The organism is Pseudomonas sp. 22072, assembly GCF_052046095.1.
GTDB lineage: Bacteria > Pseudomonadota > Gammaproteobacteria > Pseudomonadales > Pseudomonadaceae > Aquipseudomonas > Aquipseudomonas paracarnis.
Window position 1 is genome coordinate 56,497 of record NZ_JBQEQE010000001.1, and the last position, 390,519, is coordinate 447,015.

A 390,519-nucleotide genomic window follows, 5' to 3' on the forward strand; every position below is an offset into this window, starting at 1 on the left:
CATGTCGATGGCGTTGGTGGACAGAAACTGCACCCGCACTTGGCGCGAGGGGTCAACCATTTGCTCACCCTCGTACTGCCCGGCGGTCTTGCCGTTGATGCCGAACGCCTTGCACATCACGTCGTAGATCGGCACGAGGGCGAAGCCGAAGGCGAACATTGCCAGCACCAGGATCAGCAGGCGGGTGACCAGGCGCTTGAGCGGTACGGACTCAGCCATGGCGCCCACCTGGCTTTGGACTTTCTGTGGGAGCTGGCTTGCCTGCGATGAGGGCCTGAGGGCTGGTAGATTCAGTGCCTGACCTACCGCCATCGCGGGCAAGCCCGCTCCCACAGGGGGAGTATAGGGAGGGCTTCATTTGACCTCCGGCGGCGTGGTGAAGGTGTGATACGGCGCCGGCGAGGGCACGCTCCACTCCAGGCCTTCGGCGCCATCCCACGGTTTGGCCGGCGCAGGCGGGCCGCCACGGATGCACTTGATGACAATGAACAGGAAGAAGATCTGCGTGGCGCCGAACATGAAGGCACCAATGGACGAGACCATATTGAAGTCAGCGAACTGCAGGTTGTAGTCCGGCACTCGGCGCGGCATACCGGCCAGCCCCACAAAGTGCATGGGGAAGAACGCCATGTTCATGCCCACGAAAGACAACCAGAAGTGCAGCTTGCCCAAGGTTTCGTCGTACATGTGGCCGGTCCATTTAGGCAGCCAGTAGTAGGCCGAAGCGAAGATCCCGAAGATCGCGCCGGGCACCAGTACGTAATGGAAATGCGCCACCACAAAGTAGGTGTCGTGGTACTGGAAGTCCGCCGGGGCAATCGCCAGCATCAGCCCGGAGAAGCCGCCGATGGTGAACAGGATCACAAAGGCCACCGCAAACAACATCGGCGTCTCGAACGTCAGTGAGCCTTGCCACATGGTGCTGACCCAGTTGAACACCTTCACGCCCGTAGGCACGGCGATCAGCAAGGTGGCGTACATGAAGAACAGCTCACCCACCAGCGGAATGCCCACCACAAACATGTGGTGCGCCCACACGATGAACGACAGGAACGCGATGCTCGCGGTGGCGTAGACCATCGAGGTGTAGCCGAACAGCGGCTTGCGCGAGAAGGTGGGGATGATCGAGCTGACCGCGCCAAAGGCCGGCAGGATCATGATGTACACCTCGGGATGCCCGAAGAACCAGAACACATGCTGGAACAGCACGGGATCGCCACCACCGGCCGCGCTGAAGAAGCTGGTGCCGAAGTGGATATCCATCAGCATCATGGTCACGCAGCCCGCCAGTACCGGCATCACCGCGATCAGCAGGAACGCGGTGATCAGCCAGGTCCACACGAACAGCGGCATTTTCATCAGGGTCATGCCCGGCGCACGCAGGTTAAGGATGGTGGCGACCACGTTGATCGCGCCCATGATCGAACTGATGCCCATCAGGTGGATGGCAAAGATAAAGAACGTCACGCTTTCCGGGGCATAGGTGGTCGAGAGCGGGGCGTAGAAGGTCCAACCGAAATTCGGCCCGCCGCCGGGCGTGAACAAGGTGGACACCAGCAGCAGGAACGCCGCCGGCAGCAGCCAGAAGCTGAAATTGTTCATGCGCGGCAGGGCCATGTCCGGCGCGCCGATCATCAACGGGATCATCCAATTGGCCAGGCCGACAAACGCCGGCATCACCGCGCCGAATACCATGATCAGGCCGTGCATGGTGGTCATCTGGTTGAAGAACGCCGGCTGCACGATCTGCAGGCCCGGCTGGAACAACTCGGCGCGGATCACCATGGCGAACGAGCCGCCGAGCAGGAACATGGTGAAGGCGAACCACAGGTACATGGTGCCGATGTCTTTGTGGTTGGTGGTCAGCACCCAGCGCATCAGGCCCTTGGCGGGGCCGTGTGCGTGGTCGGCATGACCATGGTCGATCACGGTGCTCATGGCCGTTCTCCTGCAAGCGAGTGAGCGGGACGATTCAGGGCATTGGCAATGAAAGTCGTCATTTGCTTTCCGCCTGTTTCAGAGCCAGCACGTCTTTGGGCGTGACCATGTCGCCTTTGTTATTGCCCCAGGCGTTACGCTCATAGGTCACCACAGCGGCGATATCCACTTCCGAGAGCTGCTTGCCGAAAGCTGCCATCGCGGTGCCGGGCTTGCCGTGATACACGATGCTCAGATGGTCTTTGGCCGGCCCGGTGGCGATTTTCGAACCCTTGAGCGCCGGGAACATCGGTGGCAAGCCTTGGCCCTCAGCCTGGTGACAGGCCACGCAAGTGGTGTGATAGACCTTGTCGCCACGCGCCACCAGTTCGTCCAGCGTCCACTCCTTGGAGGTCAACTCCTTGAGCTTGGCGGCCTCCTCCTTGCGCTCGCCCAGCCAGGTGTCGTAGTCGGCCTTGGACTTGACCTCCACCACGATGGGCATGAAGCCATGGTCCTTGCCACACAGTTCGGCGCACTGACCACGGTAGATGCCGGGCTTCTCGACGCGGGTCCAGGCTTCGTTGACGAAGCCAGGGATAGCATCGCGCTTGACCGCAAAGGCCGGCACCCACCAGGAGTGGATCACATCGGCGGCGGTCACCAGAAAGCGCACCTTGGCGCCCACCGGCAATACCAGCGGCTGGTCGACTTCCAACAGGTAGTGCTCGCCCTTGGTGGCCTGGTTATGGATCTGCTCGGCGGGTGTGGCCAGGTTGCTGAAGAACTCCACATCCTGGCCCAGGTATTTGTAGTGCCACTTCCACTGATAGCCGGTGACCTGGATATCGATATCCGACTCACTGCTGTCGTAGATGTTGATCAGGGTCTTGGTGGCCGGAATGGCCATGGCCACCAGGATCAGCAAGGGCACCACGGTCCAGAGGATTTCCACGGTGGTACTTTCGTGGAACTTCGCCGCTACCTGGCCCGTAGACCGGCGGTGCAGGATCATCGACCAGAACATCGCGCCAAACACGACGATGCCGATCACCACACAGATCCAGAAAATGGTCATGTGCAGGTCAAACACAGCGTGGCTGACTTCAGTAGCCCCTGGCGCCATATTCGTAGTCCAGGCGGCGTGCGCCTGGCCGAATACCGACCACAACAGGAGGCCCATCCAAACGTGTGGATGTCGCGTCATTGCGGGTTCCCCTTTATGTTTCTTGTTATCCCGCCGGTTTGCACCTGCGGCGAAGGGAGCGGCTTCCATACTGCTTACAACCGCCAAGCCTTGCCTGCGTCATGCAGTTGGGCGTCATCAGCTAATTGCGTACAAAACCGAGTATAGACAGCCGTAGCAACCCCGCAATGTGTGGGGGCAAATCAATAGAAACAGACAGACGGAGCCCGTAAAATGGGCAGCGGAATCGTTTATCCGACGAACGATGGCATTTCGATATAACCCCTGCCTATAACCATGAAATAATTATGACAAATGCGTCTTAGGCGCTCGTATAAACGAACTACCTTATCTTCTCCCTTTTCCTACGCCTGCTTCACTGGAGCCCTCATGAACACCGCCGCATTGCGCGAGCAGATTTCCCGTGCCCATCAACACGAAGCCAGCACCGGCCAGCTCGTCAGCCAGCTGAAAAAACAAGTGCCGCACCTGCATTCGTCCATCGCCCTGGCTGACGGTGATCGCAACATGGTCATGACCCGTTTTGTGACCGCTTACATCGATCTGGTTCCTGATTTGCTCGACGCCGCCAATGACGTGGCCCGTGAGGCCGGGATTGAAAGCCAGATCAAACCGGTACTGAAAATCGCTGAACATTTTTTCCTGCAGCCACCAGCGATTCTGGCCGGACACGACGGCCTTGATGGCCTGCTGGATGAGGCCTACCTGGCGCATCGCCTGGTCGAAGAAGTGAACGATCTGTATATCAAGCATTTTGGCCAGCCGCTGATTCCAGCGGATACCACCGTGGCCAACGTGATCGCCCATCAACTGATCGGTGAAGACTTCGCCAACCAATTGGATGAAGCCGTGCACCTGGCGGTGGATGAGATGCTTAACGAGGAAAGCTTTGCGCTGGAATCGGTCGAGGCCTATCGCGAACAGCTCAAGAGCCCGCAGACCGAAGCGTCCTGGAAGCGCTGGCCATGCCTGTCGCGCCAGCTTGGGGTTGAGCTGTCGCTGGATCAACCTGCGTAAATCGTCCGGCTTACAAAGATCAACTGTGGGAGCCGGGCTTGCCCGCGATTGGCGGAGTATCAGCCAACAGATTAGTTGACTGAACCAGCGCCATCGCGGGCAAGCCCGGCTCCCACAGTTTTTTGAGAGGTCAGGCAGGCGCTGAGCCGATCCCCACTGTCGTTCTCACCCGACCTTCCAGCCGACGCTTCAAACCGCGAGCCTCGATCACCAACGTCGAGCCCTTGGCCGCATTGGCCCGGCCCCATTCTTCCAGCAACTCCAGGCAAGAGTGGTCGATGTAACTCAAGTTGCTCAACGGCACATTCAGGGTGGTCCCCGCAGGTACCGCCGACAACACCTGAGTCAACGCCGGCACCTTCAGAAAGGTTGCCGCCCCCGTCAAACGCAGCTCCATCTCACCTTCCTGGGGCAGGTCGATCAGGCTGACTTTCAGGCGCGACGCCTTGAACGCCAGCTTCACCAATGTAAGCCCAAACCCCACCAGCACACCGGTCAGCAAATCGGTGAAGATGATTGCCAGTGCCGTGGCCGCATAGGTGAACATCGGCATCCGCCCATAGCGGCCTAGCGCCTTGAACGCCTTGATGTCTACCAACTTGATGCCGGTGTACACCAGCACACCCGCCAGGCTCGCGACCGGAATGCTCTGCAGCACGCTCGACAGCAAGAGCACGAAACCCAGCAGCCATAGGCCATGGAACATCGCCGACAGACGCGTGGTTGCCCCGGCCTGGACGTTAGCCGAGCTGCGCACGATCACGCCGGTCATGGGCAAAGCGCCAACCAGACCGCAGAGCATGTTGCCCACCCCTTGGGCCGACAATTCCTTATCGAAATCCGAACGTTGACCACTGTGCATGCGGTCCACCGCTGCGGCAGACAGCAGGGTTTCGGCACTGGCAATAAACGCCACGGCGAATGCCGCGATCAGCAACTGTGGATCCGCCAGGTTCAGCAAGTCGCTGGGGCGCAGCCAGTCGATAGCGTCCGCCAGGTTTTCCGGGACTTCCACGCGCTTGACCTGCAACGCCAGCACCAGGCTGGCAACAGTCGCCAGGCCCACGCCAAGCAACGCGCCAGGTACAAACCGCAGTTGTTGCGGGCGGAATTTGTCCCACAGGTACATCACCAACATCGTCGACAAACCAAGTACGCCAGCCTGCCAGCCGAGCCCGCCGCCGAAGGTAGGAATTGCTGCAGCCAGCGCTGCCGGGAAGCCGGCCAGGTTATCCAGCCCTGAAGGCTTGGGCGCGCCGTCGAGCATCACATGAACCTGCGACAGCACGATCAACACGCCAATCCCGGCCAACATGCCGTAGACCACCGCCGGCGCGGTGACGCGAAACCAGCAGCCCAGGCGCAAACGCCCGGCAACCAATTGCAGGAAGCCGGCCAGCAACAGGATCGGCCCCAGCATCAGCATGCCGTGCTGGCGCACCAACTCGAACACCAGCACCGCCAGACCCGCCGCCGGGCCGCTGACCTGCAGCGGCGAGCCGGCCAACCAGCCCACCACCAGGCCGCCGATGATGCCAGTGATCAGGCCCTTGGCCGGCGGCATGCCGGACGCAATCGCGATGCCCATGCACAGTGGCAAGGCGACCAGAAAAACAACCACCGAGGCGAGCAGCTCCCGTGGCAATACAGCTTTCAATTGAGCAGCACGCATGATGACTCTCCCGAGGCATTCGCCGGGCGCGGTAAAGCCTGGCTGCATCCATGGCAGCCACCGCATTACCCGGCAGGGAAGTGTTTTAGAAGCGCGCTTTAGGCGTCGCTGAAGGGATCGGCTCGGTGCCGTTCAGCGGTCGGAACGCCGCTTTGTCCGCATCGTAGGCCCGAATTTCGCTGGTCTCGATGTTGTAGATCCAACCATGGATAAACAAATGACCATTGGCCATGCGCGAAGCCACGGAAGGGTGGGTACGCAAATGTTGCAGTTGGGCGATGACGTTTTCTTCGGTCAGCACCGCCATGCTCTCACCTTCGTTGGCGCAGTCGCAGTTGTCATGGACCATGGTCTTGGCGACCTCGGCGTGACGCAACCAGGCCTTGACCGTCGGCATCTTTTCCAGACTGTCGGGGTTGAGCACGGCACGCATGGCGCCGCAGTCCGAATGCCCGCACACGATGATGTGCTGTACGCCAAGGGCGAGCACAGCGTATTCGATAGCCGTGGAAACACCGCCGTTCATCTGGCCGTAGGGCGGCACCACGTTACCGACGTTACGGGTCACGAACAGGTCGCCTGGGGAGCTCTGGGTGATCAGCTCGGGCACGATGCGCGAGTCGGCGCAGGTGATGAACATCGCCCGTGGGCTCTGGGCGGTGGCGAGTTTCTTGAAGAGTTCTTCCTGCTGGGGGAAGACGTCGTGATGGAAATGCAAAAAGCCGTCAACGATATGCTGCAGCGCTGCATCGGCGGATTCCGCCACCTGAGGGGCTGAAGCCGACGCAGCCAACGGCTGTTTATCCTTGTCACTCATGATTCATCCTCTTGATCAATGCAGGGGAGGGTTCAGGTCAGTTCGACGCCATGGCGGTGAAATAGTTGTAAAACAAGCACCGGCCAGGCCGCCGACTCATCAGTCACTCGCTGAACAAGGTAACCGTCGAAACTTAACTCAAACTGAATGAACCGCTCTAGAACGCGGGTTTCAGTGATATCAAAACGCGACTATTCCTACAGCAAAGGTGCACGTCTCTCCCTCAGTCTACAACAAAGCCATCTGCCTGCCCGGTGGGCAAAACGCCGTGCAATCAAGGTTGAACCCTTCCCGCCGATTCAGCCCCAGACGCTTGATCGCCTTGCTGAAACGCTGCGCCAGCAAATCGGCAAACGGCCCTTCACCGCGCATACGCACGCCAAACCGGCTGTCATACACCTCACCCCCGCGTACTTGACGCACCAGGCTCATCACATGGGTTGCTCGCTGGGGGTAATGGGCCGCCAGCCACTCCTCGAACAACGGCGCCACCTCCAACGGCAGGCGCAGCATCATATACGCCGCGCTTTGTGCGCCGGCCGCGTGAGCTTCGGTAAGCAGGCTCTCCAGCTCGCTGTCGTTGATCATCGGGATCATTGGCGAACAAAGCACGCCCACCGGGATGCCTGCGTCGCGCATTACCCGAATCGCCCGCAGCCGTGCCTTGGGGGCCGCCGTGCGCGGTTCCAGGATGCGCTTGAGCTCGTCGTCCAGGCTGGTGAGGCTGATCATCACCCCCACCAGGCGCTGGCGGGCCAACTCGGTCAGCAGGTCGAGGTCGCGCAGGATCAGCGAGCCCTTGGTGATGATCGTCACTGGGTGGCGGTAGCGCAGCAGTACTTCAAGGGTTTGCCGGGTGATCCGGTATTCGCGCTCGATTGGCTGGTACGGATCGGTATTGGAACCCAGGTTGATCGGCGCACACACGTAGCCCGGCTTGGACAGCTGCTGTTCCAGCACATCGGCCGCGTTGCTCTTGGCAATCAATCTGGTTTCAAAGTCCAGCCCGGGCGACATGTCCCAATAGGCATGGCTGGGCCGCGCATAGCAGTAGATGCAACCATGTTCACAACCACGATACGGGTTGATCGACCGATCAAACGGCAAGTCCGGCGAGTTGTTGCGGGTGATGATGGTCTTGGCCGTTTCGATACGCACTTCGGTGCCTTGGGTCGGCGGCACTTCCTGATACCAACCGTCGTCCTCGGCCACGCTGACGGTGGGTGCAAAGCGATTATGCAGATTGGTGGCCGTACCCCGGCCACGGGGCGGCAGCGCAGTAGACATGAAAACGCCTCGATACTGTTTTTATATACAGTATCGAGGCGCGAGGTTTCTGACCAGTGCCGTTGGGCGGCCAGCGAACTTATCAGTGCTTTTGCGTCACCTGCCCCAGGTCATCGCCCGAGGTGGTGTGCAGATCGTTTTTGCGCAGGTCCGCCACATCGCTCGCCTTGACCGGCGCGCCCTGGTTGCCCCAGCTGCCACGGATAAAACTGACCACATCCGCCACTTCCTGGTCCGACAGACGCCAGGCGAACGCTGGCATAGTGAAGGTTGATGGCGCCGCATGGGTGGCCGGCAAGGTGCCGCCGTTCAACACAATGTTGATCAACGACGTGGCATCTGCCGTCTGCAACACCGGGTTGCCCGCCAGCGCCGGGAATACCCGCGTATAGCCATGGCCGTCGGTACGGTGGCAGGCCGCGCAGTTGTCGATATACACCGAGGCGCCCGGCTTGCTGTCATCACCTTTCCAGAGCGCTTGCGCTACCTGCTTGTCGTACTGGTGCGGCTGGTCCTTCGGATCGACTGCCGGCAGGCTCTTGAGGTATCGCGCGATAGCGGTCAGGTCATCTTCCGACATGTACTGCATGCTATGGACGACAACATCGCTCATACCGCCGAACACCGCACTGCGGTCACTGCGGCCGGTCTTGAGAAACTGCACCAGTTGCTCTTCGCTCCAGCTGCCGAGGCCGTCCTTGTGGTCGCCGCGCAGGCTTTTGGCAATCCAGCCTTCCAACGGCGCACTGCCAGAAAGGAAGGCGCTGCCGTCCGTGGCACTCAGGGCTTTTTCCTGCATGGTCAGGGCACGCGGCGTATGGCAGGCGCCGCAATGTCCGAGACCTTCCACCAGGTAGGCACCGCGATCGATCACCGGGTCGGCAGCGGCTTGCGGCTGATGCGCCTCGACTGCCGGGGCAAACATCCAGCGCCAGGCCGCCAACGGCCAACGCATGCTCAAGGGCCAGGGAATATCGCTGTCCTTGTTTTCCTGGGCAACCGGTTCGACCCCCTTCATGAAGTACGCATACAGCGCTTGCATATCGCTGTCGCTGACACGTGCATAAGACGGGTAAGGCATCGCCGGGTAAAGCGTACTACCGTTCTTGGCGACACCATGGCGCACGGCCTTGTCGAAATCCTCGAAGCTGTAGTCGCCCAGGCCGGTCTTGTCCGGGGTGATGTTGGTGGAGTAGATCACGCCAATAGGCGTTTCCATCGGCAGGCCGCCAGCGAAGGGCTTGCCACCCTTGGCGGTATGGCAGGCAACACAGTCGCCGGCGCGCGCCAGGTATTCACCCTGCTTGATCAGATCGGTTTCGGCGGCGCTGATCGAGCAGCTGCTGAACAGCGCCAGGGAGGCGATAACGAGTGCTTTCATGGTCATCGCTCCTTATGCCTGAACCAGCGGGCCGGGGTTTTTGAGGTACTGCTCGCGAATCGCGCGAGCCGACCAGTAGGTCAACGCTGCCACCAGGCCGGTAGGGTTGTAGCCCAAGCCTTGTGGGAAAGCGGAAGCACCAGGGACAAAGACGTTGTGCACATCCCAGCTCTGCAAGTAGCGGTTCAACGCACTGGTTTTCGGGTCGGTGCCCATGATCGCGCCGCCGTTGAGGTGGGTGGTCTGGTAGGAGGCGGTATTGAAATGCTCACCAACCTTTTTACCCAGCACGGCGATGGCCTTGGGGTTCATGGCCTGGGCCACTTTGCCCATTTTTTCCATCATGAAGCGGTTCATCTTGATATCGTTTTCTTGCCAGTCGAAGGTCATGCGCAGCAGCGGCAGGCCGTAGGCATCGCGATAAACCGGGTCCAGATCCAGGTAGTTGCTCCGGTAGGATTGATGGGCACCGTGAGAATCCATTGAGACCTGATGGGTGTAGTAATCGGCGGTGGCGCGCTTCCAGGCACTGCCCCAGGCCGGCGTACCCGGCGGGTTGGACGTACCGGCAATCGGCCGGCTGCCCGCCTGGTTGACCCACATCGGCGAACCACCCACGAAGCCGTGGGGGCCATGGTCAAAGTTGTCGGCGTTGAAGTCGTCGATGGCCACGCCATTGCCGCCCGCGCCGATAAAGTTGTTGGTGTGGGTGTCCTTGTCGAAGAACGCCTTGATGGTGCCCATGTTCTGGTAGGCGAAGTTGCGGCCTACCACACCCTCGTTGGTAATCGGGTCGTAGGGTTTGCCGATGCCGGACAGCAGCATCAGGCGCACGTTATGGAACTGGAAGGCGCCAAGAATCACCAGGTCAGCCGGTTGTTCACACTCGCGGCCCTGGGCGTCGATGTAGGTCACGCCGGTGGCTTTCTTCTTGGTGCTGTCGAGGTTGACCTTGAGCACGTGGGAATTGGGCCGCAGCTCGAAGTTGGGCACCTGGCGCAAGGCCGGCAGGATGTTCACGTTCGGCGAAGCCTTGGAGTACATGTAGCACACGTAGCCACTGCAAAACCCGCAGAAGTTGCACGGGCCCATCTGCGCACCGTAGGGGTTGGTGTACGGCCCCGACGTATTGGCCGAAGGCAGGTTGTAAGGTTTGTAACCTACGTCGGTCGCCGCTTTCTGAAACAGCTGGGCGGAGACAGTATTTTTCTGCGCCTCCAGCGGGAACGGGTTGGAGCGATCCGGCGCGTAGGGGTTGCCGCCACGGCCTTCACCGACCAGTTGGCCCTTGACCGTCCAGGCTTGGCCGGAGGTGCCAAAGACTTTTTCCGCATAGTCGAAAAACGGCTCCAGCTCTTCGTAGCTGACGCCGAAGTCCTGGATGGTCATGTCCTTGGGAATGAAGTTCTTCCCGTAGCGCTCTTCGTAATGGCTGCGCATGCGCAGCTCAATCGGGTCGACGCGAAAATGCACGCCCGACCAGTGCAACCCCGCACCACCAACGCCATTGCCCGGCAAGAACGCGCCCAACTGACGATTGGGCAGGGCGACGTCATTCACGCTGTGGCGAATGGTCACCGTTTCTTTGGAGATGTCCTGGAACAGCTTCTTACGCACGCTGTAGGTCAATTCGTCGATGACCTGGGGATAGTTGCCGTCTGGATAAGTGTCCTGCATCGGGCCGCGCTCCAGCGCTACCACGTTGAGGCCCGCTTCTGTCAGCTCTTTGGCCATGATCGCGCCCGTCCAGCCGAAGCCCACAATCACTGCATCCACTTTCTTCATGATGGTCGCCACGTTTACGCCCTCTCGCCGCGAATGGAAACAGCCGGGAAGGGGTATTGCTCGTTGCGTTCCACCCAATCCATGAAATCGGCGCGGGCGCCGGGGAAGCCGATCATGGTCCAGCCGACCATGCCTTTATTACCGCCGTGGATAGGGTCGCAGAAAAAGCCTTCCTTGGTGTTTTGCAGCAAAAGGTTGAAGAACATCTTGGGCGGCACCGCGTCGAAGTGCGCCGCCACTTCGCTGCCGCCAGCCTCCAGACGCCTAAGCATATCGTCTCGGGTAGCGCTGTCTTGCGCAGCAAAAGCCTTACCGTTGAACGCTTTCGACCACGCATCCGTACAAGCAATGCCGAGGCGATAGATCTCCTTGGGTACCAATTTGCTTTGCCAGCCCATCTCCGGCGCCGCATCAGCGTTGAACGGGCCTTGCATGAACCACAGGGCGCCACTGGCGTAAGGGGTGTTCATCTGGCGGTCGATGTATTCCGGCGCGCCAGCTTCCAAGGCACCTGGGCCTTGGGCGTCAGCGGGAATCAAGCGCTCGACGGCGGCGTTGATAAACGCCCATTCCTCGGCCGTGAAATAACTTGGCTCGTAGGCTTTGTCGCTGACCGCGGGTTTGGCCGGCTCGGCCTGGGCCGGTTCCGGAGTGGCCATCAACATCGAACCGCCAAGGCCGGTGCTGGCAACCGTGACCACCGGGATCAAGGTCAAGGATTTGCGTAAAAAGTCACGCCGGGGGTTGTCTTGATCTTGATCAGACATAGGTACACCTCATCATGTGGTCACGGGTTTATCCGCCGCTTCTGGGAGCAGCGTGAAGGCTTTGCCGCTAATTGGATCCAAGCAGACACAGCACAATGGCAAACATTAGTTACAAATGATAGCAGGCTAAGAATTCAGAGGCGTCGATTCGGTGACAAAAACACCGGATCAGATCGCAAGCATCACGATTCTTTGACACGGACCTCACGCCGTATTGACCCGCTTTAAGTGAATCTGCGGCCCATCAGCCACTTCCTAGCTCGGTCACGACGTTCATGTTCAACACACGCTTACTCCTCGTTCTCGGCCTGGCGCTCATGAGCCTGTTCAGCACCGTACAAGCCGATGAGGCTGCGTCGATCCGCTCGCCGGAGTGGGCCCAGCCGGTGGGTAACCAATACAACCTGCACCAGATGACACCCACGCTCTATCGCAGCGCATTGCCGGATGGACGTGCGCTGCCGTTATTGCAAAAACTCAAGATCGTTACGGTCATCAACTTCCTGCCAGAATCTGATACGCAGTGGCTCCAATCCTCTGATATCAAACAGGTGCAGTTGAGCTATCGAACCAACCACGTCGACGATGCCGACGTGCTGGCGGCAATCAGAGCGATTCAGGCAGCAGAGGCCGATGGCCCGGTGTTGATGCATTGCAAGCACGGCGCCGACCGCACCGGCCTGATGGCAGCGATGTATCGGGTGGTGGTTCAAGGGTGGAGCAAGGAGGACGCGCTGAACGAAATGACCTTGGGCGGCTTTGGCAGCAGCAATGGTTTCAAGGATGGCGTTCGCTACATGATGAAAGCCGATGTCGACAAGTTGCGCACAGCTTTGGCGAATGGGGATTGCAGCACCAGCGCCTTTGCGTTGTGCTCAATGAAAGGCTGGATCACCACAACGGGTAAGGAAGAAAAAAAATTATAGGAGCGAGCTTGCTCGCGAAGAACGTTAACGATAACGCGCGTTTTCCTGGATAAACGCCGCGCTGTTGAGTTCTTCGCGAGCAAGCTCGCTCCTACAGTGAGTGCCGGCTTAGTCTTTTTTCAGCTTCGGGTTCGGGAAGAACTGCACTGCCTGCACCTTAGGATCGGCCGGCGCTTTCAACGCGGTGGTATTGACCCTAGTGCCCAATTCCTTGGGCACCGACAGGCCTTGATCATTCAGCGTATCGGTATACCCGCAGGCCACGCATTCGCGGTGCGGCACGCTGTCTTCGGTCCACATCTTCAACTTGTCCGGCTCGCTGCACGCCGGGCAGACCGCCCCGGCGATAAATTGCTTTTTGGTAATCACAGGCCCTTCACTCATGCTGCCGCGTCCTCACTCAAGCCGCTGTGGCGCAAGAGTGCGTCAATCGACGGCGCGCGTCCGCGGAAATCGACGAACAGCACCATCGGCGCCTGGGAGCCGCCACGGGCCAGGATGGCTTCACGGAAGGCACGCCCGGTCTGGGCGTTGAGCACGCCGTCTTCCTCAAACTTGGAGAACGCGTCCGCCGACAGCACTTCCGCCCATTTGTAGCTGTAGTAACCCGCCGCATAACCGCCGGCGAAGATGTGAGCGAAGCTGTTGGGGAAGCGGTTGTAGGCCGGTGGGCGCATGACTGAGACTTCATCGCGCACGCCTTCAAGTACCTGGGCCACGCTGCGACCATCGCCATGGGTGGCGTGCAGTTCAAAGTCGAACAGCGAGAACTCCAGCTGACGCACCATCATCAGGCCGGACTGGAAGTTTTTCGCCGCGAGCATTTTTTCCAGCAGGTCCTGGGGCAGGGGCTCGCCGGTTTCGTAGTGGCCGGAGATCAGCGCCAGGCCTTCAGGCTCCCAGCACCAGTTCTCCATGAATTGGCTCGGCAGTTCCACCGCGTCCCACGCCACACCGTTGATACCGGATACGCCGGCGTGCTCCACGCGGGTGAGCAGGTGATGCAGGCCGTGGCCGAATTCGTGGAACAGGGTGGTGACTTCATCGTGGGTCAGCAGTGCAGGCTTGCCACTGTCGGCCGGGGTGAAGTTGCACACCAGGTTGGCCACGGGGCTTTGCAGCACGCCATCAAGGGTACGGCGGCGGTCACGGGCACCATCCATCCAGGCACCGCCACGCTTGTTGGCGCGGGCATACAGGTCGAAGAAGAAGCGTCCGACGTGCTCGCCGTTCTCCTTGATCTCGAACAAGCGCACATCCGGGTGCCAGGTGTCGAAGCCTTTAAGCTCAGCGATCTCGATGCCGTACAGGCGCTGCACAATGGCAAACAGGCCGCCCAGCACTTTGTCGATGGGGAAGTAGGCGCGCAGCGCTTCCTGGGACACGCTGTAGCGCTGCTCACGCAGTTTTTCGCCGTAGAAACCGCTGTCCCAGCTCTGCAGATCAGCGCAGCCTTGCTCGGCGGCGTAGGCCTTGAGTTGCTGCAGGTCCTGGGCGGCGAACGGCTTGCTGCGCTTGGCCAGGTCGCGCAGGAAGCTCAGCACTTGGTCGCTGGATTCGGCCATCTTGGTGGCCAGGCTCAGCTCGGAGAACGACGCATAACCCAACAATTGGGCCAGTTCCTGACGCAGGTCGAGGATCTGCTCCATCACCGGGCCGTTATCGTTCTGACCGGCATTCGGGCCCTGGTCCGACGCACGGGTGCAGTAGGCGGCGTACACCTCTTCACGCAGGGCGCGGTCCTGGGCGTAGGTCATGACGGCGTAGTAGCTGGGGAATTCCAACGTGATCAGCCAGCCGTCGAGGCCCTTGGCCTGGGCGGCGGCAGCCATTTGCGCCTTGGCCGAATCGGTCAGGCCGGTAAGTATCGCCTCATCAGTGACGTGCTTGGTCCAGGCCTGGGTGGCGTCCAGCAACTGGTTGGAGAATTTGCTGCCCAACTCGGACAGCTTGCTCTGCACCTCGGCGTAGCGTTTTTGCTGCTCCGGCGGCAAATCAATACCAGACAGGCGGAAGTCACGCAGGGAGTGTTCCAGAATGGTTTTTTGCGCCACATCGAAACCGGCAGCTTCCGGGCTGTTGGCCAGGGCTTCGAAGGCCTGGAACAGCTCACGGTTCTGGCCCATTTCGGTGGAGTAGGCGCTCAATGCCGGCAGACACGCCTCGTAGGCTTCGCGCAGTTCGGCGCTGTTGCACACGGCATTGAGGTGGCTGACCGGGCTCCAGGCCGCGCCAAGGCGATCATTGAGTTCATCCATGGCCAGGACCAGGCCTGCCCACGTCGGATTTTTACCCTGGCTTTGCAGGATCTCTGCGATTGCCACGCGGTTGTCGGCGAGGATCTGTTCGATGGCCGGCTGCACGTGCTCGGCACGGATCGCCGAGAACGGCGGCAGGTCGTAGGACTGCAAAAGAGGGTTGTTCGCGCTCACGGTGGGCACCTTGGCTGAAGAAACATGTAGAACAAAGATGGGGCCATCTTAATTACAATCAACACCCACCGCAGCTATCAGCAGAAGAGAGAGAGGCTATCGTGACCCTTCGCACCTATCAGAACCACACGCCAACCCTCGGCGCCGGGGCGTTTGTCGATATTTCGGCGGTGGTGATCGGCGATGTCGAAATCGGCACTGACAGCTCGGTTTGGCCGCTGACGGTGATTCGCGGCGATATGCACCGCATCCGCATCGGTGCGCGCACCAGCGTGCAAGACGGCTGCGTGCTGCACATTACCCATGCCGGGCCGTTCAATCCGCAGGGTTACCCGTTGCTGATCGGCGACGATGTGACCATCGCCCACAAAGTCATGCTGCATGGCTGCACCGTGGGTAACCGCGTCCTGATCGGCATGGGCAGTATCGTGATGGATGGCGCCGTGGTCGAAGACGACGTGATCATCGGCGCCGGCAGCCTGGTGCCGCCAGGCAAGAAACTCGACAGTGGTTTTTTGTATGTGGGCAGCCCGGTCAAACAGGTTCGCGCATTGACTGACAAAGAACGCGCCTTTTTCACCTACAGCGCTGCGAACTACGTGAAGCTCAAAGACCTGCACCTGGCTGAAGGATTCGATCAATGACCCTGCATCACCCCACCGTCCTGTTCGACCTGGACGGCACCCTCACCGACCCACGCGAGGGCATTACCCGTTCGATCCAGTACGCCCTGGCCAAACTGGGCATTGATGAGCCCGACCTGACCAAACTCGAACACTTCATCGGCCCGCCCTTGCTGCAGGCGTTCATGCAGTTTTACGCCTTCGACGAGGCCAAGGCATGGGAGGCGGTGAATTTCTACCGTGAGCGCTTCAAGGTCACCGGCCTGTACGAAAACCGCGTGTTCGACGGCGTCATGCCGTTATTGGAAGAGCTGAACAGCCAAGGGCGTCAGCTTTACGTAGCCACCTCCAAACCGTGGGAATTTGCCCGCGAGATTGCGCGGCATTTCGACTTTGCCAAGTACTTCAAGGTGATCTACGGCAGCGAACTGGACGGCACGCGTACCAACAAGGTCGAGTTGATCGCGCATTTGATGCGTGAGGAACGGCTGGACCCGGCCACCACCTTGATGATCGGTGATCGCAAGCATGACCTGATCGGCGCACGCAGTAATGGGCTGGATTCGGCCGCCGTGGGGTATGGGTTTGGTAGTTTTGAAGAGCTGAGTGCCGAGGCACCGACCTGGCATTTCGAGACGTTGGACCAGATGCATCAGGCGTTTTTGCAGCGTCCTTGAGACCGCTTTCGCAGGCAAGCCAGCTCCCACAGTTGACCGATTTTCAACATGAGGATGCGGNGTGGGAGCTGGCTTGCCTGCGATAAGGCCCTAACGGCCAACCCTCTCCAACTGCCTCAACGCCGCTTTACGCTGCTCCACCGGCAGCCCACCCAACTTCTCCACCGCCGCATAAAACCTCACCCAATCCCCGCCTTCCCGCGCAAACAACGCCGCAAACGCCGGCACCCATTGGTCATACAACCCAAACGGCAAAAGCCGCGCGTTATTCATCGGCTGGTTAATCCAGGCGTCATAACGCTTGTCACCACCCCATTGGCTATCACGCAGGTGCCGGTATTCACTACGCAACTGCTCGAATTGCGCCGCTTTGGCACGGCGCATCGCGTCCGCTGCCAACGGCTGCGCGTACAACGCCTCCAGGCGTCTACGGGTATCGAGAATCAGCCGGATAAATTGATCGCGTTGCTTCAACGCCGCATCGCCGACAGGCGCCAGGCCCCGCGCCGCACGCCATTGGCGCGTGCCCTCCTGCTCGACAAAACTGGCATAGGACTCGTTGAACTCGGTGTCGTCCTTCACGTAGAAGCGCTGGTGGGCCAGCTCATGGAAGATCAGCGTGGCAAGGCGCTCATCGCCCCAGCTCATCATCGAGCTCATGATCGGGTCGTTGAACCAGCCCAGGGTGGAGTAGGCCTCCACGCCGCCGATCGACACATCCATGCCCTGTTGCCGCAACAGCGCCGCCTCGCCCCGGGCCGCACCTTGGTTGTAGTAGCCGCGATAGGCGACGCAACCGGCGATGGGAAAGCAATGGTTCTGGGGTGACAGAGAAAATTCCTGCGTGGCGAAGACATTCCAGACCACATAGGGTCGGCCGATATCGGCATAGAGTCGGTAACTTTGATTGTCCGGCAGGTGCAGATGTTCACTGGCAAAGGTTCGAGCTTTCTGCGATTGAGCCAGATGCTCGCGCAGCAGTGGCGGGCGAGCAGGGTCGGCGATGACCTCGGCAACCGGCTCCCGGGCCCGCAACAGGTGCCACTGGCCACTCGCCAACTGGCTGTAATAACTGACACTGGAGCAGCCGCTGAGCAGCAAAACCATCAGTCCTGGAAGAAAACGCCTGATCATGCACTGACTGCTCCTGGGTGATGGGTTCGCCAGACTATCGCGCTTGCAGGGGATTTTTCCACGGCGTGGCGTGTTTATACTCAAGCCTCTTCTCGTGTTGAGTACTTGCCATGCGCCCGCTCTTGCTTCCCGTCGCCGCTGTATTCCTCAGCGCTTGCGCCTCGACCCCCATCCCCCCCGTGGACCCGCAGCAGGCCTGGGTCGATTTCACCACGCCCACCCCGGGTTCCAAGTTGGTAATGGCTCAGCGCCTGGACGGGAAAAACCTCGACGACGGGCGCTTTTTTCAAATGCCTCCCGGCCCTCACGAGCTGATGGTGCGCTTTGACTTTGAAGTGCCCGCTGGCGGCGGCCTGGGTGGCCTCAGCCAGATGATGTATCGCACCTGCTTCATGACGCTGCAGTACGACCACTTTCAGGCCGGCCAGCGCTATGTGCTGGAAGGGCGCTCACTGGCGTTCACGCCCAACATCCGGCTGTACGACTCAACCCGCCAGCTATTGGCCGAAGAGCGCAGCGTGAACTGCATCTGAGTCAGTCGTTGTTCTTTTGATAGATGATGCGCTTGGTGCCGTTTTCGCATGAGCCGACAATCATGGCTTCGTCATGGTTCTTGGCTTCTTCGGCGGTGATGATTTCCAGGGTGTAGGACGGAATCGCCTTGGCCTGGATCTTCACTTCGATTTCTTTCCTGAGCTCTTCACAATCTTTTGGCGCGGCCACGGCCGAAGTGGCCAATACACCGCAGATGATTGCCAAGGCAAAACGTTTCATGTGTGGAGCTCCCTGAATGCGCTGCGCACGAGTGTGCGCCTAGGCTGCATGGGCTATTCGACCACATTTTACAAACACGAGTTCTGATTTTACGCAGGACTAAAAATGTGGGAGCGGGCTCGCTCGCGAATACGGAGTATCAGTCACCGAAGATATCGGCTGATCCACCGCATTCGCGAGCAAGCCCGCTCCCACATAAGATGCCTGCTGTGTCAGTTGACCAGCGTGGCATCCAAGGTGATGGTTGCATTCAGTACCTTGGAGACCGGGCACCCTTCCTTGGCTTTTTTGCTCAGTTCATCGAACTGTGCCTGGCTCGCGCCTGGGATTTTGGCTTTCAGGATCAGATGCACTGCTGTAATCGCAAAGCCGCCCTCGACCTGGTCCAGAGTCACTTCGGCCTGGGTGTCGATGCTTTCAGCCTTGAGCCCGGCGTCGCCGAGAATCATGGAAAACGCCATGGAGAAACAGCCGGCGTGAGCCGCGCCGATCAATTCTTCAGGGTTGGTACCCTTGCCGCCCTCGAAGCGGGCCTTGAAGCCGTAGGGCGCTTCGCGCAGCACGCCGGTTTCCGTGGAAATGGAGCCCAGGCCAGTCTTCAGGTCGCCTTCCCAATGCGCGGATGCCTTTTTAACGATACTCATAGCTTTCTCCTCGAACGGTGGTTTTGCGTCGGTAAGGGTTCTGAGGATAGACGTCAAAACAAAGTTCATTCGTAAGAGAAACCTAGCAATCTAGTAGGAAATTTCAGAGCTACCTATTGAATCTCGGGTATATGCCCTCATTGCATAGAGCATGCACATGAAGCGGCAGGTTTTGGTTCGTCTAGAAAGCCTGCGCCCCCATTGGAGAAGCAGGCTTATGAAATCGCTGTCCGACGTAAAGTTCTCGACCCTCGACCTGGTGCCCGTACGCGCCAACGGCAGCCCGGCGCAGTCGCTGCGCAATTCCCTGGACCTGGCCCAGCATGTGGAGAAGTTCGGCTACCACCGTTTCTGGGTAGCTGAGCACCACAATATGGACGGCATCGCCAGTTCGGCCACCTCGGTACTGCTCGGTTACCTGGCAGGCGGCACCTCGACCATTCGCGTGGGGTCTGGCGGGGTGATGTTGCCAAACCACGCGCCACTGGTGATCGCCGAGCAGTTCGGTACGCTGGAAAGCCTCTACCCCGGTCGTATTGACCTGGGCCTGGGGCGCGCGCCCGGTTCCGACCAGATGACCGCCCGCGCCCTGCGCCGTGAACGCTCCGGCAGTGCCGATGACTTCCCCGAAGATGTGGCCGAGCTGATGGCCTACCTCGGCCCGCGTACGCCCGACCAACGGGTTATCGCGGTACCGGGCACCGGCACCAATGTGCCGGTGTGGCTGCTGGGTTCAAGCCTGTTCAGCGCACAATTGGCCGGTGAGCGTGGCTTGCCTTACGCCTTCGCCTCCCATTTCGCACCGCGCTTGATGCATGAGGCAATTCGCGTGTATCGCAATCACTTCAAGCCTTCAGCCGTACTGGACAAGCCCTACGTGATGCTCGGCATTCCGCTGGTGGCGGCCGACACCGATGAGCAGGCCGATTACCTGGCCACCTCGGTGTACCAGCGCATCCTCGCTTTGATGCGCGGCCAGAGCCTGGTGCAGCGCCCTCCAGTAAAAACCATGGACGGCCTGTGGTTGCCCCATGAAAAAGATGCGGTCGGTAGCTTCCTCGGCTTGGCCATGGTGGGCAGCCCGGCGAAGATTCGCGGCAAGTTGGAGGTGTTGATCGAGCAGACCGGTGCTGATGAGCTGATTTTTACCAGTGACCTGTATGAGCACGCCGACCGGATTCATTCCTACGAGCTGCTTGCACAAGTAATGAAGGGCTGAATGGTCAAACGATATACCTGTGGCGAGGGAGCTTGCTCCCGCTGGAGTGCNGGAGCAAGCTCCCTCGCCACAGGTGCGTCGCTTATACAGCACGAGGTTAGCCGCGCTTGTAGGCAATTTCCTTGGTGCCACCTTCGCAGGTGCCAACTACTTTCTGGTCACTTGGCGTAGCACCTTTGTCCACCACTTCCAGCGAATACCCCGAAGCGCCGTTGGCGTCGATTTTCGCTGCGATTTCGCTTTTCAGCTCTTCACAAGGCTTGCCCGCCGCCATAGCGGTACCCGCAATGCTCAACAACCCTACCGCTAACAGAAACTTCTTCATCCGTTACTTTCCTTGCGCTGATCAAAAAGAGCGTGCCGACGCTCATCGCGTCGGCACCCGTTGTTTGTAGCGCAGGTTATGGCAATCGGCCAGCGGGCAAAGTTCAACTCTGCCGATCAACTACTGGCAATGCGGAATCCCACTTTGAGCGTGACCTGGAAGTGCGCAGCCTTGCCATCTTTGATGTGACCACGGGTTTCGGTCACCTCAAACCACTCCAGATGCTTGATGCTTTTGTTGGCTTCAGCCAGGGCATTGTTGATCGCGTCTTCGATGCTGGTGGTGGAAGAGCCTACCAGTTCGACTTTCTTGTACGTGTGATGATCACTCATGGCGTTTCTCCTTTAGGTCGTCAATCAAGACTAGCAGCGAATGTGCGTACTGCTTCAGGCGACCGTTGGGAGGCGAAAGTTCAGAATTACTGCACTTTCTGAAACCGGCGCAGTCGGTATCTACACACGCCACTCAATCACTTCAGGAGATGTCCACATGGCCAACACTTCTTTACGCAAAGCGTCGCTGGAAAGCATGGAAGCCGAGATTTCGAGCCTGCTCAAATCGCTGGAGAGCCTCAAGGACGACGCGTCCGATGAGTCGCGCAAAACGCTGAAGGCCTTGAAAAGCAATGCCGAGAACGCCCTCAAGCACTCTCGCCACCTGATCAGCGACGCCTACGAAGAAAGCAAAGTCAAAATCCGCGAAACCAGCGCTGCCACCCGTGACTACGCACAAGAGCACCCCTGGACGACCGCCGGTGTCGCCGTTGGCGCGCTGGGCCTGCTGGCGGCTTATCTGCTGTGCAAACGCGGTGACTGATTGACCGGTTACATCGGTTGACGCAACAGCTCAGCCTTGAGCCATTGCGCCAACTGCCGGGCGCGCCCGTCTGCGGCGCGCTTGGGTAGCCACAACGCCAGGTGCGCCGGGGTTTCACTGAACCCCCAAGGCGCCACCAGGCGACCCGCTCGCAGGTCCTCTGCCACCAGCGGTTCTGGCGCAATTGCCACGCCCAACCCGGCAACCGCCGCTTCCAGCAGATAATACAAATGCTCAAACCCCTGGCCGAGTTTCAGCGCGCCGGGCTCTAGGCCGTGTTGCCGTGCCCAACTGGGCCAGGCTTGCGGACGTGAGGTGGTGTGAAGCAAGGGTTGCTCCAGCAGATCCGACGCTGGGGCCTGACGCAGTTGTTCAAAACCGGCGAAGCGGGGGCTCAAGACCGGGCCGATGCGCTCGCTGGCCAGCTCATACACCTGCATATCCGCCGGCCACGGCGGCTCAGCGAATACCAGCAAGGCATCCAGCCCCGGGCGGCGCGGGTCCAGATCGCCTTCGCCTGCCGACAGGTGCAAGCGTAAATCCGGCAAGTCAGCATTCAACCGCCCCAGCCGAGGGATAAACCAACGCGCCAGCAAGCTGCCTGAACAACCAAGAACGAAGGGCGCGTCAGCGCCGCGTTGGGTGAGCTCGGCGCACACGTCGCGCAACCGCTCGAAAGCCTCGCTGCTGGCATCTCGTAGCCTGACGCCGGCATCTGTGAGTTTAAGGCCGCGCCCATCCTTGATGAATAGGCTCACGCCCAAGTGCTCCTCCAGCACTTTCAACTGGCGGCTGACCGCACCATGGGTCACGTGCAATAGCTCCGCAGCCTGGCTGACGCTGTTAAGGCGAGCGGTGGCTTCAAAAGCGCGCAGGGCGTTGAGGGGAGGAAGGTCGCGGCTCATCTGTGAGTTTTCCTGACAGGTTGCGGCGATCTTATCGGTTTTCAGGCCAGAGCGTCACGAGTAGAGTGACCGTCATTGCCTTTAAACACATTTTTCCTGGAGCGTCCCATGACTCAGTCCCAGACCGATCTACGCAACGGCCCTGACGCCAACGGCCTGTTTGGTGCGTTCGGCGGCCGCTACGTCGCTGAAACCCTGATGCCGTTGATTCTCGACCTGGCCCGTGAATACGAAGCGGCGAAGGTAGATCCGGCGTTTAACGAAGAATTGGCCTACTTTCAGCGCGATTATGTCGGGCGCCCAAGCCCGCTGTATTTTGCCGAACGCCTGACCGAGTTCTGCGGCGGCGCCAAGATCTACCTCAAGCGCGAAGAGCTCAACCACACCGGCGCGCACAAGATCAACAACTGCATCGGCCAGATCCTGCTGGCCCGGCGCATGGGCAAGAAACGCATCATCGCCGAGACCGGCGCCGGCATGCACGGCGTGGCCACCGCAACCGTGGCGGCGCGCTTTGGCCTGCAATGCGTGATCTACATGGGCACCACCGACATCGAGCGCCAGCAGGCCAACGTGTTCCGCATGAAGCTGCTGGGCGCCGAGGTCATCCCCGTGGTCGCCGGCACCGGCACCCTCAAAGACGCCATGAACGAAGCCCTGCGCGACTGGGTAACCAATGTCGACAGCACCTTCTACCTGATCGGTACCGTGGCCGGGCCACACCCATACCCGGCGATGGTGCGCGACTTCCAGGCCGTGATCGGCAAGGAAACCCGCAGCCAGCTGCAAGCCCAGGAAGGCCGCCTGCCGGACAGCCTGGTGGCGTGCATCGGCGGCGGTTCCAACGCCATGGGCCTGTTCCACCCATTCCTGGATGACACCAGCGTCGAGATCATCGGTGTTGAAGCCGCAGGCCATGGCATCGAAACCGGCAAGCACGCTGCCAGCCTCAACGGCGGCGTACCGGGCGTGCTGCACGGCAACCGCACCTTCCTGCTGCAGGACGACGACGGTCAGATCATCGACGCCCACTCGATTTCCGCAGGCCTGGACTACCCCGGCATCGGCCCGGAACACGCGTGGTTGCATGACATCGGCCGCGTCCAGTACACCTCGGTGACTGACGATGAAGCCCTGCAAGCTTTCCACAAATGCTGCCGCCTGGAAGGGATCATTCCGGCACTGGAAAGCGCCCACGCCCTGGCTGAAGTATTCAAGCGCGCGCCAAACTTGCCCAAAGATCACCTGATGGTGGTCAACCTCTCGGGCCGTGGCGACAAAGACATGCAGACCGTGATGCACCATATGGAACAGTCCAAGCAGGAGAAACACTGATGAGCCGCCTGCAAACCCGCTTTGCGCAACTTAAAGAACAAAATCGCGCCGCCCTGGTGACCTTCGTCACCGCTGGCGACCCCGGCTATGACACCTCGCTGGCGATCCTCAAGGGCTTGCCGGCCGCCGGCGCCGATGTGATCGAGCTGGGCATGCCCTTCACCGACCCGATGGCCGATGGCCCGGCCATCCAGCTGGCCAATATCCGCGCACTGGCCGCCAAGCAGAACCTGTTGAAAACCCTGCAGATGGTTCGCGAGTTCCGCCAGGACAACGACGACACGCCGCTGGTGTTGATGGGCTATTTCAACCCGATCCACAAATACGGCGTGTCGCAGTTCATTGCCGATGCCAAGGCAGCTGGCGTCGACGGCCTGATCGTGGTGGACATGCCCCCCGAGCATAACGGCGAGCTGTGCGACCCGGCCCAGGCCGCAGGTATCGACTTTATCCGCCTGACCACGCCGACTACCGATGACGTGCGCCTGCCTACTGTGCTCAATGGCAGCTCCGGGTTTGTGTATTACGTGTCGGTCGCCGGTGTCACCGGGGCTGGTGCCGCCACCCTGGAACACGTCGAAGAAGCCGTGGCCCGCCTGCGCCGCCATACCGACCTGCCGATCAGCATCGGCTTTGGTATCCGCACACCCGACCAGGCAGCGGCCATCGCACGCTTGGCGGACGGGGTGGTAGTGGGTTCGGCGCTGATCGATCACATCGCCACGGCCAAGAACGACCAGCAAGCCATTGATGGCGTGCTGACCCTGTGCGCAGCGCTGTCGGAAGGTGTGCGCAACGCACGCAAGTAAGTTGCACGGCGCAACGACCGCAGCTTATACGCTAGGCTTCAAAGGAGGTGGGCATGTCGCCCACCTCCTTTTTTAATGCACTTCGTGCCCTTTGCCGTCTAACCACCTTCGCAAGCCCCGCAGTCCTTGCCCCTCGGTCGTTAAGTTAGCCGCATCAGAAGTCATTCTTGGCTCTCAGGAGTACATCATGGCATTTGATCTCGTCACCGTTTCAGACCGTCGTCACTCAACCCTGCAAAAGGGTTTCAATCTGCGCTGGCCCTTGGGCAATGTGCAGGGCCAGTCTTCACCCAATGGCGCCAACCTGATTTACCTTTGCCGCAGCCCGCAAGACATCATGGACGCCGCCGCCCAGGCATTGGCCCTGCCCAATGGACGCATCACCGTACGCAGCGGCGGTCATTGCTACGAAGGGTTTGTCGCCAACAAGATGCCCGACAGCCCGAATGAGGTGCTGTCGATCCTGGATATCAGCGCGCTGAACCGAGTGATCTACGATGCCAACGGCCAGATCGGTTCCGAGCTGAACCCCACGCAGCCCTTTCGCTACCGCTTTCGCCTGGAGGCCGGCGGCCAGAACTGGGACGCCTATGGCGCTTTGTACAAGCTGGCCAACAAAACCTTGCCCGGCGGCTCATGCTATAGCGTGGGCCTGGGCGGACACATTTGCGGTGGCGGCTATGGGCTGCTGTCTCGCAAGTATGGACTGGTGTGTGACTGGCTCAGCGGGGTCGATATCCTGGTGCCTGACAGCCAAGGCAAAGGGCTAGAACCGCGCCATGTCAGCAGGGACAGCACCCAAGAGGACGAATTGGACCTGTTCGCCGCGTGCTGCGGTGCGGGGGGTGGTCAATTCGGCATTATCACCAGCTATTACTTCAAGGACCTGCCACCGGCCCCCAAAGAAGTACTGTGGCTGGTGTTGGAATGGGATTGGTCAGTACTGACCCAGGATGCACTTAACAACCTGCTGGTGGCTTACCAGCGATGGTTCGCCAGTCATCAGAGCAACCCGGACACCTGGGGCCTGGCGACCAAACTGGAAATGCGCCACGAGCACACAGGCAATATCACCTTGGGTATCCATTATGTGGACAAGGAGGGGGAGCTGAACGACCGTGCGCCCTTCGATGATTTTGTCGACAAGATGCTCACGGCCGTCGGCTTACCTGCCACCGAGTCGCTGGTGCCGTTTCATGTGGTCCATTTGCCGCCCGGCACAGCCGGCGGGCGCCCCATCGACTCAGTCTCATCCGCCCAGGCTGCGGCGCGGCGCCTGGACTGGCTGGTGTGCCAGCAAACATTGAATGGTTCGGGAGACAATCAGCGTGGGCGCTATAAATCGGCCTATCAGAAAGGTGAGTTCAGCCCCCAAGTGCTACAGGCCATCTGGACTACCCTGACCTGGCCGGACCCTGACAACCACCTGACACAAAGCCTGATCCAGATTCAGTCCTTCGGCGGCCAGATCAACGCCGCCAGCGCGCCCGTACGCAAGGAGTCGTCGGCCGCCCAGCGTTCGTCCCTCCTCAAGTGGCAACCCCAGTGTTACTGGCACGGCGACAGCGCGGCCGCGGATCAAGCCCATGCCGACTGGATCCGAGGGCTGTACGTCAATGCGTTTGCCGATGCGCAAGGCGTACCGCTCAACAATGCGTTCGAAGGCTGCTACATCAATTACCCCGACCTCGACATGACCTACACAGGCGGTAATCCGGCCAACGGCAAAAACCCCCAGTGGTACAAAATCTTCTTTCCCGATCTGATGATCGAAAGCCGCTTGCGCCGTACCAAGCAGCGCTGGGACCCGCACAATATATTTCGCAACGAGATGTCGGTGCCGTAGAACGAAAAAAGGGCGACCCGAAGGTCGCCCTTTTTACAGCTCGATCCGCTCGACTTTGCCGACCAGCAATATGTAGGAAAGCGCGCCGAGCAGCGCCAGGACCGCAATGTAGGTAATGGCCGGCGCAAATGACGAGCCACTGGCCAGAAAGCCAATCACGATAGGCGTGGCAATTGCCGCCAGGTTGCCGATGAAGTTGAACACCCCGCCGGTCAGCCCCAACAGACGGGCAGGCGCCAAGGTCGACACCAGCGACCAGGTGATCGACGCCAGGCCATTGCCGAAAAACGCCACCGCCAGAAACGCGATGACCCACCCCGTCGAGTCCACATAGTTGGCCCCGATGATCGCCGTGGAAATCAGCAGCCCACTGATGATCGGCAACTTGCGCGCAAAGCCCACCGATGCCCCACGGCGAATCAGCCAATCGGAAAACACCCCAGAACACAGCACGCCCACAAACGCGGCCAGGAACGGCAAGGAGGCCAGCAAGCCAGACTGGATAAAGTCCATGCCGCGATATTTCACCAGGTACGTCGGGAACCAGGTCAGGAAGAACCACAGCGTGGAGTTCAGGCAAAACTGGCCAAGGTAGATGCCCCACAGCTTGCGTTTGCTCAGCACGATGCCGAGGTCGGTCCAGCTGAAGGGTGCCTTGACGGTTTTAGCCTGCATGTCCACCAGCCCGCCACCGTCGCGGATCAGTTGGATTTCGGCTTCGTTGGCGCCTTTGAAATCTTTGGGCTCGCGGTACACCGCGTACCAGATCGCGGCCCACAGGATGCCGACGCCACCGGTCACCACAAACACCATGTGCCAACCGTACTGGTGCTGCAGCCACGCCAGTACCGGAGTGAGGAACGCCAGGCCGACGAATTGCCCGGAGGTATAGACGCCGATAGCCGTGGCGCGCTCGCGCTCGGGAAACCAGGTGGTGACCACACGGCTGTTGATGGGATAGGCCGGCGCCTCCAACGCGCCCACGGCCATGCGCAGCACGAACAGCGCGATAAAGCTGGCGGCGAAACCGAGCATCACGGTGGCAATCGACCACAGCAGCAGGGCGGCCGTGTAGAGAATGCGCGGCGGCACCCGGTCTACCAGCCAGCCACCCGGGATTTGCATGGCGGCGTAGGTCCAGCCGAAGGCAGAAAAAATCAGCCCGACTTGCACCGGATCGATCCCCAGCTCGCTGGTCAGCGCGGGCGCGGCAATCGATAGGTTGCTACGGTCGAGGTAGTTGATGACCACGGTGATGAACAGCAGCACCATGATGAAAAAGCGCTTTCTGCTAGGCGTGACTAAAGAAGCCTGCCCGGTGAGGGATTCAGGGTGCATGGGGGTGCCTCTTTTTATATTTATTGAGGAAGGAACGCGCTCAATGTGGGAACTGGCTTGCCTGCTCCCACATTTTTTTGCGCGTTTCAATCAGGTGGAAATCACCACTCGGCAAAACTGCCATCGGCATGGCGCCAGATCGGATTGCGCCAGCGATGGCCGATGGCCGCGCGCTCAACCACATACTCCTCGTTGATCTCAATGCCCAGACCTGGGCCGTTGGGGATCTTCACAAAGCCCTGGTCATAGTCGAATACGCCTGGATCACGCACATAGTCGAGCAGATCGTTGCTTTCGTTGTAGTGAATACCCAGGCTCTGCTCCTGGATAAACGCGTTGTAGCAAACCGCATCCAGCTGCAGGCATGCCGCCAAGGCAATCGGGCCCAGCGGACAGTGCAGGGCCAGGGCCACGTCGTAGGCTTCGGCCATGTTGGCGATCTTGCGGGTTTCGGTGATACCACCTGCGTGGGAGGCGTCCGGCTGGATGATGTCGACGTAGCCTTCGCTGAGCACCCGCTTGAAATCCCAGCGCGAGAACAGGCGCTCACCCAAGGCGATCGGCGTACTGGTCAGCGGGGCCAGTTCTTTCAGCGCTTCGTAGTTTTCGCTGAGCACCGGCTCTTCAATGAACATCAGTTTGTACGGGTCGAGCTCTTTCATCAGCACCTTGGCCATCGGCTTGTGCACGCGGCCATGGAAGTCGACGCCAATACCCACGTTAGGGCCGACCGCATCGCGCACAGCAGCGACGTTGGCCAGGGCCAGGTCGACTTTTTCGAAGCTGTCGACAAACTGCAATTCTTCGGTGCCATTCATTTTCACGGCTGTGAAGCCACGGGCCACCGCCTCTTTGGCGGCACGGGCAGTATCGGCGGGGCGGTCACCGCCGATCCATGAGTACACACGGATCTTGTCACGCACCTGGCCGCCCAGCAGATCGCTGACCGATACACCGAGGGCCTTGCCCTTGATGTCCCACAACGCCTGGTCGATGCCGGCGAGGGCGCTCATATGCACCGCGCCGCCTCGGTAGAAGCCGCCGCGATAGAGCACGGTCCAGATATCTTCGATATTGCGAGGGTCTTTGCCGATCAGGTAGTCGGACAGTTCTTCGACGGCGGCGGCCACCGTGTGAGCGCGGCCCTCGACCACAGGCTCACCCCAGCCGGTCACACCCTGGTCGGTTTCGACCTTGAGGAAGCACCAGCGCGGCGGAACGATAAAGGTCGTCAGTTTGGTGATTTTCATCTCTTGTCTCTCTTATAGATGCAGCGCCTGTGGGCGCGGAATATGCTCTCAGCTCAGGGCTTTCCAGGCGGCGACATAAGCCTGGGCACGGCTCGCAATCTGATCCACTGTCATGCCCGGCTTGAACAGCCCGGAACCCAATCCGAAGCCCTTGGCGCCGGCGTCGGTAAACACCTGCATGTTGTCCGGGGTAATGCCGCCCACCGGCAGCAGCAACGTGCCCGCCGGCAATACCGCCAGCCATGCCTTGATCACTGAAGGGCCCATCTGCTCGGCCGGGAACAGCTTCAACACATCGGCGCCTTCGGCCAGTGCGGCAAAGGCTTCGGTAGGCGTGGCTACCCCAGGCGACAAGTACAGGCCCGCCGCTTTGGCGGCACGCAGCACCTTGGCATCGCTGTGGGGCATGACGATCACCTGGCCTCCGGCCGCCTTGACCTGTTCGACCTGCTCAGGCGTCAACACCGTGCCGGCACCGATCAGGCAATCGGCGGGCAAGCTGTCGCACAGGGTGCGAATGCTGGCGTAAGGGTCTGGCGAGTTGAGCGGCACTTCGATCACGCGAAAACCCGCGTCGTACAGCACCTGGCCGACCGCCTGGGCTTCGTCGGGGCGTAGGCCGCGCAGGATGGCGATCAAACCGTTTTGTGCGAGTGCTTGCTTGAGCATGTCAGGCCTCCAGTACAGGTCGAATGAGCCCGGCGGCTTGCGCCAGTTGCCACAGGCCACGCTCGGTGGCTTCTTGCGCCAGACTGACGTGGGCAAATCCGCAAAGGGCGAGGGCGCGTTGATAGCGGGCGCAAAGTGCAGCAGCGCCGACCAGGATGATCGGCTGATGTTTGGCCGAATCTGGCAAGCTGGCGAGCTCATGTCCGATGAGCAGGCCAGACAGGTAATCGGGTTGCTGGTCGGGCGCCAGCTGCGCGGTGAGCCCAAGGGTACGGGCACTGAACAGGGTCGAAAGCACGCCACGCTGGCCATCGTTGGACAGCGCTACGCGCACGCCTTGATCAAACGCCTCGGCCTGGAACTGCTCGCTCGCTTGTTGGGTACGCCCCAGGATGCTGTGCTTGCTCAACACCGCAAACACTTCGCCAGTCATGAAGGTATCGAAATGGGTAATGCGGCCTTCCACCACCTCGACCCACTTGGAATGGCTGCCGGGCAGGCCGATCAACACCTGGGGCCCAAGGCCTTGCAGTACGCCGAGCACTTGGGTTTCTTCGCCACGCATGACATTAGGCAGACCCACTTGCTCGATCACCCCCGGCACGATATGCACCTGCACCCCACGCAGGCTGCGTATGCCATGCAACGCCTGGCCGAGACTGGCGACATCCACCGGCGTGCTGCGATAGGCCGCCTCGCTCCAACCCTGTGCGCTGCCGACCATGCCGCAAGCGATTACCGGCAGCCCGGGCTGGGCATCAAGCCAATCGCCGCAGGCGCTATCGAACGCCAGTTCAAAGCCGTCAGTGCATAGCACACCGGCTATTTCCCGGGGCTCTGTGGGCAAATGCATGATGCCCCAGGCTTGCGAGCGCTGTTCCAGCACAACGCCCGCGGGGCCGAGTTTGTAAGCACGAAGGGAGCTGGTCCCCCAATCGAGCGCGATCAATTGCGCCTGCATCGCTTCACCTGAAATGAGTGGGTGCTGAAAAAAGCAGATGGGCGAATATAAACCTAGGGAGCGGAATATCTCAATATATAAATATCAATCCCATATAATGAGACAAGACAAGATAAATCCTACAACCATTCTTGTTTTTACTTAGGGAAGGCCGCGGATTTATCGGGTAAGGAAGGTTAAAAAATCGACAAGTCCAGCTCGCGCATCGCGCCCATCCAGATGGCGTAATCGGTGTGGTCCTTGAGGTCGTCACCGGTTTCAGGGTGCAGGAACACCACCAGACCATTGCGATGCAGCGCCAGCCACGGCAACACCACACCGATATATTCCGGCTCGAACGCCAGCTGGCAACTCCAATCCGGGTGCGGGCCCACGGGCCGCTCGTGCACACGGCCCATGCGCAGCGGGAACAACTTGGCGGCGTCCTCACAGAGCGTGCGCGCCTGCTCAATCGTGCTGGCGTCGAAGTAGATATGGGCGTGGTAGCCCTTGATACGTTGCATGACTGACTCCGGTTCCACTGTGGGCCGATCCTAGACCGCAATCGACGGCAGGGCCAGCCCGGTCAACGAGTGCGCACTGTTGGCCTGTTCCGCCACAAGCCACTCGACAAAGCGGTCCACCAACTGTCCGCGGCGTTTGCGCTGGGGTTGCACCACGTAATAGCCCAAGCGCGAGATCACCGTGGAGCTGATCGGCCGGCACAGCCAATTCTGCTCCAGCAGGTTATCCACCAGGTGGCGCCAGCCGATGGCGACGCCCTGGCCGGCAATCGCGGCCTGGATCAGCAAGGTGTAGTTGTCGAAGCGCAATTGCCCCGGGGTCGGCGCAGCCGTGATACCCAGTTCGCGGAACACGCCGTTCCAGTCAAACCATTGGCTGTTGTTTTCCTGGCGCAGGTGCAGCAACGGGCAGTCTTGCAAGGTCTGCACCGTCAGGGGCGCGACCTGCTCCTTGAGCCACTGTGGGCTGCACACCGGGAACACTTCCTCATTGAACAACCACAGGCTCTCGCCCTGCTTGAAACGGCCATCGCCGAACAGCACCGCCACATCAATATCGCTGCGCAGGGTGGCCGGGTTGCGCTCACTGGTGACCAGGCTGACATCCACCTGCGGGTTGGCCTGGTGAAAACGATGCAGGCGTGGCATCAGCCAATAGGCGGCGAAGGCAAAGTCGGTGGCGACTTGCAGCACTTCATGCTGGCTTTGTTGAGTGATGGCGCCGAGCCCCTGGTTGATGTTCTGCAGGCCGCCTTGCACATGCTCGAACAGCAGGGCACCGGCGTCAGTCAGTTCGATGCCGCGGTAAATGCGATCAAACAGGCGGATCGCCAGTTGCTCTTCAAGGCGTTTGATTTGCTGGCTGACCGCCGGTTGGGTGGTGCCCAGCTCCATCGCGGCCGCGGTGAAACTGCGATGACGCGCCGCTGCCTCAAAGGCGCGCAGCAAATCGAGAGAGAGGTCACCCAGCGCTTCATACATAAGCTCAACTTATCCTAGTCATTGCTGCTCATGGGCTTTACCCCATAATTCATGGGCCGCATGCTCATTGGCATAAACACTGCCTATGGAATGCCGAGAAACCATGAAGCGCAAGAACATTCTTTTCATCATGGCCGATCAGATGGCCGCGCCGATGCTGCCGTTCTACGGGCCTTCCCCGATCAAGCTGCCCAACCTCAGCCGCCTGGCGGCACAAGGCGTGGTGTTCGACGCCGCCTATTGCAACAGCCCGCTGTGCGCACCGTCGCGCTTCACCTTGGTCAGCGGCCAGTTGCCGAGCAAGATCGGCGCCTACGACAACGCCGCCGATTTCCCCGCCGATGTGCCGACCTATGCCCACTACTTGCGCCGCCAGGGCTACCGCACCGCACTGTCGGGCAAGATGCACTTCTGCGGCCCCGACCAGTTACACGGCTATGAGGAGCGCCTGACCAGCGACATCTATCCCGCCGACTACGGCTGGGCAGTGAACTGGGATGAGCCAGACGTACGACCTACCTGGTATCACAACATGTCCTCGGTGCTGCAAGCCGGACCGTGCGTGCGCACCAACCAGCTGGATTTCGACGAAGAGGTGGTGTTCAAGGCCCAGCAATATCTGTTCGACCATATCCGTGAGGAAGGTGACCAGCCATTTTGCCTGACGGTGTCGATGACCCATCCCCACGACCCTTACACCATTCCCAAGCCGTTCTGGGACTTGTACGCAGACACCGACATCCCAATGCCCGCGACGCCGCCCCAGGCCGACCTCGACCCGCATTCCCAGCGGCTGCTCAAGGTTTATGACTTGTGGGACAAACCGCTGCCTGTGGATAAGATCCGCGACGCGCGCCGCGCCTACTTCGGTGCCTGCAGCTACATCGACAGCAACGTCGGCAAGCTGCTGCAGACCCTGGAAGACACCGGCCTGGCCGACGACACCCTGATCATTTTCTCTGGCGACCACGGCGACATGCTTGGCGAGCGCGGCCTCTGGTACAAAATGCACTGGTTTGAAATGGCCGCCCGCGTGCCGCTGCTGATCAGTGCGCCGGGGCAGTTCGCCGCTGGCCGCGTCACCCAGGCCGTGTCGACCGCCGACTTGTTGCCGACCCTGGTGGAATTGGCCGGCGGGGAACTGGACCCGCACTTGCCGCTGGACGGCCGCTCACTGGTCCCGCACTTGCAGGGGCAGGGCGGGCATGACGAAGTGTTTGGCGAATACATGGCCGAAGGCACCGTCAGCCCATTGATGATGATTCGCCGGGGCGCCTACAAATTCATCTACAGCGAGGACGATCCTTGCCTATTGTTCGATGTGCACAACGACCCGAGCGAGCAGGAAAACCTCAGCCAGTCAGCTGAACATCGGCCATTGTTCGAGGCGTTCTTGCGTGAAGCGCGGGCTAAATGGGACATCCCGGCGATCCATCAACAGGTGCTCGCCAGCCAACGCCGTCGCCGACTGGTGTTTGAAGCGCTAACCCATGGCAAGCTCAAGAGCTGGGATCACCAGCCACTGGTAGACGCCAGTCAGCAGTACATGCGCAACCATATCGACCTTGATGACCTGGAGCGCAAAGCACGTTTTCCACAACCCTGCCAAAACCAATAAGTAGACAGAGGGAAGGCCATGCAAAAGTTGAACGTGGTACTGAGTTTGGTGATGCTCAGCAGCGCCCAGGTGTACGCAGACACTCGCTGCGAAACGGTAAAGATGGCCGACCCAGGCTGGAGCGATATTGCCGCCACCAACGCTATCACCAGTTTCTTGCTGACGGGCATGGGCTATCAACCCAAGGTCGACACCCTGGCGGTGCCGATTACCTTCGGCGGGCTCAAGGACGGCCAGGTGGATGTCTTCCTCGGCAACTGGATGCCGGCGCAGCAAGGCTTCTACGACAAGTTCGTGGCCAACGGCGATGTGGTGCAACTGGCGAAGAACCTGGAGGGCACCGAGTTCACCCTCGCCGTGCCGGACTATGTGTGGTACGCCGGGGTGCATGACTTTGCCGACCTGAATAAATTTGCCGACAAGTTCGACAAGAAGATCTACGGCATTGGCTCCGGCGCGCCAGCCAATATCTCGCTGCAGGAGATCATCAAGAAGAATGATTTCGACCTTGGGCAGTGGAAGCTGATCGAGTCCAGCGAACAGGCGATGCTCGCAGAGGTCTCGCGAGCGGTGAAAAAACAGCGTTTTATCACCTTTCTCGGCTGGACCCCGCACCCGATGAACGTGCAACTGAAAATGCGCTACCTCAAGGGCGGCGAGCAGTACTTTGGTGCCACCGGCAGCGTCTATACCTTGACTCGCAAGGGTTACGCACAAGCGTGCCCCAATGTCGGCAAACTGCTGACCAACCTGAGTTTTACCCAGGCCATGGAGAACAGCATCATGGCTGACGTGGCCAACAACAAGGTCAGCAATGCGCAGGCGGCGAAGGCGTGGATCAAGGCCAACCCGGCAGTGTTGGACCAATGGTTGGAGGGCGTGAAAACCCTGGATGGCCAGGAGGCGTTGCCAGCGGTAAAAGCCAAGCTCTGACGTTAAAATCGGACTCAGAGCGTCCCGAGCAGCATTCCCACGCAGAGCGTGGGAACGATCACTCTGACGCTTGCCGCTGACCCTGTGGGAGCTGGCTTGCCTGCGATAGCATCACCCCGGTATGCCTGTCACACCGAGGCGCCAGCATCGCAGGCAAGCCAGCTCCCACAAGTACCCATGCATTGATACTCTTGCCAAAACCCTTTACCCGAGCCTGCGATGCCCCGGCCCAACCGCCATACACTTTTGCCCTTCCTGCGCTGGCTGCCGCGCCAAACCCGCGCCAGCGTCGGCCGGGATGCCATCGTCGGCCTCAGCGGCGCGGTGCTTGCGCTGCCGCAGTCGATTGCCTACGCACTGATCGCCGGTCTCCCACCCGAATACGGGCTCTACGCCGCCATCATCCCGGTATTGATCGCTTGCCTGTGGGGCTCATCCTGGCACCTGATCTGCGGGCCAACGGCCGCCATCTCCATTGTGCTTTACGCCAGCATCAGCCCATTGGCCGTGCCAGGCTCCCAGGACTACATCACCCTCATCCTGTTGCTGACCTTCCTTGCCGGTGTATTCCAGTGGTTGCTCGGCCTGCTGCGCTTCGGCGCGTTGGTGAACTTTGTCTCCCATTCGGTGGTGCTGGGATTCACCCTGGGCGCCGCCGTAGTGATCGCCTTGGGGCAACTGCCCAACCTGCTCGGCTTGGATTTACCGAGCCAGGCCACGGCTATCAATGGCCTGCTGGCGCTGATCGACCATCGTGGCGAGTGGGACCACGCGTCCCTGGCCCTGGGGCTGGGGACGTTGCTGACAGGTATGCTGCTCAAGTACCTGATGCCACGCTGGCCGACACTGTTGATCGCCTTGGTGTCGGGCAGCGTGGCGGCATGGCTGTGGCCGGCGATGTTCGGGCATGTGGCACGGGTCAGTTCGTTTATTGGCAAACTGCCGCCGTTCAGCCCGTTGCCGATGGATCTGGATCTGGTGCTGCGCCTGCTGCCCAGTGCCGTGGCGGTGGGGATGTTGGGGTTGGTGACCAGCCTGTCGATTGCCCGTTCGCTGTCCGCCCGCTCGCAACAACTGCTCGACGCCAACCAGGAAGTACGCGCCCAGGGTTTATCCAACATCGTGGGCGGATTTTTTTCCGGCTACCTGTCAGCCGGATCGTTCACCCGCTCGGGCCTCAGTTATGAGGCGGGTGCCTGTTCGCCATTGGCGGGGGTGTTTTCGGCCCTGTGGGTGGCGTTATTCGCGTTATTTGGCGCAGCGTTGATTGCGCATATTCCGATCCCGAGCATGGCGGCGAGTATCCTGCTGATCTGCTGGGGCCTGGTGGACCACCGCGGCATTCGTGCGCTGTTCCGGGTCAGCCGCGCCGAATTTGTGGTGATGAGCCTGACCTGTGTCGCCACCTTGTTGTTGGAGCTGCAAACGGCGATCTATGCCGGGGTACTGGCGTCGCTGTTTTTCTACCTCAAGCGCACCTCGCAGCCACGGGTGCAACACTGGCGCGACGGTGAAGCGGATGTGTTGCGGGTGGGCGGCTCGATCTTTTTTGGCGCCAGCCATTACCTGCAAGTGCGCCTGCAACGTCTGCAGGGTGAGCGGGTGGTGATCGAGGCGCAGCAGATAAACTTTATCGACTATTCCGGGGTGGAGATGCTGCACCAGGAGGCGCGGCGGTTGGCGGGGTTGGGCCGTAGCTTGACGTTGCGTGGAGCCAGGCCGCAGGTGGTCGAGGAATTGATGAAGCTGGAGGGGCCGGATAACTGCCCCCTCCATTTCGAAGATTAAACCCGATCAACTGTGGGAGCTGGCTTGCCTGCGATAGCGGTGGATCAGCCAGCACATGGGTAACTGACCTATTGCTATCGCAGGCAAGCCAGCTCACACATTAAGTGTGCCCACATCAGCGTGTGGGATCAGGCCAATTGCCGGCGCAGTTCGGCCAGTACGGGCGCCGAATCCGGACGCACACCGCGCCACAGCAAGAAGGCTTCCGCCGCTTGTTCCACCAGCATGCCCAGGCCATCCATCGCCACCGCCGCGCCTTGCTCGCTCGCCCAGCGGCAGAATGCGGTGGGTTCCTTGGCGTACATCATGTCGTAGCAGAAGGTCTTGCCCGGCTCGATCAGGCTGCCGGCAATCGGCGGTACATCGCCTGACAGGCTGGCCGACGTGGCATTGATGATCACATCCACCGGCTCACGCAACCAGTCGAAACCACTGGCAGACACCGGGCCCAGGTCATCGAACAGCTCAGCCAGTCGCTCGGCCTTTTCCACGGTGCGGTTGGCGATGATCAACGACGAGGGTTGCTGCGCCAGCAACGGCTCCAGCGCACCGCGTACCGCGCCACCGGCGCCCAACAACAGGATGCGTTTGCCTTGCAGGCTCAGCCCGGCATTGACCGTCAAGTCGCGCACCAGTCCCGCGCCGTCGGTGTTGTCGCCCAACAACGTGCCGTCAGCCAATTTGCTCAAAGTGTTTACGGCGCCGGCGCGCTGGGCACGTTCGGTCAGGGTATTGGCGAGGCGATAGGCCTCTTCCTTGAACGGCACGGTCACGTTGGCGCCACGGCCGTGTTGGAAGAACTCACGGGCACAGGCGGTGAAGTCCTCCAACGGCGCGAGCATCGTGCTGTAGTCCAGTTGTTCGCCGGTCTGGGCAGCGAACAGACGATGAATCAGCGGCGATTTGCTATGGCCGATGGGGTTACCGAACACGACATAACGGTCCATCACACCGCCGCCTTGGGCGCGGCAACGCCGAGCCAGTCACGGTCTTGCAGGAAGTAGTCGGTGAGGCGCGCCTCCTCGCTGCCGGCTTCGGCCTTCCAGTCGTAGCTCCAGCGTACCTGAGGTGGCAGCGACATCAGGATCGACTCCGTACGCCCGCCCGATTGCAGGCCGAACAGGGTGCCACGGTCATAGACCAGGTTGAACTCAACGTAGCGGCCCCGGCGGAACTCCTGGAACTGGCGTTGTTGCTCGGTGTACGCCATGGCCTTGCGACGCTGCACAATCGGCAGGTAGGCATCGATGTAGGCATCGCCGATGGCGCGGATGAAGGCGAAGCAGGTGTCAAAGCCCCACTCGTTCAAGTCATCGAAGAACAGGCCACCGATGCCACGGGGCTCGTTGCGGTGCTTGATGTGGAAGTAGGTGTCACACCAGGCCTTGTAGCGTGAGTACACGTCCGGGCCAAACGGTGCACAGGCCTTCTCGGCCACGCGGTGCCAATGAATGCAGTCTTCTTCATTGCCGTAATACGGGGTGAGATCGAAGCCACCACCGAACCACCACACCGGTTCTTCGCCTTCTTTTTCAGCGATGAAAAACCGCACATTGGCGTGGGAAGTCGGTACATGCGGGTTATGCGGATGGATCACCAGCGACACACCCAGGGCCTCAAAGCCACGGCCCGCCAGTTCAGGGCGATGGGCACTGGCAGACGGTGGCAGACCGCTGCCAAACACGTGGGAAAAGTTGACACCGCCTTTTTCGATCACCGAACCGTTTTCCATCACACGGGTACGACCGCCACCGCCGGCTGGCCGGGTCCAGGCGTCTTCGATAAAGCGAGTGTCCGTCTCGAAGGTTTCCAGGGCGCTGCAAATGCGGTCTTGCAGGTCAAGCAGGTAGGCTTTAACGGCCTCGGTGCGGGTAGTCATGGCATCACCTTGAATCGGGCAAAGCTACGCGAGGCCCATGGGGCGTCGGCGGCAAATGGGCGCACAGGATACCACTGCGCCTACATGCCACTGCACTTAGGTGCGCAGCAGTTGACGAGGATCAAGCTTAGGAGTCCGATAGGGGGCTACGCAGATTCGAACCCAAGGAGAAGTGCAGATGGCCAAACGTATCCAGTTCAGCGCCCATGGCGGCCCCGAAGTACTTGAATATGTGGACTACACGCCAGCGGAGCCTGGCCCACAGCAGGTTCGGGTGCGCAACGAGGCCATCGGCCTGAACTTCATCGACACCTACTTCCGCAGTGGCCTCTACGCGCCGCCCGCGCTGCCATCGGGCCTTGGTGCGGAAGGCGCTGGCGTGGTGGACGCGGTGGGCAGTGAAGTCAGCCAATTCAAAGTTGGCGACCGCGTGGCCTACGGCAGCGGCCCGCTGGGTGCCTACAGCGAGCTGCATGTGTTGCCTGCGGCCAACCTGGTGCACCTGCCGGATGAGATCAGCTTCGAACAGGCCGCCGGCGCCATGCTCAAAGGCCTGACCGTGCAATACCTGTTGCGCCAGACCTATGAGCTCAAAGGCGGTGAAACCATTTTGTTCCACGCCGCTGCGGGTGGCGTGGGTTCCCTGGCCTGCCAATGGGCCAAGGCCCTGGGGGTGAAGTTGATCGGCACGGTCAGCTCCCCGGAAAAAGCCGCCCTGGCCAAATCGCTCGGCGCCTGGGAAACCATCGACTACAGCAAGGAAGATGTCGCACAACGCGTACTGGAATTGACTGACGGCAAGAAGTGCCCGGTGGTGTACGACGGCGTCGGTAAGGACACCTGGCTGACCTCACTGGACAGCGTGGCGCCGCGGGGTTTGGTGGTGAGCTTCGGCAACGCGTCGGGTGCGGTGGATGGGGTGAACCTGGGGAATCTGTCGGCGAAGGGCTCGCTGTACGTAACCCGGCCAACGTTGGCGACCTACGCCAACAGTGCGGCAAACTTGCAGGCGATGGCGGACGATCTGTTTTCGATGATCAAGAGCGGCAAGGTGCGCATTGATATCAACCAGCGCTACCCGCTGGCGGAGGCGGCCAAAGCGCAGACGGAGTTGTCGGCGCGGCGCACGACTGGCTCAACCATTCTGCTGCCTTAAGATCGTTCCCACGCTCTGCGTAAGAATGCATACCGTGACGCTCTGCGTCACAAGCGGACGCAGAGCGTCCAATGCGGCGTTCCCACGCAGAGCGTGGGAACGAGCTGCACCTTACGAGGGGCGCACCACATCACCCGTCACCAGGTCCCGAATCAGACTCGGGTTCTTGCGCCCCCCCAGGGCGCCGCCCAACACCAAGTCCACTTGCCCGCGAAAATACTGCTCTACGCGAAGCCGCGTGCGGGCCGCCGGGCGGCCCTGAGGGTTGGCCGAGGTGGAAATCAACGGGCCGACCTGGGCGCACAAATCTCTCACCAACGGATGATCACTGACCCGCAGCGCTACGGTGTCATGCACACCCGTGACCCATTCAGGCAGCAAGTCTTGATGGGGCACCAGCCAGGTATTCGGCCCTGGCCAAGTGCTGGCCATGCGTTCGATCCACGTTTGCGGGAAATCTTCAAACAGAAAGTCGAACTGACGAATATTATCCGCCACCAGGATCAGGCCTTTGTCGACCGAGCGGTTCTTGATCGCCAACAGTCGATCCACTGCTTCTTCGTTCCACGGGTCGCAGCCCAGGCCCCAAACCGCTTCGGTCGGATAGGCGATCACTGCGCCTGCGCGAATTTCCCGTGCGGCTTCCAGCACACGCCACCTGTTGACCATTGTTTACTCTCCGGACTAAAGCTCTGGGCAGTTTACCGATCTTCGTTACAAAACCTAGCGCCAAAAACGGGCCACTACAAAAGCGGGCACCGCGCCAGCCAGCGCCCGCTTTCGCAAATCACCTGGCCCTCCAACTCCAGCTCTGTCAGGGTGGCCAGTACTTGGGACAACGGCCGACCGCTGGCAATCGCCAAGGCTTCGCTGCTATGCGGTGCCGCGTGCAGCAGCGCCACCAACGGATGGATCACGGGCACCGGCGCAGCATGGGACAACCGCTGCCAACCGCGCAGGCTTTCAAGAATGTGCTCGATGGTTTCCACAAGCACCGCGCCATCACGAATCAGTTGATGACAGCCCTTGGCGGCGGGGTGGTGGATGGAACCCGGAATCGCGTACACCTCGCGCCCTTGCTCCGCCGCCAGGCGTGCGGTGATCAGCGAGCCGCTGGCCATACTGGCCTCCACCACCAGCACGCCTAACGACAGCCCGCTGATAATCCGGTTGCGCCTTGGGAAATTACCGGCCTGGGGCGCTGCATCCAGCGGAAACTCGGAAACCACGGCGCTGCCTTGGGCAATCATCGCCGCGGCGAGCCTGCGATGGCGCTGTGGATAAAAATTTTCCAGGCCAGTGCCGAGCACGCCTATGGTATGGCCGCCTACGTCCAATGCCGCCTGGTGCGCCGCGCCGTCAATGCCCACCGCCAGCCCACTGGTGATGACAAAACCGGCGCTCGCCAGGCTACGGGAAAAGGCCGCTGCCGTGTCCATGCCCGGGCGAGAGGCACGCCGACTTCCCACCATGGCCAACTGTGGTTTTTCCAGAATACCGGGGTCGCCCGCCACGAATAACAACGGCGGCGCATCGTCGATCTGCGCGAGCAACGCCGGGTAATCAGGTTGGTCCCACATCAGCAAATGCTGGGCCGGGCGCCCCAGCCAGGCCAACGCTTCACTGGCACCGTCACGGACTTTGGGGCTACGTCGGGCCTCGGCACTGACGGCGGGCAAACCGAGGGAATGCCAGGCGCTGGCGGGAGCACTCAGGGCCTTGGAAGCGCAACCAAAGGCTTCGATCAATACGTGAAAACGCTTGGGCCCCAGTTCTGGCAGCCTGTGCAAGCGTAGCCGGGCTTCCAGCTCTGCCGGGGAAATATCGCTACTGTTTATCGGATTCATATGATCATCCTTGACCGGAACAAGCTGTGGATAACTCTGTTGGTAACTTATTTAGCAGGCTATTTATTGCGCTTGATCAGCCGTCTCGAAACGGTCTTGCACGGCTAGCGACCGTGAAGCACTGAGCACCAGGGCATAGCTGAGCTTTTCATAGGTACGAAACACCAGAAGGGTGCCGGCTCGCTCATCCGGGAGTGGCGTGGGCGTGCCGGTGAGGGCGTCTCGCACGGTGGCGCCAGCCTTGATCACCGTCAGCAGTTGGCCCTCCACCAGGCCATCGCGGCGGCCCTTGTTCAGGGTAACAGCGTCGAGCACGCCAATCTGCGTGACGCCCTTGGGGATGTCGATGATATGCCCTGTAATCAAGGGTGCAGGTTTGCACGGCTCCAGGTTCGCCAAAGCAACGGGAGGCTCGGCGCGCAACAAGCGGTCGCCTGGGCGGATTTCCTGGGTCACCCGTTGCACTGCGAGGGTGGTGAGGCTGTCGGCAAGCACAAAGCGCGCAGTGCCGATGTCGTCGGCATTGATGCCGAGTAACTCCTGGGTAACGGGGTCGGTGTAGGCCTTGCCTCGCCGAAAGATCCCGTAGCTCGGCTGGGCCGGGTCCAGACGCCCGCGCGCATGCACACGCTCGTCGTTGGCACCCAGCACGCGCCCGCCTTGCGCCGCAATAATATAAGGCGCGTTATCCAGGTCCTCGGGCGAGTCAAAAATACGGTTGTGCAGTAAAAAATGCTGGATGGCCTGTTGCGCTGCCTGATCCAGGCGCTCAGTGGGTTGCGCAATCAACGCCGTGGCGAACGGGGCCCACAGCAGCAAGACGAGTAGCGATTTCCTCATGGGGTGAATCTCCTTTATTATGTGCGTTCGCGTGAAATGCCATGGCCTTCGCGGCTTCCGAGCGTTTCACACCGGCCGTATGGGTCCATCCCACCGCCGATTTGTCTCTTCCTCACATGTGCAGCAATTACGCTTATGGCTATTTTGAACATCCTCGAATTTCCCGACTCGCGCCTGCGCACGATCGCCAAGCCGGTGGCCGTAGTGGACGACAAGGTTCGTCAGTTGGTCGATGACATGTTTGAAACAATGTATGAAGCCCCGGGCATCGGCCTCGCCGCTACCCAGGTCAACGTGCATCTGCGTGTCGTGGTCATGGACCTGTCGGAAGATCGCAGCGAACCTCGGGTGTACATCAACCCTGAGTTCGAACCGCTGACCGAAGAGATGGGCGAATACCAGGAAGGCTGCCTGTCGGTGCCGGAGTTCTACGAGAATGTGGAACGCCCGCTGCGCGTGAAGATCAAGGCGCTGGACCGTGACGGCAAGCCTTTCGAACTGGTTGCCGAAGGCCTGCTGGCGGTGTGTATCCAGCATGAATGCGACCACCTCAACGGCAAGCTGTTTGTCGATTACCTGTCCACGCTCAAGCGTGACCGCATCAAGAAGAAGCTGGAAAAAAAGCATCGCCAGCAAGCCTGATGCCCTTCTTCCAAAGGCTTGCTGCGGCAAGCCTTTTTCTTTTGTGACTGTTTTTAACCGAGAACTCCCATGACCGAGCCATTGCGCATTGTTTTTGCCGGCACTCCTGAATTTGCCGCCGAACACCTCAAGGCGCTGCTTGCCAGCCCTTATGACATCGTCGCGGTGTACACCCAGCCGGATCGCCCGGCCGGTCGCGGGCAAAAACTGATGCCGAGTCCGGTCAAGCAGTTGGCGCTGGAGCACAACATTCCTGTGCTGCAGCCGCCGACCCTGCGTAACGCCGACGCCCAGGCCGAACTGGCCGCGCTGAAGCCCGACCTGCTGGTGGTGGTGGCTTACGGTTTGATCCTGCCTCAGGCTGTGCTGGATATACCGCGCCTGGGTTGCATCAACAGTCATGCTTCACTGCTGCCACGCTGGCGTGGTGCGGCGCCGATTCAGCGCGCCGTTGAAGCGGGCGATCAGGAGAGCGGCGTGACCGTGATGCGCATGGAAGCCGGCCTGGATACCGGGCCGATGCTGCTCAAAGTCACCACCCCGATCTCCGCCCAAGACACCGGCGGCAGTCTGCACGACCGCCTGGCTGAGCTGGGGCCGCCCGCCGTGATCCAGGCCATCGCTGGCCTGGCTGCCGGCACCCTGCAAGGTGAAATCCAAGACGACAGCCTGGCCACCTACGCCCACAAGCTGAACAAGGACGAAGCGCGCATTGACTGGAGCCGCCCAGCCGTGGAGCTGGAGCGCCTGGTACGTGCCTTCAACCCATGGCCGATCTGCCACAGCACCCTGAACGGCGAAGCCTTGAAAGTGTTGGCCGCGACCCTGGCCGATGGCGTAGGCGCTCCCGGTGAGATCATCGGCGCTAGCAAAGACGGCCTGTTGGTGGCTTGCGGTGAACAGGCGCTGTGCCTGACGCGTCTGCAATTGCCCGGCGGCAAGGCGCTGAACTTCAGCGATTTGTTCAACAGTCGTCGTGAGAAATTCGCCCTGGGCACCACGCTTGGAGTGGTCACTCAATGAACCCACGTCTGGCCGCCGCCAAGGCTCTCGCCGCTGTGCTCAATGGCAAGGCTTCGCTGAACAGTTCTCTGCCGACGCAGTTGGATAAGGTTGAAGACCGCGACCGCGGGTTTACCCAGGACCTGGCCTTTGGCACCGCCCGTTGGCAGCCACGGTTGTCTGCGTTGGCCGCCAAGCTGCTGCAAAAACCGTTCAAAGCGGCGGACGCGGATGTCGAGGCGCTGTTGCTGGTGGGCCTCTACCAGTTGCTCTACACCCGCGTGCCGGCCCACGCCGCTATCGGTGAAACCGTCGGTTGCGCCGACAAGCTGAAAAAGCCCTGGGCCAAGGCCCTGCTCAATGCCGTGCTGCGCCGCGCCCAGCGTGAAAGCGAAACGCTGTTGGCCGAGCTGGAACATGATCCGGTGGTGCGCACCGCCCACCCGCGCTGGCTGCAAAAATCCCTGAAGGCCTTTTGGCCCGAGCAATGGGAGGCTATCTGCGCGGCCAACAACGCGCACCCGCCGATGATCCTGCGGGTCAACCGTCGCCACCACAGCCGGGATGCATACCTGCAATTACTAGCCGACGCGGCCATCAACGCCACCCCGTGCGTGTACAGCACGGACGGTATCGTGCTGGAAGTCGCCGCCGATGTACGCAGCCTGCCGGGCTTTGCCGAAGGCTGGATCAGCGTGCAGGACGAGGCCGCGCAATTGGCTGCCGATCTGCTCGATTTGGCCCCAGGCCAGCGCGTACTCGACGCCTGCTGCGCGCCAGGCGGTAAGACGTGTCACATCCTTGAGGTTGAAAAAGACCTGGCCGGTGTGGTGGCTGTGGACCTTGAGGCCAAGCGCCTGGTGCGCGTGCGGGAAAACCTTGCACGCCTGGGCCTCAACGCCGACCTGATCGCCGCCGACGGCCGCGACACCGCCACCTGGTGGGACGGCAAGCCATTCCAGCGCATCCTGCTGGACGCTCCTTGCTCCGCCACCGGCGTGATCCGACGTCATCCGGACATCAAGCTGACCCGCCAGCCCGACGACATCGCCGCCCTGGCGGTGTTGCAAGGCGAACTGCTCGACGCGCTGTGGCCAACCCTGGAAGTCGGCGGCATCCTGCTTTACGCCACCTGCTCCACGCTGCCCACCGAAAATACCGAGGTCATCCAAGCTTTCCTCGCCCGCACCAGCGGCGCGCGCGAACTGGACCTCGCCACTAGCGCCGGTATCAAGCAGCCCCACGGTCGCCAACTGCTCGCGCAGGAAGGCGGGCACGATGGCTTCTACTACGCCAAACTGATCAAGATCGCTGCCGCGCGCGGCTGAATGGTTTTAAGGGAGTGACCGGATGAAAATCATCATCCTTGGAGCAGGGCAGGTGGGTGGCACGCTGGCCGAACATTTGGCCGGTGAAGCCAACGACATCACCGTGGTCGACACCGATGCCGAGCGCCTGCGCAACCTGGGCGACCGCCTGGACATTCGTACGGTGCAAGGTCGCGCGTCGTTTCCGACGGTGCTGCGTCAGGCCGGTGCCGACGATGCCGACATGCTGGTGGCTGTGACCAACAGCGACGAGACCAACATGGTCGCCTGCCAGGTCGCCCACACCCTGTTCCATACCCCGACCAAGATCGCTCGGGTGCGGGAAGCGGCTTACCTGACCCGCGCCGGGTTGTTCGACAACGACGCCATTCCGGTGGACGTACTGATCAGCCCGGAACAGGTGGTGACCCACTACATCAAGCGCCTGATCGAAATTCCTGGCGCTTTGCAGGTGATCGATTTCGCCGAGGGCAAGGCGCAACTGGTGGCGGTAAAGGCGTACTACGGCGGGCCGTTGGTGGGCCAGCAACTGCGCCAGCTGCGTGAGCACATGCCAAACGTGGAAACCCGCGTCGCCGCGATTTTCCGCCGTGACCGGCCGATCCTGCCCCAGGGCGACACGGTGATCGAGGCTGACGACGAAGTGTTTTTCATCGCCGCCAAGGCGAACATTCGTGCGGTCATGAGCGAAATGCGCAGGCTCGACGAGAGCTACAAACGCATCGTCATCGCCGGCGGTGGGCAGATTGGCGAGCGTTTGGCCGAAGCCATCGAAAGCCGCTATCAGGTGAAGATTATCGAGATGAGCCCGACGCGGTGTCGGCATTTGTCCGACACCCTCGACAGCACTGTCGTACTGCAAGGCAGCGCCTCGGACCGTGATCTCCTGATGGAAGAGAACATCGCCGACGCGGATATCTTCCTGGCCCTGACCAACGATGACGAAGCCAATATCATGTCGTCCTTGCTGGCCAAGCGGCTGGGGGCGAAGAAGGTGATGACCATCATCAACAACCCGGCCTATGTGGACCTGATCCAGGGCGGCGATATCGACATTGCCATCAGCCCGCAGTTGGCGACCATCGGTACCTTGCTCGCCCACGTGCGCCGTGGCGACATTGTCAGCGTGCACTCGTTGCGCCGTGGCGCAGCGGAAGCCATCGAGGCGATTGCCCACGGTGACTCGAAGTCCAGCAAAGTGATTGGCAAGGCGATCCGCGATATCGGCCTGCCGCCCGGTACCACCATTGGCGCGATCATTCGCGATGAAGAAGTGATCATTGCCCATGACGATACGGTGATCGCCACCGGAGACCACGTGATTTTGTTCCTTGTGGATAAAAAACATATTCGCGATGTTGAGAAGCTGTTCCACGTGGGGCTGAGCTTTTTCTGATTAGAAAATTGCGTGAGCCTGCCGCCGCCATCGCGGGCAAGCCCGCTCCNGGGAGCGGGCTTGCCCGCGATGACGATATCGAAACCGCTATGTAGCTAAAGGATGCACAGCCATGCTCGAATCCCTGGAAAAAATGCTCGCCAAGGGTGTGGATAATTCATTGCTGCGCTTTGGCCTGGGCAAGGGTTATCTGGACCTGAAGGACAACGCAAAGGCGGCCGAGCATTTGCAGCGATGCGTCGAGTTCGATCCGAAGTATTCGGCGGCGTGGAAGTTGTTGGGCAAGGCGCGGCTGGGATTGGAAGATCGCGCGGCAGCACACCTGGCATGGGAGAAGGGCATCGAAGCCGCCCAGGCCCATGGCGACAAACAGGCCGAAAAAGAAATGACGGTGTTCCTGAAGAAACTTGATCGCCAAACCTGAGGTGATCACCTGTGGGAGCTGGCTTGCCTGCGATGCAGACACCTCGGTATATCAGNGCAGGCAAGCCAGCTCCCACATTTGATCTCCATTGGGCTGGAGGTCAGCGGTGAGTCAGTACCACCGCGCCTCACCCGGCGGGCGTTTCTTGAAGCGCTTCATGCTCCACATGTACTGGCTTGGGTAAGCACCTACATAGCGCTCAACTACCTTGCTCATCGCCGCACAGGACGTCGCGGTATCGGTGCTGTACATGTCCTCCGGCGCCGCTTCCAGGATCACCTTGTAGCCCGAGCCGTCCGGCAGGCGCAGGGCGTGCAGGAATACGCCAACGGCCTTGTGGCCCGCGAGCATGTTCGGCACGAATTTACTGGTGAGCGCCTGGGTGGCAAAAAACGGTACGAAGATCCCGGCGGACTCAGCCGGCTCCGGGTCGGCAGGAATACCCACCTGGCCGCCTTTGCGCACTTCCTTGATCACACTGAGAATGCCTTCCTTGGTGGAAGCCGCCACGCGGTTGCCCAACTGCACGCGCTGCTTGCGCAGCAACTCGTCCACGGCCTTGAGCTTGGGCGGGCGATAGAAAATGATCGGTTTGCACTGGCTGCAGTAGAAGTGGTTCAACACTTCCCAGTTGCCCAGGTGGCTGGTGATGCCCACCACGCCTTTGCCAGAAGCCAGGGCCTCGTGCAGCACTTCCAGGCCCTCGACTTCGCGGACCAGGTCGATGGAGCGCTGCGCCGGCCAGATCCACGCGCAGGCGCTTTCGGTGAGGGACTTGCCGATGTCCATCAGGCTGCGGCCCACCAGGCGCTCGCGCTCTGCCGGGTCCATGTCCGGGAAGCATTTGGAGAGGTTGATCCGCACCGTATCGCGGGAACGGTTGGGGGTTTTCCACATGATCCAGCCGATCCCTGTGCCGACGGCTTGTACAGCGCGCCAGGGCAGCAGGGCAAACAACCGAAGAGCGCCTACCAGCAAGGCGCCTTTAAACTTTTCCACAGGTCACTCCTGATCGTGTGTGGTGCGCAAAGCCGGCATTCTAACCGGCGTTGACCAAGTCCGCGTAACGGTCGCAGTCCTGGGTGTGGTCCATGACCATGCCCGAGGCCTGCATGAAGGCGTAGCAGATGGTCGGCCCGACGAAAGTGAAGCCGGCCTTTTTCAAGGCTTTGCTCATGGCTTCGGCTTCGGGCGTGATCGCCGGGACGTCGCTGCGATCCTTGAAGTGATTGACCTTGGGTTTGCCGCCGACAAACGACCACAGCAACCCCACCGGGTCTTCCAGCGCCAGCCAGGCCGCGGCGTTGCGCCGGGTAGCGTTGAGCTTCAAGCGATTGCGCACGATGCCCGGGTCCTGCATCAGCACCTCGATTTCTTCATCGCTCAATTGCGCCAGACGCTGCGCGTCAAAGCCGAACAACACCTTTCGATAATGCTCGCGTTTGCGTAAAACGGTGATCCAGGACAGGCCTGCCTGGAACCCTTCGAGCAAAAGCAACTCGAACAAACCCTGCGCATCGCGCAGCGGCGTTCCCCACTCTTGATCGTGATAAGCCATGTACAGCGGATCTTCAGAACACCAAAAGCAGCGTGGCATAAGGCTCCAGGGAGTGGTGGCGGGGCCGAATCGGGTATACTCCCGCTCTTTAAATCGCAGCCCAAGTAACAGGTGAATTTCGTGAGCCAGCCTACGCCAGCCGTGCGTACCTTCCAAGACTTGATCCTCGCCCTCCAGCAATACTGGGCCGAGCAAGGTTGTGTGGTACTTCAGCCCTACGATATGGAAGTAGGCGCCGGCACTTTCCACACCGCTACATTCCTGCGGGCCATCGGCCCGGAAACCTGGAACGCCGCTTATGTGCAGCCCAGTCGCCGCCCGACTGACGGCCGCTACGGCGAAAACCCGAACCGTCTGCAGCACTACTACCAGTTCCAGGTGGTATTGAAGCCCAACCCGGACAACTTCCAGGAGCTGTACCTGGGCTCGCTCAAGCATGTGGGCCTGGACCCACTGGTGCACGACATTCGTTTCGTCGAAGACAACTGGGAATCGCCAACCCTGGGCGCCTGGGGCCTGGGCTGGGAAGTCTGGCTCAATGGCATGGAAGTGACGCAGTTCACCTATTTCCAGCAAGCCGGCGGCATCGAGTGCTACCCGGTCACTGGCGAGATCACCTATGGCCTTGAGCGCCTGGCCATGTACCTGCAAGGCGTGGACTCGGTCTACGACCTGGTATGGGCTGACGGCCCGTTCGGCAAGGTGACCTACGGCGATGTGTTCCATCAGAACGAGGTGGAGCAGTCCACCTACAACTTCGAACACGCCAACGTCGACAAGCTGTTCGAACTGTTCGACTTCTATGAAAGCGAAGCCAAGCGGCTGATCGAACTCGACCAGCCGCTGCCGTTGCCAAGCTATGAAATGGTGTTGAAGGCGTCCCATACCTTCAACCTGCTGGACGCGCGCCGTGCCATCTCGGTAACCGCACGCCAGCAATACATCCTGCGTGTACGCACTCTGGCGCGTTCCGTCGCTCAAGCCTACCTGCTGGCTCGCGCCAAGCTGGGCTTCCCGATGGCCACCCCGGACCTGCGTGATGAAGTGTTGGCTAAGCTGGAGGCTGCACAATGAGTGCTCAAGATTTCCTGGTTGAACTGGGCACCGAAGAGCTGCCACCCAAGGCACTCAATACCCTGGCCGATGCGTTCCTGGCCGGTATCGAAAAAGGCCTGCAGACTGCCGGCCTGAAGTTTGAAGCCAAAAAAGTCTACGCCGCGCCGCGCCGTCTGGCTGTGCTGCTGACCGCGCTGGAAACCCAGCAGCCGGACCGCAACATCAACCTGGACGGCCCACCGCGTCAGGCAGCTTTCGATGCCGACGGCAACCCGACCCAGGCCGCCCTTGGCTTTGCCAAGAAGTGTGGCGTAGAGCTGAGCGAGATCGACCAAAGTGGCCCGAAACTGCGTTTCAGCCAGGTCATCACCGGCAAGCCGACCGCCAGCCTGTTGCCGACCATCGTTGAAGACTCCCTGAACGACCTGCCTATCCCCAAGCGCATGCGCTGGGGTGCGCGCAAGGAAGAGTTCGTGCGTCCGACCCAATGGCTGGTGATGCTGCTCGGTGACCAGGTCATCGATTGCACCATCCTCGCCCAGAAGGCCGGTCGTGAGTCCCGTGGTCACCGCTTCCATCATCCAGAAAGCGTGCGTATCACTTCGCCGGCCAACTACCTCAACGACCTGCGCGCTGCTTATGTGCTGGCCGACGCCAATGAGCGTCGCGAGCTGATCAGCAAGCGCACCGAAGAATTGGCCCGCCTGCAGGAAGGCACCGCCATCGTGCCGCCAAGCCTGCTGGACGAAGTGACCGCCCTGGTGGAATGGCCGGTGCCGCTGGTGTGCTCGTTCGAAGAGCGTTTCCTCGATGTGCCGCAAGAAGCCTTGATCACCACCATGCAGGACAACCAGAAATACTTCTGCCTGCTGGATGTGGACGGTAAGTTGTTGCCGCGTTTTATCACCGTCGCCAACATCGAAAGCAAAGACCCGCAGCAGATCATCGCCGGTAACGAAAAAGTCGTGCGCCCGCGCCTGACCGACGCCGAGTTCTTCTTCAAGCAAGACAAGAAGCAGAAGCTGGAAGACTTCAACCTGCGCCTGCAAAACGTGGTGTTCCAGGAAAAACTCGGCAGCGTCTACGACAAGGCCGTGCGTGTGTCCAAGCTGGCGGCCTACATTGCCCCACGTATTGGCGGTGATGCCGCATGGGCTGCGCGTGCCGGCTTGCTGTCCAAGTGCGATCTGGCCACCGAAATGGTCGGCGAGTTCCCTGAGATGCAAGGTGTTGCCGGTTACTACTACGCCCTCAACGACGGCGAGCCGGACGATGTCGCCCTGGCCCTGAACGAGCAGTACATGCCACGCGGTGCCGGTGCAGAACTGCCGACCACCCTGACGGGTGCGGCTGTGGCGATTGCCGACAAGCTCGATACGCTGGTGGGTATCTTCGGTATCGGCATGCTGCCCACCGGCAGCAAAGACCCGTATGCCCTGCGCCGTGCGGCATTGGGCGTGCTGCGTATCCTGATCGACAAGAAGCTGGACCTCGACCTGACCCAGGCCGTGGTATTCGCCGTCGGCCAGTTCGGCACCAAGGTCAAGCAAGCCGGCCTGGCCGAGCAAGTGCTGGAGTTCGTGTTCGACCGCCTGCGTGCGCGTTACGAAGACGAAGGCGTGGACGTTTCCGTCTACCTGTCGGTACGTGCCCTGCAACCGGGTTCGGCACTGGACTTCGACCAGCGTGTACAAGCCGTGCAAGCGTTCCGCAAGCTGCCGGAAGCCGATGCCCTGGCCGCCGTGAACAAGCGCGTGTCGAACCTGCTGAGCAAGGCCGATAACCTCGGCAGTGCCGAAGTCGACCCTGGCCTGTTTGCCGACGCCAAGGAGTTCTCGCTGAACTCGGCCATCGCCAAGGCAGAGAACGCCGTGAAGCCGCTGATCGCCGAGCGTGACTACGCGCAAGCGTTGGCGCGCCTGGCGTCTCTGCGTGAACCGGTAGACGCGTTCTTCGAAGCGGTGATGATCAATGCCGACGATGCCGGCGTACGGAAAAACCGCTACGCGATGCTCGCGCGCCTGCGTGGTTTGTTCATCAATATCGCCGACATCTCCGTACTGGGCTGACCATGTTGAAACTGCTGATTCTCGATCGGGACGGGGTGATCAACTACGACTCCGACGCTTACATCAAGTCGGTGGAGGAGTGGATCCCGCTGCCCGGTTCGATCGAGGCCATCGCGCAGTTGAGCAAAGCCGGCTGGACAGTGGCCATCGCCACCAACCAGTCCGGCATCGCCCGCGGTTACTACGACATCGCCACCCTGGACGCCATGCACGCGCGGTTGCGCACGTTAGTGGCCGAACAGGGCGGTGAGGTGGGGCTGGTGGTCTACTGCCCCCACGGGCCGGACGAGGGCTGCGATTGCCGCAAGCCCAAGCCTGGCATGTTGAAAATTATTGCAGAACATTACAAGGTGCCCTTGGCTGGGATATGGTTCGTCGGGGACAGCCTCGGTGACCTGGAGGCGGCCAAAGCCGTCGACTCTCAGCCAGTTTTGGTTAAAACCGGAAAAGGCGAAAAGACCCAGGCTAAAAACCTGCCGGTAGGCACCTTGATTTTTGACGATCTGGCGGCCGTTGCCGCAGAACTTATCAACAACTAGCCGCCCTCGACTTCCTGACCAAGGACTGTTCGGGAGTGCGCTTTTAACAGGCGGGCCGTGTCCCGCAACGGTAAATGCCGCCATGTCGATCTTGCAGGCCATCAGAACCTTTTTCTTTTACCTGCTGCTGGGCACCAGTTCGTTTCTCTGGTGCACCCTGAGCTTTTTTATTGCACCCTTCCTGCCCTTCAAGGCGCGCTATCGCTTTATCAACGTCTACTGGTGCCGCTGCGCGTTGTGGCTGAGCAAGGTGTTCCTGAATATTCGTTTCGAGGTCAAGGGCGCTGAAAACGTTCCTGATCAGCCGTGCGTGATTCTCTCGAACCACCAGAGCACTTGGGAGACGTTCTTCCTCTCTGCGTATTTCTCGCCGTTGAGCCAGGTGCTCAAGCGCGAGTTGCTGTATGTGCCATTCTTCGGCTGGGCCATGGCCATGTTGCGTCCGATCGCCATCGACCGGGACAACCCCAAGGCAGCGCTCAAGCATGTCGCCAAGAAGGGCGATGAGTTGCTCAAGGACGGCGTCTGGGTGCTGATCTTCCCAGAGGGCACGCGGGTCCCCTACGGCACAGTGGGCAAGTTCTCACGCGGTGGTACCGCCCTGGCGGTCAACGCCAACCTGCCTGTGCTGCCGATTGCGCATAACGCTGGCAAGTTCTGGCCCAAGACTGGCTGGGCTAAACGCCCAGGCACTATCACTGTAGTGATCGGCGAACCGATGTATGCAGAAGGCGAAGGACCACGTGCCATCGCCGCCCTGAACGACCGCGCTGCGGCGTGGAATGAGGCGCAGCAACGGGCCATGGGCTCCCTGCCTCCGGAACCGGTGGTGGTGGAGACGCCGGCCGTTTGAGCATCTGTGGATAACCTGTGTACGCTTTGTTGGCGAATTGGCTTTTTTGCTTCATAACAAGCTGATTTACTTACATATTTCTGTAGCTCATAAAATTCAGAAAAACGTGCATAAGTTTTTTCTTCATAAAAAAACCGGTCCTTGTGACCGGTTTTTTATGCACAGCAAAAAAGCCGCTTTTTCAGTCCTCCAATAGCGGCAGCAGCAGGATAAACGTCGAGCCCCTGCCTAGCTCACTTTCGCACACGATCCGCCCTCCATGCCGTTCTACTACCGCCTTGACCATGGTCAGGCCCAACCCAAGACCTTCACTGCCCTGGGCCGAATCGAAACGTCGGTATTGGTTGAACAACTCCGGTAGATCCTTCGGCGCAATCCCCGGCCCCTGATCACTTATCCCGCATTCCAACCAGCCTTGCGCACTGCCATGCCTTAACCTGACGGTGGTGCCAGATGGGGAGTATTTGATCGCATTCTCCAGCACATTGAACAATGCCCGGGTGAGCAGCGATTGGTCGGCATAGACCATGGCTTCATCCGCCTCATCCAGGTCATGGAGCAAATGGATGCCCTTCAACTGAGCAATCACCGCCACTTGATCAAAGGCGTCCATCACCAGCATGGCAAACAGGGTGGGCTGGAACTGGTAACCGTCCGCTTCAGCCTTGGCCAATTGCACAAAGGATTCGGTCAGACTCAAGGCTCGCCGTACCTGCTGTTCGATCTGAGTAAACACCGGGGACTCCCCGTTGTGCACGTCCAGCAGGGCGAGGATCGCTGAATGCGGCGCACGCAGGTCGTGGGAAAGGAAACGCAGCATGGTCTCGCGATGCTGCTGGGCTTCACGCTCCTTGCTCAGGTCCGTCAGGCTCAACAACCAGCCGAGGGCGAAATCCCCTTCGGCAGGCAGCAAAGGGGCCAGTTCCATGCGCAAACTGCGTTGGTGGATATCGCGAAACTCGACCAGCTCCAGCGCCGAGAGGGCAGGGCGTACACCATTATGCAGCGGGGGATAACCCAGATCGGCGAGCTGTTCGACGAGGTTTTCGCCGACCAGGTCATTGCCGAATACTTCACGGGCCACGCGGTTGGCCAACAGGATACTGCCCTGGGGATCGGTAATCAGGGTCGCTACCGGCAGGCACTCCAAGCCATCAGCCATAAAGCGCCGCGTATCGCGGGTACGGCTGACGGCTTGTTCAAGGGCAAAGATCCGCCCTTGCAGCACATCGCCCTTACTGGCGGGCGCGCGACGACGTTCCGGAAGCACCTTGGGCTCGTTATCCAGGCGTGCCAGTTCCCAGCCAAAGTAGGCGAGGATCACGCTCAGACGTCGCCAATTCCAGATCAGGTAACTCAGCAACAAACCGATCAGGCACGCTGCGGGGCTCCACCAGTGGCCCAGGCGCAATAAGGCCCATGAGCCCAGCAAAGCCACGGCCATGCCTGCCAAGGTCATCCACAGGGCGTAGCGTGGGCGCACAAGCAGAAGGCCCAACAGCAGGGCCACCAGGGACGTTGCCAGCAACGCCGCCAGCCAGCCGGGCAAATCGACGATGCTGCGGCCCTGCAATAAACCATTCAGTACGTCCGCCTGGATCTCAACGCCCGCTGTAGTACCTACGGTGGAAGAGAGCGGCGTCACGAAACGATCGGCCATGCCATAGGCTGAGGCGCCGATCAGAACCAGGCGACCACGCAGCGACTCGGGAGGTACCTCGCCGCGCAATACGCTGACGTAGGACACACTGGGAAAATGGTCTGGTTCCGAAGTGAGCGGCACACGGATTTCATGTTCCTGGTGCCAGTGACCTCCAGTAGGCTCTTGCGGCAGGCCCGGCATCGTCTCGGCGTGCTCGCTCATGGCGAATGCCAGCCACGCCAACTGAGGAAGTGTGCTTCCCGGAGGGCCTTCACGTAGATACACGCTGCGCACCACTCCGTCGTTATCCGCTTCGACGTTGATGTGCCCGACGCCCTTGGCGCACTTGAGGAGTGGCGACAACGGCGTTATCTGGGCCCTGGGGCTGACGCTGCTGTCCCCGGCGATGGGCAGCAATACATTGCCGGCTTTGCAGACGGCATCGGCCAGTTGTTGGTCGTCATTATTGTCGCCGGGCTCACTGAAGATCACGTCAAACAAAATGCCCGCTGGCTGTGCGGCGTTCAGGCGTTCAATCAGCTCGGCATGCACGCTGCGCGGCCAGGGCCACGGGCCTAGTGCTTCCAGGCTGGGCGTATCAATGGTCACAAGAACGATCCGTGGATCTGCCGGTAACGGCGTCAGGCGGCGCAGGCTGTCATAGAGCGGATTGTTGAGTGCAAGCCCCGCGCTCAAGGATAAGTACGCGGTGAAGGGCAGGAGCACCAAACCGATCAACAGCCATTCACGAACCAGCCCATGAAACAAAAGCTGCGCCTGGGTAGGTTGGCGTTTCTCGGCTTTGCGCCATAGGTTCACAGGGCTACCGCCAAAAGGGTGCCAAGGAGTCGATGGTCATTGAGTAAAGATTTCATAAGCCCAGGATCCCTCTCCATGGGGTTGCGATGAAGTGCATACGGTGTTCTGAAACCAGTGAAGCTTATTTGGGTCTCATTGGAGGAGTTCCCGCGGCCGCGCAATGAACGATACCGCACATTCAAGCAGGCATTACGCACCAGCGAGGCGATCGGCACCGACCCTTTTCCTGACCGACTGGAGCCGGTATCTTTCTTTGAGGACGTAGTGGGTGGCGTTTACGGCGCTTTCAGCGTATCGAGAGATACGAGCACCGTAAAATCCGCCCATAATTATTCAGATTCAGAGGCCGGCATTTGTACAGCATGTGCCCCTATCCAAATCCAAGCTCTCGTTTTTTGTAGGAAGGACCCCACCCATGCGTGTCGCAATACTGGATGACGAACCCGCGGAGTTGCGACGGGTGGAACAGACACTGCGACAGATTCCCGGCCCGGCTGAACAGCCTTGGTCGCTGCATTTTTTCGAACGTGGTGAAGACCTGCTGCGCCAGCTACGCCGGGAAACCTTTGACCTGCTGATTCTTGACTGGCAACTGCCGGACATCTCCGGGATCGCGTTATTGCGCTGGACTCGCGAGCACATGGAATCGCCCCCTGCCGTGATCATGCTCACCAGTCGCGATGCCGAGAGTGACATCGTCACGGCGTTGAATAGCGGGGCGGATGATTATGTCAGCAAGCCGTTTCGGCCCAACGAACTCAAAGCCCGAGTCAGCGCCGTCCTGCGGCGCCACGGTTTGCAAAAGTCGGCTACCCAAGAAGTGCAGAGCTTTAACGATCTGACGTTCGACGATGCCGAACTGACCGTCACCCGAGCGGGCAAACCCATCAACCTGACAGAACGAGAATACCGTTTGGCAAGTTGTCTATTTGCCAACCTGGCCCGACCGTTGTCTCGCGAGTACCTGTATGAGCGATTCTGGAGCCACGAAGAAATGGTGTCGTCGCGGCCGTTGGACACGCATATCTACCGCCTGCGTAACAAGCTAGGGCTGACAGCTGATCGCGGTTGGCAGCTGTTGACGATCTATGGGTACGGGTATCGGTTGGAGAGTGTGACACCCGCCGCGCAAAATTGAGTACGCCGATGTTCCACGTGGAGCATTTAAGAATTCGAGTCTGCAGACCAATAAAAAAGGCCAACGCTAAGCGTTGGCCTTTTGTTTTTAGCTGATGTGCCTGATCAGAAGTCCAGGTTAGACACCGCCAAAGCATTGCTCTCAATGAAGTCACGACGAGGCTCGACCGCATCACCCATCAGGGTGTTGAAGATCTGGTCTGCGCCAATGGCGTCTTCGATGGTCACACGCAGCATGCGACGCTGAGCAGGGTCCATGGTGGTTTCCCACAGCTGATCAGGGTTCATCTCGCCCAGACCTTTATAGCGCTGGATGGTATGACGCTTGGTGCTTTCCGCCATCAACCAGTCCAAGGCTTCCTTGAACTCCTTGACCTGCTTCTTGCGTTCGCCACGCTGAATGTAAGCACCGTCGTCCAGCAGGGTGCTCAGTTGAGCGCCGAGGGTGACTACGGTCTTGTAGTCGTTGCTGCCGAAGAAGTCGCGGTTGAAGGTGACGTAGTTGGACAGGCCGTGGGAGATCAGTTCGACCTCTGGCAGCCATACGTTACGTTCACGGTCTTCACGCAGGCTGGCTTTGTATACCAGGCCGGACTTCTCCACCGTACGCAGGCGCACTTCGTACTGGGCCAGCCAATCTTGCATGGCGGCGTGATCGCCCAACTGCTCCAGGCTCACGGCTGGCAGGTAGATGAAGTGCTCGGTCAGCTCCTGAGGGTACAGGCGCGACAAACGCTTGAGCGTCTTCATGACCATACGGAAGTCGTTGACCAGGCGCTCCAGCGACTCACCCGAGATGCCCGGCGCTTCGTCATTCAGGTGCAGGCTCGCATCTTCAAGGGCCGATTGCGTCATGTACTCTTCCATGGCGTCGTCGTCTTTGATGTATTGCTCTTGCTTGCCCTTTTTCACTTTGTACAACGGCGGCTGGGCGATGTAGATATAGCCACGCTCGATCAGCTCCGGCAACTGACGGAAGAAGAAGGTCAGCAGCAGGGTACGGATGTGCGAACCGTCGACGTCAGCATCGGTCATGATGATGATGTTGTGGTAACGCAGCTTGTCGATGTTGTACTCATCGCGGCCAATACCGCAGCCCAATGCCGTGATCAAGGTGCCGACTTCCTGGGAAGAAATCATCTTGTCAAAGCGGGCCTTCTCAACGTTGAGGATCTTGCCCTTCAACGGCAGGATGGCCTGGGTGCGACGGTTACGACCCTGCTTGGCGGAACCGCCTGCAGAGTCACCTTCCACCAGATACAGTTCGGAGAGGGCAGGGTCTTTCTCTTGGCAGTCAGCCAGTTTGCCTGGCAGGCCGGCGATATCCAGCGCACCTTTACGGCGGGTCATCTCACGGGCCTTACGCGCGGCTTCACGAGCGCGGGCAGCATCGATCATCTTGCCGACGACCAGCTTGGCTTCGTTCGGGTTTTCCAACAGGAAGTCGGAGAAGTATTTACCCATTTCCTGTTCAACCGCGGTCTTCACTTCGGAAGACACCAGCTTGTCTTTGGTCTGGGAGCTGAACTTCGGATCCGGTACCTTGACCGAGATAATCGCCGTCAGGCCTTCACGGGCATCGTCACCGGTGGTGGCGACTTTATGTTTCTTCGCCAAGCCTTCCGCTTCGATGTAGGTGTTCAGGTTACGCGTCAGCGCGGAACGGAAACCCACCAAGTGAGTACCGCCATCGCGTTGTGGAATGTTGTTGGTGAAGCACAACAGGTTCTCGTTGAAGCTGTCGTTCCACTGCAGGGCGATTTCCACGCCGATGCCGTCTTCGCGCTGAATGTTGAAGTGGAACACCTGGTTGACCGCGGTCTTGTTGGTGTTCAGGTATTCAACGAACGCACGCAGGCCGCCCTCGTACTTGAACAGCTCTTCCTTGCCGCTGCGCTCATCCTTGAGGACGATGCCGACACCGGAGTTAAGGAAAGACAGTTCACGAATCCGCTTGGCCAGGATGTCCCAGCTAAAGTGGATGTTCTTGAAGGTTTCTTCCGATGGCTTGAAGTGGATCTGGGTACCGGTGGTTTCACTGTCGCCGACAATTTTCATCGGTTCCTGTGGTACGCCGTGGACGTAGGTCTGCTCCCAAATCTTGCCGCTACGGCGGACAGTGAGGATCAGTTCTTCGGACAGGGCGTTCACTACCGACACACCTACACCGTGCAAACCACCGGATACTTTATAGGAGTTGTCGTCGAACTTACCGCCAGCGTGGAGCACGGTCATGATGACCTCTGCCGCCGAAACGCCTTCTTCTTTGTGCACGTCTACCGGGATGCCACGACCGTTGTCACGCACGGTGATGGATTCATCCGGGTGGATGATAATGCTGATGTCGTCGCAGTGACCGGCCAGAGCTTCGTCGATGGAGTTATCGACCACCTCGAACACCATGTGGTGCAGACCGCTACCATCATCGGTGTCGCCAATGTACATACCGGGACGTTTGCGTACGGCATCCAAACCTTTCAGCACTTTAATGCTGGTCGAGTCGTACGTGTTTTCTTCGCTCATGCCTTCACTCCCGATGGTCGTGGGTCTGGGTGATACGGCCTTGTTCCACGTGGAACAAAGCGACTGGCGTTTCCGTCTGCCAGCCTTCCCTCAATAATTCGTGGTCTACACAGGTGATAAACACCTGGCAGCGTAAGTCTTCCAACAAGCGGCATAGCGAGCGGCGGTGCTGCTCGTCGAGCTCAGACGGCAAGTCATCCACCAAATAAATACACTGACCGCGTCGAGCTTGGCTAACCAAATGGCCTTGCGCGATACGCAACGCACAGACCACCAACTTCTGCTGGCCGCGGGACAATATATCCGCAGCATTGTGTGCACCTAATCTAAGGCGCAAATCAGCGCGCTGGGGGCCGGCCTGGGTGTGTCCGATTTGCTGATCCCGTTGCAAGGACGTTGCGAGCACTGCATTCAGCTCACGCTCTTTGTCCCAACCCCGGTAATAACTCAGCGTCAGCCCCTCGAGATCCAATAACTCGCTCAAGGTCTGCTCAAAGACTGGTTTCAAGGCTTTGATATAGGCGCGGCGGTATTCATCTATTTCGTCGCTGGCCAGGCACAGTTCACGGTCCCAGGCTGCTTGCGAAGCGGCGTCAAGTGTACCATGCCGCAGCCATGAGTTCCGCTGCCGCAGGGCCTTCTGCAGGCGCTGCCAAGTGGCCATGAAGCGTGGTTCCACGTGGAACACGCCCCAGTCGAGAAACTGCCGACGGATTTTCGGGGCCCCCTCCAACAATCGAAAGCTGTCGGGGTTGATCAGTTGCAACGGCAGGATCTCGGCCAGTTGCGCTGCGCTGCGCGCATTTTGCCCGTCGATTCGGATCTGAAATTCGCCACCGCGATCACGCGATATCCCCAGGCTGCTATGTCCGCCCTCAGCCAGTTCCACTTGGCCAAATACGGTACAGGCCAATTGTTCGTACTGAATCACGGGCAACAAACGGGCACTGCGGAAGGAACGCGCAAGCCCCAGCAGGTGGATGGCTTCCAGCACGCTGGTTTTACCACTGCCGTTGGCGCCATGGAGGATGTTGATGCGGGGGGAAGGGGAGAAGGTCACCGGGTGCAGATTGCGCACCGCGGTGACCGAGACGCGACTAAGGGACATCTAGCTTCTGCTGAGCATGATTACAGGCGCATCGGCATGACAACGTAAGCCGAGTCGTCGTTGTCAGATTCTTGCACCAGGGCGCTGCTGTTGGAGTCCGACAGGATCAGACGAACCTGTTCGGTGGTCATGACACCCAGCACGTCCAACAGGTAGCTCACGTTAAAGCCGATTTCCAGCGATGCGCCGTTGTAGTCGACACCCACTTCTTCTTCCGCCTCTTCCTGTTCCGGGTTGTTGGCCTGGATTTTCAGTTGGCCGTTGGCCAGTTGCAGGCGAATACCACGGTACTTTTCGTTGGAAAGAATCGCAGTACGGCTGAAGGCTTCACGCAGGGCCTGACGATCACCGACCACCAGCTTGTCGCCACCTTTAGGCAACACACGCTCGTAGTCCGGGAACTTGCCGTCGACCAGCTTGGAGGTGAAGGTGAACTCGCCGGTGGTGGCACGAATGTGGTGCTGGCCCAACACGATGCTGACGTTGCCGTCCGGCTCGGTGAGCAAACGCGCCAGTTCAAGGATACCTTTGCGTGGAACAATCACCTGGTGACGATCCGGCTGACCGATATCGGCACGCATCGAGCACATTGCCAGACGGTGGCCGTCGGTGGCCACGGCGCGGATGATGCCTTCCGATACTTCCAGCAGCATACCGTTGAGGTAGTAACGCACGTCCTGCTGAGCCATAGCGAAGCTGGTGCGCTCGATCAAACGACGCAGCTTGCTTTGCTCCAGGCTGCACGTCAGCGAGCCCGGGCCTTCTTCTACGGTTGGAAAGTCATTGGCCGGCAAGGTCGACAGGGTGAAACGGCTACGGCCTGCCTTGACCACCAACTTCTGCTCATCCACCTTGATGTCGATCAGCGCATCGTTGGGCAGGCTTTTGCAGATATCCATCAGCTTGCGCGCCGGCACGGTGATCTCGCCCGGTTCGGCGGGCTCTTCGAGCTGGACGCGACCCACCAGTTCGACTTCCAGGTCGGTACCGGTCAAGGACAACTGCTGCCCCTCGACCACCAGTAATACGTTGGAAAGCACCGGCAAGGTCTGTCGGCGCTCGACGACGCCTGCGACCAGTTGCAGGGGTTTCAACAGGGCTTCGCGTTGAATGGTGAAATGCATGGTCTAGTCCCTTGCCTTAATAAGCTGCGCTGGTGTCATCACGTAGTCAGTGTACGCAGCAGGTTCTTGTAGTCCTCGCGAATATCCGCGTCGGATTCCTTAAGTTCATTGATCTTGCGGCATGCGTGCAAGACCGTGGTGTGGTCGCGTCCGCCGAACACATCACCGATTTCCGGCAGGCTGTGGTTGGTCAACTCCTTGGAGAGGGCCATGGCAACCTGGCGTGGACGTGCGACCGAGCGCGAACGGCGCTTGGACAGCAGGTCGGAAATCTTGATCTTGTAGTACTCGGCCACGGTGCGCTGGATGTTATCCACACTCACCAGCTTGTCCTGCAAGGCCAACAAGTCTTTCAAGGACTCGCGAATCAGCTCGATGGTGATATCGCGGCCCATGAAGTGCGAGTGAGCGATGACCCGCTTGAGCGCGCCTTCCAGCTCACGCACGTTGGAACGGATGCGTTGGGCGATGAAGAACGCAGCATCGTGCGGCAGATCGACTTTAGCCTGGTCGGCCTTCTTCATCAGGATGGCAACACGGGTTTCCAGCTCCGGTGGCTCGACTGCAACCGTCAGGCCCCAGCCGAAACGCGACTTCAGACGTTCTTCCAGGCCTTCGATTTCCTTCGGATAACGGTCACTGGTCAAGATGACCTGCTGGCCACCTTCGAGCAGGGCGTTGAAGGTGTGGAAGAACTCCTCTTGGGAACGTTCCTTGCGGGCGAAGAACTGAATGTCATCGATCAACAGGGCATCAACGGAGCGGTAGAAACGTTTGAACTCGTTGATTGCGTTGAGCTGCAAGGCCTTGACCATGTCGGCCACGAAGCGCTCCGAATGCAGGTAAACCACCTTGGCATTCGGGTTCTTCTTTAATAGGTGGTTACCGACGGCGTGCATCAAGTGCGTCTTACCCAAGCCCACGCCGCCATAAAGGAAGAGCGGGTTGTAACCATGCTTGGGATTATCGGCGACCTGCCAGGCGGCCGCTCGGGCCAGTTGGTTGGACTTGCCTTCGACAAAGTTCTCGAAGGTAAAGGTGCGGTTCAGGTAACTGGTGTGCTTGAGCGCGCCTTCTACCTGCACAGTACGTTGCTCGGAGCGCACAGGCGCCTGTTGGGAGCTGGCACCAGCCATCGGGTCGAAGCTGTCGCGGGACGGCTCCTCATTCTCTGGCGCATTTTTGCGCGAAGACGGCTTGGACGGCGCAGATGTCGGTGCAGGTGCTGCGGCGACAGGCGCCACTGCGGCCTGGGCTTGCGACGCAGCGGCGGCCAATGGCGCATTCGGCGCGGCGCGGGGAGCCGAGCTGCGCTTGCTGCCTATTAATAAGGAGAGAGCAGGCGCCAGACCGTTGCCATGTTCATCGAGCAATTCGAGAACGCGGCCCAGGTACTTCTCGTTGACCCAGTCGAGGACAAAACGATTGGGCGCATAGACACGCAACTCGTCGCCTTCGGCTTCGACCTGTAGCGGACGGATCCAGGTGTTGAATTGCTGGGCAGGCAGCTCATCGCGCAAAAGCTCCACGCACTGCTGCCAAAGTTCCACTGACACGGATATCCCCTAAGTTGAAAGCCGGTGAGGCAAAAACAGCCGCCATTGTAGCGACCAGCCGTCCACTTATCCACATGTAGGTTGCTCACAGGCCACCCAAAATCAATGCTTTAACCGCTAAAAAGGCGACCAGTGGTCTGTGCATAAGCTCTGTGGATAAACCCACCTGAGCTCGTTGCACAAGCGGGGTCAAAAGTCTGTGGGTAACTGGCCTGTGGATAACTGCCCGTTCCACACACAGCTTATCCGATAGCGCAGCACAGGCAGAGCACTGCTTCTCCCCCGTGTTGTCATTCTCTGTACACCACGCGGAACAAGGTCTAAAGGCAGTTATCCACAGATGATCGCGCTCCTAGCTTTTATAAGCTTTACAGAAAAGCTTTAAATAACTTCCTTCTTTATTTTTATATCTATCGCATGCCGGATGGAAGCCAAGCGGGGAGAAGGGCGTCAGGACCCCGTCGACATCTAATTAAAGGAAAAGCTGGTTGGAAATTGACCTAGAGGCTTGCTTTCTCTAGAATCGCCGGTCTCTTAAAACGGGGGCCATTCCGGCCCGTTGTGGACGAACCAGGTAACAACGCCATGAAACGTACTTTCCAACCAAGCACCATCAAACGCGCCCGTACTCACGGCTTCCGTGCTCGCATGGCTACCAAGAACGGCCGTGCTGTCCTGTCGCGTCGCCGCGCCAAAGGTCGTGCGCGTCTGGCAGTTTGATAATCCGGTACTGGTGGTGAGTCAGGACTTCAGTCGGGAAAAGCGTCTGCTAACCCCCCGGCATTTCAAGGCAGTCTTTGACTCCCCCACCGGCAAGGTTCCGGGGAAAAATCTCCTGCTCCTTGCGCGTAACAACGATCTTGATCACCCCCGTCTCGGGTTGGTGATCGGCAAGAAGAGCGTAAAGCTCTCCGTTGAGCGCAATCGCCTCAAGCGTCTGATGCGCGAATCGTTTCGCCTCCACCAGGACACTCTGGTTGGTTGGGATATTGTTATCGTCGCGCGCAAAGGCTTGGGTGATGTAGAAAACCCCGAATTGATTCAGCATTTCGGCAAGCTCTGGAAACGTTTGGCGCGTACCCACAAGCCAGCACCAGCAGTCAGCACCGAAACTGTAGGGGTAGACAGCCTTGATGCGTAAACTGGCAATCGTTCCGATCCAGTTTTATCGCTATGCCATTAGTCCTCTGATGGCCAGTCACTGTCGTTTCTACCCCAGTTGTTCCTGCTACGCGTTAGAGGCCATAGAAAATCATGGTCTTCTGCGCGGTGGCTGGCTGACCTTTCGTCGTTTAGGTCGCTGTCATCCGTGGAATCCCGGTGGTTATGACCCGGTTCCACCTATCCCTACCTCCCGTTCTTCTTCGATGGCCGAGTAATCATGGATATTAAACGCACAATCCTGATCGTCGCCCTGGCAATCGTGTCCTATGTCATGGTCCTTAAATGGAACCAGGACTACGGTCAGGCTGCCCTGCCGACTCAGAATGTTGCTACCAATCAGGCTGCGCCGGCTATTCCGGACACCCCGCTGGGTAACAATGCGTCCGCGAGTGCCGATGTACCCAGCGCGAATGGCGAGACAAGTGCCCCGTTAGAAACGCCAGTGGTCACCAACAAAGACCTCATCCACGTGAAAACGGATGTGCTCGAGTTGGCTATCGACCCACAGGGTGGTGATATCGCACAGCTGAAGCTGCCGCTGTATCCACGTCGCCAAGACCATCCGGATGTGCCGTTCCAACTGTTCGATAACGGCGGTGAACGTACTTATCTGGCACAAAGCGGCCTGACTGGTACCAATGGTCCGGATGCACGTGCTACCGGTCGTCCGGTTTATTCGACCGAACAAAAGACTTATCAACTGGCAGACGGCCAGAACCAGTTGAACGTCGACCTGAAATTCAGCCTCGACGGTGTCAACTACATCAAGCGTTTCAGCTTTACCCGCGGTTTGTACGATTTGAAGGTCACTTACCTGATCGACAACACCAGCGACAAAGCCTGGAGTGGCAACCTGTTTGCCCAGCTCAAGCGTGACGCCAGCTCCGATCCGTCTTCCAGCACCGCCACCGGCACCGCCACTTACCTGGGCGCCGCCCTGTGGACAAGTAACGAGCCGTACAAAAAAGTGTCGATGAAAGATATCGACAAGGGCACGCTGAAAGAAACCGTCCAAGGTGGCTGGGTAGCGTGGCTGCAGCACTATTTCGTGACCGCCTGGATTCCGAACAAGGGTGACGCGAACCTGGTTCAAACCCGCAAGGACAGCCAGGGCAATTACATCATTGGCTTCACTGGCCCGGCGTTGACCGTTGCTCCAGGTGCCAAGGCTGAAACCAGCGCTACCCTGTACGCCGGTCCTAAAAGCCAGGCGGTACTGAAAGAGTTGTCCCCAGGCCTGGAATTGACTGTGGACTACGGCTTCCTGTGGTTCATTGCCCAGCCGATCTTCTGGCTGTTGCAACATATCCACAGCATCGTGGGTAACTGGGGCTGGTCGATCATCTTCCTGACCATGCTGATCAAAGGGCTTTTCTTCCCTCTGTCGGCAGCCAGCTACAAGTCGATGGCGCGTATGCGTGCCGTGGCCCCGAAACTGGCCGCGCTGAAAGAACAACATGGTGATGACCGGCAGAAAATGTCGCAGGCTATGATGGAGTTGTACAAGAAAGAGAAGATCAACCCGCTGGGTGGATGCTTGCCGATTCTGGTACAGATGCCGGTGTTCCTGTCGCTTTACTGGGTATTGCTGGAAAGCGTTGAAATGCGCCAGGCGCCGTTCATGCTGTGGATAACTGACCTGTCGATCAAAGACCCGTTCTTTATCCTGCCGATCATCATGGGCGCGACCATGTTTATCCAGCAGCGTCTGAACCCAACCCCGCCGGATCCGATGCAGGCCAAGGTAATGAAAATGATGCCAATCATCTTCACCTTCTTCTTCCTGTGGTTCCCTGCTGGCTTGGTACTGTACTGGGTGGTCAACAACGTGTTGTCGATCTCTCAACAGTGGTACATCACACGTAAAATCGAAGCGGCTACCAAAAAAGCCGAGGCGTAATTTACTCTGTGGATAACCACTCAAGACGCCCCCTAGTGGGGCGTTTTGCTTTCCGTCACTTTTGTTCTGGAACCCGCTGATGAGCGCTCCTCGTGAAACCATTGCTGCTGTCGCTACCGCTCAAGGTCGGGGCGGTGTCGGCATCGTTCGAATTTCCGGGCCATTGGCGGGCGTGGCAGCCAAGGCTATCAGCGGCCGGGAGCTGAAACCCCGTTATGCCCATTACGGTCAGTTCCTGGATGCCGACCACAGCGTATTGGACGAGGGGCTGGCCATCTATTTTCCAGGGCCAAACTCGTTCACTGGTGAAGATGTCCTCGAACTACAAGGGCACGGTGGTCCTGTGGTGTTGGACATGCTGCTGCAGCGCTGCTTGCAATTGGGTTGCCGCCTGGCCAGACCAGGGGAATTCAGCGAACGCGCATTCTTGAACGATAAGCTCGACCTGGCCCAGGCCGAAGCCATCGCCGATTTGATCGAAGCCAGTTCTGCACAGGCTGCACGTAACGCATTGCGTTCATTGCAGGGGGCTTTTTCCCTGCGTGTGCATAACTTGACCGAGCAACTGATCAGCCTGCGCATCTACGTCGAAGCCGCGATTGATTTTCCGGAAGAAGAAATAGACTTCCTGGCGGATGGCCATGTATTGGCGATGCTGGATAAAGTCCGCGATGAGTTATCCACAGTGCTGCGCGAAGCCGGGCAGGGCGCCTTGCTGCGCGATGGTATGACGGTGGTGATTGCCGGCCGGCCCAATGCCGGCAAATCCAGCCTACTCAATGCTCTGGCAGGGCGCGAGGCGGCCATCGTCACCGAGATCGCCGGCACTACCCGGGATATCTTGCGTGAACATATCCACATCGACGGTATGCCGCTGCACGTGGTCGACACCGCAGGTCTGCGCGATACCGACGACCAGGTGGAAAAGATCGGCGTGGAACGTGCGCTCAAGGCGATCAGCGAAGCCGATCGTGTGTTGCTGGTGGTGGATGCCACTGCACCTGAAGCTGTGGATCCTTTTGCCTTGTGGCCGGAATTTCTTGAACAACGGCCAGACCCGGCCAAAGTCACCTTGATTCGTAACAAGGCCGACCTTACGGGTGAAGCCATCGCCCTGGAAACCAGTGAAGATGGCCACGTCACTATCAGCTTGAGCGCGAAATCGGCCGGCGAGGGTCTGGAATTGCTGCGCGAGCACCTTAAAGCATGCATGGGCTACGAACAGACCTCGGAAAGCAGCTTCAGTGCGCGGCGCAGGCACCTGGAAGCGCTGCGTCATGCCAGCGCGGCCCTGGAGCACGGGCGGGCCCAGCTGACCTTGGCGGGGGCTGGGGAGCTGCTGGCTGAAGATTTGCGTCAGGCGCAGCAGCTGCTGGGTGAAATCACCGGCGCTTTCAGCTCGGATGATTTGCTGGGGCGGATTTTCTCCAGCTTTTGCATTGGCAAATAGCCGAGTTATCCACCTCGTCTACCAGTTGTAAGACACCGTACCGAGCAAGGTACGGCTGTCACCCCAATAGCAACGCCCCGCATCGTTGCAACCGGATACATATTCCTTGTCGAACAGGTTCTTGGCGTTCAGGTCCACCGACCAGTGTGGGTTGATCTGATAACCCAGTGCCGCATCCACCAAGGTGACGCTTCCTGCGTCCAGCTTCCCGTAGAGCGTAGGCGGGGTGTAGGAAAAGGTACTGTCGAAATAGCGCACCCCGCCGCCCAGGGAGAAACCCTTGAGTTGGCCGTCGAGAAAGCGATATTTGCCCCACACCGAAGCCTGGTTACGCGGCACGCCTGTCATCTGACGGCCTTCTACCAGCGAAGTGGCCGAATCCTTGGTTATCCGGGCGTCAGTGTAGGTATAGGCCGCCGTCACGTTGAAGTTGGAGCTGATGTTGCTGTTGACCTCGACTTCCACGCCCTTGGCGCGACTTTCACCGACTTGGCGATAGCTGTTGGTGGTGGCATCGAGGTAGGTATCGTCCTGCTTGCGCAGGTCATACACCGACACGGTCATCGCCGTATCCCAGCCGATCGGTTCGTACTTAACGCCCACTTCATATTGGCTGCTGGTGATCGGTTTCAACGGCGAGCCGGCGTTGGAGATCTGCTGCACGGGGACAAACGCGGTGGAATAGCTGACATACGGCGTAAGGCCGTTGTCGAACTGGTACATCACCCCGCCCTGGTAAGTGAATTTACGATCCTGTGAGTTGATATTGCTCGATGGCTTGACCTTGTCTCGGTAATTGCTGTCGACCCAATCCTGGCGGCCTCCGAGCAGAAAGAGCCAATGGTCGTATTTGCTTTGGATCTGTGCATAAACCCCTTTCATCTGCTGTTCAAGCAAAGTGTTTTGCACTGCCAGGGGAGTGAGCGGGTCGCGCAGGTACACCGGGTTATACACATCGATGGTGCCGGCGAAACCCGCATCCCAGTCTTGATTGAACGAGGTTCGGTCATAGCTGGCGCCCAATAGCACTGTGTTTTCCACACTGCCCAACTGGAACTTGCCTTCGAGCTGGTTATCCAGGGAATAGACCATCGATTTGTTGTAGCGGTCATAGGCGTTCATGTTCAGCCGGGTGCCGAAGCCACCGTTATTCAATGAGCCAGGCCAGGTTTCGTGCCGGTTGATGCGTGACTGCATATAGCGCGAGTTCTGACGGAACTGCCAGTCATCATTGAAGCTGTGGCTGAACTCATAGCTGGTGCTCCACGCTTCGCGTTCAAATGTGTTCCAGTCCGGATTGCCCAGTAGGGTGTGTTTGGACAGCTTCCCGTTGGGATTTGTAAGCAGCGTACCGGCGGCGGGTAGGCCAAGTTCCAGGTTGGTATGGTCTTTCTGGTAGTTGGCCAGCAGCGTCAGGGTGTTGTAGTCGTCGAAGTTCAGGGTCAGGGATGGCGCGATATATAGACGATCGTCCGGGACGTGATCGGTCTGTGTGTCGGATTTACGCCCCAGCATCACCACCCGGCCCAGAATATTGTCACTGTCGTTGAGCGGGCCCGAGATATCCACACCCAACTGGCGTCGATTATTCGAACCATAATTCACCTGCACCTCGCCTTGCGGGGTTGCAGTCGGGTGTTTACTCACCAGATTAACCAAACCACCGGGTGCGTTTTCACCGTAGAGCAGGGAAGACGGGCCGCGGAAAATCTCGACCCGTTCCAGGCCGTAGGGTTCGCTGGTGGTGTCGTATCGATTGCCTTGAACTCGCAGGCCATCTCGCAGCAGGCCGTAGCCGTAATCCGTGGCATTGAAACCGCGAATGAAAAACAGATCGCCTGCCAAGCCGTCGCCCGCAGCGAACGGTGGGGCGAAGATTCCCGGTACGTAGCCCAACACGTCTGTCAGGGTTTGAGATTTCTGGTCCTTGATACGCTGGCCAGTGACAACGGACACCGAACGCGGAGTCTCGGACAGCGGTGTGCTGGTCTTCGTGCCGATCCGGCTGTTCTGCGCCTTGTAGCCTACATCCCCGGCGATCTCTTGATTGAAGCCGCCCTGTTGATAAGTGCTCACAGTGGTGGGTGCCAACGTGAGTCGGCCAGCAGGGGCCGCCTGTAATACATAGCTGCCGGGAGCTTGTGCGACCGCCTGCAGGTCCGAGTTCTGCAGCAGCAGCGCAAAGCCCTGGTCCACCGAATAGTCACCTTGCAGCCCCGGCGTATTCAAACGCGCGGTTTGCTGGGGGGAGAAGGACAGAATCACATTGGCCCTGGCAGCAAACTGGCTCAACGCATTGTCCAGCGGGCCAGCGGCAATTGCATAGTATTGCGTTGCGCTGGCGGCCGTGACGGCGGTGGCTAACAACACACCGGTGGTAGCGGTGATGAACTGCAGACCGTAGGTCATGCTGTGGCAGGAAAGTCGTTTGCGGAGCGGGGTGGGAAGGCGCATAGGTGAGTAAGCCCTGAAGGTAGCGTCGTGATTACCTGTAGGGCCGCACCAGGTCAAAAAAAGATAACCCTCTGTGGATTATTTTTTCGATCAGCCGATTCGGGTGACCGACACCCAATAGCGCGTAAAGTATTTCACTTGAATCGGCAGGCTCGCTTGCAGGTTAGTGAGGACGGCATCGGTTGAGTCCAGACGGAAGGTCCCGGAAACGCGTAGGCCTGCAGAGGCTGGGTCGCAGTGCAATACGCCCGGCCGATAGCGCGCCAACTCATCGATAACTTCTTCCAGCCGAGCATCGAGCACGATCAGTTGGCCATCGACCCAGGCGGCCTGTACTCCGCCATATCGCTGGGCAGCGCGCACATTGCGCCGATCAAACTCTGCGCTCTCACCCGCGCCAATAGTGCGGCGAAGTTCGGGTTGGTCGCCGGGGGATATCTCAACCCGTTCTTCCAAGACACCAACCCGCGTGGCGTCCGGCAGTTGGCGCACAGTAAACCGAGTGCCCAGCGCCTGGACCCGGCCTTGGCGAGTTTCGACATAAAACGGTAAGTGCCCACCCCGTGTGCCGGTGTGGATAAGCACTTCACCCTCGCGCAGACGGATCAAACGTTGTCGCCCATCAAATGCCACATCGATAGCGGTATGAGTATTGAGATTGATCTGCGTGCCATCCGCCAGCTCGATGCGTCGCCTCTGGCCCACCGACGTGCGGTAATCAGCCCATATGTTGCCCAGCGACGTATGTTGCTGGACGTTCCACCCCAGATAGCCACTGCCGCCGAGCACCAGCATCCACTTGAGGACCTGGCGCCGCTGTTGCGTGGTGGACAACGCGCGGCGTGTGAGGTCAGGGGACAGGGCTCCAAGGCTGCGCTGCAACTGCTCCATCTGGTTCCAAGCCGCCTGGTGGGATGGGTCACGATTAAGCCACTGCTGCCAGGCTTGATGTTGTGCGGGCGTCGGTGGTTGCGACTGAAATTGCACGTACCAACTGGCAGCGGCCTCGAACGTCTTGCGGTCGGGGCTGACCATTACCGGCTGGCCATGATCAGGGAGCATTCGGTGAGGGCGCGGATCATGTGTTTCTTCACCGTGGTCAGCGATACCTGCAGTTGATCGGCGATCTTTTGATAAGTCAGCCCTTCAATCTGTGCGAGCACGAAAATTCGCCGTGCCCGCTCACCCAGGCCAGACAGCGCTTTATCCACAGCCACTAGGGTTTCGATGATGATTGCCTTGTCTTCTTCACTGATAGCTGTGGTTTCGGGACGCTCTGCCAGGGTTTGCCTGTAGGCCTGCTCGATGGCGTGCCGCCGATAGCGGTCAATCACCAGACCCCTGGCGATGGTCGTCAGATAGTCCCGTGGTTCACGGATCTGCGCTGCGTGACATCCACCGAGCATGCGCACGAACGTATCGTGGGCCACATCGGCTGCATCGCTGGCGTTATGCAATTTTCCCTTGAGCCATCCGCGCAACCACGAATGGTGCTGTTCATAGATGTGCTGGACCGCTGCGGTATGTGAGGAGGAAGGCATAGGCGCGACAAGGTAGGTTAATGATAATCGCTATTATTAACTGGCCCAGTGTTTTCCCACAATAGATCTGTTTTTGTCCCACCCGGGATTAATTCCCAGCTTTGCCATGGACGAAATCGGCCGTTTCTGTGGATTAAGCCCTGTGAATAACCGCGGTTGTGCCCAGTTGATAACAGGGCCTGAAACCTGAGTAAAAACCCACCTGTGGATAACCAGTCGTTTAATCCACAGGCTTAAAGCACTTATCCAAGGGCCTCATCGGCAGATGACCACAACGTTTTGAATCGCTGTACACATTGAAAATAAAGGCCTGCAGAGATCTATCCACAGAAATGTTGCTCAGTATAAATAAACATAAAAACAAAGATTTAATAAATTTCTCTCTTTTAATTTCTATTGTCTGTGATTCATCCACAGCTGGTTAAATTTTGTGCAAAGGGTTCTTTAGGAAGGGCGAAGTCCCTATACTTGCCGCCAAAGCTGTAGAACCCTTTCAACAAACAATTCCTGATTACCTACATAAGCAGGCACGAGGTGCGTGGTGGATTTCCCTTCCCGTTTTGAAGTGATCGTCATCGGCGGCGGTCATGCCGGTACCGAGGCAGCACTGGCGTCAGCACGCATGGGCGTAAAAACCCTGTTGCTGACGCATAACGTGGAAACCCTCGGTGCCATGAGTTGCAACCCCGCAATTGGCGGGATTGGCAAAAGCCATCTGGTCAAGGAAATCGATGCCCTTGGCGGGGTAATGGCGATGGCCACCGACAAGGGTGGTATTCAATTTCGCGTGCTCAACAGCCGCAAAGGCCCGGCCGTACGTGCTACCCGGGCTCAGGCCGACCGCATCCTGTACAAGGCAGCGGTACGCGAAACCCTGGAAAACCAGCCGAACCTGTGGATATTTCAGCAGGCCGCCGATGACTTGATCGTCGAGCAGGACCAGGTACGCGGTGTCGTTACGCAAATGGGTCTGCGTTTTCATGCAGATTCGGTCGTACTGACCACGGGCACGTTCCTCGGCGGACTTATCCACATCGGTATGCAAAATTATTCCGGTGGTCGTGCCGGTGACCCGCCGTCGATTGCCTTGGCAAAACGTCTGCGTGAACTACCGCTGCGCGTCGGCCGTTTGAAAACCGGAACCCCGCCACGCATTGATGGGCGTTCTGTGGATTTCTCGATGATGACCGAGCAAGCCGGCGACACGCCGATCCCGGTCATGTCGTTCATGGGTTCCAAAGAACAGCACCCGAAACAGGTCAGCTGCTGGATTACCCACACCAACGCCCGAACCCACGAAATCATTGCCGCGAACCTTGATCGTTCGCCGATGTATTCCGGGGTGATCGAAGGCATTGGCCCGCGTTATTGCCCGTCGATCGAAGACAAGATCCACCGCTTTGCCGACAAGGAAAGCCACCAGGTCTTTATCGAACCCGAAGGCTTGACCACCCACGAGCTGTACCCCAACGGAATTTCCACTTCGCTGCCGTTCGATGTGCAAATCCAGATCGTGCAGTCGATTCGCGGTATGGAAAACGCGCACATCGTGCGTCCGGGCTACGCCATCGAGTACGACTACTTCGACCCGCGCGACCTGAAATACAGCCTGGAAACCAAAGTGATCGGCGGCCTGTTCTTCGCCGGCCAAATCAACGGCACTACCGGTTATGAAGAAGCCGGGGCCCAAGGTTTGCTGGCCGGGACCAACGCAGCATTGCGTGCACAAGGCAAAGACAGCTGGTGCCCGCGTCGCGATGAAGCCTACATCGGCGTATTGGTCGACGACCTGATTACCCTGGGTACCCAGGAACCGTACCGGATGTTCACATCTCGGGCGGAATACCGTCTGATCCTGCGCGAAGACAACGCCGACCTGCGCTTGACCGAAAAAGGTCGCGAGCTGGGCCTGGTCGATGACGCCCGCTGGGCGGCCTTCTGCAAAAAACGCGAAAGCATTGCGCTCGAAGAACAGCGTCTGAAAAGTACCTGGGTTCGCCCGGGCACGGAGCAAGGCGACGCCATTGCAGAAAAATTCGGCACGCCGTTGACCCATGAGTACAACTTGCTCAACCTGCTTTCCCGCCCGGAAATCGACTACGCTGGTCTGGTCGAAGTGACTGGCCAGGGCGCAGAAGACCCACAGGTTGCTGAACAGGTTGAAATCAAGACCAAATACGCAGGCTACATTGATCGCCAGCAGGACGAGATCGCCCGGCTGCGAGCCAGTGAAGACACCAAACTGCCTGTGGATATCGACTACAGCGGGATTTCCGGGTTGTCGAAGGAAATTCAAAGCAAGTTGGGGATAACTCGGCCGGAAACCCTCGGGCAGGCTTCACGTATCCCTGGCGTCACTCCGGCAGCCATCTCGCTGTTGATGATTCATTTGAAAAAACGCGGCGCGGGCCGTCAGTTGGAGCAAAGCGCTTGAGTTCGTTGGTCACCTCGCAACACGCCGAAGAGTTATCCACAGGAGCGCGTCAGTTGGGCGTAGCCCTGACCGAAGCCCAGCATGAGCTACTGCTGGGCTACCTGGCCCTGTTGATCAAATGGAACAAGGCTTACAACCTGACAGCAGTGCGTGACCCAGACGAGATGGTGTCGCGGCATTTGCTCGACAGCCTCAGCGTGATGCCGTTTATCGAAAATGGCCGTTGGCTCGATGTGGGCAGCGGCGGCGGCATGCCTGGCATCCCGTTGGCGATCCTGTTTCCCGAGTCCCACGTGACCTGCCTGGACAGCAACGGCAAGAAAACCCGCTTCCTGACCCAGGTCAAACTCGAACTCAAGCTGGATAACCTGCAAGTTATCCACAGTCGTGTCGAAGCATTCACGCCTGAACTGCCTTTCAACGGGATCGTGTCTCGGGCGTTCAGCAGCATGGAGAACTTCAGCAACTGGACACGCCACCTGGGCGACCGTGATACCCGCTGGTTGGCAATGAAGGGCGTTCATCCAAGCGACGAGCTGTTAGCATTGCCGGCAGACTTCCACCTCGATAGCGAACACGCCTTGGCCGTACCTGGTTGCCAAGGCCAACGCCATCTGCTGATACTGCGCCGCACGGCATGATTGGGAACACAAGCAAGAATGGCTAAGGTATTCGCGATAGCGAACCAGAAAGGTGGCGTGGGTAAAACCACCACCTGTATCAACCTCGCAGCATCCCTGGTCGCGACCAAGCGTCGGGTGCTGTTGATCGATCTCGATCCACAGGGCAACGCCACCATGGGTAGCGGTGTGGATAAACACGGCCTGGAAAACTCGGTCTACGATTTGCTGATTGGCGAATGCGACCTGGCCCAGGCCATGCACTATTCCGAGCACGGCGGTTACCAACTGCTGCCGGCCAACCGCGATCTGACCGCGGCGGAAGTGGTGCTGCTGGAAATGCAGATGAAAGAAAGCCGTCTGCGCAGCGCCCTGGCGCCCATTCGCGAAAACTACGATTACATTTTGATCGACTGCCCACCGTCGCTGTCGATGCTCACGCTTAACGCGCTGGTTGCCGCCGATGGGGTAATTATCCCCATGCAGTGCGAGTACTTCGCTCTCGAAGGCTTGAGCGACCTTGTGGATAACATCAAGCGAATTGCCGAGTTGCTCAACCCGAACCTGAAAGTCGAAGGCCTGCTGCGTACGATGTATGACCCGCGCCTGAGCCTGATGAACGATGTATCGGCGCAGCTCAAGGAGCACTTTGGCGATCAGTTGTACGACACCGTGATTCCACGCAACATCCGCCTGGCCGAAGCGCCAAGCTATGGCATGCCCGCGCTGGCGTACGACAAATCCTCGCGTGGTGCCATTGCCTACCTGGCATTGGCTGGCGAGATGGTTCGTCGCCAACGCCGTAATTCACGCACCGCTGCAGCCCAGCCAACTTAAGGAATCCCCATGGCCGTCAAGAAACGAGGTCTCGGACGTGGACTGGATGCACTGTTGAGTGGTCCGACCGTCACATCGCTTGAAGAACAAGCGGTGCAGGCCGACGAGCGCGAGTTGCAGCACTTGCCGCTGGACCTGATCCAGCGGGGCAAATACCAGCCACGTCGGGACATGGACCCCCAGGCCCTGGAAGAACTGTCCAACTCGATCAAGGCCCAGGGCGTGATGCAGCCCATCGTAGTGCGCCCCATTGGCGGTGGCCGCTTTGAGATCATCGCCGGGGAGCGCCGCTGGCGTGCCAGCCAGCAGGCCGGCAAGGAAACCATCCCGGCGATGGTGCGCGATGTACCGGATGAAACCGCGATCGCCATGGCGTTGATCGAGAATATCCAGCGTGAAGACCTCAACCCGATCGAAGAAGCGATTGCGTTGCAGCGTTTGCAGCAGGAATTCCAGCTCACCCAGCAACAAGTGGCCGAGGCAGTGGGCAAGTCCCGCGTCACCGTGTCCAACTTGTTGCGTTTGATCGCGCTGCCGGAAGTGATCAAGACCATGTTGTCCCACGGCGACCTGGAAATGGGCCATGCCCGTGCATTGCTCGGTTTGCCGGAAAATCAACAGATTGAAGGGGCGCGACACGTTGTCGCACGAGGCCTGACCGTGCGTCAGACTGAAGCGCTGGTGCGCCAGTGGCTCAGCGGCAAACCTGCACCGGTCGAAACCGCCAAACCTGATCCCGATATCGCACGACTCGAGCAGCGCCTGGCCGAGCGCCTGGGCTCTGCGGTGCAAATTCGTCACGGCAAGAAGGGCAAAGGGCAATTGGTCATCGGATATAACTCCCTTGACGAGCTTCAAGGCGTCCTTGCCCACATCCGCTGAAACATTTGCTTATGTAGCGCGTGATCGGAAATCACTACCCGACAGTTGAATAGGGGCTGAACCGCCCCTATACTCTGCGCGCATTTTGTCGGCACAAATTATGCCAAGTTATTGATTTCCGGCAGCCGACCATTGAGGAGCAAGAGTGATGGAAACCCGCACGCCAAACACGTTGCCGTTCCATCGCTTGGCTGTTTTTCCGGTTCTAATGGCTCAATTTGTCATTTTGCTGATCGCCGCATTGGCGCTTTGGTATTGGCATGGAGTCGTAGCCGGGTATTCAGGACTCTGCGGAGGCCTGATAGCCTTGCTGCCCAATATGTATTTTGCTCACAGGGCCTTTCGGTTTTCCGGCGCCCGAGCAGCCCAGGCTATCGTCCGGTCTTTTTATGCCGGCGAGGCGGGGAAACTGATTTTGACGGCAGTGCTGTTTGCACTGACCTTTGCAGGTGTGAAGCCATTGGCGCCGCTGGCTGTATTCGGCGTCTTCGTGTTGACCCAACTGGTCAGCTGGTTCGCTCCCCTGCTAATGAAAACAAGACTTTCGAAACCTTAGGGCGTTTGAGGCAACCATGGCAGAAACAACCGCTTCGGGCTATATCCAGCACCACTTGCAGAACCTGACCTTCGGTCAGCTTCCTAATGGCGGCTGGGGCTTTGCCCACACCGCAGCAGAAGCCAAAGAAATGGGTTTCTGGGCTTTCCACCTGGATACTCTGGGTTGGTCGGTCGCATTGGGCCTGATCTTCGTTCTGATTTTCCGCATGGCGGCAAAGAAGGCGACTTCCGGTCAGCCAGGTGCTTTGCAGAACTTCGTTGAAGTATTGGTCGAATTCGTCGATGGCAGCGTGAAAGACAGCTTCCATGGCCGTAGCCCGGTGATTGCACCGCTGGCACTGACCATCTTCGTCTGGGTGTTCCTGATGAACGCCGTCGACCTGATTCCGGTGGACTGGATTCCTCAGTTGGCCATGGCGATCTCCGGCGACCCGCACATTCCATTCCGCGCCGTATCCACCACTGACCCGAACGCCACACTGGGCATGGCTCTGTCGGTATTCGCGCTGATCATTTTCTACAGCATCAAGGTCAAGGGCATCGGCGGCTTCATCGGCGAACTGACCCTGCACCCGTTCGGCAGCAAGAACATCTTCGTTCAAGCCCTGCTGATCCCGGTGAACTTCCTGCTGGAATTCGTCACCCTGATCGCCAAGCCGATTTCCCTGGCTCTGCGACTGTTCGGCAACATGTATGCCGGCGAGCTGGTGTTCATTCTGATCGCTGTGATGTTCGGCAGCGGTCTGCTCTGGCTTAGCGGCCTGGGCGTAGTTCTGCAGTGGGCGTGGGCTGTGTTCCACATCCTGATCATTACCCTGCAGGCCTTCATCTTCATGATGCTGACCATCGTCTACCTGTCGATGGCGCACGAAGAGAACCATTAAGACCAGTCTCGACTAGTCTGATGTCCTTCCCGGTCAAACGGGAAGGTGGCCCAACAGGGCTATGAAACGATTTGTTTTACCGCTTTAAAATCTAAAAAACCTAAACCATACGACGTAAAAGTCGGGAGGAAAGATGGAAACTGTAGTTGGTCTAACCGCTATCGCTGTTGCACTGTTGATCGGCCTGGGCGCCCTGGGTACTGCCATTGGTTTCGGCCTGCTGGGCGGCAAATTCCTGGAAGGCGCAGCGCGTCAGCCAGAAATGGTCCCAATGCTGCAAGTTAAAATGTTCATCGTCGCCGGCCTGCTCGACGCCGTGACCATGATCGGCGTTGGTATCGCACTGTTCTTCACCTTCGCGAACCCCTTCGTTGGTCAACTCGCTGGCTAATCACTCGACTTTTCGAGTGATTGGGGTGATGGACAACGAATGAGCGAGGTGTTGGCGTGAACATTAATGCAACCCTGATTGGCCAATCCGTTGCGTTCTTCATTTTTGTAGTGTTTTGCATGAAGTTCGTGTGGCCTCCGGTCATCGCGGCTTTGCACGAACGTCAGAAGAAGATCGCGGATGGTTTGGACGCTGCCAGCCGTGCAGCTCGCGACCTGGAGTTGGCCCACGAGAAAGTGGGTCAGCAACTGCGCGAAGCTAAAGCACAGGCAGCCGAGATCATTGAGCAAGCCAAGAAACGCGGTAACCAGATCGTCGAAGAGGCTGTTGAAAAAGCCCGCGTCGAAGCTGACCGTGTGAAGGCTTCGGCTCATGCCGAGATCGAACAGGAACTGAACGGTGTCAAAGACGCGCTGCGTGCCCAACTGGGTGCTCTGGCCGTTGGCGGTGCTGAGAAGATCCTCGGTGCCACAATCGATCAAAACGCGCACGCGGAGCTGGTTAACAAACTGGCTGCTGAAATTTAAGCGAGGGCGATCATGGCAGAACTGACCACGTTGGCCCGACCTTACGCTAAGGCAGCCTTCGAGCACGCCCAGGCCCACCAGCAGCTGGCCTCTTGGTCAGCCATGCTCGGCCTGGCTGCAGCAGTGTCGCAAGACGACACAATGCAGCGCGTGCTCAAGGCCCCGCGCCTGACGAGCGCAGACAAGGCCGCCACTTTTATTGAAGTGTGCGGCGACAAGTTTGATGTGAAGGTGCAGAACTTCATCCACGTCATTGCCGAAAACGACCGTCTCCCGCTATTGCCGGAGATCGCCGCTCTGTTCGACCTGTACAAGGCCGAAGCAGAGAAATCGGTAGACGTTGAAGTGACCAGTGCTTTCGCATTGAACCAAGAACAGCAAGACAAACTCGCCAAGGTTCTCAGTGCACGACTCAATCGGGAAGTGCGCCTGCAAGCTTCGGAGGACGCATCGCTTATTGGTGGTGTTGTTATCCGTGCCGGCGACCTGGTTATCGATGGCTCGATTCGCGGCAAAATCGCGAAACTTGCCGAAGCATTGAAATCTTGAGTTTGAAGGGGCAGCAGAGCAATGCAGCAACTCAATCCTTCCGAAATAAGTGAAATTATCAAGGGCCGCATCGACAAGCTCGATGTGACCTCCCAAGCCCGTAACGAAGGCACTGTCGTCAGCGTATCTGACGGCATCGTGCGGATTCACGGTCTGGCCGACGTAATGTACGGCGAGATGATCGAGTTTCCGGGCGGCGTCTACGGTATGGCCCTCAACCTGGAGCAAGACTCCGTAGGTGCCGTTGTATTGGGCGCGTACACCAGTCTGGCTGAAGGCATGAGCGCCAAGTGCACAGGCCGCATCCTGGAAGTTCCGGTTGGTAAGGAACTGCTGGGTCGCGTAGTCGACGCACTGGGTAACCCTGTTGACGGTAAAGGTCCACTGGGCAACACCGAGACCGACGCGGTCGAGAAAGTTGCTCCAGGCGTGATCTGGCGTAAGTCGGTAGACCAGCCTGTACAGACTGGCTACAAGGCTGTCGATGCCATGATCCCAGTCGGCCGTGGCCAGCGTGAGCTGATCATCGGTGACCGTCAGATCGGTAAAACCGCTCTGGCGATCGACGCGATCATCAACCAGAAAGACAGCGGCATTTTCTGCGTCTACGTAGCCATCGGTCAGAAGCAATCGACCATCGCCAACGTAGTTCGCAAGCTGGAAGAAAACGGCGCCCTGGCCAACACGATCATCGTGGCTGCCAGTGCTTCGGAATCTCCTGCGCTGCAATTCCTGGCACCGTACTCCGGCTGCACCATGGGTGAATTCTTCCGCGACCGCGGTGAAGACGCGCTGATCGTTTATGACGATCTGTCCAAGCAAGCAGTGGCTTATCGCCAGATTTCCCTGCTGCTGCGCCGTCCACCAGGCCGTGAAGCTTACCCAGGCGACGTGTTCTATCTCCACTCCCGTCTGCTGGAGCGCGCATCCCGCGTTTCCGAAGAGTACGTAGAGAAGTTCACCAACGGCGCAGTGACCGGCAAAACCGGTTCCCTGACCGCACTGCCGATCATCGAAACCCAGGCTGGCGACGTTTCCGCGTTCGTTCCGACCAACGTGATTTCCATCACCGACGGTCAGATCTTCCTGGAATCGGCCATGTTCAACTCGGGCATCCGCCCTGCAGTGAACGCCGGTGTTTCGGTATCCCGTGTGGGTGGTGCCGCTCAGACCAAGATCATCAAGAAGCTCTCCGGTGGTATCCGTACCGCTCTGGCTCAGTATCGTGAACTGGCGGCATTCGCCCAGTTCGCTTCTGACCTGGACGAAGCGACCCGTAAGCAACTTGAGCATGGTCAGCGCGTTACCGAGCTGATGAAGCAGAAGCAATACGCCCCAATGTCGATCGCTGACATGGCGTTGTCGCTGTATGCCGCTGAGCGTGGGTTCCTGACCGACGTTGAAATCGCCAAGGTCGGCAGCTTTGAACAAGCGCTGATTGCTTACTTCAACCGCGATCACGCCGAATTGATGGCGAAGATCAACGTGAAGGGTGACTTCAATGACGATATCGACGCTGGCATGAAAGCCGGTATCGAGAAGTTCAAGGCCACCCAAACCTGGTAAGCCGCAGCGGGAGCCGCAAGGCTCCCGCTTGCTAACCTGATAGGTGTTACATGGCAGGCGCAAAAGAGATTCGCAGTAAGATTGCGAGCATCAAAAGCACGCAAAAAATTACCAGCGCCATGGAAAAAGTGGCGGTCAGCAAAATGCGCAAGGCACAAATGCGCATGGCTGCTAGCCGTCCTTATGCGGAGCGTATCCGCCAGGTAATTGGGCATCTGGCCAACGCCAACCCGGAATACCGCCACCCGTTCATGATCGACCGCGCCGTCAAGCGTGTGGGTTATGTGGTAGTGAGCAGTGACCGTGGTTTGTGCGGTGGTCTGAATACCAACCTGTTCAAGGCCCTGGTCAAGGACATGGCGGTAAACCGCGAAAACGGCGTCGAGATTGATCTGTGTGTTGTTGGTAGCAAGGGTGCGGCCTTTTTCCGCAACTTCGGCGGTAACGTCGTTGCAGCTATCAGCCACCTGGGTGAAGAGCCGTCGATCAATGATTTGATCGGCAGTGTGAAGGTGATGCTGGATGCGTACCTGGAAGGCCGTATTGACCGCCTCTCCGTGGTATCCAACAAGTTCATCAACACCATGACCCAGCAGCCAACCGTGGAGCAATTGATTCCACTGGTGGCGACTCCGGATCAGGAACTCAAGCACCACTGGGACTACCTCTACGAACCAGACGCCAAAGAGCTGCTTGACGGCTTGATGGTGCGCTACGTGGAGTCGCAGGTGTACCAGGCGGTGGTCGAGAACAACGCAGCTGAACAAGCGGCGCGGATGATCGCGATGAAAAACGCTACCGATAACGCCGGTGATCTGATCAGCGATTTGCAGCTGATCTACAACAAGGCGCGTCAGGCTGCGATCACCCAAGAGATCTCGGAAATCGTCGGCGGCGCTGCCGCGGTTTAACGGTTCAAATATTCAGAGGATCCAGCTATGAGTAGCGGACGTATCGTTCAAATCATCGGCGCCGTTATCGACGTGGAATTTCCACGCGACAGCGTACCGAGCATCTACAACGCGCTGAAAGTACAAGGCGCGGAAACTACCCTGGAAGTTCAGCAGCAGCTGGGCGACGGCGTAGTTCGTACCATTGCGATGGGTTCCACCGAAGGCTTGAAGCGCGGTCTGGACGTTGTCGACACTGGCGCTGCCATCTCCGTACCGGTCGGTAAAGCGACTCTGGGCCGGATCATGGACGTACTGGGCAACCCTATCGACGAAGCTGGCCCGATTGCCACCGAAGAGCGCTGGGGCATTCACCGCGCAGCACCTTCGTTCGCAGAACAAGCGGGCGGCAACGACCTGCTGGAAACCGGCATCAAGGTCATCGACTTGGTTTGCCCGTTCGCCAAAGGCGGTAAAGTCGGTCTGTTCGGTGGTGCCGGTGTTGGCAAGACCGTAAACATGATGGAACTGATCCGTAACATCGCCATCGAGCACAGCGGTTATTCCGTGTTCGCAGGTGTTGGTGAGCGTACTCGTGAGGGTAACGACTTCTACCACGAGATGAAGGACTCCAACGTTCTGGACAAAGTGGCACTGGTTTACGGTCAGATGAACGAGCCGCCGGGAAACCGTCTGCGCGTAGCCCTGACTGGCCTGACCATGGCCGAGAAGTTCCGTGACGAAGGTAACGACGTTCTGCTGTTCGTCGACAACATCTACCGTTACACCCTGGCCGGTACTGAAGTATCCGCACTGCTGGGCCGTATGCCTTCGGCAGTAGGTTACCAGCCGACCCTGGCTGAAGAGATGGGCGTTCTGCAAGAGCGTATCACTTCGACCAAGGAAGGTTCGATCACCTCGATCCAAGCGGTATACGTACCTGCGGATGACTTGACCGACCCGTCGCCAGCCACCACCTTCGCCCACTTGGACGCCACCGTCGTTCTGTCCCGTGACATCGCTTCCCTGGGTATCTACCCAGCGGTCGATCCACTCGACTCGACTTCGCGCCAGCTGGACCCGAACGTGATCGGCCAGGAGCACTACGACACCGCTCGCGGTGTTCAGTACGTGCTGCAGCGTTACAAAGAACTGAAGGACATCATTGCGATCCTGGGTATGGACGAGCTGTCGGAAGCCGACAAGCAGTTGGTAAACCGTGCTCGTAAGATCCAGCGTTTCTTGTCGCAGCCGTTCTTCGTGGCTGAAGTCTTCACCGGTGCCTCGGGTAAATACGTTTCCCTGAAAGACACCATTGCTGGCTTCAAAGGCATCCTCAACGGTGACTACGACCACCTGCCAGAACAAGCGTTCTACATGGTCGGCGGCATCGAAGAAGCGATCGAGAAAGCCAAGAAACTGTAATCCTGGCGCCCGGAAACGGGCGCTCATCAGGTTGAGGCAATCAGATGGCTATGACAGTCCATTGCGATATCGTCAGCGCGGAAGGAGAAATTTTCTCCGGTCTGGTCGAGTTTGTAACAGCGCACGGTGACCTGGGTGATCTTGGTATCGCCATGGGTCACGCCCCGCTGATCACAAGCTTGAAGCCAGGTCCGATCACTCTGACCAAGCAAGGCGGGGAACGTGAGGTGTTTTACATCTCCGGTGGTTTCCTCGAGGTTCAGCCGAACATGGTCAAGGTACTTGCCGACACCGTGCAACGTGCTGGCGACCTGGATGAAGCCTCCGCTCAGGAAGCCGTCAAGGCTGCCGAGAAGGCGCTGAACGAAAAAGGCGCAGACTTCGACTACAGCGCTGCTGCAGTCCGTCTGGCCGAGGCCGCAGCCCAGCTGCGTACTCTCCAGCAGATCCGCAAGAAGTAAGCGGCGTCGCCGTTTTGTTTCATGCGTGATTGATTAAAAAGGGTAGCCTCGGCTACCCTTTTTCTTTTTTTGCAAAACACTTCTTTGGTCTGAACCCGGACCGCCCAGGATTGGTAGCCATTCATGTCTCTTGAAATCGTCATTCTCGCCGCAGGCCAGGGCACCCGCATGCGTTCAGCCCTGCCCAAGGTACTGCATCCGGTAGCCGGCAACTCCATGCTGGGCCATGTTATCCACAGTGCCCGCCAGTTGGACCCACAACGTATTCATGTGGTGATTGGCCACGGTGCCGACGTGGTCCGTGAGCGTCTGGCTGCGGACGATCTGAATTTCGTATTGCAAGACAAGCAACTGGGCACCGGCCACGCGACCGCGCAGGCTGTGCCTTTCATCACTGCGGACACGGTATTGATCCTCTACGGCGATGTCCCGCTGATTGAAGTGGAAACCTTGCAACGCCTGCTCAAGCACGTGGTGCCTGGCCAGATGGGCCTGCTGACCGTTGAGCTGGATGACCCTACGGGCTACGGCCGCATTGTGCGCAACGCCGACGGCAAGGTGGCTGCCATCGTTGAACACAAAGATGCCAGCGAAGCCCAGCGCGCGATTACTGAAGGCAATACCGGCATTCTCGCCGTGCCTGCCAACAAGCTCGCCGACTGGATGAGCCGCCTGTCCAACAACAACGCTCAGGGCGAGTACTACCTCACCGACGTCATCGAGATGGCCGTCAGCGATGGCCTGCTGGTCGCCACCGAGCAGCCCCACCATCCGATGGAAGTGCAGGGCGCCAACGACCGCAAACAACTGGCAGAGCTGGAACGTCACTATCAACTGCGCGAAGGCCTGCGCCTGATGGCCCAGGGCGTGACCCTGCGAGACCCGGCGCGTTTCGATGTACGTGGCGAAGTCACGGTGGGCCGCGACGTCCTGATCGATATCAATGTGATCCTCGAAGGCCGCGTGATCATTGAAGACGGTGTGGTCATCGGTCCGAACTGCGTGATCAAGGACAGCACCTTGCGCAAAGGCGTGGTGGTCAAGGCCAACAGCCATATCGACGGTGCCGTGATGGGTGAGGGCAGCGATGCCGGGCCGTTTGCGCGCTTGCGTCCGGGTAGTGAGCTGGGGGCCCAGGCCCATGTGGGTAACTTTGTCGAACTGAAAAACGCTCACCTCGGCGAAGGCGCCAAAGTCGGCCACCTGACTTATCTGGGGGATGCCGTCATCGGCGCACGCACCAACATCGGCGCTGGCACCATCACCTGCAACTATGACGGTGCCAACAAGTACCAGACCACCATTGGTGAAGACGTGTTCATCGGGTCCAATAACTCGCTGGTTGCTCCCGTGACCATCGGTGATGGTTCCAACACCGCAGCGGGCTCGACCATCAACCAGGATGTGGATAAGTCCCAACTGGCCGTTGCCCGCGCCCGCCAACGCAACATCGACGGCTGGAAACGCCCGGTCAAGATCAAAAAGAGCTGAGTTATCCACAACTCGATAGGTTGAGACTCACTCCTGTGGAAGCTGGCTTGCCTGCGATAGCGGTCTGACATTCATCATGATGTCGCCTGACACGCAGCTATCGCAGGCAAGCCAGCTCCCACAGTTGTTTAGTGGCATGCCCGAAAGCTCTACAAAAATGCCTTCCGCCTCTTGACGATCTTTCCCCAATAGGTTTTGATTGCCTTCGTTATCTTTCGAAACGAAACTTATCACTACCATGTCGAAACGAAACACCCCCCAGCGACGCCACAATATCCTCACCTTGCTCAACGAGCAGGGCGAAGTCAGCGTGGACGAGTTGGCCAAACATTTCGAAACTTCGGAAGTGACCATCCGCAAGGACCTTGCTGCCCTCGAAAGTAACGGCTTGCTCCTGCGTCGCTACGGCGGTGCAATCACTATGCCCCAAGAGCTGGTGGGCGACGCTGCCCAGCCCATCTCGGCCTACAAGCGCGCCATCGCCCGTGCGGCCGTGAAGCGTTTGCGTGAACATGCGCGCATCATCATCGACAGCGGCAGCACTACCGCCGCGATGATCCCCGAACTGGGCCATCAGCCGGGCCTGGTGGTGATGACCAACTCCCTGAACGTGGCCCGCGCCTTGAGCGAATTGGAACACGAGCCGGTGCTGTTGATGACCGGGGGTACCTGGGACCCACATTCGGATTCGTTCCAGGGCCAGGTCGCTGAGCAGGTGCTGCGTTCCTATGACTTTGACCAGCTGTTCATCGGTGCCGATGGCATCGACCTGCAGCGCGGTACCACTACCTTCAACGAACTGCTGGGCTTGAGCCGTGTGATGGCCGAGGTCGCCCGTGAAGTGGTGGTGATGGTCGAATCCGACAAGATCGGCCGCAAGATTCCCAACCTGGAACTGCCCTGGAGCAGCGTCCATACCCTTATTACCGATGATCGCCTGCCGCTCGAGGCCCGCGACCAGATCCAAGCCCGCGGCATTACGCTGATATGCGCGGCAATCATCTAGGAGAAACACCATGTGTGGAATTGTTGGCGCAGTCGCCGAACGTAACGTTACTGCCATCCTGATCGAAGGCCTCAAGCGCCTCGAATACCGCGGCTACGATAGCGCCGGTGTGGCCGTCTTCACCAACGCCGGCAAGCTGGAGCGCATGCGCCGCCCGGGCAAGGTCAGCGAACTGGACCAAGCCCTGGCCGGTGAGCCGCTGGCAGGCCGCCTGGGCATTGCCCACACCCGTTGGGCCACCCACGGTGCACCGTGCGAGCGTAACGCTCACCCGCACTTCTCCGGCGACCTGGCCGTGGTGCACAACGGCATCATCGAAAACCACGAAGTGCTGCGTGAACAGCTCAAGGGCCTAGGCTATGTGTTCACCTCGGACACTGACACCGAAGTGATCGCCCACCTGCTCAACCACAAGCTCAAGGATCAAAGCGACCTGACCACCGCCCTCAAGGCCACGGTCAAGGAACTGCATGGCGCCTACGGCCTGGCCGTGATCAGCGCCAGCCAGCCTGACCGCCTGGTTGCCGCACGCAGTGGCAGCCCATTGGTGATCGGCCTGGGCCTGGGCGAGAACTTCCTTGCCTCCGACCAACTGGCCCTGCGCCAAGTGACCGACCGCTTCATGTATCTGGAAGAAGGCGACATTGCCGACATCCGCCGTGAAAGCGTGCAGATCTGGGATGTGAATGGTCAGTCCGTCGAGCGCGAAGCCGTGCAATACCGCGACGGTGCCGAAGCCGCCGACAAAGGCGAGTTCCGCCACTTCATGCTCAAGGAAATCCACGAGCAACCATCCGTGGTACAGCGCACCCTGGAAGGTCGCCTGAGCCAGAACCAAGTATTGGTGAACGCTTTCGGCCCGCAAGCCGCCGAACTGTTCGCCAAAGTGCGCAACGTGCAGATCGTCGCCTGTGGCACCAGCTACCACGCCGGTATGGTGGCGCGTTACTGGTTGGAAGAACTGGCCGGCATCCCGTGCCAGGTCGAAGTCGCCAGCGAGTTCCGCTACCGCAAGGTCGTGGTGCAGCCCGACACCCTGTTCGTGACCATTTCCCAGTCTGGTGAAACCGCCGATACCCTGGCTGCCTTGCGCAACGCCAAGGAGCTGGGCTTCCTCGGCAGTCTGGCGATTTGCAACGTCAGCATCAGCTCCCTGGTGCGTGAATCCGACCTGACCCTGCTGACCCAGGCCGGTCGCGAAATCGGCGTGGCCTCCACCAAAGCCTTCACCACCCAACTGGTGGGCCTGTTGCTGCTGACCCTGTCCTTGGGCCAGGTGCGCGGCACCCTCGCCGAAGGTGTTGAAGCCACCCTGGTAGAAGAGCTGCGCCGCCTGCCAACTCGCTTGGGCGAAGCCCTGGCCATGGACAGCACTGTGGAAAAAGTCGCCGAGCTGTTTGCCGACAAGAACCACACCCTGTTCCTCGGCCGTGGCGCGCAGTACCCGGTGGCGATGGAAGGCTCGCTGAAACTCAAGGAGATCTCGTACATCCACGCCGAAGCCTACCCGGCCGGCGAGCTGAAGCACGGCCCATTGGCCCTGGTGGACGACGACATGCCAGTGGTTACCGTGGCGCCGAACAACGAACTGCTGGAGAAGCTCAAATCCAACCTGCAGGAAGTACGCGCCCGTGGCGGCCAACTGATCGTTTTCGCAGATGAAAAAGCCGGCATGACCAACGGTGAAGGCACCCACGTCATCAACATGCCGCATATCCACGACACGCTGTCGCCGATCCTCTACACCATCCCGCTGCAGTTGCTGTCGTACTACGTCGCCGTGCTCAAAGGCACCGACGTTGACCAGCCGCGTAATCTGGCGAAGTCGGTGACGGTGGAATAAGCCTTACTGACGTACCCAATAGGGGCTGTTTTAAACAGCCCCTTTTTTTCGTTCTGGATTCGCTCAATTCAAGGATGCGTATTGATGCAAAGCCCTTCTGCTACCGTCCACGCACGTCTGCACAATCGTCGGTTTGTGGTCGCGAATAACGCGCAAGGCCTGTCCGGTACCGGCACCGTGTTTCATTACAAAGTCGAAGACGGGGTGATTTCGAGCATTTATCAGGGGGGCCGAATTCGCCTGGGAACGCAGGTCGGGCGGGTGACCGGCCCAGATATTATCGAGCTGCTTTATCAGTGCGTCACCCTGGACGGGGAGCTGCTCGCAGGGTGGTCACGAGGCACGTTAGGTGTTGATCACGCAGGGCGCACTACCCTGAGTTTCGTTTGGGGCTGGCTATCGGGTGCGACCGGAGGCGGAGAGTCTAGCTATATCGAGATCACTGGCTAGAGGCATTGAAAGCACCATAAAACCTACAGGTAGGCGCATATCCCCTGTCGGAGCGGGCCTGCCCGCGAAGGCGGCGTGTCAGTCGCTGCATCTGTTACTGCACTACCGCTTTCGCAGGCAAGCCAGCTGCCACATTTTGATCTCCATCGGGTTTGAGAAAGGGGTGGGTCAGGTCCACCAGTAGCGCACGAGATGAAAGAAGATCGGCGCCGCAAAGCACACCGAATCCAGCCGATCCAACATCCCGCCGTGTCCTTCGATCATGTGCCCCCAGTCCTTCACACCGCGGTCACGCTTGATCGCCGACATCACAATCCCTCCCGCAAACCCCAGCAAGTTGATCAGCAGCGCGATCAGAAACGACTGCCAGGGATTGAACGGTGTGGTCCACCACAGCGCCGCGCCGATCAAGGAGGACAGCAGAATTCCGCCCACAAACCCTTCCACGGTTTTCGAAGGCGACAGGTTGGGCGCGATCTTGCGTTTGCCGAACAGCTTGCCGCACACGTACTGCAATACGTCCGACAGTTGCACCACGATCACCAGATAGGCGATCAGCAGCAGGTTGCGGCCTTCGTAGCCCGGTATGTCCAAGGTCAGTAGTGCCGGGACGAAAGACACGCAGAACACGGCGATCATCAGCCCCCATTGCACCTTCGATGCCCGTTCCAGAAAGTGCGTACTGTCGCCGCCCAGGGAGGCGAGGATCGGCAGCAGCAGGAACACGTACACCGGGATGAAGATCGAGAACAGCCCGTACCAGTCGGCGTAGATCAGCAGGTATTGCAGCGGCAGGGCCAGGTAGAACGCGGCCACCAGGGCCGGGTAGTCGCTGCGTCGGGTGGGCGTGAGGGTGAGGAACTCGCGCAGGGCGTAGAACGACACCGCGTAGAACAGCAGGATCACCGCGCCGGTGCCGAGCCAGAACGCGATGCCGATCACCACCACCATCACCCACCAGGCGTTGATGCGGGCGTTGAGGTTGTCGATCACGGCATTCGGGCTGCCACGGGTGCGCAGCTTGAGGATCAGGCCGATCAGCGAGGCGATGACCAGGATCGCGCCGATGCCGCCAAATAACATCAGGGTTTGGCTATCCATCTCAGGAATGCTCCGGGGCAAGGGCGAGCAGGGCGTCGCGGCTGCGGGCAAGGAAGTCGGCTTTGTCTTCGCCTTCTTCCAGTTGCAGGGGGGCACCGAAGCTGGTGGTGCATAACAAGGGCAGTGGCAATACGCGGCCCTTGGGCATAACCCGGTTCAGGTTGGCTATCCACACCGGGACCAGCTCGGCCTGTGGGTAACTCTTTGCCAGGTGGTACAAACCGCTTTTGAACGGCAGCAAGCCATCCTCCAGATTGCGCGTGCCTTCGGGAAAAATGATCAGCGAATCGCCGCCCTCCAACGCCGCAAGCATGGGCTGCAATGGGTTGTCCACAGGGTCCTTGCGCTCACGGTCGATCAGCACGCCATTGAACACTCGATTGATGATGTAGCGGCGCAGCGCACTCTTGTTCCAGTAATCACTGCCAGCCACCGGGCGTGTGAATTTGCGCAGGTTCTGCGGCAGTGATGCCCACACCAGGACGAAGTCGCCGTGGCTGCTGTGGTTGGCGAAGTAGATCCGCTGCACCGGGACCGGCGCGCACCCCAGCCACAGGCTGCGGGCGCCAGTGACGGTGCGGGCCATGGAAGTAATCAGCGTGGCGACCACGGGTTCGAACATGGGAATTCCTTATCCGGCGAAAGGTAGCCAAGGGCTGGCGAGAATGACGCCCAGGGTCAACAGCGCTTGCGCGCCCAGCAGCCAGGCTTGTTTACGCAGCAGTTTGAGGGCGCCGCGACGGCGTTCAGTCCATGGCCGACCGGCTCGCTTGGGCGATTGCAGGCCAAGGGTTTGCAGGGCCTGGTCCAGGTCTGGCGTGCGGGTGGTGTCGCGAGCGAGCAGGGCGAACAGGTCGGCGTCAAAGGCCACCCGCAGCGCCCAATACTTTTGCAGCAGGCCCAGCACGATCATCCACAGGGCCAACAGCAGACAAATGGTGGAAATGCTGGCCAACAGCAGCTGGGCGAGGCCAAACAGCACGCCTAGCAGCGTCAGGCCTGTGGATAACTGATCCAGGGAGCGGCCGCGGCGCAACAGGCTGGCGACGACCTGGAGTTCCATATCAGCAGGCATTTGGCAAACCCTCCAATGCTTGACGGTGTTCGGGGTGCAGGACCACATCGGCCCGCGCTGTACGAATAATAGCCAGCGCTTGCTCAACCGTGGTGGCTCGCCCCGTGTTCAACAGCCAGGCGGCGACGGCGGTGGCGCTGCGTGAGTAACCGAGGGCACAGCACACCAACAGGGGGCCGCTCGCTTGCAGGCGTTCAATGGTGTGGGCCGCTTTCAAGCATGCGTCGGGGGTTGGGGCGATCAGGTCCAGCACGGGCACGCAGGCGTAAGCACGGCCCTGTGGATTAATCGGCAGTTCGGCGCATAAGTCGACAATGGCCTTGAATGAACCCAGCTCGCGGGTGGCAGGAATACGCCCGAGCCAGACGTTATCCACAATCGGATCGGCCTGAGGATGTTTGCGCGTCCACAGCCGCGAATTGATCCAGGCGCCCGCCAGATAAGGTGCATATAACCAGCGTGCCGCAGGCGTAAGGTGGCCATCCTCACGTTTTTGAAAGCCCGACGCGCCGAGTACGAGGTAGTTGGCCGTGATCAACCCCAGAGAAACCGCAGGCCATAGCAGCCACAGGCAAGCGCCACCGCATAAGCAGGCCAGCACTGTCAGTATCACTGCGCCCAGCCCATAGCGTATCCCTAGCCGCCATCGTTGGTTATCCCGCGTCAGCCGTGCATTCAGTAAGGGGCTCGGGTGCTCCATCGGCCATAACCACACGCACAACCACCCCGCGAGGGCGCCTGTGGGTAAGTCGATAAAGTGATGTTGATAAGTGGTCAGCACCGAAACCCCGATTAGCGCGAACCAGCCGTGCACCACCCAACGCCAGAATCCTTGAGTATGCCGTTGGTACATCACCCACAGGATCACCAGCAGCGCGATATGCAGCGAAGGCGCCTGGTTGAAGGGCTTGTCAAAACCGGCCAGCACCGCAAACAACCAACCGAACACACCGTCCAGTTCCGGCCGCTCAAACGTGAAGCGCAGTGGCCAGATCAGGAAGCAACTCACGGCTATCACCTGCGCACTCAGCAGGCGCAGCGCATGCTGTTTGAGCTCATGACGCGTGTTGGGTAGCAGCAACGAGAAGCCGTAAAGCAGGTCGATGGACCAGTAGGGCACGATGGTCCATGCCCAGAACGGCATGTGTGTTTCCCAGCCGAACACCAGGGTGCCGACGTCGCTGCGCTGGCTGGTGACCCAGGTGGCGAAGCCGTAGGTGCTGAAAAACAGCGGTGCCAACAGCAGCAGCCAAAGCATCGCAGGTTTCAATAAACCGGTTTCGCGCATGTTCAGATCTTCTGTGCCAGGGACACGGTGAAAATGCCCCACTCATCCACGCGCTGGGTGATCTTGCGAAAGCCCGCTGCTTCGACGAGTTGGTCCATTTCCGCCTGGCTGCGCCGGCGCATCACCCAAGCCTGACCCTGACGGTGGCTGGTAAGCGCACGGGCAATCAGCTCCAACTGCGGGTGCCACGGTTGGCCGGTGTAGACCAGGTAACCACCTGGCTCCACGGCTTCGGCCAGGCCCGCCAGTGAACCGCCGACCATGGCGTTATCGGCGAACAATTCGTACAGGCCAGACACCACGGCCAGGGACGGCTTGGGGTCGAGGGCGGCCAGGTCGGCGCGGTCGAACGCGTCGCCTTTGACGAACTGGGCGATGTCCCCCAAACCCTTTTCGCGAATCAGCGCGCCACCGTCGCGCACATTGATATCGCTGTAGTCGCGCAGCAGGATCGACTCCGGCAACGGCGAGACGCCCTGCAAGGCTTCAAGAATGTAACGGCCGTGGCCGGCGGCGATATCGACGATACGGACTTCGCGGTGATCATCACGCAGCTTGGCCATGGCCAGGCGCAGCAGCTCTTCGACGTTCAGCTTGCGCTGGCGAATACCACGCCAGCCGATGGAATTGAGGTAGTTGGTATCGATCATCCGCCCCAGCCCGCCCTTGCCGGTAGGCTTATTGCGATACACGTAGTCCAGGGTGCTGCCGGAATCGAAGCCGGTGTCGAAGCCCAGCTTCACCCCATCCGACAGGTTCTTGCCCAAGCCCATGCTGGCGCGGGTCATGCGCCAGTACAGGTCGCGCAGTGAATTGCGTGGCAACGGCGCGGCGAGGGATTCGGATTCGGCGCACGTGGCGCCAAGTTTGTCTGCATCCAGTAAAGAAGCGCGGTCCAGCGGGTGGGCGAAGTTCTGCAAGATAAAGCGCTTGGCGCTGCTCACAGCCACGGCGCGATCACGTTCGCCGAGGGTGTCGTGAAAAAAGCCGGGGAGGATATGCAGCTCTTTTTTAAGGCTGCCGAGGCGGTCGAAGAACTGCTGCTGGGGTTTACGGTGCACCACAAAGTCGGAGCCCGAAATAAGCAGTTGGGTCGGCACCTGGATCGCCTGGGCGTCGGCGACAACCCGGGCGGCCGCTTCGTAAAGGCCCAGCAGCACATTCACCGAAATGGCCTTGGTGATCAGTGGATCGCTGTCGTAGGACGCCACGCGTTCGGGGTCATGGCTGAGGAACTTGGCCTTGACGTAGCTGTTGACGAAAAAGTTGCCACGAAACTTGCGCATCAGTGCCAGGCCGGGGCGGGCGAAGGGCACGTACAGCTTGACCTTGAAGGCTGGCGAGGCGAGCACCAGGGCGCGGATTTTTGGCGCGTAATCATGAACCCAGGTGGCCGCGATCACCGCGCCGACGCTTTGGGCGATGACGGCGATGCCTTCCTCCTCGATGCCGTAGGTGGCATTGATGTGGTCACAGAAAGTCTGCACATCGCGGGCGCTGGTGGCAAAGCTGGGGCTGTCGCCGCGCTCGCCTGGGGATTGGCCGTGGCCACGGGCGTCCCAGGCGAAGAAGTCGAATTCAGGCAGGCCCAGTTCATCCACCAGGTGGGCAATACGCCCCGAGTGCTCATGGCCGCGATGGAACAACAGGATCGCCTTGCGCGGCCCGACACCTGCCGTGGCCGGCCAGTGCCGATAGAAAAGCTCGACGCCATCATGGGTACTGAAGGTGTGCTGTTGCTGTTCGCGCATCGCAAAATCCTTATGCAGAAGGGAGAGATTGTTGTTCTTTGAGGCCCTGACGCACCCGGTTGACCAAGGTATAGGCGAGCAGGGCGGCGACCAGCCACATCACCGCCTCCACCCAACCGGCGCCGAGCCAGCCCAGCGCCACGCCCGTGGCCAGCACCCCGAGCACGAACGCCCGATCACTCTTGCCCATGGGCCCGTCATAACGGCGCGACGCGCCCACCATCGGCCCCAGCACTCCGGCGTATTCGCTGAATACCGCAAGCAGCGTCACCAGCAGCACCGGCGCCAGGCTCATATCGGGGATCAATGCAAAGGGCAGGATCAGCGCACTGTCGGCGATCACATCGCACAATTCATTGAGGTAAGCACCGAGGCGCGACTGTTGGCCGAATTCCCGGGCCAGCATGCCATCGATGGCATTGAGCGCCATGCGCACAATCATCCACAGCGGGATCAGTGCAAACAGCCAGAGGTGTTGGGCAAAGCCCGCGATCAACAGCCCCACCAGCAGGGAAACAACCCCGGCCAGCACGGTGATCTGGTTGGCGGTGGTGCCGTTGTCATAAAGGCGCTGCACGAGAGGCCGCAGCAGGTTTTGAAAACGCGGTTTGAGTTGGTAGATGGAAATCATGGGGGGTGGCGCTTCCTTGTCCGTGAACCCGCGAAAAACTGTCTGAAGTGTGCCGACTAATCGCAGCCGACACCAGTGATGGCTCGTGTTTATAGGGGATTAGTCACGCTCTTGAGCATAATCAATCACCGCTTGTGGGAGCGTCCTATGGGGCCTCAACAGCAGGTGATCGAGTTCGTGTCTATAGTTACATCTCTACACACGCAGAGGGTCGCAAATGTCTTCGACTTTGCACCGACAGACACCGACTCTGAGGGTGACAGACGCACGTAGGTTGCAAGTAGCGGTCGTTGCGTATCACCGACAGACATTAGACGAGGCACTGCAGGCACGTACCGAAAGGTATTCGCGCGATGTCCTTGGTCGAGTGCATGCACAATGGGACACGCGATTGTGGGCAACGGGTGGTGAAACAGGGGAGCCCAACCAAGTTATGACCCATAGTCTGTCGGGCCAGCTGTTGCGTGTTGAAAGCGTAGATGCGGGCTGGCGTGTCAACCTTGTGGGCGACGCAGCTCAAACGCTGCATAGTTGGGATGGGCGGGGTACTGTCCGGCGGGTGTGCTATGACTCCCAAATACGTCAGGTTAGTGTGAGCGAAGAGTCAGCGACCACTCTCCAGACCTTCGTCGAGCGGCTGACGTACGGATCATCGACTGAAATGGGCAATCGTTGCGGTCGGCTGGTTCGGCATGACGATGGGGTCGGCAGCCAGGTTTTTGTCGATTACGGTTTGCTGGGGCACGTTGCAGGCCAGACTCAACAGTTTCTCAAGGCATTGGTACCCGCGGATTGGCCTGAGTCTTTGGATGAGCGCGACGCGTTATTGGAGACAGATCACCAAGGCGCGGCAATGCGGTATCTCACGCAATGGCATCACGATGCGTTGAATCAGTTGCTCCGCCAAACCGATGCGTTGGCGAATGTGCAGAGCCATTGCTACAACGTGGCGGGTGAACTGGTTCAATCCAGTCTGACTGAGGATGGAAAACCGGAGCAATTGCTGCTCAGCGCGGTCCGCTATAACGCTTGTGGTCAAGTCGAATCCCAGCTGGCGGGTAATGGTGTCATTTCCCGGCCCGGCTACGACGCCCGCAGTGGGCGACTATTAAGACTGAACACAATCCGGCAGGATAAAGTACTCCAGGACCTACATTATCAGTGGGACCCCGTGGGTAACCTGCAATGCTTGGAGGACCGGGCACAACCAACCCAATGGTTTGATTCTCAACGAATTGTCCCCGTTAGCACTTATCGCTACGACACGCTTTACCATTTGATTGAGGCCACCGGACGGGAAAGCGTCCTGGCCGGCATTCAGCCTGGCCTGCCCGGTGTTGTACTACCAGGAGGAGGTGACGCGAGTCGGTTGCGTAACTACACGCAGGTTTACACCTATGACCTCGGCGGAAATCTAATTACGCTCAAGCATGGCAGCGAACCCTTGCGCATGATGAAGACAGCCGAGCGTAGTAATCGAAGCATGTACATGGCCGATGAGATGAATCCACCGGATTTAGCCAATGGGTTTGATGCAAACGGCAACCTGTTGATGTTGGACGGCGCGCAGAGGATGACATGGGACGCCCGTAATCAATTGCACCAAGTCACCCAGGTGCTGCGCAAGGCGGGGCCTGCGGATAACGAACGGTATTTCTACCATGGCACTGGGCAGCGTGGACGCAAGGTACGAGTGTGGCAGGCAAAGTCTGTTGAGCATGTGGCCCAGGTCATGTATCTGCCGGGTTTGGAGATACACAGCGATACGGCGACGGGAGAAGTCCTGCATGTCATCAGCGTGGCGGTAGGGCGCAGTCAAGTTCGACGGTTAAACTGGCGAGCGAACGGTCGCAAGAGACCACCTGTCCCACAGTGGCGCTACAACGTTGATGACCATCTGGGCAGCGTTGCGTTGGAACTCGATGAATATGGCGACGTGATCAGTCATGAGGGGTATTACCCCTTCGGTGGTACGGCGTGGTGGGCGGTCAGAAGTCAGACTCATGTTAATGGCAAGACCATCCGTTATTCAGGCCAAGAGCGGGATGCGACCGGATTGTACTATTACGGTTCGCGTTACTATGCGCCATGGCTGATGCGCTGGATCAACCCGGATCCCTCGGGCGAAATCGATGGGCTGAATCTGTATCGAATGGTCCGAAATAATCCGCTCCGGTATCGAGACCACGATGGCAGGGCTCCGGAAGTCGCCGACGACTATTCGGATAATTCCCCCAGTGCCCATGTTCCGGCTTATCGACAGAATCCAGAGACATTCCGGCGTCGTGACGTGGATGCTCACGTCGCCGCCGAGCGCCGGGACGCCGTGGAGAGGAGCATGACTCACCGTATGTATGGCGAGCACCGCGTTGAGTCTACTTACACGTCTGCTTCAATCCCAGGCAGGTATCGGTTCAGAAACGAATTCTTGCCCGGCCGCTGGCGCTTGATGGAAAACTACCGTGCGCCAGTAGAGGGGCCCAATGCTACCGACGTTACCTGGCATCAGTATGAAATGATTTCAAGGCATAACAATTTTTACGGTGTTTTACCGCAAGCCATTGTGCGCTGGAACGTTCAAAACAATGAGGCTCTGCTTGCTACGCAGCAGCAGGAAGGCATGCTGGAGCGGTTTTTGGCCAGTGAGGGCAATGGCCGTTCAACTCAGAGAATCATGACTGCTTTCGGCCTGCGTGCTACGGGTATCACGCGACAGGAAGTTTACGATTATCAACTGGGGGCGGACGTTGACATCATAGAGGTTCATGTCGAGCCTCAGCCTGTTCTCGAACCCGCTCCGATGGTTAGGAGCCCGTCCCTGGAGGCTTTGACTCGAGCAGTAGAGCGAGACTTGCGCCGTGCGGCGCGCAACCCTGTCTCACGGGTTGCCCATCGTGTTTGGCGAAACATGCGTAGAGTCATTCAAGGTAGCAGTGCCCGACGTGCCCTGAGGTAACCCTGTGAAGGCCGGACAGCCGACGGATATTTTGCGAGTGCTCCTCGATCTAAATGTGCGAACGGGGTTGAGAACAAAAATTTCACGCTTCGTGTTATATCGTAACGAATTGTGTGCAAGTGGGCGTTGAGCAGATGCAAGTGGATCTAGAGGCTGACGGGGCTTCGGTTGAAGGCCTCGCGCGTTTTCAGCAGGGGCTGTTCCACGCCCGTCGATTGCGCCAGGCCGGTATCGGCCTGACAACCCTGGCCCTCAGTGGTTGGATATTGGCGCTGTTCGTAGCGTTGTTTGCACCCGTGTCGATCTGGCCGGTGGTATTGATCAACTGCGCGTCGGCCTTGCTGCTGCTGGTGGCCGGCTTGCAGTCGGCCTGGTGGGTGGCCGATTGGCGTGCCCAGGCGCTGGAAGTGCCGCGCGGCGAAGCGGTCGAACAATCCATCGAGCCCACACCCTGGCATAAGGGCCTGATCAACCGGTTCGGCAACGGCCTGTTGGCGCAGATTGGCGCACCGGTGCTGTGGTTGGGCGGCTGGTCGTTGCTGGCACTGGTCAGCATCCTGCAGTTCTGGAACCTGGGCTTGCCCGCTGCTGCCATCGGGCAATCGGCAAGTATTGGCGCAGCGCTCGCATTGGCCCTGGCGTTTGGCCTGCTGGTATTCGAACGCCGCCTGGCCCAGGAAACTGCCGCCCAATGGCCGGAAGCCTCGCAACTGGCGCAGTTGAGCCGGATGGCAATTATCTGCCTGGTGCTCAGCGCGATCTGCCTGCTGTTTGCCAATGCGGAGTCGGTGTGGCCGCTGCGCCTGGCGACACTCGTCGGCCTGTTGCCGGCGCTGGTGGCGCTGGAGTTCCTGCTCAGGGGCGTGCTGTCGCTGTTCAGCCCGCGCCAGCCGCGTCTCGAACCGCGCCTGATGGCGCAGAGTTTTATCGCCGGCCTGCTGCGTTGGCCGCCGCAACCCTTGCTGGCGTTGCAGCATGAACTGCACAACCGTTTTGGCATCGACCTGCGCCAGATCTGGGCCTTCACTTACATGCGCCGAGCGTTTTTCCCGGTGTTGCTGGTGGTGCTGGCGGTAGGTTGGGCGCTGACCGGTGTGCATGAAGTGCCCCTGCAAGGCCGTGGGATTTATGAGCGTTTTGGTAAACCGGTCGAGGTGTTCGGCCCCGGGCTGCATGCGGGTTTGCCGTGGCCGTTGGGCCGCGTACTGAATGTTGAAAACGGCGTGGTGCATGAGCTGGCGACCAGCGTCAGTGACGCCGCCACACCGCAGTTGGCCGCAGCCGAAGGCCCGGCGCCGTTGATCGCCAACCGCCTGTGGGACGCCAGCCATGTGAATGACAAATCCCAGGTTATTGCCAGCAGCAGCGGCGACAAGCAGGGCTTCCAGATAGTCAATATGGACGTGCGCTTTGTCTACCGCATCGGCCTCACCGATCAGGCCGCGCTTGCCGCCACCTACCACAGCGCGGATATCCCGACCCTGATCCGCAGCACCGCCAGCCGCATCCTGGTGCACGATTTTGCCTCGCGCACCCTGGATGAATTGCTCGGGGAGGAGCGCACCAGCCTCGCCGACGAGATTGGTCGCAGCGTGCAAGCCGACCTGCAAACCCTCGACAGCGGCGTGGAAATTCTTGCCACGGTGGTCGAGGCGATCCACCCGCCGGCCGGTGCCGCCAACGCTTACCACGGTGTGCAAGCCGCGCAGATCGGCGCCCAGGCTTTGATCGCCCGTGAACGCGGTGCCGCCAGCGAACAGACCAACCAGGCGCTGCTTCAAGCCAGTACCGCCCGCGATCAGGCCCAGGCCAGTGCCCGCGAAGTGAATGCCGGCGCCCAAGCAGCGAACCTGCGCTTTGCCGCCGAACAAAAAGCCTACGCCGCTGCGGGCCAAGCCTTCGTGCTGGAACAGTACCTGGGCCAACTGAGCCAGGGCCTGGCCCAGGCCAAGCTGCTTATTCTGGATCATCGTTTGGGTGCCGACAGTGCGCCGACGATCGATCTACGTTCTTTTACCTTGCCCGCCGACCCGTCGGCGCCGCGCAAAGCCGTTCAATAAGGAGTTCGTCTGTTGAGCGCTCATTCCCACGATCATGATCACGGTCATCACCACCATCACGGCCACCACCATCACCATCACGGCGATGAGCAGGCGACCGGGCCTTTTCCCTGGCGGCGCATGGCGTGGGCGGTGTTGCTGGTGCTGTTTGCCGTGGCAGCGGCGAGCCTGGTGCAAGTGCGTTCCGGCGAGGCCACGGTGATTACCCGCTTCGGCAACCCTGCGCGCGTGCTGCTGGAGCCGGGCCTGGGCTGGCGCTGGCCGGCACCGTTCGAAGCAGCGATCCCGGTGGACCTGCGCCTGCGCACTACGTCCAGCGGCTTGCAGGATGTGGGCACCCGCGATGGCTTGCGGATTATTGTGCAGGCCTATGTGGCGTGGCAGGTGCAGGGCGATGCCGACAACGTGCAGCGTTTTATGCGTGCGGTGCAGAACCAGCCGGATGAGGCGGCGCGGCAGATTCGTACCTTCGTCGGCTCGGCGTTGGAAACCACGGCGGCCAGTTTTGACCTCTCCAGCTTGATCAATACCGACGCCAGCCAAGTGCGCATTGCCGATTTTGAAGCGCAGTTGCGCCAGCAGATTGATCAACAATTGCTCACCACCTATGGTGTGCGCGTGGCGCAGGTCGGTATCGAGCGCTTGACGTTGCCGTCGGTGACCCTCACCGCCACGGTTGACCGCATGCGCGCCGAGCGTGAAACCATCGCCACCGAACGCACCGCCGTGGGCAAGCGCGAAGCGGCGCAGATCCGCTCCGCTGCCGAGCGTGATGCGCGCATCATGCAGGCCGATGCCACTGTGAAAGCCGCCGACATCGAAGCGCAGTCGCGGGTTGAAGCCGCGCAGATTTATGGCCGCGCCTACGCTGGCAATCCGCAGCTGTACAACCTGCTGCGTTCGCTGGATACCTTGGGCACGGTGGTCACGCCGGGGACCAAGATCATCCTGCGCACCGACGCCGCGCCGTTTCGCGCCCTGGTGGATGGGCCGAAGGACCTGCAGCCATGAGCGAGCCTGAAAGCCCGGACAGCCCGTGGATCCAGGCCGGGCGCCTGACGTTCCTGGCACTGTACGCGGTCACTGTATTGGCGGCGTTGGCCTGGGCCTTTTCCAATGTGCGCCAGATCGACCCGCAGAATCGCGCCGTGGTCCTGCATTTTGGCGCCCTCGATCGCATTCAGAACGCCGGATTGTTGCTGGCTTGGCCGCAGCCTTTCGAACAAGTCGTCCTGCTGCCAGCGGCCGACCGGGTGATCGAACGGCGGGTGGAAAACCTGCTGCGTTCCGATGCGGCGCTGCAGGCCGATCGCGTGGCCAGTTTCGCCACCCCCTTGAGCGATGCCCTGGCCGGCTCCGGCTACCTGCTGACCGGCGATGCCGGGGTGGTGCAGTTGGACGTGCGGGTGTTCTACAAGGTGACCGAACCCTACGCCTTTGTGTTGCAGGGCGACCACGTGCTGCCGGCCCTGGATCGGCTGGTGACACGCAGCGCCGTGGCCCTCACCGCTGCGCGGGATCTGGACACCATCCTGGTAGCCCGCCCGGAACTGATCGGCAGCGACAATGGCGCCGCCGAACGGCGTGAGCGGCTGCGCGGCGACCTGGTGCAAGGCATCAACAAACGCCTGGCGGAGTTGGCGGCCAGCGGCTTGGGGCTGGGTATCGAAGCCACCCGCGTCGATGTGCAATCGAGCCTGCCTGGGCCTGCGGTGAATGCGTTCAACGCGGTACTGACCGCCAGCCAGCAAGCCGATAAAGCCGTGGCCAACGCCCGCACTGAAGCGGAAAAACTCACCCAGACCGCCAACCAGGAAGCTGATCGCCAGGTGCAAGTCGCCCATGCCCAGGCCAGCGAGCGCTTGGCCAATGCCCAGGCGCAGACCGCTACCGTTGCCAGCCTGGCCCAGGTCAAAGATCCCGGTTTGCTGTTGCGTCTGTACCGTGAGCGCTTGCCGAAGATTCTCGGCCAGGCCGGTTCAGTGACCACCGTCGACCCCAAAGACGACTCCCGCTTGATCATCCAGGGAGCCGAACAATGAGCGCACCCATGCTGACCTCTGCCGAACAGCGCAGCGCTGCCCGGCAATTGACCTTGGCGATGCTCGCCCTGGGCTTGCTCGTGCTGGGCCTGGTGTGGCGCTGGCTCGCGCCCGACCAGAGCGGCGTCAGCCAGTTGCTGCTGGGCGTGGCATCCCTGCTGGTGGCGGTGCCGGTGATGCGTTCAGCCTGGTACAGCCTGCGCTTTCCAAGCCTGCACGGCATCACCGACCAATTGATCGCCCTGGCCATGCTCGGCGCCTGGGCCACCGGTGATCTGCTCACCGCCGCGTTGCTGCCGATCATCATGATCTTTGGCCATGTGCTGGAAGAGCGCAGCGTGATTGGCTCCCAGGAAGCGATCCATGCCCTGGGCAAACTCACCCGCAGCCACGCCCGCCTGGTGCAGGCGGACGGCAGCATCACCGAAGTGGATAACGGCACCTTGAACACCGGCGATATCGTCGAAGTGCGTGCCGGTGACCGCGTGCCGGCCGATGGCGTGGTGTTGTCCGGCCAGGCGAGCCTGGACACGGCGCCGATCACCGGCGAGTCGGTGCCGTTGGAAGCCAGCGTGGGCGTGCAGGTGTTTGGTGGGGCGATCAACCTCGATGGCCTGCTGCGCCTTGAGGTCACGCGTACCGGCAACGAATCGACGTTGGGCAAAGTCATTGCGCTGATGCAGAACGCCGAGCGTTCCAAGCCGCCGATCACCCGGCTGCTGGAGCGTTACGCCGGCAGCTACATGGTGCTGGTGTTGCTGCTGGCAGCCGTCACCTGGTTTGTCACCAATGACGCCCAGGCGATGCTCGCGGTGCTCGTGGCAGCGTGTCCCTGTGCTTTGGTGTTGTCGGCACCGGCCACGGCGATTGCCGGGATTGCCGTGGCGGCGCGCCATGGCATCCTGATTCGCAGCTCGGCGTTTCTGGAAGAACTCGCCGACCTGACATCGCTGGTGGTCGACAAGACCGGAACCCTGACCTTTGGCACCCTGCGCTTGCAGTCCATCGAGACAAGCGCGCCGGATCGCCAAAAGCTGCTGAACCTGGCGGCCAGCCTCGGTTCGGCAAGCAGTCATCCGGTCAGCCGAGCGTTGGCGGGGTTGGCGACCCAGGAGCAGATGCGGGTGCTTAGCGACATTCGCGAGCGTCAGGGCCTGGGCGTGGTCGCCCAGACCGAGCAGGGCGAAGCGGCGCTGGGACGGCCGGAGTTGTTTGAACAGTTGGGCATCGTCACCACCGCCGTGCCCACCCATGATGGCCCGATTGCCGGGCTGGCGTTGAACGGCGAGTTCCTCGCCTGGCTGCTGTTGGCCGACAGCGTCAAACCCGAAGCGCGCCAGGCCCTGCAAGAGCTGCGTGACTTGGGCCTGGGCCGCCAACTGCTGCTGACCGGTGACCGCCAAAGTGTGGCCGATAGCCTGGCGCTGGACGTGGGCATCAGTGATGTCGAAGCCCAAGCGCTGCCGGAAGACAAGCTCAACCGCGTGTTGGGCGAAATCAGCAGTGGTTTCAGGCCAATGGTGGTGGGCGACGGCATCAACGACTCCCTGGCGCTCAAGGCCGGCGTGGTCGGCGTGGCCATGGGCGCGGGCGGTGCGGACATCGCCCTGGCCTCGGCGGACGTGGTGTTGATCGGCAGCGACTTGCGCCGCCTGGGCACCTGTGTGCGCTTGAGTCGCCAGTGTCGGCAGACGTTGCAGGTCAATGTGATCATTGGCTTGGGCTGGACACTGGCCATTGTGGTGTTCGCCGCATTTGGCTGGCTGGGGGCGGCGGGCGCGATGATCGCGGCGGTGCTGCATAACCTCAGCACCTTGCTGGTATTGGGGAACGCCGGGCGTTTACTGCGCTTCCAGGAGCCGCTGTTGAAACTCGACGAATAATTTCAGAAATATTTGCTCACGGCTGTAACGCCGACAGGAGGCCTCACTCTAGTGCTGTGTCGAGACTGAACAATCCGTTCGGACCGGCTCCACTACTGATCATGAGGAATACAACAATGAGCATTAAATCCGCTGCTGCTGGTGCCGCCCTCGCAATGGCCGCTGCTTCTCTGTTCGCGGGTGTGGCCACCCAGGTACAAGCGGCAGACGCCACCGTTCACTGCTACGGCGTGACCTCCTGCAAAGGTATGAACGACTGCAAAACCAAGGACCACGCGTGCAAGGGCCAGGGCGAGTGTAAAGGGATGGGCTTCAAGGCCATGACCAAATCGGCCTGCGACGCCGCTGGCGGTAAAGTCGGCGAGTAACCGGCAAACAAGTGCAACCGCGGCGGCTGCCTGCTACCGCTGCGGACACTTTGCCCTGGAGTGAGTCATGTCCGCGTCCCTTCCAAGTCTGGGTTACGGCCTGGGTTTACGCAGTGAGTACTACCACCAGATTCTAGAACAGTCGCCGGCCGTGGATTGGTTCGAAGTGATCTCCGAGAATTACTTGGTGCAGGGCGGCAAGGCCTTGTACTACCTGGATGCGATAGCCGAACGTTACCCCTTGGTGATGCACGGTGTGTCGTTGTCCATCGGCGGGCCACATGCCCTCGATACGGATTACCTGAACCACATCAAACAGCTCGCAGAGCGCATTCAGCCGGCGTGGATTTCCGATCACCTGTGCTGGAGCCGTGGCAGCGCGCACCAGTTACATGACTTGCTGCCCCTGCCTTACACCGAAGAAAGCCTCTACCACGTGGCCGGCCGCGTGCGTCAGGTGCAGGACGTCTTGCAACGGCCGCTGGTGCTGGAAAATGTCTCAAGCTACGTGCGTTCCAAGGCGGATGAATTCACCGAGTGGGAGTTCCTCAACGCCTTGGCCCACCTGAGCGGCTGCCAATTGCTGCTGGACGTCAACAACGTCTACGTCAGCGCACGCAACCATGGCTTTGATGCCTGGACGTTCATTCGCAACCTGCCACCCGAAAGCATTCGCCAACTGCATTTGGCGGGGCATATGGACTATGGCGACTATGTGGTCGATACCCATGACCATCCAGTGTGCGACCCGGTGTGGGCGCTGTATCAGCAAACTTTGGAGCATTTGGGCCCGGTGTCGACCTTGCTGGAACGCGATGACCATTTTCCGCCCTTCGAAGAGTTGCTCACCGAGTTGAACAAAGCCCGTGAGTTGGGTGCCAGCGCCTTGGCCCGGAGAGCGTTATGCGCCTGATCGACTGGCAGTTGGCGTTTGAACAGCATCTATTATCCGAAGCGCCCGCGGCCAGCAGTGGCTTTGCCGCCACCTTGCTGGGAGGGCCGACGTTGGATGTGGACACCGGCCTGGCGATTTACCACAACGCCTATCTGTCGCGACTGCAAGAGGTGCTGCGCCATGACTTCGGTGCCATCTGGTATTGGCTGGGAGATGAGCAGTTTTGCTCACTGACCGAGGCCTACATCCGCCGTTATCCGTCGGCCCATTACAGCGTGCGCTGGTTGGGCGAGCGCTTTGCGATGTTTATCGTTGAGCATTTGATGGCTGCGCAAAGTGCGCCTTTGGCTGAGTTGGCACGCCTGGAGTGGGCGTTCACCTTGGCGTTTGACGCCGCCGAAGGGGAGCCGCTGACCTTGAATGACATGGCGCATTTGGCGCCTGAAGACTGGCCCACCTTGCAGGTTGCGCTGGCGCCTTCGGTGCAGCAGCTGCTTTGCCGTTTCAACACGGTGGCGATCTGGCGAGCCAGCAAGGATGAGTCGGATTTCCCCGGCAGCCAGGCGCTGGAACCGGCGCAAATCTGCCTGGTGTGGCGCAACCAGAACCGCTGCCACTACCGCAGCCTGGAAGCCGCTGAAGCCTGTGCGCTGTCGGGCATGGTGACCATGGGCTGGAATTTTTCAGAACTGTGTATTGAGCTGGCGGTCACTTATTCAGAGGGGGCGTCGCTGCAAGCGGCCACTTGGCTGAAACAGTGGGTCCAGGAAGGTTTGCTCGAGCGCCGAGCGCCATAGCAGGGGAGCTATTCATTCGATAGCTTCCTACTTTGTTTGGCATGGTCTACCCTCACAGCAGACGTCTGAAACAAGGGGGGACTACTCATGCTCGCGCAACTTCCACCGGCCTTACAGAATCTTCAGCTACCGCTGCGTCTTCGACTCTGGGACGGCCATGAATTCAACTTGGGCCCTGAGCCCAGCGTCACCATCGTGGTCAAGGATCCCACGGTTGTATCCAGGCTGACCCATCCAACGCTCGACTCACTGGGCGAAGCCTTTGTCGAGGGCAAGCTGGAGCTGGAAGGCTCCATCACCGAAGTGATCAGGGTATGTGACGAGTTGAGTCACGCCTTGGTCGATGACGACGAGGAGAGTCGTCCGGTGCGCTCGATTCACGACAAGGCCACCGACGCGGCGGCCATTTCCTACCATTACGACCTGTCCAACGAGTTCTACCAGCTATGGCTGGACCAGGACATGGCCTACTCCTGCGGTTATTTCGAAACCGGCAGCGAGTCGATCGACCAGGCCCAACAAGACAAATTTCGCCACCTGTGCCGCAAGTTGCGGCTGCAGCCGGGTGAATATCTTTTGGATGTGGGCTGCGGCTGGGGCGGGTTGGCGCGCTATGCCGCACGTGAGTTCGGGGTCAAGGTGTTCGGCATCACCTTGAGCAAGGAACAACTGGCGCTGGCCAAGGAGCGGGTGAAAGCCGAAGGCCTGGAAGACCAGGTCGACCTGCAATTACTCGACTACCGCGACCTGCCCCAGGACGGCCGTTTCGACAAAGTGGTAAGCGTGGGCATGTTCGAACACGTCGGCCACGCCAACCTGGCGCAGTACTGCCGGACCCTGTTCGGCGCGGTGCGTGAAGGTGGTCTGGTGATGAACCATGGCATTACCGCCAAGCACACCGATGGCCGCCCCGTAGGCCGTGGCGCCGGCGAGTTTATCGAGCGCTACGTGTTCCCTAACGGCGAACTGCCGCACCTGGCCATGATGACCGCCGAGATCAGTGAAGCAGGGCTGGAAGTGGTCGATGTCGAAAGCCTGCGTATGCATTACGCCCGCACATTGGACCATTGGAGCGAACGTCTGGAAGACAACCTGGAAGCAGCGGCGAAGATGGTACCGGAACAGGCGCTACGCATCTGGCGGCTGTACCTGGCTGGCTGCGCTTATGCGTTTGCCCGAGGCTGGATCAATCTGCACCAGATACTGGCAGTGAAACCCCATGCCGATGGCGGGCATGAACTGCCGTGGACGCGGGAAGACCTCTACCGCTGATCACGCTCAAAACCGTAGGAGCGAGCTTGCTCGCGAAAAACGTCAACGATAACGCGTACTAGCTGAATGAACGCGGCGCCTGTGAGTTTTTCGCGAGCAAGCTCGCTCCTACATTATTGGTTGTGTGTTGGCGGTTAGAGGATGGGTGAGATCAAGCGCGCAATGCGCATCCCCAGTTGTTGCAGGCGACGGGTCTCGCGGCTTTCTTCCTGACTGACTTCATGGGCCAGGGCAAAGTCGTCCAGCAGCATCTGCTCAACCTGGCTGGCGAAGGCTTCATCCACCGTCAGCAGCATCACTTCAAAATTCAGCCGGAACGAACGGTTGTCCATGTTGGCACTGCCAATTGCGCTGATTTCGCTGTCCACCAACACCACCTTTTGATGCAAAAAGCCCGGCGTGTAGCGAAACACCCGCACGCCCGCTCGCACCGCTTCGTTGGCATACAGGCTGGACGCGGCATATACGATGCGGTGGTCGGGCCGTGACGGCAGCAGCAGGCGCACATCGACTCCGCGCAATACCGCCAGGCGCAGGGCGGCAAATACCGCCTCGTCGGGGATGAAGTAGGGGCTGGTGATCCACACGCGCTCGGTCGCCGCATGGATGGCCTCGACGAAAAACAGCGAGCAGGTTTCATAAGGGTCCGCTGGCCCACTGGCGAGCAACTGGCAGAGCACGCCGTCTTCCGGGTAGGCATCCGGCAGGATCAGCGGCGGCAGTTCCCGTGCGGCCCAGAACCAGTCCTCGGCAAACGACTCCTGCAGGCAAGCCACCACCGGGCCTGTGACCTGCACATGGGTATCGCGCCATGGCGCCAGGGGCGGTTTTTTACCCAGGTATTCATCGCCTACGTTATGCCCGCCGACAAAACCGGTGATGCCGTCCACCACGACGATCTTGCGATGGTTACGGAAGTTGACCTGGAAGCGATTGAGCCAGCCACTGCGGGTGGCGAATGCCTTGACCTGCACGCCTGCCTCACGCAGCGCTTGCACATAACGATGGGGCAGGGCGTGGCTGCCGATGCGGTCGTACAGGACGTAAATGGCCACGCCCTGAGCGGCTTTTTCCTTCAACAGGGCCTGCAATTGGCGGCCCAGTTCATCATCGTGAATGATGAAAAACTGGAACAGCACGGCGGTCTTTGCGTTACGAATAGCCTCGAAGATCGCGCCGAAGGTGGCATCGCCATTGATCAACAGGCGCACTTCGTTGTTGGCCAGGCAGGGCATGCGGCCCAGCTTGGGCATGGCGCGCAAGGAGGCGTAGGCGCTGGAGTTGCGCGCCGCAAGCGCTTCCTCAACCCACGGGCGCCAGTTCAGTTCGGTGATGGCCGTGTGCATTTCCTGGTTGGCCTGGCGACGGGCCTGGATGTACGCGTCGAAGGTGCTGCGGCCAAAAATCAGGTAGGGGATCAGCGTCAGGTAGGGCATGAACATCAGTGACAACGCCCAGGCAATCGAGCCTTGTGCGGTGCGCACGGTCAGTACTGCGTGGATCGCGGCGAGCGTTCCGAGAAAGTGCAGCGTGGCAATGACGTAGGCGAGCAGGTGCGGGCCAAAGAAATCCATGAACGACGTAACTCCAGGCAGTCCAGTGCGTAACAGACCATGAACGGCTGTGAATGTCGCTATTTTATTTGCCATGCAACACTGGCTGCTTTGCGACGTCTAACGCCCACAATTACCCAGGAGTTACCCGATGAATGCTCGTCTGCTTGGTTTGGCCATGGTTGTTGGTTTGTCGCTGCCTGTGGCGGCGCAGGCGCAGATGCTGGCGCCGGGCTTGTGGGAATTGACCACCAGCAATATGAAAGTCGATAACCAGGACCTGCCGGACTTGTCGCTGATCCTCGGTCAACTCAAGCAACAGATGACCCCTGAACAGCGCGCCATGCTCGAAAAGCAAGGCATCAACATGGCCGGTAAAGGCGTACAGGTGTGCCTGACCCCGGCTCAGGTGGCCTCCGATTCGATCCCCCTGACCGACCCTCAATCGGGCTGCAAACAGGAAGTCACCGACAAGAGCGGCAACCAGTGGAAATTCCGTTTCAGTTGCCCGAAAGCCCAGGGCACTGGCGTGGCAACGTTCCAGAGCCAGAAAGAATTCACCACCAGCGTCAACGGTACCTTCAATGCCACCGGGATCCAGCAGAAGGGTAGCCTGGACAGCCACGCCCAGTGGCTGGGCAACGATTGCGGTTCGGTCAAACCCCGCGCTTAACGCCCAAACTGCAGGGGCAAGCCCTGGCAACTGTTGACCACTTGGCCGTTGTGCCAGGCCAGGTGGCCGCTGACCAGTGTGGTACTCACGCTGTGGCGAAAGCTGCGTTCTGCAAAGGGTGTCCAGCCGCAGCGGGCGAGGATAGGCTGGCTGTTGACCGGCTTGCCAGCAGGCTCCGGTTTGATCAGTACCAGGTCGGCCCAGTAGCCCTCGCGCACGTAGCCGCGATCAGCAATGGCAAACAGGTCGGCCACGCGGTGGCTGGTCTTGGCTACCAGAGTGGTCAGGGGCAAATGCCCGTCGGCCACCAACTCCAGTAACGCCGGCAGGGCATGCTGCACCAGAGGCAAGCCCGAGGGCGCTTGCCGATAACCCAACAGTTTTTGCGCCCAGGTATGCGGCGCATGGTCGGTGCCAATCACATCCAGACGATCACTCAATAACGCCAGGCGCAGCGCGTCGCGGTCGGCGCGGGTCTTGATCGCCGGGTTGCATTTGATCTGGTGGCCGAGGCGGTGGTAATCGCGGTCATCGAACAGCAGGTGGTGCAGGCAGACCTCGGCGGTGATGTGCTTGTCGGCCAGGGGCTTGTCTGCGAACAGCGCCAGTTCGCGAGCGGTGGTCAGATGCAACACATGCAGACGCGTGCCATGGCGTTTGGCCAATTCAACGGCAAACGATGACGAGCGATAACAGGCCTCGGCATCGCGGATCAGCGGGTGGGCGACGGCGGGAATATGCTCGCCGAAGCGTTCGCGCAGGCGCTGCTCGTTGGCCAGGATGCTGGGCGTGTGCTCGCAATGAGCGAGCAGAATGGTTGGCACCTCGGCAAACAGGCGCTCCAGAATGCGTGGGTTGTCCACCAGCATATTGCCGGTGGAGGCGCCCATGAACACCTTGACCCCCGCCACTTGACGGGGGTCTAGGGTGGCGACGATGTCGAGGTTGTCGTTGCTCACGCCGAAATGAAAGCCGTAGTTGGCCACTGAATGCAGTGCGGCACGACGCTTTTTATCGGCAAGGGCTTCCAGGTTCAGGGTGGCCGGTTGGGTGTTGGGCATGTCCATGAAGCTGGTGATACCACCGGCCACCGCCGCGCGGGATTCGCTGTAGAAACTGCCTTTTTCCGGTGCGCCGGGTTCGCGAAAGTGCACCTGATCGTCGATCATCCCTGGCAGTAGCCACTGGCCGTTGGCATCGATTTCCACCGGTTCGTTATCGCCTTGAATGCTGGCGGCAATTTTCTCGATACGACCATTGGCGATCAGTACGTCGGCGTCGAATACCTGGCCCTCGTTGACCAGTCGGGCGTTGCGGATCAGCAGGCGGCTCATGGTTCAGAACTCGTTTTGCAGGGCTTTGTAGCCGCGCACCAGGTCGACGTTGGTGCGTGCCACATCCTCGGAAAACTCCGAGGCGCTGACACTCACCGGCGGGAATTGCGACAAGTCGGTGTTGGGGCCGATACGCGTGGTAGAGGGCACGTAGAAAGCGGTGGGCAGGTCACGGCCGTCGACCACCGAGTTGTGGCGCACCACGCACCCATCGCCCACGGCGCAATTGAACAGCACGCTGTTGAAGCCAATAAACACGCGGTTGCCCACTGTACAGGGGCCGTGGACGATGGAGCGGTGAGCGATGGAGGTGAATTCGCCGATGGTCACCGCTGCGCCGGACTTGGAGTGGATGACCACGCCGTCCTGGATGTTGGAGTTGGCGCCGATGGTGATCGGGTCCATGGCGCCGCTGGCATCCACTTCGTCGGCGCGGATCACGGCGTAAGGGCCGACGAACACGTTCTCACCGATGATAACTTTGCCGCAGATGATCGCGGTCTTGTCGACGTAGGCCGATTCGGCAATCACCGGCAGGTCGCCGGAAGGATTTTTGCGGATCATGGCTGGCTCAGTGCGGCGCACAGGGTGTTGAGGTTGTATTCGAACAGCCCGATAAAGGTGCTGGCCGGGCCTTCTGCAGCGAGAGCGTCGGAGTACAGCGTGCCGCCGATCTGTGCGCCGCTTTCGTCAGCAATCTGCTTGAGCAGGCGTGAGTCCTTGATGTTTTCCATGAACACGGCTTTGACCTTGTCCTTGCGAATCTGAGTGATCAGCGCGGCAACTTCAGCGGCCGAAGGGTCACGTTCGGTGGACAAGCCCTGGGGTGCGAGGAACTGGATGCCATAGGCTTGGCCCAGGTAACCGAAAGCGTCGTGGGAAGTGACGATGCGGCGGTTACCCGGTGGCAGGGCGCCGAACTTGGCCTTGGCCTCGTCCAGCAGGCTATGGATTTGCTTGAGGTAGGCCTGGCTGTTGCTCAGGTAGGCGGTCTCGTTGGCAGGGTCGGCGGCTACCAGCGCTTTGGTGATATTGCTCACATAAATTTCGGCGTTGGCCAGGTTGTGCCAGGCGTGCGGGTCGGGAATGGTTTCGCCATCCTCGTCCATGGTGTGGGAAATCACGCCTTTGCTGGCGGTGACCACCGTTGCTTTGGTTTCGGTGCTGGTAACCAGGCGGTCCAGCCACGGCTCGAAACCCAGGCCGTTCTTGATGATGACCTTGGCCTTGAGCAATGCCTTGGCGTCATCCGGCGTGGGTTCATAGGTATGGGCGTCGGCGTCCGGGCCGACCATGTTGCTGATCTGGATATGCTCGCCACCGATCTGGTGGGTGATGTCATTGAGAATACTGAAGCTGGTGACTACTTGGAGTTTGTCGGCGGCGTGGGCCATCGAAAGCGGCAGCAGCAGACTGAACAGCACGAGTAGAGCGCGCATCGGAACACCTCATTGGGATGTGAGCAAAGGCGGGCGGCGCAACAAACCGTGCACCGGACCGAACACCACGGACAACAAATACCCAGCGCCCGCCACCAGCACGATCGCCGGGCCGCTGGGCAGTGAGTAGTAGAACGACAGCAGCAGACCCAACCACACCGACAGGCAGCCCAGCAGCGCCGATACCGCAATCAGCACCGGCAGGCGTCGGCTCCAGAAGCGTGAGGCGATGGCCGGCAACATCATCAAGCCAACCACCATCAACGCGCCGATGGCCTGGAAACCGATCACCAGGTTCAGCACCACCAGGGTCAGGAACACGCCATGGGCGAGGGGCCCGAGGCGGCTGACGGTTTGCAGGAACAGCGGGTCGAGGGTGTCCAGCAGCAGCGGTTTGTAGATCAGCGCCATAGCGATCAGGCTAAAACCCGAGACCCAGAGCATGCCGGTCAGTGTGGTTTGATCCACGGCCAGGGCGGAGCCGAACAGCAGGTGCAGCAGGTCCAGACGCTTGCCGGCAAGGCCCAGGATCAGCACGCCGGCGGCCAAAGAGATGGGGTAGATGGCGGCGAGGCTGGCGTCTTCGCGCAGGCCGGTGCGGCGAGTGATCCACGCGGCCAGGCCGGCCATGCTCAGGCCCGCACCCAGGCCGCCGAGGGTCAGCGCGGGCAGGCTCAGCCCGGCGAACCAGAAACCCAGGGCTGCGCCGGGCAGGATGCCGTGGGCCACCGCATCACCGATCAGGCTCATGCGCCGCAGGATCAGAAACACTCCTAGCGGCGCGGTGCTGCAAGCCAGTACCAAACCGCCGATGAGTGCGCGGCGCATAAAGACGAACTCATGAAACGGCATCCATAAGTGGGCAGTGAAGTGCATTCAGGCCACCTGCATCTGCGGTTGCGGGCGGATCAGCTCTTTGCTGGAGCCGAATACGCAGCCGGTGTTTTTGATCTGCAGTACGTGCTGGGTGTGGTGACGCACGGAGGCCAGGTCATGGCAGACGATCACCAAGGTGCGGCCTTCGTTGTGCCAAGCGTGGATGTGTTTCCAGCACAGCGCCTGACCGTCCTCATCGAGGGCTGCGTGAGGTTCGTCGAGCAGCAGGACGGATGCGTCGGCCAGGCTCATGCGTGCCAGCAGGGCGCGCTGCAATTCGCCTCCGGACAATGCCATCAACGGTCGGTGTTCCAAGCCAGTCAGGCACCAGTCTTCGAGTACCGCGTGCAGGCGTTGGCTGCGTTGTTGCGCGGTGTGTTGGGTGCCCCAGAAACCGGCAGCGACCAGCTCTTGCAGGCTGATGGGGAACTGGCGGTCCAAGTGTTGCTGCTGGGGCAGGAATGCCAGGCCGCCACGGCGTGGAACATCCACAATGACCTTTCCCGCCAGCGGCTTTTGCAGGCCGGCGATGACTTTGAGCAGGCTGCTCTTGCCTGTGCCATTGGCGCCGATGATGCCGGTGAGGCTGCCTTTTTCCAGGGTCAAATCCAGTGCCGGGGTGAGCGGTTGCCCAGGGGCACCCCAGCGCAAAGAGTTACAGGTGATCATGCAAAGTCTCTCGTCCAGCGGCTTTCAGCCACGGCATCGTGCGCGTGCAGGCTTTCGGCGTGGATCACTTTGAGGTGGAAGGCTTTGATGGCATCCGAGCGTTTCAAGGCGAGGTTCAGGCGGCGAGCGGCGTCTTCGCAGAACATCAGGTTCTGCCCGTTGGCCAGGGCGAAGGCTTGTTCGTCTGCGCGTTTCACCGCGGTTTGTACGGCGGTACCGAGCGCGGCTTCGGCAGCGTTGATCAAGTCGATTATCGGCAGGTCAGTACCTTGCAACTGAACGTGCAACTGCGCGCTGCTGCGTTGGCTATGGGGTGTGGCGACGATGCCGTTGGCACTGCCGAGCCAGGTCAGCAGCGCTTCGTGCTGCAACGGCGTGTTGGCGAAATCATCCACAAATTGCTGCTGAATCAACTGCCTGGCGAGGGCGGCGGAGCAAGGGCAGGTTGAGGAATAAGTAACGTCAATTTTTAGTTCCACGTGGAACATCTGGTTTTCCAGACGCGCTTCGATGCTCACCGGGTAGCTCTTCCAGCCGGCTAGCGGACTGACCAGGGCGGGTCGTTTAAGCAGCAACTGGGTGTTGATGCGCAAGTAAGCGTTCTTAGATAAACCTTCATGTGTGTCGAGAAAACGCTGCAGTACATTACGCAGCAGTGCAGGTGTCAGCGGGTGTTGATCGAGCATTTCCAGAGCCAGGTACAGGCGTGACATATGAATGCCACGGGCCGTGCCGTCGTCCAGGCTTACGCCCGCGTCAGCGGTGGCGGCCAGGTGTTGACCGTCAATCAGGATCGGCAAGGCGATGCCGCACATACCCACCCAGTCGAGTGGCAAGGCTTGGCGTGAAGCCTGCGCGGCAATGTCCGGCAGAGTCAGCGCATTCATAAGCAGGTCCATCGTTGGAAGTAATTCGACATGTTATAGTATAACAATACGAGCTACGATGAATTTTCTGCTCCAGCCTTTGTTCAGTCATATCGAGTAGGGACACTCCTTTATCTGCGGTATATGCCATGCACCGACGTCAGCTCCTCAACCTGCTGCTGGTCAGCCCCTTGTTTGCCTTGCCTTTGGGGGCTTACGCCACGCAGATTCGCAATGCACGCCTGTGGCGCTCAAACGACAAGCTGCGCCTGGTGTTCGACCTCAGCGGCCCGGTGCAATACAAGACCTTTTCCCTGGCCTCACCGGACCGCTTGATCATCGACTTGAGTGGCGCCGGTCTCAGCGGCGACTTTTCCCAATTGGCGTTGAAGAACAGTGGGATTATCTCGATCCGTTCCGGGCATTTCGGCAAGAGCGATACGCGCATCGTGCTGGACCTGGTCGAGCCCATGCAGCTCAACAGCTTCGTGCTGCCGCCCCAGGATGGCCAAGGCCATCGCCTGGTGTTGGATTTGACCAACGCGACCCGTGCGCCCCGTCAAATCGCCGCAGAGCCGGCACCCTTGGTGACGCCGGTAGACAAGGCGCATCCCAAGCGCGACATCATCGTGGTGGTCGACCCCGGCCATGGCGGCAAAGACCCAGGTGCCATTGGCTCCAAGGGCCAGCGCGAAAAAGATGTGGTGCTGTCGATTGCCCAGTTGTTGGCTAAACGCTTGAAGCGCGAAAAGGGTTTTGACGTAAAACTGGTGCGCAACGACGACTTCTTCGTGCCGCTGCGCAAGCGCGTGGACATCGCCCGTCAGCACAAGGCCGATATGTTTATCTCAGTGCATGCCGACGCCGCGCCACGGCTGACCGCGTCGGGCGCCTCGGTGTATGCGTTGTCGGAAGGGGGCGCCACTTCGGCTACGGCACGTTTCATGGCCCAGCGCGAAAATGGCGCCGACTTGCTGGGCGCCACCACCTTGCTCAATCTGAAGGACAAGGACCCGATGCTGGCCGGGGTCATTCTCGACATGTCGATGAATGCGACCATCGCCTCCAGCCTGCAACTGGGTGGCTCGGTATTGGGCAGCCTGCAAAACATCACCAGCCTGCATCAGAAACGTGTGGAGCAGGCGGGGTTCGCCGTGCTCAAGTCACCGGACGTGCCTTCGATCCTGGTGGAGACGGGTTTCATTTCCAACCCTCGGGATGCCCAGCGGCTGGTGACGGCGCGCCATCAACAGGCGGTGGCGGATGGCCTTTTCGAAGGACTCAAGCGTTACTTCCAGAAGAACCCACCCATGAACAGCTACATGGCCTGGGTGCAGGCGCAGAAAAACAGCCAGGTCTAACAGCCGGTCATTCGGCTGCAAGTGAACTTGGCGCTGGCGCCCCCTGAGCTGGAAAACCGGTTGATGGTGGTCCAGCCCACGCGCCGCGTGTAGCCAACCCACGCCTCGCCATCCGATGCCAACCCGGTAAAAAACGTCAGTTGCCCATAACGGCTGTTGGTCTGCGCCCAATAGCGTTTGCCGATCACTTCGAAACCGCGCAGATACGTAGTGCTGCCGACGGTCGCCACGCTATAGGCATTGCCCAACGGGTCCACACACGCCAGCAGGTTGGCGCTGCGTGTGCAGTTGGCCAACAGGCTGGGTGCCTGGGCGCAGGCAGGCCCGGCGACTGCCAATAGCAGCGCGCACAGCAGGTATTTCATCGAGGTTCTCAACATAGGCAGGTGACCCAGCATTGCGCCCTTCGTCGCGGCGAGCAAGAGGGATTGGCTTATTTGTATTGTTATACTATAACATAAATGCACAGCCCGACCCGCGAACCGCTTCCATGACCGAACACGATCTTTTGGCCCAACCAGCGGCCGACTACATGAATGAGGCCCAGCAGCGCTTCTTCCGCGAACTGCTGCTGGCTCAGCGCGATGACATGCAAGCCCGTATCGACGCAGAGTTCCAGGCGCTGCGCGAGCAGGAAACCAACAGCGATCTGGCGGATATCGGCAGTGCCGAAGAGCAACGCCAATGGCAACTGCGCCTGCTGGAGCGTGAAAAGAAGCTATTGGACAAGATCGACGACGCCTTGGAGCTGCTGGCTCGTGGCGAATACGGCTGGTGCCGTGAAACCGGCGAACCCATCGGCCTGCAACGCCTGCTGCTGCGTCCCACCGCCACCTTATGTATCGAAGCCAAAGAACGTGAAGAGCTGCGCGAACGCCATAGACGGGCAGTTTGACCGGCCAACCTTGATGAGGAATACCTGATGCCCAATCGTCTCCCTGTGACCGTGTTGTCCGGCTTTCTCGGTGCCGGTAAAAGCACGCTGCTCAACTATGTCCTGCGCAACCGCGACAACCTGCGAGTGGCGGTGATCGTCAACGACATGAGCGAAATCAACATCGACGGCAGCGAGGTGCAGCGTGATGTCACGCTCAATCGTTCGGAAGAAAAGCTGGTGGAGATGAGCAATGGCTGCATCTGCTGCACCTTGCGTGAAGACTTGCTTGAGGAGGTGGGAAAACTCGCCAAAGAAGGTCGTTTCGATTACCTGCTGATCGAATCCACCGGTATTTCCGAACCTTTGCCCGTGGCCGAAACCTTCACTTTTCGCGATGAAAACGAGCAAAGCCTGGCCGACATTGCACGCTTGGACACGATGGTCACTGTGGTCGACGGTATGAATTTCCTGCTCGACTACCAGGCCGCCGAAAGCCTGGCTTCACGGGGCGAAACCCTCGGTGAGGAGGATGAACGTTCCATCACCGACCTGTTGATCGAACAGATCGAATTCGCCGACGTCATCCTGATCAGCAAGATCGACCTGATCAGCAGGAGTGAGCGCGAAGAACTGATGGCCATCCTCGAGCGCCTCAACGCCCAGGCGGAAATCATCCCGATGGTTATGGGCGAAGTGCCGCTGAACAAAATCCTCAACACTGGCCGTTTCGACTTCGAACGCGCCGCCCAGGCCCCGGGCTGGTTGCAGGAATTGCGCGGTGAGCATGTGCCGGAAACCGAAGAATACGGCATAGCGTCCACTGCTTACCGTGCGCGCCGGCCATTCCATCCACAGCGGTTTTTCGACTTTATCGACCGCCCCTGGGTCAACGGCAAGCTGTTGCGCTCCAAGGGTTTCTTCTGGTTGGCCAGCAAACATCAGGATGCGGGCAGTTGGTCCCAGGCGGGCGGGTTGATGCGCCATGGGTTTGCCGGGCGTTGGTGGCGCTTTGTGCCGAAAAGCCAGTGGCCTCAGGACGAAGAAAGCGTGGCGGCGATCATGGCTAACTGGCAGTTGAGCACGGGTGACTGCCGTCAGGAACTGGTGTTTATCGGGCAAAACATCGACTTTGCCCAGATGCGTACCGAGTTGGACGCCTGCTTGCTCACCGATGAAGAAATGGCCCTGGGTGTCGAAGGTTGGCGCCAGCTACCCGACCCGTTTGGCCCTTGGTACGAGCAGGTCGCCTGATGCTGGCCCCGGTCATTCCCCTGCGCCCTGTCATCCGCCAAAGCTGTGGAGAAACGCCGCTGGCGCTGTCCGACATCCTCAATGATGGCGTCAACCTGGCGATCTGGCAGCGCCAATTGCCCCTGCATATCGCCGAGTTTGGCGCTTTGCTGGTGGCGCTCAATGAATCGTTGGCCGAGTCCTTGGTGGTCGAGTTGACTAGCGAAGACTCCGTGCCGAACTTGCAAGGTTTGGCGTCCAGCTGTCGCGATCTTGAAGGCTACGATGGGTTTATCGCCGATGTGACGTGGCTGGTCAGTGCATTCGCCTGCCTGCTGGGCGCCAAGCGCATCGGCGTACGCTTACGGCTGTTGGACAAGGCCATGTGCCCGCGTTTTCACGTCGATCACGTGCCGGTTCGGCTGATCACCACCTACGCCGGTATCGGTAGCCAATGGTTGCGCGAAGGCGTTATGGACCGGCGCACATTGAGCCAGGCGGATGCCGAGCCCACTGAGCGCATCGAGCAGATCCATTGCGGTGAAGTGGCGCTGCTTAAAGGCACCAAATGGCACGGCAATGAAGGACATGGGCTGATCCACCGCTCGCCAGTGCTCAAGGCCGATGAGCGACGGTTGATTCTGACGCTGGATTGGCTGGCATAACCGCGTAGGATCAAACGCTCTACACGGCCTGAACGATGCCTCTCATGTTGCAGAACATTCCTACCCATGTGATTGCTGGGCCACTGGGCGCCGGCAAGACCAGCCTGATCAAGCACCTGCTTGCCCAGCGCCCGGCCAACGAGCGCTGGGCGGTGCTAATCAACGAGTTCGGCCAGATCGGCCTGGACGCAGCCTTACTCACACAAGACGATGACGGTATCGCCCTGGGCGAGGTGGCAGGCGGCTGTTTGTGTTGTGTGAACGGTGCACCGTTCCAGGTAGGGCTGGGCCGCTTGTTGCGTAAGGCTAAGCCGGACCGCTTGTTTATCGAGCCCTCAGGCTTGGGCCATCCGGCGCAATTGCTCAAGCAACTGCGGCACGCACCATGGCAAGACGTGCTGGCCGTGCAGCCTTGCGTGCTGGTACTCGATGCCCAGGCGTTGGCGGCGGGCAGGCCGTTGCCGCAAGCACAACAGGAAGCGTTAGCCAGTGCCGGTCTGCTGGTGTTGAACAAGGACGAGACGCTGACTGCGGTGCAACGTCAGGCGATTGAAGCGCAATTACCCGATTGCCCGCTCCATTGGACACGCCAGGCGCAACTGCCACTCGACCGGTTGCCCGGTTTGAAAGCGCAGGCCCAAGTAGCGGTGGATAATCTCGGCGTGCCTGAAGCGGTGGGGCAAATGCCGGCGATCTGGAGCGACCCGGGGCTGCCGATCTGTCTGAGTCAGAGCCAGGAGGGCGGCTGGAGCATCGGCTGGCGCTGGCACCCAAGCCAGCGATTCGATGTCAGCCGTCTGCATCAGTGGCTATCGAGTTTGGGCTGGCGCCGTGCCAAATTGGTTATCCACAGCGTTGAGGGTTGGGTGTCTGCCAACGCTGTAGATAACAGCCCACTGCACTGGCAACCCAGCGCTTGGCGGCGCGATTCACGTGTTGAGTTGATCTTCAGCGCACCACAGAACGTGGCCGCATTGCAAAGCGCCCTGGCAGCCTGCCGTTACTGATGTTTCTTGCTGGCGTGGTCCTGGCGCCACTGGCTCAATTCGATGATCTCGGCGCTGGGCAGCGGCTCCTTGGTTTCGAACGGGTAGGGCGCCAGTTCGATCTGCGCGCTGTGGGCGCCGAATTGGGTGATGACCCCAGCATGCCGGGTTTCGCCGGTCACCGTGAACTCGAAATTATAGATGCGCGCCAGGCGTCGGCGGCCATTGGCATCCTTGACGAAACCGATGCGTTTGAGCGCCACGGCACCGTCAAGCAGCTCGATATCGAGCTTGGCGCAATGCTGCTTGACCCGCGCCAGCGCCCGTTCACGCAGGCCGTGGTTGTGCCAAACCCAGGCGGCGCCGGTGGCCAGCAGCATCAAGACGAAGATGTTTCCCAGGGTCAGCATTCCATGAACTCCAACAAAGTGAGCGCAGCTTAACTGTGTCGCCGGTCTGTCGTACAGGCTGCGTTTAGTCGCATACTGCTCGGCCAGAAATTCAACGGTTTTACGGAAATCTCCCGCATGAAACGTACACCTCACCTGCTTGCGATCCAGTCTCATGTGGTCTTCGGCCACGCCGGAAACAGCGCCGCCGTGTTCCCCATGCAGCGGGTCGGGGTGAACGTCTGGCCGCTCAACACGGTGCAGTTCTCCAACCACACACAGTATGGACAGTGGGCGGGCGAAGTGCTGGCGCCGCAGCAAATTCCTGCGCTGGTGGAGGGTATTGCCGCGATTGGCGAGCTGGGCAACTGTGATGCGGTGCTGTCCGGTTACCTGGGCAGTGCCGACCAGGGCCGCGCCATCCTCAGCGGTGTGGCGCGCATCAAGGCGATCAACCCCAAGGCGCTGTACCTGTGCGACCCGGTGATGGGCCACCCGGAAAAGGGTTGCATCGTGCCGCAGGAGGTCAGCGATTTCCTTTTGGATGAAGCCGCCGCCATGGCGGACTTCCTGTGCCCCAACCAACTGGAGCTGGACAGTTTTGCCGGGCGCAAGCCGCAATCGCTGTTCGATTGCCTGGCGATGGCCAAGGCCTTGCTGGCGCGCGGGCCCAAGGCGGTGTTGGTCAAGCACCTGGATTACCCAGGCAAACTGCCAGAAGGTTTTGAAATGCTGCTGGTGACAGCTGAGGGCAGTTGGCACTTGCGCCGGCCCCTGCTGGCGTTTCCGCGCCAGCCAGTGGGCGTGGGCGACCTGACGTCGGGCCTGTTTCTGGCGCGGGTGCTGTTGGGTGATAGCCTGGTGGCTGCCTTTGAATTCACCGCCGCGGCCGTGCATGAAGTGCTGCTGGAAACCCAGGCCTGCGCCAGTTATGAACTGGAACTGGTGCGGGCGCAGGACCGTATTGCCCACCCTCGTGTGCGCTTCGAAGCCATACCGATCAGCCTGTAATGACACAGAATCCAATGTGGGAGCGGGCTTGCCCGCGATGGCGGAGTCTCGGTCAAAGCGATGTCGACTGAACCACTGCTATCGCGGGCAAGCCCGCTCCCACACGTTTTTGAGTTGAGTCGCCGCTTGGAGTTTACGGCGCGTCGGCTTTGATCTCCCGGTAGCGCTTTTCCAGTTCCTGACGAATCTGCCGACGCTGCTGAGCCTGCACAAAGCGGCGCTTGTCTTCGCTGTTCTGCGGCTGCAACGGCGGTACGGCGGCAGGTTTGCGCTGGTCGTCCACGGCCACCATGGTGAAGAAGCAGCTGTTGGTATGGCGCACCGAGCGTTCACGGATATTCTCGGTCACCACCTTGATGCCCACTTCCATCGACGTATTGCCGGTGTAGTTGACTGACGCCAGGAAGGTCACCAGCTCACCGACATGAATCGGCTCGCGAAAGATCACCTGATCTACTGACAGCGTGACCACATAACGACCGGCATAACGGCTGGCGCAGGCATAGGCCACTTCGTCGAGGTACTTGAGCAGCGTGCCGCCGTGCACATTGCCAGAGAAGTTGGCCATGTCAGGGGTCATCAGTACCGTCATCGACAGCTGGGCGTTTCCGGGTTCCATAGCACACTCACGGGTTGTAGGCATTGGTTGGGGGGAGGCACCTCTGCGGGTACTCAAAGTCTTTGCAGCGCCATCCCTAACGGGACGCCGTCAGGCGGCTCGCCGTCACGCGCGCAGCGATCTGTTTCCATATATTGCACCGGCTTTCCAGCAGAAGTCGCGGTGTTACCCTTCAAAAGCCCTTCTCAGGGCTTTTCTTACGATCAAGGCAGACTTTTCCGACCCTTCAAAGGCGAGGCCGGAAGTGGGAAAAGCGCCGGCACCCTCAAGGAGCCCCTCGCCATGCACGCCATCAGCTTTATCCAGGACTTGGCCGTGATCATGCTGGTGGCAGGGGTGGTCACCATCCTGTTTCACCGCTTCAAGCAGCCGGTGGTGTTGGGCTACATCGTCGCCGGCTTCATTATCGGCCCCCACACTCCGCCGTTTGGCCTGATCCACGATGAAGACACGATCAAGACCCTGGCGGAGCTGGGGGTCATCTTCCTGATGTTCTGCCTGGGCCTGGAATTCAGCCTGCGCAAGCTATTCAAAGTCGGGGCCACGGCGTTTATCGCGGCGTTCCTGGAAATCGTACTGATGATCTGGATCGGCTACGAGATCGGCCGCTGGTTCGACTGGAGCACCATGGACTCGCTGTTCCTCGGCGCGATCCTGGCAATCTCCTCGACCACCATTATCGTCAAGGCTCTCAACGACCTGAAGATGAAAGACCAGCGGTTCGCCCAGCTGATTTTCGGTGTGCTGATTGTGGAGGACATCCTGGGTATCGGCATCATTGCCTTGCTGTCGAGCATCGCCGTGAGTGGCACGGTCAGCTCCGGCGAGGTGTTCTCCACTGTCGGCAAGCTCTCGCTGTTCATGATCGTTGCGCTGGTGATTGGTATTTTGCTGGTGCCGCGCCTGCTGGCTTATGTGGCCAAGTTTGAAAGCAACGAGATGCTGCTGATCACGGTATTGGGGCTGTGCTTTGGTTTCTGCCTGCTGGTGGTGAAGTTGGAATACAGCATGGTGCTCGGGGCCTTTTTGATCGGCGCGATCATGGCTGAATCCCGGCAGTTGATTAAGATCGAACGCCTGATCGAACCCGTTCGCGACATGTTCAGCGCGATTTTCTTCGTGGCGATTGGCTTGATGATCGACCCGCAGATCCTGCTGCAATACGCCTGGCCCATTGCGGTGATCACCGTGGCCGTGGTGTTGGGCAAGATGCTGTCTTGCGGGCTGGGCGCGTTTATCGCCGGCAACGATGGTCGCACCTCGCTGCGGGTGGGTATGGGGCTGTCACAAATTGGCGAGTTTTCTTTCATCATCGCAGCGCTGGGGATGACCCTGCAGGTCACCAGCGACTTTCTGTACCCAGTGGCGGTGGCCGTTTCGGCGATCACCACGCTGCTCACGCCCTACCTGATTCGTGGCGCGGACCCGCTGTCATTGAAGATCGCGGCGGTAATGCCCAAGCGTATGAGCCGAGTGTTCGGCATGTATGGCGAATGGTTGCGCAGCATTCAGCCTCAGGGCGAGGGGGCGATGTTGGCCGCGATGATCCGCAAGATCATCCTGCAGGTCGGGGTAAACCTGGCGTTGGTGATCGCGATCTTCTTTGCCGGCAGCTTTTTCGCGGAGCGCATCGGTGGGTATCTCGAGGGCTGGGTCAGCGATCAGAGTTGGCAGAAGGCGTTGATCTGGGGCGGGGCGCTGCTGGTGTCGTTGCCGTTTCTGATTGCGGCGTATCGCAAGCTCAAGGCGCTGTCGATGCTGCTGGCGGAGATGAGCGTGAAACCAGAAATGGCCGGGAGGCATACCCAACGTGTGCGAAGGGTGATTGCGGAGCTGATCCCCCTCTTGTCGCTGCTGGTGATCTTCCTGCTATTGGCAGCCTTGTCGGCCAGTATTCTGCCGACCAACAAGTTGCTGGTGTTGATTGCCGTGGTCACGGCGGCGGTGGCTGCAGTGCTCTGGCGCTGGTTTATCCGTGTGCATACGCGGATGCAGGTTGCGTTGCTGGAGACGCTGGATAACCACAAGGATACGGAACACTGACTGGCGTTGGCGGGGGCTGCTTTGCCGCCCAGCGGGAGCAAGCTCCCTCGCCACAAAAGCCGGTTGCCAGAGGTCAGGGGACTCAGCTTTCCAGCCAGACGTCCCGTGCCCAGTGCCACACCGATTCCCAGGTTTCTTCAGTAACCAGTTCTTCCTCACCGGACCACAGCACGACGGTGCCGTCTTCTTCGACGCAATAGTAGTCGTCGCCGTCCTGGCAGATAGGGATCAGGCTGCGGTCAACACCGGCATCCCAGGCGTTGGCCGCAACGTCTGGCAGGTAAGTGTGGGACTGTGGGTCGGTGACGGTCACCGGCTCCAGGCTGCCGTAGACCACGTCACTGACGGTCAGCAGGAATTCACGGAAGACAAAGGGGATGTCGATGAACAGTTGTTCCTCGATTTCCACCAGCAGGTCTTCGTCAGGCAGCTCCAAAGGAACCGGGACCGGTTCGTTGGCTTCACGCAGTTGTTCGATGATTTCTTCCACGGCCGGGATCCTCTTGCTAGATGGCGCGGTTTATAGGGGCGTTTTATACAGTAGCTCGCTATAAGTGCAACCGTGAAATAGAAAACCCCGGACATGTCCGGGGTTTTTGTTACCGCTTGCTCAAACGCGCAGGTATTAGCCGTTCTGGCGGATACCGGCGACCAGCCATGGCTGGTCGTCGCCCTGGGCGCGTTCCATATTCCAGCTTTCGCTGAACACTTCGCCCTGGTCGAAGCGCGAGGACTTCGACACGCCGCTGAAGGTCAGGGTGGCGATAGTCTTGTCGGCACGATCATCCACGCCATCGAGCTGTACGCGCAGGTCGTCGATGTAGGTCGACTGGAAGGCGTCACCGATCTCGGCACGTTCGCGCTTGAGGAACTCCAGCAACTGCGGGGTCACGAACTCGGAGATCTTGTCCATTTCGTTGGCGTCCCAGTGCTGTTGCAGGGACTGGAAGTGGCTGCGGGCCGCTTCGACGAAACGCTCTTCGTTGAACCAAGCCGGTGCGTTGATCACCGGACGGGCGGCAGGGGCTGCCGAACCACCGAAGATCGAACCCATGGCAGGCTTCTGTTCGAACGCTTCACGCTGCATCGGCGCGCCGGCTGGAGCCAGGTGCTCCTGCTGCTTGCGGCGACGGGCGGCGATAAAGCGGAAGACCAAAAAGGCGATGACGCCCATGATCAGGATGTCGAAGATCTGCATGCCCTGGAAGCCGTCGCCCATGAACATGGACGCAAGCAGGCCACCGGCGGCGATGCCGGCCAGTGGGCCCAGCCAACGCGAAGCACCGCCGGCCTTGGCAGCAGCGCCAGCGGCACCGGCTGCGCCTGCAGTAGCCGCAGCACCGCCGGCACCGGCGGATGGAGCCATTTGGCTGGTCTGGTGAGTCGGTGCCGCGCCCGAGCTTTTGCCGCCACCGAAGCGTTTGGCGTTGGCGTCGAGGCTCATCGTCAGGCCGATGCACAACGCCATGGCGATGCTAAGAAAACGTTTCATATAGGGAATTCCCATTTGTGGATTGCACGCGCGCCATGTTGCACAGGTGTCGTGGCAGTGGCTAGCGGCATAATGTTTCGGGCTTTTGCGTAAGACCAAATCCGAAGGGTCTGTAGGACCAATTACAGATATTGGCCCGCACGCCTCTAAAACAAGGCTGGGCCAATAATCTTCATGTTACGCAGTGTTTCATGATGGTGGGCTTATTGTGGCCAGAGATTGCTCCCGCTGGGCTGCGCAGCAGCCCCAAAAAACGGGCGCGCTGCGCACGCCAGCGGAAGCAATCTATGGCCACAGGTGATCAGCTCAGACCGCTTCGAGCTTGGCGTAACCCATCATCAGCCACTTGCTGCCCTCGGCGAAGTTCACCTGCACCCGCGCCTGGGCGCCTGCGCCTTCGAAGTTGAGGATCACGCCTTCGCCGAAGATCGCATGCTTGACCTGCTGGCCCAGGCTGAACGGGGTTTCCGGTATTTCGGAACCGGCAAACATGCTGCTGGAGTTCTGTTGCTGGCCACCGCCGAACGGGCGGCTGACGCTGTTGGACAAGCGTACTTCCTGGATCAGCCCCTTCGGCACCTCACGTACGAAGCGCGACACCTTGTTGTAGGTTTCGCTGCCATACAGGCGTCGGGTCTCGGCGTAGGTCATCACCAGGTTCTGCATCGCCCGGGTAATGCCCACGTAGGCCAGGCGGCGTTCTTCTTCAAGGCGGCCGGGTTCTTCCAGGCTCATCTTGTGAGGGAACAGGCCTTCTTCCATGCCCACCAGGAACACATAAGGGAATTCCAGGCCTTTGGCGCTGTGCAAGGTCATCAGTTGGATACTGTCTTCATGCTCGTCGGCCTGGGTATCGCCGGCTTCCAGCGAGGCGTGGCCCAGGAAGGCGGCGAGCGGCGTCAGCTCTTCGTCGTCCTCGGTGTTTTCGAACGCGCGGGCGGCGCTGACCAGTTCCTCAAGGTTTTCTACCCGGGCCTGGCCTTTCTCGCCTTTTTCCGCTTCGTGATAGGCGATCAGCCCGGACTGCTCGATCACGGTCTGAGTCATCAGGTGCAGGGGCATCTCTGCGCACTTGGCGGCCAGGTTCTCGATCAGCTCGACAAACACCCCCAACGCCCCCGCAGCACGGCCAGTCAGGCCTTTGTTGGCGATCAGCAAGCGCATGGCTTCCCACATCGACACATCGGCATGGCGCGCATGGTCGCGGATCGCTTCGACGGTTTTCTCGCCAATGCCACGCGCCGGGATGTTGATCACCCGCTCCAGCGCTGCATCGTTACCCCGGCCTTCCAGCAAGCGCAGGTAGGCCATGGCGTTCTTGATTTCTGCACGTTCGAAGAAGCGCTGGCCGCCGTAGATGCGGTACGGGATGCGCTCGCGCAGCAAGGCCTCTTCCAGCACCCGCGATTGGGCGTTGGAACGGTACAGAATCGCGATATCGCTGCGGGCCAGGCCGGTTTTCAGTGCGCTTTCAATGGTTTCGACCACGTAGCGCGCTTCATCGTGCTCATTGAACGCCGCGTACAGGTTGATCGCTTCGCCTTCGCCGCCGTCGGTCCACAGCTCTTTGCCCAGGCGCCCGGTGTTGTTGGCGATCAAGGCGTTGGCCGCCTTGAGGATCCCGGCGGTGGAGCGGTAATTCTGCTCCAGGCGGATGGTCACCGCGTCCGGGAAGTCTTCGGAATACTGGTAGATGTTCTCGATTTTCGCGCCACGCCAGCCGTAGATCGACTGGTCGTCATCGCCCACCACCATCAGGCTGTCACCGCCCTTGGCCAGTAGACGCAACCAGGCGTACTGCACGGCGTTGGTGTCCTGAAACTCGTCCACCAGGATATGGCGGAAGCGTTTCTGGTAATGGGCCAGCAAACCGGGGTTGTCGCGCCACAGGTCGAGGGCACGCAGCAGCAGTTCGGAGAAGTCGATGACGCCAGCGCGCACGCAGGCCGCTTCATAGGCCTCATAAATGCTGCGCATGGTGGCCAGGAACAGGTCGCCGCTGGCTTGGATATGTTGCGGGCGCAGGCCCTCGTCTTTCTGGCCGTTGATAAACCACTGTGCCTGGCGCGCCGGCCAGCGTTGTTCGTCCAGGCCCAGTTCGCGGATCACGCGCTTGACCAGGCGTTGCTGGTCGTCGCTGTCGAGAATCTGGAAGGTCTGGCTCAGGCCGGCTTCCTGCCAATGCGCCCGCAACAGGCGGTGCGCCAGGCCGTGGAAGGTGCCCACCCACATGCCCGCCGGGCTGATGCCCATCAACTGCTCGATGCGATGACGCATCTCGGCAGCGGCCTTGTTGGTGAAGGTCACCGACAGGATGGAATGCGGGGACGCGTTTTCGACCTGGATCAACCAGGCGATACGGTGCACCAGCACTCGGGTTTTACCGGAGCCAGCACCGGCCAGGACCAACTGACGGCCAACGGGGGCCGCTACGGCCTGGCGTTGGGCATCGTTGAGGGAGTTCAGCAAAAGAGAGAGATCATCGCGCATCGACGCATTCTATGGGCCTTGGGGGGCCTGGGCAAATCCCAATGCCGGATGGTCGATGCAAAACGCCTGCAAGCTATCGACGGGCGAACATTCTGACGGGGGTGATGACCGGTTGGTCATCGCCCGCAGCCCATGCCGTGTCTTGCTCAAGCGGTCTGGGCCAAAGGTTTGCGGCCAATCGCAGGAGGTTTTTTATGACTTGTAGCAGTTTGGCCCAGGCGCTTGCTTGTGTATGCTCCGTCGACGTTTCGGGCTCACCATTATAAGAACACCGCCTATGACCCTTAGCACCGACCTGTTTGGCCCCTCGCCGGCCCCGGCACAGGTCATCCGTAAACACTATGCAACCGAAATCGCGGTTGAGCGCACGCGCCTGCTGTATCAAGGTTCGTTGCTGCCGACGCTGCTGATGCTGGTCAACGGCCTGGTCTGCGCCTGGTTGCTGTGGAACCCCAATCAGTACCTGCTGGACAGCGTCTGGCTGCTCTGGCTGCTTGCCCTGGTGGCGATGCGCGTGATTCAAGTGGCAGCCTTTGATTCGGCCATGCCCAGCCGGCAGGCCCAGCCCGTGTGGCGCCGTATGTTCATGCTCGGCTCGGCGGTCAGTGGCCTGACCCTCTCCGTTGCGGCCATTGCCCTGGTGCCCACGGACAGCTTCATGCATCAGGCCTGGGTGTTTGGCCTGATCGGCGCCGCCACCTTGTCGGCCAGCGTGGCCTATGCCGTGAGCTTTTGGGCCTACCTGTCGTTTGCCTTGCCGTGCCTGGTGCCGGCCATCGTCTACCTGTTCTGGAATGGCACACCGCAGCAAAAAGGCTGGGGCGTGCTCGGGCTGATCCTGCTGGCGTCCCTGAGCCTGGTCGCGTGGCAGGTCAACCGCCTGATCCAGCGCGGGTTGTTGCGCCGTTTCCAGAACCAGGCCCTGATCGAGCATTTACAGCAGGCGCAGCAACGCAGTGAGCAGTTGAATCAGGACCTGGTGCGCGAAGTCGAGCAGCGCCGCGAGGTGGAGCAGAACTTGCGTGAAGCCCAGGTCGGTCTGCAAGATCGTGTGGCGCAACGCAGCCAGCAATTGGATGCTGCCAGCCTCGCCTTGAGTAAAAGCGAAGCGCGCCTGGCCATGGCCCTGCAAGCCAGTGAACTGGGCCTGTGGGACTGGAACCTGCAAACCGACGAGGTCCACCACACGCAACTCAAGGAGTTGTTTGGCCTGGAGCCCGAATACGTCACGGCGATGCTCAGCCACCTCAAACCGCGCCTGCACCCCGACGATCTGCCACTGCTCAAGCACGCGCTGGTAGAGCATCTCAAAGGCCGCAGCGAGGACTATCAGGTGGAGTACCGGATACGTCATGGCGATGGGCATTGGGTGTGGATCGAAGACCGCGGGCGCGCCGTGGAGCGCGCGCCCAGTGGCCGCGTCATCCGTATGCTGGGCACGCGCCGCGACATCAGCGCCGGCAAGGCGGTGGAGGAGCAGCAACGCCTGGCTTCGACGGTGTTCGAGGCGGCCAGCGAAGGCATTGTGATCCTCGACCCGAACTACGCGCTGATCGCCGTGAACCAGGCGTTCAGCCGCGTCACCGGTTTCGACATCGACGACATGCTTGGCCGCAACGTCGTGGAACTGCCCAGCAGTCGCGATGCGCGGCGCCACTTCCCGCTGATCCGCCAGGCATTGCTCAGCCACGGCACCTGGCAGGGCGAATTGGTGGAGACGCGCAAGAACGGCGAACTGTACCCGCAATGGCTACAGCTAAATGTGGTGCGTGATGTACGGGGGAACGTCAGTCATATCGTAGGATTCTTCGCCGATCTGTCCGCCCGGCGCGAGTCGGAAGAGCGCATGCGCTACCTCACCCACTACGACGAGTTGACCGGCCTGGCCAACCGCTCGCTGTTTCGCGAACGGCTGCGCGAAGCTCACCAGCGGGTGCGCCAAGGCGGTCGCAGCCTCGCGCTGCTGCATATCAACCTCGACCGCTTCAAATTGCTCAATGACAGCCTGGGCCATGAAGTGGCCGACCAACTGCTGCAGAAAATGGCGCGGCGCTTGATCAACGCGCTGCCGGAGGCCGACACCATTGCGCGCCTGTCCGGTGATGAGTTCGCCGTACTGTTTGACGCCTATGGCAACTTATCCAGCCTGGCGCGGGTGGCGACCCGGTTGCTGGCGAAGCTGCGCGTGCCGGTGAACGTGGAGGGCCATGAGCTGGTGGTAAGCGCCTCTATGGGCGTCAGCCTGCTGCCTGATAACGCACGGGAGATTTCTGCACTGGTCAGCCAGGCGAATATGGCGATGCAGCACGCCAAGCATTTGGGCGGGAATAATTTCCAGTTCTTCACCGACAGCCTGCAAGCCAGCACCCTGGAGCGTTTGCAGCTGGAAAACCACCTGCGCAAAGCCATCGACGAGCGTCAGCTCACGGTGTTTTACCAACCCAAGCTGTGCCTGGTCACTGGCAAGCTGAAGGCTGCCGAGGCGTTGGTCCGCTGGGAGCATCCGCAATGGGGCATGGTGCCGCCGAGTGACTTTATCGGTTTGGCGGAAGAAACCGGCTTGATCGTGCCGTTGGGCGAATTTGTGCTGCGCCAGGCCTGCTGGCAGGCCTGCGAATGGCAGCGTCAGGGGCTGGCGCCGATTCGCGTGTCGGTCAACCTGTCGGTGCATCAGCTGCGCCAGGGCAAGCTGGTCAGCCTGGTGCGCCAAGTGCTGGAGGAAACCGCACTGGACCCGCAGTACCTGGAGCTGGAACTGACCGAAAGCCAGTTGCTCGACAGCGTTGAACACATCATCGCCACCTTCCAGCAATTGCGCGACCTGGGGGTGAAGCTGGCCATCGACGACTTTGGCACCGGTTATTCGTCCCTCAGCTACCTCAAGCGTATCCCGGTGGACTACGTAAAAATCGACCAAGCCTTTATCCGGGGGCTTGGCCAGGGGCGCGAGGATGCGGCCATCACCCGTGCGATCATCGCCATGGCCCACGGGTTGGCGCTCAAGGTAGTGGCCGAAGGAGTGGAGGATCAGCAGCAGCTGGATTTCCTGCGCGGTGAGCAGTGTGACGAGGTACAGGGTTACCTGATCAGCCCGCCCATGAGGGCCGAAGGGCTGGCGGATTTGTTACGCAAAAACGCAGATTTTTCTTAACGCAGCGTAGGCCGCCTTTATGGCTACATAGCGGCTGCCCGCTGAATCAGAGGGGAGCAGGGCGATTTAGTGATGCATCTAACGGGCAAAACGACAATTCTTGTAGTATAACTACAAGCTTGCTACATCCCTGGCGCCTGCCAATAACAAGAGTCCTGCCCTTTGAACCTGTTGCAACATATCGCCCAGTCGCGCCACCTGTTACGCAAATCGGAACTCAAGGTTGCCGATCATGTGCTGCTTGACCCTGCGGCTGTGATGCACAGTTCCATGGCCGACCTGGCCCACAGCGTGGGCATCAGCGAGCCGACCATCGTGCGCTTCTGCCGCGCCATTGGTTGCTCCGGCTTTCAGGACCTCAAGCTCAAGCTGGCGCAAAGCCTGGCTGCCGGGGCGAGCTTCGGCCAGTTTGCAATCCATGAAGACGACTCCGTCGCCGACTACAGCCTGAAAATCTTCGACACCACCTTGCACACCTTGATGGAAGTGCGTGAGAAGCTCGACCCGGTGGAGCTGCAAAAGGCCGTGACCGCAATGTCCCAGGCCCAGCGCGTCGAGTTCTACGGCTTCGGTGCGTCCGGCGCGGTGGCGGCCGATGCCCAGCACAAGTTCTTCCGCCTGCTGCTGACCGCCGCGGCCTACAGCGACCCGCACATGCAGGCGATGTCGGCGGTGACCTTGAAGCCCACTGACGTGGCCATCTGCATTTCCCAATCAGGTCGTTCCAAAGACCTGCTGATCACCGCCAACCTGGTGCGTGAGAGCGGCGCGTCGTTGATTACCCTGTGCCCGAGCCAGACGCCATTGGCGGAGTTGTCCACGGTGAACCTGGCGATCGACGTGCATGAAGACACCGAAATCTATACGCCGCTGACCTCGCGCATTGCCCACCTGGTGGTCATCGACGTGTTGGCGATGGGCGTGGCCATGGCCCGTGGCCCGAGCCTGGTCAACCACCTCAAGAGCGTGAAGCGCAGTTTGCGCAGCCTTCGCCTCTCGCCAAAATCCGTCAAAGCCCTCGACGACTAAGCCCAGGCCATACTCGGTCAAAGTGTGGGGGCTGGCTTGCTGTGGCGAGGGAGCTTGCTCCCGCTGACTGCGCAGCAGTCTCCGGCTTTTTGGGGGCGCTTCGCACCCCAGGGCAAGCAAGCTTGCTCGCCACAGCAAACCAGCTCCCACAGGGAGTTTGCGTCAATTTCGCAAGATTCATCATCCTGTAATCCCCGCGCCGCCAAACCGTCATCCCCCGCGCCCATCCTGTACTCCCCGTACTCGCATTGGGAGACTCCAAATGACCCGGCCCTACGAAGACAGCAACAGCACCGTCAAGACCCGTCGTCAGCAGGAAGACCAGCGCCGCATGGCGTTCCGTCGCGCCATCGAAGACCGTTGCGAGGAGCGCCAGTTGCTCCAGAGCATCAGTGACTACCCGGAACTGCATTGGCAGGCACCCGTGGCTGCCCAGCGAAACGCTCAGCCAGCGCGCTGATCTGCACCCGTTCGCTGCGAATAAAGCCCAGGAACGCATGGGCCACCGGTGACAGGCGTTTAGCCTTGGCCTGTACCAGGCACCAACTGCGGTACAGCGGCAGTTCTTCCACCGGCAGCTCCTTGAGCCCGCCGGTGGCCAGCTCCAGGTTCAAGGCGTGGCGCGTCAGCAATGCCACGCCCAACCCTGCACTCACACATTCACGCTGCGCCTCGGCCGAGGCCACTTCCACCGTCTGGGTGAAGTGCACGCGTTTTTCCTTGAAGTATTCCTCGCAGGCCAGTCGCGTGCCAGAGCCCGGCTCGCGGATGAGCAGGGTATAAGGCTCCAGGTCCTGCAAGCGCAGTGGCCCTTGCAGGCTCAACGGATGATCTGGCAGCGCCACGGCGACAATCGGATTGTTGAGAAACGGCAGGAATTCCAGGCCCATGTCCTGGGGCACCATGGACATGATCACCAGGTCGTCGCGGTTGTCCGAGAGTCGGCGGATCACCTGGGCACGGTTGACCACCGTGAGCTGCAATTGCACTTCCGGATGCTGGCGCTTGAAGGCGGCGAACAGGTGCGGCACGAAATACTTGGCGCTGGACTCCACCGCCAGTTTCAGTTGGCCTTGCAGTGAACCCTGCATGTCCGACAGCTGCATATCGAGGTTTTCCAGGCGCCCAAAGATGTCGCGGCTGGCCCGTTGCAAAGCTTCGGCGGCCTCGGTCATGTAGAGTTTTTTGCCGACATAGTCGAACAGCGGTTGGCCGATCAGTTCTTCCAGCTGGCGAATTTGCAGGCTGACCGCCGGTTGGGTGAGGGACATTTCCTCGGCGGCACGGCTGTAGGAACGCAAATCACACACTTCATTGAAGATCTGCAATTGACGCAATGTCATACGCATCAATGACTTACGCATTTTATAAAGCCTCGGCCCCTTGGTGTTCCGGCCAACTATAAGTCTTTACTTATACACAACCCAATAATTATTGATTTTTGTTAATTCTCCTGTGCGCATAGTGTGTGTCTCGCGACTGTCATGAAACATTTGGTCACGCGCCGGCCCGGCTGCAACGGGTCGAAGCACGCAAATCGGCTCAAGGGAATTTCCAAGTGATAAAAAAGATCCTGATCGCCAACCGTGGTGAAATTGCCGTACGAATTGTGCGTGCCTGCGCCGAGATGGGCATTCGCTCGGTCGCGGTTTATTCGGACGCCGACCGCCATGCGTTGCACGTCAAGCGTGCCGACGAAGCCCACAGCATCGGTGCCGAGCCACTGGCCGGTTACTTGAACCCGCGCAAGCTGGTGAACCTGGCGGTGGAAACCGGCTGCGATGCGCTGCACCCCGGCTACGGCTTCCTGTCGGAAAACGCCGAATTGGCAGATATCTGTGCCGAGCGCGGCATCAAGTTCATCGGCCCCTCGGCAGAAGTGATTCGCCGCATGGGCGACAAGACCGAAGCGCGCCGCAGCATGATCAAGGCCGGTGTGCCGGTCACGCCGGGCACCGAAGGCAACGTTGCCGACATCCACGAAGCCCTCACTGAAGGCGACCGTATCGGTTACCCGGTGATGCTCAAGGCCACCTCCGGTGGTGGCGGCCGTGGCATTCGTCGTTGCAACAGTCGCGAAGAACTTGAACAAGCCTTTCCCCGCGTGATTTCCGAAGCCACCAAGGCCTTCGGTTCGGCGGAAGTGTTCTTGGAAAAATGCATCGTCAATCCCAAGCACATCGAGGCGCAGATCCTCGGCGACAGCTTTGGCAACGTGGTGCACCTGTTCGAGCGTGACTGCTCGATCCAGCGTCGCAACCAGAAGCTGATCGAAATCGCCCCCAGCCCGCAACTGACCCCGGAACAGCGCGCCTACATCGGCGATCTGTCGGTGCGCGCCGCCAAGGCCGTGGGCTACGAGAACGCCGGCACCGTGGAGTTCCTGCTCGCCGAGGGCGAGGTGTACTTCATGGAGATGAACACGCGGGTGCAGGTGGAACACACCATCACCGAAGAAATCACCGGCATCGATATCGTTCGCGAGCAAATCCGCATCGCCTCCGGCCTGCCGTTGTCGGTCAAGCAGGAAGATATCCAGCACCGTGGTTTCGCGTTGCAGTTTCGTATCAACGCTGAAGACCCGAAGAACAACTTCCTCCCAAGCTTCGGCAAGATCACCCGTTACTACGCCCCTGGCGGCCCCGGCGTGCGTACCGACACGGCGATCTACACCGGCTACACCATCCCGCCGTTCTATGACTCCATGTGCCTGAAACTGGTGGTGTGGGCGTTGACCTGGGAAGAAGCCATGGACCGCGGCCTGCGTGCCCTGGACGACATGCGCCTGCAAGGCGTGAAGACCACTGCCGCCTATTATCAGGAAATCCTGCGCAACCCGGAATTCCGTAGCGGCCAGTTCAATACAAGCTTTGTGGAAAGCCACCCTGAGCTGACCAACTACTCGATCAAGCGCAAACCCGAAGAGCTGGCCCTGGCCATCGCCGCCGCCATCGCCGCCCACGCAGGCCTGTGAGGAATATAACAATGAGCAAGAAGATCTTCGTAACCGACACCATCCTGCGCGACGCCCACCAATCGTTGCTGGCCACCCGCATGCGCACCGACGACATGCTGCCGATCTGCGACAAGCTCGACAAAGTTGGCTACTGGTCTCTGGAAGTCTGGGGCGGCGCGACCTTCGACGCCTGTGTGCGCTTCCTCAAGGAGGACCCGTGGGAGCGCCTGCGCCAACTGCGTGCCGCACTGCCCAATACGCGCCTGCAAATGCTGCTGCGCGGCCAGAACCTGCTGGGCTACCGCCATTACAGCGACGACGTGGTCAAAGCCTTCGTGGCCAAGGCGGCGGTCAACGGTATCGACGTGTTCCGCATTTTCGATGCAATGAACGACGTGCGTAACCTGCGCGTGGCCATTGAAGCGGTGAAAGCCGCTGGCAAACATGCACAAGGCACTATCGCCTACACCACCAGCCCAGTGCATACCGTGGAAGCGTTCGTGGCCCAGGCCAAGCAATTGGAAGCCATGGGCTGCGACTCCATCGCGATCAAGGACATGGCCGGCCTGCTCACGCCCTACGCCACTGGCGAACTGGTCAAGGCACTCAAAGCCGAGCAGAACCTGCCGATCTTTATCCATTCACACGACACCGCCGGCCTGGCCGCGATGTGCCAACTCAAGGCCATCGAAAACGGTGCCGACCACATCGATACGGCCATCTCCAGCTTTGCCTGGGGCACCAGCCATCCGGGCACCGAGTCGATGGTCGCAGCCCTTAAAGGCAGCGAGTTCGACACCGGCCTCGATCTGGAACTGCTGCAAGAGATCGGCCTGTACTTCTACGCCGTGCGCAAGAAGTACCACCAGTTCGAGAGCGAATTCACCGCCGTCGACACCCGTGTGCAAGTCAACCAGGTGCCGGGCGGGATGATCTCCAACCTGGCCAACCAGCTCAAAGAGCAGGGCGCTCTGAACCGCATGAGCGAAGTGCTGGCCGAGATTCCACGAGTGCGTGAAGACCTCGGCTTCCCGCCACTGGTAACGCCGACCTCGCAGATCGTTGGCACCCAGGCGTTCTTCAACGTATTGGCCGGCGAGCGCTACAAAACCATCACCAACGAAGTGAAGCTCTACCTGCAAGGCGGTTACGGCAAGGCGCCGGGCACGGTGAACGAAAAACTGCGCCGCCAGGCCATCGGCAGCGAAGACGTGATCGACGTGCGCCCGGCGGACTTGCTCAAGCCGGAGATGACCAAGCTGCGTGGCGAAATCGGCGCATTGGCCAAGTCCGAAGAAGACGTGCTGACCTACGCCATGTTCCCGGATATCGGGCGCAAGTTCCTCGAAGAACGCGATGCCGGCACCCTGGCCCCTGAAGTGTTGTTGCCGATCCCGGAAGCGGGCGGCGTGGCCCGTGCTGGCGGTGAAGGTGTACCGACCGAATTCGTTATCGACGTGCACGGCGAAAGCTACCGTGTGGATATCACCGGTGTCGGTGTAAAGGCCGAAGGCAAGCGTCACTTCTACCTGTCCATCGACGGCATGCCGGAAGAAGTGGTGTTCGAGCCGCTAAACGAATTTGTCAGCAGCGGCGGCAGCAAGCGCAAGCACGCGACCGAACCGGGCCATGTCAGCACGGCGATGCCGGGCAATATCGTCGATGTGCTGGTCAAGGTCGGCGACGTGGTCAAGGCCGGCCAGGCCGTGTTGATTACCGAAGCCATGAAGATGGAGACCGAAGTGCAGGCAGCGATTGCCGGCAAGGTCGCCGCTGTTCATGTGGCCAAGGGCGACCGGGTGAACCCTGGGGAAATCCTGATCGAGATCGAAGGCTGATTACTCAGCCTTCCAACTACCGCTTAAACCTCGGGGGGGCATGTGCCCCCTTTTTTTTGCTGATTTTTTGACCATCAGGCGGTGATTGCCGGGCTCTCCTTGCGTTTGAATTCGACAAAAATGCCCTTCGGGGTGTAGATCAATTCAGGTTCCAGGGTGGTCAGGTTACTGCTGATGGCGCCGAACCTCCCATCAATGGTGGTTGCTTTGGCGATGGGTAGCTGGCGCTTGAGCAACTCGTCGCTCTCTGGCTGTACGTCAAGGTGCAGGGTGGGGTTCCCCAACGTTAATGTGTTGCCGACGTTCAGCACGGAGTGCTGTTGATCCACGCCGATTTTGAAATTCACGCTCGATCCTGGTTTCAGATTCAGATCATTGGTGATCCTTGTCCGCGCCGTAATCGCGGGGTCGAGCAGCAGGGTGCCGGCTACGTTAAGATTGTCGACGTTACCGCCGGAGTAGCTCGCGCCCGGCTCGATATCCATTGTGCCCTTGATCCCACTACGGTTGATCAACGTCGCGTCGCTGAACACCTTGCCTTGTCGGTTGGCGTGCAGTGCACCGGTCAGCTCCCAGGAGCCTTTGCCGACCCACAGATGCTGCATTCTTGTCGCCCCTTCAAAAGTCCCTCCTTCAGCATCGTCGAGAATCACCTGATTGGTGCCACTGCCCCCATCCACTTCGCCGTTGAAACGGCTGCCTTTCTTGATAATCAACAGATCGTCACCGCCTCCCATGTCGAGGGCTACGCCGTTGCCGCCGGTGATAACGCCCTGATTGGTCACTTCATCGGCTTTATTTCCGTCCAGCTTCACACCCGTGCCTGTTGCACCGGTGATGCCCCCTCGGTTATCCAGCCAGACGGAGGTGAGCCCGGAGCTGACCAAGCCATGAACAGGCGCCTTGATCTGTACATCCGGGCTGTTGACGATTTCAACGGCTGTCATGAGGTGGGGGTTAGCCAGGTTGGCGTCGCTTTGGGTCAGTTTGGCCAAGTGGTCGATATTCATACCGTGACTGCTCGCTGAGCCTGGGGTAGTCATGAGTTTGATGGTATGGGTATTGAGCAAGCCATTGGACGGTTGGCTATGGGCAGTCTTGAGCTCGCCAGACAACGCTGGCGGGTGTGCAGGTGGCTCTGCTGGTGTGGCCGGGGTGACGGCAGCGGCGAGGGACTGGGTGCCATGGGCAAACAGCATGCCCATGGAAGGGATATACGAGAATGGCGAGATCATGGTTTCCGGCCTCTTCGGTGTAGGAGGCCGGAGTGTAGCGAGCACAATCACCGGCTTAATGTCAGGCGTTGTAACCGGCTTGAGCGTGAAGTTTCCTCAGTTGCTGTCTTAAAACCCCATCTTCCATTCGCCTACCAGCCCATGGTTACGGCTGTTACTGCCGACCTCAGCGGTGTACGCGACGCTCAGTGCCTGATGAGCAGAAAGGCCTATGTCCAACCCCGTGCGCAGGGCCAGGCTGTCGCGGTTCAGCGAGACGCCATCGACGGTGAAATCACTCTTTTCTCCGGTCAGGTCAATCAGTCGGGAAGATTGCTTCACGCTGCTTTGCACGTCGCCGTAGAGGTGCTTCCAGTGGGTGCTCAAATGCGGGGACAGGCTCATGTTGTTATCAAAACGATAAAGGCTGCCCAAGCGAAGCCCCAGGGTGCTGCTGAGGTTTTGCTGGGTTTGCGCACCGACATTCAACGCCGCAAAGCCGCCTTTTTCCTTGAAACCTTCACGATGGTAGCGCTGGTACCCCAAGCCTGCGAACGGCTCGACGCTTAACGTATCCTTGCCCAGCTGGTAGCCCATTTCGCCAAACACGGTTTGGCTTTGGGCCGTGTATTTGCCTTTGAGTTGCTCGCGATAACCCAAGAAGTCGATATCGACACCGCGTTTGTTTTGCCCGTCATGGTTGCTGTAGATGGCACCCAGGCGCAGAGCCAGCGGGCCGTCCTGGCGTACGGCGTATGCGCCCAGATGCCAGCTGTCGAGCGCTGCTTTGAAACGCTTGTGCTCAAACTCGCTTTCGGATTTGCCTCCCACCACACCGGCACGCCAAGCGTGATCGACTGCCCAGTCGGCGCCCAGAACAACGCCCTTGGTGCTTTGCTGCAACCCGACGCTGCCATATTGGCCGTCAAGTTTGCCGTTGTGGCTGAGGCCTTTTACCCAGATGCGGCCATCGGCATCGTCTGCGACGTTTGCTGGCAGGTCGCGCAGGACCGAGAGCAGCGTGTCGCTGACCTGTTGCGTGCTCATTTGGGTGGCTGCGGCAAGGTTGGCGTTCTGGCTGCCCGCGAGTTGTTCGAGGGCCTGAGCGACCTTCCCCGGTGCGAGGTTATTGAGGTATTCGCCGATATTGCCCAGTTCGTACCTGTCCCAGGGGGTGAGTTTGTCTGATTCAAGTAGCGATTTGACCGCCGCGTCAACGGCCAGGGCCAGGCGCTGGCCGTTGCGAGTGTTTGTGTGTTCGGCCAGGTAAAAATCGACGGGGGCGTCTGTCGAAAGGCGATGCAAGACGCCGTCACGATTGATTGACCCGGTCAGTTCTGTGATCCCGGACCGATCGAACACGTGTTCCACGCTTCCCTGCGCTTGGGCAAATTGAATGCTGCTGGCGGCCAGCCCGAAGGACATGACGAGCACGAGTCGCTGTAAGGTGAATGGCATGCAGTCCCAACCTCTTGATTAATGAGGCCGGGAATTTAGGCGAGGTGAGGGGGGGATAACTGTCAGGCCATCGACCCCTGATTTGCGGGAGTTGTCTCTAGTACGGTGCGATTAAAAACTCATCTGCCATTGGCCGGTCAGTGCATGGTTGCGGCTGTTGCCGCCCACTTCGCCTGTATAGCCCAGGCCCAGGCGATGGCGGGCGGATAAACCCAAGTCCAGGCCCGCTTCCAGCAACAGGCTGTCCCGATCCAGGGCGCTGCCTTGCACATTGAACGCCGTGCCCCCGGCCAGGAAAGCCTGGCCGGTGGTGCTGTCGACATCGCCATAGGTGTGCTTCCAGCCAACGCTGGCGCGGGGTGTGAGGCTGACGCCGTTGTCCAGCTGGCTCAGGTGCACCAGGCGCAGGCCGAAGGTGCTGCTGAAGTTGTCCTGGGTCTGGCCCTTGACGTGTAACGCAGCGGCGCCGCCTTTTTCGTTATAGCCGTCGCGCTGGTAGCGCTGGTAGCCGAGGTTGGCGAACGGCTCTGCGCTCAAGCGACCTGCGCCAAGGGCGTATCCCAGTTCAGCAAAAGCCTGCTGGCTGTTGGCGTCATAGTCGCCTTTGGGGCGGTCGTTAAAACCGTTGAAGGCCACCGTGCGTTTACTGTCGCCTTGGTGCCCGCTGTAGGCAGCACCCAGGCGCAAGGCCAGTGGGCCACTCTGGCGCAGGGCATAGACGCCGGCGTGCCAGCTGTCGACGCTGCCGTCCACACCGGCGGTGTCCAGGTCGGTCTTGGAATAACCCCCCAGCACACCCAGGCGCCAGTCGCCGTCCAGCGCCCAATCGGCACCGAGCACTGTGCCCTTGGTGCGTTGGGTCAAACCGTTACTGCCGTGCTCGCCGTCGAGCTTGCCGTAGCTGCCGATACCTTGCAGCCACAGGCGGCCGCGGGCGTTCGGGTCATTGAGGTTGCGCACCTCGGCGGGTACGCCGGTGGCCGCCAGTGCGGGTGTGTCTTTGCCGTCCAGTCCCACCAGCAGTCCCGCATCGCCGCCCACCTGGTGCATGGCGGCGAGCATGCTGTTGCCCACTTGAGCACTGGCATTGAGGGTGGCGCTGGTGAGGCTGGCAGTGCTGCTGCCCGCCAGTTGCTCGATGGCTGCACCGGCTGTGGCGGTGGTGGTATTGAGCAGGGCGTTGTACAGCGGATTGTTCGTGCCCAGGCCCGCCAGGCTGCTGGCGGCGCTGGCACCGTTGGCGGTGCTGGCGAACTGGTTGAAGGCGATGTCGTTACGTGTGTACGTGAGGCCGACCTGAGTGGCGCTGTAATCCAGGGTTGGGGTCAGGAAGGCGTAGTCGCTGGTGACCTTGCCAAACGTGCCGTTGATGCTGCCGGCTTGCAGCACGCTGTAATGGCTTTGCCACGGGTAGGTGCCTTCGCCGGGGTTGACCGCCAGGGTCGCGCCATTAAGGTAAGCGGTGCCGCCGACCTTGATCGGTGCGCTACTGCCGTCGGCGTTGACGCCATAGGCGAGGGTCGAGCCGCTGCCCATGCGCAAGTCACGGCTGATGCTGGCGGTACCCAATGCGGTGTTGGTCTGCAGGGTGCCGTTCATCAGCAGGCTGCCCACCGAGCCGCCGCCGGCATACACACCGCCAGCATCGACCGTCACATTACCGGCAATGCCGCCTTGGTTGACCAGCTTGGCACCGCTGGAAATCTCGCCGCCGTCGCTGAAATCACCCTGGCCGGTCAACGTCCAGATGCCTTGCTTGACCTCCAGCCATTCAAGGTTGCGGCTGTCGCCAAAACTGCCCCCTGCGACGTCGTCCAGGGTCAGTCGGTCGTAACCGCTGCCGCCGTCCACTGTGCCGATAAAGCGGCTGCCATTGCGCAAGATCACGTGGTCGTCACCGCCGCCCAAGTCCAGGGCCAGGCCATTGCTGGCACTGATCGTGCCGCTATTGATGACTGTGTCGGCGTAGTTGCCGACGAACTTCACACCAAAGCCATCCAGGCCCTGAATCGTGCCGTGGTTCTCCAGGGTGGTAGTCGCAAGCCCCGGCCCGTCGCTGCCGTCGTCCACCAGGATGGCATTGTTGGCTCCACTGATCAGCGCGCCCTTGGCGTTGTAGATAGCGCCGCCGCCCAGGGCGATCCCTTCGCTGCCGTTGGCAAAGCCGTTCTTGTCGGCACCCCCGGCGCCGACACCCTGGATGACGCCGTAGTTTTCGATATGGGCGATCTTGTCGATGTCCACGCCGTCACCGTCGCCATCCGGTTGCAGCCCGGAGAACGCGCCGGTGATGGTGCCGTGGTTGATCACAGTGCCGTCGCCATCGGAACCAAAGCCCGAGCCGTTGCGGCCGAGCACCGTGCCGTAGTTGGTCAGCGTGGCGCCCTCGTCCGTGGTGATGCCATGGCGGCCACCGGAAATCATGCCGTAATTGGTGACCGTTACGCCGCTGGCGGAGTCGACGTCCACGCCATCGAACTTGTCATCGCGGGAGAAGGTGTTGCCGGTGGAAATCTCGCCGTAGTTAGTGATAGTGGCGTTGGCGCCGGTCTTCATGCCGTCGCTGGCCACCCCGCGAATCAAGCCACCGGCACGGTTGATGATGGTGGTGGTGACGTTGCTGCTGCGCAGCGCATCCAGGTCCAGCCCTTGGCCGGTGGCCGAGCGAAGGGTGCCGCTGTTGTCGATCAGCACGCTACCGCTGGCAAAGTTATTGTTGATGCGCAACGCATCATTGGCGCCTTGGATCACCCCGCCGGCAAGGTTGTAAATGCTGTACCTGCGCTCCCCGCTGACACTTCCTGAACTGTCGATACCCCGACCGCCACTGGAGACCAGCTTGCCCGCGTTAGTCACCACCACCCCCGCACCGCGGGTGCCGTCCTTGAGCGTCACCGCCACCACAGAGGTTGTAATGCTGCCAGGCGCCGACGTGGTCAACGTATCACTGCCCCCCAAGGTTTGCCCCTGGGGGGTAGGCGTGTCGATCTGCAGGGTTTTGGCTGCGGCTGCTTCGATGAAACCACCGCTGGCCAACAGGGTGATGGCGAGCGCGAGGCGTTGAGGAGACGGGGGCATGCTGGGCGACCTTGTTATGGCAAGCGAGTCGACCTGTATAGCGGAGGGGAGTTGCAGGAATGTGTCGAAAAGATGACGACAATGAATATGCAATCTATTGCAGATCCTTGAGCCTATTCAGCCTGAGCGCTGCAATATATTGCACATTCTGCACGTCAACCGCGCCGCACGTAGCCCTTGCCGAAATGCCGCTCCATCCGCGCCTGGATCAATTCGAGCCCCAGGGACATCACCCAATAAATGATCGCCGCCGTCGTGAGCATCTCGATATAGCGGTAGCTTGAGCGGCCATAGGACTGCGCCAGAAACATCACTTCCCACACGCCCATCACGGAGATCAGCGACGAATCCTTGAGCATCGAGATGAACTGGTTAGTGGCCGGCGGGATGATGGTGCGCATGGCCTGGGGCAGGGTCACGTGCCAGAAGATCGCCCTGTCGCGCATGCCCAGGGCCAGCGCAGCCTCGCGTTGACCATGGGGCACGCCGAGGATGCCAGCGCGGAAAATCTCGCTCAGGTAGGCGCCGTAATTCAGTGACAACGCGATGATCCCGGCGACGATGGCGCCTGGCACCAGCCCCAATTGCGGCAGGCCCAGGTAGATCAACAGGATCTGGATCAGTAGCGGCGTGCCGCGAAAGAACGAGGCGTAGAAACTGGCAATGCCGAACGCCACGGCACTTTTGGACAGGCGCCCCAACGCGGTGATAAAGCCCAGCACCGACGACGCGACAATGGCGCACAGGCACAAGAACAGCGTCAGCGCCGCGCCTTGCAGGAAGCCGTTGGGCGCAAGGTGCAGGCCGACCAGGTTGGGCAGCTTGTCGAGGATGATCGAGAACTTCAGGTCAAAGCTAAGGAAGAAACTCGCAAACAGCGCGAACAGCGCCGCCCAGGTCAGGTAAAGCCGTAGGCGAAAACTCATCGGCTTATATCGGCGCCGATCCATTTTTGCGACAGCGCGCTCAAGGTGCCGTCCTGCTTGAGCTGGGCGAAGACCTCACGCACTTTGCTGTCCCACTGCGGGTCGCCTTTCTCGATGGCCACCGAGTTGGGCTCCGAGTACAGCGGCGCACCGGCGAGCTTGAAACGCTTGTCCTGGGTCAGGCGCGGCTGCGCGGTGACCAGGTTGGTGAGGATCGCATCCAGGCGCACGCCAGCGCCCAGGCCCAGATCCTGGAACGCCACGTTGTCGGTGTCGTACGGGGCGATCTGCACCTCCTCGAACGGGTACTGCAACTGCGTGTCTTCGGCGCCTTCGATCACCAGGTTCTTGTTCAGGTAGCTTTCGTAGCTAGAGGCGCTGGTGAGGCCGACTTTCTTGCCGCTCAGGTCCTTGGCTTCGTGGATGCGGTCGTCCTTGGCATTGACCACAATCACGGCGGGCGAGGCGTAGTACTCCACCGGGAAGTCGAACACCTCGGCGCGTGCCTTGCTTGGGGTCATGGAACAGATGCAGATGTCGTAGCGCCCGCTCCAGCGGCCGGCGGCGATCACGTCCCAGGACGGGGTTTCCAGGCGCAACTTCACGCCCAGTTTTTGCGCCACGGCCTTGGCCACGTCCACGTCGAAACCGTCGAGCTGATTCTGGTCATTGAGAAATGAAAACGGTGGATAGCTTTCCATCAGCACGCCGACCAGCTCTTTCTTCTGCTCGACACGATCCAGCGTGGCACCGCCAAAGGCTTGGGTTGAAGCAGCCAACATCGTCAGGCCCAGGGCCAACAGCGGTCTGAATTTCAAAATCGAACACCTGAATAAAAAAGAGGTTGTTATTAACCGAACGGTACGCATTAAATAGTTATAAGAACGACTCTCATAGTGAGTTATTTTCATAAGCATATGAGTAAAAAGCATATGGGCGCAGTAAGCACAGTAATTCTCGATGGTGGCATGGGCCGTGAACTGCAACGCCGTGGCGCGCCGTTCCGTCAGCCGGAATGGTCGGCACTGGCCTTGAGCGAAGCGCCGCAAGCGGTGGAGGCGGTGCACGCGGCCTACATCGACAGTGGTGCCAATGTGATCACCAGCAACAGTTACGCGGTGGTGCCGTTCCACATTGGCGAAGCGCGGTTTGCTCAAGAAGGGCAGGCGCTCGCCGCCCTGGCCGGTGAGTTGGCGCGACGGGCGGTGCAGGCCTCCGGTAAAGCCGTGCAGGTAGCCGGCTCACTGCCGCCGCTGTTTGGCTCTTATCGCCCAGATCTGTTCCAGGCCGAGCGCGTCAGTGAGTTGCTCACCCCTTTGGTGAACGGCCTCGCCCCGCATGTCGATCTGTGGCTGGCGGAAACCCAGAGCTCGATCGCTGAAGCACGGGCAATCCATGCCGGGCTGCCTAAAGATGGCAAGCCATTCTGGCTGTCGTTTACCTTGAAAGACGAAGACACCGACGAGGTGCCGCGCCTGCGCTCCGGCGAACCGGTGGCGGACGCAGCCGAGGCGGCGGCGCAACTGGGCGTGCAGGTATTGCTGTTTAACTGCAGCCAGCCGGAAGTGATCGGCGCGGCCATTGATGCGGCGCGGGCAACTTTCGAACGATTAGGTGCAGCGATTCAGATCGGCGCCTACGCCAACGCTTTCCCACCGCAACCCAAGGAAGCCACGGCCAACGATGGCCTGGACCCGTTGCGCGACGACCTCGACCCACCCGGCTACTTGCAATGGGCGGCCGATTGGCAAGCGCGCGGCGCCAGCCATCTGGGTGGATGCTGCGGCATCGGACCCGAGCATATTGCGGTGCTGGCCCAGAAGTTGGCTGGCTGAGCCTAAGTTCCGAGAGTCGCCACCCTCCAATGTGGGAGCTGGCTTGCCTGCGATGGCATCAACTGGTTTGCCTGATACACCGAGGTGTCTGTATCGCAGGCAAGCCAGCTCCCACACATGTGAGCATTAATCCCGACACTCTGTGAGTGTCTTCAACTGGCCCGAACCACTCTGGTTCGCCTGCGACAACCACGCCTCAAACCCGGCACCGACCTTCGGCCATTCCGAATCCAGGATCGAATACCACGCCGTATCGCGGTTCTGCCCCTTGACCACCATGTGCTGGCGGAACACCCCTTCAAAACTGAACCCCAAGCGCTCGGCTGCGTACTTGGACCGCGCGTTGCCGTTGTTGCACTTCCACTCCAGCCGACGGTAGCCCTGCTCGAACGCATATTTGGCCAGCAGGTACACCGCTTCGGTGCTTTTTGGCGAGCGCTGCATGGGTGCGCCGAAGGTGACGTGACCGATTTCGATACGGCCTTGCGCCGGGACGATGGACATCAGGCTGAGGATGCCCTGAACCTGGCCCGTCGCACGGTCGATCACGCTGAAAAAGTACGGGTCGCTGTGGGCGGCGTGATTGTTCAACCAGGCGTCGAAGGCACTGCGCTCGGTGAACGGGCCGTAGGGCAAGTAATCCCACAGCTTCGGATCGGCCCCTGGGCCGTCAAGGGCTTGCCACAGTTGATCGGCATGGCGCGCCGGGTCGAGCTTTTCCAGGTGGATAAAACGCCCTTCAAGCAGTTGCGCAGTCGGCGCCGGGACGCCTTTCCAATCAGCGAGGGAATTGATCATGCAGTGCTCCTTAAAGACCTTTGCGAAATTGGATGAAGCCTGGGCGTTCGGCGATGCGCTCATAGAGCTGGATCGCCGTGGCGTTGGTCTCATGGGTCAACCAGTGCACCTTGCAGCAGCCATCGGCCTTGGCGGTGGCGTAGACGAATTCGATCAGCTTGCGACCGACCCCCGTGCCACGTTGGGCTGGGTCAACCAGCAAGTCCTGCAGGTAGCAGGAGTTCTCGATGCTCCAGTTGGAGCGATGGTAGATGAAGTTGACCATGCCCACCGCCTTGCCGTCCTGCCAGGCCAGTGCCGAATGCGTCGGCTCGCTGGGGTCGATCAGGCGTTGCCAGGTGCTTTGGCTGACGGCGTCCGGCAATTCGGTGTTGTAGAACGCCAAGTAGGCCTGCCATAGCGGCAGCCAGGCGGCTTGGTCGGCGGCTGTGACCTGGCGAATGTCGATCAAGCTCATTCTGAAACTCCTTGGGGAATAAAGCGGGCGAGGGTCTGGTCACGTACATCGGCACTGGCGGCCAGGCCGTCACGTACACCGGCCATGTCGGCGGCGCTGCGGTTCTGGCTGAGTTTGCGTTTGCCCACCAAGCGTTCGATCGGCAGGGCAAAGCCGACAATGGCCTTGAGCATGCCGTCGATGTAGTCCGCCGGTGCGTCGCTTACACGCCAGGGTTGGGCGCGGGCGCTTTCATGGCGGTCGGTGAGGGCGGTGACCACCTTGAGCAAGCGCTCGGCGTCGCTGAATACCGCAGGCGTGCCATAGGCGTGCACGGCGATGTAGTTCCAGGTCGGGACCACTTTGCCGTGCTCGGCCTTGGCGGGGTAAAACGCCGGGCTGATATAAGCGTCGGCACCGGCGAAGATCACCAGCGCTTCACCGCCATTTTGCAGCTCACGCCATTGCGGGTTGGCCTTGGCCAGGTGACCGTACAGCGTGCCGTTGGGCCCTTCATCGGGGTTGAGCAGCAAGGGCAAGTGGCTGGCTTGCAGGCCGTTTTCACCCACGGTTACCAACTGCGCCAGACGGGTGTGCTGGATCAGTTGCTGGATTTCGGGCAAGTCATCGAGAGCAAAGGCGCGGGGTGTGTACATGGAGATATTCCTTGGCGAATGCCTGCATCCTAGGCAGGCTATTGGTTCGTTGTAAGAGCCATCTCGCGCTATTTTCATAGGTCCAATATGCCGCCTGTTTCGCCACCGCTGTCCTTCAACCCCGCCGGTATCGAGCTGGACCGCCGCCAGGGCCTCACGCGCCAGCTTTATGAGGCCCTGCGCCAGCGGGTATTGGATGGGCGATTGGTCAGCGGCACGCGGTTGCCCGCAACCCGCGATTTGGCGACAGCCTTGTCGATTTCCCGCAACAGCGTGGTGCGCGCCTACGACCAGTTGTATGCCGAAGGGTTTATCGAGAGCCGGGTGGGTGATGGCACCTATGTTGCCCAATTGCCGATGCCCCAAAAACTATCCACAAAAGTATCCACAGGGTTGTCAACAGGATTATCCCCAGGGTTATCCACAAAATGCGCAAATTTACCTGAGGATTTGGATGACGAAGTTATCCACAGTGCCGGGTTGGCGCGGGTAAAAGACCACCACCTGCCTCAGCCGCCTTCGGGGCCGCCTCGGGCATTTCGCGTGGGCGTACCCGCCTTCGATCTGTTCCCGTTTGAGGTATGGGCCAAGCTGAATGGGGCGTTCTGGCGCAAACCCGACCTGGAACAGCTGTGCTATGGCGACCCGGCAGGTGATGGCCGCCTGCGCGGTTTGATCGCCGCGTACCTGCGCAGCTCGCGTGGCATGCAATGCACGGCTGAACAAATTGTGATCACCAGCGGCGCACAGCAAGCCATCAGCCTTTGTGCACAGTTGCTGGTGGAGCCTGGGGATGGCGTGGCGGTGGAAAACCCTGGCTATCGCGCGGCCGGCCATGCATTCGCTTTGGCCGGGGGGCGACTGCACGGCGTGCCGGTGGACGGTGAGGGCATGGATTGCCAGGTGCTCAGTGCCCTCAATGATTGCCGCGTGGCGTATGTCACGCCTTCCCATCAGTATCCGCTGGGCGTGGTGATGAGCCTGGCACGCCGCCTGGAATTGCTGGCCTGGGCCGAGCGTTCAGGCGGCTGGATCGTGGAGGACGATTACGACGGCGAGTACCGCTACAGCGGCGCGCCGCTGTCACCATTGGCCGCGCTGGATCGCAATGGCCGCGTGCTGTACGTGGGCACCTTCGGCAAGGTGGCGTTCCCGGCGTTGCGCCTGGGTTACCTGGTGTTGCCACCGGGCCTGGTGCAAGCCTTCACCCGGCGCCGCGCGGTGGACGTGCGTCACTCCGAAGTCAGCACCCAGGCGGTGATGGCCGAGTTCATGGCGGCGGGGCATTTCCAGCGCCACATTCGCCGGATGCGCCGTGCTGCGTTGAGCCGACGCAATGCCTTGTTGGCTGAATGGCCAGAGGCATTACCCGGTGTTGGCCCATTGCCCAACGTTGCAGCGGGACTGCACTTGACGGTGCGTGTCGACAGCGTGTCCCGCGAGCAACAATTGCTAAAGCAAGCTCATGCAGTCGGTGTAGAGATCAACGGCTTGAGCACCTATTGGCTGCCAGACTCCAGCACACCGCCGGATCAACGCGCCGGCCTGGTGCTGGGGTTTGCTGCCGTGCCTGAGTCGGGCATTGCGCAGGCGCTGGAGCGTTTGCGTCTGGCTTGGCTGCCATAAGCCGATCAGGTGTTGAAGAACAGCGACTGGGCCAGTTGGGCGCCGATGCTGCTGCGATGGATTTCAATCATGTCCCAGTCACTGGGGCCGGTGCGCTGATAGGCACCGCCTAGACGTTGTTGCTCGCGGGTCTTGAGGTGATCCTTGGTGAAGTTTTCCAGCGCGGCATCTTTTGTTTCATAGTGAAAGTGCGCGTACCACAGCACAGTGCCGTTTTCTTTGTCGCGAATCTCGTACTCGTCCAGATAGTCCTTTTTGGGCCCCTTGAGGGGGCGGCGGCTGATGACCTTGACGATGCGGATCAACCCTTGGCTGTTGAGCCAGTCAACCCGTTCGGCGGTTGGCGCTTGATGCTTGATCATGTCGATGTAGTGTTTTTTACCAAGTCGATAGAGGCGTTGCGCCGCGTCGTTGAGCTGGCGCTTGGTTGAGGCGGCAGAAGCGTGATCGCTTTCAGTAAGATTGCGCTGGGTCAGGGCTTCTTCGATATCGTTTGAGGCTTTTTCCAGCGCCTTTGCATGATCATCGAACATGTCTTGAATATCCTGCGGCGCATGCCAGGGTTTCCTGGAGAAACCCTGGTATTTACGGGTTTCAGCTTGTTCGCCATCCAATAGCGCTTGCCCCGTGTTGATGCTGGTGTCCAGATCCACAGCTACCGGTGCGCTTGGCTGCGATGGGGCTTTCTGCCGTTTAACCCAGACTCCCGGTGCCTTCTCATGAAACGTGGCGAGCACCTTGCCGGTCATGTGTGCCTTGACGTCGACCAACGAACTGTCTGCTTCGCGGGGCTCACCCATCACCAAGCCGTGATGACGTGTCTTGATCACTTTACGCCTTGGGGCGGGCTCGGCCCTGGAGCTGCCGGGCTTGGGCTGCTGGGCTTTTTTCTCTCGCAGCAGGTAGGCCAGGTCGTGGATGGCCCGTTGGCTGAACTCGCTTATTTGCAGGCGAAAACGTTCGAGGCGGGGTTTGAGCAAGTGCTGCGGGTAATCGGCATGCAGATCCAGCAGGCGTTGGTCGGCGCTGGAAAATTGCTCAACGAGGCTGTTGAGCACCTCGATACGATTATCCAGCGAGGCGCCATTACCGCGTTCAATAATCTCACTGAAACTTTCAACGTTGATTTCGGCTGAATCGACGATCTGGCCCATTCGCTCACGCACGGTGGCTGGAACCTGGCTTTGCGTCTCATCGATACACAAGTAACGGCCCAAGCCAATCTCAAGAGATTTGAGTTCAATGAGCGTGAGCTGCGGCAACTCTCGTATGGTTTTACGAATGATCGCCGCGCCTTCATCTCCCAGGGTTTTAAGTTCGTTGAAGCGGTCGTTGATGAATTCCAGCCGCCTGATGATGCCAAGGTTCTGAGTGGACAGGGTTTTTGCGATTTTTGCCTGGTTTTTATAGTCAATGTCTACCTCCGCATCAAGAACCGGCAACGACGCCGTCAAGGCTTTCTTGTAGCTCTTCACCTGTTGCTCCATGGCTATCTGTGTCAGTTGCACCTGTTGTTTCAGGTAACCGCTCATGTTGCTCTGGTAGGTGGGTACGGTGTCGATGATGCTCAAGGACTTCAGCTGGCTGATCGCTTCGTCGTACGCCGCCAGCCGCCTGTCGACCTTGTCGATGAACGCTGTACGCTGCAGGTCCGTGGACGGCCCCGGGGTAGCGTCCAGCGCGGGCTTTGATTCAAGCACGTCCAGTTGTTGACTGGCGGCGACGGCGTCAAAGGCGTTGAGCTGCCTCTTGAGTGCTGCAATGCGCGCAGGCTGATCGACCTTGACCGCCCGCCGGCGGTTTCTAAGACCGCCGCCGCGCAGTCGCAGGCGGATGTCGACAAACCACTGGCCCGCCAGGTTGCCGATCAGCGGCGGGCCTGTACGCAAGGGAGATTTGGAGTCGATGATAATGACACTGTCGTTGTCATCCACGATGACTTCGAACCAGCGCTCACCAACGGGTGCAAACCACCGATCCGCGAGTGGATAGAGATTGAGGTGGCGGCCGGGGGTTTTATTTTGCTCGCCAAGCTTATCGGGTTTGGCAACATTAAAACTGTCGAGTGTTCTGGCCAGTCCCAGGCGACTATGGCTCAGGGCGCCGCGCGTGTGTACGGCACCTTCATGCTTGGCAGGTAGTTGATTGTCGGGAATATCCGGTTGCTGCACGCAGGTATATTTTTTCTCGGCAACCGGCGGTTTGCTCACCGTTTCGATTGTCGTTTGTTCGGATTCAGGCTCAATCCTGGCCGCATCGAACTGCTTTCGAGGTCGCGGATGGCGCAGGGCTATATGCAGAGTCAGCGCCATTCCCAGGTTGAGGAATACATCCACCAACGCAGTCCAGGCCGTTGAGTGGTCATCCTTGTTCACGGCCTCCTCGGCAGCTTGCAGGTCGTCCATGATTTGCCAGATCCAGGCGGCGACTCCCAGGGTGCGGCCCATGAACGGCAGCGCGGCACTGAATATTTGCCAACCTGCATGTCGAAAGGTCGCCCACCGTTTCTGTACGTTGGATACCGACTGGCGTGTTGCCAATTCGACCATGGCATTGGCATTGGCCTTGAACAGCGTCGCTAACGCGTCATTGCCTATTTCTTCGTTGGTCAGCGTCACGGGGCCGCTCATGTACAGCACGGTAAGCGGCTCAACCAGTGCGCGCACCACGGTCCAGGGCGAGGGAAGGGTGTCGGGGAACACATATTGTGCATAGTTGAAGCGTTGCGCGTCGGGCAGCCAGGCCAGCACTGACTCGCGCAAGGTACGGTCATGTTTGATGGCGTACAGCAGGTTTTGCCGCGATGCAAATTGCATCAGCGTCGGTTCGAGCAGGGGCCGATAAAGCACGCAGGGGCCGGCGTCGGAATGCCTCGGGCCGATCACGAACATATTGGCGACCACGTCTTGCTCATGGCCGGGGCGCAAGGTGGGCACAAAGGCCAGGCAGCGAATGACAATGGGCTGCCCATCTACTTTGCGCTCCTGTTCTTCGTTGTGCATCACCGCGGCGATGTAGCGGTAACCGCGTTCATCGACGCCGCCCTGGCCGCGGATTTTCATCTGCAAGGCCAGCAGTGGCAGTTGCACCTGAAGGTGGCGGGTGTAGATCTGCTGTCGATGGCGCGATTGCAGCGGATCATCGAGCAGTTTTTGTTTGACCAGGGCTGGGTAGTTCTGGCCTATATCAATGTCTTCTATGACGTCTTTCAGAAAGCGGTAAGTCAGCCAGGTGGGTACACCGTTGTCCTTGCCGTTGTAGTGCACGGTCGCGTTGCCGGTAGGCAAGCCGGTAAGGTTTTCCAGGGCCAGGTCGATCAGGTCACGACGAGTGATGTCGACGGCACCCGGAATGACAAATGTGCCCCACAGAACCGGGCTTTCAATCACAACCTCGACCTTATCCAGATTCAGACTCACGCCCTTTTCCGGGACGCGGATATGGCTGTGCAACTGAGTCCGGGCATAGTCACGAATAGACGGAATGCCGTCCTGGAATGTTTCGCCGTGGTAATGGGTGTGCAGTTGGGCCAGGTCGATCATATAGCGGCTGTAGGCGGCGGTATCGGAGTCCGTCGCCGAGGTCAGCCAGTCCGGGAGTTGTTGGTGAATCTGGCGAATATTCGACAACTGGTGATCGCTCATCTCTTCGATGCTCGGCACGATCCGGGCGACAGTTGGGGCGGGCGGCTGATCCTGCAGGCCGGCCCCGCCGAGGCTGCCAATGACCTGGATTTGCAGCGAGATCAGCGTGCAGGCCAGCGCATCGAAGAAGTTGCCATCAGGCTCGTACAAGCGCCATTGCAAGGTAGCGTCCTGCTCTGGTGCATTCAGCCTTGCCGGCAGCGAAGCACCGAACTGGGCCAATGACTCGAACGTCTCATACCCGCTCACAAGCGAGTGCGTCAGCACCATCGGGCGGTTCTCGTGTTCGCCCACCAATACGGTAAGGTCCAGGAAGTAGAGGTGGGTAGACTGGCCATCTTCAAGAATATCCACGTCAACCAGGTAGGCATGGGTTTTATAGGGGTCTTTCAGCGAGCGCCTGGCTCGGTCGGGCTCATGAAAAACCGTGCGGGCCATGGCGCATTCGTGCTCATCCAGACCTTGCTCTTCGGTGATGTTCCACACGTTTCTCAACGCGCTGGAGAAGGCCTGCCAGCGTGGGCCGGCTGCGCCATTGGACGCGTTCCAGAAGTCCAGCTGCTGCTCTTGGAACGCGGCGAACAGCAGGTCTGATAACTCGTTGATCAGACGTGCAATGGCATCGATTTTCACCGCGAGGTGTACGGGAGCCGTAGCGTTGGGTTGTAGCGTGAGGAAGTGTTGACCGTCGAGGTAGGTCACCCTGTCGCTGGACAGTGCCTGATGAGCAAGCACCGAGGTGAGTGATTCCACAGTAGCGGGCGCGCGCTCGACGGCGTTACCGACCACCTCCCATTGAGGGCTGACTACCACGGCCAGATCGGGGTCGATATTCAGGTTGGGATACAGCTCTTTGAGTGCAGAGCGCAGTGTGGCGGCGGCAACTTCCCGGGCGGTGGGGCCGGTGGTTAACTGGGTAAGCAGTTCATAGGTACTGGGCGGGCGGTGATTATTAGCGGTGTCATTGGGCATGTGCAGCTCCTCTGCATTCGATGGCCCGGACGGGCTTCGCAAATGAGCAAAGTAGCGAGCTGCGTTGCGTCGAGGGCGGTAGATACGTCGAGGCGCATCTACGCCCGCCAGTGTTTCACGTGCCGGATTTGATCTTGGTCCAGGCTCTGGTCCTGGCGCGCTCCGCATCACGCCCCAGAGGCTTTAACGTATACAACGTCGCCATCGCCGCTTCGGTCGGGTAGAGGTTGGGGTTGTTGCGAATGGTCGGATCGACTCGTTCGGTCGCGTCCTTGTTAGGGTTGGGATAACCGACAAAATCGCTGATGGGCGCAATAACCTCGGGCTGTAGCAAGTAGTTGATAAAGGTATAGGCGTCCTGTGGGTTTTGCGCGCCCTTGGGGATGGCGAGCATGTCGAACCAGATCGGCGCGCCCTCTTTGGGCAGGCGCATGTCCACGGAGACGCCGTTTTTTGCCTCTTTGGCACGGTTGGCGGCCTGGGAGAAACTGCCGGAATAACCCACCGCGACACAGATGTCGCCATTGGCGATGTCGGCCATGTACTTGGACGAGTGAAAGTAAGTGATGTACGGGCGGATCTTCATCAACAGTGCTTCGGCCTTGTCGTAGTCCTTGGGGTTGCTGCTGTTGGGGTCCAGGCCCAAGTGCTGCAACGCCAGGGGCAGGATCTCCGAGGGCGAGTCCAGCAGTGCGACGCCGCATTGCTTGAGCTTGCTGATGTTCTCTTCCTTGAAGATCAGGTCCCAGCTGTCCACGGGGGCGTTGTCGCCCAGGGCCGCCTTGACCTTGGCTGGGTTGAAGCCGATCAGGATGGTGCCGTACATGTAGGGCACGGCGTATTGATTGCCGGGGTCGTTGGCTTCGATCAGCTTCATCAGTTTGGGGTCAAGATGGTTCCAGTTCGGCAACTGGCTGCGGTCCAAGGGCTGGAACACGCCGGCTTCGATCTGTTTGGCCAGGAAAACGTTGGACGGCACCACCACGTCATAGCCGGAGTTGCCGGTGAGCAGTTTGGCTTCCAGGGCTTCGTTGGTGTCGAAGATGTCGTACACCAGCTTGATCGACGGGTGCTGGGCCTTGAAGTCTTCCAGCGCCTTGGGCGTGATGTAGTCGAACCAGTTGTAGACCTTCAGGGTTTTTTCTTCGGCCTGGGCTGCGCCGCTGACAACCACGGCGCACAGGGCGAGCGACTTGAGTATGTTCATTGGGCTGCTTCCTCGAAACCTTCCAGCACGTTGACGGCGTTGATGCCGATTTCTTCCACCGCGTAGCCGCCCTCCATCACGAACAGCGTGGGTTTGCCCAGGCGGGCAATGCGTGCGCCCATGGTCAGGTAGTCCGGGCTGTCGAGCTTGAACTGCGAGATAGGGTCGTCCTTGAACGTGTCCACACCCAGGGACACCACGATGATGTCGGCGGCGTAGCACTCGATTTCGGCGCAGGCCTGTTCCAGCGCGGCGCTCCAGGCCTGCCAGCCGGACCCGGCCGGCAACGGATAGTTGAAATTGAAACCCGCGCCTTCGCCTTCGCCATGCTCATCGGCATAACCGAGGAAGAACGGAAACTCTGCCTCCGGATGGCCGTGAATCGAGGTGAACAGCACGTCGCTGCGCGCGTAAAAAATGGACTGCGTGCCGTTACCGTGGTGGTAGTCCACATCGAGGATCGCGATCTTTTTGCAGCCCTGATCAAGGAATGCCTGGGCTGCGATGGCCGCGTTGTTGAGGTAGCAATAACCGCCCATCAAATCGCTGGCGGCGTGATGCCCCGGCGGGCGGCACAGCGCGAAGGCACTGTGGGCGCCTTGGGCGATAGCGGCCTGGGCGGTGAGGGCAACTTGTGCTGCGCTGTAGGCCGCTTGCCAGGTGCCGGCTGTAATCGGCGCACCACCGTCGAAGCTGTAATAGCCCAACTGGCCGTGCAGGCTGGTGGGCATCACGCGGCGCAACGTGCGCGCAGGCCAGGTGTAGGGCAACAGATCGCCGTCCTGGTCGTATTCGGTCCAGCGCTGCCAGGCGCCTTTGAAGAAGTCGAGGTAGTCGCGGCTGTGGATACGTTGCAGCGGTGCCAGGCCGAAGTCCAGCGGTGCTTGCACGGGCCCCAGCTCCCGCGCCTTGACCCGTTGCAGCACATGGTCGGCGCGCGAGGGCATTTCGAAGCAGGGCATCAGTTGCCCGTCCATCAGTTCACAGCGGCCATGGTGCAAATGATGATCGTCCGAGTAGATCGTCAGCATGTTGTTGTTCTCCGAAGGCTCTGGGGTATGCCTTGCAGTGTTGCCAGACGCCGGGTTTTGGAGAACGGCAGGAGCGGCCAAAAGGGGATCGATATGGCCAATGTGTCTGTCCGCTATTCGCCCCTTGCTAAGGCCTGAACTGACTCGGTGCCACACCGCTCCAGCGCACGAACGCATGCCTGAAGCTCGCGGTCTCGCTGAAGCCCAGTTGCTCGGCGATCCGGTAGATCGGCAGTTCATCCTCCCCCAGCAACTGTTTGGCGCGTTCGAAGCGTAGTTCGTCGAGCAACTCCTGATAGCTGCAGCCCAAATCATGCAAATGCCGGCGCAGGGTACGTGCTGAACAGTTCATCTGCCCTGCCAGTCCCTCCAGGCCCGGAGCGGCATTCAGTTGCGCGGCCAGTAACAGGCGCACACGCCCCAGCCAGGCCTGGCGACCGGTGAACTCGGCATTCTGCCGCCGGCAGCGTTCCACCATGGCGCAGTGGGTGACGGCGTCGGCCAGCGGCAGGGGTTGATCGAGCCAGTCACGGTCGAACGCAAAGGCATTGCTGGCGGCGCCAAATTGCAGCGGGCAGTCGAAGCGTTCGGCGTAGCGTGCTCGATAGTCGGGCGCTGGGTATTCAAAGCGCGCGCCGAGTAATGGCAGTGGTTGGCCGAGCAGATCGTCGCCGATGACTTTCAGCGAGAGCAGGCAGAACTCGACATTGAAGGCGTGCAGGGCTGGGTCTTCGCGATAGTCACTGGCGCTGAACCAGACACGCTGGCCGTCCTCCTCCAGGCTCAGTTCAAAAAGTGTTCCCAACAGCGCCGGGTAGCGCAGGGCCAGGCGCAAAGCGTCACCGAAGGTGGCACTGGTGAGCAGTGCATAACCGAGCATGCCGTAGGATGACACATGCATGCGCCGGCCCAGTTCCAAGCCGATACCCCGGCGCAACGCCACGGCGTTGGCGCATACGCGCATTTCCTGATGAGTGGTAATACGCGTATCGGCGCGGCCCAGGTCGGCGCTGCTGATGCCACTGCCGGCCAGCAGGGTTTGGCTGGGTATGCCGTCAGGCTTGAACGTCTCCAGTATCAGCGAGATCGCATTGAGGGTGGTCAGGTGTGAATGCAGCATGATCGATTCCAGCCTGGGTTTGCCAGGCTGGAGCAAGTTATGTGCCGTTGCGCGAGGGGGAGGTCAATAGACCTCTGGCGGGAAAAACAAGCGCTGGGCTTGCGTCAGGTTGATGGAGCTGCGGTAGTAGTTGAGTTGTTCCTCTGCGTTTAAGTCGGTGATCGTGTCAGCCACCTCTTTGAGCTGTTGTTCTGCTGGTGTTTTCAACCGTGCATGGAGAAATCTGTTAAGTGAAGCGTGGGCGCTCGAGTATTGGAAATGTGCATACCAGAGGGGTTTGCTGGTAGACAGATCAATGACGGCATACTCATCTTGATAGCTCCAAGTGGCGCCCTTGAGAGGCTGCCGGGTCGTGACCTTTTTGATCGCAATTTCGCGGTGGTTAATGAGCCAGTCGACATGGGCAATGGTGGGTGGCTGTTGCTTGATCAGCTTTGCCACGGTTTCAGTGGCTCGTGCGTAAAGTGCTTTTGTGGCAGCCTTGAGTCGTTTGCGCAGGTCTGCGCTGGATTGCTTGGTTTGTGCCGTGACTTTGGCTTTGATCAATGCCTCGTCAATATCTTGCTCGCTGCGCTCGAGCAACCAGGCGTGCTGGTGAAACATGTACTCGATGCCGATGGCCGTGCGCGAGGTATCGTTGGCTTGTTGGCTGGCGCGTTCTTGAAACTTCGGCAATTGGGCAAGTAGTTTCTCGCCCGCGGTGGTGGCGTCGTGGAGCGTGAGCGTTGCGGATGTGGCCTGTGCCGGGGGCGTTTCGATGTGTTCGACCCACATACCCGGAGTCTTCTCATGAAAGGTGGCCAGGACCTGGCCGGTTATCGGGGTCTTGATATCAACGAACCTTGATACGGTCCCTATGGGGTCCAAGCGGGGTTCGCCAATCAACACGCCGTTGTAGCGTGTCTGGATAAATTTTTTCAGCGGCCTGGGTAGCGCAGGGGGAGGGGTGGGCCTGATTCGCGTCAGTTTCTGTTCTTCGTGCAGAGGGACAAGTGCCGCCTTGGCGCGGTTGGCGAACCCTTGCAGCGATCGACTCAGGCGTTCCAGGGGTTGGGCCTGGATCTGTTCGGAGAACTCTTGAGAAAAGTCCTTCAAGCGCTCATCGATGAACTTGAACTGCTCCACTAGATTGCTCAAGGCATCGATACGCTCGTCCAGGCGATATTCGCTTCGCTCATCCAGGGTGTCACGCAGGGTCTGTACCGCGACGTCGGCACTGTCGAGCGTGTTGTTGAGCATCTCCCAGGCATGGGGTTCGGTTGCGAGGGATTCAGGGGTCAGGCACAAGTGACGCGCCAACGTCACCTGCAGGGCCCTGAGATCGTCGCTCATATAGCGGGGCAGTTTGCGCTTGCTCTCCCTGATCACGTCGAATCCGGCCGGGCCGAATTTGCGTAGTTCGGTGAAGCGTGACTGAGCGTAATCCAGGCGTTTGATCATGCTGTCGCTCATCTCGACGATCTGTTGGTAGTCCGCGATATCGCTGGTATGAGGTGGCGGTGCATGGATTGGGAGCTGTTCCAGAACGGGCGAAAGTTTTGAAGTAAAGGGGACAAGTACTTCGTTTACCCCTGCTTCATTGAGCGCCAGTTGGGCCTGTAGATAGCCAATGGCTTTTACTTGGAATTCAGGCTCCGAGGTGAAGACGGCGATGGTCATCAGGTGTTGCCGTGCTTGTTCGTAGTCTTCCGATTGGCCATCGAGCGTGTCCAGGTAGGCCTGGCGTTTGGCTTGGGCACTGGTACTGGGGGCCTCGTCCATTGCTTTGCGGGTTTCTTGCAGTAGGCGCTGCTGGGTTTTCTTCGCGCTTTCAAACGCTTTCAATTTACTGCGCGATGCGTCGGCTTCGGTGATCGCAAGGTCCTTGGCGGTATTTTTCAACCGATCGGTACTGGGTTTGCGCAGGCGCACCCGGTGGTCGACGGACCATTCGCCCTGAGCGTTGTGAATCAGTATGGGGCCGATGCGGTTGGCCTGGTTGGGGTCAATGACAACAATGTTTTTATCGTCGTCCACTTTCACCATGAACCAGTTTTCGCCGACGGGAGCGTAGTGCTGCTCTCCTGACTGATACAGGTAGCGGTCAGCAGCCGGTTGGTCTATGACGGCGCCGAGGTCAGCGGGCTTTTCTGTTTTAAAGCTTTCAAGCATCGAGGTTTCCAGCGCTGGCGTGCGGTTGATTGCGCCGCTCGTGTTCAGTGCGATCTCGTGATCGGGAGGCGGGGCCAGCGAGGTTCGCTCAGGCAGTTGCTCGACGGTGAAGCTTATCGTGCTGGAGGGGCCCGGCGTTTCAGGCGCAAGCTCGGTCGTCTTGACTTTGGTGGGCTCGATCCTGGCCGGCTCGAACTTAGGTCTGCTGCGCTGTGCGCTGTGTAAGGTGATCGCCATACCCAGGTTAAGCAGCACATCGGTCAGCGCAGACCATTGTGCAGGCTTGTCGCCCTCCTCATGGGCCTGGGCAAAAGTTTCCAGCTGTTCGACGATTTGCCAGATCCACGCGCTAGTGCTTGCGACGCGCCCCATAAAGGGCAGTGCGGCATTGAAGAGCACCCAACCGGCCTGCTTTAGCGTGTCCCAGCGGCTTTCGGCATTCGATACCGATTGGCGGTCCGCCAGTTCAATCAGCGCTTTGGCGTTGCTCTCGAACAGCGTCTTGAACATATCCCCGTTGAGGCTCTCCTCACCAAGACTCACGGGACCGCTATAGGTCCATAGCTCGATGGGGTTTACCAGAAAGTCGGCGATGACCCACGGCGACGGCCAATGACTGGTAAAGACATAATTGGCGTAGTGGTTACGCACCGCGTCCGGTAGCCAGCTAATCACCGAATCGCGCAACGTGCGCGACTGGCTGATGGCATACAGCAAGTTTGCCGGTGATGGGTATTGCAGCAACGCGGGTTCAAACAACGGGCGGTATAGCAGGCAAGGGCCGTCTTGAGCATTTTCTGGGCCGATGATGTACATATTGGTGACGTCATCGTTGCCGTTGATGAGCCGGCGCTTGGGGTTGAAGCTCAGGCGTCGCACCATGATGGCTTTGCCGTCGACGTAATGGTCGCCGCTTTCAGGCTGCATCACAGCCACAACGTAGCGGTAGCCGCGCTCGTCAATCCCGCCCATGCGGCGAATCTTGTGCTGTAAGGCCAGCATCGGCAATTGGACTCGCAGGTGATCGCGGTACAGTTTTTTGCGACGTGACGCCTCGGCCGGGTCATCCAGCAGTTTGCTGCGGATCAATGCAGGGTACGTGACACCGATATTACAGCGGCTGATCAGTGTTTCGAGGTAAGCCACGGTTATCCGATCCGGTATGGATTGGCGGATGTCGCTCAGCAACGTTTTATTACCGGTGGGCAGTGCAATCAGGTTTTGCAGGGCCAGTTCGGCAAGGCTGAACGTGGTGGTTTCGAACTGCCCGGGCACGGTGAAAAGGCCCCATACCACCAGGCTCTTGACCTGGATTTTCAGCTTGTCGAGCTTCAGGTAATGCAGCGTCGGGTGGTCCTTGAGCAGCTCGATTTTCAACTGGTCCAAGGCGAACTGATGAATGCTGGGAATACCGTCATCGTAGGTCTTGCCGGCATTCAGGCTATTGAGCGAGGCCAAGTCCTTGAGGTGGCGTGAATAAAGCGACTGATCGCTGGCAGAGGCATCGGTCAGCCAGTCCGGCAGTTGGGTTTGATACCAGCCTGGGCCCGGCCCTTTGGCGATGGCTTTTTCGGCAGGCATCGGGAGTGTTTGCAGGGGCGGGTGTTTCGCGCTGGGCTGTTTGTAATCCCCGGTTTTGAGGTTTTCCACAGTCTCAAGTTGCAGGGCGATCAGCTTGCAGGCAGCGTGCTCGAAAAAATCGCCGTCAGGTTCATAAAGGCGCCACTCCAGGCGATCAAAAGCCTCCGGTTGCTCCAGGTGATCCTTCAACGAATCGCCTAGCTGTTGGTAGGTGTCGTATTTCTCGTATCCCTTGAAGGGTGAGTAACAGAGGATCAGGGTTTTGTCTTCGAGTTTGCCCTCGAGCACGGTCATGAATACTTGGTCGGTGTGCTGCGTCTTGGAACCTTTTACCAGGTCGGCATCAATCAGATAAGCGCGGCTGCCATAAGGGTTATTGCCTTGGCGAGCGGAGCGGGTGGGTGCATGAAACAGCGTTCGGGCCATCGTGCAGTCTTCGTCGGTCCAGGCATCGACGTGTTGCACATTCCAGGCCCCGCGCAGGCTCTGGGTGAGTGTTTGCCAGCGAGGACCGTTGCCGTTGCTCTGGTTCCAGAACGTTACCAACTGTTCCTGAAAGGCCCGGTAGACCACCGGCGCCAGGGTATTGATAAGATTGGCGATTTCGACAATACGCACGGGTAAATGAAGCGGGGGGGTGGTCAACGGCTTCAGGGTCAGGAAGTGATTGCCCTCGACGCACAGCGTCGGCACCTTGAGGATGGCCTGCCGGGCCAGGATGCTGCTCAAGGTTTCATAGCGTGTTGGCCCTGGCACGATCTGGTCATCGATGAGCTCCCAGGTGGGAGTGCCCATCAGTGTCATGGCCGGGTCGATGTCCAGGTCTGGGTATTTCTCCAGTAAAGACTGGCGCAGCAGTTCGCGAGCTGCTTCACGAAACGAAGGTCCGACGGACAGTTGAGTGGCCAGTTTGTGTGTTTCAGTGTCTGGAGGCGTTTGCTGCGAGGGTGTGGAGTTGGAGGTTGTCATGCGGGCATCCCTGTCTTGCCGATCAATGGAAAAAGCCGAGAGCAGGCTCGGGTTTTCCATGTTAGGTATCAGCAAGCAGGGAATAGCAGTGCTTATGTAGGGCTGTCTTGGGCGTTCAAGCTGGGTTGGTATGCAGGTCCAACTCTACCAGGCGCCGCACTTCCTCGACGGCAAGGCCGGCACCGAGCAGGGCGTGCAACTTGCCGAACGCGGCTTCGCGGGTCATGCCTGCGCCGGACAACACGCCGGCGCCCCGCAAGCGGCTGCCGGCCTCGTAGACATCCAGCTCTACACCGCCTTCATGGCACTGAGTGATGGCGACCACCACCACACCTTGATCTTGCGCACGCTGCAAGCTGGCGAGGAACTGCGGATTATCGCTCGGCCCGGTGCCGCTGCCGAAGCACTCCAGCACCAAGCCCTGAATGCCGCTGCTGATGATTGCGTCTAGCTGTGCAGCGTCGAAACCGGGTATCAGCGGCAGTACGCCGACGTTCGCCAAGGCTTTGGGCTGACGGTAATCCAGCGCTGCCGGCAGGGTTTCGGCACGGGCGAAGTCATCCTTGCGTTGCAAGGCCGCAAACGGATTGCGCCCAAAACTGCGAATCTTCGCGCAGCGGGTCGGTGCCATCAGCGCGCCGTGGAAGTACAGGTGCACACCCGGCTCCAACCCTTCGGCCAAGGCTGTCAACGCACCGCTGACGTTTTCCCAGGCATCGCTGTCGGGCACACCGGCGGGCAGCATCGAACCGGTGAACACCACCGGTGCCGGCAGGCCCAGCAGTTGGAAGCTCATGGCCGCCGCGCTGTAGGCCAGGGTGTCGGTGCCGTGCAGGATCAGCACGGCATCGCAGCCGGCGTCTACCGCCTCGACCACGGCGCTGCGCAGGCGCTGCCAGTAAGCGGGGTTCATGTTGGCGCTGTCGATCAGTGGTGACATTTCCCGGAAGCGCCACGCGGGCAGGTCGGCGTCGGCGAACTGTTCACGCATGCGTACTTCAAAACCAGACGCGGGTGCCAGGCCATTGGCGCTGGCCTGCATGCCAATGGTGCCGCCGGTATAGAGCACCATCACGTTATTAGCTGATTGCATCGAAAATCTCCTGAACGAAAAACGCCGCCGGGCCCAGAGCATGCCCAAGGCCGGGCGGCGTGTCATCTAGCCGTGATTAACGTTGCGCTTGAGCGCTCAGTTCAACTGCCGGGGCCGCTTCGGTTTTCACCGGGTTGGCCGGCCAGGCCTTGCGGTCCAGGTCCAGGTCGGGGAACTGGCTGGAATCGAACACCGGGGTCTTGATACCCGCCGCGCGCTGGTTGTCGTAGTCGTTGAGGATGCGCATGGCAATCTTGAACAGGAACGCCAGGGCGAACAGGTTGACGAACGCGAGCATGGTCATGGTGATGTCGGCGAAGGCAAACACCGTGCTCAAGTTCTCGATGGAGCCCCAGAAAATCAGCACCAGCACCAAAGCGCGATAACCCATCAGCACCTTGCGGTTGTTGCCGACCAGGAAGCGCAGGTTGCTCTCGCCCAAGTAGTAGTTGTACATGATCGACGTGAACACGAACAACGCCAGGGCCACCGAGATGAACATGCGGCCCCAGTCACCCACTACTGCCGCCAGGGAGTTCTGGGTCAGGGCAATGCCGTCGCCTTCAAAGCCTGGGGTGTAGAAACCCGACAGCAGGATCAGCAACGCAGTACAGGTGCAGATCACGAAGGTGTCGAGGAACACGCTGAACGCTTGCACCACGCCTTGGGCGATAGGGTGTTCTACCGACGCCACTGCCGCCACGTTAGGCGCACTGCCCAAGCCTGCTTCGTTGGCGAACACGCCGCGCTTTACACCCATGATGATCGCGCTGCCCACCAGGCCACCGAAGGCTTGGTCGAGGCCGAACGCGCTCTTGACGATGGTCGCGAGCATGGCCGGTACGTGGTCGAATTGCAGCACGATCACGTACAGGGTCACGGCGATGTAGACCAGGGTCTTGACCGGCACCAGCAGGTCGGCGATCGAGGCGATACGCTTGATCCCGCCGATGAACACCAGGCCCAGCAACACCGCCAGCGCGAGGCCGGTGTAGGTGGTGTCGAGGCCGAAGGCGTTGTTCAGCGAGTGGGTGACAGCGTGTGCTTGCAGGCCGTTGAAGGCAAAGCCGAAGGTCACCAGCAGCAGGAACGCCATGACCATCCCCAGCCAGCGCTTGTGCAGGCCGTGCTGGATGTAATACGCCGGGCCGCCACGGTAGGTGCCTTCAGCGTCGGTGCGCTTGTACAACTGGCCGAGGGAGCACTCGATAAAGCTCGAAGACATGCCCACCAGCGCGGTGACCCACATCCAGAACACGGCACCCGGGCCACCCAACGTCACGGCAATGCCGACACCGGCGATGTTACCGGCACCCACGCGGCCGGCCAGGCTGAGCATCAGCGCCTGGAACGAGCTGAGTTGGCCGGCGCTGCTCTTGAGGCTGTCTTTAAACACCGAGAACATGTGGAAAAAGTGACGCAACTGCACGAAACGCGAGCGGATCGTGAAATAACCGCCGAGCCCGACTATGAGCACGATCAGTACTTTCCCTGAGAGGAAGTCGTTGATGACTTCGAGCATGGAGTGTTCCTCGCTGATTTTTCTAATGGCAAACGCAGGACGGTCCGACGCATCGCTCGGCACCAGGCAGTGCACGACGCTCGATCCCCATCCTTTTGCGGGTGTTGTTATTCATGCGCTTTCGCGTGGTTCCCGGGCCTCGTTACCGACAGCCGCAGACGCGAAGAGGGGCGGCACTATACCTAGGCGAGCGTGATCCGTCTGCACGGGGCGATTAAAGGTTTCAGCGCGGTCGCGGAAGGGGAGGAAGGTTTGCGGTGCGATATTAGATTTTTTATGGGCGTCATGGAGCAACCTCAAGGCAAAAAAAAGGGCCTGAAGAACGAGCCTTCAGGCCCTCAAAAGGTGAGAGGTGTCTAGTCCCTCAACCTGGTGAGCGGTGCAACAAACGCTTAGGCCTTCAGCGGGACCAAGCGTGGAGCGATCATGTTTTCCGGGCGCAGGATGTCGTCGAGCATGGCGTCGTCGAGCAAGCCTTCTTCACGCACCAGTTCCAGCACGCCGCGCCCGCTTTCAAGAGCGATACGCGCAATGCGGGTGGCGTTTTCATAGCCGATATACGGGTTCAGCGCGGTGACCAGGCCGATGGAATGCTCCACCAGTTCGCGGCAGCGTGCTTCGTTGGCGGTGATGCCGACGATGCAGTGCTCGCGCAGCATGTCCATGGCGCGTTGCAGCAGGCGGATCGAGTCGAAGATCTTGAAGGCGATCAGCGGCTCCATCACGTTCAACTGCAATTGTCCGCCTTCGGCTGCCATGGTCAGGGCCAGGTCGTTACCGATCACCTGGAATGCCACCTGGTTAACCGCTTCCGGAATCACCGGGTTGACCTTGCCGGGCATGATCGAGCTGCCTGGCTGGCGTGCCGGCAGGTTGATCTCGTTGATGCCGGTGCGTGGGCCGCTGGACAGCAGGCGCAAGTCGTTGCAGATCTTGGACAGCTTCACGGCGGTACGCTTGAGCATGCCGGAGAACAGTACAAAGGCGCCCATGTCGGAGGTGGCTTCGATCAAGTCGGCCGCCGGTACCAGCGGCTGGCCGCTGATGGTGGCCAGGCGTTGTACGGCCAGGGCCTGGTAACGTGGGTCGGCGTTGATGCCGGTGCCGATGGCGGTGCCGCCCAGGTTCACTTCGGTGAGCAGCTCCGGTGCCAGGGTCTTCAGGCGCGCCAGGTCTTCGCCCAGGGTAGTGGCGAAAGCGCGGAATTCCTGGCCGAGGGTCATCGGCACGGCGTCTTGTAACTGGGTGCGGCCCATTTTCAGCACATGGCTGAACTCGGCGCCTTTGGCGGCGAACGCCTGGATCAGGCTGTCGAGGCTGGCCAGCAGCGCGTCATGGCCCAACAGCAGACCCAGGCGGATCGCGGTCGGGTAGGCGTCGTTGGTCGACTGCGCCATGTTCACGTCGTTGTTGGGGTGCAGGTACTGGTATTCGCCCTTCTGGTGACCCATGGCCTCCAGCGCGATGTTGGCGATGACTTCGTTGGCATTCATGTTGGTTGAAGTGCCGGCGCCGCCTTGAATCATGTCCACCACGAACTCTTCGTGGAAATCGCCGCGGATCAGACGAGCACAGGCTTCGCTGATGGCAGCGTGCTTGGCTTCGCTGAGCTGGCCCAACTCGCGGTTGGCGTCAGCGGCCGCTTGCTTGACCATTGCCAGACCGACCACCAATTTCGGGTAATGCGAAATCGGAACGCCCGAGAGGCGGAAGTTATTCACCGCTCGCAGGGTCTGGATGCCGTAATACGCTTGAGCCGGTACTTCGAGTACGCCAAGCAGGTCTTTTTCGGTACGGAATGATGCAGCAGAGGACATGACGGAAATCATCTCAATATGGACCCGGAACTGGCCGGAACGCTGCGAATGCTAGGCTTGTAGAACTTTTTGGGCCAATGCTGTTAAACACTGGCCTATGCACAAACGGCATAATGTGGATGTGACCCGGTTATCTTGGCGGGCGTGTGTGCCAAAATGGTGCATTCCGTGGGAGGCAGTGATGAACCTTGAGAGCAAGTGGTTGGAAGACTTCAGCGCCCTGGCGGCGACGCGTAGTTTTTCCCAGGCGGCTGAGCGGCGCTTTGTCACCCAGCCGGCGTTCAGTCGGCGTATCCGCAGCCTGGAAGCCGCGTTGGGCCTGACGCTGGTCAACCGTTCGCGTACACCGGTGGAGTTGACGGCGGCGGGGCAGTTGTTCCTGGTTACGGCGCGCACAGTGGTCGAACAGCTCGGTGAAGTCCTGCGCCATTTGCATCACCTGGAAGGCGGGCAGGGCGAAGTCATGCAAGTGGCGGCCGCCCACTCCCTGGCCTTGGGGTTCTTCCCGCGCTGGATCGCGCAGTTGCGCAACGAGGGCTTGAATATCGCCACGCGGCTGGTGGCCACCAACGTCGGCGACGCCGTGCACGCCCTGCGCGAAGGCGGTTGCGACCTGATGCTGGCGTTCTACGACCCGGACGCGGCGATGCAAATGGACGCCGAGATTTTCCCGTCGCTGCATCTGGGCAACACCGAAATGCTCCCGGTGTGCGCCGCCGATGCCGAGGGCAAGCCGCTGTTCGACCTGGAGGGCGAGGGCAGCGTGCCGCTGCTGGCCTACAGCGCCGGCGCGTTCCTTGGCCGCTCGGTGAATTTGCTGCTGCGCCAGAGGGCTCTGCGCTTTACTACCATCTATGAAACCGCCATGGCCGACAGCCTCAAGAGCATGGCGCTCGAAGGCTTGGGGATCGCCTGGGTACCGCAGTTGAGCGTACGTGCAGAGTTGGCGCGCGGCGAACTGGTGGTGTGCGGCGGGCCGCAATGGCATGTGCCGCTGGAGATTCGCTTGTATCGCTGCGCGTTGGTGCGCAAGGCGAATGTGCGGTTGTTGTGGAGGAAGCTGGAAGGTGGGGCAGCGCAAAGCGCTTGAGCCCAGCGCAGAACACATGTGGGAGCTGGCTTGCCTGCGATAGCGGTGTGTCAGNCAGGCAAGCCAGCTCCCACAGGATTTCGTGGTGTATTCGCTGACTCTTAAGTCAATAAAACCGCCACTTTGCGCCGCTAGACAGATGGTCATCCCAGGGGCTGTTTATCTGGATTATTACGGTATACTGCGCGGCCTTCGGCCGGTCCAAACCGGCCTTAATTCGTACACCAAGCCACGCTGGATTTCCCGCGTGGCTTGTTGTTTTTTGACGCGCCTGCGGGCGCCCAGAGAGAAGAGGCACGACGATGAGTGCATTGGTTGGCGTGATCATGGGCTCCAAGTCCGATTGGTCCACCCTTAGCCACACCGCCGATATGCTGGAAAAACTCGGCATTCCGTACGAAGTGAAGGTGGTCTCCGCCCACCGCACCCCGGATTTGCTGTTCCAGTATGCCGATGAAGCAGAATCCCGTGGCATCGAGGTGATCATCGCCGGTGCCGGCGGCGCGGCGCACTTGCCTGGCATGTGTGCGGCCAAGACTCACCTGCCCGTGCTTGGCGTGCCGGTGCAGTCGTCGATGCTCTCGGGCGTGGATTCGCTGTTGTCCATTGTGCAGATGCCGGCTGGCATTCCGGTGGCAACCCTGGCGATCGGCAAGGCCGGTGCGATCAACGCAGCCTTGCTGTCCGCCAGCATCCTGGGCGCCAAGCACCCGCAGTTTCATGCGGTGCTGAAAAAATTCCGTGCTGAGCAGACAGACAGCGTGCTGGACAATCCAGACCCACGCATCGCCTGAGGTTGTTGACGATGAAAATCGGTGTAATCGGTGGCGGCCAACTGGGCCGCATGCTGGCTTTGGCGGGTACGCCGCTGGGGATGAACTTCGCTTTCCTGGACCCGGCGCCGGACGCCTGCGCTGCGGCCCTGGGTGAACACCTGCGCGCTGACTACAGCGACCCGGACCACCTGCGCCAACTGGCCGATGAAGTCGACCTGGTGACCTTCGAATTCGAAAGCGTCCCGGCCGAAACCGTGGCCTTCCTGTCGCAGTTCGTGCCGGTGTACCCGAGCGCCGAAGCCTTGCGCATCGCTCGCGATCGCTGGTTCGAAAAGAGCATGTTCAAGGACCTGGGCATTCCGACGCCGGCCTTCGCCGACATCCAGTCCCAGGCCGACCTGGACGCGGCGGTCGCCAGCATCGGCCTGCCGGCGGTGTTGAAAACCCGCACCCTGGGCTACGACGGCAAGGGCCAGAAAGTCCTGCGCACCGCGGCCGATGTGGTCGGCACTTTTGCCGAGCTGGGCAGCGTTGCCTGCCTGCTGGAAGGCTTCGTGCCGTTCACTGGCGAAGTCTCGCTGATTGCCGTACGCGCCCGTGATGGCGAAACCCGCTTTTACCCGTTGGTGCACAACACCCACGACAGCGGCATTCTCAAGCTCTCCGTGGCCAGCACCGACCACCCGTTGCAGGCCCTGGCCGAAGATTATTCCAGCCGCGTCCTCAAGCAACTGGATTATGTCGGCGTGATGGCGTTCGAGTTCTTTGAAGTCGACGGTGGCCTCAAGGCCAATGAAATTGCCCCGCGCGTGCACAACTCCGGGCACTGGACCACCGAAGGCGCCGAGTGCAGCCAGTTCGAAAACCACCTGCGGGCGGTGGCGGGCTTGCCGTTGGGCTCCACGGCCAAGGTCGGCGAGAGCGCCATGCTCAACTTCATCGGCTCTGTACCGCCGGTGGAGCGTGTGATGGCGATCGACGATTGTCACGTGCATCACTACGGCAAGGCCTTCAAGGCCGGGCGCAAGGTCGGCCACGCCAACCTGCGTTGCAAGGACCGTGCGACGCTGCAGGCGCAGATCCTCAAGGTTGAAGCACTGATCGCCGAACAATAAGCCTGGCCACGGCGGGAACCATTGGGGTTCTGCGTCTCTCTGATTGCAGGATGCCAAAGCCTGACTAGGCTTTGGCATGACTCATACCAATCAGAGGGAAATGCCATGGGTATCATCGGAACCATCTTTATCGGCTTGATCGTCGGCCTGCTGGCGCGCTTCCTCAAGCCTGGCGACGACAGCATGGGCTGGATCATGACCATCCTGCTGGGTATCGCCGGTTCCCTGGCCGCGACCTACGGCGGTCAGGCCCTGGGGATCTACCAGGCAGGCCAGGGCGCAGGTTTCATCGGCGCGCTGGTGGGTGCCATCGTGTTGCTGGTGATCTACGGCCTGATCAAAAAGAAGTAATCAGCCGACAAAGTCCTCTGCGCTGCGCAGGCGCAGAGGGCTAGAATGCTCGGCACTTGTATTTGCCGAGCCTCTCCATGCGCCGTCTTCTGTTAACGCTTCTTCTGCTGGGCTCTGGCCTGGCGCACGCTGGCGAACTGCCGGAAACCGACTGGCTCGACCTGATGCCGCTGTCGGATCAGAAAGCTCTCGAAGCCATGCCCGAGATCGACCACAACTCCCCCGAAGCTCAAGGCACGTTCACCGAAAAGGGTGGCTTGAAGCAGAGCAAGGGCCTGCCTGCGGTGATGTATTCCACCAAGACCGTAGCGGCCATGAACGGCAAGAATATCCGCATTGGCGGCTATCCGGTGCCGCTTGAAACGGACGCCAAGGGCCGCAGCACATTGTTCTTCCTCGTGCCTTACCCGGGCGCCTGCATACACGTGCCGCCACCGCCGCCTAATCAACTGGTGCTGGTGCGCTATCCCAAGGGGTTGAAGCTGGATGATATCTACACGCCGCTGTGGGTCACGGGCACGCTGAAGGTGGAGAAGGTCAATAACGACTTGGCAGATGCCGCGTATGCGCTGGAGGCGGGGAAGGTGCGGGTGGTGAAGGAGTCTGATCTCTAAAGCTCAGAGCATAACCCTGTGGGAGCTGGCTTGCCTGCGATAGCAACGCCTCGGTGTTCCTGATACACCCAGTTGCCTGCATCGCAGGCAAGCCAGCTCCCACATTTGATTGGGTTTACAAGGCCAGTGCCGTGATGCTCACGCCTAGAGTGTGGCTTTCGCCGGGCGCCAGGTTCACAACATCGTCCAGCACGTTGGCCGTCTCGATGCACAACATACCCTGCCAGCCGTCATCGGCCATATCGTCGAAAGCCTTGGCGCGTTCGGTCCAGGGGTTCCAGACCACGGTGGATTTCGAGCCTTCGCTGGTGAGCTGGATACGGCGCTGCCAATCGCTATCGACGATGTTCAACTGGGCCGGCGTATTCAGGTAAATGCGGTCTGTTTCGGCGCTGAAGTGCAGCAGCCCGGCTTGCTGTTTCTCGGTCCACCCGTCGGCGGTATCGATGTAGGCCACGCCATCCAGCCCCTTGACCTGCACTTTGCGCACATCGCTCACGGCGAAGTAGGTGTGCAATGCCTGGCTGAGGGTCACGGCGTCGGCGCCGCGGTTGTGGCTGGTCAGGCGGATGTGCAGTTGGTCATCCAACAGCAGGCTCAGCGTCAGGTCTACCTGATGGGGCCAGCCTGGAAAGCCGCCAGCCGGCACCGGCAATACCAGGTCCACTCGCAGCGTCTGGCCGTCGAGTTCGGTGGTGGCCAGTTCCCAGCGGGCGGTGCGCACAAAACCGTGGGCGCCGGCAGGCTGATCACTCTGGCGCATGGCTTTGACGCTTTGCGGGTTGCGGTCGAACACCCCGAACCACGGCCAGCACACCGGTACGCCAGTACGAATGCCTTTGCCCTGCTTGAACACTGCCTCAGGGTTCGGCCAGATCAGCGGCTGTTCGCCCTCGCGCTGGTAACTGAAGATATGCGCACCCTGTTGGGCCACCATGAGCTCGGCGCCGTTGTGGCGGATGCGCCAGCAGTCCAGCTCGTCGATTTTTACCGTCTCAACGTGGGGCGTAGGCATGACAAAGCTCTCTTAGTGGCAGGCAATGGGGCAATTGACCGTTAAAACCCGGCGAGGTTTAACGCGCCCGTGACGGTACCGAGCGCGTGCGGCCGCTGCCATCGATGGCGACGAACACGAATACGGCTTCGGTCACCTTGCGCCATTCGCTGGACAACGGATCGTCGCTCCACACTTCGACCATCATCTGGATCGAACTGCGGCCGATTTCCAGGGCCTGGGTATAGAAGGAAAGCTGCGCACCCACGGCCACCGGCACCAGAAACGCCATGCGATCAATGGCCACGGTGGCCACGCGCCCACCGGCGACCTTGCTGGCCATTGCCGTGCCGGCGAGGTCCATCTGCGCGACCAGCCAGCCGCCGAAGATATCGCCAAAACCGTTGGTTTCACGCGGAAGCGCGGTGATTTGCAGGGCGAGATCGCCTTGCGGGATAGGATCTTCTTGTTCGAGTTCGATCATGCCGAGGGTGCCTCTGACCCGTGACGCTTCATGGGTATTTCAAGTGGATAGCCGTCTTCTCAGAAAAACGTTTCAGCACCAACATACACCGCTCGATGCGTTTCTCGTAAGGCGAACTAAAGGGAAACTCTGCCAAATCGGCTGGATGGCACCCAACAACGTTTTGGCACAGCAGCCCCTCAAGACAGCGGGTCTGGCGCTTGCACCGGCGAGTATATCGAGACCCTGGCGCCACGACGACCTCCCGACGCTCATTTGGTCGGTAAATAGACGCTGTATCGGGGCTTTTGCGCGCAACTGTGCTCCTGGCGCTGTGCTTTTTCGGGCGATTTGCTATCTTGCCAAACCCGCCGCAAGTCACGGGCGTGCAGTCCTTTACGATGATTACTATAAGAGAAGCCTTGCCATGTCCTCCGTGCCCGCAAGCAGTGCGCAACCCTCGCGCCCGCTGACCCGCAACGACTACAAAACCCTGTCGCTGTCTGCCCTGGGTGGAGCGCTGGAGTTCTACGACTTCATCATCTTTGTGTTTTTCGCCACCGTGGTCGGGAAACTGTTCTTCCCTGTCGACATGCCCGAATGGCTGCGCATGATGCAGACCTTCGGCATCTTCGCCGCCGGCTACCTGGCGCGCCCCTTGGGCGGCATCATCATGGCGCACTTTGGTGACCTGCTGGGGCGCAAGAAGATGTTCACCCTGAGCATCTTCATGATGGCCGTACCCACCCTGATCATGGGTCTGCTGCCCACCTACGCGCAGATCGGCCTGTGGGCGCCGGTCCTGTTGCTGCTGATGCGCATCATCCAGGGCGCGGCGATCGGCGGCGAAGTACCGGGCGCCTGGGTGTTCGTCTCCGAACACGTCCCGCCGCGCCACATCGGCTACGCCTGCGGCACCCTGACCAGCGGCCTCACCGCCGGTATTCTGCTGGGCTCGTTGGTGGCTACCGCCATCAATAGCGCCTATACACCGGAACAGGTCTCTGATTACGCCTGGCGGATTCCTTTCCTGCTCGGCGGCGTATTCGGCCTGCTGTCGGTGTATCTGCGTCGTTGGCTGCATGAAACCCCGATCTTCGCCGAGATGCAGCAACGCAAGAGCCTGGCCGCTGAACTGCCGTTGCGCGCCGTGTTGCGCGATCACCGTGGCGCCATTGTGCTGTCGATGCTGCTGACCTGGCTATTGTCGGCCGGCGTGGTGGTAGTCATCCTGATGACCCCGACCGTGCTGCAAACCATCTACCACTTCAGCCCTACGGTTGCGCTGCAAGCCAATAGTCTGGCCATCGTGACCCTGAGCCTGGGTTGCATCGCCTCGGGTGCGCTGGCCGACCGTTTTGGCGCCGGTCGCGTGCTGGTCACAGGTTGCGCACTGCTGCTGGCGACTTCCTGGACGCTGTATCACAGCCTGATGGCACACCCCGACTGGCTGTTCCCGTTGTATGCCTTGACGGGTCTGTTTGTCGGCACCATCGGCGTGGTGCCCTACGTGATGGTCAAAGCCTTCCCGCCGGTGGTGCGCTTCAGCGGTCTGTCGTTCTCCTACAACGTTGCTTATGCCGTGTTCGGCGGGTTGACGCCATTGGCGGTGTCGCTGCTGATGAAGGAGAGCCCGATGGGCCCGGCTTACTATGTGGCCGTCCTGTGTGTGATGGGGATGCTGGTGGGCGGGTATCTGTGGAAACGCGGCCGCTGAAGCCTGCACATTCAGATAGTGGCCTTTCATCTAATTGTCATATTTCAGACATAGAGTGTTCACACGGCCTGCCGATACTTGGCCCCGATCCAATTATCCCTATCTGCTAGGAGCAAGGCATGAAACTGAAACGTTTGATGGCGGCAATGACTTTTGTCGCTGCTGGCGTTGCGACCGCCAACGCGGTGGCCGCTGGTGTTGATCCGGCAATCCCGGCTTACGTCAAGACCACTGGTGTGTCGGGCAACCTGTCCAGCGTCGGCTCCGATACCCTGGCTAACCTGATGACCCTGTGGGCCGAGGGTTACAAAAAGGAATACCCGAACGTCAACATCCAGATTCAAGCTGCCGGCTCTGCCACTGCGCCACCTGCGCTGACTGAAGGCACCTCCAACCTGGGCCCGATGAGCCGCAAGATGAAGGACACCGAACTGGCGGCCTTCGAGCAGAAGTACGGCTACAAGCCAACGGCAATCCCGGTTGCCGTGGATGCCCTGGCGGTATTTGTGCACAAGGACAACCCGATCCAGCACCTGACCATGGAACAGGTCGATGCGATCTTCTCCTCGACGCGTCTGTGCGGCGCCAAAGCCGATGTGAAAACCTGGGGTGACCTGGGCGTGACCGGCGACCTGGCCAACAAGCCAGTGCAACTGTTCGGGCGTAACTCGGTATCCGGCACCTACGGCTACTTCAAGGAAGAAGCCCTGTGCAAAGGCGACTACAAGCCAAACGTGAACGAACAACCGGGCTCGGCTTCGGTCGTGCAGTCGATCAGCTCCTCGCTGAACGGCATCGGTTACTCGGGCATCGGCTACAAGACCGCCAGCGTGAAGACCGTGCCATTGGCCAAGAAAGGCAGCACTGACTACATCGAAGACTCCGAAGAAAACGCCCTGAACGGCAAGTATCCGCTGTCGCGTTTCCTCTACGTGTATGTCAACAAAGCCCCGAACAAGCCACTGGCGCCGCTGGAAGCTGAGTTCGTGAAACTGGTGCTGTCCAAGCAGGGCCAGGAAGTAGTGGTCAAAGACGGCTACATCCCACTGCCAGCCAAAGTCGCCGCCAAGGCCCTGGCTGACCTGGGTCTGAAAGAAGGCAACTAAGCCTGCGATACCTGATGTAGACGCATGATTTTCTGTGGGAGCGGGCTTGCCCGCGATGCTGGCGACGCGGTTTAGCGTTGAAATCNCAAGCCCGCTCCCACATAAGCAGTCTGCATCCCTAATTTTTATCCGCTGCCAGCCCTGCTTCGCGGCGGATTTGTTGCGTCACTGCACTGTCATCTTTCTGTCATACAGGATCGCTAGGGTGTGCGCATGAATGATCTGGCCAATTCCACCATGACGACGACTTCCCCTCCCAAGCGCATTGATTTCAATACGCCTGAGCTGCAACGCAAGCGCCGCATCCGCGCGCTCAAGGATCGCTTCACCCGTTGGTATGTGCTGGTCGGCGGCCTCGCCGTGCTGGCCGCCATTACCCTGATCTTCTTCTTCCTCGCCTATGTGGTTGCGCCATTGTTCCAGGGCGCCTCGTTGACCAAGGAAGACGCGTTGACGCCCGCTTGGATGCAGGACGCCGGCAAGCCGTTGATGATCTCCCTCGAAGAACAGAACCAGGTCGCCATGCGGGTTTCCGACAAGGGCCAGGCGCTGTTCTTTGCCGTGGACACCGGTGCCGAGCTCAAGCGTGTCGACCTGCCGATTCCGGCCGGTACCAGCGTTGCTTCCATTGGTGAAGATCAGCCGGGCAGCCCGCTGGTGATTCTCGGCTTGTCCAATGGCCAGTCTTTGGTGTTTCGCCACACCTATAAGGTGTCGTACCCGGACGGCAAGAAAACCATCACCCCAGCGATCGAGTACCCCTACGGCGAAACGCCGATCGTGCTGGATGACGCCGGTCGCCCGCTGGAACACGTTGCGCTCAACGCCACCGATACCTCCCTGGTGGTGGCAGGTTCCGCCGGTTCGCACTTGAACGTGCTGACCCTGAGCCGTGAAGAAAACATGATGACCGGTGAGGTCACCAGCGAGCAGAAGCGCGTCGAGCTGCCGCAGATGACCGAGCCGGTGAAGGCGATCTTCATCGACCCACGCCAGCAGTGGTTGTATGTGATCAACGGTCGTGCCCTGGCCGACGTGTTCAGCCTGCGCGACAAGAGCCTCAACGGTCGCTACAAACTGCTGGAAGACGCCGACACGGAAATCACCGCCAGCACCCAGTTGGTCGGCGGTATCTCGCTGATCCTGGGTAACTCCAAAGGCGGCCTGGCCCAGTGGTTCATGGCCCGCGACCCCGATGGCGAACAGCGCCTGAAGCAGATCCGCACCTTCCAGATGGGCACCGCGCCCATCGTCGAAATCAGCGCTGAAGAGCGCCGCAAAGGCTTCACCGCCCTGGATGCTGCTGGCCAGTTCGGCGTGTTCCACAGCACTGCCCACCGCACCTTGCTGGTGGACCCGGTGGTCGACGGCCAGGGTCTGTTCGGCATGTCGCCACGGGCCAACCGTGTGATTGTCGAGGCGGGTGGCAAGCTGCAACCGTTGTTGCTCGACAACCCGCACCCGGAAGTGTCGTGGAGCGCGTTGTGGAGCAAGGTCTGGTACGAGAACTACGACGAGCCTAAATACGTCTGGCAATCCACGGCCGCCAACACTGACTTCGAACCCAAGATGAGCCTGGCCCCGCTGACCTTCGGTACCTTGAAGGCCGCGTTCTACGCCATGTTGCTGGCGGCGCCACTGGCGGTTGCTGCAGCGATCTACACCGCTTACTTCATGGCGCCGAGCCTGCGCCGCAAGGTCAAGCCGGTGATCGAGCTGATGGAAGCCATGCCGACGGTGATCCTCGGATTCTTCGCCGGCCTGTTCCTGGCGCCGTATGTGGAAGGGCACCTGCCGGGCATTTTCAGCCTGTTGATGCTGTTGCCGATTGGCATCCTGGTCGCCGGCTTTGTCTTCAGCCGCTTGCCTGAGTCGATCCGCCTGCGCGTTCCCGATGGTTGGGAAAGCGCGATCCTGATTCCGGTGATCCTGTTGGTGGGCTGGCTCTCGCTGTACATGAGCCCGTACCTGGAAACCTGGTTCTTCGGCGGTGACATGCGCATGTGGATCTCCCACGATCTGGGCATTACCTACGACCAGCGCAACGCGCTGGTGGTCGGCCTGGCCATGGGTTTTGCGGTGATCCCGAACATCTACTCCATCGCCGAAGACGCCGTGTTCAGCGTGCCACGCGGCCTGACTCTGGGCTCCCTGGCCCTGGGCGCCACGCCGTGGCAGACCATGACCCGCGTGGTCATCCTCACCGCCAGCCCAGGCATCTTCTCGGCGCTGATGATCGGCATGGGTCGCGCCGTGGGCGAGACCATGATCGTACTGATGGCTACCGGTAACACCCCGGTGATGGAGATGAACCTGTTCGAGGGCCTGCGCACCCTGGCGGCCAACGTTGCGGTGGAGATGCCCGAGTCGGAAGTGGGCGGCAGTCATTACCGCGTGCTGTTCCTCTCGGCGCTGGTGCTGCTGTTGTTCACCTTCATCATGAACACCCTCGCCGAGCTGATTCGTCAGCGTCTGCGCAAGAAATACTCGTCGCTTTAAGAAAGGTAGAAGTCTGTGAAACAGAACTCCCTGAATGGATGGTTCAAGAGCGGCGCCCCTGGCGTCTGGATCAGCGGTGGCGCGGTGTCCATCGCGGTCATCATGACCATTGGTTTGCTGGCTGTGATTGCGGTGCGGGGCCTGGGCCATTTCTGGCCGGCCGACCTGATCCAGGCCAACTACAACGTGCCAGGCCAGGCCAACCACATCGTGATCGGCGAAGTGGTGCAGAAAGAAGAAGTGCCGCGTGAGCGCCTGAAAAGCGCGGGCCTGCCGGTGCCGGACCAAGGCCCGGAATTCATGACCCGTGAGCTGATCAAGGTCGGCAACCGCGACCTGAACGGTAACGACTTCACCTGGATTGTCGGTGAGTGGCTGAAGGACCAGACCAAGCCTGCGAACCTGATGGCCATCGAGCGTCGTGAGTGGGGCAACTTCTACGGCACCCTGGTCAACGTCAAGCAGGACGGCAAGGTGATTGCCGAAGGCGAGGCCGCGTGGCCTGAGCTGCAAGCCCGCGTGGACCGCGTGAACAAGCTGGCCGCTCAGCTCAAGAGCCTGGAAAAAACCGATATTGGCGCGATCAACGCAGGGCTGGAGCGCATCCGCCTGCACGGTCGCAAACTGGAACTGGAAGGCAAGCTCGACGCTGCCGCCCAGGCCGACATGGACGCCGACCGCGCCGAGCTGAACGCCCGCTACCAGGACATCGAAGCGCGCCTGGCCGACCTGCATGCCCAGTTCAACCGCGACGCCCTGACGGCGCGTGACGGCAACGGCAAGGAAGTGGAAATCGGCATCGGCAAAGTGGTGCACGCCTATCAGCCGAACGCCATGGGCACGATGACCAAGATCGGCTTCTACTTCAGCAAGGTCTGGGAATTCCTCAGCGATGACCCACGGGAAGCCAACACCGAAGGCGGGATCTTCCCGGCCATCTTCGGCACCGTGATGATGACCCTGATCATGGCAATGATCGTGACCCCGTTTGGCGTACTGGCTGCGGTGTACCTGCGTGAGTACGCCAAGCAGAACACGTTGACGCGCATCATCCGCATCGCCGTGAACAACCTGGCCGGCGTACCGGCTATCGTCTACGGCGTGTTCGGCCTGGGCTTCTTCGTGTATGTATTGGGGGGCTCGGTCGACCGTCTGTTCTTCGCTGAAGCGCTGCCTGCGCCGACCTTCGGTACGCCGGGGTTGCTCTGGGCTTCGCTGACCCTGGCGCTGCTGGCGGTGCCCGTGGTGATCGTGGCCACCGAAGAAGGCTTGGCGCGGATTCCTCGCACCGTGCGTGAAGGCTCCCTGGCGCTCGGCGCGACCAAGGCGGAAACGTTGTGGAAGATCGTGCTGCCAATGGCCAGCCCGGCGATGATGACCGGCATGATCCTCGCCGTGGCCCGTGCCGCGGGTGAGGTGGCACCGCTGATGCTGGTGGGTGTAGTGAAGCTGGCGCCGTCGCTGCCGCTGGATGGCAACTACCCGTACTTGCACCTGGACCAGAAGATCATGCACCTGGGCTTCCATATTTATGACGTCGGCTTCCAGAGCCCCAACGTCGAAGCCGCACGGCCGTTGGTGTACGCCACCGCCTTGCTGCTGGTACTGGTGATCGCCACGCTCAACCTGTCGGCAGTGTGGATTCGTAACCACCTGCGCGAAAAATACAAAGCGCTGGACAGCTAATGCGATCCAATGTGGGAGCTGGCTTGCCTGCGATAGCATCACCGCGGTTTTACTGCAATACCGCGCCGCCCGTATCGCAGGCAAGCCAGCTCCCACAGGGCTCGGTGTCAGGCACAGAATTTGAGTAAGCCGCCCCGGCGGTTCAACGAAATGAATTGGTAGCACAGGGAGCATCCCATGCAACACGAAACCCAATCCCACGGCATCAACATGTCTGCCCTGGGTCGCGACAAGCAGAGCCTGAGCCTGGCCCAGGAAACCGTGGCCATCGAAGTCCCCGGCCTGAGCCTGTACTACGGCGACAAGCAGGCGCTGTTCGATGTCAGCATGAACATCCCCAAGCAACGCGTGACCGCCTTCATCGGCCCGTCGGGCTGCGGCAAGTCCACGTTGTTGCGTACCTTCAACCGCATGAATGACCTGGTGGACGGTTGCCGTGTAGAAGGTGCAATCAACCTCTACGGCACCAATATCTACCGCAAGGGCGAAGACGTGGCCGAACTGCGTCGCCGCGTGGGCATGGTGTTCCAGAAGCCTAACCCGTTCCCCAAGACCATCTACGAAAACGTGGTCTACGGCCTGCGTATCCAGGGCATCAACAAGAAACGCATCCTCGACGAAGCGGTTGAGTGGGCGCTCAAGGGCGCGGCATTGTGGGACGAGGTCAAGGACCGCCTGCACGAATCGGCACTCGGCTTGTCCGGCGGCCAGCAGCAGCGCCTGGTGATCGCCCGTACCATCGCCGTAGAGCCGGAAGTGTTGCTGCTCGACGAACCGTGCTCGGCGCTCGACCCGATCTCCACCTTGAAAGTCGAAGAGCTGATCTACGAGCTCAAGTCCAAGTTCACCATCGTCATCGTGACCCACAACATGCAACAGGCGGCGCGGGTTTCCGACTACACCGCGTTCATGTACATGGGCAAGCTGGTGGAGTTCGGCGATACCGACACCCTGTTCACCAATCCGGCGAAGAAGCAGACCGAAGACTACATCACCGGTCGCTACGGCTAGTTGGAGCAGCTGCAAGCCGCAAGTTTCAAGCGGCAAGTAAGAGCAGTTCAACGGAACGACACACATCAGCTTGCAGCTTGTAGCTTGCGGCTTACAGCTTTTGCGGAGCAACCCCATGATTAGCAAAGAAGGCCTTACCCACCACATCTCCGCGCAGTTCAATGCCGAGCTTGAGGAAGTGCGCAGCCACCTCCTGGCGATGGGCGGGCTGGTGGAGAAGCAAGTCAATGATGCGGTCACCGCGCTGATCGAGGCCGACTCGGGCCTGGCTCAGCAGGTGCGTGAGATTGACGAGCAGATCAACCAGATGGAACGCAATATCGACGAAGAGTGCCTGCGCATTCTTGCCCGCCGCCAGCCAGCGGCCTCGGACCTGCGTTTGATCATCAGCATTTCCAAGTCGGTGATCGACCTGGAGCGCATTGGCGATGAAGCCACCAAGATTGCCCGCCGCGCCATCCAGCTGTGCGAAGAGGGTGAGGCGCCCCGTGGCTACGTGGAAGTGCGCCATATCGGCGATCAGGTGCGCAACATGGTGCGCGATGCCCTCGACGCTTTCGCCCGCTTTGACGCCGAACTGGCGTTGTCGGTGGCTCAGTACGACAAGATCATCGACCGCGAATACAAGACCGCGCTGCGCGAGTTGGCCACCTACATGATGGAAGACCCGCGTTCGATCTCGCGGGTCTTGAACATTATCTGGGTGCTGCGCTCCCTGGAGCGTATCGGCGACCACGCGCGCAATATCTCGGAATTGGTGATTTATCTGGTGCGCGGCACCGACGTCCGGCACATGGGCCTCAAGCGCATGAAGGCCGAAGTTGAAGGCACTGCTGATCTAATCCCTAATGTTCCGGGCGAATCTGACGATAAGTAAGGTTGCCCGAGAAATTAACGCCCGGCCTCTGGCCGGGCGTTTTTGTTTGCGGCATCTGAATTTTTTGCACAGCAGGCGCCATAAAGTCCTTCTGTGACCCGCGAGTTTTGGCAAAATGCCATCAGTCAGGCGTTTTGCAGACGTTTTTATAGGATGAAGGGTCGATGAGTAAAGTCAGTGTGTTGGTGGTGGATGACGCCTCGTTTATTCGCGACCTGGTGAAGAAGTGCCTGCGTAATTACTTCCCCGGGATCAAGATCGAAGATGCGGTGAACGGCAAAAAGGCGCAATCCATCCTCATGCGCGAAACCTTCGACCTGGTGCTGTGTGACTGGGAAATGCCGGAAATGTCTGGCATTGAGTTGTTGACCTGGTGCCGCGAGCAAGCGCACCTGAAGGCCATGCCGTTCGTGATGGTGACCAGCCGTGGCGACAAGGAAAACGTGGTGCAGGCGATTCAGGCGGGGGTTTCCGGCTACGTCAGCAAGCCGTTCACCAACGAGCAGTTGCTGAACAAGGTCAAGCAGGCCCTGCACAAGATCGGTCGCCTCGATGCGCTGATTGCCAGCGCGCCGACCAAGATGAACTCAGCCTTTGGCAACGACTCCCTGAGCGCCCTGACCGGCGGCAAACCCGAAGCGGTCAAGCCGGCCCCGGTGGCGGCGCCCAGCAAAGGTCTGCTCAATACACCGCCAGCCAAGGCCCCCGCAGCAGCGGCGCCGACGGGCAGTCGCGGTCAGGGCCAGTTGCGCCTCGCAAGCGGCACCCAGCAATGCGTGATCAAGGCCCTGAGCATCAAGGAAGCGTTGCTGGTGGTAAAGCGTGGCGAGGTCCTGCCACAAGTACTGGAAAGCGCCGTGCTCGACCTTGAACAGGGCGACAACGCCGAAGTCGCACGGCTCAACGGCTACCTGCACGCGATCGTCGCCTACGAGCCCAAGCCCGACAGCGACTGGTTGCAACTGACTTTCCGCTTTATCGACCAGGATGCGCAGAAGCTGGACTACATATCCCGCCTGATCGCCCGTGGCACGGCGCAGAAGCATTTCGTGCCGGGTGCGTGAAGCACCGCGACGCCTATCCCCTGTAGGAGCGAGCTTGCTCGCGAAAAACGCCAACGATAACGCGTGCTTCCTGAATAAACGCGGCGCCTGTGAGTTTTTCGCGAGCAAGCTCGCTCCTACAGAGGGCGTCTACAGTCAGTCCAGCAACAACACCTTGGCCAACACGATCTTCGGCCCTTTCATCTTCTTGATGATGATCCGCAAGCCTTCAACTTCCAGCACTTCTTCTTCTTCCGGCACGCGCTTGAGCGTGTCGTAGATCAGGCCGGCCAGGGTTTCGGCTTCGATGTGGTCCAGGTCGACGCCCAACAGGCGCTCCACCTTGAACAACGGCGTGTCGCCACGCACCAGCAGTTTGCCGGGCTGGTAGGCGAGGATGCCGCGCTCGGCCTTGCGGTGTTCGTCCTGGATATCGCCCACTAGCACTTCCAGCACGTCTTCCATGGTCAAGTAGCCGATGATCTTGCCGTCAGCTTCCTCTACCAGGGCGAAGTGCGCGCCGCCTTTGCGGAACTGCTCCAGCAGTTGCGACAACGGCATATGCCGCGATACGCGTTCCAGCGGGCGGGTCAATTCGGCCAGGTTGAACGATTCGGGGATATGGTCCAGGGCAGCCAGTTCCAGGAGCAAATCCTTGATGTGCAGCAAGCCGACAAACTCGTTGCGCACCGCGTCATACACCGGGTAACGGCTGAATTTATGGCGACGGAACAGCGCGAGGATTTCCTTGAGCGGGGCGTTGAAGTCCAGGGTCACCAGGTCTTCCCGGGAGTTGGCCCAGTCCACTACTTCCAGCTCGCCCATTTCCACGGCGGAGGCGAGGACGCGCATGCCTTGGTCGCTGGGGTCCTGGCCACGGCTGGAGTGCAGGATCAGCTTGAGTTCTTCGCGGCTGTAATGGTGCTCATGGTGCGGGCCAGGCTCGCCTTGGCCCGCGATACGGAGGATGGCGTTGGCACTGGCGTTGAGCAGGTAAATGGCCGGGTACATCGCCCAGTAAAACAGGTACAGCGGCACGGCCGTCCACAGCGACAGCAGCTCGGGTTTGCGAATCGCCCAGGATTTGGGAGCCAGTTCGCCGACCACGATGTGCAGGTAGGAAATCACGAAGAAGGCGGCAAAGAACGACACGCCCTTGATCACTTCCGGCGACTGCACGCCGACCGCGCCCAGCATCGGCTCGAGGATGTGCGCAAAGGCCGGCTCACCGACCCAGCCCAGGCCCAGGGACGCCAGGGTGATACCCAGCTGGCAAGCCGACAGGTAGGCGTCGAGCTGGCTGTGCACGGTACGCAGGATCTGCCCGCGCCAGCCGTTCTTATGGGCGATGGCCTCGACGCGGGTGGCGCGCAGTTTGACCATGGCAAATTCCGCCGCAACGAAGAAACCGTTGAGCAGTACCAGGATCAGTGCAAAAAGAATCATGCCGAAATCGGCGAAGAGTGTAGCGAGGGTAATGCCAGGGGAAGGGTCCATGATGGGGTTTTGCAGGTTCCGTGTGTTCAATAGGGGTGACAGGGTGGGCCTGAAAGGCAGGCGCAAGTCGGCCAATGTAGCGGCTGACGGGGCGCTTGCCTAGTGCCCGCTGCCGGGCGGGGCTGCAAAGTCGTGTCGCAGAACCCGTGTGGGAGCTGGNGTCATCGCAGGCAAGCCAGCTCCCACAGTGGGCCGTGCTCACTTCCGCTTAATCATCGGCCTCGACCGCTCGCGAACGGTTTACCTGCGCCGGCGGAAAATGACAGGTAAAGGTACTGCCATGCCCCAGCACGCTGCTGATTTCCAGGCGGGCCCGATGGCGCAGCAGCACATGCTTGACGATGGCCAGGCCCAGCCCGGTGCCGCCGGTGTTGGAGTTGCGGCTGGAGTCGACACGGTAGAAGCGCTCGGTCAGGCGCGGCAGGTGCTTGGCGTCGATACCGATACCCGAGTCCTGCACACTCAGGTGCGCGCCGTGCTCGTCGGCCCACCAGCGAATGCGGATATTGCCCTTGTCCTGGGTGTACTTCACCGCGTTGAACACCAGGTTGGAGAATGCACTGCGCAATTCGCCTTCACTGCCCTTGAGCAATACGGTTGGGTCGGCCTCCAGCGTGATCTGCTGCCCGCGTTCGCCCGAGAGGGCCTGGGCATCGTTCTTGATCGTCTGCAACAGGCTCTGCACCGCCACGGGGTGGTTGTCCGAGGGGTAGTCCGTGGCTTCAAGCTTGGCCAGCAACAGCAGGTCGTTAAGCAGGGTTTGCATGCGCGAGCCTTGCACTTGCATCTGCTGCAGGGCGCGGCTCCAGCGCGGGTTGATCTCATCGACATTGTCCAGCAACGTCTCCAGGTAGCCGCAAATCACCGTCAAGGGCGTACGCAGCTCATGGGAAACGTTGGCGACGAAGTCTTTGCGCATCTGTTCCAGCTGGTGAATACGGGTCACATCACGTACCAGCATCAAGTGCTCGTTGTTGCCGTAGCGAGTCAGGTACAGCTGGATGCGCACGCGGTCGTTGGTGGGCGAGGGGATTTCCAGGGCTTCTTCGTAGTTGTCCTGCTCGAAGTATTCCTTGAAGCGCGGGTGACGCACCAGGTTGGTCACCGGCTGGCCGCTGTCCTGGGGCGTCTTGAGGCCCAGCAGAGTCTCGGCGGCACGGTTCCACCATTCCAGGTTGCCGTCGCTGTCGAGCATGATCACCGCGTCCTTGAGCGCGGCGGTGGACTCCTGCACCCGGTCGATCACCGCTTGCAGGCGCCCGCGTACCCGTTGGTCGCGGCGCTGCAGGTGGTAGATGCTGTCGAACACCTCGCCCCACAGGCCATAGCCATCGGGGGGGGCCTCATCGGGTTTGTGCTGGCGCAGCCATTCATGCAGGCGCAGCAATTGTTTGAGGGTCCAGCCCAGGTACAACGCGATGCCGGCGGCCAGGCTCCAGCCGTAATAGCCACTGATCAGCCCGACCAGCAGGCAGGCAGTGATCAACAGAAGCATGTGGCGGATCAGGGTGCCATGCCAGTTCTGGTTCAAGGTGCGTCCTTCGGAGCAGTTTCAAGTTTCAAGCTGCAAGCTCCAAGCTTAAGCAGTCCCGCTTTTAACTTGCGGCTTGTGGCTGATTGCTCAACCTTTGGTAGAAAACCGATAGCCGGTACCGCGCACGGTTTGTACCAGATTCTCGTACGCGTCGCCCAAGGCTTTGCGCAGGCGGCGGATATGCACGTCCACAGTGCGCTCTTCCACATAGACGTTGCCCCCCCATACCTGGTCGAGCAGTTGGCCGCGGGTGTAGGCGCGCTCCTGGTGAGTCATGAAGAATTGCAGCAAGCGGTATTCGGTCGGCCCCATCTCCGCAGGCTTGCCGTCGATGGTCACTCGGTGGCTGATCGGGTCCAGGATCAAGCCGTCGACTTCGATAGGCGCTTCGCCATCGGTCGGGCCGGCGCGGCGCAGCACGGCTTTGAGGCGCGCCACCAGTTCCCGTGGGGAAAACGGCTTGGTGATGTAGTCATCGGCGCCCACTTCCAGGCCCTGGATCTTGTTGTCCTCTTCGCCCTTGGCGGTGAGCATGATGATCGGGATATCCCCGGTCAGCTCGTCACGCTTGAGACGGCGGGCCAATTCGATGCCCGAGGTGCCGGGCAGCATCCAGTCGAGCAGGATCAGGTCCGGCTTGCGGTCGACGATAATGGCGTGGGCCTGCTGGGAGTTCTCCGCCTCCAGGCAGTCATAGCCGGCCATTTCCAACGCGACGGCGATCATTTCGCGAATGGGCGCTTCGTCGTCAACGATCAGAATGCTCCTGCCAACCATGCTCAATCCTCTTGTCATTTAACTGTCTTGCGCCGCATTAGATAACGGAATTATTGCAGTCGTGTGACAGTAATTTAGTCGCTTGGGCAATTAACGGCACTCTGAACTACCCTTTGGGTCCGAATCCTGACAACCACAAAAGGAAGGTTCCGATGACTTACAGCACTGTTTCCTGGAAAACCCTGCTGGTATCTGCGGTGTTGACGCTGCCAGGGTTGGCGTTTGCGGCAGAGCCGGCGATGACTAAAGATGGGATGTTGGTGGACCACAAGGGCATGACGCTCTACACCTTCGACAAGGACGCTGATGGCAAATCAGTGTGCAAGGACCAGTGCGCGACCAACTGGCCACCGCTGAAGGCAGAGTCCACCGACACCAAGACCGGCGATTGGACGGTGATCACCCGCGACGACCAGACCAGCCAGTGGGCCTACAAAGGCAAGCCTGTCTACACCTACAAGGACGACAAGAAAGCCGGTGACAAGACCGGTGATGGCAAAGGTAGCGTCTGGCACATCATCAAGCCCTGACTAAGCGGCGGCTTGGAGGCGTTCGCGAGCAAGCCCGCTCCCACTTTTGATTGCGAATACAGTCAAATGTGTGCGGGCTTGCCCGCGATGGCGTCCCAACAGTCACCACAGAATCCTCAGCGAACCGCGTAATCCACCACGATCCCGACAAAAATCGCCAACCCCGCCCAGTGATTATGCAAGAACGCCTTGAAGCACTTCATGCGGTCCCTGTCCCGTGTGTACCAGAACTCCCAGACAAAACAGCCCGCTGCCGCCAGCAACCCGAGGTGGAACCACCCGCCCAGCTCGAACCGTGCGCCGGCCAGCAACAGGCACGCCAGCGCCAGGCCTTGCAGGGTGAGGATGATCACGCGGTCAGCGTCACCGAACAGAATGGCGGTGGATTTCACCCCGATCTTCAAATCGTCATCGCGGTCGGTCATGGCGTAATAGGTGTCGTAGCCCACCGTCCACAACAGGTTGGCGATGTACAGCAGCCACGCGGTGGCAGGCAAATGGCCGGTCTCGGCGGTAAACGCCATCGGCATGCCCCAGGAAAACGCTGCGCCCAGCACCACTTGGGGGTAATAGGTGTAGCGCTTCATGAACGGGTAGCTTGCCGCCAGTGCGAGGCCGCCCAGGGACAGCAGGATGGTGCTGGCATTGGTCAGCAGTACCAGCAGGAAACTGATGCCCATCAGCACGGCAAAAAACACCAGCGCTTCTTTCGAACTGATCTTGCCGCTCACCAGCGGGCGTTGCTCGGTGCGTTTCACATGGCCATCGACCTTGCGGTCGGCCCAGTCATTGATCACGCAGCCGCCGGCCCGGGTGAGTACCACGCCCAGCACGAAAATCACGATATTGATCAGCGACGGCGAACCCTTGCCGGCGATCCACAGGGCCCACAGTGTCGGCCACAGCAGCAGGTAGATGCCGATGGGCTTGTCCATGCGCGTCAACTGAATGAAATCCCAGGCCCTGGGGTTCAGGCGGTTCAAGGACTTGAGCAGACGTTGGTACATCAGCAGTTCTCCGGATGATCATGCAGCGCGTGCCAGAAACTGGGCAGGAAGACTTCCGCCACCAGCACGCTCAGCGCCCCGCGGTCGAAGCGCGAGCGGCGCGCCCACAGATTATCGGCCTGGTCCGCTGTCGGCAGCCAGGCACGAGGGTAGTGACACACTTCGATGGCCTGGCGGGTAAAGGCGCGGTCGCAGAACAGCAACTCGCCCAGCGAGCGGCTGCCCAGCTCGTCCATGTGCAGCCCATCGCCCTGCAAGGCACTGCGGGCCGCCACGCTGCGGGCGAATACCCAAGGCTGGCCGTGCCCGCGCAAATACACCTCGCGTACCCAACCGATACTGGCCGGCGGCAGGTCCAGGGCGGCGCATTCGTCGTCGCGCAACGGTTGCCAGCCTTCGAACAGCGGCGTCACGCTGAAACCCTCGTTGGACAGCCACGTCAGCCGTCGCGTCAGCGAGCCTTCGTCAAACAGCCAGTTGAGGGTCAAGGGCGTGGGCAAGGGGCTCAGAAGGCTCTGGGTCAGCCATTGGCAAGCATCGGGAAGGGCGATTGAGTGCGGCACGGTGAGTCAGTATTGGCAGCAAAAGAGGCGGCGAGCTTACCATGGCACCCTGGGCTTTTGCCGTGCCAAACCCGTCGTTTGCGTCGAACGTGCTTGCATCTGCCGGCCCCGATCAGTACAAAACGCCCTGAGCCGCGCGGCAACGCTGGATCCATCGACCGCCGGCCAACACGCCTGAACCTGAGGAAGCATGTAATGAAGAAGTGGCAATGTATCGTCTGTGGCCTTATCTATAACGAAGCGGACGGCTGGCCGGATGACGGTATTGCACCAGGCACTCTGTGGCAGGACGTCCCGGAAGACTGGCTGTGCCCGGACTGCGGCGTGGGTAAGTCGGACTTCGAAATGATCGAAATCGCGTAATCCCGAATTTAAGAAACGTACTACAAGGAGAAAGGAATGAACGCACCTGTCGTGATCATCGGCACAGGATTGGCCGGTTACAACGTCGCCCGGGAGTTTCGCAAGCTCGACAGCGAGACCCCGTTGCTGCTGATCACTGCCGATGACGGACGCTCCTACTCCAAGCCCATGCTCTCCACCGGCTTTGGCAAGAACAAGGAAGCCGATGGCCTGAGCATGGCCGAACCTGGCGCCATGGCCGAGCAACTCAAGGCCCAGGTGCGCACCCATACGCGCATCAGCGGCATCGACCCAGGCCACAAGCGCCTGTGGATCGGCGAGGAAGCGGTGAGCTACCGCGACCTGGTCCTGGCCTGGGGCGCAGAAACCGTGCGCGTACCGGTCGAAGGCGATGCGGCTGAGCTGATTTTCCCGATCAACGACCTGGAAGACTACGCGCGCTTTCGTGCCGCTGCTGCCGGCAAACGGCGCGTGCTGCTGCTTGGCGCTGGCCTGATCGGCTGTGAGTTTGCCAATGATCTGATCCTGGGCGGCTATGAAATCGACCTGGTCGCGCCGTGTGAGCAAGTCATGCCGACCCTGCTGCACCCGGCGGCAGCCGCAGCGGTGCAAGCCGGGCTGGAAGGCATCGGCGCGCGTTTCCACCTGGGCCCGGTGCTCAATCGCCTGCAACGCACGGCTGATGGCCTTGAAGCGCACCTGTCGGACGGTGAAGTGATCCACTGTGACCTGGTGGTGTCTGCCATTGGCCTGCGCCCGCGTGTAGACCTGGCCGCAGCGGCCGGCCTGCAAATCAACCGCGGGATCATGGTGGACCGCCACCTCAAGACCTCCCACGCCAATATCTATGCCCTGGGCGACTGCGCCGAGGTGGATGGCCTGAACCTGTTGTACGTGATGCCGCTGATGAGCTGCGCCCGTGCCCTGGCGCAAACCCTGGCCGGCAATGCCACGGCGGTGCGCTATGGACCGATGCCCATCACCGTGAAAACCCCGGTGTGCCCGCTGGTGGTATCACCTGCGCCACGAGGCACTGAAGGCGTCTGGAGTGTCGAAGGGCAGGGTGCCGACATCAAGGCCCTGTGCCGCGATGCCAGCGGCCGCCTGCTGGGTTACGCACTGACTGGCAGCGCTGTCATGGAAAAACTGGCGCTGAACAAAGAACTTCCGCCGTTACTGGCGTAAATACCACCCGTTCTGTCGCAAACATCACGTTCATACCCCGAGAAAGGCCGCCGCGAGACTGGCGCGGCGCCCGAGGGCATGCCATCCTCACTCCCGTCTGCCGCAGAGTAGAGCCTGCGGCGCCTTGGCGCTGCTCCACCAGAGAGCAGCACGGACATAACAACAAAAAACCGTCAAAGAGGCTTCACATATGCGTAAACCAGATCTCGCAGCCGCTATCGCTGAAAAAGCCGATCTCACCAAAGAACAGGCCAACCGCGTCCTCAACGCCGTCCTCGAAGAAATCACCGGCGCCCTGCACCGCAAGGACAGCGTCACCCTGGTCGGCTTCGGCACTTTCCTGCAACGCCACCGCGGCGCCCGCACCGGCAAAAACCCGCAAACCGGTGAGCCAGTGAAAATCAAGGCGAGCAACACCGTAGCGTTCAAGCCGGGCAAGTCGCTCAAAGACAGCGTCAACCCGTAAGTTAAGCGGTACCGTCTCGAAGGGAGGCGGGGCGGTAAAGAAGATGGGCACGCCGACTGGGTCGGGTGCCCATTTTTTGTTGGGTGCTGATGCGTATGCCAGATTAAGCCAGCTCGCCTAATCGCATTTTCAGAGCGTCGATTTGTTCCTCCACTGCGTTGATAACATCGGCACTGTCGCCCCACATATCAAGAAACCCCCATTCGTCATTGGGCGGATCAATCAGTTGGGTCAGTATTGAAATAGCCTGCTCGATCAGGGGTTTGAGTTGTGCCAGATATTCAGCTGGCCATATATAGGGGTTGCCTAGGGTTTGTAATAGATAACAGGCAGCCCTAAAGGCGTCATAACGTTCTTCAGCGGGATCAAACTGGCTGATTTCGTTGATCAAGACCGCAAAATTTTGTTGCTTCCAGAACTCCTGAAACCAGTCCGCGGCTTCATCGTTTTCCCAAGGGTTGTAATTCCAGGCGCCCATTTTTGACTCCTTAGCCACATTTTCCGAAACGTGATGGTTTAGATTTTTCTGTTGCGACCCAGTTGGGGTTTTTGAATAGCTCACGTGTACCGGCAGGCGCTCGAAGGTTGGAGGTTTTTCCGCCGTCTACGCTCCTGCCGCCATTTCGCACAATTTCACTGGCTTCGACCTTGTAGATTTCCTGGGCGGTGGCCCCGTTCATACTGTGTAACTGTACCGAGCTGATTTTGTCAGCCGGCAGTTTTCCAGAAGCGACATGCTGACTCAGTCTTGAGCCGAAGGTTTGATCAGTAGTGGAACCTACGTAGAGTTTGCCATTTTTGTCAGTAAATCGATAAACACCGACTGATTTTGCATCCGAGCCAAGCGCCTCCAGGAGCGCTGGGTTCAGTCCAAGAGGATCGATCCAAGTCAGTGGGTTCGAGGCATAAGCGTAAAGATTCAAACCACCTGCCAGACCTATAGGGTCAGGTGTCGTAAAACGGCCAACGTCGGGGTCGTAATACCGCAAGGTATTGAAATGCAACCCGGTTTCTCGATCAAGATACTGACCCTGGAATCGCAGGTTTTGCTCCTCGATGAAGTACGCTTCTCGCACTTCTTCAAGGGGCGCGCCCCATGCTTCGTAGCGCGCTTGCCAAACTATGAGCCCATCAGTCTCAGTGAGGTACTCTGGCAGTCCGTTCAGGTCATTGTGGTAATACCGTACGCACTGGTGTTTCCCCGTACCGTCCACTCGAGCTAGCGGGTCATAGCTGTAATTGTCATATAGATAGAGGCTGGTCTGGCTATGCCGATGTTCCTGTAAAAGACGCAAGCCATCCCAGTCGAAGCGTGTTTCTCCCAGGCAGAGCCCATTGGCATCGTGTTCCGTTTTGCCAACACGCCGCCCCAGAGGGTCGTACACCATCCTCACAATCGTGTTCAGCGCGCCTTTCTGGCTATGCACTTTGATCAGGCGATGCTCGGCATTGTAAGTAAACCGTTGCAACCCGCGCGACGTGCTGCTTTTCTCGATCATCCGTCCAAGGGTGTCGTACTTGTAACGTTTGTCTTGATAGGTGAGCAGGCGGTTATGCCTTACCAGGCCGCCTTGGGCCGGGCCGTCGAGCAAATTGGCGGCAGCATCATAGGCGTAGGTTTCGCTGCGTCCTGCTTGGTGGTTGACGAGGATACGTCCCGTACTGTCGTAGCCCAGAAGCTCTTGACGGTCAGTACGACGACGCCCGATCAGGTTATCGCTTGGGTCGTAGCAGTATTCAGTCTCAACCAACGGTGGCAATTGCCACGGTTGGTCAATAATACGACGCTGTCGCGAGCGAACCCGTCCACTTCGATCATAGGCGGTACTCGTTTTGAGTTGGCCCTGAGTGCGTTGCACTTCGCGGTGCAAACGATCCCGCTCGAAGTCGCTAATGACCTTACCATCGAGATTCAACTGATGCAGGTGGCCACTGCCGTAGTACAAGCGATTGAGCCACCGACCATCGGGCAAGCCGGTTTGAATCAGGTTTCCCAGTTCGTCGTAACGATGCTGCACAGAACCGGCCGAGCTTTGTTCCTCTAGGAGCTGCCCCATGGCGTCATAGCTGAAACCGAGTGATTGCTCACTCCCATCAGGCGCTGTGAAAGTGACACCGATCAGTTGGTCGCTCAGGTCGTGGACGTAGCTGGTAGTACCGTCCGCAGTTATTTTGCTGACCAGGCGTCCAACCGGATCTCGCTGAAACTGGTGCGACAATGGGGCTACGGGTTCGCCTTCCGTCCCCGGCAGGTAATCCACGGCGACGACATCAGCCAGCGGATCATAGGTGTAGCGGCGCCGGCTCTGGTCAAGATCCTGCTGCTGTACCATGCGGTCCGCTGCGTCCCATTCAAAGTGATAGCTCTCTCCGTTCTCATTGGTCAGTTTGCGCAGTCGCCCATAGTCGTCATGGTCGAACATCACGCTGCGGTTATGCGCATCCCACCGTTGGTTGACCAAGCCGCGACTATTATAGGCATAGCGTGTGACGGCGCCGCCGGGATCGATGTGAGCAAGCAGATAACCAGTGGCGCTGCGCTGGAACTGTTCCACGCGACCATCCGGAAGCTGGCATTCCAGCAATAGCCCTCGAGGTCCGTACCGGTAGCGCACCGACTCGCCTTCCGCATTGGTCTGCACCACCAGATTGCCGAACGCATCGTATTGATAACGGGTGGGGTAACCCGAGCAATCTACCGCCTCGACCAACTGGTTCCATTCGTCCCAATGCAGTGTCTTGGTTTTTTCAGTGGCGTCGATGATTTGCACCGGCTGCCCGAACCCGTCATACACATAGCGCGTACGGTTTCCCAGTGGGTCGATTTCCTCGACGCAATTGCCACGCTGGTCGTACCGATAATGCCAACTGTTGCCTGCCGGATCGGTTTCCACTTGGGGCAATGCCCAGTGCGCCAGCCATTGCGTGCTACTGGTTCTGGACAGCGGATCGATGACGGCGCTCAGGTTGCCGGACGCGTCATAGTTGAAACGCCACTGGCCTTTTTGCGGATCAATCGCACCGAGCAACTGGCGATCATCGTTCCACTCAAACTGCCACGCATGACCCAGGTTATCGACGTAGCGAGTGATCTGGAACTGCGGGTTCCAATGCCGGGTGCTGACCCGCATCAGGCCGTCGGTCACGCGGGTAATGCCGGCGTCCAGGTCGTAATGGAAGCTGTATTCATCACGCGCATCTGTCCAGTGGCGGCTGACGCGCCATTCCGGGCCGCCTGGCCCAGGTACTTCAGCCCACTGGTAGAAGCAGCGCAGGCCACTCGGCAATTGGTGTTCGACCATTCGCCGGTCATTGTCGTAGGCAAAGCGTCGAAGGGTTGTACCTTGCTCGTCCAGCACTTCAGCCAGATCGCCCACGCTGTCGTAGCGATAACTGACGAGTACATCGCTGCGCGCATCGAAATGGTCCTGGCGCAGGTAGCGCCGCTCGATGTAGCTCACACGCCTAGGGTGTTCAGCCGAGTAGTTCAGTTCTACATGCATCAAGTCGTGGGTGTCGCGCAGGCGATACAGTCGGCCCTGACTGTCGTAGTCGAGGAAAATCCGCCCCTCATTGCGATCACCCAGCAGATGCAAGCGCATCCGCGAGTTATTCAGCGGGTCGGGCTCGAACAGGCGATACAGGCCGTCGATGCTCTCGATCAATACCGCGCCGTCGCCACTGCGCCTGACTGCAAGGCCTTGGCCCGGATCGAACGCTCCGCCGGACAACGGGATGTAACCGATCTCCAGGCGGCGTCCTTGCTCGTCGATGTAGATTAGGTTTTCGTCCGCTTCTATCTCGATCGACACCTCATACGCGACGCTCCAGCCAGCGCCAAATAGGCCGTCCCGGCGTGTGTCGAGGCTGCTGTAAAAGCGCTGCCAATCTATCGGGAGCAATCCCTGCAATGTGAAGTCCAGTTCCTCATCCCCGCCCAGGATCTTGGCGCCCGTCGCGCTGTGCACTGGATTGGGCGAGCCATTCATGGCGCTCTTGAGCGCGGAGGTGACCTTGCTGGTTGCGTAAGAGACGGCGCCCCCCACCAGCAAACCACCGACCAGACACGGCAGCTTGGTCCAGAAACACTTCACATTGCCCCGTAACGCCATCACCACGGCAATGGCAAGCCCCACCCCCGGCGTTTTCCCGCTACGAATCTCCTGTACCACAATGGTCTCGCCACCAATGCGCACGTCCGGCGAAATCAAGCCCTTGGCCGTGCCAATCTTGGCGTCACAGGTACTGCGATCCCCGCTGCGTGCCGCAGGCTGCCCATTGATGAACACTGAGCTGGAACCCTCGGCAATGAATTGCAGGGGCATGGGCGGGTGCTTGTTGCACGCCACGGTATCCAGCGGGCAAGGCTCGGTGCCGGGGGTAGGCGAGGCGACGGTCGGGCGCCACATCTGCGAGAAAAACTCCCCGGCCATATCCAGGAAGCTTGGTGCCGGCGGCTCGCTGGGCGCGACCGGTACAGCGGTCATCTTACCGGCTGCGCGGGCGGCCTTTTTGCCATTGATAAACACATTGTGCGAGCCGCTGGTGATGAACGCATCGATTACTGGCGGGAACACCCAGTTGGCGGCGGACTCGCACCAACTGGATATTTTCAAGTCAGCCCCCGTGAGCCCAGCGGTGATGCCGACGACCGCGCCCACCACCAACACCAGGGCCACACCGCCGGTGGCGATGGTCGCACCGGTCGCGAGGAACACTGCCCCGGCAACGGCCAGGCAGCCCACGGTAGTGATCGCCGCATAGGCGGCCACTTCCAGCACACCGCCGAGAATGTCGGCCATCACCGAGGTGTGCAGCAGTGCGTCGCCTTCGCGGGCGGCCCAAAGGTCCTCACTCATTGCTCAGGCTCGACTCAAGGCGTGGCAAGGAAGTTGAGTGTGCTTTTCAGCGTTGCCCAGTGCGCCGCCTCGGCCGGGCCCAGGGGCTGGGCCTTTACGTAACTGAGGGCGATCAAGCGACGTGTGCCCGGTATCTGCATGGCCAGCTGATATTGGTAAATTTTGTCGCTGCCTTTGCTGAAGTGGTTCTGCACTTCAAACGCGTCGATGTCCTGCGCTGGACCGACCTTGACCGCTTGCGCCGGGGAATAGCGAAGGTCCTGGACCTGCTGTTCGAGTTTTTTCAACTGGCCTTCGAAATTGCTTTGCAGGCTCTCGCCATCGGCCAAGGGGCTGCGGCTCACCACCAGGGTAGTGCTCAGCTTGGCGAACTTGAGGATATTGATCGAGGTGTCCTGTACCTCGGCATCGGGCAGGGTGAATTGGGCTTCGTTGATCAGGTAGTTCATGGTGGCGAAATCTCGTTATTGACCAGCACCGGGCTTACCGGGGAATTTTGACTCGACGGCGGACTTGATCGTGCTTTGCACGCCTTGGGCACCGGGCGATGTGCCCTTGTCACTGCCCAGGTTGATGTCCAATTTGCCCTTTGTCTGGATCTTGCTGCTGCCGCTGGAAAACAGGTTGAACGAGCCGCAGGTCAGGTTGATGTCCCCGCCTGCCTTGAGCTCGATCACGCTGTCGCCGCACACCAGGCGAAGACTCTCGCCGGCCTCGATGGTGTAGTGCGTGGCGGCGCTGTCGGACTTGGCACCGCCCACGATCACCGTGTCGTTGTTGCGCACAACCCGCAGGCGATTGCTGCCGATGGTCACCGTCTCGTTATGCCCAATGCTCTTATTCCGGTCATGCCCCACCGAGTGGCTTTCATCCACCTCCACCACGATGTCCTGGTTACGCTCGGCATGGATATACAACTGCTCCAACCCCTTCTTGTCCTCCATGCGGATTTCATTGAAGTTGGCCGGCGTGCCGCCTTTGCTGGAGCGGCTTTTCATGCCGCTCTGGGTGGCGTTTTCCGGCAAGTCGTAGGGCACCGTCTGCTCAGCGTTGTAAACCCGCCCGGTGATGATCGGTCGGTCGGGGTCGCCTTCGAGGAAGCTGACGATCACCTCTTGGCCGATGCGTGGAATCTGCATCGAGCCCCAGTTCTTGCCGGCCCAGGATTGCGACACACGAATCCAGCACGAGCTGTTCTCGTTGGATTGGTCGTGGCGGTCCCAGTAGAAATGCACCTTCACGCGGCCGTACTGGTCGGTCCAGATTTCCTCGCCCTTGGGGCCTACCACCAGCGCGGTCTGCGGGCCTTTGACGATAGGACGGTGGGTGTTGGCCAGCGGGCGGAAACTCTGTTGGGCGTCGATGCAGGTCAGGCTGCTTTCGAACTGCGCGGAGCCTGAACCGCCACCGCTTTCCAGGCTTTCTTGCACGACGAAGTAACGGCAACCGACGATCAGGTACTCGCGGTTCTGGTCCTGGCGGCTGAAGCCGGTGAGGCTGAACAGATGGCCCGAGCCCAGGCCGCGCGCATTGCCGCTGAACTCGATCTGTTCATGCAGGGTTTGCAGGGCCTCAATGCGGGTGCGCGCATAGTGTTCGCCGTCGGCGCTTTGCACGTAGGTGCCGGGGTAGTCGTACAGTGGGTAGTCGCCGGCGGTGTGCGGGCGCGGCATGGCCGAGCGCACGTCGATGCTCGCGCTGGGGCGCTGGAAGTCGTAGTCGTTGAGCTCCAGCGAGCCCGGCTGCACCTCCTGCGCCAAGTGCCAATTGTGCATATGGTCGCGTTCGCGCTGCTGCTCGTCCTTGGGGTAGTAGGGGATCGACGCGTAGCCGGGCACGCTGGTGTGGGCGCCATAGGCGTCGGCCAGCACCAGCACATGGCGGTCCTGTTCATGGCGGAAGAAGTAGTAGATGCCTTCCTGTTCCATCAGCCGGCTGACGAAATCGAAGCTGGTCTCGCGGTACTGCACGCAGTACTCCCACTCGCGATACGGCCGGCTGAGCGCGTCTTCGAAGTCGGAAAAACCCAGGTCACGGAACACCTGCTTGATGATCTGCGGGATGCTCAGGTTCTGGAAGATACGGCAGTCGGAGGTCCGGCTGAGCAACCACAGCCAAGGGCGCAGGGTGACTTGGTAACTGGCGAACTGGCCTTTGTCGATGTTCTGGCTGCACCGCGCAACGATCCCGTGGAAATGCCGCTCGCCGCCGTCCGCCAGTTGCAGGCCGACGCTCATCGGTTTACCCAGCAATTGGTTGAGGTCGATGTTGGCGTCCAGGGACGTCAGTTGCAGCTCATAGTTGAACAGCCGGCCCAGCTCTTCACCGCCGCCCATTTCGTTGAGCAGCAGCACATCCGGCCCGAGGGGGCTGTTGATCTTGGCCAGGCGTGAGGCTTGGTTGAATAGCATCGGTAGTCCCGTAAATACCGTCATCACTGACGGAACCGGATCAACTGTGGGAGCTGGCTTGCCTGCGATAGCGGTGGATCAGTCAACATCAATGCTGNAATGTCAGACCGCTATCGCAGGCAAGCCAGCTCCCACACTGACCGTATTCCAACAATAGTTATTCGGTGTCGCTGAAGTCGTAGTGCAATTCATTATCCCGACTGCTGATCCGCACCCCCGCCAGTGCCTTGCCTTCCAACATGCGCGTGAGGAATTCGCGGCTCATGTCCGGCAGCAGGCTGTTGGTGAGGATGGTATCGATCATGCGCCCGCCACTTTCGGTTTCGGTGCAGCGCGAGACGATCAGGTCGACCACTGCGTCGTCATACTCGAACGCGACTTTATGGGTGTTCTCCACACGCTTCTTGATGCGGTTCAGTTGCAGGCGTGTGATCGCCTTGAGCATCTCGTCGCTCAGCGGGTAGTACGGGATGGTCACCAGGCGACCGAGCAAGGCCGGTGGGAAAATCTCCAGCAACGGCTGGCGCAGGGCCTTGGCGATTTCCTCGGGCTCGGGGGTGTTCGCCGGGTCCTTGCAGACGTGGGAAATCAGTTCGGTACCGGCATTGGTGGTCAGCAGGATCAGGGTGTTCTTGAAGTCGATCACCCGGCCTTCGCCGTCTTCCATCACGCCCTTGTCGAACACCTGGAAGAAAATCTCGTGCACGTCCGGGTGAGCTTTCTCCACCTCATCGAGCAGCACCACGCTGTAGGGTTTGCGCCGTACCGCTTCGGTCAGCACACCGCCTTCGCCGTAGCCGATATAGCCCGGTGGCGCGCCCTTGAGTGTGGACACGGTGTGGGCTTCCTGGAACTCGCTCATGTTGATGGTGATGACGTTCTGCTCGCCGCCGTACATGGCTTCGGCCAGGGCCAGGGCAGTTTCGGTCTTGCCCACACCCGAGGTACCGGCCAGCATGAACACGCCAATCGGCTTGCTCGGGTTGTCGAGACCGGCGCGGGAGGTCTGGATGCGCTTGGCGATCATTTGCAGGGCATGGTCCTGGCCGATGATGCGTTTCTTCAGGTGCTGGTCGAGGTTGAGCACGGTTTCCAGTTCGTTGCGGGCCATGCGGCCCACCGGGATGCCGGTCCAGTCGGCGACCACCGAGGCCACGGCCTGGTAATCCACGGTCGGCAGGATCAACGGGGTCTCGCCTTGCAGGGCGGTGAGGCGCTGTTGCAGATCGACCAGTTTTGCACGCAGTTCATCGTTGCCGCTGTCCACAACCCCGGCCTTCTCGCGCAGGGTTGCGCGGGTGGCGAGCAGCTCATCCACCAGGGTTTTCTCTTCGGCCCAACGGCTTTCCAGCGTGGTCAGACGCTCACGTTCGGCGGTCAGCAGCGCTTCGCTATGGGTTTGACGCGCTCCAATGGCAATGCCGATCGCATGCTCACGGGCGATGATTTGCAGCTCGGTTTCCAGGGCTTCGATACGGCGACGGCTGTCGTCCACTTCCGCGGGGACCGCGTGCAGGCTGATGGCGACGCGGGCGCAGGCGGTGTCCAGCAGGCTCACGGACTTGTCCGGCAACTGGCGCGCCGGAATGTAGCGGTGGGAGAGCTTCACCGAGGCTTCCAGAGCTTCGTCGAGGATCTGCACCTGGTGGTGTTTTTCCATTGTGGAAGCCACGCCGCGCATCATCAGCAGGGCCTTGTCTTCCGACGGCTCGGCAACCTGTACCACCTGGAAACGGCGGGTCAGGGCCGGGTCTTTCTCTATGTGCTTTTTGTACTCGGCCCACGTGGTGGCAGCCACGGTACGCAAGGTGCCACGGGCCAGGGCAGGCTTGAGCAGGTTGGCCGCGTCACCGGTGCCGGCGGCGCCACCGGCACCTACCAGGGTATGGGCTTCGTCGATAAACAGGATGATCGGCTTGGGTGAAGCCTGCACGTCTTCGATGACCTGGCGCAGGCGCTGTTCGAACTCGCCTTTCATGCTGGCGCCGGCTTGCAACAGGCCCACGTCGAGGCTGCGCAGTTCCACGTCCTTGAGCGCAGGCGGTACGTCACCGGCGACGATACGCAGGGCGAAACCTTCGACCACGGCGGTCTTGCCCACCCCGGCCTCACCAGTGAGGATCGGGTTGTTCTGGCGCCGACGCATGAGGATATCCACCAGTTGGCGAATCTCCTCGTCACGGCCCACGATTGGGTCGAGCTTGCCGCTGCGGGCCTGTTCGGTCAGGTCCACAGTGAAGCGCTTGAGCGCTTCCTGCTTGCCCATCGCGCTGGGCGCCATGGCACCGCTGGCCTCGCCAGGGACGCCGGCATTGAAGCCATCGCTGGCGCTCAAGGCATTTTCTGGCGAGTCACCGACGTATTCATCAAAGCGCTCGCTCAGGGCCTCGGCCTTGATCTTGTCGAACTCGCCGGACAAACCCAGCAGCGCATGGCGCAGGCTCGGTGTCTTCAAGATGCCCAGCACCAGATAACCGGTGCGAACCTGGCTTTCACCGAACATCAGGCTGCCATACACCCAGCCGCGTTCCACGGCTTCTTCCACATGGGACGACAGGTCGGTGATCGACGTCGAGCCACGCGGCAGGCGATCCAGGGCTTCGGTGAGGTCACGGGCCAGGCGCGCCGGCTCCACGTTGAACTGGCGGATGATGCGGTGCAGGTCCGAGTCCTGCAGTTGCAGCAACTGGTGAAACCAGTGGGCCAGTTCCACATACGGATTGCCCCGCAACTTGCAGAACACGGTGGCGGCTTCGATGGCTTTGTAGGCCACGCTGTTGAGTTTGCCGAACAGTGCGGCGCGACTGATTTCACCCATGCTCTGGATTCCTTGAGGTGGTGGCGTGGTCGGCGTAATGCCGGGCCAGGATTAGGTCGTTGGCGTCATGCGCAGGTTGGCCGAGCCAGGTGTTGAAGCCCAGGCGGAACTGGCCGTTGAGTTGCAGCGCCGGAACTTCGGGTTGTTGCAAAACCAGGTTCAAGTCCCAGTCCATTTCATGGCCCAGGTACTCGGCCACCCACGCCACCAGCTCGTTGAACGGCTGTTGGCCGGGCAGCATGCCCATGTAGTCATCCAGCGTGAGCGGGCCCAGGCGGATGCGGAATTTGTGCTGGCGGTCCCACACGTGGCTACCCAGGCAGAAGTCCACGCCCAACTGGTTGGCGCTGACCCCCACGCGGCTGCGTTCGGGCAGTTCCAGCCATTGGCCGACGTATTCCTCGATCTCTACCGGCAGGCCGAAGTACTCGCTGAGGATCGCTTTCAAGCCATCCGGGTAACGGGTTTGCGCCGACAGATGGCCGCTGTAATGCAGCTTCGCGGTATCGGGGATCAGCCCTTGATTGAGCAGGCTCGGCATCCCGCGGCCACTCAGGGCGGCGAGGCGGGCGGACCAGTAGTCATCGTCCGGGCGGTCATGGCTGACCGTTGGCCGCGCCTCGGCCCAGGCCCGATAGAACAGGGTCAGCAAGCGATGGTGGAACACATCCAGGAACTGCTTGCTGGTGCTGTCGGCGTTGTTGCGTTGGCGCTCGCGCACGTACTCGGTGATGTGCAGCGGCAGCGGCCCGTTGGGGCCGCCGAGGCCGAAAAAGAACTGCTCCAACCGCGCCGGCTTGCCGTCGCCACCGGGGTCGACCGAGGCGAGGGTGGCGGGTGCGAAGGTGCAATCGGCCTGCTGCCCCAGGCGCAGCGGGTCATCGGCCAGGCGTAGGGAATGGCCCAGGCGTGGCAGCTCGGGCGTTTCGCACTCGATGCGCCGCAATGCCTGGAAGAAGTCATATTCCCAGGGCTCCTGGTGCATCGCGTCCAGGGTTCTCACAGGGTCGGACGCCGTCCGGGCTTGGCTTTCCATCGCATGATCTCGCCGCGTTCGGTGGTACGGATTACCGTCTCGGTAAAGCTGTTGATCGACACGTAGCGTGCCAGGAAGCGCTCCAGCACTGCACCGAGCAGGAACACGCCGGTGCCGCGAAACGCGTTTTCATCGAACTCCAAGGTGATTTCCAGGCCGCGGCCAAACACAATCGGGCCAGGCATCGGCAGGCGTCGAGTCACCGCCTTGCTGCTGACTTCGCGCAGGCCTTCGATCTGCAATTGCAGGGCGGCGTCATTGCTGTCGCCGTACAGGCGCAGCAGTTCGCGCAAGGCGCCGGCGCCCTGGCCCTCTTCGCTCAAGGAGAGGTAGTTGAGCGACAACTGGCTGATCAGGCGCCAGGCCTTGGCGTCATGTGCGTGGCTGGCACGCGGGCGGCTTGGCCCGGCGACGCACCGCACGGCCAGTACCGGCGCACTGTCGGCCAGGGTGAAGTCGGTCTTGCCGTTGCCCACGCTCATGAACAGCGGCAGGTCCCGGTTGGTGCACAGTGCCGTCACGCCCAACTGGCGCAGGTCATGGCGATACGGCGCCTGGCGGCTGTCCACCAGGCTGACGAAGGTTTCACTGCCCACATAAGTGGAGCGCGGGCCATTACGGCGCTGATCGCTGGACAGCACCCGCGGCTCGCGGCGCACGCTGTAATACGCCTGGTCGCGGCCATAGCGCGACGGATCGCGCACCGCATAGAACGGCAAGAACGGCTGTTCCGGTCCGGTGCCATGGCCGGTAATGCCGCTCAAGGAGTGAATCTCGAAGTCCATCGGCCGCGTACGGTCGGCGATCACATGGTGTTCATTGACCCGGTCGGACAAGTGGATGCGGTCCACGCGCTTGGGGAACAGGTTGATGGCGGGCGTGCAGAACGGCAAGAACTGCGCCGCACCGACACTGCCTTCCAGGCTCGGTTCGTGGCGGTCGAACAGCACGATCAGTTCCAGCTCCTGGCCGTCACACCGTTTGACCGCACGGCTCAACTCGGCGAACTCAACGAACAGGAAGCGATGGGGCAGGGCAAAGTATTCCTGCAACAGGCGATAGCCCTGGAACGCCCGCGCCACCACCGGCATGGCCGCATCGGCATCATCGAACCCCCGCGAGCGCAACGCGCCCTGGGGCAGGCGCTCGACCCAATCGCCACCGGGCTGGCGTGCAAACACCGCGCAGGCATTGCCCAGCAGTTGTTCGTAGAGGCGAAACGGTTGTTCATCAGCGCCGCTCAGGTACAGCGGCAAGGTATCCAGGTCGAGGCTGTTGAACGGCAGCTCGGCACCGGTGCGCAGGGTCAGGCGCAGGCCGGCCTTGGCTTTCGGTTCGCTGGCGGCCAGGCGCCCGAGCACGGCGGCGGGATTGCCGAAATATTCGGCGTTGCTGACCTGCAACGGCCACAGCGTCACCGGGTGCGCGGTGCGGTACTCGCAGCAGGTCTGGGTTTCACGACCCAGGGCGGCACGCAGCACCGTGTCACGGGGTAACGGGAAACCGCCGGCCAGGGAGCCTTCATCGGGGTCGGTCTGCAATTGCACTACGGTCATCGACGGCGTCGGTGCCAGGTAGTGCGGGTAGGCGATTTCCAGCAAGTTGTGGGTGAAGGTCGGGTACTCGGCGTCGAGCTTGAGCTGCACGCGGGCCGTGAGATAGGCGAAGCCTTCAAGCAAACGTTCGACGTACGGGTCGGCGCAGTCCATACCGGACAGGGTCAGCCGACTGGCGATCTTCGGGTATTCCTTGGCGAACTCGGCGGCGCTTTCGCGCACGTGGTGCAGTTCCTGGTTGTACAGCTCCAGCAGGCGCGGGTTCATGGGCGTCTCCGCTGGTCGGCATTCAGCACGCGCACATGGCCGGACTCCAGGTCCACGTCGGTCTGCAACAGCAAACGCAACGGCACCGGCTGTGCCCACAGGTCCCCTTCAATCTCGAAACTCAGGGCGTTGTGATTCATCTCGCCATGGCCCATGCGCGCCTTGACTCGCAATGTGTGGCGCAAAATACGCGGCTCGAAAGTGGCGATGGCCTGGTAAATCAAGGCTTCCAGGGCTTTGATATCGACGCTCGAAGCGCTGTTGCCAGCCAGTGCCGGCAGGCCGTAATTGACCACCGAAGTGCCGGCCGGGGTGTGCAGCGTGGCATCGGTATCGAGTAACGAGGTGGTGTTAAGCAACCACGCCAGGTCACGCAGCACCGAGGCCTTCAATTGGGTCAGGGACAGCACGCGTTTGTCGGCGCTTTCCTTGGGGTTGGTCGGGTCTTCGTCGGTCAACCGGTCCAGCAGGGACGGTTGCAGACGGTCGCGGGAAGCGATTTCAGTTACCACCAAAGCAGCTCCACGGACGGGTTGCGAGAGGGACACAATGGCCGTGGCACCGGGCCACGGCCACAAGGGCTATCAGCGTTTGGTGTTGGAACGGATGTTCCAGCCAAACTTGATGGCGCCGCCGTCTTTGGTGCCGTCGGCTTTCTGCGGCTGGTAGTCGACCATCACTTGGGCAAAGTTCAGGGTGACGTTTTCGGTCAGGCGATCATCGCTGCCCGAACCGCCGGTGCTCAAGGAGGTGACCAGCACTTCTTCCAGGTTGATCACCATGTACTCGACCTGGCTCTCGCCACCGGCCTTGCGCACGGTCAGCTTGACCTTGTCGATGTGCTTGCCGCTGGCGCAGTGCATCATCAGGTTGGGCGAAGCCTTGTCGACGTACTTGGTCAACGACAGGTCCTGGATATTCACCTTGCCCGCGCCGCCGCCGCCGCCGACGTGCATGTTGCCGGACTGGGACATGCCCCAGCTCCAGTTCAACACATCGATTTCGTCCTTGTGGGCCTTGTCCATGGACTCGCCCTTGATGTCGCCGATCTTGATGAAAATATCAACAGCCATGTTTTCTCCCTGTGTGGCCCATGCCACTTGATTGGGTGATCGTTCCCACGCTCTGCGTGGTAACGCATCCTGTGACGCTACGCGTCACCGGGACGCAGAGCGTCCCGGGCGGCATTCCCACGCGGAGCGTGGGAACGAGCTAGCTCAATCGTTACTTATGCGCTTTTTGCCGAAGGCAGTTTCGATACCAGGCGCAACGACACCGTCAGCCCTTCAAGCTGATAGTGCGGGCGCAGGTAGAACTTGGAGTTGTAATACCCCGGGTTGCCTTCGACTTCTTCCACGATCACTTCGGCCGCCGCCAACGGGTGCTGGGCCTTGGTGGTTTCGGTGGAGTGCGCCGGGTCGCCGTCGACGTAGTTGAGGATCCAGTCCTGCAACCAGCGCTGCATTTCGTCCTTCTCTTTGAAGGAGCCGACCTTGTCGCGCACGATGCACTTCAAGTAGTGGGCGAAACGGCAGGTGGCGAACAGGTACGGCAGGCGTGCGGCCAGGTTGGCGTTGGCGGTGGCGTCCGGGTCGTCGTATTCGGCAGGTTTCTGCAGCGACTGGGCGCCAATGAACGCGGCGAAGTCGGTGTTTTTCTTGTGCAGCAGCGGCATGAAACCGTTCTTCGCCAGTTCCGCTTCACGGCGGTCACTGATGGCGATTTCGGTCGGGCACTTCATGTCCACGCCACCGTCATCGGTAGGGAACGTGTGGGCCGGCAGGTTTTCCACTTCACCACCAGACTCGATGCCGCGGATGCGCGAGCACCAGCCGTAGTGCTTGAACGAACGGTTGATGTTCACTGCCATGGCGTAGGCGGCGTTGGCCCAGGTGTACTTGGAGCTGTCGGCGCCGTCGGTGTTTTCTTCGAAAGCGAAGGCTTCCACCGGGTCGGTCTTGGCGCCGTACGGCAGGCGTGCCAGGAAGCGCGGCATGGTCAGGCCGATGTAACGCGAGTCTTCCGATTCACGCAGCGAGCGCCAGCCGGCGTATTCCGGGGTGGTGAAGATCTTGGTCAGGTCGCGTGGGTTCGACAGTTCCTGCCACGAGCCCATGCCCATCACGGTCGGCGAGGCCGCAGCGATGAAAGGCGAGTGCATGGCGGCGCAGACTTTCGACAGCTCGCCCAGCAGTTCCACGTCGGGCGGCGACTGGTCGAAGTAGTAGTCACCCACCAGGCAGCCGTAAGGTTCGCCACCGAACTGGCCGTATTCTTCTTCGTACATCTTCTTGAAGATCGGGCTCTGGTCCCACGCGGTGCCCTTGAATTTCTTCAGTGTCTTGTGCAGGTCTGGCTTGGAGATGTTGAGCACGCGAATCTTCAGTTGCTCATCGCTCTCGGTGTTATTGACCAGATAATGCAGGCCACGCCAGGCGCTTTCCAGTTGTTGGAAATCCTGGTGGTGGATGATCTGGTTGACCTGGGCGGTGAGCTTGGCGTCGATGGCGGCGATGATCGATTCGATCGACTTGATCGCGTCGTTGGACACCAGGTCGGTTTGCGCCAGGGCCTGTTCAGCCAGGGTGCGCACCGCGGTTTCAACGGCTTCGCGGGCACGCTCGGTCTTGGGCTTGAATTCTTGCAGCAGCAGGTTCGCGAACTCGCTGGCTTCTTCGGTGGTACCCAGGATCTGGCTGCCTTCGCGGGCGGTATTGTCCGTCATGATTACTGCTCCCCTGCAGGCTTGGGCGCGCTGGCAAGTGCCTGAAGCAATGCCGGGTCCTTGATCGCCTTCATGATGATTTCTTCAGCGCCAGTCTTGCCGTCCATGTAGGTCAGCAGGTTGGCCAATTGGGTGCGGGCTTCGAGCAGTTGGTTCAGCGAGTCGACCTTGCGGGCCACGGCGGCCGGGCTGAAGTCGTCCATGCTTTCGAAGGTGATGTCCAGGCTCAGGTTGCCTTCGCCTGTCAGCTCATTGGGTACGTGGAACGCGACGCGTGGCTGCATGGCCTTGAGGCGTGAGTCGAAGTTGTCGACGTCCACCTCAAGGAACTTGCGGTCGGCCACGGGTGCCAGCGGCTCGGCAGGCTTGCCGGCGAGGTCGGCCATCACGCCCATCACGAAGGGCAGCTGGACCTTTTTCTCGGCGCCGTAAAGCTCGACGTCGTACTCGATCTGCACTCGAGGCGCACGGTTGCGCGCGATGAATTTCTGAGAACTTTGCTTCGCCACGTTGCTGCTCCTGGTCGCTTGAGCGACGGTGTTGTTACTGCACGGTCCGGCGGCTTACTCGCTGTCGGGGCCGCGCAGGTTTTCAAATTGGGACATGCCATCGGGAATCAGATTGCGAACGATGGCCGCAAAGTCGGCATGTACCAGATTCTTGGCTCGGTTCAACAGCACCGGCAGCGGGCTCGAAGGCTCGTGGCGGGTGTAGTACGCAAGGATTTTGTCGAGGCTGCGCAGCACATCGTCGCGGGTGGCGATGTCGCCCGTCGGGCGAGGGGCTGCGGGCGCGGCGGCGTCGACCGAGGGGGCATTGTCTTCACTGACGGCCTCGGGATCGCTGCTGCTGTCGGTGCCTGGCACCGCTTGATTGAGAAGTTGCAGGGCCTGTTTGAGCGGCTGCTTCAAGGCGCTGAGGTCCACGCCCTGGGCGGAACCGACTTGGTCATTGACCTGTTGCTCAATGGCCTCGCACGCCGTGCGCGCCGCGCTCAAGGCGTCGCGGGTGGCTTGCAGTTGTTCGGGGTCGCTGTCCAGGAACGCGGCGTTGAGTTGCTGGTTGCCCAACTGCTCATCGGCAAAACTCTGCAGGCCGCTGGCGTTGAGCGCGGCGCGCAGGCTCACGGGCCCGAAGGTGCGCGAGCGTGTCAGGATGCTTTCGCGCAGCAGCCGAATATTGGTTTCGCAGGTCAGGCCGGTAAGGGCGTTGATGCGCACGGTGGGGTCGTTGTCATCGTCGGCATCCAGGCGCGGGTGCAGATCGGCCCAGTATTGGCGCAGCAAGGCGTTGATCAGCGTGAGGACTTCGGCCAGCCCGGCCACACCCTGGAGGGCGAGGGTGCTTTGCAGCAGAAAGTGGGTGATGCGCAGGTCTTTGCTGCGCTGCAACAGGTCGAGGCTTTGCTGCTGGATGCTGCGCCACTCGGGCGGCTCAGCGGGCAGGATCGAGTCGCCCATGCTGCGTTCGGGTTGGCCCTTGGCATCACGTTCCAATTGCAGAAATTGCGCGTCATATTCCATGTCCTCGCCACAAGGCGACGTCGCGGAAACGGCGGTGAGCAGCAACGGCACATCCACTGAATTCGATCTCCTTATCGGCCCGCTGGATGGCGGGCAATTCATGCATTAGTTGCGTAATGAACTTTGCATGTTTTCTTGGTCATATACTCAGCGTGCCACTACTGCGCCATCACTGATGTTCAAGAAGTTGTGCATTTTTGGTGTAGTACTTATGGCTTGTCAAGGTAAGCTATTCGCCCTCTGTGACAGATGTGCGGTGTTTAACAACCTGCGCGACTGGCGAGTCGAAAGGCGCGCCCAGAGCGGATTTTTGTCATGGAAGCCAGTTAAGATCAGCGATCATGCTGGTAAAAGCAGATTTTGGCGGTCGTTTGTACGACAGGACGGGACTCTCCAGGGCGGTGCTGCCTCCTGGGTAGACTGCGCGCGATGTATCAGCAAGGAGGCAAGATGTCGCTGTGTTTGACTATCACTAGTTATCACAAGATCACCCCTGGGCAATGCCCCGAAAAGTCCATGGATCAGGGCGTGATGGCTATTGGCCGCAGTTCTGACAATGACTGGGTATTGCCCGACCCTGAGCGTCTCGTCTCTTCGCAACATTGCGTTATTCAATACAAAGATGGCCGTTATTACTTGACCGATAACAGCACCAATGGTGTGGAGTTGGTCAAGGCGGGTATTCGTATGCGTCGGGGTAACAGCGAGCCGTTGCAAGATGGTGAGTTGATCCGCATCGGCGATTACGAAATCCAGGCGCGTATCGACTTCAACGTGCAGGCCATCGACAGCCAGCCATTTGCCGGTGACTCACCCAACAGCTTTGAAGCGCTGATGGGCGCCGTGGCGAGCCAACCTGCGCCCACACCGATGATCGCGCCGCAGTTCCAGGGCGCCTCGGCTATGGAAACCTTGCCAGACCTGTTCGACTTCCTCAGCCCCACCGCCGTGCCGCCGCCCACCGTGGCGGACCATGTGCCGTCCGAGCAACACGATTTTCGCCCCCCGGCTCCAGTGGCCGTACCGGCGCCCGAAAAGCCATTGGTGCAAGGCTCGGTGATTCCCGAAGACTGGGACCTGTTCAGCGACGCGCCCGCACCCGTCGTCAATGCTGCGCCCGCCCCAGCACCGATCCTCCCGCCGCCGCCCGTGGTCGAGCCTGTTGCGCTCCCCGTGGCCAATGCCGAGCCACCACCGGACCTCCTGCAAGCCTTCCTGCGCGGTGCGGGCCTGGACCAGTTGCGCCTGGACAAAGCCGACGCCTGCGCGCAGATGGAAAGCATCGGCCGCAGCTACCGGCTGATGGTCGAGGGCCTGATCGACGTATTGCGCGCCCGTGCCAGCCTCAAGGGCGAGTTCCGCATGCAGCAGACAATGATCCGCCCCGCCGAAAACAACCCATTGAAATTCGCCCCGAATGCCGATGAAGCGTTACTGCTGTTGCTGCGTCATGGCAACCAGGCGTTCATGGCGCCGGACCTTGCCGTACGTGACAGTTTCGACGACCTGCGCGCCCACCAGTTGGCCGTGATGGCTGGCGTGGAAGCGGCGATCAAGCACTTGCTCACGCGCTTTGAACCGGCGCAGCTGGAGGAGCGCATGGGCAAGCCTGGCGGCCTCTCCAGTCTCTTCAATGGTTCGCGCCAGGCCCAGTACTGGCAGCAGTTCACCGAGCTCTACAGCAACATTTCCCGCGAGGCCCAGGACGATTTCCAGGACTTGTTCGGTCGTGAATTCAGCCGGGCCTACGAAGAACACAGTGCACGACAGCGACGCTGAAAACGCCTCGCACCAATGGATAAAACGGATAGCTAAATACGTCATTGAGGACGCAGGATGATTCCCAGGTTTTTACTCGCAGCCGCCACCGCGCTGCTGCTGACGGCGTGTGCCAACGACACTGCCAAACCCCAGGCGGCTGCCGAGGCCGAAGCTGACACGGCCGCCGTTGAGCTGCATTTTCACGCGATTGCCGGGCTTAACCCCGGTGCCAACGGCCAGGCCGCGCCGGTGCGGGTGCGCATTTTCGAATTGAAAAACGCCGCGACCTTTTCACGCTCCGATTACTTCGCCCTGGCTGACCGTGCGCAATCCACCCTCGGCCTCGACCTGCTGGACCAGGACGAAGTGATGGTGCAGCCCGGCCAACAACTGAGCCTGCAGCGCGATCTCGACCCGTCCACGCGCCAGATCGGCTTGCTGGTGGGCTACCGCGAGTTGGACCGTGCGCAATGGCGCACGGTCATCAACGTGCCGCCGCGCCAATACAGCGAATACCAGATCAGCCTCGACGTGCATGCCGTGCGCGCCGACGTCGTGGCTTCCCCATCCAGCCCAGCCCAATAACAAGCAATCGGAGCCCCCATGTCCTGGAACAATCGCGTGGTCTGGTCGGAAGGCATGTTCATCGGAACGCAGCACTTCCAGCAGCATGACCGTTACCTGGAAAACCTGATCGACGCCCGCAGCCGCCCGTTGTCGGCGGGTGCCTGGGGATTCTCCGAGCTGCTGATCGACCAGGGCCTGCTGGCCCAGGGCAAGCTGGCGATCGTGTCGGCCTGCGGCCTGTTGCCCGATGGCACGCCGTTCAATATTCCCCAGGACGACCTGGCGCCGAGCCCGTTGAATATCGACGACAACCTGCGCGACGGCCTGGTTTACCTGGCCCTGCCGCTCAAGCGTGCCGGCGCCCGTGACACGGTGGACGAGGGCGAGGCCCTGGAAGCCGCGCGCTACGTGAGCCAGGTGCGTGAAGTGCGCGACGACAACGCCCCGTTCGAAAACCGTGCACCGGTGGCCGTGGGGTCGCGGGCGTTGCGCCTGCTGACGGCGCAGGACGGCATCAGCGACTACGCGGCCATCGGCCTGGTACGCATCAAGGAAAAGCGTGCCGACCGTGCGTTGGTGCTCGATGACACTTACATCCCGCCCGTGCTGGACGTGGCCGCGAGCAAACCGCTGACGGCCTTTCGCAGTGAACTGCTGGGCCTGTTGCACCAGCGTGGCGAAGCCCTGGCCGGCCGCGTGGTGGCCTCGGGCGCCGGTGGTGCCTCGGAGATCGCCGACTTCATGCTGCTGCAACTGGTCAACCGCGCCCAGCCGCTGATCCAGCACTTCAGCCAGTTGAGCCCGTTGCACCCGGAGCGCTTCTTCAGCGAACTGGTCAGCCTGGCCGGTGAGTTTTCCACCTTCTCAACCTCCAGCCGTCGCCCCCAGGAATACCCGCAGTACCAGCACGATGACTTGGCCCTGAGCTTCATGCCGGTGATGGCGGCCTTGCGTGAGGCGCTGTCGATGCTCATCGACAGCAAGGCCACGCCGATCCCGATTGTGGAGAAAGCCTACGGCATCCATGTGGCGATGCTGGCCGACAAGACCCTGCTCGACAACGCCAGTTTCATCCTTGTTGTACGCGCCGATGTGCCCGGCGAAACCCTGCGTGCGCGTTTCGGCCAGCAGAGCAAGGTCGGCTCGGTGGAGCACATTCGCGACATGGTCAACCTGCAACTGCCGGGCATCGGCCTGCTGCCGTTGCCGGTGGCGCCGCGCCAATTGCCTTACCACGCCGGCAGCACCTACTACGAGCTGGACCGTGGCAGCGAGCACTGGCAGCAGCTGAATAATTCCGGCGGTTTCGCCTTCCATATCGCCGGGCAGTTCCCGGGCTTGAACCTGGCCTTCTGGGCGATCCGAGGATAATTGGCGATGCATCCCAATGATGATGACCGCACCCAGTTCATGCCGCGCCCGGGTGGCCGAGAACCTGCCCCCGCGCGTGCCGAACCTGCGCCGCTGTCGATGCCGGCTGCGCCGATCCTCACCGGCAAGAGCCAGGGCCTCAACCCGCTGGAAAGTGCCGCCGGCCCGTTGCTGGCGTTGTTGACGCGGTTGCGCAACACCATCGCCCATCCCGCGCCGGCCAGCCTGCGTGCGCAGTTGCTGGCGTACCTGCGCCAGTTCGAAGAACGCGCCGAAGCCGCCGGTGTGGCACGCAATGAAGTGCTGTTGGCCCGTTACGCGCTGTGCACTGCCTTGGATGAAGCGGTGCTGAGCACGCCGTGGGGCAGCACCAGTGACTGGGGTAAGCAGAGCCTGCTGATCACCGTGCACAACGAAGCCTGGGGTGGCGAAAAGGTTTTCCAGTTGCTTGACCACTGTCTGCAAAGCCCACGGGAACGCCTGTACCTGCTGGAGCTGTTGTACCTGTGCATGTGCCTGGGTTTTGAAGGGCGTTACCGGGTGATGACCGACGGGCGCAGCCAGCTGGAAGCCTTGCGCGAACGCACCGCCGCAGCGATACGCAGCGCCCGTGGCGAGCACGAGCGTGAGCTGTCGCCGCACTGGCGCGGTGTGACCGTGGCCCGTGATCGCCTGGCGCAATTCATGCCGCCATGGATTGCCGTGGCGATTGGCTTGGCGCTGCTGTTGGCGTTGCTGTTCGGCCTGCGCCTGAAGCTGGCCTCGGACGCCGAGCCGGTGTTCAAGAATATTCATGCCCTGGGCGAGATCCCGGTGCAGGCCATCGACCGTCCGGTGGCGCAGCCCAAAGTGATTGAGCGCCCACGCCTGGCCGGGTTCCTGGCCGATGACATCAAGGCCGGCCGCGTGGCGGTGGAAGACAAGGTTGACCGCTCTGTGGTGACCATTCGTGGCGATGAGCTGTTCGCCTCGGCCAGCTCCAGCATCGTCGATGACTACCAGCCGCTGATGCTGCGCATCGCTGACGCCATTCGCAAGGTCAAGGGCCAGGTGCGTGTCACCGGGCACAGCGACAACCGCCCGATTGCCACGTTGCGCTTCCCGTCCAACTGGGCGTTGTCCGAAGCCCGGGCCAAGTCGGTGCTGGAGATTCTCGCGGCCAAGACCGGCCAGGCCGAACGCTTCAGCGCCGAAGGCCGCAGCGACACCGAGCCGTTGGCCACCAACAGTACTGCCGAAGGCCGTGCCCGCAATCGTCGGGTTGAAATCACCGTATTGGCGGAGGGCGTCGAGTGAAGGCGTTTTTCAGTTTCATGATTCGCTGGGTGATCCCCGTGCTGGGCCTGATTGCCCTGAGCCTGATCATCTGGTTTGTTGGCCCGCTGCTGGACGTGCTGGTGCCCGAAGGGCGCCGTTGGGCGCTGATCGTGCTGGTGTTTGCGCTTTGGGTGGCCTACCGCGTGTTCCGCATTATCCAGGCCCGTCGCCAAGCCGCCGAAGTGATGCGCAGCCTGGCCGCAGAAACCCCGGTCGACCCCAACAGCGTTGCGACCGCCGAAGAGCTGTCCACGCTGCGCCAGCGCATGGACGAAGCCCTGGCACTGCTGAAAAAGGCCAAGCTGGGCGGCGATGAGCGCCGCAACCTCTACGAGTTGCCGTGGTACGTGATCATCGGCCCGCCGGGCTCGGGCAAGACTACCGCGCTGGTCAATTCCGGGCTGCATTTCCCGCTGGCGGCGCAATTGGGTGCCGGTGCGGTGCGGGGCGTGGGTGGTACGCGCAACTGCGACTGGTGGTTTACCGACCAGGCCGTATTGCTCGACACCGCTGGCCGCTATACCACCCAGGACAGCAACTCCACGGTGGACAAAGCCGCCTGGCTGGGCTTTCTCGACTTGCTGAAAAAGCAGCGTTCGCGCCGGCCGATCGACGGGGCGTTTATCGCCATCAGCCTCTCGGATCTGCTGCTGGGCACCGACGCCGAGCGCGCAGCCCATGCCGCCGCGATTCGCCTGCGCATCCAGGAGCTGTATACGCAGCTGGGCGTGCGTTTCCCCATCTACCTGATGCTCACCAAGCTCGACCTGGTGCCGGGCTTCATGGAGTTCTTCGACAACCTGAGCAAGGAAGAGCGCGCCCAGGTGTGGGGCATGACCTTTGCCCTGGACGACGGCAAAAACAGCGACAGCCCGCTGGCGCACCTGCAAAGCGAATTAGCGGGCCTGGAGCAGCGTCTCAACGAACGCCTGGTCGAGCGCTTGCAGCAGGAACGCGACCCGGCACGACGCGACCTGATCTACGGCTTCCCGCAGCAGTTCGGCGCGCTGAAAGATTGCCTGCAAAGCTTCCTCGAAGGCGTGTTCAAACCCAACGCCTTTGAAGAGCGCGTGTTGCTGCGTGGCGTGTACTTCACCAGCGGCACCCAGGAAGGCAGCCCGATTGACCGCCTGATCGGTGCCATGGCCCAGAGTATGAACCTGGACCGCCAGCACCTGGCGCGCCAGAGCGGCACCGGGCGCAGTTACTTCATCGAAAAACTCTTCACCGCCGTGGCCTTTGCCGAGCGCGGCCTGGTGGGGGTGAACCCGAAAGTCGAGCGGCGCCGCAAGTGGATCGCCCGTGGCGTACTGGCGGCCACCGTCGCGCTGGTGGTGGTGGTCAGCAGCCTGTGGTGGGTGAGCTATCGCGCCAACCAGGCGTATATCGCCCAGGTCGATCAGAAGGTCGCGCCACTGGGCCAGACCGTACAGAACCTGAGCCCGGCACAACGGGAAGTGCTCGCCGTGCTGCCGTTGCTCAACGCGGTGAAGAACCTGGCGGGGGACTCACCGAGCTGGTCCGAAGGGCTGGGGCTGTACCAGGGCGATATGCTCGAAGCCGAGTCCGCCAGCGTGTACCGCAAACTGTTGATCGCCGTGTTCGCGCCACGCCTGGTGACGCGTATCGAAGAGCAACTGCACGGCGGCGGTAACTCGGACTTTCTCTACGAGGGCCTCAAGGCTTACCTGATGCTCGCCGACACCGAGCATTACGACCCGGACTTCATCAAGGCCTGGATCGCCTTGGACTGGGACCGCAACCTGCCCCGCGACCTGCCGGCCGACCAGCGTCAGGCCCTGGCCGGGCACTTGCAAGCGCTGTTCGAACGCCATCCGCCGAGCGCGCGCCTGGACCCACGGCTGATCGACGACCTGCGTCGCCAATTGCAGCAATTGCCGGTAGCCCAGCGCGTGTACGACCGCGTCAAGCGCCAGAAACTGCCCGAAGGTATCCCGGACTTTCGTCTCAATGAGGCCGCCGGTCGCGATGCCGCACTGGTGTTCAGCCGCAAGAGCGGCAAGCCGTTGGGCGAGCCGTTGAGTGGTTTCTTTACTGCCAAGGGCTATCGCCAGGCGTTTTTGCTCAGCAGTCTGAACCAGACCGGCACCCTGGCCGAAGAGCAATGGGTGCTGGGCCATGAACAGGCCGACCAGCAGAACGTGGTGAGCCTGGCCGCCGACGTGCGCCGTTTGTACTTCCAGGATTACCAGCGCCAGTGGGACGCGTTGCTCGCTGACATCGACTTTGTGCCGATCACCAGCGTGGCACAGGCCGCCGATGTGCTGCGGGTGATTTCCGGGCCCACCTCGCCGCTGAAAAAACTGTTGGTGGCGGTCGCCAGGGAAACCGACTTGCAAGCCGAAGACCGCCAACTGGCCGCCAAAGGCGTACCGGTGGAAGGCGGCGTGGACAAGCTCAAGGAGCGCCTCGGCAGTTTGCTGGGCGAGGCACAACCGACGGCGAATGCCCCGGCACCGGCGGATGATCCGGTGACCGCACACTTTGCCGAACTCAACAGCATCGTCAGCAAAAACGAAGGTGAACCGGCGGCCATCGACGGCCTGCTGTCGGACATGAATGCACTGTATGTGCAGGTCAGTGCCATGGTCGGTGCCAGCGGCGATGCCTTGCTCGGTGAGGCCAAGAACCAGGCGGCGGCTGCGGCCACGCGGGTCAGCCTGAACGCCGAGCGTCAGCCGCCGCTGGTGCAGGGCATGGTCAAGTCGGTGGTCAATTCCACCACCAACAGCATGATGGGCGGGGTGCGTAACCAACTGAACGCGGCCTGGGTCAGTGAAGTGGTCAACGTGTATCGCCAGTCGTTGGCCGGGCGTTACCCGATGTCGCCGGGCAGTGCGCGGGACGCCACCCTGGATGACTTCGGCCAGTTTTTCGGTGTGGGCGGGGTGATGGACAACTACTTCCGCAAATACCTGCAGCCCTATGTGGACACGTCGGCACAGACCTGGCGCTGGCAACCGGGGGCGGCGCAGAAGCTGGGGATTGCTCCTGGCGTTCTGCAAACCTTCCAGCGTGCGGCGACGATTCGGGACGCGTTCTTCCGCTCCGGTGGCACCCAACCCATCGTGCGTTTCGAACTCAAGCCGGTGTCGATGGACCCTACCATCACCCAGTTCCTGCTTGACCTGGACGGCCAGCAGTTGAGCTACGACCACGGCCCGAGCCGCCCGGTAGCGATGCAATGGCCGAACCCCGGCAGCATTGGCGTGGTGCGTATTTCTATCATGCCGCCGTCGGCCAGTGGTCGCTCCGGTATCACCCTGGACGGCCCGTGGGCCTGGTTCCGTCTGCTGGAGCAATCAGACCTCACCGCAGGCAACTCGCCGGATCGTTTCAACCTGCGCCTGCGAGTCGATGGCGCGAGCATCGCCTACGAGTTGCGCGCCAACAGTGCGTTCAACCCGTTCAAGAGCCGCGTGCTCAGCGGCTTCAGCCTGCCGGAGCGGCTATGACGGCCCTGGGTTTCTACGGCAAGTTGGCCAGCCGCGGGGACTTCGTCAGCCGCGCCTTGCCCCAGAGCTTTATCGGCCCGTGGGACAGCTGGCTGGCAGCGGGTTTGCTCGCCAGCCAGAACAGCCTCGGCGCTGACTGGCTGAATGCGTACTTGGTCAGCCCGTTGTGGCGCTTTGTGCTGGCGCCGGGCGTGTGCGGGCCGGATGCGGCGGCGGGCGTGGTGATGCCAAGCATTGACCGGGTCGGGCGGTATTTTCCGCTGGCGGTGGTGACCTTGCTGGATCACGACACCAACCCGGCGTCGCTGGTGGGCGGTTCGGACGCCTGGTTCGAGCAGGCTGAAACCTTGTTGCTCAGCACCCTCGACAGCGGCGCGACCTTCGAAAGCTTCAACGCCGGGCTCGACGAGTTGGGCTTGCCGGCCAGCGAGCCGCGGGCGGTGGACAGCCGTTTCGCCGGCCTGCAAAGGGTGGCAGCCACCGTGCCGCACCAGCGTATGACCGCACTGGCCGAACAGGCGTGCGAGGGCGCAAGCCTGTGGTGGGGGCGAGGTTCGCAGCGTATCTCCCCCGGTTTATTACGGTGCCAGGGCCTGCCTGCCGCCAGCGATTTTGCGCAGTTTTTGCTCGGACAAGAAGGTGTGGTGTAGATGGGCGTGACGTACGAATCCGCGAGCAAAAGCCATGTGGGCATGGTTCGCCAAGTCAACGAAGATGCCTTTCTGGACCTGCCGAAAAACCGCTTGTGGGTGGTGGCCGATGGTATGGGCGGGCACGCGGCGGGGGACTATGTCAGCAGCTTGATCGTCGACAGCCTGCGCCATGTGCCGCTGGGCCGCTCCCTGGACGAATACTCAGCGGCGCTGCGCAATGACCTGCTGCGCATCAACGCGGCCGTGCGCGAAGAAACCGCCAACCGTGGCGTGACCATGATGGGCAGCACCGTGGTGGTGTTCGCCGCGCGCGGCTTGCGCGGGGTGTGCCTGTGGGCCGGCGACAGTCGCCTGTACCGCTTGCGCGACGGCGTGCTGGAAAGCATTTCCCGCGACCACAGCTACGTGCAAGACCTGCAAGACAGCGGCCTGCTCAGCGAAGCCGACGCCCGCACCCACCCGCGCTCCAATATCGTCACCCGCGCCATTGGCGTTGAGGCCCAGTTGAACGTCGCCTCGGTGGACCTGTTGATCGCTCCCGGCGACAGCTATTTGCTGTGCAGTGATGGCCTCAACAAGACCGTCGAAGACCATGAAATCCGCGACGTGCTCAGCCATGACGCGCCGGATGAAATCGTGCGCAGCCTGGTGCACCTGGGCCTCAACCGAGGCGCACCGGACAACATCACCACCCTCGTCGTGAAGGTCTCGTCATGAACATCGTCATTCCGGGTTATGACATCGAGGGCGAGATTGGCGAAGGCGCCATGGCCAGCGTGTACCTGGCGACCCAGCGCTCGCTGGAGCGCAAGGTGGCGTTGAAGGTGATGGCGGCAGCGCTGGCGGCCGACCCGAGTTTCTGCGAACGCTTCCTGCGCGAGGGCAAGACGCTGGCGCGTTTGTCACACCCGCACACGGTGACCATCCATGACATCGGCAACGTCGGTGAGCTGTATTACATGGCCATGGAATACCTGCCCAATGGCACGCTCAAGGAGCGCATTGCTGCTGGGCTGACCCCGGAGCAGGGCGTGACGCTCATCCGCCAGATTGCCTCGGCCCTGGGCTATGCCCATGCCCAAGGGCTGGTGCACCGCGACGTCAAGCCGGCGAACATTCTGTTCCGGGCCGATGGCACGGCGGTGTTGTCGGACTTCGGGATTGCCAAGTCGCTGGACGATCGCACCCAATTCACCCAGGCCGGGTTTGCCGTGGGCACGCCGAGCTACATGAGCCCCGAGCAGGCGCGGGGTCAGGAGATCGATGGCCGCGCCGACCTCTACGCGCTGGGCGTGGTGCTGTATGAAATCCTCGTCGGCAAGCTGCCTTACAACGGCACCGATGCGCTTTCCACCGCTCTGGCGCATTTGACTGAACCCTTGCCGGAATTGCCGGTGCATCACGGGCGCTACCAGGGTGTGCTGCGCAAGTTGTTGGCCAAGGACCCGGCGGAGCGTTATCCGGATGCGGCAGCGTTGTTGTTGGCGCTGGATCAACTGCCTGCTGATGAATCGGATGCCACGCTGGTACGGCCGCTGCCGATTCCATTGAGCGTTGATCTGGCGGGCATCACGCCTGTCACCATCGACATTCCGACGGATAAACCGCAACCGCAGCCAATAGTGCGTCAACCGGTGGTCACGCCGACGCAGCACAATGCTCCGTCCGAGCAGCGCCGTGGGCCGGTATTGGCCTTGGCCGCTGTGGCGGTCGCCGTCGCGTTGGCCATTGGCGGCGCCAGCTACTGGTGGTTGAACGGCGGCGATGAACCGGCCAAGCCGCCAGCCGCCGTGGCGCCCAAGGTGACGCCGCCCGTGGCTGTCGCTGAAGTGGATGGCGGTCAGCGCCCGTTGCTGATGGCAGGCAAGAAAACCTTGTTCCAGCGTGTACTCAGCAAACCCGGCGCCCTGCTTTCAGTGGACGCTGGGAGCCCGCCGGGTAGAGCGCTGCCGGCGTTTTCCGTGCTCTACGTGTATCAGCGCAAAGAAGTCGATGGCAGCCCGTGGGTGCGCGTCGGCGCCGCTACCGATGGTCGCAGCGACGGTTGGCTGCCGGCCTCCCAGGTCAGCGACTGGAAACAAAGCCTGGTGCTCAAGTTCACCGAGCGCTCAGGCCGGGCGCCCGTGATGTTCCTGCGCCAGCCCGGTGAGGTGGAAAAACTACTGGCTGACCCTGCTGCAGCGAAAAGCGCCTTGGCCAAGGCGCAGAACAACCGAGAAGACAACCAGCAAGTCCTGGCCCTGGAACCCACCGCCAGCGCGGTGCCGCAGAACCAGTTCTACCTGTTGCCGATCTTCGATTCCAAAGAGAGCTTCGACGACAACGGCCAGCCGGTGCAGTTGCTCAACGTGGCCTCCATCGACCCAGGCAGCCGCGCCGCTGCCAGACCGGCCAGCCCGACGCTCAGCGCGAATGCCGACGCATTCCGCACGGCGGTGGTGCTGGTGGTGGACACCACCGTGTCGATGCAGCCCTACATCGACCAGATTCGCGACGTGGTGCATGAGCTACAAACCCGCATTGCCGAGCGCGGCGAGTTGGACAGCGTCAGCTTCGGCATGGTCGGCTTTCGCAGCAGCATCCAGAAAACCCCGGGCCTTGAGTATGTCGCCAAGACCCTGATCAGCCTCGACCAAGGTCGCGACCCGCAGCGCTTTCTGGATATGGCGCGCCAGGTCAAAGCGTCGACGGTGTCCAGCCACTCGTTCAACGAAGATGCGTTTGCCGGGGTGATGCAGGCAGTGGACGGCATGGATTGGTCCGGCTACGGCGGGCGCATCATCCTGCTGGTTTCCGATGCCGGCGCGCTGCGCAAGAACGACCCGTTCGCCGCCACCCAGATGAACGAAGCCGAAGTGCGCCAGGCGGCCCTGGGTAAGCAGATCAAGATCTATGCGCTGCACCTGCGCACTGATGCCGGCAAGAAAACCCATGCCGGCGCCGAGAGCCAGTATCGCGTTCTCACCGCCGACGCCAACCCGCAGATCGGCGACCTGTATACGCCAGTGCCAGGGGGCGATGTGCGCAAGCTGGGTGAGCGCGTCGATGAGATCGGCACGGTATTCGCCAACCTGGTGCATCAGGTGCGCAGCAATACGCCGCAGCCAGTGCCGTTGCTCAGTGCCGCGCCGAGTCTGGCGGACAAGTCCGCCGCCGTCGGCTATGCCATGCACATGGACTTTCTCGGGCGCAAGACCGCGAGCCAGGCACCGCAATTGGTCAGCGCCTGGACCGCTGATCGTGACCTGACCAACCCGGCGCTGCCAGCGTTCCAGGTGTGCGTGATGTTGACCAAGCTGCAACTCAACGACCTGCAACAATCGTTGAAGTTGATCGTGGATGCAGCGCGCAAAACACAAAGCTCGCCCAAGGATTTCTTCCAGGAAATCGCCAGCGCCTCGGCCTATATGAGCCGCGACCCGCAGGCCCTGCGCAAGGGCGGCAACCTGGCTGACGGCGGCCTGCTCGGTGAATACCTGGAGGGCCTGCCGTACCGCAGCAAGTCGCTGAACATGACCCAGGACCTGTGGTTGTCATTGAGCGTGGCCGAGCAAGAAGACTTTATCGACGAGCTGGATTCGAAAATCCGCCTGTATGAAACCTTCCATAACGACGTGGCCAACTGGGTCCGTTTCGGCGATGCCGAACCGGGCGATGCGTTGTACCGCGTGCCACTGTCGACGCTGCCGTAATGCTGAACCTGAGTGCGGTGCACAAGAGCCGGGGCGTCGGTAGCCAGCGCTACAGCCTGGTGATCCCTGCGTTGCAGCTGGGCGCGGGTGAGCAACTGGCAATTGTCGGCCCCAGCGGTTGCGGCAAGAGCACCTTGCTCGACGTGCTGGCGCTAGTGTTGGCGCCGGATCAGGTGGGGCAGTTTGCATTCAACCAACACGACATCGGCGCGCTGTGGCGTGCTGATCGGCAATCGGCGCTGGCCGCGTTGCGCAGCCAGCATCTGGGCTATGTGCCGCAGACCGGGGGGTTACTGGGGTTTCTGGATGTGCGCGGCAATATCGCGCTGTCGCGCCAACTGCTGGGCTTGCAGGACGACGGCCGCGTGGCGCGCCTGGCTGAGCAGTTGCAGATCAGCGATCAGCTGGCCAAGCGCCCGGCGGCGTTGTCGGTGGGCCAACGCCAGCGGGTCAGCTGTGCGCGGGCTCTGGCCCATGGGCCGCAACTGGTGCTGGCTGATGAGCCGACGGCGTCCCTGGACCCGCTCAACGCCGAGCGCGTGATGCAGGCGCTGCTGGCCCAGGCCCGCGAACACCGTACGGCCTGTGTGATCGCCACCCATGACGAACCGCTGGCCCGCGCCAGTGGCTTGCAGGTGCGGCGTATCAGTTGCCAGCGCGACCCAGACGGCGGCGTCACCGCAACCCTCGGGGAGGCGTGCTGATGCGCATCGGCCTGGTTGCTTCGCTTGCGTGGCAGGACTACCGCAACGATGGGTGGCTGTCGGCCTGTTCGGTGTTGGCATTGGTGGCGGTTATCGCGCCATTGCTGGTGTTATTCGGGCTGAAATTTGGACTGGTTAGCAGTTTGACCGAACGCTTGGAGACCGACCCCGCCAGCCGTGAAATCATCCCGTTGGGCGGTGGTCGATTCAGCGCGGCGTTTATCGCGCAGCTGGGTGAGCGCAGCGATGTCGCGTTTGCTGTGCCGCGCACACGGCAGATTGCGGCCACGGCGCAGGTGGGCACCTTGACCCTGGAAATGCTGCCGACTGCCGCAGGCGACCCGTTGTTGGCAGGCTTGCCGATGCCCCACGGCCTGGACCAGATCGTGCTCAGCCATACCGCCGCCGAAAAGCTCGCGGCAAGGCCCGGTGATTGGCTGGAAACCAGCTTTGCGCGGCAAGTGGCGGGGCGCGTCGAGGCCCAGCGCACGCGGTTGCAGGTGCTGGCGGTGTTGCCGCTGGAGGCCTTCGCTCGCGAGGGCCTGTTTGCCGATCTGGCGTTGCTGGAGGCAGCGGAAGATTACCGCGATGGCCGTGCGGTGCCGGCGTTGGGTTGGGCCGGTGAAGCGGCGAGCGTGAGTGAACAGCGCATCTACCCGGCGTTTCGCCTGTATGCGCGCAGCCTCAGTGATGTGGAACCGTTGCGGGTGTATTTCGCCGAGCAGAACCTGTTGGTTTCAACCCAGGCGCACACCATCGCTCAAGTGCAATCGTTGAGCCGCAACCTGTCGATTGTGTTCTGGATCATCGCCGGGTTGGCGTTGGCCGGGGCGTTTGCGGCGATTTTCGCGGGGACCCTGGCGGCGGTGGCGCGTAAGCACCGTGAACTCTCGGTGTTGCGCCTGCTGGGGTTTTCCACCGCCGCGTTGTTGCTGTTTGTGCTGCTGCAAGCGCTATACAGCGCGGGTTTTGCCGCTGTGCTCAGCGTTGGGCTGTATGGCCTGGCTGAGGCGGCGTTGAACAAGCTTTTTGTGCAGGTGCCAGGCGAGTACGCCAGCCATCTGTTGGCGCGCCATTACGGCCTGGCCCTAGTGGCGGTGCTCGGCGTCAGTGCCGTGGCGGCCGCCTGTGGTGGTTGGCGGGTGGTCCGTATCCAGGCTTCTGAAGGAATCAGAGATGTATAAATTACTGGGCGCCTGCGTGGCGCTGAGCCTGGCCTCGCTGGCCTGGGCTGATGAAGCAAGTGACAAGCTCGACAACCCCAAGCCGTTGCCGGACGACGTGAGCCTGCCGCTGCCCTGCGAAGGTAACATGGTATTCCGCTACGCCTACATTCTGGCCCAGGGCACCCTGGATGACCGTGAAATCAGCCTGGGCTACCCCTTTGCCGAAGGCGAGGCGGGTTATCAGCAGTCGTTTATTTCCGGTTACCGCCGCGACTTCATCAACGGCCAGTTCACCCTCAAGGACTTGCCCAAGGACTGGAGCAAGGTCATCGCGCCGCAGATGCCGAAGACCGACGCCAAGACCCCGCTCAAGCCCATGCTGTACTTCATTGGCAAATACGAAGTGACTGCTCGCCAATACGCCCAGGTGATGGCCCAGGCGCAGTCCCTGGCCAGCGGCGAACCGGCGCCGGCGTGTGATGCGCCCACGGGCATGGCCGGGCGTTTGCCCAAGGTGAAACTGTCGCGCTTTGAAGCCGAGCGTTTCTCGGCGGTGTACAGCGCCTGGCTGATGAAATACCACCGCGAACTGCTGCCGGTAAGCGGGCGCGGTGCGTCGACCGAAGACGGTGGCCTGGGTTTTGTGCGCCTGCCCACCGAAGTGGAATGGGAGTACGCCGCGCGCGGCGGCCAGGCGGTGAGCCGCCAGGACCTGGAAGGCCGGCTGTATCCACGGCGCGTCGAGGGCAGTGAAAGCGATGGCCCGCTGGCCGATTACGCGGTGTTCAACCAAGTGGCCGGCGGCACCGGCCAGGCAGCGCGGTTGATGCCCATCGGCACCAAATTACCTAACCCCATCGGCATGTTCGACGTGATCGGCAACGCCGCGGAAATGGTCCAGGAATCCTTCCAACTGGTACACGCTGGCCGCCGCCAGGGCACCTACGGCGGCTTTGTGGTGAAGGGCGGCAACTACCTGGAAGGCGAGGGCACGTTGTTCACCGGTATGCGCCGCGAATACCCGCTGTTTGCCGCTGATGGCACCGAGCAAAGCAACGAGACCACCGGTTTTCGCGTGGCGATTGGCGCGTTGTCGGCGCCGCGCTCGCGCTACAAGGAGCTGTTCGCCCAGTGGCAGAAGGAAGGCCGCCTGGCCGCGCTGACCGATGCCATCGACGACGCCCAGGACCCGACCAAACGCCTGGACAGCATCATCGCCGCCAGTGTCGATCCCAAGCTGCAAGCCGAACTGGGCCTGGTCAACGAAGAGCTCAAGCGCAACGTGTCGCTGATCGCCCAGCAACGCGAAGAAGCGGCGGGCAATTTGATCCAGTCGGCGGCGTTGGTGGCCGAGACCATCAGCAACTACAACATCCGCCTGGCCAACCTGCAGAAGAGTCGCCAGCAGGCGGTGGACAGCAAGGACGAGGCCAGCACGCAGCTGTTCGACATGGCCATCACCAATGGACGCAGCGCGTTGGACGGCGCGGTGGCGATTTACATCGACAACCTGGCCACCGGCACGCGCTACACCGATGCGGTGATCCAGGCGCAGTTTCAACGGATCAAGGAAGAGTTGGATCGCAAGCCAGTGCTCGGCAAGAGCCTGGTGACGCGCGCGACACTGTTCGTTCGCCATGTTGGCAACTACCGCAAGCAACAGCGGGCCGACCCGGCAACGATCTTGAAGGAATTGCTCGCAGCGAGCGGTCAGCGGTCTTGATCGTTGGCTGTCTAGCGAGCTTGGAAGGGACTCAGGCGGCGGTGGGCCGTGCTGGGCAAGTCAAACTTAACAGAGATCACATCTATGCTTTTTTCCCGTAAGGCGGTTTCCAAGCGTCACCTGCTGCTGATCGCAGCTGGTTTCAGCACCGTGTTGACTGGTTGCGCTACGTCGCCTGCGTCCAAGGTGGCGTCGAGCACCAAGGTCGAGTACTACCCCAACTGCTATGAGCCGGTGCAGCACCTGCGCGCCACCGATTCGGACATGACCAAGTCGGTCGTCACCGGTGCCGCGATCGGCGCGGCCGGCGGTGCCCTGCTGGGCGCGCTGACCGGCGACAAGGACAGCCGTGGCCGCAATGCCGCGATCGGTGCCGCAGGCGGCGCCCTGGCTGGCGGTGCGGCGGGTTACTACACCGAGCGCCAGAAACAGATCACCGATGACAACCAGCGCATCGCGTCCTACTCCACCGACTTCAACAAAAGCGCCTCGGACATCGACCGCAGCACCGCCTATGCCAAGGCGTCGCAGCAGTGCTACCAGAGCGCATTCACCAAGCTGGTGGCTGATCGCAAGGCCAAGACCGTCAACGACACCGAAGGCCGCAAGCGCCTGGCGGAAATCGTCGCGGGCCTGAAGGAGTCCAATGACCTGATCGTGACGGTCAACGGCAAAGCCAGCGAAGACCTGAACAACTACACCCAGGCCTACGAGAAAGACCTGCAACAGGTCGGCGTACAGCGCAGCGATGTGGTGACCGTGGCCACCGCCGATACCACGCCAGTGGTCGCTCCGGCCAAGGGCAAGAAAGCCGTCAAGCCAGCCAAGAAGCCGGTTCTGCCGACAGTGCCGAAAGAAGCGGTCACCACCGAACGTAGCATCCAGACCGTGCAGGCCAAGCAAGCTGAAAGCAAGCAGGTCGCCAGTGCGGGCAAGACCCAGATCGAAGCAACCTGCCGCAATCCAAACCTGGCCGACTGGGCGCCAGTGCCTTGCCCTAACGTTTAAGTACTTGTTGCTATAAGCGTTAAACGCCAACCGATCTGCGCCTAAAGCGCGAGATCGGTGGCGTTCCTTTTGCAAATCGTTACACTGCTGCGGCCACTCCAATAAATACACCGAGGCCGTGTGCATGAAATTTCGTCTTCTCCTGTGGGTGCTGGGCCTGATGATGGGCAAAGCCAGCCGCACCAACCCCGCCTTCCAGCAGCAACTGGGTGACAAAGACCTGGCCTTCCAGCTGCAGACCCTCGACGGCAAGGTTGCCCGTCACTTCATCGTCAAAGACCAGCGCATCACCAGCCGCTCAGGTGTCCACCCGGCGCCGGCCTTCGCGATTGCCTTCAAGGATGCCGCCTACGGCTTCGCCACGATGCAGGCGAAGAACAAGCAACTGGCGTTCATGACGGGGATTCAGGACAAGTCGATCCAGATCAAGGGCAACCCGGCACTGGTGATCTGGTTCCAGGGTCTGACCAAGTATTTGAAGCCGAAGAAAAAGAAGTAGGTGGTCAGGTAGACCGAGTTGGATTCATCGCAGGCAAGCCAGCTCCCACAGTGACCGCGTTCCAACTTGGAAATACGGTCAACTGTGGGAGCTGGCTTGCCTGCGATAGCGGTTTAACAGGCGGTGGGCTTACCCCTGGCTGAACTGCGAAGCCAATTCGCGCAACAGCACTTCGGCATCCAGCACTTTACCCACCACGTCCTCGGCCTTCTCGCGGCTCAGGCCCAGGCGCTCAAGCAACGCGTCGGGAATGGATTCATCCGGCCCGGAGCCAATCCCCCGGCTGCGCAACAGGCGCACCGCCAGGCACACCAGGTTCGGATACTCGGCGTATTGCCCGTCATACGTGGGATCGTGCTGGAAGCGCAGGGCGGTGCACAGTTCGTCCGGCATGTCCCAGTAGCGCATCAGCCAGGCGCCGATCTGTTCGCGGCTGATGCCCAGCAAATGTTGCTCGACGTAGCTGTGGCACAGGTGCGGGTTGACCTCCAGGTGGCGGCAGATCAGCGAGAAGTGCGGCGGAAACACGTGGGCCAGCAGCAGGTAGCCGAAGTTGTGCAGCAAACCTGCCAGGTAGGTCAGGCCGGCTTCCGGGCGTTGGGCGCGGGGCATGGCGCGGGTCAGGCCCTCGATCACGGCGGCGGTGTAGATCGACTGGTGCCAGTACGGCGTGGACAGGTGCGGGCGGTCCTTGGGCAGGCTCAGGGTTTTGCCCAGGGCCAGGCCCAGCGCCAGGTTGATCACAAGATCAAAGCCCAGCACGCGCACGATGGCGTCTTCGACTGAGCGGATCTTGCCCGGCGAGGCGTAGTAGGGCGACGCGGCCCAGCTTACGACCTGGGCGGCAAGGGCCGGGTCGGTTTCCACCACGCCAGTAATGTCGTCGATGGTGGCGTTGGGATCCACGCGCAGCTTGATGATCTTCTGCGCCGTGTCGGCCAGCGGCGGAATTTCGATGGTCGCTTCCAGGCGTTGCTGGATACGGCGAGCGGTGAAGGCTTGCATCGCCTGGGTGATTTCCTCGCGGTCATCATTGGGGCGGTCGAGGTTCGGACGGATGTTGCTCAAGGGCTCACCGAACTGCGCGGCGCTGGCCTTGGTGAGCAGGCTCTTGAAGGCGTCGGTGGGGATTTCCAGCAACAGCCCGGCTTCGCCCGAATGCACCAGCAGGCTCGGCTCATTGAGCAAGCGGCCTTCGTACAGGCACGGCGAACTGGTCAGGGGCGGCAAGCCCGGCAGCAGGCTCAGGTCATGCTTGCCCAGCATGCGCTCGACCCGCTCGGGGGCGACGGCCGTGAGGCGGCGACCGGTGAGTTCGGCGAGGCGGTTGAGGTCCAGCAATTGGCTTTGGGGAAACAGCACCATGAGCGCGCCAACCGCATCTTCAAGCAACACCGCCTGGACCTTTCGGGCAGGGTTCAGGCCAGGCTGTTCGATGACTTCCGTGTAGGGGATGGCGAGCTTTGCGAGCAGCGCCCGAATGACCGGCGGGGCGGTCAGTGGGGCTGTGGCGAGGGCAACTTCTGACATGGCCTGATCCAATTTCTTACATTCATTGGAGTATAACCAGCTTGATACGGGTGTTGGTCGGATAAGTGGCGTTTGTGATGAGGTTGGCGGTGTGCTGATTACCCTGTAGGAGCGAGCTTGCTCGCGAAGACCTTCCTGGCGGCGCCATCATCCAGAGCGTCCGCGTCATCGTTGGCGTTTTTCGCGAGCAAGCTCGCTCCTACAGGGAAGAGGTCAAACCTGGCCGTATTGCTGGCCGTGGCGCAGCCAGCGGTTGAGCAAGGGGCTGACGTGATCGGGCCAACGCTCGAGCAATGCTTGCGCAGCATCGCGCACGGCGGGCAGCAGGTCGGCATCGCGCATCAGGTCGGCGACCTTGAATTGCAGCAGGCCGGTCTGGCGCGTGCCGAGCATTTCACCGGGGCCGCGCAGTTCGAGGTCTTTTTCGGCAATGACAAAACCGTCGTTGGTTTCGCGCATGATGCCCAAGCGCTGGCGACCGATCTGCGACAGTGGCGGATGATAGAGCAGCACGCAGTGGCTGGCGGCACTGCCCCGGCCAACCCGCCCGCGCAATTGGTGCAGTTGCGCCAGGCCCAGGCGTTCGGGGTTTTCGATGATCATCAGACTGGCGTTGGGGACGTCCACGCCCACTTCAATCACGGTGGTAGCCACCAGTAATTGCAGGTTGCCGGCCTTGAACTCGGCCATTACCGCGGCTTTTTCCGCCGGTTTCATACGGCCATGGATCAACCCCACCTTGAGCTCACCCAAGGCACTGGTGAGGTCTTCATAAGTGGTTTCGGCGGCCTGGCAGGTCAGTTCTTCGGACTCTTCGATCAGGGTGCACACCCAGTACGCCTGGCGGCCTTCGGCGCAGGCACCGCGCACGCGCTCGATCACTTCGACGCGCCGGGTGTCGGTGACCAGCACGGTGTTGACCGGCGTACGCCCCGGCGGCAGCTCGTCGAGGATCGAGGTGTCGAGGTCGGCGTAGGCGCTCATGGCCAGGGTGCGTGGGATCGGCGTGGCGGTCATGATCAACTGGTGCGGGTTCATGCGCCCGCCCACGCCTTTCTGGCGCAGGGCCAGGCGCTGTTGCACGCCAAATCGGTGCTGTTCGTCGATGATCACTAGCGCAAGGTTCTTGAACTGCACTTCGTCCTGGAACAGCGCATGGGTGCCCACCACCATCGGTGCGCCGGCGGCGATCTGCTCCAGGGCGGCCACGCGGTTCTTGCCTTTGAGCTTGCCAGCCAGCCACGCCACCTCCAGGCCCAGCGGTTCGAGCCAGCGCTTGAAGGTGATGAAGTGTTGTTCGGCGAGAATTTCCGTCGGTGCCATCAGCGCCACTTGATAGCCAGCTTCCAGGGCTTGCAGGGCGGCCAGGGCAGCGACCACGGTTTTGCCTGCCCCTACGTCACCCTGGATCAACCGCAGCATCGGTTCTTGCTGGCTGAGGTCGTAGGCGATTTCATTGCCCACGCGCTGTTGCGCGCCGGTGGGCGCAAAGCCGAGGTTGGCCAGGTATTGCGCAGGCAGCCGCGTGGCTCTGGGCATCGCCGGGGCGCGCAGGGAACGCATGCTTTCGCGCAGGCGTTGCTGGGACAGCTGGTGCGTGAGCAGTTCTTCAAAGGCCAGGCGATGTTGGGCCCAATGATGACCGAGGGCGAGTTCGTCCACATCGGCATCGGCGGGCGGGTGATGCAAATACCGAATCGCATCGGCCAGGGGCGCCAACTGATAATCGCGGGCCAGCTCCAGGGGCAGCCAATCGGGCAGACTTTGCGGGCCAAGCATCGTCAGGGTTTGCATGCACAACTGGCGCAGGCGTTGCTGGGTCAGGCCCTCGGTCAGCGGGTAGATCGGCGTGAGCGTGGTGTCCACCGGTGGCGGCTCGTCGCCGGTAATGGCGCGGTATTCCGGGTGGTAGATTTCCAGGCCCGATGCGCCAGGGCGTGCCTCGCCGTAGCAGCGCACGCGGGTGCCACGCTTGAGGCCTTCCTTCTGCGCGTTGCTGAAGTGGTAGAAGCGCAGGCTCAAGCCGCCGGTACCGTCCTGCAGGCGCACCACCAGGCTGCGGCGCTTGCCCATCACCACGTCGGCGCCACTGACGGTGCCTTCGATCACCGCGTCTTGCCCAGGGCGCAAATGGCCGATGGGCACCACGCGGGTGCGGTCCTGGTAGCGCAGGGGCAGGTGGAACAGCACGTCCTGAAGGTTCTCCAGGCCGACCTTGGCCAGCTTCTCGGCCATGGCCTCACCGACACCCTTGAGTGCCGTCACCGACACCTGCGACAGCTCAGTCATACCGTGGCTTAGCTCGCAACGGGCGGCTTGGCCACCGAACACAGACGGATCGAGTCCGCGAGAATCTCAATCGCTTTGGGGCGCGGGAAGCTGGCGCGCCAGGCAATCGCTACGGTACGGAACGGCACCGGCGGCGTGAGTGGGCGCACTTCGATCACGCCCTGGGCGTAGTGATGGCTGTCTACCGCAGACAGCGGCAGGATCGAGATACCCAGGCCGGAAGCGACCATATGGCGAATGGTTTCCAGGGAGCTGGATTCCACCGTGGTGTGCTTGGCGCCGTCGTTGCCCTTGGTCAGGGTCGGGCAGGCTTCCAGCACCTGATCGCGGAAGCAGTGGCCTTCACCGAGCAGCAGCAGGCTCTTGTCGTTGAGCAGGCCGGCGTCGATGGTGTCCTTCTTGGTCCACGGGTGGGAGGCCGGCATCAGCACGTAGAACGGCTCGTCGTAGAGCGGCAGGGTCAGCACGTCCGCTTCGTTGAAGGGCAGGGCGATGATGATCGCGTCCAGCTCGCCGTTGCGCAGTTTGTCGCGCAGCACGTGGGTGAAGTTTTCTTCGATATACAGCGGCATCTGCGGTGCGACGCGATGCAGTTGCGGGATCAGGTGCGGGAACAGGTAGGGGCCGACCGTGTAGATCGCGCCGACCTTGAGCGGCGCGGTCAGCTGGTTCTTGCCGGCCTGGGCCAGTTCGCGAATGCTTTGCGCCTGCTCCAGGACCTTCTGCGCCTGGGCAACGATGCCTTCGCCCACCGGGGTGAGGCGCACGGCGCTCTTGCTGCGCTCGAAAATCAGCACACCGAGTTCGTCTTCAAGCTTTTTCACACCCACCGACAGCGTCGGCTGGCTGACGTGGCAACGCTCGGCGGCATGGCCGAAGTGCTGTTCTTGGGCGAGGGTCACGATGTAGCGTAATTCTGTGAGAGTCATAGCGGGCGTCCATGAGGTTGCGGGCCAAGCATACCGGCTGCAATCGATAGACGCACGTTATCAGAACTTTGCTGGGGATTGAGTGGGGAATATCGGAATTTTACTGAGGTATTAAAGCGAATGTGGGAGGGAGCAAGCCCCTCCCACAGTGCTCTCTCAGCGGCGACGCTTGTCGATGTTGTAGACGAACGGCGCGACCAGTTCGACGCTGCCGTTTTTCAACAGGTCTGCCGGTGGCTTGGGTAGCGGCTGAGCCTTGCGGATCATCTCAAGGGTTGCACGGTCCAGGTCGGCGTTGCCGGAGCGGCCTTCCAGTTCGTAGGACAGCACATTGCCTTCGCCATCGACCACGAAGCGCAAGCGGTTCATACCTTCCTTGCCACTGCGTTGGGCGCCGGGCGGGTACTTCTTGTACTTCTGCAGATGCGCCAGCAACGTGCTTTGCCAGGATGCCTGGGCGGCCAGCTGCTGTGCCGACGGGCCCGGTGTAGGCTGGGCGGACTTCTGCGCAGGTGCGTTGCTCGGCGGCGTTTCGCTCGGTGGCTCCTCGGAGGTTTTCTCCTTGGGCGGCTCGGGCTTCTTCTCCACCGGTTTTGGCGGTTGTGGCTTGGGCTTGGGCTTGACCGGCTTGGGCACCTGGATCGTTGGCTTGGGCGCCTCGGCCAGCTTCGGCAGGGGCAGCTCTTCGACCGGTGGTGGCGGCGGCGCAACGACCTTGGGCGGCGCTGGAGGCGGCGGCGGTGCTGGCAGCGGCGCCAGGTCGATGACCATGGCGGCGGGTGGCAGCTGAATCGCCTGCGGCGCGGACCATTGGAGCGCGATGATGATCGCGACGGCATGCACGCCCAGCACGACGGCGAGGCTGGTGCCATAACGCGTCAGTTTGTGGCGCGTCGTGATCATTTCTTGGCTGCCGTCTCAAGTCCGACCAGGCCTACCTTGAGGTAGCCGGCTGCCCGCAGGGCATCCATCACGCTCATCAGGTCGCCGTAGTCCACGCCTTTGTCGGCCTGGAAGAAGATGGTCGTGTCTTTCTTGCCTTCGGTCTTGGCATCCAGCACCGGCCCCAGGGTTTCAGCCTTGACCTCTTCTTCGCCCAGGAACAGGCGTTGGTCCGCCTTGACGCTGAGGAAGATCGGTTTTTCCGGCCGCGGCGCCGGCTTGGCGCTCGAGGCAGGCAGGTCCACCTTGATGTCCACGGTTGCCAGCGGTGCCGCCACCATGAAGATGATCAGCAGCACCAGCATCACGTCGATAAACGGCGTGACGTTGATTTCGTGGTTCTCGACGAGTTCGTCGTCGCCTTGATTCAAATGCAGGCCCATGGCCGATTACCCCACTTTCACCATGTGCGGTTGCGAGCTGCGCTCGGTAGGCAGGTGATCGAGGTCACGGCTGACGAGCAACAGGACTTCTGCCGACGCATCCGATACCTGAGCCTTGTAGCCGGCGATCGAACGGGCGAAGACGTTGTAGATGACCACCGCAGGAATTGCGGCAACCAGGCCCAGGGCGGTAGCCAGCAGGGCTTCGGCGATGCCGGGGGCAACGACGGCGAGGTTGGTGGTCTGGGTTTTGGCGATACCGATGAAGCTGTTCATGATGCCCCACACGGTACCGAACAGGCCGACGAAGGGTGCGGTGGAACCGATGGTAGCGAGTACGCCGGTGCCGCTGCTCATATTACGGCCGCAGGCGGCCACCAGGCGCTCAAGGCGGAAGCTGACGCGCTCCTTGATGCCTTCTTTTTCACGGGTGTTGGCCGACAGGCGCATTTCTTCCAGTGCGTCGTGCACCAGCAGGTTGGCCAGGGTGCCCTTCTTGGTCGCGGTTTCGCTCGCTTCCTTGAGGGTGGTGGCTTTTTTCAGGTGGACGATTTCAGCGCGCAGACGACGCTTGGCGCCCAACAGCTCGAAGCCTTTGGCAATCCAGATGGTCCAGGTGATGATCGAGGCAATGGCCAGGCCGATCATTACGGCTTTCACCACCACGTCAGCATTCTGGTACATGCCCCATGGGGACAAGTCGTGGGCCATCCCCAGGGTGTTGTCTTCTTCCAGCACCACGCCGGTTTCGTCGGCAGGTGCGGCGGCGCCGGCGGCCTGGGCCGGGTCGGTGGCCACTGGCGCGACGGCAGGCGTTGCCGCAGTAGCGGCATTTTGCTCGGCAGCTGCCGGAGCGGCTGGGGCAGTGGCGTCAGCGAATGCGGCGGTCGGTGCCAGCAATACGCTGAACAGCATCGCAGCAATCGCACGCCAGGCGCGGGAGGGGCTGTGAAGCTTGGTTGGCGAAGCGGGGGTTGTATGACGTGTCATGCTGGCCGGACCTGAGAGAAAAAATGGGTGATCGTCCTTCCAGACCATTTAGGGTCGAGGACAAATGGGCGGTTATTATTGCAAGTAATTCTTGTTAACTAAAGTGGCACTGTTACTTTATTTCGCTTTTTACTGGCCGTTGATCCACTCGCGCGGCTAATCTGCGCCTTTGAGAATGGAGTTTTGTGATGTCTGTGCCTTCTGTTGTGATTGCCGGTTGCGGTGATGTGGGTAGTCGGCTGGCTAGCCAATTGCTGGCCTCGGAATGGGAGGTTCACGGCCTGCGCCGCGATATTTCGCGCCTGCCCGACGGGGTGATCGGCATCGCCGGCGACCTGTTCAAAAAGGACTGCCCGGACACCTGGCCGATCGGCGGGGTGGATTATCTGGTGTACTGCGCCGCTGCCACCGACCACGACGAGGCCGGCTATCGCGCCGCCTACGTGCAAGGGTTGCAGCATGTGTTGGAGTGGTTGGAAGACTACGGCCAGACGCCCAAGCATTTGCTGTTTGTCTCCAGCAGCAGTGTGTATGGGCAGCAAAACGGCGAGTGGGTCGACGAAACGTCCGAGACGCAAGCGAAGGGCTATTCCGGGCAGGTGATGCTGGAAGCTGAACAGGTGGCGCTCAACAGCGGTATTCCAGCGACCATCGTGCGACTGACCGGGATTTACGGCCCGGGTCGGGAATGGCTGCTCACTCAGGTTCGCCAAGGCTATCGCGTAGCGGTTGACCCGCCGTTGTATGGCAACCGTATCCACGCCGATGACGCCGCGGGCCTGCTCGCCTTTTTGCTGCGGCATGTGGAGAAGGGCGGTTCGCTGGACAAGGTCTATATCGGCGTTGACGATGCGCCGGCACCACTGGCCGAGGTGGTGGCGTGGTTGCGCGAGTACCTGGGTGTGACCGAATGGGCCGAGGACGCCAGTGTGCGGCGTGCGGGGAGCAAGCAGTGCAGTAATGCACGTATGAAGGCGCTTGGCTGGACGCCGACATACCCGACTTACCGGGAAGGCTATGCGGCGATTCTGAAAGGCTGAAGCGCGGCAAAAAATGTGGGAGCTGGCTTGCCTGCGATAGCGGTATATCAANTGTAATACCGTCATCGCAGGCAAGCCAGCTCCCACATTTGGATTTGGGCGAGGCTTTTATTACTTCTCAAGCAACCATTGGCGAGGGCCTGGCGTAAACGAAGGCACTTCATCGGCCTGCGCGGTATTGATCGCCTGGAAGATCTCCAGTTGCTTACCCTTGCGCGTGAAGATCCATGGGTTGCCCTGGCCGTCCAGTTGCAGCCAGATGCTGTCGTAGCCGCCGCTCATGGAGGCGCAATCGCCTGCCAGGCAGAGTGAATAGCGATCAACCCCCGGCAGGCCGGCGACCTTGCCGTCTGCCTGGAACTGCACCGTGGCACCGCTGCCGGTGCCGTCGCTGATCTTCCAGTCGCCGCCCATATAGGCCGCATACAGCGCGCGCTCGAAGGTGGCGCCCAGTGGCGCGCCTTCCGGTGCGGGTTCTTTGGCGCGGGCAAACAGCTGTTCGGGCTCATTGTCGTTGGCCACTTGCAGCAGTTGCTTGCCTTTGCGCTTGAGTTCGGTGGCTGAGCTGCCATAGAAGTCCACGCTCCACGCGCCGGGCTTTTCACCCGACAACTTGCCTTCCGCCACTTCAAAACCGTTGTAGTAGCGCGCCTGCAAAGCCTTGGTGTTGACCTCCCACTCGAGGTTGGGGCCATAGGACTGCAGGGCTTCACGCAAAGGGCCGCCCTTGGCTGCCGCGTCGATGGCGGCCTGGTTGATCCAGGTACCGCTTACATCCAGGTCGGCGGGGTTGCTGGCACAGCCGCCGAGCAACAGGGCGAGCAACGAGGAGGCTACAAGCGCTTTGCGCATTACGAAATCCTTCTGAAACGAAGTCGGCGCAGCCTGTTTGGGCTGCGCCGGGTGTTTTACTCGATGACCAGAATGGCGTCCATCTCAACCTGTGCGCCCTTTGGCAGGGCGGCGACGCCGATGGCGGCGCGGGCTGGGTAAGGTTGTTCGAAGTACTTGCCCATGATCTCGTTGACCTTGGCGAAGTGGCTGAGGTCGGTGAGGAAGATGTTCAGCTTGACGATGTCCTTGAACGAACCACCGGCAGCTTCAGCCACGGACTTGAGGTTTTCAAAGACCTGTACGGTCTGGGCTTCGAAGCCTTCAACCAGTTCCATGGTCTTTGGGTCCAGCGGGATCTGGCCGGACATGTAGACGGTGTTGCCCGCCTTGATCGCCTGGGAATAAGTGCCGATGGCGGCTGGAGCTTTATCGCTGGTGATAACTGTCTTGGTCATGAATGACTCCTTGTAATGGATCGGTTATGCACGCATGCGGGTGATGCGGATCACACCGGTCAAGGCGCGCAACTTTTTGATCACGCGGGCCAGGTGCACGCGGTCGTGCACGCTGACCACCAGTTGGACCACGCTGATGCGACCATCGCGTTCGTCCATGCTGATTTTCTCGATATTGCCGTCGGCGGCGTTGACGCTGCTGGCCAGCAGGGCGATGAGGCCGCGCTGGTGTTCCAGCTCCACTCGCAGTTCGACGTTGAATTCGCCGGTGACATCCTTGGCCCACGAGAGCTGGATGCATTTTTCCGGGTTGTGGCGGATTTCGGTGATGTTGCGGCAGTTGTCTAGGTGCACCACCATGCCTTTGCCGGCGGACAAGTGGCCGACAATCGGGTCACCCGGGATCGGCGTGCAACATTTGGCGTAGCTGAGCACCAGGCCCTCGGTGCCGCGAATCGCCAGTGGGCCTTCGGGGCTCGGCAACTGTTCGCCTTCGCCCAGCAGGCGGCGCGCAACCACGTAGGCCATGCGGTTGCCCAGGCCGATGTCTTCCAGCAGGTCTTCGATGGTTTCCTGGCGGTACTCGTGGAGCATCGCTTTCACGCGCTCTTGCGGAATCTTGTCCAGGGCGCTGTCGAAGCCGTTGAGCACCTTGTTCAGCAGGCGTTCGCCCAGGCTGATGGATTCGGAGCGGCGCTGCAATTTCAGCGCGTGGCGAATATGCGTACGTGCCTTGCCGGTGACCACAAAGTTGAGCCAGGCCGGGTTCGGGCGAGCGCCCGGTGCGCTGACGATCTCCACCGTGGAACCGCTTTGCAGCGGTTCGGACAATGGGGCAAGGCGCCGGTTGATGCGACAGGCGATGCAGCTGTTGCCGACATCGGTGTGCACCGCGTAGGCAAAGTCGACCGCCGTGGAGCCTTTGGGCAGCTCCATGATCCGGCCTTTGGGCGTGAACACGTAGACCTCGTCCGGGAACAGGTCGATCTTCACGCTTTCGATAAATTCCAGGGAGTTGCCGGCACGTTGCTGCATTTCCAGCACGCCCTTGACCCATTGGCGCGCACGGGCATGGGTGCCTTTGGGCTGCTCGTCGCCGCTGGACTTGTACAGCCAGTGGGCGGCAATGCCGTTGTTGGCCATTTCTTCCATTTCGCGGGTGCGGATCTGGATCTCGATCGGCACGCCGTGCATGCCAAACAGGGTGGTATGCAGCGACTGGTAGCCGTTGGCCTTGGGAATTGCGATGTAGTCCTTGAAGCGGCCCGGCAGGGGCTTGTACAAATTATGTACAGCTCCCAGTACGCGGTAGCAGGTATCGACCTTGTCGACGATGATCCGGAACGCATAGACGTCCATGATCTCGTTGAAGGCCCGACGCTTGCCGCGCATCTTTTTGTAGATGCCGTAGATGTGCTTCTGCCGGCCGCTGACCTCGCCCTCGATTTCGTCAATCGCCAGGCAATGGCTCAGGGACTCTTCGATCTTGTTGACGATTTCCTTGCGGTTGCCCCGTGCGCGCTTGACCGCCTGGTAGATGCGCGCCGAACGCATGGGGTGCATGGCTTTAAAGCCCAGGTCTTCGAATTCGATACGAATGGCGTGCATGCCCAGCCGGTTGGCGATGGGCGCATAGATTTCCAGGGTTTCCTTGGCGATGCGCCGGCGCTTTTCGCCAGACAGCACTTCCAGCGTGCGCATGTTGTGCAGCCGGTCGGCCAGCTTGACCAGGATCACCCGAATGTCTCGGGCCATGGCCATGGCCATCTTCTGGAAGTTTTCCGCCTGGGCTTCGGCCTTGGTCTCGAAGTTCATCTGGGTCAGCTTGCTGACCCCGTCGACCAGTTCGGCCACGGTTTCGCCAAATTGCGCACTGAGCGCTTCCTTGGCAATGCCGGTGTCTTCGATCACGTCATGCAGCATCGCGGCCATCAGGCTCTGATGGTCCATGTGCATGTCGGCAAGAATATTGGCCACCGCAAGAGGATGGGTGACATACGCCTCGCCGCTACGTCGGCGTTGGCCGTCGTGGGCTTGTTCGGCGTAGAAATACGCTCGGCGAACCAGGTTGACCTGGTCTGCGCCGAGGTAGGCCGATAAGCGATCGGCGAGGGCGTCTATGCTCGGCAAAGTGTGAACTCCTGCCGATGGCTGTGACCCCGCGCCGTGCTACGTCGACCAGGCATAGGCTTAGACGTCCTCGTTGGACTCGCCTTCGAACGCTGCAAACAGCGGTTCGTCTTCAACGATTTCGGCGTTGGCGATGAACTCGTAGCTCATCAGGCCTTCAGCGATTTCACGCAGGGCTACAACGGTAGGCTTGTCGTTTTCCCACTGGACCAGAGGCTCTTTGCCGCCAGTGGCCAGTTGACGGGCACGCTTGGTAGAGAGCATGACCAGCTCAAAGCGGTTATCCACGTGTTCTAGGCAGTCTTCAACGGTTACGCGGGCCATGGTATTCCTCGGAGCGAATGCAAGATGCGCGCTGCCCGGTTGGGCGAGCGGACTGAGCAGTTTAAAAAATCACCAGCGTTTAGGGAAGCGCTGATTTTTCGCAGGCCTTCGCAAAACCGCTACAAGTGCCAATGTAAGGCCCTTGCAGCTGTTTTGGGAAGCGCCAATCAACCGAGCAATTCGGCGAGTAATTTGCCGAAACGCTGCTGTTGGCGCTTTTGCTGCAGTTGGTTGGCGCGGAAAATCGCCTTCAAATCATCCAATGCGTGGGTAAAGTCGTCATTGATGATCAGGTAGTCGTAGTCGACGTAGTGGCTCATTTCGCTGACGGCCTCACGCATGCGACCTTCGATAATTTCATCGCTGTCCTGGCCGCGGTTAGTCAGGCGTTGGTGCAGGGCTTGGAGCGAGGGCGGCAGGATGAAGATGGAGCGCGCCTTGGGCATCAGTTGGCGCACTTGTTCGGCGCCCTGCCAGTCGATCTCCAGAATCAGGTCGTGGCCTTCGTCCAGGGTCTGTTGCAGGTGGCTCTGCGAGGTGCCGTAGAGGTTGCCGAACACTTCGGCGCGCTCCAGGAAGTCACCGTGTTCGATCATCTTGACGAACTCGGTACGCTCGACGAAGTGATAGTGCACGCCGTCCACTTCGCCCGGGCGCATGGCGCGGGTGGTGTGCGAGACCGAAATGCGGATCTGCTCGTCAGCGTCGGTCAAGGCCTTGACCAGGCTGCTCTTGCCCGCGCCCGAAGGGGCGGAAATGATGTAAAGGGTGCCGGTGCTGTGGGTCATGGAGGGTGCCTTACTCAATATTCTGTACTTGTTCGCGCATTTGCTCGATCAACACTTTGAGGTTGACCGCCGCCGTGGTGCTGCGCGGGTCGAACGCTTTGGAGCCCAGTGTATTGGCTTCGCGGTTGAGTTCCTGCATCAGGAAGTCCAGGCGCCGACCGGCGGCACCGCCGGACTTGAGTACGCGGCGCACTTCAAGGATATGGGTGCTCAGGCGGTCAAGTTCTTCGGCCACGTCGCTCTTCTGCGCGAGCAGGACCATTTCCTGTTCCAGGCGCGTCGGATCGAGGTCGGCCTTCATGTCGGTGAAGCGGTCGAGGACCTTCTGGCGCTGGGTGGCGAGCATCTGCGGTACCAATTCGCGCAGGGTCACTACGTCGGCTTCGATCGAGGTCAGCCGCTCGTTGATCAGGCGCGCCAGTTCGGCGCCTTCGCGTTCACGGCCGGCCTTGAGCTCCTTCAGGCCCTGGTTGAACAGGGCGAGGGCTTCGGCATTCAAGGCCTGTGGGTCTGCCGCGTCGGCCACCAGCACGCCGGGCCAGGCCAATACTTCCAGAGGGTTCAATGCGGCCGGCTGTTTGATCAGGCCGGCGATGGTTTCGGCCGCGGCCACCAGTTGGGCGGCGCGGTCTCGGTCGACCTGCAGCGGCTTGCCGGTGGTTTCTTCGGTAAAGCGCAGAGTGCATTCCAGCTTGCCGCGGGAGATGCCCTGGCGCAGCGCTTCACGCACGGCACCTTCAAGGTCGCGGAATGACTCTGGCAGGCGCAGGTGCGGCTCCAGGTAACGGCTGTTGACCGAGCGCAGTTCCCAGCTGAGGGTGCCTTGGGCCCCGGCTTTTTCGACACGGGCGAAGGCGGTCATGCTGTGGACCATGGAGGTACCTCGCGTTGGATAAATAGAAATTGGCCAGGCCGACCTGTAGGAGCGAGTTTGCTCGCGAAGAACGCAAGGGCGCCGCGCTGAATCAGGAAGCCCCCGTAATTGTTGGCGTTTTTCGCGAGCAGGCTCGCTCCTACAGTCTGGAGGCGCAGGATTGTAGCGCAGTGGGAGGTAGGCGCCCAAACCCGGGCATTGGTAACCGGATTTTTTAGAAGTGCCCCGAACCGGCTTGCGGCTCTATAATGGTCGGCAGTTTTTCGTCCTCAGTACAGGTATCCCCTATGAAACGTCCAAGTGGTCGCGCTGCCGATCAGCTCCGCTCGATCCGCATCACCCGCAACTACACCAAACACGCCGAGGGATCCGTACTGGTCGAGTTTGGCGATACCAAGGTCATCTGCACTGTCAGCGTCGAAAACGGCGTGCCGCGCTTCCTCAAGGGCCAGGGCCAGGGTTGGTTGACCGCTGAATACGGCATGCTGCCGCGCGCCACTGGCGAGCGTAACCAGCGTGAAGCCAGCCGTGGCAAGCAAGGCGGGCGTACCCTGGAAATCCAGCGCCTGATCGGCCGCTCCCTGCGTGCCGCCCTGGATATGTCCAAGCTGGGTGACGTCACCCTCTACGTCGACTGCGACGTGATCCAGGCTGACGGCGGTACCCGCACGGCGTCCATCACCGGCGCCATGGTGGCCCTGGTCGACGCTTTGAAAGTCATCAAGAAGCGTGGCGGCCTGAAAGCGGGTGACCCGCTCAAGCAGATGATCGCCGCTGTGTCTGTTGGCATGTACCAGGGCGAGCCTGTGCTGGACCTCGACTACCTAGAAGACTCGGCCGCCGAGACCGACCTCAACGTGGTCATGACCAGCACCGGTGGTTTCATCGAAGTGCAGGGCACTGCCGAAGGCGCGCCATTCCAGCCGGCTGAGCTGAACGCCATGCTGGCCTTGGCCCAGAAAGGCATGACCGAAATCTTTGAATTGCAGAACGCCGCGCTGGCTGACTGAGCCGGCCCAAGGAGAAACGCCATGAATGACAGCCAGTTGCCGGTTCCGGCACCGTCCAAGGAAGTACGCCAGTGGGCAATGTTGTGTCATTTTGCGGCATTCCTGGGGTTGGTATTCCCCTTCGGCAGCTTGCTGGGGCCGTTGATCCTGTGGCAGTTCAAGAAGGACATGGACCCGCTCATCGATGACCAGGGCAAGGAGGCGCTGAATTTCCAGATCACCGTGGCGATCGCCTGGCTGGTGTGCCTGTTGCTGGGCTTCGTGGTCGTTGGCTTCTTGCTGATGACCGTGCTGGTGATTGGTGCGTTGATACTGACGATCATCGCCGGTATCAAGGCCAACAAAGGCATTGCCTATCGCTATCCGTGGACCTGGCGCCTGGTCAAGTAACCGGGCGGCCACAAAAAAACCGACATCACTGTCGGTTTTTTTGTACCTGGAAAAAGACCTCAGATGGTCAATGTCCAGTCGTAGTCCACGATCAGCGGCGCGTGCTGCGAGAAGCGCGGCTGGCGCGGCAGGCGTGCACTGCGTACGAACCGGCGCAGACCTGGGGTCAGCAGCTGGTAGTCGAAACGCCAGCCCAGGTTGAGCATCTCAGCCTGTTCGTTATCTGGCCACCAGCTGTACTGGTCGCCTTCGCGGCTGACTTCACGCAGGGCATCGACATAGCCCATGTTGCCGACAATCTCGTCCATCCAGGCGCGTTCTGGCGCCAGGAAACCCGGGGATTGCTGGCTGTCGCGCCAGTTCTTGATATCCAGTTTCTGTTGCGCCACGTACAGCGAGCCACAATAAATGTACTCGCGACGTTTGCGTCGCTGCTTATCCAGGTAACGGGCGAAATCGTCCATTAGCTTGAATTTCTGGTTCAAGTCTTCATCGCCGTTCTGCCCGGAAGGAAGCAGCAAGGTCGCGATGCTGACCTTGTCGAAATCGGCTTGCAGGTAACGCCCGTAGCGGTCGGCTGTCTCGAAGCCGAGGCCGCTGATGACCGCCTTGGGTTGCAACCGCGAGTACAAAGCCACGCCACCTTGGGTGGGCACTTCGGCATCGCAGGCATAAAGGAAGTAGCCATCCAGTTGGAAGGCTGGGTCGTCCAGTTCAAAGGCGGAGGCACGGGTGTCCTGCAGGCAGATGACGTCGGCATTCTGTGCTTGCAGCCAACTGAGCAAACCACGCTCGACTGCAGCCTGAATACCATTAACGTTCACACTGATGATCCGCATAAATGGCCCCAAAAATCGCGTGCGTGTATGATACACGCCGTCCACCCAATTAGCTAAATCCGTGGTATCTGAGGCTTTTTTCATGCAGGCGTATCAGCGCGATTTCATTCGTTTTGCCATCGATCGCGGCGTTTTACGCTTCGGTGAGTTCACCCTCAAGTCCGGGCGCACCAGCCCGTACTTCTTCAATGCGGGCCTGTTCAACTCAGGTTCGGCCCTGGCTCAGCTGGGCCGTTTCTATGCGGCAGCCATCGTTGAGAGCGGTATTTCCTTCGACGTACTCTTTGGCCCGGCCTACAAGGGTATTCCCCTGGCAGCGGCGACGGCGATAGCCCTGGCGGAGCATCACGGGCAGGACTTGCCGTGGTGTTTCAACCGTAAGGAAGCCAAGGCCCATGGTGAAGGTGGCAGCCTGGTAGGCGCGCCATTGACCGGCGATGTGCTGATCATCGATGACGTGATCACCGCGGGTACTGCTATCCGTGAAGTGATGCAGATCATCGCTTCCCAGGACGGCGCCAAGGCTGCCGGTGTGCTGATCGCCTTGAACCGCCAGGAGCGTGGCAACGGTGAATTGTCGGCGATCCAGGAAGTGGAGCGTGACTTCGGCATTCCGGTGGTGAGCATCGTGTCGTTGAACCAGGTATTGCAGTTCCTGGAAGACGACCCGCAGCTCAAGCAACATTTGCCGGCTGTGCGTGCATACCGCGAGCAGTTCGGCGTCTGACACTGAATCCTGTGGGAGCGGGCTTGCCCGCGATAGCGGTGTGTCAGGCGGTGCATTTTTGCATGTACTGTCGTCATCGCAGGCAAGCCAGCTCCCACATTTGAACTGTGTACAAACAAAGGCCCCGCTCAATTCAATTGAGCGGGGCCTTTTGCTTTGCAGCGATCAAGGGCGCTTGCGGTTACTGATCAACGTACCGACACCGGTATCGGTGAAGATTTCCAACAGTATTGCATTTGGCACGCGGCCATCCAGGATCAGCGAGCTGCCGACGCCGCCCTGCACGGCTTCCAGTGCGCAACGGATCTTCGGCAACATGCCGCCGTAGATGGTGCCGTCGGCGATCAGGTCGTCTACCTGCTGGGTAGTCAAGCCGGTCAGTACCTTGCCTTCCTTGTCCATCAAGCCGGCGATGTTGGTCAGCAGCATCAGTTTTTCAGCCTTCAGTGCTTCCGCCACCTTACCGGCTACCAGATCGGCGTTGATGTTATAGGACTCGCCATTAGCACCCACGCCGATCGGCGCAATTACCGGGATGAAGTCGCCCTTGACCAGCAGGTTGAGCAAATCGGTATTGATGCCGATGACTTCGCCCACCTGGCCGATGTCGATGATTTCCGGCTGGGTCATCTCCGGCGTCTTGCGGGTCACGGTCAGTTTCTTGGCGCGGATCAGTTCCGCATCCTTGCCGGTCAGGCCGATGGCGCTGCCGCCGTGGCGGTTGATCAGGTTGACGATGTCTTTGTTGACCTGGCCACCGAGGACCATTTCCACCACGTCCATGGTTTGCGCGTCAGTGACACGCATGCCATCGATGAAGTGACTCTCGATCGACAAACGCTTGAGCAGGTCGCCAATTTGCGGGCCGCCGCCGTGGACGACCACGGGGTTGATCCCCACAGCCTTCATCAGCACGATGTCGCGGGCAAAGCCGGTTTTCAGCTCATCGCTTTCCATGGCATTGCCGCCGTACTTGATCACCAGCGTCTTGCCGACGTAGCGTCGAATGTAAGGCAACGCTTCGGACAGGACCTTGGCGGTGTTGGCAGCGGCTTCGCGTTCGAGGGTCATTCAGGGCTCCGGGCAAAAATCAGAACGGTAATTGGAGATCAGGGGCAACACGTTTCAACTGGGCGTGGAACACGTCCTTGATGCGCTGCAACTCAGCCTCGGTATCCGCCTCGAAACGCAGGACCAGCACCGGTGTGGTGTTGGACGCGCGAACCAGGCCCCAGCCTTTGGCGTAATCGACTCGCACACCATCAATGGTGGTCAGGTTGGCGCCTTCACCCCATTGCGCATCGTGCAATGCGTCAATGATGCTGAATTTGCTCTCCTCGGTCACATGGATATTGATCTCTGGCGTAGAAATATCATTCGGGAAGGTCTGAAACAGCTCTTCGGCCGTGGATTTCTCCTTGCTGAGGATCTCCAGCAGGCGAGCGGCACTGTAGATACCATCGTCAAACCCGAACCAACGTTCTTTGAAGAACACGTGACCGCTCATTTCACCGGCCAACAGCGCGCCGGTTTCCTTCATTTTCTTTTTGATCAACGAGTGACCGGTCTTCCACATTAGCGGGCGACCACCGTATTCCTTGATCAATGGCGTCAGGCGACGAGTGCATTTCACATCGAAGATGATCTCGGCGTTGGCATTGCGCGCAACCACGTCTCTAGCAAACAGCATCAACAGGCGGTCCGGGAACACGATCTCGCCGGTTTCGGTCACCACGCCCACACGGTCGCCGTCGCCATCGAAGGCCAAGCCGACGTCGGCGCCCACTTCCTTGACCTTGGCAATCAGGTCTACCAGGTTTTCCGGCTTGCCTGGGTCCGGGTGATGGTTGGGGAAGTTGCCGTCTACTTCGCAGAACAGTGGGATCACTTCGCAGTTCAGGGCTTCGAGCAATTGCGGGGCAATCACACCCGCTGCGCCGTTGCCGCAGTCCACCACGACTTTCAAGCGGCGGGCGAGCTTGACGTCGCGAGTGATTTCATCGGAGTAGCGCTGGAGGATATCGACCTTGGTGATGCTGCCGGTGCCGCTGGTCAAGTCGTTGGTCTTCAGGCGGGTGTGCAGAGCCTGGATCTGTTCATTGGCGAGGGTGTCGCCAGCGATGACGATCTTGAAGCCGTTGTAATCCGACGGATTGTGGCTGCCGGTGAGCATGACCCCGGATTTGCCCGCCAGTACGTTGGCGGCGTAGTACAGCGCGGGGGTTGGCACCAGGCCGACGTCGCTGACATGGCAGCCGCTGTCAGCCAGGCCCTGGATGAGTTGCTCGACCAACTCCGGGCCGGACAAGCGGCCGTCACGGCCTACCGAGACGTTGGGTTCGCCTTGGGCCAGGCTCTGGGAGCCGATGGCGCGGCCGATCCAGTAGGCGGTTTCGGCGGTCAGGGTCTTGGGGACCACACCACGGATGTCATAGGCGCGAAAAATGCTGTCGGGAAAGGTCGGGGCTACGCGGGCTGCGGTACTCATCGCGGGGGAAACTCCATCTGAAAGGGGGCAAGGCGGGCCTGATGTGGCTGGCCGGCAGGCTCAAACTGAAGGGTATGACGGCGTTTTCGGCAGAGAGTTCGTGGTGTAAAAATGCCATCGGCGCTTCGGCCTCGGCATTATTTTTACCTAATCCTTTGATTTCATTATAGAAATCTCGATGATCATTTCCGCGCATTCTTTATCCTGAAAGGCCGGGCGGCGGTGTGTGGCCGGTCGATTGCGCCCGGCCACGTTCAGCTTAGTCAGTGACTGCCGGAATGCCCAAAACCGCCTGCACCACGTTGGGTTTCGTCGAATTCCTGCACCAATTCGAAATGCGCCTGCACCACCGGCACCAGTACCAGTTGGGCGATGCGCTCGCCGACGGCGATGTTGAAAGCAGTCTGGCCACGGTTCCAGCACGACACCATCAACTCGCCCTGGTAGTCGGAATCGATCAGGCCGACCAGGTTGCCTAGCACGATGCCATGTTTATGGCCCAAGCCGGAGCGCGGCAGGATCAGCGCCGCCAGGCCAGGATCGCCGACATAGATCGACAAGCCCGTGGGAATCAGGATGGTCTGGCCCGGCTCAAGGACGGTGTCTTGCTTGAGCATGGCGCGCAGGTCCAGGCCGGCGGAGCCCGGTGTGGCGTAGGCCGGCAGGGGAAAGTCGTTGCCGAGGCGTGGGTCGAGGATCTTGGCTTGTAAAGCATGCATGGACATTAAACCTGGTTCAGCCGTTGGGCGATAAAAGAGATCAGTTGGCGGGCAATCTTGCCCTTGCTGGTCTGGGCGAAAAGGGTGGCGTGCAATTCACGGTCGATCACGCTGCACGCATTTTCCTCGCTGTTGAAGCCGATGCTCGGGTTGGCGACATCATTGGCAACGATCAGGTCGAGGTTTTTGTCTTTCAGTTTGCGTGCGGCGTAGTCCAGCAGGTGCTCGGTCTCGGCTGCGAAGCCGACGCTGAACGGACGGTCCGGACGGGTAGCGATGGTGGCCAGGATGTCCGGGTTACGCACCATTTGCAGGAGCAGGCCGTCGCCGCTCGTAGGGTCTTTCTTGAGCTTCTGCGGGGCCACGACCTCGGGTCGGTAATCCGCAACCGCTGCCGAGGCGATAAACAGGTCGCAGGGAATGGCGGCTTCGCAGGCCGCCAACATGTCCCGGGCGCTGACTACGTCGATACGCGTAACGCGATCAGGGGTCGGCAAATGTACCGGGCCGGTTATCAGTGTGACCCGTGCGCCTGCCTCGACCGCAGCTTCTGCCAACGCGAAGCCCATTTTTCCTGAGCTATGGTTGGTGATGTAGCGCACCGGGTCGATGTTTTCCTGGGTCGGGCCGGCGGTGATCAGCACGTGCTTGCCGGTCAGGGCCAGATGCTGGAAGCACTCGGCTGCGCACTGCGCCAGGTCGGTGGCTTCGAGCATGCGGCCCAGGCCGACGTCGCCGCAGGCCTGGCTGCCGGAAGCCGGGCCGAACACCTTGAGGCCGCGGGTTTGCAGGAGTTGGGTATTGGCCTGGGTGGCCGGATCGCGCCACATGGCCTGGTTCATGGCCGGTGCGATAGCGACGGTGGCGTCGGTGGCCAATACCAGAGTGGTGAGCAGGTCATCGGCAATGCCCTGGGCCAGGCGGGCGATCAGGTCGGCAGTGGCCGGGGCTATCAGCACCAGGTCGGCCCATTTGGCCAGTTCGATATGGCCCATGGCGGCTTCTGCGGCCGGGTCCAGCAGGTCGAGGTGAACCGGGTGGCCGGACAACGCTTGCATGGTCAGCGGGGTGATGAACTCACTGCCACCACGGGTCATGACCACGCGCACTTCGGCGCCCTGGTCCAGGAGCCTGCGAACCAACTCTGCGCTCTTGTAGGCGGCAATGCCGCCGCCGACGCCGAGAACGATGCGTTTCCGATACAGACGCTGCATTGGTTTGCCTTTCCAGTTCAGTGATGCCAGTTCAATGACACCTGCGATGACCCCTCCCCAGGTGAAATCGCAGGCAAAAAAGAGGGCCCTACGATAACACAGCGCCCGCCGGGCAACAGCGGAGCAGATACAGGGAGGTGGGATGAGTATTCGTGATTGGCCCGTGGCAGAGCGTCCACGGGAGAAGTTATTGGAAGGCGGCGCGGCGAGCCTGTCTGATGCCGAGCTGTTGGCGATCTTCCTGCGTACGGGGGTGGCCGGCCGAAGTGCGGTGGATCTGGCGCGCCATCTGTTGGCCCAATTCGGTGGCCTGCGCCCGTTACTGGAGGCCAGCCAGACGTTGTTCAGCCAGCATCTGGGGCTGGGGCCGGCGAAGTTTGCCCAGTTGCAGGCGGTGCTTGAGATGTCCCGGCGCCACCTGGCCGAGCGCTTGCGGGCTGACTCTGTGCTGGAAAACCCGCTGGCCGTGCGCGAGTACCTCAAGGCACTGCTGCGCCATGAGCCCCATGAGATCTTCGGCTGCCTGTTCCTGGACTCCAAGCATCGGGTGCTAGGGTTCGAGGTCATGTCCCAAGGCACGATCGACGCTGCGATTGTCTACCCGCGACAGGTGGTCAAGCGCGCCTTGGCGTACAACTCGGCGGCATTGATCCTGTGTCATAACCATCCGTCGGGAAGCACGGAGCCCAGCGCGGCTGATCGAAAATTGACCAAGCTGCTGCAAAAGGCGCTGGACGTGGTGGATGTGCGGGTGCTGGACCACATCATCGTGGGCGATGGTGACCCGCTGTCGATGGCTGAATACGGTTGGCTGTAACGGCCCTGCCTCTGTAGGAGCGAGCTTGCTCGCGAAAAACCAGAGGGCCCGGTGGGGTGTCAGGTTTTTCTGCGTCATCGTTGACGATTTTCGCGAGCAAGCTCGCTCCTACAGGTTGGGGGTTGTGCCTTAGGGCTTGAGGCTGACTTTCGAATAGTCCTGGCGCCCGAACGGGCTTACCTGGTACCCCTGGATGTTCTTGCGGGTCAAGGCAAACGCCGTCGGATGCGCCAGTGGCAGCCACAGCGCCTGTTGCTGGATCTGCGCCTGGGCCTGCTGATACAGCTTGCTGCGCACACCTTGCTCACTGGTGGTTTTGCCCGCACTGATCAACTTATCCAGGGTAGGGTCGCAATAGCGGGCAAAGTTGGTGCCGGACTTCACCGCGGCGCAGGAGAACTGCGGCGTCAGGAAGTTATCCGGGTCGCCGTTGTCCCCAGCCCAGCCCATGAACAGCAAGTCGTGCTCGCCGGCCTTGGCGCGGCGGATCAACTCGCCCCATTCGATCACGCGAATCTCGGCCTGGATGCCAACCTTGGCCAGGTCGGCCTGCAACAGTTGGGCGCCGAGGTTCGGGTTGGGGTTCAGCAGGCTGCCGGTAGGGCGGGTCCATATCGTGGTTTTGAAACCGTCCTTGAGCCCGGCGCGGCCCAGCAAGGCCTTGGCTTTGGCGAGGTCCTGCGGGTAGCCTGGCAACTCTTTGGCATAGCTCCAGGTGTTCGGCGGGTAGACACCGTTGGCCGCTTCGGCGGTGCCTTCGAACACGGCCTTGAGGTAGCTGCCCTTATCAAAGGCCAGGTTGATCGCCTGGCGCACTTCGGGCTTGTCCAGCGGTGGGTGCTGGCTGTTGATGGCGACGAACGCGGTCATGAAGGCGGCGGTTTTTTCCACCTTCATGACCGCGTCTTTTTCGGCCTCGCCCACATCCAGGGGCTTGGGTGACAGGGCGATCTGGCATTCATCGCGGTGCAGTTTCTGCAGGCGTACGTTGGCGTCCGGGGTGATGGCGAAAATCAGGTTGTCCACCGCCGGTTTGCCGGCGAAGTAGTCCGGGTTGGCCTTGTAACGCACCACGGCATCTTTCTGGAAACGCACGAACACAAACGGGCCGGTGCCGATTGGCTGGCTGTTGAGCTTCTCGGGTGTGCCGGCCTTGAGCAATTTATCGGCATATTCAGCCGGATAGATCGACGCAAAGCCCATGCTCAGTGCTGGGAGGAAGGTGGAATCGGCATGGTCGAGGGTGAAGCGTACGGTCAGTGGGTCAAGGGCGTCGATTTTCTTGACCAGTGCCGGCAATTGCAGGGACTGGGCGTGAGGAAAGCCGCTCTGGGCGATCTTGTGCCACGGGTTGGCCGGGTCGAGCATGCGCTCGAAGCTGAAGCGTACATCTTCGGCCGTCAGGGTGCGGCTTGGGCTGAAATAGCTGGTGCGATGGAATTTCACATCGGGGTGCAGTTTGAAGGTGTACGTCAGCCCATCGGGCGACACTTCCCAGCTATCTGCAAGGCTCGGTACCAACTTGCCACTGGCCGCGTCGAATTCCACCAAACGGTTCATCAGCACGTCGGCCGAGGCGTTGGTGGTGGTCAGTGAGTTGTACTGCACCACATCGAACCCTTCGGGGCTGGCCTCGGTGCATACGCTCAAGTTGGTGGCCGCAACGGCCATCGGCGCAATAAAGAGAGGGGCAAGCAATAGCGGTAGGGCAGCGAGGCGCATATTCGGTTTCCTGTGCAGATCGAAGGCCCATCTGCGAGTGCAGTCTGGAAAAAGCCTACCGTAGAGGTCTGATTGATAAATGACTAGCCCATTTTTGCCTGTGCTTTTGGCCAAAATGCTGTTTTGATGGCGCCTCAGCGTGTTTCGCCGTGCACTTCCCTGTGACCGCAGACGTTGTAAATCATTCTGTGCGACGAGCGGTCGGCTGTTACAGCGGCCCCTCCTGGCAGCGGTTCAGGCACTTGTGGCCAAGATTTACGCTGCTAAAAGTACACAGGTTGTTGTTGCACTGGGGTCTTTCTGGTATAAAGCAGCGCTCTTTTCTAGGGGCCCGGTTCCTTCACTGTAGGTGTAGCCGGTAAGACCCTAAAGAAACGCGGCGCCTGGCGCCAAATGACTGAGAGATTAAGCGGCCAACCCATGCCGGGTTGGGCATGTGGTTTTAGAGGGCTGAGGCATGTCGAGAGTCTGTCAAGTTACCGGTAAGGGTCCGGTGACTGGGAATAACATTTCCCACGCAAATAACAAAACCCGTCGTCGTTTCCTGCCGAACCTGCAGCATCACCGCTTCTGGGTTGAAGAAGAGAAACGTTTTGTTCGCCTGCGTGTATCTGCTAAAGGCATGCGTATTATCGACAAGCGTGGCATCACTGTCGTGCTGGCCGAAATCCGCGCCGCTGGCAAGATCTAAGGAGCTCTATCATGCGTGAATTGATTCGAATGATCTCTAGCGCCGGTACTGGTCACTTCTACACTACCGACAAGAACAAGCGTACTACCCCGGACAAGCTCGAAAAGAAAATGTTCGACCCGCGCGTTCGCAAGCACGTGATCTACAAAGAAGGCAAAATCAAGTAATTGATTTTCTTCCTTGTGAAAAAAAGCCCGTATCTCACGATGCGGGCTTTTTTTTGCCTGATCGTTCCCACGCTCTGCTGATCGTTCCCACGCTCTGCGTGGGAATGCCGTCTCGGACGCTCAGCGTCCCGTTGTCGATCAACCAATGATCAGGCTTTCTCTTCAAACACCACGTAGATCTTGCGGCACGCTTCCAGCACTTCCCAGGTACCACTGAAACCGGCAGGGATCACAAAGCGGTCGCCGGCCCGCAGTGTCTTGGCATTCCCCTCGGCATCGCGCAACACCGACACGCCTTGCACGATCTCGCAGTACTCATGCTCGGTGTAATTGACCTTCCACTGGCCCACTTCACCTTCCCAGACGCCCGCGTTCATCTGGCCGCATGGGCTGTTGTAGTGGTTGTAGAGTGTCTGTTCGGGGTCGCCCTTGAGGATTTTCTCGGCGGCAGGGCGGTAGCGTTCGGGGGCGGTGTTGGCTTGGCTGAAATCGACGATGTCCTGGATGCTCATGTGCATTTCCCGTCTGGCCTGCGGTTGGAGAGCCCAAAGTCTATGTTTATTAAAATGAACATCGCAAGGGCGTTTGCCGCCGTTCTGTCAAATATATTGAAACATCCCCAGCCGCTGGTTTAGGGTGGCAGCTGCCTTGAGCCGAACAGCAGGCTGGCCGGGCAAGCATTCGTGATGGCGCCGGGATAAACCTCCCAGGCCCTTGTATTCAATAAGAGGAGGACACTCGCATGACCACCCTGACCCGTGCCGACTGGGAACAACGCGCCAAGGCTCTGAAAATCGAAGGCCGCGCCTATATCAATGGCGAATACACCGCCGCCGTTTCCGGTGATACCTTCGAATGCATCAGCCCGGTGGATGGGCGCTTGCTGGCCACTGTCGCCAGCTGTGATGCCAGCGACGCCCAGCGCGCCGTGGAAAATGCGCGTGCCACCTTCAATTCCGGTGTGTGGTCGCGCCTGGCGCCGGCCAAGCGCAAGTCAGTCATGATCCGTTTCGCCGCGCTGCTCAAGGCTAACGCCGAAGAGCTGGCGCTGCTCGAAACCCTGGACATGGGCAAACCCATCAGCGATTCCCTGAACATCGACGTCCCCGGCGCGGCGCAAGCCCTGAGCTGGAGCGGCGAGGCGATCGACAAGATCTACGATGAAGTCGCCGCCACGCCCCACGATCAACTGGGCCTGGTGACCCGCGAGCCCGTCGGCGTCGTTGGCGCCATCGTGCCGTGGAACTTCCCGTTGATGATGGCCTGCTGGAAACTCGGCCCGGCGCTGTCTACCGGCAACTCTGTCATCCTGAAGCCGTCCGAAAAATCCCCGCTCACCGCCATCCGCATCGCCGCGTTGGCCGTTGAGGCTGGTATTCCAAAAGGCGTGTTCAACGTGCTGCCTGGCTATGGCCACACGGTAGGTAATGCGCTGGCGGTGCATATGGACGTCGATACCCTGGTGTTCACGGGCTCGACCAAGATCGCCAAGCAACTGTTGATCCGCTCTGGCGAATCGAACATGAAGCGTGTATGGCTGGAGGCTGGCGGCAAGAGCCCGAACATCGTGTTTGCCGACGCGCCGAACCTGCAAGCGGCGGCCGAATCCGCCGCCAGCGCCATTGCCTTCAACCAGGGCGAAGTCTGCACCGCCGGCTCGCGGCTGCTGGTCGAGCGTTCGATCAAGGACACCTTCCTGCCGCTGGTGATCGAGGCCCTCAAGGGCTGGAAACCCGGCAACCCACTGGACCCAGCCACCACTGTGGGTGCATTGGTGGATACGCAGCAGATGAACACCGTGCTTTCGTACATTGAAGCTGGCCACGCCGATGGCGCCAAGCTGGTCGCGGGTGGCAAGCGCACCCTGGAAGAGTCCGGCGGCACCTACGTCGAGCCGACGATTTTCGACGGCGTGACCAATGCCATGAAAATCGCCCAGGAAGAGATCTTTGGCCCGGTCCTGTCGGTGATCACTTTCGACAGCGCCGAAGAAGCCATTGCGATCGCCAACGACACCCAATACGGTCTGGCTGCGGCGGTGTGGACGGCGAACATCTCCAAGGCACACCTGACGGCCAAGGCGCTGCGCGCCGGCAGCGTGTGGGTTAACCAGTACGACGGCGGCGATATGACTGCACCGTTCGGTGGTTTCAAGCAGTCGGGTAATGGCCGCGACAAGTCGCTGCATGCATTCGACAAGTACACCGAGCTGAAGGCGACCTGGATCAAGCTCTAAGCAACACTGCTGATCCCCCTGTAGGAGCGAGCTTGCTCGCGAAGAACCTGAAGGCGCCGCGTTTATCCAGCATGAACGCGTCATCGTTAACGTTTTTCGCGAGCAAGCTCGCTCCTACAGTCGTTTTGCGAAGCAGAATTATTCACAGGAGCGTGGCAATGCGTTGGGCGACATATTTCGCCGTGCTGGCGTCGGTACTCAGCGTTGGCCTGGCTCTGGGTGTCAGCATGCCGTTGGTATCCCTGCGTCTTGAAGGCTGGGGTTATGGCAGTTTCGCTATTGGCGTGATGGCGGCGATGCCGGCATTCGGCGTACTGCTAGGTGCCAAGGTCTCCAGCCGCATGGCGTCCTGGCTCGGCACTGCCAACCTGATGCGCCTGTGCCTGTGGGCCGGTGCGGTGTCCATCGGCTTGCTGGCGATCCTGCCCAGCTACCCGGTGTGGCTGGTGCTCAGGCTGATGATCGGGGTGATCCTGACCATCGTATTTATCCTGGGTGAAAGCTGGATCAACCAATTGGTGGTCGAGCAGTGGCGTGGCCGCCTGGTGGCGCTGTATGGCTGCAGCTATGCCTTGAGCCAGCTGTCGGGGCCGTTGCTGTTGGGCCTGATTGGCACCGACCATGACTACGGCTTCTGGGTCGGCGCGGGCCTTTTGGTGCTGGCGCCGCTGCTGTTGCTGGGACGTACCGGCGCGCCGACGGCGGATTCGTTCAGCGTGACCTTTGGCGACCTGTGGCGCTTTTGCCTAGGCCTGCCGGCGATTGCCTGGGCCGTGGCGTTGTTTGCTGCGTTTGAAGCGATGATCCTGACGCTGTTGCCGGTGTACTGCCTGCAACAGGGTTTTACTGCCGAGATCGCCTTGGCGATGGTCAGCACGGTGGTGGTGGGCGATGCGTTGCTGCAATTGCCCATTGGCGCGCTGGCCGACTATCTGCCGCGACGCACTCTGTTTCTGGCCTGTGCACTGCTGTTGCTGGCGTCGAGCCTGGCGGTGCCGTTATTGATGCACACCTTGCTGATCTGGCCGGTGTGGGTGCTGTTCGGCGCCAGTGCCGGCGGGTTGTTCACCTTGTCGCTGATTTTGATTGGCGAGCGCTACCGCGACGATGCGTTGGTGCGTGCCAACGCTCACGTGGCGCAGCTGTGGGGTATTGGCTGTCTGATCGGGCCGCTGGTGGCGGGGGCGGGCAGCCAGTGGATCAGTGGGCATGCGCTGCCGCTGTTGATGGCGGCCGGGGCGCTGGGGTTGGTGGTGCTGTTGCTGCGTCAGGGGGCTTTCGGCGCTACGCAGCCGGCCTGACCTCGAAATGCAATCAATTGTGGGAGCCGGGCTTGCCTGCGATAACGGTTTGCCAGTCGNCTATCGCGGGCAAGCCCGGCTCCCACAGGTGATGTGCAGTGTTTTTTAGAGCATGCGTTCCAGGCCAACACTGGTGGCGAACCAGGCATTGAACCGTCGCCACCAACTGCCCGGTTCGCGGGTCAGGGTGTGCATCTGGCCGTTGTCTTCTGTCACCCACACCACCTGGCTGTCCTGCAGTTTGGCCTCATAGCTCAACGCCGGCGCCATACCTTCCAGCGCCAGGTTGCGCACGTGTTCGGCCAGCTCTGGGCTGTCCACCAGTACGCCGACTTCGGTATTCCACAACACTGAGCGCGGGTCGAAATTGAACGAGCCGATAAACGACTTTTCTCGGTCGAAGATCATCGCCTTGCTGTGCAGGCTGGAGTCCGAGCCGCGCCAGCTGCCATGCCGAAACAGGTGCGGGCCGCTGCTTGCGCTGGGGTCGCCCGGTTGCCGGCGCAGCTCATAGAGCTTTACCCCGTGCTCCAGCAGCGCCTTGCGATACGGCGCATAACCGCCGTGCACGGCCGGTACGTCGGTGGCTTCGAGGGCGTTGGTCAGCAGGCGCACCGAAACACCCGCATCGGCACGCCCTGTGAGGTAGACCAGCCCAGGTTGGCCCGGTACGAAGTAAGCCGAAATCATGATCAGCTCATGGCTGACACCCGCCAGCTCTGGCGCCAGCTGAGTGGTCAGCAGCAGTCGAGGGTCGGGGTCGGCCTTGGCCAGTACCTTGCTCGGCGCGTCCCACAGCGCCTGGTTCCAGGCCCAGATCAACTCGCGGCGCCAGATGTCCATGCGGGGCTGGGTCTGGTACGTGCGCAGGCGGTTATACAGCGCGTGGTTCTGCTGACGGGACTGAGCCAGGGAGGCTTCAAGGCGCCCGCGGGCGACGGCGAGGTCGACCTTGGAGGGTTTGTTCGAGACGAAGTCATCGATAGGCTTGCTCAAGGCGCTGTTCCAGTACTGGTCGAAGCTGTGACCCAATTGCTCGGCCACCGGCCCGACGCTGAGCATGTCGATGTCGGTAAAATTCAGGTTCGGTTCGGCGTCGAAATACTCGTCGCCCAGGTTGCGCCCGCCAACGATGGCCACGCTGTTATCGGCCAGCCACAGCTTGTTATGCATGCGCCGGTGTTGCAGTGACAGGTTGAATACACGGCCCATGGCGCGCGTGACGCCGGTGCTACGGCCCAGATGCAGCGGGTTGAACAGGCGTATCTGCACCTTGGGATGGGCGGCGAGGGTGGCGATGATCTGGTCGAGGCCATCGCTGGTGGTGTCGTCCAGCAGAATCCGTACGCGCACCCCGCGGTCGGCGGCCTTGAGCAGTTCGTCCACAAGCATGCGTGTGCTGATGCCGTCGTGCACGATGTAGTACTGCAAGTCGAGGCTGGTCTGGGCGTTGCGGATCAACTCGGCACGTGCCATGAAGGCTTCACTGCTGTTGGGCAGCAAGCGGAAGCCCGAGCGTCCTTGGTAGGGGGCGGCCTGGGCCTGGATCGAGCGACCGAACGAGGAGTCCTTCGCCGGCAGGGCATCGCTGGGGATGCGCGGGGTGTCGACCGTGGCACAGCCGCCCAGGGCCAGGGCGCCCAGCAGGCAAAACGGTAAAAGCCGTCGAATCATCAAGGAAACTGCTTCCAGGTCAGGGCGGTTGTGGCATATGACGGCATTTGCTCGGGAAAGGTCAGTCCGCCGTCTCTTGCAGCATCTTGCGTGCAGCGGCACCTACCTTGCGCACGGCCTCTTCAATCTGCGTCGTTGGCTTGGCAGCGTAGTTCATGCGCAAGCAGTTACGGTACTTGCCGGAGGCGGAGAAGATACTGCCTACAGCCACCTGTACACCTTGTTCCACCAGCACGCGGTTGAGCTTCAAGGTGTCGAAGCCCTCCGGCAGCTCAATCCATAGCATGAAGCTGCCTTGGGGCCGGCTGGCGCGCGTGCCAGCGGGGAAATAACGGCTGACCCAATCGAGCATCAAGTCGCGATTACGCTGGTATTGGGTACGCATCCTACGTAAATGAGGCTCGAAATGACCGCCTTTGAGGAATTCGGCAATGGCAATCTGCGGCTGCGTGGCCGTAGAGCCGGTGCTGATGTATTTCATGTGCAGCACCCGCTCCAGATAGCGTCCCGGTGCGACCCAACCAATGCGCAGGCCGGGCGCCAGAGTTTTGGAGAACGAGCTGCACAGCAGCACACGGCCGTCTTCGTCGAAGGATTTGATGGTGCGCGGGCGTGGGTAGCTGTAGGCCAGCTCGCCATACACATCGTCTTCGATAATCGCCACGTCAAAGCGCTGGGCCAAGGTCAGCAAGGCGCGTTTGCGCGCTTCCGGCATGATGTAGCCCAAGGGGTTGTTGCAGTTTGGGGTGAGCTGGATGACTTTGATCGGCCACTGTTCCAGCGCCAGCTCCAGGGCCTCCAGGCTGATGCCGGTGAGCGGGTCGGTGGGGATTTCCAGGGCTTTCATGCCCAGGCCCTTGAGGGTCTGCATGGCACCGTGGAAGCTGGGCGAATCCACCGCGACGATATCGCCGGGCTCACAAATGGCGTGAATGCTGGCGGAGAGGGCTTCGTGGCAGCCAGTGGTGATCACGATGTCTTCGGCGCTCAGTTGGCAGCCGGAGTCCAATGACAGCCGGGCGATTTGCTCACGCAGTTCCATACAGCCGAGGATATTGTCGTAATACAGCCCCGGCAGGTCTTGGCGCCGGCTGACACGGGCGAGGCTACGCAGCAACGGCTTCAAGGTAGGCGACAATACATCCGGCATGCCTCGGCCCATCTGTATGACGTCTTTGCGCGGCACCGCACGAATCAGTTCCAGCACCAGGTCCCATTGGGAGATTTCCACTGGTCGTTGGGCCGGGCGGCCTATCTCGGGCAGTGCCGGCAGTTCACGGCCCACCGGAACAAAATAGCCCGACTTGGGCTTGGGCATCGCCAGGCCGTTGTCTTCGAGCAACCGATACGCCTGCTGCACGGTGCTCAGGCTTACCCCATGTTCCACACTCAAGGCCCGCACCGAGGGCAGTCGATCGCCCGGACGATAGAAGCCCTGTTCAATACGGGTGCCGAGCAATTCGGCGAGGTTGACGTAAAGGGTCATGGGTGGTCGCTCCCGAGGGACCAGTACAGATAGGGGAAAAATACAGGATTCAACCACTCAAAGGCAGCATCTGTATGTATTTAATAAAAGTTGGCTGAATCTGTAATGGTTCTGGCCGCCCACGCATGCTGATCACTCAAGGCAACAGGCCAATGAGGGGCAGTCAAATGAGCGGCATGAGCGATGTACGGCTGGCGTTACGCAGTCAGGAACTGGAAGCAGCGCAGGAACAGGTGATCACTGCCTCGGCTTCTGGCCGCTGGAATCTGTTCTGGCGCCGTCGCCATACGCGCAAGGCCCTGCTGGATCTGAGCCGCGAGCAGTTACGCGACATCGGGCTGACCGCCGATCAGGCGCGCCGTGAGGGTTTGAAACCCTTCTGGCGCGATTGATCAGAGCAGTTCTTTGAGGCGGTGCCAGAGCATCCCCAGTGCCAGCAGCGGCGAACGCAGGTGTTTACCGCCGGGGAAGGTGATGTGTGGCACTTGGGCGAACAGATCGAAACGCCCCTGTTGCTGGCCGCTGATGGCCTCGGCCAGCAGCTTGCCCGCCAGGTGCGTGGCGTTGAGGCCATGGCCGGCATAGGCCTGGGCGTAATACACGTTGGGTTGATCGGCCAGGCGGCCAATCTGCGGCAGGCGGTTGGCGCCGATGCCGATCATGCCGCCCCATTGGTAGTCGATTTTCACATCTGCCAATTGGGGGAATACCTGCAGCATCTTCGGTCGCATGTAGGCGCCGATGTCCTTGGGGTCTCGACCGGAGTAGTGGCAGGCGCCGCCGAACAACAGGCGACGGTCGGCGGACAGGCGGAAGTAATCCACCGTCACGCGCTGGTCACACACGGCCATGTTCTGCGGTAACAGGCGGGTGGCTTGCGCCTCGCTCAAGGGCTCGGTGGCAATGATGTAGCTGCCGGCAGGCAACACCTTGCCGCTCAGTTGCGGGTTGAGCCCGTTCAGGTAGGCGTTGCAGGCCAGTACCAGGGTCTTGGCGCGCACAGTGCCTTGGGCGGTATGCACCTTGACCTCAGGGCCATAGTCGATACGGGTCACTTGGGATTGCTCGTACAGCGCCACGCCCAACTGCTGGGCAACGGCAGCCTCACCCAGTGCCAGATTCAGCGGGTGCAGATGGCCGGAACCCATGTCGATCATGCCGCCTACATAGCGATCAGAGCCGATTACGGTGCCCATCTCGCTGGCTTGCAACAGGCGCACTTCGTGGCGGTAGCCCAGGCTGCGCAGCTCTTCGGCATCCTCGGCCAGGCCCTGCAGGTCGCGGGGTTTGTTGGCCAGGTCGCAGTAGCCCCAGGTCAGGTCACAGGGGATCTGGAAGCGCTCCACACGCTCGCGCACGATCTCCACGGCTTCCAGGCCCATCAGCTTCATCTGGCGCACGCCGTCGCTGCCGATCACCTGGGTGAACTGATCCAGCCCGTGGCCGACACCGCGAATCAACTGGCCGCCATTGCGCCCGCTGGCGCCCCAACCGATTTTGCGCGCCTCCAGCAACACCACGCGAAAGCCGCGCTCGGCCAACTCCAGGGCGGTGTTGAGCCCGGAGAACCCCCCGCCGATCACACAGACATCGGCGTTCACCTCACCCGTCAGCGTCGGGTAATCCGGTTGCGGGACGCTGCTGGCGGCGTAGTAGGAAGCGGTGTGCCGGGCGCTGGCGGTCATGGGGAACCTCCCTGTCTGGAAAATTTGACGCAGGATACAGGGGTCGCACGACGCTGTCTGCGCGGGGCTTTTTGCGTCAGAATCCACGTCTATTCGCCGTTCGGTATGGGTTTCGATGAGTTGCAACAGTCAGAAAATCAGCGCGCTGCGTCGCCAGATTCCTTCGTTCGAGTGCGTCCCCGGTTGCCACGACTGCTGTGGGCCGGTGACCACCTCGCCCGAGGAAATGTCGCGTCTGCCGCGCAAGACCGCTGCCGAGCAAGAGGCGGCGATGGACGCGCTGAACTGCGTACACCTGGGGCCCAAGGGTTGCACGGTGTATGACGAGCGGCCGCTGATCTGTCGCCTGTTCGGCACCACCAAGACCTTGCCGTGCCCCAATGGCAGGCGGCCAGTGGAGCTGATTCATCCGCGGGTGGAGAAGCAGATTCATGAGTACATGGCGAGTACCCGGCAGGTGTTGGTCTAGCGGATGTACTCGGTTAAAACTGTGGGAGCTGGCTTGCCAGCTCCCACATTTGACCGTGTTGTGTCACTGGGTCAGTCAGGGATCGGCAGGTTCAGGCTCTCTTTCACCTCTTCCATCACGATATAGCTCTTGGATTCCCGCACATGGGGGAGTTTGAGCAGGATATCGCCCAGCAATTTGCGGTACGACGCCATCTCCGAGATTCGCGCTTTCACCAGGTAGTCGAAATCACCCGACACGAGATGGCATTCCAGCACGTGAGGCAGTTTCAGCACGGCTCGGCGAAATTCTTCAAAGGTGTCACCCGACTTGTAATCCAGGCTGATCTCGACAAATACCAGCAAACTTCCCTTCAAATGCTGGGGATTGAGCCGTGCGTTGTAGCCCATGATGATCCCTTCGCGCTCCAGGCGCCGCACGCGCTCGGTGCAGGGCGTGGTGGACAGCCCGACCTTTTCCCCCAGCTCCGTGAACGAGATGCGCCCGTCGGTTTGCAGGATGCGCAGGATATTGCGGTCGATCTTGTCCAGCTCCCGCTTGGTCTGGGTGTTGGTACGCATAGGGGATACGCCTCTGTCAAAAGGGTTTTTGCCAAGAATTGTCGCCAAATATAGGCATTTATATAGTGAAATGCACTGCCGATTGTTTTTTACACTGCGCCCATCATTGCTCGAATAACACACGTCAGCGGCTGAGCCCGCGATGAGGATATAAAAATGCGCGTTCTGGTCTTGGGTAGCGGCGTCATTGGGGTGACCAGTGCCTACTATTTGGCGCGGGCCGGCTTCGACGTTGTGGTGGTTGATCGTCAGCCTGCCGCTGCCATGGAAACCAGTTTCGCTAATGCCGGTCAGGTGTCCCCTGGCTACGCCTCGCCATGGGCCGCGCCGGGTGTGCCGCTCAAGGCCATCAAATGGCTGCTTCAGCGCCACGCGCCGCTGGCGATCAAGGCCACCGCCGATATCGACCAATACCTGTGGATGGCGCAGATGCTGCGCAACTGCACGGCTAGCCGCTACGCGGTGAACAAGGAACGCATGGTGCGCCTGTCCGAGTACAGCCGCGACTGCCTTGACGAATTGCGCGCCGAGACCGGCATTGCCTACGAAGGGCGCAGCCTCGGGACTACCCAACTGTTCCGCACCCAGGCCCAGCTCGATGGCGCCGCCAAGGACATCGCCGTGCTGAAAGAGTCCGGCGTGCCATTCGAATTGCTCGACCGAGCCGGCATTGCCCGGGTTGAACCGGCCCTGGCCAGCGTCACCGATATCCTCGCGGGTGCCTTGCGCCTGCCCAACGACCAGACGGGCGATTGCCAGATGTTCACCACGCGCCTGGTCGAAATGTGCAAACAATTGGGCGTGGAATTCCGCTTCGAACAAGACATCCAGCGCCTGGACTACGCAGGCGACCGCATCAACGGTGTGCTGATCGACGGCAAGCTGGAAACTGCCGACCGCTATGTACTGGCTCTCGGCAGTTACTCGCCCAAGTTGCTCAAGCCATTGGGGATCAAGGCGCCGGTGTACCCGCTCAAGGGTTATTCGCTGACTGTGCCGATCACTAACCCGGCAATGGCGCCGACCTCGACCATTCTCGATGAAACCTACAAAGTCGCGATCACCCGTTTCGACAACCGTATTCGCGTCGGTGGCATGGCTGAAATAGCCGGTTTTGACCTGTCGCTGAACCCGCGGCGACGTGAAACCCTGGAGATGATCGTCAACGACCTTTATCCTCAGGGCGGCGATCTGGCCCAGGCCAGTTTCTGGACCGGCCTGCGCCCGACCACCCCGGACGGTACACCGATTGTGGGTGCCACGCCGTTCAAGAACCTGTTCCTGAATACAGGCCACGGTACCCTCGGTTGGACCATGGCCTGTGGTTCAGGTCGCTTGCTGGCCGACCTGATGGCGAAGAAAACGCCGCAGATCAGCGCCGCAGGCCTCGATATTTCCCGTTATGGCAACCACCAGGAGTCCGCACAACATGTCAATCCAGCGCCAGCTCACCAATGAGCGCATGAGCCAGATCGTTGTCCACAGCGGTACCGTGTACCTGGCAGGGCAAGTTGGCGACGACATGAGCGCCGGGATTGAGCAGCAGACCCGTGAAACCCTGATCAATATCGAGCGCTTGCTGGACCTTGCGGGTACCGACAAGTCCAGGTTGCTGTCGGTAACGATCTACCTGAAGGACATCGACGCCGACTTCGCTTTGATGAACGCGGTATGGGACAAATGGCTGCCCAAAGGCGTCGCCCCGGCCCGAGCCACGGTCCAAGCCAAGCTGTGCGAACCCGAGATTCTGGTAGAGCTGTCTGTCGTGGCTGCGCTGCCTTAACAACGATCCCTCTCCCGGTGCCGGCGTTGTTGGTCGGCACCGGTTTTTTATTGACTTTGCTGCCTAGAAGCCTGCCGCCATGCGTCCAGCCCGTGCCCTGATTGATCTCCAAGCCCTGCGCCATAACTACCAATTGGCCCGAGAAGTCACCGGGGCCAAGGCCCTCGCCGTGATCAAGGCCGATGCCTACGGCCATGGCGCGGTGCCCGTGGCCCAGGCACTGGAGGCGCAAGCCGACGGGTTCGCGGTGGCGTGCATCGAGGAAGCGCTGGAACTGCGCGCCGCCGGCATTCGTGCGCCGGTGTTGCTGCTGGAAGGTTTTTTCGAAGCCGACGAGTTGCCGCTGATCATCGAGCAGGATTTGTGGTGCGTGGTGCATTCGCTTTGGCAGTTGGACGCCATCGAGCAAGCTCGTTTGAGCAAGCCGCTGACAGTGTGGCTGAAGCTGGACTCGGGCATGCACCGTGTGGGCCTGCACCCCAAGGATTACCAGGAGGCGTATCAGCGCCTGCTGGCGAGTGGCAAAGTGGCGAAAATCGTGCTGATGAGCCATTTTGCCCGCGCCGATGAGCTCGATTGCGTCAGCAGCAACGAACAAGTAACGGTGTTTGAGGCGGCGCGCCAGGGGCTGGCGGCTGAGGTCAGCCTGCGCAACTCACCGTCTGTATTGGGCTGGCCAAGCGTGTCCAGCGACTGGGTGCGCCCCGGTATCATGCTTTATGGCGCAACGCCCTTTGGCGAAGACCAGGCCCTCGCCGCGCGCTTGCAGCCTGTGATGACCCTGGAGTCCAAAGTCATCTGCGTGCGCGAGTTGCCGGCCGGTGAGCCGGTGGGCTACGGCGCCAGGTTCGTCACGCCCAAGCCGATGCGCATCGGCGTGGTTGCCATGGGTTATGCCGACGGTTACCCACGTCATGCGCCGACCGGTACCCCGGTGCTGGTCGCTGGCCAGCGCAGCCGGCTGCTGGGGCGCGTGTCCATGGACATGCTGTGTGTCGACCTCACCGACTTGCCCCAGGCGGGCCTTGGTTCCAACGTAGAGTTGTGGGGCAAGCACATCCTCGCCAGTGATGTTGCCGTGGCCGCCGAGACCATCCCCTATCAGATTTTCTGCAATCTGCGCCGAGTGCCAAGGCTCTATAGCGGCGCTTAGCCGCCGGCAACGAACCGAGCACACCGGGATTTAGGCCCAAGTGTTGTAAATACTGAACGCTGTCGCCATGATAACGCTCAATTACAACAAAGCCTGAATCCTAGGAGGCTCCTGCATTGGACGTCGGCGAACGACTGCAATCCATCCGTAAACTCAAAGGTCTTTCCCAGCGTGAGCTCGCCAAGCGTGCGGGCGTCACCAACAGCACCATTTCGATGATCGAGAAAAACAGCGTCAGCCCCTCGATCAGCTCCCTGCGCAAGGTGTTGGGCGGTATCCCCATGTCCATGGTCGAGTTCTTCTCCGAAGAAGTGCTCCAGGAAATACCGACGCAGATCGTCTATAAAGCCAATGAGCTGATCGACATCTCTGACGGTGCCGTCACCATGAAACTGGTGGGCCGGGCGCGCCCAAGCCGGGCTATCGCATTTCTCAATGAAATCTACCCTCCGGGTGCCGACACGGGCGAAGAAATGCTCACCCATGAAGGCGAAGAAACCGGAATTCTGGTGGAAGGGCGCCTGGAATTGGTGGTCGGTCTTGAAACTTTTGTGCTCGAAGCGGGCGATAGCTACTACTTTGAAAGCACCAGGCCTCATCGTTTTCGCAATCCGTTCGACGTGCCGGCGCGACTAATCAGCGCAGCCACACCCGCGAACTTTTAAGAATAGAGGCGCCCTGCCAGCGTTGCAGAGGTTCCCGCAGCTGTACACCGTGAGGCCGAATCTCCCTTTATTTAATAGGGTTGTTTCGGCCAGGCGGGCTAACCGTTATACTTTCGCCGCCTGCGAAACCGTGGCCGCAGGCGTGAATAGCCACCATTGAGGGTGAACGCGTGAACCTAATTATGAAAATGCTGGCTGCACCAGCAACCGTACTGGCCCTATGGGCTGTCAGCGCTCAAGCTGCGACCAATGATGACATTGCCAAGCGCCTGGAGCCTGTGGGCCAGGTTTGCGTCCAGGGCCAGGAATGCAAGGGCATGGAAGTTGCCGTGGCAGCCGGCGGCGGCGGCGCGAAAACCCCCGATGAGATCATCGCCAAGCACTGTAATGCGTGCCACGGCAGCGGCCTTTTGGGTGCGCCAAAAATTGGCGACACCGCCGCATGGAAAGAACGCGCCGACCATCAAGGTGGCCTCGATGGCATCCTGGCCAAGGCCATCACCGGTATCAACGCCATGCCGCCCAAAGGCACCTGCGCTGATTGTTCGGATGACGACCTCAAGGGTGCGATCAAGAAGATGTCCGGGCTGTAATCGGCCGATCTTCGTCAAAAATGCCGCTTACCAGCGGCTTTTTTGTGCCCGCGATTTGGTATTCAGGCTGTTCATTGCAGCAAAGACCCGGCAAGCTCGGTCCAACCCCTAATTCATGGAATGTTCGGGAGCAGTCGGATGGTGCAGTTGTGTTCAATCGAGCAAGCAGTTGACGACGTACTGGAGCGCCTGCCGGCGCATATCCACATGGGCATGCCGCTGGGGCTGGGCAAGCCCAACCTGTTCGTCAACGCGCTGTACCGGCGCATCGCAAAATTGCCCGAACGGGCGCTGACGCTCTATACGGCCTTGAGCCTGGGCCGTCCTACGCAGGGTGACGGTCTTCAAAAGCGCTTTATCGAACCTTTCATCGAACGAGTGTTTGGCGACTACCCCGAGTTGGATTTCCTCGCGGACCTGCACAAGGGCAGCCTGCCGAGGAATATCCGTGTGCAGCAATTCTTCATGCAGCCCGGCAGCTTGCTCCACAGCGCCGCGGCGCAGCAGGATTACGTCAGCAGCAACTACAGCCATGCGGCCCGCGACATCAATGCCGCCGGCCTGAACCTGGTGGCGCAATTGGTTGCCAGTAGCAGCGAGCATCCCGACCGCCTGAGCCTGAGCTGCAACCCGGATATCACCCTCGACCTGATGCCCATGATCGCCAAGCGCCGCGCGGCTGGGGAGACCATCCTGGTCGTCGGCCAGGTCCATAGCGATTTGCCCTACATGCCTGGCGATGCCGAGTTGGGCATGGATGAGTTCGACTACCTGCTGGATGAAAAAGACAGCACCACGCTGTTCTCCACTCCGAACATGCCGGTGGGCTTTCAGGATCATTTTATCGGCCTGCATGCCAGCACCCTGGTGCGTGATGGCGGTACGTTGCAGATTGGCATCGGCTCCATGGGCGATGCACTGACGGCTGCCTTGCTGGCGCGCCAGGCCGACAACGAAGCCTATCGCCTGTTGCTCACCGACTTGGATGTGTACCAGTGGGCGCCGTTGATCAGCCGCGAAGGCGGCGTCGAGCCGTTTGCCCGTGGCCTTTACGGTTGCAGCGAGATGTTCGTCAACGGCCTGCTGGTATTGGCCGATGCCGGGATCGTGCGGCGCAAGGTCTACCCGGATGTGGCGACCCAGATGCAGGCCAACGCGGGCACCCTGGACGACGCGGCGCAACCCGATGGCGTGTCGATCCATGGCGGTTTCTTCCTGGGGCCTCGCAGTTTTTACCAGCGCTTGCAGGAAATGACCCACACCAAGCGCCAGGCGTTCAACATGACCCGCATCAGCTACATCAACGAGCTGTACGGCCAGGAAGAACTCAAGCGCCTGCAGCGCCTGGATGCTCGGTTTATCAACAGCGCCATCATGGTCACCTTGCTCGGTGCTGGCGTGGCTGATCAGTTGGAAGACGGTCGCGTGCTCAGTGGCGTGGGTGGGCAATACAATTTCGTGGCCCAGGGGCATGCGCTGGAAGGTGCACGCTCAATCCTGATTTTGCGCAGCTGGCGCGAGTCGGCGGGTGAGGTCAGTTCCAATATCGTCTGGGAGTACGGCCACTGCACCATTCCCCGGCACCTGCGGGATATCGTCATTACCGAATACGGTATTGCCGACTTGCGCGGTCAGACGGATGCCAAGGTGATCGAAGCGTTGCTGAACATCACTGACTCAAGGTTCCAGCACGACTTGATTGAGCAGGCGCAAAAGGCCGGCAAACTGCCCAAGGATTTCCAGTTGGATCCGCGTTTTGCCGACAACACGCCGCAGCGGCTCCAGGCGATTCAGGCCAGGCACCGTCGCTTGTTTCCCGAATACCCCCTGGGCAGTGACTTCACGGATGAGGAGCGGGACTTGTTGCGGGCGCTGAACTGGCTCAAGAGCAAATTCAAGCTCACGGAAATTCTGGAGTTGGGCAAGGCGGCACTCGACGCGCCGGAGCCGGAGGCGTTTCCCGAGCATTTGCAGCGGATGCGCTTGGATAAGCCGGAGGGCATCAAGGAAGACCTGTATCAACGCTTGCTGCTGGCCGGACTGCAGGCCACCGCCCACTGACAGCGCAACGCAAAACCTAATGTGGGAGCTGGCTTGCCTGCGATGAGGGCCTGTCAGTCGNCCAGCTCCCACACAGTGATTACTCGATAAAGGTCACGACACCACCGGCCAGCGACTTCACCCGCGCCAGCGACTCAACCCGATAACCCTGTGCATCCAGTTCTGCACGCCCACCCTGGAACGACTTCTCGATCACAATGCCCAAGCCGGCTACGGTCGCGCCGGCCTGCTTGATGATCGAGATCAGCGCCTGGGACGCCTTGCCGTTGGCCAAAAAGTCATCGATCACCAGCACGCGGTCGCTGCTGGTCAGGTGGCGCGGGGAGATCGCCACGGTGCTTTCGGTTTTCTTGGTGAAGGAATACACCGTGGCCGACAGCAGGTTTTCCGTGAGCGTCAAGGATTGCTGCTTGCGGGCGAAGATCACCGGCACACCCAGGTTCAGCCCGGTCATGATCGCCGGGGCAATGCCCGACGCTTCGATGGTGACGATCTTGGTGATGCCCGAATCCTTGAACAGTGCGGCGAACTCGTCGCCGATCAGTTTCATCAGTGCCGGGTCGATCTGGTGGTTCAGAAAGGCGTCAACCTTGAGGACCTGATCGGAAAGCACGATGCCTTCTTCGCGAATTTTCTTGTGCAGTGCTTCCACGGAAAGCTTCCTCTAATGGCGCGTTGTGCGCCGAAAGTAGATTAAAAAGTAGTCGATTCTAGCGCTTTAACATCGCGCGTATATCCGCCAAGGCGGTGTTGCCGCGAACGGCCTTCACCTCGGTGGGAGTGTCGTCATTGCCTTCCCAGGCCAGGTCGTCCGGCGGCAGTTCATCCAGGAACCGGCTGGGGGCACAATCGATGATTTCACCGTATTGCTTGCGCTTGGCTGCAAAGGTGAAGGCCAGGGTCTGACGTGCGCGGGTAATGCCCACGTAGGCCAGGCGGCGTTCTTCCTCGATGGTGTCGGCTTCGATGCTGGAGCGGTGCGGGAGGATTTCCTCTTCCATGCCCATGATGAACACGTAGGGAAACTCCAGGCCCTTGGACGCATGCAAGGTCATCATCTGCACGCCTTCGGCACCGTCTTCCTCTTCTTGCTGGCGCTCGAGCATGTCGCGCAACACCAGCTTGCCGATGGCGTCCTCGACGGTCATCTCGCCGTCTTCGTCTTTTTCCAGGGTGTTCTTCAGCGCTTCAATCAGGAACCAGACGTTGCCCATGCGGTAATCGGCGGCCTTGTCGCTGGAGCTGTTGGTGCGCAGCCAGTTTTCATAGTCGATGTCCATGACCATGCTGCGCAGGGCGCTGATCGGGTCTTCGCCGGCGCAGTGCTCGCGGACCTTGTCCATGAAGCGCTTGAAGCGTGACAGGCGATCAGTGAAGCGCGTGTCCAGGTGTTCGCCCAGGCCGATTTCGTCGGTGGCGGCGTACATCGAGATCTTGCGTTCGGTGGCGTAGTTGCCGAGCTTTTCCAGGGTCGTCGAGCCGATTTCCCGGCGTGGCACGTTGATCACGCGCAGGAAGGCGTTGTCGTCGTCCGGGTTCACGATCAGCCGGAAGTAGGCCATCAGGTCTTTGACTTCCTGGCGTCCGAAAAAGCTGTTGCCGCCCGACAGGCGATACGGCACCTGGTGATGCTGCAGCTTCAGCTCGATCAGTTTGGCCTGGTAGTTGCCGCGATACAGGATCGCAAAGTCGCTGTAGGGCCGGTCGGTGCGCAAGTGCAGGCTGAGGATTTCCACGGCGACGCGCTCGGCTTCGGCGTCTTCGTTGCGGCAGCGGATCACACGGATCTCGTCGCCATGGCCCATCTCGCTCCACAGTTGTTTTTCAAACTCGTGGGGGTTGTTGGAGATCAGCACGTTGGCGCAACGCAGGATGCGGCTGGTGGAGCGGTAGTTCTGCTCCAGCATCACCACTTTCAAGGAGGGGTAGTCTTCCTTGAGCAGCATCAGGTTTTCCGGGCGGGCGCCGCGCCAGGCGTAGATCGACTGGTCGTCGTCGCCCACCACGGTGAACTGGTTGCGCGTGCCGATCAGTAATTTCACCAGCAGGTATTGGCTGGCGTTGGTGTCCTGATATTCGTCCACCAGCAGGTAGCGCACCTTGTTTTGCCACTTCTCAAGGATGTCCTTGTGCTCCTGGAACAGCTTGACCGGCAGCAGGATCAGGTCGTCGAAGTCCACCGCGTTGAACGCCTTGAGCGTGCGCTGGTAGTGGGTGTAGACGATGGCAGCGGTCTGCTCCTTGGGGTTGCGTGCAGCTTCCAGGGCTTCGGCGGGCAGGATCAGGTCGTTTTTCCACGAGCCGATCATGTTCTTGATTTCGTCGACGCCGTCGTCGCCCGCGTATTCCTTCTGCATGATGTCGGTCATCAGGGCCTTGACGTCGGTCTCGTCGAAGATCGAGAAGCCGGGCTTGTAGCCCAGTCGCACATGCTCCTTGCGGATGATGTTCAGGCCCAGGTTGTGGAAGGTGCACACGGTGAGGCCGCGGCCTTCGCCGCCTTTGAGCAGGGTGCCGACCCGCTCTTTCATTTCCCGTGCCGCCTTGTTGGTGAAGGTCATGGCGACGATGTACTGGGCGCGGATGCCGCAGTTCTGGATCAAGTGCGCGATCTTGCGCGTGATCACGCTGGTCTTGCCGGAGCCTGCACCGGCGAGCACCAATAGAGGGCCGCCGACGTAGTTCACGGCTTCTTGCTGCCGGGGATTGAGTCGGGACATACGGAATTTCAGGGGTCGTTGTTCAAAAGGGCGGGCATTTTAACAGGCTGGAAAGATTCTGCTGCCATAGAACGACGGTGTGACGTACCACTCGATCTAAATTTGCCGGTTTTGCTACTTTGCCGCAGGATGTTAAGGATTATTCGAGACTAATATTTACAGTCTACGTTTTTGATAACACCTATCATTTGTCATCCTTTGTCATTGTCAGGCCGCACGTCATAATGGCACCGCTAATGAAATTTTGCAGAGTCTAGGGAGTTAGCGTGTCTACGCCTGTCGAACCCTTGCGTTTGCTGCTGCTGGCCGATGAGCCCGAGTGGGCAGCGTTGTTGCGCGAGTGCCTGGCGCCGATGGGCGAAGGGGCTGTGCTGATCAGTGCGCCCAACTGGGACTCGGTAAGCCGCCTGTTCGATGACGACCAGGGTGCTGTGTTATTGACCACGCCCAGCCTGCAGCCCGGCCCCGGCCGGTGCAGCCTGCCGTGTGTATTGCTGCTGGAGCAGGAGCCACTGGTGTCGCCGCTGGGTGTCAGCGATTGGTTGGTGTTGGATGCATTGGACGCCGACACATTGCGCCGCTGCCTGCGCCATGTGCGCGAGCGCGGCGTGCTGGAAAACACCTTGCAGCGCCTGGCCGAGCAAGACCCGCTCACCGGTATTGCCAACCGTCAGGGCTTCCAGACCTTGCTGGCCGCCCGGCTGGCAGAAAACGAAGGCCGTGGCCTGGCCCTCGGCCATCTGGACCTGGACAATTTTCGTCATGCCAACGATGCCCTCGGCCATCAGGCGGGCGACCGTTTGATCCTGCAAGTGGTGTCGCGGCTCAAGAGCCAGCTCGAAGCCGGGGACCAACTGGCGCGCCTGGGCAGCGATGAGTTTGCCTTGTTGATCGATACCCGCCGGGCGCCCCAGCGCGCCGAATGGATGGCCGAGCGCATCACCGAAGTGATGGCCGAACCCTATTGGGTGGATGGCGAAAGCCTGTTGATCGGTTGCAGCCTGGGTATGGCCCATGCTCGAGCCCGCGCTGGCGCCGACCCGTTGATGTGGCACGCCCATATCGCCATGCAGCAGGCCAAAAGCACCCAGGGCTGTACCTTTCATATCTTCAATGAACGCATCAACCGCAACGCGCGCAGCCTGGCCGACCTGGAAAGTGAACTGCGCCGGGCTTTGCGTCGCGATGAGTTGGAGCTGCATTACCAGCCGCGCCTGGACCTGGACGACGGTCATATCGTTGGCCTCGAAGCCCTGGTGCGCTGGCGTCACGGCGAGCGCGGCTTGTTGCCGCCCAGCGAGTTCGTGCCGCTGGCCGAACAGAGTGGCTTGATCGTGCCATTGGGCTACTGGGTGATCTCCCGAGCCCTGCGCGACATGCAAGACCTGCGTGAACGCGGCCTGCCGCCGCTGCACATGGCGGTCAACCTGTCGTTTCGCCAGTTCCAGGACAGTCAGTTGCTGTCTACCCTCAGCCGCCTGATTGCCGAGCGCGGCGTGGAAGCGCAATGGCTGGAGTTCGAATTGACCGAAACCGCCGTGATGCGCCGCAGCGACCTGGTCAAGCAGACCATGGACGCCCTTGGCCGGCTGGGTGTGCGGTTTTCCCTGGATGACTTCGGCACCGGTTTTTCGTCGTTTGTGCACCTCAACAGCCTGCCGATTGCCTTGTTGAAGATCGACAAGAGCTTTGTCGGCGGCATGGAAGAGCGCGAAGAAAACCGCAAGCTGGTGCACGCCATGATCAACCTGGCCCACAACCTCAACCTGGAAGTGGTCGCCGAAGGCGTGGAAACCCCTGAGCAACTTGAACTTTTGCGCTTGTTTGGGTGCGACCAGGTCCAGGGTTACCTGATCAGCAAGCCGTTGCCGCTGCCCGAGCTGGTGGAATACCTGATGTTCGGGCAAAGCCAGCAGGCGCTGTTGGGTTAAGCCTTCAAAGTGGTTCAAATGTGGGAGCTGGCTTGCCNCTGACACACCGCTATCGCAGGCAAGCCAGCTCCCACATGTGCCGCGTGCACTCGCTAGTCAGGCAGTGCCGCTTGGAAACCAACAGGAGCATCTGGCTCCTGCCGAATCATCCGCTTCATCTTCGCCTCAAATGCCCAGGTCAGGCTCACCGCCGCACACGCCAGGCCCAGTGCCAGGCCCCACCAGACGCCTGTTGGCCCCCAGCCCAGGGTGAACGCCATCAACCAGGCTGACGGTGCGCCAATCAGCCAATAGCAACCCAGGCCCACCAGGAAGGTGGTCTTGGCGTCCTTCAGGCCACGGATACAACCCATGGCGATGGTCTGCACGCCATCGAACAATTCAAACCAGGCGGCGACGGCCAGCAGGCTCACCGCCAGGACGATGACGTCATGGAACGCCGGGTCGTCATGGTCGAGGAACAGTCCGATCAGCGGGTCGGAAAACAGCCACAGTACCGCCGCAAACCCCAACATCACCATGGCGCCGAATCCTATGCCCACTCGTCCGGCCAGGCGTGCCTGCAGCAACTGCCCGGCGCCGTAATGCTGGCCGATGCGCATGGTCACCGCGTAGGACATCCCCGCCGGCACCATGAAGGCCACCGAGACAATCTGCAGGGCGATCTGGTGTGCCGCCAACTGCGTGCTGCCCATGGTGCCCATGCACAACGCCGCAAAGGCAAACAACCCGACCTCTACCGCATAGGTGCCGCCAATCGGCAGGCCCAGGCGCCACAGCTCGCGCAGGTAGTGGGTATTCAGGCGCAGCAGGCCTGTGCCCAGCGGGTAGGCGGCGTAGGTGCGGTTGCTGCGGATGTACCACATCAGTGCCAGCGCCATGCCATTGGCGACGATGGCGGTCACCAGGCCGATGCCCATCAGGCCCAGTTTCGGCAGGCCGAACATGCCTTCGATCAGCGCATGGTTGAGCAGATAGTTGACCACGGTGCCGCACAGGCTGATCACCATCACCGGGGTGGCCTTGCCGATGGCGCTGGTAAAGCCGCGCAGGGCCATGAAGCTCAGGTAGCCGGGCAGGGCAAAGGGCAGGATCGTCAGGAATTGCCCGGCCGCATGCACGTTGGTTTCGGTCTGGCCGAACATCAGCAGCACCGGCTTCAAGTTCCATAACAGCAACGCCGCCGCCAGGGCCATCAGCCACGCCAGCCACAGCCCGGCCTGGGTCAGGCGAGTGGCGCCGTCGATATCGCCCGCGCCATGGCGAATGGCGACCAGGGTGCCCACGGCTGCGATCACGCCGATGCAGAAGATCGCCACGAACGAATAGCTCGCCGCGCCCAGGCCTCCGCCGGCCAGTGCCTCGGGGCTCAAGCGCGCCATCATCAAGGTGTCGGTCAGCACCATCAGCATGTGCGCCAACTGTGAGGCAATCAACGGCCCCGATAGCCGCAGAATGGCCCAGAGTTCGGTACGTGCCGGATGTTGCATGATCATCACACTCGAATGGTCAGGAAGGTGGGGAAGGGTTGATTCTCGGCGCATTCAGCGCATTGCACAAAAGGATAAAAGCGATCATTAGCATGATTAAAACTCATGCATGAGCGATTCTGGTAGGGTTTCCAGATTGCGCAGTCGGAGCTTTCAGCATGTCTCGTCGTCTTCCTCCTCTTTATGCCTTGCGGGCATTTGAAGCCGCCTCCCGTCACCACTCGTTTACCCGTGCGGCTGAGGAATTGTCGATTACCCAGAGTGCGATCAGCCGGCATATCCGTACGCTCGAAGATTATTTCGCCTGCCGATTGTTCCAGCGCAGCGGGCGCACGTTGCAGCTCACGGAAGCGGCGCGTTTGTTGCTGCCAGGCGTACGGGAAGGCTTCGCTGCCCTGGAGCGTGCTTGCCATACCTTGAATGCCGAAGATGACATCCTGCGTATGAAGGCGCCGTCCACCTTGACCATGCGCTGGCTGCTGGCGCGGTTGAGTCGCTTCCGCGCGTTGCAGCCAGGCAATGAGGTGCAACTCACCAGTGCGTGGATGAGCATTGATGAAGTGGACTTCAACCAAGAGCCATTCGACTGCGCGGTGTTGCTCAGCAACGGGCACTTTCCGGCGGACTGGGAGGCCAGTTATCTGTTTGCGGAAATGCTTATCCCGGTGGGAGCGCCGAATCTGTTGGACGACGGTCCCTGGGACGTGACGCGGCTGGCAACCGCCGAACTGCTGCACCCGACGCCTGACCGCCGCGACTGGCGTTACTGGCTGCAGCGCATGGGGTTGTCATCTCACGTTTCACTCAAGGGTGGGCAGGTGTTCGACACGCTTGAACTGGGCATGATAGCCGCCGCCCGAGGCTATGGCGTCTCCATGGGGGATTTGCTGATGGTGGCCGAAGACGTGGCGCAGGGACGCTTGAGCCTGCCGTGGCCTACGGCCGTGGCCAGTGGGGAAAGCTACTACCTCGTGTGGCCGAAAACCCGTCCGGGTGGCGAACGTTTGCGACGGCTGGCGGAATTTCTTCAGGGTGAAGTCAAGGCGATGGAATTGCCTCCGGTTGAACGCCTCGATTGAGTAGGGCCGGACCGTTTGTGCAATCGTTTGCGGGATACCCCTGTGATTCGCTCAAGTATTGCCAAATGCCGCCGAAGAAAGGTGTTGGAACCCTCGTGCACTACCGTTTCCCACTAGATAATTTGCCGAGCAGCGCTATGAGATCAGGATGATCCTGGCCTCGGCCAGGAGCTGTCATGTCTCAACCTCGTGCCCGGATTGCCTCCCAGTTAGGCCTTGCACTCGCCGTGATTCTGGCTGTCGTGATCAGCGGCAGTACGGTCTTTGCCCTGCGTACCCTCGACTCCGCCAACCTCGCCACCCGCGAGGAACACTTGGCCAGCGAGGCGCGTTTGCTCGCCGACCAACTCAACACCTTCCACAGCACCTTGCGTGAAAGCACCCAGCGTTTGAGCGGGCTGTTTGAAAAGCGCTTCGGCGCCGGCTTGAGTGTGCGTGCGGACCAGCCCGTGGCCGTGGCCGGCGTACAGACGCCGAGCCTCTACTTGGGCAATGAGGTGCTGAACAATAACTTCGAAGAGGTGGATGAGTTCAAGCAGATGTCCGGTGGCGTGGCCACGGTGTTCGTGCGCAGCGGCGACGACTTTATCCGCGTCAGCACCTCCCTGACCAAGCAGGACGGCAATCGCGCCATTGGCACCGTGCTCGACCGTCAGGGCGCGGCCTACCAGCGCGTTGTGAGCGGCCAGACCTACATCGGCCGTGCCGTGTTGTTCGACCGCTCCTACATGACCCAATACAGCCCCGTACGTGACAGCAGTGGGCAGGTCATCGCCGTGCTGTTCATCGGTTTCGATTACACCGATGCGCAGAACGCCCAGTTTGAAAACCTCAAGCGCTTCCGCATCGGCCAGACCGGCTCCCTCGCGCTGCTGGATGAGCAAAAGCACTGGCTGGTGCCGCCGGCTGGCGTGCAAGCGCCGGATCAGGCGATTGCCGTGATGCTCGACCTGGCGAAAAAGCCGGGTGCTGGCCGTTTCTGGAGCGACAAAAACGAAGATTTCTATAGTGTCTCGGTGCCGTTTGAAGGCGGCCCTTGGGCGGTGGTAGCGAGCATGCCCAAGGCTGAGATTCGCGCAGTGACCTGGGAAGTCGGCATCCGCCTGGTGATCGGCAGTGTGCTGGCGATGTTGCTGGCAGTGGGCGCCACGGTGTGGCTGTTGCGCAGCAAGCTGGCGCCATTGAGCGAGCTGGTGCGCCAGGCCCAGGCCCTGGGTGCGGGCGATTTGAGTGCGCGGCTCAATGTGTCCAGCCATGACGAAATCGGCCAGCTGGCGCGTAGTTTCAACCAGATGGGTGAGGCGCTGTCGACCATGGTGTCGCATATCCGTACCGCCGCCGAACAGGTCAACAGCCGCGCCCAGGCGCTGTCGGGCTTGTCTGGCGGTGCCTATGAAGGCATGGAGCAGCAGTCCGGCGAGATCACCAGCATGGCCGGTGCGGTGGAAGAGTTCAGTGCTACCTCGCTGAACATTGCCGACAACATGGGCAACACCGAGCGCCTGGCTCAAGAGAATGCCCAGCAAACCCGTATCGGCCGCAGTTCGATGCAAGAGGCGTCATCGTCCCTGGAACATATCGCCACTGCGCTGAACAGCACCGCTGCCGTGATCAACACCCTGGGCCAGCGTTCCCAGGAAATCGGCGGGATCGTCGGCGTGATTACCGCCATCGCAGAACAGACCAACCTGCTGGCGCTCAACGCCGCCATCGAGGCTGCGCGCGCCGGCGAGCAAGGTCGTGGCTTCGCCGTGGTCGCCGACGAAGTGCGCAACCTGGCTTCGCGCACCCGCCAGGCCACCGATGAAATCTCCGGCATGATCCAGAGCATCCAGCAGGAAACCGGTAACGCCATCAGCACCATGGAGCACGGCAATGCGCTGATGCAGGAAGGCCTGTCGCGCAACGCCGATGTGGCCTCGGCCCTGGCGCGTATTGACGAGCAAAGCCGCTCGGCCGGCCAGCAATTTGCTGCGATCACCACCGCCACCCAGGAACAGAGCAGCACCGCGACCTTGCTCAGCAGCAACCTGCAGAGCATTGCGCTGGCCAACAGCGAGCAGCGTGAAGTGGTGTCCAACCTGGCGGTTACCGCCAAGGAACTGGAGACCTTGGCGGCAGGCTTGCGTCATGAGGTGGATCGGTTTCGTTGAGGCTCAGGCCTCCCCAAGCCCTGGGTCTACGCGCTTGCCAATGTCCTTGAGCCGCGCCAGTTGGTCGACCATGCCTGGCGCTTCGTCCAGGCTGGTGACGAAGGTCCACAGATAGGTCATGACGGCGTAGATGTGGCCGGCCTTCACCGCTGGGGACATGGCCAATTGGCTGATCGCAACCACGAACAGTAAGGCCGCGGTCATGCCGATAAACAGGAACGCCGCAGCCTCGCGGTCTGACAGCCAGATGCGCAGGCGTGACAGCACCTGGTAGTGGCGTCGCAGGGTCGGCGCGCCGACCTTTTCGACCAGGCCGATTTCTTTTTCCAGGCGGTTGTTCAGACGTTCGTGCAGCGCCTGATTGCGCTGGGCAAAACGCGGCAACAAGGTGATGCACAGCAGCAGGGCCGCCAGGCACGCCATGCCTACCCATGGCTCAATCACGATCAGCATCACTGCCGCGCCCACAATCGACACCAACGCCGTGGCGATGATAGGCACGTGCTTTTCAAAGAAGTCGACAAACTCCCGAGCAAGTACTACCCGTGCCGCCGATTTCGAGGTGCTGTGGTTCTGTTGGCGCTGGTTGAGAATGACCGGCACCGCAAGGTCCGCGTAGATGCGCGTGAACGTACGGGTGTCCAGCGCCCGTCTCGCCGCCCCAACGGCCCAGAACGCCATGACCACGGCGGCATACAGCAACGCACTGGTGGTATCGCCACGGATAATCGAATCCACCGCGAACCCGGCAAACAGTGGGTAAGCCAACAACAGCGCGTTCTCCAGCGCCACCAGCGACAAGGTGCAAGACAGCTTGCCGGGATAGGCTCTGGCAATAGCCTTGAGGGTCTGGCTGGCAGACTGCTGGCCGACTTTCTTGCTTTCTTCGATCAGAATTTGTGGGGTGACGGATGTCATGGGTGCACCAGAGGAGTAATAGACGCTATTATTGAGCGACTGCTCAAGTATCCTTGAGCGATCGCTCAAAAAGCAAGCGCCGCTTATCTGCTCGTGCTCGAAGGAATTGCCCATGTCGCGTACCGACCGTAAAGACCAGATCATCGCCGCCGCCCTGGAGCTGTTTCGCAGCAAGGGTTTCGCCGATGTATCCACCCGTGACCTCGCCGAACATGCCGGCTTGTCGCGCAGTCATGTCTATCACTACTTCAGCGACTGGAATGAACTGCGCCGCGAAGCCTTCGTACGCTTTGCCAATGAGCAACTGGATGAAGTGCGCGAGCCGTTGGCCGATGCGCCACCCCTGGAGGCGCTCGTGGGTTTTTTGCGCGACTGCCTGCCCAGCACCGCTGACGCCGGCTGGGCGCTGTGGCTCGACGCCTGGGACGAGGCCATGCATGACGCGCAAATGACCCAGGCTTATCTGGTAATCAACGCCCAATGGCAAAGCATGCTTGCCGAGGTGATCGAGCGGGGCGTTGCCGATAGCGTCTTTCGCTGCGAGTCGGCTCAACGCGCTGCACGGCAGATCTTCGCCCTGGCGATGGGCTATGCCGATGACCTGATGCTCAAGCCTTCCGCAGAGTCCGCAGAAGCGGCGCTGCAAGAAGTGCTGGAAGTGGCGAGGCTGCTGCTGGATTTTGCCTGACAAGTGCTAGCCATTTGCGGCTGGTCGGTACTGCAACGCCTCCGCCAAATGATGGCGGGCGATGCCTTCCACTTGCTCAAGGTCCGCCAGGGTGCGAGCCACCTTGAGCAATCGATGGGCTGCGCGCAGTGATAATGTCAGCCGCTCACACGCGCTTTCCAGCCAGCTTTCATCGGCTTTGGCCAACTGGCAGTGTTCGCGCAGCCGGGGCAGATCGAGGAATGCATTGGCGCAACCCTGGCGCTGGTGCTGGCGTTCCCGGGCTTGCGCCACCTGAGCGGACGCTTGCGCGGTGGTATCACCGGCTTGTTGGGCGGGGTTCAGCGCAGTGACCTCCCGCGCGACGGTCAGGTGCAAATCAATCCGGTCCAGCAACGGCCCGGAGAGCTTGTTGCGATAGCGCTGGATCTGCTCCGGTGTACACCGACAACGCCCGCTGGGCTCGCCCATGTAGCCGCAGGGGCAGGGATTCATCGCCGCGACCAGTTGAAAGCGCGCCGGGAAGCTCACACGGTCTCGGGCTCGGGAGATCACGATGTGCCCCGACTCCAATGGCTCGCGCAGCACCTCCAGTACCTTGCGATCGAACTCTGGCAGTTCATCCAGGAACAACACCCCGTGATGAGCCAGGGTGATTTCCCCCGGTTGTGGCTTCGAGCCGCCACCCACCAGCGCCGGCCCGGATGCCGAGTGGTGCGGCTGGCGAAACGGGCGGTTTGGCCAATGGCTCAGCGGTGCCAGGCTGACCACGGATTGGATCGCTGCCACTTCCAGCGCTTCCTGCTCGCTCAACGGCGGCAGCAAGCCCGGTAGCCGGCTGGCCAATAAAGTCTTGCCGGTGCCTGGTGGCCCGGTGAACAACAGGTTATGCGCGCCCGCCGCCGCGATCAGCAATGCTCGCTTGGCCGCGAGTTGGCCCTGCACTTCACTCAGGTCTGGGTAAGGCTTGTTCAAGTACAGCAAACCGTCGGACCTGTAGGGCTCAATCGGCACCTGTCCATTCAGGTGCGCCACCACTTGCAGCAGGTGATCCACCGCAATCACCTTCAACCCTGACGCCAGGCACGCCTCCTCGGCATTGGCGCGCGGCACTATCACGGTGCGCCCGGCCTTGCGCGCCGCCAGCGCGGCCGGCAACACCCCCTTCACCGCGCGCACCTCGCCGGACAGCGCCAATTCCCCAAGGCATTCCACGTCATCGAGCATCAGCGCCGGCACTTGCACACTGGCTGCCAGGATGCCCAGGGCAATCGCCAGATCAAAACGCCCGCCGTCCTTGGGCAGGTCGGCGGGCGCGAGATTGAGTGTAATGCGGCGGGCCGGATATTGCAGCGCCGAGTTGAGGATGGCGCTGCGCACGCGATCCTTGCTTTCCTTCACTGCAGTTTCGGGCAAACCCACGAGAGTGAGAGACGGCAGACCATTGGCCATGTGCACCTCGACGGTGACGGCGGGGGCTTCTACACCGACCTGGGCGCGGCTGTGGACGATGGCGAGGGACATGCTCGTTCCTTGAATGGGAGGGCCGCTTCCTGCGGTTTTTTCAAGGGTAGACGAGGTGGGATGGAGCGGGGCGGGGGAGGTTTTACAGAACGTATCCGGACGGCAACGCAAAACAGAATGTGGGAGCTGGCTTGCCTGCGATGGCGGTGTGTCAGCAAAGAATCATCCGCTGANCTGATGCACCGCCATCGCAGGCAAGCCAGCTCCCACACTCACCGTGTTTATTCAGCAGAGGGTGGCGTCAACCGTGCTTCAAGTTCAGCCACCTTCGCCTCCAGGCTCTCCAGCCGCGCACGTGTGCGGGCCAGCACCACCATCTGGCTGTCAAACTCTTCCCGGCTGACCAGGTCGAGCTTGCTGAAACCGCTCTGTAGCAAAGCCTTGAACTGGCTTTCGATTTCATTGCGGGGCAGCGGAGTGTCGCCGCTGAACAGGCGAGAGGCGTGGCCGCTCAGGGCGTCGAGGAAGTCTTTGGGCGCGAGCATTGGACATATTCCGGAAAACAGTTGGCCGGCAGTGTACCACGCAGCGTCTATAGTCATTTTCACGCCCCGCTGCGCACGGTTTTCGCGCATGGGGGCGGGCGGCTGCGCACTGTTTTGATGCGCATTGCGGCCGCGCAGGCGCCCCGTAGGTGGGCATAAGCGGGCAAAGGATTGATTTCGGTGGTTTTTACGGAGCTGGCAAGGTTTCTGCTTAGACGATCATGACCCATGCACTGATGCAGTCGCTGTGACGAATGCAGTGCGCCGACGGATCCGGGGTACAGGGCTCGTCACCAGTGGTTCGCTGGCGTCGCGACGGCAAATGCCGAGGCGACGATGCGTTACAAAGCCAGGCACTGCGCTTAGACTTGAGACGGGTTTGTTTTCCTGGGGCAAGTCCACCAAATTCGGGAGAGAGTTTTCATGAAGCTAGTCACTGCCATCATCAAGCCGTTCAAGTTGGACGATGTACGCGAGTCACTGTCCGAGATCGGCGTGCAGGGCATTACCGTTACTGAGGTCAAGGGCTTCGGTCGGCAGAAGGGTCATACCGAGCTGTATCGCGGCGCGGAATACGTGGTCGATTTCCTGCCGAAGGTGAAGATCGATGTCGCCATTGACGACAAGGATCTTGATCGGGTTATCGAGGCGATAACCAAGGCGGCCAACACCGGCAAGATCGGTGACGGCAAGATCTTCGTGGTCAATCTGGAACAGGCTATTCGCATCCGTACCGGCGAAACCGATACCGACGCAATCTAAGCCGCCAAACCCCAACGCCCCAGGAGAAAACAATATGACTCTGCGTAAATTCGCAGGGCTCGGAGCCCTGCTGTCCATCGTAATGCCAAGCCTGGCCATGGCGGCAGATGAAGTGGCTGCTCCAGTCCTCAATTCCGGCGACACCGCCTGGATGCTTACCGCCACCGCGCTGGTGCTGTTCATGACCATCCCTGGCCTGGCGCTGTTCTACGGCGGCATGGTCCGCTCCAAGAATATTCTGTCGGTGATGATGCAGTGCTTCGCCATCACTGGCCTGATCAGCATCCTGTGGGTTGTCTACGGCTACAGCATCGCGTTCGATACCACCGGTATGGAACAAGGTGTGGTCAACTTCAATTCCTTCTTCGGCGGCATGGGCAAGGCGTTCCTGGCGGGTGTCACCCCAGCCAGCATCACCGGGCCGGCGGCGCTGTTTCCGGAAGCCGTGTTCATCACCTTCCAGATGACCTTTGCCATCATTACTCCGGCGCTGATCGTCGGTGCTTTCGCTGAGCGTATGAAGTTCTCCGCGATGCTGATCTTCATGGCTATCTGGTTCACCCTGGTCTATGCGCCGATTGCGCACATGGTCTGGAGCGGCAATGGCGGCCTGATGTGGGACTGGGGCGTGCTGGACTTCGCCGGCGGCACCGTTGTGCACATCAACGCGGGTGTGGCTGGCCTGGTGGCGTGCATCGTGCTCGGCAAGCGCAAAGGCTTCCCCACCACCCCGATGGCCCCGCATAACCTGGGCTATACCCTGGTGGGCGCGGCCATGCTGTGGATCGGCTGGTTTGGCTTCAACGCCGGTTCCGCTGCGGCGGCCAACGGCACCGCGGGCATGGCGATGCTGGTAACTCAAATCGCTACCGCAGCTGCGGCCCTGGGCTGGATGTTTGCCGAGTGGATCACCCACGGCAAGCCAAGCGCACTGGGTATCGCCTCGGGCGTGGTCGCCGGCCTCGTCGCCGTGACGCCAGCGGCTGGCACCGTGGGCCCGATGGGCGCCCTGGTGATTGGTCTGGTCGCCGGTGTGGTGTGCTTCTTCTGCGCGACCAGCCTCAAGCGCAAGCTGGGTTATGACGACTCCCTGGACGCCTTCGGCGTGCACGGTATCGGCGGTATCGTCGGTGCGATCCTCACCGGTGTGTTCGCAGCTCCTGCTCTGGGCGGCTTCGGCACCGTGACCGACATCGCGGCCCAGGTCTGGATCCAGTGCAAAGGCGTGGGCTTCACCGTGATCTACACGGCGATCGTGACCTACGTCATCCTCAAGGTGCTCGACATGGTCATGGGCCTGCGTGTCACCGAAGAAGAAGAGGCGGTCGGCCTCGATCTGGCACAACACAACGAGCGCGGCTACAACTTGTAATTACCCGAAAAAAACATGCCCGGCTTGCCGGGCATTTTTTTGCCCGGCGTTTGTCTGTGGCTAAAGGTGCATGGGTTTTTTATCGACTTTGTGATGGGATCCACACTCCACTTTTAAGGGTGCAAATGTCTTACAGGCATGAAGGCGTATTAGGCACTTTGTTTTTTCCCAGAGCGCGCTAGAATGCGCGCCGATGGGCGGAGAACTGTATGTGGCAACAGACCCTGATTACCCTGCGGGCCAAGCCCCGGGGCTTTCACTTGGTAACGGACGAGTTGCTTGCCGGCTTGCCTGAATTGAGGGCGTGCCGTGTGGGCCTGTTGCATCTGTGGCTGCAGCACACCTCGGCCTCGTTGACCGTCAACGAGAATGCCGACCCGGCGGTTCGCCGTGACTTCGAGCGTTTTTTCAACCTGCTGGTGCCACAAGGTCGCGCAGGGTTTGAACATAACGACGAAGGTCCGGATGATCTGCCGGCGCACTTCAAGGCCAGTCTGCTGGGCTGCCAGCTGAGTTTGCCGGTCAAGGCCGGCCGCTTGGCGATAGGGACCTGGCAAGGTGTTTATCTGGGCGAGCACCGTGATCATGGCGGTGCTCGTAAAGTCCTCGCCACCTTGCATGGTGAAGGGGCATAAGCCACTGGTGATCCAGTGGATGTTGATTTTTTTCCGGCAACCTCGACAGAGGGTGAAGCTGGGCTATAACTAATCTGCTTTTCGCAAGTCATGAGGTAGAACATGAGCGACGATGATCTGGAACAAGACGACCTCGAAGTAGGTGATGAAGACGACACCGAAGACGGTCTTGAAGTTGCGGCCGAAGACGTTGCTGAGGACGTCGATGACAGTGTTGGCGATGACGCGGCTCCCAAAGCCAAAGGCAAAGCCAAGGCGGCTGTGTCGGTAGACGAGTTGCCGAGCGTTGAAGCCAAGAACAAAGAGCGCGATGCCCTGGCGCGTGCGATGGAAGAGTTCCTCGCTAAAGGCGGCAAAGTGCAGGAAGTCGAGGCCAACGTGGTGGCTGATCCACCGAAGAAGCCGGATAACAAGTACGGCAGCCGACCTATCTGAGGTCTGCCTCCTGCTTGTAAGAAAAAGCCCGCCGTCGCTGCGGGCTTTTTCATGCCTGGAGCAATTTACCGGTTTGCTGCAATACCCTGTGGGAGCTGGCTTGCCTGCGATAGCGGTCTATCTGCGAGCCCTGTGTTGACTGATCCACCGCTATCGCAGGCAAGCCAGCTCCCACATTGGGGTCAGTGTTAGCTCCAGCGACTCAGCAGTGGCGGTAACTCCGTCAGGCTGCGAATCTGCGCATCCGGGTGCTTGTCACCCTCCCAGGCCTTGCCCGTGGGGTTGAACCACACCGCCCGCAGTCCCGCCTGCTGCGCGCCGGCGATGTCATCCCCAGGATGATCGCCCACATGCACTGCCGCGCTGGCGTCCACACCGCCACGTTGCAGTGCTTCATGAAACAGCCGTGCATCCGGCTTGGCGATGCCGATATCTTCAGCGCGCAGGGCAAAGTGAAAGTAGTCCGCCAGGCCCACACGCTGCACATCGGCATTGCCATTGGTGATCACGCCGAGCAGGAAGTGCTGGCGCAGCGCCTTGAGCATCGGCTCGGCTTCCGGAAACACGCTGAGTTGGTGGCGTGCATGGATGAACGCTTCGAAGCAGACATCCGCCATCTCTGTGGCCTCAGGCTGGGGGTAACCGGCCTCCTCGAACGCATGCATCAACACGCGATGACGCAGCAGGCTGATACGGTGTTTGAGTTCGGGATGACGCTGCAGCACCTGCTGGCGCAGGCTGGCAAAATGCTCAAGGGGCAGGTCGCCGACCTTGGACGCGTGGGTCGCCAGCCATTCGCGCATCGACGCTTCGGCGCTGATGATGACGGGTACGTTGTCCCAGAGGGTGTCGTCCAGGTCGAAGGTAATCAGCTTGATACTCATGAGTCGCCGCCCTTGATGCGTTTGGCCCGTGGATGGGCGCTGTCGTACACCGTTGCCAGGTGCTGGAAGTCGAGGTGGGTGTAGATTTGCGTGGTCTTGATATCCGAGTGCCCGAGCAGCTCCTGCACGGCGCGCAGGTCCTGGGAGGATTCGAGCAGGTGGCTGGCAAAGGAATGACGCAACATGTGCGGGTGCAGATTCTGCCCCAGCTCGCGCTCGCCGGCAGCCTTGACCCGCAGTTGAATCGCGCGCGGCCCCAGGCGCCGGCCTTGCTGGCTGACAAACACGGCATCGTCTGCAGGGTTGGTCAGAAGGCGTAGCGGCAGCCATAGCTGCAAGGCTTCGCGGGCTTTCCTGCCCACGGGCAGTACGCGCGTCTTGCTGCCTTTGCCGAGCACTTGCACCAGGCCATCGGCGAGGTCTAACTGATCGAGGTTCAGGCCCGTCAGCTCCGACAGGCGCAGGCCCGAGGAGTAGAACAGCTCCAGGATTGCCTGGTCGCGATGGGCCAGGAAGTCATCCTCGACGGCACCGTCGAGCAATTGCAGGGCGCGGTCTGTGTCCAGGGTCTTGGGCAGGCGCCGTTCGCCTTTGGGCGGTGACAGGCCATTGGCCGGGTCGTGGTCGCACAGGCCTTCGCGATTGAGGTAGTGATAGAGGCCGCGCACCGCCGATAGCAGGCGAGACAGGCTGCGGGAGGATTGGCCCTGTTGGTGCAACCGGGCGACCAGGCTGCGCAGGGCCTGGATATCCAGGGCCTTCCAACTGCTGACGTGCTGTTTTTCGCAATAGGCCAGGACCTTGTTCAAGTCCCGCCGATAAGCTTCCAGCGTGTGGGACGACACCTGGCGCTCATTGCGCAGGTGAGCGCAGTAAGCGTCCAGTTGCCGCTCCATGATCAGCGCACCGCGCGCAGGGTGGTGGTGTGGCGTGGCAGGACGCGGCCCAGCACTTCGGCGATATAGGTCAGGAACAACGTGCCCACCGAGCTTTTGTAGTGCGCCGGGTCGCGGCTGGCGATGGCCAGTACCCCGTGCAAGCCTTGATGGCTGAGGGCGATAACGGCCGTAGAGCCGATCTGCTTGCGCTGTTCGGCGCCAAACAGGAAGTCCAGCTCATGCTCGCGCAAGGTGCCGCTGACGGTCTTGCCTTCGGACAGCAGGCCACCGATGGCCGTCTGCGCTTCGCCACCTGTGACCCAGCGCCCCACCGGCATCGGGTTGTCGCTGAACAGGATCAGGCTGACGAAGGGCACCTGGAAATCCTCGCGCAGGCTGTCTTCCACGGCGATCACCGTTTCTTCCAGGCTGGCGGCATCCATCAGGGCCAGAATCAGGCGGCGGGTCTTGTCGAACAAGCGGTCGTTGTCGCGGGCCACGTCCATCAGATGAGAGAGTCGGTGGCGCATTTCAATGTTGCGCTCGCGCAGGATCTTCATTTGCCGCTCCACCAGCGACACGGTATCGCCGCGCTGGTGGGGGATGCGCAGGGCCGGCAGCAGTTCTTCGTGCTCGACGAAGAAGTCCGGATTAGCCTCAAGGTACGCCGCGACAGCAGCGGCCTCCAGGCTTTCACTCGGGGTAGCGTGTGCGGGTACTTGAGGCTTATCGGTCATTAGCTTGGCTCACTCATAGACGGACCTGTCCTTCGTATACACGCGTGGCTGGCCCGGTCATCATCACCGGGTGGCCAGGGCCTGCCCATTCGATGGACAAACGTCCGCCGGGCAGGTCGATCAACAGTGGCGAATCCATCCACCCCTGGCTGATCGCGGCCACGGCAGCGGCGCAAGCACCGGTGCCGCAAGCCTGGGTTTCGCCGGCGCCGCGTTCCCATACGCGCAATTGCGCACGGTTACGGTCGATCACCTGCAGGAAGCCCACATTGACCCGTGCCGGAAAGCGCGGGTGATGTTCGATCTTCGGCCCCAGTTCATGCACGGGGGCGTTATTGATGTCGGTGACCCGCAGCACCGCATGGGGGTTGCCCATGGACACGGCGGCGACCTCCACGGTTTTGCCCTCCACATCCAGTGGGTAACTGAGGGCCTGCTCGGTGGCCTGGAACGGAATATCCGCCGGCACCAGGCGTGGGGCGCCCATGTTGACGCTGATCTGGCCATCATTGCGGATGTCCAGTTCGATCACGCCACCCTTGGTTTCGACGCGAATCTGGCGTTTGGCAGTCAGGCGTTTGTCGAGCACAAAGCGCGCAAAGCAGCGCGCGCCGTTGCCACACTGTTCCACTTCGGAACCGTCGGAGTTGAAGATCCGGTAACGGAAATCCACCTCCGGGTTGCTCGGCGCCTCGACCAGCAGCAACTGGTCGAAACCGATCCCGGTGTGGCGATCGCCCCACTGTTTGGCGTGCTTGGGCAGGATGTGCGCGTGCTGGCTGACCAGGTCGAGGACCATGAAATCATTACCCAGCCCGTGCATCTTGGTAAAACGCAGCAGCATGGCTTACTCCGGCAGCAGGCTTTCGCCAGCATACAACTCGGCTACCGTCTCGCGGCGACGCACTTCAAATGCTTGATCACCGTCCACCAGCACCTCGGCGGTGCGCCCGCGGGTGTTGTAGTTGGAACTCATGACAAACCCGTAGGCACCGGCCGAATGCACGGCCAGCAGATCACCTTCTTCAAGCGCAAGCTGACGGTCCTTGGCCAGGAAGTCGCCGGTCTCGCAGATGGGCCCGACGATGTCATAGGCGCGGGCGTCGCTTGCGCGCGGCGTCACGGCGGTGACGTCCATCCAGGCCTGGTACAGCGCCGGGCGGATCAGGTCGTTCATCGCCGCATCGACGATGGCGAAATCCTTGTGCTCAGTGTGCTTGAGGTACTCGACCTGGGTCAGCAGCACGCCAGCGTTGGCGACGATGTAGCGGCCTGGCTCGAACATCAGCGTCAGGTCGCGGCCTTCGATGCGTTCGCGCACGGCCTGGATATAATCGGCAATCAGCGGCGGCTCTTCATCGCGATAACGCACGCCCACGCCACCACCGAGGTCGATGTGGTGCAGGTAGATGCCGCACTCGCCCAGGCGGTCGATCAAGGCCAGTAGGCGGTCGAGGGCATCCAGGAACGGTGGCAGGGTGGTAAGTTGCGAGCCGATATGGCAGTCGACACCCAGCACTTCCAGGTTCGGCAGTTGGGCGGCGCGGATGTACACGTCCTCGGCGTCGGCGATGGCAATGCCGAACTTGTTCTCTTTGAGACCGGTGGAGATGTACGGGTGGGTGCCGGCGTCGACATCCGGATTGACGCGCAGGGAGATCGGCGCACGCACGCCCATCTCGGCGGCGACCATTTGCAGGCGCTCCAGCTCGTCGGTGGATTCGACGTTGAAGCAATGCACGCCGACTTCCAGGGCGCGGCGCATGTCTTCGCGGCTCTTGCCGACGCCAGAGAAGACAATTTTGTCCGCCTGGCCGCCGGCGGCCAGTACGCGTTCCAGCTCGCCACGGGATACGATGTCAAAACCAGCGCCAAGACGCGCCAGGACATTGAGTACACCCAGGTTGGAGTTGGCCTTGACTGCGTAGCACACCAGGTGCGGCACGCCGTCGAGGGCGTCGGTGAACGAGCGGTATTGAGCTTCGATATGCGCACGCGAGTACACATAGGTCGGGGTGCCGAAGCGCTGGGCAATCGCGGACAATGCCACGCCTTCCGCGAACAGCTCGCCGTCCCGGTAGTTAAAAGCGTCCATAAGTTTCCCTTAACTTAGTAGGTGTCGTGCTTATGGGCTTTTGACGGCTTTTGCGACGATTGCGCCTGTTCGTTTGGATCTTTGCTGTCATCCGGCAGGTACAACGGGCCTTTCTGGCCACAGGCACTAACGAGGCAAGCGACCGCGACGAGCGCAGCAAGGGAAGAGATCAGGCGCTTCATGGCGAAATCCTTGAATATGCATTAATTGCGCCCGAGTATACCGACCACCCGCCAGCTTGCCTATGCGCCGCACCACCCGTCCGGCGGGGGTTTGCCGAGACAGTAGGGAAGCAGGCTACGATGCCTGGGGATATTTCGTACCGTCATCCGTGATGAAATCAGTATCCTTTGCAATCGGCGAAGCTCGCCCGTATCGTGCGGCGCTTGAGCAAAACCAGACACTTTTGAGGTTGCCACAATGAGTTTGACCGAAGCCCGTTTTCACGACCTGGTGGATGCCACCCAAGAGAAGCTGGAAGATATTTTCGACGACAGCGGCCTGGACGTGGACCTGGAAAGCTCGGCCGGTGTGCTGACGGTCAAGTTCGAGAGCGGCCAGCAATTGATCTTCAGTCGCCAGGAGCCGCTGCGTCAGTTGTGGCTGGCGGCGCGCTCCGGTGGCGTTCACTTCGACTACGATGAAGAAAGCGGCAAATGGCAGTGCGACAAGAGTGAAGAGTTGCTGGGTGAGATGCTTATGCGCCTGGTTCAGGAATACACCGGCGTCGAGCTGGATTTCGACGAGATCTGATGGTGAGTGAGCCTGTAGCCGTACGCCCGCCCAAGCCGCTGTTCAGCAATGTCAGCCCGGCGGTGCCGTCACCTTGTATCAGTTTGTGTCGCCTGGACGAGCGGAAAGTCTGCCTTGGCTGCTTTCGCCATGTGGAAGACATCCGGGAATGGCGCTCTGCCGACGATGCGCGGCGCCGGGTGATCTGCGCCGAGGCCGAGCAGCGCAAGGCGAGCGCCTGACGGCGTCTTGTTTATTTGTGTCGCTGTGGTAGTGTCCGGATACACCTCCATTCATCGAGGTCCGTGAGAACCCCGCCTTTTCCTGGCGGGGTTTTGCTTTTTTGTGCAGAAAAAAGGAGTCTGCCTGAATCATGACCACCGCACCGTCCATCATTCTTACCCGTCTTGACGTGCAGCGTCTGGAGCAACTGATCGACCGCTTGGGCGACGAGTTTCCCGGCGTCGAAGCGTTGCAAGCCGAACTCGACCGCGCCGAAGACGTGGTTGGTCACGATGAAGTGCCTGCGGGTGTCGTGACCATGAATTCCAGCGTGCATTGCCGTGAACAAAGCAGCGGAAAGGACTATCACCTGACGCTGGTCTACCCCAAGCACGCGAACGCCGACGAAGGCAAGATTTCGATCATGGCGCCCGTGGGCAGCGCATTGCTTGGCCTGCAAGTGGGCCAGCACATCGACTGGCCGGCGCCTGGCGGCAAGACCCTCAAGCTGGAATTGCTCAGCGTCGAAGGCCAGCCCAAAGATGGCGGCGCCTTCCCGCTCTAAACCTGATCCAAGGCCGCATTGAGTGACTGTTCCAGTTCGGCTTTATAGCGCAGGTACAGATTGCTTGGGCTTTGCACATCACCGAGCAGCCCCGACAGATCCAGATCAGTGATATAGCCGCGGTAACGCTCGGTTTCCCGACGTTGCCCGACGATCTCCCGGGCGACCACTGCAAACAGCTGGTCGCCAAATTCCAGTTCGGAAAACTCCCGCTGATTACAGTACAGGGTGATCCCTACCTGGCCTGGCGCGCCTTTACCGATGATGGCCTGCACGTCATAAAACGCCTTGTTGGGCGGGTCTTGCGGGGCCGGTCGTGGCTCCACGCCCCGCGCCCGGCCGTTGCCCGATGGCAACAGTTGGTAGTACAGGATCTGTACTTCGCCCGCAGGTTGCTGGGTGTCCAGGGACAATAGCGCTTCCCGGCGGTACAGGATCGATTGCAAAAAGCGTTGCAGTGGGGCCAAGAGGCTTTGCTCATCATGAAACGGCAAGCGCTGTTGCCAGAGCGCGTTGAATTCGTCGAGCACATAGACGTCGGCGAAGCCTTCATTGACCCGGTAGAACACCTGCACACACTCGGCTTGGCCCATGGGCAGCAGCAGCGCCAGGTCGTGGTCTTCCAAGGCCATGGCGTCCAGGTGCCACGGGCTGTAGCTGGCCAGCTCCTCGCTAAGGTAAGCGATCAGCGCGTCCTGAGTCGGCAGTGATACATGGGTGGCTTGGCCCGGTACCAGTTCCATGACGTGATAATGCTGTTGCACCTGGAGCAGGTAGCGATGATTGCCCTGGCCGAGCAGCAGATGCTGCGCGGTGTCGAATACTTCTTCCACCCGCTGGGCAATGAACTGTGCCCGGTTGTGACAAAAACAACGCACTCGCAGGCGTGGCAGATGGTTCGATGGCAATTGGTTGAGATAGTCGCGCAGGCAGTCGAGCAGGGCGTGCGGGCCGTCATAGCGGCTGACCATTACTTCGTTCCAACTGTTGAGCGTGACTTGGTCCAGAGTCAGCACCAGGTTGTCGCGCACGCCGGCATAGCTCAGGGAGTCGGTGCGCTCCGTGGTCATCAGAATATTCAGGTCGCGATGATGCTTGAGCGGGTCAACCCCGACGTTGATCAGCAGCAGCACCTCTTCTGGCACTGCCGGGCGCAGCAAGCGGACCTCGTCGACACTGGCCAGGGGCAGGGTGATGGTCTGTTGCAGGCTGCCCAGCAGGTTGAACAGCTCGAACTCGGTCATGTCACTGGTGCCGGGGTGCAGCGCCAGGCGGGTGCTGCTGTCGATCACGCCGTTGCGATGGCACCAGGTGAGCATTTCCAGCAGGTCGCGGCTGCGTTTGATCGGTGCAAAGTGTTCCCATTCGAGAGCGGTAAGGTTGCCGTTATACAGGCCCCAATGGTATTGGCCCGGCTCCTTGCGGTTGGGCGACTGCACCAGAGTCAAGGTATCTTCGGCCAGGTCAGGGGCGATGCCGGGGTTGATGAACTCGACCTTGCCGGCCTTGCGCTCGAACGCCGCGTACAAGCGGCGGCCCAGTACATTGAGTTCGCGCTTATTGACCGCGCTGGCGGTCTGTTCGCTGCGGGTGAACTGCGTGAGGAAGCGGTAGCTGTAGTTCAACTCATTGACCAGAGCACGGCGCTCGGAGGCGACCTGGCGCACTTTCCATTGGCTGCGGCTGTCCAGCAGGGCCAGTTGGCGCGTGTCCCAGCTCCACTCCTGCGCCAGGCGTTCCAGCAGTTGCCGTTGCCAACCGGCGGTGCGCTGGCCGGCGCTGAGCTTGCGGTTGACCTTCAGGTACAGGCTGCGCCGCACCAATTCCAGGCGCTCCAGCTCGTTGCGGGCCTTGAGGTACTCCTCGATACGGCGGTAGACCATGATGTACGGGTCCAACTCATCCAGGTCTACCTGATGGCTGAACACCGCCTGTTTGAAGCGCAGGCTCAGGCAGCGCACGTTCGGGTGTTCGCTGGCGTAGACCTCGGTCAGCAGCAGCTTGAGCACCGACTTGTAGGGCGACTCGATGCCCTTGAACAGTTGCCACAGCCCGGCCCCGATAAACTCCCCTGGAGGAATATGAGCCAGATGGCCGAGGTCGAGGGTTTCATCGGTGCGGATAAAACGCTTGGACACCAGGGTGTGAGTAAATTCGGCGTAGCGGCTTTCTTCGTAGACCGGCACCAGCCACCAGATGGGCGTGCGCCCGGCCAGCCAGATCGCGGTGCGATAGAACTCATCCAACAACAGGTAGTGCTGGGTGGTGCCGCAGTCGTCGGAACTCAGTTGCGTATCGCGATCACCCAACACAAAGCGCGTCGGGTCGATCAGGAAGAAATGCGCTTCGGCGCCCATGCCCAAGGCCCAGGTTTCCAGCAGTTGGCACTTTTTGCGCAGCTCGGCCAGCTCGGTTTCGCTCAAGTCGGGAGCGTGGCACACCCACACGTCCATATCGCTTTGATCGGCCTGGGCCAGGGTGCCAAGGCTGCCCATCAGGAACAAGCCGTGGATCGGCGTAGGCGGGTTGCCGTGGCGCGGTTTATAGGAGAACGAACGGGTCAGGCGCTGGGCATCGGCCAGGGCCTGAGCGTCCGGTTCGAAATTCGACAGCCCGGCCGGCGTGCTGCTAGAGACATAGCCCGGCAAGAGCGGGTGATTGACGTGGAAAAACAGCGGCAACAAGGCCAGCACGCTTTGCTGACGTGGCGTCAGCCCCTCGACGGCCCGGGCCATGCGGCCTTGATTGAGGGTCATGAAACGCGCGCGCAGTTGGGTCAGCACCTTGCGGTCGATGCCTTCGTCCAGATCGGGGCGGATTTCATGGGTGCGGGTCATGTCGAACTCGTTGGCTCGCAGGGCCCGACGCGGGCGGCCATGCAGGAGTTTACAGACAGTAGCGTAGGAGTTTTAGAGGGAAATGGCTTTTTGGCGTCAGAATTCTGTATGCCGCGCAGCAGTGCCCGCGGAATCCGCAGGCGGCGGACTCCATGGGCAGTATCAGGTATCAGGCGGCTTCTTTGGTGCTGGCAGTGGTGAGGATGGTCAGCAGGGTTTGGGCTTGCTCGGCAGCGTCCCGGCCAAGACTCGTCAGGTAGCCCCCGTCCGGTTGGTCGATCAGCCCTTTGGCATGGAGGCGCTTGGCAGCGGCGATGGCAGTGGGGGCGGCAGTCTGATGGACTTTCAAGCCTTCCTTGGTGCTGTCCAAGGGGAAGAGTACAAGGATTTCCAGTTCGGCAACCAACTCAGGGGTATACGACATAAGGACTCCAGACTTTCTAAAATTTATTAGAGGCTAGCAGGCCATAAGGTGAACGCACTTTGCCGAACTGTCCAGCGTGTTGCTGCGTGCCGGGGTTATTCCTTTTCCGGCGGCAGCTCGGGCAGTGCCCGCAGTGCCGTTTCATACCACTCGGTATTGAAGGCGCGGTCATCTTCGAGCATGGCATCGATCTCGAACGCCAGCACGTGAGCCATCAGATTCAGGATATCTTCGCGCTCGTAACCCACCAGGGTCAGTTTGTTGAACGTAGCCTTGGCCGCTGGCGGGTTATCGCTCTCGATCTGGTTCTCGATGGCTTCGATCAGCGTGGTCTCGGTGAATTCTTCTTCGTCGTTGTCGATATCGGTCGGCTCGCTCATGGCAGGCTCCTCAAGGAAAGGGCGTCAGTCTACCCCCATTCAGGTGGGTGATGCTGCTGGTCAGGGTGCCCTCAAGGATCTATAACTCTTGCAGCCAACCCCACACCCGGCCTGGAGGCTTTGCGATGCTCAAGCTTTACGGATTTTCGGTCAGCAACTACTACAACATGGTCAAGCTGGCGCTGTTGGAGAAAGGACTGCCCTTCGAAGAAGTGCCTTTTTACGCCGGGCAAACCCCCGAAGCTTTGGCGGTCAGCCCCCGCGGCAAAGTGCCCGTGCTGGGTGTGAAGCAGGGGTTCATCAACGAAACCAGCGTCATCCTCGAATACCTCGAGCAGAGCCAGGAAGGCCCGGCGCTGTTGCCCGCCGACCCGTTTGCGCGGGCTCAGGTGTTGGCGTTGTGCCGTGAGATCGAGCTGTACATCGAACTGCCTGCGCGGGCGTGTTACGCCGAGGCTTTTTTCGGCATGACGGTGCCGGAGGCGATCAAGGAAAAATCCAGGGCCGAGCTGCTGCTTGGGATGGGTACGTTAGGCCGGCACGGTAAGTTTGCGCCTTATGTGGCAGGTGAGAGCTTCACCCTCGCGGACCTGTATTTCATGTACAGCCTCAGCCTGGCCTGCGGTGTGGGCGAAAAGCTGTTTGGGCTGGACCTGCTGGAGCAGTTGCCGAAGGCGAAGGCATTGTTGGCGCGCCTGAATGAGATGCCCAATGCGCAGAAGGTAGAGGCGGACAGGCAGGCGGCGATGCCGGCGTTCATGGCGATGATTGCGGCCAAGAAATAGAGTCGCTTTTGTGGCGAGGGAGCTTGCTCCCGCTGGAGTGCGAAGCGCTCCNAGCAAGCTCCTCGCCACGGTTTTAGCGGCTGGCGAGCAATTCTTTGCCGCGCACGACCGCTGCCTTGACCTGTGCCGGCGCAGTGCCGCCCACATGGTTACGGGCATTCACCGAGCCTTCCAGGGTCAGCACGGCAAACACATCCTGCTCGATCTGGTCGCTGAACTGGCGCAGTTCTTCCAGGCTCATTTCCGCAAGGTCCTTGCCGGTGTCCACACCGTACTTCACGGCGTGGCCAACGATTTCGTGGCAGTCACGGAACGGCAGGCCACGGCGCACCAGGTAGTCCGCCAGGTCCGTCGCGGTGGAGAATCCGCGCAGTGCCGCTTCACGCATGATCGCGTGCTTGGGCTTGATCGCCGGGATCATGTCGGCAAAGGCGCGCAGCGAGTCGCGCAGGGTGTCGGCGGCGTCGAAGAGCGGTTCCTTGTCTTCCTGGTTGTCCTTGTTGTAGGCCAGTGGTTGGCCTTTCATCAGGGTCAGCAGGCCCATCAGCGCGCCAAACACACGGCCGCTCTTGCCACGCACCAGCTCTGGCACGTCGGGGTTTTTCTTTTGCGGCATGATCGAGCTGCCGGTGCAGAAGCGGTCTGGCAGGTCGATGAACTGGAATTGCGCGCTGGTCCATAGCACCAGCTCTTCGGAGAAGCGCGACAGGTGCATCATCGCGATGCTGGCTGCGGCGCAGAATTCAATGGCGAAGTCACGGTCCGACACGCCGTCCAAAGAATTGCCGCCCACGGCGTCAAAGCCCAGCAGTTGTGCGGTGTACTCACGGTCGATCGGGTAGGTGGTGCCGGCCAGTGCAGCGCTGCCCAGCGGCATGCGGTTGGCGCGCTTGCGGCAATCGACCAGGCGTTCGTAGTCGCGGCTGAGCATTTCGAACCAGGCCAGCAGGTGGTGGCCGAAGGTCACGGGTTGTGCGGTCTGCAGGTGGGTGAAGCCGGGCATGATGGTGTCCGATTCACGCTCGGCCTGCTCCAGCAAGCCTTTTTGCAGGCGGGTGATTTCGCCCAGGATCAGGTCGATCTCATCGCGCAGCCATAGGCGGATATCGGTGGCGACCTGGTCGTTACGGCTACGGCCGGTGTGCAGTTTTTTGCCGGTCACGCCGATGCGATCAGTGAGGCGTGCCTCGATGTTCATGTGCACGTCTTCGAGGTCTACGCGCCAGTCGAACGTCCCTGCCTCGATCTCACCGCGGATGGTGGTCAGGCCGTCGATAATGCTGTCACGCTCGGCGTCGGTCAGCACGCCGACCTTGGCCAGCATCGTAGCGTGGGCGATGGAGCCCATGATGTCGTGGCGGTAAAGGCGTTGATCGAAGGTGACGGAGGCGGTGAAGCGCGCGACGAAGGCGTCGACGGGTTCACTGAAGCGGCCGCCCCAGGACTGGTTGGTCTTGTCGGTGCTCATGGATTCGCTCGTGATCTGCTTAAAAGAGGCATGAAGGTGTGCAGGCGATCATAACAGGGTTGCCCGTGGAGGCGGTGCTGCGGGTGGTCGGCAATTTTATTTGTGTAAGAGATGGCTAAGTGCCTTGCCGCCGACCGCATCCGGGACGAGACTGGTGACAGGTACTTATTGAAACGATATTTGACGATTGAGCAATGTCGCCTCAGTGAGCGTCTACAGTTGGACTGATAGTGTGTGAATGCACCAAAGTCGGGTGATGCGGTCATAACCAGACTATCCATTAAACAGGGGGGTATTCGGATTGTTTATCAGTGAACCCTACGACGATGCCCGAATGCAGCGGGTCTTGGGCGCTATTGAACAGGTCCGGGTAAATTTGGGTGCCATTCTCAGGGCACTTTTTGCCGCTCGCGCTAGTCTTAGCGTGGATCGCTGTGACGTCAGTCACCGCACCTGTCTACGCTATCCTTGTGCGAGACTCACGCAGGAATCCAGCGCAATATGAATGTCCTGATCGTTGATGACGAACCCCAAGCCCGCGAGCGACTGAGCCGTCTGGTCAGTGAACTTGAGGGTTATTCAGTCCTTGAACCGAGTGCCACCAGTGGCGAGGAGGCGTTGACGCTGATCGACAGCCACAAGCCCGATGTAGTGCTGCTCGATATCCGGATGCCGGGCTTTGATGGCCTGCAGGTCGCCGCCCGCCTGAGCGAACGCGAATCGCCGCCTGCCGTGGTGTTGTGTGCGGCGCAGGATGAGTTTTCTGCACAGGCGCTGGAAGACAGCGGTGTCAGTTTTCTCGTCAAGCCGGCCACTGCTGAAGCCTTGCTCAAAGCCTTGAAAAAAGCCGAGCGTCCCAGCCGCGCCCAACTGGCTGCCTTGACGCAACCGGCTGCGCAAAGTGGTAACGGGCCGCGCAGCCATATCAGCGCGCGTACCCGCAAGGGCATCGAACTGATCCCACTCGCCCAGGTGGTCTACTTTATTGCCGATCACAAATACGTGACCTTGCGCCACGAGACCGGTGAAGTGTTGCTCGATGAGCCGCTCAAGGCGCTTGAAGACGAGTTTGGCGAGCGTTTCGTGCGCATTCATCGCAACGCGCTGGTCGCCCGTGAACGTATCGAGCGCCTGCAGCGCACGCCCCTGGGGCACTTTCAGTTATTCCTGAAGGGGCTCAATGGCGATGCGTTGATCGTCAGCCGACGCCATGTCGCTGGCGTGCGCAAAATGATGCAGCAGCTTTAGCCCAAGGGCTGCGGCGCGGTCTGCATTCCTTATCCCGGTGCGACGTGGCCAGGGAGGCCCCGCACTTGCTGATTCAAATCAAAGCGTATTTGCCTGAGCTGTTATTATCCGCCGTATCTATTCAGTACGGATTGATCCATGTCCTCTCGCGAAATCCGCATCGCCACCCGTAAAAGCGCCTTGGCCTTGTGGCAGGCCGAATACGTCAAAGCACGCCTTGAGCAGGCCCATCCCGGCCTCAAGGTCTCCCTGGTGCCCATGGTCAGTCGCGGCGATAAGCTGCTGGACTCGCCACTGTCCAAAATCGGCGGCAAGGGCCTGTTCGTCAAGGAATTGGAAACTGCGCTGCTGGATAACGAAGCCGACATCGCCGTGCATTCGATGAAAGACGTGCCCATGGACTTCCCTGAAGGCCTGGGCCTTTTTTGTATCTGCGAGCGCGAAGACCCGCGCGACGCCTTCGTTTCCAACACCTTCGCGTCTCTGGACGAATTGCCGCCAGGCAGTATCGTCGGCACCTCCAGCCTGCGTCGCCAGGCCCAGTTGCTGACGCGGCGTCCCGACCTGCAGATCCGCTTTTTGCGTGGCAACGTCAACACGCGCCTCGCCAAGCTGGACGCCGGCGAATACGACGCGATCATCCTCGCCGCTGCCGGCCTGATCCGCCTGGGCTTTGAAGACCGCATCACCTCGGCCATCAGCGTCGAAGACAGCCTGCCCGCTGGCGGGCAGGGCGCAGTCGGCATCGAATGTCGCACCGCCGACAGCGAAATTCACGCACTGCTCAAGCCTCTCGATCACGCGGACACCGAAGTGCGTGTTACCGCCGAGCGTGCCTTGAACAAACACCTCAACGGTGGCTGCCAAGTGCCCATCGCCTGCTATGCCGTACTCGAAGGTGAGAACCTGTGGCTTCGTGGCTTGGTCGGTGATCCGGACGGCGGTAACCTGCTGACCGCCGAGGTGCGTGGGCCGCAGCGTGATGCCACGGCCCTGGGGATTCAGGTTGCCGAGGAACTGCTGGAAAAAGGCGCGGGTGCCATTTTGCAAAAAGTCTATGGCGAGGCCGGCCCGCAGTGACCAAATGGCGAGTGCTGCTGACGCGGCCTGCCGAGGAGTCGACGGCCGTGGCGGCGTTATTGGCCAAGAGCGGCATTCACAGCAGCTGCCTGCCTTTGCTGGAGACCGAAGCCTTGCCGGTGACTGCTGAGCAACGCGCGGTATTCGGCGCGCTGCCGCGCTATTGTGCCGTCATCGTGGTGAGCAAGCCGGCTGCACGCCTGGCGTTGCAGCGGTTGGGGGACAGTGTGCCGCCAATGCCCTGGTTCAGTGTCGGCGCGGCGACGGCACAGATACTGGCCGATCATGGCCTCAAGGTTCACTATCCCGCCACTGGCGACGATAGCGAGGCCTTGCTTGAACTGCCCGCCTTGCGCGAGGCTATTGCACTGCCGGGCGGCCGGGTGTTGATCCTGCGCGGCGAGGGCGGGCGTGAGTTGCTGGCAGAGCGTTTACGCGAGCAAGGTGCTAGTGTCGATTACCTGGAATTGTATCGGCGTTTTCTTCCGGTGTATGAAAAGGGCGCGTTGATGCAACGCATCCAGTTGGAACGCTTGAACGGCCTGGTGGTCAGCAGTGGGCAGGGTTTTTTACACCTGCACGCGTCAGCCGGCCCCGATTGGCCAGAGGTGGCACAGCTGCCGTTGTTCGTGCCCAGCCCGCGTGTATATGAAATGGCGCGTGCTGCGGGTGCAGAAAAAGTTGTGGATTGTCGCGGCGCGAGTGCCGCGGCTTTGTTAGTGGCGTTAGGGAGCTATCCCGTTCCCACTCTCTGATACGCAAAGGACGGATACGTGAGCGAAACAGCCTTGCCTAAAGATGAAGCTCAGCCCGCGCTTGATGCGCCGGTCGAGACACCGGTCAGCGCGCCACGCCGTGGCAATGGCCTGGCCGTCGTCGCCTTGCTGTTGGGCGCTGCGGGCGTAGCCGCCGGCGGCTGGGGGATCTGGCAGGTCCGTGCCCTGCAAGCCAGCAGCCAGCACCAACTGGGCCAGGTGCAGACCCTGGATGACCAGTCCCAGAGCCTCAAGCAAGGCCAGCAACAGCTGGCCGCCCGCCTGGCGCAGTTGCCGGGTGCGGATGAGCTGGAAGAGCGTCGCCGCCTGGTCACGCAGTTGCAGGGAGATCAGCAGCGCCTCAACCAGCGTCTGGAAACCGTGTTGGGTGCCAGCCGCAAGGACTGGCGCCTGGCCGAGGCCGAGCATCTGATCCGTCTGGCCAGCTTGCGTTTGTCCGCCTTGCAAGACATTAACAGCGCCCAGTCGCTGGTCCAGGGTGCCGACGAGATTCTTCGCGAACAGAGCGACCCAGGGGCTTTCGCTGCACGGGAGCAATTGGCCAAGAGCCTGGCCGCGCTGCGCAGCACCGAGCAACCGGACCGTACCGGCCTGTACCTGCAATTGGCTGCCTTGCGTGACCAGGTGGTGCAACTGGCGGCGATTGCCCCGGAGTATCAGCTCACGGAGCCTGCTTCCCAGGGGCGCCCCACCAGCGATACGCAGAACCAGTTGAGCCAGTGGTGGGAGCAGATCTCCCGTTATTTCCGCATTGACTTCAACCCGGATGACAACATCCGTCCCTTGCTGGCAGGCCAAGGCCTGAACCAAGTGCGCCTGGCCTTGAGCCTGGCACTGGAGCAAGCCCAATGGGCTGCGCTTAACGGCGAGGCGGCCGTCTACAGCCGCTCGTTGGGGGAAGCGCGCAGCGTGTTGCAGGACAACTTCAACCAGGACAACCCGCAGAGCAAGGCGATGCTGGCGCGCATTGCCGAGCTTGAGCCCAAGGCCGTGTCCGTGGTCACGCCTGACCTGGCCGCGAGCCTGGCCGCTGTGCAGGCGTACCTTGAGCGTCGTCATCTGTCGGCCGACGAAGCCAAGGCCGCGGCTGGCAAACCGGCGACCCAGGAGTAGAGCTGATGAAGCGTTTCTATGTGATCCTGGTGCTCGCAATTGCGCTCGCCCTGGCCCTGGGTGTAGGCATTTCGAAGCACACCGGCTACGTGTTGATTACCTATCCTCACCTGCTGCATTACGAATCAAGCCTGTGGGCGACATTGGTGGCGGTGTTTGCCATCGGCCTGGCGATTTATCTGGTCCGCGTGTTGTGGAGCCTGGTCACCACATCCGGTGGCGTGGTCAACCCCTGGTCACGGCGCAATCGCAGCCGCCGTGTTCAGATCGCTATCGAGCAAGGCCAGATGGACCTCGCCGAGGGACGTTGGGCCAGTGCGGAGCGCCACTTGCACCGCGCCGCCGAAGCAGAGCGTCAGCCGCTGCTGTATTACATCGGTGCCGCCCGTGCGGCTAATGAACAGGGCCGTTATGAGGAATCCGACGGCTTGCTGGAGCGCGCTCTGGAGCGCCAGCCCCAGGCCGAACTGGCCATTGCCTTGAGCCACGCGCAATTGCAGATGGATCGAGGTGATACGGAAGGCGCGCTGGTCACTCTTCAGGCGATGCATGAGCGTCACCCGCATAACGCGCAAGTGCTGCGACAACTGCAACGCCTGCATCAACAGCGTGGCGATTGGTCGTCTGTGATTCGCCTGCTGCCTGAGCTGCGCAAGGACAAAGTCTTGCCCGCCAATGAACTGGCCGAGCTGGAGCGTCGCGCCTGGGGCGAGAACCTGAGCCTGGCGGCCCAGCGTGAAGAGCAAGGCGAAGCAGGGTTGCAGTCCTTGGAACGCGCATGGGAGCAACTGACCACTGCCCAGCGCCAACAGCCACAACTGGTGTTGGCGTATGCCGACCAACTGCGTCGATTGGGCGCGGATGCCAAGGCCGAAGAAGTGCTGCGTGGTGCTCTCAAGCGCGGTTATGACAGCCACTTGATCCGGTTGTACGGCCTGTTGCGCGGCAGTGATCCTGCGCGCCAATTGAAGTTTGCCGAAGGCTGGCTCAAGGACCACCCAGGCGATGCCAGCCTGTTGCTGACGCTGGGCCGTCTGTGCCTGCAAAACAGTCTGTGGGGCAAGGCGCGGGATTATCTGGAAAGCAGCCTGCAAGTGCAGCGCAATCCCGAAGCCTGCGCCGAATTGGCTCGCCTGCTGGCCCAATTGGGCGACACCGAGCGCAGCAACCAGCTGTTTCAGGAAGGCTTGGGATTGCTCGACAATCGCCTGCTGTCTTCGCCGCTGCCGGTGCCTGCGCGAGCTTGAAGTAGGAAAGGGTGAGTGGGTTGGCTCGGACCGATCCGACACCCGCTCCTTCAACGCTTGAAAACACTCGGTTTAACTGGCCTTGTTACTAATTCCTACCTGCTGTAACTGAATTTCCTCGGGCCCGTGGCGGGATGTCCTTATGTTTTCGAGGAAATGTCTGCTCTAGGGCGTATTGAAAGGGGTCGGGCCTTTCCTCTACCGTAGCGACCTATCTCTTGCAGTGCGGATAAACAATGTCTTTGGCCCCTTTACGCTCTTTGTTTTTCCTGGCGTTCATGGCGGGTGCGCTGACGTTGGGCGCGTCTTTCTACCTTCAATACGGCGCGCTGCTACGACCTTGTTTTCTATGTCAGGTACAGCGCCTGTTCCTCGCGTCTTTTGCTTTGATCAACCTGATTGCCGCGCTTCATAGACCTGGGCGTTCCGGCCATTGCCTCTACGGGCTGGCGAGCATGGCCTGTGCGTTGTTGGGCGCCATCACCGCAGGCAGGCAAGTGCTGTTGCAGAACAGGCCGGCCAGTCAGGTCGGGGATTGCTGGCCCAGCGTGCAGCATATGCTTGAAAACCTGTCTGTCTGGCAGGCAATGCGCTCGGTGTTCAATGGCACGGTCGATTGTGTCGAAATCAACTGGACGCTGTTTGACCTGAGCCTGCCTGAGTGGAGTCTGTTGTTCTTCGTGGCGATGCTGATCCTGGGGTTCATGCAGGTGTCACGGTTGTTGTTCGACAGGCATTTGCGCCTCGCAACGCCTTGAAAACGAGACTCAGGTTGTAGGAGCGGATTAAACACTTGTATGAACATTCTCTCCTGCGTACCTTGAAGCCATAGTCATGCGGGCATAATCTGGCCCGCACGCGTTATCCAAACCGCTTGTCAGACACGGCCTTGTCCGTCTGCTGCTTCATCCTTGAAGTGTTGCGCAGGTACAGAGCTGCGGCGCCCCAATAGGGAAGAGAGATCATCATGTTGGAAAGTTGTCAGAATGCTCAGGAACGCTGGGGTGGGGTGCACAAGCTGATCGACAGCTGGTTGAAGGCACGTCACGAACTGGTTCGGGCCTTTGATGCTCTCGGCGCCAAGCCCGAAGCGTTGGCTGAGAATCGCAAGCCGTTGCAGGAGTTCTGTGAGGTGTTGGTGGACTACGTGTCTGCCGGCCATTTCGGCGTCTACGAGCAACTGACCAAGGAGGCCGAAGCCTTCGATGATCAGCGTGGCCTGGAGTTGGCTGAGACGCTTTATCCGCGCATTGATGTGATCACTGAAAAGCTGCTGGCGTTCACCGACCTGTGTGATGCCGGGAAATGTGTCGCGGAAAAATTCAAAGAGTTGGGGGCGCTGTTGCATGAGCGTTTCGAGCTGGAAGATTGCTTGATCGAAGTGCTGCACAACGCTCATAAGGAAGAACCCGCCACCCAGGCTTGAAGCTGGTGGCGAGGTAAGAAAACGGTGCGCATGTCGCACCGTTTTTTTATGGGTCAGTGGCGAGTGCCGAGTAGTTCGATCTCGAACACCAGCGGCGTATAGGGGGGGATCAACTCACCTGCGCCGTCTGCGCCATAGGCCTGGGCTGAAGGAATCACCAGACGCCATTTCGCACCCACCGGCATCTGTTGCAATGCACTGCTCCAACCGCTGATCACGCTGTTGAGGCGAAACCATTGCGGTTGCGTACTTTTGTCGAAGACAGTTCCATCAGGCAGTCGGCCCACGTATTTAACCTGCACTTCATCGCTGGCCAACGGCTTGTTGCCAGTGCCCGCTACCAGCTCGGTGAGCAGGATCCCATCGGCCAACTGACGAACGCCGACGGTGGCTTTTTCCTTTGAGAGAAATTGCTGCTCGGCAGCGAGTGCTTTTTCGCTTTGAGGTCGTTGGGCGTCGGCGGCGTTCTGCGCTTCGTGCTGTGCGAGGATCTGTTCGATGCGCGCGTTATCCAGCGCCAGTGGTTTGCCCTGGTAGGCTTGCTTGAGTCCGTCGAGCAGAGCCTGTATCTGCAGGTCGGGGACTTCCTGGCGCAACCGTTCGCCAAGGCTTGCGCCCAGGCTATAGGCAAGATCGTGCGGGGTAGCGGCGGTGGTGTTTGAAGAGGGTTGCTCGCTTGCATCGGCCACGCAGATCGCCAAGCCGAACACTAGAAAAAGGTAACGCGACATGGGCATTCTCCCGGCGAAAGTGCGACGGATTATGCCAGTGCGGCTGCGTAAAAAGTGACGTGGTTTTCCGTTATATCGATAAGAATTTTCGCACGTTGCAACGCAACGCAAACGATACTGTCAACATGCCCTAGCGGCGGTAAGAGCAGAGGGCTAGTATGAGCCGCACCCACGTCAGCCAGGAGGTAAACCATGTCGGCCAAACAGAAGCCTGTAAATACCCCGTTGCACTTGCTCCAACAACTTTCGGGCAGCCTGCTCGAACATCTGGAAAGCGCGTGCTCCCAAGCCTTGGCTGATGCAGAAAAACTGCTCGCCAAACTGGAAAAGCAACGCGGTAAAGCGCAAGAAAAACTGCACAAGTCCCGCACCAAACTGCAAGACGCCGCCACTGCCGGCAAGTCCAAGGCGCAAGCCAAAGCCAAAGGCGCGGTCAAAGAACTTGAAGAGCTGCTGGATGCTCTCAAGGATCGCCAAGCCGAAACCCGCAGCTACATTTCCCAACTCAAAAAAGACGCTCAAGAAAGCCTGAAATTGGCCCAAGGCGTTGGCCGTGTGAAGGAAGCCGTAGCTAAGGCACTGGGTGCTCGTACGCCTGCAAAAGTAGCCGCGAAGCCAGCCGCTAAAACTGCTGCCAAACCAGCCGCTAAGCCAGCCGCTAAAACCGCTGCTGCCAAACCAGCCGCCAAGCCAGCCGCTAAAACCGCTGCTTCCAAACCAGCCGCCAAGCCGGCTGCTAAAACTGCTGCTGCCAAACCAGCCGCTAAGCCAGCTGCTAAAACTGCTGCTGCCAAACCAGCCGCCAAGCCAACTGCTAAAACTGCTGCTGCCAAACCAGCCGCGAAGCCAGCCGCTAAAACTGCTGCTGCCAAACCAGCCGCCAAGCCAGCTGCTAAAACTGCTGCTGCCAAACCAGCCGCGAAGCCAGCCGCTAAAACTGCTGCTGCCAAACCAGCCGCTAAGCCAGCTGCTAAAACTGCTGCTGCCAAACCAGCCGCTAAGCCAGCTGCTAAAACTACTGCTGCCAAACCAGCCGCTAAGCCAGCCGCTAAAACTGCTGCTGCCAAGCCAGCCGCGAAGCCAGCTGCTAAACCTGCTGCTGCCAAACCAGCTGCCAAGCCAGTCGCTAAAACGGCAGTTGCCAAACCGGCCGCTAAACCCGCTGCTGCCAAACCAGCCGCTAAGCCAACTGCTAAACCTGCTGCCGCCAAACCGGCCGCGAAGCCCGCTGCCAAGCCAGCGCCCGCAAAGCCAGCTACTCCAGCAGCACCCACTGCTACTCCGGCAGCAGCCACCGCTCCAACTGCATCGGCCAGCAGCACCCCTGCACCGGTAGCGCCAAGCACCACCCCAACCAGCGCTTCCTAAGTGTTGGTGGCCATGGCGCGCAATTGCAGCAGCGCGTCGTGGTCAAGGTTGGCGGCTTCGGTCGCCAGGCCTTCAAGCCATTCTTGCTGACCCGGCACCTCATTGATCGGCCACGCCTGCGCCAGCGCTTCCAAGCGCGCCAGCAGCGTTCTTTCGGCCTCCAGTTCCAGCGTCTTGACCTGCTCTCGTAGCAATGCCAATTGCGCATCCTGCTGGGCCAAGGCTCGCCATTGCCCGCGCATTTGTCGCAAGGGTTCGACAACCTGCACCCGCCACGGCTGGGCAATCTGCTGCAGTGCCTGAACGCGTTCGGGCTTATATGCCACACCTCGCCATTCCAGCCACGCACCACACAACAACAGGCACACGTCTGCCCCTTGCTCCTGCAAGCGCAGGCAAGCGGCCTCCACGCCCGGGCGGGCGTAGGTCGAAAGGGCGAAGCTCCACAGGTCAGCGCACATATTCACACCCAAGCCAGCGGCCAACGAAGCTGGTAGACTCCGCCGCCATTATGATCCGACTTCAAAGCCTAACATTACAGCGTGGCCCGCAACGTCTTCTCGAAGACGCCGAGCTGACCCTGCACGCCGGTCACAAAGCCGGCCTGATCGGAGCCAATGGCGCCGGCAAATCCACGTTGTTCGCCTTGTTGCTGGGTGAGCTGACCCCGGATTCGGGGGACTGCCTGCTGCCGGCCGACTGGCGCATTGCTCATATGCGCCAGGAGATCGACACCCTGGACCGTATCGCCATCGACTACGTGCTCGATGGCGACCTGCGCCTGCGCCAGGTGCAGCACGACCTGGCTGAGGCCGAAAAAGCCCAGGACGGTGCCGCACAGGCGCGCCTGCACTCGGAGCTGGACAGCGCCGACGGCTATACCGCCGACGCCCGTGCTCGCAAGATGCTCGCTGGCCTTGGGTTTACCAACGAACAGATGGACCGTCCGGTCGCCGACTTCTCCGGTGGCTGGCGCATGCGCCTGAACCTGGCCCAAGCGCTGATGTGCCCCTCGGACCTGTTGCTGCTCGACGAGCCGACCAACCACTTGGACCTCGATGCGATCCTGTGGCTGGAAGACTTCCTCAAGAGTTACCAGGGCACCTTGCTGCTGATTTCCCACGACCGGGATTTCCTCGACGCCGTGGTCGATAACATCGCCCATGTCGAACAGAAGAAAATCACTCTGTACCGTGGCGGCTATACCGCGTTCGAACGCGCTCGCGCCGAACGCCTGGCCCAGCAGCAACAGGCCTTTGAAAAGCAACAGGCGCAACGTGCGCACATGGAAAGCTACATCGCAAGGTTCAAGGCCCAGGCCACCAAGGCCCGCCAGGCCCAGAGCCGGATCAAGGCCCTGGAGCGCATGGAAGAGCTGTCGGCGGCCCACGTCGATTCGCCGTTCGACTTTGTCTTCCGTGAGTCGGTGAAGATCTCCAGCCCGCTGTTGGACCTCTCGGATGCTCGCCTGGGCTATGGCGACAAAACCATCCTTGAGAAGGTCAAGCTGCAGCTCACGCCGGGCGCACGCATCGGTTTGCTCGGCCCGAACGGTGCAGGCAAGTCGACACTGATCAAGAACCTCTCGGGTGAGCTTGAGCCGCTGGCCGGCCGCCTGACCCGTGGCGAGAACACGGTGGTGGGTTACTTCGCCCAGCACCAACTGGACTCCCTGGATGCCAAGGCCAGCCCGCTGTTGCACCTGCAACGCCTGGCGCCGACCGAGCGCGAGCAGACCCTGCGCGACTTCCTTGGCGGTTTCGACTTCCGTGGCGCGCGCATTGACGAACCTGTGCTGAATTTCTCCGGTGGCGAAAAAGCCCGACTGGCCCTGGCCCTGATCGCGTGGGATCGCCCGAACCTGTTGCTGCTCGACGAACCGACCAACCACCTGGACCTGGAAATGCGCCTGGCGCTGACCATGGCCCTGCAGGAGTTCAGCGGTGCGGTATTGGTGGTGTCTCACGACCGTCACCTGCTCAAGAGCACTACCGACAATTTCCTGCTGGTCGCCGACGGCAAGGTCGAAGAGTTCGACGGCGACCTGGACGACTACGCGCGCTGGCTGACGGAATACCGCCTGCGCAATGCGCCGGCCAGCAACACGCCGGTCAACCCGGACAAGACTGACAAGAAAGCCCAGCGCCAGGCCGCCGCCGCGCTGCGCCAGCAGTTGGCGCCGCACAAACGTGAGGCCGACAAGCTGGAAGCCGAACTGGGCAAGGTGCATGAGCGCCTGGCCAAGATCGAAGCCAGCCTGGGCGACAGCGCCGTGTATGAGGCGGCGCGCAAGGACGAGCTGCGTGACCTGCTGGCCGAACAGGCCAAGCTCAAGGTGCGCGAGGGGCAACTGGAGGAAACCTGGATGGAGGCCCTCGAATTGCTCGAAACCCTGCAAGCGGAGCTGGAGGCGCTGTCCTGATGGAAGCGTTGCAATTGCCAGTCCCGGTGCAATGGATCGAGCCCATCTGGATTGGCGTGCAAATCCTGCTGATCCTGCTGGCCGGCTACCTGGCCCAGCGCTTTGTCGCCAAAGGCCTGACACGCCTGGGTGAGCGCTACCCGCTCCCGCCGCAATTGCTGATGCCCCTGCGCGGCGGCTTGCGCTGGCTGATCATGGGCAGTGCACTGATCTTTGTATTGGGCCGCCTGGGTGTGTCGGCCACGGTGTTGTGGACGGCCCTGTCCGGCTTTGTCGCGGTGGCGGCCGTGGCGTTCTTCGCCATGTGGTCGGTGCTGTCCAACTTGCTGTGCGCGATCCTGATCTTTACCGTCGGGCCGTTTCGCCTGGGTGATATCGTCGAGCTGGTGGACACCGTCGACAAGCCGGGCGTGAAGGGCCGGGTCGTGGCGATCAACTTGCTCTACACCACGCTGATCGAAGTCGAGGAAGCCGGGACCAGCAGCGCGATGGTGCAGGTGCCCAATAGTCTGTTCTTCCAGCGCTCGGTACGCCGTTGGCCCGGCTCTGGCACCAACATCCTGTAGGAGCAAGCTTGCTCGCGAAGACCGTCAACGATAACGCAGCGCTTGCAGTCAGCCCGCATCGCCTGTGCATTTTTCGCGAGCAAGCTCTCTCCTGCAGAAATCTGTAGCCAGCCTTTGGTCGCTGGAGTTAGCTTAAGGCACAACCGCTAACTCCCTTGCGAGGTGTGCAATGGCTCTCGATACATGGCTGGCCTTTTTCCTGGCCAGTTGGATCATCTCCCTTTCTCCTGGCGCCGGTGCCATCGCCTCGATGTCCAGCGGCCTACAGTACGGTTTTGTGCGTGGCTACTGGAACGCCATCGGCCTGCAACTTGGCCTGGCGATGCAGATTGCTGTGGTCGCCGGTGGTTTGGGGGCCATTCTGGCGGCCTCGTCTACTGCGTTCTATGCGATCAAATGGTTCGGCGTGGCCTACCTCGTGTACCTGGCCATCAAGCAATGGCGCGCGTTGCCCATGGACATGACCGATGACGCCGCCGTACGCCCGATCGGCAAACCGATGGCGATGATGTTCCGCGGCTTTCTGGTCAACGCCAGCAACCCCAAGGCGCTGGTATTCATGCTGGCGGTGCTGCCGCAGTTCGTGAACCCGCAGGCGCCGTTGTTGATCCAGTACCTGATCCTTGGTGCGACCATGATCAGCGTCGATATGATCGTGATGGCGGGCTACACAGGGTTGGCCTCGAAAGTCTTGCGCCTGTTGCGTACGCCTAAACAACAGAAACGTGTGAACCGCACCTTTGCTGGCTTGTTTGTCGGCGCTGCCGGTTTCCTTGCCAGCCTGCATCGCGCCACGGCCTGACCAAGCGACTGGCTCAAAAATGTGGGAGCGGGCTTTAGCGTGATATGAAATAACACCTTGAGTCGAATCCATTAAAGCTCAACAATAGTGTTACTTCGTATTTCCACTTGAGATTCATTCATGACCGCCCCTTTCCGCTTTCTCGCCTGGCTGCTGTTGCCGGCATTGCTGTCGTGCAGCCTCAATCTGTCGGCCGCGACCGCCGAGGGCGCGCCGCAAGCCCTGCATTTGCTTGACTACATTGGCGCCGACTACCCACCGACGGTAGAGGCGGGCAAGGTGGTGGATGACTCTGAATACCGCGAACAAGTCGAGTTTCTCGGGGTATTGCAGGGGCTGGTGGCGGAGTTGCCAGACAAGCCTGAGCGCGCCGAGCTGGTAAAGGGCGTTGATGAGCTGCTGGCCGCGGTCACTGCCCACCAGGACGGCGCGAGCGTTGCCCGCCAGGCTCGTCAATTGGGCGCCAAGCTGGCCGTGGCGTATGAAGTCAGCCAGGCCCCGGCCATCACGCCGGACCCGACGCGCGGCGCGCCGCTCTACGCCCAGCATTGTTCGGTGTGCCACGGCACAACGGGCGCCGGCGATGGCCCGGCAGGCGTGGGCATGACCCCACCGCCGGCTAACCTGCGCGATGCAACGCGCCTGGACCGCCTGAGCCTCTACGCGATCTATAACACCCTCGGCCTGGGCGTCGAAGGCACCGACATGCCGTCGTTCGCTGACCAACTGGACGACCGCCAGCGCTGGGACCTGGCAACCTATATCGCCGGCTTCACGGCCGCCCCGGCCGCTGCCAAAGGCGAGCAGACGTTCAACCTTGCCGACCTGGCCCGCCAGACCCCCACTGAAGTGCTCGCCGCTGACGGCCCTGGCGCTGCGGCGACATTCCGCGCCCAGCGTGCGCAGCCGCCGCAGGTTCAGCGTGGCCCCGCGCAGTTGCTCGACTACACTGCCGCCACCCTGGACAAGAGTCTCGCGGCGTTCCGCAACGGCGACCACGAGCAGGCTTACGATCTATCCGTCGCAGCCTACCTGGAAGGCTTCGAGCTGGTGGAAAGCTCCCTGGATAACGTCGATGCCAATGTGCGCAAAGACACCGAGAAGGCCCTGATGGCCTATCGGCAATCGTTGCAGGACGGCTTGACTATCGAGCAGGTGCAGCAGCGCTTGGATGCAGCCAAAGGCAAACTCACTGAATCGGCTGGTTTGCTGGGCGGCGATGGCCTGAGCTGGTCGTTGAGCTATATCTCTGGCTTGCTGATCCTGCTGCGTGAAGGCCTGGAAGCGATTCTGGTGCTGGCCGCGATCCTCGCCTTCCTGCGTAACACCGGCCAGCAATCGGCGGTGCGCAGCGTCAACGTCGGCTGGGGCCTGGCGCTGTTGGCGGGTTTGGGTACCTGGGCCTTGGCGGCCTATGTCATTGACGTCAGCGGCGCCCAGCGTGAGTTGCTTGAGGGTTGCACGGCGTTGTTTGCCAGTGTGATGGTGCTATGGCTCGGCGTGTGGATGCACGACCGGCGTCACGCGGCGGCCTGGCAGGACTACATCAAGAGCAGCCTGGTGGGCGGCGGTGGGCGTTTCGGGTTTGCCGTGCTGGCGTTCTTCTCGGTATATCGCGAACTGTTCGAAGTGATCCTGTTCTACGAAACCCTGTGGCTGCAGGCCGGCCCTGCCGGGCACAACGCGGTGCTGGCCGGTGGTGCCACGGCGCTGGTGCTGCTGGTGGGCCTGGCCTGGGTGATCCTGCGCGGTTCGGCGAAGTTGCCCCTGGCGCTGTTCTTTGGCATCAACGCCGCGTTGCTGTGTGCGCTGTCGGTGGTGTTCGCCGGGCACGGTGTGAAAGCCTTGCAGGAAGCGGGCATTTTCGGCACGCGGCCAGTGGCGTTCTTTGACTTCGACTGGCTGGGCATCCACGCCGATGCGTACTCGTTGGGGGCACAGGCCGTGGCGATCCTGGCGATTGTGGTGTTGTATGGCCGTAGCCGCCTGACCGAAAAGCACCGGGCGGCGGCGTAGCATGCGCGTGTGGATCGACGCCGACGCCTGCCCTCGGGCGGCCAAGGACCAAGTGGTGAAGTTTGCCCTCAAGCGCCAGTTTGAGGTGGTGCTGGTCGCAGGGCAAAGCCAGATCAAGCCTAGCTTTGCCTGTGTGAAGCTGATCGTGGTGCCCAGCGGGCCGGATGCCGCCGATGATTACCTGGTGGAGCACGCCGTGCCCGGCGAACTGGTGATTTGCAGCGACGTGCCCTTGGCCGATCGACTGGTGAAGAAGGGCATCACGGCCCTCGACCCGCGTGGCAAGGAGTTCAGCCCTGCGAACATGAGCGAGCGGTTGGCGGTGCGCAACCTGTTCACCGACCTGCGCGAGCAAGGCCAGATGGGCGGCGGCCCGCCGCCCCACAGCGAAAAGGACAAGCAGGCGTTTGCCAATGCGCTGGACCGAATTCTTACCCGCTTGATGAAACCAGCCTGACCTGTGGCGAGGGAGCTTGCTCCCGCTGGGCTGTGCAGCAGCCCCAAAGCCGTCGTCAGTGTTTTATCTGAATCACTGCGTCAGCTTAGATGGGGCTGCTTCGCCACCCAGCGGGAGCAAGCTCCCTCGCCACAGGTGCTTTCCCCATCAGTCAGTCGTTTTCGTGGGTTAATTCCAATACCCGATCCACCAGCTTGTTGATGCCGGACGCCACCTCGCTGATGTTCTTGCCCAGCATGTAGGCCGGTGTACTCACCAGCTTGCGCGCCTGGTCCTCGACGATGTCCTCCACGGTGCATTCGACGTGGGTGGCGCCCATCTTGTCCAGGGCTGCGGCGGTGTCGGCATCGTTGCCGATGGTGCAGGTCACGCCAGGGCCGTAGATCTTGGCGGCCAGGGCCGGCGAAATGCAGATCAACCCCACCGGCTTGCCCGCTTCGGCAAAGGCTTCAGCCAGTGCCAGCACCTGGGGGTTGATGCTGCAGCCGGCGCCTTCCACGGCAAAGTTCGACAGGTTCTTGGCCGCGCCAAAACCGCCCGGCACGATCAGCGCGTCAAAGTCTGCGGCGTTGGCTTGGCCAATATCCTTCACGGCGCCTCGGGCGATGCGCGCGGATTCCACCAGCACGTTGCGCGATTCGGGCATTTCTTCGCCCGTGAGGTGGTTGATCACGTGCAACTGCGCTACGTCGGGTGCAAAGCATTCCACTTGAGCGCCGCGCTGGTCCAGGCGCAGCAGGGTGATCACGCTTTCATGGATCTCTGCGCCGTCGTACACGCCACAGCCGGAAAGGATCACTGCAATCTTTTTGCTCATGGGCATTTCTCCTGATTCATGGCGTTAAATGTCTACTAATTTGTAACCTCTTGCCAATGGGAACTCACGTCGCTGCACCTAATCTTGATGTAACAAAAATAGACCGGACTAGCCCATGGACTTTGTGCCTTACGCAGTACCGTTTTTTATTGCCCTGATCGTGGTCGAGTTGCTGGCCGACCGTTGGCGTGGCGTGCGCAACTACCGAGTGGCGGATGCCATCAACAGCCTCAGCACCGGAGTGCTGTCCACCACCACAGGCTTGCTCACCAAGGGCGTGGGCCTGCTGACCTACGCGTTCGCCATCGAGCACCTGGCGCTGTTCGAATTGCCTGCCCAGAGTGCCTGGACCTGGGTGTTTGCCTTTGTGTTCTATGACTTCTGCTACTACTGGCTGCACCGCATGGGTCATGAGCGCAACATACTGTGGGCCGCGCATTCGGTGCATCACCAGAGCGAGGACTACAACCTCAGCACCGCTCTGCGCCAGACCAGCACCGGTTTCCTGCTGAGCTGGATCTTCTACTTGCCCCTGGCGGTGGTTGGTGTGCCACTGGTGGTGTTTATCAGCGTGGCGTCGCTCAACCTGCTGTATCAATTCTGGGTCCATACACGCCATGTTCCCAAGCTTGGCTGGTTCGAATGGTTTTTCGTCACACCGTCCAATCATCGGGCCCACCATGCGCAGAACGCTCTCTACATGGATCGCAACTACGGCGGGGTGTTCATTATTTGGGACCGACTGTTCGGTACCTTCCAGGAGGAAGACGATAACGAACCGGTGATTTTCGGTGTGACCACACCCTTGGCCAGCTGGAACCCGCTGTGGGCCAACCTGCAGTTTTATGCGCAACTCTGGAGTGACGCCCGGCGTACTGAGCGTTGGTGGGACAAGCTGCGTATCTGGTTCATGCGCACCGGCTGGCGCCCGGCGGACGTCAAGGCCAAGTACCCGATGGCCAAGCCGGACCTGAGTCAGTTCCGCAAATTCGAGGTGCCGCTGGATGTGCGCCAACAGGTCTACATCGCCTTGCAGTTTGCGGCCTATGTAGGGTTTGGCAGTTATCTGATGAATTTCGGTGAGGGCTTGCCCTCCACGGCGCTGGCCCTTGGCTGGGGCACGATGGCGCTGGGGTTGTTTACCCTGGGCGTGGCGCTGGAGAATCGCCCATGGGCGCTGAAGGCCGAGCTGGCGCGCCTGGCGCTGAATGTTCCCTTGGTATGGCTGGCGCCGCTGGTGGGGTTGTGGCCCGCCAGCAACCTGGGCTGGCTGGGCCTGGCGAGCTACAGCCTGCTCAGCATCATCGGCCTCTACTGTTGCAGAAGCCGGCTTACTCGGTTGGTGTCTTAGGCGTTTCGACCGAGGCTGGCTCGTTAGCCAGCCGAGCCTTGGCCTCGGCACAGGCTTGGCGGGCGATGCGGGCATTCTTGAAGCGACGGCGCAGCCACAGGCCAAAGCCCAGCACCAGCAAGGCGGCCAATACCCACAACTCGTATTTCTTGACGCTGCCGAGCATCCCTTCCAGCACTGCGCCGAAGTGATAGGCTGCCGCCCCCAGTGCCGCGGCCCAGATCGCCGCGCCAATACCGTTCAGAACCAGGTAGCGCAACGGTGGGTAGCCGGACAGGCCAATCGCCACGGGCATCACCGTGCGCAACCCGTATACGAAGCGGAAACTCAATACCCAGATATCCGGATGCTTGCGGATATGTTCCAGTGCCTTGTCGCCCATCAGTTGCCAGCGCGGCTTGCGCGCCAGCAACTTGCGGCCGTGCTTGCGCCCCATGTAGTACCAGAGCTGGTCGCCGGCGTAGCTGCCAAAAAAGGCAACGACCACCACCAGGTTGATATCCATGTAGCCACGGAACGCCAGGAAGCCTGCGAGTACAAGGATGGTCTCGCCTTCGAAGAACGTGCCGAGAAAGAGGGCAAAGTAGCCGAAGTCATGCAGAAATTGTTGAAGCATGGTCTAGGGTGCTGGCGAAATGAACGCGCAGCCTACGCCTTCACGAAGATTCATGAAAGTATCGAGATGTGTCACGAAGTGAACAATTCCTACGCAAATGACGAATGGGACTACAGGTCGTGTCGATAAGCACAACTGTCATTCATTCGTCATAATGGCCGCTTATAACTGCAACGCTCGCCCGTAAACACGGGCTCAGGAGTCTGTCGTGAGCTTTACCCCTGCCAATCGCCTGTTCCCCGCCACCCGTCTGCGTCGCAATCGTCGTGATGATTTTTCTCGTCGCCTGGTACGTGAAAATGTACTGACCACGAATGATCTGATCCTGCCGGTTTTCGTGCTCGACGGTGAAAATCGCCGGGAAGCGGTGGCGTCGATGCCGGGTGTGGAGCGTCTGACCATTGACCTGTTGCTTGAAGAGGCGGCGAAGTGGGTCGAATTGGGCATCCCGGCGCTGGCGCTGTTCCCGGTGACCCCGGCCGAACTCAAGACCCTGGACGCCGCCGAAGCCTGGAACCCCCAGGGGATTGCCCAGCGTGCCACCCGTGCCCTGCGCGAGCGTTTCCCGGAGCTGGGCGTGATCACCGACGTGGCCCTGGACCCTTTCACCACCCACGGCCAGGATGGCATTCTTGACGAAGACGGTTATGTTCAGAACGACATCACCGTCGATGCACTGGTCAAGCAGGCGTTGTCCCACGCGGCTGCGGGCGCCCAGGTGGTTGCACCGTCGGACATGATGGACGGACGCATCCAGGCGATTCGCGAAGCCCTTGAGCTGGCCGGTCACGTCAATGTGCGGATCATGGCCTACTCGGCCAAATACGCCAGCGCCTACTACGGCCCATTCCGCGATGCGGTAGGCTCGGCGCTGAACCTGGGCAAGGCCAACAAGGCCTCGTACCAGATGGACCCGGCCAATAGCCAGGAAGCCCTGCACGAAGTGGCCACCGACCTGGCCGAAGGCGCCGATATGGTGATGGTCAAGCCGGGGATGCCTTACCTGGACATTCTTTACCGGGTCAAAGAGGAATTCAAGGTGCCGACCTTTGTCTATCAGGTCAGCGGTGAATACGCCATGCACATGGCGGCGATCCAGAATGGTTGGTTGAGTGAAGGAGTGATCCTCGAATCCCTGACTGCCTTTAAACGTGCCGGCGCTGATGGCATTCTGACCTACTTCGCCGCCCGCGCCGCCCAATTGCTTAGAGAGCAACAATAGCCCTCACAGGAACACTCGATGAATACCGAAGGACTCTCAGAAGTTGCCGTAAAAGACGCTCACCCGGTGGTTGAACAAGTCGCCCAGACCCCGCCGGAGCTGGAGCCTGCACCGCCTGCGGTGGTGGCCGAAGCGCCTGCGCCGGCGCCAGTGCCAGTGGTCACCAACCTGGATGACAGCAGCCTGTACATCCACCGCGAGTTGTCACAACTGCAATTCAACATCCGCGTGCTCGAGCAGGCGCTGGATGAGTCCTACCCCTTGCTGGAACGGCTGAAATTCCTGCTGATTTTCTCCAGCAACCTGGACGAGTTCTTCGAGATCCGTGTTGCCGGCCTCAAGAAGCAGATCACCTTCGCCCGTGAGCAAGCCGGTGCCGACGGCCTGCAACCGCACCAGGCCCTGGCGCGTATCAGTGAGCTGGTGCACGGCCATGTGGACCGCCAGTACGCGATCCTCAACGACATCCTGCTGCCGGAGCTGGAAAAGCATCAGGTCCGCTTCATTCGTCGTCGTCACTGGACCGCCAAGATCAAGACCTGGGTGCGCCGTTACTTCCGGGACGAAATTTCGCCGATCATCACGCCTATCGGCCTCGACCCGACGCACCCGTTCCCCTTGCTGGTGAACAAGAGCCTCAACTTCATCGTCGAACTCGAAGGTATCGACGCTTTCGGCCGCGATTCGGGCCTGGCGATCATTCCAGCGCCGCGTCTGTTGCCTCGGATCATCAAGGTACCGGAAGAGGTAGGGGGCGCTGGCGACAACTATGTATTCCTGTCGTCGATGATCCACGCGCACGCCGATGACCTGTTCCAGGGCATGAAGGTCAAGGGCTGCTACCAGTTCCGCCTGACTCGTAACGCCGACCTGGCGTTGGACTCCGAAGACGTTGAAGACTTGGCCCGTGCCCTGCGCGGCGAACTGTTCTCGCGGCGCTATGGCGATGCGGTGCGCCTGGAAGTGGCGGACACCTGCCCGAAACATTTGTCGGACTACCTGCTCAAGCAGTTCAACCTGGCCGAGTCGGAGCTGTACCAGGTCAACGGCCCTGTAAACCTGACGCGCCTGTTCAGCATCACCGGCTTGGACAGTCACCCGGAGCTGCAATACAAGCCGTTCACTCCGCAGATCCCGAAACTTTTGCAAAACAGCGAGAACATCTTCAGCGTGGTGAGCAAGCAGGACATCCTGCTGCTGCACCCCTTCGAGTCGTTCACCCCGGTGGTCGACCTGCTGCGCCAGGCTGCCAAGGACCCGCACGTCCTGGCCGTGCGCCAGACCCTGTACCGCAGCGGTGCCAACTCGGAAATCGTCGATGCGTTGGTGGATGCTGCGCGTAACGGCAAGGAAGTCACTGCGGTGATCGAGTTGCGGGCGCGCTTTGACGAGGAGTCCAACCTGCAACTGGCCAGCCGCCTGCAAGCGGCCGGTGCGGTGGTGATCTACGGCGTGGTCGGCTTCAAGACCCACGCCAAGATGATGTTGATTCTGCGCCGTGAGGCCGGTGAAATTGTGCGTTACGCCCACTTGGGTACCGGCAACTACCACGCCGGCAACGCCAAGCTCTACACCGACTACAGCCTGCTGACATCCGATGACGCGCTGTGTGAAGACGTCGGCAAGTTGTTCAGCCAGTTGATCGGCATGGGCAAGACCTTGCGCATGAAGAAGCTGCTGCACGCGCCGTTCACCCTCAAGAAGGGCATGCTCGACATGATTGCCCGCGAGACCCAGTTCGCTCTCGACGGTAAACCGGCGCACATCATCGCCAAGTTCAACTCGCTGACCGATCCTAAGATCATCCGCGCGCTGTACAAGGCCAGCCAGTCCGGTGTGCGCATCGACCTGGTGGTGCGTGGCATGTGCTGCCTGCGCCCCGGCATTGTGGGCGTGTCGCATAACATCCACGTGCGCTCGATCATCGGCCGCTTCCTGGAGCACACACGCGTGTTCTACTTCCTCAACGGCGGCGAAGAGCAGATGTTCCTCTCCAGCGCCGACTGGATGGAACGCAACCTCGACAAGCGTGTGGAGACCTGCTTCCCGGTAGAGGGCAAGAAGCTGATCATGCGGGTCAAGAAGGAGCTGGAAAGCTACCTGACCGACAACACCCATAGCTGGAGCCTGCAGTCGGATGGGCGCTACGTGCGTAACACCCCGACCGGCAACCAGAACCCGCGCAGCGCGCAGGCGACGTTGCTGGAGAAGTTGGGTAGCCCGATTCTGACGGTGAACTAAACCCAACTCAGTTCAAAAAGTGGGAGCGGGCTTGCTCGCGATGATAGCGGTAGGTCAGCCAAAGATGCATTGGCTGACACTCCGTCATCGCGGGCAAGCCCGCTCCCACATTTGTTCTGCAGAATGCTTTTAGATTTGCTTAGCGCAGGTTCAGGCTGAACCCTACCCGCGTCAGCCATTCCGCTTCCTGGGCGAAGTCCGCCTGGGTCAGCTGGTTTTCATCCAGCCAGCCTTTGGGGAACATCACTTCCAGGCTATCGCCATCGGCGTGCAATTTGACCTGGGGCATTTCCTGGGTGCCGCGGATGTGGTGGAACAGGATTGCAAAGCGCAGCAGCGCACACAGGCGGATCAGCTTGATGCCGTCTTTACCGAACTCGGCAAACTTGTCCTTGGGAATATTGCGACGATGGCCGCGTACCAGCAGGGCGAGCATCTGTTGGTCTTCCCGCGAGAAACCGGCCAGGTCCGAGTGTTCGATCAGGTACGCGCCGTGCTTGTGATAATGGTAGTGGGCGATGTCCAGGCCGACCTCATGCACCTTGGCTGCCCAGCCGAGTAACTCGCGCCAGACGCCGTCTTCCAGGTCCCAGTCCTCGGCCACCTGGTCGAAGGCGTGCAAGGCTTTGCGCTCGACGCGGGCGGCTTGCTCCAGGTCGACGTGGTAACGCTCCATCAGCGAGCTGAGGGTGCGCTCTCGCACGTCTTCATGGTGGTGCCGGCCCAGCAGGTCGTAGAGCACACCTTCGCGCAGGGCGCCGTCACAGTGGTCCATGCGTTGCAGTTCGAGGGCGTCAAAGATGGCTTCGAGAATCGCCAGGCCCGCAGGGAAAATGGCGCGACGGTCGGGCTTGATGCCGTCGAAGTCGATTTTCTCTGCATCCCCCAGCTTGAACAGCTTGCGCTTGAGCCACGCCAGGCCTTCGGCGTTCACCTCACCGGTGCCATGGCCACCGGCCTTCAAGGCCAGGCCAATGGCACGGATGGTGCCGGACGAGCCGATGGCTTCATCCCAGGTCAGGCGGTGCAAGGCATGTTCGATGCTCATGATTTCCAGGCGCGCTGCGGTGTAGGCCTGGGCATAACGCGCCGGGGTGATCTTGCCATCCTTGAAATAACGCTGGGTGAAACTCACACACCCCATCTGCAGGCTTTCACGCAGTAGGGGTTCGAAACGCTGGCCGATAATGAACTCGGTGCTGCCACCGCCAATGTCTGCCACCAGGCGTTTGCCGGGCGTGTCGGCCAGGGTGTGGGACACGCCGAGGTAGATCAGGCGTGCCTCTTCACGGCCCGAGATGACTTCCACCGGATGCCCGAGGATTTCCTCGGCGCGATGGATGAATTCGTTGCGGTTGCGCGCTTCGCGCAAGGCGTTGGTGCCAACGATACGCACCGCGCCAGGGGGCATGCCGTTGATCAGTTGCGCGAAACGCTTGAGGCAATCGAGCCCGCGCTGCATGGATTCTTCATTGAGCTTGCGCTCGTCGTCGATCCCGGCGGCCAGTTGCACCTTCTCGCCGAGCCGCTCAAGGATGCGGATCTCGCCGTTCTGGGCCTTGGCCACGACCATATGAAAGCTGTTGGAGCCCAGGTCGATGGCGGCGATCAAGGACAGATTCTTGGCTTGGGATTGCGGCATGGTTTGGGGGTCTCGGTCGATAACCTTGCCATCGTGCCACGATCGACGGCTGGCGCCAACGCGTACTGCCAGAGGAATTTTCCCCAATCACTCATCAGAAATTGTGAATGCCGCTCGTAGGAGGTGGTTGCGATAGCTGTGTTATTGGGTCAGGAGTCGCTGTAGTTCATAACTTGCAGTGTGCGTAATTTCTGGATGGTCAACTTAGTCCTACATGTGTATGCATATTTGTCTTGGTTTTTTGTGTTTGCTCCTACAGTAAACAATCTAAATGTGAGCCGTTTTCGCAGAGCTGTCTTACGTTGATTGAGGTATTTTTCCGGCTTAATTATTTATGTGTGGCGCCGATACTGCCGGTCGGCAATTAAGCCGTGGCGGTAATTATTTGTCGCTCAGGGCTTGTACAAGGGGGTAGTTATGCGTGTGGGGTTCAACAAGTGAACACCTCACATCGCTGACTATAGGTGCTGTTTTTACATATTCAGGAAATTAAGGTGCTCAGATGAAGAGCAAAGTGTCAGTGCCGGCGGGACTGCTTCTGGCTGCTGTAGATTTAAGCGTCGAAGCAGCCAATCTACGAGTGAAGGGTATTAATGGCCCCGCCCGTTGCAGTTTAACACTATGAGTTCGATGGCAAGCAGCCTGCGCTAGAGCTGTGTTATTTCCGATAGTTATTGTGTCGGCAGTTTTAGTGATGAGCGATATTGGTTTTTTGCTAGCGAATTCATTTCTATGTCTATGCAGGATGTAAGATCATGAAAGTAAAGTTTGTTTTGGTGGCAGGTATGGTGCTTTCGGTGGCTAGTCTGAGTGCTCAGGCCTCAGAGTTGCGCGTAAAGGGGGCCATTGTTCCTGCCAGTTGCAGTTTTACAATGACTAATGCCGTTTTCGATTATGGTGATATCCGGCCGTCGAGCCTAAGCGAAACTCAGTATACGCGTTTGACGGCGAAGTCCACGCCGTTCGCTGTTAAATGCGAGGGAACTGCACTCACTGCGGTTGGGCTCAAGGCAGTGGATAATCGTTCATCCAGCAAAGTGCCAGGTATCGTTAGCTCAATAGACCAGGGCTACACTGATAACTACAACTATGGATTGGGTTTGTCGTCCAAAGGGCAAAAAATAGGGGGTTATGCCGTACATGTTCAAAACTCTATTGCTGATGGGCGAACCGTCCGTACATTGACTTCCGCAGACAATGGCAATACATGGACGAACTATCGAAGCAACGCGTTGGGTCAAGGCGGCGATGTCATTGCCTGGTGGGGTGGTTCAGGAGCGCAAACACCACTTAAGGTTAATTCGGTATCGGGGAATATTCAGGTTATTACCTTTATTAATAAAAAGTCCGCGCTCGATGTGGGCAGTAAAATCGAGTTGGACGGTCACGCAACCTTGGAGCTTCGTTACCTCTAGGCTCCTATTCGTACTTCCTTGATCAGATAATTCGCATCGGTGTGTGGGTGATAGCGCAGGCCTAATTATCATCGGGTTTGATCTGATATTTATCGTTATATTGAGAGTGCTAAAAATGAATAAGACGATGTTTGTAATGAGTGTCGCGTGCTTGGCGTCCCTTGGTTTTCATGCTCAAGCTGCTGACCTGAGTGTGAAAGGAACGATTGCCCCAGTCAGCTGCAGTTTCACGATAACCAATTCGGTTTTTGACTACGGAAGGATTGATCCGAATTCCCTGAGTCCGACGCGTTATACACAGTTGGCTAAAAAGACAACGCCTTATTCGATCAAGTGTGCCAGCAATGTCAAGACAACGGTGGCGATCAGGGCGTCGGACAATCGTGAAAGCTCTCGAATTCCTGGCATGATGCTCAGTCTTTTTGGCAGTAATTATAAAGATATTTATAACTTCGGATTGGGTGCTACGTCACAGGGGCAAAAGATTGGTGGGTATCTGATCCACCTACGTAATTCTGTGGCGGACGGTGTAGCGGTGGGGATTGTTGGTTCCGAGAATAATGGCGGATATTGGCATACGAATAGCACCCAAGCCGTCGGCCATACCTCCAACCTTACGGCTTGGCGGGCAGGAAATGTCTACGCACCTATCAAGCTTAATACAGTGGCAGGCCAAATTGAAGTGTTGCCTGTTATCAATAAAACGTCAGAGTTAAATATGAGTAATCAGATTAATCTGGACGGTCAGGCTACTTTAGAGCTGCGCTATCTATAACTAGGTTCGGAAAGGGGCCGAGCAGAGCCACGCTTTATTAAGCGGGCTTTGTGTCGGCCAATATTTCTTTCGCAAAGCCTGTGCGCACAAGTGGGTAGTGAAGTGATGGTTAAAAGATTTCTTAAATCATGCTTGTTAATAGGTTTTTTCTTGCCGGCGGTGCTGTTCGCCGACGGTATGCGTCCTGATACCACCGTCATTGTGCTACATGAGGCAGAAGGTGAAGTCAGCATTAACGTCACCAATACGGATAGCAGTCCGGCACTGCTGCACTCGGTTATCGAGGATGTCCCGGAAGACACCGAGCAACTGATTGTTGTTACCCCACCGGTCACACGTGTGGATGCAGGAGAGCGTCAGATGGTGCGGTTTCTTTCAATAGGCACCGAACCACTCAAGACCCAGCGCCTGAAGCGTGTGTCCTTCGAAGGAATTCCTCAGGCACAACCTGGTTCCGGTGCGACCATTGGTATCAGCCTTCGGCAGAACCTTCCGCTGATCCTGCATCCCAAAGGCTTGCCAAAGAACGATGCGCCTTGGGAGCTACTGACCTGGCATCTTCAGGCCAACGTCTTGAGTGTGCGCAACGACAGCCCATACGTAGTCCGCTTGGCGGCAGACGTCCGTCTTAATCCGCAACGAGTGACGGCCAGCCTTGCTCGTACCTACGTGCTGCCTGGCGAAGTGTTGCAGGTGGCCTTGGACAAGCCTGTACCCGGTGCGACCTCGGTCACCCTTGAACCCGCGACCGTCTACGGCTTCGCTGTCGATAGCTACGATGCGCTGCTCATCACGAATGCGCCGTGACCGTTCATGAACACAACCAATGGCAATTTCGGTGCAGCTCCCGACGACTTGAATCATGTACAAAAGCGTGAGGCGCTTTTCAGGCGAAGCGGGCTGAGCCTGTCGGTGTGCATGGCAATGATGGCGGTGGTGGTCACGGATGCTTCTGCCGCCCGTGTATCGAGCATTTCCGGGTTCGACTTGGAAACGCTGCAGGCGCGGGGTATCAGCCCTTCGGTTGCCCACTATTTTCGTCATGCGCCACGTTTCAGTGAGGGTGTGAGGGTCGTGGACCTGCACGTCAACGGTGAGCGGATAGGCTTGACGGATGCTCGGTTCGATAAAGAAGGTGAGCTATGCTTTACCCGTGGTTTGCTTGATCGTGGCAGCTTGCGGGTACCTTCCTCGGTGATCGACAAAAGTGTCCCCCCCGAGCAAGCCTGTCATGACTTCAAAGCCGAATACCCTGAGACAGTAACGACATTGCGTCCTGGCAACGAAGAGGTGTCGTTGGTGGTGCCTACGCAAGCGCTGCGAGACGTTCAGCGAGACTCCGGCAGCTATGCGCGCGGAGGCACGGCAGCGCTACTCAATTACGACGTCCAGGCAATCAACAGTCATTCCAGGGCGGATACCTATCGGTATCTTTCAGCCTCCACAGAGGTGGGCTTCAATTTTGGCGATTGGATTGCCCGCAGCCGCCAGCTTTATATTTCCAACGATCGCCGCACAACGGCCGAACACCTTTTCGCCTATGCACAACGGGATTTCTTGCCTTTGGCTTCGACCTTCCAGGTCGGTCAGATATCGAGCAATAACCCGGTGTTTGGGGGAGTACAACTGACGGGCGCGCAGATTTTCCCCGATGGTATTGAAAGTGGTGGCAGTCACAATGGCGTGGTAGTCGAGGGGCGAGCCCTGAGCCAATCACGGGTGGAAGTACGGCAATCCGGCGCGTTGATCTATACCACGGTCGTTCCTGAGGGGCCTTTTACGCTGACCAATCTGCCCTTGCTCAACGGCACCAGCGACCTTCAGGTCACGGTGATAGAGACCCAGGGCGGGCAGCGCAGTTTTATCGTGCCGGCTGCTACGTTCCGCGCAGTGGTCCCCGTGAAGTCTGGATATACAGCTTCTTTGGGCAAGATCCGCGAGGTGGAGGGGAGAGGGGCCAAAGAGCCCCTGCTGGCCATGGCCAGTGGTACGTGGGCTGTGGGCAAGGACAGCGCGGTCAGCGCAGGGGTACAAGGTACCGATAGCTACAATGCGGTGGGGCTTGCCCTGGACAGCAGCTTTTCCCAGCGCTTTTCCCTGGGGGTGCGTAACAACTTGTCCCGGGATCATTCAACAAACGTACAAGGCGCGCGCAACAGTGTGTCTGTGAGCGTCGGCCTGCCTGCGAATGTACAGATGTCCTTGAGTGCCACTGCGCAGACACCGGGCTATCGTGACGTCATCGATACAGTGACGCCTCATGTAAACGATGTGGATGGTTCGCGATTCAAGAACCAGTACACCGTAGGATTCAGTTGGGCGGACCCTCAGTTGGGTGGCTTCTCAATCGGTTATAACCGGGGGGCCGATTTCAAGAGCCGGATTACCCAGAATATCTACGGCACGTGGAACAAGAGCTTCAGATATGCCAGCGTCGGTGTGACCGTGGACTCTCAGATTGGCCAGTCCAACAGTGCCGATGACCGGAACGATGACGGACTGGGTATTCGACTGCAGGTCAGTGTTCCCCTGGGCCGTGATCGGAGCCTCAGCGCATTCGCTCGACGTCAGGGAGAGCGCTCCAGTATCGGCACTGCCTATGATGAGCGTGTCGACGAGACGCTGAACTACCAGATACGCAGCGACAGAGACTTCGCAGGGCATCGTGAGCACACCCTGGGCGGCACGCTCAACGCGTCTTCTCGTTACGCGCAAGTGGGGCTGGGGCTGAATCGTGACTCGTCCAGCACCAGTTACTCCGGGCAATTGCAAGGGGCGGTGGTCGCCCATTCTGAAGGTTTCACATTGTCGCCGTATCGGGTTGAGGACACGTTTGGCGTGGTCTCGGTGGGCGAGGTTGCCGGTGCTCGTCTTACCACACCTCAAGGGCCGGTTTGGACCGACCCGTGGGGCAAGGCTGTGATCGCCAGTTTGCCGGCTTATCAGTCGAGCGTGTTGGAGCTGGAAGGCAAAAGCCTACCTCGCCAGATGGATATCAAGAACGGTACCAAGGTCCTGGAAGCGGGCCGTGGGTCCTTCAACAGGGTCGATTTCGAAGTAATCAACGTGCGCCGGGTACTGCTGCGCGCTACGGATATACACGGCAAACCATTGCCTCAGGGCGCTGCCGTGCTGGGGCCAGAAAATGCATTGCTGACCACGGTGGTTGGGGATGGGATGATTTTTCTCAGCAACGTCGACGCGCCCCAGGCCCTTAAAGTCTCTTCCAGCACAGTGTCCTGCGCGCTGCAACTCGACCTTCCGGAGCAAACCTATAATGGCAAATTCTACGAAACCGCTTCGGCGGTCTGTCGGTGAGATGGCCCGCATGAACGAGTGGCGTATCGGGTGCCTCAAAGGCTTGGGGCTGTTGTTGAGCTGCCTTTTACTGGCAGCGCCGGCAAGTGCTGCGAACTGCCGCCTGTCCCTGAGCCAGCCCATCATCGATTACGGCCTGCTTCGCCCAGGCGAACAGCTCGAAAATCGGGGTGCTTCGCTGGGAAAGCGTATGGTACGTCTGAACGTGATCTGCGTGGAGGCTGCGGTGATTGCGCTACGTTTTCAAGGCGTGCCGGCCAATGAGACTGGCTACAGGTTTGGCCGCCAGGGCTTTTTCAACCTGACGCTTCAGCATCCTCAACTCGACGGTAAACCCATCGAGTTAGCGCAATGGCACAACCCTACCGAACGGGACGCCCAGCTACGCCCAGGCCAATCTCTGGTAGTGCTGGTCGGCGGAGCTCCTGCCAGAGGCCACGCTTTTTCGGCGCAGGTGCAAGTAGACACCTGGCTATCGAGCGCAGCCACTGCTGTTGGCAATAAAACCACATACGAGGGCAATGGGCGTTTCGAGCTGGTGTCCGGTGGCTGAGTCCTCAGGCAGGTGATCCATGGCTGCCGATGAAGTTTGCCAGCTCGGCAGATTGCGGATGTGCAAACAGCACTTTCGGATCGCCCACTTCATGCACCTTACCCTGGTGCATGAACACCAGCTTATCCCCAACCTCCCGGGCAAAACGCATTTCGTGGGTCACCATGATCAGGGTCATGCCGTCTTTAGCCAGTTGGCGCACCACGCTGAGCACTTCATTGACCAGCTCCGGGTCCAGGGCCGATGTGATTTCATCGCACAGCAGCACTTTGGGTGACATGGCCAGTGCGCGGGCAATGGCGACTCGCTGTTGCTGGCCACCGGACAGTCGATCAGGGAAAGCGTCGAACTTCTCGCCCAGGCCTACCCGATCCAGCATCTGCTTTGCCAACTGCACCGCTTTGGCCTTTGGCACTTTCTGCACCACTTGCGGCGCCAGCATCACGTTCTCGCCCACGGTCAGGTGCGGGAACAGATTGAATTGCTGGAACACCATGCCGACCTTCTGCCGCAGGCTGCGCAGGTCGGCGCGGGCCGCGTCGAGGTATTCACCATCGACTTCGATGACGCCGTCGTTGATCGACTCCAGACCATTGAGGGTGCGCAGCAAGGTGGACTTGCCCGAGCCGCTGCGGCCGATGATTGCCACCACCTGGCCTTCGTCCACCGTCAGGTCGATGCCCTTGAGCACGTGGTGATCGCCGTAATACTTATGCAGGGCAGAAATTCTAAGCAGAGGCATGCAGTCTCCTTTCCAGGTAGCGCGCACTGAGGGACAAGGGGTAGCAAAGCAGGAAGTAACCGAGGGCCACCAGGCCATAGACCATGAAGGGTTCGAAGGTGGCGTTGGCGAGCATGCCGCCCGTCTTGGTCAGTTCGGTGAAGCCGATGATCGAGGTCACGGCGGTGCCTTTGACCACCTGCACCGAGAAGCCCACTGTCGGCGCGACAGCAATACGTAGCGCCTGGGGCAAGATCACGTAGCGCAGTTGTTCAAGCGGGTTGAGGGCCAGGCTGGCCGAGGCTTCCCATTGGCCGTGGGCAATTGAGTCGACGCAGCCGCGCCATATTTCAGCCAGGTAAGCGCTGGTAAACAGGGTCAACGCAATCGCCGCTGCCAGCCAGGGCGATATGTCCACGCCGAGCAGGGCAACGCCGAAAAACACCAGGAACAGCTGCATCAGCAGTGGCGTGCCCTGGAACAGTTCGATATAGGCGCGGGCAATGTTGCGTGGGAACGCTTTGCGGCTGATGCGCAGGGTCATCACCAGCAAGCCGATCAGACTGCCGCCCACAAACGCCACCAATGACAGCAGCAGCGTCCATTGCAGGCCGGTAAGCAGGTTGCGCACGATGTCCCAGAACGAAAAATCACTCATCGGCTGTTCCTCATGACAAACCGTCGGCCGATCCAGTTGAGCAACTGGCGAATCATCAGCGCCATGCACAGGTACACCAGGGTGGTCAGGGCATAGGTTTCAAAGGCCCGGAAATTACGCGACTGGATAAAGTTGGCGGCAAAGCTCAGCTCTTCAGTCGCGATCTGCGAACACACCGCCGAGCCGAGCATCACGATGATGATCTGGCTGCTCAGGGCTGGCCACACCTTGCCCAGGGCTGGTAGCAACACCACATGGCGGAACGCCTCGAAGCGCGTCATTGCCAGCGCCGCGGCCGCTTCCAGTTGCCCCCGTGGGATGGCCTGGATACCCGCACGTATGATCTCGGTGGAGTACGCCCCCAGGTTGATTACCATCGCCAGCACGGCGGCTTGCCATTCGGTTATTTTCAACCCCAGGGACGGCAGTCCGAAGAAGATGAAGAACAGTTGCACCAGGAACGGCGTGTTGCGGATCAACTCGACATACACACCAAAGAGCCATGCAAACGGCTGGATCTTCCACGCCCGTACCACGGCGCCGACAGTGCCCAGTGCCACGCCGAGGAGGGCGCCAATGGCCGTCAGCTCAAGGGTGAACAGCGCGCCACGCAGGAGCAGGTCGGTATTGGCCAGCACCGGCACAAAGTCGAATTGATAGGCCATCGTTGAGCTCCGCGTCAGAGGTCGGCAGGCAGCGGTTCTTTGAGCCACTGCATGGCGTTTTTCTCCAGGCTACCGTCAGCCTTGGCTGCGACCAGGATCTGGTTGACCTTTTCCAACAGCGCCGGCTCGTTCTTGTTCACGCCCACGTACACCGGCGAGTCCTTGAGCTTCACCTTCAGCGCGGGTACGCGTTTGGGGTTGCGTTCGCTGATGGCCACCATGACCACGTTGCCGCTGGCGATCAGGTCGACCTGGCCGGCCAGGTAGGCGGCGATGGTGGAATTGTTGTCTTCAAAGCGCTTGATCGTGGCTTCCTTGGGCGCTACCGCTGTCAGCTCGATGTCCTCGATGGCGCCACGGGTCACGCTGATGGTCTTGCCCTTGAGGTCGTCGAGGCTGGCGATGGCGGCGTCAGGCGGTCCAAACACGGCGAGGTAGAACGGCGCGTAGGCGCTGGAGAAGTCGATGACCTTTGCGCGCTCGGGGTTCTTGCCCAGGCTGGAAATCACCAGATCGACCTTGCCGGTGGTGAGAAACGGGATGCGGTTGGTGCTGTTCACCGGGGTCAGTTCCAGCTTGACCTTGAGTTGGTCGGCCAGCAGCTTGGCGGTGTCGATGTCCAGGCCACGGGGTTGCATGTCAGGGCCGACCGAGCCAAACGGCGGAAAGTCCTGGGGGACGGCAACCTTCAGCGTGCCACGAGCGACGATGTCATCCAGACCATTCGCCTGGGCGGGTGCCTGGCTCAGCATCAGGCTGGCAAACAGGGCAGTGAGCAGGGCGCTGTAGCGCTTGGTCATGGCAACTCTCCGAAAAAGGCGAAGGAATTTTCTGAGTTTGCCCAGTGCACAGCCCATGCCAGCACCGTTCGGATCGTCTGCAAGGCTGATGTTTATTGAGATGCACAGGTCTTACTGGTCTGAACAGTTGCCAGGGTTTTCGCACCCTTTTCGAGCGCTGACAAAAAGCTGCGAGCCCCTTTGGGGCGTGGCTTGCAGCCGGCCATAAATAGTTTTACAACGGGTCACGCAGCTATCGGGAACCTGTGCTTTTTATGAATTCCATTGCCCAAGCCGTACCGGAAGCGGCCTTGCAGGCCATCCGCAAACTCATCAAGGAGCAAGGCTTCGGGCCGGGCGATGCGTTACCGTCCCAGCGCGACCTGGCCCTGCAATTGGGGGTGAGCCGGGCTTCGTTGCGTGAGGCGCTGTCATCGCTTAGCGCCTTGGGCGTGGTCAGTGTGCAGCCGGGCAAGGGCGTGTTCGTGCAGGACGTGCAAGAAGCGCCCGGGTTTGCCTGGCCCTTCGCGGCGCAGGCTACGCCGCCGGATATCTTCCAGCTGCGCTACGCATTGGAGGGGTTTGCGGCGGGGTTGGCAGCAATGGCACTGACCATCGAGGCGCTGGACAGCCTGGAGGATAATGTCGAAGCCATGCACAGAGTGCTCAAGGCGCGTGACTTCGAAGCGGCCGCACGCCTGGACTTCGAATTTCACCAGTGCATTCTGCTGGCCAGCGGTAACCAGGCAATGGTGAGTATCCTCAGTGCCAGTGCCGAGGTGTTTTTGGAGAGTCAGAAACTACCGTTCATCCGGCCGGAGCGGGCCATGGAAACCTGGCAGGAACATCGCAGGATCCTGCGTGCCCTGGCCCGCCGCAACAGTACGACGGCGCAGAAAACCATGCAGGAACATATACGTAATGCTGCGTTGCGCACGGGCATTGCGTTCGTGACGCCCGTTACGTCGTGAGTGGGGTCATACCCACACTCATTCAACTTCATAGCAAGACTCAATCAGACGCGGCTTCCTGAACAGGGGAAGGGCGGCTATGATGGGCAACGTTTTTTTTGCTTACAATCCGGAGACATCCATGAGCAACGATCTTATCAAGCACGTCACCGACGCGACCTTTGAGGCCGAAGTACTCAAGGCTGCCGGCCCGGTGCTGGTTGACTACTGGGCTGAATGGTGCGGCCCTTGCAAAATGATCGCTCCGGTCCTGGACGACATTGCAACCACCTACGAAGGCAAGCTGACCGTTGCCAAGCTGAACATCGACGACAACCAGGAAACTCCGGCCAAGCATGGCGTACGTGGTATTCCTACGCTGATGCTGTTCAAGAACGGCAATGTTGAAGCGACTAAAGTGGGCGCGCTGTCGAAGTCCCAGTTGCAAGCTTTCCTCGACGCGAACATCTAAGCGTCGTCAAAAAAGCCCCGCAAATAGCGGGGCTTTTTCGTAAAGCAGGGCTAGACGCTCCGAAATCCAGGTGGTACATTCGGCCCCGCAGTGGTTTCTCCACTGCCCCCTGCAAGCCGTCGCCGACGCATTCCTTTTCGATTAGTACGCGATCCTGTCGCCTTCTCTGCGGCGCGGCCTCATTAAGCCAAAAGCTTAATTTCCCCCCTCCATAAATGATTACGTCATTCCTATATGAATCTGACTGAACTCAAGCAAAAGCCGATTACCGACCTGCTCCAATTGGCCGAAGAAATGGGCATAGAAAATATGGCCCGTTCGCGCAAGCAGGACGTGATTTTCTCCCTGCTCAAGAAGCACGCGAAAAGCGGCGAGGAAATCTCCGGTGATGGCGTGCTGGAGATCCTCCAGGACGGCTTCGGCTTCCTCCGCTCTGCAGACGCGTCCTATCTCGCCGGCCCAGACGATATCTACGTCTCGCCGAGCCAGATCCGTCGCTTCAACTTGCGCACTGGTGACACCATCGTTGGCAAGATCCGTCCTCCGAAGGAAGGCGAGCGTTACTTCGCCCTGCTCAAGGTCGACACGATCAACTTCGACCGCCCAGAGAACGCGAAAAACAAGATTCTCTTCGAGAACCTGACCCCGCTGTTCCCGACCGTGCGCATGAAGATGGAAGCCGGTAACGGCTCCACCGAAGACTTGACCGGTCGTGTGATCGATCTCTGCGCTCCGATCGGCAAAGGCCAGCGTGGCCTGATCGTCGCACCGCCGAAAGCCGGCAAGACCATCATGCTGCAGAACATCGCCGCGAACATTGCACGTAACAACCCTGAAGTTCATCTGATCGTGCTGTTGATCGATGAGCGTCCGGAAGAAGTGACCGAAATGCAGCGCACCGTGCGCGGCGAAGTGGTTGCCTCGACGTTCGATGAGCCGCCAACCCGCCACGTGCAGGTTGCCGAAATGGTGATCGAAAAGGCCAAGCGCCTGGTCGAGCACAAGAAAGACGTGGTGATCCTGCTCGATTCCATCACGCGTCTGGCCCGTGCCTACAACACCGTGATCCCGAGCTCCGGCAAGGTGCTGACCGGTGGTGTCGATGCCCACGCCCTGGAGAAACCAAAGCGTTTCTTCGGCGCTGCGCGGAACATCGAAGAAGGCGGCTCGCTGACCATTATCGCCACCGCGCTGGTTGAAACCGGCTCGAAGATGGACGAAGTGATCTACGAAGAGTTCAAGGGTACCGGCAACATGGAACTGCCTTTGGACCGCCGCATCGCTGAAAAGCGTGTGTTCCCGGCGATCAACATCAACCGCTCCGGCACCCGCCGCGAAGAGTTGCTGACCGCAGACGACGAACTGCAGCGTATGTGGATCCTGCGCAAGCTGCTGCACCCGATGGACGAAGTTGCGGCCATCGAGTTTCTGATCGACAAGCTGAAAACCACCAAGACCAACGACGAGTTCTTCCTGTCGATGAAACGCAAGTAATACAGCGTTTCAGGTCCAAAAAAATGGCGTCCTTAATGGGACGCCATTTTTTTTGCGTCGAGATTCTGCGATTTTTGTGGCATAAGTATCCGTTAAGTAACAAAAATTGACGCGTGACTTCGCTCATCCCTTTCGTCGCAGACTGACCACATTCTTATGACCACCCTTGCTTACCGCAGAGACATCGATGGCCTGCGTGCCATTGCTGTCCTTGCAGTCGTGTTGTTCCACTTTGGTGTCCCTGGCATTACTGGCGGTTTTGTTGGCGTTGACGTCTTCTTCGTCATCTCAGGTTTCCTGATCACGTCAATTATCTGGCGTGAGCGTCAAGCTGGACGCTTCAGCTTCATCGACTTCTGGGCTCGTCGAGCCCGGCGTATCTTGCCGGCCCTGTTTGTGATGATCGCCGCGACACTGGCAGTGGGTTGGTTTCTGTTGGCGCCCAAGGACTATGAGGAGTTAGGGCGGTCTGCGCACTATCAGGTGACCTTTACGTCGAACCTGTTGTTCTCGCGTCAGCATGGCTACTTTGATGCCTCATCCGACATCAAGCCCTTGCTGCATACCTGGTCGCTTGCAGTAGAAGAGCAGTTCTATATTTTCTTCCCATTGCTGCTGACGTTGCTTTCCAGTCGGTTGAAGCACTGGCGCCTGGCATTGTTCGCGGTACTTTTGGTGTCGTTTGGCATGAGCGTCTGGGCGGTTCAGCATGAGCCGCAGAAAGCCTTCTTCCTGTTGCACCTGCGGGCCTGGGAACTACTGGCCGGTGCAATGCTGGCGGTGCAGCCCAAGCGTGAATGGCGCGCCTCGCCGGCCTTGGCTCAAGGGGTCAGCCTGGCTTCCCTGGCATTGATCCTCATCGCTGTGCTGGGCTACGACGCGAAAACGCCGTTCCCAGGTGCGACCGCGTTGTTGCCCGTGCTGGGGGTGGTCGGGTTGATCTGGGCCAACGGCCAGCAACAGACCTGGGTCGCTCGCCTGTTGGGCACACGGATCATGGTGGGTATCGGGCTGATCTCTTATTCCTGGTACCTCTGGCACTGGCCGGTGTTCGTGTACGCCAACTATGCCGCGGTGGATGGCTTGAGCGCGCTGGAGCTGGCGGGGCTGATGCTGCTTTCGCTGGTGCTGGGCTATCTGTCCTGGCGCTTCGTGGAAACGCCGTTCCGGGAAAAACGTTTGCTGGCTTCGCGTAAGGCGATTCTGGCGTCAGCCATGGTCGGCATTCTGGGGTTGGGCTTCACTGGCCTTGCGATACGCGAAGCTGACGGCGTGCCTTCGCGCTTGTCCGAACAGGCGTTGCGTTTTGCCCAGGCCAAGAAGTGGAGCCCTGACCTGCTGGCGTGCATGGCCGACAAAGATACGCCCGATGAACGCTTGTTCTGCCATTTCGGCCCGAAAGGCCAATCTGTTTCAGCGCTGGTATGGGGCGACAGTCACGCCACTGCGCTGATACCCGCACTTAAAGAGGGCGCTGATCGCCACGATATCAGCCTGGTCGAAGCCAGTTTTGCCGGCTGTATTCCCCTCGATGGCCTGGAGAATATTGCCCGCTGCGCGCATTTCAATCGTCGCGTCGAGAAGGCCATGTCCGAGCAGGCTTTCAGCGATGTGGTGTTGGCCGCCCGCTGGAGCCTGTATGTGTACGGGCAAATGTCCGGTGACAAGGAGCATGCGCTCAAAGACCCGGGCACCGGCCAGTATGTGCGTGCCGTCGCCGAACAACGCTTTGCCCAGGGCTTGCGCGAGCGCATCCAGGGCTTGCGCGCTGCCGGGCACAAGGTCTGGCTGGTCAAGGAAGTGCCGCTGCAGGAAATCATCGTACCTTACCGTCTCAGCCGCCTGGCCATGATGAACCGCCCCGTGGACGGTGAAGGGCTCGCCGTGGCCGAGCATGTAAAGCGCCAGGCCTTTATCACGCACTTGTTTGATGAGTTGGCGGCGGCCGACAGCGGTGTCGCGGTGCTGGACCCTGCACCTTTGCTGTGTGGCACCGACGGTGTATGCCGGGTCGAACTCAATGGCCGAGCGCTATATACCGACGATAACCACCTTTCAGACGTCGGCGCGCGACACATCGAAGCCTTCCTGGAGCCGTTGTTCAGTTCGTTGCAATCACGCGGATTGACGGCCAATTAAGCTGCCAGCCGCCCTCAGAGCAGGTAGGATGTACGCCTATTTTACGGGTGGCATGGTTAATGAAATTCAAGGATCTTCGGGATTTCGTGCAGCAACTTGAGCAGCGCGGAGAGTTGAAACGTATCCAGATGCCGATTTCTCCGGTGCTGGAAATGACTGAGATTTGCGACCGCACCTTGCGCAACAAGGGCCCGGCGCTGTTGTTCGAAAACCCGACCGGCTTCGATATTCCGGTGCTGGGCAACCTGTTCGGCACTCCCGAGCGCGTGGCCTTTGGCATGGGCGCCGAGTCCGTCAGCGAACTGCGCGAGATCGGCAAGCTGCTGGCTTTTCTCAAGGAGCCCGAGCCGCCCAAGGGCTTGAAGGACGCCTGGTCCAAGCTGCCGATCTTCCGCAAGATCATTGCCATGGCCCCCAAGGTGGTCAAGGACGCGGTGTGCCAGGAAGTGGTCATTGAGGGCGACGATGTCGACCTGGCCATGCTCCCGGTGCAAACCTGCTGGCCCGGCGACGTCGGCCCGCTGATCACCTGGGGCCTGACCGTCACCAAAGGCCCGAACAAGGACCGCCAGAACCTCGGTATCTACCGTCAGCAAGTCATTGGCCGTAACAAAGTGATCATGCGCTGGCTGAGCCACCGTGGCGGCGCCCTCGACTTCCGTGAGTGGTGCGAAAAGCATCCCGGCAAGCCGTTCCCGGTATCCGTGGCCCTGGGTGCCGACCCGGCGACCATCCTCGGCGCGGTCACGCCCGTACCTGACAGCCTCTCCGAGTACGCCTTCGCCGGCTTGTTGCGCGGTAATCGCACGGAGCTGGTGAAGTGCCGCGGTAACGACCTGCAAGTGCCGGCCACCGCCGAGATCATTCTTGAAGGCGTGATTCACCCTGGTGAAATGGCCGATGAAGGCCCCTACGGCGACCACACCGGTTACTACAACGAAGTCGACAGCTTTCCGGTGTTCACCGTCGAGCGCATCACCCATCGGGTCAAGCCGATCTACCACAGCACCTACACGGGTCGTCCGCCCGATGAGCCCGCCATCCTCGGCGTGGCGCTCAACGAAGTGTTCGTGCCGATCCTGCAAAAGCAATTCCCGGAAATCACCGACTTCTACCTGCCGCCCGAGGGCTGTTCGTACCGCATGGCCATCGTGACCATGAAGAAGTCGTATCCGGGGCATGCCAAGCGGGTAATGCTCGGCGTATGGTCGTTTTTGCGACAGTTCATGTACACCAAGTTCGTTATTGTCACCGACGACGACATCAATGCCCGGGACTGGAACGACGTGATCTGGGCCATCACCACGCGCATGGACCCCAAGCGCGATACGGTGATGATCGACAACACGCCTATCGACTACCTCGACTTCGCGTCGCCGGTATCGGGCCTTGGCTCAAAGATGGGCCTGGATGCCACGCACAAATGGCCGGGCGAAACCACGCGTGAGTGGGGCCGGGTGATCGTCAAGGATGAAGCTGTCACTGCGCGGGTCGATGCGATCTGGAAAGAATTGGGAATAGATTGATGCGTGTAACCCTGCAACCTTCCGGTGCTGTGCTGGAGCTGGCTCCTGGCGAGCGAATCCTCGAAGGCGCCCGTCGCCTGGGCTATGAGTGCCCTCAAGCCTGTCGCAATGGCGTGTGCCATGTCTGCGCGGCGTTGCTGGTGGAGGGCCGGGTACGCCAAGCCGGGGAAGTGCGTGATCATGGTGAGTTCTACACCTGTATCGCCGAGCCCCTGGAGGATTGTGTGGTGCTGTGGGATGGCGTTCTGGCGCCGGGAGAGTTGCCGTTGCGCAAATTGTCGTGCCAATTGATCGAGTGTGCGCAAGTGGGTGGCGATGTGTGGCGCGTGCGCCTGCGCGCCCCGGCTGGCAAGGCGGTGCGTTATCACGCCGGGCAATACCTGATGATCGAGCGGGACAACGGCGAGAAGTCAGCGTTTTCCCTTGCCTCGGCGCCCCATGCCGGGCGTGAGTTGGAGTTGCATGTACTGGCACGGGAAGCCAGCGCGCGCAGCCTCATCGAACAGTTGCAGCGTAACCAGATGGCGCGCGTCGAGCTGCCGTTTGGCGACACTCACCTGGCTGAACTGCCAGACGGGCCACTGGTACTGATGGCCGCCGGCACCGGCATGGCGCAGATGAACAGTCTGATCGAGCATTGCCGCGCTTCAGGTTTCAAGCACCCGGTGCATCTGTATTGGGGCGTGCGTCTGCCGGAAGATTTCTACGAAATCGAGCATTGGGATCAATGGCTGCAATTACCCAACCTGTTCCTGCACAAAGTCGTCAGCGACCTGTGTGGTTGGGAAGGGCGCTGTGGTTTGCTGCATGAGGCAGTGTGCGAAGACATTGCCGACCTCAATAGCGTGCACGTCTACGCCAGCGGTTCGCCGGCGATGATCTACGGCACGCTGGACGCACTGGTCAACGCCGGCATGGATGCGCACCGGATGCGCGCCGACGTCTTCGCCTACGCCCCAAGGCCCTGAAGCCTTGCGCTGAATAATGTAGGAGCAGGCAAGTCAGCTCCCACAGGGGACAGTGTCGTGTCAGAAGCGCACGCCAGTTGTCACCATTGCCGCGTTGAACCCGAGCAACACCAACTCCGCCGCCACCGGCCCGTAATGCGCGCCCACCGACGGAATGATCACCGGCGCCACACCGAATCGGTTCAACGGGATCTTGTCGCGGTACTCGCCGCGATAGCCCTGAAGCAGCCCGCCGGTCAATTTTGCATACACCGGATACTCGGCCAGGTCATAGCGCTTGCCCGCATAGGCGTAGTACGAGCGCTGGCGGAACGAGTTGCGAAAAGTCACCCCACCATACAACAGCCCCGATGCCTCGTTGCGTTCCAGGCCGATCAAGCCCTGCTTGTTGTTGTGCTCGGGGTCGGGTGCGAAGTGCCGGGTGTAGACACTGGTCTGGGCGTACCAGAAGCCTTTGTCGTCGTTGGCGAGTGGGGTTTCGCTCGCCAGCGCGGTGGTGGCTTGGGCCAGGAACAACAGCCCAGGCAATCGAAATTTTTTCATGGGGCGACCTCGATAGTCGATGTAATGAACGGCTAAGTGGGTCGTTATGTGCGCGCTAGTTTGACGGCATGGCGCCCGCCCAGGCTGAACCGGGGCTGACAGTAGCGGGATTAACCGTCCAGATCCTGACGAGTGGCGGCGTTGATTAATGCCCAGTGGCACTTTTTCGCCGTACGGTTACAGCGCTGCGTTTTATTACGGTAAAGTCGCTCACAACTGGTAACACTCAGGAGGCGTACCGCATTTCGCCATGACCGCCATTGAAACCGATCTTCTGCAATTGGCTTACCCTCCGCGCCTCGATCTTGGGCCGCAACTCACACACGAACAGTTGATGAGCTCGATGCAAGCCACCATGGCACGGCATAAGGGTGGGCCGGTGTGGCTATTTGCTTATGGTTCGCTGATCTGGCGCCCTGAATGTTCATCCACCGAGCGCGTTCGGGCACGGGTCCACGGTTATCACCGGGGCTTGTACCTGTGGTCCCATGAGCATCGGGGTACGCCGGAATTGCCGGGGTTGGTGTTCGGGCTGGACCGCGGTGGTTCCTGCAGCGGGTTCGCCTACCGTTTGCCGGAAGATCAGTTGGAGGCCTCGCTGTATGCCCTGTGGCAACGCGAGATGCCATACCCCTCTTACCGGCCGCACTGGCTCAGCTGCCGATTGCAAGATGGCAGTACCGTGCAGGCGTTGGGGTTTGTGTTGGAGCGGCATTTGCCCAGCTATGCTGGCAACTTGCCTGATATCGTGCTTAATCATGTACTGCAAAGCGCTTGCGGGCGTTACGGCACGACTCGCGATTATGTCGAGCAGACCGTGAACGCCCTGCGTAGCCACGCCATGCCAGATAAAAACCTGGAGGCGCGGCTCAAGCGTTGTGCCAAGGGTTGCCCGGGCGATTAACGCGCCGAGCTGACACTGTTGGTGTGCCACAGCGTGGGGATCAGGAACGCGATCGCCAGTACGCACGCACCAATCAGCAGCACGAAACCACCGTCCCAGCCGAAATGGTCGACCGTGTAGCCCATGGCCGCACTTGCCGCTACCGAACCGCCCAGGTAACCGAACAGACCGGTGAAGCCCGCTGCGGTGCCGGCGGCCTTCTTCGGAGCCAGTTCCAATGCCTGCAGGCCGATCAGCATCACCGGGCCGTAGATCAGGAAGCCGATGGAGAACAGCGCAATCATGTCGATCATCGGGTTGCCCGGCGGGTTGAGCCAGTAAACCAGGGTGGCCACTGTCACCAGGGCCATGAACACGATACCGGTCAGGCCGCGGTTGCCACGGAAGATCTTGTCCGACATCCAGCCGCACAGCAGCGTGCCCGGGATACCTGCCCACTCGTAGAAGAAGTACGCCCAGGACGACTTATCGACCGTGAAGTGCTTGGCTTCTTTCAAGTAGGTCGGCGCCCAGTCCAGTACGCCGTAGCGCAGCAGATAGACAAACACGTTGGCGAAGGCGATGTACCAGAGCATTTTGTTGCGCAGCACGTACTTGACGAAGATTTCCTTGGCGCTGAATTCGTCTTCGTGGCTGGCATCGTAGCCTTCCGGATAGTCGTTCTTGTACTTCTCGATAGGCGGCAGGCCTACCGATTGCGGAGTGTCCCGCATGGTGATGAAGGCAAACGCCGCCACCGCCAGGGCCACGGTGGCCGGTACATAGAACGCTGCATGCCAGTCGTTGAACCACGCCATGCCCAGCAGGAACAGCGGGCCGATCAAGCCACCGCCGACGTTATGCGCCACGTTCCACACGGACACCACGCCGCCGCGTTCTTTCTGCGACCACCAGTGCACCATGGTCCGCCCACTTGGCGGCCAACCCATGCCCTGGGCCCAGCCGTTGATGAACAGCAAAATGAACATCATGGTCACGCTGGACGTTGCCCAAGGTGCGAAACCGAAAATGAACATCACCCCCGCCGAAACCAGCAGGCCAAAGGGCAGGAAATAGCGTGGGTTGGAGCGGTCGGACACCAGGCCCATCAGGAATTTGGACAAGCCGTAGGCAATCGCAATCGCCGACATCGCCAGGCCCAGTTCACCGCGGGTGTAACCCTCGTCGATCAGGTAGGGCATGGCCAGGGAGAAGTTTTTACGCAGCAGGTAGTAACCGGCGTAACCAAAGAAAATACCCGCGAAGATCTGCCAGCGCAGCCGTCGGTAGGTACTGTCTATTTTTTCTTCAGGCAGGGGCGCCTGGTGTGCGGCAGGACGAAAGAAAGCAAACATTCAAGAGCTCCAAATTTCTTGTTTTGACTGCGGATGCGAATGTTACAGTTTCGTTACCGAAAATAGCATCGCCTCTTATCTGCAAACACAGGAAACGAGAGCAATTGCATGTTCTTTTACGAACATGTCGCCTATAGATAAGTGATGGTCGTGGTTAGGTCCTAAGACCGCGAAGTAACTACTGTGGGAGCTGGCTGGCCTGCGATGACGGTCTTTCAGCTTCATCTGTAGCAGCTGACTCACCGCTGTCGCAGGCAAGCCAGCTCCCACATGGATTGCATTTCAGGTGTGTTATCGGGTTTGGACAACTATTTTACCCACTGCCTTGCGCTGCCCCAGATCATTGATCGCCTGTGCTGCCTGTTCCAGCGGATACACCTGTGACACCAACGGCTTCAACTTGCCCTCGCCATACCAGGTGAACAACTGTTGAAAATTCGCCGCGTTATCCTGCGGCTGGCGCTGGGCAAACGAGCCCCAGAACACCCCGACCACCGCTGCGCCCTTGAGCAGCGCCAGGTTCACCGGCAGTTCAGGAATACGCCCGCTGGCGAACCCCACCACCAGCAGCCGCCCATTCCAGGCGATCGAACGAATGGCCTGGTCAAACAGGTCGCCACCCACCGGGTCGTAGATAACATCGGCGCCATTGCCATCGGTCAGGCGCTTGACCTCGTCCTTGAGGCTGGCTTCGCTGTAGTTGATCAGCTCATCGGCGCCAGCGGCCTTGGCCACTGCGAGCTTGTCGGCGCTGCTGGCGGCGGCAATCACCCGGGCGCCCATGGCCTTGCCGATCTCCACGGCGGCCAGGCCCACGCCGCCGGACGCACCAAGCACCAGCAAGGTCTCGCCGGGTTGCAGGTTGGCGCGTTGTTTCAGCGCGTGCATGGAGGTGCCGTAGGTCATGCTGAAGGCGGCGGCGGTGTTGAAATCCATGCTCGGCGGGATCGGCAGCACGTTATAGCCGGGCACCGCGACCTGCTCGGCAAAGCTGCCCCAGCCGGTCAGCGCCATCACACGGTCACCGACTTTCAGATGGCTGACTTTCTCACCCACTTCACTGACCACGCCTGCCGCTTCGCCACCGGGTGAGAACGGAAAGGGCGGCTTGAACTGGTATTTGCCTTCGATGATCAGGGTATCCGGGAAATTCACCCCGGCCGCGTGCACGTCCAACAGGATTTCGTTCTTCTTGATCGCGGGGCTGGCGATCTCTTCCAGCACCAGGGTTTCGGCGGGGCCGAAGGCTTTGCACAGCACAGCTTTCATCGGACTATTCCTTTTGGCGTCGTGGCCGATAAGTGTAGGAGGGAACGCCCGTGGGTCAACGAGCATGCCCGCGCCTGATAAGCCCCCATAAGCTTGTGCTCAGCCTTGCTAGCGTTATGCTACCCGGCAACCGAATTCGAGGAATGAACTGTGAAAGCGTGGATCCTGTTGATGCTGGCCCTGACCTTGCCGATGGCAGCCCAGGCCGAAGAGGCCAAAGAGGGCGAGGCGCCGAAGGTCAGCTATATCAGCCTGAGCCCGCCGTTCGTGGGCAATTACGGCCTGGATGGCACCGCCAAGCTCAAGGTCTACAAGGCCGACATTGCTCTGCGCGTGACCGGTGATGAGGCGGCGAAGTTGGTCAAGGCCAACGACCCGTTGATTCGCAACCAACTGGTCGCGCTGTTTACCCAGCAGACCAACGAGACCATGAGCAGTGTGGAAGGGAAGGAAAAGCTGCGTCAGGAAGCGTTGAAGCAAACGCAGCAGGTGATGAACGATGAAACCGGCAAGCCGGTGGTAGAAGACCTGCTGTTCAACAACCTGATCATCCAGTAACTCGCTGCGCGACTATCGCGGGCAAGCCCGCTTTCACAGGGGGCTCGCATTCCAGTNGCGGGCTTGCCCGCGAAGCCTGACAGGCACCGCAAGAAGCCAGTATCCATTAAAGCAACTGCAGGACCGCTGCCCACTGCTCCGGTGTGACTGCCATGACCGAAAGCCGGCTGCCCTTTTGCACCAGCGGCATTTCAGCCAGTGCAGTTTGCTGCTTTAGATAGCCAAGGCCCAGCACCTTGGGAAAGGTCTGCACGTGAGCGACATCGATCGCGCTCCACGGGTTTTTCTCCGGGGTGGCCTTGGCGTCGAAATAGTGGCTTTCTGGTTCCAGCGCAGTGGGGTCCGGATAGGCGGCCCGAGTGATTTTGCCGATGCCGGCAATCCCTGGCTCCGGGCAACTGGAGTGGTAGAAGAAAAACTCGTCGCCCACGGCCATGGCGCGCAAAAAGTTGCGGGCCTGATAGTTGCGTACCCCGTCCCAGCGCGCTTCGCCGAGCTTTTCCAGGCCGTTGATGGAGAGTTCGTCGGGCTCGGATTTCATCAGCCAGTAGGCCATTGTTGGGCTCCTGAAAAAGGCATTGGGCACGTTGTCGGGCAATTGCATGACAAACCGACAGTCGGTTGGCGTCAAGGTTTGCGTGTTGGTTCACGTTACCGCAGAATGCGCGCTTTTAAGCTTGACGCAGCTGCAACGGACTACTTTGGAACGTTGTTGTCATCGTGTACGAGGTGCCTGAAAGGGGGGCAATCGATGCAACGTAAGCCGGATTTACTATGGATTTTGGTTATTTTGTTTGGTCTGGGCGTCGTGACCACCGGTTATGCCCAGAGCCTGTGGTCGAACAAGACCGATGCACCGGTTGAACTGGCTCAGCAGCAGCCACAACCGTTCAAGCGTTAACTCAAGCATTCACCAAGGCGCCGCTGTTTCCAGCGGCGTTTGTGCGTCATACCACTGCGTATCAGTCACCGTACCCGCCAACGGCACATCCCAACTCGCCTGCGCCAGGCGTTCGACTTTCTGGCATTCATGGGCCAGCCCCAGCAGCGTTGGCTTGCGCCAGCTCTGGCGGCGGGCAAGATAGGCCAGGCTGCGATCGTAGAACCCGCCGCCCATGCCCAGGCGCCCACCCACATCGTCGAACCCCACCAGCGGCAATAACACCAGGTCCAGCGCCCAGACCTGGCGCTGACGATGGGCATTGACCCGTGGTTCAAGGATGCGAAAGCGGTTTGGCAGCAACTTATCCCCAGGCCGTACGCGCTGGAACACCATCTTGGTGCGCGGCCAGGCGCTGAGCACCGGCAGGTAAGTGGCTTTGCCGCGGCGCTGGGCCGCACGCAGCAGCAGGCGCGGATCGATTTCACCGTCCGTGGGCAGATATAAAGAGATATGTTTGGCCCGGCGAAACAGCGGGTGCTGTGCCAGTTGTCGGTACAGACCCTGAGCGGCCTGGCGCTGCTCGCTTGGCGTGAGGGCGCGGCGGGCCTTGCGCAACATGCGTCGAAGTTGCGGACGAGATAGCGGCGCAGGTTCGGTCATGATTTTCGGCTCATAAAACAATGCCAGTCCGGGGACTGGCATTGAGTTTGGGAATTCAGGCTCCCCGACAGAGCCGCTGTCGACTTAGCCCTTGAACCCGAAAGTTCAAGGTGGAAGAAGCAGTAGGCTTTAAGGCTTTCCGTCTAGCGGACATGCACACCAGCCCAACGTGCAACTTCCAGGGTAGTGCGAATCGGCTCAGGGACATCGCCGACTGGCAAACACGCCAGGGAGTGGGGCGAGTATACCTTAAACCCGCTCGGCAATCAGCCCTTGGGTGTGTCTGAATCGGTGGAAAGCGCCAGATCCACGCGATCGAGCAGGTCACGCACCTGCTCGCGCGTCGAACCACTGGCCTGTACGTCAGGGCGTTCCTGCTTATGCAGCAGGTCGTGGGTGATATTCAGCGCGGCCATCACAGCGATGCGGTCGGCGCCGATCACTTTGCCGCTGCTGCGGATTTCGCGCATCTTGCCGTCCAGGTAGCGGGCAGCGCTCACCAGGTTGCTGCGTTCTTCCTGGGGGCAGATGATCGAATATTCTTTGTCGAGGATCTGCACGGTAACGCTATTGCTTGAACTCATGAGTCTTGCTCCAGGGCCTTCAGGCGCGAAATCATCGATTCGACCTTACGCCGGGCGATTTCGTTTTTTTCAATGAGGTGAGCGCGTTCCTCGCGCCAGGTCTTTTCCTGAGCTAATAGGAGTCCGTTTTGACTCTTAAGTTGCTCGACCCGATCAATTAGCAGTTCGAGTCTGGCCATCAGCGCTTGCAGGTCGGTGTCTTCCATTGGGTTCCACTGGATTTGTCTGATGAATGGCAACTGCAGGATAAACGATCTGACGCCCTCGATAGTCTTGGTACGTCTGCCGGTGCTAGGATACAGCGCTCCATTCTAGACATTGCGCCGTCTGGCGCCTAGCTCACCATGCCCATTCAGAATTCCCCGTACGACGCTTTTTCCAAACTGCTGAGCACCAGCGGCCACCCTTGCTCGCCTGCCGAACTGCACGGCGTGCTGTTGGGCCGCAGTTGCACCGGTGTGGGCTTTGATGCCGACAACTGGCTGGCCGATGTGGCCGAGTTGCTGGAAACCGAACCCACCGAGAACGTGCGCAATGCGTTGATCGGCCTGCAAGAGATGGTCAAGGGCGAGTTGACCGGTGACGACGTCACCGTGGTCCTGCTGCTGCCGACCGATGACGCGCCGCTTACCGAGCGCGCTGCTGCCCTGGGCCAATGGTGCCAGGGTTTCCTCCACGGTTTCGGCGTGAATGCCGGCGGCCTGGAGCTGAGCACCGACGCCAAGGAGGTGCTGCAGGACCTGGCGGCGATCTCACAGGTGCAAGATGCCCTGGAAGAGTCCGAAGATGGCGAAGGCGACTACATGGAAGTCATGGAATACCTGCGCGTCGCGCCGTTGCTGCTGTTCACCGAGACCAGGAAGTCCGCTGAGCCGGTCGCTGCCAAGCCGTCGTTGCACTAAAGAAAGGAAGCCCATCTGCCCATGATTCATATCCCCAAAGCGGAATACACCCGTCGCCGCAAGGCGCTCATGGCGCAGATGGAACCCAACAGCATCGCGATCCTGCCGGCCGCCGCTGTGGCCATCCGCAACCGCGATGTCGAGCATGTTTACCGCCAGGACAGCGATTTCCAGTACCTGAGCGGTTTCCCCGAGCCCGAAGCGGTGATCGTGCTGATGCCCGGTCGCCAACACGGCGAGTACGTGCTGTTCTGCCGCGAGCGCAATGCCGAGCGCGAATTGTGGGACGGCCTGCGTGCGGGCACCGAGGGCGCGATTCGCGACTTTGGCGCGGATGACGCCTTCCCCATTACCGATATCGACGACATCCTGCCCGGCCTGATCGAAGGTCGCGACCGTGTGTACTCGGCCATGGGCAGCAATGCCGAGTTCGACCGGCACGTGATGGAGTGGATCAACGTGATCCGTTCAAAAGCACACCTGGGCGCCCAGCCGCCGAACGAATTCGTTGCCCTGGATCATTTGCTCCACGATATGCGCCTGTATAAATCGGCGGCAGAAGTGAAGGTGATGCGCGAGGCAGCGCGAATTTCCTGTGCGGCCCATGTGCGGGCGATGCAGGCCAGCCGTGCCGGCCTGCATGAGTTCAGCCTGGAAGCCGAGCTGGATTACGAGTTTCGCAAAGGCGGCGCGAAGATGCCGGCCTATGGCTCCATCGTCGCCGCCGGGCGCAACAGCTGCATCCTGCATTACCAGCAGAATGACGCGGTGCTCAAGGACGGCGACCTGGTGCTGATCGACGCCGGGTGTGAGATCGATTGCTACGCCAGCGACATCACCCGTACCTGGCCGGTCAACGGCAAGTTTTCGCCGGAGCAGAAGGCGATCTACGAGATTGTGCTGGCCTCCCAGGAAGCCGCCTTCAAGCAGATCGCGCCGAACAAACATTGGAACCAGGCCCATGAGGCGACCGTGCAGGTCATCACCGCCGGCCTGGTGAAGCTGGGGTTGTTGCAAGGTGACGTTGACGAGTTGATCGCCAGCGAAGCCTACCGCGCCTTCTACATGCACCGTGCCGGCCACTGGCTGGGCATGGATGTGCATGATGTGGGCGAGTACAAAGTGGGCGGTGAATGGCGCGTGCTGGAAGTGGGCATGGCCTTGACCGTGGAGCCGGGCATCTATATTTCCCCGGACAACCAGAACGTGGCAAAAAAATGGCGTGGCATTGGCGTGCGCATCGAGGACGACGTGGTAGTGACCAAGCAAGGCTGTGAAATCCTGACTGGCGGCGTGCCCAAGACCGTTGCCGAGATCGAGGCGTTGATGGCGGCTGCCCGATGAGCCGGGTCAACCTGGCGATTATCGGCGGTGGCCTGGTGGGCGCCAGCCTGGCCCTGGCGTTGCAAGCGGGGGCCAAGGCGCGGGGTTGGAAGATCGTGCTGATCGAGCCCTTTGCACCGGGCGACAGTTATCAACCGAGCTACGATGCGCGCTCTTCCGCGCTGTCGTTTGGCGCGCGCCAGATTTACCAGCGGCTGGGCCTGTGGCAAGCCATTTCCCGGCGTGCGGAGCCGATCAAGCAGATCCATGTATCGGACCGTGGGCGCTTCTCCACCGCGCGTTTGTCCGCGATGGAGGAGGGCGTGCCAGCCCTGGGTTATGTGGTGGAAAACGCCTGGCTCGGCCAATGCCTGTGGCAAGGCTTGGACAAGGACGTGGTGAGCTGGCGTTGCCCGGCAGAAGTCACGCGCATGGAGCCGCTGCCCGATGGCTATCGCCTGACCCTCAACGATGAAACCGTGCTGGAATGCGACCTTGCGGTACTGGCCGATGGCGGCCGTTCCGGCCTGCGAGAGCAACTGGGCATTGGCGTGAAAACCCGGCCCTACAACCAGAGCGCGCTGATCGCCAACATCACCCCGAGCGAAGCGCACAATGGCGAGGCGTTCGAGCGCTTTACCGATGAAGGCCCCATGGCCTTGCTGCCGCTGCCGGACAACCGTTGCGCGCTGGTCTGGACCCGCATCGGCATGGACGCCCAGCGCTTGGCCAGCCTTGACGAGCGTAGCTTCCTGAGCGAACTGCAGGGTGTGTTCGGGTATCGCCTGGGTACCCTCAAGCAAGTGGGCGCCCGCCACCTGTACCCGTTGACCCTGGTGGAAGCCGAAGAGCAAGTGCGCTCGCACCTGGCGGTTCTCGGTAATGCCGCCCACAGCCTGCACCCAATTGCCGGGCAGGGGTTCAACCTGTCCCTGCGCGATGCCAATGCCTTGGCCGAAGCCCTGTTGGCCGGGCCTGCTGTGCCGGGTGACCTGGCGACCTTGCAAGGCTATCGCGAGCGCCAGCGCCTGGACCAGCAACTCACCGTAGGCTTCTCCGACCAGGTCACGCGCCTGTTTGGCAGTGCCCAACCGTTGGTCGCGCTGGGCCGCAATATGGGCTTGCTCGGCCTCGACCTGTTGCCACCGGCCAAACGCTGGTTCGCCCGCCAAGCCATGGGCCTGGGTACGCGTTCCGATGCGTAAGTGGCTAACCCAACGCGTGGGCAAGGCGCGGCTGTTGCGCTGGTTCCTCACCCTGTACCCGCCGTACCTCGGCGCCGGGGTGCGGGTGCAGGCACTGAGTGCCGACTTCCGGCATGCCAAGGTGCGCATGGGCCTGGGTTGGTACAACCGCAATTACGTCGGTACGCAATTTGGCGGCAGCCTGTATTCGATGGTCGATCCGTTCTACATGTTGCTGTTGATGGAAAACCTGGGCCGCGACTACATCGTGTGGGACAAGGCTGCGAGTATCGACTTCATCTCGCCGGGCAAAGGCCCGGTGTATGCCGAATTCTCCATCGACGACGCTTTGCTCGATGAAATCCGGCGCCAGACCGCAGGTGGCGAGAAATATCTGCCCCACCTCAAGGTCGAGATTCATGACGGCTCCGGCACCCTGGTGGCGCGGGTCGACAAAACCCTTTATGTGCGGCGCAAGCCGCCAGCGAGACAGGCTTGAATATGGACATGTGCGCAGATGTGCTGATTGTCGGGGCCGGAATGGTCGGAAGCGCCCTGGCGCTGGCGTTGCAGGGCAGTGGCCTGCAGGTGCTGCTGCTCGACGGCAGCCCGTTGAGCGTCAAGCCGTTTGAACCGGCTGCGGCGTTTGAACCGCGGGTGAGCGCGCTGTCGGCGGCCAGCCAGCGCATTCTTGAGCGCCTGGGCGTGTGGGACGGCATCGTAGAGCGGCGTGCCAGCCCCTATGGCGAAATGCAGGTATGGGACGGCAGCGGCACTGGGCAGATCCACTTCTCGGCGGCCAGTGTGCATGCGGAGGTGCTTGGGCATATCGTCGAGAACCGCGTGGTGCAGGATGCCTTGCTCGATCGCCTGCATGACTGCGACCTCGGCCTGCTGGCCAATGCGCGCCTGGAACAGATGCGCCGATCCGGCGATGACTGGTTGTTGACCCTGGCCGACGGCCGCAAGCTGCGCGCGCCGCTGGTGGTGGCCGCCGACGGTGCCAACTCCGCTGTACGCCGCCTGACCGGTGCACCTACCCGCGAATGGGATTACCTGCACAACGCCATCGTCACCAGCGTGCGCAGCAGTCAGCCGCACCAGCGCACCGCGTGGCAACGTTTCACCGACACCGGCCCGTTGGCGTTCCTGCCGCTGGTGCGCGATGGGCAGGAAGACTGGTGCTCGATTGTCTGGTCGACCACGCCCGCGGAGTCCGAGCGCTTGATGGCGCTGGATGATGAACGCTTCTGTCGGGAACTGGAGCGTGCCTTCGAGGGGCGCTTGGGCACGGTGGTCAGTGCCGACCCGCGAGTGTGCGTACCGTTGCGCCAGCGCCATGCCAAACGTTATGTGGCCGAAGGCCTGGCGTTGATCGGCGACGCCGCCCACGTCATTCACCCGTTGGCGGGGCAGGGCGTCAACCTGGGTTTCCTCGATGCAGCCGTGCTGGCCGAAGTGCTGTTGGCGGCGACCGAGCGCGGCGAGCGCCTGGCCGATGTGAAAGTGCTGAGCCGTTACGAGCGGCGCCGCATGCCCCATAACCTGGCGCTGATGGCGGCGATGGAAGGCTTTGAGCGCTTGTTCCAGGCCGATCAACTGCCGCTGCGCTGGTTGCGCAACGCGGGTTTGAAAATCGTCGACCAGATGCCCGAAGCCAAAGCCGTGTTTGTGCGCCAGGCACTGGGATTGACTGGCGATCTCCCCGAACTCGCCAAACTCTGAACTGACAATACAACCCTCTGTGGGAGCCGGGCTTGCCCGCGATGAGGCCATCAGCTCCAGCGCATATTCTGGCTGTGCAACATCTGGTAACGCCTCCACCAAGCGTTACCAAATGTGAGTCCTTATCATTTGCCCTCCATTTGCAAATGAGAGACCGCACCCATGTTGGCACCCAAGCGCCTCCTGACTGCCCTGGCACTCACCCTGATCGGTAGCACCACCGTGCAGGCGGCCGACGAAGTCGTGGTCTACTCCTCGCGTATCGACGAACTGATCAAGCCCGTGTTCGACGCCTACACCAAAAAGACCGGCGTACAGGTCAAGTTCATCACCGACAAGGAAGCCCCGTTGATGCAGCGCATCAAGGCCGAGGGCGAGAACGCCACCGCCGACCTGCTGCTCACCGTTGACGCCGGCAACCTCTGGCAGGCCGAGCAGATGGGCATCCTGCAACCGTTCACCTCTCCTGTCATCGACAAAAATATTCCTCTGCAATATCGCTCATCGGCCCACGCCTGGACCGGTTTGAGCCTGCGTGCGCGAACGATCGCCTATTCCACCGACCGGGTAAAACCGGGCGACCTGACCACCTACGAAGCCCTGGCCGACAAGCAGTGGGAAGGCCGCCTGTGCCTGCGCACGGCGAAAAAAGTCTACAACCAGTCGCTGACCGCCACGTTGATCGAAACCCATGGCGCGGCCAAGACCGAAGAAATCATCAAGGGTTGGGTGAATAACCTCTCCACCGACGTGTTCTCCGATGACATCGCCGTGCTGGAGGCGATCAACGCCGGGCAGTGCGACGTGGGTATCGTCAACACCTATTACTACGGTCGCCTGCACAAGCAGAAGCCAGACCTGGCAGTGAAGTTGTTCTGGCCGAACCAGGGCGACCGCGGCGTGCATGTGAACCTCTCTGGCATCGGCCTGACCCAGCACGCACCGCACCCGGAAGCGGCCAAGGCGCTGGTGGAGTGGATGACCACGCCTGAGGCGCAGAAGATCTTCGCCGACGTCAACCAGGAATTCCCGGCCAACCCGGCGGTACCGCCATCGGCGGAAGTGGCGACCTGGGGCAAGTTCGTGGCCGATACCTTGCCGGTGGAAGTGGCAGGCAAGCGCCAGGCCGAAGCGATTCGCCTGATGGATCGCGCTGGCTGGAACTGAAGCTGCGCCGCTTAACTGTGGGAGCTGGCTTGCCCGCGATTGCATCACTTCGGTATCACTGATACACCGAGGTGCTTGTATCGCAGGCAAGCCAGCTCCCACATTGGTTAGTGGCCGCTTCAACATCTTTATTTTTCTGAGAGCTTTTCCTTGGCCCACCCCGCCCAACGTCGCTGGTACCTACCGGTTTTCAGCGTCGCCGCCCTGGTGCTGTTGCCGCTGAGCGTGCTGTTGCTGTCCTGGCAAAGCATCGACCCGCAGATCTGGTCGCACCTCTGGGACACTCAGATGCCCCGCTTGCTGGGCAACACCTTGACCCTGGTGCTCGGTGTCGGCCTGGGCGTGACGCTGCTGGGCGTCAGCCTGGCCTGGCTGACCAGCCTGTGCGAGTTCCCCGGGCGGCGCTGGCTCGACTGGGCACTGATGTTGCCCTTTGCAATCCCTGCCTATGTGCTGGCCTTCGTGTTTGTGGGCCTGCTGGATTTCGCCGGCCCGGTGCAAACCCTGCTGCGCGAGTGGTTCGGCACCGGGCTGCGTTTGCCGCGGGTACGCTCTACCAGCGGCGTGGTCATTGTGTTGGTGCTGGTGTTCTATCCCTATGTCTACCTGCTGGCGCGCAGCGCGTTCCTGGCCCAGGGTAAAGGCTTGATGGAAGCGGCGCGGGTGCTGGGGCAATCGCCATGGCAAGCGTTCTGGCGCGTGGCATTGCCAATGGCGCGGCCAGCGATTGGTGCCGGTGTGGCCTTGGCGCTGATGGAGACGCTCGCGGATTTTGGTGCGGTCTCGGTGTTCAATTTCGACACCTTTACCACCGCAATCTATAAAACCTGGTACGGCTTTTTCAGCCTGTCCAGTGCCGCGCAACTGGCCAGCCTGCTGCTGCTGGTAGTGATGCTGGTGCTGTATGGCGAGCGACGTGCGCGCGGGGCCAGCCGACCGAGCAATGAGCGCCCACGGGGCAAGGCGTTGTACCACCTGCGCGGGTTCAAAGCCGTGGCGGCCAGCGCGTGGTGCAGCTTGGTCTTCGCCTGTGCGTTCGTGATTCCGATGCTGCAACTGGTGGCGTGGTTCTGGCAGCGTGGCCGCTTCGACCTGGATGAACGTTACACCGGGCTGATCGTGCATACCCTTTACCTGGGCGGTATCGCAGCGCTGATCACGGTCAGCGTGGCGCTGATACTGGCCTTTGCCAACCGTCTGGCGCCCACTCGCGCGATTCGCTCCGGTATCAGCCTGGCCAATGTCGGCTATGCCTTGCCAGGCTCGGTGCTGGCGGTGTCGATCATGCTGGCGTTCAGTTACCTGGACCGCGAGTTGGTGGTGCCGCTCTCCGGATGGCTGGGCGGGGCGGGCAAGCCTTTGCTGCTGGGCAGCCTGTCGGCACTGGTGCTGGCGTACCTGGTGCGGTTCCTGGCGGTGGCCTACGGGCCGCTGGAAAACAGCCTGGCGCGAATCCGTCCGTCACTGCCCGAAGCGGCACGCAGCCTTGGCGTGAGCGGCCCACGACTGTTTTGCAAAGTGTATCTGCCGTTATTGCTGCCGGGCACGTTGAGCGCAGCGCTGCTGGTGTTTGTGGATGTGCTCAAGGAAATGCCCGCCACCTTGCTGATGCGCCCGTTTGGTTGGGACACCCTGGCGGTCCGCATCTTTGAAATGACCAGTGAAGGCGAATGGGCGCGGGCGTCTTTGCCGGCGCTGACCCTTGTGCTGGTTGGCTTGTTGCCGGTCATCGGGCTGATTCGTCGCTCGGCTCGGCAAATCGGTTAGGTGCCAGTCCTACGGCTTGAGGCTACAATGCGCGGCATTCGGTGCGCTCCGTCTTTCGGATCGACCTGCTGTATGTGGCTGCGGGCCTTGTAGTACAAGGTGTTCGGCGCAAGTGGCAGCTCTGCGCGCCTTCGCCAAGCCCGGAAGGAGAAACCCATGGGACAGCGTACGCCTCTGTATGACCTGCATCTCGCCCTCGGCGCGAAAATGGTCGATTTTGGCGGTTGGGATATGCCTTTGCATTACGGCTCGCAAGTTGAAGAACACCACCAGGTGCGGCGCGACTGCGGGGTCTTCGATGTATCTCATATGACCGTAATCGATGTCACCGGCCCCCAGGCCAAGGAATGGCTCCAGTACCTGCTGGCCAATGATGTCGACCGACTGCACGGCTGTGGCCGTGCGTTATACAGCGCCATGCTCAACGAGCAGGGCGGGGTAGTGGACGACATGATCGTCTACCGCACCGAAACCGGTTACCGCCTGGTGGTCAACGCCGCCACCCGCGACCAGGACATGGCCTGGATGCAGGCGCAACTGGGCACCTACTCAGTGCAGCTGCATGAGCGGTCAGAGTTGGCCATGCTCGCCATCCAAGGCCCCCACGCCCGGCAGAAAATCGCCGAACTGGTGACCCAGTCCCGTGGCACCCTGATCCACCAGCTCAAGCCGTTCGAAGGCCGGGCCGACGGTGACTGGTTTATCGCCCGCACCGGCTATACCGGCGAAGACGGCCTCGAAATCGTGCTGCCGGCCGATCAGGCACCGGGCTTTTTCAACGATCTGGTGGGCGCGGGCATTTCCCCCATCGGTCTCGGTGCGCGCGACACCTTGCGCCTTGAGGCTGGCATGAACCTCTATGGCCAGGATATTCACCAGGCCGTCTCGCCCCTGGCGGCCAACATGGCCTGGAGCATCGCCTGGGAACCGGTCGAGCGTAACTTCATTGGCCGCGCTGCGCTGGAAGCAGAAAAAGCGGCCGGCGTGCAGTTCAAACTGGTGGGGCTCGTCCTCGAAGAGCGTGGCGTGCTACGTGCTCATCAGGTGGTTCGTATCGCCAATGTTGGCGAAGGAGAGATCACCAGTGGTAGTTTCTCGCCTACGCTAAGCAAATCCATTGCGCTGGCGCGTGTGCCGACGGCGACTGCCGACCGGGCCGAAGTGGAAATCCGCGGCAAGTGGTATCCGGTTCGAGTGGTCAAGCCGACCTTCGTGCGTCATGGCAAAACCCTGATCTAACCAATTCCGGCAGGCCAAAGGCCGCTGACATTTCATCTTGAGGACACAGACTATGAGCAATATCCCTGCCGACCTGCGTTTTGCCGAAAGTCACGAATGGGCCCGTCTGGAAGCTGACGGCACCGTGACCGTCGGGATCTCCGACCATGCACAGGAAGCTTTGGGTGATGTGGTGTTTGTTGAACTGACCGAAGTGGGCAAGGTGTTTGCCGCTGAAGATCAAGCGGGTGTGGTGGAGTCGGTCAAGGCCGCTTCGGACATCTACTCGCCGATTGCGGGCGAAGTGATTGCTGTCAACGAGGACTTGAGTGGCAGTCCTGAGCTGTTGAACTCTGACCCTTACGGCGCCTGGATCTTCAAGCTCAAGCCAAGCGACAAGGCTGAGCTGGACAAGCTGCTGGATGCCGCGGGCTACAAAGCCGCCATCGGCGAATAAACACAACAGCTGCAACAGCACACCTCAATGTGGGAGCTGGCTTGCCTGCGATNCAAGCCAGCTCCCACAGTTGATTTGTTGTGATCAGTCTTTTTTCAGTACGGCTTTAACCGCCGCTACAGCCCGCTCCACATCCGCCTCTGTCATCGCCGTGAACATCGGCAACGACACGATCAAACGCCCAACACGTTCGGCCACCGGGAACATGCCTTCCTTGAAACCCTGTGCCCGATACAGGCTCAGCAGGTGGATCGGCGGGTAGTGATAGCCGATACCCACGCCGTGGGCCTGCATCTGTTCCATGAACGTGGCGCGGGCTGGCAGGCCATCCTGGCGCTCCGGCAATACCAGTTGGAACAGGTGCCAGTTGCTGTTTTCGAAGTCGGCCGGCGGCAGTTGCGCGCCGTATTGGGCTTCGAAATCGCTGCCAAAGCATTTGAAGTAGTGCCGTGCCAGGTTCTGACGATGGGCGGTGATCTTCTCGATGTGCGCAAATTGCCCCAGGCCTATGGCGGCGGCAATGTCGGTCATGTTGAACTTGCCACCCAGCACATCCACATCCAGGCCATCGAAGCCGCTGCGGGTGACGCCTTGCAGTCGGTACTTCTCTGCCAGACGGGCCTCCTCGGCATTGTTCAACACCAGGCAGCCGCCTTCGGACGACGTGATGTTCTTGTTTGCCTGGAAGCTGAAGGACACGAAGTCGCCGGTTGCGCCGATGCGTTCTCCATCCCAGCTGGACCCCAGGGCCTGGGCAGCATCTTCGACAATACGCAGGTTGTACTTGTTGGCCAGCGCGTAGAGCATCGGCATATCCACAGGCAAGCCGGCCAGGTAGACCGGGATGATCGCCTTGGTGCGCGGAGTAATGGCCGCTTCCACCTGGGCCAGGTCGATATTGCGCGTCACCGGGTCGATGTCGGCAAAGACCGGAGTGGCACCGACTTCGAGAATCACGTTAGCCGTGGCAACCCAGGAAATTGGGGTGGTGATGACTTCATCCCCAGGCCCGATCCCGGCGATGCGCAAGGCGATCTCCATGGTGCAGGTGCCCGAGTTGAAGGTGCGCACCGGACGGCCGCCAAAATAGTCCGACAGCTGTGCTTCGAACGCCTGCACCTTTGGTCCGCTGGTGATCCAGCCGGAACGCAGAACATCGCCGACCGCCGAAATGGTGGCTTCATCAATGGTCGGTTTGGAAAACGGCAGGAAGGGCTGTTGGCTCATGACGAAGAAGGCATCCGTTTCAGGTAGGCAATGAAAGATAGACGAGTCAGTAGGGCATGGTTGCACGCTGAGACTGAATATAGCCTGTCATCCATGAACGATTCGTCATGCAGCAGGCAAAAAAAATGCCGCTTGAGAAAGCGGCATTTTTTATGAGGGCAGTTGTTACTCGGTTACAGCATTCTTCGCCAGGATGGCGTTAGCCAGTTCCATGTCCGTGGCTTGGAGGCCAGGGTTATCGGCGCGGACCTTCTGCATGGCCGCTTCCAGATACGGGCCGCGAATGCCGCCGTCGCTGGCGACGAAGCTGCCCGCGTCGTCCTGGGCGGCGACCACCAGCTTGTGGTCCTTGAAGGTCAGGTAAGTCGAGCCAGTGGTGGCGCCCGACGAGATGACATTACGCCAGAAGCTATCGGCCATGGCTGAGCCGACAGGTAGGGAAAGCACAGCGAGGGTTGCGACAGCATATTTGAGACGCATGATGGGTGACTCCGGTGGGTTATCTGTACGTTTTGATTGTAGTTAACCCGATCCAGTTCCATCACTGACTAAACAGTTTCAGTACTCGATCAAACCCGAAGAATTTGTTTCTGAATCCCCTGGCGTGACCCGCAATACCTCCGTCATCGTGGTCAGGCCGGCCTTCACTTTCTCGACACCGGCCATGCGCAGGCTGCTCATGCCCTGCGCCAGTGCCTCACGGCGCAGCGCTTGTACGTCCGCGCCCGGGGTGACCAGCGCTTGGAGTGCCGGGTCCATGAGCATGATTTCATACAGCCCGGCCCTGCCTCGATAACCGCTGTCACGGCATTGCGCACAGCCGACGGCTTCGCAGCCGTCAGCGTCCTCCTGGCCCAGCGGGCGCTTGCAATGGCTGCACAGCAGCCGCACCAGGCGCTGCGCCATCACCCCTATGAGCGTGGCTTTGATCAAATAGTGAGCAACGCCCAGTTCCTGCAGGCGGCTGATGGCGCTGGGTGCATCGTTGGTGTGCAAGGTCGAGAAAACCAGGTGCCCGGTCAGCGCGGCCTGGATAGCCATCTCTGCGGTTTCCTGGTCGCGGATTTCGCCGATCATGATGATGTCCGGGTCCTGGCGCAGCAGGGCGCGGATGCCGCTGGCGAACGTGAGGTCGATGTTGTGCTGGACCTGCATCTGGTTGAAGGCCGGCTCGACCATTTCAATCGGGTCTTCCACCGTGCAGAGGTTGACCTCGCGGGTCGCCAGTTGCCTGAGGGTGGTGTAGAGGGTGCTGGTCTTGCCTGAGCCGGTGGGGCCGGTGACGAGGATGATGCCGTGGCTGCGTCGCGTCATGGCGTGCCAGCGCTGCTGGTCGGCGTGGGACAAACCCAACTGGTCAAAGTCCTTGAGCAGCACTTGTGGGTCGAAAATTCGCATCACCAGTTTTTCGCCGAATGCCGTGGGCAGGGTCGAAAGCCGCAATTCCACTTCGACACCCGCAGGGTTCCGGGTCTTGACGCGGCCATCCTGGGGTTTGCGTTTTTCGGCCACGTTCATTCGCCCCAGGCTTTTCAGGCGGCTGACCACGGCCATGGTGACCTGTGGGGGAAATTGATAGACGTCATGCAGCAGCCCATCAATGCGAAAGCGCACCCGACCCTGGTCGCGGCAGGGCTCGATATGGATATCGCTGGCTCGTTGGCCAAAGGCGTACTGCAGCAGCCAGTCGACGATGTTGACGATATGCGCGTCGTTGGCATCCGGCTCCTTGTCGCTGGCGCCGAGGCTGAGCAAGTCGAGATTGCCAGGCGTCGTCATCTTTTCATCCGCACCGCTGACGGACTTGGCTAAACGGTAAAACTCGTTGATACAGCGCTGGATATCGCTGGGGTTGGCAACCACGCGCTTGATCGTGCGTCTGAGCACCTGGGACAGCCCGGCTTCCCAGGTGGTGACATGGGGTTGGGCACTGGCGATCGTCACGCTGTGAGTATCGACGGCGACTGCGAGAATGCCGTGGCGCTGGGCAAAGGCGTGGGACATCAACGGCACCACGGCTGCCACATCAATCTTCAACGGGTCGATGCGCAGGTAAGGTTGGCCTACCTGCCGGGCCAGCCATTGGGTCAAGGTCTCCACGCAAGGGCCCTGGGCTGCGATGCATTCCAAGGGATGCTGGCTGCCGGACGCTGGCGCTACCTTTTGCGCCGCCTGCGCCGTGATCAGCCCTTGCTCGACCAACTCCGGCAATAATTGCTGCAGTTCCAAGGGGTGATCGTGAGTGGCGACGGGCATGCAGGTTTTCCTGGGGCGTGGGGGTAATCCCAGGCTAGCCAGCCGCTGAAGATCCTGCTGGCGCTTGTATTGCCGGTTTTTACTGCGCCATCGCCGCCAACGCTTGAGGCCGCTCGGAATCAGCCGACCACAGCTCCAGGGTGCAGACGCTGATCAGGTTTCGAATCTTTTCACCGATCACTTGGGCGCGGTGCCAGCTCAGGCCGGTCATCACGATATCGATGCTCAGCAGGTCGGCTTCCCGGTTCATGCTGACCTGGGTGGGCGTGAGCAATTGCAGCGCGAAGTGGTTCAGCACCCGGCACAGCACGTCCGGTTCAGCCTCGGCGACGATGCGATAGTGCGCCTGGCAGTGGCTACTATTGACGGCCCACGCATCGACGCGGGTGGCGGGGTAGGCGGTTTCGACGGCATGCATGCTGACTCTCCAGTTTCGACTGGAGAAATTTTTACATGCGCCTCGGGAGATTTCTTATCTAAAATAAGCCTATTTGGCGATAAATAGACCAAAACAATTCAAGATAAGCCTATTTATGGGTACTTTTATGCACAATGAGTTGGACGCCTACGACCGCCGCATCCTGGCCTTGCTGCAAGAGGATGCCTCGCTCTCCAGTGCACAGATTGCCGAGCAGGTCGGCCTGTCGCAGTCGCCATGCTGGCGGCGTATTCAGCGGCTCAAGGAGGAGGGCGTGATCCGCGGCCAGGTCACCCTGCTGGACCGCAAGAAAATCGGGCTCAACACGCAGATTTTCGCCGAGGTCAAACTCAACGCCCACGGTCGCTCCAATTTCACCGAGTTCACCGAGGCGATTCGCGGGTTTCCGGAAGTGTTGGAGTGCTATGTGCTGATGGGGGCGGTGGACTTTCTGCTGCGTATCGTCACCTCGGATATCGAGGCGTACGAGCGGTTTTTCTTCGAGAAGTTGTCGATGGTGCCGGGGATTCAGGAGGTCAACTCGATTGTGGCGCTGTCGGAGATCAAGTCCACCACCAGCCTGCCAGTATTGCGCTGACAGGCATGCCATTGACTGTAGGAGCGAGCTTGCTCGCGAAGATCGTTAACGATAACGCGGGAAGCCTGGCTCCCCACATCGCTCTCGGGTTTTTCGCGAGCAAGCTCGCTCCTACAGGTAGAGTGACTTACAGGCGCAGAAGGGTCTTCCAGGCACGATTCTGATAAACCGCAATCGCCTGGTGCATACGCGCATCCAGCGATTCATCGGTAATCGGCTGGTTGGCCAGGTGCGCCAGCTTGTTCAGCTCGCCGTACAAACGGTCCAGCTCAGGAATGTCCACCACATGGCGCGCATGGTGCAGCCAGGCCTGGATGCGTTCGATGCGCGGCAGTTGCTCGGCCAGGTCTTCCGGCTGTTGCTGGTAGCGCTGCAGTTGCAGGGCGACAGCGTCGTCGGCCAACAGGCGTGGCAGCCAGTTGGTAATTTGCGCAGCGCCCTGGCGGTTGCCGCGCACGTTACGTTCGGCCGTCCAGGTGCGGGCCAGCAGCCAGCGCGAGAGGTTGAGTGAGAACAGGCCCCAGCGCACGTCTTGCAGCTCTTCGATGAACTGTTCCGGCGCGGCTTTGCGAATGTCTTCATCGTCGTCACCGGCCTGGACCAGCGGGCGCCAGTCTTCCAGCAACGCATCCAGGGCGCTGCGCAGTTCGCTGGTGGATTGGCGTGGCGCGGCCTGGCCGAGGCTGCCGATCAGGGCGCGCAATTCACCGAGGTTCTCGACCCAGTCTTGCAGCAGGCGCCAGTGGCCATTGAAGCGGTATTGCTCGGCCAGGCGCTGGCTGCTGCCCAGCAGGTGCCACAGGATCGCGGCGAAGGCGTCGTCCAATGGCATTTCGGCGTGGATCTGTGGCGCCGGCAGGCTCAGGGAGTAGCTGCTGGCGTCATACAGGCGATAGCCGCGTTCGGCCTTGCTGATGTCGCACGGCATCAGGGCCAGGGTTGCGGCCAGCTCGGCGGCCAGCTCCAGCAGGGCCGCCGGTTCGCCTTCGCGCAGTTCCAGTTCCAGCTCGCAGATTTCTTCTTTCTGCTTGCCGACCACCACATGGCCCAGGTCCAGGGCGGCTTCGATCACCACCTTGGCCTTGCCACGGCCCCAGGCGATTTCGGCGCGTTCACGCACGAAGTCGGTGGTGAAGATCGGCTTGAGGGTCTTTTTGTCCAGCTCGGCCAGTTGCTCGGGCCAGCACTCGCCATCGAGTTTCTTCACGTCGAGCTTGGCTTTGGGCAGGTCCCAGTTGTATTCGTTGCGTTCCGACAAGCCGGCGACGCTTTGGCCGCGGGTCTTGAGGGTCTGGATGATGTCGTCACCGTCCTTGCGCAGGCGCAGGGCAACCTTGGCCTGGGCCAGGTCACGCTCGGGGGTGTCGAAGTACTGGTTCATCAACTCACGGCGTTCCCAGCCACTTTTGTTGCGTTTTTTCAGTAACGGGTGCTCACGCAGCGCGGCGAGTGTTTCGCGGCTGACGCGTAGCTTGATTTCGGTTTCTTTCTGCATGGCCGGAAAATCCAGGATCGGGAGCGCAGCCGGGGAAAAGTGTGGCTGCCAAGGTCGTGCAGTGTACAGGACTGAGCCCGGCAACGTGCCGCAACGGTTTATTGTGTTGCGCAGATGCCTCTATAGTGAGGTTCATCCGGGAAGTTGGGAGACCGCGCATGCCGTTACCGTCCATGAAAGAGCAGTTCGCCGCCTTGATCGCCGCGCCGTCGGTGAGCTGCACCCAGGCGTCTCTCGACCAGAGCAACCGCCCGGTGATTGACCTGCTCGCCGCTTGGCTGGGCGACCTGGGCTTTGCCATCGATATCCAACAAGTCAGCCCCGGCAAGTTCAACCTGTTGGCCAGTTTCGGCAGCGGCCCCGGTGGCTTGGTGTTGGCGGGGCATAGCGATACCGTGCCGTATGACGCGGCGCTGTGGAACACCGACCCGCTCAAGCTGACGGAAGTCGACGGCCGCTGGGTAGGGCTGGGCAGTTGTGACATGAAGGGGTTTTTCGCACTGGTTATCGACGCGGTGTTGCCGCTGCTGGACCAACCCTTCAAGCAACCGCTGTTGATCCTTGCCACTTGTGATGAGGAAAGCTCCATGTCCGGTGCCCGTGCACTGGCAGAGGCGGGGCGCCCATTAGGTCGTGCAGCTGTGATCGGCGAGCCGACCGGGCTCAAGCCGATCCGCCTGCACAAGGGCGTGATGATGGAACGCATCGAGATCCTCGGGCGCAGTGGCCATTCGTCGGATCCCAGCCTGGGCCATAGCGCCCTGGAAGCCATGCATGACGCCATAGGCGAACTGCGCGGCCTGCGCCTGGCCTGGCAGCGCGAGTACCGCAACGCGCAATTCAGCGTGCCGCAGCCGACGATGAACTTCGGCTGCATTCACGGCGGCGACAACCCCAACCGCATCTGCGGCCAGTGCTCCCTGGAGTTCGACCTGCGACCCCTGCCGGGCATGGACCCCGAGGTGCTGCGCGCCGCGATCCGCCAGAAGCTCGAACCCCTGGCCGAGCGGCATAAGGTCAAGATCGACTACGCGCCGTTGTTCCCCGAAGTGCCACCCTTTGAGCAGCCCGAAGACGCCGAGTTAGTGCGGGTGGCGGAGCGTTTGACCGGTCATCGTGCCGAAGCAGTAGCGTTCGGCACCGAAGCGCCTTATCTTCAGCGCCTTGGTTGCGAAACCCTGGTGCTCGGCCCTGGCGACATTGCCTGCGCCCACCAGCCTGGCGAGTACCTTGAAATGTCACGCTTGACGCCTACAGTGCGTCTATTGCGGGAACTGATCGAACACTACTGCCTGAAACCTGCATAAATTAACCCCTGCCCATTCGTACATAAGGAGAGTGAGCGTGTCGCCAAGCCTGTTCCGACGATAACCATCAGCCGCTGTGCGCTTTCACGATTGATCCTTTATTTGGCTGCTTTTTATTACAGGCCCAGGTGTTATGCCCGAATACGTCAACTGGCTTCGTCACGCTTCGCCCTACATCAACGCCCACCGCGACTGCACCTTTGTGGTCATGCTGCCCGGCGATGGTGTGGACCACCCCAACTTCGGCAATATCGTCCACGACCTGGTGCTGCTTCACAGCCTGGGTGTGCGCCTGGTGATGGTGCATGGCTCGCGCCCGCAAATCGAAACCCGCCTTGAAGCACGCGGCCTTACCCCGGCTTACCACGAAGGCTTGCGCATCACCGATGCTGCGACGCTGGAGTGTGTGATCGACGCGGTGGGTCATTTGCGCATTGCCATCGAGGCGCGCTTGTCCATGGACATGGCGTCATCGCCGATGCAGGGCTCGCGCCTGCGTGTGGCCAGCGGCAACCTGGTCACCGCACGGCCAATTGGCGTGCTTGAAGGCGTGGACTACCACCACACCGGCGAAGTGCGCCGGGTCGACCGCAAGGGCATCAACCGCCTGTTGGATGAGCGCTCTATCGTGCTGCTGTCGCCGTTGGGGTATTCGCCCACCGGCGAGATCTTCAACCTGGCCTGCGAAGACGTCGCCACCCGCGCCGCCATCGACCTGGGCGCCGACAAGTTGCTGCTGTTCGGCGCCGATCCCGGTCTGATCGATGAGAACGGCCGCCTGGTGCGTGAATTGCGCCCACAACAAGTACCCGCGCACCTGCAACGCCTGGGCAGCAACTATCAAGCCGAACTGCTCGATGCCGCTGCCGAAGCCTGCCGGGGTGGAGTAGGGCGCAGCCATATCGTCAGCTACGCCGAAGATGGCGCTTTGCTTACCGAACTGTTCACCCGCGATGGTGGCGGTACGCTGGTGGCCCAGGAACAATTCGAACTGGTGCGCGAAGCGGCGATTGAAGACGTCGGCGGCTTACTGGACCTGATCAGCCCGCTGGAAGAGCAGGGCATTCTGGTGCGCCGTTCGCGGGAAGTGCTGGAGCGTGAGATCGAACAGTTCAGCGTGGTCGAGCGCGAAGGTATGATCATCGCCTGCGCGGCGCTGTATCAGATCGCGGATTCGGATGCGGGGGAGTTGGCGTGCCTGGCAGTGAACCCGGAGTACCGCCACGGCGCGCGAGGCGATGTATTGCTCGAACGCATCCAGACCCGGGCACGCGCCCAAGGCTTGAAAACCCTCTTTGTACTCACCACCCGTACGGCCCACTGGTTCCGCGAACGCGGTTTTGTACCCAGCAGCGTGGACCGCCTGCCGTCGGCGCGGGCGTCGCTGTACAACTATCAGCGCAACTCCAAGATCTTTGAAAAGGCCCTGTAAAAGAGTGCGGCTCTGTGTGGGAGCTGGCTTGCCTGCGATAGTGGCGCCTCGGTTTATCTGAAGGACCGAGTTGCTGGTATCGCAGGCAAGCCAGCTCCCACCGAAGACTGTATTTATTGTGTGATGAATTTGTCGGTCACATACGCCGAATAATCCGACAGCACCGTCTCCACCTTCCCCTGTTCCTTCAAGAACTTCGCCGTCTCCTCAATCGCCTTCGCCGTGCCGCCCTTGAGCAGCGCAGCGGTTTGCTGCGCCTGCGCATCCGGAAACGTCGTACCGGCCAAGAGTTCCGGAATGTCATCCGCATTTGAACCTGTCAATTTGGCGATTTTCTGCACTGGCTCGGAATCCACCGTCCAGCTGCCTTTGTGGGCGGCATAGTCGGCAAAGGCATCCAGGGTAACTTTGGCGAACTTGGCCACTACCTCAGGATGTTTTTGCGCAAAATCCTTGCGCGCCACCCACACCTCAAACGTCGGCGCGCCCCATTGGCCAACCTGCGCCGCGTCTGTCAGGGTCTTGCCGCTCTTGCGGATTTCACCCAGGGCCGGGGACCACACAAAAGCCCCATCAATATCGCCGCGTTTCCACGCAGCGGCGATTTCGGCCGGTTGCAGGTTGACCACTTTGACTTGTTTGGTGTCCAGCCCCCAGTGTTTCAGCGCGCCGAGCAGGCTGTAATGGGAGGTGGAGACGAAGGGCGTGGCGATGGTTTTACCGATCAAGTCCTGGGGGTTGTCGATGCCACTGCCGTTGCGCACCACCAGGGCTTCAGAAGCGTTGATCTGTGCCGATACGATAAACGCCACAATCGGCAGGTTGCGCGAGGCCGCCGCCGCGAGCGGGCTGGAGCCGAGGTTGCCGATTTGTACATCACCCGAAGCGATGGCCGTGACTACCTCTGGCCCGCTGTTGAAGCGGCGCCAGGCGATTTTTTCGCCGATGGCTTTTTCATACAGGCCGTCGGCCTGGGGAACCTTGCTGGGATCGATGCCGGTCTGGTAGCCCACCGTCAGGTCGGTGGCGTTGACACCAAAAGAAAGTAATAGCGATACAAAAACTGTAACAAATTGACGGGAGGATGTGCGTTTGGCCATGATGGCGTCGCCTTTTTGATCGTGAGTGACGTATGCAACCGTACGGCAACACTAATCGATCTAAAAAAGCACCAGTAAATACCCTTTAGGAATTAGCTTATGGAGCGGCGCGTCTATCCTGACCGGCCAGCTTCACGGAAAGTCTTATTCCTGGATCGTATGAAAAAGAATGAAATAATTCTTTTTGGGTGTATGAAAAACTCATTACCCTGCAGGGACCAAATCAACTGCGATTAGACGAAGGTAGTAGACACACAAGGTTACGATTGACTTGGTGGTCACTATCTGGCGCTAATCGCGCATCTGTGGATCGAGGGCGTCAGACCCGAGACCAAAGAAATACAAAAATTAGAAATGAGAGGAGCGGTACATGAAGAAGTCCACCTTGGCTGTGGCTGTAACGTTGGGCGCAATCGCCCAGCAAGCAGGCGCTGCCGGTTTCATCGAAGACAGCAAGGCCACACTGGGCCTGCGTAACTTCTACATCAACACCGATAACCGCGAAGGCACGGCCAACCCGAGCCGCAACGAAGAGTGGGGCCAAGGCTTCGATCTGCGTTTCATCTCCGGTTACACCCAAGGCACCGTCGGCTTCGGTCTGGACGCTATCGGCCTGCTGGGTGTTCGCCTGGATTCCGGCGGTGGCACCAACGGCGCGACTGCCAGCTCCTACGGTGGCACGATCTTCCCGAGCAAGTCCAATGGCGAAGCCGTTGATAACTACTCCAGCCTGGGCCTGACTGCCAAGGCCAAGATCTCTCAAACCGAACTGAAGTTGGGTACCTTGCAGCCCAAGCTGCCGGTCATCGTCACCAACGATGGTCGTATGCTGCCGCAAACCTTCCAAGGTGGCCAGATCACCTCCAGTGACATCAAGGACCTGACCCTGGTCGCGGGCCAGATCGAAAAGGCCAAGGGCCGTAACTCCAGCAACAACGAAAGCCTGTCCATTTCCGGCGCCAACAGCCGCGGTGTGAACTGGCGTTCGAGCAACAAGTTCTACTACGCCGGTGGCGACTACAAGATCACCAAGGATCTGACCGCCCAGTACTACTACGGCAACCTGGAAGATTTCTACAAGCAACACTTCCTGGGCCTGACCCACAACTGGGCCATCGGTCCTGGCGTGCTGAAGTCTGACCTGCGTTACTTCAACAGCTCCGACGATGGCAACAACGGTAACCAGTCCGCTTATTTCTCGACGGGCAACTACAGCGGCGTGAACTCCGGCCGTGGCAAAGTCGACAACAACCTGTACAGCGGCCTGTTCCTGTACTCGGTGGCCGGTCACACCTTCGGTGGCGGTTACCAGGTCAGCAACGGCAGCAGCGACTTCCCTTGGCTGAACCAGGGTGACGGCTCGTCGGCTTACATCACCACCGACATGCAAATCCAGAAGTTCGCCCGTGCTGGCGAGCGTACCTGGCAAGCTCGCTACTCCTACGACTTCGCCAAAGTCGGCGTGCCTGGCCTGACCGCCGGTGTGGTTTACCTGAAAGGTGATCATATCGACACCGTCGCCAGCAACCGTACCGAGTTCACCGGCCAGTCCGAGTGGGAACGTGACATCACTGTTGCCTACGTCGTACCGGAAGGTCCGCTGAAAAACGTCGGCGTGGCGTGGAAAAACGCTATGTGGCGCAGCGACATCGCCAACGCGCGTAACCAGGACGAAAACCGCTTGATCGTCAGCTACTCGATCCCGCTGTTGTAAGACTGTAAAACCTTGCCCGGCGCAATGCCGGGCAAGGTGTCTTGCTATTCAAGTCGGGCTCAACCCCCGCAAGCCCTTCCTGAATCCCTCTTTTTTGCAGCGTCTCAAGGCCTTCTCGAACCTTGAAGGCGATGTTGGCCTCAGGCCGTTCCCAAGTCCAATGAACTGATTTTTAATATTCTTTTATCGTCTAGATAAATCGATATTTATTCTTTTTAAATCACAAAAAATCCATGCACAGTGGGCTCCATAAGCACTCATCAGGAGCCACACCATGAGCCTAAGACTGGGCGACATCGCCCCCGACTTCGAACAGGATTCCAGCGCCGGCAAGATTCGCTTCCACGAATGGCTGGGCGACAGCTGGGGTGTGCTGTTTTCCCACCCTGCGGACTTCACGCCGGTGTGCACCACCGAGCTGGGTTTCACCGCCAAGCTCAAGGATGAATTCGCCAAGCGTGACGTCAAGGCCATCGCCCTGTCGGTAGATCCGGTGGACTCGCATCACAAGTGGATCGACGACATCAACGAGACGCAGAACACCGTGGTCAACTTCCCGATCCTGGCCGACGCCGACCGCAAGGTCTCGGACCTCTACGACCTGATCCACCCGAATGCCAGCGATACCCTCACCGTGCGCTCCTTGTTTGTGATCGACCCGAACAAGAAGATCCGCCTGACCATCACCTACCCGGCCAGCACCGGGCGTAATTTCCATGAAATCCTGCGGGTGATCGACTCGCTGCAGCTGACCGACAACCACAAGGTGGCAACACCGGCCAACTGGCAGGATGGGGATGAGGTGGTCATCGTGCCGTCACTCAAGGACGAGGAAGAGATCAAGAAACGCTTTCCCAAGGGCTATCGCGCGGTGAAGCCGTACCTGCGTCTTACCCCACAACCCAATCGTTAAGGCATCACGGACCATGCCTCTGTAGGAGCGAGCTTGCTCGCGAAAAACGTCAACGATAACGCGTGCTTCCTGAATGAACGCGGCGCCTGTGAGTTTTTCGCGAGCAAGCTCGCTCCTACCAAAAAGCACTGACTCACAGCAGGGGTTTTCAGGCCGTTTCCACGGCCTTTTTTTTCGCCTGGGGATTGATCAATCGCTTATGTTTTTATGGAATAAACAAATGAATAAATAAGATTTATAGATATATAAATCTGCTGATAAGGTCTATCCCATCTTGGCGCCATCGCCGTACAGCGAACCGCCGACACTTGCTCAAGGAATCTCCTGCATGCTGGTCGTAACACTTGGAGGCAGTCCCAGCCAGCGTTCCCGCTCCGGGGTCTTGCTGGATAAAACCCGTCAGTGGCTGCAACAGCAGGGCGTGGAAGTGGTGAGTTACCAGGTACGGGACTTCCCGGCTGAAGACTTGCTGCACGCACGCTTCGACAGCCCCAAGGTCATTGACCTGCTGCAACAAGTCGCCAATGCCGACGGCCTGGTGATCGCCACGCCGGTGTACAAGGCGTCGTTTTCCGGGGCGTTGAAAACCGTACTGGACCTGCTGCCGGAGCGTGCGCTGGCCCATAAGGTGGTGTTGCCGATGGCGACCGGCGGCAGCATCGCCCACATGCTGGCGGTGGACTACGCCCTGAAGCCGGTGCTGTCGGCCCTCAAGGCCCAGGAATTGCTCCACGGTATTTTTGCCGAAGACAGCCAGATCGCCTATGGCGAAGGCAGCGTGCAGGCGCAACTGGTGCCGGTACTCGAACAGCGTCTGCACGAAGCCCTGGAGCAGCTCTACAGCGCCATGGCGCGCCGGCCAAAACCGCTGGACCCTGACGTATTGAATGAACGTTTGTTGAGTGCTCGCTGGAGCATCTGAGCCTCACCCCAGAAACCTGGAAACACTCACCTTACTCAGCCGACAACGGCCAAGCAGGTGCAGCCAAAACCCTAATCGCACAGTTGGAGAGAGCGCCATGCGCACTGTCATCTTGCGTCGTGGTCTGGTCGCACTCTTTGCTGCGGCTGTGTCCTTCGGCGCCATCGTTCAAGCCCAAGCCGCCGAGACCTTGCGGATCGGTTATCAGAAGTACGGCACCCTGGTGCTGCTCAAGGCCAAGGGCACCCTGGAAAAACGCCTGGCCGACCAAGGCGTGCAGGTGCAGTGGACCGAGTTTCCCGGTGGCCCGCAATTGCTCGAGGGCCTGAACGTCGGCTCCATCGACTTCGGCGTTACTGGCGAAACCCCACCGGTGTTTGCCCAGGCGGCTGGCGCCGATCTGCTCTACGTCGCCTACGAACCACCCGCGCCTACCAGCGAAGCGATCCTGGTGCCCAATGACTCGCCGATCAAATCGGTGGCCGAGCTCAAGGGTAAAAAGGTCGTGCTCAACAAAGGCTCCAACGTGCACTACCTGCTAGTGCGTGCCCTGGAAGATGCCGGCCTCAACTACACCGACGTAAAGACCGTGTTCCTGCCCCCCGCCGATGCCCGTGCTGCGTTCGAGCGTGGCAGCGTGGACGCCTGGGTGATCTGGGACCCGTACCAGGCCGCCGCCGAGAAGCAACTACAAGCGCGCACCCTGCGAGACGGCACCGGGATTGCCGACAACCATCAGTTTTACCTGGCCACCAAACCCTACGCCGAACAGCACCCGCAAGTGATCAAGGCGTTGGTGGAAGAGGTGCGTGCGGTAGGCGAATGGTCCAAGGCCAACCCGCAGGAAGTGACTGAGCAGGTCGCCCCACTGCTCGGCCTGCCGGCAGATATCACCCTCACATCGGTGAAACGCCAGGGCTACGGCGCGCTGTTCCTGACCCCGGCAGTGGTCGCCGCCCAGCAGAAAATCGCAGACACCTTCTACCAACTCAAATTGATCCCCAAGCCCTTGAGCATCAAGGACGTGATCTGGACGCCACCCGCCGCGGTTGCCAAAGCGCCGTAATCCGACTTCATTCAGGAGACAACTCCATGAGCCTCAATATTTTCTGGTTCCTGCCCACCCACGGCGACGGTCATTACCTTGGCACCGCCGAAGGCGCCCGCGCTGTCGACCACGGTTACCTGCAACAAGTGGCCCAGGCTGCCGACCGCCTGGGTTTTGGCGGGGTGTTGATCCCTACGGGCCGCTCTTGCGAAGACTCGTGGTTGGTGGCCGCCTCGCTGATCCCCGTGACCCAGCGCTTGAAATTCCTGGTTGCCCTGCGCCCTGGGATCATCTCCCCGACCGTGGCCGCGCGTCAGGCCGCGACCCTGGATCGCCTGTCTGGTGGCCGTGCGCTGTTCAACCTGGTCACCGGTGGCGATCCGGAAGAACTGGCTGGCGACGGATTGTTCTTGAGCCATGAAGAACGCTACCAGGCGTCGGTGGAATTCACCCGCATCTGGCGCCGTGTGCTGGAAGGCGAGACCGTGGACTACGACGGCGAGCACATCAGCGTCAAAGGCGCAAAATTGCTCTACCCACCGATTCAACAACCACGCCCGCCGCTGTATTTCGGGGGTTCCTCCGAAGCCGCCCAGGACCTTGCGGCCGAACAGGTCGAGATGGTGCTGACCTGGGGCGAGCCGCCGGCAGCCGTTGCGGAAAAGATCGCGCAGGTACGCGCCAAGGCTGCAAAACTGGGACGCACGGTGCGCTTTGGCATTCGCTTACATGTGATCGTGCGCGAAACCAACGACGAAGCCTGGAAAGCCGCCGACAAACTGATCTCCCACCTGGACGACGAGACCATCGCCCGCGCCCAGGCGTCCTTGGCGCGCTTCGATTCGGTGGGCCAGCAACGCATGGCAGCCTTGCACGGCGGTAGCCGTGACAACCTGGAAGTCAGCCCCAACCTGTGGGCCGGCGTCGGCCTGGTACGTGGCGGCGCAGGAACGGCGCTGGTGGGCGATGGCCCAACGGTTGCGGCGCGGGTCAAGGAGTACGCGGACCTGGGTATCGATACCTTTATCTTCTCCGGTTATCCACACCTGGAAGAGTCGTATCGGGTCGCCGAGCTGTTGTTCCCGCACCTGGATATCGAACGTCCCGAGCTGCCAAAAAGCGCCGGCTACGTCAGTCCGTTTGGCGAGATGGTGGCCAACGACATCCTTCCCAAAGCTGCGTCACAGAGCTGAGGCGCCGTTATGGACTTAGAAAAAATCAGCCATCGCGTGGCGCCCTGGGTGCTGCCGATCTTATTGCTGGCGGTGTGGCAGTTGTCGGTGTCGGCGGGTTGGTTGTCGACGCGCATTCTGCCAGCGCCGAGTGCAGTGATCGAAGCCGGGGTGAACCTGGTGGTCAGCGGCGAAATCTGGACGCACCTGGCCATCAGCGGCTGGCGCGCCGGCCTGGGCTTTGTGATCGGAGGCAGCATCGGTCTGGCCCTGGGCTTTATCACCGGCTTGTCGAAGTGGGGCGAGCGCTTGCTCGACAGCTCCGTGCAGATGATCCGCAACGTGCCGCACCTGGCGCTGATTCCGCTGGTGATCCTGTGGTTCGGCATTGATGAGACCGCGAAAATTTTCCTGGTGGCCCTGGGTACCTTGTTCCCGATCTACCTGAACACTTACCACGGCATCCGCAATGTCGACCCGGCACTGGTGGAAATGTCGCGCAGCTATGGCTTGTCCGGTTTCAGCCTGTTCTGGCAAGTGATTCTGCCGGGCGCGCTGCCGTCGATCCTGGTGGGGGTGCGCTTCGCCCTGGGCTTCATGTGGCTGACGCTGATCGTGGCGGAAACCATTTCGGCAAGTTCCGGCATCGGTTACCTCGCGATGAATGCCCGTGAATTCCTGCAAACCGACGTGGTGGTACTGGCCATCGTCATGTACGCCATCCTCGGCAAACTGGCCGACCTGGCAGCCCGTGGGCTGGAACGTGTGTGGCTGCGCTGGCACCCGGCGTATCAAGTCAAAGGAGGTGCAGCATGACGGCCCAACAACCTCCGCGTCTGTTGAAGGGTATCCCACTGGCGGTGCGCAAATTGCGCAAGGCCTTTGGTACCCGCGAAGTGCTCAAAGAGATCGACCTGCATATTCCTGCGGGGCAGTTCGTGGCTGTGGTCGGCCGCAGCGGTTGCGGCAAAAGTACCTTGCTGCGCCTGTTGGCGGGGCTGGACAAAGCCAGTGGCGGCGAGCTGCTGGCCGGCTCCGCGCCACTGCACGAAGCGATTGAAGATACGCGGTTGATGTTCCAGGAAGCGCGCTTGCTGCCATGGAAGAAGATCATCGATAACGTCGGCCTGGGCCTCAAGGGCGACTGGCGGCCCAAAGCGCTGGATGCGCTGGAAGCGGTTGGCCTGGCCGAGCGCGCCAATGAATGGCCGGCGGCGTTGTCCGGTGGCCAGAAACAGCGCGTGGCACTCGCACGGGCGTTGATCCATCAGCCGCGCCTGTTACTGCTCGATGAGCCGCTGGGCGCACTGGATGCCCTGACCCGCATCGAGATGCAGCAACTGATCGAAAACCTGTGGCGCAAGCACGGTTTCACGGTGTTGCTGGTGACCCACGACGTCAGCGAAGCCGTGGCGATTGCCGACCGCGTAATTCTGATTGAAAACGGCGAAATCGGCCTCGACCTGAACATCGACCTGCCACGCCCACGGGCCCGTGGCTCACACCGCCTGGCCGCGCTGGAAGCCGAAGTGCTCAACCGCGTGCTGTCGCTACCCGGTTCCCCACCGGAACCCGAACCTGTTTCACCGCTGCCGACGCAATTGCGTTGGGCTCAATAACTCACACAGGAAAAACACCATGACTATTAAAGCCATCAACGTGCGTAACCAGTTCAAAGGCACCATCAAGGAAATCGTGGTCGGCGACGTGCTGTCGGAAATTGACGTGCAGACCGCGTCCGGCATTGTCACCTCGGTGATCACCACGCGTTCGGTCAAGGAGTTGGAGCTGGTGATCGGCAGTGAAGTGATTGCCTTTGTGAAATCCACTGAGGTGTCGATTGCCAAGTTGTGATAACCCCACTGATCGTTCCCACGCTCTGCGTGGGAATGCCGCCTGGGGCGCTCCGCGTCCCGCTGTGCCAAAGGTGACGCAGAGCGTCACGGGATGTATTCCCACGCAGAGCGTGGGAACGATCAGCGCTTGGGCAGATAGGCCGGCAAATAAAGCCCCACATACGCATCAAACACCCGCATCCCTTCCTCCGCCATGCGCGGCGTAATCAGCCCATGCTGATGCACCGAGCGCGCGTACACGCGGTCGCTCAACTCCAATGCCAGGGCAAACACGTCCACATCGCCCGGTAGCGTTGGCACTTCAAAGTGGCGATTGAACACCGCCAGCATCAAGTCGCCCAATTCCAGATCATGCTGGCGATCGGCCTGGGTCACTTCGGTCAACCCATGCTGGGCCAGGATCAACTGGCGCGCCGCGGCATCGTTGCTGTAGATGCTGAGCATGCGTTGTTCAACGATGTAGGACAGGTCGCGCCAATGCTTGAGAGATTCATGCTCGATGGGCGCCTGGATGGCAGCGCGAAAGGCTGCGTGAACGTCAGCGGTCAACGCCTCCAGCAACGCCGGCACACTGGCGAAAAAGTGGTACACCGATGACGGTGGAATCTGTGCCCGTTCGGCCACGCTGTAGATCGACAAGCTGGCCACACCTTCGGCGGCCAGCAAGGTGCGGGCGGCGTCGAGGATCGCGTCGATCCGGGCCTGGCTGCGGGCGCGGGGTTTGCGAACAGTGGCGGGGCGGGTGGTCATGGATGTCTCCTACAAGGCAGCAGGCATTGTATGAGCAGGAATCTGTGTTGTCTGCCAAGCCGCTATCGCAGGCAAGCCAGCTCCCACATTTGACCGAGTTCCAACCTTGAAATGCGTTCCACTGTGGGAGCTGGCTTGCCTGCGATGAGGCCAACCCGGTTTCCCAAAATAAACACATAAAAAAACGCCACTGACCAAAATCAGCGGCGTTCTTTTATTGCAGCAACCGCTTACACGGTATGCAGGTACCAGTTGTACTCAAGGTCGGAGATGGAGTGTTCAAACTCCTCCAACTCACTTTCCTTACAGGCGACGAAGATATCGATGTATTTAGGATCGATGTACTTGGCCATCACCTCGCTGTCGTCCAACTCACGCAGCGCATCGCGCAGGTTGTTCGGCAGGCTCTGCTCGTTCTGCTCGTAGCTGTTGCCTTCCACTGGAGCGTTCGGCTCGATCTTGTTGGTCAGGCCGTGGTGTACGCCCGCCAATACCGAGGCCATCAGCAGGTAAGGGTTGGCATCGGCGCCAGCCACACGGTGTTCGATACGCACGGCATCGGACGAGCCGGTGGGTACGCGAATCGCCACGGTGCGGTTATCCAGGCCCCAGCACGGCGAGTTCGGCACGTAGAACTGTGCGCCGAAACGACGGTAGGAGTTGACGTTGGGGCACAGGAACGCCATTTGGGCGGGTAGGGTCTCCAGCACACCGCCGATCGCGTGACGCAATGCGGCGTTCTGCTCGGGATCCTCGCTGGCAAAGATGTTCTTGCCGTCCTTGTCCAGAATGGAAATGTGTACGTGCAGCCCGTTGCCTGCCTGGCCTGGGTAAGGCTTGGCCATGAAGGTGGTGTCCATCTCATGGTCGTAGGCGATGTTCTTGATCAGGCGCTTGAGCAGTACCGCGTAGTCGCAGGCCTTGATCGGGTCGGCGACGTGGTGCAGGTTCACTTCGAACTGCGCCGGGGCACTTTCCTTGACGATGGCATCGGCCGGAATGCCTTGCTCCTTGGCACCTTCCAGAATGTCCTGGAGGCAGTCGACGTATTCGTCGAGGTCGTCGATCAGGTAGACCTGTGTCGAGTGCGGGCGTTTGCCGGAGATCGGCGAGCGGGGCGGTTGTGGGCGGCCGTTCACGTTCTCCTGGTCGATCAGGTAGAACTCAAGCTCGAAAGCGGCGCAGATGGTCAGACCGAGGTCGTCAAACTTGGTGACAACTTGGCGGAGCACTTCGCGCGGATCGGCGAAGAAAGGTTCACCTTCAAGTTCGTGCATGGTCATCAGCAGTTGCGCGGTGGGGCGCTTTTGCCAGGGTTCATTGCACAGGGTGTCGGGGATTGGATAACAGATTCGGTCAGCATCACCGATGTCCAGGCCCAGGCCGGTGCTTTCCACCGTAGAGCCGTTGATATCCAGGGCAAATAAAGAGGCAGGCAGGTTAATGCCCTTCTCGTAAACCTTGTGGAGGCTGGTGCGTTCGATGCGCTTACCGCGCACCACACCATTCATATCCGCAATTAGAAGGTCTACGTACAGAACCTCAGGATGATCCTTAAGGAACGCGTTCGCTTCGTTAAGCTGAACGGCACGCGGGGGTACCGACATGATGCAACACCTTTGTTGTTAAAAATATCAATCATTGATCTTTTCTGGTTTCAGTCAACCCGAACGGCCTGCCGAAGTCAAGCGAGGCATTTTTTGCCCTAAAAAAGCGCCATGAAGCCTTTTTTGCGGGGTTTTGGGGCGGTTTTTTGGGTTTTAGGGGCTTGGGACCTGCAGGCTTGAGCGGGCCGTGTAGGATTTTTTACGGGGGTGTTGTGTAAAAAAATGAACAAGGCTAAGCTCGATTCAAACCCATAACAGCAATAATACCGGGGTGCTTCATGTTTCACCTGCCGCCAATCGGCGTCTCTGCCTGCTCCAGCCAGGCGTTGTCCGCAGCTCGTTCGCCCCGTGTGAATGCCCAGGCACCGGCCAATATTCTTGACGGCCCGGCCGATCTCCTTTTTGCCATCTCCGACGCCACTGAGCGACCCTCATCCGCCGTGCCGATCATAATTGCGCACAACTTTGGCCTGAGGAATGCAACCCATGGGCAAATGGCAGGTAAGCTCCTACCCTGAATGAAAAAACGACGCGGATGCTGCGTCCACCAACGCCTGGCCTTTAATGGATGCCAGGAAACCCAGCCCAGAGGCATTTATGAGTAACAACCTCGACCAGCTCACCGATTGGTTGAAAGACCACAAGATCACAGAAGTCGAATGCATGATTGGCGACCTCACCGGTATTACCCGGGGCAAGATCTCGCCGACCAACAAGTTCATTGCCGAAAAAGGCATGCGCCTGCCCGAGAGTGTTCTGTTGCAGACCGTGACCGGCGACTATGTCGAAGACGACATCTATTACGAATTGCTCGACCCGGCCGACATCGACATGATCTGCCGCCCCGACCAGAACGCGGTATTCCTGGTGCCCTGGGCCATCGAGCCGACCGCCCAGGTGATCCACGACACCTACGACAAGCAAGGCAACCCGATCGAGCTGTCGCCGCGCAACGTGCTCAAGAAAGTCCTCAAACTCTACTCCGACCGCGGCTGGCAGCCCATCGTGGCGCCGGAGATGGAGTTCTACCTGACCAAGCGCTGCGAAGACCCGGACTTCCCGCTGCAACCGCCGATTGGCCGCTCCGGCCGCCCGGAAACCGGTCGCCAGTCCTTCTCTATAGAAGCAGCCAACGAATTCGACCCGCTGTTCGAAGACGTCTACGACTGGTGCGAACTGCAGGAACTGGACCTCGACACCCTGATCCACGAGGACGGCACCGCGCAGATGGAAATCAACTTCCGTCACGGCGATGCCCTGTCTCTGGCCGACCAGATCCTGGTGTTCAAGCGCACCATGCGTGAAGCCGCGCTCAAGCACGACGTGGCCGCCACCTTCATGGCCAAGCCCATGACCGGCGAGCCCGGCAGCGCGATGCACCTGCACCAGAGCATCATCGACATTGCCACCGGCAAGAACGTCTTCTCCAATGAAGACGGGACCATGAGCCAACTGTTCCTCAACCATATTGGCGGCCTGCAGAAATTCATCCCTGAATTGCTGCCTTTATTCGCCCCCAACGTGAACTCGTTCCGCCGCTTCCTGCCCGACACCTCGGCGCCGGTGAACGTGGAATGGGGCGAAGAAAACCGCACCGTCGGCCTGCGCGTACCGGATGCCGGCCCGCAGAATCGCCGCGTGGAAAACCGCCTGCCGGGCGCCGACGCCAACCCGTACCTGGCGATTGCCGCCAGCCTGTTGTGCGGCTACATCGGCATGGTCGAAGGCCATAACCCGAGCGCGCCGGTGGTGGGCCGCGGTTACGAGCGACGCAACCTGCGCCTGCCGTTGACCATCGAAGACGCCCTGGAACGCATGGAAAACAGCAAGACCATCGAGAAATATCTGGGGCAAAAATTCATCACAGGCTACGTCGCGGTCAAGCGGGCCGAGCATGAAAACTTCAAGCGCGTGATCAGTTCGTGGGAGCGGGAATTCCTGCTCTTCGCCGTCTGATGCGCCGGGCGCGCCCTTCAAACGGCGCGCCTTCACTGAAAAGTCTAGGAGATTGGTATGTCCAGCAACAACCCGCAAACCCGTGAATGGCAAGCCTTGAGCAATGATCACCACCTGGCTCCGTTCAGCGACTTCAAGCAATTGAAAGAGAAAGGCCCAAGGATCATCACCAAAGCCCACGGCGTTTACCTGTGGGACAGCGAAGGCAACAAGATCCTCGACGGTATGGCCGGCCTGTGGTGCGTGGCGATCGGTTACGGTCGCGATGAACTGGCCGATGCCGCCGCCAAGCAGATGAAAGAACTGCCGTACTACAACCTGTTCTTCCAGACCGCACACCCGCCGGTATTGGAGTTGGCCAAGGTCATTTCCGATGTCGCGCCGGCTGGCATGAACCACGTGTTCTTCACCGGCTCTGGCTCCGAAGGCAACGACACCATGTTGCGCATGGTCCGCCACTACTGGGCGATCAAGGGCCAGCCCAACAAGAAAACCATCATTGCCCGCAAGAATGGCTACCACGGCTCTACCGTGGCCGGCGCCAGCCTGGGCGGCATGACCTATATGCACGAGCAGGGCGACTTGCCGATCCCGGGCATTACTCACATCGCGCAGCCCTACTGGTTTGGCGAAGGCGGCGACATGAGCCCCGAGGAATTCGGTGTGTGGGCCGCCAACCAGTTGGAAGAGAAAATCCTGGAGCTGGGCGTGGACAACGTCGGCGCCTTTATTGCCGAGCCGATCCAGGGTGCCGGTGGCGTGATCGTGCCGCCTGCCACGTACTGGCCGCGCATCAAGGAAATCCTCGCCAAGTACGACATCCTGTTTGTCGCCGACGAAGTAATCTGCGGCTTCGGCCGTACCGGTGAGTGGTTCGGTAGCGATTTCTACGACCTCAAGCCGCACATGATGACCATCGCCAAGGGCCTGACCTCGGGCTACGTGCCCATGGGCGGCCTGATCGTGCGTGACGAAGTGGTGGCGGTGCTCAACGAAGGGGGCGATTTCAACCACGGCTTTACCTACTCCGGCCACCCGGTGGCCGCGGCCGTGGCGCTGGAAAACATCCGCATCCTGCGCGATGAAAAAATCGTTAACCGTGTGCACGACGAAACGGCACCGTATTTGCAAAAGCGTCTGAGGGAACTGGGCGATCATCCGCTGGTGGGTGAAGTACGCGGCGTCGGTATGCTCGGTGCGATCGAGCTGGTGCAGGATAAGGCGACGCGCAAGCGTCACGAAGGCAAAGGCGCCGGCATGATCTGCCGAACCTTCTGCTTTGAAAATGGCCTGATCATGCGCGCCGTGGGCGACACCATGATCATTTCGCCGCCACTGGTCATCAGCAAGGCTGAAATCGACGAGCTGGTAACCAAGGCCCGCCATTGCCTGGACCTGACTTTGGCAGCCTTGCAGGGCTAAGTGCTAGGCTCAGTGCGCGGTGCACCGGGCAGTTAAAAATGCAGGGGCTTTGGTTGAAAGCCGGCCCCTGAACTTGCCAGACTGTCGCCCTGTTTTGTTGCCCTTCGGTTGGGCCGTAAAACATACAACGCTTGTGGCCCAAAAAAGAAAAAATTGGAGCATCACCAAATGAAGGCATTAGGTTTGAAGAACGCTGGCAAGACCCTCCTCGCCTTGTCCCTGATGGGTGCAATGGCGGGCGCGGCCCAGGCAGACAATAAAGTGCTGCATGTCTACAACTGGTCCGACTACATTGCACCGGACACCATCGCCAACTTTGAAAAAGAGTCGGGCATCAAAGTGGTGTACGACGTTTTTGACAGCAACGAAACCCTGGAAGCCAAGTTGCTGGCAGGCAAGTCCGGCTACGACATCGTCGTGCCGTCGAACAGCTTCCTCGCCAAGCAGATCAAGGCCGGTGTCTACCAGGAGCTGGACAAGTCCAAGCTGTCCAACTACGGCAACCTGAACAAATCCCTGCTCAAAGCCGTATCGGTCAGCGACCCGGACAACAAGCACGCCTTCCCGTACATGTGGGGCTCGATGGGCATCGGCTACAACCCGGAGAAGGTCAAGGCCGCACTGGGCGTGGACAAGATCGACTCGTGGGACGTACTGATGAAGCCGGAAAACATCGCCAAGCTGAAAAGCTGCGGCGTGAGCTTCCTCGATTCGCCAACCGAAATGCTGCCGGTAGCGCTGCATTACCTGGGCCTGCCGACCGACACTACGAAGAAGGCTGATCTGAAACAGGCCGAAGACCTGTTCATGAAAATCCGTCCTTCGATCGGCTACTTCCACTCCTCCAAGTACATCTCCGACCTGGCCAACGGCAACATCTGCGTGGCTGTGGGCTACTCGGGTGACATCGAACAGGCCAAAACCCGCGCGGCTGAAGCCGGCGGCAAGGTCAAGATCGCCTATGACATTCCCAAGGAAGGTGCTGGCAGCTTCTTCGACATGGTCGCCATTCCCAAGGATGCTGAAAACGTCGAGGCTGCCTACGCATTCATGAACTACCTGCTCAAGCCAGACGTCATGGCCGCGATCACCAACAGTGTGCGTTTCCCGAACGGTAACGAGAAAGCCACTGCCCTGGTCGATAAAGACATCACCAGCGACCCGGGTATTTATCCGTCGGCCGAAGTGCAATCCAAGCTCTACGCCATTGCCGACATGCCGGCGGCAACTCAGCGTGAAATGACCCGTAGCTGGACCAAGATCAAGTCCGGTAAATAACGCACAAACCTGTAGGAGCGAGCTCGCTCGCTAAAATCGTCAACGATAACGCGGGGCCTCTGATAGCCCGCGTTGCCTGTGAGTTCTTCGCGAGCAAGCTCGCTCCTACAAACAGTGGCAGCCGTACAGAAAATAAATGACAGAAAGTTTTGCCGGATCGGTTTATCGACGGTAAGTTGCGCGCCGGTTTTGTTGCCGGGCAACAACTTCAAGGCCCCCAACTATTCAAGAGGACCTCCACTTGCCAATTTCTTTATTTCGCAAAGCCATGCTGGTGGGTGCAGGTATCACGCTGGCTGCCAGCGTACAGGCCGCACCGACGGTGCATATTTATAACTGGTCGGACTACATCGGCCCCGACACCCTGGCCAACTTCGAAAAGGCCAGCGGTATCAAGCCTGTGTATGACGTGTTTGACTCCAACGAAACCCTGGAAGGCAAGTTGCTCGCCGGGCGTACCGGCTACGACGTCGTGGTTCCGTCCAACCATTTCCTGGGCAAGCAGATCAAGGCTGGAGCGTTCCAGAAGCTCGACAAGTCACTGCTGACAAACTACGCCAACCTCGACCCGGTGCTGCTCAAGCGCCTGGAAAAGAACGACCCGGGCAACCAGTACGCGGTGCCGTACCTGTGGGGCACCAACGGCATTGGCTACAACGTCGACAAGGTCAAGGAAGTGCTGGGTGTCGACAAGATCGACTCTTGGGCGGTGTTGTTCGAACCGGAAAACATGAAGAAGTTGGCCACTTGCGGCGTGTCGTTCATGGACTCGGCCGATGAAATGCTACCGGCGGTACTCAACTATATGGGCCTGGACCCCAACAGCACCAACCCGGCCGACTATAAGAAAGCCGAGGAAAAACTGCTGAAAGTGCGGCCCTACGTGACCTACTTCCATTCCTCCAAATACATCTCGGACCTGGCCAACGGCAACATCTGCGTGGCGGCCGGTTTCTCCGGCGATGTGTTCCAGGCCAAGGCCCGTGCGGCGGAGGCGGGCAAAGGCGTGAACATCGCCTACACGATTCCCAAAGAAGGCGGCAACCTGTGGTTCGACGTGCTGGCGATTCCCAAGGATGCCAGCAACGTCAAGGAAGCCCACGCCTTCATCAACTATTTGCTGCAGCCTGAGGTGATCGCTCAGGTCAGCGATCAAGTCGGTTACGCCAACCCTAACCCAGGGGCGGACAAACTGATGGAGCAATCGATACGCACCGACGCAGCGGTTTACCCACCGCAGGCGGTTCTCGAGCGGACATTCGTCAACTTTGAGCTACCCCCGAAAGTGCAGCGTTTAATGACCCGTAGCTGGACCAAGGTCAAGACGGGCAAGTAAGGCTAAAACTATCCAAGGCTGGCCCGCATTGGGCCGGCTGCACAGTTTTTTTTGGGAGTTTCGTAAATGGCAGTTGCCTCCGGCGCCTATAAGAAAGCCCTCGAGGGCGACCAGACACCGAAAAAGGTGCTGGTCAAAATCGACCGGGTCACGAAGAAGTTCGACGAGACGATTGCCGTGGACGATGTGTCCCTGGAAATCAAGAAAGGCGAGATCTTCGCCTTGCTCGGCGGTTCGGGTTCGGGCAAATCCACCTTGCTGCGCATGCTTGCAGGTTTCGAGCGCCCAACCGAAGGTCGCATCTACCTCGACGGTGTGGACATCACCGACATGCCGCCCTACGAGCGGCCGATCAACATGATGTTCCAGTCCTACGCCTTGTTCCCGCACATGACCGTGGCGCAGAACATCGCCTTCGGCCTGCAACAGGACAAGATCCCCAAGGCTGAAGTCGACGCACGCGTGGCCGAGATGCTCAAGCTGGTGCAGATGAGCCAGTACGCCAAGCGCAAGCCGCACCAATTGTCCGGCGGCCAGCGCCAGCGTGTGGCCTTGGCCCGCTCCTTGGCCAAGCGCCCGAAGCTGCTGCTGCTCGATGAGCCGATGGGCGCACTGGACAAGAAGCTGCGCTCGCAGATGCAACTTGAGTTGGTGGAGATCATCGAGCGCGTTGGGGTGACCTGCGTGATGGTGACCCACGATCAGGAAGAGGCCATGACCATGGCCGAACGCATCGCGATCATGCACCTGGGCTGGATCGCTCAGATCGGCAGCCCCATCGATATCTACGAAACTCCCACCAGCCGCCTGGTGTGCGAGTTCATCGGCAACGTCAACATTTTCGACACCCAGGTGGTGGACGACGCCGAAGGCCACGCAGTGCTCAAGTGCCCGGACCTGGACCGCGACATCTACGTAGGCTACGGCATCGCCACCTCGGTGGAAGACAAGTCGGTGACCTACGCCATTCGCCCGGAAAAGCTGTTGGTGACCACCGAAATGCCGACCTGCGAACACAACTGGTCCAGCGGCAAGGTGCACGACATCGCCTACCTGGGCGGCCACTCGGTGTTCTACGTGGAGCTGCCGAGCGGCAAGCTGGTGCAGTCTTTCGTCGCCAACGCCGAACGCCGTGGCCAGCGCCCAACCTGGGGTGACCAGGTGTACGTGTGGTGGGAAGACGACAGCGGCGTGGTACTTCGCTCATGAACATGAAGAAATTCAAGCGGCGCTTGGATCGCATCGTGCCCAATGGCAAGCAGGTGGTCATCGGGATTCCCTTCCTCTGGCTGTTCCTGTTTTTCGCACTGCCGTTTTTCATCGTGCTGAAAATCAGCTTTGCCGAAGCCGATGTGGCGATCCCGCCCTATACCGAGATCTATACCTACGTTGAGCAAAAGCTGGAGGTGGTGCTGAACCTGGCCAACTACAGCTTGCTGGCGGGCGACGAGTTGTACATCGCCGCCTACCTGGGCTCGCTGAAGATGGCGTTTTTCAGCACGCTGCTGTGCCTGCTGATCGGCTACCCGATGGCCTACGCCATTGCCACCGCGCGCAAAGAGATGCAGACCGTGCTGGTGCTGCTGATCATGATGCCCACCTGGACCGCGATCCTGATCCGGGTGTATGCGTGGATGGGCATCCTCAGCAACAACGGCCTGCTCAATGGCTTCCTGATGTCCATGGGCTTGATCAACGAGCCGCTGCAGATCCTCAACACCAACATCGCGGTGTACATCGGCGTGGTCTATTCGTACCTGCCGTTCATGATCCTGCCCCTGTACGCCAACCTGGTGAAGCACGACCAGAGCCTGCTGGAAGCCGCTTCGGACCTCGGTTCGAGCACCTTCAACAGCTTCTGGAAAATCACCGTGCCGCTGTCCAAGAACGGCATCATCGCCGGTTGCATGCTGGTGTTTATCCCGGTGGTGGGCGAGTTCGTGATTCCTGAACTGCTCGGCGGCCCGGAAACCTTGATGATCGGTAAGGTGTTGTGGCAAGAGTTCTTCAACAACCGTGACTGGCCGGTGGCGTCTGCCCTGGCGGTGGTGATGCTGGCGATCCTGATCGTGCCGATCATCCTGTTCAACCGCAGCCAAGCCAAAGAGCTGGAGGGCAAGATATGAAGCGCTTTCGTTTCTCCAGCTTCATGCTGGTCGCAGGCTTGTTGTTCATCTACCTGCCGATGTTGATCCTGGTGATCTACTCGTTCAACGAATCCAAGCTGGTGACAGTGTGGGGCGGTTGGTCGATCAAGTGGTACGTGGGCCTGTTGGACAACACCCAGTTGATGGGCTCGGTGGCCCGCTCCCTGGAAATCGCCTGCTACACGGCGGTGGCGGCGGTGGCGTTGGGTACCCTGGCCGCCTTCGTGCTGACGCGCATCAGCCAGTTCAAGGGCCGCACGCTGTTCGGTGGCCTGGTGACGGCGCCGTTGGTGATGCCGGAAGTGATCACCGGCCTGTCGCTGTTGCTGCTGTTCGTGGCCATGGCGCAGATGATCGGCTGGCCCCAGGAGCGTGGCATCGTCACCATCTGGATCGCCCACACCACCTTCTGTGCGGCGTATGTGGCGGTGGTGGTGTCGGCGCGCTTGCGTGAGCTGGACCTGTCGATCGAAGAAGCGGCGATGGACCTGGGCGCGCGGCCGTGGAAGGTGTTCTTCCTGATCACCATCCCGATGATCGCGCCATCGCTGGCAGCGGGCGGCATGATGTCGTTCGCGCTATCGCTGGACGACCTGGTACTGGCCAGCTTCGTGTCGGGCCCCGGTTCCACCACCTTGCCGATGGAAGTGTTCTCGGCGGTGCGTCTGGGGGTTAAACCCGAGATCAACGCCGTGGCGAGCCTGATTCTGTTGGCGGTGTCGCTGGTGACCTTCCTGGTGTGGTTCTTCAGCCGTCGGGCCGAAGAGCATCGCAAGAAGGCTATTCAGCAAGCGATTGAAGAAGCCGCAGCGGATGGCTGGCAGCAGCCGGACAAGCGCCGGGCGCCAGCGCCGGTCTAACTGCCGACGCGATCCACTGTAGGAGCGAGCTTGCTCGCGAAGAACGTTAACGATGACGCTGGGTACCTGACACCCAGCGGCGCTCTCAGGTTTTTCGCGAGCAAGCTCGCTCCTACAGTGGGGTTTAGCTATGCAGCCCACGGCGACGTGCGGATCACCTGCACAAAATTCATCGGCTTGAACCCCGGCTCCTGGTCCACCAGCACGTCGGTCTTAACATTGCCAAACGTGGTCTGCGGGCGATGGCGCAAGCCGTCGGCGAACGCGCAGATAATGCACTCCTTGAACCCCTCACCCCGTGGATGCGCGTGCACCACCGCTTCGCGCTGCACCGTGGAAAATGCGGCGTAGTCCATGCCCAACACGTCCATTTCCACCCCGGCGGTTACCAGTGCTACGGTGGGGCGCAGGTGTTGCGGCACACCCGGCGTGGTGTGCAGGGCGATGGACAGCCACACTTGTTCGATATCGTCATCGCTCAACCCATAGGGCTTGAGAAATGCGGCGGCGGCGTTGGCGCCGTCCACTTCAAAACGCTCGTCGTCACTGCGGTGGCCTTCCACCAGGCCCAGGTCATGGAACATCGCGCCGACGTAGAGCAACTCCGGGTTGTAGGCCAATTGCTTGCGCTCACCGCTCAAGGCGCCGAACAGGAAGACGCGGCGCGAATGGTGGTAGAGCAGGTCCGATTCGACGTCGCGGATGTATTCGGTGGTGGCCCTGGCCAAGGCGCTATCAGGGATCTGAATACCGGCTATGGTGATGCTCATGGTGGATCTCCTCTGGAAAGACTTCAGTCTGGTCCCATGACCCTGAAGCGGCTATTGCGACAGGGAGGCGATCCCGGCCAATGTGCCGCCACATCGTGCCAAGCATGTAGGCGATCCCCTGTGGGAGCTGGCTTGCCTGCGATAGCATCACCNCCCACAAGGGGGGCGCGTTTATCCAGTTGGAAAAAGGTGTTTGTGACCATGGGCAAAACCGTCGCCATCCTGATCTTCCCCGGTGTCCAGTCGCTGGACGTGACCGGGCCGATGGATGTGTTCTGCGAGGCCAACCGCTTCCTGGCGCCCGAGGATCACTATCGGCTGGAAGTACTCGGCTTTGGCCACGGCGCCATGGCGGCCTCCAACGGTTTGTCACTGCAGGCGCACAAGCACTACAGCGAAGCCCGGCAACCCTATGACCTGTTGCTGGTCGCCGGCGGCCCGCAGTTACCCTTCGAGGATTTCGGCTTCGAGTTTGACGCTTGGCTGCGCGCGGCCGCCGCGAAGGCGCAGCGCTTCGGCTCGATCTGCAATGGCGCCTTCATGCTGGCCCGCGCAGGTCTGCTGGACGGCAAGACCGTCACTACCCATTGGAACGATGCCGCCAGCCTGGCGCGCCTGTGTCCCTCGGCCCAGGTCGAAGCCGACCGTCTCTATGTGCAGGACGGCAAGCTCTACACCTCCGCCGGGGTCACGGCAGGTATCGACCTGTCGTTGTACTTGCTGGCCCAGGATCACGGCCCGGAAGTGGCCCTGAGCGTGGCCAAGCGCCTGGTGGTGTTCACCCAGCGCTCGGGCGGGCAATCGCAGTTCAGCCCGTTCCTCACGCCCCATGCCGAAACCACCTCGGCGGTGGCGCTGGTGCAGCTGTACGTGCTGGCCAACCTGACGGGAGACTTGACCATTGCCGACCTGGCCAAGGCGGCCAATATGAGTGCGCGCAATTTCTCCCGGGTGTTTGCCCGTGAAGCGCGGATTACGCCGGCGGAATTTGTCGAGAGGGCGCGCGTGGATGCGGCGCGGGTGATGCTTGAAAGCAGCCACGCACCGCTTAAAACCGTGGCCTATCAATGCGGCTTTCGCGACGCCCAGCACATGCGCAGTGTGTTCAACCGCCGGCTGGGCGTCACGCCGCAACAGTTCAGGCTTAACTTTGCGGCGCCGGTTTGAGCGTGTCGTAGGCTTCCAGGGCGCGCAACGAGTAGATGTAGGCCGCGCCTGCATTCAGCGAGATCGCGGTGGCCAGCGTGGCCGCCACTTCTTCGCGGGTTGCCCCGGCCTTGATCGCGGCATCGGCATGCACGCCGATACAACCGTCGCAGCGGGTGGTGATCGCCACCGCGATGGAAATCAGTTCACGGGTCTTGGCGTCGAGTACATTGTTTTCCTCGGCAGCTTCCCCCAGCGCCATGTAGGCTTTGACCATCTTCGGGTTGCTCTTGCCCAGTGAGCCAAAGGCTTTCTTCACGGTAGGTAGCAAGTCGGACCAGTTATTGAACATTGCGGTAACTCCTGAACAGATTGGGTGTGAAGCCAGTCTGTAGCGTTGAAGGCTACGGCTATTGTTCAATCCGCTCATTTTTTTGACCGATGCTCGCAAATGAATGCCATCGACACCCTTATCGCGCTGGCCAACCTGCGCGGCAGCCTGGATTTGCGTTGCCAGTTCCAAGGGGACTGGGCGTTGGACCATGCGCCGGAAAACCTCGGCGTGGCGCCTTATCACATCGTGCTTAGCGGCACCTGCCGCGCCGAGTTGTCTGGCGGGCAATATGTAACGTTGGAGGAGGGCGATATCCTGCTGATGCCCGGTGGCGGTACCCACTTGCTGCGCAGCCAGGGCGCGCGGATCCGCCCGATGCAGCCTCGCGTTATCGAAGGGGGTGCGCTGACCGTGCACCGTTTGGGCGGTGAACAGCCGGATGTGGATATGCTGTGTGGCAGCTTTCACTACAACCGCCAATCGCTGTTGTTCGATGCGTTGCCGGACTACCTGGTGGTGTCCAGCCGCCAGTGGCAAGGCGATGGGCAACTGGCGGCGTTGATAGCGTTGCTGCGCAGTGAAGCGGACGGGCAGCAAGTGGGTGCCCGTTCGTTTATCAATGCGCTGTCGTCAGCCCTGTTCACCTTGATCCTGCGCAGTTGGCTGAGCGACCAGGCGCCAGGGGCGGGAACCTTCGCCTTGCTCGCTGACAAGCGCTTGAGCAAGGCCTGGCAAGCCATGCTGGCCGAACCTGGGCATGAATGGACCATCGATGGTCTGGCGTCGGCGGCCAGCATGTCCCGTGCGACCTTTATGCGTGCGTTCGTCAAAGTGGCAGGTGTATCGCCCTGGGTGTTGCTCACCCAATTGCGCATGGAGATGGCGTTCAACCTGCTGCGCCAGTCACGCCTGAGCCTGATCGATATCGCCGCCCAGGTGGGTTATCAGTCCCAGGCGGCGTTCAGCAAGAAATTCAAGGACACCTACGGCCAAGCGCCAGGGCGCATGCGGGCTCACACCCGATGATCGTTCCCACGCTCTGCGTCCCGCTTCTAAGGGCGGACGCGGAGCGTCCATGGCTGCATTCCCACGCGGAGCGTGGGAACGATCATCGGGCGGGTAGCAGTTTCAAGGTGCCGCGGGTATTGGCCGTCACTTCCTCCTCACTGAAGTGCGCCTGCTCATACCTGCCCTCGATATAGCTCTGCGCCTGGTCGCCATAGTGCGTATCAAAGGGCACACCGCTTTGCCCCACCGGGTTGATGGTGAGGGCGTGGGCCGGGTCGGCGAAGTCGATCAGGCGCCGTGTCGACGGGCCGTAGGTCACAGGCCACGGCGCCGGGCCAATCGGGGCGGTCTGGTTGTTCGGCACTTCGTGGCTGCCCGGTGCCGGGAAGGGGCCGACGTTGAAGATTTTATCCAGCGGTTTTTGCAGGCCCAGCGGGTGGCCGTGGGTCAGGGTGTGCGCCTTGCCCCACTGCCACTGTGCCGGGTCATCGCCGAACGTAGCCTTGAGGTGGGCCAGGCTATTGTCCCAGGCGAGCTTGACGGTGTCGGCCCGATTGCCGTTCCACCAGGGCGAGTCTGCCGACGCGGCCAGGCGGGGCAATGCGGCGTCGATCACGCGGGTGCCGAGCAGGGTCTTGAACAAGGCATCGCCGAGTTTGGGGTGAAAGGTTGCGTCGCTGAGGTTGAACAGCAACTGGTTGAACAGCGTGGCATTGGTGGAGTCCAGCGGGTAGTCACCCTTCCAGTTGGCAAGCTGCTCCACCAGTTTGAGTTGCGCCGGGTCCTTGACCACCTCGCGCAGCACCGGCAACAGCGGTGCCAGCAGGCGTGGGCCGTAGGCGGTGGTGGTGCCCAGTTGCAGGGCCTGGCTGTTGGTCACATCCCACTTCACGCTTGTGTCGCTCAACTGCGCGTTCAACTGCTGGCCGCGGTCAGCCAAGTTGTAATAACCGGGGATCGGCATGCCGGTGGGCGATGCCGGCTGGGCATTGGCGGACACCACATAGCCGCGCGGCGGGTTTTCTTCCTGGGGGTTGGCACTGAAGGGGTAGAAACCCAGCTTGTCGGCCTGGGCAGTGCTACCGTCGAGGATGAACGCCGGGTTGACGCCGGCCGGGCGGATCGGCAACTGCGCTGCCGCCCACCAGCCGATATCGCCTTTGGCATTGGCCCACACGATGTTCAGGCCTGGCGCCGACACCTTGGCGGCTGCGGCACGTGCCTTGGCCAGGGTGTCGGCACGGTTGAGCTGATAGAAGCCATCGAGGATCGGGTTTTCACTGTCCAGGAACGCCCACCACATGGCAATCGGTGTGCTGCCGGCGTTCTCACCGAGCACGTCGTTGATGATCGGGCCGTGGGGCGAACGGCGCAGGGTGAGGGTTACCGGCGCCTGGCCCTTGACCTGGATCTGCTGCTCGCTGCTGCTCATGTCCACCCATTGGCCGTGATACCAAACCTGGTTGGGGTTGTCCGGGTTGACCTTCTCGGCGACCAGGTCGAGGTCGTCGTTCTGGAACATGGTCAGGCTCCAGCCGAAGTCCAGGTTGTGCCCCAGGAACGCCACCGGTACCAGCGCGTTGTGGTAGCCGTACAACTCGAAGCCTGGCGCCGACAGCTGCGCCTCGTACCAGACCGAAGGCACCGAGAAACGGATATGTGGGTCACCCGCCAGCAACGGTTTGCCGCTTTGGGTATGGCTGCCGCTGACGGCCCAGGCATTGCTGCCTTCGAACTGCGGCAGGCCGTTGTCGGCCAGGGCCTTTTCGCTCAGGGCGGCGATGGCGCCAAGCGTCTGCCAATCGCTGGCCGCCAGGTTGAGGGCGCCCTTGGGTTGCCAGTCGAGATCGAAGACGTTCAAGTAGGCGCTGCCCAGCCGGTCGCGCACGTAGGTCAGTACCGGCTCGGTACGAAAGGCTGCGGCAAAGCTGTAGGCCATGTACCCGGCGACGCTGATGCTGTCTTCGGCGGTAAACGGGCGCTTGGCGATGCCCAGCACATCGAATTCCATGGGGCTGGCGTGGCTGTCCTGATACTGGTTGATCCCGTCCAGGTAGGCTTGCAGGGCCTTGGACGAGGCTGAGCCAGGGTCCATGTGCTCCACATAGCTCAAGGCACGCTCGCGAATGCGCAGGCTGCGAAACAGTTTGTCGGTCTCCAGCAGCTTGGGCCCCAGCACCTCGGCCAGTTCGCCACGGGCCAGGCGCCGCATGATCTCCATCTGGAACAGGCGGTCCTGGGCATGCACATAGCCCAGGGCGCGGTACAGGTCGGCTTCGTTTTCGGCGCGGATATGCGGTACGCCACGGTCGTCGTAGCGCACCGTGACCGAGCCTTGCAGGTGCGCCAGCGTCACCGTGCCCTGGCGCGTGGGTTGTTTGCTGTAGACGTACCAACCGACGCCCAGGGCGACCAGCACAATCAGCACCGCAAAAACCTGCAAGACGCGCTTCATGAACATTCCTTACCAAAGTGGACGGACTACAGATCCTTAGGCCACGAACAATAGCAGCCTACCGCGAGGGTGTGAGTGGCATTCACTTCGCGTCCGGCTCCGAGGGCCTTGAGAATTGGCTCGATAAAACTGTTGCTGGCGTTGCACGTCAGGCCTTCGCTGTAGGGGCCGAAATACGCCAGCTTGCCGGTGGGGTCCCAAATGCCCACGGCCGGGCTGGCGGGGATCTGGTCCGCGCCGGGCAGGGCATCGAGGACTTTCAGATGGCGCAGGTTCTCGGGCAACTGGCCGTGGCTGCCGGGTTTTTGCAGGGCATAGAACTCCACCCCTTGGGGCGCGTACTGCTCGATCAACTCGCCCAGGTGTTGCTGGTTACCGACATTGCACGGGCAGGCCGGGTCCCAGAAGTGCACCAGGCGAATCGGGCCAGGGCCGCTGAGAGCGGCGGGCAGTTGCAGCGCATCGCCGGAAAATACCGCGGTGTGTTCGCTGAAGGCGCGCAGGTAGCGGCCCTGGAACCAGTCATAGGCCGCCCACAGCACCCCGGCGCAGATAACCAGGATCAGGCTGGCGAACAGGGCGTTACGGTAGGGCGGTCGCATTGGATGTATCCTCGCAGGTCGCGTAGCTTGCCATGCTTGTCCTGACAGATGAATATCGCAGCTCGATATTCATCTTCACCGCAAGTCTGGAAGCCTTTATGCCCGTCACCTTTGACCCTGATCATCTGCGCGAAAGCTTGCGCCCCCTGGTGGATGCGCAGCCGCTGTCAGCCGAGGCGAGGGTTTACCAGCGTTTCTACGGGCTCGACCTGGCCGCACGTCAGGTGCCGGCGGTGAGCCGCCTGGGGCGCTTGCAGGTGGATGGGTTCGAGGTGGTGGCCCAGGTCTGGTGGCCGCCAGCGCCAGTGGCGACGATGTTCCTGTTCCACGGTTTCTACGATCACATGGGGCTGTATCGCCATGTGGTGGATTGGGCGTTGGACCAGGACTTCGTGGTGATCGCCTGCGACCTGCCTGGCCATGGCTTGTCCAGCGGCGCACGCGCCAGCATCGATGACTTTGCGGTGTACCAGAGCGTGGTGCAGGCCTTGTTCGTCGAGGCCAAGGCGTTGCAATTGCCGCAACCCTGGCACCTGTTCGGGCAAAGCACCGGCGGCGCCATCGTGGTGGACCATCTGCTCAACCACGGCGCCCAAAGCCCGGCCCAGGGCAAGACCTTCCTGCTGTCGCCGTTGGTGCGGCCGCGTGCCTGGGGTTGGTCGCAGGTCAGCTATTACCTGCTGCGCCCGTTCGTCAAAGGCATCGCCCGGCGTTTCAGCGATAACTCCAACGACCCTGCGTTCAAGCCGTTCCTGGAAGCCGACCCGCTGCAGCCTCGCCAATTGCCTACCGCCTGGGTGGGGTCGCTGGCGCGCTGGATCAAACGCATCGAAGCCGCACCACGCAGCCCCCGGCGCCCGGTGATCGTGCAGGGTGAGGAAGATATGACGGTGGACTGGCAGCACAATTTGCAGGTGTTGCGAGGTAAGTTCGACCGGCCTGAGGTGTTGATGCTCAAGCAGGGGCGGCATCACTTGGCCAATGAAATTCCGCAGATTCGCGAAGCATATTTTAACTTCCTCACGGATCACCTGAGATAACGCAGTCCAAATGTGGGAGCTGGCTTNCATCGCAATCGCAGGCAAGCCAGCTCCGACAGGGTTTACTGCGTCAGGCTTGAGGTGCTTTGACCAACGGCAAGCCCTGCGCGAATGGCTGCAAGGGCGGCCTGGTAATACGCCTTGCCCTCCGGCGACTCGGCAAAGGTGGCGAACTCTTCCAGCTCCGGGTCGGACAAATCCCGATAGACATACAGCAGGGTATTGTTCAAATCCTTGTCGATCTGCTGCATCAACCGCTCGCGCTGGCCATTCAACATTCCTTGCGCCTGACCGCCGCCGAGCAGGCCTGGGATCATCTGGCTCAAGCTGTCGGCCGCCACGCCAGCAATCGCCAGGCTGACCTCGGCGCCGGCCTCGCGGGCGGGCAGGGCCTGGGCCAAGTGGCCGATGATCAGGCTGCGGGTGGCATCGGCTTCAAGTTTAGGCAGACCCTGGGCGTTTTTTGCCAGTTGGTCGCGGCGCGTGGCCAGCAACTCGGCGGCGACGATCTTGCGGCCCAGGGGCGATTGGAAAAACGCCAGGGCAGGTTTCGGGTCGGGCAAGTGCTTGCGCAATTGCGCCTCGGCACGCTGGTCCATGGCCTGGGCGGCAAAGCGTTTATTACTGTTGTCCACCAGCGCCTGGTACACCACCGGCGGCAGGCTATTGCGGTAGCGCTGCTGGGCGGCACTGAGGGCGTCATTGAAGTGCGCACGTTGTTCGGCCCAGCCGGCGACCTTGTACAACTGGTCATGGCCGTCTGCCCAGGCGGGCAAAACGCAGAACATCAACACAGAAAAAAACAAACGACGCATAAGGACTCCTGTCAGTCGGCCACTATTGTCCGTGTCGGGCGTAGGATTTGTCGAGAAGTCCTATCAGTCACCTGACTAAAGTGTATTCAGACGCTCAACGGCGCTGTCGGATTTTCAGGCGTATGGATACTATGCGCGCCATGCAAATACCCCTCGATCACCCGCTGCTGCAACGCATCGTCGACGACCTGGCCGAAAAAGGCTGGTCGCAGCAAAATGGCTTCCTGCCCCAGGCTCTGACCCTGGAGCTGGCGGCTGAGTGCCGTAAACGTGCGGCACAAGGTGAACTGGCGCCCGCAGCGGTAGGTCGTGGGCCGGCCCAGGAGATTCGCGAGGGCATTCGCGGTGACCATATCCAGTGGTTGGAGGAGGGGGACGCGCCTATCTGCGATACCTACATGGGCGTGATGGACGGCCTGCGCCTGGCGATGAATCGCAGCCTGTTCCTGGGCCTGGAAGATTTCGAAAGCCACTTCGCGATGTATCCGCCGGGCGCGTTTTACCTCAAGCATGTAGACCGTTTTCGCGACGATGACCGGCGCATGGTCTCGGCGGTGATCTACTTGAACGACGCCTGGCTGCCCGAGCATGGCGGCCAACTGCGCATGTACCTCAAGGGCGGTGTCGAATACGACGTGGTGCCCACCGGGGGCTGCCTGGTGGTATTCCTGTCGGGCGAGGTGCCTCACGAAGTCCTGCCCGCTACGCGCGAACGCCTGTCCTTGACGGGCTGGTTTCGCCGGCGGGGCAACGAGCCGTTTTAAACATGGAAAAGATTCTGGTCAGCCGCTGCCTGCTCGGGCACAAGGTGCGCTACGACGGCGGGGCCAGCGGCCCATTCGACCCACTGGCAGCGTGGCAAGCTGAAGGCCGCGTGGTTGCCATCTGCCCGGAAGTGGCGGGCGGCTTGCCCACACCGCGGCCATCGGCCGAAATCCCAGGCGGGCAGGGCATCGACGTGTGGGAAGGCCGCGCCCAGGTGCTGACGGCCGAGGGCGAAGACTTCACCAGCGCCTTTCTCGACGGTGCCCGCCAAGCCTTGGCGCTGGTGCAACGCCATCACATCCGCATCGCCATTCTCAAGGCCAACAGCCCATCCTGCGGCAATCTGTTGACCTATGACGGCACCTTCAGCGGGGTGAAGGTCAGTGGCGAAGGCGTCACGGCGGCGCTGCTCAAGCGCCATGGTGTGCAGGTGTTCAGTGAGTTGCAGTTGCCTGAGGCGGCGGCGGCCCTCACGCAGCTTTAAGAAGCTTAAACAGATCAAATGTGGGAGCTGGCTTGCCAGCTCCCACATTTATTGCACCTTGAGCCATTTCTGCGCCAGCGCCTTCAACCGGCCATCGTCCTTAACCCGCTTCAACGCCCCGTTCAAACTGGTCTTGAACGCCGGGTTGCCCTTCTGGAACGGGATCGCCAGTGCCGGCTTCTGGTGATAAGGCTCACTGAAATCGAAACGATCCTCAAGCTCGGCAGTCATAGCCATATGGTTAATGGCCACGTCGTACTTGCCGGTTTCCACACCGGAAAGCAGGTCCGCGTTATCGGTGGTGATAAACGAGGAGCGCACCTCCATTTCCTTGGCCAGCAGTTCACCCAGCTCCACTTCAAAGCCTGCGAGTTTGTCGCCCTCTTTGAAATTGTACGGCGGGGTATTGGCTTCCAGGGCTATGCGCAGTTCACCGCGATCGTTTACGTCGTCAATCAGTTCGGCATGAGCCAAGGGGCTCAGAAGAGGAAGCAACAGCAACAGGCCAGGCGAAAAGCGCATGGTCACTCCTAAAGAATTCGTACAGGCGAGGCGCCGTTCAGCAACGTTTTGTTATGGTGTCGGGTGCCTTGGACCGCAATTTATCGCGAAGTTGTCATAACCCTACAGATTTCACCGAAAAAATGGAGAAGCGAATGAAAGCCCTTTTGTCCCGTGCAACGATTGCCAGCCTTTTGCTGGGTACCTCGATGTTGGCCAGTGCCGCAGACCTTCCTCGTACGCCTGCGCCTGAAGGTGCCGAAGTGTTCATCGTCTCGCCGAAAGATGGCGCCACCGTTGATAAAACCTTCACCGTCAAATTCGGCGTCAAGAAGCTGGACCTGGAACCGATCGACAAGCAAGTGCCTAACGCCGGGCACCACCATCTGTTGGTAGACCAGAAGGTGGAGTCGCTCAACGCCAATGAGGCGATCCCGGCCACGCCTACCTCGATTCACTTCGGCAAGGCGCAGACCGAAACCGAGCTGACCCTGACGCCAGGCAAGCACACCCTGCAACTGGTGGCCGGCGACAACGTGCATCGCCAGTTCGAACCCACAGTCGCCTCGAAAGTGATCACCGTTAACGTCAAATAAGCGTTATTCGGGCAAAAAAATGGGAGACCCCTGCGGGTCTCCCATTTTTTATCCAGCGCTTGAAGCCTTAGAACAACACGCGGCTACGAATAGTGCCGTTGATGTGCTGCAGCTTCTCTTGCGCCAGGTCCGAGTACTCGGCGTCGACGTCGATCACCACGTAGCCGACCTTCTCGTTGGTCTGCAGGAACTGACCGGAGATGTTGATGCCGTTTTCCGCGAAGACCTTGTTGATCTCCATCATCACGCCAGGGATGTTCTGGTGGATGTGCAGCAGGCGGTGCTTGCCCGGGTGAGCCGGCAGGGCCACTTCCGGGAAGTTGACCGACGATACCGAGGTACCGTTGTCGCTGTACTTGACCAGTTTTTCCGAGACTTCCAGGCCGATGTTGGCTTGGGCTTCAGCGGTGGAGCCGCCGATGTGCGGGGTCAGGATCACGTTGTCCAGGCCACGCAGCGGGCTTTCGAAGATGTCATCGTTGGAGCGCGGCTCCACCGGGAACACGTCGATGGCAGCGCCGATCAGGTGCTTGTCCTTGATCGCGTCGGCCAGGGCATCCAGCTCGACCACGGTGCCGCGAGCGGCGTTGATCAGAATCCCGCCTTTCTTGATCGCGCGGATTTCCTTCTCACCGATCATCCACTGGGTCTCGGCCGTTTCCGGAACGTGCAGGGTGACGATGTCGGACATGCCCAGCAGCTCGGTCAGGCTGGCCACTTGGGTGGCGTTGCCCAATGGCAGCTTGGTCAGGGTGTCGTAGAAGAACACCTGCATGCCCAGGCCTTCAGCCAACACCGACAGTTGCGTGCCGATCGAGCCGTAGCCGACGATACCCAGCTTCTTGCCGCGGATTTCGAAGGAGTTGGCCGCGCTCTTGATCCAGCCGCCACGGTGGCAGGAAGCGTTCTTCTCAGGGATACCGCGCAGCAGCAGGATGGCCTCGGCCAGCACCAGCTCCGCTACGGAACGGGTGTTGGAGTACGGTGCATTGAACACCGCGATGCCGCGCTCGCGCGCTGCATTGAGGTCGACCTGGTTGGTGCCGATGCAGAAACAGCCGACAGCCACGAGTTTCTTGGCGTGGTCGAAGATCTCTTCGGTCAGCTGAGTGCGGGAGCGAATGCCGATAAAGTGCGCGTCGGCGATCTTTTCCTTGAGCTGGGCTTCCGGCAGAGAACTGGTGATGTACTCAATGCTGGTGTACCCGGCGGCTTTCAGAACGTCGACAGCCGATGGGTGGACGCCTTCCAGAAGAAGGAACTTGATCTTGCTCTTATCGAGAGAAGTCTTGCTCATCTGCGTAAACCTGTATCCCGGAGAAAATTGGCAGGGAGTCGAGCAGCGCAAGCTGACCCGGACGGCAGGAAAGCCGTCACCGCAGAAACGCCCTTTGGGTCTGTCCTGCGGGGGCGGTATGCTAGCATACGCACCCCGCTAAACACCTATTCCTGCGACGTGAAGCGTTCTCAGGATGACCATGAATTGTTCGAGAGTTCTGTCGATGACCCATCCTGCCCTGATTGATGAGCTAAAGACCCTGGTTGAGCCCGGCAAAGTGCTGACCGACGCCGACTCCCTGGAGGCTTACGGCAAGGATTGGACCAAGCACTTCGCTCCCGCACCTAGCGCCATCGTGTTCCCCAAGACCACCGAGCAGGTGCAGGCCATCGTGCGGTGGGCCAATGAGCACAAGGTGGCGCTGGTGCCATCGGGCGGGCGCACGGGCTTGTCGGCTGCTGCCGTTGCCGCCAACGGCGAAGTGGTGGTGTCGTTCGACTATATGAACCAGATCCTCGACGTGAACCTCACCGACCGCACCGCCGTGTGCCAGCCGGGTGTGGTCACCAAGCAACTGCAGAACGTCGCAGAAGAAAACGGCCTGTATTATCCGGTGGACTTCGCCTCGTCCGGTTCCAGTCAGATTGGCGGCAATATCGGCACCAATGCCGGCGGGATCAAAGTGATTCGCTACGGTATGACCCGCAACTGGGTGGCCGGCATGAAGGTCGTCACCGGCAAAGGCGATGTGCTGGAGCTGAACCGCGACCTGATCAAGAACGCCACCGGCTACGACATGCGCCAGCTGTTTATCGGCGCTGAGGGCACCCTGGGCTTTGTGGTCGAAGCCACCATGCGCCTGGACCGTGCGCCAAAGAACCTCACGGCGATGGTGCTCGGCACGACTGATTTCGATTCGATCATGCCGGTGCTGCACGCCTTCCAGAGCAAGCTAGACCTGACCGCCTTCGAATTCTTCTCGGACAAGGCCCTGGCCAAAGTCCTTGGCCGTGGCGACGTGCCGGCGCCGTTCGAAACCGAGTGCCCGTTCTACGCGTTGCTGGAATTTGAAGCCACCACCGAAGAAGTCGCCAACCACGCTCTGGAAACTTTCGAACATTGCGTGGAGCAGGGCTGGGTGCTGGATGGCGTGATGAGCCAGAGCGAAACCCAACTGCACAACCTGTGGAAACTGCGCGAGTACATCTCCGAAACCATTTCCCACTGGACGCCGTACAAGAACGACATCTCGGTGACCGTGTCGAAAGTGCCAGCGTTCCTGAGCGAAATTGACGCGATCGTCGGTGAACACTACCCGGACTTCGAAATCGTCTGGTTCGGCCATATCGGTGACGGCAACCTGCACCTGAACATCCTCAAGCCGGAAAACCTGAGCAAAGACGAGTTCTTTGCCAAGTGCGCCACCGTGAACAAGTGGGTATTCGAGACCGTCGCCAAGTACAACGGCTCGATCTCCGCCGAGCACGGCGTGGGCATGACCAAGCGCGATTACCTGACCTACAGCCGTTCACCGGTTGAAATCGAATACATGAAGGCCGTCAAAGCCGTGTTCGACCCTAACGGGATCATGAACCCCGGCAAGATCTTCGCTGTTTAACCGCACCTGAAGGAGTCGTTCCATGAGCTACCAGCACAAGTATGTCGACGGCACCAACATCCACTTCCCGGTGGGTAAAGTTGTGTGCATCGGGCGTAACTACGCCGAACACGCCAAGGAACTGGACAACCCGGTGCCTACCGAGCCACTGCTGTTCATCAAGCCGGGCAGCTGCGTGGTGCCGTTGGAAGGCGGTTTTGCCATTCCGACCGAGCGTGGTTCGGTGCACTACGAAGCGGAAATCGCCGTATTGATCGGCAAGCCTTTGTCCGCCAAACCGAGCCGGGAAGAAGTGCTGGACGCCATCTCGGGCTTCGCCCCGGCCCTGGACCTGACCCTGCGCGACAAACAGGCCGAGCTCAAAGCCAAGGGCCTGCCGTGGGAAATCGCCAAGTCTTTCGATGGCGCGGCGGTGATTGCCCCCTTCGTGGTCAGCAGTACCTTTGCAGACGTGACCGATATCGGCATTCGCCTGAGCATCAACGGTGAAGTGCGCCAGGACGGCAACAGCGCGCAGATGCTCAACCCGATTGTGCCGATGATTCAGTACATGGCGGGTTGCTTCTCCCTCCAAGCGGGCGACGTGATCCTGACCGGCACCCCGGCGGGCGTTGGCCCGTTGAATGTGGGGGATGAAGTGGTGTTGGAGCTGGCGGGTGTCAATCGCTTCGAAAGCGTTGTGCGCTAAATCACTGCCAAACTGCAATTAAACTGTGGGAGCGGGCTTGCCC

354 protein-coding genes, 1 other RNA gene and 3 pseudogenes (1 of these 358 only partly in view) are annotated in these 390,519 nt (G+C 60.5%); 194 read left to right on the forward strand and 164 right to left on the reverse strand.

Annotation, left to right across the window (positions count from 1 at the left end; genetic code table 11):
- The 3 genes from ACTJLA_RS00275 to coxB all read right to left on the reverse strand — a co-directional run.
- Positions 1 to 219, reverse strand: partial view of a cytochrome c oxidase assembly protein gene (locus ACTJLA_RS00275; RefSeq protein WP_054897242.1) — the 5' end (the start) only. Its footprint begins 333 nt before the window's first position; 219 of the gene's 552 nt are visible here — the first part of the coding sequence; the start codon lies at positions 217 to 219; its stop codon lies beyond the left edge, outside the window.
- Between the two features lie 135 nt (positions 220 to 354).
- On the reverse strand, positions 355 to 1,938 hold the full coding sequence (ctaD, locus tag ACTJLA_RS00280; RefSeq protein WP_003187339.1) for a cytochrome c oxidase subunit I: 1,584 nt from the start codon (positions 1,936 to 1,938) through the stop codon (positions 355 to 357).
- Positions 1,939 to 1,996: 58 nt separating this feature from the next.
- The gene (gene coxB / locus ACTJLA_RS00285) at positions 1,997 to 3,124 is read right to left on the reverse strand and encodes a cytochrome c oxidase subunit II (RefSeq protein ID WP_032894328.1); all 1,128 of its coding nucleotides are present in this window, start codon (positions 3,122 to 3,124) and stop codon (positions 1,997 to 1,999) included.
- Positions 3,125 to 3,493: 369 nt separating this feature from the next.
- On the opposite strand from coxB, the gene ACTJLA_RS00290 reads away from it, so the two are divergent.
- Entirely contained in the window at positions 3,494 to 4,141 is a 648-nt protein-coding gene (locus ACTJLA_RS00290; RefSeq protein ID WP_003187334.1) for a hypothetical protein, read from the forward strand.
- 130 nt (positions 4,142 to 4,271) lie between these two features.
- Here the strand turns inward: ACTJLA_RS00290 and ACTJLA_RS00295 are convergent, their stop codons facing one another.
- The 6 genes from ACTJLA_RS00295 to ACTJLA_RS00320 all read right to left on the reverse strand — a co-directional run bounded on the left by ACTJLA_RS00295 (position 4,272) and on the right by ACTJLA_RS00320 (position 11,850).
- Entirely contained in the window at positions 4,272 to 5,813 is a 1,542-nt protein-coding gene (locus ACTJLA_RS00295; protein WP_089041581.1) for a SulP family inorganic anion transporter, read from the reverse strand.
- Between the two features lie 85 nt (positions 5,814 to 5,898).
- A complete protein-coding gene (locus tag ACTJLA_RS00300) occupies positions 5,899 to 6,630 on the reverse strand; it encodes a carbonic anhydrase (RefSeq protein WP_003187331.1) in 732 nt (243 codons plus the stop codon).
- 228 nt (positions 6,631 to 6,858) lie between these two features.
- Positions 6,859 to 7,917, reverse strand: a complete 1,059-nt coding sequence (locus ACTJLA_RS00305; RefSeq protein WP_034129221.1) for a PA0069 family radical SAM protein — start codon at positions 7,915 to 7,917, stop codon at positions 6,859 to 6,861.
- Positions 7,918 to 7,999: 82 nt separating this feature from the next.
- Positions 8,000 to 9,298, reverse strand: a complete 1,299-nt coding sequence (locus ACTJLA_RS00310) for a cytochrome c (RefSeq protein ID WP_072445700.1) — start codon at positions 9,296 to 9,298, stop codon at positions 8,000 to 8,002.
- Between the two features lie 12 nt (positions 9,299 to 9,310).
- Positions 9,311 to 11,095: a GMC family oxidoreductase gene (locus tag ACTJLA_RS00315; protein ID WP_032894333.1), complete on the reverse strand. Its 1,785-nt coding sequence runs from the start codon at positions 11,093 to 11,095 to the stop codon at positions 9,311 to 9,313.
- Positions 11,096 to 11,097: 2 nt separating this feature from the next.
- On the reverse strand, positions 11,098 to 11,850 hold the full coding sequence (locus ACTJLA_RS00320) for a gluconate 2-dehydrogenase subunit 3 family protein (protein WP_054897245.1): 753 nt from the start codon (positions 11,848 to 11,850) through the stop codon (positions 11,098 to 11,100).
- Between the two features lie 275 nt (positions 11,851 to 12,125).
- Between ACTJLA_RS00320 and ACTJLA_RS00325 the strand changes: the two genes are divergently transcribed.
- Positions 12,126 to 12,776 carry a dual specificity protein phosphatase family protein gene (locus tag ACTJLA_RS00325; protein WP_057975184.1) on the forward strand — a complete coding sequence of 217 codons (651 nt, stop codon included), beginning with the start codon at positions 12,126 to 12,128 and terminating at the stop codon, positions 12,774 to 12,776.
- 108 nt (positions 12,777 to 12,884) lie between these two features.
- Here ACTJLA_RS00325 and ACTJLA_RS00330 read toward each other — a convergent pair whose 3' ends face one another.
- On the reverse strand, positions 12,885 to 13,160 hold the full coding sequence (locus ACTJLA_RS00330; RefSeq protein WP_020301415.1) for a YheV family putative zinc ribbon protein: 276 nt from the start codon (positions 13,158 to 13,160) through the stop codon (positions 12,885 to 12,887).
- Positions 13,157 to 15,208, reverse strand: coding sequence for an oligopeptidase A (gene prlC, locus ACTJLA_RS00335; protein ID WP_089041579.1), 2,052 nt, complete (start codon positions 15,206 to 15,208; stop codon positions 13,157 to 13,159). Before prlC ends, ACTJLA_RS00330 begins: the two co-directional genes overlap by 4 nt.
- Before the next feature lie 101 nt (positions 15,209 to 15,309).
- Between prlC and ACTJLA_RS00340 the strand changes: the two genes are divergently transcribed.
- Together ACTJLA_RS00340 and ACTJLA_RS00345 are read left to right on the forward strand one after the other, a co-directional pair.
- Positions 15,310 to 15,852 (forward strand): gamma carbonic anhydrase family protein, encoded by a 543-nt coding sequence (locus tag ACTJLA_RS00340; protein WP_054897248.1) that lies wholly within the window; start codon positions 15,310 to 15,312, stop codon positions 15,850 to 15,852.
- Positions 15,849 to 16,508, forward strand: a complete 660-nt coding sequence (locus ACTJLA_RS00345) for an HAD family hydrolase (RefSeq protein WP_034129215.1) — start codon at positions 15,849 to 15,851, stop codon at positions 16,506 to 16,508. The genes ACTJLA_RS00340 and ACTJLA_RS00345 overlap by 4 nt, the downstream gene beginning before the upstream one ends.
- 90 nt (positions 16,509 to 16,598) lie before the next feature.
- Here the strand turns inward: ACTJLA_RS00345 and ACTJLA_RS00350 are convergent, their stop codons facing one another.
- The gene (locus ACTJLA_RS00350; protein WP_054920964.1) at positions 16,599 to 17,642 is read right to left on the reverse strand and encodes an aminopeptidase; all 1,044 of its coding nucleotides are present in this window, start codon (positions 17,640 to 17,642) and stop codon (positions 16,599 to 16,601) included.
- A gap of 110 nt (positions 17,643 to 17,752) precedes the next feature.
- On the opposite strand from ACTJLA_RS00350, the gene ACTJLA_RS00355 reads away from it, so the two are divergent.
- Entirely contained in the window at positions 17,753 to 18,175 is a 423-nt protein-coding gene (locus ACTJLA_RS00355; RefSeq protein ID WP_057975188.1) for a PA0061/PA0062 family lipoprotein, read from the forward strand.
- Position 18,176: 1 nt separating this feature from the next.
- Here the strand turns inward: ACTJLA_RS00355 and ACTJLA_RS00360 are convergent, their stop codons facing one another.
- Entirely contained in the window at positions 18,177 to 18,416 is a 240-nt protein-coding gene (locus ACTJLA_RS00360) for a DUF1161 domain-containing protein (RefSeq protein WP_003187312.1), read from the reverse strand.
- A 212-nt stretch (positions 18,417 to 18,628) separates the two neighbouring features.
- Positions 18,629 to 19,060, reverse strand: coding sequence for an OsmC family protein (locus tag ACTJLA_RS00365; RefSeq protein ID WP_034129212.1), 432 nt, complete (start codon positions 19,058 to 19,060; stop codon positions 18,629 to 18,631).
- 217 nt (positions 19,061 to 19,277) lie between these two features.
- Here ACTJLA_RS00365 and ACTJLA_RS00370 point away from each other — a divergent pair, with 217 nt between their 5' ends.
- Positions 19,278 to 20,279: an LLM class flavin-dependent oxidoreductase gene (locus ACTJLA_RS00370; protein ID WP_034129211.1), complete on the forward strand. Its 1,002-nt coding sequence runs from the start codon at positions 19,278 to 19,280 to the stop codon at positions 20,277 to 20,279.
- Between the two features lie 97 nt (positions 20,280 to 20,376).
- Here the strand turns inward: ACTJLA_RS00370 and ACTJLA_RS00375 are convergent, their stop codons facing one another.
- Positions 20,377 to 20,604, reverse strand: coding sequence for a DUF1161 domain-containing protein (locus ACTJLA_RS00375; RefSeq protein WP_034129210.1), 228 nt, complete (start codon positions 20,602 to 20,604; stop codon positions 20,377 to 20,379).
- 116 nt (positions 20,605 to 20,720) lie between these two features.
- Positions 20,721 to 20,936: a dodecin gene (locus tag ACTJLA_RS00380; protein WP_005783406.1), complete on the reverse strand. Its 216-nt coding sequence runs from the start codon at positions 20,934 to 20,936 to the stop codon at positions 20,721 to 20,723.
- A 157-nt stretch (positions 20,937 to 21,093) separates the two neighbouring features.
- Between ACTJLA_RS00380 and ACTJLA_RS00385 the strand changes: the two genes are divergently transcribed.
- On the forward strand, positions 21,094 to 21,420 hold the full coding sequence (locus ACTJLA_RS00385) for a DUF883 family protein (protein ID WP_003187304.1): 327 nt from the start codon (positions 21,094 to 21,096) through the stop codon (positions 21,418 to 21,420).
- A gap of 8 nt (positions 21,421 to 21,428) precedes the next feature.
- Here the strand turns inward: ACTJLA_RS00385 and ACTJLA_RS00390 are convergent, their stop codons facing one another.
- Positions 21,429 to 22,325 (reverse strand): LysR family transcriptional regulator, encoded by an 897-nt coding sequence (locus tag ACTJLA_RS00390; RefSeq protein WP_057975189.1) that lies wholly within the window; start codon positions 22,323 to 22,325, stop codon positions 21,429 to 21,431.
- Positions 22,326 to 22,433: 108 nt separating this feature from the next.
- Between ACTJLA_RS00390 and trpB the strand changes: the two genes are divergently transcribed.
- The 3 genes from trpB (at position 22,434) to ACTJLA_RS00405 (ending at position 26,315) form a co-directional block, all read left to right on the forward strand.
- The gene (trpB, locus tag ACTJLA_RS00395) at positions 22,434 to 23,660 is read left to right on the forward strand and encodes a tryptophan synthase subunit beta (RefSeq protein ID WP_072445695.1); all 1,227 of its coding nucleotides are present in this window, start codon (positions 22,434 to 22,436) and stop codon (positions 23,658 to 23,660) included.
- Positions 23,660 to 24,469, forward strand: coding sequence for a tryptophan synthase subunit alpha (trpA, locus tag ACTJLA_RS00400; RefSeq protein ID WP_034129208.1), 810 nt, complete (start codon positions 23,660 to 23,662; stop codon positions 24,467 to 24,469). The genes trpB and trpA overlap by 1 nt, the downstream gene beginning before the upstream one ends.
- A 187-nt stretch (positions 24,470 to 24,656) precedes the next feature.
- Positions 24,657 to 26,315, forward strand: coding sequence for an FAD-dependent oxidoreductase (locus tag ACTJLA_RS00405; protein ID WP_089041578.1), 1,659 nt, complete (start codon positions 24,657 to 24,659; stop codon positions 26,313 to 26,315).
- 33 nt (positions 26,316 to 26,348) lie between these two features.
- Here the strand turns inward: ACTJLA_RS00405 and ACTJLA_RS00410 are convergent, their stop codons facing one another.
- From ACTJLA_RS00410 to ACTJLA_RS00435, 6 genes are all read right to left on the reverse strand, one after another.
- Positions 26,349 to 27,653, reverse strand: a complete 1,305-nt coding sequence (locus tag ACTJLA_RS00410) for an MFS transporter (protein ID WP_032894350.1) — start codon at positions 27,651 to 27,653, stop codon at positions 26,349 to 26,351.
- Between the two features lie 101 nt (positions 27,654 to 27,754).
- The gene (gene dgoD, locus ACTJLA_RS00415; RefSeq protein WP_003187297.1) at positions 27,755 to 28,903 is read right to left on the reverse strand and encodes a galactonate dehydratase; all 1,149 of its coding nucleotides are present in this window, start codon (positions 28,901 to 28,903) and stop codon (positions 27,755 to 27,757) included.
- A 48-nt stretch (positions 28,904 to 28,951) separates the two neighbouring features.
- Entirely contained in the window at positions 28,952 to 29,572 is a 621-nt protein-coding gene (locus ACTJLA_RS00420; protein WP_034129205.1) for a 2-dehydro-3-deoxy-6-phosphogalactonate aldolase, read from the reverse strand.
- A 1-nt stretch (position 29,573) separates the two neighbouring features.
- On the reverse strand, positions 29,574 to 30,533 hold the full coding sequence (locus tag ACTJLA_RS00425; RefSeq protein WP_089041576.1) for a 2-dehydro-3-deoxygalactonokinase: 960 nt from the start codon (positions 30,531 to 30,533) through the stop codon (positions 29,574 to 29,576).
- 176 nt (positions 30,534 to 30,709) lie between these two features.
- Positions 30,710 to 31,036 carry a DOPA 4,5-dioxygenase family protein gene (locus tag ACTJLA_RS00430; RefSeq protein WP_014716300.1) on the reverse strand — a complete coding sequence of 109 codons (327 nt, stop codon included), beginning with the start codon at positions 31,034 to 31,036 and terminating at the stop codon, positions 30,710 to 30,712.
- 30 nt (positions 31,037 to 31,066) lie between these two features.
- Positions 31,067 to 32,017: a choline sulfate utilization transcriptional regulator gene (locus ACTJLA_RS00435; protein WP_034129203.1), complete on the reverse strand. Its 951-nt coding sequence runs from the start codon at positions 32,015 to 32,017 to the stop codon at positions 31,067 to 31,069.
- Between the two features lie 103 nt (positions 32,018 to 32,120).
- Between ACTJLA_RS00435 and betC the strand changes: the two genes are divergently transcribed.
- The 3 genes from betC to ACTJLA_RS00450 all read left to right on the forward strand — a co-directional run bounded on the left by betC (position 32,121) and on the right by ACTJLA_RS00450 (position 36,356).
- Positions 32,121 to 33,635 carry a choline-sulfatase gene (gene betC / locus ACTJLA_RS00440; protein ID WP_236279906.1) on the forward strand — a complete coding sequence of 505 codons (1,515 nt, stop codon included), beginning with the start codon at positions 32,121 to 32,123 and terminating at the stop codon, positions 33,633 to 33,635.
- Between the two features lie 18 nt (positions 33,636 to 33,653).
- The gene (gene choX / locus ACTJLA_RS00445) at positions 33,654 to 34,568 is read left to right on the forward strand and encodes a choline ABC transporter substrate-binding protein (RefSeq protein WP_314547332.1); all 915 of its coding nucleotides are present in this window, start codon (positions 33,654 to 33,656) and stop codon (positions 34,566 to 34,568) included.
- A 219-nt stretch (positions 34,569 to 34,787) separates the two neighbouring features.
- Positions 34,788 to 36,356, forward strand: coding sequence for a SulP family inorganic anion transporter (locus ACTJLA_RS00450; RefSeq protein WP_060763856.1), 1,569 nt, complete (start codon positions 34,788 to 34,790; stop codon positions 36,354 to 36,356).
- Between the two features lie 128 nt (positions 36,357 to 36,484).
- Here ACTJLA_RS00450 and aroE read toward each other — a convergent pair whose 3' ends face one another.
- Complete coding sequence (gene aroE / locus ACTJLA_RS00455) at positions 36,485 to 37,303, reverse strand: shikimate dehydrogenase (protein ID WP_034129199.1); 819 nt, start codon at positions 37,301 to 37,303, stop codon at positions 36,485 to 36,487.
- Positions 37,303 to 38,235, reverse strand: coding sequence for an oxygen-dependent coproporphyrinogen oxidase (hemF, locus tag ACTJLA_RS00460; protein ID WP_054898863.1), 933 nt, complete (start codon positions 38,233 to 38,235; stop codon positions 37,303 to 37,305). Before hemF ends, aroE begins: the two co-directional genes overlap by 1 nt.
- 178 nt (positions 38,236 to 38,413) lie before the next feature.
- On the opposite strand from hemF, the gene ACTJLA_RS00465 reads away from it, so the two are divergent.
- Positions 38,414 to 39,391, forward strand: coding sequence for a quinone oxidoreductase family protein (locus ACTJLA_RS00465; protein WP_089041571.1), 978 nt, complete (start codon positions 38,414 to 38,416; stop codon positions 39,389 to 39,391).
- Positions 39,392 to 39,502: 111 nt separating this feature from the next.
- On the opposite strand, the gene ACTJLA_RS00470 is transcribed toward ACTJLA_RS00465, so the two are convergent.
- The 3 genes from ACTJLA_RS00470 to ACTJLA_RS00480 all read right to left on the reverse strand — a co-directional run bounded on the left by ACTJLA_RS00470 (position 39,503) and on the right by ACTJLA_RS00480 (position 42,078).
- Positions 39,503 to 40,060, reverse strand: coding sequence for an L-threonylcarbamoyladenylate synthase (locus ACTJLA_RS00470; protein ID WP_034129197.1), 558 nt, complete (start codon positions 40,058 to 40,060; stop codon positions 39,503 to 39,505).
- Between the two features lie 74 nt (positions 40,061 to 40,134).
- A complete protein-coding gene (gene dprA / locus ACTJLA_RS00475; protein WP_034129196.1) occupies positions 40,135 to 41,238 on the reverse strand; it encodes a DNA-processing protein DprA in 1,104 nt (367 codons plus the stop codon).
- A 63-nt stretch (positions 41,239 to 41,301) separates the two neighbouring features.
- Positions 41,302 to 42,078, reverse strand: coding sequence for a hypothetical protein (locus ACTJLA_RS00480; RefSeq protein WP_034129195.1), 777 nt, complete (start codon positions 42,076 to 42,078; stop codon positions 41,302 to 41,304).
- A 135-nt stretch (positions 42,079 to 42,213) separates the two neighbouring features.
- Here ACTJLA_RS00480 and def point away from each other — a divergent pair, with 135 nt between their 5' ends.
- The 5 genes from def (at position 42,214) to ACTJLA_RS00505 (ending at position 46,870) form a co-directional block, all read left to right on the forward strand.
- Entirely contained in the window at positions 42,214 to 42,720 is a 507-nt protein-coding gene (def, locus tag ACTJLA_RS00485) for a peptide deformylase (RefSeq protein ID WP_020301426.1), read from the forward strand.
- Between the two features lie 69 nt (positions 42,721 to 42,789).
- Positions 42,790 to 43,743, forward strand: coding sequence for a methionyl-tRNA formyltransferase (gene fmt, locus ACTJLA_RS00490; RefSeq protein ID WP_034129194.1), 954 nt, complete (start codon positions 42,790 to 42,792; stop codon positions 43,741 to 43,743).
- Complete coding sequence (gene rsmB / locus ACTJLA_RS00495; protein ID WP_072445687.1) at positions 43,740 to 45,050, forward strand: 16S rRNA (cytosine(967)-C(5))-methyltransferase RsmB; 1,311 nt, start codon at positions 43,740 to 43,742, stop codon at positions 45,048 to 45,050. Before fmt ends, rsmB begins: the two co-directional genes overlap by 4 nt.
- A 22-nt stretch (positions 45,051 to 45,072) precedes the next feature.
- Positions 45,073 to 46,446, forward strand: a complete 1,374-nt coding sequence (gene trkA / locus ACTJLA_RS00500; protein WP_014716287.1) for a Trk system potassium transporter TrkA — start codon at positions 45,073 to 45,075, stop codon at positions 46,444 to 46,446.
- 112 nt (positions 46,447 to 46,558) lie between these two features.
- The gene (locus ACTJLA_RS00505) at positions 46,559 to 46,870 is read left to right on the forward strand and encodes a tetratricopeptide repeat protein (RefSeq protein WP_044270209.1); all 312 of its coding nucleotides are present in this window, start codon (positions 46,559 to 46,561) and stop codon (positions 46,868 to 46,870) included.
- Between the two features lie 111 nt (positions 46,871 to 46,981).
- Here ACTJLA_RS00505 and ACTJLA_RS00510 read toward each other — a convergent pair whose 3' ends face one another.
- Both ACTJLA_RS00510 and ACTJLA_RS00515 read right to left on the reverse strand, forming a co-directional pair.
- On the reverse strand, positions 46,982 to 47,869 hold the full coding sequence (locus tag ACTJLA_RS00510; RefSeq protein WP_014716285.1) for a lysophospholipid acyltransferase: 888 nt from the start codon (positions 47,867 to 47,869) through the stop codon (positions 46,982 to 46,984).
- A 40-nt stretch (positions 47,870 to 47,909) separates the two neighbouring features.
- Complete coding sequence (locus ACTJLA_RS00515) at positions 47,910 to 48,467, reverse strand: DNA-3-methyladenine glycosylase I (RefSeq protein WP_003187266.1); 558 nt, start codon at positions 48,465 to 48,467, stop codon at positions 47,910 to 47,912.
- 81 nt (positions 48,468 to 48,548) lie between these two features.
- Here ACTJLA_RS00515 and glyQ point away from each other — a divergent pair, with 81 nt between their 5' ends.
- From glyQ to ACTJLA_RS00535, 4 genes are all read left to right on the forward strand, one after another.
- Positions 48,549 to 49,502: a glycine--tRNA ligase subunit alpha gene (glyQ, locus tag ACTJLA_RS00520; protein WP_003187265.1), complete on the forward strand. Its 954-nt coding sequence runs from the start codon at positions 48,549 to 48,551 to the stop codon at positions 49,500 to 49,502.
- Positions 49,499 to 51,553 carry a glycine--tRNA ligase subunit beta gene (glyS, locus tag ACTJLA_RS00525; protein ID WP_057975198.1) on the forward strand — a complete coding sequence of 685 codons (2,055 nt, stop codon included), beginning with the start codon at positions 49,499 to 49,501 and terminating at the stop codon, positions 51,551 to 51,553. Before glyQ ends, glyS begins: the two co-directional genes overlap by 4 nt.
- A 2-nt stretch (positions 51,554 to 51,555) precedes the next feature.
- Complete coding sequence (gene gmhB, locus ACTJLA_RS00530; RefSeq protein ID WP_161793233.1) at positions 51,556 to 52,092, forward strand: D-glycero-beta-D-manno-heptose 1,7-bisphosphate 7-phosphatase; 537 nt, start codon at positions 51,556 to 51,558, stop codon at positions 52,090 to 52,092.
- Positions 52,093 to 52,174: 82 nt separating this feature from the next.
- On the forward strand, positions 52,175 to 52,945 hold the full coding sequence (locus ACTJLA_RS00535) for a lysophospholipid acyltransferase family protein (RefSeq protein WP_003187258.1): 771 nt from the start codon (positions 52,175 to 52,177) through the stop codon (positions 52,943 to 52,945).
- A gap of 181 nt (positions 52,946 to 53,126) precedes the next feature.
- Here the strand turns inward: ACTJLA_RS00535 and ACTJLA_RS00540 are convergent, their stop codons facing one another.
- Positions 53,127 to 55,406, reverse strand: coding sequence for a CHASE2 domain-containing protein (locus tag ACTJLA_RS00540; protein ID WP_314547351.1), 2,280 nt, complete (start codon positions 55,404 to 55,406; stop codon positions 53,127 to 53,129).
- Positions 55,407 to 55,821: 415 nt separating this feature from the next.
- Here ACTJLA_RS00540 and ACTJLA_RS00545 point away from each other — a divergent pair, with 415 nt between their 5' ends.
- On the forward strand, positions 55,822 to 56,544 hold the full coding sequence (locus ACTJLA_RS00545; protein ID WP_057975200.1) for a response regulator transcription factor: 723 nt from the start codon (positions 55,822 to 55,824) through the stop codon (positions 56,542 to 56,544).
- Between the two features lie 104 nt (positions 56,545 to 56,648).
- Here the strand turns inward: ACTJLA_RS00545 and gyrB are convergent, their stop codons facing one another.
- Genes gyrB through dnaA form a run of 4 tightly spaced genes read right to left on the reverse strand, consistent with a single transcriptional unit; the run spans position 56,649 to position 62,854 of the window.
- Entirely contained in the window at positions 56,649 to 59,066 is a 2,418-nt protein-coding gene (gyrB, locus tag ACTJLA_RS00550; protein WP_003187253.1) for a DNA topoisomerase (ATP-hydrolyzing) subunit B, read from the reverse strand.
- A gap of 4 nt (positions 59,067 to 59,070) precedes the next feature.
- Entirely contained in the window at positions 59,071 to 60,174 is a 1,104-nt protein-coding gene (recF, locus tag ACTJLA_RS00555; RefSeq protein WP_020302573.1) for a DNA replication/repair protein RecF, read from the reverse strand.
- A 20-nt stretch (positions 60,175 to 60,194) separates the two neighbouring features.
- On the reverse strand, positions 60,195 to 61,298 hold the full coding sequence (dnaN, locus tag ACTJLA_RS00560) for a DNA polymerase III subunit beta (protein WP_003187250.1): 1,104 nt from the start codon (positions 61,296 to 61,298) through the stop codon (positions 60,195 to 60,197).
- A gap of 38 nt (positions 61,299 to 61,336) precedes the next feature.
- A complete protein-coding gene (gene dnaA / locus ACTJLA_RS00565) occupies positions 61,337 to 62,854 on the reverse strand; it encodes a chromosomal replication initiator protein DnaA (RefSeq protein WP_003187249.1) in 1,518 nt (505 codons plus the stop codon).
- A 585-nt stretch (positions 62,855 to 63,439) separates the two neighbouring features.
- Between dnaA and rpmH the strand changes: the two genes are divergently transcribed.
- From rpmH to mnmE, 5 genes are all read left to right on the forward strand, one after another.
- Positions 63,440 to 63,574, forward strand: a complete 135-nt coding sequence (gene rpmH, locus ACTJLA_RS00570) for a 50S ribosomal protein L34 (RefSeq protein ID WP_003213577.1) — start codon at positions 63,440 to 63,442, stop codon at positions 63,572 to 63,574.
- A 13-nt stretch (positions 63,575 to 63,587) separates the two neighbouring features.
- On the forward strand, positions 63,588 to 63,995 hold the full coding sequence (gene rnpA / locus ACTJLA_RS00575; protein ID WP_020302575.1) for a ribonuclease P protein component: 408 nt from the start codon (positions 63,588 to 63,590) through the stop codon (positions 63,993 to 63,995).
- On the forward strand, positions 63,988 to 64,233 hold the full coding sequence (yidD, locus tag ACTJLA_RS00580; protein WP_019816912.1) for a membrane protein insertion efficiency factor YidD: 246 nt from the start codon (positions 63,988 to 63,990) through the stop codon (positions 64,231 to 64,233). The genes rnpA and yidD overlap by 8 nt, the downstream gene beginning before the upstream one ends.
- A gap of 2 nt (positions 64,234 to 64,235) precedes the next feature.
- Entirely contained in the window at positions 64,236 to 65,918 is a 1,683-nt protein-coding gene (gene yidC, locus ACTJLA_RS00585) for a membrane protein insertase YidC (protein WP_054898311.1), read from the forward strand.
- Positions 65,919 to 65,997: 79 nt separating this feature from the next.
- On the forward strand, positions 65,998 to 67,368 hold the full coding sequence (gene mnmE / locus ACTJLA_RS00590) for a tRNA uridine-5-carboxymethylaminomethyl(34) synthesis GTPase MnmE (RefSeq protein ID WP_014720595.1): 1,371 nt from the start codon (positions 65,998 to 66,000) through the stop codon (positions 67,366 to 67,368).
- A gap of 18 nt (positions 67,369 to 67,386) precedes the next feature.
- Here mnmE and ACTJLA_RS00595 read toward each other — a convergent pair whose 3' ends face one another.
- The 3 genes from ACTJLA_RS00595 to ACTJLA_RS00605 form a co-directional block, all read right to left on the reverse strand.
- On the reverse strand, positions 67,387 to 69,777 hold the full coding sequence (locus tag ACTJLA_RS00595) for a TonB-dependent siderophore receptor (RefSeq protein ID WP_371262602.1): 2,391 nt from the start codon (positions 69,775 to 69,777) through the stop codon (positions 67,387 to 67,389).
- A 135-nt stretch (positions 69,778 to 69,912) separates the two neighbouring features.
- Positions 69,913 to 70,857, reverse strand: a complete 945-nt coding sequence (locus ACTJLA_RS00600; RefSeq protein WP_054898309.1) for a FecR domain-containing protein — start codon at positions 70,855 to 70,857, stop codon at positions 69,913 to 69,915.
- Positions 70,857 to 71,363, reverse strand: coding sequence for a sigma-70 family RNA polymerase sigma factor (locus ACTJLA_RS00605; protein ID WP_054898308.1), 507 nt, complete (start codon positions 71,361 to 71,363; stop codon positions 70,857 to 70,859). Before ACTJLA_RS00605 ends, ACTJLA_RS00600 begins: the two co-directional genes overlap by 1 nt.
- 541 nt (positions 71,364 to 71,904) lie before the next feature.
- Between ACTJLA_RS00605 and mnmG the strand changes: the two genes are divergently transcribed.
- The 17 genes from mnmG to ACTJLA_RS00690 all read left to right on the forward strand — a co-directional run bounded on the left by mnmG (position 71,905) and on the right by ACTJLA_RS00690 (position 88,177).
- Positions 71,905 to 73,797, forward strand: coding sequence for a tRNA uridine-5-carboxymethylaminomethyl(34) synthesis enzyme MnmG (gene mnmG, locus ACTJLA_RS00610; RefSeq protein WP_072445717.1), 1,893 nt, complete (start codon positions 71,905 to 71,907; stop codon positions 73,795 to 73,797).
- Positions 73,794 to 74,438 carry a 16S rRNA (guanine(527)-N(7))-methyltransferase RsmG gene (gene rsmG / locus ACTJLA_RS00615; protein ID WP_003195893.1) on the forward strand — a complete coding sequence of 215 codons (645 nt, stop codon included), beginning with the start codon at positions 73,794 to 73,796 and terminating at the stop codon, positions 74,436 to 74,438. Before mnmG ends, rsmG begins: the two co-directional genes overlap by 4 nt.
- An 18-nt stretch (positions 74,439 to 74,456) precedes the next feature.
- The gene (locus ACTJLA_RS00620) at positions 74,457 to 75,254 is read left to right on the forward strand and encodes a ParA family protein (protein ID WP_005792605.1); all 798 of its coding nucleotides are present in this window, start codon (positions 74,457 to 74,459) and stop codon (positions 75,252 to 75,254) included.
- Positions 75,255 to 75,263: 9 nt separating this feature from the next.
- Positions 75,264 to 76,136, forward strand: coding sequence for a ParB/RepB/Spo0J family partition protein (locus tag ACTJLA_RS00625; protein ID WP_314547360.1), 873 nt, complete (start codon positions 75,264 to 75,266; stop codon positions 76,134 to 76,136).
- A 148-nt stretch (positions 76,137 to 76,284) separates the two neighbouring features.
- On the forward strand, positions 76,285 to 76,692 hold the full coding sequence (locus ACTJLA_RS00630) for a F0F1 ATP synthase subunit I (RefSeq protein ID WP_034129181.1): 408 nt from the start codon (positions 76,285 to 76,287) through the stop codon (positions 76,690 to 76,692).
- Between the two features lie 16 nt (positions 76,693 to 76,708).
- Entirely contained in the window at positions 76,709 to 77,578 is an 870-nt protein-coding gene (atpB, locus tag ACTJLA_RS00635) for a F0F1 ATP synthase subunit A (RefSeq protein WP_003195886.1), read from the forward strand.
- 133 nt (positions 77,579 to 77,711) lie between these two features.
- Positions 77,712 to 77,969 carry a F0F1 ATP synthase subunit C gene (gene atpE / locus ACTJLA_RS00640; RefSeq protein ID WP_002555987.1) on the forward strand — a complete coding sequence of 86 codons (258 nt, stop codon included), beginning with the start codon at positions 77,712 to 77,714 and terminating at the stop codon, positions 77,967 to 77,969.
- Positions 77,970 to 78,025: 56 nt separating this feature from the next.
- Complete coding sequence (locus tag ACTJLA_RS00645) at positions 78,026 to 78,496, forward strand: F0F1 ATP synthase subunit B (RefSeq protein WP_003195835.1); 471 nt, start codon at positions 78,026 to 78,028, stop codon at positions 78,494 to 78,496.
- A gap of 12 nt (positions 78,497 to 78,508) precedes the next feature.
- Positions 78,509 to 79,045: a F0F1 ATP synthase subunit delta gene (locus ACTJLA_RS00650; RefSeq protein ID WP_003195833.1), complete on the forward strand. Its 537-nt coding sequence runs from the start codon at positions 78,509 to 78,511 to the stop codon at positions 79,043 to 79,045.
- A gap of 21 nt (positions 79,046 to 79,066) precedes the next feature.
- Positions 79,067 to 80,611: a F0F1 ATP synthase subunit alpha gene (gene atpA, locus ACTJLA_RS00655; protein ID WP_003195831.1), complete on the forward strand. Its 1,545-nt coding sequence runs from the start codon at positions 79,067 to 79,069 to the stop codon at positions 80,609 to 80,611.
- A gap of 50 nt (positions 80,612 to 80,661) precedes the next feature.
- A complete protein-coding gene (atpG, locus tag ACTJLA_RS00660; protein WP_003233565.1) occupies positions 80,662 to 81,522 on the forward strand; it encodes a F0F1 ATP synthase subunit gamma in 861 nt (286 codons plus the stop codon).
- A 27-nt stretch (positions 81,523 to 81,549) separates the two neighbouring features.
- Positions 81,550 to 82,926 (forward strand): F0F1 ATP synthase subunit beta, encoded by a 1,377-nt coding sequence (gene atpD, locus ACTJLA_RS00665; protein ID WP_003195827.1) that lies wholly within the window; start codon positions 81,550 to 81,552, stop codon positions 82,924 to 82,926.
- A gap of 44 nt (positions 82,927 to 82,970) precedes the next feature.
- On the forward strand, positions 82,971 to 83,387 hold the full coding sequence (locus tag ACTJLA_RS00670) for a F0F1 ATP synthase subunit epsilon (protein ID WP_003195825.1): 417 nt from the start codon (positions 82,971 to 82,973) through the stop codon (positions 83,385 to 83,387).
- A gap of 123 nt (positions 83,388 to 83,510) precedes the next feature.
- Positions 83,511 to 84,878, forward strand: a complete 1,368-nt coding sequence (gene glmU / locus ACTJLA_RS00675) for a bifunctional UDP-N-acetylglucosamine diphosphorylase/glucosamine-1-phosphate N-acetyltransferase GlmU (protein WP_054898304.1) — start codon at positions 83,511 to 83,513, stop codon at positions 84,876 to 84,878.
- Between the two features lie 238 nt (positions 84,879 to 85,116).
- On the forward strand, positions 85,117 to 85,884 hold the full coding sequence (locus tag ACTJLA_RS00680) for a DeoR/GlpR family DNA-binding transcription regulator (RefSeq protein WP_003195822.1): 768 nt from the start codon (positions 85,117 to 85,119) through the stop codon (positions 85,882 to 85,884).
- A gap of 10 nt (positions 85,885 to 85,894) precedes the next feature.
- The gene (gene glmS, locus ACTJLA_RS00685) at positions 85,895 to 87,727 is read left to right on the forward strand and encodes a glutamine--fructose-6-phosphate transaminase (isomerizing) (RefSeq protein ID WP_054898302.1); all 1,833 of its coding nucleotides are present in this window, start codon (positions 85,895 to 85,897) and stop codon (positions 87,725 to 87,727) included.
- Positions 87,728 to 87,811: 84 nt separating this feature from the next.
- Positions 87,812 to 88,177, forward strand: coding sequence for a hypothetical protein (locus ACTJLA_RS00690; RefSeq protein WP_314547375.1), 366 nt, complete (start codon positions 87,812 to 87,814; stop codon positions 88,175 to 88,177).
- A 168-nt stretch (positions 88,178 to 88,345) separates the two neighbouring features.
- On the opposite strand, the gene ACTJLA_RS00695 is transcribed toward ACTJLA_RS00690, so the two are convergent.
- From ACTJLA_RS00695 to ACTJLA_RS00720, 6 genes are read right to left on the reverse strand one after another with little or no spacing between them, the layout of a single operon-like run.
- Positions 88,346 to 89,278 carry a phosphatidate cytidylyltransferase gene (locus ACTJLA_RS00695; protein ID WP_034129176.1) on the reverse strand — a complete coding sequence of 311 codons (933 nt, stop codon included), beginning with the start codon at positions 89,276 to 89,278 and terminating at the stop codon, positions 88,346 to 88,348.
- 1 nt (position 89,279) lies between these two features.
- Positions 89,280 to 89,900, reverse strand: a complete 621-nt coding sequence (locus ACTJLA_RS00700; protein ID WP_034129175.1) for a lysophospholipid acyltransferase family protein — start codon at positions 89,898 to 89,900, stop codon at positions 89,280 to 89,282.
- Between the two features lie 9 nt (positions 89,901 to 89,909).
- Complete coding sequence (locus ACTJLA_RS00705; protein ID WP_054896098.1) at positions 89,910 to 90,353, reverse strand: hypothetical protein; 444 nt, start codon at positions 90,351 to 90,353, stop codon at positions 89,910 to 89,912.
- Complete coding sequence (locus tag ACTJLA_RS00710) at positions 90,343 to 91,641, reverse strand: phosphatase PAP2/dual specificity phosphatase family protein (RefSeq protein WP_440840603.1); 1,299 nt, start codon at positions 91,639 to 91,641, stop codon at positions 90,343 to 90,345. The genes ACTJLA_RS00705 and ACTJLA_RS00710 overlap by 11 nt, the downstream gene beginning before the upstream one ends.
- A 2-nt stretch (positions 91,642 to 91,643) precedes the next feature.
- Positions 91,644 to 93,392 carry a bifunctional alpha/beta hydrolase/class I SAM-dependent methyltransferase gene (locus ACTJLA_RS00715; RefSeq protein ID WP_072445677.1) on the reverse strand — a complete coding sequence of 583 codons (1,749 nt, stop codon included), beginning with the start codon at positions 93,390 to 93,392 and terminating at the stop codon, positions 91,644 to 91,646.
- Positions 93,393 to 93,402: 10 nt separating this feature from the next.
- Positions 93,403 to 94,023: a CDP-alcohol phosphatidyltransferase family protein gene (locus ACTJLA_RS00720; RefSeq protein ID WP_057975210.1), complete on the reverse strand. Its 621-nt coding sequence runs from the start codon at positions 94,021 to 94,023 to the stop codon at positions 93,403 to 93,405.
- 433 nt (positions 94,024 to 94,456) lie between these two features.
- Here ACTJLA_RS00720 and ACTJLA_RS00725 point away from each other — a divergent pair, with 433 nt between their 5' ends.
- From ACTJLA_RS00725 to cfaB, 9 genes are all read left to right on the forward strand, one after another.
- A complete protein-coding gene (locus ACTJLA_RS00725; protein WP_314547384.1) occupies positions 94,457 to 96,979 on the forward strand; it encodes an RHS repeat-associated core domain-containing protein in 2,523 nt (840 codons plus the stop codon).
- A 134-nt stretch (positions 96,980 to 97,113) separates the two neighbouring features.
- Positions 97,114 to 99,039 (forward strand): protease modulator HflK, encoded by a 1,926-nt coding sequence (gene hflK, locus ACTJLA_RS00730; RefSeq protein ID WP_440840604.1) that lies wholly within the window; start codon positions 97,114 to 97,116, stop codon positions 99,037 to 99,039.
- A gap of 9 nt (positions 99,040 to 99,048) precedes the next feature.
- Complete coding sequence (hflC, locus tag ACTJLA_RS00735) at positions 99,049 to 100,050, forward strand: protease modulator HflC (protein ID WP_161793234.1); 1,002 nt, start codon at positions 99,049 to 99,051, stop codon at positions 100,048 to 100,050.
- Positions 100,047 to 101,081 (forward strand): protease modulator HflK, encoded by a 1,035-nt coding sequence (gene hflK, locus ACTJLA_RS00740; RefSeq protein ID WP_003195796.1) that lies wholly within the window; start codon positions 100,047 to 100,049, stop codon positions 101,079 to 101,081. The genes hflC and hflK (ACTJLA_RS00740) overlap by 4 nt, the downstream gene beginning before the upstream one ends.
- A complete protein-coding gene (locus ACTJLA_RS00745) occupies positions 101,078 to 102,964 on the forward strand; it encodes a cation-translocating P-type ATPase (protein ID WP_057975212.1) in 1,887 nt (628 codons plus the stop codon). Before hflK (ACTJLA_RS00740) ends, ACTJLA_RS00745 begins: the two co-directional genes overlap by 4 nt.
- 116 nt (positions 102,965 to 103,080) lie before the next feature.
- Positions 103,081 to 103,332 (forward strand): BufA2 family periplasmic bufferin-type metallophore, encoded by a 252-nt coding sequence (gene bufA2 / locus ACTJLA_RS00750; RefSeq protein ID WP_003195792.1) that lies wholly within the window; start codon positions 103,081 to 103,083, stop codon positions 103,330 to 103,332.
- Between the two features lie 67 nt (positions 103,333 to 103,399).
- The gene (gene bufB, locus ACTJLA_RS00755) at positions 103,400 to 104,245 is read left to right on the forward strand and encodes an MNIO family bufferin maturase (protein ID WP_034134115.1); all 846 of its coding nucleotides are present in this window, start codon (positions 103,400 to 103,402) and stop codon (positions 104,243 to 104,245) included.
- Entirely contained in the window at positions 104,236 to 105,024 is a 789-nt protein-coding gene (locus tag ACTJLA_RS00760) for an HvfC/BufC N-terminal domain-containing protein (RefSeq protein ID WP_054896093.1), read from the forward strand. Before bufB ends, ACTJLA_RS00760 begins: the two co-directional genes overlap by 10 nt.
- Positions 105,025 to 105,111: 87 nt before the next feature.
- Entirely contained in the window at positions 105,112 to 106,296 is a 1,185-nt protein-coding gene (cfaB, locus tag ACTJLA_RS00765) for a C17 cyclopropane fatty acid synthase CfaB (RefSeq protein WP_014720571.1), read from the forward strand.
- 134 nt (positions 106,297 to 106,430) lie between these two features.
- Here the strand turns inward: cfaB and cls are convergent, their stop codons facing one another.
- Complete coding sequence (gene cls, locus ACTJLA_RS00770) at positions 106,431 to 107,870, reverse strand: cardiolipin synthase (RefSeq protein ID WP_034129166.1); 1,440 nt, start codon at positions 107,868 to 107,870, stop codon at positions 106,431 to 106,433.
- 130 nt (positions 107,871 to 108,000) lie between these two features.
- Here cls and ACTJLA_RS00775 point away from each other — a divergent pair, with 130 nt between their 5' ends.
- Positions 108,001 to 108,522 (forward strand): DUF3617 domain-containing protein, encoded by a 522-nt coding sequence (locus ACTJLA_RS00775; protein WP_014720569.1) that lies wholly within the window; start codon positions 108,001 to 108,003, stop codon positions 108,520 to 108,522.
- Here ACTJLA_RS00775 and ACTJLA_RS00780 read toward each other — a convergent pair.
- From ACTJLA_RS00780 to folE2, 6 genes are read right to left on the reverse strand one after another with little or no spacing between them, the layout of a single operon-like run.
- Positions 108,519 to 109,856, reverse strand: coding sequence for a dihydroorotase (locus ACTJLA_RS00780; protein ID WP_440840605.1), 1,338 nt, complete (start codon positions 109,854 to 109,856; stop codon positions 108,519 to 108,521). The genes ACTJLA_RS00775 and ACTJLA_RS00780 overlap by 4 nt on opposite strands.
- A gap of 3 nt (positions 109,857 to 109,859) precedes the next feature.
- Positions 109,860 to 110,420: a gamma carbonic anhydrase family protein gene (locus tag ACTJLA_RS00785; RefSeq protein ID WP_054896090.1), complete on the reverse strand. Its 561-nt coding sequence runs from the start codon at positions 110,418 to 110,420 to the stop codon at positions 109,860 to 109,862.
- Complete coding sequence (locus ACTJLA_RS00790; protein WP_198790697.1) at positions 110,417 to 111,295, reverse strand: metal ABC transporter substrate-binding protein; 879 nt, start codon at positions 111,293 to 111,295, stop codon at positions 110,417 to 110,419. The genes ACTJLA_RS00785 and ACTJLA_RS00790 overlap by 4 nt, the downstream gene beginning before the upstream one ends.
- A 9-nt stretch (positions 111,296 to 111,304) precedes the next feature.
- Complete coding sequence (locus ACTJLA_RS00795; RefSeq protein WP_054916968.1) at positions 111,305 to 112,171, reverse strand: metal ABC transporter permease; 867 nt, start codon at positions 112,169 to 112,171, stop codon at positions 111,305 to 111,307.
- Positions 112,172 to 112,840 (reverse strand): metal ABC transporter ATP-binding protein, encoded by a 669-nt coding sequence (locus ACTJLA_RS00800; protein ID WP_054896087.1) that lies wholly within the window; start codon positions 112,838 to 112,840, stop codon positions 112,172 to 112,174.
- Entirely contained in the window at positions 112,837 to 113,727 is an 891-nt protein-coding gene (gene folE2 / locus ACTJLA_RS00805) for a GTP cyclohydrolase FolE2 (RefSeq protein ID WP_440840606.1), read from the reverse strand. Before folE2 ends, ACTJLA_RS00800 begins: the two co-directional genes overlap by 4 nt.
- A 128-nt stretch (positions 113,728 to 113,855) precedes the next feature.
- Here folE2 and ACTJLA_RS00810 point away from each other — a divergent pair, with 128 nt between their 5' ends.
- Complete coding sequence (locus ACTJLA_RS00810; protein WP_440840607.1) at positions 113,856 to 115,067, forward strand: N-acetylmuramoyl-L-alanine amidase; 1,212 nt, start codon at positions 113,856 to 113,858, stop codon at positions 115,065 to 115,067.
- Here ACTJLA_RS00810 and ACTJLA_RS00815 read toward each other — a convergent pair.
- Positions 115,064 to 115,432, reverse strand: a complete 369-nt coding sequence (locus ACTJLA_RS00815; RefSeq protein WP_034129159.1) for a hypothetical protein — start codon at positions 115,430 to 115,432, stop codon at positions 115,064 to 115,066. The genes ACTJLA_RS00810 and ACTJLA_RS00815 overlap by 4 nt on opposite strands.
- Positions 115,433 to 115,557: 125 nt before the next feature.
- Between ACTJLA_RS00815 and dksA the strand changes: the two genes are divergently transcribed.
- Genes dksA through ACTJLA_RS00835 form a run of 4 tightly spaced genes read left to right on the forward strand, consistent with a single transcriptional unit; the run spans position 115,558 to position 118,846 of the window.
- A complete protein-coding gene (gene dksA, locus ACTJLA_RS00820; RefSeq protein ID WP_440840608.1) occupies positions 115,558 to 115,962 on the forward strand; it encodes an RNA polymerase-binding protein DksA in 405 nt (134 codons plus the stop codon).
- Positions 115,963 to 115,989: 27 nt separating this feature from the next.
- Positions 115,990 to 117,195: a zinc metallochaperone GTPase ZigA gene (gene zigA / locus ACTJLA_RS00825; protein ID WP_440840609.1), complete on the forward strand. Its 1,206-nt coding sequence runs from the start codon at positions 115,990 to 115,992 to the stop codon at positions 117,193 to 117,195.
- Positions 117,195 to 117,839 (forward strand): DUF1826 domain-containing protein, encoded by a 645-nt coding sequence (locus ACTJLA_RS00830; RefSeq protein WP_440840610.1) that lies wholly within the window; start codon positions 117,195 to 117,197, stop codon positions 117,837 to 117,839. The genes zigA and ACTJLA_RS00830 overlap by 1 nt, the downstream gene beginning before the upstream one ends.
- Positions 117,840 to 117,883: 44 nt before the next feature.
- A complete protein-coding gene (locus ACTJLA_RS00835; protein ID WP_259038991.1) occupies positions 117,884 to 118,846 on the forward strand; it encodes a CobW family GTP-binding protein in 963 nt (320 codons plus the stop codon).
- Here ACTJLA_RS00835 and ACTJLA_RS00840 read toward each other — a convergent pair.
- Positions 118,840 to 119,235, reverse strand: coding sequence for a DUF3301 domain-containing protein (locus ACTJLA_RS00840; protein WP_003195752.1), 396 nt, complete (start codon positions 119,233 to 119,235; stop codon positions 118,840 to 118,842). The two genes, ACTJLA_RS00835 and ACTJLA_RS00840, sit on opposite strands and share 7 nt — an antisense overlap.
- A gap of 117 nt (positions 119,236 to 119,352) precedes the next feature.
- On the opposite strand from ACTJLA_RS00840, the gene pdxY reads away from it, so the two are divergent.
- Positions 119,353 to 120,225, forward strand: a complete 873-nt coding sequence (gene pdxY, locus ACTJLA_RS00845) for a pyridoxal kinase PdxY (RefSeq protein ID WP_181124443.1) — start codon at positions 119,353 to 119,355, stop codon at positions 120,223 to 120,225.
- A 133-nt stretch (positions 120,226 to 120,358) separates the two neighbouring features.
- On the opposite strand, the gene ACTJLA_RS00850 is transcribed toward pdxY, so the two are convergent.
- The gene (locus tag ACTJLA_RS00850) at positions 120,359 to 120,844 is read right to left on the reverse strand and encodes an acyl-CoA thioesterase (protein ID WP_003195747.1); all 486 of its coding nucleotides are present in this window, start codon (positions 120,842 to 120,844) and stop codon (positions 120,359 to 120,361) included.
- Positions 120,845 to 121,126: 282 nt separating this feature from the next.
- Between ACTJLA_RS00850 and ACTJLA_RS00855 the strand changes: the two genes are divergently transcribed.
- Positions 121,127 to 122,887 (forward strand): cation:proton antiporter, encoded by a 1,761-nt coding sequence (locus ACTJLA_RS00855; protein ID WP_057975224.1) that lies wholly within the window; start codon positions 121,127 to 121,129, stop codon positions 122,885 to 122,887.
- A gap of 82 nt (positions 122,888 to 122,969) precedes the next feature.
- On the opposite strand, the gene ACTJLA_RS00860 is transcribed toward ACTJLA_RS00855, so the two are convergent.
- From ACTJLA_RS00860 to uvrD, 3 genes are all read right to left on the reverse strand, one after another.
- Positions 122,970 to 123,377, reverse strand: coding sequence for an SMI1/KNR4 family protein (locus tag ACTJLA_RS00860; RefSeq protein WP_034129154.1), 408 nt, complete (start codon positions 123,375 to 123,377; stop codon positions 122,970 to 122,972).
- Positions 123,378 to 123,512: 135 nt separating this feature from the next.
- Positions 123,513 to 124,379, reverse strand: coding sequence for a Tim44 domain-containing protein (locus ACTJLA_RS00865; RefSeq protein WP_003195740.1), 867 nt, complete (start codon positions 124,377 to 124,379; stop codon positions 123,513 to 123,515).
- 306 nt (positions 124,380 to 124,685) lie between these two features.
- Complete coding sequence (gene uvrD / locus ACTJLA_RS00870) at positions 124,686 to 126,869, reverse strand: DNA helicase II (protein WP_014720554.1); 2,184 nt, start codon at positions 126,867 to 126,869, stop codon at positions 124,686 to 124,688.
- Positions 126,870 to 127,146: 277 nt separating this feature from the next.
- On the opposite strand from uvrD, the gene ACTJLA_RS00875 reads away from it, so the two are divergent.
- The 3 genes from ACTJLA_RS00875 to ACTJLA_RS00885 all read left to right on the forward strand — a co-directional run bounded on the left by ACTJLA_RS00875 (position 127,147) and on the right by ACTJLA_RS00885 (position 131,509).
- The gene (locus tag ACTJLA_RS00875; protein WP_034129153.1) at positions 127,147 to 130,020 is read left to right on the forward strand and encodes an EAL domain-containing protein; all 2,874 of its coding nucleotides are present in this window, start codon (positions 127,147 to 127,149) and stop codon (positions 130,018 to 130,020) included.
- A 162-nt stretch (positions 130,021 to 130,182) separates the two neighbouring features.
- Positions 130,183 to 131,049 carry a transcriptional regulator HexR gene (hexR, locus tag ACTJLA_RS00880; RefSeq protein WP_003177007.1) on the forward strand — a complete coding sequence of 289 codons (867 nt, stop codon included), beginning with the start codon at positions 130,183 to 130,185 and terminating at the stop codon, positions 131,047 to 131,049.
- Between the two features lie 262 nt (positions 131,050 to 131,311).
- Positions 131,312 to 131,509 carry a PA3496 family putative envelope integrity protein gene (locus tag ACTJLA_RS00885; RefSeq protein ID WP_073526287.1) on the forward strand — a complete coding sequence of 66 codons (198 nt, stop codon included), beginning with the start codon at positions 131,312 to 131,314 and terminating at the stop codon, positions 131,507 to 131,509.
- On the opposite strand, the gene ACTJLA_RS00890 is transcribed toward ACTJLA_RS00885, so the two are convergent.
- Entirely contained in the window at positions 131,439 to 132,413 is a 975-nt protein-coding gene (locus ACTJLA_RS00890) for a LysR family transcriptional regulator (protein ID WP_034129151.1), read from the reverse strand. The two genes, ACTJLA_RS00885 and ACTJLA_RS00890, sit on opposite strands and share 71 nt — an antisense overlap.
- Positions 132,414 to 132,607: 194 nt before the next feature.
- Between ACTJLA_RS00890 and ACTJLA_RS00895 the strand changes: the two genes are divergently transcribed.
- Together ACTJLA_RS00895 and oadA are read left to right on the forward strand one after the other, a co-directional pair.
- Positions 132,608 to 134,023 carry an acetyl-CoA carboxylase biotin carboxylase subunit gene (locus ACTJLA_RS00895; RefSeq protein WP_003195732.1) on the forward strand — a complete coding sequence of 472 codons (1,416 nt, stop codon included), beginning with the start codon at positions 132,608 to 132,610 and terminating at the stop codon, positions 134,021 to 134,023.
- Between the two features lie 11 nt (positions 134,024 to 134,034).
- A complete protein-coding gene (gene oadA / locus ACTJLA_RS00900) occupies positions 134,035 to 135,843 on the forward strand; it encodes a sodium-extruding oxaloacetate decarboxylase subunit alpha (protein ID WP_034129149.1) in 1,809 nt (602 codons plus the stop codon).
- A gap of 74 nt (positions 135,844 to 135,917) precedes the next feature.
- Here oadA and ACTJLA_RS00905 read toward each other — a convergent pair whose 3' ends face one another.
- The 5 genes from ACTJLA_RS00905 to ACTJLA_RS00925 all read right to left on the reverse strand — a co-directional run bounded on the left by ACTJLA_RS00905 (position 135,918) and on the right by ACTJLA_RS00925 (position 143,337).
- Positions 135,918 to 136,853, reverse strand: a complete 936-nt coding sequence (locus ACTJLA_RS00905) for a hypothetical protein (protein WP_440840611.1) — start codon at positions 136,851 to 136,853, stop codon at positions 135,918 to 135,920.
- 333 nt (positions 136,854 to 137,186) lie between these two features.
- Positions 137,187 to 138,482 (reverse strand): autotransporter outer membrane beta-barrel domain-containing protein, encoded by a 1,296-nt coding sequence (locus ACTJLA_RS00910; protein WP_232241578.1) that lies wholly within the window; start codon positions 138,480 to 138,482, stop codon positions 137,187 to 137,189.
- A gap of 144 nt (positions 138,483 to 138,626) precedes the next feature.
- Positions 138,627 to 141,593 (reverse strand): autotransporter outer membrane beta-barrel domain-containing protein, encoded by a 2,967-nt coding sequence (locus tag ACTJLA_RS00915; protein WP_440840612.1) that lies wholly within the window; start codon positions 141,591 to 141,593, stop codon positions 138,627 to 138,629.
- 155 nt (positions 141,594 to 141,748) lie between these two features.
- Entirely contained in the window at positions 141,749 to 142,519 is a 771-nt protein-coding gene (locus tag ACTJLA_RS00920; protein ID WP_014720547.1) for an amino acid ABC transporter permease, read from the reverse strand.
- Complete coding sequence (locus tag ACTJLA_RS00925) at positions 142,516 to 143,337, reverse strand: ABC transporter substrate-binding protein (RefSeq protein WP_034129145.1); 822 nt, start codon at positions 143,335 to 143,337, stop codon at positions 142,516 to 142,518. The genes ACTJLA_RS00920 and ACTJLA_RS00925 overlap by 4 nt, the downstream gene beginning before the upstream one ends.
- A gap of 114 nt (positions 143,338 to 143,451) precedes the next feature.
- On the opposite strand from ACTJLA_RS00925, the gene ACTJLA_RS00930 reads away from it, so the two are divergent.
- Positions 143,452 to 144,354, forward strand: coding sequence for a homocysteine S-methyltransferase family protein (locus tag ACTJLA_RS00930; RefSeq protein ID WP_197900106.1), 903 nt, complete (start codon positions 143,452 to 143,454; stop codon positions 144,352 to 144,354).
- Between the two features lie 126 nt (positions 144,355 to 144,480).
- On the opposite strand, the gene ACTJLA_RS00935 is transcribed toward ACTJLA_RS00930, so the two are convergent.
- Genes ACTJLA_RS00935 through ACTJLA_RS00945 form a run of 3 tightly spaced genes read right to left on the reverse strand, consistent with a single transcriptional unit; the run spans position 144,481 to position 146,244 of the window.
- Positions 144,481 to 145,152, reverse strand: a complete 672-nt coding sequence (locus tag ACTJLA_RS00935; protein ID WP_054916941.1) for a GNAT family N-acetyltransferase — start codon at positions 145,150 to 145,152, stop codon at positions 144,481 to 144,483.
- 10 nt (positions 145,153 to 145,162) lie between these two features.
- Positions 145,163 to 145,609 carry a GNAT family N-acetyltransferase gene (locus ACTJLA_RS00940; RefSeq protein WP_054916939.1) on the reverse strand — a complete coding sequence of 149 codons (447 nt, stop codon included), beginning with the start codon at positions 145,607 to 145,609 and terminating at the stop codon, positions 145,163 to 145,165.
- Positions 145,606 to 146,244 (reverse strand): FMN-binding negative transcriptional regulator, encoded by a 639-nt coding sequence (locus tag ACTJLA_RS00945; protein ID WP_034129141.1) that lies wholly within the window; start codon positions 146,242 to 146,244, stop codon positions 145,606 to 145,608. Before ACTJLA_RS00945 ends, ACTJLA_RS00940 begins: the two co-directional genes overlap by 4 nt.
- An 87-nt stretch (positions 146,245 to 146,331) precedes the next feature.
- Here ACTJLA_RS00945 and pdxR point away from each other — a divergent pair, with 87 nt between their 5' ends.
- Entirely contained in the window at positions 146,332 to 147,870 is a 1,539-nt protein-coding gene (gene pdxR, locus ACTJLA_RS00950; RefSeq protein ID WP_440840613.1) for a MocR-like pyridoxine biosynthesis transcription factor PdxR, read from the forward strand.
- A 5-nt stretch (positions 147,871 to 147,875) separates the two neighbouring features.
- Here the strand turns inward: pdxR and ACTJLA_RS00955 are convergent, their stop codons facing one another.
- The 8 genes from ACTJLA_RS00955 to aspA form a co-directional block, all read right to left on the reverse strand.
- Entirely contained in the window at positions 147,876 to 152,486 is a 4,611-nt protein-coding gene (locus ACTJLA_RS00955) for a dermonecrotic toxin domain-containing protein (RefSeq protein ID WP_054916933.1), read from the reverse strand.
- Positions 152,487 to 152,601: 115 nt separating this feature from the next.
- Positions 152,602 to 153,693 (reverse strand): polyamine ABC transporter substrate-binding protein, encoded by a 1,092-nt coding sequence (locus tag ACTJLA_RS00960; RefSeq protein WP_054896069.1) that lies wholly within the window; start codon positions 153,691 to 153,693, stop codon positions 152,602 to 152,604.
- Positions 153,690 to 154,724, reverse strand: a complete 1,035-nt coding sequence (locus tag ACTJLA_RS00965) for a histone deacetylase family protein (RefSeq protein ID WP_054916930.1) — start codon at positions 154,722 to 154,724, stop codon at positions 153,690 to 153,692. Before ACTJLA_RS00965 ends, ACTJLA_RS00960 begins: the two co-directional genes overlap by 4 nt.
- A 127-nt stretch (positions 154,725 to 154,851) precedes the next feature.
- On the reverse strand, positions 154,852 to 155,844 hold the full coding sequence (locus tag ACTJLA_RS00970) for an AraC family transcriptional regulator (RefSeq protein WP_440840614.1): 993 nt from the start codon (positions 155,842 to 155,844) through the stop codon (positions 154,852 to 154,854).
- A 63-nt stretch (positions 155,845 to 155,907) separates the two neighbouring features.
- Positions 155,908 to 160,545 (reverse strand): hypothetical protein, encoded by a 4,638-nt coding sequence (locus ACTJLA_RS00975; RefSeq protein ID WP_440840615.1) that lies wholly within the window; start codon positions 160,543 to 160,545, stop codon positions 155,908 to 155,910.
- Positions 160,546 to 160,660: 115 nt separating this feature from the next.
- Positions 160,661 to 161,638 carry an asparaginase gene (locus ACTJLA_RS00980; RefSeq protein ID WP_440840616.1) on the reverse strand — a complete coding sequence of 326 codons (978 nt, stop codon included), beginning with the start codon at positions 161,636 to 161,638 and terminating at the stop codon, positions 160,661 to 160,663.
- 76 nt (positions 161,639 to 161,714) lie between these two features.
- Positions 161,715 to 163,160: an alanine/glycine:cation symporter family protein gene (locus ACTJLA_RS00985; protein ID WP_054916993.1), complete on the reverse strand. Its 1,446-nt coding sequence runs from the start codon at positions 163,158 to 163,160 to the stop codon at positions 161,715 to 161,717.
- A gap of 392 nt (positions 163,161 to 163,552) precedes the next feature.
- On the reverse strand, positions 163,553 to 164,977 hold the full coding sequence (gene aspA / locus ACTJLA_RS00990) for an aspartate ammonia-lyase (RefSeq protein WP_003195657.1): 1,425 nt from the start codon (positions 164,975 to 164,977) through the stop codon (positions 163,553 to 163,555).
- 181 nt (positions 164,978 to 165,158) lie between these two features.
- On the opposite strand from aspA, the gene ACTJLA_RS00995 reads away from it, so the two are divergent.
- The 5 genes from ACTJLA_RS00995 (at position 165,159) to ACTJLA_RS01015 (ending at position 168,923) form a co-directional block, all read left to right on the forward strand.
- Positions 165,159 to 166,067, forward strand: a complete 909-nt coding sequence (locus ACTJLA_RS00995; protein WP_019818139.1) for a LysR substrate-binding domain-containing protein — start codon at positions 165,159 to 165,161, stop codon at positions 166,065 to 166,067.
- 302 nt (positions 166,068 to 166,369) lie between these two features.
- Positions 166,370 to 166,861, forward strand: a complete 492-nt coding sequence (purE, locus tag ACTJLA_RS01000) for a 5-(carboxyamino)imidazole ribonucleotide mutase (protein WP_003195648.1) — start codon at positions 166,370 to 166,372, stop codon at positions 166,859 to 166,861.
- An 11-nt stretch (positions 166,862 to 166,872) separates the two neighbouring features.
- On the forward strand, positions 166,873 to 167,958 hold the full coding sequence (locus tag ACTJLA_RS01005) for a 5-(carboxyamino)imidazole ribonucleotide synthase (protein WP_054896064.1): 1,086 nt from the start codon (positions 166,873 to 166,875) through the stop codon (positions 167,956 to 167,958).
- Between the two features lie 105 nt (positions 167,959 to 168,063).
- Entirely contained in the window at positions 168,064 to 168,309 is a 246-nt protein-coding gene (locus ACTJLA_RS01010) for a GlsB/YeaQ/YmgE family stress response membrane protein (RefSeq protein WP_005792540.1), read from the forward strand.
- A gap of 77 nt (positions 168,310 to 168,386) precedes the next feature.
- Positions 168,387 to 168,923, forward strand: coding sequence for a DUF3299 domain-containing protein (locus tag ACTJLA_RS01015; protein ID WP_003195640.1), 537 nt, complete (start codon positions 168,387 to 168,389; stop codon positions 168,921 to 168,923).
- 115 nt (positions 168,924 to 169,038) lie between these two features.
- On the opposite strand, the gene ACTJLA_RS01020 is transcribed toward ACTJLA_RS01015, so the two are convergent.
- Together ACTJLA_RS01020 and ACTJLA_RS01025 are read right to left on the reverse strand one after the other, a co-directional pair.
- On the reverse strand, positions 169,039 to 169,938 hold the full coding sequence (locus ACTJLA_RS01020) for a D-hexose-6-phosphate mutarotase (RefSeq protein WP_440840617.1): 900 nt from the start codon (positions 169,936 to 169,938) through the stop codon (positions 169,039 to 169,041).
- Positions 169,939 to 169,996: 58 nt separating this feature from the next.
- Positions 169,997 to 170,401 carry an acyl-CoA thioesterase gene (locus tag ACTJLA_RS01025; protein ID WP_003176975.1) on the reverse strand — a complete coding sequence of 135 codons (405 nt, stop codon included), beginning with the start codon at positions 170,399 to 170,401 and terminating at the stop codon, positions 169,997 to 169,999.
- 406 nt (positions 170,402 to 170,807) lie between these two features.
- On the opposite strand from ACTJLA_RS01025, the gene ACTJLA_RS01030 reads away from it, so the two are divergent.
- The 7 genes from ACTJLA_RS01030 to ACTJLA_RS01060 all read left to right on the forward strand — a co-directional run bounded on the left by ACTJLA_RS01030 (position 170,808) and on the right by ACTJLA_RS01060 (position 180,340).
- Positions 170,808 to 172,097 carry an MFS transporter gene (locus ACTJLA_RS01030; RefSeq protein WP_034129128.1) on the forward strand — a complete coding sequence of 430 codons (1,290 nt, stop codon included), beginning with the start codon at positions 170,808 to 170,810 and terminating at the stop codon, positions 172,095 to 172,097.
- Positions 172,098 to 172,216: 119 nt separating this feature from the next.
- The gene (locus tag ACTJLA_RS01035) at positions 172,217 to 173,203 is read left to right on the forward strand and encodes a phosphate ABC transporter substrate-binding protein PstS (RefSeq protein ID WP_003195633.1); all 987 of its coding nucleotides are present in this window, start codon (positions 172,217 to 172,219) and stop codon (positions 173,201 to 173,203) included.
- Positions 173,204 to 173,668: 465 nt separating this feature from the next.
- Positions 173,669 to 175,702, forward strand: a complete 2,034-nt coding sequence (locus ACTJLA_RS01040; protein WP_173647461.1) for an ABC transporter permease subunit — start codon at positions 173,669 to 173,671, stop codon at positions 175,700 to 175,702.
- Between the two features lie 15 nt (positions 175,703 to 175,717).
- On the forward strand, positions 175,718 to 177,388 hold the full coding sequence (pstA, locus tag ACTJLA_RS01045) for a phosphate ABC transporter permease PstA (protein ID WP_034129126.1): 1,671 nt from the start codon (positions 175,718 to 175,720) through the stop codon (positions 177,386 to 177,388).
- A 177-nt stretch (positions 177,389 to 177,565) separates the two neighbouring features.
- Complete coding sequence (gene pstB / locus ACTJLA_RS01050; RefSeq protein ID WP_003195626.1) at positions 177,566 to 178,399, forward strand: phosphate ABC transporter ATP-binding protein PstB; 834 nt, start codon at positions 177,566 to 177,568, stop codon at positions 178,397 to 178,399.
- Positions 178,400 to 178,514: 115 nt separating this feature from the next.
- On the forward strand, positions 178,515 to 179,276 hold the full coding sequence (gene phoU / locus ACTJLA_RS01055; protein WP_034129125.1) for a phosphate signaling complex protein PhoU: 762 nt from the start codon (positions 178,515 to 178,517) through the stop codon (positions 179,274 to 179,276).
- A 164-nt stretch (positions 179,277 to 179,440) separates the two neighbouring features.
- On the forward strand, positions 179,441 to 180,340 hold the full coding sequence (locus ACTJLA_RS01060; protein WP_034129124.1) for a response regulator: 900 nt from the start codon (positions 179,441 to 179,443) through the stop codon (positions 180,338 to 180,340).
- A gap of 135 nt (positions 180,341 to 180,475) precedes the next feature.
- Here the strand turns inward: ACTJLA_RS01060 and ACTJLA_RS01065 are convergent, their stop codons facing one another.
- The 3 genes from ACTJLA_RS01065 to phoB all read right to left on the reverse strand — a co-directional run bounded on the left by ACTJLA_RS01065 (position 180,476) and on the right by phoB (position 184,127).
- Positions 180,476 to 181,816, reverse strand: a complete 1,341-nt coding sequence (locus tag ACTJLA_RS01065; protein ID WP_003195620.1) for a hemolysin family protein — start codon at positions 181,814 to 181,816, stop codon at positions 180,476 to 180,478.
- 208 nt (positions 181,817 to 182,024) lie between these two features.
- Positions 182,025 to 183,311 (reverse strand): phosphate regulon sensor histidine kinase PhoR, encoded by a 1,287-nt coding sequence (gene phoR, locus ACTJLA_RS01070; protein ID WP_219857405.1) that lies wholly within the window; start codon positions 183,309 to 183,311, stop codon positions 182,025 to 182,027.
- A gap of 126 nt (positions 183,312 to 183,437) precedes the next feature.
- The gene (gene phoB, locus ACTJLA_RS01075) at positions 183,438 to 184,127 is read right to left on the reverse strand and encodes a phosphate regulon transcriptional regulator PhoB (RefSeq protein ID WP_003195617.1); all 690 of its coding nucleotides are present in this window, start codon (positions 184,125 to 184,127) and stop codon (positions 183,438 to 183,440) included.
- A gap of 152 nt (positions 184,128 to 184,279) precedes the next feature.
- On the opposite strand from phoB, the gene ACTJLA_RS01080 reads away from it, so the two are divergent.
- Positions 184,280 to 184,657 (forward strand): COG4315 family predicted lipoprotein, encoded by a 378-nt coding sequence (locus tag ACTJLA_RS01080; protein WP_054896059.1) that lies wholly within the window; start codon positions 184,280 to 184,282, stop codon positions 184,655 to 184,657.
- 116 nt (positions 184,658 to 184,773) lie between these two features.
- Here the strand turns inward: ACTJLA_RS01080 and ubiA are convergent, their stop codons facing one another.
- Together ubiA and ACTJLA_RS01090 are read right to left on the reverse strand one after the other, a co-directional pair.
- A complete protein-coding gene (gene ubiA / locus ACTJLA_RS01085; RefSeq protein WP_014720511.1) occupies positions 184,774 to 185,664 on the reverse strand; it encodes a 4-hydroxybenzoate octaprenyltransferase in 891 nt (296 codons plus the stop codon).
- Entirely contained in the window at positions 185,664 to 186,227 is a 564-nt protein-coding gene (locus ACTJLA_RS01090) for a chorismate--pyruvate lyase family protein (RefSeq protein ID WP_003195610.1), read from the reverse strand. Before ACTJLA_RS01090 ends, ubiA begins: the two co-directional genes overlap by 1 nt.
- 195 nt (positions 186,228 to 186,422) lie before the next feature.
- Between ACTJLA_RS01090 and ACTJLA_RS01095 the strand changes: the two genes are divergently transcribed.
- From ACTJLA_RS01095 to ACTJLA_RS01105, 3 genes are all read left to right on the forward strand, one after another.
- Positions 186,423 to 186,590 carry a rubredoxin gene (locus ACTJLA_RS01095; protein WP_014720509.1) on the forward strand — a complete coding sequence of 56 codons (168 nt, stop codon included), beginning with the start codon at positions 186,423 to 186,425 and terminating at the stop codon, positions 186,588 to 186,590.
- Positions 186,591 to 186,626: 36 nt separating this feature from the next.
- Positions 186,627 to 187,775 (forward strand): NAD(P)/FAD-dependent oxidoreductase, encoded by a 1,149-nt coding sequence (locus ACTJLA_RS01100; RefSeq protein WP_440840618.1) that lies wholly within the window; start codon positions 186,627 to 186,629, stop codon positions 187,773 to 187,775.
- A 190-nt stretch (positions 187,776 to 187,965) separates the two neighbouring features.
- A complete protein-coding gene (locus ACTJLA_RS01105; protein ID WP_003195589.1) occupies positions 187,966 to 188,241 on the forward strand; it encodes an HU family DNA-binding protein in 276 nt (91 codons plus the stop codon).
- A gap of 103 nt (positions 188,242 to 188,344) precedes the next feature.
- Here the strand turns inward: ACTJLA_RS01105 and ACTJLA_RS01110 are convergent, their stop codons facing one another.
- From ACTJLA_RS01110 to tssA, 12 genes are all read right to left on the reverse strand, one after another.
- Positions 188,345 to 188,719, reverse strand: a complete 375-nt coding sequence (locus ACTJLA_RS01110) for a DUF4259 domain-containing protein (RefSeq protein ID WP_044269929.1) — start codon at positions 188,717 to 188,719, stop codon at positions 188,345 to 188,347.
- Between the two features lie 10 nt (positions 188,720 to 188,729).
- Positions 188,730 to 193,100: an RHS repeat-associated core domain-containing protein gene (locus ACTJLA_RS01115; protein ID WP_236452634.1), complete on the reverse strand. Its 4,371-nt coding sequence runs from the start codon at positions 193,098 to 193,100 to the stop codon at positions 188,730 to 188,732.
- A 14-nt stretch (positions 193,101 to 193,114) separates the two neighbouring features.
- The gene (locus tag ACTJLA_RS01120) at positions 193,115 to 193,549 is read right to left on the reverse strand and encodes a DcrB-related protein (RefSeq protein WP_440840619.1); all 435 of its coding nucleotides are present in this window, start codon (positions 193,547 to 193,549) and stop codon (positions 193,115 to 193,117) included.
- Between the two features lie 15 nt (positions 193,550 to 193,564).
- Positions 193,565 to 195,511 (reverse strand): type VI secretion system Vgr family protein, encoded by a 1,947-nt coding sequence (locus ACTJLA_RS01125; protein ID WP_198715875.1) that lies wholly within the window; start codon positions 195,509 to 195,511, stop codon positions 193,565 to 193,567.
- Positions 195,512 to 195,668: 157 nt separating this feature from the next.
- Positions 195,669 to 198,329, reverse strand: a complete 2,661-nt coding sequence (gene tssH / locus ACTJLA_RS01130) for a type VI secretion system ATPase TssH (protein WP_072445651.1) — start codon at positions 198,327 to 198,329, stop codon at positions 195,669 to 195,671.
- A complete protein-coding gene (gene tssG, locus ACTJLA_RS01135; protein ID WP_054919762.1) occupies positions 198,322 to 199,365 on the reverse strand; it encodes a type VI secretion system baseplate subunit TssG in 1,044 nt (347 codons plus the stop codon). Before tssG ends, tssH begins: the two co-directional genes overlap by 8 nt.
- Positions 199,329 to 201,188: a type VI secretion system baseplate subunit TssF gene (gene tssF / locus ACTJLA_RS01140; protein ID WP_054919759.1), complete on the reverse strand. Its 1,860-nt coding sequence runs from the start codon at positions 201,186 to 201,188 to the stop codon at positions 199,329 to 199,331. Before tssF ends, tssG begins: the two co-directional genes overlap by 37 nt.
- Positions 201,185 to 201,700: a type VI secretion system baseplate subunit TssE gene (gene tssE / locus ACTJLA_RS01145; protein ID WP_034129256.1), complete on the reverse strand. Its 516-nt coding sequence runs from the start codon at positions 201,698 to 201,700 to the stop codon at positions 201,185 to 201,187. The genes tssF and tssE overlap by 4 nt, the downstream gene beginning before the upstream one ends.
- A 72-nt stretch (positions 201,701 to 201,772) precedes the next feature.
- Complete coding sequence (locus ACTJLA_RS01150; RefSeq protein ID WP_003195562.1) at positions 201,773 to 202,261, reverse strand: Hcp family type VI secretion system effector; 489 nt, start codon at positions 202,259 to 202,261, stop codon at positions 201,773 to 201,775.
- Positions 202,262 to 202,416: 155 nt separating this feature from the next.
- The gene (gene tssC, locus ACTJLA_RS01155; protein ID WP_003195559.1) at positions 202,417 to 203,913 is read right to left on the reverse strand and encodes a type VI secretion system contractile sheath large subunit; all 1,497 of its coding nucleotides are present in this window, start codon (positions 203,911 to 203,913) and stop codon (positions 202,417 to 202,419) included.
- 2 nt (positions 203,914 to 203,915) lie between these two features.
- Positions 203,916 to 204,422, reverse strand: coding sequence for a type VI secretion system contractile sheath small subunit (gene tssB / locus ACTJLA_RS01160; protein ID WP_003195557.1), 507 nt, complete (start codon positions 204,420 to 204,422; stop codon positions 203,916 to 203,918).
- Positions 204,423 to 204,476: 54 nt separating this feature from the next.
- Entirely contained in the window at positions 204,477 to 205,493 is a 1,017-nt protein-coding gene (tssA, locus tag ACTJLA_RS01165) for a type VI secretion system protein TssA (protein ID WP_034129111.1), read from the reverse strand.
- 393 nt (positions 205,494 to 205,886) lie between these two features.
- Between tssA and tagH the strand changes: the two genes are divergently transcribed.
- From tagH to ACTJLA_RS01230, 13 genes are all read left to right on the forward strand, one after another.
- Positions 205,887 to 207,215: a type VI secretion system-associated FHA domain protein TagH gene (gene tagH / locus ACTJLA_RS01170; RefSeq protein WP_054919755.1), complete on the forward strand. Its 1,329-nt coding sequence runs from the start codon at positions 205,887 to 205,889 to the stop codon at positions 207,213 to 207,215.
- A gap of 57 nt (positions 207,216 to 207,272) precedes the next feature.
- Entirely contained in the window at positions 207,273 to 207,782 is a 510-nt protein-coding gene (gene tssJ / locus ACTJLA_RS01175) for a type VI secretion system lipoprotein TssJ (RefSeq protein WP_019818127.1), read from the forward strand.
- A gap of 18 nt (positions 207,783 to 207,800) precedes the next feature.
- Complete coding sequence (gene tssK, locus ACTJLA_RS01180) at positions 207,801 to 209,135, forward strand: type VI secretion system baseplate subunit TssK (RefSeq protein ID WP_440840620.1); 1,335 nt, start codon at positions 207,801 to 207,803, stop codon at positions 209,133 to 209,135.
- Between the two features lie 6 nt (positions 209,136 to 209,141).
- Entirely contained in the window at positions 209,142 to 210,431 is a 1,290-nt protein-coding gene (locus tag ACTJLA_RS01185) for a DotU family type VI secretion system protein (RefSeq protein ID WP_056790884.1), read from the forward strand.
- Positions 210,428 to 213,928 (forward strand): type VI secretion system membrane subunit TssM, encoded by a 3,501-nt coding sequence (gene tssM / locus ACTJLA_RS01190; protein WP_440840621.1) that lies wholly within the window; start codon positions 210,428 to 210,430, stop codon positions 213,926 to 213,928. The genes ACTJLA_RS01185 and tssM overlap by 4 nt, the downstream gene beginning before the upstream one ends.
- Positions 213,925 to 214,578, forward strand: coding sequence for a type VI secretion system-associated protein TagF (tagF, locus tag ACTJLA_RS01195; RefSeq protein ID WP_072445644.1), 654 nt, complete (start codon positions 213,925 to 213,927; stop codon positions 214,576 to 214,578). The genes tssM and tagF overlap by 4 nt, the downstream gene beginning before the upstream one ends.
- Positions 214,579 to 215,298 carry a PP2C family protein-serine/threonine phosphatase gene (locus ACTJLA_RS01200; RefSeq protein WP_440840622.1) on the forward strand — a complete coding sequence of 240 codons (720 nt, stop codon included), beginning with the start codon at positions 214,579 to 214,581 and terminating at the stop codon, positions 215,296 to 215,298.
- Positions 215,295 to 218,273 (forward strand): serine/threonine-protein kinase, encoded by a 2,979-nt coding sequence (locus ACTJLA_RS01205; protein WP_054896047.1) that lies wholly within the window; start codon positions 215,295 to 215,297, stop codon positions 218,271 to 218,273. The genes ACTJLA_RS01200 and ACTJLA_RS01205 overlap by 4 nt, the downstream gene beginning before the upstream one ends.
- Entirely contained in the window at positions 218,273 to 218,977 is a 705-nt protein-coding gene (locus ACTJLA_RS01210) for an ABC transporter ATP-binding protein (protein ID WP_060763895.1), read from the forward strand. The genes ACTJLA_RS01205 and ACTJLA_RS01210 overlap by 1 nt, the downstream gene beginning before the upstream one ends.
- Positions 218,977 to 220,161, forward strand: a complete 1,185-nt coding sequence (locus ACTJLA_RS01215) for an FtsX-like permease family protein (protein ID WP_089041528.1) — start codon at positions 218,977 to 218,979, stop codon at positions 220,159 to 220,161. Before ACTJLA_RS01210 ends, ACTJLA_RS01215 begins: the two co-directional genes overlap by 1 nt.
- Positions 220,154 to 221,866: a formylglycine-generating enzyme family protein gene (locus ACTJLA_RS01220; RefSeq protein WP_054919735.1), complete on the forward strand. Its 1,713-nt coding sequence runs from the start codon at positions 220,154 to 220,156 to the stop codon at positions 221,864 to 221,866. The genes ACTJLA_RS01215 and ACTJLA_RS01220 overlap by 8 nt, the downstream gene beginning before the upstream one ends.
- A gap of 84 nt (positions 221,867 to 221,950) precedes the next feature.
- A complete protein-coding gene (tagQ, locus tag ACTJLA_RS01225) occupies positions 221,951 to 222,874 on the forward strand; it encodes a type VI secretion system-associated lipoprotein TagQ (protein WP_003195532.1) in 924 nt (307 codons plus the stop codon).
- 124 nt (positions 222,875 to 222,998) lie between these two features.
- On the forward strand, positions 222,999 to 223,373 hold the full coding sequence (locus tag ACTJLA_RS01230; RefSeq protein ID WP_003195530.1) for a hypothetical protein: 375 nt from the start codon (positions 222,999 to 223,001) through the stop codon (positions 223,371 to 223,373).
- Between the two features lie 129 nt (positions 223,374 to 223,502).
- On the opposite strand, the gene ACTJLA_RS01235 is transcribed toward ACTJLA_RS01230, so the two are convergent.
- The 6 genes from ACTJLA_RS01235 to exbB all read right to left on the reverse strand — a co-directional run bounded on the left by ACTJLA_RS01235 (position 223,503) and on the right by exbB (position 230,436).
- Entirely contained in the window at positions 223,503 to 224,903 is a 1,401-nt protein-coding gene (locus ACTJLA_RS01235) for an aminoacyl-tRNA deacylase and HDOD domain-containing protein (RefSeq protein WP_032894530.1), read from the reverse strand.
- Between the two features lie 213 nt (positions 224,904 to 225,116).
- Positions 225,117 to 227,192, reverse strand: a complete 2,076-nt coding sequence (gene recG / locus ACTJLA_RS01240; protein ID WP_034129255.1) for an ATP-dependent DNA helicase RecG — start codon at positions 227,190 to 227,192, stop codon at positions 225,117 to 225,119.
- A gap of 8 nt (positions 227,193 to 227,200) precedes the next feature.
- Entirely contained in the window at positions 227,201 to 228,121 is a 921-nt protein-coding gene (locus ACTJLA_RS01245) for a hydrogen peroxide-inducible genes activator (RefSeq protein ID WP_003195523.1), read from the reverse strand.
- A gap of 156 nt (positions 228,122 to 228,277) precedes the next feature.
- A complete protein-coding gene (locus ACTJLA_RS01250) occupies positions 228,278 to 229,024 on the reverse strand; it encodes an energy transducer TonB (RefSeq protein ID WP_314547501.1) in 747 nt (248 codons plus the stop codon).
- On the reverse strand, positions 229,021 to 229,446 hold the full coding sequence (gene exbD / locus ACTJLA_RS01255) for a TonB system transport protein ExbD (protein WP_314547504.1): 426 nt from the start codon (positions 229,444 to 229,446) through the stop codon (positions 229,021 to 229,023). Before exbD ends, ACTJLA_RS01250 begins: the two co-directional genes overlap by 4 nt.
- 6 nt (positions 229,447 to 229,452) lie before the next feature.
- Complete coding sequence (gene exbB / locus ACTJLA_RS01260) at positions 229,453 to 230,436, reverse strand: tonB-system energizer ExbB (protein ID WP_034129097.1); 984 nt, start codon at positions 230,434 to 230,436, stop codon at positions 229,453 to 229,455.
- A 188-nt stretch (positions 230,437 to 230,624) separates the two neighbouring features.
- On the opposite strand from exbB, the gene ACTJLA_RS01265 reads away from it, so the two are divergent.
- Positions 230,625 to 231,476: an SDR family oxidoreductase gene (locus ACTJLA_RS01265; RefSeq protein ID WP_127880346.1), complete on the forward strand. Its 852-nt coding sequence runs from the start codon at positions 230,625 to 230,627 to the stop codon at positions 231,474 to 231,476.
- 111 nt (positions 231,477 to 231,587) lie between these two features.
- Here the strand turns inward: ACTJLA_RS01265 and ACTJLA_RS01270 are convergent, their stop codons facing one another.
- The 6 genes from ACTJLA_RS01270 to ACTJLA_RS01295 all read right to left on the reverse strand — a co-directional run bounded on the left by ACTJLA_RS01270 (position 231,588) and on the right by ACTJLA_RS01295 (position 236,881).
- Entirely contained in the window at positions 231,588 to 232,328 is a 741-nt protein-coding gene (locus ACTJLA_RS01270) for a hypothetical protein (RefSeq protein ID WP_060763899.1), read from the reverse strand.
- A 56-nt stretch (positions 232,329 to 232,384) separates the two neighbouring features.
- Complete coding sequence (locus tag ACTJLA_RS01275; protein WP_003176922.1) at positions 232,385 to 232,765, reverse strand: RidA family protein; 381 nt, start codon at positions 232,763 to 232,765, stop codon at positions 232,385 to 232,387.
- Positions 232,766 to 232,789: 24 nt separating this feature from the next.
- The gene (spoT, locus tag ACTJLA_RS01280) at positions 232,790 to 234,895 is read right to left on the reverse strand and encodes a bifunctional GTP diphosphokinase/guanosine-3',5'-bis pyrophosphate 3'-pyrophosphohydrolase (protein WP_127880347.1); all 2,106 of its coding nucleotides are present in this window, start codon (positions 234,893 to 234,895) and stop codon (positions 232,790 to 232,792) included.
- A 60-nt stretch (positions 234,896 to 234,955) separates the two neighbouring features.
- On the reverse strand, positions 234,956 to 235,219 hold the full coding sequence (gene rpoZ, locus ACTJLA_RS01285) for a DNA-directed RNA polymerase subunit omega (protein ID WP_003195508.1): 264 nt from the start codon (positions 235,217 to 235,219) through the stop codon (positions 234,956 to 234,958).
- A gap of 167 nt (positions 235,220 to 235,386) precedes the next feature.
- Entirely contained in the window at positions 235,387 to 236,007 is a 621-nt protein-coding gene (gene gmk, locus ACTJLA_RS01290; RefSeq protein ID WP_019818119.1) for a guanylate kinase, read from the reverse strand.
- 10 nt (positions 236,008 to 236,017) lie between these two features.
- Complete coding sequence (locus ACTJLA_RS01295) at positions 236,018 to 236,881, reverse strand: YicC/YloC family endoribonuclease (protein ID WP_003195504.1); 864 nt, start codon at positions 236,879 to 236,881, stop codon at positions 236,018 to 236,020.
- A 287-nt stretch (positions 236,882 to 237,168) separates the two neighbouring features.
- Between ACTJLA_RS01295 and rph the strand changes: the two genes are divergently transcribed.
- Positions 237,169 to 237,891: a ribonuclease PH gene (gene rph / locus ACTJLA_RS01300; protein WP_003195497.1), complete on the forward strand. Its 723-nt coding sequence runs from the start codon at positions 237,169 to 237,171 to the stop codon at positions 237,889 to 237,891.
- A 21-nt stretch (positions 237,892 to 237,912) separates the two neighbouring features.
- Complete coding sequence (locus ACTJLA_RS01305; protein WP_003195495.1) at positions 237,913 to 238,281, forward strand: DUF4870 domain-containing protein; 369 nt, start codon at positions 237,913 to 237,915, stop codon at positions 238,279 to 238,281.
- A 59-nt stretch (positions 238,282 to 238,340) separates the two neighbouring features.
- Here the strand turns inward: ACTJLA_RS01305 and ACTJLA_RS01310 are convergent, their stop codons facing one another.
- A complete protein-coding gene (locus tag ACTJLA_RS01310; RefSeq protein ID WP_003195493.1) occupies positions 238,341 to 239,120 on the reverse strand; it encodes an exodeoxyribonuclease III in 780 nt (259 codons plus the stop codon).
- 82 nt (positions 239,121 to 239,202) lie between these two features.
- Between ACTJLA_RS01310 and pyrE the strand changes: the two genes are divergently transcribed.
- Positions 239,203 to 239,847: an orotate phosphoribosyltransferase gene (pyrE, locus tag ACTJLA_RS01315; RefSeq protein ID WP_034129093.1), complete on the forward strand. Its 645-nt coding sequence runs from the start codon at positions 239,203 to 239,205 to the stop codon at positions 239,845 to 239,847.
- A 165-nt stretch (positions 239,848 to 240,012) separates the two neighbouring features.
- On the opposite strand, the gene argB is transcribed toward pyrE, so the two are convergent.
- The 4 genes and pseudogenes from argB to coaBC all read right to left on the reverse strand — a co-directional run bounded on the left by argB (position 240,013) and on the right by coaBC (position 244,268).
- Positions 240,013 to 240,918 carry an acetylglutamate kinase gene (argB, locus tag ACTJLA_RS01320; RefSeq protein ID WP_003213275.1) on the reverse strand — a complete coding sequence of 302 codons (906 nt, stop codon included), beginning with the start codon at positions 240,916 to 240,918 and terminating at the stop codon, positions 240,013 to 240,015.
- Between the two features lie 19 nt (positions 240,919 to 240,937).
- Positions 240,938 to 242,344 (reverse strand): annotated as a pseudogene (locus ACTJLA_RS01325) (phosphomannomutase/phosphoglucomutase); the annotation flags it as partial.
- 254 nt (positions 242,345 to 242,598) lie between these two features.
- Positions 242,599 to 243,054: a dUTP diphosphatase gene (gene dut / locus ACTJLA_RS01330; protein WP_054919777.1), complete on the reverse strand. Its 456-nt coding sequence runs from the start codon at positions 243,052 to 243,054 to the stop codon at positions 242,599 to 242,601.
- Between the two features lie 5 nt (positions 243,055 to 243,059).
- Positions 243,060 to 244,268, reverse strand: a complete 1,209-nt coding sequence (coaBC, locus tag ACTJLA_RS01335; RefSeq protein ID WP_003195481.1) for a bifunctional phosphopantothenoylcysteine decarboxylase/phosphopantothenate--cysteine ligase CoaBC — start codon at positions 244,266 to 244,268, stop codon at positions 243,060 to 243,062.
- 142 nt (positions 244,269 to 244,410) lie between these two features.
- Here coaBC and radC point away from each other — a divergent pair, with 142 nt between their 5' ends.
- Positions 244,411 to 245,085, forward strand: a complete 675-nt coding sequence (gene radC / locus ACTJLA_RS01340; protein WP_057975297.1) for a RadC family protein — start codon at positions 244,411 to 244,413, stop codon at positions 245,083 to 245,085.
- 129 nt (positions 245,086 to 245,214) lie between these two features.
- On the opposite strand, the gene ACTJLA_RS01345 is transcribed toward radC, so the two are convergent.
- Positions 245,215 to 246,807, reverse strand: a complete 1,593-nt coding sequence (locus ACTJLA_RS01345) for an ABC transporter substrate-binding protein (RefSeq protein ID WP_197900436.1) — start codon at positions 246,805 to 246,807, stop codon at positions 245,215 to 245,217.
- Positions 246,808 to 247,264: 457 nt separating this feature from the next.
- Here ACTJLA_RS01345 and rpmB point away from each other — a divergent pair, with 457 nt between their 5' ends.
- On the forward strand, positions 247,265 to 247,498 hold the full coding sequence (rpmB, locus tag ACTJLA_RS01350) for a 50S ribosomal protein L28 (protein ID WP_003176907.1): 234 nt from the start codon (positions 247,265 to 247,267) through the stop codon (positions 247,496 to 247,498).
- An 11-nt stretch (positions 247,499 to 247,509) separates the two neighbouring features.
- Entirely contained in the window at positions 247,510 to 247,665 is a 156-nt protein-coding gene (gene rpmG, locus ACTJLA_RS01355) for a 50S ribosomal protein L33 (RefSeq protein WP_003176906.1), read from the forward strand.
- 149 nt (positions 247,666 to 247,814) lie between these two features.
- Here rpmG and ACTJLA_RS01360 read toward each other — a convergent pair whose 3' ends face one another.
- A complete protein-coding gene (locus ACTJLA_RS01360) occupies positions 247,815 to 248,177 on the reverse strand; it encodes a cupin domain-containing protein (RefSeq protein WP_014720478.1) in 363 nt (120 codons plus the stop codon).
- A gap of 230 nt (positions 248,178 to 248,407) precedes the next feature.
- Here ACTJLA_RS01360 and ACTJLA_RS01365 point away from each other — a divergent pair, with 230 nt between their 5' ends.
- Positions 248,408 to 249,901 carry an aldehyde dehydrogenase gene (locus ACTJLA_RS01365; RefSeq protein ID WP_314547525.1) on the forward strand — a complete coding sequence of 498 codons (1,494 nt, stop codon included), beginning with the start codon at positions 248,408 to 248,410 and terminating at the stop codon, positions 249,899 to 249,901.
- A 158-nt stretch (positions 249,902 to 250,059) separates the two neighbouring features.
- Positions 250,060 to 251,202, forward strand: coding sequence for an MFS transporter (locus ACTJLA_RS01370; protein WP_054919722.1), 1,143 nt, complete (start codon positions 250,060 to 250,062; stop codon positions 251,200 to 251,202).
- Positions 251,203 to 251,307: 105 nt separating this feature from the next.
- On the opposite strand, the gene ACTJLA_RS01375 is transcribed toward ACTJLA_RS01370, so the two are convergent.
- Together ACTJLA_RS01375 and ACTJLA_RS01380 are read right to left on the reverse strand one after the other, a co-directional pair.
- Positions 251,308 to 252,876 (reverse strand): phospholipase D family protein, encoded by a 1,569-nt coding sequence (locus tag ACTJLA_RS01375; protein ID WP_314547529.1) that lies wholly within the window; start codon positions 252,874 to 252,876, stop codon positions 251,308 to 251,310.
- Between the two features lie 61 nt (positions 252,877 to 252,937).
- Positions 252,938 to 254,362: an aminotransferase-like domain-containing protein gene (locus ACTJLA_RS01380; RefSeq protein ID WP_054896025.1), complete on the reverse strand. Its 1,425-nt coding sequence runs from the start codon at positions 254,360 to 254,362 to the stop codon at positions 252,938 to 252,940.
- A gap of 167 nt (positions 254,363 to 254,529) precedes the next feature.
- Here ACTJLA_RS01380 and ACTJLA_RS01385 point away from each other — a divergent pair, with 167 nt between their 5' ends.
- Complete coding sequence (locus ACTJLA_RS01385; protein WP_054919717.1) at positions 254,530 to 254,754, forward strand: DUF1127 domain-containing protein; 225 nt, start codon at positions 254,530 to 254,532, stop codon at positions 254,752 to 254,754.
- Here ACTJLA_RS01385 and ACTJLA_RS01390 read toward each other — a convergent pair whose 3' ends face one another.
- A complete protein-coding gene (locus ACTJLA_RS01390; protein ID WP_054919714.1) occupies positions 254,755 to 256,047 on the reverse strand; it encodes an NAD(P)/FAD-dependent oxidoreductase in 1,293 nt (430 codons plus the stop codon).
- A 115-nt stretch (positions 256,048 to 256,162) separates the two neighbouring features.
- Between ACTJLA_RS01390 and ACTJLA_RS01395 the strand changes: the two genes are divergently transcribed.
- Positions 256,163 to 256,516: a YkgJ family cysteine cluster protein gene (locus ACTJLA_RS01395; RefSeq protein ID WP_054919711.1), complete on the forward strand. Its 354-nt coding sequence runs from the start codon at positions 256,163 to 256,165 to the stop codon at positions 256,514 to 256,516.
- A 71-nt stretch (positions 256,517 to 256,587) separates the two neighbouring features.
- On the opposite strand, the gene ACTJLA_RS01400 is transcribed toward ACTJLA_RS01395, so the two are convergent.
- Entirely contained in the window at positions 256,588 to 257,076 is a 489-nt protein-coding gene (locus ACTJLA_RS01400; protein WP_003176896.1) for an Lrp/AsnC ligand binding domain-containing protein, read from the reverse strand.
- A 156-nt stretch (positions 257,077 to 257,232) separates the two neighbouring features.
- Between ACTJLA_RS01400 and dadA the strand changes: the two genes are divergently transcribed.
- From dadA to ACTJLA_RS01430, 6 genes are all read left to right on the forward strand, one after another.
- Complete coding sequence (gene dadA, locus ACTJLA_RS01405; RefSeq protein ID WP_054896021.1) at positions 257,233 to 258,534, forward strand: D-amino acid dehydrogenase; 1,302 nt, start codon at positions 257,233 to 257,235, stop codon at positions 258,532 to 258,534.
- Positions 258,506 to 258,859 carry a RidA family protein gene (locus ACTJLA_RS01410; RefSeq protein ID WP_034129083.1) on the forward strand — a complete coding sequence of 118 codons (354 nt, stop codon included), beginning with the start codon at positions 258,506 to 258,508 and terminating at the stop codon, positions 258,857 to 258,859. The genes dadA and ACTJLA_RS01410 overlap by 29 nt, the downstream gene beginning before the upstream one ends.
- A gap of 79 nt (positions 258,860 to 258,938) precedes the next feature.
- The gene (gene alr, locus ACTJLA_RS01415) at positions 258,939 to 260,012 is read left to right on the forward strand and encodes an alanine racemase (RefSeq protein ID WP_314547535.1); all 1,074 of its coding nucleotides are present in this window, start codon (positions 258,939 to 258,941) and stop codon (positions 260,010 to 260,012) included.
- Positions 260,013 to 260,128: 116 nt separating this feature from the next.
- A complete protein-coding gene (locus ACTJLA_RS01420; protein WP_014720470.1) occupies positions 260,129 to 260,677 on the forward strand; it encodes a cupin domain-containing protein in 549 nt (182 codons plus the stop codon).
- A 182-nt stretch (positions 260,678 to 260,859) separates the two neighbouring features.
- Positions 260,860 to 261,270 (forward strand): c-type cytochrome, encoded by a 411-nt coding sequence (locus tag ACTJLA_RS01425; RefSeq protein ID WP_034129081.1) that lies wholly within the window; start codon positions 260,860 to 260,862, stop codon positions 261,268 to 261,270.
- Positions 261,271 to 261,408: 138 nt separating this feature from the next.
- Positions 261,409 to 263,331 carry an acetyl-CoA hydrolase/transferase C-terminal domain-containing protein gene (locus tag ACTJLA_RS01430; protein WP_314547540.1) on the forward strand — a complete coding sequence of 641 codons (1,923 nt, stop codon included), beginning with the start codon at positions 261,409 to 261,411 and terminating at the stop codon, positions 263,329 to 263,331.
- A gap of 79 nt (positions 263,332 to 263,410) precedes the next feature.
- Here ACTJLA_RS01430 and ACTJLA_RS01435 read toward each other — a convergent pair whose 3' ends face one another.
- Together ACTJLA_RS01435 and rep are read right to left on the reverse strand one after the other, a co-directional pair.
- The gene (locus ACTJLA_RS01435) at positions 263,411 to 263,983 is read right to left on the reverse strand and encodes a xanthine phosphoribosyltransferase (protein WP_003195447.1); all 573 of its coding nucleotides are present in this window, start codon (positions 263,981 to 263,983) and stop codon (positions 263,411 to 263,413) included.
- A gap of 58 nt (positions 263,984 to 264,041) precedes the next feature.
- Positions 264,042 to 266,051, reverse strand: a complete 2,010-nt coding sequence (rep, locus tag ACTJLA_RS01440; protein ID WP_314547542.1) for a DNA helicase Rep — start codon at positions 266,049 to 266,051, stop codon at positions 264,042 to 264,044.
- 266 nt (positions 266,052 to 266,317) lie between these two features.
- On the opposite strand from rep, the gene ACTJLA_RS01445 reads away from it, so the two are divergent.
- Positions 266,318 to 267,982, forward strand: coding sequence for a putative bifunctional diguanylate cyclase/phosphodiesterase (locus tag ACTJLA_RS01445; protein ID WP_057975303.1), 1,665 nt, complete (start codon positions 266,318 to 266,320; stop codon positions 267,980 to 267,982).
- A gap of 92 nt (positions 267,983 to 268,074) precedes the next feature.
- Here ACTJLA_RS01445 and ACTJLA_RS01450 read toward each other — a convergent pair whose 3' ends face one another.
- Positions 268,075 to 269,478, reverse strand: coding sequence for a NorM family multidrug efflux MATE transporter (locus ACTJLA_RS01450; RefSeq protein WP_259038967.1), 1,404 nt, complete (start codon positions 269,476 to 269,478; stop codon positions 268,075 to 268,077).
- 152 nt (positions 269,479 to 269,630) lie between these two features.
- Between ACTJLA_RS01450 and ACTJLA_RS01455 the strand changes: the two genes are divergently transcribed.
- The 3 genes and pseudogenes from ACTJLA_RS01455 to ACTJLA_RS01465 all read left to right on the forward strand — a co-directional run bounded on the left by ACTJLA_RS01455 (position 269,631) and on the right by ACTJLA_RS01465 (position 272,704).
- A complete protein-coding gene (locus tag ACTJLA_RS01455; RefSeq protein WP_314547547.1) occupies positions 269,631 to 270,551 on the forward strand; it encodes a LysR substrate-binding domain-containing protein in 921 nt (306 codons plus the stop codon).
- Between the two features lie 176 nt (positions 270,552 to 270,727).
- Positions 270,728 to 271,801: pseudogene (locus ACTJLA_RS01460) on the forward strand (Cache 3/Cache 2 fusion domain-containing protein); the annotation flags it as partial.
- A 180-nt stretch (positions 271,802 to 271,981) separates the two neighbouring features.
- On the forward strand, positions 271,982 to 272,704 hold the full coding sequence (locus ACTJLA_RS01465) for a methyl-accepting chemotaxis protein (protein ID WP_430962202.1): 723 nt from the start codon (positions 271,982 to 271,984) through the stop codon (positions 272,702 to 272,704).
- A 3-nt stretch (positions 272,705 to 272,707) separates the two neighbouring features.
- Here the strand turns inward: ACTJLA_RS01465 and ACTJLA_RS01470 are convergent, their stop codons facing one another.
- Positions 272,708 to 273,622, reverse strand: a complete 915-nt coding sequence (locus tag ACTJLA_RS01470; RefSeq protein WP_314547550.1) for an ABC transporter six-transmembrane domain-containing protein — start codon at positions 273,620 to 273,622, stop codon at positions 272,708 to 272,710.
- Between the two features lie 112 nt (positions 273,623 to 273,734).
- Between ACTJLA_RS01470 and ACTJLA_RS01475 the strand changes: the two genes are divergently transcribed.
- Entirely contained in the window at positions 273,735 to 274,310 is a 576-nt protein-coding gene (locus ACTJLA_RS01475) for a TetR/AcrR family transcriptional regulator (protein WP_034129059.1), read from the forward strand.
- Positions 274,311 to 274,316: 6 nt separating this feature from the next.
- Here ACTJLA_RS01475 and ACTJLA_RS01480 read toward each other — a convergent pair whose 3' ends face one another.
- The gene (locus ACTJLA_RS01480) at positions 274,317 to 275,813 is read right to left on the reverse strand and encodes a YifB family Mg chelatase-like AAA ATPase (RefSeq protein WP_314547554.1); all 1,497 of its coding nucleotides are present in this window, start codon (positions 275,811 to 275,813) and stop codon (positions 274,317 to 274,319) included.
- Between the two features lie 221 nt (positions 275,814 to 276,034).
- Positions 276,035 to 276,298, reverse strand: a complete 264-nt coding sequence (locus tag ACTJLA_RS01485; RefSeq protein ID WP_003195432.1) for an accessory factor UbiK family protein — start codon at positions 276,296 to 276,298, stop codon at positions 276,035 to 276,037.
- Between the two features lie 423 nt (positions 276,299 to 276,721).
- Between ACTJLA_RS01485 and glnK the strand changes: the two genes are divergently transcribed.
- From glnK to sutA, 4 genes are all read left to right on the forward strand, one after another.
- Complete coding sequence (glnK, locus tag ACTJLA_RS01490; protein ID WP_002555808.1) at positions 276,722 to 277,060, forward strand: P-II family nitrogen regulator; 339 nt, start codon at positions 276,722 to 276,724, stop codon at positions 277,058 to 277,060.
- A gap of 34 nt (positions 277,061 to 277,094) precedes the next feature.
- Positions 277,095 to 278,432 (forward strand): ammonium transporter, encoded by a 1,338-nt coding sequence (locus ACTJLA_RS01495; RefSeq protein ID WP_020302863.1) that lies wholly within the window; start codon positions 277,095 to 277,097, stop codon positions 278,430 to 278,432.
- Between the two features lie 209 nt (positions 278,433 to 278,641).
- Positions 278,642 to 279,067 carry a secondary thiamine-phosphate synthase enzyme YjbQ gene (locus tag ACTJLA_RS01500; protein WP_034129056.1) on the forward strand — a complete coding sequence of 142 codons (426 nt, stop codon included), beginning with the start codon at positions 278,642 to 278,644 and terminating at the stop codon, positions 279,065 to 279,067.
- A 102-nt stretch (positions 279,068 to 279,169) separates the two neighbouring features.
- Entirely contained in the window at positions 279,170 to 279,502 is a 333-nt protein-coding gene (gene sutA, locus ACTJLA_RS01505; RefSeq protein WP_014720461.1) for a transcriptional regulator SutA, read from the forward strand.
- A 188-nt stretch (positions 279,503 to 279,690) separates the two neighbouring features.
- On the opposite strand, the gene ACTJLA_RS01510 is transcribed toward sutA, so the two are convergent.
- From ACTJLA_RS01510 to lptM, 6 genes are read right to left on the reverse strand one after another with little or no spacing between them, the layout of a single operon-like run.
- The gene (locus tag ACTJLA_RS01510; protein ID WP_314547561.1) at positions 279,691 to 280,386 is read right to left on the reverse strand and encodes an HAD-IA family hydrolase; all 696 of its coding nucleotides are present in this window, start codon (positions 280,384 to 280,386) and stop codon (positions 279,691 to 279,693) included.
- Positions 280,383 to 281,282: a tyrosine recombinase XerC gene (xerC, locus tag ACTJLA_RS01515; RefSeq protein ID WP_034129054.1), complete on the reverse strand. Its 900-nt coding sequence runs from the start codon at positions 281,280 to 281,282 to the stop codon at positions 280,383 to 280,385. The genes ACTJLA_RS01510 and xerC overlap by 4 nt, the downstream gene beginning before the upstream one ends.
- Positions 281,283 to 281,284: 2 nt before the next feature.
- Positions 281,285 to 282,001 carry a DUF484 family protein gene (locus ACTJLA_RS01520; RefSeq protein WP_054896015.1) on the reverse strand — a complete coding sequence of 239 codons (717 nt, stop codon included), beginning with the start codon at positions 281,999 to 282,001 and terminating at the stop codon, positions 281,285 to 281,287.
- Between the two features lie 13 nt (positions 282,002 to 282,014).
- The gene (dapF, locus tag ACTJLA_RS01525) at positions 282,015 to 282,845 is read right to left on the reverse strand and encodes a diaminopimelate epimerase (protein ID WP_034129052.1); all 831 of its coding nucleotides are present in this window, start codon (positions 282,843 to 282,845) and stop codon (positions 282,015 to 282,017) included.
- Between the two features lie 3 nt (positions 282,846 to 282,848).
- Complete coding sequence (gene lysA / locus ACTJLA_RS01530) at positions 282,849 to 284,096, reverse strand: diaminopimelate decarboxylase (protein WP_034129051.1); 1,248 nt, start codon at positions 284,094 to 284,096, stop codon at positions 282,849 to 282,851.
- A 14-nt stretch (positions 284,097 to 284,110) separates the two neighbouring features.
- Positions 284,111 to 284,278, reverse strand: coding sequence for an LPS translocon maturation chaperone LptM (lptM, locus tag ACTJLA_RS01535; protein ID WP_003195417.1), 168 nt, complete (start codon positions 284,276 to 284,278; stop codon positions 284,111 to 284,113).
- A gap of 238 nt (positions 284,279 to 284,516) precedes the next feature.
- On the opposite strand from lptM, the gene cyaY reads away from it, so the two are divergent.
- From cyaY to rnk, 3 genes are all read left to right on the forward strand, one after another.
- On the forward strand, positions 284,517 to 284,849 hold the full coding sequence (gene cyaY, locus ACTJLA_RS01540) for an iron donor protein CyaY (protein ID WP_034129050.1): 333 nt from the start codon (positions 284,517 to 284,519) through the stop codon (positions 284,847 to 284,849).
- On the forward strand, positions 284,849 to 285,070 hold the full coding sequence (locus tag ACTJLA_RS01545; protein ID WP_215908744.1) for a DUF1289 domain-containing protein: 222 nt from the start codon (positions 284,849 to 284,851) through the stop codon (positions 285,068 to 285,070). Before cyaY ends, ACTJLA_RS01545 begins: the two co-directional genes overlap by 1 nt.
- 131 nt (positions 285,071 to 285,201) lie before the next feature.
- Complete coding sequence (gene rnk, locus ACTJLA_RS01550) at positions 285,202 to 285,615, forward strand: nucleoside diphosphate kinase regulator (RefSeq protein ID WP_034129049.1); 414 nt, start codon at positions 285,202 to 285,204, stop codon at positions 285,613 to 285,615.
- Here the strand turns inward: rnk and ACTJLA_RS01555 are convergent.
- The 3 genes from ACTJLA_RS01555 to ACTJLA_RS01565 all read right to left on the reverse strand — a co-directional run bounded on the left by ACTJLA_RS01555 (position 285,612) and on the right by ACTJLA_RS01565 (position 289,256).
- Entirely contained in the window at positions 285,612 to 288,452 is a 2,841-nt protein-coding gene (locus ACTJLA_RS01555) for a class I adenylate cyclase (RefSeq protein ID WP_314547578.1), read from the reverse strand. The two genes, rnk and ACTJLA_RS01555, sit on opposite strands and share 4 nt — an antisense overlap.
- Positions 288,453 to 288,621: 169 nt before the next feature.
- Positions 288,622 to 288,876 (reverse strand): TIGR02647 family protein, encoded by a 255-nt coding sequence (locus tag ACTJLA_RS01560; protein WP_003195403.1) that lies wholly within the window; start codon positions 288,874 to 288,876, stop codon positions 288,622 to 288,624.
- A 95-nt stretch (positions 288,877 to 288,971) separates the two neighbouring features.
- Positions 288,972 to 289,256, reverse strand: a complete 285-nt coding sequence (locus tag ACTJLA_RS01565; RefSeq protein ID WP_014720450.1) for a hypothetical protein — start codon at positions 289,254 to 289,256, stop codon at positions 288,972 to 288,974.
- A gap of 125 nt (positions 289,257 to 289,381) precedes the next feature.
- Between ACTJLA_RS01565 and ACTJLA_RS01570 the strand changes: the two genes are divergently transcribed.
- On the forward strand, positions 289,382 to 290,041 hold the full coding sequence (locus ACTJLA_RS01570) for a glutathione S-transferase family protein (protein ID WP_034129047.1): 660 nt from the start codon (positions 289,382 to 289,384) through the stop codon (positions 290,039 to 290,041).
- Between the two features lie 73 nt (positions 290,042 to 290,114).
- Here ACTJLA_RS01570 and argH read toward each other — a convergent pair whose 3' ends face one another.
- Positions 290,115 to 291,509: an argininosuccinate lyase gene (gene argH / locus ACTJLA_RS01575; RefSeq protein WP_003195396.1), complete on the reverse strand. Its 1,395-nt coding sequence runs from the start codon at positions 291,507 to 291,509 to the stop codon at positions 290,115 to 290,117.
- Positions 291,510 to 292,010: 501 nt separating this feature from the next.
- Here argH and ACTJLA_RS01580 point away from each other — a divergent pair.
- The 7 genes from ACTJLA_RS01580 (at position 292,011) to ACTJLA_RS01610 (ending at position 298,399) form a co-directional block, all read left to right on the forward strand.
- Positions 292,011 to 292,757, forward strand: coding sequence for a LytR/AlgR family response regulator transcription factor (locus ACTJLA_RS01580; RefSeq protein ID WP_089041516.1), 747 nt, complete (start codon positions 292,011 to 292,013; stop codon positions 292,755 to 292,757).
- Between the two features lie 138 nt (positions 292,758 to 292,895).
- Positions 292,896 to 293,837: a hydroxymethylbilane synthase gene (hemC, locus tag ACTJLA_RS01585; RefSeq protein ID WP_034129044.1), complete on the forward strand. Its 942-nt coding sequence runs from the start codon at positions 292,896 to 292,898 to the stop codon at positions 293,835 to 293,837.
- On the forward strand, positions 293,834 to 294,592 hold the full coding sequence (locus tag ACTJLA_RS01590; RefSeq protein WP_054896010.1) for a uroporphyrinogen-III synthase: 759 nt from the start codon (positions 293,834 to 293,836) through the stop codon (positions 294,590 to 294,592). Before hemC ends, ACTJLA_RS01590 begins: the two co-directional genes overlap by 4 nt.
- A gap of 18 nt (positions 294,593 to 294,610) precedes the next feature.
- Complete coding sequence (locus ACTJLA_RS01595) at positions 294,611 to 295,726, forward strand: uroporphyrinogen-III C-methyltransferase (RefSeq protein WP_034129042.1); 1,116 nt, start codon at positions 294,611 to 294,613, stop codon at positions 295,724 to 295,726.
- Between the two features lie 5 nt (positions 295,727 to 295,731).
- Positions 295,732 to 296,973 carry a heme biosynthesis protein HemY gene (locus ACTJLA_RS01600; protein WP_034129041.1) on the forward strand — a complete coding sequence of 414 codons (1,242 nt, stop codon included), beginning with the start codon at positions 295,732 to 295,734 and terminating at the stop codon, positions 296,971 to 296,973.
- A 236-nt stretch (positions 296,974 to 297,209) separates the two neighbouring features.
- A complete protein-coding gene (locus ACTJLA_RS01605; RefSeq protein WP_034129040.1) occupies positions 297,210 to 297,731 on the forward strand; it encodes a disulfide bond formation protein B in 522 nt (173 codons plus the stop codon).
- Positions 297,732 to 297,940: 209 nt separating this feature from the next.
- Complete coding sequence (locus tag ACTJLA_RS01610; RefSeq protein WP_057975310.1) at positions 297,941 to 298,399, forward strand: Rsd/AlgQ family anti-sigma factor; 459 nt, start codon at positions 297,941 to 297,943, stop codon at positions 298,397 to 298,399.
- A gap of 53 nt (positions 298,400 to 298,452) precedes the next feature.
- Here ACTJLA_RS01610 and ACTJLA_RS01615 read toward each other — a convergent pair whose 3' ends face one another.
- Positions 298,453 to 299,130, reverse strand: coding sequence for an FKBP-type peptidyl-prolyl cis-trans isomerase (locus tag ACTJLA_RS01615; protein WP_034129038.1), 678 nt, complete (start codon positions 299,128 to 299,130; stop codon positions 298,453 to 298,455).
- A gap of 192 nt (positions 299,131 to 299,322) precedes the next feature.
- Between ACTJLA_RS01615 and ACTJLA_RS01620 the strand changes: the two are divergent.
- Positions 299,323 to 300,225, forward strand: a pseudogene (locus ACTJLA_RS01620) (AlgP family protein); the annotation flags it as partial.
- A gap of 269 nt (positions 300,226 to 300,494) precedes the next feature.
- Here the strand turns inward: ACTJLA_RS01620 and ACTJLA_RS01625 are convergent.
- Positions 300,495 to 300,959, reverse strand: coding sequence for a TIGR02444 family protein (locus tag ACTJLA_RS01625; RefSeq protein WP_034129036.1), 465 nt, complete (start codon positions 300,957 to 300,959; stop codon positions 300,495 to 300,497).
- A gap of 50 nt (positions 300,960 to 301,009) precedes the next feature.
- On the opposite strand from ACTJLA_RS01625, the gene abc-f reads away from it, so the two are divergent.
- The 5 genes from abc-f to ACTJLA_RS01650 all read left to right on the forward strand — a co-directional run bounded on the left by abc-f (position 301,010) and on the right by ACTJLA_RS01650 (position 306,761).
- Entirely contained in the window at positions 301,010 to 302,920 is a 1,911-nt protein-coding gene (abc-f, locus tag ACTJLA_RS01630; protein ID WP_014720438.1) for a ribosomal protection-like ABC-F family protein, read from the forward strand.
- Positions 302,920 to 303,486 (forward strand): mechanosensitive ion channel family protein, encoded by a 567-nt coding sequence (locus tag ACTJLA_RS01635; RefSeq protein WP_314548595.1) that lies wholly within the window; start codon positions 302,920 to 302,922, stop codon positions 303,484 to 303,486. Before abc-f ends, ACTJLA_RS01635 begins: the two co-directional genes overlap by 1 nt.
- 169 nt (positions 303,487 to 303,655) lie before the next feature.
- Positions 303,656 to 304,288, forward strand: coding sequence for a LysE family transporter (locus ACTJLA_RS01640; protein WP_005792425.1), 633 nt, complete (start codon positions 303,656 to 303,658; stop codon positions 304,286 to 304,288).
- A gap of 120 nt (positions 304,289 to 304,408) precedes the next feature.
- Entirely contained in the window at positions 304,409 to 306,304 is a 1,896-nt protein-coding gene (locus ACTJLA_RS01645) for an FTR1 family protein (RefSeq protein ID WP_313041758.1), read from the forward strand.
- 1 nt (position 306,305) lies between these two features.
- Entirely contained in the window at positions 306,306 to 306,761 is a 456-nt protein-coding gene (locus ACTJLA_RS01650) for a YaiI/YqxD family protein (protein ID WP_034129032.1), read from the forward strand.
- A gap of 151 nt (positions 306,762 to 306,912) precedes the next feature.
- Here ACTJLA_RS01650 and elbB read toward each other — a convergent pair whose 3' ends face one another.
- Positions 306,913 to 307,578 (reverse strand): isoprenoid biosynthesis glyoxalase ElbB, encoded by a 666-nt coding sequence (gene elbB / locus ACTJLA_RS01655; RefSeq protein WP_294195179.1) that lies wholly within the window; start codon positions 307,576 to 307,578, stop codon positions 306,913 to 306,915.
- Between the two features lie 115 nt (positions 307,579 to 307,693).
- On the opposite strand from elbB, the gene ACTJLA_RS01660 reads away from it, so the two are divergent.
- A complete protein-coding gene (locus tag ACTJLA_RS01660; RefSeq protein WP_314548605.1) occupies positions 307,694 to 308,929 on the forward strand; it encodes a sterol desaturase family protein in 1,236 nt (411 codons plus the stop codon).
- On the opposite strand, the gene ACTJLA_RS01665 is transcribed toward ACTJLA_RS01660, so the two are convergent.
- Complete coding sequence (locus tag ACTJLA_RS01665; RefSeq protein WP_034129029.1) at positions 308,910 to 309,545, reverse strand: DedA family protein; 636 nt, start codon at positions 309,543 to 309,545, stop codon at positions 308,910 to 308,912. The two genes, ACTJLA_RS01660 and ACTJLA_RS01665, sit on opposite strands and share 20 nt — an antisense overlap.
- Positions 309,546 to 309,753: 208 nt before the next feature.
- On the opposite strand from ACTJLA_RS01665, the gene hemB reads away from it, so the two are divergent.
- Both hemB and ppk1 read left to right on the forward strand, forming a co-directional pair.
- Positions 309,754 to 310,767: a porphobilinogen synthase gene (gene hemB, locus ACTJLA_RS01670; protein ID WP_034129028.1), complete on the forward strand. Its 1,014-nt coding sequence runs from the start codon at positions 309,754 to 309,756 to the stop codon at positions 310,765 to 310,767.
- An 18-nt stretch (positions 310,768 to 310,785) separates the two neighbouring features.
- Positions 310,786 to 313,008, forward strand: coding sequence for a polyphosphate kinase 1 (ppk1, locus tag ACTJLA_RS01675; RefSeq protein WP_054896006.1), 2,223 nt, complete (start codon positions 310,786 to 310,788; stop codon positions 313,006 to 313,008).
- A gap of 139 nt (positions 313,009 to 313,147) precedes the next feature.
- Here ppk1 and ppx read toward each other — a convergent pair whose 3' ends face one another.
- A complete protein-coding gene (gene ppx, locus ACTJLA_RS01680; RefSeq protein WP_003195352.1) occupies positions 313,148 to 314,650 on the reverse strand; it encodes an exopolyphosphatase in 1,503 nt (500 codons plus the stop codon).
- Positions 314,651 to 315,405: 755 nt separating this feature from the next.
- Here ppx and ACTJLA_RS01685 point away from each other — a divergent pair.
- From ACTJLA_RS01685 to ACTJLA_RS01705, 5 genes are all read left to right on the forward strand, one after another.
- Positions 315,406 to 316,065 (forward strand): DUF1120 domain-containing protein, encoded by a 660-nt coding sequence (locus ACTJLA_RS01685; RefSeq protein WP_314548613.1) that lies wholly within the window; start codon positions 315,406 to 315,408, stop codon positions 316,063 to 316,065.
- A 115-nt stretch (positions 316,066 to 316,180) separates the two neighbouring features.
- Positions 316,181 to 316,840, forward strand: a complete 660-nt coding sequence (locus ACTJLA_RS01690) for a DUF1120 domain-containing protein (RefSeq protein ID WP_314548616.1) — start codon at positions 316,181 to 316,183, stop codon at positions 316,838 to 316,840.
- A gap of 105 nt (positions 316,841 to 316,945) precedes the next feature.
- A complete protein-coding gene (locus ACTJLA_RS01695; protein ID WP_081095710.1) occupies positions 316,946 to 317,647 on the forward strand; it encodes a fimbria/pilus chaperone family protein in 702 nt (233 codons plus the stop codon).
- Between the two features lie 6 nt (positions 317,648 to 317,653).
- Positions 317,654 to 320,158, forward strand: coding sequence for a fimbria/pilus outer membrane usher protein (locus ACTJLA_RS01700; RefSeq protein WP_314548622.1), 2,505 nt, complete (start codon positions 317,654 to 317,656; stop codon positions 320,156 to 320,158).
- A 190-nt stretch (positions 320,159 to 320,348) separates the two neighbouring features.
- Complete coding sequence (locus ACTJLA_RS01705; protein ID WP_230960007.1) at positions 320,349 to 320,711, forward strand: hypothetical protein; 363 nt, start codon at positions 320,349 to 320,351, stop codon at positions 320,709 to 320,711.
- 4 nt (positions 320,712 to 320,715) lie between these two features.
- Here the strand turns inward: ACTJLA_RS01705 and ACTJLA_RS01710 are convergent, their stop codons facing one another.
- The 4 genes from ACTJLA_RS01710 to ACTJLA_RS01725 are packed head-to-tail and all read right to left on the reverse strand — an operon-like array spanning position 320,716 to position 323,555.
- Positions 320,716 to 321,453 (reverse strand): amino acid ABC transporter ATP-binding protein, encoded by a 738-nt coding sequence (locus ACTJLA_RS01710; protein ID WP_054917093.1) that lies wholly within the window; start codon positions 321,451 to 321,453, stop codon positions 320,716 to 320,718.
- Positions 321,440 to 322,090 (reverse strand): amino acid ABC transporter permease, encoded by a 651-nt coding sequence (locus ACTJLA_RS01715; RefSeq protein ID WP_054896002.1) that lies wholly within the window; start codon positions 322,088 to 322,090, stop codon positions 321,440 to 321,442. The genes ACTJLA_RS01710 and ACTJLA_RS01715 overlap by 14 nt, the downstream gene beginning before the upstream one ends.
- Positions 322,087 to 322,755: an amino acid ABC transporter permease gene (locus ACTJLA_RS01720; RefSeq protein WP_054896001.1), complete on the reverse strand. Its 669-nt coding sequence runs from the start codon at positions 322,753 to 322,755 to the stop codon at positions 322,087 to 322,089. Before ACTJLA_RS01720 ends, ACTJLA_RS01715 begins: the two co-directional genes overlap by 4 nt.
- Positions 322,756 to 322,769: 14 nt before the next feature.
- Positions 322,770 to 323,555: a transporter substrate-binding domain-containing protein gene (locus tag ACTJLA_RS01725; protein WP_054896000.1), complete on the reverse strand. Its 786-nt coding sequence runs from the start codon at positions 323,553 to 323,555 to the stop codon at positions 322,770 to 322,772.
- A gap of 254 nt (positions 323,556 to 323,809) precedes the next feature.
- On the opposite strand from ACTJLA_RS01725, the gene ACTJLA_RS01730 reads away from it, so the two are divergent.
- From ACTJLA_RS01730 to ACTJLA_RS01755, 6 genes are all read left to right on the forward strand, one after another.
- Positions 323,810 to 324,505, forward strand: a complete 696-nt coding sequence (locus tag ACTJLA_RS01730) for a FadR/GntR family transcriptional regulator (protein WP_034129020.1) — start codon at positions 323,810 to 323,812, stop codon at positions 324,503 to 324,505.
- A gap of 121 nt (positions 324,506 to 324,626) precedes the next feature.
- The gene (gene trxA, locus ACTJLA_RS01735; RefSeq protein WP_034129019.1) at positions 324,627 to 324,956 is read left to right on the forward strand and encodes a thioredoxin TrxA; all 330 of its coding nucleotides are present in this window, start codon (positions 324,627 to 324,629) and stop codon (positions 324,954 to 324,956) included.
- 234 nt (positions 324,957 to 325,190) lie between these two features.
- Positions 325,191 to 326,450, forward strand: a complete 1,260-nt coding sequence (gene rho, locus ACTJLA_RS01740) for a transcription termination factor Rho (protein WP_003176825.1) — start codon at positions 325,191 to 325,193, stop codon at positions 326,448 to 326,450.
- 156 nt (positions 326,451 to 326,606) lie between these two features.
- Positions 326,607 to 328,589: an acyltransferase family protein gene (locus ACTJLA_RS01745; RefSeq protein ID WP_054895998.1), complete on the forward strand. Its 1,983-nt coding sequence runs from the start codon at positions 326,607 to 326,609 to the stop codon at positions 328,587 to 328,589.
- A 59-nt stretch (positions 328,590 to 328,648) separates the two neighbouring features.
- A complete protein-coding gene (ubiD, locus tag ACTJLA_RS01750) occupies positions 328,649 to 330,115 on the forward strand; it encodes a 4-hydroxy-3-polyprenylbenzoate decarboxylase (RefSeq protein ID WP_003195329.1) in 1,467 nt (488 codons plus the stop codon).
- The gene (locus ACTJLA_RS01755; RefSeq protein WP_057975318.1) at positions 330,115 to 331,083 is read left to right on the forward strand and encodes a CDP-6-deoxy-delta-3,4-glucoseen reductase; all 969 of its coding nucleotides are present in this window, start codon (positions 330,115 to 330,117) and stop codon (positions 331,081 to 331,083) included. The genes ubiD and ACTJLA_RS01755 overlap by 1 nt, the downstream gene beginning before the upstream one ends.
- Positions 331,084 to 331,143: 60 nt before the next feature.
- On the opposite strand, the gene ACTJLA_RS01760 is transcribed toward ACTJLA_RS01755, so the two are convergent.
- Positions 331,144 to 331,626, reverse strand: coding sequence for a hypothetical protein (locus tag ACTJLA_RS01760; protein ID WP_057975319.1), 483 nt, complete (start codon positions 331,624 to 331,626; stop codon positions 331,144 to 331,146).
- A gap of 250 nt (positions 331,627 to 331,876) precedes the next feature.
- On the opposite strand from ACTJLA_RS01760, the gene ACTJLA_RS01765 reads away from it, so the two are divergent.
- Positions 331,877 to 332,530, forward strand: a complete 654-nt coding sequence (locus tag ACTJLA_RS01765; protein WP_054895996.1) for a gamma-glutamylcyclotransferase — start codon at positions 331,877 to 331,879, stop codon at positions 332,528 to 332,530.
- Here ACTJLA_RS01765 and glpT read toward each other — a convergent pair.
- On the reverse strand, positions 332,527 to 333,864 hold the full coding sequence (gene glpT, locus ACTJLA_RS01770) for a glycerol-3-phosphate transporter (protein WP_032878817.1): 1,338 nt from the start codon (positions 333,862 to 333,864) through the stop codon (positions 332,527 to 332,529). The two genes, ACTJLA_RS01765 and glpT, sit on opposite strands and share 4 nt — an antisense overlap.
- A 291-nt stretch (positions 333,865 to 334,155) precedes the next feature.
- Positions 334,156 to 335,133, reverse strand: a complete 978-nt coding sequence (locus ACTJLA_RS01775) for an NADPH:quinone oxidoreductase family protein (RefSeq protein ID WP_019817790.1) — start codon at positions 335,131 to 335,133, stop codon at positions 334,156 to 334,158.
- 150 nt (positions 335,134 to 335,283) lie between these two features.
- Here ACTJLA_RS01775 and ACTJLA_RS01780 point away from each other — a divergent pair, with 150 nt between their 5' ends.
- Positions 335,284 to 335,691, forward strand: a complete 408-nt coding sequence (locus ACTJLA_RS01780; RefSeq protein WP_014720413.1) for a flagellar basal body-associated protein FliL — start codon at positions 335,284 to 335,286, stop codon at positions 335,689 to 335,691.
- A 106-nt stretch (positions 335,692 to 335,797) separates the two neighbouring features.
- Here the strand turns inward: ACTJLA_RS01780 and ACTJLA_RS01785 are convergent, their stop codons facing one another.
- Entirely contained in the window at positions 335,798 to 336,247 is a 450-nt protein-coding gene (locus ACTJLA_RS01785) for an EVE domain-containing protein (RefSeq protein WP_034129013.1), read from the reverse strand.
- Between the two features lie 195 nt (positions 336,248 to 336,442).
- Between ACTJLA_RS01785 and ACTJLA_RS01790 the strand changes: the two genes are divergently transcribed.
- A complete protein-coding gene (locus ACTJLA_RS01790; protein WP_010207387.1) occupies positions 336,443 to 336,592 on the forward strand; it encodes a hypothetical protein in 150 nt (49 codons plus the stop codon).
- Positions 336,593 to 336,601: 9 nt separating this feature from the next.
- Here ACTJLA_RS01790 and ACTJLA_RS01795 read toward each other — a convergent pair whose 3' ends face one another.
- From ACTJLA_RS01795 to ACTJLA_RS01810, 4 genes are all read right to left on the reverse strand, one after another.
- Positions 336,602 to 337,234, reverse strand: coding sequence for a 5-formyltetrahydrofolate cyclo-ligase (locus tag ACTJLA_RS01795; protein WP_034129012.1), 633 nt, complete (start codon positions 337,232 to 337,234; stop codon positions 336,602 to 336,604).
- 57 nt (positions 337,235 to 337,291) lie between these two features.
- A non-coding RNA gene (ssrS, locus tag ACTJLA_RS01800) (6S RNA) lies at positions 337,292 to 337,470 on the reverse strand.
- A gap of 30 nt (positions 337,471 to 337,500) precedes the next feature.
- On the reverse strand, positions 337,501 to 337,818 hold the full coding sequence (locus ACTJLA_RS01805) for a cell division protein ZapA (RefSeq protein WP_054895993.1): 318 nt from the start codon (positions 337,816 to 337,818) through the stop codon (positions 337,501 to 337,503).
- On the reverse strand, positions 337,815 to 338,024 hold the full coding sequence (locus ACTJLA_RS01810) for a TIGR02449 family protein (RefSeq protein ID WP_003177365.1): 210 nt from the start codon (positions 338,022 to 338,024) through the stop codon (positions 337,815 to 337,817). Before ACTJLA_RS01810 ends, ACTJLA_RS01805 begins: the two co-directional genes overlap by 4 nt.
- Positions 338,025 to 338,162: 138 nt before the next feature.
- On the opposite strand from ACTJLA_RS01810, the gene ACTJLA_RS01815 reads away from it, so the two are divergent.
- The 9 genes from ACTJLA_RS01815 to gcvH all read left to right on the forward strand — a co-directional run bounded on the left by ACTJLA_RS01815 (position 338,163) and on the right by gcvH (position 347,561).
- Positions 338,163 to 338,720 (forward strand): YecA/YgfB family protein, encoded by a 558-nt coding sequence (locus ACTJLA_RS01815; protein ID WP_034129010.1) that lies wholly within the window; start codon positions 338,163 to 338,165, stop codon positions 338,718 to 338,720.
- 21 nt (positions 338,721 to 338,741) lie between these two features.
- Positions 338,742 to 340,064, forward strand: a complete 1,323-nt coding sequence (gene pepP, locus ACTJLA_RS01820; protein ID WP_034129009.1) for a Xaa-Pro aminopeptidase — start codon at positions 338,742 to 338,744, stop codon at positions 340,062 to 340,064.
- Positions 340,061 to 341,248 (forward strand): 2-octaprenyl-6-methoxyphenyl hydroxylase, encoded by a 1,188-nt coding sequence (gene ubiH / locus ACTJLA_RS01825; protein ID WP_089041506.1) that lies wholly within the window; start codon positions 340,061 to 340,063, stop codon positions 341,246 to 341,248. Before pepP ends, ubiH begins: the two co-directional genes overlap by 4 nt.
- A complete protein-coding gene (locus tag ACTJLA_RS01830) occupies positions 341,241 to 341,726 on the forward strand; it encodes a DUF4442 domain-containing protein (RefSeq protein WP_034129007.1) in 486 nt (161 codons plus the stop codon). The genes ubiH and ACTJLA_RS01830 overlap by 8 nt, the downstream gene beginning before the upstream one ends.
- Positions 341,727 to 341,734: 8 nt before the next feature.
- Positions 341,735 to 342,952 carry a 2-octaprenyl-3-methyl-6-methoxy-1,4-benzoquinol hydroxylase gene (locus ACTJLA_RS01835; protein ID WP_172415476.1) on the forward strand — a complete coding sequence of 406 codons (1,218 nt, stop codon included), beginning with the start codon at positions 341,735 to 341,737 and terminating at the stop codon, positions 342,950 to 342,952.
- A 162-nt stretch (positions 342,953 to 343,114) separates the two neighbouring features.
- Positions 343,115 to 344,119 (forward strand): extracellular solute-binding protein, encoded by a 1,005-nt coding sequence (locus ACTJLA_RS01840; protein ID WP_014720404.1) that lies wholly within the window; start codon positions 343,115 to 343,117, stop codon positions 344,117 to 344,119.
- Positions 344,120 to 344,269: 150 nt separating this feature from the next.
- Entirely contained in the window at positions 344,270 to 345,886 is a 1,617-nt protein-coding gene (locus ACTJLA_RS01845) for an ABC transporter permease (RefSeq protein ID WP_020301817.1), read from the forward strand.
- A gap of 156 nt (positions 345,887 to 346,042) precedes the next feature.
- Positions 346,043 to 347,125, forward strand: coding sequence for a glycine cleavage system aminomethyltransferase GcvT (gene gcvT / locus ACTJLA_RS01850; protein ID WP_034129004.1), 1,083 nt, complete (start codon positions 346,043 to 346,045; stop codon positions 347,123 to 347,125).
- Between the two features lie 52 nt (positions 347,126 to 347,177).
- Positions 347,178 to 347,561: a glycine cleavage system protein GcvH gene (gene gcvH / locus ACTJLA_RS01855; RefSeq protein WP_054895989.1), complete on the forward strand. Its 384-nt coding sequence runs from the start codon at positions 347,178 to 347,180 to the stop codon at positions 347,559 to 347,561.
- Between the two features lie 84 nt (positions 347,562 to 347,645).
- Here gcvH and ACTJLA_RS01860 read toward each other — a convergent pair whose 3' ends face one another.
- The 4 genes from ACTJLA_RS01860 to ACTJLA_RS01875 form a co-directional block, all read right to left on the reverse strand.
- Positions 347,646 to 348,788 carry a DegT/DnrJ/EryC1/StrS family aminotransferase gene (locus ACTJLA_RS01860; RefSeq protein ID WP_072445613.1) on the reverse strand — a complete coding sequence of 381 codons (1,143 nt, stop codon included), beginning with the start codon at positions 348,786 to 348,788 and terminating at the stop codon, positions 347,646 to 347,648.
- 165 nt (positions 348,789 to 348,953) lie between these two features.
- Positions 348,954 to 349,268, reverse strand: coding sequence for a DUF2388 domain-containing protein (locus ACTJLA_RS01865; protein ID WP_003176799.1), 315 nt, complete (start codon positions 349,266 to 349,268; stop codon positions 348,954 to 348,956).
- Positions 349,269 to 349,346: 78 nt separating this feature from the next.
- Positions 349,347 to 351,044 (reverse strand): GspE/PulE family protein, encoded by a 1,698-nt coding sequence (locus tag ACTJLA_RS01870; protein ID WP_089041504.1) that lies wholly within the window; start codon positions 351,042 to 351,044, stop codon positions 349,347 to 349,349.
- A gap of 79 nt (positions 351,045 to 351,123) precedes the next feature.
- The gene (locus ACTJLA_RS01875) at positions 351,124 to 351,462 is read right to left on the reverse strand and encodes a hypothetical protein (protein ID WP_057975328.1); all 339 of its coding nucleotides are present in this window, start codon (positions 351,460 to 351,462) and stop codon (positions 351,124 to 351,126) included.
- Positions 351,463 to 351,589: 127 nt separating this feature from the next.
- Here ACTJLA_RS01875 and ACTJLA_RS01880 point away from each other — a divergent pair, with 127 nt between their 5' ends.
- Positions 351,590 to 352,060, forward strand: a complete 471-nt coding sequence (locus tag ACTJLA_RS01880) for an Lrp/AsnC family transcriptional regulator (protein WP_054896032.1) — start codon at positions 351,590 to 351,592, stop codon at positions 352,058 to 352,060.
- A gap of 127 nt (positions 352,061 to 352,187) precedes the next feature.
- Here ACTJLA_RS01880 and ACTJLA_RS01885 read toward each other — a convergent pair whose 3' ends face one another.
- Entirely contained in the window at positions 352,188 to 353,555 is a 1,368-nt protein-coding gene (locus ACTJLA_RS01885) for a CYTH domain-containing protein (protein ID WP_020301821.1), read from the reverse strand.
- Between the two features lie 158 nt (positions 353,556 to 353,713).
- On the opposite strand from ACTJLA_RS01885, the gene argE reads away from it, so the two are divergent.
- Together argE and argA are read left to right on the forward strand one after the other, a co-directional pair.
- Positions 353,714 to 354,862 carry an acetylornithine deacetylase gene (argE, locus tag ACTJLA_RS01890; RefSeq protein WP_096144046.1) on the forward strand — a complete coding sequence of 383 codons (1,149 nt, stop codon included), beginning with the start codon at positions 353,714 to 353,716 and terminating at the stop codon, positions 354,860 to 354,862.
- 133 nt (positions 354,863 to 354,995) lie between these two features.
- A complete protein-coding gene (gene argA / locus ACTJLA_RS01895) occupies positions 354,996 to 356,294 on the forward strand; it encodes an amino-acid N-acetyltransferase (protein ID WP_314548680.1) in 1,299 nt (432 codons plus the stop codon).
- Positions 356,295 to 356,407: 113 nt separating this feature from the next.
- On the opposite strand, the gene tauA is transcribed toward argA, so the two are convergent.
- On the reverse strand, positions 356,408 to 357,394 hold the full coding sequence (gene tauA / locus ACTJLA_RS01900) for a taurine ABC transporter substrate-binding protein (protein ID WP_314548683.1): 987 nt from the start codon (positions 357,392 to 357,394) through the stop codon (positions 356,408 to 356,410).
- A 370-nt stretch (positions 357,395 to 357,764) separates the two neighbouring features.
- Between tauA and ACTJLA_RS01905 the strand changes: the two genes are divergently transcribed.
- The 8 genes from ACTJLA_RS01905 to ACTJLA_RS01940 all read left to right on the forward strand — a co-directional run bounded on the left by ACTJLA_RS01905 (position 357,765) and on the right by ACTJLA_RS01940 (position 365,017).
- A complete protein-coding gene (locus ACTJLA_RS01905) occupies positions 357,765 to 359,108 on the forward strand; it encodes an OprD family porin (RefSeq protein WP_034128998.1) in 1,344 nt (447 codons plus the stop codon).
- A 274-nt stretch (positions 359,109 to 359,382) separates the two neighbouring features.
- On the forward strand, positions 359,383 to 360,021 hold the full coding sequence (locus ACTJLA_RS01910) for a peroxiredoxin (protein WP_314548689.1): 639 nt from the start codon (positions 359,383 to 359,385) through the stop codon (positions 360,019 to 360,021).
- Positions 360,022 to 360,349: 328 nt separating this feature from the next.
- Positions 360,350 to 360,943 carry an NADPH-dependent FMN reductase gene (ssuE, locus tag ACTJLA_RS01915; protein ID WP_014720392.1) on the forward strand — a complete coding sequence of 198 codons (594 nt, stop codon included), beginning with the start codon at positions 360,350 to 360,352 and terminating at the stop codon, positions 360,941 to 360,943.
- A gap of 97 nt (positions 360,944 to 361,040) precedes the next feature.
- A complete protein-coding gene (locus ACTJLA_RS01920; RefSeq protein ID WP_314548693.1) occupies positions 361,041 to 362,009 on the forward strand; it encodes a sulfonate ABC transporter substrate-binding protein in 969 nt (322 codons plus the stop codon).
- A 26-nt stretch (positions 362,010 to 362,035) separates the two neighbouring features.
- Positions 362,036 to 363,184, forward strand: coding sequence for an FMNH2-dependent alkanesulfonate monooxygenase (ssuD, locus tag ACTJLA_RS01925; protein WP_003195260.1), 1,149 nt, complete (start codon positions 362,036 to 362,038; stop codon positions 363,182 to 363,184).
- Positions 363,185 to 363,193: 9 nt separating this feature from the next.
- Positions 363,194 to 363,979: an aliphatic sulfonate ABC transporter permease SsuC gene (gene ssuC, locus ACTJLA_RS01930; RefSeq protein ID WP_003195258.1), complete on the forward strand. Its 786-nt coding sequence runs from the start codon at positions 363,194 to 363,196 to the stop codon at positions 363,977 to 363,979.
- A complete protein-coding gene (gene ssuB / locus ACTJLA_RS01935) occupies positions 363,976 to 364,782 on the forward strand; it encodes an aliphatic sulfonates ABC transporter ATP-binding protein (protein ID WP_032902254.1) in 807 nt (268 codons plus the stop codon). Before ssuC ends, ssuB begins: the two co-directional genes overlap by 4 nt.
- Positions 364,783 to 364,801: 19 nt before the next feature.
- Positions 364,802 to 365,017, forward strand: a complete 216-nt coding sequence (locus ACTJLA_RS01940) for a TOBE domain-containing protein (protein ID WP_003176783.1) — start codon at positions 364,802 to 364,804, stop codon at positions 365,015 to 365,017.
- 122 nt (positions 365,018 to 365,139) lie between these two features.
- Here ACTJLA_RS01940 and ACTJLA_RS01945 read toward each other — a convergent pair whose 3' ends face one another.
- Complete coding sequence (locus ACTJLA_RS01945; protein WP_054917063.1) at positions 365,140 to 365,769, reverse strand: TetR/AcrR family transcriptional regulator; 630 nt, start codon at positions 365,767 to 365,769, stop codon at positions 365,140 to 365,142.
- Positions 365,770 to 365,999: 230 nt separating this feature from the next.
- A complete protein-coding gene (locus ACTJLA_RS01950; RefSeq protein ID WP_003195252.1) occupies positions 366,000 to 367,376 on the reverse strand; it encodes a glutamine synthetase family protein in 1,377 nt (458 codons plus the stop codon).
- A 597-nt stretch (positions 367,377 to 367,973) separates the two neighbouring features.
- On the opposite strand from ACTJLA_RS01950, the gene ACTJLA_RS01955 reads away from it, so the two are divergent.
- The 7 genes from ACTJLA_RS01955 (at position 367,974) to ACTJLA_RS01985 (ending at position 376,375) form a co-directional block, all read left to right on the forward strand.
- Positions 367,974 to 369,332, forward strand: a complete 1,359-nt coding sequence (locus ACTJLA_RS01955; RefSeq protein WP_003195249.1) for a glutamine synthetase family protein — start codon at positions 367,974 to 367,976, stop codon at positions 369,330 to 369,332.
- A 57-nt stretch (positions 369,333 to 369,389) separates the two neighbouring features.
- Entirely contained in the window at positions 369,390 to 370,754 is a 1,365-nt protein-coding gene (locus tag ACTJLA_RS01960; protein ID WP_014720386.1) for an aspartate aminotransferase family protein, read from the forward strand.
- Between the two features lie 183 nt (positions 370,755 to 370,937).
- The gene (locus tag ACTJLA_RS01965) at positions 370,938 to 372,032 is read left to right on the forward strand and encodes a polyamine ABC transporter substrate-binding protein (protein ID WP_019817783.1); all 1,095 of its coding nucleotides are present in this window, start codon (positions 370,938 to 370,940) and stop codon (positions 372,030 to 372,032) included.
- 241 nt (positions 372,033 to 372,273) lie between these two features.
- Positions 372,274 to 373,368, forward strand: coding sequence for a polyamine ABC transporter substrate-binding protein (locus tag ACTJLA_RS01970; RefSeq protein ID WP_014720384.1), 1,095 nt, complete (start codon positions 372,274 to 372,276; stop codon positions 373,366 to 373,368).
- Between the two features lie 66 nt (positions 373,369 to 373,434).
- Positions 373,435 to 374,577, forward strand: coding sequence for an ABC transporter ATP-binding protein (locus tag ACTJLA_RS01975; RefSeq protein ID WP_003195240.1), 1,143 nt, complete (start codon positions 373,435 to 373,437; stop codon positions 374,575 to 374,577).
- Entirely contained in the window at positions 374,574 to 375,494 is a 921-nt protein-coding gene (locus ACTJLA_RS01980; protein WP_003195238.1) for an ABC transporter permease subunit, read from the forward strand. The genes ACTJLA_RS01975 and ACTJLA_RS01980 overlap by 4 nt, the downstream gene beginning before the upstream one ends.
- Positions 375,491 to 376,375: an ABC transporter permease subunit gene (locus ACTJLA_RS01985; RefSeq protein ID WP_003195236.1), complete on the forward strand. Its 885-nt coding sequence runs from the start codon at positions 375,491 to 375,493 to the stop codon at positions 376,373 to 376,375. The genes ACTJLA_RS01980 and ACTJLA_RS01985 overlap by 4 nt, the downstream gene beginning before the upstream one ends.
- 128 nt (positions 376,376 to 376,503) lie before the next feature.
- Here the strand turns inward: ACTJLA_RS01985 and ACTJLA_RS01990 are convergent, their stop codons facing one another.
- Positions 376,504 to 377,145 carry an HD domain-containing protein gene (locus ACTJLA_RS01990; protein ID WP_186527848.1) on the reverse strand — a complete coding sequence of 214 codons (642 nt, stop codon included), beginning with the start codon at positions 377,143 to 377,145 and terminating at the stop codon, positions 376,504 to 376,506.
- Positions 377,146 to 377,346: 201 nt separating this feature from the next.
- Here ACTJLA_RS01990 and ACTJLA_RS01995 point away from each other — a divergent pair, with 201 nt between their 5' ends.
- The gene (locus tag ACTJLA_RS01995) at positions 377,347 to 378,312 is read left to right on the forward strand and encodes a GlxA family transcriptional regulator (protein ID WP_014720381.1); all 966 of its coding nucleotides are present in this window, start codon (positions 377,347 to 377,349) and stop codon (positions 378,310 to 378,312) included.
- On the opposite strand, the gene ACTJLA_RS02000 is transcribed toward ACTJLA_RS01995, so the two are convergent.
- Positions 378,290 to 378,643, reverse strand: coding sequence for a carboxymuconolactone decarboxylase family protein (locus tag ACTJLA_RS02000; protein WP_034128991.1), 354 nt, complete (start codon positions 378,641 to 378,643; stop codon positions 378,290 to 378,292). The two genes, ACTJLA_RS01995 and ACTJLA_RS02000, sit on opposite strands and share 23 nt — an antisense overlap.
- A 99-nt stretch (positions 378,644 to 378,742) precedes the next feature.
- On the opposite strand from ACTJLA_RS02000, the gene ACTJLA_RS02005 reads away from it, so the two are divergent.
- Positions 378,743 to 379,651 carry an AraC family transcriptional regulator gene (locus ACTJLA_RS02005; protein WP_034128990.1) on the forward strand — a complete coding sequence of 303 codons (909 nt, stop codon included), beginning with the start codon at positions 378,743 to 378,745 and terminating at the stop codon, positions 379,649 to 379,651.
- A gap of 82 nt (positions 379,652 to 379,733) precedes the next feature.
- Here the strand turns inward: ACTJLA_RS02005 and ACTJLA_RS02010 are convergent, their stop codons facing one another.
- Both ACTJLA_RS02010 and ACTJLA_RS02015 read right to left on the reverse strand, forming a co-directional pair.
- Positions 379,734 to 382,088: a penicillin acylase family protein gene (locus ACTJLA_RS02010; RefSeq protein ID WP_089041497.1), complete on the reverse strand. Its 2,355-nt coding sequence runs from the start codon at positions 382,086 to 382,088 to the stop codon at positions 379,734 to 379,736.
- A 26-nt stretch (positions 382,089 to 382,114) separates the two neighbouring features.
- Positions 382,115 to 382,690, reverse strand: a complete 576-nt coding sequence (locus ACTJLA_RS02015) for a DUF6436 domain-containing protein (protein ID WP_054917051.1) — start codon at positions 382,688 to 382,690, stop codon at positions 382,115 to 382,117.
- A gap of 98 nt (positions 382,691 to 382,788) precedes the next feature.
- On the opposite strand from ACTJLA_RS02015, the gene ACTJLA_RS02020 reads away from it, so the two are divergent.
- Entirely contained in the window at positions 382,789 to 383,730 is a 942-nt protein-coding gene (locus tag ACTJLA_RS02020; protein ID WP_259038951.1) for an alpha/beta hydrolase, read from the forward strand.
- A 62-nt stretch (positions 383,731 to 383,792) separates the two neighbouring features.
- On the opposite strand, the gene ACTJLA_RS02025 is transcribed toward ACTJLA_RS02020, so the two are convergent.
- A complete protein-coding gene (locus ACTJLA_RS02025) occupies positions 383,793 to 384,545 on the reverse strand; it encodes a DUF2059 domain-containing protein (RefSeq protein ID WP_003195224.1) in 753 nt (250 codons plus the stop codon).
- 131 nt (positions 384,546 to 384,676) lie between these two features.
- Between ACTJLA_RS02025 and ACTJLA_RS02030 the strand changes: the two genes are divergently transcribed.
- A complete protein-coding gene (locus tag ACTJLA_RS02030; RefSeq protein WP_003195222.1) occupies positions 384,677 to 385,309 on the forward strand; it encodes a 2OG-Fe(II) oxygenase in 633 nt (210 codons plus the stop codon).
- A gap of 2 nt (positions 385,310 to 385,311) precedes the next feature.
- A complete protein-coding gene (locus tag ACTJLA_RS02035; RefSeq protein ID WP_127880382.1) occupies positions 385,312 to 385,794 on the forward strand; it encodes a DUF523 domain-containing protein in 483 nt (160 codons plus the stop codon).
- A gap of 48 nt (positions 385,795 to 385,842) precedes the next feature.
- Here the strand turns inward: ACTJLA_RS02035 and ACTJLA_RS02040 are convergent, their stop codons facing one another.
- Positions 385,843 to 386,316 (reverse strand): transporter substrate-binding domain-containing protein, encoded by a 474-nt coding sequence (locus ACTJLA_RS02040; RefSeq protein WP_032902259.1) that lies wholly within the window; start codon positions 386,314 to 386,316, stop codon positions 385,843 to 385,845.
- 134 nt (positions 386,317 to 386,450) lie between these two features.
- Here ACTJLA_RS02040 and ACTJLA_RS02045 point away from each other — a divergent pair, with 134 nt between their 5' ends.
- Positions 386,451 to 386,891 (forward strand): DUF4399 domain-containing protein, encoded by a 441-nt coding sequence (locus tag ACTJLA_RS02045; RefSeq protein ID WP_034128985.1) that lies wholly within the window; start codon positions 386,451 to 386,453, stop codon positions 386,889 to 386,891.
- Between the two features lie 67 nt (positions 386,892 to 386,958).
- Here ACTJLA_RS02045 and serA read toward each other — a convergent pair whose 3' ends face one another.
- Positions 386,959 to 388,188, reverse strand: a complete 1,230-nt coding sequence (gene serA / locus ACTJLA_RS02050; RefSeq protein WP_003195214.1) for a phosphoglycerate dehydrogenase — start codon at positions 388,186 to 388,188, stop codon at positions 386,959 to 386,961.
- 205 nt (positions 388,189 to 388,393) lie between these two features.
- On the opposite strand from serA, the gene ACTJLA_RS02055 reads away from it, so the two are divergent.
- Positions 388,394 to 389,788 (forward strand): FAD-binding oxidoreductase, encoded by a 1,395-nt coding sequence (locus tag ACTJLA_RS02055; RefSeq protein WP_005792341.1) that lies wholly within the window; start codon positions 388,394 to 388,396, stop codon positions 389,786 to 389,788.
- 22 nt (positions 389,789 to 389,810) lie between these two features.
- Positions 389,811 to 390,476, forward strand: a complete 666-nt coding sequence (locus ACTJLA_RS02060; RefSeq protein WP_034128983.1) for a fumarylacetoacetate hydrolase family protein — start codon at positions 389,811 to 389,813, stop codon at positions 390,474 to 390,476.
- Positions 390,477 to 390,519: the final 43 nt, after the last annotated feature.

Bases quoted from the DNA above. Each gene is read 5' to 3' on its own strand.
- ACTJLA_RS00350 (WP_054920964.1), bottom strand. From the start codon at position 17,642: ATGATCAGGCGTTTTCTTCCAGGACTGATGGTTTTGCTGCTCAGCGGC.
- ACTJLA_RS01995 (WP_014720381.1), top strand. From the start codon at position 377,347: ATGGGCAAAACCGTCGCCATCCTGATCTTCCCCGGTGTCCAGTCGCTG.
- ACTJLA_RS01125 (WP_198715875.1), bottom strand. From the start codon at position 195,511: ATGCTATTCAACCAAGCCTCACGCCTGGCCAAGATCAACAGCCCCCTC.
- ACTJLA_RS00380 (WP_005783406.1), bottom strand. From the start codon at position 20,936: ATGAGTGATCATCACACGTACAAGAAAGTCGAACTGGTAGGCTCTTCC.
- glnK (WP_002555808.1), top strand. From the start codon at position 276,722: ATGAAGCTAGTCACTGCCATCATCAAGCCGTTCAAGTTGGACGATGTA.
- ACTJLA_RS01115 (WP_236452634.1), bottom strand. From the start codon at position 193,100: ATGAGTGAGGACCTTTGGGCCGCCCGCGAAGGCGACGCACTGCTGCAC.
- ACTJLA_RS00430 (WP_014716300.1), bottom strand. From the start codon at position 31,036: ATGCAACGTATCAAGGGCTACCACGCCCATATCTACTTCGACGCCAGC.
- ACTJLA_RS00630 (WP_034129181.1), top strand. From the start codon at position 76,285: ATGGAAACCCGCACGCCAAACACGTTGCCGTTCCATCGCTTGGCTGTT.
- ACTJLA_RS02040 (WP_032902259.1), bottom strand. From the start codon at position 386,316: ATGCGCTTTTCGCCTGGCCTGTTGCTGTTGCTTCCTCTTCTGAGCCCC.
- ACTJLA_RS01860 (WP_072445613.1), bottom strand. From the start codon at position 348,788: ATGAGCCAACAGCCCTTCCTGCCGTTTTCCAAACCGACCATTGATGAA.
- ACTJLA_RS01040 (WP_173647461.1), top strand. From the start codon at position 173,669: ATGCAGGACGCCGGCAAGCCGTTGATGATCTCCCTCGAAGAACAGAAC.
- bufA2 (WP_003195792.1), top strand. From the start codon at position 103,081: ATGAGCATTAAATCCGCTGCTGCTGGTGCCGCCCTCGCAATGGCCGCT.
- ACTJLA_RS00985 (WP_054916993.1), bottom strand. From the start codon at position 163,160: ATGCTCGAAGTCATCAACGACTTCCTCTCAGGGAAAGTACTGATCGTG.
- ACTJLA_RS00305 (WP_034129221.1), bottom strand. From the start codon at position 7,917: ATGTCTACTGCGCTGCCGCCCCGTGGCCGGGGTACGGCCACCAATCTG.
- ACTJLA_RS00865 (WP_003195740.1), bottom strand. From the start codon at position 124,379: ATGAAACGTTTTCTTAGCATCGCCATGGCGTTGTGCATCGGCCTGACG.
- rpmG (WP_003176906.1), top strand. From the start codon at position 247,510: ATGCGTGAATTGATTCGAATGATCTCTAGCGCCGGTACTGGTCACTTC.
- ACTJLA_RS01455 (WP_314547547.1), top strand. From the start codon at position 269,631: ATGTCTCGTCGTCTTCCTCCTCTTTATGCCTTGCGGGCATTTGAAGCC.
- trkA (WP_014716287.1), top strand. From the start codon at position 45,073: ATGAAAATCATCATCCTTGGAGCAGGGCAGGTGGGTGGCACGCTGGCC.
- ACTJLA_RS01765 (WP_054895996.1), top strand. From the start codon at position 331,877: ATGACCGCCATTGAAACCGATCTTCTGCAATTGGCTTACCCTCCGCGC.
- ACTJLA_RS01295 (WP_003195504.1), bottom strand. From the start codon at position 236,881: ATGGTCCACAGCATGACCGCCTTCGCCCGTGTCGAAAAAGCCGGGGCC.
- ACTJLA_RS02010 (WP_089041497.1), bottom strand. From the start codon at position 382,088: ATGAAGCGCGTCTTGCAGGTTTTTGCGGTGCTGATTGTGCTGGTCGCC.
- ACTJLA_RS00365 (WP_034129212.1), bottom strand. From the start codon at position 19,060: ATGAGTATCGTTAAAAAGGCATCCGCGCATTGGGAAGGCGACCTGAAG.
- ACTJLA_RS00835 (WP_259038991.1), top strand. From the start codon at position 117,884: ATGTTGCAGAACATTCCTACCCATGTGATTGCTGGGCCACTGGGCGCC.
- ACTJLA_RS01410 (WP_034129083.1), top strand. From the start codon at position 258,506: ATGTCAATCCAGCGCCAGCTCACCAATGAGCGCATGAGCCAGATCGTT.
- ACTJLA_RS01425 (WP_034129081.1), top strand. From the start codon at position 260,860: ATGAAAATGCTGGCTGCACCAGCAACCGTACTGGCCCTATGGGCTGTC.
- abc-f (WP_014720438.1), top strand. From the start codon at position 301,010: ATGATCCGACTTCAAAGCCTAACATTACAGCGTGGCCCGCAACGTCTT.
- purE (WP_003195648.1), top strand. From the start codon at position 166,370: ATGAGTGCATTGGTTGGCGTGATCATGGGCTCCAAGTCCGATTGGTCC.
- ACTJLA_RS01830 (WP_034129007.1), top strand. From the start codon at position 341,241: ATGCGTAAGTGGCTAACCCAACGCGTGGGCAAGGCGCGGCTGTTGCGC.
- ACTJLA_RS00840 (WP_003195752.1), bottom strand. From the start codon at position 119,235: ATGCTGACCCTGGGAAACATCTTCGTCTTGATGCTGCTGGCCACCGGC.
- xerC (WP_034129054.1), bottom strand. From the start codon at position 281,282: ATGGAGCGGCAACTGGACGCTTACTGCGCTCACCTGCGCAATGAGCGC.
- ACTJLA_RS00300 (WP_003187331.1), bottom strand. From the start codon at position 6,630: ATGAGTGACAAGGATAAACAGCCGTTGGCTGCGTCGGCTTCAGCCCCT.
- ACTJLA_RS00545 (WP_057975200.1), top strand. From the start codon at position 55,822: ATGCGTGTCGCAATACTGGATGACGAACCCGCGGAGTTGCGACGGGTG.
- ACTJLA_RS01465 (WP_430962202.1), top strand. From the start codon at position 271,982: ATGGCCGGTGCGGTGGAAGAGTTCAGTGCTACCTCGCTGAACATTGCC.
- ACTJLA_RS01150 (WP_003195562.1), bottom strand. From the start codon at position 202,261: ATGGCTGTTGATATTTTCATCAAGATCGGCGACATCAAGGGCGAGTCC.
- ACTJLA_RS00345 (WP_034129215.1), top strand. From the start codon at position 15,849: ATGACCCTGCATCACCCCACCGTCCTGTTCGACCTGGACGGCACCCTC.
- ACTJLA_RS01230 (WP_003195530.1), top strand. From the start codon at position 222,999: ATGAAATTTCGTCTTCTCCTGTGGGTGCTGGGCCTGATGATGGGCAAA.
- ACTJLA_RS01990 (WP_186527848.1), bottom strand. From the start codon at position 377,145: ATGAGCATCACCATAGCCGGTATTCAGATCCCTGATAGCGCCTTGGCC.
- ACTJLA_RS01790 (WP_010207387.1), top strand. From the start codon at position 336,443: ATGCAACGTAAGCCGGATTTACTATGGATTTTGGTTATTTTGTTTGGT.
- yidC (WP_054898311.1), top strand. From the start codon at position 64,236: ATGGATATTAAACGCACAATCCTGATCGTCGCCCTGGCAATCGTGTCC.
- atpA (WP_003195831.1), top strand. From the start codon at position 79,067: ATGCAGCAACTCAATCCTTCCGAAATAAGTGAAATTATCAAGGGCCGC.
- argB (WP_003213275.1), bottom strand. From the start codon at position 240,918: ATGACCCTCGAACGCGAAGCCGCTGCCAACACCGCCAAGGTCCTGTCC.
- glyS (WP_057975198.1), top strand. From the start codon at position 49,499: ATGAGTGCTCAAGATTTCCTGGTTGAACTGGGCACCGAAGAGCTGCCA.
- ACTJLA_RS00955 (WP_054916933.1), bottom strand. From the start codon at position 152,486: ATGCCCAATGACACCGCTAATAATCACCGCCCGCCCAGTACCTATGAA.
- ACTJLA_RS01720 (WP_054896001.1), bottom strand. From the start codon at position 322,755: ATGGCCTATCAATTCGACTTTGTGCCGGTGCTGGCCAATACCGACCTG.
- ACTJLA_RS02025 (WP_003195224.1), bottom strand. From the start codon at position 384,545: ATGCGTCGTTTGTTTTTTTCTGTGTTGATGTTCTGCGTTTTGCCCGCC.
- dnaN (WP_003187250.1), bottom strand. From the start codon at position 61,298: ATGCATTTCACCATTCAACGCGAAGCCCTGTTGAAACCCCTGCAACTG.
- ACTJLA_RS00930 (WP_197900106.1), top strand. From the start codon at position 143,452: ATGGGCGCAGTAAGCACAGTAATTCTCGATGGTGGCATGGGCCGTGAA.
- oadA (WP_034129149.1), top strand. From the start codon at position 134,035: ATGAGCAAGAAGATCTTCGTAACCGACACCATCCTGCGCGACGCCCAC.
- ACTJLA_RS00980 (WP_440840616.1), bottom strand. From the start codon at position 161,638: ATGCAATCAGCTAATAACGTGATGGTGCTCTATACCGGCGGCACCATT.
- ACTJLA_RS01955 (WP_003195249.1), top strand. From the start codon at position 367,974: ATGAGTAACAACCTCGACCAGCTCACCGATTGGTTGAAAGACCACAAG.
- rho (WP_003176825.1), top strand. From the start codon at position 325,191: ATGAATCTGACTGAACTCAAGCAAAAGCCGATTACCGACCTGCTCCAA.
- ACTJLA_RS00325 (WP_057975184.1), top strand. From the start codon at position 12,126: ATGTTCAACACACGCTTACTCCTCGTTCTCGGCCTGGCGCTCATGAGC.
- ACTJLA_RS01430 (WP_314547540.1), top strand. From the start codon at position 261,409: ATGGTGCAGTTGTGTTCAATCGAGCAAGCAGTTGACGACGTACTGGAG.
- ACTJLA_RS00505 (WP_044270209.1), top strand. From the start codon at position 46,559: ATGCTCGAATCCCTGGAAAAAATGCTCGCCAAGGGTGTGGATAATTCA.
- ACTJLA_RS01715 (WP_054896002.1), bottom strand. From the start codon at position 322,090: ATGAGTGATTTTTCGTTCTGGGACATCGTGCGCAACCTGCTTACCGGC.
- ACTJLA_RS01510 (WP_314547561.1), bottom strand. From the start codon at position 280,386: ATGAGTATCAAGCTGATTACCTTCGACCTGGACGACACCCTCTGGGAC.
- ACTJLA_RS00375 (WP_034129210.1), bottom strand. From the start codon at position 20,604: ATGAAGAAGTTTCTGTTAGCGGTAGGGTTGTTGAGCATTGCGGGTACC.
- tssJ (WP_019818127.1), top strand. From the start codon at position 207,273: ATGATTCCCAGGTTTTTACTCGCAGCCGCCACCGCGCTGCTGCTGACG.
- ppx (WP_003195352.1), bottom strand. From the start codon at position 314,650: ATGCCGCAATCCCAAGCCAAGAATCTGTCCTTGATCGCCGCCATCGAC.
- bufB (WP_034134115.1), top strand. From the start codon at position 103,400: ATGTCCGCGTCCCTTCCAAGTCTGGGTTACGGCCTGGGTTTACGCAGT.
- ACTJLA_RS00910 (WP_232241578.1), bottom strand. From the start codon at position 138,482: ATGTCCTTCGGGCTGGCCGCCAGCAGCATTCAATTTGCCCAAGCGCAG.
- ACTJLA_RS00680 (WP_003195822.1), top strand. From the start codon at position 85,117: ATGTCGAAACGAAACACCCCCCAGCGACGCCACAATATCCTCACCTTG.
- ssuD (WP_003195260.1), top strand. From the start codon at position 362,036: ATGAGCCTCAATATTTTCTGGTTCCTGCCCACCCACGGCGACGGTCAT.
- ssuB (WP_032902254.1), top strand. From the start codon at position 363,976: ATGACGGCCCAACAACCTCCGCGTCTGTTGAAGGGTATCCCACTGGCG.
- ACTJLA_RS00515 (WP_003187266.1), bottom strand. From the start codon at position 48,467: ATGCCACGCTGCTTTTGGTGTTCTGAAGATCCGCTGTACATGGCTTAT.
- tssH (WP_072445651.1), bottom strand. From the start codon at position 198,329: ATGGGTGAAATCAGTCGCGCCGCACTGTTCGGCAAACTCAACAGCGTG.
- ACTJLA_RS00815 (WP_034129159.1), bottom strand. From the start codon at position 115,432: ATGAAATACCTGCTGTGCGCGCTGCTATTGGCAGTCGCCGGGCCTGCC.
- atpB (WP_003195886.1), top strand. From the start codon at position 76,709: ATGGCAGAAACAACCGCTTCGGGCTATATCCAGCACCACTTGCAGAAC.
- ACTJLA_RS01065 (WP_003195620.1), bottom strand. From the start codon at position 181,816: ATGGACCCTTCCCCTGGCATTACCCTCGCTACACTCTTCGCCGATTTC.
- trxA (WP_034129019.1), top strand. From the start codon at position 324,627: ATGAGCAACGATCTTATCAAGCACGTCACCGACGCGACCTTTGAGGCC.
- radC (WP_057975297.1), top strand. From the start codon at position 244,411: ATGAGTATTCGTGATTGGCCCGTGGCAGAGCGTCCACGGGAGAAGTTA.
- ACTJLA_RS01835 (WP_172415476.1), top strand. From the start codon at position 341,735: ATGTGCGCAGATGTGCTGATTGTCGGGGCCGGAATGGTCGGAAGCGCC.
- ACTJLA_RS01910 (WP_314548689.1), top strand. From the start codon at position 359,383: ATGAGCCTAAGACTGGGCGACATCGCCCCCGACTTCGAACAGGATTCC.
- trpB (WP_072445695.1), top strand. From the start codon at position 22,434: ATGACTCAGTCCCAGACCGATCTACGCAACGGCCCTGACGCCAACGGC.
- ACTJLA_RS00670 (WP_003195825.1), top strand. From the start codon at position 82,971: ATGGCTATGACAGTCCATTGCGATATCGTCAGCGCGGAAGGAGAAATT.
- ACTJLA_RS00605 (WP_054898308.1), bottom strand. From the start codon at position 71,363: ATGCCTTCCTCCTCACATACCGCAGCGGTCCAGCACATCTATGAACAG.
- ACTJLA_RS01400 (WP_003176896.1), bottom strand. From the start codon at position 257,076: ATGCGTACCAACACCCAGACCAAGCGGGAGCTGGACAAGATCGACCGC.
- yidD (WP_019816912.1), top strand. From the start codon at position 63,988: ATGCGTAAACTGGCAATCGTTCCGATCCAGTTTTATCGCTATGCCATT.
- ACTJLA_RS00405 (WP_089041578.1), top strand. From the start codon at position 24,657: ATGGCATTTGATCTCGTCACCGTTTCAGACCGTCGTCACTCAACCCTG.
- ACTJLA_RS01395 (WP_054919711.1), top strand. From the start codon at position 256,163: ATGAGTTGCAACAGTCAGAAAATCAGCGCGCTGCGTCGCCAGATTCCT.
- fmt (WP_034129194.1), top strand. From the start codon at position 42,790: ATGACCGAGCCATTGCGCATTGTTTTTGCCGGCACTCCTGAATTTGCC.
- ACTJLA_RS01755 (WP_057975318.1), top strand. From the start codon at position 330,115: ATGCGTGTAACCCTGCAACCTTCCGGTGCTGTGCTGGAGCTGGCTCCT.
- sutA (WP_014720461.1), top strand. From the start codon at position 279,170: ATGAGCGACGATGATCTGGAACAAGACGACCTCGAAGTAGGTGATGAA.
- ACTJLA_RS01840 (WP_014720404.1), top strand. From the start codon at position 343,115: ATGTTGGCACCCAAGCGCCTCCTGACTGCCCTGGCACTCACCCTGATC.
- ACTJLA_RS00785 (WP_054896090.1), bottom strand. From the start codon at position 110,420: ATGATCCGCAAAAATCCTTCCGGCGACCTGCCGGTGATTGCCGAATCG.
- gmk (WP_019818119.1), bottom strand. From the start codon at position 236,007: ATGACCCACAGCACCGGCACCCTTTACATCATTTCCGCCCCTTCGGGC.
- ACTJLA_RS01730 (WP_034129020.1), top strand. From the start codon at position 323,810: ATGAATTCCATTGCCCAAGCCGTACCGGAAGCGGCCTTGCAGGCCATC.
- ACTJLA_RS01920 (WP_314548693.1), top strand. From the start codon at position 361,041: ATGCGCACTGTCATCTTGCGTCGTGGTCTGGTCGCACTCTTTGCTGCG.
- ACTJLA_RS01210 (WP_060763895.1), top strand. From the start codon at position 218,273: ATGCTGAACCTGAGTGCGGTGCACAAGAGCCGGGGCGTCGGTAGCCAG.
- ACTJLA_RS01080 (WP_054896059.1), top strand. From the start codon at position 184,280: ATGACTTACAGCACTGTTTCCTGGAAAACCCTGCTGGTATCTGCGGTG.
- ACTJLA_RS02015 (WP_054917051.1), bottom strand. From the start codon at position 382,690: ATGCGACCGCCCTACCGTAACGCCCTGTTCGCCAGCCTGATCCTGGTT.
- ACTJLA_RS01020 (WP_440840617.1), bottom strand. From the start codon at position 169,938: ATGCCTACGCCCCACGTTGAGACGGTAAAAATCGACGAGCTGGACTGC.
- pdxY (WP_181124443.1), top strand. From the start codon at position 119,353: ATGAAACGTACACCTCACCTGCTTGCGATCCAGTCTCATGTGGTCTTC.
- ACTJLA_RS01110 (WP_044269929.1), bottom strand. From the start codon at position 188,719: ATGGGCGCCTGGAATTACAACCCTTGGGAAAACGATGAAGCCGCGGAC.
- rpmB (WP_003176907.1), top strand. From the start codon at position 247,265: ATGTCGAGAGTCTGTCAAGTTACCGGTAAGGGTCCGGTGACTGGGAAT.
- choX (WP_314547332.1), top strand. From the start codon at position 33,654: ATGCAAAAGTTGAACGTGGTACTGAGTTTGGTGATGCTCAGCAGCGCC.
- tssK (WP_440840620.1), top strand. From the start codon at position 207,801: ATGTCCTGGAACAATCGCGTGGTCTGGTCGGAAGGCATGTTCATCGGA.
- ACTJLA_RS00470 (WP_034129197.1), bottom strand. From the start codon at position 40,060: ATGGTCAACAGGTGGCGTGTGCTGGAAGCCGCACGGGAAATTCGCGCA.
- pyrE (WP_034129093.1), top strand. From the start codon at position 239,203: ATGCAGGCGTATCAGCGCGATTTCATTCGTTTTGCCATCGATCGCGGC.
- ACTJLA_RS00790 (WP_198790697.1), bottom strand. From the start codon at position 111,295: ATGCGCGCTCTACTCGTGCTGTTCAGTCTGCTGCTGCCGCTTTCGATG.
- lptM (WP_003195417.1), bottom strand. From the start codon at position 284,278: ATGAAGCGCCTGATCTCTTCCCTTGCTGCGCTCGTCGCGGTCGCTTGC.
- ACTJLA_RS01615 (WP_034129038.1), bottom strand. From the start codon at position 299,130: ATGTCGCGTTACCTTTTTCTAGTGTTCGGCTTGGCGATCTGCGTGGCC.
- alr (WP_314547535.1), top strand. From the start codon at position 258,939: ATGCGTCCAGCCCGTGCCCTGATTGATCTCCAAGCCCTGCGCCATAAC.
- atpD (WP_003195827.1), top strand. From the start codon at position 81,550: ATGAGTAGCGGACGTATCGTTCAAATCATCGGCGCCGTTATCGACGTG.
- ACTJLA_RS00705 (WP_054896098.1), bottom strand. From the start codon at position 90,353: ATGCCTGCTGATATGGAACTCCAGGTCGTCGCCAGCCTGTTGCGCCGC.
- gmhB (WP_161793233.1), top strand. From the start codon at position 51,556: ATGTTGAAACTGCTGATTCTCGATCGGGACGGGGTGATCAACTACGAC.
- serA (WP_003195214.1), bottom strand. From the start codon at position 388,188: ATGAGCAAGACTTCTCTCGATAAGAGCAAGATCAAGTTCCTTCTTCTG.
- ACTJLA_RS00355 (WP_057975188.1), top strand. From the start codon at position 17,753: ATGCGCCCGCTCTTGCTTCCCGTCGCCGCTGTATTCCTCAGCGCTTGC.
- ACTJLA_RS01120 (WP_440840619.1), bottom strand. From the start codon at position 193,549: ATGAACTACCTGATCAACGAAGCCCAATTCACCCTGCCCGATGCCGAG.
- gcvT (WP_034129004.1), top strand. From the start codon at position 346,043: ATGGGACAGCGTACGCCTCTGTATGACCTGCATCTCGCCCTCGGCGCG.
- glmU (WP_054898304.1), top strand. From the start codon at position 83,511: ATGTCTCTTGAAATCGTCATTCTCGCCGCAGGCCAGGGCACCCGCATG.
- ACTJLA_RS01005 (WP_054896064.1), top strand. From the start codon at position 166,873: ATGAAAATCGGTGTAATCGGTGGCGGCCAACTGGGCCGCATGCTGGCT.
- ACTJLA_RS00320 (WP_054897245.1), bottom strand. From the start codon at position 11,850: ATGTCTGATCAAGATCAAGACAACCCCCGGCGTGACTTTTTACGCAAA.
- ACTJLA_RS00945 (WP_034129141.1), bottom strand. From the start codon at position 146,244: ATGTACACACCCCGCGCCTTTGCTCTCGATGACTTGCCCGAAATCCAG.
- ACTJLA_RS01365 (WP_314547525.1), top strand. From the start codon at position 248,408: ATGACCACCCTGACCCGTGCCGACTGGGAACAACGCGCCAAGGCTCTG.
- ACTJLA_RS00480 (WP_034129195.1), bottom strand. From the start codon at position 42,078: ATGAGGAAATCGCTACTCGTCTTGCTGCTGTGGGCCCCGTTCGCCACG.
- ACTJLA_RS00695 (WP_034129176.1), bottom strand. From the start codon at position 89,278: ATGGATAGCCAAACCCTGATGTTATTTGGCGGCATCGGCGCGATCCTG.
- ACTJLA_RS00360 (WP_003187312.1), bottom strand. From the start codon at position 18,416: ATGAAACGTTTTGCCTTGGCAATCATCTGCGGTGTATTGGCCACTTCG.
- ACTJLA_RS00310 (WP_072445700.1), bottom strand. From the start codon at position 9,298: ATGAAAGCACTCGTTATCGCCTCCCTGGCGCTGTTCAGCAGCTGCTCG.
- recF (WP_020302573.1), bottom strand. From the start codon at position 60,174: ATGTCCCTTAGTCGCGTCTCGGTCACCGCGGTGCGCAATCTGCACCCG.
- ACTJLA_RS01580 (WP_089041516.1), top strand. From the start codon at position 292,011: ATGAATGTCCTGATCGTTGATGACGAACCCCAAGCCCGCGAGCGACTG.
- coxB (WP_032894328.1), bottom strand. From the start codon at position 3,124: ATGACGCGACATCCACACGTTTGGATGGGCCTCCTGTTGTGGTCGGTA.
- ACTJLA_RS01555 (WP_314547578.1), bottom strand. From the start codon at position 288,452: ATGACCCGCACCCATGAAATCCGCCCCGATCTGGACGAAGGCATCGAC.
- ubiD (WP_003195329.1), top strand. From the start codon at position 328,649: ATGAAATTCAAGGATCTTCGGGATTTCGTGCAGCAACTTGAGCAGCGC.
- ACTJLA_RS01570 (WP_034129047.1), top strand. From the start codon at position 289,382: ATGCTCAAGCTTTACGGATTTTCGGTCAGCAACTACTACAACATGGTC.
- ACTJLA_RS01250 (WP_314547501.1), bottom strand. From the start codon at position 229,024: ATGATCACGACGCGCCACAAACTGACGCGTTATGGCACCAGCCTCGCC.
- ACTJLA_RS00810 (WP_440840607.1), top strand. From the start codon at position 113,856: ATGCACCGACGTCAGCTCCTCAACCTGCTGCTGGTCAGCCCCTTGTTT.
- tssC (WP_003195559.1), bottom strand. From the start codon at position 203,913: ATGACGGACAATACCGCCCGCGAAGGCAGCCAGATCCTGGGTACCACC.
- argE (WP_096144046.1), top strand. From the start codon at position 353,714: ATGCCGTTACCGTCCATGAAAGAGCAGTTCGCCGCCTTGATCGCCGCG.
- ACTJLA_RS01495 (WP_020302863.1), top strand. From the start codon at position 277,095: ATGACTCTGCGTAAATTCGCAGGGCTCGGAGCCCTGCTGTCCATCGTA.
- rpmH (WP_003213577.1), top strand. From the start codon at position 63,440: ATGAAACGTACTTTCCAACCAAGCACCATCAAACGCGCCCGTACTCAC.
- ACTJLA_RS00435 (WP_034129203.1), bottom strand. From the start codon at position 32,017: ATGTATGAAGCGCTGGGTGACCTCTCTCTCGATTTGCTGCGCGCCTTT.
- ACTJLA_RS00920 (WP_014720547.1), bottom strand. From the start codon at position 142,519: ATGAGTTTTCGCCTACGGCTTTACCTGACCTGGGCGGCGCTGTTCGCG.
- pepP (WP_034129009.1), top strand. From the start codon at position 338,742: ATGATTCATATCCCCAAAGCGGAATACACCCGTCGCCGCAAGGCGCTC.
- ACTJLA_RS01705 (WP_230960007.1), top strand. From the start codon at position 320,349: ATGGTACGTCTGAACGTGATCTGCGTGGAGGCTGCGGTGATTGCGCTA.
- ACTJLA_RS00975 (WP_440840615.1), bottom strand. From the start codon at position 160,545: ATGACAACCTCCAACTCCACACCCTCGCAGCAAACGCCTCCAGACACT.
- betC (WP_236279906.1), top strand. From the start codon at position 32,121: ATGAAGCGCAAGAACATTCTTTTCATCATGGCCGATCAGATGGCCGCG.
- ACTJLA_RS00885 (WP_073526287.1), top strand. From the start codon at position 131,312: ATGACCCGGCCCTACGAAGACAGCAACAGCACCGTCAAGACCCGTCGT.
- ACTJLA_RS02055 (WP_005792341.1), top strand. From the start codon at position 388,394: ATGACCCATCCTGCCCTGATTGATGAGCTAAAGACCCTGGTTGAGCCC.
- ACTJLA_RS00830 (WP_440840610.1), top strand. From the start codon at position 117,195: ATGCTGGCCCCGGTCATTCCCCTGCGCCCTGTCATCCGCCAAAGCTGT.
- ACTJLA_RS00600 (WP_054898309.1), bottom strand. From the start codon at position 70,857: ATGGTCAGCCCCGACCGCAAGACGTTCGAGGCCGCTGCCAGTTGGTAC.
- ACTJLA_RS00650 (WP_003195833.1), top strand. From the start codon at position 78,509: ATGGCAGAACTGACCACGTTGGCCCGACCTTACGCTAAGGCAGCCTTC.
- gyrB (WP_003187253.1), bottom strand. From the start codon at position 59,066: ATGAGCGAAGAAAACACGTACGACTCGACCAGCATTAAAGTGCTGAAA.
- ACTJLA_RS00960 (WP_054896069.1), bottom strand. From the start codon at position 153,693: ATGAACATACTCAAGTCGCTCGCCCTGTGCGCCGTGGTTGTCAGCGGC.
- mnmE (WP_014720595.1), top strand. From the start codon at position 65,998: ATGAGCGCTCCTCGTGAAACCATTGCTGCTGTCGCTACCGCTCAAGGT.
- zigA (WP_440840609.1), top strand. From the start codon at position 115,990: ATGCCCAATCGTCTCCCTGTGACCGTGTTGTCCGGCTTTCTCGGTGCC.
- ACTJLA_RS00370 (WP_034129211.1), top strand. From the start codon at position 19,278: ATGAAATCGCTGTCCGACGTAAAGTTCTCGACCCTCGACCTGGTGCCC.
- phoR (WP_219857405.1), bottom strand. From the start codon at position 183,311: ATGCTTCTGTTGATCACTGCCTGCCTGCTGGTCGGGCTGATCAGTGGC.
- ACTJLA_RS01360 (WP_014720478.1), bottom strand. From the start codon at position 248,177: ATGAGCATCCAGGACATCGTCGATTTCAGCCAAGCCAACACCGCCCCC.
- ACTJLA_RS00970 (WP_440840614.1), bottom strand. From the start codon at position 155,844: ATGCTGCATTCACACCTGACCACCCTCAATGCGATCTCGCTGATACTG.
- ACTJLA_RS02035 (WP_127880382.1), top strand. From the start codon at position 385,312: ATGGAAAAGATTCTGGTCAGCCGCTGCCTGCTCGGGCACAAGGTGCGC.
- uvrD (WP_014720554.1), bottom strand. From the start codon at position 126,869: ATGCGCGATGATCTCTCTCTTTTGCTGAACTCCCTCAACGATGCCCAA.
- ACTJLA_RS01480 (WP_314547554.1), bottom strand. From the start codon at position 275,813: ATGTCCCTCGCCATCGTCCACAGCCGCGCCCAGGTCGGTGTAGAAGCC.
- rpoZ (WP_003195508.1), bottom strand. From the start codon at position 235,219: ATGGCCCGCGTAACCGTTGAAGACTGCCTAGAACACGTGGATAACCGC.
- ACTJLA_RS01875 (WP_057975328.1), bottom strand. From the start codon at position 351,462: ATGCATGCCGTCGAAACCGCCTACCCCGCCACCCGCGTCGATGCGTGG.
- recG (WP_034129255.1), bottom strand. From the start codon at position 227,192: ATGACTGAGCTGTCGCAGGTGTCGGTGACGGCACTCAAGGGTGTCGGT.
- pdxR (WP_440840613.1), top strand. From the start codon at position 146,332: ATGCCGCCTGTTTCGCCACCGCTGTCCTTCAACCCCGCCGGTATCGAG.
- ACTJLA_RS01185 (WP_056790884.1), top strand. From the start codon at position 209,142: ATGCATCCCAATGATGATGACCGCACCCAGTTCATGCCGCGCCCGGGT.
- ACTJLA_RS01245 (WP_003195523.1), bottom strand. From the start codon at position 228,121: ATGACTCTCACAGAATTACGCTACATCGTGACCCTCGCCCAAGAACAG.
- ACTJLA_RS01060 (WP_034129124.1), top strand. From the start codon at position 179,441: ATGAGTAAAGTCAGTGTGTTGGTGGTGGATGACGCCTCGTTTATTCGC.
- hemC (WP_034129044.1), top strand. From the start codon at position 292,896: ATGTCCTCTCGCGAAATCCGCATCGCCACCCGTAAAAGCGCCTTGGCC.
- ACTJLA_RS01710 (WP_054917093.1), bottom strand. From the start codon at position 321,453: ATGCCTCTGCTTAGAATTTCTGCCCTGCATAAGTATTACGGCGATCAC.
- ACTJLA_RS01610 (WP_057975310.1), top strand. From the start codon at position 297,941: ATGTTGGAAAGTTGTCAGAATGCTCAGGAACGCTGGGGTGGGGTGCAC.
- ACTJLA_RS01650 (WP_034129032.1), top strand. From the start codon at position 306,306: ATGCGCGTGTGGATCGACGCCGACGCCTGCCCTCGGGCGGCCAAGGAC.
- glpT (WP_032878817.1), bottom strand. From the start codon at position 333,864: ATGTTTGCTTTCTTTCGTCCTGCCGCACACCAGGCGCCCCTGCCTGAA.
- ACTJLA_RS01775 (WP_019817790.1), bottom strand. From the start codon at position 335,133: ATGAAAGCTGTGCTGTGCAAAGCCTTCGGCCCCGCCGAAACCCTGGTG.
- ACTJLA_RS01805 (WP_054895993.1), bottom strand. From the start codon at position 337,818: ATGAGTTCAAGCAATAGCGTTACCGTGCAGATCCTCGACAAAGAATAT.
- rph (WP_003195497.1), top strand. From the start codon at position 237,169: ATGAAACGTCCAAGTGGTCGCGCTGCCGATCAGCTCCGCTCGATCCGC.
- ACTJLA_RS01785 (WP_034129013.1), bottom strand. From the start codon at position 336,247: ATGGCCTACTGGCTGATGAAATCCGAGCCCGACGAACTCTCCATCAAC.
- ACTJLA_RS02020 (WP_259038951.1), top strand. From the start codon at position 382,789: ATGCCCGTCACCTTTGACCCTGATCATCTGCGCGAAAGCTTGCGCCCC.
- tagQ (WP_003195532.1), top strand. From the start codon at position 221,951: ATGCTTTTTTCCCGTAAGGCGGTTTCCAAGCGTCACCTGCTGCTGATC.
- ACTJLA_RS01885 (WP_020301821.1), bottom strand. From the start codon at position 353,555: ATGCAGAAAGAAACCGAAATCAAGCTACGCGTCAGCCGCGAAACACTC.
- ACTJLA_RS00330 (WP_020301415.1), bottom strand. From the start codon at position 13,160: ATGAGTGAAGGGCCTGTGATTACCAAAAAGCAATTTATCGCCGGGGCG.
- ACTJLA_RS02045 (WP_034128985.1), top strand. From the start codon at position 386,451: ATGAAAGCCCTTTTGTCCCGTGCAACGATTGCCAGCCTTTTGCTGGGT.
- ACTJLA_RS00690 (WP_314547375.1), top strand. From the start codon at position 87,812: ATGCAAAGCCCTTCTGCTACCGTCCACGCACGTCTGCACAATCGTCGG.
- ACTJLA_RS01665 (WP_034129029.1), bottom strand. From the start codon at position 309,545: ATGCTTCAACAATTTCTGCATGACTTCGGCTACTTTGCCCTCTTTCTC.
- ACTJLA_RS01015 (WP_003195640.1), top strand. From the start codon at position 168,387: ATGCGCCGTCTTCTGTTAACGCTTCTTCTGCTGGGCTCTGGCCTGGCG.
- ACTJLA_RS01635 (WP_314548595.1), top strand. From the start codon at position 302,920: ATGGAAGCGTTGCAATTGCCAGTCCCGGTGCAATGGATCGAGCCCATC.
- dgoD (WP_003187297.1), bottom strand. From the start codon at position 28,903: ATGAAAATCACCAAACTGACGACCTTTATCGTTCCGCCGCGCTGGTGC.
- ACTJLA_RS01695 (WP_081095710.1), top strand. From the start codon at position 316,946: ATGGTTAAAAGATTTCTTAAATCATGCTTGTTAATAGGTTTTTTCTTG.
- ACTJLA_RS01310 (WP_003195493.1), bottom strand. From the start codon at position 239,120: ATGCGGATCATCAGTGTGAACGTTAATGGTATTCAGGCTGCAGTCGAG.
- ACTJLA_RS01725 (WP_054896000.1), bottom strand. From the start codon at position 323,555: ATGACCAAGCGCTACAGCGCCCTGCTCACTGCCCTGTTTGCCAGCCTG.
- ACTJLA_RS01030 (WP_034129128.1), top strand. From the start codon at position 170,808: ATGTCCTCCGTGCCCGCAAGCAGTGCGCAACCCTCGCGCCCGCTGACC.
- ACTJLA_RS00385 (WP_003187304.1), top strand. From the start codon at position 21,094: ATGGCCAACACTTCTTTACGCAAAGCGTCGCTGGAAAGCATGGAAGCC.
- dadA (WP_054896021.1), top strand. From the start codon at position 257,233: ATGCGCGTTCTGGTCTTGGGTAGCGGCGTCATTGGGGTGACCAGTGCC.
- pstB (WP_003195626.1), top strand. From the start codon at position 177,566: ATGCAACACGAAACCCAATCCCACGGCATCAACATGTCTGCCCTGGGT.
- tauA (WP_314548683.1), bottom strand. From the start codon at position 357,394: ATGGCCAAACGCACATCCTCCCGTCAATTTGTTACAGTTTTTGTATCG.
- ACTJLA_RS01095 (WP_014720509.1), top strand. From the start codon at position 186,423: ATGAAGAAGTGGCAATGTATCGTCTGTGGCCTTATCTATAACGAAGCG.
- ACTJLA_RS00745 (WP_057975212.1), top strand. From the start codon at position 101,078: ATGAGCGCACCCATGCTGACCTCTGCCGAACAGCGCAGCGCTGCCCGG.
- phoB (WP_003195617.1), bottom strand. From the start codon at position 184,127: ATGGTTGGCAGGAGCATTCTGATCGTTGACGACGAAGCGCCCATTCGC.
- ACTJLA_RS00420 (WP_034129205.1), bottom strand. From the start codon at position 29,572: ATGCTCAAGCAAGCACTCGCACAAAACGGTTTGATCGCCATCCTGCGC.
- ACTJLA_RS01870 (WP_089041504.1), bottom strand. From the start codon at position 351,044: ATGCCCGTCGCCACTCACGATCACCCCTTGGAACTGCAGCAATTATTG.
- trpA (WP_034129208.1), top strand. From the start codon at position 23,660: ATGAGCCGCCTGCAAACCCGCTTTGCGCAACTTAAAGAACAAAATCGC.
- ACTJLA_RS00760 (WP_054896093.1), top strand. From the start codon at position 104,236: ATGCGCCTGATCGACTGGCAGTTGGCGTTTGAACAGCATCTATTATCC.
- rep (WP_314547542.1), bottom strand. From the start codon at position 266,051: ATGTCCCGACTCAATCCCCGGCAGCAAGAAGCCGTGAACTACGTCGGC.
- ACTJLA_RS00700 (WP_034129175.1), bottom strand. From the start codon at position 89,900: ATGTTCGAACCCGTGGTCGCCACGCTGATTACTTCCATGGCCCGCACC.
- ACTJLA_RS01105 (WP_003195589.1), top strand. From the start codon at position 187,966: ATGCGTAAACCAGATCTCGCAGCCGCTATCGCTGAAAAAGCCGATCTC.
- ACTJLA_RS00535 (WP_003187258.1), top strand. From the start codon at position 52,175: ATGTCGATCTTGCAGGCCATCAGAACCTTTTTCTTTTACCTGCTGCTG.
- ACTJLA_RS00595 (WP_371262602.1), bottom strand. From the start codon at position 69,777: ATGACCTACGGTCTGCAGTTCATCACCGCTACCACCGGTGTGTTGTTA.
- ACTJLA_RS01660 (WP_314548605.1), top strand. From the start codon at position 307,694: ATGGACTTTGTGCCTTACGCAGTACCGTTTTTTATTGCCCTGATCGTG.
- ACTJLA_RS01545 (WP_215908744.1), top strand. From the start codon at position 284,849: ATGGTGAGTGAGCCTGTAGCCGTACGCCCGCCCAAGCCGCTGTTCAGC.
- ACTJLA_RS00625 (WP_314547360.1), top strand. From the start codon at position 75,264: ATGGCCGTCAAGAAACGAGGTCTCGGACGTGGACTGGATGCACTGTTG.
- ACTJLA_RS00290 (WP_003187334.1), top strand. From the start codon at position 3,494: ATGAACACCGCCGCATTGCGCGAGCAGATTTCCCGTGCCCATCAACAC.
- ACTJLA_RS01940 (WP_003176783.1), top strand. From the start codon at position 364,802: ATGACTATTAAAGCCATCAACGTGCGTAACCAGTTCAAAGGCACCATC.
- ACTJLA_RS01220 (WP_054919735.1), top strand. From the start codon at position 220,154: ATGTATAAATTACTGGGCGCCTGCGTGGCGCTGAGCCTGGCCTCGCTG.
- lysA (WP_034129051.1), bottom strand. From the start codon at position 284,096: ATGGACGCTTTTAACTACCGGGACGGCGAGCTGTTCGCGGAAGGCGTG.
- ACTJLA_RS01470 (WP_314547550.1), bottom strand. From the start codon at position 273,622: ATGACATCCGTCACCCCACAAATTCTGATCGAAGAAAGCAAGAAAGTC.
- ACTJLA_RS02000 (WP_034128991.1), bottom strand. From the start codon at position 378,643: ATGTTCAATAACTGGTCCGACTTGCTACCTACCGTGAAGAAAGCCTTT.
- glmS (WP_054898302.1), top strand. From the start codon at position 85,895: ATGTGTGGAATTGTTGGCGCAGTCGCCGAACGTAACGTTACTGCCATC.
- ACTJLA_RS01560 (WP_003195403.1), bottom strand. From the start codon at position 288,876: ATGTCGTATACCCCTGAGTTGGTTGCCGAACTGGAAATCCTTGTACTC.
- ACTJLA_RS02060 (WP_034128983.1), top strand. From the start codon at position 389,811: ATGAGCTACCAGCACAAGTATGTCGACGGCACCAACATCCACTTCCCG.
- ACTJLA_RS00780 (WP_440840605.1), bottom strand. From the start codon at position 109,856: ATGAGCCGCCTGCTGATCCGCAACGCCCGACTGGTCAACGAGGGCCAG.
- ACTJLA_RS00715 (WP_072445677.1), bottom strand. From the start codon at position 93,392: ATGCGCGAACAGCAACAGCACACCTTCAGTACCCATGATGGCGTCGAG.
- rnk (WP_034129049.1), top strand. From the start codon at position 285,202: ATGACCACCGCACCGTCCATCATTCTTACCCGTCTTGACGTGCAGCGT.
- ACTJLA_RS00450 (WP_060763856.1), top strand. From the start codon at position 34,788: ATGCCCCGGCCCAACCGCCATACACTTTTGCCCTTCCTGCGCTGGCTG.
- ACTJLA_RS00935 (WP_054916941.1), bottom strand. From the start codon at position 145,152: ATGATCAATTCCCTCGCTGATTGGAAAGGCGTCCCGGCGCCGACTGCG.
- ACTJLA_RS00410 (WP_032894350.1), bottom strand. From the start codon at position 27,653: ATGCACCCTGAATCCCTCACCGGGCAGGCTTCTTTAGTCACGCCTAGC.
- ACTJLA_RS01200 (WP_440840622.1), top strand. From the start codon at position 214,579: ATGGGCGTGACGTACGAATCCGCGAGCAAAAGCCATGTGGGCATGGTT.
- ACTJLA_RS00915 (WP_440840612.1), bottom strand. From the start codon at position 141,593: ATGCCCCCGTCTCCTCAACGCCTCGCGCTCGCCATCACCCTGTTGGCC.
- cfaB (WP_014720571.1), top strand. From the start codon at position 105,112: ATGCTCGCGCAACTTCCACCGGCCTTACAGAATCTTCAGCTACCGCTG.
- tagF (WP_072445644.1), top strand. From the start codon at position 213,925: ATGACGGCCCTGGGTTTCTACGGCAAGTTGGCCAGCCGCGGGGACTTC.
- ACTJLA_RS00850 (WP_003195747.1), bottom strand. From the start codon at position 120,844: ATGGAACCCGGAAACGCCCAGCTGTCGATGACGGTACTGATGACCCCT.
- ACTJLA_RS01500 (WP_034129056.1), top strand. From the start codon at position 278,642: ATGTGGCAACAGACCCTGATTACCCTGCGGGCCAAGCCCCGGGGCTTT.
- ACTJLA_RS00875 (WP_034129153.1), top strand. From the start codon at position 127,147: ATGACCCTTAGCACCGACCTGTTTGGCCCCTCGCCGGCCCCGGCACAG.
- ACTJLA_RS00855 (WP_057975224.1), top strand. From the start codon at position 121,127: ATGCACGCCATCAGCTTTATCCAGGACTTGGCCGTGATCATGCTGGTG.
- rsmB (WP_072445687.1), top strand. From the start codon at position 43,740: ATGAACCCACGTCTGGCCGCCGCCAAGGCTCTCGCCGCTGTGCTCAAT.
- ACTJLA_RS01985 (WP_003195236.1), top strand. From the start codon at position 375,491: ATGAAGCGCTTTCGTTTCTCCAGCTTCATGCTGGTCGCAGGCTTGTTG.
- ACTJLA_RS01745 (WP_054895998.1), top strand. From the start codon at position 326,607: ATGACCACCCTTGCTTACCGCAGAGACATCGATGGCCTGCGTGCCATT.
- ssuC (WP_003195258.1), top strand. From the start codon at position 363,194: ATGGACTTAGAAAAAATCAGCCATCGCGTGGCGCCCTGGGTGCTGCCG.
- ACTJLA_RS01690 (WP_314548616.1), top strand. From the start codon at position 316,181: ATGAATAAGACGATGTTTGTAATGAGTGTCGCGTGCTTGGCGTCCCTT.
- ACTJLA_RS01760 (WP_057975319.1), bottom strand. From the start codon at position 331,626: ATGAAAAAATTTCGATTGCCTGGGCTGTTGTTCCTGGCCCAAGCCACC.
- def (WP_020301426.1), top strand. From the start codon at position 42,214: ATGGCTATTTTGAACATCCTCGAATTTCCCGACTCGCGCCTGCGCACG.
- hflK (WP_003195796.1), top strand. From the start codon at position 100,047: ATGAGCGAGCCTGAAAGCCCGGACAGCCCGTGGATCCAGGCCGGGCGC.
- ACTJLA_RS02005 (WP_034128990.1), top strand. From the start codon at position 378,743: ATGAATGCCATCGACACCCTTATCGCGCTGGCCAACCTGCGCGGCAGC.
- ACTJLA_RS00725 (WP_314547384.1), top strand. From the start codon at position 94,457: ATGACCCATAGTCTGTCGGGCCAGCTGTTGCGTGTTGAAAGCGTAGAT.
- ACTJLA_RS01450 (WP_259038967.1), bottom strand. From the start codon at position 269,478: ATGATCATGCAACATCCGGCACGTACCGAACTCTGGGCCATTCTGCGG.
- cyaY (WP_034129050.1), top strand. From the start codon at position 284,517: ATGAGTTTGACCGAAGCCCGTTTTCACGACCTGGTGGATGCCACCCAA.
- coaBC (WP_003195481.1), bottom strand. From the start codon at position 244,268: ATGCAGCGTCTGTATCGGAAACGCATCGTTCTCGGCGTCGGCGGCGGC.
- ACTJLA_RS01950 (WP_003195252.1), bottom strand. From the start codon at position 367,376: ATGTCGGTACCCCCGCGTGCCGTTCAGCTTAACGAAGCGAACGCGTTC.
- ACTJLA_RS01380 (WP_054896025.1), bottom strand. From the start codon at position 254,362: ATGACCCTTTACGTCAACCTCGCCGAATTGCTCGGCACCCGTATTGAA.
- ACTJLA_RS01945 (WP_054917063.1), bottom strand. From the start codon at position 365,769: ATGACCACCCGCCCCGCCACTGTTCGCAAACCCCGCGCCCGCAGCCAG.
- ACTJLA_RS01215 (WP_089041528.1), top strand. From the start codon at position 218,977: ATGCGCATCGGCCTGGTTGCTTCGCTTGCGTGGCAGGACTACCGCAAC.
- ACTJLA_RS01275 (WP_003176922.1), bottom strand. From the start codon at position 232,765: ATGACCAAGACAGTTATCACCAGCGATAAAGCTCCAGCCGCCATCGGC.
- ACTJLA_RS00795 (WP_054916968.1), bottom strand. From the start codon at position 112,171: ATGCACTTCACTGCCCACTTATGGATGCCGTTTCATGAGTTCGTCTTT.
- gcvH (WP_054895989.1), top strand. From the start codon at position 347,178: ATGAGCAATATCCCTGCCGACCTGCGTTTTGCCGAAAGTCACGAATGG.
- ubiA (WP_014720511.1), bottom strand. From the start codon at position 185,664: ATGTACCAACGTCTGCTCAAGTCCTTGAACCGCCTGAACCCCAGGGCC.
- elbB (WP_294195179.1), bottom strand. From the start codon at position 307,578: ATGAGCAAAAAGATTGCAGTGATCCTTTCCGGCTGTGGCGTGTACGAC.
- ACTJLA_RS01960 (WP_014720386.1), top strand. From the start codon at position 369,390: ATGTCCAGCAACAACCCGCAAACCCGTGAATGGCAAGCCTTGAGCAAT.
- ACTJLA_RS01375 (WP_314547529.1), bottom strand. From the start codon at position 252,876: ATGATTCGACGGCTTTTACCGTTTTGCCTGCTGGGCGCCCTGGCCCTG.
- ACTJLA_RS01390 (WP_054919714.1), bottom strand. From the start codon at position 256,047: ATGACCGCCAGCGCCCGGCACACCGCTTCCTACTACGCCGCCAGCAGC.
- ppk1 (WP_054896006.1), top strand. From the start codon at position 310,786: ATGAATACCGAAGGACTCTCAGAAGTTGCCGTAAAAGACGCTCACCCG.
- ACTJLA_RS01205 (WP_054896047.1), top strand. From the start codon at position 215,295: ATGAACATCGTCATTCCGGGTTATGACATCGAGGGCGAGATTGGCGAA.
- ACTJLA_RS00710 (WP_440840603.1), bottom strand. From the start codon at position 91,641: ATGCGCGAAACCGGTTTATTGAAACCTGCGATGCTTTGGCTGCTGCTG.
- ACTJLA_RS01345 (WP_197900436.1), bottom strand. From the start codon at position 246,807: ATGCGCCTCGCTGCCCTACCGCTATTGCTTGCCCCTCTCTTTATTGCG.
- tagH (WP_054919755.1), top strand. From the start codon at position 205,887: ATGTCGCTGTGTTTGACTATCACTAGTTATCACAAGATCACCCCTGGG.
- cls (WP_034129166.1), bottom strand. From the start codon at position 107,870: ATGGATTTCTTTGGCCCGCACCTGCTCGCCTACGTCATTGCCACGCTG.
- argH (WP_003195396.1), bottom strand. From the start codon at position 291,509: ATGAGCACCGACAAGACCAACCAGTCCTGGGGCGGCCGCTTCAGTGAA.
- folE2 (WP_440840606.1), bottom strand. From the start codon at position 113,727: ATGAATGCGCTGACTCTGCCGGACATTGCCGCGCAGGCTTCACGCCAA.
- hemF (WP_054898863.1), bottom strand. From the start codon at position 38,235: ATGACTACCCGCACCGAGGCCGTTAAAGCCTACCTGCTTGACCTGCAA.
- ACTJLA_RS01600 (WP_034129041.1), top strand. From the start codon at position 295,732: ATGAAGCGTTTCTATGTGATCCTGGTGCTCGCAATTGCGCTCGCCCTG.
- atpE (WP_002555987.1), top strand. From the start codon at position 77,712: ATGGAAACTGTAGTTGGTCTAACCGCTATCGCTGTTGCACTGTTGATC.
- ACTJLA_RS01700 (WP_314548622.1), top strand. From the start codon at position 317,654: ATGAACACAACCAATGGCAATTTCGGTGCAGCTCCCGACGACTTGAAT.
- ACTJLA_RS01035 (WP_003195633.1), top strand. From the start codon at position 172,217: ATGAAACTGAAACGTTTGATGGCGGCAATGACTTTTGTCGCTGCTGGC.
- ACTJLA_RS01810 (WP_003177365.1), bottom strand. From the start codon at position 338,024: ATGGAAGACACCGACCTGCAAGCGCTGATGGCCAGACTCGAACTGCTA.
- ACTJLA_RS01475 (WP_034129059.1), top strand. From the start codon at position 273,735: ATGTCGCGTACCGACCGTAAAGACCAGATCATCGCCGCCGCCCTGGAG.
- ACTJLA_RS01010 (WP_005792540.1), top strand. From the start codon at position 168,064: ATGGGTATCATCGGAACCATCTTTATCGGCTTGATCGTCGGCCTGCTG.
- phoU (WP_034129125.1), top strand. From the start codon at position 178,515: ATGATTAGCAAAGAAGGCCTTACCCACCACATCTCCGCGCAGTTCAAT.
- ACTJLA_RS01625 (WP_034129036.1), bottom strand. From the start codon at position 300,959: ATGTGCGCTGACCTGTGGAGCTTCGCCCTTTCGACCTACGCCCGCCCG.
- ACTJLA_RS00995 (WP_019818139.1), top strand. From the start codon at position 165,159: ATGAACCTTGAGAGCAAGTGGTTGGAAGACTTCAGCGCCCTGGCGGCG.
- aspA (WP_003195657.1), bottom strand. From the start codon at position 164,977: ATGTCCTCTGCTGCATCATTCCGTACCGAAAAAGACCTGCTTGGCGTA.
- hflK (WP_440840604.1), top strand. From the start codon at position 97,114: ATGCAAGTGGATCTAGAGGCTGACGGGGCTTCGGTTGAAGGCCTCGCG.
- ACTJLA_RS01685 (WP_314548613.1), top strand. From the start codon at position 315,406: ATGAAAGTAAAGTTTGTTTTGGTGGCAGGTATGGTGCTTTCGGTGGCT.
- ssuE (WP_014720392.1), top strand. From the start codon at position 360,350: ATGCTGGTCGTAACACTTGGAGGCAGTCCCAGCCAGCGTTCCCGCTCC.
- ACTJLA_RS01485 (WP_003195432.1), bottom strand. From the start codon at position 276,298: ATGCTCGCGCCCAAAGACTTCCTCGACGCCCTGAGCGGCCACGCCTCT.
- ACTJLA_RS00940 (WP_054916939.1), bottom strand. From the start codon at position 145,609: ATGAGCTTGATCGACATTCGCCAGGTCACAGCCGCCGACCAAGCCGCC.
- ACTJLA_RS01025 (WP_003176975.1), bottom strand. From the start codon at position 170,401: ATGATCGAACTCGAACAAGAAGATCCTATCCCGCAAGGCGATCTCGCC.
- exbD (WP_314547504.1), bottom strand. From the start codon at position 229,446: ATGGGCCTGCATTTGAATCAAGGCGACGACGAACTCGTCGAGAACCAC.
- ctaD (WP_003187339.1), bottom strand. From the start codon at position 1,938: ATGAGCACCGTGATCGACCATGGTCATGCCGACCACGCACACGGCCCC.
- ACTJLA_RS01235 (WP_032894530.1), bottom strand. From the start codon at position 224,903: ATGTCAGAAGTTGCCCTCGCCACAGCCCCACTGACCGCCCCGCCGGTC.
- atpG (WP_003233565.1), top strand. From the start codon at position 80,662: ATGGCAGGCGCAAAAGAGATTCGCAGTAAGATTGCGAGCATCAAAAGC.
- ACTJLA_RS00620 (WP_005792605.1), top strand. From the start codon at position 74,457: ATGGCTAAGGTATTCGCGATAGCGAACCAGAAAGGTGGCGTGGGTAAA.
- ACTJLA_RS00905 (WP_440840611.1), bottom strand. From the start codon at position 136,853: ATGAATATCGACCACTTGGCCAAACTGACCCAAAGCGACGCCAACCTG.
- ACTJLA_RS01865 (WP_003176799.1), bottom strand. From the start codon at position 349,268: ATGCGTCTCAAATATGCTGTCGCAACCCTCGCTGTGCTTTCCCTACCT.
- dapF (WP_034129052.1), bottom strand. From the start codon at position 282,845: ATGCTGCTGCGTTTTACCAAGATGCACGGGCTGGGTAATGATTTCATG.
- ACTJLA_RS01100 (WP_440840618.1), top strand. From the start codon at position 186,627: ATGAACGCACCTGTCGTGATCATCGGCACAGGATTGGCCGGTTACAAC.
- exbB (WP_034129097.1), bottom strand. From the start codon at position 230,436: ATGACACGTCATACAACCCCCGCTTCGCCAACCAAGCTTCACAGCCCC.
- ACTJLA_RS01815 (WP_034129010.1), top strand. From the start codon at position 338,163: ATGCCCATTCAGAATTCCCCGTACGACGCTTTTTCCAAACTGCTGAGC.
- ACTJLA_RS01980 (WP_003195238.1), top strand. From the start codon at position 374,574: ATGAACATGAAGAAATTCAAGCGGCGCTTGGATCGCATCGTGCCCAAT.
- ACTJLA_RS00425 (WP_089041576.1), bottom strand. From the start codon at position 30,533: ATGCAGGCGCAATTGATCGCGCTCGATTGGGGGACCAGCTCCCTTCGT.
- ACTJLA_RS01905 (WP_034128998.1), top strand. From the start codon at position 357,765: ATGAAGAAGTCCACCTTGGCTGTGGCTGTAACGTTGGGCGCAATCGCC.
- ubiH (WP_089041506.1), top strand. From the start codon at position 340,061: ATGAGCCGGGTCAACCTGGCGATTATCGGCGGTGGCCTGGTGGGCGCC.
- ACTJLA_RS00295 (WP_089041581.1), bottom strand. From the start codon at position 5,813: ATGCGTGCTGCTCAATTGAAAGCTGTATTGCCACGGGAGCTGCTCGCC.
- ACTJLA_RS01565 (WP_014720450.1), bottom strand. From the start codon at position 289,256: ATGAGCGAGCCGACCGATATCGACAACGACGAAGAAGAATTCACCGAG.
- ACTJLA_RS00720 (WP_057975210.1), bottom strand. From the start codon at position 94,023: ATGATTTCCATCTACCAACTCAAACCGCGTTTTCAAAACCTGCTGCGG.
- dksA (WP_440840608.1), top strand. From the start codon at position 115,558: ATGACCGAACACGATCTTTTGGCCCAACCAGCGGCCGACTACATGAAT.
- ACTJLA_RS01605 (WP_034129040.1), top strand. From the start codon at position 297,210: ATGTCTTTGGCCCCTTTACGCTCTTTGTTTTTCCTGGCGTTCATGGCG.
- ACTJLA_RS01265 (WP_127880346.1), top strand. From the start codon at position 230,625: ATGTCTGTGCCTTCTGTTGTGATTGCCGGTTGCGGTGATGTGGGTAGT.
- ACTJLA_RS01640 (WP_005792425.1), top strand. From the start codon at position 303,656: ATGGCTCTCGATACATGGCTGGCCTTTTTCCTGGCCAGTTGGATCATC.
- dut (WP_054919777.1), bottom strand. From the start codon at position 243,054: ATGCATGCTTTACAAGCCAAGATCCTCGACCCACGCCTCGGCAACGAC.
- ACTJLA_RS01270 (WP_060763899.1), bottom strand. From the start codon at position 232,328: ATGCGCAAAGCGCTTGTAGCCTCCTCGTTGCTCGCCCTGTTGCTCGGC.
- aroE (WP_034129199.1), bottom strand. From the start codon at position 37,303: ATGGACCGTTATGTCGTGTTCGGTAACCCCATCGGCCATAGCAAATCG.
- ACTJLA_RS00775 (WP_014720569.1), top strand. From the start codon at position 108,001: ATGAATGCTCGTCTGCTTGGTTTGGCCATGGTTGTTGGTTTGTCGCTG.
- ACTJLA_RS01520 (WP_054896015.1), bottom strand. From the start codon at position 282,001: ATGACCGATAAGCCTCAAGTACCCGCACACGCTACCCCGAGTGAAAGC.
- dprA (WP_034129196.1), bottom strand. From the start codon at position 41,238: ATGAATCCGATAAACAGTAGCGATATTTCCCCGGCAGAGCTGGAAGCC.
- tssG (WP_054919762.1), bottom strand. From the start codon at position 199,365: ATGGAAAGCCAAGCCCGGACGGCGTCCGACCCTGTGAGAACCCTGGAC.
- ACTJLA_RS00890 (WP_034129151.1), bottom strand. From the start codon at position 132,413: ATGCGTAAGTCATTGATGCGTATGACATTGCGTCAATTGCAGATCTTC.
- ACTJLA_RS00390 (WP_057975189.1), bottom strand. From the start codon at position 22,325: ATGAGCCGCGACCTTCCTCCCCTCAACGCCCTGCGCGCTTTTGAAGCC.
- ACTJLA_RS01385 (WP_054919717.1), top strand. From the start codon at position 254,530: ATGAGCGGCATGAGCGATGTACGGCTGGCGTTACGCAGTCAGGAACTG.
- ACTJLA_RS01880 (WP_054896032.1), top strand. From the start codon at position 351,590: ATGCACAATGAGTTGGACGCCTACGACCGCCGCATCCTGGCCTTGCTG.
- ACTJLA_RS01975 (WP_003195240.1), top strand. From the start codon at position 373,435: ATGGCAGTTGCCTCCGGCGCCTATAAGAAAGCCCTCGAGGGCGACCAG.
- ACTJLA_RS00965 (WP_054916930.1), bottom strand. From the start codon at position 154,724: ATGCTGACGATCTACTCGGACGATCATCATTTGCACCATGGCCGCTGT.
- ACTJLA_RS01305 (WP_003195495.1), top strand. From the start codon at position 237,913: ATGAATGACAGCCAGTTGCCGGTTCCGGCACCGTCCAAGGAAGTACGC.
- ACTJLA_RS01795 (WP_034129012.1), bottom strand. From the start codon at position 337,234: ATGACCGAACCTGCGCCGCTATCTCGTCCGCAACTTCGACGCATGTTG.
- tssF (WP_054919759.1), bottom strand. From the start codon at position 201,188: ATGAACCCGCGCCTGCTGGAGCTGTACAACCAGGAACTGCACCACGTG.
- ACTJLA_RS02030 (WP_003195222.1), top strand. From the start codon at position 384,677: ATGCGCGCCATGCAAATACCCCTCGATCACCCGCTGCTGCAACGCATC.
- ACTJLA_RS01370 (WP_054919722.1), top strand. From the start codon at position 250,060: ATGCGTTGGGCGACATATTTCGCCGTGCTGGCGTCGGTACTCAGCGTT.
- ACTJLA_RS00465 (WP_089041571.1), top strand. From the start codon at position 38,414: ATGGCCAAACGTATCCAGTTCAGCGCCCATGGCGGCCCCGAAGTACTT.
- ACTJLA_RS00800 (WP_054896087.1), bottom strand. From the start codon at position 112,840: ATGATCACCTGTAACTCTTTGCGCTGGGGTGCCCCTGGGCAACCGCTC.
- argA (WP_314548680.1), top strand. From the start codon at position 354,996: ATGCCCGAATACGTCAACTGGCTTCGTCACGCTTCGCCCTACATCAAC.
- ACTJLA_RS01645 (WP_313041758.1), top strand. From the start codon at position 304,409: ATGACCGCCCCTTTCCGCTTTCTCGCCTGGCTGCTGTTGCCGGCATTG.